Origin of the sequence: Bradyrhizobium sp. sBnM-33, from assembly GCF_032917945.1 — a bacterium.
Taxonomy (GTDB): Bacteria; Pseudomonadota; Alphaproteobacteria; order Rhizobiales; family Xanthobacteraceae; genus Bradyrhizobium.
The window spans coordinates 3,777,866-4,239,238 of record NZ_CP136624.1 but is presented as its reverse complement, the minus strand read 5'-3'; the positions used below and the strand labels follow the sequence as shown (position 1 = coordinate 4,239,238).

General features: G+C 59.9%; 412 protein-coding genes, 19 pseudogenes and 1 other annotated feature (2 of these 432 only partly in view). Of the genes and pseudogenes, 187 read left to right on the top strand and 244 right to left on the bottom strand.

Annotated elements, in window-relative coordinates; genetic code table 11:
* The 6 genes from flhB to flgB all read right to left on the bottom strand — a co-directional run.
* Positions 1–919 carry the 5' portion of a flagellar biosynthesis protein FlhB gene (flhB, locus tag RX328_RS19370; protein WP_213246136.1) on the bottom strand. Its footprint begins 155 nt before the window's first position, so the window shows 919 of its 1,074 coding nt (coding positions 1–919); it begins with the start codon at positions 917–919; its stop codon lies beyond the left edge, outside the window.
* A 71-nt stretch (positions 920–990) separates the two neighbouring features.
* Entirely contained in the window at positions 991–1,761 is a 771-nt protein-coding gene (gene fliR / locus RX328_RS19365) for a flagellar biosynthetic protein FliR (protein WP_213246138.1), read from the bottom strand.
* A gap of 14 nt (positions 1,762–1,775) precedes the next feature.
* Positions 1,776–2,039, bottom strand: coding sequence for a flagellar biosynthesis protein FliQ (fliQ, locus tag RX328_RS19360; RefSeq protein WP_213246139.1), 264 nt, complete (start codon positions 2,037–2,039; stop codon positions 1,776–1,778).
* Between the two features lie 118 nt (positions 2,040–2,157).
* Positions 2,158–2,469, bottom strand: a complete 312-nt coding sequence (fliE, locus tag RX328_RS19355) for a flagellar hook-basal body complex protein FliE (protein ID WP_213246140.1) — start codon at positions 2,467–2,469, stop codon at positions 2,158–2,160.
* A 16-nt stretch (positions 2,470–2,485) separates the two neighbouring features.
* On the bottom strand, positions 2,486–2,911 hold the full coding sequence (gene flgC / locus RX328_RS19350) for a flagellar basal body rod protein FlgC (RefSeq protein WP_057846814.1): 426 nt from the start codon (positions 2,909–2,911) through the stop codon (positions 2,486–2,488).
* Between the two features lie 26 nt (positions 2,912–2,937).
* The gene (gene flgB / locus RX328_RS19345) at positions 2,938–3,348 is read right to left on the bottom strand and encodes a flagellar basal body rod protein FlgB (RefSeq protein ID WP_213246141.1); all 411 of its coding nucleotides are present in this window, start codon (positions 3,346–3,348) and stop codon (positions 2,938–2,940) included.
* 436 nt (positions 3,349–3,784) lie between these two features.
* On the opposite strand from flgB, the gene RX328_RS19340 reads away from it, so the two are divergent.
* The 3 genes from RX328_RS19340 (at position 3,785) to RX328_RS19330 (ending at position 6,778) form a co-directional block, all read left to right on the top strand.
* Complete coding sequence (locus tag RX328_RS19340; RefSeq protein WP_213246142.1) at positions 3,785–4,825, top strand: flagellar biosynthetic protein FliO; 1,041 nt, start codon at positions 3,785–3,787, stop codon at positions 4,823–4,825.
* Positions 4,822–5,577, top strand: a complete 756-nt coding sequence (gene fliP, locus RX328_RS19335; RefSeq protein WP_213246143.1) for a flagellar type III secretion system pore protein FliP — start codon at positions 4,822–4,824, stop codon at positions 5,575–5,577. Before RX328_RS19340 ends, fliP begins: the two co-directional genes overlap by 4 nt.
* A 217-nt stretch (positions 5,578–5,794) precedes the next feature.
* Positions 5,795–6,778, top strand: coding sequence for a GGDEF domain-containing protein (locus tag RX328_RS19330; protein ID WP_213246347.1), 984 nt, complete (start codon positions 5,795–5,797; stop codon positions 6,776–6,778).
* Between the two features lie 100 nt (positions 6,779–6,878).
* Here the strand turns inward: RX328_RS19330 and RX328_RS19325 are convergent, their stop codons facing one another.
* Together RX328_RS19325 and RX328_RS19320 are read right to left on the bottom strand one after the other, a co-directional pair.
* The gene (locus tag RX328_RS19325; RefSeq protein ID WP_213246145.1) at positions 6,879–7,346 is read right to left on the bottom strand and encodes a hypothetical protein; all 468 of its coding nucleotides are present in this window, start codon (positions 7,344–7,346) and stop codon (positions 6,879–6,881) included.
* A complete protein-coding gene (locus RX328_RS19320) occupies positions 7,331–8,017 on the bottom strand; it encodes a hypothetical protein (protein ID WP_213246147.1) in 687 nt (228 codons plus the stop codon). The genes RX328_RS19325 and RX328_RS19320 overlap by 16 nt, the downstream gene beginning before the upstream one ends.
* 411 nt (positions 8,018–8,428) lie before the next feature.
* Here RX328_RS19320 and RX328_RS19315 point away from each other — a divergent pair, with 411 nt between their 5' ends.
* Positions 8,429–8,752 (top strand): copper-binding protein, encoded by a 324-nt coding sequence (locus RX328_RS19315; RefSeq protein ID WP_213246148.1) that lies wholly within the window; start codon positions 8,429–8,431, stop codon positions 8,750–8,752.
* A 189-nt stretch (positions 8,753–8,941) separates the two neighbouring features.
* Here RX328_RS19315 and RX328_RS19310 read toward each other — a convergent pair whose 3' ends face one another.
* Entirely contained in the window at positions 8,942–9,169 is a 228-nt protein-coding gene (locus RX328_RS19310) for a hypothetical protein (RefSeq protein WP_213246149.1), read from the bottom strand.
* 269 nt (positions 9,170–9,438) lie between these two features.
* Between RX328_RS19310 and RX328_RS19305 the strand changes: the two genes are divergently transcribed.
* Positions 9,439–9,699 (top strand): hypothetical protein, encoded by a 261-nt coding sequence (locus tag RX328_RS19305; protein ID WP_213246150.1) that lies wholly within the window; start codon positions 9,439–9,441, stop codon positions 9,697–9,699.
* A 155-nt stretch (positions 9,700–9,854) separates the two neighbouring features.
* A complete protein-coding gene (locus RX328_RS19300; protein ID WP_213246151.1) occupies positions 9,855–11,246 on the top strand; it encodes an FAD-binding oxidoreductase in 1,392 nt (463 codons plus the stop codon).
* Positions 11,247–11,313: 67 nt separating this feature from the next.
* Here the strand turns inward: RX328_RS19300 and RX328_RS19295 are convergent, their stop codons facing one another.
* The 6 genes from RX328_RS19295 to RX328_RS19270 all read right to left on the bottom strand — a co-directional run bounded on the left by RX328_RS19295 (position 11,314) and on the right by RX328_RS19270 (position 19,883).
* Entirely contained in the window at positions 11,314–11,643 is a 330-nt protein-coding gene (locus RX328_RS19295) for a DUF1488 family protein (RefSeq protein WP_249725986.1), read from the bottom strand.
* Between the two features lie 200 nt (positions 11,644–11,843).
* A complete protein-coding gene (locus tag RX328_RS19290; protein WP_213246153.1) occupies positions 11,844–12,086 on the bottom strand; it encodes a hypothetical protein in 243 nt (80 codons plus the stop codon).
* A gap of 47 nt (positions 12,087–12,133) precedes the next feature.
* On the bottom strand, positions 12,134–13,447 hold the full coding sequence (locus RX328_RS19285) for a hypothetical protein (RefSeq protein ID WP_213246154.1): 1,314 nt from the start codon (positions 13,445–13,447) through the stop codon (positions 12,134–12,136).
* Positions 13,448–13,540: 93 nt separating this feature from the next.
* Positions 13,541–15,313: an adenylate/guanylate cyclase domain-containing protein gene (locus RX328_RS19280; protein ID WP_213246156.1), complete on the bottom strand. Its 1,773-nt coding sequence runs from the start codon at positions 15,311–15,313 to the stop codon at positions 13,541–13,543.
* A 20-nt stretch (positions 15,314–15,333) separates the two neighbouring features.
* Positions 15,334–15,762: a hypothetical protein gene (locus RX328_RS19275; RefSeq protein ID WP_213246158.1), complete on the bottom strand. Its 429-nt coding sequence runs from the start codon at positions 15,760–15,762 to the stop codon at positions 15,334–15,336.
* 395 nt (positions 15,763–16,157) lie between these two features.
* A complete protein-coding gene (locus tag RX328_RS19270; protein ID WP_213246160.1) occupies positions 16,158–19,883 on the bottom strand; it encodes a tetratricopeptide repeat protein in 3,726 nt (1,241 codons plus the stop codon).
* A 411-nt stretch (positions 19,884–20,294) separates the two neighbouring features.
* Between RX328_RS19270 and RX328_RS19265 the strand changes: the two genes are divergently transcribed.
* On the top strand, positions 20,295–20,516 hold the full coding sequence (locus RX328_RS19265) for a hypothetical protein (RefSeq protein ID WP_171580574.1): 222 nt from the start codon (positions 20,295–20,297) through the stop codon (positions 20,514–20,516).
* 5 nt (positions 20,517–20,521) lie between these two features.
* Entirely contained in the window at positions 20,522–20,965 is a 444-nt protein-coding gene (locus RX328_RS19260; protein WP_409410714.1) for a hypothetical protein, read from the top strand.
* A 34-nt stretch (positions 20,966–20,999) separates the two neighbouring features.
* Here RX328_RS19260 and RX328_RS19255 read toward each other — a convergent pair whose 3' ends face one another.
* From RX328_RS19255 to fliL, 4 genes are read right to left on the bottom strand one after another with little or no spacing between them, the layout of a single operon-like run.
* Entirely contained in the window at positions 21,000–21,782 is a 783-nt protein-coding gene (locus tag RX328_RS19255) for a MotE family protein (protein ID WP_213246162.1), read from the bottom strand.
* The gene (locus RX328_RS19250) at positions 21,779–22,216 is read right to left on the bottom strand and encodes a DUF6468 domain-containing protein (RefSeq protein WP_213246164.1); all 438 of its coding nucleotides are present in this window, start codon (positions 22,214–22,216) and stop codon (positions 21,779–21,781) included. The genes RX328_RS19255 and RX328_RS19250 overlap by 4 nt, the downstream gene beginning before the upstream one ends.
* Positions 22,213–23,415: a flagellar motor switch protein FliM gene (fliM, locus tag RX328_RS19245; RefSeq protein WP_213246165.1), complete on the bottom strand. Its 1,203-nt coding sequence runs from the start codon at positions 23,413–23,415 to the stop codon at positions 22,213–22,215. The genes RX328_RS19250 and fliM overlap by 4 nt, the downstream gene beginning before the upstream one ends.
* A gap of 18 nt (positions 23,416–23,433) precedes the next feature.
* Positions 23,434–23,931: a flagellar basal body-associated protein FliL gene (gene fliL, locus RX328_RS19240; protein WP_213246167.1), complete on the bottom strand. Its 498-nt coding sequence runs from the start codon at positions 23,929–23,931 to the stop codon at positions 23,434–23,436.
* A 388-nt stretch (positions 23,932–24,319) separates the two neighbouring features.
* Between fliL and flgF the strand changes: the two genes are divergently transcribed.
* From flgF to RX328_RS19210, 6 genes are all read left to right on the top strand, one after another.
* A complete protein-coding gene (flgF, locus tag RX328_RS19235) occupies positions 24,320–25,084 on the top strand; it encodes a flagellar basal-body rod protein FlgF (RefSeq protein ID WP_213246169.1) in 765 nt (254 codons plus the stop codon).
* Positions 25,085–25,102: 18 nt separating this feature from the next.
* Positions 25,103–25,891 (top strand): flagellar basal-body rod protein FlgG, encoded by a 789-nt coding sequence (gene flgG, locus RX328_RS19230; RefSeq protein ID WP_213246171.1) that lies wholly within the window; start codon positions 25,103–25,105, stop codon positions 25,889–25,891.
* Between the two features lie 10 nt (positions 25,892–25,901).
* Positions 25,902–26,987 (top strand): flagellar basal body P-ring formation chaperone FlgA, encoded by a 1,086-nt coding sequence (flgA, locus tag RX328_RS19225; RefSeq protein ID WP_213246173.1) that lies wholly within the window; start codon positions 25,902–25,904, stop codon positions 26,985–26,987.
* 5 nt (positions 26,988–26,992) lie between these two features.
* Positions 26,993–27,745 carry a flagellar basal body L-ring protein FlgH gene (gene flgH / locus RX328_RS19220; protein WP_213246175.1) on the top strand — a complete coding sequence of 251 codons (753 nt, stop codon included), beginning with the start codon at positions 26,993–26,995 and terminating at the stop codon, positions 27,743–27,745.
* A 223-nt stretch (positions 27,746–27,968) separates the two neighbouring features.
* Positions 27,969–28,424 carry a YidB family protein gene (locus RX328_RS19215; protein WP_213246177.1) on the top strand — a complete coding sequence of 152 codons (456 nt, stop codon included), beginning with the start codon at positions 27,969–27,971 and terminating at the stop codon, positions 28,422–28,424.
* Positions 28,425–28,453: 29 nt separating this feature from the next.
* Positions 28,454–28,717, top strand: a complete 264-nt coding sequence (locus tag RX328_RS19210; protein WP_213246179.1) for a GlsB/YeaQ/YmgE family stress response membrane protein — start codon at positions 28,454–28,456, stop codon at positions 28,715–28,717.
* Positions 28,718–28,867: 150 nt separating this feature from the next.
* Here the strand turns inward: RX328_RS19210 and RX328_RS19205 are convergent, their stop codons facing one another.
* Positions 28,868–30,463, bottom strand: a complete 1,596-nt coding sequence (locus RX328_RS19205) for an ATP-binding protein (RefSeq protein WP_213246181.1) — start codon at positions 30,461–30,463, stop codon at positions 28,868–28,870.
* 409 nt (positions 30,464–30,872) lie between these two features.
* Here RX328_RS19205 and RX328_RS19200 point away from each other — a divergent pair, with 409 nt between their 5' ends.
* Complete coding sequence (locus RX328_RS19200; protein ID WP_213246183.1) at positions 30,873–31,232, top strand: PRC-barrel domain-containing protein; 360 nt, start codon at positions 30,873–30,875, stop codon at positions 31,230–31,232.
* 404 nt (positions 31,233–31,636) lie between these two features.
* Here RX328_RS19200 and RX328_RS19195 read toward each other — a convergent pair whose 3' ends face one another.
* Positions 31,637–31,891 (bottom strand): hypothetical protein, encoded by a 255-nt coding sequence (locus tag RX328_RS19195; RefSeq protein WP_213246185.1) that lies wholly within the window; start codon positions 31,889–31,891, stop codon positions 31,637–31,639.
* Between the two features lie 627 nt (positions 31,892–32,518).
* Between RX328_RS19195 and RX328_RS19190 the strand changes: the two genes are divergently transcribed.
* Positions 32,519–32,947: a ClpXP protease specificity-enhancing factor SspB gene (locus tag RX328_RS19190; RefSeq protein WP_213246187.1), complete on the top strand. Its 429-nt coding sequence runs from the start codon at positions 32,519–32,521 to the stop codon at positions 32,945–32,947.
* 4 nt (positions 32,948–32,951) lie between these two features.
* Here RX328_RS19190 and RX328_RS19185 read toward each other — a convergent pair whose 3' ends face one another.
* The 4 genes from RX328_RS19185 to RX328_RS19170 form a co-directional block, all read right to left on the bottom strand.
* Positions 32,952–33,764, bottom strand: coding sequence for a hypothetical protein (locus RX328_RS19185; protein WP_213246189.1), 813 nt, complete (start codon positions 33,762–33,764; stop codon positions 32,952–32,954).
* 10 nt (positions 33,765–33,774) lie between these two features.
* The gene (locus RX328_RS19180; RefSeq protein ID WP_213246191.1) at positions 33,775–34,560 is read right to left on the bottom strand and encodes a 2-keto-4-pentenoate hydratase; all 786 of its coding nucleotides are present in this window, start codon (positions 34,558–34,560) and stop codon (positions 33,775–33,777) included.
* Positions 34,561–34,629: 69 nt separating this feature from the next.
* The gene (gene dksA / locus RX328_RS19175) at positions 34,630–34,995 is read right to left on the bottom strand and encodes an RNA polymerase-binding protein DksA (protein WP_141686941.1); all 366 of its coding nucleotides are present in this window, start codon (positions 34,993–34,995) and stop codon (positions 34,630–34,632) included.
* A gap of 201 nt (positions 34,996–35,196) precedes the next feature.
* Positions 35,197–35,808: an NAD(P)-dependent oxidoreductase gene (locus tag RX328_RS19170; RefSeq protein WP_213246193.1), complete on the bottom strand. Its 612-nt coding sequence runs from the start codon at positions 35,806–35,808 to the stop codon at positions 35,197–35,199.
* 114 nt (positions 35,809–35,922) lie between these two features.
* Between RX328_RS19170 and RX328_RS19165 the strand changes: the two genes are divergently transcribed.
* On the top strand, positions 35,923–36,312 hold the full coding sequence (locus RX328_RS19165; RefSeq protein WP_213246195.1) for a winged helix-turn-helix transcriptional regulator: 390 nt from the start codon (positions 35,923–35,925) through the stop codon (positions 36,310–36,312).
* Between the two features lie 124 nt (positions 36,313–36,436).
* Here the strand turns inward: RX328_RS19165 and RX328_RS19160 are convergent, their stop codons facing one another.
* The gene (locus RX328_RS19160) at positions 36,437–36,850 is read right to left on the bottom strand and encodes a flagellar assembly protein FliX (RefSeq protein ID WP_213246197.1); all 414 of its coding nucleotides are present in this window, start codon (positions 36,848–36,850) and stop codon (positions 36,437–36,439) included.
* A gap of 266 nt (positions 36,851–37,116) precedes the next feature.
* On the opposite strand from RX328_RS19160, the gene RX328_RS19155 reads away from it, so the two are divergent.
* The 4 genes from RX328_RS19155 (at position 37,117) to RX328_RS19140 (ending at position 39,646) form a co-directional block, all read left to right on the top strand.
* Entirely contained in the window at positions 37,117–38,241 is a 1,125-nt protein-coding gene (locus tag RX328_RS19155) for a flagellar basal body P-ring protein FlgI (protein WP_213246199.1), read from the top strand.
* Entirely contained in the window at positions 38,241–38,597 is a 357-nt protein-coding gene (flgJ, locus tag RX328_RS19150) for a flagellar assembly peptidoglycan hydrolase FlgJ (protein WP_213246201.1), read from the top strand. The genes RX328_RS19155 and flgJ overlap by 1 nt, the downstream gene beginning before the upstream one ends.
* Before the next feature lie 18 nt (positions 38,598–38,615).
* The gene (locus RX328_RS19145) at positions 38,616–39,107 is read left to right on the top strand and encodes a hypothetical protein (RefSeq protein ID WP_213246203.1); all 492 of its coding nucleotides are present in this window, start codon (positions 38,616–38,618) and stop codon (positions 39,105–39,107) included.
* Between the two features lie 158 nt (positions 39,108–39,265).
* Entirely contained in the window at positions 39,266–39,646 is a 381-nt protein-coding gene (locus RX328_RS19140) for a hypothetical protein (RefSeq protein ID WP_213246205.1), read from the top strand.
* 7 nt (positions 39,647–39,653) lie between these two features.
* Here RX328_RS19140 and RX328_RS19135 read toward each other — a convergent pair whose 3' ends face one another.
* The 3 genes and pseudogenes from RX328_RS19135 to RX328_RS19125 form a co-directional block, all read right to left on the bottom strand.
* Positions 39,654–40,019 carry a hypothetical protein gene (locus RX328_RS19135; RefSeq protein ID WP_213246207.1) on the bottom strand — a complete coding sequence of 122 codons (366 nt, stop codon included), beginning with the start codon at positions 40,017–40,019 and terminating at the stop codon, positions 39,654–39,656.
* 23 nt (positions 40,020–40,042) lie between these two features.
* Positions 40,043–40,408 (bottom strand): flagellar biosynthesis regulator FlaF, encoded by a 366-nt coding sequence (gene flaF, locus RX328_RS19130; protein ID WP_213246209.1) that lies wholly within the window; start codon positions 40,406–40,408, stop codon positions 40,043–40,045.
* A gap of 206 nt (positions 40,409–40,614) precedes the next feature.
* Positions 40,615–40,975 (bottom strand): annotated as a pseudogene (locus RX328_RS19125) (hypothetical protein); the annotation flags it as partial.
* A gap of 167 nt (positions 40,976–41,142) precedes the next feature.
* Between RX328_RS19125 and flbT the strand changes: the two are divergent.
* On the top strand, positions 41,143–41,571 hold the full coding sequence (gene flbT, locus RX328_RS19120) for a flagellar biosynthesis repressor FlbT (protein WP_213246211.1): 429 nt from the start codon (positions 41,143–41,145) through the stop codon (positions 41,569–41,571).
* A gap of 74 nt (positions 41,572–41,645) precedes the next feature.
* On the opposite strand, the gene RX328_RS19115 is transcribed toward flbT, so the two are convergent.
* From RX328_RS19115 to RX328_RS19095, 5 genes are all read right to left on the bottom strand, one after another.
* Positions 41,646–43,523, bottom strand: coding sequence for a flagellar protein (locus RX328_RS19115; protein WP_213246213.1), 1,878 nt, complete (start codon positions 43,521–43,523; stop codon positions 41,646–41,648).
* Positions 43,524–43,530: 7 nt separating this feature from the next.
* Positions 43,531–45,414 carry a flagellar hook-associated protein FlgK gene (flgK, locus tag RX328_RS19110; protein WP_213246215.1) on the bottom strand — a complete coding sequence of 628 codons (1,884 nt, stop codon included), beginning with the start codon at positions 45,412–45,414 and terminating at the stop codon, positions 43,531–43,533.
* 47 nt (positions 45,415–45,461) lie between these two features.
* Positions 45,462–47,267, bottom strand: coding sequence for a flagellar hook protein FlgE (locus RX328_RS19105; RefSeq protein ID WP_213246217.1), 1,806 nt, complete (start codon positions 47,265–47,267; stop codon positions 45,462–45,464).
* A gap of 188 nt (positions 47,268–47,455) precedes the next feature.
* Positions 47,456–47,956 (bottom strand): peptide-methionine (R)-S-oxide reductase MsrB, encoded by a 501-nt coding sequence (gene msrB / locus RX328_RS19100; RefSeq protein WP_213246219.1) that lies wholly within the window; start codon positions 47,954–47,956, stop codon positions 47,456–47,458.
* A gap of 63 nt (positions 47,957–48,019) precedes the next feature.
* Entirely contained in the window at positions 48,020–49,504 is a 1,485-nt protein-coding gene (locus RX328_RS19095; protein WP_213246221.1) for an NAD(P)/FAD-dependent oxidoreductase, read from the bottom strand.
* Positions 49,505–49,598: 94 nt separating this feature from the next.
* On the opposite strand from RX328_RS19095, the gene RX328_RS19090 reads away from it, so the two are divergent.
* Both RX328_RS19090 and RX328_RS19085 read left to right on the top strand, forming a co-directional pair.
* The gene (locus RX328_RS19090) at positions 49,599–50,153 is read left to right on the top strand and encodes a SixA phosphatase family protein (protein WP_213246223.1); all 555 of its coding nucleotides are present in this window, start codon (positions 49,599–49,601) and stop codon (positions 50,151–50,153) included.
* A 158-nt stretch (positions 50,154–50,311) separates the two neighbouring features.
* On the top strand, positions 50,312–50,737 hold the full coding sequence (locus tag RX328_RS19085) for a universal stress protein (protein ID WP_213246225.1): 426 nt from the start codon (positions 50,312–50,314) through the stop codon (positions 50,735–50,737).
* Positions 50,738–50,777: 40 nt separating this feature from the next.
* Here RX328_RS19085 and RX328_RS19080 read toward each other — a convergent pair whose 3' ends face one another.
* Positions 50,778–51,014, bottom strand: a complete 237-nt coding sequence (locus tag RX328_RS19080; RefSeq protein ID WP_213246227.1) for a DUF1127 domain-containing protein — start codon at positions 51,012–51,014, stop codon at positions 50,778–50,780.
* Positions 51,015–51,193: 179 nt separating this feature from the next.
* Between RX328_RS19080 and RX328_RS19075 the strand changes: the two genes are divergently transcribed.
* Positions 51,194–52,534: a PLP-dependent aminotransferase family protein gene (locus RX328_RS19075; protein WP_213246229.1), complete on the top strand. Its 1,341-nt coding sequence runs from the start codon at positions 51,194–51,196 to the stop codon at positions 52,532–52,534.
* Positions 52,535–52,536: 2 nt separating this feature from the next.
* Here RX328_RS19075 and RX328_RS19070 read toward each other — a convergent pair whose 3' ends face one another.
* Together RX328_RS19070 and RX328_RS19065 are read right to left on the bottom strand one after the other, a co-directional pair.
* A complete protein-coding gene (locus RX328_RS19070; RefSeq protein WP_213246231.1) occupies positions 52,537–53,145 on the bottom strand; it encodes a YdcF family protein in 609 nt (202 codons plus the stop codon).
* Between the two features lie 70 nt (positions 53,146–53,215).
* Positions 53,216–53,845 (bottom strand): hypothetical protein, encoded by a 630-nt coding sequence (locus RX328_RS19065; protein ID WP_213246232.1) that lies wholly within the window; start codon positions 53,843–53,845, stop codon positions 53,216–53,218.
* A gap of 70 nt (positions 53,846–53,915) precedes the next feature.
* Between RX328_RS19065 and RX328_RS19060 the strand changes: the two genes are divergently transcribed.
* On the top strand, positions 53,916–54,350 hold the full coding sequence (locus RX328_RS19060; RefSeq protein ID WP_213246350.1) for a hypothetical protein: 435 nt from the start codon (positions 53,916–53,918) through the stop codon (positions 54,348–54,350).
* Between the two features lie 19 nt (positions 54,351–54,369).
* On the opposite strand, the gene RX328_RS19055 is transcribed toward RX328_RS19060, so the two are convergent.
* Both RX328_RS19055 and RX328_RS19050 read right to left on the bottom strand, forming a co-directional pair.
* Positions 54,370–56,772, bottom strand: a complete 2,403-nt coding sequence (locus tag RX328_RS19055; protein ID WP_213246233.1) for an EAL domain-containing protein — start codon at positions 56,770–56,772, stop codon at positions 54,370–54,372.
* A 172-nt stretch (positions 56,773–56,944) separates the two neighbouring features.
* Positions 56,945–57,451 (bottom strand): ferritin-like domain-containing protein, encoded by a 507-nt coding sequence (locus RX328_RS19050; protein ID WP_213246234.1) that lies wholly within the window; start codon positions 57,449–57,451, stop codon positions 56,945–56,947.
* A gap of 384 nt (positions 57,452–57,835) precedes the next feature.
* Between RX328_RS19050 and RX328_RS19045 the strand changes: the two genes are divergently transcribed.
* Complete coding sequence (locus tag RX328_RS19045; protein WP_213246235.1) at positions 57,836–58,900, top strand: YbhN family protein; 1,065 nt, start codon at positions 57,836–57,838, stop codon at positions 58,898–58,900.
* Between the two features lie 112 nt (positions 58,901–59,012).
* Entirely contained in the window at positions 59,013–60,977 is a 1,965-nt protein-coding gene (locus RX328_RS19040; protein ID WP_409410719.1) for a hypothetical protein, read from the top strand.
* Positions 60,978–61,074: 97 nt separating this feature from the next.
* On the opposite strand, the gene RX328_RS19035 is transcribed toward RX328_RS19040, so the two are convergent.
* A complete protein-coding gene (locus RX328_RS19035) occupies positions 61,075–61,683 on the bottom strand; it encodes a DUF2147 domain-containing protein (protein WP_213246352.1) in 609 nt (202 codons plus the stop codon).
* Positions 61,684–61,808: 125 nt separating this feature from the next.
* Complete coding sequence (locus RX328_RS19030) at positions 61,809–62,837, bottom strand: NAD(P)/FAD-dependent oxidoreductase (protein WP_213246237.1); 1,029 nt, start codon at positions 62,835–62,837, stop codon at positions 61,809–61,811.
* A gap of 157 nt (positions 62,838–62,994) precedes the next feature.
* Here RX328_RS19030 and RX328_RS19025 point away from each other — a divergent pair, with 157 nt between their 5' ends.
* Positions 62,995–63,450 (top strand): acyl-CoA thioesterase, encoded by a 456-nt coding sequence (locus RX328_RS19025; RefSeq protein ID WP_213246239.1) that lies wholly within the window; start codon positions 62,995–62,997, stop codon positions 63,448–63,450.
* Between the two features lie 196 nt (positions 63,451–63,646).
* Here RX328_RS19025 and RX328_RS19020 read toward each other — a convergent pair whose 3' ends face one another.
* Positions 63,647–63,967, bottom strand: coding sequence for a 2Fe-2S iron-sulfur cluster-binding protein (locus tag RX328_RS19020; protein ID WP_213246241.1), 321 nt, complete (start codon positions 63,965–63,967; stop codon positions 63,647–63,649).
* A 135-nt stretch (positions 63,968–64,102) separates the two neighbouring features.
* Complete coding sequence (locus tag RX328_RS19015; protein ID WP_213246354.1) at positions 64,103–64,480, bottom strand: Hpt domain-containing protein; 378 nt, start codon at positions 64,478–64,480, stop codon at positions 64,103–64,105.
* A 384-nt stretch (positions 64,481–64,864) separates the two neighbouring features.
* Here RX328_RS19015 and RX328_RS19010 point away from each other — a divergent pair, with 384 nt between their 5' ends.
* Positions 64,865–70,261, top strand: coding sequence for a hypothetical protein (locus tag RX328_RS19010; protein WP_213246243.1), 5,397 nt, complete (start codon positions 64,865–64,867; stop codon positions 70,259–70,261).
* A 314-nt stretch (positions 70,262–70,575) separates the two neighbouring features.
* On the top strand, positions 70,576–73,239 hold the full coding sequence (locus RX328_RS19005; protein WP_213246245.1) for a putative bifunctional diguanylate cyclase/phosphodiesterase: 2,664 nt from the start codon (positions 70,576–70,578) through the stop codon (positions 73,237–73,239).
* 39 nt (positions 73,240–73,278) lie between these two features.
* Here the strand turns inward: RX328_RS19005 and RX328_RS43765 are convergent, their stop codons facing one another.
* The 5 genes from RX328_RS43765 to RX328_RS18985 all read right to left on the bottom strand — a co-directional run bounded on the left by RX328_RS43765 (position 73,279) and on the right by RX328_RS18985 (position 76,845).
* Positions 73,279–73,494: a HEAT repeat domain-containing protein gene (locus RX328_RS43765; protein ID WP_409410715.1), complete on the bottom strand. Its 216-nt coding sequence runs from the start codon at positions 73,492–73,494 to the stop codon at positions 73,279–73,281.
* Positions 73,495–73,526: 32 nt separating this feature from the next.
* Complete coding sequence (locus RX328_RS19000; protein WP_213246247.1) at positions 73,527–73,922, bottom strand: HEAT repeat domain-containing protein; 396 nt, start codon at positions 73,920–73,922, stop codon at positions 73,527–73,529.
* 15 nt (positions 73,923–73,937) lie between these two features.
* Complete coding sequence (locus tag RX328_RS18995; protein WP_213246249.1) at positions 73,938–74,822, bottom strand: MlaD family protein; 885 nt, start codon at positions 74,820–74,822, stop codon at positions 73,938–73,940.
* Between the two features lie 116 nt (positions 74,823–74,938).
* Positions 74,939–75,709: an ABC transporter ATP-binding protein gene (locus tag RX328_RS18990; protein ID WP_213246251.1), complete on the bottom strand. Its 771-nt coding sequence runs from the start codon at positions 75,707–75,709 to the stop codon at positions 74,939–74,941.
* A gap of 2 nt (positions 75,710–75,711) precedes the next feature.
* The gene (locus RX328_RS18985; RefSeq protein WP_213246253.1) at positions 75,712–76,845 is read right to left on the bottom strand and encodes an ABC transporter permease; all 1,134 of its coding nucleotides are present in this window, start codon (positions 76,843–76,845) and stop codon (positions 75,712–75,714) included.
* Between the two features lie 136 nt (positions 76,846–76,981).
* Between RX328_RS18985 and dgcA the strand changes: the two genes are divergently transcribed.
* A complete protein-coding gene (gene dgcA / locus RX328_RS18980) occupies positions 76,982–77,977 on the top strand; it encodes an N-acetyl-D-Glu racemase DgcA (protein ID WP_213246255.1) in 996 nt (331 codons plus the stop codon).
* Here dgcA and RX328_RS18975 read toward each other — a convergent pair.
* Positions 77,947–79,146, bottom strand: coding sequence for an MFS transporter (locus RX328_RS18975; protein WP_213246257.1), 1,200 nt, complete (start codon positions 79,144–79,146; stop codon positions 77,947–77,949). The genes dgcA and RX328_RS18975 overlap by 31 nt on opposite strands.
* Before the next feature lie 76 nt (positions 79,147–79,222).
* On the opposite strand from RX328_RS18975, the gene RX328_RS18970 reads away from it, so the two are divergent.
* Complete coding sequence (locus RX328_RS18970) at positions 79,223–80,524, top strand: hypothetical protein (protein ID WP_213246259.1); 1,302 nt, start codon at positions 79,223–79,225, stop codon at positions 80,522–80,524.
* A gap of 244 nt (positions 80,525–80,768) precedes the next feature.
* Here RX328_RS18970 and RX328_RS18965 read toward each other — a convergent pair whose 3' ends face one another.
* Complete coding sequence (locus tag RX328_RS18965; RefSeq protein ID WP_213246261.1) at positions 80,769–81,212, bottom strand: hypothetical protein; 444 nt, start codon at positions 81,210–81,212, stop codon at positions 80,769–80,771.
* Between the two features lie 215 nt (positions 81,213–81,427).
* On the opposite strand from RX328_RS18965, the gene RX328_RS18960 reads away from it, so the two are divergent.
* Positions 81,428–81,856, top strand: coding sequence for a diacylglycerol/lipid kinase family protein (locus RX328_RS18960; protein WP_213246263.1), 429 nt, complete (start codon positions 81,428–81,430; stop codon positions 81,854–81,856).
* A 61-nt stretch (positions 81,857–81,917) separates the two neighbouring features.
* Here the strand turns inward: RX328_RS18960 and RX328_RS18955 are convergent, their stop codons facing one another.
* The 6 genes and pseudogenes from RX328_RS18955 to glsA all read right to left on the bottom strand — a co-directional run bounded on the left by RX328_RS18955 (position 81,918) and on the right by glsA (position 87,112).
* A complete protein-coding gene (locus RX328_RS18955) occupies positions 81,918–83,291 on the bottom strand; it encodes a metal-dependent hydrolase family protein (protein ID WP_213246265.1) in 1,374 nt (457 codons plus the stop codon).
* A 151-nt stretch (positions 83,292–83,442) separates the two neighbouring features.
* On the bottom strand, positions 83,443–84,006 hold the full coding sequence (locus tag RX328_RS18950; RefSeq protein ID WP_213246267.1) for an HdeD family acid-resistance protein: 564 nt from the start codon (positions 84,004–84,006) through the stop codon (positions 83,443–83,445).
* Positions 84,007–84,033: 27 nt separating this feature from the next.
* Positions 84,034–84,183, bottom strand: a complete 150-nt coding sequence (locus RX328_RS18945; RefSeq protein ID WP_249725987.1) for a hypothetical protein — start codon at positions 84,181–84,183, stop codon at positions 84,034–84,036.
* A 91-nt stretch (positions 84,184–84,274) separates the two neighbouring features.
* Positions 84,275–84,334: pseudogene (locus tag RX328_RS43760) on the bottom strand (hypothetical protein); the annotation flags it as partial.
* Positions 84,335–84,387: 53 nt separating this feature from the next.
* Positions 84,388–86,040: an MFS transporter gene (locus tag RX328_RS18940; RefSeq protein WP_249725988.1), complete on the bottom strand. Its 1,653-nt coding sequence runs from the start codon at positions 86,038–86,040 to the stop codon at positions 84,388–84,390.
* A 73-nt stretch (positions 86,041–86,113) separates the two neighbouring features.
* Complete coding sequence (gene glsA / locus RX328_RS18935) at positions 86,114–87,112, bottom strand: glutaminase A (protein ID WP_213246271.1); 999 nt, start codon at positions 87,110–87,112, stop codon at positions 86,114–86,116.
* A 525-nt stretch (positions 87,113–87,637) separates the two neighbouring features.
* Between glsA and RX328_RS18930 the strand changes: the two genes are divergently transcribed.
* The 3 genes from RX328_RS18930 (at position 87,638) to RX328_RS18920 (ending at position 91,629) form a co-directional block, all read left to right on the top strand.
* Positions 87,638–88,156 carry a DUF1269 domain-containing protein gene (locus RX328_RS18930; RefSeq protein WP_213246273.1) on the top strand — a complete coding sequence of 173 codons (519 nt, stop codon included), beginning with the start codon at positions 87,638–87,640 and terminating at the stop codon, positions 88,154–88,156.
* Between the two features lie 93 nt (positions 88,157–88,249).
* A complete protein-coding gene (locus tag RX328_RS18925) occupies positions 88,250–89,812 on the top strand; it encodes an AbgT family transporter (protein WP_249725989.1) in 1,563 nt (520 codons plus the stop codon).
* Positions 89,813–89,850: 38 nt separating this feature from the next.
* The gene (locus tag RX328_RS18920) at positions 89,851–91,629 is read left to right on the top strand and encodes a metallophosphoesterase family protein (RefSeq protein ID WP_213246274.1); all 1,779 of its coding nucleotides are present in this window, start codon (positions 89,851–89,853) and stop codon (positions 91,627–91,629) included.
* Here the strand turns inward: RX328_RS18920 and RX328_RS18915 are convergent.
* Entirely contained in the window at positions 91,626–92,660 is a 1,035-nt protein-coding gene (locus tag RX328_RS18915; RefSeq protein ID WP_213246276.1) for an AI-2E family transporter, read from the bottom strand. The two genes, RX328_RS18920 and RX328_RS18915, sit on opposite strands and share 4 nt — an antisense overlap.
* 171 nt (positions 92,661–92,831) lie before the next feature.
* On the opposite strand from RX328_RS18915, the gene RX328_RS18910 reads away from it, so the two are divergent.
* Positions 92,832–94,508, top strand: coding sequence for a caspase family protein (locus RX328_RS18910; protein WP_213246278.1), 1,677 nt, complete (start codon positions 92,832–92,834; stop codon positions 94,506–94,508).
* A 73-nt stretch (positions 94,509–94,581) separates the two neighbouring features.
* Here RX328_RS18910 and RX328_RS18905 read toward each other — a convergent pair whose 3' ends face one another.
* The 3 genes from RX328_RS18905 to RX328_RS18895 form a co-directional block, all read right to left on the bottom strand.
* Positions 94,582–95,571, bottom strand: a complete 990-nt coding sequence (locus RX328_RS18905; protein WP_213246280.1) for a threonine/serine dehydratase — start codon at positions 95,569–95,571, stop codon at positions 94,582–94,584.
* A 175-nt stretch (positions 95,572–95,746) separates the two neighbouring features.
* Positions 95,747–96,805 (bottom strand): glycosyltransferase family 4 protein, encoded by a 1,059-nt coding sequence (locus RX328_RS18900; protein WP_213246282.1) that lies wholly within the window; start codon positions 96,803–96,805, stop codon positions 95,747–95,749.
* A complete protein-coding gene (locus RX328_RS18895) occupies positions 96,802–97,614 on the bottom strand; it encodes a UDP-2,3-diacylglucosamine diphosphatase (protein WP_213246284.1) in 813 nt (270 codons plus the stop codon). Before RX328_RS18895 ends, RX328_RS18900 begins: the two co-directional genes overlap by 4 nt.
* A 419-nt stretch (positions 97,615–98,033) precedes the next feature.
* On the opposite strand from RX328_RS18895, the gene RX328_RS18890 reads away from it, so the two are divergent.
* Entirely contained in the window at positions 98,034–99,068 is a 1,035-nt protein-coding gene (locus tag RX328_RS18890; RefSeq protein WP_317258590.1) for an IS110 family transposase, read from the top strand.
* Between the two features lie 390 nt (positions 99,069–99,458).
* On the opposite strand, the gene thiD is transcribed toward RX328_RS18890, so the two are convergent.
* On the bottom strand, positions 99,459–100,259 hold the full coding sequence (gene thiD, locus RX328_RS18885) for a bifunctional hydroxymethylpyrimidine kinase/phosphomethylpyrimidine kinase (RefSeq protein WP_213256808.1): 801 nt from the start codon (positions 100,257–100,259) through the stop codon (positions 99,459–99,461).
* Between the two features lie 132 nt (positions 100,260–100,391).
* Here thiD and RX328_RS18880 point away from each other — a divergent pair, with 132 nt between their 5' ends.
* Together RX328_RS18880 and RX328_RS18875 are read left to right on the top strand one after the other, a co-directional pair.
* Positions 100,392–100,637: an Lrp/AsnC ligand binding domain-containing protein gene (locus RX328_RS18880; protein ID WP_213256806.1), complete on the top strand. Its 246-nt coding sequence runs from the start codon at positions 100,392–100,394 to the stop codon at positions 100,635–100,637.
* A 353-nt stretch (positions 100,638–100,990) separates the two neighbouring features.
* On the top strand, positions 100,991–101,791 hold the full coding sequence (locus tag RX328_RS18875; RefSeq protein ID WP_213256802.1) for a J domain-containing protein: 801 nt from the start codon (positions 100,991–100,993) through the stop codon (positions 101,789–101,791).
* A gap of 21 nt (positions 101,792–101,812) precedes the next feature.
* Here RX328_RS18875 and RX328_RS18870 read toward each other — a convergent pair whose 3' ends face one another.
* The gene (locus tag RX328_RS18870) at positions 101,813–102,745 is read right to left on the bottom strand and encodes a c-type cytochrome (protein WP_213256800.1); all 933 of its coding nucleotides are present in this window, start codon (positions 102,743–102,745) and stop codon (positions 101,813–101,815) included.
* Positions 102,746–102,914: 169 nt separating this feature from the next.
* On the opposite strand from RX328_RS18870, the gene RX328_RS18865 reads away from it, so the two are divergent.
* On the top strand, positions 102,915–103,337 hold the full coding sequence (locus RX328_RS18865; RefSeq protein ID WP_213256797.1) for a CHRD domain-containing protein: 423 nt from the start codon (positions 102,915–102,917) through the stop codon (positions 103,335–103,337).
* A gap of 188 nt (positions 103,338–103,525) precedes the next feature.
* Here RX328_RS18865 and RX328_RS18860 read toward each other — a convergent pair whose 3' ends face one another.
* The 8 genes from RX328_RS18860 to RX328_RS18825 all read right to left on the bottom strand — a co-directional run bounded on the left by RX328_RS18860 (position 103,526) and on the right by RX328_RS18825 (position 114,160).
* Positions 103,526–103,972 carry a c-type cytochrome gene (locus tag RX328_RS18860; RefSeq protein ID WP_213256795.1) on the bottom strand — a complete coding sequence of 149 codons (447 nt, stop codon included), beginning with the start codon at positions 103,970–103,972 and terminating at the stop codon, positions 103,526–103,528.
* A gap of 106 nt (positions 103,973–104,078) precedes the next feature.
* Positions 104,079–106,388 carry a xanthine dehydrogenase family protein molybdopterin-binding subunit gene (locus RX328_RS18855; RefSeq protein WP_213256793.1) on the bottom strand — a complete coding sequence of 770 codons (2,310 nt, stop codon included), beginning with the start codon at positions 106,386–106,388 and terminating at the stop codon, positions 104,079–104,081.
* A gap of 298 nt (positions 106,389–106,686) precedes the next feature.
* Entirely contained in the window at positions 106,687–107,559 is an 873-nt protein-coding gene (locus RX328_RS18850) for an outer membrane protein (RefSeq protein ID WP_249727258.1), read from the bottom strand.
* A 139-nt stretch (positions 107,560–107,698) separates the two neighbouring features.
* Entirely contained in the window at positions 107,699–109,261 is a 1,563-nt protein-coding gene (murJ, locus tag RX328_RS18845; protein WP_213256791.1) for a murein biosynthesis integral membrane protein MurJ, read from the bottom strand.
* Positions 109,262–109,375: 114 nt separating this feature from the next.
* Positions 109,376–110,527 (bottom strand): DegT/DnrJ/EryC1/StrS family aminotransferase, encoded by a 1,152-nt coding sequence (locus RX328_RS18840; RefSeq protein WP_213256789.1) that lies wholly within the window; start codon positions 110,525–110,527, stop codon positions 109,376–109,378.
* A gap of 32 nt (positions 110,528–110,559) precedes the next feature.
* A complete protein-coding gene (locus RX328_RS18835; RefSeq protein ID WP_213256787.1) occupies positions 110,560–111,576 on the bottom strand; it encodes a Gfo/Idh/MocA family protein in 1,017 nt (338 codons plus the stop codon).
* 174 nt (positions 111,577–111,750) lie between these two features.
* A complete protein-coding gene (locus RX328_RS18830; protein WP_213256785.1) occupies positions 111,751–113,163 on the bottom strand; it encodes a mannose-1-phosphate guanylyltransferase/mannose-6-phosphate isomerase in 1,413 nt (470 codons plus the stop codon).
* Between the two features lie 7 nt (positions 113,164–113,170).
* Positions 113,171–114,160: an NAD-dependent epimerase gene (locus tag RX328_RS18825; RefSeq protein ID WP_213256783.1), complete on the bottom strand. Its 990-nt coding sequence runs from the start codon at positions 114,158–114,160 to the stop codon at positions 113,171–113,173.
* A 182-nt stretch (positions 114,161–114,342) separates the two neighbouring features.
* On the opposite strand from RX328_RS18825, the gene RX328_RS18820 reads away from it, so the two are divergent.
* Together RX328_RS18820 and RX328_RS18815 are read left to right on the top strand one after the other, a co-directional pair.
* Positions 114,343–115,302 (top strand): lysylphosphatidylglycerol synthase transmembrane domain-containing protein, encoded by a 960-nt coding sequence (locus tag RX328_RS18820; RefSeq protein ID WP_213256781.1) that lies wholly within the window; start codon positions 114,343–114,345, stop codon positions 115,300–115,302.
* A gap of 29 nt (positions 115,303–115,331) precedes the next feature.
* Positions 115,332–116,354, top strand: a complete 1,023-nt coding sequence (locus tag RX328_RS18815) for an MraY family glycosyltransferase (RefSeq protein WP_213256779.1) — start codon at positions 115,332–115,334, stop codon at positions 116,352–116,354.
* A gap of 5 nt (positions 116,355–116,359) precedes the next feature.
* Here RX328_RS18815 and RX328_RS18810 read toward each other — a convergent pair whose 3' ends face one another.
* From RX328_RS18810 to RX328_RS18785, 6 genes are all read right to left on the bottom strand, one after another.
* Positions 116,360–117,553, bottom strand: a complete 1,194-nt coding sequence (locus RX328_RS18810; RefSeq protein ID WP_213256777.1) for a glycosyltransferase family 4 protein — start codon at positions 117,551–117,553, stop codon at positions 116,360–116,362.
* A 56-nt stretch (positions 117,554–117,609) separates the two neighbouring features.
* On the bottom strand, positions 117,610–119,526 hold the full coding sequence (locus RX328_RS18805; protein WP_317258781.1) for an SDR family NAD(P)-dependent oxidoreductase: 1,917 nt from the start codon (positions 119,524–119,526) through the stop codon (positions 117,610–117,612).
* Between the two features lie 232 nt (positions 119,527–119,758).
* A complete protein-coding gene (locus RX328_RS18800) occupies positions 119,759–121,270 on the bottom strand; it encodes a tripartite tricarboxylate transporter permease (protein ID WP_213253386.1) in 1,512 nt (503 codons plus the stop codon).
* Between the two features lie 123 nt (positions 121,271–121,393).
* Positions 121,394–121,936, bottom strand: coding sequence for a tripartite tricarboxylate transporter TctB family protein (locus RX328_RS18795; protein ID WP_213253385.1), 543 nt, complete (start codon positions 121,934–121,936; stop codon positions 121,394–121,396).
* Positions 121,937–121,996: 60 nt separating this feature from the next.
* Positions 121,997–123,100: an S-methyl-5-thioribose-1-phosphate isomerase gene (gene mtnA / locus RX328_RS18790; RefSeq protein WP_213253384.1), complete on the bottom strand. Its 1,104-nt coding sequence runs from the start codon at positions 123,098–123,100 to the stop codon at positions 121,997–121,999.
* A gap of 41 nt (positions 123,101–123,141) precedes the next feature.
* The gene (locus tag RX328_RS18785) at positions 123,142–124,017 is read right to left on the bottom strand and encodes an S-methyl-5'-thioadenosine phosphorylase (protein ID WP_213253383.1); all 876 of its coding nucleotides are present in this window, start codon (positions 124,015–124,017) and stop codon (positions 123,142–123,144) included.
* Between the two features lie 90 nt (positions 124,018–124,107).
* On the opposite strand from RX328_RS18785, the gene RX328_RS18780 reads away from it, so the two are divergent.
* Positions 124,108–124,758 carry a class II aldolase/adducin family protein gene (locus tag RX328_RS18780; RefSeq protein WP_213253382.1) on the top strand — a complete coding sequence of 217 codons (651 nt, stop codon included), beginning with the start codon at positions 124,108–124,110 and terminating at the stop codon, positions 124,756–124,758.
* A gap of 76 nt (positions 124,759–124,834) precedes the next feature.
* On the opposite strand, the gene RX328_RS18775 is transcribed toward RX328_RS18780, so the two are convergent.
* Positions 124,835–125,782, bottom strand: a complete 948-nt coding sequence (locus RX328_RS18775) for a tripartite tricarboxylate transporter substrate-binding protein (RefSeq protein ID WP_249726723.1) — start codon at positions 125,780–125,782, stop codon at positions 124,835–124,837.
* 713 nt (positions 125,783–126,495) lie between these two features.
* Here RX328_RS18775 and RX328_RS18770 point away from each other — a divergent pair.
* On the top strand, positions 126,496–126,825 hold the full coding sequence (locus RX328_RS18770) for a hypothetical protein (protein WP_213253380.1): 330 nt from the start codon (positions 126,496–126,498) through the stop codon (positions 126,823–126,825).
* Between the two features lie 24 nt (positions 126,826–126,849).
* On the opposite strand, the gene RX328_RS18765 is transcribed toward RX328_RS18770, so the two are convergent.
* The 3 genes from RX328_RS18765 to RX328_RS18755 all read right to left on the bottom strand — a co-directional run bounded on the left by RX328_RS18765 (position 126,850) and on the right by RX328_RS18755 (position 130,227).
* Positions 126,850–127,647 (bottom strand): enoyl-CoA hydratase/isomerase family protein, encoded by a 798-nt coding sequence (locus RX328_RS18765; protein ID WP_213253379.1) that lies wholly within the window; start codon positions 127,645–127,647, stop codon positions 126,850–126,852.
* 36 nt (positions 127,648–127,683) lie between these two features.
* Entirely contained in the window at positions 127,684–128,883 is a 1,200-nt protein-coding gene (locus RX328_RS18760; RefSeq protein ID WP_213253378.1) for a pyridoxal-phosphate-dependent aminotransferase family protein, read from the bottom strand.
* A 141-nt stretch (positions 128,884–129,024) separates the two neighbouring features.
* Positions 129,025–130,227 (bottom strand): pyridoxal-phosphate-dependent aminotransferase family protein, encoded by a 1,203-nt coding sequence (locus RX328_RS18755; RefSeq protein ID WP_213253377.1) that lies wholly within the window; start codon positions 130,225–130,227, stop codon positions 129,025–129,027.
* Positions 130,228–130,359: 132 nt separating this feature from the next.
* Between RX328_RS18755 and RX328_RS18750 the strand changes: the two genes are divergently transcribed.
* From RX328_RS18750 to RX328_RS18735, 4 genes are all read left to right on the top strand, one after another.
* A complete protein-coding gene (locus RX328_RS18750) occupies positions 130,360–131,109 on the top strand; it encodes a GntR family transcriptional regulator (RefSeq protein WP_213253376.1) in 750 nt (249 codons plus the stop codon).
* Between the two features lie 99 nt (positions 131,110–131,208).
* The gene (locus RX328_RS18745; protein WP_213253375.1) at positions 131,209–134,151 is read left to right on the top strand and encodes an FAD-binding and (Fe-S)-binding domain-containing protein; all 2,943 of its coding nucleotides are present in this window, start codon (positions 131,209–131,211) and stop codon (positions 134,149–134,151) included.
* Positions 134,152–134,179: 28 nt separating this feature from the next.
* A complete protein-coding gene (locus RX328_RS18740; RefSeq protein ID WP_213253374.1) occupies positions 134,180–134,608 on the top strand; it encodes a GlcG/HbpS family heme-binding protein in 429 nt (142 codons plus the stop codon).
* Between the two features lie 747 nt (positions 134,609–135,355).
* A complete protein-coding gene (locus tag RX328_RS18735; RefSeq protein ID WP_213253373.1) occupies positions 135,356–135,712 on the top strand; it encodes a hypothetical protein in 357 nt (118 codons plus the stop codon).
* Between the two features lie 106 nt (positions 135,713–135,818).
* On the opposite strand, the gene RX328_RS18730 is transcribed toward RX328_RS18735, so the two are convergent.
* Entirely contained in the window at positions 135,819–136,718 is a 900-nt protein-coding gene (locus RX328_RS18730; RefSeq protein ID WP_213253372.1) for a LysR family transcriptional regulator, read from the bottom strand.
* 106 nt (positions 136,719–136,824) lie between these two features.
* On the opposite strand from RX328_RS18730, the gene RX328_RS18725 reads away from it, so the two are divergent.
* The 6 genes from RX328_RS18725 (at position 136,825) to RX328_RS18700 (ending at position 144,063) form a co-directional block, all read left to right on the top strand.
* On the top strand, positions 136,825–138,444 hold the full coding sequence (locus tag RX328_RS18725; RefSeq protein ID WP_213253371.1) for an FAD-dependent monooxygenase: 1,620 nt from the start codon (positions 136,825–136,827) through the stop codon (positions 138,442–138,444).
* Between the two features lie 101 nt (positions 138,445–138,545).
* Positions 138,546–139,241: an alpha/beta fold hydrolase gene (locus tag RX328_RS18720; protein WP_213253370.1), complete on the top strand. Its 696-nt coding sequence runs from the start codon at positions 138,546–138,548 to the stop codon at positions 139,239–139,241.
* Positions 139,242–139,272: 31 nt separating this feature from the next.
* A complete protein-coding gene (locus RX328_RS18715; protein WP_213253369.1) occupies positions 139,273–140,739 on the top strand; it encodes an MFS transporter in 1,467 nt (488 codons plus the stop codon).
* Positions 140,732–141,925, top strand: a complete 1,194-nt coding sequence (locus tag RX328_RS18710; RefSeq protein WP_213253368.1) for a M24 family metallopeptidase — start codon at positions 140,732–140,734, stop codon at positions 141,923–141,925. Before RX328_RS18715 ends, RX328_RS18710 begins: the two co-directional genes overlap by 8 nt.
* Positions 141,926–142,014: 89 nt before the next feature.
* On the top strand, positions 142,015–142,995 hold the full coding sequence (locus RX328_RS18705; RefSeq protein ID WP_213253367.1) for a Bug family tripartite tricarboxylate transporter substrate binding protein: 981 nt from the start codon (positions 142,015–142,017) through the stop codon (positions 142,993–142,995).
* 114 nt (positions 142,996–143,109) lie between these two features.
* On the top strand, positions 143,110–144,063 hold the full coding sequence (locus tag RX328_RS18700) for a LysR family transcriptional regulator (RefSeq protein ID WP_213253366.1): 954 nt from the start codon (positions 143,110–143,112) through the stop codon (positions 144,061–144,063).
* On the opposite strand, the gene RX328_RS18695 is transcribed toward RX328_RS18700, so the two are convergent.
* Together RX328_RS18695 and RX328_RS18690 are read right to left on the bottom strand one after the other, a co-directional pair.
* Positions 144,036–144,278, bottom strand: a complete 243-nt coding sequence (locus RX328_RS18695; RefSeq protein WP_213253365.1) for a DUF2274 domain-containing protein — start codon at positions 144,276–144,278, stop codon at positions 144,036–144,038. The two genes, RX328_RS18700 and RX328_RS18695, sit on opposite strands and share 28 nt — an antisense overlap.
* A 3-nt stretch (positions 144,279–144,281) precedes the next feature.
* Positions 144,282–144,770, bottom strand: a pseudogene (locus tag RX328_RS18690) (TrbI/VirB10 family protein); the annotation flags it as partial.
* Positions 144,771–147,214: 2,444 nt separating this feature from the next.
* On the opposite strand from RX328_RS18690, the gene RX328_RS18685 reads away from it, so the two are divergent.
* Entirely contained in the window at positions 147,215–148,360 is a 1,146-nt protein-coding gene (locus RX328_RS18685) for a hypothetical protein (protein WP_213253364.1), read from the top strand.
* Positions 148,361–148,418: 58 nt separating this feature from the next.
* On the opposite strand, the gene RX328_RS18680 is transcribed toward RX328_RS18685, so the two are convergent.
* The 9 genes from RX328_RS18680 to RX328_RS18640 all read right to left on the bottom strand — a co-directional run bounded on the left by RX328_RS18680 (position 148,419) and on the right by RX328_RS18640 (position 159,857).
* Entirely contained in the window at positions 148,419–149,201 is a 783-nt protein-coding gene (locus tag RX328_RS18680) for an enoyl-CoA hydratase/isomerase family protein (protein WP_213253363.1), read from the bottom strand.
* 72 nt (positions 149,202–149,273) lie between these two features.
* The gene (locus RX328_RS18675) at positions 149,274–151,382 is read right to left on the bottom strand and encodes a molybdopterin oxidoreductase family protein (RefSeq protein WP_213253362.1); all 2,109 of its coding nucleotides are present in this window, start codon (positions 151,380–151,382) and stop codon (positions 149,274–149,276) included.
* 84 nt (positions 151,383–151,466) lie between these two features.
* Entirely contained in the window at positions 151,467–152,219 is a 753-nt protein-coding gene (locus RX328_RS18670; RefSeq protein WP_213253361.1) for a 3-oxoacyl-ACP reductase family protein, read from the bottom strand.
* Positions 152,220–152,225: 6 nt separating this feature from the next.
* A complete protein-coding gene (locus RX328_RS18665; protein ID WP_249726713.1) occupies positions 152,226–153,599 on the bottom strand; it encodes an MmgE/PrpD family protein in 1,374 nt (457 codons plus the stop codon).
* Positions 153,600–153,604: 5 nt separating this feature from the next.
* Positions 153,605–154,672 carry an ABC transporter substrate-binding protein gene (locus RX328_RS18660; protein ID WP_213253360.1) on the bottom strand — a complete coding sequence of 356 codons (1,068 nt, stop codon included), beginning with the start codon at positions 154,670–154,672 and terminating at the stop codon, positions 153,605–153,607.
* 142 nt (positions 154,673–154,814) lie between these two features.
* A complete protein-coding gene (locus RX328_RS18655; RefSeq protein WP_213253359.1) occupies positions 154,815–155,432 on the bottom strand; it encodes an Isoquinoline 1-oxidoreductase subunit in 618 nt (205 codons plus the stop codon).
* 19 nt (positions 155,433–155,451) lie between these two features.
* Entirely contained in the window at positions 155,452–155,976 is a 525-nt protein-coding gene (locus RX328_RS18650) for a (2Fe-2S)-binding protein (RefSeq protein WP_213253358.1), read from the bottom strand.
* Positions 155,973–158,747 carry a xanthine dehydrogenase family protein molybdopterin-binding subunit gene (locus RX328_RS18645; protein WP_213253357.1) on the bottom strand — a complete coding sequence of 925 codons (2,775 nt, stop codon included), beginning with the start codon at positions 158,745–158,747 and terminating at the stop codon, positions 155,973–155,975. Before RX328_RS18645 ends, RX328_RS18650 begins: the two co-directional genes overlap by 4 nt.
* Before the next feature lie 21 nt (positions 158,748–158,768).
* Positions 158,769–159,857 (bottom strand): hypothetical protein, encoded by a 1,089-nt coding sequence (locus tag RX328_RS18640; protein WP_213253356.1) that lies wholly within the window; start codon positions 159,855–159,857, stop codon positions 158,769–158,771.
* Positions 159,858–160,017: 160 nt separating this feature from the next.
* Between RX328_RS18640 and RX328_RS18635 the strand changes: the two genes are divergently transcribed.
* The 10 genes from RX328_RS18635 to RX328_RS18590 all read left to right on the top strand — a co-directional run bounded on the left by RX328_RS18635 (position 160,018) and on the right by RX328_RS18590 (position 168,882).
* Complete coding sequence (locus tag RX328_RS18635; RefSeq protein WP_409410859.1) at positions 160,018–160,992, top strand: tripartite tricarboxylate transporter substrate binding protein; 975 nt, start codon at positions 160,018–160,020, stop codon at positions 160,990–160,992.
* 27 nt (positions 160,993–161,019) lie between these two features.
* Positions 161,020–161,490, top strand: a complete 471-nt coding sequence (locus RX328_RS18630; protein WP_213253354.1) for a (2Fe-2S)-binding protein — start codon at positions 161,020–161,022, stop codon at positions 161,488–161,490.
* Positions 161,487–163,619, top strand: a complete 2,133-nt coding sequence (locus tag RX328_RS18625) for a xanthine dehydrogenase family protein molybdopterin-binding subunit (RefSeq protein WP_213253353.1) — start codon at positions 161,487–161,489, stop codon at positions 163,617–163,619. The genes RX328_RS18630 and RX328_RS18625 overlap by 4 nt, the downstream gene beginning before the upstream one ends.
* On the top strand, positions 163,619–164,326 hold the full coding sequence (locus tag RX328_RS18620) for a molybdate ABC transporter substrate-binding protein (protein ID WP_213253352.1): 708 nt from the start codon (positions 163,619–163,621) through the stop codon (positions 164,324–164,326). The genes RX328_RS18625 and RX328_RS18620 overlap by 1 nt, the downstream gene beginning before the upstream one ends.
* Before the next feature lie 125 nt (positions 164,327–164,451).
* Positions 164,452–165,195, top strand: coding sequence for a GntR family transcriptional regulator (locus tag RX328_RS18615; RefSeq protein ID WP_213253351.1), 744 nt, complete (start codon positions 164,452–164,454; stop codon positions 165,193–165,195).
* A gap of 46 nt (positions 165,196–165,241) precedes the next feature.
* Positions 165,242–166,243, top strand: a complete 1,002-nt coding sequence (locus RX328_RS18610; protein WP_213253350.1) for a TRAP transporter substrate-binding protein — start codon at positions 165,242–165,244, stop codon at positions 166,241–166,243.
* Positions 166,244–166,377: 134 nt separating this feature from the next.
* The gene (locus RX328_RS18605) at positions 166,378–166,866 is read left to right on the top strand and encodes a TRAP transporter small permease (protein ID WP_312018061.1); all 489 of its coding nucleotides are present in this window, start codon (positions 166,378–166,380) and stop codon (positions 166,864–166,866) included.
* Between the two features lie 5 nt (positions 166,867–166,871).
* Entirely contained in the window at positions 166,872–168,161 is a 1,290-nt protein-coding gene (locus RX328_RS18600; RefSeq protein ID WP_213253348.1) for a TRAP transporter large permease, read from the top strand.
* Positions 168,162–168,196: 35 nt separating this feature from the next.
* On the top strand, positions 168,197–168,517 hold the full coding sequence (locus RX328_RS18595; protein WP_213253347.1) for a cyclase family protein: 321 nt from the start codon (positions 168,197–168,199) through the stop codon (positions 168,515–168,517).
* Positions 168,518–168,528: 11 nt separating this feature from the next.
* A complete protein-coding gene (locus RX328_RS18590; RefSeq protein WP_312018060.1) occupies positions 168,529–168,882 on the top strand; it encodes a cyclase family protein in 354 nt (117 codons plus the stop codon).
* A 15-nt stretch (positions 168,883–168,897) separates the two neighbouring features.
* On the opposite strand, the gene RX328_RS18585 is transcribed toward RX328_RS18590, so the two are convergent.
* The 7 genes from RX328_RS18585 to RX328_RS18555 all read right to left on the bottom strand — a co-directional run bounded on the left by RX328_RS18585 (position 168,898) and on the right by RX328_RS18555 (position 175,130).
* A complete protein-coding gene (locus RX328_RS18585; RefSeq protein ID WP_213253388.1) occupies positions 168,898–169,632 on the bottom strand; it encodes a Crp/Fnr family transcriptional regulator in 735 nt (244 codons plus the stop codon).
* Positions 169,633–169,694: 62 nt separating this feature from the next.
* On the bottom strand, positions 169,695–169,832 hold the full coding sequence (locus RX328_RS18580; protein ID WP_213253345.1) for a hypothetical protein: 138 nt from the start codon (positions 169,830–169,832) through the stop codon (positions 169,695–169,697).
* Between the two features lie 741 nt (positions 169,833–170,573).
* On the bottom strand, positions 170,574–171,404 hold the full coding sequence (locus RX328_RS18575) for a phosphodiesterase (RefSeq protein ID WP_249726711.1): 831 nt from the start codon (positions 171,402–171,404) through the stop codon (positions 170,574–170,576).
* Between the two features lie 17 nt (positions 171,405–171,421).
* Positions 171,422–172,483, bottom strand: a complete 1,062-nt coding sequence (locus tag RX328_RS18570) for an ABC transporter ATP-binding protein (protein ID WP_213253343.1) — start codon at positions 172,481–172,483, stop codon at positions 171,422–171,424.
* The gene (locus RX328_RS18565) at positions 172,480–173,265 is read right to left on the bottom strand and encodes an ABC transporter permease (RefSeq protein ID WP_213253342.1); all 786 of its coding nucleotides are present in this window, start codon (positions 173,263–173,265) and stop codon (positions 172,480–172,482) included. Before RX328_RS18565 ends, RX328_RS18570 begins: the two co-directional genes overlap by 4 nt.
* Before the next feature lie 4 nt (positions 173,266–173,269).
* Positions 173,270–174,085: an ABC transporter permease gene (locus RX328_RS18560; protein ID WP_213253341.1), complete on the bottom strand. Its 816-nt coding sequence runs from the start codon at positions 174,083–174,085 to the stop codon at positions 173,270–173,272.
* A 37-nt stretch (positions 174,086–174,122) separates the two neighbouring features.
* A complete protein-coding gene (locus RX328_RS18555) occupies positions 174,123–175,130 on the bottom strand; it encodes an ABC transporter substrate-binding protein (protein ID WP_213253340.1) in 1,008 nt (335 codons plus the stop codon).
* A gap of 132 nt (positions 175,131–175,262) precedes the next feature.
* Here RX328_RS18555 and RX328_RS18550 point away from each other — a divergent pair, with 132 nt between their 5' ends.
* Entirely contained in the window at positions 175,263–175,517 is a 255-nt protein-coding gene (locus RX328_RS18550) for a hypothetical protein (protein WP_213253339.1), read from the top strand.
* A gap of 20 nt (positions 175,518–175,537) precedes the next feature.
* On the opposite strand, the gene RX328_RS18545 is transcribed toward RX328_RS18550, so the two are convergent.
* Genes RX328_RS18545 through RX328_RS18535 form a run of 3 tightly spaced genes read right to left on the bottom strand, consistent with a single transcriptional unit; the run spans position 175,538 to position 179,291 of the window.
* Positions 175,538–177,931, bottom strand: a complete 2,394-nt coding sequence (locus tag RX328_RS18545) for a xanthine dehydrogenase family protein molybdopterin-binding subunit (protein ID WP_213253338.1) — start codon at positions 177,929–177,931, stop codon at positions 175,538–175,540.
* A complete protein-coding gene (locus RX328_RS18540) occupies positions 177,928–178,410 on the bottom strand; it encodes a (2Fe-2S)-binding protein (protein WP_213253337.1) in 483 nt (160 codons plus the stop codon). The genes RX328_RS18545 and RX328_RS18540 overlap by 4 nt, the downstream gene beginning before the upstream one ends.
* The gene (locus RX328_RS18535; protein WP_213253336.1) at positions 178,410–179,291 is read right to left on the bottom strand and encodes an FAD binding domain-containing protein; all 882 of its coding nucleotides are present in this window, start codon (positions 179,289–179,291) and stop codon (positions 178,410–178,412) included. Before RX328_RS18535 ends, RX328_RS18540 begins: the two co-directional genes overlap by 1 nt.
* 169 nt (positions 179,292–179,460) lie before the next feature.
* Between RX328_RS18535 and RX328_RS18530 the strand changes: the two genes are divergently transcribed.
* Entirely contained in the window at positions 179,461–180,567 is a 1,107-nt protein-coding gene (locus RX328_RS18530) for an LLM class flavin-dependent oxidoreductase (protein ID WP_213253335.1), read from the top strand.
* Between the two features lie 18 nt (positions 180,568–180,585).
* A complete protein-coding gene (locus RX328_RS18525; protein WP_213253334.1) occupies positions 180,586–181,467 on the top strand; it encodes a polysaccharide deacetylase family protein in 882 nt (293 codons plus the stop codon).
* Between the two features lie 46 nt (positions 181,468–181,513).
* Here RX328_RS18525 and RX328_RS18520 read toward each other — a convergent pair whose 3' ends face one another.
* Entirely contained in the window at positions 181,514–182,068 is a 555-nt protein-coding gene (locus RX328_RS18520) for a flavin reductase family protein (RefSeq protein WP_213253333.1), read from the bottom strand.
* A gap of 7 nt (positions 182,069–182,075) precedes the next feature.
* The gene (locus tag RX328_RS18515; protein WP_213253332.1) at positions 182,076–183,302 is read right to left on the bottom strand and encodes an acyl-CoA dehydrogenase family protein; all 1,227 of its coding nucleotides are present in this window, start codon (positions 183,300–183,302) and stop codon (positions 182,076–182,078) included.
* Positions 183,303–184,286: 984 nt separating this feature from the next.
* Between RX328_RS18515 and RX328_RS18510 the strand changes: the two genes are divergently transcribed.
* From RX328_RS18510 to galE, 11 genes and pseudogenes are all read left to right on the top strand, one after another.
* Positions 184,287–184,559 carry a hypothetical protein gene (locus RX328_RS18510; RefSeq protein ID WP_213253331.1) on the top strand — a complete coding sequence of 91 codons (273 nt, stop codon included), beginning with the start codon at positions 184,287–184,289 and terminating at the stop codon, positions 184,557–184,559.
* A gap of 1,148 nt (positions 184,560–185,707) precedes the next feature.
* Complete coding sequence (locus RX328_RS18505; protein ID WP_213253330.1) at positions 185,708–185,866, top strand: hypothetical protein; 159 nt, start codon at positions 185,708–185,710, stop codon at positions 185,864–185,866.
* A gap of 200 nt (positions 185,867–186,066) precedes the next feature.
* Positions 186,067–186,513: a hypothetical protein gene (locus RX328_RS18500; protein WP_213253329.1), complete on the top strand. Its 447-nt coding sequence runs from the start codon at positions 186,067–186,069 to the stop codon at positions 186,511–186,513.
* Between the two features lie 112 nt (positions 186,514–186,625).
* Positions 186,626–187,270, top strand: coding sequence for a class I SAM-dependent methyltransferase (locus RX328_RS18495; RefSeq protein WP_317258780.1), 645 nt, complete (start codon positions 186,626–186,628; stop codon positions 187,268–187,270).
* Positions 187,271–188,535: 1,265 nt separating this feature from the next.
* Positions 188,536–188,736, top strand: coding sequence for a hypothetical protein (locus RX328_RS18490; protein WP_213253390.1), 201 nt, complete (start codon positions 188,536–188,538; stop codon positions 188,734–188,736).
* A gap of 870 nt (positions 188,737–189,606) precedes the next feature.
* On the top strand, positions 189,607–189,759 hold the full coding sequence (locus RX328_RS18485; protein WP_213253327.1) for a hypothetical protein: 153 nt from the start codon (positions 189,607–189,609) through the stop codon (positions 189,757–189,759).
* Positions 189,760–190,458: 699 nt separating this feature from the next.
* Positions 190,459–190,514 (top strand) — a sequence feature (sul1 is cis-regulatory element that is thought to sense ions involved in sulfur or methionine metabolism; They are found in Alphaproteobacteria).
* A gap of 107 nt (positions 190,515–190,621) precedes the next feature.
* Entirely contained in the window at positions 190,622–191,539 is a 918-nt protein-coding gene (locus RX328_RS18480; protein ID WP_213253326.1) for an acyltransferase family protein, read from the top strand.
* Between the two features lie 1,075 nt (positions 191,540–192,614).
* A complete protein-coding gene (locus RX328_RS18475) occupies positions 192,615–193,952 on the top strand; it encodes a Fic family protein (protein WP_312018059.1) in 1,338 nt (445 codons plus the stop codon).
* Positions 193,953–194,722: 770 nt separating this feature from the next.
* Positions 194,723–195,066 (top strand): annotated as a pseudogene (locus RX328_RS18470) (conjugal transfer protein TraG); the annotation flags it as partial.
* A 1,194-nt stretch (positions 195,067–196,260) separates the two neighbouring features.
* Positions 196,261–196,446: a hypothetical protein gene (locus tag RX328_RS18465; RefSeq protein ID WP_213253325.1), complete on the top strand. Its 186-nt coding sequence runs from the start codon at positions 196,261–196,263 to the stop codon at positions 196,444–196,446.
* 560 nt (positions 196,447–197,006) lie between these two features.
* Positions 197,007–197,981, top strand: a complete 975-nt coding sequence (galE, locus tag RX328_RS18460) for a UDP-glucose 4-epimerase GalE (protein WP_213253324.1) — start codon at positions 197,007–197,009, stop codon at positions 197,979–197,981.
* A 205-nt stretch (positions 197,982–198,186) separates the two neighbouring features.
* Here the strand turns inward: galE and RX328_RS43755 are convergent, their stop codons facing one another.
* Entirely contained in the window at positions 198,187–198,381 is a 195-nt protein-coding gene (locus RX328_RS43755) for a hypothetical protein (RefSeq protein ID WP_213253323.1), read from the bottom strand.
* A 762-nt stretch (positions 198,382–199,143) separates the two neighbouring features.
* Between RX328_RS43755 and RX328_RS18450 the strand changes: the two genes are divergently transcribed.
* Positions 199,144–200,025: a hypothetical protein gene (locus tag RX328_RS18450; protein WP_213253322.1), complete on the top strand. Its 882-nt coding sequence runs from the start codon at positions 199,144–199,146 to the stop codon at positions 200,023–200,025.
* A 32-nt stretch (positions 200,026–200,057) separates the two neighbouring features.
* Here RX328_RS18450 and RX328_RS18445 read toward each other — a convergent pair whose 3' ends face one another.
* Positions 200,058–200,741, bottom strand: a complete 684-nt coding sequence (locus RX328_RS18445) for a glycosyltransferase family 4 protein (protein WP_249726709.1) — start codon at positions 200,739–200,741, stop codon at positions 200,058–200,060.
* Positions 200,742–201,164, bottom strand: a pseudogene (locus RX328_RS43750) (glycosyltransferase family 4 protein); the annotation flags it as partial. It abuts the gene before it with no gap.
* 2,175 nt (positions 201,165–203,339) lie between these two features.
* Here RX328_RS43750 and RX328_RS18440 point away from each other — a divergent pair.
* Together RX328_RS18440 and RX328_RS18435 are read left to right on the top strand one after the other, a co-directional pair.
* Positions 203,340–204,206, top strand: a complete 867-nt coding sequence (locus tag RX328_RS18440; RefSeq protein ID WP_213253320.1) for an FkbM family methyltransferase — start codon at positions 203,340–203,342, stop codon at positions 204,204–204,206.
* A 314-nt stretch (positions 204,207–204,520) separates the two neighbouring features.
* Positions 204,521–204,664 (top strand): annotated as a pseudogene (locus RX328_RS18435) (IS66 family transposase); the annotation flags it as partial.
* Positions 204,665–204,721: 57 nt separating this feature from the next.
* Here the strand turns inward: RX328_RS18435 and RX328_RS18430 are convergent.
* From RX328_RS18430 to RX328_RS18415, 4 genes and pseudogenes are all read right to left on the bottom strand, one after another.
* A pseudogene (locus tag RX328_RS18430) lies at positions 204,722–205,038 on the bottom strand (IS66 family transposase); the annotation flags it as partial.
* A gap of 66 nt (positions 205,039–205,104) precedes the next feature.
* Complete coding sequence (gene tnpB / locus RX328_RS43745) at positions 205,105–205,320, bottom strand: IS66 family insertion sequence element accessory protein TnpB (protein WP_409410858.1); 216 nt, start codon at positions 205,318–205,320, stop codon at positions 205,105–205,107.
* Positions 205,321–205,539: 219 nt separating this feature from the next.
* The gene (locus tag RX328_RS18420; RefSeq protein ID WP_249726708.1) at positions 205,540–205,845 is read right to left on the bottom strand and encodes a transposase; all 306 of its coding nucleotides are present in this window, start codon (positions 205,843–205,845) and stop codon (positions 205,540–205,542) included.
* Between the two features lie 856 nt (positions 205,846–206,701).
* Positions 206,702–207,736 carry an IS110 family transposase gene (locus tag RX328_RS18415; protein WP_317258523.1) on the bottom strand — a complete coding sequence of 345 codons (1,035 nt, stop codon included), beginning with the start codon at positions 207,734–207,736 and terminating at the stop codon, positions 206,702–206,704.
* 77 nt (positions 207,737–207,813) lie between these two features.
* Between RX328_RS18415 and RX328_RS18410 the strand changes: the two are divergent.
* Positions 207,814–208,248 (top strand): annotated as a pseudogene (locus tag RX328_RS18410) (SOS response-associated peptidase family protein); the annotation flags it as partial.
* 201 nt (positions 208,249–208,449) lie between these two features.
* Here RX328_RS18410 and RX328_RS18405 read toward each other — a convergent pair.
* A complete protein-coding gene (locus tag RX328_RS18405) occupies positions 208,450–208,734 on the bottom strand; it encodes a hypothetical protein (RefSeq protein WP_213255291.1) in 285 nt (94 codons plus the stop codon).
* A 204-nt stretch (positions 208,735–208,938) separates the two neighbouring features.
* Between RX328_RS18405 and RX328_RS18400 the strand changes: the two genes are divergently transcribed.
* Positions 208,939–209,160, top strand: a complete 222-nt coding sequence (locus RX328_RS18400; protein WP_213255289.1) for a hypothetical protein — start codon at positions 208,939–208,941, stop codon at positions 209,158–209,160.
* Positions 209,161–209,168: 8 nt separating this feature from the next.
* Here RX328_RS18400 and RX328_RS18395 read toward each other — a convergent pair whose 3' ends face one another.
* Complete coding sequence (locus RX328_RS18395) at positions 209,169–209,522, bottom strand: phasin (RefSeq protein ID WP_213255286.1); 354 nt, start codon at positions 209,520–209,522, stop codon at positions 209,169–209,171.
* 284 nt (positions 209,523–209,806) lie between these two features.
* Here RX328_RS18395 and RX328_RS18390 point away from each other — a divergent pair, with 284 nt between their 5' ends.
* Positions 209,807–209,992, top strand: a complete 186-nt coding sequence (locus RX328_RS18390) for a hypothetical protein (RefSeq protein ID WP_213255284.1) — start codon at positions 209,807–209,809, stop codon at positions 209,990–209,992.
* On the opposite strand, the gene RX328_RS18385 is transcribed toward RX328_RS18390, so the two are convergent.
* From RX328_RS18385 to mddA, 5 genes are all read right to left on the bottom strand, one after another.
* Positions 209,993–210,199, bottom strand: coding sequence for a hypothetical protein (locus RX328_RS18385; protein WP_213255281.1), 207 nt, complete (start codon positions 210,197–210,199; stop codon positions 209,993–209,995). It lies immediately after the preceding gene.
* A 160-nt stretch (positions 210,200–210,359) separates the two neighbouring features.
* On the bottom strand, positions 210,360–211,493 hold the full coding sequence (locus tag RX328_RS18380) for an alpha-hydroxy acid oxidase (protein WP_213255278.1): 1,134 nt from the start codon (positions 211,491–211,493) through the stop codon (positions 210,360–210,362).
* A gap of 141 nt (positions 211,494–211,634) precedes the next feature.
* A complete protein-coding gene (locus tag RX328_RS18375; protein WP_213255275.1) occupies positions 211,635–212,897 on the bottom strand; it encodes a CaiB/BaiF CoA transferase family protein in 1,263 nt (420 codons plus the stop codon).
* A 257-nt stretch (positions 212,898–213,154) separates the two neighbouring features.
* The gene (locus RX328_RS18370) at positions 213,155–213,577 is read right to left on the bottom strand and encodes a GFA family protein (RefSeq protein WP_213255298.1); all 423 of its coding nucleotides are present in this window, start codon (positions 213,575–213,577) and stop codon (positions 213,155–213,157) included.
* A 30-nt stretch (positions 213,578–213,607) separates the two neighbouring features.
* Complete coding sequence (mddA, locus tag RX328_RS18365) at positions 213,608–214,384, bottom strand: methanethiol S-methyltransferase (protein WP_213255272.1); 777 nt, start codon at positions 214,382–214,384, stop codon at positions 213,608–213,610.
* A 207-nt stretch (positions 214,385–214,591) separates the two neighbouring features.
* Here mddA and RX328_RS18360 point away from each other — a divergent pair, with 207 nt between their 5' ends.
* Positions 214,592–216,073, top strand: coding sequence for a winged helix-turn-helix domain-containing tetratricopeptide repeat protein (locus tag RX328_RS18360; RefSeq protein ID WP_249727053.1), 1,482 nt, complete (start codon positions 214,592–214,594; stop codon positions 216,071–216,073).
* Positions 216,074–216,090: 17 nt separating this feature from the next.
* Here RX328_RS18360 and RX328_RS18355 read toward each other — a convergent pair whose 3' ends face one another.
* Complete coding sequence (locus RX328_RS18355; protein ID WP_213255266.1) at positions 216,091–217,143, bottom strand: hypothetical protein; 1,053 nt, start codon at positions 217,141–217,143, stop codon at positions 216,091–216,093.
* Positions 217,144–217,381: 238 nt separating this feature from the next.
* Between RX328_RS18355 and bamA the strand changes: the two genes are divergently transcribed.
* The gene (gene bamA, locus RX328_RS18350; RefSeq protein ID WP_312018109.1) at positions 217,382–219,727 is read left to right on the top strand and encodes an outer membrane protein assembly factor BamA; all 2,346 of its coding nucleotides are present in this window, start codon (positions 217,382–217,384) and stop codon (positions 219,725–219,727) included.
* Here bamA and RX328_RS18345 read toward each other — a convergent pair.
* Genes RX328_RS18345 through RX328_RS18335 form a run of 3 tightly spaced genes read right to left on the bottom strand, consistent with a single transcriptional unit; the run spans position 219,708 to position 221,031 of the window.
* Positions 219,708–220,283: a DUF6456 domain-containing protein gene (locus RX328_RS18345; RefSeq protein ID WP_213255264.1), complete on the bottom strand. Its 576-nt coding sequence runs from the start codon at positions 220,281–220,283 to the stop codon at positions 219,708–219,710. The genes bamA and RX328_RS18345 overlap by 20 nt on opposite strands.
* Positions 220,284–220,330: 47 nt before the next feature.
* On the bottom strand, positions 220,331–220,498 hold the full coding sequence (locus tag RX328_RS18340; protein ID WP_213255262.1) for a hypothetical protein: 168 nt from the start codon (positions 220,496–220,498) through the stop codon (positions 220,331–220,333).
* A complete protein-coding gene (locus RX328_RS18335) occupies positions 220,498–221,031 on the bottom strand; it encodes a GcrA family cell cycle regulator (RefSeq protein ID WP_213255260.1) in 534 nt (177 codons plus the stop codon). Before RX328_RS18335 ends, RX328_RS18340 begins: the two co-directional genes overlap by 1 nt.
* Positions 221,032–221,163: 132 nt before the next feature.
* Between RX328_RS18335 and RX328_RS18330 the strand changes: the two genes are divergently transcribed.
* From RX328_RS18330 to RX328_RS18320, 3 genes are all read left to right on the top strand, one after another.
* Positions 221,164–221,802 carry a helix-turn-helix transcriptional regulator gene (locus tag RX328_RS18330; protein ID WP_213255258.1) on the top strand — a complete coding sequence of 213 codons (639 nt, stop codon included), beginning with the start codon at positions 221,164–221,166 and terminating at the stop codon, positions 221,800–221,802.
* A gap of 170 nt (positions 221,803–221,972) precedes the next feature.
* Positions 221,973–222,248: a hypothetical protein gene (locus RX328_RS18325; protein WP_213255256.1), complete on the top strand. Its 276-nt coding sequence runs from the start codon at positions 221,973–221,975 to the stop codon at positions 222,246–222,248.
* Positions 222,249–222,414: 166 nt separating this feature from the next.
* Entirely contained in the window at positions 222,415–223,602 is a 1,188-nt protein-coding gene (locus tag RX328_RS18320; protein ID WP_213255254.1) for an OpgC domain-containing protein, read from the top strand.
* A gap of 43 nt (positions 223,603–223,645) precedes the next feature.
* Here RX328_RS18320 and RX328_RS18315 read toward each other — a convergent pair whose 3' ends face one another.
* A complete protein-coding gene (locus RX328_RS18315) occupies positions 223,646–224,947 on the bottom strand; it encodes a glycoside hydrolase family 3 N-terminal domain-containing protein (RefSeq protein WP_213255251.1) in 1,302 nt (433 codons plus the stop codon).
* A 293-nt stretch (positions 224,948–225,240) separates the two neighbouring features.
* Between RX328_RS18315 and RX328_RS18310 the strand changes: the two genes are divergently transcribed.
* From RX328_RS18310 to RX328_RS18300, 3 genes are read left to right on the top strand one after another with little or no spacing between them, the layout of a single operon-like run.
* Complete coding sequence (locus tag RX328_RS18310; protein WP_213255248.1) at positions 225,241–226,731, top strand: DUF4173 domain-containing protein; 1,491 nt, start codon at positions 225,241–225,243, stop codon at positions 226,729–226,731.
* Positions 226,732–226,765: 34 nt separating this feature from the next.
* Positions 226,766–227,470 carry a response regulator transcription factor gene (locus RX328_RS18305; RefSeq protein ID WP_213255246.1) on the top strand — a complete coding sequence of 235 codons (705 nt, stop codon included), beginning with the start codon at positions 226,766–226,768 and terminating at the stop codon, positions 227,468–227,470.
* Positions 227,470–229,059, top strand: coding sequence for an ATP-binding protein (locus RX328_RS18300; protein ID WP_213255295.1), 1,590 nt, complete (start codon positions 227,470–227,472; stop codon positions 229,057–229,059). Before RX328_RS18305 ends, RX328_RS18300 begins: the two co-directional genes overlap by 1 nt.
* Positions 229,060–229,065: 6 nt before the next feature.
* Here RX328_RS18300 and RX328_RS18295 read toward each other — a convergent pair whose 3' ends face one another.
* The 10 genes from RX328_RS18295 to RX328_RS18250 form a co-directional block, all read right to left on the bottom strand.
* On the bottom strand, positions 229,066–230,298 hold the full coding sequence (locus tag RX328_RS18295; RefSeq protein WP_213255243.1) for an acetyl-CoA C-acetyltransferase: 1,233 nt from the start codon (positions 230,296–230,298) through the stop codon (positions 229,066–229,068).
* A 91-nt stretch (positions 230,299–230,389) separates the two neighbouring features.
* Positions 230,390–231,247, bottom strand: coding sequence for an HpcH/HpaI aldolase/citrate lyase family protein (locus RX328_RS18290; RefSeq protein ID WP_213255240.1), 858 nt, complete (start codon positions 231,245–231,247; stop codon positions 230,390–230,392).
* 4 nt (positions 231,248–231,251) lie between these two features.
* Positions 231,252–231,707 carry a MaoC family dehydratase gene (locus RX328_RS18285; protein ID WP_213255236.1) on the bottom strand — a complete coding sequence of 152 codons (456 nt, stop codon included), beginning with the start codon at positions 231,705–231,707 and terminating at the stop codon, positions 231,252–231,254.
* Positions 231,707–232,483, bottom strand: coding sequence for an enoyl-CoA hydratase/isomerase family protein (locus tag RX328_RS18280; protein WP_213255235.1), 777 nt, complete (start codon positions 232,481–232,483; stop codon positions 231,707–231,709). The genes RX328_RS18285 and RX328_RS18280 overlap by 1 nt, the downstream gene beginning before the upstream one ends.
* Positions 232,480–233,688, bottom strand: a complete 1,209-nt coding sequence (locus tag RX328_RS18275) for a CaiB/BaiF CoA transferase family protein (protein WP_213255232.1) — start codon at positions 233,686–233,688, stop codon at positions 232,480–232,482. The genes RX328_RS18280 and RX328_RS18275 overlap by 4 nt, the downstream gene beginning before the upstream one ends.
* Positions 233,689–233,716: 28 nt before the next feature.
* On the bottom strand, positions 233,717–234,433 hold the full coding sequence (locus tag RX328_RS18270) for an ABC transporter ATP-binding protein (RefSeq protein WP_213255229.1): 717 nt from the start codon (positions 234,431–234,433) through the stop codon (positions 233,717–233,719).
* Entirely contained in the window at positions 234,430–235,188 is a 759-nt protein-coding gene (locus RX328_RS18265) for an ABC transporter ATP-binding protein (protein WP_213255226.1), read from the bottom strand. Before RX328_RS18265 ends, RX328_RS18270 begins: the two co-directional genes overlap by 4 nt.
* 2 nt (positions 235,189–235,190) lie before the next feature.
* A complete protein-coding gene (locus RX328_RS18260) occupies positions 235,191–236,216 on the bottom strand; it encodes a branched-chain amino acid ABC transporter permease (protein WP_213255224.1) in 1,026 nt (341 codons plus the stop codon).
* Positions 236,213–237,115, bottom strand: coding sequence for a branched-chain amino acid ABC transporter permease (locus tag RX328_RS18255; protein WP_213255222.1), 903 nt, complete (start codon positions 237,113–237,115; stop codon positions 236,213–236,215). Before RX328_RS18255 ends, RX328_RS18260 begins: the two co-directional genes overlap by 4 nt.
* 95 nt (positions 237,116–237,210) lie before the next feature.
* Positions 237,211–238,470 (bottom strand): ABC transporter substrate-binding protein, encoded by a 1,260-nt coding sequence (locus tag RX328_RS18250; RefSeq protein WP_213255219.1) that lies wholly within the window; start codon positions 238,468–238,470, stop codon positions 237,211–237,213.
* 169 nt (positions 238,471–238,639) lie between these two features.
* Here RX328_RS18250 and RX328_RS18245 point away from each other — a divergent pair, with 169 nt between their 5' ends.
* The 6 genes from RX328_RS18245 to RX328_RS18220 all read left to right on the top strand — a co-directional run bounded on the left by RX328_RS18245 (position 238,640) and on the right by RX328_RS18220 (position 247,589).
* Complete coding sequence (locus RX328_RS18245; protein WP_213255216.1) at positions 238,640–240,136, top strand: AMP-binding protein; 1,497 nt, start codon at positions 238,640–238,642, stop codon at positions 240,134–240,136.
* A complete protein-coding gene (locus RX328_RS18240) occupies positions 240,133–240,789 on the top strand; it encodes a TetR/AcrR family transcriptional regulator (RefSeq protein ID WP_213255214.1) in 657 nt (218 codons plus the stop codon). The genes RX328_RS18245 and RX328_RS18240 overlap by 4 nt, the downstream gene beginning before the upstream one ends.
* A complete protein-coding gene (locus RX328_RS18235; RefSeq protein ID WP_213255212.1) occupies positions 240,779–241,552 on the top strand; it encodes an SDR family NAD(P)-dependent oxidoreductase in 774 nt (257 codons plus the stop codon). Before RX328_RS18240 ends, RX328_RS18235 begins: the two co-directional genes overlap by 11 nt.
* 14 nt (positions 241,553–241,566) lie before the next feature.
* Complete coding sequence (locus RX328_RS18230; protein ID WP_213255209.1) at positions 241,567–243,477, top strand: flavin-containing monooxygenase; 1,911 nt, start codon at positions 241,567–241,569, stop codon at positions 243,475–243,477.
* A gap of 526 nt (positions 243,478–244,003) precedes the next feature.
* Positions 244,004–244,633 (top strand): 2-hydroxychromene-2-carboxylate isomerase, encoded by a 630-nt coding sequence (locus RX328_RS18225; RefSeq protein WP_213255206.1) that lies wholly within the window; start codon positions 244,004–244,006, stop codon positions 244,631–244,633.
* Between the two features lie 2,614 nt (positions 244,634–247,247).
* Positions 247,248–247,589: an H-NS histone family protein gene (locus RX328_RS18220; RefSeq protein WP_312018110.1), complete on the top strand. Its 342-nt coding sequence runs from the start codon at positions 247,248–247,250 to the stop codon at positions 247,587–247,589.
* A 511-nt stretch (positions 247,590–248,100) separates the two neighbouring features.
* Here RX328_RS18220 and tnpC (RX328_RS18215) read toward each other — a convergent pair.
* The 4 genes from tnpC (RX328_RS18215) to RX328_RS18200 form a co-directional block, all read right to left on the bottom strand.
* Positions 248,101–249,677 (bottom strand): IS66 family transposase gene (gene tnpC, locus RX328_RS18215; protein WP_410734066.1). Its coding sequence is split into 2 segments (ribosomal slippage): positions 248,101–249,579 and positions 249,582–249,677, totalling 1,575 coding nucleotides; the frame shifts between segments, so codons are not numbered across the junction.
* A gap of 73 nt (positions 249,678–249,750) precedes the next feature.
* Entirely contained in the window at positions 249,751–250,098 is a 348-nt protein-coding gene (gene tnpB / locus RX328_RS18210) for an IS66 family insertion sequence element accessory protein TnpB (RefSeq protein ID WP_317258776.1), read from the bottom strand.
* Positions 250,095–250,502, bottom strand: a complete 408-nt coding sequence (tnpA, locus tag RX328_RS18205; RefSeq protein WP_213257743.1) for an IS66-like element accessory protein TnpA — start codon at positions 250,500–250,502, stop codon at positions 250,095–250,097. Before tnpA (RX328_RS18205) ends, tnpB (RX328_RS18210) begins: the two co-directional genes overlap by 4 nt.
* 253 nt (positions 250,503–250,755) lie before the next feature.
* Positions 250,756–252,021: a glycosyltransferase gene (locus RX328_RS18200; protein ID WP_213255789.1), complete on the bottom strand. Its 1,266-nt coding sequence runs from the start codon at positions 252,019–252,021 to the stop codon at positions 250,756–250,758.
* Between the two features lie 256 nt (positions 252,022–252,277).
* On the opposite strand from RX328_RS18200, the gene RX328_RS18195 reads away from it, so the two are divergent.
* Positions 252,278–252,427: a hypothetical protein gene (locus RX328_RS18195; RefSeq protein ID WP_213255791.1), complete on the top strand. Its 150-nt coding sequence runs from the start codon at positions 252,278–252,280 to the stop codon at positions 252,425–252,427.
* A gap of 233 nt (positions 252,428–252,660) precedes the next feature.
* Here the strand turns inward: RX328_RS18195 and RX328_RS18190 are convergent, their stop codons facing one another.
* From RX328_RS18190 to RX328_RS18180, 3 genes are all read right to left on the bottom strand, one after another.
* Positions 252,661–254,397 (bottom strand): glycoside hydrolase family 16 protein, encoded by a 1,737-nt coding sequence (locus RX328_RS18190; protein WP_317258774.1) that lies wholly within the window; start codon positions 254,395–254,397, stop codon positions 252,661–252,663.
* Positions 254,398–255,201: 804 nt separating this feature from the next.
* The gene (locus RX328_RS18185) at positions 255,202–255,405 is read right to left on the bottom strand and encodes a hypothetical protein (RefSeq protein WP_213255795.1); all 204 of its coding nucleotides are present in this window, start codon (positions 255,403–255,405) and stop codon (positions 255,202–255,204) included.
* Between the two features lie 1,802 nt (positions 255,406–257,207).
* Positions 257,208–257,426: a hypothetical protein gene (locus RX328_RS18180; RefSeq protein ID WP_213255797.1), complete on the bottom strand. Its 219-nt coding sequence runs from the start codon at positions 257,424–257,426 to the stop codon at positions 257,208–257,210.
* Positions 257,427–258,303: 877 nt separating this feature from the next.
* On the opposite strand from RX328_RS18180, the pseudogene RX328_RS18175 reads away from it, so the two are divergent.
* From RX328_RS18175 to RX328_RS18160, 4 genes and pseudogenes are all read left to right on the top strand, one after another.
* Positions 258,304–258,465, top strand: a pseudogene (locus RX328_RS18175) (PRC-barrel domain containing protein); the annotation flags it as partial.
* A 785-nt stretch (positions 258,466–259,250) separates the two neighbouring features.
* Positions 259,251–259,988, top strand: coding sequence for a hypothetical protein (locus RX328_RS18170; protein WP_213255799.1), 738 nt, complete (start codon positions 259,251–259,253; stop codon positions 259,986–259,988).
* A gap of 5,715 nt (positions 259,989–265,703) precedes the next feature.
* A complete protein-coding gene (locus tag RX328_RS18165; protein ID WP_213255801.1) occupies positions 265,704–265,871 on the top strand; it encodes a hypothetical protein in 168 nt (55 codons plus the stop codon).
* 120 nt (positions 265,872–265,991) lie between these two features.
* Positions 265,992–266,933: a GAF domain-containing protein gene (locus RX328_RS18160; RefSeq protein ID WP_213255803.1), complete on the top strand. Its 942-nt coding sequence runs from the start codon at positions 265,992–265,994 to the stop codon at positions 266,931–266,933.
* A gap of 544 nt (positions 266,934–267,477) precedes the next feature.
* Here RX328_RS18160 and RX328_RS18155 read toward each other — a convergent pair.
* The 8 genes from RX328_RS18155 to RX328_RS43740 form a co-directional block, all read right to left on the bottom strand.
* Positions 267,478–268,635, bottom strand: a complete 1,158-nt coding sequence (locus RX328_RS18155) for an epoxide hydrolase family protein (RefSeq protein ID WP_213255805.1) — start codon at positions 268,633–268,635, stop codon at positions 267,478–267,480.
* A 661-nt stretch (positions 268,636–269,296) separates the two neighbouring features.
* Positions 269,297–269,659, bottom strand: coding sequence for a hypothetical protein (locus RX328_RS18150; RefSeq protein WP_213255807.1), 363 nt, complete (start codon positions 269,657–269,659; stop codon positions 269,297–269,299).
* A 1,164-nt stretch (positions 269,660–270,823) separates the two neighbouring features.
* Positions 270,824–271,099 (bottom strand): hypothetical protein, encoded by a 276-nt coding sequence (locus RX328_RS18145; protein WP_213255809.1) that lies wholly within the window; start codon positions 271,097–271,099, stop codon positions 270,824–270,826.
* A gap of 52 nt (positions 271,100–271,151) precedes the next feature.
* The gene (locus RX328_RS18140; RefSeq protein ID WP_317258773.1) at positions 271,152–272,009 is read right to left on the bottom strand and encodes a hypothetical protein; all 858 of its coding nucleotides are present in this window, start codon (positions 272,007–272,009) and stop codon (positions 271,152–271,154) included.
* Positions 272,010–272,319: 310 nt separating this feature from the next.
* On the bottom strand, positions 272,320–273,507 hold the full coding sequence (locus RX328_RS18135) for a tyrosine-type recombinase/integrase (RefSeq protein ID WP_317258772.1): 1,188 nt from the start codon (positions 273,505–273,507) through the stop codon (positions 272,320–272,322).
* Between the two features lie 59 nt (positions 273,508–273,566).
* The gene (locus tag RX328_RS18130) at positions 273,567–274,112 is read right to left on the bottom strand and encodes a hypothetical protein (RefSeq protein ID WP_213255815.1); all 546 of its coding nucleotides are present in this window, start codon (positions 274,110–274,112) and stop codon (positions 273,567–273,569) included.
* Entirely contained in the window at positions 274,109–275,011 is a 903-nt protein-coding gene (locus RX328_RS18125) for a hypothetical protein (RefSeq protein WP_213255817.1), read from the bottom strand. Before RX328_RS18125 ends, RX328_RS18130 begins: the two co-directional genes overlap by 4 nt.
* Before the next feature lie 176 nt (positions 275,012–275,187).
* Positions 275,188–275,355: an Arc family DNA-binding protein gene (locus tag RX328_RS43740; RefSeq protein ID WP_213255819.1), complete on the bottom strand. Its 168-nt coding sequence runs from the start codon at positions 275,353–275,355 to the stop codon at positions 275,188–275,190.
* A gap of 709 nt (positions 275,356–276,064) precedes the next feature.
* Here RX328_RS43740 and RX328_RS18120 point away from each other — a divergent pair.
* The 4 genes from RX328_RS18120 to RX328_RS18105 all read left to right on the top strand — a co-directional run bounded on the left by RX328_RS18120 (position 276,065) and on the right by RX328_RS18105 (position 277,808).
* The gene (locus tag RX328_RS18120; protein WP_213255821.1) at positions 276,065–276,244 is read left to right on the top strand and encodes a hypothetical protein; all 180 of its coding nucleotides are present in this window, start codon (positions 276,065–276,067) and stop codon (positions 276,242–276,244) included.
* A gap of 122 nt (positions 276,245–276,366) precedes the next feature.
* Positions 276,367–276,657, top strand: coding sequence for a hypothetical protein (locus RX328_RS18115; RefSeq protein WP_213255823.1), 291 nt, complete (start codon positions 276,367–276,369; stop codon positions 276,655–276,657).
* Entirely contained in the window at positions 276,657–276,887 is a 231-nt protein-coding gene (locus RX328_RS18110) for a hypothetical protein (RefSeq protein WP_213255825.1), read from the top strand. The genes RX328_RS18115 and RX328_RS18110 overlap by 1 nt, the downstream gene beginning before the upstream one ends.
* A gap of 288 nt (positions 276,888–277,175) precedes the next feature.
* On the top strand, positions 277,176–277,808 hold the full coding sequence (locus RX328_RS18105; protein ID WP_213255827.1) for a hypothetical protein: 633 nt from the start codon (positions 277,176–277,178) through the stop codon (positions 277,806–277,808).
* Between the two features lie 587 nt (positions 277,809–278,395).
* Here RX328_RS18105 and RX328_RS18100 read toward each other — a convergent pair.
* From RX328_RS18100 to RX328_RS18090, 3 genes are all read right to left on the bottom strand, one after another.
* Complete coding sequence (locus RX328_RS18100; protein WP_213255828.1) at positions 278,396–278,734, bottom strand: hypothetical protein; 339 nt, start codon at positions 278,732–278,734, stop codon at positions 278,396–278,398.
* A gap of 1,075 nt (positions 278,735–279,809) precedes the next feature.
* On the bottom strand, positions 279,810–280,145 hold the full coding sequence (locus RX328_RS18095) for a hypothetical protein (protein WP_213255830.1): 336 nt from the start codon (positions 280,143–280,145) through the stop codon (positions 279,810–279,812).
* A 69-nt stretch (positions 280,146–280,214) separates the two neighbouring features.
* Positions 280,215–280,715 (bottom strand): hypothetical protein, encoded by a 501-nt coding sequence (locus RX328_RS18090; RefSeq protein WP_213255837.1) that lies wholly within the window; start codon positions 280,713–280,715, stop codon positions 280,215–280,217.
* Positions 280,716–280,797: 82 nt separating this feature from the next.
* Here RX328_RS18090 and RX328_RS18085 point away from each other — a divergent pair, with 82 nt between their 5' ends.
* Genes RX328_RS18085 through RX328_RS43735 form a run of 3 tightly spaced genes read left to right on the top strand, consistent with a single transcriptional unit; the run spans position 280,798 to position 281,390 of the window.
* The gene (locus RX328_RS18085; protein ID WP_213255839.1) at positions 280,798–281,001 is read left to right on the top strand and encodes a hypothetical protein; all 204 of its coding nucleotides are present in this window, start codon (positions 280,798–280,800) and stop codon (positions 280,999–281,001) included.
* Position 281,002: 1 nt separating this feature from the next.
* Positions 281,003–281,239: a hypothetical protein gene (locus tag RX328_RS18080; RefSeq protein WP_213255841.1), complete on the top strand. Its 237-nt coding sequence runs from the start codon at positions 281,003–281,005 to the stop codon at positions 281,237–281,239.
* Positions 281,240–281,282: 43 nt separating this feature from the next.
* Positions 281,283–281,390: a hypothetical protein gene (locus tag RX328_RS43735; protein ID WP_410734065.1), complete on the top strand. Its 108-nt coding sequence runs from the start codon at positions 281,283–281,285 to the stop codon at positions 281,388–281,390.
* A 67-nt stretch (positions 281,391–281,457) separates the two neighbouring features.
* Here the strand turns inward: RX328_RS43735 and RX328_RS18075 are convergent, their stop codons facing one another.
* Positions 281,458–282,465 carry a hypothetical protein gene (locus RX328_RS18075; protein ID WP_213255843.1) on the bottom strand — a complete coding sequence of 336 codons (1,008 nt, stop codon included), beginning with the start codon at positions 282,463–282,465 and terminating at the stop codon, positions 281,458–281,460.
* A 946-nt stretch (positions 282,466–283,411) separates the two neighbouring features.
* Between RX328_RS18075 and RX328_RS18070 the strand changes: the two genes are divergently transcribed.
* A complete protein-coding gene (locus RX328_RS18070; protein ID WP_213255846.1) occupies positions 283,412–283,891 on the top strand; it encodes a hypothetical protein in 480 nt (159 codons plus the stop codon).
* Between the two features lie 631 nt (positions 283,892–284,522).
* Positions 284,523–284,948, top strand: coding sequence for a type II toxin-antitoxin system PemK/MazF family toxin (locus tag RX328_RS43730; protein ID WP_213255853.1), 426 nt, complete (start codon positions 284,523–284,525; stop codon positions 284,946–284,948).
* 184 nt (positions 284,949–285,132) lie between these two features.
* On the opposite strand, the pseudogene RX328_RS18065 reads toward RX328_RS43730, so the two are convergent.
* Positions 285,133–285,339: pseudogene (locus RX328_RS18065) on the bottom strand (hypothetical protein); the annotation flags it as partial.
* A 745-nt stretch (positions 285,340–286,084) separates the two neighbouring features.
* Here RX328_RS18065 and RX328_RS18060 point away from each other — a divergent pair.
* Positions 286,085–286,270 (top strand): hypothetical protein, encoded by a 186-nt coding sequence (locus tag RX328_RS18060; protein ID WP_317258771.1) that lies wholly within the window; start codon positions 286,085–286,087, stop codon positions 286,268–286,270.
* Between the two features lie 914 nt (positions 286,271–287,184).
* Entirely contained in the window at positions 287,185–287,379 is a 195-nt protein-coding gene (locus RX328_RS18055) for a hypothetical protein (RefSeq protein ID WP_213257657.1), read from the top strand.
* Positions 287,380–287,905: 526 nt separating this feature from the next.
* Here the strand turns inward: RX328_RS18055 and RX328_RS18050 are convergent.
* Positions 287,906–288,118 carry a hypothetical protein gene (locus RX328_RS18050; protein WP_247510908.1) on the bottom strand — a complete coding sequence of 71 codons (213 nt, stop codon included), beginning with the start codon at positions 288,116–288,118 and terminating at the stop codon, positions 287,906–287,908.
* A gap of 176 nt (positions 288,119–288,294) precedes the next feature.
* Between RX328_RS18050 and RX328_RS18045 the strand changes: the two genes are divergently transcribed.
* The gene (locus tag RX328_RS18045) at positions 288,295–288,669 is read left to right on the top strand and encodes a hypothetical protein (protein ID WP_213257756.1); all 375 of its coding nucleotides are present in this window, start codon (positions 288,295–288,297) and stop codon (positions 288,667–288,669) included.
* A 305-nt stretch (positions 288,670–288,974) separates the two neighbouring features.
* On the opposite strand, the gene RX328_RS18040 is transcribed toward RX328_RS18045, so the two are convergent.
* Positions 288,975–290,009, bottom strand: coding sequence for an IS110 family transposase (locus RX328_RS18040; protein WP_317258770.1), 1,035 nt, complete (start codon positions 290,007–290,009; stop codon positions 288,975–288,977).
* Positions 290,010–290,137: 128 nt separating this feature from the next.
* Between RX328_RS18040 and RX328_RS18035 the strand changes: the two are divergent.
* Positions 290,138–290,738 (top strand): annotated as a pseudogene (locus tag RX328_RS18035) (SOS response-associated peptidase family protein).
* A gap of 328 nt (positions 290,739–291,066) precedes the next feature.
* On the opposite strand, the gene RX328_RS18030 reads toward RX328_RS18035, so the two are convergent.
* From RX328_RS18030 to RX328_RS18000, 7 genes are all read right to left on the bottom strand, one after another.
* Entirely contained in the window at positions 291,067–291,246 is a 180-nt protein-coding gene (locus tag RX328_RS18030) for a hypothetical protein (RefSeq protein WP_213255980.1), read from the bottom strand.
* Between the two features lie 601 nt (positions 291,247–291,847).
* Positions 291,848–292,225 (bottom strand): group I truncated hemoglobin, encoded by a 378-nt coding sequence (locus RX328_RS18025; protein ID WP_213256036.1) that lies wholly within the window; start codon positions 292,223–292,225, stop codon positions 291,848–291,850.
* A 76-nt stretch (positions 292,226–292,301) separates the two neighbouring features.
* Positions 292,302–292,721, bottom strand: coding sequence for an MOSC domain-containing protein (locus RX328_RS18020; RefSeq protein WP_213255982.1), 420 nt, complete (start codon positions 292,719–292,721; stop codon positions 292,302–292,304).
* Positions 292,722–292,814: 93 nt separating this feature from the next.
* The gene (locus RX328_RS18015; protein ID WP_213255984.1) at positions 292,815–293,195 is read right to left on the bottom strand and encodes an MOSC N-terminal beta barrel domain-containing protein; all 381 of its coding nucleotides are present in this window, start codon (positions 293,193–293,195) and stop codon (positions 292,815–292,817) included.
* Positions 293,196–293,726: 531 nt separating this feature from the next.
* The gene (locus RX328_RS18010; protein WP_213255986.1) at positions 293,727–294,140 is read right to left on the bottom strand and encodes a cupin domain-containing protein; all 414 of its coding nucleotides are present in this window, start codon (positions 294,138–294,140) and stop codon (positions 293,727–293,729) included.
* A 27-nt stretch (positions 294,141–294,167) separates the two neighbouring features.
* Positions 294,168–294,920 carry an SDR family oxidoreductase gene (locus RX328_RS18005; protein ID WP_213255988.1) on the bottom strand — a complete coding sequence of 251 codons (753 nt, stop codon included), beginning with the start codon at positions 294,918–294,920 and terminating at the stop codon, positions 294,168–294,170.
* 123 nt (positions 294,921–295,043) lie between these two features.
* A complete protein-coding gene (locus RX328_RS18000; RefSeq protein ID WP_213255991.1) occupies positions 295,044–295,991 on the bottom strand; it encodes an alpha/beta hydrolase in 948 nt (315 codons plus the stop codon).
* A 1,093-nt stretch (positions 295,992–297,084) separates the two neighbouring features.
* Between RX328_RS18000 and RX328_RS17995 the strand changes: the two genes are divergently transcribed.
* From RX328_RS17995 to RX328_RS17975, 5 genes and pseudogenes are all read left to right on the top strand, one after another.
* Positions 297,085–297,312: a hypothetical protein gene (locus tag RX328_RS17995; protein WP_249727149.1), complete on the top strand. Its 228-nt coding sequence runs from the start codon at positions 297,085–297,087 to the stop codon at positions 297,310–297,312.
* 1,968 nt (positions 297,313–299,280) lie between these two features.
* Positions 299,281–299,502, top strand: coding sequence for a hypothetical protein (locus RX328_RS17990; RefSeq protein WP_213255993.1), 222 nt, complete (start codon positions 299,281–299,283; stop codon positions 299,500–299,502).
* A 69-nt stretch (positions 299,503–299,571) separates the two neighbouring features.
* Positions 299,572–299,910 (top strand): hypothetical protein, encoded by a 339-nt coding sequence (locus RX328_RS17985; RefSeq protein ID WP_249727151.1) that lies wholly within the window; start codon positions 299,572–299,574, stop codon positions 299,908–299,910.
* Positions 299,911–300,065: 155 nt separating this feature from the next.
* On the top strand, positions 300,066–300,257 hold the full coding sequence (locus RX328_RS17980; protein ID WP_213255995.1) for a PepSY domain-containing protein: 192 nt from the start codon (positions 300,066–300,068) through the stop codon (positions 300,255–300,257).
* 2 nt (positions 300,258–300,259) lie between these two features.
* Positions 300,260–300,346, top strand: a pseudogene (locus RX328_RS17975) (response regulator); the annotation flags it as partial.
* A gap of 437 nt (positions 300,347–300,783) precedes the next feature.
* On the opposite strand, the gene RX328_RS17970 reads toward RX328_RS17975, so the two are convergent.
* The 7 genes from RX328_RS17970 to RX328_RS17940 all read right to left on the bottom strand — a co-directional run bounded on the left by RX328_RS17970 (position 300,784) and on the right by RX328_RS17940 (position 307,327).
* Positions 300,784–301,218, bottom strand: coding sequence for a hypothetical protein (locus RX328_RS17970; protein WP_213255997.1), 435 nt, complete (start codon positions 301,216–301,218; stop codon positions 300,784–300,786).
* Between the two features lie 336 nt (positions 301,219–301,554).
* Positions 301,555–302,100, bottom strand: coding sequence for a recombinase family protein (locus RX328_RS17965; RefSeq protein ID WP_213255999.1), 546 nt, complete (start codon positions 302,098–302,100; stop codon positions 301,555–301,557).
* A 515-nt stretch (positions 302,101–302,615) separates the two neighbouring features.
* Complete coding sequence (locus RX328_RS17960) at positions 302,616–303,257, bottom strand: ABC transporter ATP-binding protein (RefSeq protein WP_213256001.1); 642 nt, start codon at positions 303,255–303,257, stop codon at positions 302,616–302,618.
* Positions 303,250–304,053, bottom strand: a complete 804-nt coding sequence (locus RX328_RS17955) for an ABC transporter ATP-binding protein (RefSeq protein WP_213256003.1) — start codon at positions 304,051–304,053, stop codon at positions 303,250–303,252. The genes RX328_RS17960 and RX328_RS17955 overlap by 8 nt, the downstream gene beginning before the upstream one ends.
* On the bottom strand, positions 304,050–305,003 hold the full coding sequence (locus RX328_RS17950; protein ID WP_213256005.1) for a branched-chain amino acid ABC transporter permease: 954 nt from the start codon (positions 305,001–305,003) through the stop codon (positions 304,050–304,052). Before RX328_RS17950 ends, RX328_RS17955 begins: the two co-directional genes overlap by 4 nt.
* Position 305,004: 1 nt before the next feature.
* Positions 305,005–305,901, bottom strand: coding sequence for a branched-chain amino acid ABC transporter permease (locus RX328_RS17945; RefSeq protein WP_213256007.1), 897 nt, complete (start codon positions 305,899–305,901; stop codon positions 305,005–305,007).
* A 79-nt stretch (positions 305,902–305,980) separates the two neighbouring features.
* Positions 305,981–307,327, bottom strand: coding sequence for an ABC transporter substrate-binding protein (locus RX328_RS17940; RefSeq protein WP_213256009.1), 1,347 nt, complete (start codon positions 307,325–307,327; stop codon positions 305,981–305,983).
* A gap of 1,766 nt (positions 307,328–309,093) precedes the next feature.
* Between RX328_RS17940 and RX328_RS17935 the strand changes: the two genes are divergently transcribed.
* From RX328_RS17935 to RX328_RS17915, 5 genes are all read left to right on the top strand, one after another.
* On the top strand, positions 309,094–309,297 hold the full coding sequence (locus RX328_RS17935; protein WP_213256011.1) for a hypothetical protein: 204 nt from the start codon (positions 309,094–309,096) through the stop codon (positions 309,295–309,297).
* 64 nt (positions 309,298–309,361) lie between these two features.
* Positions 309,362–309,796, top strand: a complete 435-nt coding sequence (locus tag RX328_RS17930) for a hypothetical protein (protein ID WP_213256013.1) — start codon at positions 309,362–309,364, stop codon at positions 309,794–309,796.
* Between the two features lie 595 nt (positions 309,797–310,391).
* Positions 310,392–310,568 (top strand): hypothetical protein, encoded by a 177-nt coding sequence (locus RX328_RS17925; RefSeq protein ID WP_213256015.1) that lies wholly within the window; start codon positions 310,392–310,394, stop codon positions 310,566–310,568.
* Between the two features lie 1,506 nt (positions 310,569–312,074).
* On the top strand, positions 312,075–312,425 hold the full coding sequence (locus RX328_RS17920) for a hypothetical protein (RefSeq protein WP_213256017.1): 351 nt from the start codon (positions 312,075–312,077) through the stop codon (positions 312,423–312,425).
* 142 nt (positions 312,426–312,567) lie between these two features.
* Positions 312,568–312,774: a hypothetical protein gene (locus RX328_RS17915; RefSeq protein WP_213256019.1), complete on the top strand. Its 207-nt coding sequence runs from the start codon at positions 312,568–312,570 to the stop codon at positions 312,772–312,774.
* 230 nt (positions 312,775–313,004) lie between these two features.
* Here the strand turns inward: RX328_RS17915 and RX328_RS17910 are convergent, their stop codons facing one another.
* Together RX328_RS17910 and RX328_RS17905 are read right to left on the bottom strand one after the other, a co-directional pair.
* Entirely contained in the window at positions 313,005–313,550 is a 546-nt protein-coding gene (locus RX328_RS17910) for a hypothetical protein (RefSeq protein ID WP_249727153.1), read from the bottom strand.
* A 557-nt stretch (positions 313,551–314,107) separates the two neighbouring features.
* Positions 314,108–314,743, bottom strand: coding sequence for a hypothetical protein (locus tag RX328_RS17905; RefSeq protein ID WP_213256021.1), 636 nt, complete (start codon positions 314,741–314,743; stop codon positions 314,108–314,110).
* Between the two features lie 14 nt (positions 314,744–314,757).
* On the opposite strand from RX328_RS17905, the pseudogene RX328_RS17900 reads away from it, so the two are divergent.
* From RX328_RS17900 to RX328_RS17890, 3 genes and pseudogenes are all read left to right on the top strand, one after another.
* A pseudogene (locus tag RX328_RS17900) lies at positions 314,758–314,996 on the top strand (hypothetical protein); the annotation flags it as partial.
* A 471-nt stretch (positions 314,997–315,467) separates the two neighbouring features.
* Positions 315,468–315,908: a GcrA family cell cycle regulator gene (locus RX328_RS17895; RefSeq protein ID WP_213256024.1), complete on the top strand. Its 441-nt coding sequence runs from the start codon at positions 315,468–315,470 to the stop codon at positions 315,906–315,908.
* A gap of 39 nt (positions 315,909–315,947) precedes the next feature.
* A complete protein-coding gene (locus RX328_RS17890) occupies positions 315,948–316,577 on the top strand; it encodes a GcrA family cell cycle regulator (RefSeq protein ID WP_317258769.1) in 630 nt (209 codons plus the stop codon).
* A 29-nt stretch (positions 316,578–316,606) separates the two neighbouring features.
* Here the strand turns inward: RX328_RS17890 and RX328_RS17885 are convergent, their stop codons facing one another.
* Both RX328_RS17885 and RX328_RS17880 read right to left on the bottom strand, forming a co-directional pair.
* On the bottom strand, positions 316,607–316,906 hold the full coding sequence (locus RX328_RS17885; protein WP_213256028.1) for a hypothetical protein: 300 nt from the start codon (positions 316,904–316,906) through the stop codon (positions 316,607–316,609).
* A 274-nt stretch (positions 316,907–317,180) separates the two neighbouring features.
* The gene (locus tag RX328_RS17880) at positions 317,181–317,867 is read right to left on the bottom strand and encodes a hypothetical protein (protein WP_213256030.1); all 687 of its coding nucleotides are present in this window, start codon (positions 317,865–317,867) and stop codon (positions 317,181–317,183) included.
* A 1,001-nt stretch (positions 317,868–318,868) separates the two neighbouring features.
* Here RX328_RS17880 and RX328_RS17875 point away from each other — a divergent pair.
* Positions 318,869–319,048 (top strand): hypothetical protein, encoded by a 180-nt coding sequence (locus tag RX328_RS17875; protein ID WP_082656351.1) that lies wholly within the window; start codon positions 318,869–318,871, stop codon positions 319,046–319,048.
* Between the two features lie 204 nt (positions 319,049–319,252).
* Here RX328_RS17875 and RX328_RS17870 read toward each other — a convergent pair whose 3' ends face one another.
* A complete protein-coding gene (locus RX328_RS17870) occupies positions 319,253–319,504 on the bottom strand; it encodes a hypothetical protein (RefSeq protein ID WP_213256032.1) in 252 nt (83 codons plus the stop codon).
* Positions 319,505–320,742: 1,238 nt separating this feature from the next.
* Here RX328_RS17870 and RX328_RS17860 point away from each other — a divergent pair.
* Positions 320,743–321,597: a transposase gene (locus tag RX328_RS17860; protein WP_249727154.1), complete on the top strand. Its 855-nt coding sequence runs from the start codon at positions 320,743–320,745 to the stop codon at positions 321,595–321,597.
* A 2,292-nt stretch (positions 321,598–323,889) separates the two neighbouring features.
* Here the strand turns inward: RX328_RS17860 and RX328_RS17855 are convergent.
* Positions 323,890–324,093, bottom strand: coding sequence for a cold-shock protein (locus RX328_RS17855; RefSeq protein WP_213256470.1), 204 nt, complete (start codon positions 324,091–324,093; stop codon positions 323,890–323,892).
* 792 nt (positions 324,094–324,885) lie between these two features.
* Here RX328_RS17855 and RX328_RS17850 point away from each other — a divergent pair.
* Together RX328_RS17850 and RX328_RS17845 are read left to right on the top strand one after the other, a co-directional pair.
* On the top strand, positions 324,886–325,206 hold the full coding sequence (locus tag RX328_RS17850; RefSeq protein ID WP_249727220.1) for a hypothetical protein: 321 nt from the start codon (positions 324,886–324,888) through the stop codon (positions 325,204–325,206).
* A 460-nt stretch (positions 325,207–325,666) separates the two neighbouring features.
* Positions 325,667–326,067 (top strand): annotated as a pseudogene (locus RX328_RS17845) (hypothetical protein).
* Between the two features lie 666 nt (positions 326,068–326,733).
* Here RX328_RS17845 and RX328_RS17840 read toward each other — a convergent pair.
* The 5 genes from RX328_RS17840 to RX328_RS17825 form a co-directional block, all read right to left on the bottom strand.
* Positions 326,734–327,003 carry a response regulator gene (locus RX328_RS17840; protein ID WP_317258767.1) on the bottom strand — a complete coding sequence of 90 codons (270 nt, stop codon included), beginning with the start codon at positions 327,001–327,003 and terminating at the stop codon, positions 326,734–326,736.
* Between the two features lie 672 nt (positions 327,004–327,675).
* Entirely contained in the window at positions 327,676–327,798 is a 123-nt protein-coding gene (locus tag RX328_RS43725; protein WP_410734050.1) for a hypothetical protein, read from the bottom strand.
* A gap of 328 nt (positions 327,799–328,126) precedes the next feature.
* Positions 328,127–328,348, bottom strand: coding sequence for a hypothetical protein (locus tag RX328_RS17835; protein ID WP_213256474.1), 222 nt, complete (start codon positions 328,346–328,348; stop codon positions 328,127–328,129).
* A gap of 534 nt (positions 328,349–328,882) precedes the next feature.
* Positions 328,883–329,122 (bottom strand): hypothetical protein, encoded by a 240-nt coding sequence (locus RX328_RS17830; protein WP_213256476.1) that lies wholly within the window; start codon positions 329,120–329,122, stop codon positions 328,883–328,885.
* 350 nt (positions 329,123–329,472) lie between these two features.
* A complete protein-coding gene (locus RX328_RS17825) occupies positions 329,473–329,862 on the bottom strand; it encodes an META domain-containing protein (RefSeq protein WP_213256478.1) in 390 nt (129 codons plus the stop codon).
* Positions 329,863–330,124: 262 nt separating this feature from the next.
* Here RX328_RS17825 and RX328_RS17820 point away from each other — a divergent pair, with 262 nt between their 5' ends.
* Complete coding sequence (locus RX328_RS17820) at positions 330,125–330,328, top strand: hypothetical protein (RefSeq protein ID WP_213256480.1); 204 nt, start codon at positions 330,125–330,127, stop codon at positions 330,326–330,328.
* Between the two features lie 118 nt (positions 330,329–330,446).
* Here the strand turns inward: RX328_RS17820 and RX328_RS17815 are convergent, their stop codons facing one another.
* Positions 330,447–332,024: a serine protease gene (locus RX328_RS17815; RefSeq protein ID WP_317258766.1), complete on the bottom strand. Its 1,578-nt coding sequence runs from the start codon at positions 332,022–332,024 to the stop codon at positions 330,447–330,449.
* A gap of 214 nt (positions 332,025–332,238) precedes the next feature.
* Here RX328_RS17815 and RX328_RS17810 point away from each other — a divergent pair, with 214 nt between their 5' ends.
* Together RX328_RS17810 and RX328_RS17805 are read left to right on the top strand one after the other, a co-directional pair.
* Positions 332,239–332,544 (top strand): hypothetical protein, encoded by a 306-nt coding sequence (locus RX328_RS17810; protein WP_213256484.1) that lies wholly within the window; start codon positions 332,239–332,241, stop codon positions 332,542–332,544.
* 1,872 nt (positions 332,545–334,416) lie between these two features.
* A complete protein-coding gene (locus tag RX328_RS17805; protein WP_213256486.1) occupies positions 334,417–336,300 on the top strand; it encodes a tetratricopeptide repeat protein in 1,884 nt (627 codons plus the stop codon).
* A 223-nt stretch (positions 336,301–336,523) separates the two neighbouring features.
* On the opposite strand, the gene ftsZ is transcribed toward RX328_RS17805, so the two are convergent.
* The 4 genes from ftsZ to RX328_RS17785 all read right to left on the bottom strand — a co-directional run bounded on the left by ftsZ (position 336,524) and on the right by RX328_RS17785 (position 341,354).
* Positions 336,524–337,681 carry a cell division protein FtsZ gene (gene ftsZ, locus RX328_RS17800; RefSeq protein ID WP_213256488.1) on the bottom strand — a complete coding sequence of 386 codons (1,158 nt, stop codon included), beginning with the start codon at positions 337,679–337,681 and terminating at the stop codon, positions 336,524–336,526.
* Positions 337,682–337,914: 233 nt separating this feature from the next.
* Positions 337,915–338,208 (bottom strand): hypothetical protein, encoded by a 294-nt coding sequence (locus tag RX328_RS17795; RefSeq protein WP_317258765.1) that lies wholly within the window; start codon positions 338,206–338,208, stop codon positions 337,915–337,917.
* 1,240 nt (positions 338,209–339,448) lie between these two features.
* Positions 339,449–339,850 (bottom strand): hypothetical protein, encoded by a 402-nt coding sequence (locus RX328_RS17790; protein WP_213256490.1) that lies wholly within the window; start codon positions 339,848–339,850, stop codon positions 339,449–339,451.
* A 1,300-nt stretch (positions 339,851–341,150) separates the two neighbouring features.
* Complete coding sequence (locus RX328_RS17785; protein ID WP_213256492.1) at positions 341,151–341,354, bottom strand: hypothetical protein; 204 nt, start codon at positions 341,352–341,354, stop codon at positions 341,151–341,153.
* Positions 341,355–341,629: 275 nt separating this feature from the next.
* Between RX328_RS17785 and RX328_RS17780 the strand changes: the two genes are divergently transcribed.
* Positions 341,630–342,079 (top strand): hypothetical protein, encoded by a 450-nt coding sequence (locus tag RX328_RS17780; RefSeq protein WP_312018142.1) that lies wholly within the window; start codon positions 341,630–341,632, stop codon positions 342,077–342,079.
* Positions 342,076–342,246 (top strand): hypothetical protein, encoded by a 171-nt coding sequence (locus RX328_RS17775; RefSeq protein WP_213256494.1) that lies wholly within the window; start codon positions 342,076–342,078, stop codon positions 342,244–342,246. Before RX328_RS17780 ends, RX328_RS17775 begins: the two co-directional genes overlap by 4 nt.
* Before the next feature lie 1,045 nt (positions 342,247–343,291).
* Here the strand turns inward: RX328_RS17775 and RX328_RS17770 are convergent.
* Together RX328_RS17770 and RX328_RS17765 are read right to left on the bottom strand one after the other, a co-directional pair.
* The gene (locus tag RX328_RS17770) at positions 343,292–343,495 is read right to left on the bottom strand and encodes a cold-shock protein (RefSeq protein ID WP_063791761.1); all 204 of its coding nucleotides are present in this window, start codon (positions 343,493–343,495) and stop codon (positions 343,292–343,294) included.
* 255 nt (positions 343,496–343,750) lie between these two features.
* A complete protein-coding gene (locus tag RX328_RS17765; protein WP_213256496.1) occupies positions 343,751–343,933 on the bottom strand; it encodes a hypothetical protein in 183 nt (60 codons plus the stop codon).
* Positions 343,934–343,946: 13 nt separating this feature from the next.
* On the opposite strand from RX328_RS17765, the gene RX328_RS17760 reads away from it, so the two are divergent.
* Both RX328_RS17760 and RX328_RS17755 read left to right on the top strand, forming a co-directional pair.
* A complete protein-coding gene (locus tag RX328_RS17760; RefSeq protein ID WP_213256498.1) occupies positions 343,947–344,177 on the top strand; it encodes a hypothetical protein in 231 nt (76 codons plus the stop codon).
* 142 nt (positions 344,178–344,319) lie between these two features.
* Entirely contained in the window at positions 344,320–344,610 is a 291-nt protein-coding gene (locus RX328_RS17755) for a hypothetical protein (RefSeq protein ID WP_213256500.1), read from the top strand.
* 1,515 nt (positions 344,611–346,125) lie between these two features.
* On the opposite strand, the gene RX328_RS17750 is transcribed toward RX328_RS17755, so the two are convergent.
* Positions 346,126–347,157, bottom strand: coding sequence for an IS110 family transposase (locus RX328_RS17750; RefSeq protein ID WP_317258540.1), 1,032 nt, complete (start codon positions 347,155–347,157; stop codon positions 346,126–346,128).
* A gap of 670 nt (positions 347,158–347,827) precedes the next feature.
* Here RX328_RS17750 and RX328_RS17745 point away from each other — a divergent pair.
* Positions 347,828–348,148, top strand: coding sequence for a hypothetical protein (locus tag RX328_RS17745; protein WP_213257037.1), 321 nt, complete (start codon positions 347,828–347,830; stop codon positions 348,146–348,148).
* 791 nt (positions 348,149–348,939) lie between these two features.
* Here the strand turns inward: RX328_RS17745 and RX328_RS17740 are convergent.
* Together RX328_RS17740 and RX328_RS17735 are read right to left on the bottom strand one after the other, a co-directional pair.
* Positions 348,940–351,909 carry a hypothetical protein gene (locus RX328_RS17740; protein WP_317258764.1) on the bottom strand — a complete coding sequence of 990 codons (2,970 nt, stop codon included), beginning with the start codon at positions 351,907–351,909 and terminating at the stop codon, positions 348,940–348,942.
* Between the two features lie 294 nt (positions 351,910–352,203).
* The gene (locus RX328_RS17735) at positions 352,204–352,524 is read right to left on the bottom strand and encodes a hypothetical protein (protein ID WP_213257033.1); all 321 of its coding nucleotides are present in this window, start codon (positions 352,522–352,524) and stop codon (positions 352,204–352,206) included.
* Positions 352,525–352,902: 378 nt separating this feature from the next.
* Here RX328_RS17735 and RX328_RS17730 point away from each other — a divergent pair, with 378 nt between their 5' ends.
* Positions 352,903–353,211, top strand: a complete 309-nt coding sequence (locus tag RX328_RS17730) for a hypothetical protein (protein WP_213257031.1) — start codon at positions 352,903–352,905, stop codon at positions 353,209–353,211.
* A 1,233-nt stretch (positions 353,212–354,444) separates the two neighbouring features.
* On the opposite strand, the gene RX328_RS17725 is transcribed toward RX328_RS17730, so the two are convergent.
* Positions 354,445–356,325 (bottom strand): hypothetical protein, encoded by a 1,881-nt coding sequence (locus RX328_RS17725; protein WP_213257030.1) that lies wholly within the window; start codon positions 356,323–356,325, stop codon positions 354,445–354,447.
* A 416-nt stretch (positions 356,326–356,741) separates the two neighbouring features.
* On the opposite strand from RX328_RS17725, the pseudogene RX328_RS43720 reads away from it, so the two are divergent.
* Positions 356,742–356,857, top strand: a pseudogene (locus RX328_RS43720) (Ku protein); the annotation flags it as partial.
* Positions 356,858–356,990: 133 nt separating this feature from the next.
* On the opposite strand, the gene RX328_RS17720 reads toward RX328_RS43720, so the two are convergent.
* Positions 356,991–357,488 carry a hypothetical protein gene (locus tag RX328_RS17720; RefSeq protein WP_249727304.1) on the bottom strand — a complete coding sequence of 166 codons (498 nt, stop codon included), beginning with the start codon at positions 357,486–357,488 and terminating at the stop codon, positions 356,991–356,993.
* A gap of 394 nt (positions 357,489–357,882) precedes the next feature.
* Positions 357,883–358,167 (bottom strand): IS66 family insertion sequence element accessory protein TnpB, encoded by a 285-nt coding sequence (tnpB, locus tag RX328_RS17715; RefSeq protein ID WP_410734049.1) that lies wholly within the window; start codon positions 358,165–358,167, stop codon positions 357,883–357,885.
* Positions 358,168–358,934: 767 nt separating this feature from the next.
* Here tnpB (RX328_RS17715) and RX328_RS17710 point away from each other — a divergent pair.
* Entirely contained in the window at positions 358,935–359,633 is a 699-nt protein-coding gene (locus RX328_RS17710; protein WP_213257025.1) for a PEPxxWA-CTERM sorting domain-containing protein, read from the top strand.
* A 1,723-nt stretch (positions 359,634–361,356) separates the two neighbouring features.
* Here RX328_RS17710 and RX328_RS17705 read toward each other — a convergent pair.
* The 11 genes and pseudogenes from RX328_RS17705 to RX328_RS17655 form a co-directional block, all read right to left on the bottom strand.
* Entirely contained in the window at positions 361,357–361,620 is a 264-nt protein-coding gene (locus tag RX328_RS17705) for a hypothetical protein (protein ID WP_213257023.1), read from the bottom strand.
* Positions 361,621–361,971: 351 nt separating this feature from the next.
* The gene (locus tag RX328_RS17700) at positions 361,972–362,112 is read right to left on the bottom strand and encodes a hypothetical protein (RefSeq protein WP_213257016.1); all 141 of its coding nucleotides are present in this window, start codon (positions 362,110–362,112) and stop codon (positions 361,972–361,974) included.
* 280 nt (positions 362,113–362,392) lie between these two features.
* Positions 362,393–363,967: an IS66 family transposase gene (gene tnpC, locus RX328_RS17695; RefSeq protein WP_317258804.1), complete on the bottom strand. Its 1,575-nt coding sequence runs from the start codon at positions 363,965–363,967 to the stop codon at positions 362,393–362,395.
* A 73-nt stretch (positions 363,968–364,040) separates the two neighbouring features.
* Complete coding sequence (tnpB, locus tag RX328_RS17690; protein ID WP_317258763.1) at positions 364,041–364,388, bottom strand: IS66 family insertion sequence element accessory protein TnpB; 348 nt, start codon at positions 364,386–364,388, stop codon at positions 364,041–364,043.
* Positions 364,385–364,792, bottom strand: a complete 408-nt coding sequence (gene tnpA, locus RX328_RS17685; protein ID WP_213257743.1) for an IS66-like element accessory protein TnpA — start codon at positions 364,790–364,792, stop codon at positions 364,385–364,387. The genes tnpB (RX328_RS17690) and tnpA (RX328_RS17685) overlap by 4 nt, the downstream gene beginning before the upstream one ends.
* 243 nt (positions 364,793–365,035) lie before the next feature.
* Positions 365,036–365,140: pseudogene (locus RX328_RS43715) on the bottom strand (PEPxxWA-CTERM sorting domain-containing protein); the annotation flags it as partial.
* Positions 365,141–366,226: 1,086 nt separating this feature from the next.
* Entirely contained in the window at positions 366,227–366,883 is a 657-nt protein-coding gene (locus tag RX328_RS17675; RefSeq protein WP_213254925.1) for a PEP-CTERM sorting domain-containing protein, read from the bottom strand.
* Between the two features lie 666 nt (positions 366,884–367,549).
* On the bottom strand, positions 367,550–367,954 hold the full coding sequence (locus RX328_RS17670) for a hypothetical protein (RefSeq protein WP_213254927.1): 405 nt from the start codon (positions 367,952–367,954) through the stop codon (positions 367,550–367,552).
* A gap of 111 nt (positions 367,955–368,065) precedes the next feature.
* Complete coding sequence (locus tag RX328_RS17665; protein ID WP_213254929.1) at positions 368,066–368,746, bottom strand: choice-of-anchor C family protein; 681 nt, start codon at positions 368,744–368,746, stop codon at positions 368,066–368,068.
* Positions 368,747–369,884: 1,138 nt separating this feature from the next.
* The gene (locus RX328_RS17660) at positions 369,885–370,526 is read right to left on the bottom strand and encodes a PEP-CTERM sorting domain-containing protein (protein ID WP_213254931.1); all 642 of its coding nucleotides are present in this window, start codon (positions 370,524–370,526) and stop codon (positions 369,885–369,887) included.
* Between the two features lie 988 nt (positions 370,527–371,514).
* Entirely contained in the window at positions 371,515–372,831 is a 1,317-nt protein-coding gene (locus tag RX328_RS17655; RefSeq protein ID WP_213254933.1) for a glycosyltransferase family 2 protein, read from the bottom strand.
* A 54-nt stretch (positions 372,832–372,885) separates the two neighbouring features.
* Between RX328_RS17655 and RX328_RS17650 the strand changes: the two genes are divergently transcribed.
* A complete protein-coding gene (locus tag RX328_RS17650; RefSeq protein WP_213254935.1) occupies positions 372,886–374,085 on the top strand; it encodes a glycosyltransferase in 1,200 nt (399 codons plus the stop codon).
* Positions 374,086–374,188: 103 nt separating this feature from the next.
* Here the strand turns inward: RX328_RS17650 and RX328_RS17645 are convergent, their stop codons facing one another.
* The 5 genes from RX328_RS17645 to RX328_RS17625 form a co-directional block, all read right to left on the bottom strand.
* A complete protein-coding gene (locus RX328_RS17645) occupies positions 374,189–374,914 on the bottom strand; it encodes a PEP-CTERM sorting domain-containing protein (RefSeq protein ID WP_213254937.1) in 726 nt (241 codons plus the stop codon).
* Between the two features lie 170 nt (positions 374,915–375,084).
* The gene (locus RX328_RS17640) at positions 375,085–375,765 is read right to left on the bottom strand and encodes a metallophosphoesterase (protein ID WP_312018102.1); all 681 of its coding nucleotides are present in this window, start codon (positions 375,763–375,765) and stop codon (positions 375,085–375,087) included.
* Positions 375,766–375,894: 129 nt separating this feature from the next.
* Positions 375,895–376,806 (bottom strand): exosortase V, encoded by a 912-nt coding sequence (xrtV, locus tag RX328_RS17635; protein ID WP_213254941.1) that lies wholly within the window; start codon positions 376,804–376,806, stop codon positions 375,895–375,897.
* A 62-nt stretch (positions 376,807–376,868) separates the two neighbouring features.
* Positions 376,869–377,090 carry an XrtV sorting system accessory protein gene (locus RX328_RS17630; protein ID WP_213254943.1) on the bottom strand — a complete coding sequence of 74 codons (222 nt, stop codon included), beginning with the start codon at positions 377,088–377,090 and terminating at the stop codon, positions 376,869–376,871.
* Between the two features lie 49 nt (positions 377,091–377,139).
* Positions 377,140–377,769, bottom strand: coding sequence for a hypothetical protein (locus tag RX328_RS17625; RefSeq protein WP_213254945.1), 630 nt, complete (start codon positions 377,767–377,769; stop codon positions 377,140–377,142).
* A gap of 434 nt (positions 377,770–378,203) precedes the next feature.
* Between RX328_RS17625 and epsI the strand changes: the two genes are divergently transcribed.
* Together epsI and RX328_RS17615 are read left to right on the top strand one after the other, a co-directional pair.
* Entirely contained in the window at positions 378,204–378,968 is a 765-nt protein-coding gene (gene epsI / locus RX328_RS17620) for an exosortase-associated protein EpsI, V-type (RefSeq protein WP_249727020.1), read from the top strand.
* A gap of 31 nt (positions 378,969–378,999) precedes the next feature.
* Positions 379,000–379,701, top strand: coding sequence for a serine protease (locus tag RX328_RS17615; RefSeq protein ID WP_249727021.1), 702 nt, complete (start codon positions 379,000–379,002; stop codon positions 379,699–379,701).
* Between the two features lie 6 nt (positions 379,702–379,707).
* Here RX328_RS17615 and RX328_RS17610 read toward each other — a convergent pair whose 3' ends face one another.
* Both RX328_RS17610 and RX328_RS17605 read right to left on the bottom strand, forming a co-directional pair.
* Positions 379,708–380,310 (bottom strand): CpsD/CapB family tyrosine-protein kinase, encoded by a 603-nt coding sequence (locus RX328_RS17610; protein ID WP_317258761.1) that lies wholly within the window; start codon positions 380,308–380,310, stop codon positions 379,708–379,710.
* A gap of 229 nt (positions 380,311–380,539) precedes the next feature.
* The gene (locus tag RX328_RS17605) at positions 380,540–381,886 is read right to left on the bottom strand and encodes a GumC family protein (protein WP_213254949.1); all 1,347 of its coding nucleotides are present in this window, start codon (positions 381,884–381,886) and stop codon (positions 380,540–380,542) included.
* Positions 381,887–382,155: 269 nt separating this feature from the next.
* Here RX328_RS17605 and RX328_RS17600 point away from each other — a divergent pair, with 269 nt between their 5' ends.
* From RX328_RS17600 to RX328_RS17590, 3 genes are all read left to right on the top strand, one after another.
* Positions 382,156–382,992 carry an ExeA family protein gene (locus RX328_RS17600; protein WP_213254951.1) on the top strand — a complete coding sequence of 279 codons (837 nt, stop codon included), beginning with the start codon at positions 382,156–382,158 and terminating at the stop codon, positions 382,990–382,992.
* Between the two features lie 122 nt (positions 382,993–383,114).
* Positions 383,115–383,699 (top strand): polysaccharide biosynthesis/export family protein, encoded by a 585-nt coding sequence (locus RX328_RS17595; RefSeq protein ID WP_213254953.1) that lies wholly within the window; start codon positions 383,115–383,117, stop codon positions 383,697–383,699.
* 70 nt (positions 383,700–383,769) lie between these two features.
* On the top strand, positions 383,770–384,969 hold the full coding sequence (locus tag RX328_RS17590; RefSeq protein ID WP_317258760.1) for a hypothetical protein: 1,200 nt from the start codon (positions 383,770–383,772) through the stop codon (positions 384,967–384,969).
* A gap of 130 nt (positions 384,970–385,099) precedes the next feature.
* On the opposite strand, the gene RX328_RS17585 is transcribed toward RX328_RS17590, so the two are convergent.
* Entirely contained in the window at positions 385,100–387,373 is a 2,274-nt protein-coding gene (locus RX328_RS17585) for a tetratricopeptide repeat protein (protein WP_213254957.1), read from the bottom strand.
* A gap of 184 nt (positions 387,374–387,557) precedes the next feature.
* Complete coding sequence (locus tag RX328_RS17580; RefSeq protein WP_213254959.1) at positions 387,558–388,733, bottom strand: WecB/TagA/CpsF family glycosyltransferase; 1,176 nt, start codon at positions 388,731–388,733, stop codon at positions 387,558–387,560.
* Positions 388,734–389,026: 293 nt separating this feature from the next.
* Between RX328_RS17580 and RX328_RS17575 the strand changes: the two genes are divergently transcribed.
* From RX328_RS17575 to RX328_RS17565, 3 genes are all read left to right on the top strand, one after another.
* Positions 389,027–389,542 carry a serine acetyltransferase gene (locus RX328_RS17575; protein ID WP_213254961.1) on the top strand — a complete coding sequence of 172 codons (516 nt, stop codon included), beginning with the start codon at positions 389,027–389,029 and terminating at the stop codon, positions 389,540–389,542.
* 146 nt (positions 389,543–389,688) lie between these two features.
* Positions 389,689–390,744 (top strand): glycosyltransferase family A protein, encoded by a 1,056-nt coding sequence (locus RX328_RS17570; RefSeq protein ID WP_213254963.1) that lies wholly within the window; start codon positions 389,689–389,691, stop codon positions 390,742–390,744.
* Between the two features lie 60 nt (positions 390,745–390,804).
* Complete coding sequence (locus RX328_RS17565) at positions 390,805–391,719, top strand: class I SAM-dependent methyltransferase (RefSeq protein ID WP_213254965.1); 915 nt, start codon at positions 390,805–390,807, stop codon at positions 391,717–391,719.
* Here the strand turns inward: RX328_RS17565 and RX328_RS17560 are convergent.
* Positions 391,716–392,375 carry a hypothetical protein gene (locus RX328_RS17560; protein WP_213254968.1) on the bottom strand — a complete coding sequence of 220 codons (660 nt, stop codon included), beginning with the start codon at positions 392,373–392,375 and terminating at the stop codon, positions 391,716–391,718. The genes RX328_RS17565 and RX328_RS17560 overlap by 4 nt on opposite strands.
* Positions 392,376–392,587: 212 nt before the next feature.
* Between RX328_RS17560 and RX328_RS17555 the strand changes: the two genes are divergently transcribed.
* The gene (locus RX328_RS17555; RefSeq protein WP_249727028.1) at positions 392,588–393,655 is read left to right on the top strand and encodes a glycosyltransferase 61 family protein; all 1,068 of its coding nucleotides are present in this window, start codon (positions 392,588–392,590) and stop codon (positions 393,653–393,655) included.
* Positions 393,656–393,728: 73 nt separating this feature from the next.
* Here RX328_RS17555 and RX328_RS17550 read toward each other — a convergent pair whose 3' ends face one another.
* From RX328_RS17550 to gspG, 6 genes are all read right to left on the bottom strand, one after another.
* Positions 393,729–394,838 carry a glycosyltransferase family 4 protein gene (locus RX328_RS17550; RefSeq protein WP_213254972.1) on the bottom strand — a complete coding sequence of 370 codons (1,110 nt, stop codon included), beginning with the start codon at positions 394,836–394,838 and terminating at the stop codon, positions 393,729–393,731.
* A 49-nt stretch (positions 394,839–394,887) separates the two neighbouring features.
* A complete protein-coding gene (locus RX328_RS17545) occupies positions 394,888–395,901 on the bottom strand; it encodes an acyltransferase family protein (RefSeq protein WP_213254975.1) in 1,014 nt (337 codons plus the stop codon).
* A 36-nt stretch (positions 395,902–395,937) separates the two neighbouring features.
* A complete protein-coding gene (locus RX328_RS17540) occupies positions 395,938–397,371 on the bottom strand; it encodes an oligosaccharide flippase family protein (RefSeq protein WP_213254978.1) in 1,434 nt (477 codons plus the stop codon).
* The gene (locus tag RX328_RS17535) at positions 397,364–398,788 is read right to left on the bottom strand and encodes a hypothetical protein (protein ID WP_213254981.1); all 1,425 of its coding nucleotides are present in this window, start codon (positions 398,786–398,788) and stop codon (positions 397,364–397,366) included. The genes RX328_RS17540 and RX328_RS17535 overlap by 8 nt, the downstream gene beginning before the upstream one ends.
* 200 nt (positions 398,789–398,988) lie before the next feature.
* Complete coding sequence (locus RX328_RS17530) at positions 398,989–401,043, bottom strand: hypothetical protein (protein ID WP_213254983.1); 2,055 nt, start codon at positions 401,041–401,043, stop codon at positions 398,989–398,991.
* Positions 401,044–401,184: 141 nt separating this feature from the next.
* A complete protein-coding gene (gene gspG / locus RX328_RS17525; RefSeq protein ID WP_213254985.1) occupies positions 401,185–401,670 on the bottom strand; it encodes a type II secretion system major pseudopilin GspG in 486 nt (161 codons plus the stop codon).
* A 296-nt stretch (positions 401,671–401,966) separates the two neighbouring features.
* Between gspG and RX328_RS17520 the strand changes: the two genes are divergently transcribed.
* Complete coding sequence (locus RX328_RS17520) at positions 401,967–405,062, top strand: efflux RND transporter permease subunit (protein WP_213255004.1); 3,096 nt, start codon at positions 401,967–401,969, stop codon at positions 405,060–405,062.
* Between the two features lie 257 nt (positions 405,063–405,319).
* Positions 405,320–406,300, top strand: a complete 981-nt coding sequence (locus tag RX328_RS17515) for a glycosyltransferase family 2 protein (RefSeq protein WP_213254987.1) — start codon at positions 405,320–405,322, stop codon at positions 406,298–406,300.
* Positions 406,301–406,537: 237 nt separating this feature from the next.
* Here the strand turns inward: RX328_RS17515 and RX328_RS17510 are convergent, their stop codons facing one another.
* Positions 406,538–407,722 (bottom strand): ERF family protein, encoded by a 1,185-nt coding sequence (locus RX328_RS17510; RefSeq protein ID WP_213254989.1) that lies wholly within the window; start codon positions 407,720–407,722, stop codon positions 406,538–406,540.
* Positions 407,706–408,524, bottom strand: coding sequence for a YqaJ viral recombinase family protein (locus RX328_RS17505; RefSeq protein WP_249727022.1), 819 nt, complete (start codon positions 408,522–408,524; stop codon positions 407,706–407,708). The genes RX328_RS17510 and RX328_RS17505 overlap by 17 nt, the downstream gene beginning before the upstream one ends.
* Before the next feature lie 109 nt (positions 408,525–408,633).
* Between RX328_RS17505 and RX328_RS17500 the strand changes: the two genes are divergently transcribed.
* The 9 genes and pseudogenes from RX328_RS17500 to RX328_RS43710 all read left to right on the top strand — a co-directional run bounded on the left by RX328_RS17500 (position 408,634) and on the right by RX328_RS43710 (position 417,349).
* Positions 408,634–408,888, top strand: coding sequence for a helix-turn-helix transcriptional regulator (locus RX328_RS17500; RefSeq protein ID WP_213254993.1), 255 nt, complete (start codon positions 408,634–408,636; stop codon positions 408,886–408,888).
* 250 nt (positions 408,889–409,138) lie between these two features.
* Positions 409,139–409,771, top strand: coding sequence for a hypothetical protein (locus RX328_RS17495; protein ID WP_213254995.1), 633 nt, complete (start codon positions 409,139–409,141; stop codon positions 409,769–409,771).
* Positions 409,772–409,928: 157 nt separating this feature from the next.
* Positions 409,929–410,216 (top strand): hypothetical protein, encoded by a 288-nt coding sequence (locus RX328_RS17490; RefSeq protein WP_317258759.1) that lies wholly within the window; start codon positions 409,929–409,931, stop codon positions 410,214–410,216.
* Positions 410,217–410,375: 159 nt separating this feature from the next.
* Positions 410,376–411,887, top strand: coding sequence for an IS21 family transposase (gene istA, locus RX328_RS17485; protein ID WP_317258694.1), 1,512 nt, complete (start codon positions 410,376–410,378; stop codon positions 411,885–411,887).
* A 14-nt stretch (positions 411,888–411,901) separates the two neighbouring features.
* Positions 411,902–412,705: an IS21-like element helper ATPase IstB gene (gene istB, locus RX328_RS17480; protein WP_214494615.1), complete on the top strand. Its 804-nt coding sequence runs from the start codon at positions 411,902–411,904 to the stop codon at positions 412,703–412,705.
* A gap of 444 nt (positions 412,706–413,149) precedes the next feature.
* A pseudogene (locus RX328_RS17475) lies at positions 413,150–413,293 on the top strand (PEPxxWA-CTERM sorting domain-containing protein); the annotation flags it as partial.
* Between the two features lie 1,245 nt (positions 413,294–414,538).
* The gene (locus RX328_RS17470; RefSeq protein WP_317258758.1) at positions 414,539–416,560 is read left to right on the top strand and encodes a family 16 glycosylhydrolase; all 2,022 of its coding nucleotides are present in this window, start codon (positions 414,539–414,541) and stop codon (positions 416,558–416,560) included.
* Positions 416,561–416,585: 25 nt separating this feature from the next.
* Positions 416,586–417,194: a sugar nucleotide-binding protein gene (locus tag RX328_RS17465; protein ID WP_317258757.1), complete on the top strand. Its 609-nt coding sequence runs from the start codon at positions 416,586–416,588 to the stop codon at positions 417,192–417,194.
* Positions 417,098–417,349: a sugar nucleotide-binding protein gene (locus RX328_RS43710; RefSeq protein WP_410734064.1), complete on the top strand. Its 252-nt coding sequence runs from the start codon at positions 417,098–417,100 to the stop codon at positions 417,347–417,349. Before RX328_RS17465 ends, RX328_RS43710 begins: the two co-directional genes overlap by 97 nt.
* Positions 417,350–417,389: 40 nt before the next feature.
* On the opposite strand, the gene RX328_RS43705 is transcribed toward RX328_RS43710, so the two are convergent.
* On the bottom strand, positions 417,390–417,593 hold the full coding sequence (locus tag RX328_RS43705; protein WP_213255319.1) for a type II secretion system protein GspG: 204 nt from the start codon (positions 417,591–417,593) through the stop codon (positions 417,390–417,392).
* 1,829 nt (positions 417,594–419,422) lie between these two features.
* Here RX328_RS43705 and RX328_RS17460 point away from each other — a divergent pair.
* Positions 419,423–419,656 (top strand): hypothetical protein, encoded by a 234-nt coding sequence (locus RX328_RS17460; protein WP_213255322.1) that lies wholly within the window; start codon positions 419,423–419,425, stop codon positions 419,654–419,656.
* 730 nt (positions 419,657–420,386) lie between these two features.
* Here RX328_RS17460 and RX328_RS17455 read toward each other — a convergent pair.
* From RX328_RS17455 to RX328_RS17415, 9 genes are all read right to left on the bottom strand, one after another.
* Positions 420,387–421,013: a prepilin peptidase gene (locus RX328_RS17455; protein WP_213255325.1), complete on the bottom strand. Its 627-nt coding sequence runs from the start codon at positions 421,011–421,013 to the stop codon at positions 420,387–420,389.
* A complete protein-coding gene (locus RX328_RS17450) occupies positions 421,010–421,513 on the bottom strand; it encodes a hypothetical protein (RefSeq protein ID WP_213255328.1) in 504 nt (167 codons plus the stop codon). Before RX328_RS17450 ends, RX328_RS17455 begins: the two co-directional genes overlap by 4 nt.
* A gap of 137 nt (positions 421,514–421,650) precedes the next feature.
* Positions 421,651–422,223 (bottom strand): type II secretion system protein GspM, encoded by a 573-nt coding sequence (gene gspM, locus RX328_RS17445; RefSeq protein ID WP_213255331.1) that lies wholly within the window; start codon positions 422,221–422,223, stop codon positions 421,651–421,653.
* On the bottom strand, positions 422,220–423,326 hold the full coding sequence (locus RX328_RS17440) for a PilN domain-containing protein (protein WP_213255334.1): 1,107 nt from the start codon (positions 423,324–423,326) through the stop codon (positions 422,220–422,222). The genes gspM and RX328_RS17440 overlap by 4 nt, the downstream gene beginning before the upstream one ends.
* Before the next feature lie 115 nt (positions 423,327–423,441).
* The gene (locus RX328_RS17435) at positions 423,442–424,086 is read right to left on the bottom strand and encodes a prepilin-type N-terminal cleavage/methylation domain-containing protein (RefSeq protein ID WP_213255335.1); all 645 of its coding nucleotides are present in this window, start codon (positions 424,084–424,086) and stop codon (positions 423,442–423,444) included.
* Entirely contained in the window at positions 424,083–424,508 is a 426-nt protein-coding gene (locus tag RX328_RS17430; RefSeq protein WP_213255337.1) for a type II secretion system protein J, read from the bottom strand. The genes RX328_RS17435 and RX328_RS17430 overlap by 4 nt, the downstream gene beginning before the upstream one ends.
* A gap of 29 nt (positions 424,509–424,537) precedes the next feature.
* On the bottom strand, positions 424,538–424,978 hold the full coding sequence (locus RX328_RS17425) for a GspH/FimT family pseudopilin (protein WP_213255383.1): 441 nt from the start codon (positions 424,976–424,978) through the stop codon (positions 424,538–424,540).
* Complete coding sequence (locus tag RX328_RS17420; RefSeq protein ID WP_213255339.1) at positions 424,975–426,240, bottom strand: type II secretion system F family protein; 1,266 nt, start codon at positions 426,238–426,240, stop codon at positions 424,975–424,977. The genes RX328_RS17425 and RX328_RS17420 overlap by 4 nt, the downstream gene beginning before the upstream one ends.
* Before the next feature lie 13 nt (positions 426,241–426,253).
* Positions 426,254–428,026 (bottom strand): GspE/PulE family protein, encoded by a 1,773-nt coding sequence (locus RX328_RS17415; RefSeq protein ID WP_213255341.1) that lies wholly within the window; start codon positions 428,024–428,026, stop codon positions 426,254–426,256.
* Between the two features lie 138 nt (positions 428,027–428,164).
* Here RX328_RS17415 and RX328_RS17410 point away from each other — a divergent pair, with 138 nt between their 5' ends.
* Positions 428,165–429,094 (top strand): hypothetical protein, encoded by a 930-nt coding sequence (locus RX328_RS17410; protein WP_213255343.1) that lies wholly within the window; start codon positions 428,165–428,167, stop codon positions 429,092–429,094.
* Between the two features lie 26 nt (positions 429,095–429,120).
* Here the strand turns inward: RX328_RS17410 and RX328_RS17405 are convergent, their stop codons facing one another.
* From RX328_RS17405 to RX328_RS17385, 5 genes are all read right to left on the bottom strand, one after another.
* On the bottom strand, positions 429,121–429,513 hold the full coding sequence (locus tag RX328_RS17405; RefSeq protein ID WP_213255345.1) for a hypothetical protein: 393 nt from the start codon (positions 429,511–429,513) through the stop codon (positions 429,121–429,123).
* Positions 429,514–429,548: 35 nt separating this feature from the next.
* Positions 429,549–431,816 carry a type II secretion system secretin GspD gene (gene gspD, locus RX328_RS17400; RefSeq protein ID WP_213255347.1) on the bottom strand — a complete coding sequence of 756 codons (2,268 nt, stop codon included), beginning with the start codon at positions 431,814–431,816 and terminating at the stop codon, positions 429,549–429,551.
* A 1,222-nt stretch (positions 431,817–433,038) separates the two neighbouring features.
* Positions 433,039–433,401, bottom strand: coding sequence for an H-NS family nucleoid-associated regulatory protein (locus RX328_RS17395; RefSeq protein WP_213255349.1), 363 nt, complete (start codon positions 433,399–433,401; stop codon positions 433,039–433,041).
* A gap of 362 nt (positions 433,402–433,763) precedes the next feature.
* Positions 433,764–434,108 carry a hypothetical protein gene (locus RX328_RS17390; protein WP_213255351.1) on the bottom strand — a complete coding sequence of 115 codons (345 nt, stop codon included), beginning with the start codon at positions 434,106–434,108 and terminating at the stop codon, positions 433,764–433,766.
* A 1,392-nt stretch (positions 434,109–435,500) separates the two neighbouring features.
* A complete protein-coding gene (locus RX328_RS17385; protein ID WP_249727056.1) occupies positions 435,501–436,964 on the bottom strand; it encodes an undecaprenyl-phosphate glucose phosphotransferase in 1,464 nt (487 codons plus the stop codon).
* A 163-nt stretch (positions 436,965–437,127) separates the two neighbouring features.
* Here RX328_RS17385 and RX328_RS17380 point away from each other — a divergent pair, with 163 nt between their 5' ends.
* Positions 437,128–437,394, top strand: a complete 267-nt coding sequence (locus RX328_RS17380) for a hypothetical protein (protein ID WP_213255353.1) — start codon at positions 437,128–437,130, stop codon at positions 437,392–437,394.
* 173 nt (positions 437,395–437,567) lie between these two features.
* Here RX328_RS17380 and RX328_RS17375 read toward each other — a convergent pair whose 3' ends face one another.
* The gene (locus tag RX328_RS17375; protein WP_409410891.1) at positions 437,568–437,951 is read right to left on the bottom strand and encodes an H-NS family nucleoid-associated regulatory protein; all 384 of its coding nucleotides are present in this window, start codon (positions 437,949–437,951) and stop codon (positions 437,568–437,570) included.
* A 533-nt stretch (positions 437,952–438,484) separates the two neighbouring features.
* Between RX328_RS17375 and rfbC the strand changes: the two genes are divergently transcribed.
* Genes rfbC through rfbA form a run of 4 tightly spaced genes read left to right on the top strand, consistent with a single transcriptional unit; the run spans position 438,485 to position 441,892 of the window.
* Positions 438,485–439,063: a dTDP-4-dehydrorhamnose 3,5-epimerase gene (gene rfbC, locus RX328_RS17370; protein ID WP_213255357.1), complete on the top strand. Its 579-nt coding sequence runs from the start codon at positions 438,485–438,487 to the stop codon at positions 439,061–439,063.
* The gene (gene rfbB / locus RX328_RS17365) at positions 439,060–440,100 is read left to right on the top strand and encodes a dTDP-glucose 4,6-dehydratase (RefSeq protein WP_213255359.1); all 1,041 of its coding nucleotides are present in this window, start codon (positions 439,060–439,062) and stop codon (positions 440,098–440,100) included. Before rfbC ends, rfbB begins: the two co-directional genes overlap by 4 nt.
* A 16-nt stretch (positions 440,101–440,116) precedes the next feature.
* Positions 440,117–441,010, top strand: a complete 894-nt coding sequence (gene rfbD / locus RX328_RS17360) for a dTDP-4-dehydrorhamnose reductase (RefSeq protein WP_213255361.1) — start codon at positions 440,117–440,119, stop codon at positions 441,008–441,010.
* A 15-nt stretch (positions 441,011–441,025) separates the two neighbouring features.
* Positions 441,026–441,892, top strand: coding sequence for a glucose-1-phosphate thymidylyltransferase RfbA (rfbA, locus tag RX328_RS17355; protein WP_213255363.1), 867 nt, complete (start codon positions 441,026–441,028; stop codon positions 441,890–441,892).
* Positions 441,893–442,025: 133 nt separating this feature from the next.
* Here rfbA and RX328_RS17350 read toward each other — a convergent pair whose 3' ends face one another.
* Both RX328_RS17350 and RX328_RS17345 read right to left on the bottom strand, forming a co-directional pair.
* A complete protein-coding gene (locus RX328_RS17350) occupies positions 442,026–442,316 on the bottom strand; it encodes a hypothetical protein (RefSeq protein ID WP_213255365.1) in 291 nt (96 codons plus the stop codon).
* 34 nt (positions 442,317–442,350) lie between these two features.
* The gene (locus RX328_RS17345) at positions 442,351–442,545 is read right to left on the bottom strand and encodes a hypothetical protein (RefSeq protein ID WP_213255367.1); all 195 of its coding nucleotides are present in this window, start codon (positions 442,543–442,545) and stop codon (positions 442,351–442,353) included.
* Positions 442,546–443,244: 699 nt separating this feature from the next.
* On the opposite strand from RX328_RS17345, the gene RX328_RS17340 reads away from it, so the two are divergent.
* The 3 genes from RX328_RS17340 to RX328_RS43700 all read left to right on the top strand — a co-directional run bounded on the left by RX328_RS17340 (position 443,245) and on the right by RX328_RS43700 (position 444,986).
* Positions 443,245–443,469 carry a hypothetical protein gene (locus tag RX328_RS17340; RefSeq protein WP_213255369.1) on the top strand — a complete coding sequence of 75 codons (225 nt, stop codon included), beginning with the start codon at positions 443,245–443,247 and terminating at the stop codon, positions 443,467–443,469.
* Between the two features lie 32 nt (positions 443,470–443,501).
* Positions 443,502–443,786, top strand: coding sequence for a hypothetical protein (locus tag RX328_RS17335; RefSeq protein ID WP_213255371.1), 285 nt, complete (start codon positions 443,502–443,504; stop codon positions 443,784–443,786).
* A 1,005-nt stretch (positions 443,787–444,791) separates the two neighbouring features.
* The gene (locus tag RX328_RS43700; RefSeq protein WP_410734048.1) at positions 444,792–444,986 is read left to right on the top strand and encodes an RlpA-like double-psi beta-barrel domain-containing protein; all 195 of its coding nucleotides are present in this window, start codon (positions 444,792–444,794) and stop codon (positions 444,984–444,986) included.
* Positions 444,987–445,224: 238 nt separating this feature from the next.
* Here RX328_RS43700 and RX328_RS17330 read toward each other — a convergent pair whose 3' ends face one another.
* On the bottom strand, positions 445,225–445,539 hold the full coding sequence (locus RX328_RS17330; RefSeq protein WP_213255387.1) for a hypothetical protein: 315 nt from the start codon (positions 445,537–445,539) through the stop codon (positions 445,225–445,227).
* 275 nt (positions 445,540–445,814) lie between these two features.
* A pseudogene (locus tag RX328_RS17325) lies at positions 445,815–446,066 on the bottom strand (transposase); the annotation flags it as partial.
* Between the two features lie 691 nt (positions 446,067–446,757).
* Here RX328_RS17325 and RX328_RS17320 point away from each other — a divergent pair.
* From RX328_RS17320 to RX328_RS17290, 7 genes and pseudogenes are all read left to right on the top strand, one after another.
* Entirely contained in the window at positions 446,758–448,062 is a 1,305-nt protein-coding gene (locus tag RX328_RS17320) for a LuxR C-terminal-related transcriptional regulator (RefSeq protein ID WP_213255373.1), read from the top strand.
* A gap of 39 nt (positions 448,063–448,101) precedes the next feature.
* Entirely contained in the window at positions 448,102–450,147 is a 2,046-nt protein-coding gene (locus RX328_RS17315; RefSeq protein WP_317258756.1) for a M10 family metallopeptidase C-terminal domain-containing protein, read from the top strand.
* A 429-nt stretch (positions 450,148–450,576) separates the two neighbouring features.
* Entirely contained in the window at positions 450,577–451,221 is a 645-nt protein-coding gene (locus tag RX328_RS17310; protein WP_213255377.1) for a response regulator transcription factor, read from the top strand.
* A 225-nt stretch (positions 451,222–451,446) separates the two neighbouring features.
* The gene (locus RX328_RS17305; protein WP_317258755.1) at positions 451,447–451,866 is read left to right on the top strand and encodes a hypothetical protein; all 420 of its coding nucleotides are present in this window, start codon (positions 451,447–451,449) and stop codon (positions 451,864–451,866) included.
* 334 nt (positions 451,867–452,200) lie between these two features.
* Positions 452,201–453,701 (top strand): annotated as a pseudogene (istA, locus tag RX328_RS17300) (IS21 family transposase).
* Positions 453,701–454,564, top strand: a complete 864-nt coding sequence (gene istB, locus RX328_RS17295; protein ID WP_410733882.1) for an IS21-like element helper ATPase IstB — start codon at positions 453,701–453,703, stop codon at positions 454,562–454,564. The pseudogene istA (RX328_RS17300) and the gene istB (RX328_RS17295) overlap by 1 nt, the downstream one beginning before the upstream one ends.
* 1,568 nt (positions 454,565–456,132) lie before the next feature.
* Positions 456,133–456,348 carry a hypothetical protein gene (locus RX328_RS17290; protein WP_213257308.1) on the top strand — a complete coding sequence of 72 codons (216 nt, stop codon included), beginning with the start codon at positions 456,133–456,135 and terminating at the stop codon, positions 456,346–456,348.
* 272 nt (positions 456,349–456,620) lie between these two features.
* On the opposite strand, the gene RX328_RS17285 is transcribed toward RX328_RS17290, so the two are convergent.
* Positions 456,621–458,459, bottom strand: a complete 1,839-nt coding sequence (locus RX328_RS17285) for a tetratricopeptide repeat protein (protein WP_213257306.1) — start codon at positions 458,457–458,459, stop codon at positions 456,621–456,623.
* Between the two features lie 495 nt (positions 458,460–458,954).
* Positions 458,955–459,545 carry a hypothetical protein gene (locus tag RX328_RS17280; RefSeq protein ID WP_213257304.1) on the bottom strand — a complete coding sequence of 197 codons (591 nt, stop codon included), beginning with the start codon at positions 459,543–459,545 and terminating at the stop codon, positions 458,955–458,957.
* A 1,090-nt stretch (positions 459,546–460,635) separates the two neighbouring features.
* Here RX328_RS17280 and RX328_RS17275 point away from each other — a divergent pair.
* Both RX328_RS17275 and RX328_RS17270 read left to right on the top strand, forming a co-directional pair.
* Positions 460,636–460,884, top strand: a complete 249-nt coding sequence (locus RX328_RS17275; RefSeq protein WP_249727331.1) for a hypothetical protein — start codon at positions 460,636–460,638, stop codon at positions 460,882–460,884.
* Positions 460,769–461,373: the 5' portion of a cache domain-containing protein gene (locus RX328_RS17270; protein ID WP_317258803.1), read on the top strand. Its footprint extends 472 nt past the window's final position; the window shows 605 of its 1,077 coding nt (coding positions 1–605); its start codon is at positions 460,769–460,771; the stop codon falls past the right edge of the window. The genes RX328_RS17275 and RX328_RS17270 overlap by 116 nt, the downstream gene beginning before the upstream one ends.

Sequence of the window (461,373 nt, the reverse complement as noted above, 5' to 3'; positions counted from 1 at the left end):
CGTGCTTCTTGGCGATCTCCCGGATCTTGAACGCGATGTTGTCGACGCCCTTGGCGACGCAGACCGGCGCCGACATGCCGCGATCGTAGGACAGCGCCACCGAGTAGTGGGTCGGGTTGGTGATGATCACGCTGGCGTTGGGCACGGCGGCCATCATGCGCTTCTTCATCCGCTGCTGGCGCAACTGCCGGATCTTGCCCTTGATGTGGGGGTCGCCTTCGGACTGCTTGAACTCGTCCTTGATCTCCTGCAGCGACATCTTCTGGCGCTCGAACCACTGCCGGTACTGGAAGAAGTAATCGGCGATCGCGACCGCCGCCAGCATTGCCACCACTGCGCCCATCAACTGCAGCGTCAGGTTGGTGGTGACCCCGAGGATCGCCGAAGGATCGAACATCAGGAACGATTCCAGGCGATCGCGTTCGGGCCACAGCACGGCCACCATGACGGCGCCGAGCGCGATCAGCTTGAACAGGCCCTTGGCGAAATTCGCCACCGCCTGTTTGCCGAAGATGCGCTTCAGTCCCGCGCCGGGCGATACCTTGCTGAATTTCGGTTTCAGCGATTCCGACGACCACACCAGCCGGTGCTGGATCATGTTGCCGGCGATCGCGGCAAGCGCCAGCATCAACAGCGGCACGCCGATCGCGCCGAGCACGGCATAACCCAGCGTGTTGCCGAGCGCGAGCAGCGCCGCGCCATCGGCGCGAAGCTGGCCTGCATTGGCGATCAGGTTGCGCAGCGGCATCAAGATGCCGCCGCCGATCGATCCCGCGAACGTCGATAATATCAGCGTGCCGCCCGCGATGATGAACCAGGTGTTGACCTCCTGGCTCTTGGCAACGTCGCCCTTCGCAAGCGCATCGTCGAGACGTTTTTGCGTAGGGTCTTCTGTTTTGTCGTCGGAATCGTCGGCCATCGCGGCGCTCTAGCATTTTGTTTGAGCATGACCTTCTCGGAAAACCGGTACCCACTTTTCCGGATCATGCTCTATTTCAGCGGCGTCAATTCGTGCATCACGCCGATGAAATAGTTGAGATAAGTCGCCATCATTCCGGTCAGGACGAGGGCGAAGATCAGAAAGCCCACCATGATCGACAGCGGCACGCCGACGAAATAGACCTGCATCGCCGGCATCAGCCGCGCCAGCACGCCAAGGCCGATATTGAAGACGAGGCCGAACACCAGAAACGGCGCGGAGAGCTGGATGCCGATCTTGAACGCAGTCGCGAAGGCGCGCGTGGCAAGCGCCGCCACGTCGCCGCTCGGCATCAGCTCGCCCGGCGAGAAGATCCGGTAGCTCTCGTTCAGTGCCGCAATAACGAGGTGATGGGTGTCGGTGGCGAACAGCAGCGTCATGCCGAGAATGGAGAGGAAGTTGCCGATCAGCACGCCCTGCTGCCCTTGCGTCGGATCGACGGCGGTGACGAAGCCGAGCCCGAGCTGCTGGGCGATTACCGAGCCTGCCACCGCAAGCGCCGCCAGCGTCACGCGCGCCGTGGCGCCGAGCACGATGCCGATGGCGATCTCGTGCACCAGCAGCACCCCGATCGCAGTCATCGAGGTCAGGTCGATCTGGTAGGCGGTGCGGTGCAGCGGCAGGATGATCAAAGTCAACAGCAACGCAATGCCGAGCTTGATGCGCACCGGGATATTGCTCTCGCCAAACCCCGGCAACAGCATCACCATAGCCCCCACGCGGGCGAACACCAGCATGAAGGTGGCGGCAAGGGCCGGCAGCAGCGATATGTCGACGCGCATTTATCCACAATGCATCAACCGCCTATGATTCGCGACGATATCCGCATCATGTGGCTGTGCATCGAATCCGCCATGAACGGCAACGCCAGCAACAGCGTGACGAAGATCGCGAGAATCTTCGGCACGAAGATCAGCGTCTGTTCCTGAATCTGCGTCAGCGCCTGGAATAGCGAGACCACGACACCGACCACCAGGCCAATCACCATCAAGGGCGACGACACCACCACGATGGTCCAGATCGCATCGCGCGCCACGTCGAGGGTTTCAGGGCCGGTCATTTCAATTCCTTTTTCTATCCCCTCATGGTGAGGAGCGCGGCACGCGCGTCTCGAACCATGAGGCCCGTGACCATCCTTCGAGACGCCGGCTGCGCCGGCTCCTCAGGATGAGGACCGTTCAGATCGGCATCTTCATGATGTCTTCGTAAGACTGGATCACCCGGTCGCGCACCGACACCAGTGTCGAGACCGCGACGTCGGTCTCCGCGACTGCGGTCACCACATCCATGACGTTGGCTTTGCCCGCGCTCATGGCCATGGTCTGGGCGTCGGATTTCTTGCCGGCATCCAGCACGCTTCCCACCGCGTCCTTGAGCAGCGCGCTGAAGGACGGGCCGCCGGTGGATTGGCCGCTCTTCTCGGCGCCGCCGGATTCCATGATGCGCGAAAGCGCGGCGTAGGCGTTTGCTGCAACGGTCGGTGAAGCCATTTTCTATAGTTCCTATTCAGGCCTTGAGGATGTCGAGGGTGCGTTGAATCATGCGGCGCGTGGCGCTGATGATGTTGAGGTTGGCTTCATAGGACCGCTGCGCCTCGCGCATGTCGGTCATTTCGACCAGCGGATTGACGTTCGGATATTTGACGTTGCCGGCAGCATCCGCCGCCGGATTGCTCGGCTCGTGCTTGACACGAAACGCCGACTGGTCGGCCCTCACCTTGCCGAGCGTCACCACGCGGGCGTCCAGCGTGCGGTCGAGCGCCGAGGAAAATGTCGGCACCTTGCGGCGATAGGGATCGCCGCCCGCCGATGGCGCGGTGGACTCCGCATTGGCGATGTTTTCCGAGATCACCCGCATCCGCCCCGCCTGCGCGCGCAGGCCGGAGGTCGCGATACTCATCGAGCGGGCGAAATCGCTTCCATCATCTGCCATGATCCGGTTCTCCTAATCGCGCCGCGTCAGCGCTTTCCGATGGCGGTTTTGAGCAGGCCGAGGCTACGGCTGTAGAGCGAAGTGGCGGCCGCGTAATCCATCTGGTTGGCCGAGACCTTCAGCATCTGGTCTTCCAGATTGACCGAATTGCCGGCAGGCTTGGTCAGGAAGCCGCTCTTGCCGCCATCCCCCCTGAAGCTCTGCCCCCCGCCGGAGACGCCGATATGGGTGGCGCTGGTGCGCAGCATGGCGAGCGAGCCCATCGCGCCGCTGACGTTCGCGCCCTTGTTGTCGAATTTCGGCTCGATCAGGTCGCTCGGCTTGAAATTCGGGGTGTTGGCGTTGGACACGTTTTCGGCGAGCACGCGCTGACGCTCCTGGTGCCACTGCATCTTGGTGCGCAGCGCCGACAGGATCGGAAGATCGTTGATGGCCATCGAGCTGTTCCCCGTTAACCTCTGGCAGGCGCCGCGAGGTAGGCAGAATTTGCCCGGTGTATGGTTAATGTCTGGTTAAAATCACGCCTGCGGCGGTGGCCGTGCGCGCCAATGCCCGCTGACAGCGACAAAACGAGCGCATTTTCGCCACGAAAACTGCGTTAACCAGCAGCGACCAACCCGGCGTGGGGCGCTCAGAAGTCGTTTTGGGTCAAACGATTCTTGGTCTATTAATTAACCGGATGGCGGCGTTCGCCGCGGGGATTAAGAAATAAGGCTGATCTCGGGCATGATTCGCCGGTTGCGGATCGCTCAGGGCATGATCCGGCAAACGGGAACCGCTTTCCCAAAGGGAACATGCTCGGACAGGAAGACCTAAAGACCGCACTCGTCGAAGCCAGCATCAAGAGAACGGCCCGTGGCCGGGGACTAAAGAATGCAAACACTGACATTCCTCTTCGCATTCATCGCCGTTCTGGCGCTGATCGGCGTGGCCGCATGGCTGGTCCGCCGCTTCGCCAACAACCGCCTCGGCGCCAACACCCAGCGCGGGCGGATGCCGCGGCTTGCCGTGATCGACGCCGCCGCCGTGGACGGCCGGCGGCGCCTCGTACTGGTACGGCGTGACAATGTCGAGCATCTCCTGATGATCGGCGGTCCGAGTGACATCGTGGTCGAACCCAACATCGTGCGCGCAATGCCCAACCGCGATCAGATGGCGCCGCGCCCGGCGGTCGGCGAGCAGCCGCCGCGGATTGCGCCGCTGCCCGATGCCGCCTGGAGCGAGGAAGCGGCGAGAGCCGATTCGCGACCGACGGACGGCTTCGATCATCACGCCGAACCGCAAATGCCGGAGCCGCCGCCGCGCCCCGCACGTCCCTCCTTTGCAGATGATCTCCGCCGGCCCGCGCCGCCGTCGATGCCGGAGCGTCGCAGCGATCCATTGACGGGCTTTGCGCCGGAATCGATCACCGGTCGTCCCGAAGCGGCCCCGCCGCGCCTGACCCGCAACGAACCGCTGATGCCGCGGCCGCAGCGCGAGTTGCCGCAACGTGAGTTGCCCAAGGCACCACCGGTCCGTGAGGCGCCGCCACTTCGTGAGGCAGCGTCGGTCCGCGAGGCACCGACGGGCCGTGAGGCACCGCCTGCCCGCGAGGTACCTGCGGTTCGTGAGGCGCCGCCGGTTCGAGCACCCGAACGCGCCGCGGCACCACCGCCTCCACCCCCTCCACCTCCTGCGCCGCCGAGCGCCGATCAGAATCTCGCCGAGATGGCGCAGCGGCTGGAAGCCGCCCTGCGCCGGCCGGCCGAACCGGTGGCGCCGCCGGTAGCGCCGGAAACGCCGCCTGCCCGTACCTCCCGCAGCGAACCTCCCGCTCCCACTCCCGCTCCCACACCCGCTCCGCAGAAGAGCGGCTTCGAGAATCTCGAAGACGAGATGGCGTCATTGCTGGGCCGTCCGAAGAACCCTTCGTGAGGCCGGCGACTTCTCCGCGTAGAGTTTTATTTTTCTTAGTCCTGACCGTCGCCGGATCGCTCGCCGATCCGGCGCTGGCGCAGGACATCAGCATCAATCTCGGCCAGGGCGGCGGCGGGGTGACCGAGCGCGCGATCCAGTTGATCGCGCTGTTGACGGTGCTGTCGATCGCGCCTTCGATCCTGATCATGATGACGTCGTTCACACGGATCGTCGTCGTGCTGTCGCTGCTGCGCACTGCGCTAGGCACCGCGACCGCCCCGCCCAACTCCGTGATCATCGCGCTTGCGATGTTCCTGACCGCTTTCGTGATGGGCCCCGTCCTGCAGAGGTCCTATGACGACGGCATCAAGCCGCTGGTCGCCAACCAGATCGGGGTCGAGGAAGCGCTGCAAAAGGCCTCTGTGCCGCTGCGCGGCTTCATGCAGAAGAATGTCCGCGAAAAGGATCTGAAGCTGTTCGTGGACCTCTCCGGCGAGCCGCCGCCGGCGACGCCCGAAGACCTCTCGCTGCGGATTCTGGTCCCGGCCTTCATGATCTCCGAACTGAAACGCGCCTTTGAGATCGGCTTCCTGCTGTTCCTCCCCTTCCTGATCATCGATCTCGTGGTGGCATCCGTCCTGATGTCGATGGGTATGATGATGCTGCCGCCGGTCGTGGTGTCGCTGCCGTTTAAGTTAATCTTTTTCGTGCTGGTCGACGGCTGGTCGCTGGTGGCGGGGAGCCTGGTACAAAGCTATGGGGGGAGTTAGCGGCAAGTCCCGGCGTTTCCGCATGCAAATAGGTCAATATTAATTACGTATTTGCAGCGGAGTTTCCCGGGGAATTTAAGGTGAGATTAGTTCCTTCGTGCACAATGGATGCCAGGAACAGACTTACCGCATCACCGGATCAGAGATGGCAGGCCAGCCGATCGGCGACATGGACGTCGAATACGCCACGACGATTGCCGACCGGGCCATGCGGTTGATGGCGCAGCAGTCGGTCCCTCCCACTCCCACGAATTTCGCTGTCTGGTTCGAATATTCGCTCGGCAGTTCGCTGGCGCTGCGAAAGACCATCGACATCCTGGTCGCAGGCAAGCGCAAGTTCGACGCGGCAACCAACCATGAGCTCTATATTACCTACGTGGCGCCGCAGTCCGGCGCCGATCCGTTCCGCGACCTTCCCGAGCAGTTGAGCGGCCTGATCGAGACCGCCCAGCAATTCCTCAACACCGCCGTCACCGACAACCGCACCCACATCAAGGCGCTCGGGGAAGTGTCATCCGAAGCCGCTGCCACCAGTGATCCGCGGACGATCATTGCGAAGCTGGTCGACGAGTTGTCAAAGGCGACGGCGCGCGCCGCAACGCTGGAGGCAAACTTCGCCGCCACCTCGGAGGAACTCGACAGCATCCGCGACTCGCTGAAGGCAGCCGAGCAACGCTCCAACACCGATGCACTGACCGGGCTTGCCAACCGGCATTCGATGGATGAATTTCTTCGCCTTGCCCAGATCGCGGCGATGGAAAGGGACGAGCCGCTCAGCGTCTTCCTGATCGACATCGATCACTTCAAGAAATTCAACGACGATTATGGCCATCAGGTCGGCGATCAGGTGCTTCGACTGGTCGCCAAGGTCTTGCAGGAAGGCGTTCGCGAAGTTGATCTCGCCGCGCGCTATGGCGGCGAGGAGTTGATCGCGGTGCTGCCGGGCGCCGATCTGCAAGCTTGCACGGCCGTTGCCGAACGCATTCGCCGGCGCATTGCCGAAGCGAAGCTGACACGCCGTGCGACGGGCAAGGAGATCGGCAGCATTACGGTATCAATAGGCGTGTCACAATTCCGCCTCGCCGAATCCGCGGAAGCCATGATCGAGCGCTGCGACCGCGGGCTTTATCAAGCCAAGCGACTCGGCCGCAACCGCACGGTGACGGAAACCGAGCTCGAACCCGAGGCCGGCGCGGCCTAGCGTTTCATCGGTTCTGATTGGATCCGAACCGGGCCTTCACCCTTCCACGACGCGCTTTCCTGATGCGGACCGGCGTCCACGCGGCCCGGAAGCCAACAGCCTATCCGGCCGGCCGGTGGCCAAAGCCCAGCAAGTCCTTCAGATTGGTCAGTATGCCATGCGCGGACTCGTGGGGATGGCGTTTGCACGATCCGAGAACGTGGTGCAGGCCATCCGGGAGGCCCTGAAACTCGATTTGCAGATCTGCGACGACCGCCGCCATCAGCTGATCCAGCCGCCGACCCCAGTCGGATGTATCGAGCCCCTCGATCCTAACCTGCAATGCATCTTCGATCGCGTATATCTCGGTGAGAACGTCCTTGGCGATCATGACGCGATTGCTCTTCAGGGCCAGCCTTAGCGCCAGCCGTTTGTCGTCGAGGTGATCGAGCACCATCGACACGCTGGCGGCATATCGCGTCGATGCAATCTGCGAGGCGCGTTTGCCCAGCGCCATTTTGGTAGCGAGACGGATCAACTGCCATGGCGTCTTGAGATGCTTGGCTACGATCGTCAGCGCGAACGGCACCTCCCGTGGATATTTGCCGCGAAGGCGTCGACCTGCGCACGCACAGCGGCAAGCTCCCGGACATCGAGATTGTCTATGCTGGACGGCAGCGCCTTGTTGAGGGCAACGATGGCGTCAGCGATCAGCAAGGCCGACACGATCTTCTTCAGATCGCCGATCGCGCCCCGCGAGGCGGTATATTGTGCAAGGCCGACACGCGTCCGCTCGACGAGTTCTTCGGAAGCCAGTGCGCTCTCGAGGCATTTGGCGACCTTGTGCTGAAATCCCGCCGCGATGCGGCGGGCTTCGCGCGCATTATCCACGACGAGAACCGTTTTCATCTTCTCGGAGTATTCCTGCGCCAGCGTCGGCAACAGCGACTTGTTGATCCATTCCCAGATCGCAGCCAGGCAGCCGCGCGAGATCTGGCCGGAATTGGCGAGCTCCGGCGCGCGATCAACGAACAGAATTTCGATGGGCTCAAAGAAGTAGCGCGACGGATTGCCGACCCGGCTTTGGGACTGGCCGCTGTTGCGAAACTCCGCGCGCAGTTCCGCCAGGATGAGGTCGGAGCACGGCATGTCCTCGCCGTACATCTGCATCCGCTCGATTTCGATAAGTAGATTCCTGCGCGCCTGCGACGTTATCTGCCGAAGATACTGCTGGATCCGGTCGGTTTGCTCGTTCGCCATGGCTCGTCATACCGCTGCATCTGAAACGCCGGTCGGTACCGGTCATTCAGCGGCGGCGCGTTGGGCATCCGCATTGTACCGGGCATTGCCTCGATCACGGACCGGGCCTTCGACCAAGCCGTTCAATGATCGGTAACGCGGCAGTTGATGCCGTCCCCTGATGCTCGTGGACCAGCCGGTGGCAAACGATCGAATGAAATTGCTGCACGCAACGCGTGCAATTGTGGATACCCAATCGTGAATCAGTGGCTAATTTCCCGGGCCGGGAAAATACGGATATCGCCGCAGGATTCGGGGCAACGGACCCCGATTGCCGTATTCGCGGAGCAGAAAAAGCGGCAGTCCGCTCCGGCGTGGAACAAATGCCGCAATCCCAGCTTATGGTAGACGCCCTACAGCCGGGAGTGTTTCATGAAAATCGCAGGGATGATTATGGCTGCCACCGCGGCCCTCAGCATCGCCGGGACGTCGGCTCTGGCCCAGCAAACGCGGATCGGAATGGTGACCAAGATAGATCGGATCAGCGGCACCATCTCGATCAAGGATATGCCGGAAGGCACCACCGGTGCGAACACCGGCGCGGCGACCGAAGAGTTCAAGATTCAGGATGGCGCGCGGCTGAACGCCCTGCACGCCGGCGACAGGGTCACCTTCGCCGTGAACGACACGCCGGGGACCAAGACCATCACGAAGATCGACAAGACGGACGCGGTCACCAAGATCGAGAAGAAATGAGGCAATGCCGAAGCGCCATCAGCCTCGTGATGTCTCGCTTCGGTTGGCGAATAGCGAGGCCCGGAATGCCCTGGGTCCGGGCCTCCAGCTTCACTGCGCGATAAGATCCGGGTGAAGAGCGCGAGGCTCGTCTCCGGACGATGCTTCGCATCGCCGGGAGAATAATGAAGGGCTTGTGACTCGGTAACGTTAGCGCGGCGCCCGCTCGAGCGACGCGCGAATTTCAGCGACCGCTTCGTCGCAATACTCGTTCAGTTTCTGGAATCGCTGCTGCAGCGCCCGTAGTTTTCCGGCGCGTTTCGCCGGCCCTTCCCGGTCAATATTGAATCTGTCGGCAGGCGATGGACAGGACGCGGCGGCCTCCGCGGTTGCCAGCGCTGCTTGCATCGATGTGTCGCGACCGTTGGTGGAAGACATTTTGCACGCCTCACAAATGCAGAGTCCGGCTGGATTCGATCCGGTGGACATTCTCGGATGCTGGCGCGCTGGTACTCCGACCTTGCATCGCACAGTGTGTTGTTTGGATGCCCGGCCGGGGCCGATTTGGTGGCGAAAGGTAGACATCGGCGGTGAACGCGCCGGCTGACCTCGTATTCTTACGGACTCAATTCTCCACGATTAAGATGCAATCGATAGCCAGTTTCGCCAGTGCTTTCCTTTGTTGTTTGCTCAGCGATTCGTTCAATATGCCCGCCAAGCCTTCAGAAACCGGTCTGCCGCCGCGCTGCGAGATATGCGGCGCAGCTACGACCCGGATCGGAAAGCTGCCCCGGATCGGACTGCGCCCGCTCGTTTACGTCTACAAGTGCGACGCCTGCAACCAGATCACGTCGGTCGAGCCTGAGCGGCAGGACAGCCCCACCATCAGCCCTACCGTCACCCCGCCGATGCCGAAGTCGCGCATCAAGAAGACCCAGCACAGGATCTCCCGGCGAGAGCCACACTGATCGCCGGTCACAGCACCGGCAAGGGATCGAGGCTTCGGAGCGCGCCTTTGCTCGTGCTGAAAACGCCGCAACTGCGGCTGGACCGGGTTTCATCTCGGGAATGCCGCATGTATAGCTTCGGCCAAACTCCGCATTAAATTAATAAGAGTCAGGGCATGTCCGAGGACTTCATCAATGAACTCCGCAACACGCTCGACAACGGCGTTGTGTCAGGCGCTGACATCGACGCGCGCTATTACCACGACCTCGCGGGCAATCCGGTGCCCAAACCGCGCGCAGTCGTCCGCCCCAGAACGACGGAGGACGTCTCCGTGCTGCTGCGGCTCTGTCATCGCGAAGGCGTACCCGTTACGACGCAGGGCGGCATGACCGGGCTGGTGCGCGGCGCGCTGCCGAATGCGAACGAAATCGTGCTGTCGATGGAGCGCATGAACAGCGTCGAAGAGGTCGATGCCTCCGCCGGCGTCGCCATCGCGCAGGCCGGCACGCCGCTGCAAAAACTGCAGGAGCGTGTCGAGCAGGACGGCCTGATGTTTCCGCTCGACCTCGGCGCGCGCGGCAGTTGCACCATCGGCGGCAATATCTCGACCAATGCCGGCGGCAACCGCGTCATCCGTTACGGCATGACGCGTGACCTGATTCTCGGGCTTGAGGTCGTCACCGCCGACGGCACCGTGCTGAAGGGCCTGCGCAAATACATCAAGAACAACACCGGCATCGATTTAAAGCAGCTTTTCATCGGCAGCGAAGGCATCCTCGGCGTCGTGACGCGTGCTGCGCTGCGCGTCTTTCCCGCGCCGGCGGAGCGGCAGGTGGCGCTATGCGCCCTGCCCTCGTTCGGCCAGGTCATGGCATTCCTGAAGCTGGCGCGGCAAAGTCTCGGCGGCGAATTGACCGCATTCGAAGTGATGTGGAATGCCTACTACCGCCTTACCGTCGAGCGTGTGAAGGGCGTGGCCGGACCGCTTCCGATCCATCATCCTTTCTACGTTCTGCTGGAAGCTTCCGGCAGCGATCCCGAGCGCATCCATGCCGATCTCGAGAAGCTACTCGAAACGGCGATGGGCGACAACCTGATCCTCGACGCCACGCTCTCGACCTCGAATGCATCGGCCGCCACGATCTGGCGCATCCGCGATTCCAGCGTCGAACTGGGCCGCACCTTCCCTTACACCGCCCGTGTCGGCTTCGATGTCAGCCTCGCTATCGACCGGATGGAGGAATATGCCGACACGATCGTATCGCGGATCAGGGCCATTGATCCGCACGCGTTCGCCATCGTGTTCGGCCATGCCGGCGACGGCAATCTGCACGTCAACGTGCATCACGAGCACACACCCGACAAGCACGATGAATTCGAGAAGCTCGTCTATGACATCACCGGCGAATTCGGCGGCTCGATCTCGGCCGAACACGGCATCGGCATCCTGAAGCGGCCTTACCTTAAAATGAGCCGCACCGAAGAGGAAATCGAAACCATGCGCACGCTCAAGCGCGCGCTCGACCCGAAGAACATCCTGAACCCGGGGCGAATTTTTACGGTGTGATAGGGCGACCGCCCTCAACTCCTTTATACAGCCGTTATCGAGGCCCACGGAAGCGCGGCGCGGCGCGTTACTGCGCCGCCCTCGTTTCGGCAATGATTCGCAGCGAAGCGGCTTGGCTCGCATCCGGCTCCGAGCCGGTAGCGACCGGGTCCGTCAGCGATGGCGGCAATTTCTGCACATGCTTGGTAAAGATCCTGACGATCTGTCCCTTCACGCATGGCCCTTTGTCGAAAATATCGGATGCGATGCTCTCGACGGTATCCCTCAACGACAGGAACTGCGCCTGCCTTGCCATGCTTTCCGTTCCTTTGACGCCTCCGAGTTCATCCATCGCGGCGTCGCTGATCTGACACTCGACCGTGTCCGCATCGTTCAGCATGGTGAACCTGAACGCCAAGCGTTCGTTGTCGTGTCCTATGATTCGGTCCCGGGTCAGTGGCATCAGACGGCCCGTCTTGGGCGATTGGCTAGAGGCGATTGCAGGAGGCGCGCCAGGAAGACGCTGAAGTCTTTCCTAATGGACCAACTCGTCAAAAATTGGGCTGCAGCACGTCGGACCAGCGCACGAACCTATGCGCTCGGCGGAGCCGGATCTCTTCATACCTTTCCCTTCCAGATCAGCCATCGGTAGATGCCGAACAGGTTGATGAGTGTCACCACGACGTTTTGCACCATCAGCGCATATTCCGCAGTTAGGTAGCCGACGATGATCCAGATTATCGATGCTGCGCTGAGTACCACGAAAGCCCAGCCGGTAATTCGTGGCCGCGCCCGGGCAGCCAGAACCAGCCCGGCGCCGATCGTGCCGGCGGTCGCCACCCAGCGCAGGATTTCATCCATCACGCTCGCGCTCCGCAGAAAGCCACGAACGTCGCTCCGCGATTTGCCTATACGGGTGCAGTCGTGGACAAGCCAGCGGGCTGAAACTTTTCCTCCTCGTGCGCTGACCACCACTCCACCACGGCTCGAGCGACCTGGTCCCACAGCAGCGTCGGAAGATCGGGTACCGCGATCCTGACCACGTGACGATTGCGTGCGGTATCACGAAACCACTCCGCTGCGCCGAAATCGAAGCCGAAACTCCCCGCATGCCGCAGTGGCAATCCGGCTCTTCGCAGGTCGTCACACAAATCCGCCGCCACTTGCTTCGTCTGCTTCTCGTCGAGCATTCGCTTCGGCGCCAGTGTGACATAGAGACCGTGCGCGAAATGCAGCTCCGCCGATGAAGCGAGCCCGGACGCAAAACAGCGTGCCGTCCGCCTGCTGTTGCGCAAAATGGCCGCCACCCGCCTGTCAGTCAGTGCCCGGTAGGCTTTCGCGCCGACGTAGGGCGGGAAATGCGCAGGCACCGCCGCGCCGCCGAACAGTCGCACGGCATTGCGCGTTTCGTTGGCGAGGTCCTCCAGCCGCTCCCGCTTGGCCGGGGCGACATGCTTTTCGCAGGTGACGAAAACGACCGAGCCGAGCCGGCCGTACTCCACCCCGAGGGAGTCGAGCTTCGTATGGCTGCGCACCAGCGCGATCGGGACTTTCCAATGTCGCGCCCAGCTCACAACCCGGCGGATCCGCCCCGAGCCCGTCGAGAAGCAGGTCGTGTCGAAAATCACGAGATCGAGGCGCGGCCTTGCACAATGGAGGGTTGCCTCGAATGCGGCAGCGGGCGTGCATGAATCGAACAGAAGAATTCGCGGTCGATCAGCCCAAAAGGCGACCTCGTCAGGAGAGCTTTTCAGCGGCACCAAGCGAAACTGACGTGCATGATTTTCGATGAGCTCCAGGGTCTCGCCATAGGCGGCAGGCAAGGCGAGGATGTCCGCCTCGGGCACCAAGCGTGCGAAGGCCAGCAGCAGCGCCGATATCGCCGCCATCCCGGAGGACGTATAGATGGTCTGGTTCGCCGCTGTCGAATGGTCGAACTGGTAAAAGGATGGGCCGCGCACTTCGAGGTCTGCACGCTGATAGTCGTAGCTGAACTGGAACGGCCCGGCGCGCAGGCGGCCCGGATGTGCCCAGGCTGTTTCCGTGAACGCCCAATCGTGCAGTGCATGCTCGGCCTTCAGGGCGGCGGCGACGTGAAACTTGTGCTCAATCACCTCGGCCACCGAGATCGGACGCCGCAGCGCCAAAGGAGCGCTCAGGAAACCGTTCAGCAACGTGATTTCCCTGTGTTTCCTGTCGAGATAAGCCTCAAATGTTTCCATGGCTGGCTTCGATCGATCCTGCCTCGCGATAACGTGTCGGGAGGGCATTGGGTCCACGCCATGGGGAGATGCATCCGGCTCGCCTTTGGCCCCTCAACCTTTCCAGCCGGCCTTACGCAAGCCCTCGATCAGATGCGCGTGATCATCCGGCCGAAACCAGGGGGCTCTGTTGCGAACATACATATCGAAGGCCGCCGGTGCGTGGGAGACGGCTAGCTCCAATGCTTCGCTCGCTTCTGCAATGCGCCCAAGCTGGCCCAGCCCCGCCGCAGACCAGCGGTAGATCATCGGAAAATCGGGATACGACCGCAACAGCCGCTTCGAGGCCTCGATCGAAGCGTCGTATTCACCGCCGAAATATAGACCGCACACAATGTGCAATAAACGTACTGCCAGATAGGGATCGCGCGGATCGAGCCTGATACACTTTTCGAGAGCCGTGAGCCCCTCCTTCGGTCGTCCGGCGAAAATCAGCGTCGCGCCTCGGTGGGCGTGCGCGATCGCCAAATTGGGACTCATCGCGAGAGCTCGCTCGATCTCCGCCAACGCACCGTCCGCCTCGCCGCGGGAATGCAAGGCCCAGCCGAGACATGAACGAGCTTCCGCATCGGCCCCATCGAGGGCGACCGCTCGGCGGGCCAAGCCCTCGGCCGAACGTTGCGCCTCTGCCAAATCCAGCGTTTGGTAAATTGCGGCCGCTTGCAGTTGATATAGAGCGAGCGCGCTGTAGCCGCCGGCAAAGGTCGGATCGTGATCGATTGCCCGCCTGAAAAATTCCGCTGCCCTCAAATCGTCATCCAGCGTGGCTTTGCTCAGATGCCACAGACCGCGCTGATAGGCCGCCCAGGCATCAAGGCTCCCCGGCGGCTTGCGCATCGCTCGACGCAGCTCAGCGTCTGCAATGGCGGGAGCAAGCGCGGTGGTCAGCGCCTCGGTGAGTTCGTCCTGCACAGCAAAAACATCGGCAAGATCGCGGTCGTAGCGCTCCGCCCAGACATGATTACTGGTTTCCGCCTCTATCAGCTGCGCGGTGACGCGGATGCGGTTACCCGCCTTGCGCACGCTACCTTCGAGCACATAACGCACGCCTAGCTCGCGCCCGGCCTGCCTTACGTCGACCGATCGCCCCTTGTAAGTGAAGGACGAATTTCTGGCGATAACGAACAGCGATGGATAGCGCGATAACGCCGTGATCACGTCCTCGACGATACCGTCGGAGACGAACTCTTGCTCGGGATCGCCGCTCATGTTGCTGAACGGAAGTACGGCGACGGATGGCTTGTCCGGCAACGCCAGCATTGTAGTCGTAGGCTTGTACATCGCAGGCCGCCGGGTGGGATCGATAATGATGCGGTAAACGTGGACAGGTCGGGCGATGTTCTTCAGCGTTTGCTCACCCGCGTCCTCGATATCGAAAGGCACTCTATCGCGCGCGTGATTGAGGACAGCCTCGGAGATACATATACCGCCGGGTTCGGCGAGCGCCTCAAGGCGGGCTGCGATATTCACACCATCACCATAGAGATCGCGGCCTTCTATCATCACGTCCCCAAGATTGACCCCCACGCGAAACTCAATTCGTTTCTCCTGCGGCACGCCAGCATTGCGTTCGACCATGCCCTGTTGAATGCCGATCGCGCAGCGTACTGAATCGACCACGCTTGGAAACTCGATTAGAATTCCGTCGCCGGTCGTTTTCACAATGCGGCCGTGATGTTGCTTGTTCTTTGGCTCGATCAGCTCACTGCGAAGCTCCTTGAGGCGGGCGAGCGTGCCCTCCTCATCCGCACCCATCAGTTGGCTGTAGCCGACAATATCTGCGGCGAGAATGGCGGCGAGCTTGCGTTTGGTCTGATCTGAGGCCATTGAAGTAGGCCTCCCAAGCGCTATTCAGAGATTCCGGCAAAGGTGTTTCGAGTGCAGGCTGCGGCCTGCGCGTCCGGGTTGATACTCATCGAATATTTGTGGCCGTCCTGACAGCTGACGGTCCAGTTATCGATCCCGGCTTGAGCACTACCTTGGTAGGTGCTCCGAACAACAACGTCACAAGCCAACTTTTTATTTTTCAGAACGGAGGTCCAGAAAGCGCGATCCTTGGCTCGATCCATTTCAAGTATCCTCGTCGTAGTTTGGTTAGCGGCGTGGGCCACCTTGAAAGGCGCCGGAGCTACGGCCTCGGATCGAACGGCGGTTGTTGTAGCGGCGCTCGCGTTCTTCAAATACAGGTCAGCATCGATAACAAACCAGATAACCGGCGATATGAAGATGAAGCTCGCGGCAGTTGCGAAGAAAAAAATACGTGATCGTTTCAGCATGTTTTTCGTCCCGGAGTTCGAGACATCGGCCGCCAACGCGGCGTCGCGCGGCCGCAGAAAGCCGAGGAACTAAAGCTTTTCGAACAAGCCAATAGCTGCGATCAAGCACGCACCGGCCCGCGGCAAAAAAGATGAAGGTGGGGCTGACTGATAACCTAGGGAACCGCGTCAGCTCGGCTTGAAAGTTGCGTGCAATACGGCGAGTCGAGCAGCGCCGAGATCGTAACCGGCATCCACTCTCTGGATGTCAAATTCGGCCACACGCGATCTGATCGACGACCCAAGCATGATCCGGCCAGCGGCAAATTCAATTCACGAATTATGAACGCGTGGAGGTTTAGCGCAACCGCTGAGGCTAACTAGCCGGAGGTGCAGGTTTCGTTGTCAGCCCGCCGTTACCTTGCCGCGCCGACCCGCCTGATGCCGGCAATCGCCGGCAAGGCGCCGGTGTGAACCGGCTCGCTCCTGGACATTTCCGGCGACAGGGGCGCGCGGGCGGTAGCATCCGGGAAGCGGATCCTCATTTCACGGATGAAGCCGTCGAGCGTGTCGACGCTGGCCGCCAGCTTGGCAATCAAAGCGAATTCGGCGCTGTTGGAGGCGGCCGGCTTGCTCGCGGTCTCGAACGCGAAGCGGTCGGCCTCGCCGATCATCAGGGGCGCGTATTTCTCGCGGAAACGAGCCAGGCCGATCGCGTCCTCGGCCAGCGCATAACCGACTACGGCACGGATGATGTCGCTCTTCTCGGCGGCATTCAGCGGTTTGAAATCGCGCCAGCGGTCGGCGTAGTACAATTCGATCTGTTCGGAAGCCTCCCGCCACTGCCGCGACGCCCAATAGATGTCGGAGCGCAGCCGGATCGCTTCGCGGCCGGTGATGTTGGAGATGATATCGAGCGCGAGGTCGTGGCGACCGACATCGCTCTGGGCCCGCGCCTCCAGGAGTAGCCGCTGCTGACGCAATTCGCCGGACAGATCGGCGATCCGCGTCAGGCGCAGCGCCATGATCGCCCGGTCCGGCTTGCGGTTGGCCAGGTAGACCATCGCAAGCCGGGCCGCCACTTGCGCGCGCGCGGCCCCCTCCAGGCGTTTGTCGACTTGGTACTGCAACAGTTCGGCGGCCTGGTCGAGCAGGTCGACGGCGGCCAGCCGGTCCGCGAGGCGCCGGATCATTTCATCGCCGCGCCGGCCGATCGGCGTCAACTCCCGATACTCATAGAACATGGCGAGCGCGTCGACCGGCTTCATGTCGTCGCCCTTCTGGCCGAGATAGAGGTCCGTGAACAGCGCGGACGCCGCATCCTGGCCCTGCCGCGACAGTTCGGAGTTGGGCTGCAGCTTCGTCGCGGTCTTGGCGGCGGAGAGCGCCTCGGCATAGCGCCCGTTTTCGGCATAGAGCTGCGTCAGCTTGTTCAATGCCTTCAACTCGATCGAGTCGCCGCGCCAGATCACCGACAATGTCTCAAGTTCACGCATCAACTCGGTCTGGCCGAGTTCGCCGCGCCGGTGCCGCAGCAGGGTCTGCAGCAACCTCGCCTCCGCCGATGCCTTCCGGTCGCTGGACTGCGCCGCCAACCTGTAGGCGTCGAGCGCGTCCTTGTCGTGCCCCAATGCCTCGGCGAGACGTCCGCGCAGCACGGCGATCTCGGGCTTCATCTCGTTGGGAATGCCGATCACTTCCAGTTCGCTGCGCCGCCGCGAGGCCCCGCCATAATCCTTTACCTCGAGCGAGGCCCGCATCGCGTCGGTAATGATGATGCGCTGCAGTTCCAGCGGCAGCGCGGCGATCGAGAATTCGGCGTTCTTGAACTTTTCACGCGCGTCCACCCATTTTTCCTGGCGGGCGAACGCGAACCCTTTCCACAATTGGGAATCGTAGCCGTTGCCGATCGCTGGATGGGCAAGATCCTTCAGCGCATGCTCGGGATGGCCGATCAAGATGCTGGCTACCGCATGCACCATCAGCACGGCGGCGTCTTCATTCCCCTGGTTGGTTTCGGAGAGGATGAGGTTGGTTACCCCTCTCGCCTCCTGATACATGCCGCGCGATATGTAGAAATTCGCAAGTTCGAGGCGGGCGTGCCTCTTTTGCTCGGGCCCCGCAGCGGCCGCGGCCTTGATCAGCGCGTCCAGCCGGGCAAGGAATTTTTCCTCCCGGTTCTTGCGCCATTCATCGGCGTCGAACAGCGGCCTAACTGCCGCGGTGGCACGTTCAGCCGCGACGTCGGCGGACGACAGCGTCAATCCGCCGGGCCGGCCGAGCATCACTTTGTCGGCGCCGACCTCGGCGTTGATATCGTCGGAGTTCGGATGCACCACCACGCCGTGCACCGATTCCAATAGCGACAGTTCGACGAAATCCTGCCGCTTGATGAGGCCGCGGGTCGGTGGCGGCGCGGTCACGACCCACAGCGTATCGCCTGCGTCGGGATCGACCAGCCGGTGCATCGCGCCGGGATTGGCCAGCGGCACGGTGACATTGGCGAGCGCGGGATCGGTAATGTTCCGCAGCACCATCAGCGGCAGCGGTGGCGTCTGGCCGCGGTCGGCGAAGGTCAGCGTCCACTCGGCGCCGTTGGCGCGGCCTTCGCTTTCGAGCGAAGGGATCTGCGGCCGGTTGAGGCGGATACGGACAGCCTGGCCCTTTTCCAGCGGCAGCCGGCTGACATCGCCGATGATGGCGCCGCCCTTGCTACGGATCGGTTCGATATCGACCGGCGTGGTCTGGTCGAATACCAGCCATACCGTGTCGGCACGGCGAAACAGCGCAGCCGGGGTTGGCGCGGCAAAGGAGAACGTCACGCGCAGGCCGTCACTGTCACGCCTTGCCTCGACGCCGGGGGGCTTGTCCTTAGCACCACTTTCCGGCGGCGGACCAGACGCCGCCGGTGCGGCCTTCGTCGGCGGCTCCGCGGAAGACAGAGCCTGCTTGGATGCCGCAGGCTTTGGCGCTTCCGCCGCGGCGGCCTGGAGCGGTTCGGCGGGCATTTTCTCGGTCGTGGGAATGGCGTTGCCATTGGCCGGCGGCGCCTTTTTTACGGCAGCCATTGCGGCCTCCGCAGCGGCCGGTGCTTCGTTCACCTGCGCGGGCTTGATTTCGATCCTGGCCTGTTCGGCAATCGTCTCCGACGTGACCGGCGGAATCTCGGCCGGCTGCTGTGGTGGCGGCGATTCCTTCGGGACCTTGTCGCGCGCGATCCGCGAGGTGGGTCCCGGCTTGGCCGGCACGACCGGTTTGGCCGCGGCTTGCAGCTCGGCCAGCCCGGGCTTTTCCGGCTGCTGGAAGGCGACGTCGATCACATAGTTCTTTTCCTCGCGGAAGGAATGCACGTCGACCTCGCCGATCATCATGATGTCGACGGCGGAAAAGTCGACGTCGGCGCGCTGGTTGATTGAGGCGATGTTTGGCGGCGCCGCCACCTTCGCATCCGCCAGATCGAAATTGAGCACGCTGTTGAACTGCAGCGTCAGCTTCTGATCGTTCAGCACCGACGAGACGTTGACTCCGTCGGGCATCTCGAACACGAACCGGACGAAGGTCGGCTGCACCGAGGCGCGGACACGCACCGGCGGCTTCTTTTTCGCGGACGCCGCCGCAAGCTGCGCGCGGAGCGCGCGCTCGGCAGCCCGCGCCCGCTCCGCCAGTTCGCGAACGACCGCGGCTGGAAGCGCGGGCGGCGGACCCGTCCAGCTATCGGGCAGGAAGTCGACGAAAATCCGCTCCGCCGCCGTCATGGTGTTGACGGTTGCCCGCCGCGCCAGCGACAGCCGGATCGCGGTGCCGTCGGGATCGCGCCGCGCCGAGCCGACATAATCGGGGACGGCGTCCGACAGTTTGTCGACGGGAATGTCCACCGGGCGCTTGAAGCGGATGATAATGATCGAACCCGCGGTCGAAACGTCGGATTCGACGTCCTCGGCCAGTTTCAGTACCAGCCGCGCGAAGCCGCCTCCGGACGTGAACGTGGCCTCTCCCCGCACTGGATCGTCGGCCCGGCAGGGCTGCGAAATGGCGAGCGCGGCGAGCAATATGACAAGAGCGAGCGGCCAGCCACGGCAAAGCCGGGCCGCCCGCGCCAAAGCGCGGCTCTGCGATCCAGTTCCGGCAGCCTTTTGCCCCATCCGGAAATCTCGTGGCCTCAATGATTCTGCGGCGAAGCGCTCTCGCCTGCGGTTTTGAATCTTGGATGGGCCGACTTAAGGCTTTGTTAACGTCAACTCATTGATTTCGCTGAAGGCGCCGGCGAGTCCATCCGGCGGCATGGGGTCGAGCACCGCCCCATCAAGAAAGGGCCGGAATGCGGCTCTTCTCGGCCTCATCCTGCAAATACCGCCGGCTCGCGACTGCAGGCAGTCGCGACGACATCGCCCCCACGCCAGAATTCAGAATCATTATCGCGAGACGAATGGAACCAACATCAGCCGTCCCGTTTTAGGAGAGGCATGGACTCGGGATGCACGGCCGACAATCCATCAGCCAAAGCTCCCGGGTCTGCCAACCTGCCTCAGACAGCCAAATTCGGAGTGCGTGAAATGGCAACCCAGATCGTGATGGATCGTACCGGCGACACCCGGCATACATTCGACATCCATGACCGCGCGGAGGTCGAAAAGGCCGAGCGGCGCTTTATGGAATTGACAGGCGCAGGATTTACGGCAGCGGTCCGAACGGGACCCGGCGAGCAACGGGTTATCCGCTCCTTCGATCCGACGGCGGAAGAAACGCTGTTTTATCCGCGTCTCGTTGGCGGCTGACGGCAGTGACCCAGCAGATCGTCCTTGCGATATGCTCGTTTGTGCTGGCTTTGCTCGGTACCGTGCTGCTGTCAGCGCTTTCGCTGGCAGTGGCGCGGTCCGGTTCCTGCAGCAAATCGTTTCGCTTCGAGACTGAGGCGCGAGCCCTCGCGCTCTTGAAGGATTGGCTCTCGCCGAAGCAGCGGGCCTCTTACGAGCGATTCCGATATTTCGACGTCGTCGGCAGCCACACCGGGACGCGCTACCGTATCCACCATGGGACGCAGACGAACATTGAGGAAATCAGCGGCACCGGCCAACATGTCTGCAAATGGTGCTTTGTTCCCGATGGCGACCTCGTCGCCGGCGATGTCATGCTGGCGCAGAAAATCGCCCTTGAAACCAACGAGCGCGGCGCGCTCGCCGTAGCCCACCGCTCGTTTGTCTCGTCAGGGCCGCGCAGGTTCTGACCGGCATACTACCCTTGCTGGGGCGCATCCTGCGTCAGTTCGGCTTTGGCTGCAGGATCTTGCCTTCGATTTTCGGCAACTCGGCCACGGGAGCGGATTTGTCGGCGCCGGCGCGGCGGGCCAACTCGACCGTCAGCCGTTCGGCCGCTTCCGGCTGCATCAAGCCCAAAATGTCCGACATCTTCCGCGGCGCAATCTGGGAGGCGATTTCGTAGAGCACGGACATTTCCAGCCGGTCGAACACCTTGGCGGCGTCTTTCGGCTTCATGCCCTCGTACATCGTGATGATGCCCTTAAAGCGGGCAGCCTCCTGTTCGGCCTTTTGCCCGCTCACAGTCGAGATCCGCGCCTCGGTGGCCTTCATTTCCTCGACGCGGCCCTCGATGCGCTTCTCGGCTGATTTCAGAAGGCTTTCGCGAATTTCGATTTCACGCGCACGCTGCTCCAGTTCCTGGCGCCGCGCCTGCAGCCGTTCCAGGATAGCGCGCTCCGACGGCGACACCGATTGCGGGTTCTGGTCGGGAAACACCACGACGCCGTCGACCTTCGGCGCCTCGGTAGCCGGCGCGGCCGGCTTCGGCGCCTCTTCCTTTTTCTCTTCCTTCTTGACCGAACCGGTGATGTCGGCGGTATCCGGGATCGAGCCACCGGGATAGCCCAGATTGTCCTGCGCCCAGGAGCGCTTGGCCGGCTGGCTGACCTGATAATCGAACACGTATCCGCCATCGATCACGAGGCCCGCGACCTTCAGCACTGCAAGGCCGAAGATCGCGACCAGCACGACCGGAATGACACGGATATCGCGAAACGACTTCATGCGGCGAGGCCACTGGCCTTTCGGCGTTCGGAGAATGCTTCAGCCGCCGCGGCTACTGCCTTGGCTGCAGAGACCCTGGGTGCTGCGGGTTCGGCTTCTTGCGAGGGCCGCGCCGCGATCGCGATCTTGGACAGCCGTCGAATGACGCCGTCGCCTTCAGCGAGCATGCCCTTCAGGTGCCCCGCCATCTGGGTCGCGGCGGCGAGTTGGCTGCCAAGATTCTCGTTGACGTCGCGCACCGTGTGCTTGAGGCCGCCGATCGCCCGCTCGGCGATTTCGGTTGCCGTGATCAGTTCCGCGATGGTGGCCTTCAGCGAATGCTCGTCTGCCTTCAGCCGCTTCAGCCGTTTGTTGAGCAGCATGCAGTAACCGATCGTGAGCAGTAGCAAAACCGCCACCAGACTCTCGATCACAATGCCAAGGAAATGACTCATTGTGCCTCCATCAACTTGGTTTGCTCGTCGGCCTTCTCGAACATCGCGAAGGTGGTATTCGGCTTGCGCAATTGCTTGGTGACGCGGATCGCGACGCGGTCGCCGACGCGGCCCATGCGGCCTTCCGTCAGAAGGACATTGCCGCAGCGGACCTGCACGAGTGCGTCGGGGCGCATCTCCAGCGGCAGCGTGTCGCCGACCTTCAGCGTCATCAGGTGCTTGAGCGGAATGTCGGCTTCATACAGCACGGCATCGACGGATATCTCGGCCTGCGCCACTTCGGTGGCGAAGTGCCCTTCCCAGATCGGATCGCGGCCGAACTTTTCGCCCATGAACATCTGGAGCAGAACCGGGCGGATCGGCTCGATAGTCGCGTAAGGCAGCAGCAGTTCGATGTTGCCGCCGCGGTCTTCCATATCTATGCGCAGCCGCACCAGGATCGCAGCGTTGGCGGGCCTGGAAATCGCGGCGAAGCGTGGATTGGTTTCCAGCCGGTCGATCGAGAACGTCACCGGCGACAGCGGCCGGAACGCCTGCTCGGCGTCCGAAAGCACCACCTCGACCAGCCGCTTGACGAGGTTGGTTTCGATCGTGGTGTAAGGCCGACCCTCGATGCGCAGCGAGGTCTGGCCGCGGCGGCCGCCGAGCAGCACGTCGATAATCGAATAGATCAGGCTGGAATCGACGGTCGCAAGGCCGAAATTCTCCCACTCCTCGGCCTTGAACACGCTGAGCACGGCCGGCAAGGGAATTGAGTTCATGTAGTCGCCGAAGCGGACCGAGGTGATGCGGTCGAGCGAGACTTCGACGTTGTCGGAGGTAAAATTGCGCAGGCTCGTGGTCATCAGCCGCACCAGGCGGTCGAACACGATTTCGAGCATCGGCAGACGCTCGTAGGACACCATCGCGGAATCGATGATGGCGCGAATGCCGGAATGGTCGTCGAGATTGACATCGCCGACGGTGAAGCCGAGCAGATTGTCGATTTCTTCCTGCGACAGAACCCGCTCGCCGGAATTCTTGTTGCCGAATTCGCGGCCGCCATCCTCGACCATGGCCGCCCATTGCAGCGCCATGCTCTCGGAGAGTTCATTGGCGGCGGCCTCTTCCGCAGCCGCCGCGGGGTCTTCGGAATCCAGCGAGGCTTCCCATTGCGCGGCAATGGCGTCCTGGTCCATCTGGTCTTGGTTGCCGGCCATGATGTTAAATCCGCCCCATCACTGCACGACGATTTCCTTGAACAGCACGGCGCTCACCTGCTGCGGCGCCACCGCGTTGTTGACGCGCTTGGTCAGCTCTTCCTTGAGGCGAAACAGGCCCGCCGAACCGTTGATGTCGGAAGGACGCAATTCGCGCAGGTAGGTCTGGAACAGGTCGGTGACGCGCGGCAGGTTCGGCTTGATCGCCTCGACCTGCTTCTCTTCCTTGATCTCGAGCACGATCTTGACGCGGAGATATTGCACCCGCTCGCCCGGGGCGCCGACCAGGTTGACCATCATATCGGGCACTTCGATGAAGGACGGCGGCTTCGGCGGCAGCGCTTCGGCGTGCTTCTCCTCGCCGTGGCCGCGCATCAGGAAGAACCAGCCGGCGCCGGCGCCGGCGCCAAGAATGGCGACGAATCCGGCGACCGCAATGATCAGCTTGAGCTTGCCCTTTTTCGACGGTGCGGCGTCTGCGCCGTCTGCGCCTACCGCCTGCTCGTTGTCAGCCATTGCCCCGCCCGCTTCGATTCCGGAAACGAACGCGGTTGCCACCAGCCTGGGTAACGATGCCCCCACAACGCGAAACAAAAGCCGCCAGCGCACACGCGCCCTCTACGCGTGCAACGCTAGGGTAATAATGGTTAACGGAACCTTTCCATTCGCGCCCAACTGGGAAAAATCTGCCGGGCAAACATGGTCAACAAGACCTTTCTGCCGCCCCCTCCGCCCCCAGAAAAACGCCTAACCCATTCAAAAATCAGCATTTCAGGACTTGGCACGGCTTTCGCTAAGTAGACGGCGTGGACCCGCCGGCTTGGGAGAGCTCAAAGGTTTACGACGGATCCGGACCACGGGCTTGGGAGAGCCTGCTTCGGATCGATCAAGGGGAGAACCACCGATGGAGAATATGCTTCTCGTCGGACTTTCGCGGAAGATGACGTTGGAACGGCAGTTGGATGTCGTCGCCAACAACGTCGCGAACATCAACACGACCGGTTTCAAGGCCGACCGGTCGCTGTTCGAGGAATATCTGCGCTCGCCGGCGCATGAAGACAATTTCATGCATGCCGACCGTCGCGTCTCCTTCGTGCATGACCGCGCCACCTTCCATGATTTCTCGGCCGGCCCCTCCGAGCAGACCAAGAACCCGCTCGACGTCGCGATCGACGGCAACGCCTTTCTGGTGGTGCAAACGGCCGCCGGCGAACGCTACACCCGCGACGGCGGCCTGCAGATCAACAATCAGGGCCAGCTCGTGACCGCGAGCGGCGATCCGGTGCTGGGTACTTCCGGTCCGATCGTGTTCCAGCCGACCGACAAGGAAATCAACATCGCGGCCGACGGCAATATCACGGTCCTCGAAGGCACCGGCCGCACCGATTCGGTTCGCGGCAAGCTGCGACTGGTCTCCTTTGCGGACCCGCAGAAGCTCGTCAAGGAAGGCGGCAACCTCTACTCGGCGGGCCAGGGCATCGCCGCCCAGCCCGACATCACTTCGCGGGTGCGCCAGGGCTATATCGAGAAGTCGAACGTCAATTCGGTCCACGAAATGAGCCGCATGATCGAGATCACGCGCACCTACACGCAGATCTCGGCGATGCTGCAACAGCAGCACGACCTGCACCGAACCGCAGTCGAGAAACTCGCCGACGTTCCGGCATAACGCTTAAGGCATAGATCGATGCGCGCACTCTACACAGCAGCGACCGGCATGGCGGCACAGGAACTCAACGTTCAGGTGATCTCCAACAACATCGCCAACATGCGCACCACCGGCTACAAGAAGCAGCGCGCGGCGTTCCAGGACCTGATCTATGACCATGTGCGCCGCGTCGGCGCGCAGGCTTCCGACCAGGGGACCATCCTGCCGGTCGGCGTCGACATCGGCGGCGGCGTCAAGACCGTCGGCACGCCGCGGCTGATGAGCCAGGGCACGCTGTCGCCTACCGGCAACGACCTCGATATCGCGATCCGCGGTGAAGGTTTCTTCAAGATCCAGGTGCCCGACGGCACTTATGCCTATACTCGCGACGGCTCGTTCATGATGGACGCGCAAGGCCGTGTCGTCACCGCCCAGGGCAACCCGGTGCAGCCGACGATCACGATTCCGCAAAACTCCTCGCAGATCACCATCAACGCGCAGGGCCAACTCACGGTGATACTGCCGGGATCGAACACACCGACGCTCGTCGGCCAGATCGGCCTGACCCGCTTCATCAACAAGGCCGGTCTCAACCCGATCGGCGACAATCTGTTTACGGACACCCCAGCCTCAGGCACGCCGCAGGACGGCGTCGCCAACACCGACGGCTTTGGCGACATGCAGCAGGGCAACCTCGAACAAGCCAATGTCGAGGTAGTGACCGAAATCTCCGACCTGATTGCCGCCCAGCGTGCCTATGAGATGAACGCGAAGGTCGTCAGCGCGGCCGATCAGATGCTGCAATCCACCTCCAACATGTTCCGCTAAAGGACTGGTCATGATCGCCCGCGCCCTCCTCCTGGCCGCCGCCCTGATCGCCGCATCGAGCCCGGCCGCGGTCGCGCAGACCCAGGAAAGCTTCGCGAACCGCAACGTGATCGCTGCGCCCGCGCTGCGCGCCAACGTGCAGGTATCGGGCGACCTCGTCCGGATCGGCGACCTGATCGACAATGCCGGCAGCGCCGCGCAGATCGCGATCTATCGCGCCCCGGATCTCGGCACCACCGGCTCGCTGCCGGTAGCGCAGGTGCTCAACACTCTTCGTGCCCATCATGTGATCGGCGTCGACACCCGCGACCTCAGGGAAATTTCGGTGACGCGTCTGGCCCGCACACTCGAAGGCAAGGACATCGAGCTGCAGGTCGCGCGCGCGCTGGAGCGCCGCAATGGTCTCGGCGACGCCGCCAATCTGGCGCTGACCTTCGATCGCGATCCCGGCGACGTCAGGCTGGACGCCGGCTTCAGCGGCAGCCTGCAGGCGGCCATCGTCCGATACGACAATCGCAACGGCCGCTTCGACGTCACTTTTGAGATCGCCAACGAGAACGGCGCCGCCGCTGCCAAGCTGCGTTTTACCGGCACGGCGATCGAGACCGTCGAGGCCGCGGTGCTGGCGCGCAACGTCGAGCGCAATGAGATCTTGAAATCGTCCGACGTGGTGGTCGAGCGCCGCCCGAAAGCGGAAGTTGGCCCTGATGCCGCCGCACGTGATCGCGCGGTGGGCATGCAGGCCCGTCGCCAACTCCGCGCCGGCCAGGCCATCAAGACCGCCGACCTCGCCAAGCCCGATCTCGTACAGCGCGATCAGAACGTCATGTTGATCTACGAGACGCCCGGGATCTACCTCACCATGCGCGGCAAGGCGCTGGACAGCGGCACCGAAGGCGACGTCGTCACCGTCATGAACCTGCAGTCGAAGCGGACGGTGTCCGGCACCGTGACTGGCCGTGGGCAGGTCTCGATCTCACCGCCGGCGTCCCGCCTGCCGCAGACCAGCGATGCCACCTCCTCGCTCGGCAAGGCACAACCCGCACAGGTCGCCGTAGCTACCGTCAGTTCGCCAGTCGCTCCAAAAGCCGAGTAATGTAAATGTCAGTCACCCGTTTCAACCGCCTCGCTCTTTCCGGCGCCATGCTGTTGCTGGCCGTTTTGGCGAGCGGTTGCTCCTCGATCGACCGTCTGTCGCAGATCGGCGAAAGGCCGAAGCTGACGGAAATCGAAAACCCGACGACGCAGCCCGGCTACAAGCCGGTGCAGATGCCGATGCCCAAGCCCGAGCAGGCTTCCTACAACGCCAACTCGCTGTGGCGGAATGGCTCGCGTGCCTTTTTCAAGGACCAGCGCGCCGCGCGCGTCGGCGATTTGCTGACGGTGACTGTCAACATCACCGACAAGGCCAACATCGCCAACGAGACCCAGCGCAGCCGCACGAGCAAGGAAGATTCAGGGATCACCGACTTCATCGGCGCCCAAACGATCACGCAGCCGAACAAGATCCTGCCCGGCCGCCTCCTGACCACGGACTCGACGTCATCGAGCGACGGCAAGGGCTCGGTCAACCGCCAGGAAGCCCTGCAGACCACGGTTGCCGCGGTCGTGACGCAGGTGCTGCCGAACGGCAATCTCGTGGTCGAAGGAAAACAGGAAATCCGCGTCAACTTCGAAATCCGCGAACTGATCGTCGCCGGCATCGTCCGCCCCGAAGATATCCAGAGCGACAACACCATAGATTCCACCAAGATCGCGCAGGCCCGCATCGCCTATGGCGGCCGCGGCCAGATCACCGACGTGCAGCAACCCCGTTACGGGCAACAGGTGATGGACGTGCTGCTGCCGTTCTAGTTTTTTCGAGCTCCCACACTCCATCGCGAACCTAGGCGCGATGAAGTGTATCAACGCGGCCTCCGTCAGCTCCCCTGGCGGAGGCCGTGGTCGTTTGCGCGAGGATCATCTTGAGCTTGCGGCGGCACGGGCGCGCATTGTTCTCCTCGCACGGCCGTTCACGCATTGGAACCGAAGCTTCCGCCCTGCGTTCCTGACAGCACCGAACTACAGGGAGCCGACCATGGGCCGCGGAATGCCATCGATGACAGCCCTTCTTGGGCTACTCGCCATTGCCGGATATCAGAACCGCGACAAACTGGCAGAACTTCTCAAGGGCGCTGGCGGCGGCCAGCCGAATTCGGGCGCCGGTCAGCAGCCCCTGGGCGGCTTGCTGGGCAATCTGAGTGGGGTGTTGGGCGGCGCCGGGGTTGGCGGCCTCCTCAGCGGCGGGATCGGCGAACTGCTCGATAGGTTCCAGCAAAACGGCCAGGGAGATAAGGCTGAATCCTGGATCAATCAGGGCCCGAACAAGGATGTCTCGCCGCCGGAATTGAACCAGGCGATCGGCTCCGACGTTCTGGCACAACTCGAACAGCAGACCGGACTGTCGCAGGAGGAAATCCTGGCGAGATTGTCGCGCGAGCTCCCGGCCGCCGTCGACAAATACACGCCGGACGGCCGTTTGCCCGCAGCATGAATCGGGGCAATCAGGAACGGAGCATCGAGATGGGCATACTTTGGACGATCATCATTGGTTTCATTGCCGGCGTGATTGCCAAGTTCATTATGCCTGGCGACAACGAGCCCTCAGGCTTCATTCTCACCACCATACTGGGCGTGGTCGGCGCCTTCGTGGCGACTTATCTCGGCCAGGCGCTCGGATGGTACAGGCCCGGAGAGGGCGCGGGTCTGATCGGTGCGGTAGTCGGCGCCATCATCGTGCTCTTTGTCTACGGTCTCTTCGCCGGCCGGCAACGGCGATCGATCTAAGAACTGGACCTGATGCGAACGCCCAGGGTCCTGGCGAGGGACATGGTCCCTCCGCGTCGATGCGGCACAGCGCACGGTCCAGACCCCTGCGCCCCGGTACGCCTGACGCTATTCAGTAAGTCAAGGAATCGCCTGCCCATCCGGAAGAACTCACGATGCCAGCGCGGTTAGAAGCATCCGCGCGAGATCGGCGCTGAGATAAGGCTTTGGCAGCAGCAGCACGCCAGCCTCGAGACGGCCATGATGTACAAGGGCATTCTCAGCATAACCGGAGGTATAAAGCACTTTGAGCTCCGGGCGCCTTTTGACCGCCTCGGTCGCGAGCTGGCGGCCATTCATGCCCCCGGGGAGCATTACGTCAGTGAACAGCAGGTCAACGCGTCGGGGTCCGTCGATGATAGCCAGCGCCTCGGCAGCATTGCCGGCGGCGAGCGTTTGGAACCCGAAACGGGTGATCTGCGCCACGACGTATTCGCGGACCAGCGGGTCGTCCTCGACAATCAGGATAGTCTCCTCGCCATGTTCGCCCGCATACGTGCCGGTCGCGCCGGCGGGCGCCTCCGAGCCACCAGATGTGGCCTGCGGCAGGTATAGCTTCACGGTCGTGCCGTGGCCCTCTTCGCTGTAGATCTTGATATGTCCATTCGATTGTTTAACGAAGCCATAGACCATGCTGAGGCCGAGCCCCGATCCCTTCCCGGCTTCTTTGGTGGTAAAGAATGGCTCAAACACCTTTTCGAGCAGGCTGCCGGGAATTCCCTCCCCTGTGTCACTTACTGCGATCATGACGTAGTTTCCTGGTCTAACCTCGCTGTTCAGGCGAGCGTAGTTCTCATCGAGCACCACATTCTTGGTTTCTAACGTCAGCTTCCCGCCGTTAGACATCGCGTCACGTGCATTAAGGGCGAGATTCAGGATCGCGGTCGAGAGCTGACTGGGATCAATCAGGGCCGGCGCAGAATCGTGCGCCAGCATCGATTCAATTTCGATGTGTTCGCCGAGGGTCGGTCGTAGCAGACGCGCTGTATCAATCACCAACGCGTTGACGTCGGTATTGCGCGGCTGCAGCGGCTGTCGACGGGAGAATGCCAACAAATGCTTCGTCAGCTCAGCCCCCCTTGCTGCCGCTCCGCTAATCAGATTGGTGATCTGAGCGAGATGTGGACGATCCTTGACCGCATCGCTGAGGATTTCGATGGTCCCGGTGATCACAGTTAGAATATTGTTGAAGTCGTGCGCGACGCCACCGGTGAGCTGGCCGATGGCTTCCATCCTCTGCGCTTGTCGGACCTTGGATTCGGTGGCCTCTTTCTCCTCAAAACGCTTGACCATCGCCTCGGCTTCGCGGCGTTGCCTGACTTCCTGCTCAAGTGCCGCATTGGCATCCGCAAGCTGCATGCGCGTGGGAAGCACCAGGATCCGCGGCAGCAGCAACAGCAGTGCTGCCGTGATCGCGACCGAGATCAGCGCCAGGAAGGCTTTGGTCAAGGCCTCGATTTCATAAGCCGGCACCCACATGGTGTAGATGGACAGCAGGCGGGTCACTCCGCAGACTGCGACGAAGATCGCGAATGTCAGGAATACGCCCCGGAACATAAGCTCACGGTGGCGCCGCCACACGAAGAACGCGAGGACGAACGCCGTAGCAAAGAAGGCGCCGGCGAGCATCGCGTCGGAAATAACGTTCAGCCAGATCAGTTCCGGCTTCCACAGTAAGCACGCGCCATGCGCGGTGAGCGTCGACATGTGGAATAGCTCCAACAAGCGGCTGCAAGCACGCAACCGCAATCCTCCGATCCGTCCGTTGGAAATTATTCAGGTTTTTCGCCACACGCACAAGCGCGGCGCTGCCCTCGGCTAATGTTGTTGAGTCCTCCGATGCCATCAAACCCGCATGTTGCATTCCCGGGAACAATTAGGCGGAGGCTTCGTCGAGGCTTAGCAGATCGGCCTTAGGCACGGCCGCGTGTGCCGGCCAAGCTTCGGATGTCAGTAGCCCCTAGCGGACATGTCTACGACCCCAATTGACAGGTAAGCCTACGTGCGATTGGACGCACGACATCCACATCGATGCGTCGAGGGGTAGCTGCCACACTCCGGAACATTTCCACCCCGCTCTTGTTTTCGTTCATCCATCTAGCGGGAGGAGAATCCCATGGCACTAGAAGCAGACGAAACCGGCAACCTGATCGGCAGCGACAAGGTCGAGGGAACTGCAGTCTATGGCGCCGATCGCAACAAGATCGGCTCGATCGAGCGCGTCATGATCGACAAGAAGAGCGGGAGGGTGTCCTACGCCGTGCTCTCCTTCGGCGGCTTTCTCGGCATCGGCGACGATCACTATCCGCTACCCTGGCAATCGCTGAAATATGATACCTCGCTCGGTGGCTACGTCACCGGCGTGACGGAGGCGCAGCTCAAGGGCGCACCGCATTACGGCAACGACAACACCTGGAACTGGAGCGATCCGACCCGGACCCGCGCCGTCAACGATTATTACGGGATCGCGATGTAACTGCCGTCGCGCCTAACCTCCGAGAGGCCCGCCTTGACGCGGGCCTCTTTCGCTTGGCAGGGGCGAACGCGAACGCAGAGCCTGCGTTCGCCTGTCAGCGGAGAACTATTCCTGCTGCCTTGCGTTGTGACCCGCGAAAGGCGGAGCAATGGGAAAATTCTTCTTGATCATTATCGCCGTCAGCGTCGCCGTTTTGCTGGCGATGAGCGCGTACGTCATCAGCCTGTGACAATAAATAATACGGCTTGCTAACAGCGCCGGGCGCGGAATCAACCACCGGTCAACCAAAAAGCAGGCCCCGGCGCCTCTCGGGGGGAAGATTGCGCCAGAGCCTGAAAGGTTGCCGCGTATCTGAAAACACGATTGCATAATTTTCCCGATCAGGAATCGTTCCCGCCCGAACGTTACTTCTTCATGGTTCCTCCGGGAGAAGTAGCATCGCCCTTCTTGTCCACGGCGCCTGCGGTCCCCGCGCCCTGCATGCTGGCGTCCTTGGATGAAGGGCTGGAGTTGCTGCTCGTCGTGCCCGTTGCGCCGTTCTTCATGCCGGCTCCGCCGGTAGCCTTCGAACCGGGGCCGCCGGCCTGTGAACTGCCGCCCTGCGCGAACGCAGCGGCGCAGGCGAGTACGAAGGCTGCTGCGAGCGAAATTGATTTCATCTTTATGGCCGTTTCCCGTCTGGTGCACACACCAATCCAATTGCGCCTGCTGCACCAGGTTCCTGATCGTAAGCCGCGTCCGCCACGAACGCACGCAAACGTGCCAGGCCCCTGAAGCTGCCTGTCGAGGCTGTTCAAAGCATCGCTACAGCTTCCGCGTCCTGTTGGGAGAGGCATAGCGCGATCGCCACGGAGACCCGGCGCAGGATGTGGTGGATGCGGCAGCTCGGGTGCGCAAGTTTGTCGCAGGGCGGCATCAACTGATGCAAGCAACCGCGCGTGAACGAACGGCGAAGGTCCTTCTAGCCCGGCAAAGTTTTCAATTAACCATTAATTCGCCGGCGATGATGGCAAGACGGATTCATGGCCGGGGAGCACGACCTAAGCCGCTAAACTCATGGCGCAGGCACCGCACGGTAATCGGCACACCTGCAGTGATTACCGTGGGCTTACTTCCAATACACACGGACTGCGGGTGCTGCGGGCATCTGGCGCTCCCGCGCCCTCTTTCTTTTTTGAGGGAACCCGTTAGCATGACCGGGCAAAACGAGCCGCGGAAACGCGAGCGCACATCCACTTGTCATTCGCCCGAGAAGCAGGCGATCGAGTATTCCAGAGACCGCAGTGATGGAAACGACAGGTCGCGGCGTGCTGGCTACCCCGCAAGTGCGGGGTGGGACGATCTCTTGTGAAGCAATACTGCTTCTCCTCCTCGCGATCCTTCTTTCGGCCTCGCCTGCGCTCGCCGAGCCGTGCAGCAAGCCGGCGGCGCGCTCCAAGATTGCCGAGACGCTTCGCCTCGCCTCCGAGCAGCGGCCGGTTAATCTCACGTTTCGCACCGGCGCCGACGGCGTGAAGCTGTCGCTTGGCCTAAAGTCAAAATATCCCGACGATATGACCATCATCCTGCAGAATGACTTCGAGCAGTTGAATGTAAAGGACGACCGCTTCGATGTCCTGCTGCGATTGAGAGGGGCTCGGGAGCGGGTCACCGTTCCCTTCCATGCAATCAAATCATTCTGGGACAAGTCCGAGTTGAAGTGCTCCGACGGCTGATGCCTCACTCCGGCGTCGCGCGCCGGATCATGGCGCAGAGCCCTGTCATCCGTGCAATCGGATGTTCGACGAACAGGCGGCAAGAAGCGAGCGCAGGTTTGAGCGTATCCGGCGGCGGCGCCGGCTTCAGTTGCTTTGCGAGAATCGCACCATGCGCGTGCCCCAGCACGCGAGTCGAAAGCGTCAGCGCATTTAGCCGCCCTTCCCGCTGCAGTGGCGCCAGCATTGTTCGCACCAGCGCCAGATAGGACGGCCAGTACGCCAGGTGCCGGTACATACTCGCAATCAGTTGCGGCTCGGTGTCCTCGCCGAAGGAATTCAATTCGGCGACCAGCGCCGTCACCTCGGGGTCCAGCGCCTCCATCGGCGGCAGCTCCGGAATTTTGGTGCCGGGCGCCGGTGGCGCCGTATCGACTGGGCTCACGGCATCGGCCGGGCGCGGCTCGTAATGCGCCAGCAGCGCCGAGAGCACGACAAGCGCGAGCGCGTTGGTATATTGATAGCTGTCGAGCACGTCACGAATCAGCGCGCGCTCGGTCTCGTCCACGCCGGCGGCTAGCAACGTGTCGATGGAAAAACCGGGCCAATCCGGCAATGCGATCGTTCGCCTGACGTTTTCGGCGTGCAACGGCGCGTCGCCAAGATAGAGCGGCCGCACCGTCGCCCACGTCCATTCCAGCGCGCCCGGCATGGTCGCGAGGTTGCGCCAGACCAGGTTAACCACGCTGGTGCCGAGCACCTTGCGGATGTCGGCATAGACGTCGGCGATTTCGCCTCTCGCTTCGGACTCGAGAACCGACGGAACGCTCTCAGCCATTACTGTCATTTCAAGTGAATTTGGCTTCCGCCATGCCCAACCCGTCGAGCTCCATTCTGACGGCATCGCCCTGCTCGAGCCACACGGTTTTCACGAGACTGCCGGTGAGAACGATTTGCCCGGCATCTAGCCCCTTGCCCTCTTCGGCGAGATGATTGGCGAGCCAGGCCAGCGCGTTGTGGGGGTGGCCGAGCACGTCGGCGCCGGTGCCGCGGCCGGCCTCCTTGCCGTTGACAGTGGCCCGGCCCTTGACCGTGAGCAGATCCGGCGCCTTGGTGCGCGCCACCGCCTTACCGAGCACGCAGCCGGCGGCGAAGAAATCGTCCGCGACCAGCGTCGGCGCGCCCATCGTCTCCCATTTGACGTAGCGGTCGTCGACGATCTCGATCGCGGGGTGATAGGCCTCGATCGCTTCCATCACCCACTCCGCAGTGAACGGGGCTTCTGACGGCGCGAGATTACGTGCGAGCCGCACCGCGATCTCGCATTCGACGCCGACGCGGACGTAATCGCCGAAGCGCAGCTTGGCACCCGAGTCGTGCACGCCCTTGGCGAACACGCCACCGCCGCACGGATGGGGAATATCGAGATACTCTTGCATCACCGGGCTGGTGCAGCCGATCTTGTAGCCGACCAGCGCGCCGGTCTGTGGCAGCAGCAGATCGTGGACGGCGCGCTGGGTCTGATAGCCTTCGGCTTCATCGGCAGGCGCTAGCTCAGGCGGCAGCGCGGCCAGCGGCGCGCGATTGCGGCGGGCAGTAGCGATGTTCTGTGCGGCCGCGAGAATCTTGTCCATCAGCGGCGGCTTTCATGGTTGCAGCCTGCAGCGCTGACCGCCCTTCGCGGTCAGCCGCCAGGCCATGCCCTACTCGTCCCGATAAACCTTCTCGCGCTTCTCGTGACGTTCCTGCGCTTCCACCGACAGCGTTGCAATGGGGCGAGCCTCCAGCCGCTTGAGCGAGATCGGTTCGCCGGTCTCCTCGCAATAGCCGTAGGTGTTGTCCTCGATGCGTTGCAGCGCCGCGTCGATCTTGGAGATCAATTTGCGCTGGCGGTCGCGGGCGCGCAGTTCTATGGCGCGATCGGTTTCGGAAGAGGCGCGATCAGCGAGATCCGGATGATTGACGTTCTCTTCCTGAAGCGTTTGCAGGGTGATCTTCGATTCCCTCAGGATCTCGTCCTTCCACGCCAGCAGCTTGGCGCGAAAATACTCGCGCTGGCGGTCGTTCATGAAAGGCTCTTTTTCGGAGGGTCGATAATTCTTCAACTTTTCCAAGGCCAGCCCATCTTCACGTGCAAGGCGGGGCGGAAAATTGTCCGTCCGCGCGGGCCTTATATAGCGGCGGGTTGTGACAGACAATATAGGCCGCCTCCTTGGGGGTACCTCCCCCAAGGCCTTGCACAGGCAAAGTTATCGGGACCGCCCGGCGGGCTAGTAGCCGACCGTGAAGCGCTGGCCGATATGGGCGGGACGCTCGATCTCGTCGGCGAGTGCAACTGCGAAATCCTCGAAGGAAATCGAACTTTTGCCGTCGGCAGCGGTCAAAAGCTGGTCGGTCCCGAGGCGGAACTTGCCAGTTCGCTCGCCGGCGGTGAACAGGGCCGAGGGTGACAGGAAGGTCCAGTTAAGTTCCTTCTCGGCCCGGAGCAGATCGAGGAAGGCGGCGCCCTTCTCGGCTTCCGCCTTGTATGCCACGGGAAAACCCGGGGTGGTGACCAGCCGAACGCCCGGGGCCACTTCAAGACTGCCGGCGCCTCCGACAACGAGGTAGCGGCCGACCTTCGAATCCTTGGCGGCACCGATCAGCTTGGCCGGGTCGCTGGCGAGAAAGTGGATCGAGCTGATCGCGGCATCATGACCGGCGAGCAGCCGGGCCAGTCCCGCCTGGTCCATGGCATCGCCCGCGGTGGGCGTGACGTTGGCCTGGGCGGTGATCTTTTCGGGATGGCGGGCGATGGCGGTCACACTGTGGCCGCGGCGGGCGAGTTCGGCGGTGATGCGCGAACCGGCATTGCCGGACGCGCCGATGACGGCGATTTTCATGGAGGTCTCCCTTGCGATACGCGAATGTGGTATCCGATGGTGACTAGATAGCGAAAAGAATGTAGGTGTTAAGAGAGCACTTTTGGGTCACCTGATTACGCCGGAGTAACCGCCGTGAAAGCCGCCAATTCGAAAACCCCGAACGCCTATTCGGCCGATTGCCCGACACGGCAGATTCTCGATCGCGTCGGCGACAAATGGGCCGTACTCATCCTGCTCCTCATCAGGCACGAGCCGATGCGTTTCAATGCGTTACGCCGCACCATTGAAGGCATCTCGCAGAAGATGCTGAGCCAGGTTCTCAAATCGCTCGAACGCGACGGATTGATCAAACGCCGCGCGATCGCGACCGTGCCGGTCACGGTGGAGTATTCGATCACACCACTCGGCGCGACGCTCGCCGACGCGGTCGATCCGTTGCGGGACTGGGCGGAGAAGAACCTGAAGGAGGTGCTGAACGCGCAGCGCCGTTACGACGCGGCGCGCAAGGATATGGCGGCGTGAGTCATCCACTGCTGTCATGCCCCGCTTCAAGCGGGGCATCCAGTACGCCGTGGCCTCTCGGTCAGAAGCAGGCGTCTCTGGAATACTGGGTTGCCCGGTCAAGCCGGGCAACGACATTCGGAATCTAGAACCGACCAGCCTTCGCCAGTTCGACTTCGACGCGCAGCTCGATCTCGGCCAGCACCGCATCGAGGCCGGGATCGCCGGAGGACGACTTCAGATTGGCAGCGGCATCGCGCAGCCGGTTCACCGTAGAAGCATCGAGATTGCCGGAGAGCAAGCCGATCTTGAGTTCGTCGAGCACGTCGAGCGCGCCCCTGCCCCGTGCCACCGAACGCTTGCGGCGCTCGGTCGGATCCTCGACGCCCTGCAGCGCAAGCAGCGCGTCGATGTTGCCGGCGGCTTTGGGCGCTGCGGCCGAGCGTGGCTCCTCGGGCGTCGTCGGCGTCTCCGGCAGCGAGAAGCCGGTCGAACTGGTTCGCCGCGTATGACTTGCGGGCGATCCAAGCGTGGTGCCGTTCGGTCCGTAGATGCGCATCGTGGTGATCTCGCCCTGAGAATAGAGTGACCTTCGCCTTCTTATGGTTAATGACGCGTAAACGGCCCGGCAAAATCTGCCGACATGCGGCAGTTTCGCCCATCGTGGTGAAGCCGCCGCGACCTCGCGTCGCCAACGAACATCCAGCAATATCAATGCATTGCAGCGGCAATGCAGTGTGGCACGGCGCTCGCATAGTTAATGCCGGACCGTCGTCATGGGAGTGGCGCCTGCGGTCCGGTGGAAGACCTCGAGGGGAGCACAGGATGCCCGGCATCCGTTCGGCAAGACTGATTTGGGTGGCCTGCGCCGCGCTGCTGGCGGTGGCATTAGCGCCCTCGTCCGCGGGCGCGACGTCGCGGATCAAGGATCTCGCCAATATCGAAGGCGTGCGACAGAACCAGTTGATCGGCTACGGCCTCGTGGTCGGCCTCAACGGCACCGGCGACACGCTGAACAACATTCCCTTCACCAAACAATCGCTGCAGGCGATGCTGGAACGCATGGGCGTCAACATCCGCGGCGCCACCATCCGCACCGGCAACGTCGCCGCCGTCATGGTCACCGGCAATCTGCCGGCCTTCGGTACCCAGGGCACGCGGATGGACGTCACGGTCTCCGCGCTCGGCGATGCCAAGAATCTGCAGGGCGGCACCCTGCTCGTCACCCCCCTGCTCGGCGCAGACGGCAACGTCTATGCGGTAGCCCAGGGCTCGCTGGCGATCTCCGGCTTCGCAGCCGAAGGGGCCGCCGCCAGTGTCACGCGCGGCGTACCGACCAACGGCCGGATCCCCAACGGTGCCATCATCGAGCGCGAGATCGAATTCGCGCTCAATCGCCTGCCCAATGTGCGGCTGGCGCTGCGCAATGCCGACTTCACCACCGCCAAGCGCATTGCGGCCGCGGTCAACGATTTCCTCGGCGTCAAGACCGCCGAGCCGATCGATCCCTCCACGGTGCAGCTCGCGATCCCCGCCGAATTCAAGGGCAATGTCGTCGCCTTCCTGACCGAGATCGAGCAATTGCAGGTCGAGCCGGATCTCGCCGCCAAAATCGTGATCGACGAACGCTCAGGGATCATCGTGATGGGCCGCGATGTTCGCGTCGCTACCGTCGCGGTGGCGCAGGGCAATCTCACCGTCTCGATTTCCGAAAGCCCGCAAGTCAGCCAGCCCAATCCGCTGTCGCGCGGCCGAACTGTCGTCACGCCGCGCACCGGCGTCAGCGTCTCCGAGGACGGCAAGAAATTCGCGGTCGTGAAGGACGGCGTCTCGCTGCAGCAACTCGTCGATGGCCTAAATGGTCTCGGCATCGGCCCACGCGACCTGATCGGCATCCTGCAGGCGATCAAGGCCGCCGGCGCGATCCAGGCCGACATCGAGGTGATGTGATGGACACGAGCCTTATCAATGGCATCGGCGCATACTCGAAGAAAAAGACTTCGCTGATCAACGGCCGAAACGATCCGCAACTCGCCGACGCGCTCAAGAAGATCTCGCCCGAGGCGCAGAAGAAGACGCGCGCCAAGGCCCAGGAGTTCGAGGCGATGTTCCTCAACTCGATGTTTTCGCAGATGACCACCGGCGTCAAAGGCGAAGGGCCGTTCGGCGACACGACCGGCACCGGCGTCTGGCGCTCGATGCTGACGGACGAATACTCGAAATCGTTCACCAAATCGGGCGGCATCGGCATTTCCAACGACGTCTTCCGCTCCTTGATCCTGCAGCAAGCCAACCGCGCCGGCTGATCCAAAAGGAACCCCGACATGAATCAGCGTCCTCAGGCCAGCCCCGCACCCGCACCAGCAAGAGCGATCTCCACGCCGGCCGAGGCGCGCAAGCTCGCGGAAGAGCTGATGGATGTGATGAGCGCGCTGCTCGGCATCATCGAGCGCGAAACCGAACTGGTTCGCGCCGGCAACGTGCGCGAGGCGATACGGCTGGAAGAGCAGAAGGGCGAGCAGTCGCGTCGCTACATGGTCGCGGTCGAGAATCTGAAGAACGCGCAAAAATATCTGGCGCAGGTATCGCCGGAACTGCTGGCGACGTTGCGCCGCCATCACGACACCTTCCGCGCGATGCTGCAGATCAATCTCACCGTGCTTGCGACTGCGCACGCAGTGTCGGAAGGCATCGTGCGCGGCGTCAACGCCGAGATCCAGCGCAAGAACATTCCGAACACCTATACCGCTTCCGGACAACGCGCCGCGCCGGGACCGCGCAACATCACCCCGCTCTCGGTCAGCCGCTCGCTGTAAGCGATCGCGGGCTTCTGTCCGCTACAATTTTCACTAAATTTGCGCGCCCGCGTCAGAGCGGGATTCAGCGTATTCCCTAACACCGCGTTGAGAGGTGCCCGGCTATATTGCGTCGACGAGGGGTTGGGATTTGACTCGCAGCAAGCCTGGAGGCTGCCATGAGTACAGATTTCAACATCAAACCGGTGGGGGCACCGGTTGCCGCGCCGATCGTTCAGCACGTGAGCGAGGCGGCACAACATGCGGTCGCAACCGAACTGCCGGCGAGCCAGAGCGTCTCGGCAGTCGACTCAAGCGCCCGCGCCAGCACCGATTCCGCCGCGGTCCGCGTCTCGATTTCGAATCCTGCAGTATCGAACCAGGTCGTGATCGACCGCGATGCACGCGCCGTCGTCTACCAGGTAGTCGACGTCAAGACGAGCCAGGTGGTGAAGCAGTTTCCGGAGGAAGCCGTGCTGCGCCGGCGGGCCTATTTCCACACGCTCGACCTGACCAAGGACGCCCCGACGCGGCTTCGCGCGACCGACCGCAAGGCCTGAGCCGACATCAGCTCGAGCGCGATGCGTAGGCCTGGTCGAGATAGGTCTGGCCGCTCGCCGCATCGGTGACGACGTTCTTGATTTCGGCCTTCCCGAGAGTACTGAGCGTAAACTTGGTGTCACCGATCCGGAACGAAAGATCCTTGATCAGAACTTCCTGGAACTTGTTGGTGCCGCCGCTCTGGTACTGCACCTTGGCGCGAAAGCCGGTGACGTTCGAGATCGTGAACTTGAACGTCTTGTTGTCAGGATACTTCCCGGTCCAGGTGCCTTCATAGAGCTTGGGATCGACCGCCACGTACGGAGTCTTGGATGGAACGGTCAGTCCCACCGTCTTGTAGTTGGCTGATATGATGCTCCAGAGGTCAGCCATCTTGGCCCGCTCCTTCGAACCGGTTAGCCGCGACCCGAAAGGCCGGCCGCGAGATTACAATTGATGTCGATCAGCGACTTCAGCTTCGCCGGATCCGGGTTCAATTGCATGTCGACAGTCTGTTTCATCACGAAGACACCGATGTTCGCGATGTTCTGCCGCACTTCGATCGGTTGAGGGTTTTCGCTCGCCTCAACGGCGCTCATGAAGATCGACCATAGCCGACGGTTGAACAGCAACGCGTTGTGCATGGCTTTATCAGGGCCGTTCCAGTTCGACTGGACTTCCTGGAGTTGCCGTGCGGCCTTCAGCAGCGCCTGCGCTTCGATTTCACGGGGGGACGTCGTCGTTTGCGATGTACGCGCGTAGGCCTGGGCTGCATTAGACATTCACTAACCTCGATGGGAGCTGTTGACCGCGGGACTGCAGAAAAACTGCCCAACTTTCATACGGGTTGCGCCTTTAAATATGGTTAGCAAGTGTTACCGATTGTGTCGGTAGTCCGGCAGAAATCCACATTTTCGTCAGCATGCCGGCCATCAGGTTCTGATGGAATTAACATCGAAGCCCAAATTCTCATCTTCGGTACTTTTCTTCATGCCGGGATCTTCTCGAGCGGGAAAGTCCAAAAGAGAAATGGCGGCGGGTCTCCCCGCCCCAGTGCGGACACCGCGATCGACTGGCGGTCGACAGCGCCTGACTGTTCGCCGTGTCGGCAAGCGTCAGGTTCGACGAGCCGGTCTGCAGCGCGTTGATCTGGTTCTGCGAGAAGTCCTGACGGATCTGTGCGATCGACAGGGTTGGAACTCAGCGCAGGCGCCTGCGCGCGTAACAGCGTCGAGCGGAGCTCGAGTGATAGCCTTGTTGGTGGCAGAGTTGTCGATCAATTCGGTACCCTGGACCAAGTTGGTGAGACCGAGACCGGCCGCGTTGAAGTTGACGCCGGTGAAATTAATTCGCCGGGTCGGAATCTGCTCCGTATTCCTACTGATCAGGCACAAGAAAGCCCCGCCAAATGGGCACTATTCACATGTTCACCATTGGTTAACCATCATCAGAAAGGATGCCGAATCTGCCGGCGGGCAATCGACACCGCGCGAAAAGCGTCAAACGGAGAACAGGCATGGCCTTGAAAGTCGAGCTCAAACCGCACGAGCGAATCATTATCGGCGCCTGCGTGGTCACCAATACCGATCAGCGCGCCAGATTGTTGATCGACGGCGACAGGATCCCGATCCTGCGCGAGAAGGACATCCTCACGCCCGAGACCGCCGACACGCCGGCCAAGCTGGTCTATCTCGCTGTACAGCTCATGTACCTGTCGCCGGATCCGATGGCCCACCACCCGACTTATTTCAGCTTGGTGCGCGACATCCTCACCACAATGCCGAGCGCATGGCCCTTCATCGAGGGTATCAACAACTTCACTCTGAACGGCGATCTCTACCACGCGCTCAAGGAAGCGAAAAAGTTGATCGGCCATGAAGAGCAGATCCTGGAGACCGCCCGGAAACTGCAATCGTCCGAGCAGCCCGATCGCAAATCCGCATAGCCACGCTCGCGCCGCAAAGCAAAACAAGGCCTCCGCAAGGAGGCCTTGTTTTGTTGCGAGCGAACAATGCTCGATCAGATCGGCAGGAACTTGGTCAGCGTGGTCTGGTAGAGCATCGATGTCGTTTGATACGAAGCCTGCAGACTGGTCTGCAGCGCCAGGATCTTGGTCGCAACCTCGTCCTGGTTGATGCCTTCGATCTGGTCTAGCATGGTCTGCGCCATTCCCTTGAGCTGGGTCTGGCGGTCGGTCGAGGCCTTGATAGCGCTCTGTGCGCCAGCGAACTCCGCCTGCATGTCCTGAATCGACTGCTGGCCGCTCTGTGGCGCCAAGTTTGCCGAAATCCGCTGTTGCAGCGCGTTCACCTGCGCCTTTGAGTTCGGATTGGCGGCATTGGTCGTGACCGCGGCGTACACCGCGATGTTCTGCAACTGATAGCGCAACGCCTGCTCGTTGGCGCGCGCGCCATACTGCACCGTGATCGACTGGTCGATGCGCGCGATCGCGGTGCCGCGCGGCGGATCGCTGCCGACTTCGCCGGTGTACCACGAGACGGTGTTGGCGGTTGTGCCGCCGATCAGATTGGTGGCAGTGGCAAATGGCGGGCCGTTCACACGCAACGGTGCCGGATTTGCACTCGCCGTGGCGCTGAACCCCAGCGCCGCGAATGCGGCCGCATTCGAACTGGAAACCGTCAGGCTTGCGCCGTCACCACCATGCAGCGCAATCACGCCGCCGGTGACGGTCGACGGCGTACCGGTGCCGGTGATCGAATCGATCTTGGCCAGCAAGGTCTGCACGCTGTCGGTAATATTGAGCTGGTTGCCGGTCGCGCCCGCTGCGACGAAGGTGATCGGCGTGCCGTTGACCGTAATCGTATCGCCCGCCGCAAAGCTCGCGGCTAGCGAATCAGTTCCCGCAGCCCCCGAGAGCAGCGTAGCGCCGGTGATCGGCGCCGGCACCGCGGCCTGATTGTTGACTGCACTTCCGGTCACGGTCGCGGACGGATTGAAGAAATTCTCCGACGCTGCGATCGCGGACGCTGCAACCAACGCCGTGTCGCCCAGCGTCTGGATCGAAGAAGTCAGCGCCGCCTGCAGGTTGGCGGTGGTTGCGATCGTATCGACGCCGATCAAAAACGAGCCGGCAGGCGGCGGATTGGTGGTCGTCGCGGTCAGCGCGATCGACTCCGTAGTGCCGTCGGGCAGGTTGAAGTTGAACGTGATCTTGTCGCCGTTGTTCGGATTGACCGCGCCGAGATCGACGGTGGCGGCCGGCGGCGCGCCGGTCGGCTGGGTCACGGTCGCCCCCGTCAGCGATGAGCTGATCGCACCGAGCTTCAACCCGAACGATGAACCGTCCTCGGCGAGGCTGGTCACGGTGGTCGTCAATGGCGGCGACGAGACCGTCAGATGCGCCATGTTGCCGACGCCCTGATCGGCCTGACGACGCTCGTTGATCAGTTGCTTCAGACCGGCCTGCGTGCCTACGCCGTCGAGCATGACGTCGGCCGGCACAGTCGCTGATGTGTCGGTGGTGCGGCCGGAAAACAGATAGCGGTCGCCCGTCTGGCTGTTGAGCAGCGACACCGCATTCGAGAACGCCGCCTGCGCCGTGATCTGGCCGGAGGTCTGACCGTTATCGTTGAGCACGATGGTCGATGTGCTGGCAGCGCTCTTCACCGAAGTGCCGATATCGACCAGGCCCTGCAGCGCCAGGTTAACGACGTTAAGCCTTGTATTGACGTTGGTCGCGGTATCCTTGAACGCGTCGATGCTGCTGACCTGCGCGCGCAGGCTGAGCGCGAAGCCTCGATTGGCACCCTGCCCGGCGTAGGTCGTCGAGACCCGGCCGCTGGCGAGCTGCTGCGTCAGATCATCGAGCTGCTTGCGGATATTGAGGATCGAGGTCCCGATATAGGATGTCCTGCCGCTAACGCCATCGATCGACATGAAACCCTCACATGGCCTGGATCAGCGTGTCGTACATCTGCTTGATGGACGACATTACGCGCGCGTTGGCGGAGTACGCATTTTGCAGCGCGAGCAGATGCGCCATCTCGTCATCGATATTGACGCCCGAAGCATCGCTCACCTTTTTTTGCAAGGTGTTCAGCACCACGCTCTGGCCATCCGCAAGTTGCTTGGCAGCGGTCGCCGCTTCGCCCTGCTGGCTGATGAACTGCTTGGCGAAATTGGTCAGCGTGCCGGTGAACGGAGCGCCAGTGGTTCCGATACCGGTCTGCGGGGAATAGCGATAATTTCCCGACTGCAGCTGCGTGAGAATGAAGTCGGAGCGCGTGGTGTCGCCCGAAGGCGTCAACGGGCTGGTGGAAAACACGATGGTGCGCGAGGGATCGCCGAGCAGCCCGAGATTGACGCTGATGCGGCCGGCGAGACCCGTCTGCTGCGACCCGTTGGCGGTAAGCGCGCCGGTATAGAGTCCGCCATTGTCGGTGAACAGCGGGAGCTGGGCGTTACCGCTGGTGAGCGATGACATTGTCGTGGTGACCGATGCCGCCAGAACGTCGGAGCGATTCGGCGCGCCATCGTCCAGCACGCGCAAGGTCGAGCCTGACGGGTTTGAGAACTGAAGATTGGCGGTCGACCCGAGTGCAGCGTTGAGCTGGGAAACCACCGATCCCATGCCGGCGGAAAAATTGATACCAAGCACCTCGTCGTTCGGATCGAGCGTCGTGGTATTGCTCAGTGGCAGCACGCTCGGATCATCGACGCGCACGATCGAGAGATTGTGCGTGATGCCGGTGGTGTTGTCCTTGTAGCTGACGCGAATGACGTTGCCTGACTGCAACCCTGTGAGATCGAGATCATAACCGGCCGCCGGCAGCACGGACGCGGGAGCGGCAGTGCCCGCGGTCGTCTTGTCCGACAGCGCGCTCGACATCGCCGCCGCGAATTGATCGACCTGCGCCTGCGCCTTCACCAGCGTGTTGTCGCGCAGCTCGAGATAGGCAGCGATCTTGCCCGAACGAATCGAGTTGGTCGACACCAGATCGTAGCTGCCGCCATGCGGGAAGTTGATGGTAATGGTGCCGACGTTGTTCTTGGTCGGGTCGGAATTGTACAGCGTGTTGGGCGTCATCGTGCCCTGGGGATTGAACGAGAGCTGCGCCGCCTCGGTGCCGACCAGTTGCACGCCGGAATTCGTGAACACGGTCACCTGATTGAGGTCGTTGACGACCGTTCTGATGTCCATCAGACTCGACAACTGGGTGATGTATTGATCGCGCTGATCCAGCAGCGATGCCGTCGCCGCGTCGGTCTTGCCGTTGTTCTGGAGCTGATTGTTGATGAACGCGATCTGGGCCATCGCGTTATTCGCGGTCACGATGGAATCGTTGATGCCCATCTCGGCGTTGGCGCGAAGAGCCTGAATCCCCTGCGTCGTCGCGTTGAGCGTCTGCGCCATCGTCTGCGCGGCGCTGACGGCGCCGATCCGCGCTGACTGCGAATCCGGGCTGGTGGACAGGCCCTGGAAGGCGGTCAGCAGCTTGTTGAACGCATCCTCAATGGTGCCCGTTTCAGCCGGATTTCCGTAGACGTTCTGCAAATTTTGGAGATAGGTCGAACGGATATCGGCGTAGGCTGCGCCGGAGGTTTCCGTGCGCAGTTGCGTCTGCAGGTATTGGTCGAGCTGCCGATCGACGCCGTGGAGCAGAACGCTCGAGCCGTAATCGCCGGTCACGCCAGCGGACTGGATGATCGACTTCCTGACATAGCCAGGCGTTTCCGCGTTGGCGACGTTCGATCCGACCAACGCGATCGCGGCTTGCGTCGCGCGCAGGCCGGACATTGCGGTGGAGAGAGCCTGACTCAAACCCATGACTAATTGCCCATCTCAAATCGTATTCGCGAACGAGCCGTCGCGGATCAGCGCAGCACGTTGAGGAGATCCTGCACCATCGTGTTGGAAGTGGTGATCACCTTGGTGTTGGCCGAGTAAGCCTGCTGGGTGACGATCAGCTTGGTGAACTCGTCGGCGATGTCGGTGTTGGATCCCTCCAGCGACGAGCCGACGATGGTTCCGGCATTGCCATAGAGCGCCTGGCCGGATGCGTCGGTGACCTCGAAGGCGCCGCCATTGACGCGCTTGAGGAAGTTGGTGCCGTTGAAGGTCGCGACCGAGATTTCGGCGAGGTCGAGGTTGCGGCCGTTGGAATAGTTGCCGACAATTCGGCCATTGGTGCCGACGCCGACGGACTGCAACTGGCCGGCCGGGAAGCCGTCCTGCTGAATCTGGTTGACCTGCACGTTGCCATTGGCGTCCGCGAACTGGGTGACACCGCCGGTACCGAAGTTGATGACGGGACTGCCCAGCGCGACGCCGTTGACGACGGCATTGGTGAGCTCCACAGACGGAACCGGCGGTGACATCTGGCCCGAGGCGGAGAAGGTGAAATTGGTGTTGACGTTCTGCCAGGCGACCTGGGTGCCGGTTGCGTTGGGATTGACCTGGTAGAACAGGTTCCAGGTGTCGGTATGGCCGGCGCCGAGCGAAGAGCTGTCGACCTTGGCCCAGCGGAACTGCAGGTTCACCGGCGCGCCCGAGATGTCGTAGGTCGTGACCGCACCACCCGCTATCGACTCGGCGAGGAACGTCGAGTTGTCGTTGCCGACGACCTGGCCGGTGCCTACACCGCCGCCGCCGCCGCGCGTCGCCGTCACGGTGCCGGTAAAGCCGAGCGCGGCGAAGGCCGTGGTGTTCGAACTCGAGACCGAGAGATCGGAGGCCGTGCCGGAATGCAGCGTGATCGAGCCGGAGGCGATCGTGGACGCGGTTGCCGTACCGGTGATCGAGTCGATCTTGGCGAGTAGGTCATCGATATCGTCGGTGACATTGAGCTGGTTGCCGACGGCGCCCGCCGCCACGAAGGTAATGACGGTGCCATTGACCGTGATGGTGTCGCCGGCGACAAAGTTCGAGGAAATCGAGTTCGTGCCGGCCGCGCCCGAAAGGGCGGTCGCGCCGGTATTGGCTACTGACGGCGTCGCTTTGTTGTTCTGAGTGGTGCCGCTTCTGGAGGCGTCGGTATAGGGCGCCGGCGGCGTGCCAAGCACCAAGGGATTATGTCCGGCGCTGTATGACCCGGGCGCGATCAATTCCGATCCGGGAACGGAAACGTCGTGCTTGGTCGTCAGCGGATAGCTGGCGAGGTTGGCGCGATAGTCGATCCGTGTAGTTTGCTGCGCCGGCAGGAAGTCGTTCTGGAATCTGAGAACCTGCGGCGAACTGCCCGAGGGATTGCCGGTGGTCGGGTCGATCGGAACGCCCTGCAGATAATAGCCCGCGCCATTGACGAGATAGCCGCTTTTGTCGAGCTGGAAGTCGCCGCGGCGGGTGTAGCGGTCCACGCCGTCGAATACAGGCGTGCCGTCGGTGAAGTTGCCGGGCCTCTGCACCGCGAAGAAGCCGTTGCCGTTGATGGCCATGAAAGTTGCGACCGACGCCGTCTGCACGTCGCCCTGTACCGAGTTGGTGGAGCGGGATTGCGTGGTCACGCCACCGGCGAGTTGCGCGGTGCTGGACGTTTGCGGAATGAGATCCAGAAAGGAGGTATCGATGCGCTTGAAGGCCGTCGTCTGTGAGTTGGCGATGTTGCCCGAGACGTTTTCCAATGCGTAGGAGTTGGCGCGGAGACCGCCGACCGCGGTGGTGAGAGCGCCGAAGATACCCATGACATTTTCTCCAAATTCGATCCGGGCGGCTCGCTGGTCCACGTAAACCCAGGCCGCGTCGGGAGAAGATGTCGCAAGCGTTGTGCCAAACCACAAAACCAATAGAAATCAAAGACTTAAGAAAAAAGCCCCGGTCCAAAGGCCGGGGCACATTTGCCGGGCGGGCAACAATTGCCGAGCGGCGGCCGTTACGAAGCCGACGGCCCCGCCGGGTGGAACACCAGAGCGAACCCATCGATGCAATAGCGCAAGCCGGTCGGTTTTGGCCCGTCATTGAAGACGTGTCCGAGGTGGCCTCCGCAGCGGCGGCAATGCACTTCGATGCGCAGCATGCCGTAAGTGCGGTCCTCGGTCCTGCCGAGGGCATTGTCGAGCGGCTGCCAGAAGCTCGGCCAGCCGGTGCCGCTGTCATATTTGGTGTCCGAGGAGAACAGCGGCAAATCGCAACCGGCGCAGGCGAAGATGCCCTTGCGTTTTTCCTTCAGGAGCGGGCTCGAGCCCGGCCGCTCGGTGCCGTGCTTACGCAGGATTTCGTACTGCTGCGGCGTGAGCTGGGCGCGCCATTCGGCGTCGGTCTTTTCCACCTCGAATTTCTCGCCGGCCTGCGCCGGCGTGGTGCGCAGCCAGCGGAAAGCGGCCAAGCCAAACAGGCCGGCTACGGATACGAGCAGGATACGGCGGTCGAACATGGAATTCTCCGTGCGAGGCGGGCCTAACGGTTCGCCATCAAGTACGGCCCGGAAGCGCCGAAGTTACACCGATCCGTCCCGGACCTTCTCACTTTCCTGCGAGGAAGCGACCGGCATCCCGCCGTCCCGGGCCTCTGCCGGCCGCGGCGGCTGTGGGCGCACGGGGCGCGGCGCGACCGGCAGACGACGCGGCGCCCTGGTTCCGGCCTGCCGGTTGGCCTCCGCCAACCGCGCCTCGCGCACCCGTTCCCGGGCGCGGGCGCCTTCGCGGTAACGGGCCAGCGCGCCCGCCACGGCGGAATGGCCACGCCCCCACAGCCCGATCAAATGGCCGGCCACGCGGCCGGTGACGCCGCCCGCCCACACCAGTTCGAACGGCGAGAACAGTTTCCAGCGGTCCTCGCCCCACACGATGCTGCGCGCGATGACCTTCCCCGCCATCGCCGAAGTGTTCAGCCCGTGGCGGCCGAAGCCGCTGGCAACCCACAGGCCTTTGCGCAACTGGCCGATCTGCGGCATGCCGTGCACGGTCACCCCGACTGCGCCGCCGAAGACGTCTGATATCGGGACTTTGCCGAGCCCTGGGAATATCGTGGCAATGCGGCGCTGAATGACGGGCGCAAAACGGCGCGGCCGCGCCTCCCAGGTGGTTTCCGGGCTCGCCCACATCAGCCGGTCGCCGTCGATGATTCGGAAATGATCGATGCCGTCGCTGTCGGCCACCGAGCCCCTGAAGGCGATCACCTCGCCGAGCCGCTCACCGAGCGGCTCCGTCACCGCGGCATAGCGCCAGACCGGCAGCAGCGTCTCCGACAGGCGGCGCAACGGGGCGCCGAGATGAACGTTGCCGGCCAGCACGATGTGAGAGGCGCGCAGCCGCGCCGACGGCGTCACGATGCGCTTGCGAATGCCCGACGGATCGATGCTGACGACGGGCGTATCCTCGAAGATGCGCGCGCCCGCCCGCCTTGCCTGCGCGGCAAGGCCGTGGATGTATTTGCGGCCGTCGATCTGGAACGCGCGCGGATAATAGATGCCGTGGAAATAGCGTGCCGTCCCGAGCTGATCCCGAACGCGATCGACCTGCCATCCCTCGACTTCGGTCTCGAAATCCTCACTCAGCGTCTGCAGCCGGCTGATCAGCGTCTCGCCGGCATCAACGTTGGAGACCTCCAGTGCGCCTTCAGTGAGCGCAATTCCCGGCATCGCCTCTCCGGTTGCGGCGGCGCGAACGTAATCGGCGCCCTCCTTCGACAGCGCCCACAATTCGCGCGCGTCTTCGATGCCCACGCGTTCGATCAGGTCACCGATTGGAAGATTGTAGCCCGGCATGACCGTACCCAGTTGATGGCCGGACGCGTTCCAGCCGACATGCCGGCCTTCCAGCACGGCAACACTGGCGCCGAGTCGCGCGGCCTCCAGCGCTACCGTAAGACCGGCAAGTCCGGCTCCTACCACGCAAATGTCGACATCCAGATCGAACGAAAGACGCGAGCGAAAAGGGGCATCGTCGGGGCCGTTGGTCACACTTGAGAAAGTCTCGGGCATGGCGTTTCTTACGGGCGGCTGCAGCGCTTGTCACCTCGTCCCAGACATGAGCTTGTAGATTAGTCCGGACTAAGACCGAATCGAGATCGCGCCCATGCGCCGTTTGATGCTGCTGCGTCACGCCAAGACCGAACACGACGCGCCCTCGGGCCATGACCAGGACCGCCGTCTCGACGAGCGCGGCCGGTTGGACGCCGCCGCGATCGGAACCTGGATCGGCCGGCATCCGCCCTTTCCCGACGCCGTTCTGGTTTCGACCGCAGTGCGGGCGCAACAGACCTGGGAAATCGCACGCGACGCGATGAAGGATGCACTGCGGGAACGGCCGCAGCGGCCGCAGGTCGAACTGCTCGACGAACTCTACGGCGCCGAGCCGACGCAGCTCCTGCGGATTATCCGCATGGCCGAGGTCTCCGACCCTGCACGCCTGATGCTGATCGGCCACAATCCCGGCATGCATGAGCTGGCGCTGATGCTCGCCGGCAGCGGCGACGCGGCGGCGAAGAAGGCACTGGAGCACAATCTGCCGACCGCGGGACTGGCGATCCTCGACTTTGCCACCGAGGACTGGAGCGAGGTGGCATTCCGCCGCGGCAAGCTCGTGCGCTTCACCAGTCCGAAATTGCTGAAGCAGGCGCTGGACGATTGAGGCGCGCGGACATCCAGGCTCTCCCGTGCTAAACTCGCCATGATGCGGTTTTCGAGCGAATTAAGAACAAGTTCGCGTAAAAGAAAACCCATCAAAACAAAGGGCTGTGGTCGGGTCCTGACAAATCAGAACCGGACCGGCTGCAGCGGGAGGCTCAGATGTTCAAGTCGATTCTCGTGCCGATCGATCTGGCTGATACCGATCTGGCAAAGCCCGCGATCGCGACCGCTGCAACGCTGTCGCAAACCTGGAGCGGCTCGGTACGATTGCTCAATGTGTTGCCGATGACGCCGGTGATGCTGGCGGAATACGTGCCGGCCGATTTCGACGCCCAGCAGCGCGCGACCTCGGAGGAAGCGCTCGCGATCGTAGCGCAGGAATCCGGCATCGAGGCGCCGCGCATTTCCACCGCAGTGCGGAAAGGCGGCATCTATCACGAGATCCTCGAAGAGGCAGCAGCGATCAAGGCCGACCTGATCGTGATGACCTCGCACCGGCCGGCGATGCGGACCTACTTTCTCGGCTCCAATGCCGGTCATGTGGTGCGCTATGCCAAGTGCTCGGTGCTGGTGGTCCGGCACTGAAAGGGTAAAGGCGCCGCCGAACGGCGACGCCGAATGCGCCTCACATCATCCGCCCGTACATTGGATCGATCATGCCGCGCACGGCCACCTCGATCTGGCTACGCTCGACACCGATGTCGCGGAGCGCGCGGTCGTCCAGTTCACTCAGCGTTTTGATGGCTTCGCGATGCGCAAAATAAGTGACGACGCCGTTCACCCAGCGTCCGAGCAGGCCGAAAAATCCGACCGGGCCCTTCCGTGAAACAGGCTGACCTGCCGTCTGGGATATCGTCGTCATCGTTCTTCTCCTTGCTTTCGCGCGGCATAGCGCTGCCGCCGACGCAAACGCCGTCCGAGCGTTTGCACCTATTGAGTTCTGATTGCTTGCACCCCTCTCAGTGCAATCATGGGCTTGATGGGTTTAAAATGATCCGATACATTTCTCGGTGCAAGGAAAACATTGCTCTCGGTGCAATAATGTCGAAGTTCGAGTATTTGAAGCTTGCCGATACCGTCGCCGCCGAGATCGCCAACGGCGCGCTCAAGCCGGGCGATCGCCTGCCGCCGCAGCGCAGCTTCGCCTATCAGCGCAAGATCGCGGTTTCGACCGCGAGCCGCGTCTATACCGAGCTCCTGCGCCGCGGCCTCGTGGTCGGTGAAGTCGGACGCGGCACGTTCGTGTCTGGCGAGACGCGCCGCGGTATCGCCATGCCGGCAGAGCCGCGCGGCGCGCGCATCGATCTGGAAGTGAACTATCCGATACTGCCGACGCAATCGGCGATGATCGCGAGAAGCCTTGCAGGGCTGGAACGCCCCGAAATGCTTGATCTCGCGTTGCGGCACTCGACCACGACAGGCACATTGGCGGCGCGGACCATCTCCGCCGAGTTTCTTTCCCGCGAAGACTGGTCTCCGGCTCCCGATCAACTCGTCTTTACCGCGAACGGCAGGCAATGCATCGCCGCCGCCCTTGCAGCGGTGGTGCCGAGCGGCGGCCGCTGCGGCGTCGAGGCGCTGACCTATCCGTTCATCAAGGACATCGCCGTCAGGCTTGGCGTGACGCTGGTGCCGCTTGCGATGGACGAGAACGGCGTTCGCCCGGACGCGGTGCAGAAGGCTCACCGCGAAGCGCATTTGTCGGCGCTGTACGTTCAGCCGACGATTCAAAATCCGCTCGGCATGACCATGCCTCCGGCGCGCCGCGCCGATTTGCTGCGCGTGATCGAGAAGCTCGGCCTCACCGTCATCGAGGATACGGTCTACGGCTTTCTTGATGAAGAGACGCCGATGGCCGCGCTCGCGCCGGAGAGCTGCATCACGCTCGACAGCCTGTCGAAGAAGGTGGCGCCCGGCCTTGCCCTCGGCTTTATCGTTTCGCCGCCGCGGCTGCGCGAACGCGTCATGTCCGCGGTTCGGTCGGGCGGGTGGACAGCTTCGGGATTTGCGTTTGCGGCCGGACAGCGGTTGATGGCAGACGGCACCGTTGCCGAGCTGTCACGCCTGAAACGGATCGATGCGGCACGGCGCCAGCAGATGGCGGCCAAATACCTCGCTGGCTTCGAAGTTCAAGCCAACATCAAATCCTATCATCTCTGGTTGACCTTGCCCCAGCACTGGCGCTCGCAGACATTCGTCGCGGCCGCGGCCCGGCGCGACATCGCATTGACCCCGTCGACCACCTTCGCCGTAAGTCCAGGCCACGCCCCCAACGCCGTCCGCCTGGCGCTCGGCGCCCCCAGCACTGAACAACTCGATCTGGCGCTGCGAACGTTGTCCGGAATGCTGACGGCGAAAGAAGACGTCGATACGACCGAGTAGCGCTATCGATCGCACGTTTCGCGCGCCGGCCACTCCGCGATAAAGCCCCTCGCCTTGTACGGCTCGATCTTGTCCCATTCGTTGAGCACGCGGCGGCTGAATTCGGCGTCGGTGTGCCAGAGCGGCCGCGGCGTCCTGAAACTGTCGACCATGACCAGCATCTTCTCCACTTCCGGCCAGTGCCGGTGCAGCGTCATCGGATAGCGGCGCGCCGTCCAGGTATTGCCGAGACAGATCACGCTGCCGATGTTGGCGAGGCCGAGCGCAGCATCGATGATCGGCAGCGAAAAGATCACGTTCTCGCCGGTGTTCATCGCGCGATCCTCTCTCAGGATGATGTCGGCCGGAACGCCCCGCGCGATCATTGCACCCGCGATGATCTCGCATTCCGACAGATCCGATCCCGGCGTCACGCCGCCGCTCACGATCGCCCAGCGAAAATATCCGTCGCGCCACAGCTTGCAGGCTTCATCGACACGCTCCTCGACGTCCTCGCGCGTTCCGAATATGAACAGCAGATCGGCCGGCCGTAACGGCGTCTCGATCAAATGCCGCGCGTTGATCGCGGCAATCTCGGCCTCGGTTGGCGATCGCCTACTTCGATCTGTCACGGCAGTTCATCTAATAGCGAAAACGGTCCGATCATGATGCCGCGCGTCACGCGTCCGGCGAAGTCACATTTCATTTCGCCGGATTGCGTGGCGGCGGGAGCAAGGTCTCGGGCAGCTCATCGAACGTGTAAAGCCGCGGCTTGTTGCGCCAGATGAAGCCGCCCATCTGCCATCCGAACAGGGCGGCGAACCCGACCAGGAACAAGGCGCCCGCGAACTCACCCGTAGCGACGGCGCGCGCGAGCAATCCTGCGATCGCGATCGCGACCAGCGCCAGCAGCAGGCAGCCGGTGGCATAGATTACCGGCCCGATGCCGCCGATCAGCGCAGCGCTGCTCCCTGCCGCCTTCAGACGCACATGCAATTGCTCGATGAAGGCCCGGTAATCGCGGTCCTGCGGCGTCATTAACACGACGGTGTGCCAACTCGTCGAGTAAGCCGTGATGCGCTGACCGCTCTTGTGTTCGATGTCGGCGCGATAGCGGCGCGACTGCATCGACGCCGGCCGATAGGACAGACGCACCGCAGCGATATCGGCATACGGCCAGATCCCGGACCTTCCCCGCGCCTGCCACGACAGCCCTTCGTCCGTCAGTTCGAACTCATGCGCTGCCCCGACCAGCGATGCCTTGTAAACGTAGCGGGTCCCGGTCGCTCCCTCCCCTGCTGTCGCGGCCTGTTGCGGTAGTGAGGTGGACAAGTTCAAAATCCCGTTGTGGCGTGAGCGCTGCCAGTTGCGCGGCGAGCCGGCTTTACCTTACAAGCGGGCCATGGCCGATACGACTTATTTTCCGCGTCGCCTGATCCTGGCCGGCGCGATCGTTTCCGGAGTGCTGCTGGCGTTGGCCGTGCACATGCTGGGCGCAGGCTACGGGCTCGATCTCGGCGGCTTGTGGCGAACAGATACAAGCGAATTCATGCCCGCGGGCGCGGCAATCGCGTGGTGGCTGATCGCGACCGTGGGCTTTTCCGGCGGCTATTTTACCGCCAACCTCATGCACAGCGCGGCCGCGGGCCAAATTCCGCAGCGGATGCGACAGTTCCTGATCGCAGTCGGTGTGCTGATCCTTGCCGGCGCCGGACAAGCCGCCTCCGCGCCGAGCCCGGTCCCGACCGTATCTGGCGTGCTCGCCGGCCTTGCGGCCTTATGCCTCGGCGCCGTGATGGCATTCTGCGGCGCGCATTTCGCGTTGCGCAAGGCTTAAAGAAACAAGACTTGAGAAACTAAGCGACGACCCGCGCCCTTGGCTTCGACAGCATCGTTTCCACCTGGGAAGCGGGACGCGGCGGACTGAACAGATAGCCTTGCGCCTGCGTGCAGCCCTCCTGGCGCAAAAGGTCGAACTGCGCGTCGGTCTCGACGCCTTCAGCCGTGGTGACGATACCCAGGCTCTTGCCGAGGCCGGTCACCGCGCGGACGATCGCCATTGAATCATCGCGCGTCGCCAGTTCGGTGACGAAAGAGCGATCGATCTTGATCTTGTCGAACGGAAAGCTACGCAGGTAACTCAGGGATGAATATCCGGTTCCGAAGTCGTCGAGCGAAATCCGGACGCCAAAGGCGCGAAGCTCGTGCAGAACCGAAAGCGTCGCCTCGCTGTTCTGCAGCAGCACCGATTCCGTGATCTCGAGCTCGAGCCGGTGCGCCGGAAGACCCGAGGCTTTCAGCGCCTCCTTCACCGTCGATACCAGACTGGGATTCTTGAACTGCACCGGCGACAGATTGACGGCGACGCCGACATCCTGCGACCACTGGGCCGCGTCGATGCAGGCTCGACGCAACACCCAGTCGCCGATCGGCACGATCAGGCCGGTTTCCTCCGCCAGCGGAATGAAGTTGGCCGGAGAGATCATGCCGCGCAGCGAGTGATTCCACCGCACCAGGGCTTCGAAGCCAACGACGACGTCTTTGGCTATATCGCGGATCGGCTGGTAGTAAACTTCGAATTCCCCGCGCTGCAGCGCCGCGCGTAAGTCGAGCTCCAAGAGCCGCCTTGCCTGCGCGCGGGCGTCCATTCCGGTCTCAAAGAAGCGGTAGGTGCCGCGGCCGTCCTCCTTGGCGCGATAGAGTGCGAGGTCGGCCTTTTTGAGGAGTTCATCGGGATTCTTGCCGTCCTCCGGCGCCAGCGAAATGCCGATGCTGACCCCGATGACGAGCTGGTGACCAGCGATTTCGTAGGGCGCCGAAACCTTCTCGACCACGTGGCTGGCGAGCAGGGCAACGGCGGACGGGTCGCAATCATTGCAGAACTGCACGATCACGAACTCGTCCCCACCCAGCCTCGCCACTGTGTCGTTCTCGGTGATGCATTCGCCGAGACGGCGGGCGACTTCTTTCAAGAGCGCATCGCCGACCGGATGGCCGAGCGAATCGTTGATATCCTTGAAGTGGTCGAGGTCGAGACAGAGCACCGCAAGCTGATCGCTGCGCTTGGCGAGCCGCAACGCCTTCTCGAGTTGCTCGCGGAACAACGTCCGGTTCGGCAGATTGGTCAGCGCGTCATGGCGCGCCATGTGGGAAATCTGTTCCTGGGCAGCCTGCCATTCGGTGATGTCCTCGAAGGTCGCGACCCATCCGCCGCCCTTCATCGGCTGGTCGACGACGCGGAGCGAACGTCCGTTGCGGCTCACCGTTCTGGTCACGCTGTTGCCGGCCTTGGCAGCAGCGATCACGTTGGCGACGAACTGATCGGGATCGCCATCCCATCGATCAAGCGCCTTCTGCTGCCGAAGGACATCGAGCAGCAAACGACCCTGGAGAGTCATGGCGGTCCGGTCCATCATTTCGGCGTAGCGTTGGTTATTGAGCAGGATGCGACCATCCGCATCGAACATGCAAAGTCCCTGCGACATGTTGTCGAGCGCGGTATCGAGCAGGACTTTTTGCTGATGCAGCTCGCCCTTGGCGCGGCGGTCGATCATGGCCGCCAGCAGCGATAGCCCGAGGATGGCGAACGCTGCCACCGCCGTCAGGAAGGAAAGCGCGGTCGGAGAAATCGACAGCCCGTCGGTCCCGAGGGTCGGGTCGGGAATCAGCGTGACGGCGCCCATCGCCGTGAAATGATGCGAAACGATGGCAACCGTCAGCAGCCCTGTGGCGCCCACGGTATGGGCGGGATTGTCGCTACGCGCGGCAACAAGAAGCGCCATGGCCGCAAACACGCTGCCAAACACGATCGAGGCCACAACGATGCCGGGCGACCACACAATGAACGCCGGAAGCTCGAGTGCCGCCATGCCGGTGTAGTGCATCGCTGCGACGCCGGCGCCAATCACGGCGCCGCCAATCGCAACCACCGGCCACCGTGCGCTCGACAGCGCAATGCACAGACCGACGGCGACGATGCCTATGGCGAAGACCAGCGACAACAGCGTAACGGGAATGCTGTATCCGGCTCCGGCGCCGGGATCGTAGGCCAGCATCGCGACGAAATGGGTGGCCCAGATTCCGCAGCCGCCGACCGCTGCGTCGAGGCCGATCCAGATCGCGCGCGTACGGCCGCGCGAGGCCCGGGCACGATGAAACAGGCTGATGGCGACTGCGCTGGCGAGCCAGCAAATGGCACCGGCAAGCACGACCAGGCGCCAGTCATGCTCGGAAGTGAGGCAAGTTAGGACGCGATACATACAGACCCCCGAAGGCCTGTAACAGCAGTCCTATTCGTATATTTGGCGTAACCGCCGCGGCGCGGTTACGCGGATGGTAAACAAACGCTTTTTGGCATGCCAGGCATGCCGGCGCGGAAACGCCGCGCGAGCTACTCGCCCGCGCGGCGTTTTGCCTCAATGGCGCGACTAATCAGCTTGCGGCTCGCAGGTTGACCTTGCCTTCCGCCAGCGAGGTGAGCTTCTGGTCGACTATCTTTTCCTCGTCGAGCGTCTTCTGCAGGATGCTGGCGCAATCGCTGCGGCCGAGTTGCCGCGCCCAGGCAATCAGGCTGCCGTAACGGGTGATTTCATAGTGCTCGGCAGCCTGGGCGGCGTTGATGAGGGCCGCGTCCAACACGTCCTTGTCCTCAATCTCGCCCGCGACATCGTCGGCTTCCTCGATGATGCCGTCGATCGCTGGGCAATCGACCGCCTTCACCTCGGCGCCGTGCATGCGGAATATCTCTTCGAGACGCTGCACATGCGTCTTGGTTTCATCTAGATGGCCCAAGAAGCCCTGTTTGAGCTGCTTGTCAGTGGCTTTTTCGGCCATTTTTGGCAGTGCTTTCACGAGTTGCTTCTCGGCATAGTAGATATCCTGCAATTGGTGGATGAACAGGTCGTTCATCGTCTTGATGTCTTTGGTGAACAGTCCCATTGCGGTTCTCCTTCGTTTGGGAACACGCTGGCGCAGGCCTCATGCTGGCCGGGGCGCGCGCTTCATGTTCGATGTTGATTGGAGGCTAACTTGCTCGCGAAAAGGACGTTCCTGAAGGCCGCGAAAACGCCGCGATGGAACGGACGGAACGGCGCGGCAAAAAGAGCCCGCGGAACGGACCTCGTTGCGACTCAAAATCGTTAACGCGGCGACATATGTATGGCGTATGACAAAGGCGACGAACGACGCCAAAAGGCATGCTTGTCAAGGGCTGCACAACGGCCCGGTTTTGGCTTATGGGTTTCGCGCACGGTGCCTCTGACCGTCGACTGTCACCCGTCGTGACAGGCCCATCTTTACGTATTGCGCCCGCCGGGAGGATGAATGCATCGGCTGCTGACCGCGCTCAGGCGTGGCTTCAAGGAGAAGATCGGCTGGAAACGGCTGGGGATCGCTGCGAGTCTTCTCATCATCATTCTTGCGATCACCCATCTGGTTCGCACCCTGAAGGGCGTCGACACTGGGGTTGTTTTGACGGCCCTGACCGAAATCGCCCCGCATCGGATCGCGCTGGCGGCACTGTGCGTAGTAGGCGCGTTCTTCACGCTGACCTTCTATGATTTCTTCGCATTGCGAACGATTGGCAAGACGCACGTCCCCTACCGCATCGCGGCGATGTCGAGCTTCACCAGCTACACCATCGGTCACAACGTCGGCGCCACCGTCTTCACCGGCGGCGCGATCCGGTTTCGGATCTATTCTGACTACGGCCTGACTGCGATCGATGTCGCCAAGATCTGCTTCCTCTCCGGCCTGACCTTCTGGCTCGGCAATCTGTTTGTGCTCGGCATCGGCATGGCCTGGCATCCTGAGGCGGCGTCGGCGATGGACCTGCTGCCGCCGGCAATGAACCGGCTGATCGCGATCGGCTGCCTTGCCGGCATCGCCGTTTATTTCATCTGGCTGCTCTTGGGCGAAGGGCGCCGCGAACTCGGCCAGAACGGCTGGAAAGTGGTGCTGCCCTCGGCGAGGCTGACGTTGCTGCAAGTCCTAATCGGCGTCGTCGATCTCGGCTTCTGCGCGCTGGCGATGTATTTGCTGATGCCGATCGCGCCGCACATCGATTTCATTTCGTTGGCGGTGGTATTCATCCTGGCAACGCTGCTCGGTTTTGCCAGCCATGCACCCGGTAGCATCGGGGTATTCGATGCCGCGATGCTGGTGGCGCTGCCGCAGTTCGGCAAGGAACAATTACTGGCGACGCTGGTGGTATTCCGGATCCTGTACTTCCTGATTCCCTTCGGCATCTCGATTTGGATCATGGGCACGCGCGAACTCTGGCTCAGCGTGGTGCAGCCTTGGCTGGACCGCCGTCGGCTCGGCGAAGCGTGCACCGCCAAGGCCCGGGTGCGGCAACCGGTCGAGGGCCGGCATTCCCGAGGCCGGTAACGGCGTCGTTATCTGCACCGTCTGGTCTTTTGAGGCAGAGCTGCCTCATTCTCTTATTTCTGCCTTACCGCTAACGTCAAACGACGCCATGGCTGGAATTCTCTCACGTTCGATGATGTCGGTCGCGCTGCTTGCCGGCGTGCTGATTGGAATAATCACGTCCGCGGCGGAAGCCCAGACCGCCGGGGGCTACGGGCCGCTGCAGATTTCTTGGGAAGTACGCAACCGCTTCCGCCTGTTCCGCGAGGAGCGGGATTTCCTGCTGCATGCCGAAAGCGGACGCGGCCGCAGCGTGCTGGCTTCAGAGCAGGTGCTGGCGATCCAGAGCGACGGCCGCGGCTGGGCACGCAATACCGTGAACCGGCTCTGCATCGATCTCGCCGGCCGCGTCAGCGAGCCCTGCACGCGCGACAACGTCAAAGAAAGCTATCTGACACCGATCGATCATCCGGTCGTGATCCGACTGACGGGCCCGGTGCCGGTCGGCGCGACCTGCGCCTGGACGGTCGACGACGGCGACGGCCCGCAAACTTCCACTTTCGACTGCGCCGAACCAGTCAATCTCCGCGTCCGCTACGGCCGCACCACGGTCGTGACCGCCGACATATCCAGCTCGGAGGGCACTCAGCGCGCTTTCACCGAGATCGCGGTACGCGACATCTTCATAGCGGGTCTCGGCGACAGCATCGCGTCCGGCGAGGGAAATCCAGACCGCCCAATTGCGCTCGCCGATGAAGGCTTCTGCTTCCGCTCCTATCTCGGCACAGCGGCCTCGCAATATTACCGGCCGAGCCGCGCGGGATATAAAGGCGGACGGGCCTGCGAGGCGCCCGATTCCCTCGCCGTCTGGCAGCGGCAGAGTGCGCTCTGGTTTAACCCCGCCTGCCACCGTTCGCTCTACAGCTATCAGACGCGAACCGCACTGGCGCTCGCCGTGCGATATCCGCATATCGCGGTGACCTACCTGCCGCTGGCCTGCACGGGCGCCACCATTGCCGACGGGCTGTTCGGCTCGCAGCGCGCCCGCGACTGCCTGCCGTCGAAATCGGGCGGTGCGTGCCAGGGTACCGTCAACGGGCAACTGGCCGAGCTGCGTGAAGCTCTCGCCGCCGCGAAACGCCGCCAGTCGGACCGCCAGCTCGACTTGGTGCTGCTATCAATCGGCGCCAACGACATCTATTTTTCCGGCCTCGTCGCCGATGTCATCGTGGACACAGCAACCGAACGCGCACTGTTTCGGCGCAGCGGCGTGATGGCCTCGGTAGACGACGCACGTAGCGCGATGACGCGGGACCTACCGCAGGGCTTTGCCAAGCTGCGCGAGGCGCTGAAGCCGCTGCTTGGCGGTGACCTGTCGCGGGTGGTCTACACCGCCTACGCCAATCCGACGTTGTCGAATGGCGGCGCGCCCTGCCCCGGCGGACGCGCCGGCTTCGATATCCATCCTTCCTTCAACGCCCAACCGCAGCGGCTGGCGGCGGTATCGAACTTCGTCGAAAGCGAATTCCTGCCGCAGTTGCGGGCACTGGCGCTCTGTGAGGGCGGCATCCTGTGCCGCAATCCCCGCGCCGACCGCATGACCTTCGTTGACAGCCATCAAGCCAGCTTCGCCAACCACGGCTTCTGCGCACGCGCCGAAAACGATCCCGAATTCGACCGGCAGTGTTTCTCGGCGACCGGCGACAGCTTCGATCCGGATATCGTCACGGCCGCCAGCCAGCCGATGCTGTGCGGCCGCAGCGCCGGTGAGTACCGCGCCTATCTGCCGCGCGCGCGCTGGATCCGCGACGCCAACGACAGCTACTTCGCGGCGATGACCTACCCGCAAGGCCTGCCGGCATCGCAGCAGCCATCCGATATCCATGATGCGACATGGGGGGTCTTGTCCGCGGTCTATGGCGGCGCGGTGCATCCGAGCGCCGAGGGCCACGCCGCGATGGCGGATGCCGCCGTGCCGGCCGCCGCCGCCGTGCTGCAGCTCGATGCGGCGGTGCCTGAAGTCACGTCGCAGCCAATGCAGCCGATACCGGTTTTGCCGGATGTGCCGCGCCCACCAGGCAGAACCGGATTGAATTAGAGCGTTTTCAAGCGAAGTGGACACCGGTTCGCGTCAAGAAAACGCGTCAAAACAAGATCTAGAGCCCGGTTCTGATTCAATCAGAACCGAAAAGGCTCTAGCGCGCAGGTGCAGGAACCGGTGCCGGCGCAGTGGTCTTCTTGGGCGCTGCGGGGGCCTTTGCCGCACCGGCGGGTTGCTTCATCGCAGCGGCCTGCGCCGGCAAATATTTTGCGATGATCGCGGGATCGACCTGCGCCAGCGCCGTATCAGGCAGGCGGGTCCAGACCTCATCCCTGCCTAGCAGCGAAATGCCGAGATAGCCGCGCATCGTCAACGTCTGCCCATCGGGACTGAGCGTCATCTTGGCTTTGTAGATCTTGCCATCGCGCGGATCGAGCACGTTGCCGTTCTCGTATTTCAATCCGTCGCGCTTCATGTCCCGGATGAACGAGAGCCCGAGCCACGGCGCATCCTTGCGATCGTCAGTGCATTTCGAGCAAGTCGGATTGGGAGCATCGCCGGGTTCGGAAAAGAGCTTGGCGAACACGCCCTCGAAGGCGCCATTGCGGTCTACGACGAGAAACCACCCGACCGGCTTGCCCTTCTCGACCTTCTCCCACAGCCCGGCTGCAGAAGGTTCCGCCGGCTGCGCGGCGAGTTCACCAGCCAACGCGAGCCCGATCACGATCGGGAGTATCAGTTGAAATCCAGCCAGCTTGCGCATCGTCATCACCTGATCAATTCGCTAAAGGAATGGCCCCAGACTAAGGCCATTTCGCGGACGGTTCCAGCAACGATCGCCGCGAGCCCGATAAAGCTCCGCGAGCCCAACTGTCATTTTTTTGGGAATCAGTTGACCCCGAGCTTCTTCTGCAGGCTCGATGACGAGGTGGTGTACTGGAACACCAGCCGCTTGTCCGGATAGACATAGCGGTGCGCCTTCTGCGCCATCAGCGCGCCCTCATGGAATCCGGACAGGATCAACTTGAGCTTGCCGGGATAGGTGTTGATGTCGCCGATCGCGAAAATGGCGGGAACATTGGTTTCGAATGCCGCGGTGTCGACCGGAACCAGATTGTTCTCGAGCGCGACGCCCCAATTCGCAACCGGGCCGAGCTTCATCGTCAGCCCGAAGAACGGCAGCATTGTATCGCACTCGATCTTCGAGACCGCGTTGTCGCTGCCCTTCATCATCGCCGCCGACAGCTTGCCGCCCTCGCCTTCGAGCGACGTCACCTGACCGATCTTCAGATCCATCTTGCCGCTCGCGACCAGCGCACGCATCTGCTCGACGCTGTGCGGCGCGGCGCGGAAATCGTCGCGCCGGTGCAAAAGCGTCACGCGCTTCGCGATCGGATGCAAATTGAGCGTCCAGTCGAGCGCGGAATCGCCGCCGCCGACGATCAGGATACTCTTCTCGCGGAACTGCTCCATCTTGCGTACGGCATAAAACACCGAGGTGCCTTCATAGGTCTCGATGCCCGGCACCGGAGGACGCTTCGGCTGGAACGAACCGCCGCCCGCGGAAATCACCACCACCTTGCACTCGAACACCTTGCCGGCATCCGTGGTCACGCGAAACAGCGGATCGCCGACCTTCTCGATCGTCTCCACCATCTCGTTGAGATGGAAGGTCGGACCGAACGGTTTGATCTGCTCCAACAGCGCGTCGGTGAGGCCCTGCCCGGTGACGAAGGGAATGCCGGGAATGTCGTAGATCGGTTTCTCCGGGTAGAGTTCGGCACACTGGCCGCCGATCTTGTCGAGGATGTCGACCAGATGCACCTTCATGTCCAACAGGCCCAATTCGAAGACGGCGAACAGGCCGCACGGACCCGCGCCGATAATCAGCACATCGGTTTTGATCGCTTCGCTCATATCAGCTTCTTTTCGGTTGAACCTGGCGAAATGCCGCATCTGTCTAGCCAAGGCAGCGGCAACAGGAAAGCCAAATATCGCACTCCTGGCCGCGGCAACCCCTTGCCGTCACTCGACAAGTGGGCTGTAAGGAAACGAGACTTTCGGAGATGGCCCTGTGAACGCCCACTTGCGTCCCGACGCGACCCCGCGTCTGGAAGATTTTCCGTACCGCTTGTCGGACAATGTGAGATTTGCCGACCTCGACCCCAACCAGCATGTCAATAACGCAGTCTACGCGACCTATTTCGAAACCGGCCGCGTCACGCTGATGAAGGACCGCAGCTACGGGCTGATGCCGGACGGCGTCACCTGGATCATGGTCCGGCTCGACATGCATTTCCGCTCCGAATTGCGCTGGCCTGGTAGGATTCAAATGGGACTGGGCGTTGTCAAGTTCGGACGAACTTCGGTCACCTTCGATCAGGTGGTTTTCTCCGAAGGCAAATGCGTTGCCTCGGCGCAATCAGTGTCGGTGCTGCTGGACGAAGCCACGCGCAAGCCAACGCCATTGACGCCGGAGATTCTGGCCAATTTTCAGCGCTGGATTCGCCGCGGAGCAAAGGCGACATGATGCGCGCGGCGATGTTGGCGGCCCCTGATCGTCGGCATCGCGTGCAGCCCTGTCGCTGCCGAGCCGTTCTACCGCGAGGACCTGCGTATTCCGATGGAGCCTACGCGGAGTACGTGCCCGATTGCGCGCTATATGCGGTCGGCCACCATCTCGCAGAAACCGCGAACGCCTGATAGCACTGAACGTCTTCCGGAGTTCAGGCCTGCCGTTCCGGCGTCGACACCACGAGGCCGTCGAGGTCGTCGTTCACCTTGATCTGGCACGACAGGCGCGAGTTGGGCCGCACGTCGAAGCCGAAATCCAGCATGTCTTCTTCCATCGGGGACGGAGCGCCGACCTTCTCGCGCCAGGCCTCGTCGACATAGACGTGACAGGTTGCGCAGGCGCAGGCTCCACCGCATTCGGCTTCGATGCCTGGAATGGCGTTGCGGATCGCGGCTTCCATCACGGTCGCGCCGTTCTCGACTTCAATGGTTCGTTTTTCGCCCGTGTGGTCGATAAAGTGGATTTTGGCCATGATCGCTCGTGCTGCCGGAATAGGAAGGAGTCCCGGCAGTCCTATAACGGGTCGATCCACGCAGCGCCAGCGGTCGGGCCGAAAACCTGAGGCAGCATTTTACCGGGATTTTGGCCGATCCGAACCGCCTTCCGCTCAGGAACGATGCAGAATCGCTTCGATCGCTGCCTGCGCCTGTGCAACCGCCTCATCAAGTTCGGCGAGCGGCGCTGATGCGTCGGAGCCACCAGCGATTGCCGCCTCCAGCCGGGCTGCGGCATCGGCGACCGCAAAAGCGCCGATCGCACGGGCCGAGCCCTTGAGCGTGTGCGCCAGCGCGCCGGTATCCGCAGGCATGGCGGCGAGCCTATGCACCAGCCTCGCCGATTGGGCCGAGAACATCGTCAATACCTCCCGCTCGAGGCCAGCATCGCCGAACGTCATGCGGTCGAGATGTTCGAAATCAATCGGCCCGTCGCCGGGAGCCAGCGGTGGCGATGGCATCCATTCTACCCGTTCGAGATGAAGCGGCATGGCAAGACCCGGATCGCCCCGCCGCGTCGATTCCCAGAGGGGCATTTTGGTCAGCCAATCACGACAGCAGTTAACGGAACGTTCTCGGAATACGCCGCAACTTTGCCTTGTTTTCGCCGACAATCCGCCTCGATTCAAGATTCGGTTCCAAAAATTTGTGTATCCGTAAGGCTTTAAGGAACAAAGCTGTTAACGATGATTAAGAATGTCTTAATCGCGGCCATTTCATTCGTATCGCTCAACCAATAGGATGTTTGCGGACGTGTGCGGACAAGCTGCCGGCGGGCACGCTTGCGGTCCGCGGGGGATTATGAATCCAGCTTCGAGCTTGCGGGGTCTTTGCAAGAACGGCTGGGCGCGTAAAAGTTAAGAGGGCTCGGACTGATGGCGAACAATCCCAAGAAGGTCAAAGATCCCACTGAAGTCGCGCTCTCCGCCATTCAGGAAGCGCTCAACATCAGCGATACCACCGTCGACCCCAGCCGAAATTCGATTGGCGGTGAGCTCACGCCGCCGATCATGCCCTCCGCCGCGCCGCCCTATTCAGAAACGCAGTTCGACACGCGCGCAGGCGCCGAGCGGCCGGCGTTTGATCCGATCGACGAGCCGCGCAGCCCCCGCCGCGCCGCCAATGACGATCGCGAAACCATTGGACAGATCCTGCAGGCGATCCAGAAGAACCATCCTACCCGCAGCGTCTACACACTTGCCACCGTGTTTGGCGGCGTCTGGGTGCTCGGCTGCGCCCTTCTGACCGTCAGCTTCCTGCCCTCGCTGCAGGCGGCGATCGGACAGAGTGGCGGCGTGCTGGTGCTCGCCGGGCTTGCGGCGCTGTTCTTTGCGCCGGTGCTCTTGTTCTACTTCCTTGCCAGCCTTGCCTGGCGCGGCCAGGAAATGCGGATGATCGCGCAGTCGATGGCGCAGGTCGCGATCCGCTTCTCCGAACCCGAGGGGGCCGCCGCCGATTCGATGGTGACTGTCGGTCAGGCAATCCGCCGCGAAGTCGCCGCGATGGGCGACGGCGTCGAGCGCGCGATCGCGCGCGCCGGCGAGCTCGAAACGCTGGTCGCCAATGAAGTCGCAGCGCTGGAGCGCGCCTATAGCGACAACGAAGTGCGCATTCGCGCGCTGCTGCAGGACATCGCCCATCAGCGCGACAATCTGGTCGGTCAGGCCGAGCAGGTTCGCAGTGCCATCTCCGGCGTTCAGATCGACTTGCGCCACGACATCGCGCTGATCTCGGACGCGATCGCCTCACGGGTCGACGAGGTCGCAAAGAGCATCACCGGCGCACTGGAAGAGCGCGGCCAGCACATCACGAGCGCGTTGAGCCATGCCGGCGATAACATGATCCTCGCGCTCGGCGAGCGCGGCGGCGACTTGCTCGATCGTCTGGAAGAGGCCAGCGCCGAGACCACGCGTGCAGTGCTCGACGCTTCCGAGCGGCTGACCACCAGCCTCAACTTCAAGACTGGGCACGTCCATGACGAGTTCGTCGATTTGGCCGATCGCGTCCACGAGATGCTGAACGAGCGCCTCGACCGCATCACCAGCGAATTCGAGCAGCGTTCCTCGACCATCGTCGACGGCATCTCGGACCGCACCGAGCAGGTCCACGACTCCCTGAAGAATTCCTCCGACTCGCTCTTGCTCGAACTCGAGCTGCGCTCAGGTGATCTCGTCGGCAAGATCGACGAAGCCGGCAACCGGCTGGCGAGCCGCATTCTCACCTCCGGCGACAAGGCCAGTGACGCGCTGGACGTGACCGTGAACACGCTGGTCGCCAAGGTGATCAGCCAGACCGAGAACGCGCACGACAGCCTCGCCCTGCAGATGAGCGCCTTCGACGAGCTGGTGAAGAACCAGGGCTCGGAGCTTGCGGAAAAGTTCGCCCGCGACAGCGGCACGCTGGGCGCGCTGATCACGCGGCATATCTCCGAATTCGACCGCACCGTCAAAACCTTCGGCGGCGAGATCGTTGAGCGCATGGGCCAGCGGACCCAGGAGATATCAGACAACCTGAAGAACTATGTCGACACCTTCGATACCCGCCTGGTCTCGAACAGCGGCGAGATCACCGCTTCCCTCGATCAGCGGCTGCTGCAGTTCGAAACCCAGCTCGGCACCCGGGTCAACAACCTCGACGCTTCACTCGACAACAAGATCAAGTCGTTCGACGAGACCATCGACGGCCGGCTGAAATCGCTGGAAACGACCTTCGACACCCGCGCCAAATCCGTCACTGAAACCATCGATGGCCGGCTCGGCACGCTGGCAACCTCGTTGACCGATGGCGCGGCGCAGGCGATCCAGTCGATCGACCAGCGGCTCACCCTGCTCACCTCCTCGCTGACCGAGGGCACCGCACAGGCGATTGCCGCCGTCGACCATCGCATTGCCAACGTCACCGAGACCCTTGACGGCCGCAGCGCCCATTTGACCGACACCATCCAGGCGCGGTTCCAGGAAATTCATCAGGGCATCGAAACCCGCGTCGGCGACATTGCCAATGGCGTCGAGACTCGGGTCGGCGCCATCGCCAGCGACATCGACACCCGCGTGGCGCAGTTCGAGGATCTGCTCGGTTCGCGCATCGAGGCCGTGGCCGGCCGGATCGAAAGCAGCGGCCGCCAGGCCAGCGAAGACCTGATGTCGCGCGCCGAAATGCTGTCCTCCGGCATCAAGTCGCATGTCGAGGACGCCGAACGTTCTCTGACCAACCTCGTGGTCAATACCTCCGAGACCATCCAGACCGGCGCACGCAGCGCGCAGCAGGCGCTGCTGACGGTTTCCTCCGATGTCGGCGCGCAGCTCAAGCTGACCTCGGCCGAGGTCGAAGCCGCCCTCACCGCCGTGGGCACCGGCGCGGCCAATTCGATCCTGACCAGCGCCAAAGATGCCCAGACCACGCTGGTGTCCGCGTCCTCCGATGCCGCCGCCCAAATCAAATCTCTCGCCGCCGACGTCGAGCGCACCCTCTCGGCCGCCGGCGATGCCACGGCCGCATCGGTTCTCGCCGGCGCGCGCGAGGCGCAGACCACGCTGGTGACCGCGTCCACTGAGGCCGCAAGCCACGTCAAGTCGCTTGCCATCGACGTCGAGCGTTCGCTCTCGATGGCCGGCAATGCCACCGCCGAGGCCGTCACCGCAGGTGCCCGTGAAGCACAGAACACGCTGGTCGCCGCCTCTACTGAGGCCGCCAATCAGGTCAAGTCGCTTGCGGCGGACGTCGAGCGCTCGCTGTCGGTCGCCGGCACGGCAACCGCCGAGGCCGTCACCGCAGGTGCCCGTGAAGCACAGAGCACGCTGGTTGCCGCCTCCACCGAGGCCGCCAATCAGGTCAAGTCGCTCGCGGCCGACGTACAGCGTTCGCTGTCGATCGCCGGAACGGCGACCGCCGAAGCGATCACGGCAGGCGCCCGCGAGGCCCAGAATACCCTGATGAACGCCTCCGCCGAGGCATCGACCCAGGTCAAGGCGCTCGCCGCCGACATGGAGCGTTCGCTCTCGATGGCCGGCAATGCCACCGCCGAGTCGATCACGACGGGCGCCCGCGAAGCCCAGAACACGTTGATCACGGCGTCCACGGAAGCCGCCAACCACGTCAAGTCGCTGGCGATCGACGTCGAACGCACGCTGACTGCCGTCGGCACCGACACCGCGGCCTCCATCCTCGGCACAGCGCGCGAGGCCCAGAACTCGTTCGCTGCGACCTCTGCCGAGGCCGCCAACCAGATCAAGGCGATCGCCGCCGACATGGAGCGTTCACTCGGCAGCGTCACCGCCAGCACGACCGATACCATCCAGACCACCGCGCAGAACGCGCAGAGCGTGCTGGTCGCGGCAACGAACGAGGTCAGCTCCAAGCTCAAATCGACCTCGGCCGATATCGAGCGTTCGGTGCTCGCCGCGAGCAGCAATTTCGGCTCGACGATGACCGGCAAGACCGACGAAATCGTCACCTACGTCCAGCAGCAGACCGACCGGCTGGCGCAGATCGTCGACAGCCGCCGCGGTTCGCTGGTTGAGGCGCTCAGCGCCAGGACCACGCAACTGACGACAGACATCGATCGCGTCACCGGCGACGCCCTGAAATCAATCGAGACGCGCGGCCAAGCATTCTCGCAATCGATGTCGACGCACGGTTCGGAAGTCGCGCGCACGATTACCACCGCAGGCGACCTCGCCACCGGCGCGGTGGCCAAGTCGCTGAAAGACCTCGAGCAGGCGTCACGCTCGGCCATCGACCAGTCGCGCCAGGTATCGATCGCCGCCGTCACCGAAATGCAGGAGACCAGCAAGATTCTGCGCACCGACACGGTGGCGCTGTTCGAGCGACTGCGCGAAGGCAACATCCTGCTGCAGGAAGTGCTGACCGGCGCCCACGACAATCTCAACTCGCTGGAACGCGCGCTGGTAACCCGTGTGGCCGACTTCGTATCCGCGATGAACGACGTCACCGCGCGCAACGGCGTCGCGACGCAGACGCTGGAAGACCAGTTGACCGTGTTCAACTCCAAGACGACGAAGGCGCTGGAGGATCTCGGCGCGCTGTCGAGCGAGTTCGAGAAACACGGCAAGGAGCTGGTTGAAGCAGCCAGCGTGGTCGAACAGGCCAACCGCTCGACCTCGACGTCGGTCGCCGACCGCAAGTCGCAGCTTGAATCGCTGGTAACCACCATCGACCTGCGCACCACCGACCTCGACCAGCGGCTGTCGCGCTTCACCGGCCTGCTCGACGAATCGCTCGCCGCGGCGGAAGAACGCGCCCGCGATATCGCGCGCGTCGTGGCGGAAACCGCAGGCGCGGGATCGGCTGCGATCAGCCGCCAGTTCGAAGCAGTGCGCGCTGCGGCCGAGAACGAGCGGCAGCAGACCCTCGACGCCATGAACGATCTGTACCAGCAGAGCACGCATGAGACCGATGCGATGTTCAAGCAATCGACTGAAAAGTTCGCCGCGATGGTGCAGTCCATGAAGCAGATGGCCGCCGAAATGCATCAGGAGCTCGAGGCGACGCGCAACGAGCTGCGCCGCGGCGTGCTCGAGATGCCCCAGGAGGCCGCCGACAACACCGCGCAGATGCGCAAGGTGATCGTCGACCAGATCGAGGCGCTTGCCGAGCTCAACCGGATTGTCGCGCATCACGGCCGCGGCCTAGACGTCGTGACTTCCGGCCGCGCCAGCGTGCAACGCCAGGAAGAGCCCGTGATGGCAGCAGCCGCCGGCGGCCGCAACGAAGTGCGGATGCGCGATGCCGGCAGCGCATCGACGTTGCCGCCGCCGGATCTCGGCATGCCGGCCACGCGCCGCGCCGAAGCCCCACCGGTCAGTCCGGTGAGCCAAGACCCCGGGCGCGACGGATGGCTGTCCGACCTGCTCCACCGCACCGACGCAGGTACGGGACGCGAGGCTCCCCGTGGCCGCGCGCCGCAGGCCCCGGTCAATCCGCTGGAGTCGCTGTCGCTCGACATCGGCCGGCTGATGGATCGCAATCTCGCCGCCGAAATGTGGGATCGCTACCAGCGCGGCGAGAGCAAGGCGTTCAGCAAACGCCTCTACACGCCGGCCGGCCAGAAGGCATTCGATGAAGTCGCCCGCAAGTATCGCGCCGACCGCAGCTTCAAGCAGACGGTCGATCGCTATATCGCCGAGTTCGAACGGCTCCTGGACGAAGTTGCACGCGAGGATCGCGGACCGCAGGCGCTGCGCGGCCACCTCACCTCGGAGACCGGGCTGGTCTACACTCTGCTCGCTCACGCAGCGGGACGGCTGGGGTAAGGCCCAGACCGATTGCAGAACGCGAAGCGGAGGCAGTGATGCCTCCGTTTTCTTTTTGAGCACGGGTGGAGCGTCCTCGCAAACTTGCAGTGTGCGCGCCCCGCTGCCGCATCCGCGCAATCTGATCCGCAAAACGCGTCTCCGTAGAAGCACGGTGCTATCCGCAGCGCGAGCTGAAGATTTGCCGGATTCCGACGTGCATCTCGCGAAACAGCGCACGATTCCGCATCGATTAAGTTCATTGCTACCAAGAGTATTTACGAGAGATTCTTGATTGCGGCTTAGCTTCCCGACCCGTGTCGGGACGAGGTGGCATGAACTTGATTTCCAGTGCGCGAAGCCTGTTCGCCGTCGGCGATTGCTCGACGCCGCACGGCCGCGCGCTCGTGAGCGAACAGTTCCGCATCCTCACCAACCAGGTTCCGATTCTCTATGCCGTGCTGCTGCTGGACAGCATCAGCGTCGGCTTCGTTCTGCCCTCCTCCGTCAATGGATGGCTGAGATTTGCGCTGCCGGGTGCGCTTCTGACCGTCAGCGTTATCAGAATGATCCAGTGGATCAGGATGCGCGGGGTCGAGCTCACGCCGGAGCAGGCCTATCGGTTTCTGGCCCGGATGCGGATTCTTTCCACCGCATTGCCCATCGGATTTCTGATCTGGACATTGGCGCTGATCGAAGTCGTGGACCCCTCGCTTCGTGCGCCGATCTCGCTTCTCATTTTCATGGGCTGCATCGGCGCTGCCTATTGTCTTGGCATTTTTCCGGCTGCGTCGCGCCTGACGTTGCTGATTGCGGGACTGCCGTTGGCAGTGCGGCTGCTGGCTGCCGGCGAGCCACTGCTGGTTTGCATCGGTATGAACCTCGGCCTGCTGCTGGTTCTGTTCGTCCGGATGATCAACACCAATTTTGGCAATTTCGTCCGGCTAATCGAAGCTCAGGCCAGACTTGCCGAAGAGGGAGAGCGAGCCCGCGCCGCGCATACCTATTTGACGGAAGCGCTGGACGTCGTGCCAGAGGGATTGGCGATATTCGACAAGGACGATCGACTGGTTCTGTGGAACCGGCAGTACCCCAAGCTCTACGCATCCAATGCGGCGGCCATCGTTCAGGGCGCCCGCTTCGAAGACATTCTTCGTGCCGGTCTGACGCATCACCAATATGCCGACGCTGTCGGACGGGAGGAGGAATGGGTCAGGGAGCGCATGGACCGTCACGCCTTGCCGCAAAGCTCCCACGAGCAACAATTGCCAGGCGACAGATGGAGCCGGATCGAGGAACGACGGACAGCGGACGGCGGCAGCATCGGGATCCGTGTCGATATTACCGACCTCAAACGCAGCGAGGCTTCGTTCCGGCTGCTGTTTGAGGAGAACCCGCTGCCGATGTGGGTGGCGGAAGCGGACACGCGACGGCTGTTGGCGGTCAATGCCGCGATGTGCAGCCATTACGGCTATTCCCGCGAAGAACTGCTCTCGATGTCGGAACACGACCTCAGCGCCGACGGCTGCGCTCCGACGGAGCCGGCCCGCACGTCGCAGGAACCTGTCATCCACAAGACCTGCGGCGGCAGCCTCATCGAGGTCGTTATTGAATCGCGACCACTGTCGTATCAGGGCAGGGCTGGGATGGTTTCGGTGGCGTTCGACGTAACGGAGCGCAACCGCGCCGAACAGAGGGTCAGATATCTGGCGTCGCACGATCTCCTGACCGACCTGCCCAATCGCGCCGCGTTCGACGCCCGCCTTTCCGCACTGATGCAACATTCGGGAGAATCCGGCGGCAGCTTTGCCGTGCTTTGCATCGATCTGGACCATTTCAAAGAGGTCAACGACCTCTTTGGCCATTCGATGGGCGACGCCCTGTTACAGGAAGTCTCTCGCCGGCTGCGCCGGGCCGCCCAGGGGGCCTATGTCGCGCGGGTCGGCGGCGACGAATTTATTGCGGTTGTGGAGCAGGTACCCTTGCCTGGAGCTGCAGAACTGCTGGCGGCCAGAATGCGCGAAGCTTTCAGGCGTCCGATCGAAATCGACGGCCACGCTCTGGAGATCGATCTCAGCATCGGCGTGGCGCTCTACCCGCGCGATGGCGACAAACCGGCAACTCTGCTGGCCAACGCGGACGCAGCGCTCTATCGCGCCAAGCACGAAGGACGCGGGGTCACCCGCATATTTACTAGCGCGATGGACCGGCAGTTGCGGGAACGTCGCGCCATTGAGCACGATCTACGTTCCGCGGTCGACAACGGCGAACTATACCTCGACTACCAGCCGCAGCGTCACCGCGATGGCAAGATAACCGGATTTGAGGCGCTGGTTCGCTGGCAGCATCCCCTGCGCGGCCTGGTGGCGCCCGGCGAGTTCATTCCGGTCGCCGAGGACAGCGGCTCGATTGCGAAGATCGACGAATGGGTTCTGATGGAAGCCTGCCGGCAGGCATCGGCATGGGACGAAACCATTCGCATTGCGGTGAACGTCTCGGCCGCGCAGTTTCGCCGCGAAAATCTCGAGCACCAGGTGCGCAGGGCGTTGCGCGAGAGCGGCCTGCCGCCATCGCGGCTTGAGCTGGAGATCACGGAAGGTGTCCTGATCGAGGACATCTCGCGCGCGAGCCAGACGCTGAAATCACTCAAATCGCTTGGCGTCATGATCGCGCTCGACGATTTCGGCACCGGCTACTCATCATTGTCCTACCTGCAGGCGTTTCCGCTCGACCGGATCAAGATCGACCGTTCCTTTATCATGTCGCTGGGGTCCAGTGCGCCCTCACTGGCCATCGTGCGCGCCGTGATCGGGCTCGCTCACGGCTTCAACGTCCCGGTTCTTGCCGAAGGCGTCGAAACCAACGAACAGCTTTCGATCCTGACGCGCGAGCGCTGCGACGATATGCAGGGCTATTTGATCGGGCGCCCGCACAGGGCTGAGCTGTATGCCGATCATATGAAAGCCGGCGCGGGTCCCTTGCTCAAGACGGCGAGCTGATCGCGTAACAAGGCCGACGCGGGCTCCAAGACGACGCTCTCATGATCGGCTTGAAACCGTTCCTATTGCGCGCGTCGCCGCTTTTCGAACGTGACCATCGGGGTCCGAGGACAGGCGCGACAGCACCGGCAAGATTTCCGGACCCGAAAAACGCTCGGCAAGCTCGCAGGCCCATTGCCGATGTCGGGCAAGCTCGTCCGCAGAAAATGCATCGAAAAGCGTCCGCCAGTTCGAATCACTAACCCGCCGTCGCAAGACCCAAGCGGCTTCCCTCCGAACGTCAGCATCTAAATCCCTGCTGTACGTATTGAAGGCCAGCGAAAATCGGCATCAATCCATGTGGCCCCCAGTGCGCGGATCGCGCTTTGTCGCGTGGCTCCCTTCACATCCGCCAACAAGGGAATCAAGAGGCTGTGGGCTTCCGGCAGCTCCCATTCTTCGACGATCTGGCAAGCCGTTCGCACCACGTATTCTGATGGATCACTCAGGGCATTCAAAACGACGGTGCATAACTTGCGCCCGTGCGGGTGGCATCCGATGACTTCCAAGGCCGTCCACCGCAGGAACTGATCGTTGACGAAAGCCACGCCGGCAAGAATTTCAAGCGACGCGGCATTTTCACGTGAGGCGAGCTCACGTATCGCCTCATGTGTCGTCGGTAGCCGCCCACCAACGCTCTGCACGTCGCGCGATCCTTGTTACTGCCGCTTCTGCCCACTCGGCGCCCGCGCCGGCGGCGCTGCGGCCGGCGGCGGCGCCGCCGCCTGGCTGTTGCTGCTGCCGCCGCCGAAAATCACCCGGGTCGGATTGCGATCGAAATTGTTCACGGCGCGGCTGATATCGGAGAGCGTGCGGCGGCCATCGGCCATCAGCGCGCCCGACCGCTTGTCGAAATCCTCGGCCAGTTCGCGGATCGACTTCACCATGATATTCAGTTCGCCGCCGGCAGCACCGCCAGCGATCGTGTTCAGCCCGAGCATGAGACTGTCGGCTTTGCCCATGACGCCATCGACCCTGAGCATGACATTGTCGATCTTCTCGGAGTTGCGCGCGAGCGCAGCCGTGAAGGTCTCGAGGTTTCGCAGCGAGTTCTTCACCGACTCCTGATTGTCGGCGACCAACCGGTTGACGTTCTGCAGTGTGGCGCGGATCGACTCCGTGACATCCTGCAGCGCGCTCGGGTCGGCGGTCAGCATCGGGACGCCGTCCTCGTCGAGCGGTACGGCGGGGGCGGATTCCTCGCCGCCCTTCAGCGAGATCGCCGCTACGCCGGTCAGCCCCTGGAATTCGAGGCCGACGAGGGTGTCCTTGCGGATCGGAGCGTTGTTCTCGACCATCGCCAGTGCGACCACGCGCCGCGGGTTGTCGAGCTTCACCGATACAACTTCCCCTATCCTAATACCATTAAAGTTGACGCTGCCGCCGTTGCGGAGGCCGGACGCCGGGCCTTCGAACACGATGCGGATGGGGCTGCGCTGCTTGGTGGTATGCAGGCTCTGAAACCACAGCACAAAGCCGAACGCGGCGGCAATCACTGCCAGCGTGAAGGCCCCGATCAGGACGTAATTCGCCCGCGTTTCCATAACTCAAGGTACTCCGGAATCAAGGTCTGTTCAGCTTCGCCGACCAGACCCGTCGTTTATCGCTTGTTTGAACATGATTTCATCAAAAACCGGTGCGCACTTCGTGATCATGCTCGCTAGCCCATGACCGCGCGGGCGCGCTTGCCATGGAAATATTGCCTCAGCCAGGGATGCTGTGAGGCCTGCATGTCGGCAATCGATCCTGCGGCAATGATCTTACCGTTCCCTAAAACCGCGATGCGATCGCAGGCCATATAAAGACTGTCGAGATCATGGGTTACCATGAAAACCGTCAGGCCCAAAGTACGCTGCAGGGTGCGCACCAGCTCGTCGAAGTCCCCGGCGCCGATTGGATCGAGCCCCGAGGTCGGCTCGTCCAAAAACACCAGCTCGGGGTCGAGCGCGAGCGCGCGCGCCAACGCCACGCGCTTGATCATGCCGCCCGACAGTTCGGACGGATAGCGGTCGGCGACTTCGGGCCGCAGGCCCACCATGCCGAGCTTGGCCACCATGATCTCGTCGAGCAGCCGCTGCGAGACGTTGAGATATTCGCGCACCGGAAACTGGATGTTCTGCCGCACGGTGAGCGAAGAAAACAGCGCACCTTGCTGAAATAGGATGCCCCAGCGGCGCTCGACGCCGCGGCGCTCGGAGGCGCTCGCTGCATCGAGATCGACGCCGAACACCTCGATGCGCCCACTGAGCTTGGGCACGAGACCGATAATGGTGCGCGTCAGGACCGATTTTCCGGCGCCCGACGGGCCGACAAATCCGAGAATTTCACCGCGCTTGACGTCGAGGTTCAGCCCGTCGAGCACGCGCGTCTTGCCGAACTGCACGGTGATGTCGCGAACCCGGATGATCGCGTCGGAAATCTCACCCACCATGGTCACATTCCGATCGATGCGAAGAAGATGGCGAACACGCCATCCATCACGATCACGAAGAAGATTCCCTTCACCACCGAGGATGTGGTGTGCTGCCCGAGCGATTCAGCGCTGCCCTGCACGGCCAGTCCCTCGACGCAGGCAACGATGCCGATGACGGCCGCCATTACCGGCGCCTTGATGAGGCCGACGATGAAATGGTCGATCGAGATAGCGTCGCGCAGCCGCAGCAGGAACGCCTCGGGCTCGACGCCGCCATAGAGCCATGCCACCAGCCCGCCGCCGTAAAGCGCCGCCATCGCGCCAAGGAACGCCAATATCGGCAATGCCAGCACCAGCGCCAGCATCCGCGGCAGGATCAAAACCTCGATCGGATCGAAGCCCATGGTGCGCAGCGCGTCGATCTCCTCCCGCATTTTCATCGAGCCGAGCTCGGCGGTGTAGGCCGAGCCCGAGCGGCCCGCTACCATGATCGCAACCAGGAGCACGCCGATCTCGCGCAGTACGAGCACGCCCAGCATGTCGACCACGAAGATGTCGGCGCCGAACTTGCGGAAATGGAAAATGCCCTGCTGCGAGATGATGCAGCCGATCAGGAACGTGATCAGCACCACGATCGGCACCGCGCGCCAGCATACCTGCTCCAGGTGATGGATGGTCGAGGTCAGGCGGAAATTACGGGGACGAATGAGGACATGGGCGGCCGCGGCGAGCACCGCGCCGAGCATATCTATCAGCCCGATCAAGGTGCCGCCGATGCTGGCCACGGCGCGGCCAATCTGGTCCAGTATCCCCGTAATCGTCACCCGGTCCGTTTCGATGATCGGCTCGGCCTTCACCCGCCGCACCTCGTCGACAAGGCTGGAATAATTGGCCGAGAGCCCGGCGATCTGGGCCTCGATGCCGCCCTGGGTCAGGCTGCGGCGCAGCCGCTCGATCAGCCAGGCGCCGAACGTGTCGAGCTTCGACACCTGCGAGACATCGATTAAGATGTTCGGGCGGGTGCCGCTGAGCTTCTCGGCATCGGCAACCATTCGTTCCAGCACCGGCGCAAAGCGGGCCGTCCAGGAGCCGGCCGCGCACAGCGCCAGCCCGTTGCCCCTGGCTATCCGCTCCAATGTCGGGTCGCCGCTCACAATGCCCACCCTCGGCCGATACCGCTGCGAAACGCCTGGTTCCGCACGCCGTATTGCCTTGTCGAATCTGTCCCTAACCAGCCATAGTTGGTAGCGGCGGGCAAGCTTGCGGTTCAGAAAATTGCCAGATTTTAAAATGACTTCCAGCCTAACTCGAAAGCTTGCCGTCAGCATCGAACGCTGGCCCATTGCAGGCGCTTTCACTATTAGCCGCGGCGCCAAAACCGAGGCGGTCACGGTGGTAGCAACCGTCAGTCAGGACGGCCGGACCGGGCGCGGCGAATGCGTGCCCTACCCGCGTTACGGCGAGACGGCGGAAGCGACGCTTGAAGCCCTTAATGCGATGCAGGAACCCCTTGCCAAGGGACTGGACCGAGCGGCGCTGCAGGCAGCGATGCCGGCCGGCGCCGCCCGCAACGCGCTGGATTGCGCGCTGCTGGACCTTGAAGCCAAGAGCTCCGGCCAACGGGTCTGGACCCTGCTCGGACGGCCGGCGCCACGCCCCTGCACCACCGCCTTCACGATTTCGCTTGGCACGCCGGAGGCGATGGCGGCAGCGACCTCGAAGGCCGCGCACCGGCCACTGCTCAAGATCAAGCTCGGCGGCGATGGTGATGACGCGCGGATTGCGGCCGTCCGCAAGGCGGCCCCCGAATCCGAATTGATCGTCGATGCCAACGAAGCCTGGACGCCGGACAATCTCGAATACAATTTGGCCGCCTGCGCCAACGCCGGCGTGACGTTGGTCGAGCAGCCGCTGCCGGCCGGATGCGATGAGGCGCTGGCACGCATTAGGCGCCCGATCGCGGTTTGCGCCGACGAAAGCGTGCATGAGCGCGCCTCGCTCGAAGGCCTGCGCGCGCGCTATGACGCCGTCAACATCAAGCTCGACAAGACCGGCGGGCTGACGGAGGCGCTCGCAATGGCGGATGCCGCCCAGGCGCTCGGCTTCGAGATCATGATCGGCTGCATGGTCGCGACCTCGCTGGCAATGGCACCGGCCATGCTGCTCGCGCAGCAGGCGAGATTCGTCGACCTCGATGGCCCCCTGTTGCTGGCGCGCGACCGCGACGGCGGCCTGCGCTACGACGGCAGCTTGGTCTATCCGCCGGAAGCCGCCTTGTGGGGCTGATGCGCGAGGCGGTCTCGCGCCAACCAGACCACCAGCCCGCCGAGAGCGGCCATCACCGCCATCACGTAATAGATGCCTTGTCCCCAGGTCTCATAGATCGTGCCTGACGCGACCGAGGCGAGGCCGGCGACGATACCGCCGCAGGCGGTCAGATAGCCCTGCGCACGCGCCATCACGTGGCCGGGCACGTGATGCAGCATCAATCCCATGATGCCGACCTGCGTCAGCCCAAAACTCAGCGCATGCGCGAGCTGAACGATCGCGAGAATAGCGAGCGGCAGGTCCTGCGCTGTTAACACCCAGCGTGCGGCCGCGCTCAGCGCCGCAACCATCACCAGCATCGACGGCTGCAGGGTGAATCGCGGCGACAGGGCGAACAGCACGATTTCGGCGATCACGCCGAGCACCCACAGAACTGCGATCGTCAGCCCGTCGAACCCCGCTTGTTGCCAGGCAATCGACGCGAAAATGTAATAAGCGGCATGGCTGCCCTGGATCAGCGCCGACGCCACGATGATCGCGATAAAACCGCCGTCACGCAGCAGCGCCGTCGCGTCGCCGGCGGCCGGGCGCACGGTCTTGACGTCATCCAGCGGCTCCAGCGCAAGGCTGGCCAGCGCCCCGAGCGCCGCCGAGCCGGCGATGATCCAGATCAGATTTCGGGCGGCGATGAGGTCGAACAGCATGCCGCAGACCAGCGCGCCCAGAACGAAGGCGGCCGAGCCCCACAGGCGCAACGGACCGTAGTTGAGGCCATAGCGCTTCACCCCCCGCAACGCATAGGCATCCGTCAGCGGCACCATAGGCGTCCACAGGCAGCAGGTCAGCGCGTAGATCAGGAACACCAGCACCGGCAAATGCTGTGTGCCCAGGATGAAAAAGCCCAACGCGGTGGCAAAAGCGGTCACGATGATGCCGCCGCGCAAGGCCTGGTGCCGTTCCGCAAGAGCCGTCACCAGCGGAAGCGCGGTAAAGCGGCTCACCGGAGGTACGGCCGTGATCAGCCCTATCCAAAATGCATCGATCCCGACCGCCTTCAACCATACCGTGAAAAACGGCAGATGGGTGCCGGTCATGCCGAACAACGTGCCGTAAAACAGCGCCACCCGGGCCGCGAATCGCCTCGATGTGTCTTGAGAAGCGATGGGGATTTGTGATTCGCTTGGCATCAATTCAATTGCGATTCGGTCAATATCGTGTTGTTTCGTTATCGCAATGCGCGCCGATTTGCGCGAAGAGTTTGACATGGCCGACGAAGCATTTGCCCTTTCGCCGATCTCAGCACGCGCCGCGCTGCCGAGCGAGGAGGACTATGCTGCGATCGCCGAAGCCTTCATGGAGACTTCGCGGGGCCGCTGGTTCCTGACCGAATACGCCAAGCGCAACCGCAACGCCGACACCCGCATGGTGCTGGACGCGGTGGCGCGGATTGAGCAGAGCCTCACCGCCCAGCGGGAAGAGACCCTTCAGCGGGAAGCAAACTTCCAACGGGAGGAAGGCCTTTCGGCGCAGCAGGCGGCCGAGGCTGTCGCAGCGGCTGCCGCGGCGCAAGAGCGCCTGACCGAGGCGCTTGCCGCCATCCGCGGCGCGGTCGAGGCGGCCGAGGAATCCGCCGTAGAAGCGCTCGACAGCCTCGCGCTGGAGCAGCGGCTGGCACCGGTCCGCAAGGGCGCGCGGGTGCTGCGCGAAATCGCCTGGCGGCTCCGGGAAATCGGCAATGACGGACGAATTTGCGACCTGATCGATTCCCAAGTCACCGTCATCGAAAAGGGCACCGAACAGTTCTCCTCCGAGGAGGCAAGAGCAGCGCTGCGTGCGGCCTTCGCCGCCCTCCAGGGCCGACTTGTGGAATTCGGGGACGACGACCAGTCGCCAGCGCCGGCTGCCGAGCCCGAGGCGGCGGCGCCCTTCCCGGCCGCGCAGGAAATGCCGCCGGCAGCGGAGACAGCCTTCGCGCAGGAAGCACCGGAAGCTGCCGAGACGCCGTTCGCTTCGATGGCCGCATCCGCGGAGGCCGCGCTTGCGGCTGCGGAAGCCGCGCTGACGGAAGCGGAAACGCCGCTGGTTGCCGAAACCGCCACGACTCAAGAGGCTTCGGCCGAAGTTACCTCTGTGCGAGACGCGACCGTCCAACACGCGGCCGTCCAAGACAACTCCATCGCCGACGCCCAAGACGCTGATGCGCAGGATGCCGATGCGCAAGACGAGGCGGTCCTCGACATGATCGCGATGGAGATGGGCGCGCCGGATCCGATCAGCGACGAGGAGATCGCCGAAGCGATAGCCGAGCAGGTCCGTCTGGCGGAGCCGGCGCCGATTGCTGCCAACATGGTCGCCAAGGCGCCCGAACCGGCCGCCACGCCGTCGCCGCCGGTTCAACAGATGGTTCAACCGGCCGCGCCGGCGCCGGTGCCAACGGTGGAAGTATCGCTCGGCTCGACTCTCATTGCGAGCGGGATGCTGAGAAAGCCGGTCGCGGCGGCCAACGACCCGCTGGCGCCGATCCGGCGCATGAGCCAGGCCGAGAAGATCGCGTTCTTTTCGTAAGACCCTCTGCACCGCCGCCTGGAGCGCGCGGGTTTACCCCAATATCCGCACTGGTTGATAGTCGCTGGAGCGGTGGTGCTGGGATTTGTCCGCTTGTTGTTTCGCCGAAACAGGAAGCCCAAGGCCGACCGGGAGCCGACTGAGATGAAGGGCAATGGGAAATGAAGCAATTCCGCTAGGCTTAGATGCCGGAGCAGCCCGCATCACCACCTGTCGGTCAAGAAAGAGCAAAACGAAGCGGCAGTCATTGTACGCGCCCTTTCTTAGCAGGTTGCGGCGGGTTGGGCGGCGCTGCCGCATTCGATCCTTGGAGGCTATCCACGCGAGCGGAAAGCCCACCCAGCTGTTCCGAAAGCAACTTACGCCCGCCCTGCTCCGCTGATATCTGCCGCTGGAGACCACTGATCTGTTCCGCGACCCGTTGCTGTTCTGCCCGCAGCTCTTGGATCGTTTGCTGGAGATTAGCCACAGCTTCTCTAGCCGTCTTGTCGGCGATCTCCGCAGCCGCAGACAGTTCAGCCTTGGGCTGAACAACAGCTACTGGCGAGGACTCGTATCCAATACGATTGCTGGCCCAAAGCACTGCACCGACGGCAACCGCGAGGAGAAGAAGTAGAATCCACGGCAGTATGCGGCGCGGGCGTCCTGGCTCGCTGTAGACGCGATTACTTGGGGTGAAGTCGCTCATCCAGCTAGTAAGCCGACAACGATCGATTCGTTCCCATCCCTACGAACCAGTGATAGGCGCGGCCTCGCTTGCGCCTGCCCCTCTCCTCCTTGCCCCCTCGCTTCCGCCCGGCAGATGCAGGGCTAAGACGTGGCGAGTCGATGACAACGACATCTACCAAATGGGTTAGATCGACGTCTAGTCGGATGCGACACGATGAGCGCTGCGGACGATTCTTGGACTTAGAAAAGACGGGTCATCCAGCCGAATCGGCAGGCAACCTACAGCCCGCCCCCTACCGCATCAGGATCGACGACGAGGCCGAACAGAACCTGGCGATGTGCTCCCTGATGCTGTGCAGTTTCGACGGCGCGGGCGAAGGCCTGATGCTCGCGCCGGGCGCCAACCCCGGCGACCGCAAGCTCGATCTGATCATGGTCGGCGACATCGGACATTGGGAGACCCTGACCAAGATCGTCCCCAATCTCGGCGACGGCAGCTATCTGGCGCACCCGAAAGTGTCGAGACGCCACGCGACGCGGATCACCATCGACAGCGACCGCATGGTCCGCGCCGACGTCGACGGCGAAAGCATCCGGCAATTGCCGATGTCGGTGATGATGCTGCCGTTCCACCTCAAAGTGGCGGCGGTCAATCAGCCCTAGGCGAAATCGCGGCTGAGCTGGCATCCCTGTCCGCACCGGGCCGTCCGTTTTGGAACGTCACCTAGTTCTGCCTGCCCTTCGCAATGAGATTCTTGTGAACCTTCCCGTCTTTCATAATGACGAGAAAGCTTCTGGCGGGATCCTCGATCAGCTTGATGTTGTCGATTGGATTGCCGTCCACCAGCAACAGGTCAGCCAGCGCGCCCTCTTCGACCACGCCGAGCTTGCCCGGGTAGGGATTGCGAAGTCCGGAGAGGGCCAGCAGTTCTGCGTTAGTCGCTGTCGCCATCTTCAGCACATCGGCGGCGCTGTACCAGCGCGTCAGTTTTGCCAATTGAGCGCCCTGGCGCCTCGCCAGTTTCTGGGAAAACAGGATGTCGGTGCCGAAGGCCGTCTTGAGGCGGTGCTTCTTCGCCAGCGCATAGACGGTGTCGGTACCAGCAATTACCTGCAATTGTTTCGCCCGTTCCTCCGAGCCGGGCGGCAGCGGGGTAGCGTCCTCGTCATCGAAGAATGGCTGCGGGCTGAGCCAAATCCCCTTCTCGGCCATGAGGTTCGCAGTCGCCTCGTCCATCAGGTGGCCGTGCTCGATGCATTTGACGCCAGCCGCGATCGCTCGCTGGATCGCAACTGGCGTATAGGCGTGCGCGACGACGTAGGTGCCCCAGTTGTCGGCCGCTTCGACCGCCGCGCGCAACTCGGGCTCGGTGAAGGTGGATACATCGAGCGGGCTGAATGGCGACGCGACACCACCGCCCGCCGTGAGTTTGATCTGCGACGCGCCTTGCATGAGCTGCTCGCGCGCACGCACGCGAACCTCATCCGGACTATCCGCAACCATGCTGCCGCCGATTTGCTCCATGCGGCTGAGCAGCCCTCCGATCGTTCGCGGCAGGTCCGTTAGCTGGCGGAAGTCGCCATGGCCGCTGGTGACGGTGATCACCGCACCGGAAGGATAGATGCGCGGACCAGCCACCAGTCCGTCATCGATGGCGCGCTTCAGTCCGAATGCGGGTCCGCCGAGGTCGCGAACGGTGGTGAAGCCGCGCATCAGGGTATCGGCAGCTTCGTCAGCCGCCACGATATTATTGTAACCGACATCTCCGAGGGCGGCGGCTGGTGTCAACCGTGCCATCATCGCATGCCAGTGCATGTCGATCAGTCCCGGCATCAGCACGCGTCCTCCGCCGTCAATGACGACCGTTCGCGCGGCGTCCGCTGTGATCGCTGCGGGCGAGATTTTCTCGATCTTTTTGTCCCTGATCAGCACATTGGACGATGCTGAAAGCGTGTCGCTCCTTCCATCGAAGATGCGAACGTTCTGAAATAGCACAGCCGCGCCTTGCTGAGCTTGTGCGGGGAGTAAACCCGCCGTGAGGCTCAACGCCGTCGACGCGCCGACTGCAAGGATTTTGACGACTCGAAGCCAAGACATGGAGGACCTCGGCTGAATAACGCTGGGGGTTCGGCAAGAACCAGAAAACATCGCGACCGTAACGAGGTGTTTGCCCGAAGATCTCAAACAGAAAAAAGAGCGAGACAACGATTCGACGAAAAGCCATCTCGCTCCAGTAGGCAGGGAGGAGCTACGCGCTTCGGGTGGTAGGCTGCCACGCGTAAGCCAACCACCCGATGCCATGGGATATCAGATCAACGCCGAGCAGGAATCCGAGAACCCACAAGCCGGTCATCGGAAATCCAGTCAGAATGACGAGGCCAGCCACTACGCCGAACGCGCCGGATAGCAGCATGATCCAGCCCGCCTCTCGCCAATGGCTGATGCCGATCAGGATGCGGACAAAACCGGAAATCAGCAGCACGAGGCCGAGGACGTAGGTGAGGATGAGCGCGCTGGCGACCGGCTGGCCCACCAGCACGACGCCAAAGGCGATGTACAGGATGCCGAGCAGCACCTGCCATACGAATCCTCCCCATCCCTTGGTCCAGAATGCATGGATGATTTCGAAGGCGCCGGCGATGATGGAGACCCAGCCGATGAAGATGGTGCTGATAAGGGTGACCAGCATAATGTCGCCGAGAACCAGAATCCCAGCCCCGATCATCACGAGCCCGAGCAGAACACAAATCCAGAACGGCGGCGCAGGCAGGTTGCGGACCTGCATCCGCGAGCTATTGTCATATGTCGTCATGTCATTCTCCTCACTACAGCCGCTTACTCAGCGGTCGTTACCGCTACCGCCATCCACAGCGGCGACGGCCACGGTGCCACCAGCAGACCCAACGGCGCCGCCGACGACGATGATGATGGCGCCGCGGATGGCGAATGGGAGGGCGCGGCGGCCGGGTAGCCACGGCTTGGGCTTCATGCTTGAAATCGTCGGCCTTCTCTCCGAGATCTTTCTCCATCGCGAGCGGCATCGCCTCGACCGACCCCGGCAGCAGGCTTGCGCCCAAGCCGACGGTGACAGCGCCGCAAAGAAGAGTCCGCAATACGCCGCGGCGATCAATTGCTTCCATCGTCATTCTCCTTGCCGAATGCCCCGCTCCTCTCTTCGTCTGCTCGTATTCGATCAACTCGTTCTCACCCCGTTACCCGTCGGCGCATCGCTCGGTATCTCGCCCGGCAGGTAGTTCGGAAGCCGGCCCGCCGGGATGATCGCCAGCAGCGCAAGACCGGCCATGATCAGCAGTCCAATCTTCAGGGCACGCAGGCGCGCTTCGGTATTCACGCGCACGGCTTCCTCGACCTGCTGCGGCGTGGCGGTCGTGCTTTCCATCACGCTGCGCAGCCGGTCGTTGCTGACGAAGGTGATGTTGTCGAGATCGACCTGGCTCTGGATCTCCTTCGGCAGCACGGGATTGGCCGCGATACTGCTGAGCGCGATTGCACTTAACAGACCGACTAGAAGTGCACCCGCCACTGCCGTTCCAACCGCAGCGGCAAGATTTTGCGTGGTGCCGCGCAGCGACCCGACGTCGCCTGCGAGCTCCTTGGGCGAGGCGGTGACCAGCACGTTGAACAACAGCGTCACCAGCGAGCCCTGCCCGATCCCGAACAGAACCAGGCCGACCAGCACAGGAACCTCGCTCCAGTCGTTGCGCACGACAACGGCCAGCCACACCAGGCCAACCGTGCACAGCATGAAGCCGTAGCGGCCGATCTGCCGCGGCGTCAGCCGGTCGTAGACATTGACGATCAGCATCGCCGTGAAGAACACCGTCAGATTGAACGGCATCATCGCAATCGCAGTCGCAAGCGGCGAACGGCCCTGCACGATCTGAATGTACAGCGGCACCGAGAAATTAAGCGCCGCCTCCAGCGCGACCACGGCAAACAGCGCATAGACCGCGCTGCGCTCTTCCGGCGAATCGATCACCTCGAGCGCCAATAGCGGGGTCTTCCCGACGGCCTGACGCCGATGTGTCCACATCAGGAATGCCTGCCCGAGCACGACGCCGAGAACGATCATGATCGGCGCCGGCGAAAGGCCAAGCAGGTTGAACGGCGCATTGGCGGTGGCCAGCGCCAGCCCCCATCCGTTCAGATTGTTGAAGCCAAAACTGATGAGAACGATCGCCGACGCGGCCAGAACCACACCGAAAACATCGATATGCACATCCGGGCGGCCATAGTCTCGCTTGAGACGGAAACTGAGAAGGAACACTATGGCGGAAACCGCGATCAAGATGCCAAATGCCGGCCGCCAGCCGATATAGGTGCCGAGCACGCCGCCGATGACGAACGCCAGCACGCCAGCCGCCGCACGCGCAGAACCGAGCGCACCTACCGCCGTTGCCTGCTGCCTTCCCGTGTAATTCTCGGCAATCAGCGCCACCAGCGACGGTACGATCACGGCGCCGGCCGCGCCGCAAAGCGCTTGCGCTGTGATCATCAACGTCGCCGTCGGACTGAACGTCATCAATATCTGCGACGCGCAGAACAGGACCACCGCGAAGCGGAACACCTGCAACGCGCCGAACCGCTGCGCGAGTTTCGCGCCGAGCATCACGAAACCAGCCACCAGCATGGAATAGGCCACGATGCCGGTCGCAACTGTCGTCGGCGGCACCCCAAAACTCTTGACCATCCCGCCCAGTGCGACCGGCAGCGAGGCGACATTGAAGGACATGATCATCTGACCGAGCGCGATCGCGATCATCGGCACCCATGACTCCCGCGCTTCCTCCCGGATTGCTCCGATCGACATCGAGTGCGTCGCCATGGCGTCCTCCCGAATTGCTCGGTTTTCGGATCAATGAGCCGTAGGCTCGATCAAGTCCCTCTTTGCATCTGCTTCAGTTTTCCGGTTGCGATACGAACAGATCCATTCCCAGCCGCTGCGACAGAAATTTCGCCGCGAGCTGGCCCTTCACGCTGTTGCCCGCCGCGTCCAGCGGCGGCGCGAAGGTGCCGAAGCCGCCCTTGCCCGGCGAGACCGCGACGATGCCGCCGCCGATCCCGCTCTTGCCCGGCAGGCCGATGTCGTACAGCCAGTCGCCCGAGGTCTCGTACAATCCGGCTGTTATCATCACGGTGAGCGCGTAATGGCAGACCGCAGCATCCACTACGCGCTGCCGGGTGACCGGATTGACGCCGCCATCGGCCAACGTCGCGCCCATGACCGCCAGATCCCGCGCGCTCACATTCAGCGAGCACTGCTTGGTATAGAGATCGGTCGCCTGCTTGGCGTCGCAGTAGATGCGGTCGTAGCTCTGCAGCAGCCGGGCGATACTGCGGTTGCGATAGTTGGTTTGCGATGCCGAGGCGTACACTTCTTCATTGAGCGTGAGCTTGCGCCCCGCAAACCGCGACAACCCGTCGTGAATGAATTGCCATTGGCCATCCATCGTCAGGCCGGGGACAAGGCTGGTGGTCGCGATCGCGCCCGCGTTGACCATCGGGTTGGTGCGGCCTCCGCCCTGCTCGATAGCTGCCAGGGAATTAAATGGTAGACCGGTTGCATTCGCTCCGAGCCGTGCACGCGCCTCTTCCGGGCCGATCGTCTCGCAGACCAACGCGAACACGAACGGCTTCGACACGCTCATGATCGAGAATTCATATTCGGTGTCGCCGGCCTCGTAGACGCGCCCGCTGGTGCCGACGACGCAGACCCCGAACAGCTCTCGCGGAACCCTGGCGAGCGCCGGATAAACTTGTGAATTCTGTCCGTCTCCGTTCGACTTGAAGCGCCGGTGCGCGTCCGACACCAACTCTTGCACCAGTTCGGGTTCTGGCAGGTGTCCTGTCGAGATGTAGGGGCGTTCGGGTGATTCCGAAATCGAAGGTGAGTCCATCGGACTCCTCCACTCGACTCGACATGCTGCGCGCAGATGATCGAGCCGTTCGGCAACACGAGTTACACGCTGATAGACGGCCTGCGTTGACCGCCTCAGCTTCGTCTGACTTGCACGTACCGTAACGCTCGAAAGTGCATCGAGTCAATCACACAACCTTAAAGTACGTTTTTGTCGGGTGTGTTTAGCTACAAAACTTTGTGACGAATCACGAGAACGCCAAAGGCGCCGCATCGACAAACCTCCGCAAATTAGCGACCAATTTGACCGAGCGCTGTCATGTTTGATGAGAGCGATCAGCGAACCGTGATGCGCTCGCTCGCAGGTTGTGCTACGGTCAAGACTATGCCGTGCGCGGCCAAGGCGAAGCTGCCTGCCGTTGGTAAACCGCGGCTCTGCGGGATCGGCCTCGTCGGCCGATTTCCCGACAAGCGGCGTTTACTTCACTGCCGCAGAAAGGTGTCGATCCCTCGCGCACCGCGTATGGCTCGGACCATCCATCACATCGAGTTGGAGGATACGAAGATGTCAGATCTGATCGCAATCATCTATCCATCCGAAGCAAAGGCAGAAGAAGTACGGCAACGCCTGTTCAAATTGCAGAAGGAATACCTGATCACGATCAGCGATGCCGTGATTGCGGTGAAGACGGAAGCCGGCCCCGTCAAGCTCAATCAGTTCGTCAACACGACAGTGGTCGGAGCCGTATCGGGCAGCTTCTGGGGACTGCTGATCGGTGTGCTCTTTCTCAATCCCATACTGGGCGTCGCTCTCGGTGCGGCGTCCGGCGCGCTTGGCGGCGCACTGTCCGACTACGGCATCGATGACGCCTTCATGAAGGAGCTCTCGACAAGCCTGCAGCCCGGCAACGCTGCGCTGTTTGTCCTCGTCAAGAACATCACGGCGGACAAGGTGCTGCGCGAGATCCAGGACGCTGGCGGTACCGTGCTCAAGACCTCCCTGGATGACAGCAAGGAGCAGAAGCTTCGCGAAGCCCTCGCAAAGGCGAGTGCCGAGCAGCCACCACAGACGAGCGCCGCCTAAGCTCTGGCGGACGAGGTCCGTAGGACCGGCCGGCGGCGGTGAAGATAGCGTGGCCGGCCTCCTCGAAGGACGTGCTCGGTAAGGACGGCTTTCATGCGCCGCGCAAGCGAAGCAAGCACTGAAACGGCCAGGGCAACCAAGCCGGCCATGCTCGACGCGATCGAGCGGATCGGCAACAGCGTTCCCCACCCGGTTCTGATCTTCCTGATTCTGATCGCCATTGCCGTGATCGCATCGCACCTGCTCTATTTGCTCGACGCGTCGATTTCCTACCAAATCATCAACCCGGCGACCCACGGCACGGAGACCGTGACAGCCCGCGCCAACAGCCTGCTGACGACGGAAGGTATCAGGCACATCTATACGCGGCTGGTGCCCAACTTCATGGGCTTCAGCGCGGTCGGACTGCTGATCGTCGCCATGATCGGCGTCGGTGTCGCCGAGGAATCGGGCCTGGTCAACGCCTGCATCCGCAAGCTCGTCGCCGCCTCACCGCGCTGGACGCTTTCCTACATTCTTGCCTTCGTCGGGATCCTATCGAGCGTAGCCTCCGATGCAGGTTACCTCGTGCTGATCCCGCTGGCCGGCACGGCGCTAATGAGCGTCGGCCGGCATCCGCTGGCGGGTCTGGCGCTAGGCTTCGCCGGGGTAGCCAGTGCCTTCAGCGTGAACATGCTGATCAAGCCGCTCGATGCCGTCCTCACCGAACTGACCAATGATGCCATTCACATCGTCAAACCGTCGCTCTCGATCGAAGTAACCGCCAATTTATGGTTCTCGATTATGTCTGTCGTCGTATTGACGATCGTGATTGCCCTGATCACGGAGCGGATCATTGAACCGCGCCTTGGCGCGTATCGCGAGGATCAGGCCAGCGCGATGCTGCCCCCGCACGAGGGCGGACAACTCTCCGCTCAAGAGACGCGCGGCTTGAGGTATGCCGCAGCAGGACTACTGGCTGTCACGCTGGTCTTCTGCCTGCTGACGCTGCCGCCATGGGCCCCTCTCCGCGACCCAGCGACTGGAGCGCTGGTCGGCAATTCGCCCTTCATGAACGGGCTGATCGGTCTCGTCATGATCTTGTTCCTGGTGACCGGGATCGCCTATGGCATCGGCGCGGGAACGATCAGGCACGCTACCGACGTCATCGATGCTATGACCAAGGCGGTCTCCGGAATGGGCGGCACGATCCTGCTGTTCCTGGTCATCAGCCAGTTCGTGGATTACTTCACCTACAGCAACATTCCGACGCTGCTTGCGGTCAAGATGGCGGATACCCTGAAGGACGCGAGCATCGGCCCGCTATGGCTGTTGCTGGGGCTTATTGCGGTGGTTGCCATACTCGATCTGGTCTTCACGCCGGCGATCGCGACATGGGCGATCTTTGCGCCGGTGTTCGTCCCGCTGTTCGTGCAGTTGGCCGTCGATCCGGCGGCGGTGGTGGCTGCATACCGGGTCGGAGACGGGCCGATGAACTCGATCACTCCGCTCAATCCTTACTTCGCGCTGGTTGTCGGGTTTGCCCAGAAGTACGACCGCAAGGCAGGCGTCGGCACCGTCATCGCGCTGATGCTGCCCTATGTGCTCTGGATGTCCGCGCTTTGGACGCTTCTTTTCATCGCGTGGTACCTGTTGGGTCTGCCTTGGGGCGTTTAGCCGGAGATGGCGAGAGCGGCAGGATGCGGTATTGAGCAATGGCGAAACCGATCTCCGAGCGACACGTCACCAAAGCCGCAGAGAATATGCTGGTCGATCCGCGCAACGGCGATATCGAGGACAATGCCGCCAGTCCGGGACAGCGATCGCTGCTGGCAATCGCCGGAAGCCTGCTGATTGAAATCAGTTTGCCGAAGCTCTTGTTCGCCTGGACGGTGTTGCTGTTGTTGCCGTCGGTGTTGCTCGGTCTGGCGCCATTGCTGGCTTCGGCCTGGCTTTCTACCTTGTCGGAACAGCTTGCAGCGCTGACCGAAGTCGGCACGGCGCTGTTGCTGGCCGCAATTGTTGCGGTGGGATGGATCGGATGGCGCCCGCTGCTTCGGATCGCCGAGATCAATTTCTGGTCGCTCAATGCACTCGCGGTGCAGCCCGGCTATGCGTTTGCGCGCGAAGCCTTGCGTCATTTGACGGAACTGATCGCAGGGAAAAACTTCACTCCTGGCGGCCGGGCGCGCTTGCGCAGCGCCAATTCGGTTGGCGCCGGTGTCATGCTATCCGCATGCGCGGCGGTGATCGCGATACTCGCCTGGCCTGCCTCGCGTTGGGCTGGTGACTGGAGCGATCTGCTCTTGCTGCATCGGCTCGCCGTGCCCACGCTTGCGAATGCCGTTGTACTGATGGCAGGCTATCTGGCGGTCGCATCGCTGGTTTGGGGGTTTGCCGATGCCGGCATGCCTCAACCGCTCGATCTTGCCATGTTCGATGCCGCCTCGTCCGAAGGCCGGATCTGGCGCGTTGCGCATCTGTCGGATATTCACGTGATCGGCGAGCAATATGGCTTTCGCATCGAAAGCGGACGGGCTGGCCCGCGCGGCAATGGCCGGCTCAATCGAATCCTCGCGCGACTGGCCGCTATCCACGCCAGCAATCCGCTCGATCACGTTCTGGTCACGGGCGACATGACCGACGCCGGCCGCGCCAGCGAATGGGCGCTAATCCTCGAAGCGCTCGCGCGCCACCCGGAGCTTGCCGCGCGCACGATTCTGTTGCCGGGCAATCACGACGTCAACATCGTCGACCGCGCCAATCCGGCCCGGCTCGACCTGCCGTTCAGCACCGGCAAGCGGCTGCGGCAAATCCGGACGCTGTCGGCGATGGCGGCCGTGCAAGGCGAGCGGGTGCACGTCGTCGATGCCAAGGGAAGACCGGCGGCTACGCTGCAACGAGCGCTGGCGCTGCACCGCGACGCGATCGTGGCCGTTGCGGAGTTTGGAGGTTTGCGCCGTGTCGCCGCACTGCGCAGCCTCTTCGACGACCAGTTTCCGATGATCCTGCCGCCAGAAGCGGAAGATGGCCTCGGAATAGCTATCCTGAACTCAAATGCAAAGACCCATTTTTCCTTCACCAACGCGCTCGGACTGGTATCCGTCGAACAGGCGCATCGCCTCGAGGCAGCCATCGGATATTTTCCGCGGGCGCGCTGGATCGTCGCATTGCACCACCACCTGGCGGAATATCCGATGCCGGTGAGCGCATTTTCCGAGCGCATCGGAACGGCACTGATCAACGGCAGTTGGTTCGTCCGCAGATTGGAAGCGCTGGGAGATCGCGCCGTCGTGATGCATGGCCACCGTCATATCGACTGGATCGGCGCATGCGGCGGGCTAAAAATCATCTCCGCTCCGTCGCCCGTGATGGGTGCGACCGACGCTGCGGCGACGTACTTCTATATTCACTCGCTGACGGCCGGCCAGGATGGCCGGCTGGGCCTGTTGCCGCCCGAGCGGGTAGAGATCGAGGGCGAGGTCGACGACTAGAGTTTGCCGGGTTTCTCTGGCTCCGGTCCGCCGAGCAGATCAGCAATCCAGCGGCTCGACGGATGCTGGGCACAGAAGGTGAGTATGGCGAGCGCGATGGGAACGCCGATGAAGGTTCCGAACAGGCCCCACAGGAATGTCCAGAAGAAGATCGCAAACAGCACCACCACTGGCGAGATCGACAACAGGCTGCCAGCCACCCGCGGCTCGATGTAGCTGCCGACTGCGAATTGAATGATGTTCAGGCATACGAACACGCCAAGCACCGCCGGCCAGCTTTCGAACTGCGTCATCGCCAGCAGGGTCGGAAACAGTGTCGCGACGAACGGGCCGATGAACGGAATATAGTTCAGCACGAAGGCGATCACGCCCCATTCGAACGCGAATGGCAGCCCGGTAATCCAGGCGAAGCTGCCGACCAGCAGGCCGGTGACCGCGCTCATCTGCGTCCGCACCAGGAGGTACTTTCGGAATTTCGCCGCGGTCGCTTCGCCGCCGTCGAGCAGCACGCGTGCCGCGGTACGGTTATCCAGCCGCTCGATGTTTCGCCTGGCGTTCTCGACCTCGAGAAGTCCCAGCATGACGTAAACCAGCGCAATCACCCAGAAGCTGAGAGTCGTGTTCACCCGTCCGGTGACATATTGCGTGGCGCGCAGCAGCCAGCTTACGTTAAAATGTTCGGCCCACAGCCCCGCAACCGAGACGCCGTGGCCGTCCAGCCAATTTACGGTCGCCGCATAAAGGGCCTGGTAGCGCGCCAGGTCGGCGAGCAGTGATTGCCCTACCCGACCAAATCCCCAGGCTGCGAGCGAGGCGAAACCGAGGCAGATTGCCACGGTGGCGATGATGGTGATCGCCAGCGCGGCAAGTTTTGGCATCCAGAACTGCAACTGCTTCTGGATCGGCCACACAATCGCAATGATGAACAATGCCGCCGCAAGCGGCGCGAACACCGTGCTCGCCTGAGCCAGCGCCGCCGTGCCCAGCACGGCCGCGATAATTCCTGTGGCGGTCTTTAGCCCGAAGCCCATTTTGGATTCCTTCGACCGTTCGGCAACCCGAGATTGTCAGCGGTATCGTGCGGCGGCAAGCGTGGAAGCGCCGCACGCTGAACCGTGATCGCGGTCACGTACGACAGCCCGAACCCGGCTTAGCGTCCCAGCAGCAAATCTCGCAACGAGGTCTCGCCCGAGGAGGCAGCCATGTCCCGTTTTAAGTCATTGCTATTGGGTGCCGGCCTGCTGGCAGGCCTGTTGAATTTCGCCGTTACCGGTGCAGCGTTGGCCGAAGCCCCGAACGTCGACATCCGCAACGGCATGCAAACGCCGCCGGCGGACCAGCGCGTCGCGCTAGTGATCGGCAATTCGAATTACCAGATCGCGCCGAAGCTCGCCAATCCCGGCAACGACGCGCAATCGATGGCGCAGCTTTTGAACTCTGCCGGCTTCGAGGTCACTCAGGCCACCGACCTGACGCGCAGCGACATGGTCAAGGTCGTGCAGGATTTCTCCACCAAAGTCGCCGAGCGCGGCCCCGGCACCGTCGCCATGATCTACTATGCCGGTCACGGCGTGCAGGTGGCAGGTGAGAACTATCTGCTTCCGGTCGATGCGAAGATCGCTTCGCCCTCCGATCTTGACGGCAATTCGGTCCGGCTGGTCGACGTGATGGGCACGCTGGAATCGATCCCGAGCCGGATGCGCATCGTGGTGCTCGACGCCTGCCGCAACAATCCGTTCCCCGAGATCAACGACGCCGGCCGGGGCTTGGCAATCGTCGATGCGCCCCGAGGCTCGATCGTCGGCTACTCGACCGCGCCAGGAATGGAAGCGCAGGACGGCGACGGCAATCACAGCCCGTATACATCAGCTTTCCTGAATGTCGCACGCGAGCCGAACCTGCCGATCGAGCAGTTGTTCAAGCGCGTCCGGCTCGAAGTGAACAACACCACCTCCGGAAAGCAGACACCGTGGGAAAGTTCGTCGCTGACTTCCGATTTCTATTTCTTCGGCGATACCGCGGTCGCCGCAGGCCGCGCGCCGGATCGCCGCCCGATCATCCAGACCGCAGCGAATCTGCCGTCGCGTTCGGTGCGCCAGGCTTACGACTACGTGCTCTCGGAAGGCTCGCCCGAGTACTATGAGGAATTCATCCGCCTTTATCCGCACGATCCGCTGTGCGACCACATCCGCCTGCTGCTCGGCAATTTGCGGATGGCGACGGCGTGGCACAAGGCGGTGGTCGCCAACTCGCCGTTCGCCTACAAGACGTTCCACGACAATTATTCCAACAGCCCCTACGCCAAGTCCGCGCTGAAGCTGCAGGTCGCGCCGAAGGCCGTGCCGCTGATGCAGTTCACGCATCTGGCGAAGCAGTCGCCGACATTCAAGCCGGGCAACATCGGCAACTCGCCCACCCTTGGGATTTCCAAGGGCAACCTCAATGGCCATCTCGGCGCCCACGGTCACATGCCGGTGCCGTCGAAGATTGTCACGCTGCCCGCGAAGGGTGTGTCGCCAATCAGCACCGCCAATGGCGGCAACAACAACGGCAATCCAGGCAAGATCACTACCCTGCCCGGCAAGATCAACCGCACACCCATCAATGCCGGCAACCCCGGCAAGGTGACGACACTGCCCGGCAAGATCAACGCCAATCCTGTCAACAACGGCAACACCGGCAAGGTCACGACCCTGCCCGGCAGGATCAACAGCAATCCGGTCCGGGTCGTGAACAAGCCCGTGATCACCAACAGGCCCGTTGTCACCAACACGCCGCGCCATTTCAGCGGCGGCATGGGCGGCAGAACTTTCAGCCCGCGCTTTGCCGCAAGTCCGTCCCGCAGTTCGTTCGGGGGAATGGGCAGCTTCCGGCGCTAACTCAGGGAACGCCGCGCAATGAAAAACCGGGCAGAGCGCACGCTCTGCCCGGTTTCGTCTCTACCAGTTCGGATCAGGCGACCAGCTTGGCGAACAGGTCCGCGTCGACGTTGCCGCCGGAAAGCACGATGACGACGTTCTTTCCCTTGGCATCGATGCGGCCGGCCAACAGTGCGGCGAGACCGACAGCCCCGCCGGGCTCGACGACCAGCTTCAATTCCCGGTAGGCATAGGCCACTGCCGCGCCGACTTCCTCATCAGATGCGGTCACGCCATTTGCGAGCAGCTTGCTGTTGATCGAGAAGGTGAGTTCGCCCGGCATCGCTGCCATCAGCGCATCGCAGATGGTGCGGCCGGCGGCGTGATGCGCCTCGCGATGGCCGGCGCGGAGCGACAGGCCGTGATCGTCATAGTCCTTGGGCTCGGCGACGATCACCTGCGCTTGCGGAAACTTTGCCTTCACGGCCGTCGCGACGCCGGCGATCAGCCCGCCGCCGGAGGCCGGCGCTACCACGACATCGGGCACGAGCCCAAGCGCCGTCATGTCCTCGGCGATTTCCCGGCCCGCAGTGCCCTGCCCTGCAATGACGAAGGGATCGTCATATGGCCGGACCAGCGTCGCACCGCGTTTGCCGGCGATGCCGTTGGCGATCGCTTCGCGGTCCTCCTTGTCGCGGTCGTAGAGCACCACCTCCGCGCCATAGCCCTTGGTGCGCTCGCGCTTGGTGACCGGAGAGTCCGCCGGCATCACGATGGTGGCCTGCATGTTGAGGATCTGCGCCGCCGCCGCCACGCCCTGGGCGTGGTTGCCGGAAGAGAATGCGACCACCCCGCCGCTCCGCTTGTCCTGCGGGATCGAAGCCAGCTTGTTGAAGGCGCCGCGGAATTTGAACGATCCGGTCCGCTGCAGCATTTCGGGCTTCAGAAAGACTTTGGTCCCGACGCGTTCGTTGAGAACGGGGAACGACAACAGCGGCGTCCGCACCGCAAAGGGCGCGACCACCTTGGCGGCGGCCTCGATATCGGCCGCGCCAATGGGTGGATTTTGGACAGGTTCTGGCATCCGCAATTTGTATCGCGGTCGCCGACGGGCGGGCAAGACGATTTAGCGTGAACGTTATAGCGTTTTCGAGCGAAGCATGCCCTCGGACTTGATCCGTGGGAGGCCACCGGTTCGCGTCAAGAAAACGCGTCAAAACAAGAATCTGGAGCCCGGTTCTGATTCAAACCGAAAGGCTCTAGGCGGCGAAATGCGGGTTATCAGCCCCGAATTCGGCTACCTCGCCTTCCTGCTCGACCGGGCGCACATTCAGGGCATGTTCGATGAAAACCCGCGTGGAGGCCTGCCAGGTGTGGGCGGCGGCGAATTCGACGCAATCTTCCCGCGAAACCTGCAGCGCCTCCAGGCAGGCCGTGCGCAGGTCCTCGTCCAGAACGCCGACCGGTGCCAAGCCGATCACGTCGCGTGGACCGGTGACCGGAAAGGCAGCAACCGGTAAGCCGCTGGCCAGCGCCTCCAGCAGCACCAGGCCGAACGTGTCGGTCTTGCTGGGAAATACAAAAATATCGGAGGCCGCGTAGATTTCGGCCAGCTCCTCGCCGTGCCGCGCGCCGAGGAACACGGCGTCAGGATATTTCCGCTCTAATGCGATGCGGGCTGGCCCATCGCCGACAACGAGCTTGGTGCCGGGCAGATCGAGGTCGAGGAACGCTTCGAGATTCTTTTCAACCGCGATGCGACCGACACTGAGGAACACCGGCATAGGCAGGCAGAGATCGGCGCTGCGCGGATGGAAGAGCGAGGTATCCACGCCGCGCGACCACAGCACAACGTTACGGAAGCCGCGCAGGCGCAATTCGGCCGCCAGCGCCGGCGTTGCCGCCATCACTGCCTGGCTCGGCCGGTGGAACCAGCGCAACACCCGCCACACCCAGGATTCCGGCACCGGCGAACGCGCCGAGACATATTCGGGAAAGCGGGTATGAAAGCTCGTGGTGAACGGCACGCCATGCTTGCGGCAATAGCGTCGCACCAAGAGCCCGATCGGGCCCTCGGTCGCGATATGAATGCTGTCGGGCTTTGCCGACTCGATCAGGTTTGCGATTTTGGCCGGATACGGCAGAGCCAGCCGCAGATCAGGATAGCTCGGCATCGCAAAGGTGCGAAACGATTGCGGCGTCAGGAAACTCACCTCGACGCCAAATCCCCTGGCCGCCTCTGCCATCATGATCAGCGTCCGAACCACCCCGTTAACCTGGGGATGCCACGCATCGGTCGCGACCAGGATATGCGTCATGCGGCGCGCGCCGCGACGCGGGGAACGGGTGCTGCCCGGCGCTGTGGATCGGTCCAGGTGATGATCTCGAACCGGCCGTCCTCGTGCTCGGCGAGCGCGGTGCAGCTTTCCACCCAGTCGCCGCAATTCATGTAGCGGATGCCGTGCTCGTCGCGGATGGTGGCGTAGTGGATGTGGCCGCAGATCACGCCGTCGGCGCCGTGCCGCCGCGCCTCACCGGCCAGCGTCTGTTCGAACGCACCGATATAGTTGACGGCGTTCTTGACCTTCAGCTTCGCCCATTGCGACAGCGACCAATAGGGCACGCCGAACATGCGCCGGAAGAAGTTGACGAGGCGATTCATGTGAATGGCGAAGTCGTAGGCCTTGTCGCCGAGATGGGCGAGCCAACGCGCGTTCTGCACGACGAGATCGAAGATGTCGCCGTGGATGATGAGATAGCGCTTGCCGTCGACGCCGGTGTGGATGGTGTTTTCTACCACGTCGATGCCGCCGAAATGGGTGCCGTAATAGTTGCGCAGGAACTCGTCGTGATTACCCGGCACGTAGATGACCTTGGCGCCCTTGCGCGCCTTGCGCAGCATCTTCTGCACGAAATCGTTGTGCGATTGCGGCCAGTACCAGCTCGACTTCAGCGCCCAACCATCGACGATATCGCCGACGAGGTAGATCGTATCGGCGTCGTGGCTCTTGAGGAAGTCCAGCAAACGATCGGCTTGCGAGCCGCGAGCTCCGAGATGGACGTCGGAGATAAACAAGGTGCGAAAGCGCCGTTCCGGGCTTTCTTCACTCAAGGAGTCACTACCCATACCTGTCCCCTGACAGATTTCTGTGACAGGGCGATGACTGTTCACGCCGCGATATTCCCACGAGAATCAATGCCGCGCCCTACAACTTGCGGATAGCAGCGCGATGCGACAGACAAGCGACATTGGAGAGGCAACATCTCGACGTTGTCTCTGCCTCGTGCGCAATCGCGCATTACCCATCATCAACGGAGTCAATTATCGTGGAAGATTAACCATCCCCGTAATTCAACGGATGCGCCGCGGCGCAAGAGCATGCGTAGATGGGGTAACGGGCCGGCCGAACCAGCCGCACGCTCGCTACGGCGCGATTTGGAAGCGCGCTCGCGTGCGGCTTTGCCGGGAGGCGGTCGTCCCTCAGACTGATGGTGTCAATAACCGGAGTCGGGCGAGCCCGCTCCAAGCATCATCGAGGGACGACCATGTACCACTATGCCGGAATCGACGTGTCTTTGAAAAGCTCGACCATTTGCGTGGTCGATGGCGCGGGCAAGATTTTGCGTGAGGCGAAGGTGGCGAGCGAGCCGGAGGCCCTGATCGCCTGGTTTCGGTCGTTGGGGCTTTCGCTCGAGCGGATCGGCCTGGAGGCAGGTCCTCTGTCGCAATGGCTTTACGCGGCGCTGCGCGAAGCGAAGTTTGCGGTCGAGCTTTTGGAGACGCGGCACGTCCGCGATGCCTTCAAATCGATGCCGGTGAAGTCGGACCGCAATGATGCCCGCGGGATCGCGCAACTGATGCGGCTGGGCTGGTTCCGCCCGGTGCACTGCAAGTCGATCGAAGCGCAGGAGACGCGTGCGGTTCTGACGGCGCGCAAACTGCTGCAGTCGAAGCTGCGCGACGTCGAGAACAGTCTGCGTGGCGTGCTCCGGGGCTTTGGCCTGAAGGTCGGCAAGACCACCGAATGCACGTTCGCCAGCCGTATCCGGGAGCTGGTCGCCGGCCATCCTGGACTGGAGCTGGTGGCAAAGGCGCTGCTCGAAGCCCATGCCGTGCTGCGGCGCGAGTTCAGCAGCCTGGACAAGCGAACCCAGAAGCTCGCCCGATCGCATCCGCCGGCCAGGCTTCTGATGACAACGCCGTCAGTCGGTCCGATCGTCGCTCTCACCTATGCCGCTGCGATCGATGATCCGAAGCGATTCCGCGCATCCAAGGCCACAGGCGCGCACTTCGGACTGACCCCGAAGAAACATCAGTCGGGGCAAAAAGACTACACCGGCCGCATCAGCAAGATTGGCGATGCCTCGGTGCGGGAGGCACTCCACCAGGCCGCTCACGTCATGCTGACCAAACCGATCAAGGGCTGCTCGGCGCTGAAGAGCTGGGCGATGCGGATCGCCAAACGCGCGGGCATGCGCAAGGCCAAGGTGGCGCTGGCGCGCAAGCTTGCCGTCATCCTGCACCGCATGCTTGCCGACGCCAAACCGTTCAACCCGATGGCCAAGGCCACCGCAACCTAAGCAAGGAGCATCGATCGATTCCGGGCGGGCCAAGACACCAGGCTCTCCCCGAGCGAAGTCCCTCGCCGGGACGATGGATCCGGTCAGGCCGCCATCCGGGAAGTCGGCTCACAACCACGCACCCCGTAGATTGGCCGGCCGGTTCCTCATGCACCCCAGAAGGTGACGGCCTCAGCGCCGATCCCGTACAGAAGCAAGTGCCCGGCAAGTGGACCAAGCAAGAGGGATTGACAAACCAAGGCCCGTTACAGAAGCCCGGATGGAGCGCAGCGAAATCCGGGGCCAGTCTCACGTGCGGATTCTCTTCCCGGATTTCGCGGAGCCTGTCATCGGGCACGCATTCACGCGACCCGTTGGCTCCATCCCGGCTACGCGACTACGCGACGGCGGCTAGTAAAACTTATGAAAATGATGGATCGGCCCGTGACCATGGCCGACGCTGAACCGGTCTGCCGCCGCAATCGCAGCGCTGACCCAGGCCTTGGCGTTACGCACGGCGGTTTCCATACCCTCGCCTTTCGCGAGCTCCGCTGCAATCGCCGAGGACAATGAGCAGCCGGTGCCGTGGGTGTTTTTCGTCGCAATGCGCGGCGCGGCCAGCGCGATGGTGCCGCTCGCGCCGATCAGATAGTCGACGCACTCGGCGCCCTCTCCGTGGCCGCCCTTGATCAGCACCGCCTTGCACCCCATCGCCAGCAATCGCCTGCCCTGGCTTTCGACGGCGGACTCACCTGCAGCCACCGGTCCGTCGAGCAGCGCGGCGGCCTCCGGCAAATTGGGCGTAATGACCGAAGCAAGCGGAATGAGTTTTGTTCGCAGTGCCTCGACCGCTTCCGCAGCCAGCAGCCGGTCGCCGGAGGTTGCGACCATCACGGGATCGAGCACAACATGCTTCGGGGACCAGCGCTTGAGGCCGGCGACGATGGCGTCGATAACCGATGGCTGCGCCACCATGCCGATCTTGACCGCTCCGACGTCAAGATCGGAAAACACCGCATCGATTTGCGCGGTCACGAACTCGGCCGGCACCTGGTGGATACCGCTGACGCCTTCGGTATTCTGCGCGGTCAGCGCCGTGATTACGGAAGCGCCGTAGACGCCGAGCGCGGCAAGCGTCTTCAGGTCGGCCTGGATGCCGGCTCCCCCTGAGGAATCCGAGCCGGCGATGGTCAGCGCGATCGGCGTCGTCATCGCAAGCCTCGTGCACGTCGTCGGTTGAAGGCCATGGAGTGTCCTACCGCGCCATGCCATGGGCAGCAAGCTGGCTTGCCATTATCAGCGGTTTTTGGCCTATTGGGACCAACCAATTCGGAGACGACAGCGATGGTTCCCTTCTTCGTCCAGTTCAAATGCAAGCTTGGCCAATCCTATGCCGTCGCCAATGCGCTCGCGGAGGCCGAGATCGCCTCGGAGATCTATTCCACCGCCGGAGATTATGACCTGCTGGTCAAATTCTACGTCGACAAGGACACCGATATCGGCCACTTCGTCAACGAAAGGGTGCAGGTAATCCCGGGCATCCAGGACACCCACACCATCATCACCTTCAAGGCGTTCGGCACGGGTTAGGCATCGGCCCCGCCTTCCCCGGAATGAACGCAATGACGCTCACCCGCGGAAGCGCGAAGCGCGGCTCGAAAGACGACGGGCCGACTGTGGCCGATTCCTTCGAGGCTCGCGGAGCCTGCCATCGGGCCGCGCTTGGCGCGGACCCTGTGACGGAGGAGCTGCCAGCGCTGCGCGCCTGCCGCGCCAATTGAGCATCCCGACCGCAACGGATAGTTAACGACGTTAACCATGGCATGCTTTTGCCATAAGAGGATCATCCTACCGCCTTGATATTTTTGATTACCTAGAGCGTCGTCAATCGGAAGTTCCGCGGCGGGGGACGCTCCGAGGGGGAAACGGTCGCGAGTACCACCATGGGGACGCTGTACGATTTGCTCGGAGCGCTTCCGAGTGATGACGCCGAGGAATTGCGGAAGGCATTCCGCAAGGCCGCGAAAGCGACTCATCCCGATATCAATCCCGACAATCCCGATGCTGCGCTGAGGTTTAGGGAACTCGTGCGCGCCTATGACATCCTGACCGACACCGAGCAGCGCGCGACCTACGATCAGTTGCTCGCCATTGCGCTGCAGCCGCCTGCCACGCAGGCAATCCAGACATACGAGACCGTACGAAAGGTCGCCTCTAACACGATGGCGGCAACGGTCATTTCCGCGGTGCTGGTCGGCGGCTACACCGTGTTCGGATTGTTTTCAAAACCGCCGGGCGCCGCCGAAATACTGGCCGACAGAGCCGCCGGCGGCGCGCAGCAAGTTGCGGCCGTGCAGCCCGACGCTCCAGCGCAGGACGAACCGCGCATCCAGCGCGGTGGAGAGGTTTCGACCCGCGGAGCGGTCGCGCTCGCCTCCGTAGTGCCGGCAGCGAAGGAATCGGGCGCCGCCCCGATCGGCCGCTTCGAGCCTGTCCCGGCGTTTGCCACGTACAATTTGGGGGTTCAATATTATCCGCGCTTCGCAACCGCCCATTTCGATAACGGCGTCGTGCTGTACCGGATGGGCGATTTCGATCGCTCGTTCGCCGACATTGCGTCGGCCAAACCTGCCACGGATTTGAAACGGACCAAAAACGCCACGCCCGCGTCGCGCAAGCCGTTGACGATCGTGCCCACCTTGCCGGAAAGGCGTGAGCCGATCACCGCAGCCTTGACGCCCTGACGGCGCGCGAAGCGATTTCCGTCACGACTTTTCTGCGTCCTTCTTCTTCGGCCGCGGCGGTCCTTCGACCGGCGGCAGCGACTTGACGTAGTCCGCGATGGCATCGCGATCTTCCGGCGGCAATTGCGAGGTGTTCTTGATCACGCGCGCCATCGATCCGCCGGCGCTGTCGCCATCCGGCGTTTGCCCCGTTTCCAGGAAGTAGGCGATATCCTTCGCGCTCCACTCGGCCAATCTCTTCTGGGTGATGTTGGGTATCCAGCCCTCGCCCTCCGGATTGGGCCCGCCTGCGAAGCGTTGCGCTTCGACGATGCCGCCGAGGAAATTGCGCGGGCTGTGACACTCGGCGCAATGGCCCATACCGTTGACGAGGTAAGCCCCGCGATTCCACGACGCCGAATGTGAGGCGTCGGCTACGTGAGGCTTTCCGTCCATGAACAACCATTTCCAGACGCCGATGTTGCGGCGGATGTTGAATGGAAACGGAACGTCGTGATCGCGCGTCTTGCCGGTCACGGCTGGAAGCGTCTTCAGGTAGGCAAAGAGATCGCGCACGTCGTCGACGCTCGCGTGCTGGTACGACGTATATGGAAAGGCCGGAAAATAGTGCGCGCCGTCCGGCGACGTCCCCTTGAGCACCGCGGTCACGAAATCAGCCTCGCTCCACCGGCCAATACCGTAAGTGGGATCAGGCGAGATGTTGGGGACGTAAAACGTCCCGAACGGCGAAGGCATTGCTAGCCCGCCGCCCAGTTTTAGCCGATCGGGTTGGTTGGGAACGGCATGGCAGGAGGAACAGCCCCCGGCATTGAACGTTGCAACGCCGTTGGCAAGGTTCGGCGTGCGGGGAGGAAGCGAGGCTGGGGCAACGACCGCCGGGATCGTGAGCCACCAGAAAACACCGGCGCCGGCGACGCCAGCCAAAATCAAGCCAAGGAGAATTCGTCGCAGCATTCACTGATCCGTTGTCAGGGAGCCCTAAACTCAACAACCAGTATGGACGCACTTTGCGCCATAGGCTTCTGCGAAATTTCGGGCCTTTATCTGCGTTTCGGGAATAAATTCGGAAAGGCGTTGTTTTGAGGCTGACATCGCCGTTTTGACGTCCACAGGGAGAAACACCATGTCGAACAAGATCATGCTTGTCACGCTTGCGTTGGGGGCAGCGATTGCTTTTGCCGGACCCGCGTCTGCCGACAAGATGAAGGCGACACTCGACGGCAAGTCCCAGGTGCCGCCCAGCACCAGCGCAGCCACCGGTACCGCCGACATCGACTACGATCCCGCCAGCAAGAAGCTGAGTTGGAAGCTCTCCTATTCCGGCCTGTCTGGCCCAGCCACCGCCGCACATTTCCACGGACCCGCAGAAGCCGGCAAGAATGCCGGTGTCGCCGTCGCCATTCCCAATGCGACGTCGAGCCCAGTCGAGGGCAGCGCAACGTTGACCGATGCGCAGGCCGCGGATCTTGTGGCGGGCAGGTACTACATCAACATCCACACCGCAGCCAATCCGGGCGGCGAAATCCGCGGCCAGGTGACCAAATAAATTACGTCACCAAGTAAGTTTGGTGACGAAGTAGGTAAGTTCGAACACGAGTAAACAAAACAAGAAAAGGCTAACACAAAAAGGGCGGACGCTTCGCGGCGTCCGCCCTCTTTTTGAGGCCAGAGCATGATCTGGAAAAAAATCTGTAGCGGTTTCCGAGAAGATCATGCTCAAAATTAGAAATGCGATCAGCCCTTCTTGATCCGGTATGTCTCGTGGCAGCCACCGCACTGCTTGCCGATGACAGGCAGTTCCGCCTTTAGCGTGTCGAGATTCTTGATCTTGCCTTTGGCGTCGGCGACGACCTTGGCGAAGCTCTTAATTTGGGACTCGAAGCCGGCCTTGTCTTCCCAGATTTTCGGCGAGGGATCGTAATCACCCTCCAGCTTAACACCTTTCATGCTCTCGGGGAACAACGTCGGAAGGTTCTTGGCGGTGTCTTCGAACTGGGCCAACGCGGCATTGACAGTCGATTGGTCGTAGGGCTTTTCGCCTTTAACCATCGCCGACAACGCGCCGGCGTTCTTGCCATTGTCCTTCATCATGGCCTGGGTCCGCTTGACCTGATCCTGCTGTGCAACGACCGCACCGGCACTGAATGCAAGCACAGCTGCGACGACGACGATCCGCTTCATTGGCTAAATCCCCTTCAATTCGGGTTTGTACCGGCCCCAAAAGGTGGTGCGGACCGGCTGTTTGTAAACACCGCATGCGGTGCAACATTCCGCATGCGACAAAATATCAGAGATTATGCTGTTTCTGCGCCTCGCGGATTGCGATCCAAACCCGTTCGGCCGTAGCCGGCATGTCGATGTGGTCGATCTTGTACTCGCGCCACAGGCCCTCGATGATCGCGTTAACCACCGCGGGGCAAGAGCCTATCGCGCCCGCCTCGCCCGCGCCCTTGACGCCGAGCGGATTGGTCGTGCACGGCACGTTGTGCGTTTCGAAATGGAACGACGGACCGTCGGAAGCCCGCGGCACCGCATAATCCATGAAAGTGCCGGTGACGAGCTGGCCGTCGGTTGCGCTATAGACCGCCTGCTCCATCAAGGCCTGACCGATACCCTGCATCGCCCCGCCATGCACCTGGCCGGCGAGCAGCAGCGGATTGAGCGTGACCCCGAAATCGTCGACGATGACATAGTTGACGATTCTGATGATGCCGGTGGCGGGATCGATCTCGACTTCGGCGAGATGCGTGCCGTTCGGGTAGGTGCCGTCGGCCTGCGCAAACGTCGCGCTCGCATTCAGTTTCGACGGATCAACGCCCGGGCGCTTTGCGAGGTCGGCAAAGCTGATCGAGCGATCGGTGCCCGCGATGCGCACGACGCCATTGCTGATCTCGAGGTCCCCAGCGCTGGTCTCCAGCGCTTCGGCCGCGATCTCCTTCAGCTTGTTGCCGAGTTCGCGCGTGGCGCGCTCGACGCTGACGCCGCCGGTCGGGATCGACGCCGAGCCGCCGGTGCCGAGCCCGGTGGCGATCATGTCGGTGTCGCCCTGCAAGACATGAACACGCTCCGGCGGCACGCCGAACTGCTCGGCAACGAGCTGTGCATAGGCAGTCTGGTGGCCCTGCCCGCTCGACTGCGTGCCGATCAGAATGTTGATGTCGCCGTTGGGATCGAGCGCGACGTTAGCGGTCTCCTCACCCATCGTGCCGCAGATCTCGACATAGCAGGACATGCCGATGCCGCGCACGAGACCTTGCTTCTTCGCCGCCTTGGCGCGCTTCGGAAATTCCTTCCAGTTGGCTACTTCCATCGCGCGCTTCATATGCGCGGTGAAGTCGCCGGAATCGTAGACCTTTCCGGTCGCGGTCTTGTAGGGCATCGCCTTCGGCGGAATGAAGTTCTTGCGCCTGATCGCATCCGGCGTCATACCGAGCTTGCGTGCCGCCGCATCGACCAGGCGTTCGATCACATAGGCCGCTTCGGGGCGCCCAGCGCCGCGATAGGCGTCGACCGGCACGGTGTTGGTGAACACGGTGCGGACGCGGCAGTGGAAGGCCTGGATGTCGTAGAGCCCCGGCAACATGCCGGCGCCGCCATGCGGAATGTAGGGCCCGAAGGTCGAGAGATAGGCGCCCATGTCGCCCATCAGATCAACATCCATGCCGAGGAATTTGCCGTCCTCGGCCAGCGCCATCTTCGCCGTCGTGACGTTGTCGCGGCCCTGCGCGTCGCCCATGAAGTGATCGGAGCGATCGGCGGTCCATTTGATGGTCTTGCGCAGCTTGCGCGCTGCCACCGAAATCAGCGCGTATTCGCGATAGGGAAACAGTTTCGTGCCGAAGCCGCCGCCGACGTCGGGACAGATCACCCGCATCTTTTCCATCGGAATCTTCAGCACCATGCCGCACAGGATTTCGCGCAGGCGATGGCTGCCCTGGCTGCCGATGGTCAGCGTCAGGTGATCGCGCTTGGCGTCGTATTCGGCGACCGCGGCGCGCGTTTCCATGAAGTTGGTGATGACGCGCGGGTTGACGATCGATATCTCGGCAATCGCATGCGCCTTTGCAAAGGCGGCCTCAGCCGCCTTCTTGTCACCGATCGATACGTCGAACAGCACATTGCCGGGCTTGTCGGGCCAGACCAGCGGCGCGTCTTTCTTCACGGCATTGACGACGCCGACCACCGACGGAAGCGGTGTCCATTTGACGTCGATCGCCTCGATCGCGTCGCGCGCCTGGTCGATAGTGTCGGCGACCACGAAGGCAACGGCGTCGCCGACATGGCGCACCTCGTCCTTGGGAAGAATCGGATAGGGCGGGCCGGTGAACGGATCGACTTCCAAGTTGAACAGGCACGGCAGGTCGCCGAGATCCCTGACGTCGTCGGCGGTCAGGATCGCAGCCACGCCCGGCATCCCGCGGGCCTTGGTGACGTTGAGGGTGAATTTCGCGTGCGCATGCGGCGAGCGGAGCATCAGCGCGTGCAATGCCGGCTGTGGCGAGTGGTCGTCGGTATAGCGGCCCTTGCCGCGAATGAGCGCATCGTCTTCCTTGCGGAGGACGCTTTGACCGACGCCGAACTTGATGGGAGCTGCCATCGTATCTCCAATTGTCCTGGAGCACGATGACGCCTCTTCGAACCGTCATCCGCCCCATCGTTTTTGGTTTGAGCATGGCCGTTTCGGAAAACCGGTAACCACCTTTCCGGATCACGCTCTAGAAGCGTTCCATATTGCAGTGGTTCGCGCGTCAGCGCAAACCGCTTTCGCCCGACTAGCCACAGCACTGGCGCAACGGAAGCGCCGCGTAGCCCAATCCTTTTCGCGCTTGCACAAATAAAAAAGCCCCGGACGATGCCGGGGCTTTGATTTTTACGGGAGGAAGAGAGCGCCGCAATCAATACTTCGCGATCACCGGGCCGCCGAAGGTGTAGTTCAGGCCGACACGCAGGACGTGGTCGTGGAAGCGCGTGTCCACGTCGGCCCGGATCGCGCTGGCCGGTGCGAGCGTGAAAGAGCCAGCGCGGAAGCTATCGAAATCCATATAGAGGTATTCGAGCTTGGCGCTCCAGTTGCTGGTGATCTTGCCTTCAACACCAGCGCCAACCGTCCAGCCGAAGCGGATATCGTCGTTCGAGGAAACCGAGGCCACCGCAACACCGGCCGGCGTCACGCCAGCCATCGTGCCGGTGGTCTTGAACGAGCCATAGGCGAGACCGCCGGTGCCGTAGAACAGAACCCGGGGAGTTGCGAGAACACCGACGCGGCCGCGCAGGGTGCCGAACCATTCGAGGTGCGTATCAACGGCGAGGCTGGTCCCGGTCACGCCCGGCGGCAGGAACGTCAGACCGGGAAGACACGGCCCGCCAACGCCCGTCGCGGCGCAGCTTAGTACGCCCCTGCCCTTCTCGTCCGACCACTGTGCGTCCGCTTCCAGACTGAACACCCAGTTGTTGGCTTGCCAGTTGTAGCCGATCTGGCCACCCGCAATGGCGCCGTCCATATTGTAGCCGGCGCCGAGGATGGAGCCCGCGGGCGGTACGATCGGCAGGCCGGTCAGCGTGTTGAAATAAGAAACGTCCGAATGGCCGCGACCCCAGCTATAGCCGGCGTTGCCGCCGATATAGAAGCCGGTCCAGTTCCAGACCTCGACCAAAGGCGGCGGCGCCTTGGTGTAGCGCGGCGCCATATCGGCTGCGGACGCTACTGAAGTCGCAGCCATAACAGCCAGTGCCGAAGCCGCAATTGCCTTGAAAGTTGAAACGCGCATGGGTGCCCCTCGGAAAACCACTAATTAAATCTGAGCTCAAATTAACGCGGAGTCGCGCCCCAATCATTTACGGATCGGCCGCAAATGGCGTTTTGTGGGCGCCTGTTGCAAAAATGCCCTAATACGGCCATGACGTGCCTTATTCATTATTCGCTTTTGTCTTAGGACCAGACCTCCGGTCACGCAGCAGCGCGAATATCCACCCCCGGCCAAACAGCAGCATGATTGCGACCCCGTACACGAATGCACCGGTCACGATCAGCAACGCCAATGCGGTCTCATCGCGGAAGGTGTGCATCTGCGCGAAATAGACGTTCGCGAATCGCGCGGTGGCCCAAAGCGCGGCGCCGAGCACGACACCGGCCGTGGCGAACTTGGCGAGCGACGTCATCCAGGCGCGATCGAGTTCGAGGTAGCCCGCCCGCACCGCGAAGGCGAGCACCAGCAAAAGGTTGACCCACGCCCCAATGGCGGTGGCGAGCGCCAGGCCAATCTGCGCCAGCGCGCCCATCAATGCGACTTTGAGCGCCACGTTGACGGCAACGCCGGTCAGCGCCGCCTTGACCGGCGTCGCGGTGTCGTGACGGGCATAGAAGGTCGCCACCGCACTGCGGATAGTCACGAACGGGATGAGTCCGATTGCGTAAGCGGCCAGCGTGGCGCCGGCAGTCATCGCATCCGCGTTCGAGAACGCGCCACGCGCAAACATCGCGCGCATGATCACATCAGGCACGATCAGGAAGGCGGCGACGAAAGGTACCGAAAACAGCAGCGAGAATTCGAACGCCCGCCGCTGCGCGGCGGATGCACCAGTGATATCGTTCGCCGTGAGGCGCCGCGACATTTCCGGCAGCAACACGGTGCCGATCGCGATCCCGATCACGCCGATCGGCAACTGGTTGAGACGGTCGGCGTAATACAGCGCCGAAAGCGCGCCCGCCGGCAGAAAGGTCGCGATGATCGTATCGGCGAACAGCGCTATCTGCGTTCCCATCGAGCCGATGGTCGCAGGTCCCAGCGCCCGAAAGAACGCGCGCACGTCTTCATCGAATTTGATCAAAGCGAATTTCGGCAGGATGCCGGTCTTTGCCGCATCACCCGCCAGCAGCAGGAATTCGAGAATGCCGGCGAGCAGAACGCCCCATGCGGCGGCGTAGCCCGCGCCCGGAAAGAACGCCGCCAGCGCCAGGGTCGCCATCATCGACAGATTGAGGAAGATCGGCGCGGCGGCGGCGCTGGCGAAGCGATGCATCACGTTGAGCATGCCGCCGTACAGCGTCACCAGCGTGATCAGCAGCAAATACGGAAACGTGATCCGCGTCAGCGATATTGCCAGTTCGCCGCGCGCCGGATCGTCCTTGAACCCCGGCGCGAGAACGGCGATCACTTCGGGCATGAACCCCCAGGCCACAACCAGCAAAATCACCTGGGCAGCGAACAAGAGCGTGAATATCCGGTCGGCGAACAGTTTTGCCGAAGCTTCGCTGTTGCCGTGCAGATGCGCATAGGCCGGCACGAAGGCGGCGTTGAAGGCGCCTTCGGCGAAGATTGCGCGAAAATGATTGGGCAGCCGCAGCGCCACGAAGAACGCGTCCGCGACGGGACCCGCGCCGAGAATCGCGGCGAGCATGATATCGCGCGCGAATCCGGTCAGCCGCGAAAGCAGCGTGTAACCGCCGACGGTGAAGATGCGTCCGAGCATGCGCCGCTTCTAGCGCATATCGCGAGACAGGGAAATCAGGCAGCTAACGTTTAGGCATGATCCGGTCCGAAGCCGGAAGGCCACTTTGCGCTAACGCGGCCGTTCGGGTCGCCATCATGCCTGAAGCGCGCCGCGCACCGCCTCGATGACGCGATCCTGCGTCGGCTCGTCGAGATAGGCGTGAATCGGCAGGCTGAGGACATCGTCCGAGAGCTTTTCGCTCACCGGCAACCCGCCATCCGCAATCGGAAAATCCCGGTAGGCGGTCTGTTGATGCATCGATTTCGTGTAATAGACCATCGTCGGAACGCCCTGCGCCTTCAGCACTGCCGCAAAACCGTCGCGGTCGGTGCCCTTTGGCAGGCGGATGGTGTACTGCGCCCAAACCGAGGTGCATCCGGAAGCCAACCGCGGCACCGCCACGAAATTGCCAAGACCGCGCGCATAGCGCTCCGCAACGCGGTTGCGGGCCGCGATCTCGTCTTCAAAAATCCTCAACTTCTCAATCAGGACCGCCGCCTGCATGGTGTCGAGACGTCCGGTCAGGCCAAGGCGGACATTGTCGTATTTGTCGGAGCCCTGGCCGTGCACGCGGATGCTGCGCAGCGTCTCGGCAAGTTTGTCATCGTCGGTAAAGATGGCGCCGCCATCGCCGAAACAGCCGAGCGGCTTGGTCGGGAAGAAGCTGGTCGCGGTGGCAAGTCCCAAGGAGCCGATACGGCGGCCCTTGTAGCTCGCGCCAAAACCCTGCGCGGCATCATCGAGCACGAACAGGCCTTCGGCCGCTGCGACCCTGGCGATCGCATCGTGGTCGGCGCTTTGGCCGAACAGGTCGACGGGGATCACGGCGCGCGGCTTCAGGCCGCGCTGCCTGGCGGTTGCGATGCCGCGCTTGAGCGAAGCGGCATCCATATTGAAGGTTGCTTCATCTACGTCGACGAACACCGGCGTTGCGCCGGTCAACGCGACGGCTTCACCGGTCGCGCAGAACGTGAAGGATGGACACAGGACGGCGTCCCCCGGGCCGACTTCCTTGGCCATCAGCACCATCAAAAGCGCGTCGGTGCCGCTCGCGCAGCTCACGACATGCTTGGCGCCGCAAAAATCGGCCAACGCCTTCTCCAGCACGGCGACTTCCGGACCATTGATGAAGAGGCAATGGCTCGTCACACGCGAGATCGCCTCATCGATCGATGTGCCGAGCCGACGGCGCTGCGAGGCGAGATCATAGAAGGGAACGGGTTCTGGACGCATGTGCTGGTTCATGGAGCCTTACAGAAGTCTAAAATGAGAGGTTCTCAGCTGGCGATGCGGCGCGGTCCCTTGCGCACGGCGGAGGCCGCGGGCTTGGCGGGCTGCTCGAGGCAGCGAATCGCGATCTCGAGACTGGCGACGCCCTCGTCGCCGGAAACCGCCGGCACATTGCCGGTGCGGACGGCATCGAGGAATGCAATCAGCTCGGCGCGCAGCGGTTCATCATGGCCGACCGGGAGATGCCGCATCGAGTAGCTGCCGTCGGGCTTGAAGCCGAAGCACTCGGTCACCTGCCGTGTCAAAAGATCGCCCATCACATATTTGCCGCGGGTTGCGACCGTAACACTGCGCGCCTTGAACGGCGTCAGCCAGTTGGTGTTGATATGGGCAAGCACGCCGGAGGCGGTGCGGAATTGCAGGAGCGCGATATCCTCGCGCTCGGCAACCGCGCTGGAAAGCTGCGGCTGCACCTCGATGATATCGGACTCGGTGAACCAGCGGATCAGGTCGATGTCGTGGACGGCTAGATCGATCACGACGCCGACATTGGACATCCGCGGCGGAAACGGCCCGACGCGGGTGATGCCAATCGAAAGAATGTCCTCGCCCGCGATCGCCTGCTTGATCGCGGCGACTGCCGGATTGAAGCGCTCGACATGGCCGACCATGAGCGTCACGCCGGCGCTCTTCGCCGCATTCACGATGTCCTGCCCCTCTTCCACCGTCGTAGCGACCGGCTTCTCGACCAGGAGGTGGATATTGCGGGTAATGCAGGCCAGCGCAATCTCGTGATGAAGATGGGTCGGCGCCGCGATCGTCACGGCATCGACGCCCTCGTCAAACAGCTCGTCGAGCTCGGCGAAGGCGCGGCAGCCGGCGAGCGCGGTGGCGCGCGCGCGGTGTTCGGGCAACGGATCGACAATGCCGACCAGCGTCACGCCGGGTAGACCAGCCAGCACGCGGGCATGGTTGCTGCCCATCACGCCCGCGCCGACCACGCCGACGCGCAAGGCGCGTTTTGTGTCGGCCTTCGCGTCGAATGCGGCCCCTTTGGAACTCATGATTTGTCGACCCCAAGCAGATATTCTAGGCAGATTCCAAGCAGAATTGCGCCGGTAGTATCCCCGGGGGTTCTCTAGCATGCCATCACAGATGTGGCGAACGCGATCGACGGCTTTCGGACACGTTTTGATTCAAAGAATTACAACCGCCGGCCCGGTAAAACTACGGTGGGGTCAACTGCGCTGGTAGTCGTCCTCGATGCGGATGATGTCATCCTCGCCGAAATAGCTGCCGGTCTGGACCTCGATCAGTTCGAGTTGGATCTTGCCCGGATTTTCCAACCGGTGCACCGCGCCGATCGGGATGTAGATCGATTCGTTCTCGTGCACGGTCTTGACCAGCTCGTTGACCGTCACCTGCGCCGTTCCGCGCACCACGATCCAGTGCTCGGCGCGGTGATGGTGTTTCTGCAGCGACAGCCGCCCGCCCGGCTTGACGATGATGCGCTTGACCTGATGCCGGTCGCCATTGTCGACCGACTGATAGGATCCCCAGGGACGATGCACCCTGATGTGGTCTTCCGTCACCTGCGGCGCCACGGTCTTCAGTTTCGCGACCAGCCGCTTCAGCCCGTTGGCATCCTTCTGCCTGCTCACCAGCACGGCGTCCTGAGTTGCGACCACCACGAGGTCGTCGACGCCTTCGAGCGCGACTAGCGCCCGATCGGTCGATACGTTGCAATTGCGGGAATTCTCGAATACTGCCGCGCCGCGCGCCGCGTTGCCCTCGCCGTCCTTGCCGGACAATTCCCACACCGCATGCCAGGAGCCGACATCGGACCAGCCGCACGCGACCGGCACGACCGCGGCACGCGAGGTCTTCTCCATCACCGCATAGTCGATCGAGATCGATTTCGCCGATCCGAACGCGGCCTCGTCGAGCTTGACGAAGCCGAGGTCGGTTCCCGCTTTCGTCACTGCATCAGTGACGGCTTGGACGCTGTCCGCATCAACCTTGCCATACTCATCCGACAGAACAGCGGCGCGGAACATGAAGTTGCCGCTGTTCCAGAGATAGCCCGACTTGACGTAATCAGCCGCGGTTGCCGGATCGGGCTTTTCGACGAACTTCGCGACCGCGCGAACCTTGCCGGAAATGACCTCGCCGGGATTGATGTAGCCATATTCGGTGGCGACACGTTCGGGCTGCACGCCGAACGTCACGATGTGCCCGGCTTCCGCGGCAGCCAGCCCCTCGCGGCAGGCGGCGAGGAAAGCGGGCGTGTCGCGCACCACGTGGTCGGCAGCAAGCGCCAGCACGATGGCATCCTTGTCGCGCGCTTGCGCAAAGGCAGCGCCGGCCGCGATCGCAGGCCCGGAATCGCGCCGCATCGGTTCGAGAAGCACGTCGGCTTCCAGTCCGATCTCCGCCAGTTGCTCGAGCACCATGAAGCGATAGGCGTTGTTGGTGATGATGACGGGCCGTTCGAAGAGACCAGCATCGGAAACCCGCAACAGCGTATCCTGGAACGTCGAGCGCGCGCCGAACAGGGACAGGAACTGCTTGGGATGAACTTCGCGCGAGGCCGGCCACAACCGCGTTCCCGCGCCGCCGCACATGATCAGGGGAATTATTCGTCGGTTCATCGGCGCCTCAAATCCTGTAGTAGTCACGATACCAGGCGACAAAATCGGCAAGCCCGTCCTCGATCGAGGTTTGCGGCCTGAAGCCGGTGTCGCGCATCAGTTCCGCAACGTCGGCAAAGGTCTCGGTCACGTCTCCGGGCTGCATCGGCAGCATCTCCTTGACCGCTGCGCGGCCCAGCGCCTGTTCCAGAACTGCTACCACATGGGTCAGCTCTTCCGGATGATTGTTGCCGACATTGTAAACTTTTGCTGGCGCCCCGGCGGCCCCACCAGCGTCGTCAGGCGCCTGGTCGACCAGCCGCAACACGGCGCGCGTCGCATCATCGATATGGGTAAAGTCGCGCCGCATCCTGCCATGGTTAAAGAGCCGGATCGGCGTGCCCTCCACGATTGCTTTGGTAAAGAGGAAAACCGCCATATCGGGCCGTCCCCACGGCCCATAGATGGTAAAGAACCGCAGGCCCGTCACCGGAAGACGATAGAGATGGCTGTAGGAATGCGCGATCAGCTCATTGGCCTTCTTGGTGGCGGCATATAGGCTGATCGGATGGTCGGTCTTGTCGTCCACCGAAAACGGTAGTTTCGTATTGGCGCCGTAGACTGACGAGGACGAGGCATAGACCAGATGGCCGCAGCCATGATGCCGGCAACCTTCCAACACATTGACGAAGCCCGCGAGATTGGCATCGACATAGGCATGCGGATGATCGATCGAATAGCGTACGCCCGCCTGCGCCGCCAGATGCACCACCCTTGCGAAGCGGTGGTTGGCGAACAGGCGTTCCACTGACGTGCGATCAGCGAGATCGATCTGCTCGAATGTGAAACCCTGCTCCCGGCGCAGAACGTCCACCCGCGCCCGCTTCAGCGCCGGATCGTAATAGTCGTTGAGACTGTCGAGACCGATCACGGCGCGGCCTTCGGCCAGCAGCCGGCGCGCGACGTGGAAGCCGATGAAACCCGCAGCTCCGGTTACCAATATGGGTTGATCCGGCATCGTATCCTTGGAAGGCGCCGCTCAATGGCTGAAATTTCTGTCGCTGGGGGCTTCTTTACCTGCGTTGTCGAGGCCACCGCAACACCTACCAGCCCCGCTATTGCCAGATCGGCCCGAAAACCATACCAAGGCGCCGAATTGCATCGCTTTTGCACCCTCTTCTCAAACCCGGCACGGGCGAGATGCGCCGAATCCTGCTTTCGACATTGAAGATACTAGTCTCGGCGGCGCTCTTGTATTTCGCGTTGCGCAAGGTCGACCTCGCCGACCTCGCAGCCCGCTTCGACGTTTCCAGCCTGGGCTGGATCGGCGTCGCGATCGCCGTGACGTTCCTGCAGATATTCATCGGCGTCCTGCGATGGCGCGAGATCGGGGCCGAATGCGGCGCCCCGCTGCCGACCCGGCAGGCGATGCGCTTCAACGTGATCGGGATGTTCTTCAACCAGACGCTACCGTCCTCGATCGGCGGCGATGCGGTCAGGCTATGGCTCGTCGCGCGCAACGGCGCCGGCTGGCGGGCGGCGACCTATTCCATCTTCGTCGACCGTGCCATCGGCCTGATTGCGCTCGCGGTCGTTATTGTCGCGAGCCTGCCGTGGAGCTACCGCTTGATCACCGACCCGCACGGCAGGTCGGCGCTGCTGTTCGTCGATTTCGCAGCGCTTGCCGGCGGCCTCGGATTTCTCCTGCTCGGCAGGCTGCGGTGGCCGTGGCTGAAGCACTGGTGGGGCACCCATCATATCCACGCCTGCTCGGTGATCGCGAATCGCGTGCTGTTCAGCCGCACTCACGGCCCGAAAGTCGCGGTGCTGTCGCTGCTTGTGCACGTGCTCGCGGTCGTCATCGCCTGGTGCGTGGTGCAGTCGATCGCCGCCCCCGTTGTGTTCGGCCAGATCTTCCAGCTCGTTCCGCCCGTCATGCTGATCACCATGCTGCCGATCTCGATTGCCGGCTGGGGCGTCCGCGAAGCCACCATGGGGCTGGCGTTCGGGTATGCCGGCCTGATGGCCAACGAGGGCGTCAACATCTCCCTGCTCTATGGCGCGGTATCCTTCATCGTCGGCGCGATCGGCGGGCTGGTCTGGATATTGAGCGCCGAGAAGGCCGCGCAGGGCACGGCGCCGATCGAGGTTCCCAAATAACCTTCGAGTAGCTTTCCGCACGGACTAGAATGGCCAATTCGCAACTACTGCTGTCGTTTGCTGCCGCGGCGTCGGCTGTGCTGTTGTCGGCCGTGCTGACCTGGGCGGTCCGGCCGCTACTCGTGCGAGTAGCGTTGGCAAAACCGAATGCGCGCTCTTCCCATCGGATTCCGACGCCGCAAGGTGGAGGCATCGCGGTGATCGCGGCCACGCTGATCGCGGCCGTCACGGTCATCGCGTTTGCGGGTATGGCGGAGATGAAAATCCCCATAGCCGTGTTCGGCGCAACGCTGTTCATCGCGGCCGTCGGCTTGACCGATGACGTCAATTCGCTTCCCGTAGTACCGCGGCTGTTGCTGCAGGGACTAGCCGTCGCCGCGGTGATCTTGGTCGCCCCCGAAAGCTTACGGATCGTTCCCGCCTGCCCGCTCTGGCTCGAGCGCGGCCTCCTGATCCTCGCAGGCCTGTGGTTCGTGAACCTCGTCAACTTCATGGACGGGCTGGACCTGATGACGGTCGCCGAGATCGTGCCCATCACCGGCGCACTCGTTCTGCTCGGCTGGCTCGGCGGACTTCCGGCATCGACGACAGTCGCCGCCGCAGCGCTGTTCGGCGCGATGCTCGGCTTCGCGCCTTTCAACCGGCCGGTCGCAAAAATCTTTCTCGGTGACGTCGGCAGCCTGCCGATCGGCCTGTTGGCCGGCTGGTGTCTCTTGCAGCTCGCCTGGCATCAGCAGGTGGCAGCGGCGCTACTGTTGCCGCTCTATTACCTCGCCGACGCGACCGTCACGCTGCTCCGACGCGTCGCGCGGCGCGAGCCGTTCTGGGCCGCGCATCGCACCCACTTCTATCAGCGCGCCACCGACAACGGCTTTTCCGTATCGCGCGTGGTGAGCGAAGTGTTCGCGCTCAACCTCGTGCTGGCTGCACTGGCGATCGGCTCGGCCATGACCTCGTCCGCTACGATAGCAGGCCTGCTTCTCGGCGCTGGAGGCGCCGCGACGGCGCTCCTGATGCACCGTTTCTCACGTCGGCAACCGTCTCGCGCCTGATCCAGCTACTTCCGCGCGAGCTCGCGGATCAGGCCGCAATACTCGGCCATGGCGATTTCAAAATCAAATCCCCTGGAGATTTCAGCCGCGCGTTCGGCCCGCTGTGGGTCGTCGGCCCCGGCGGCGCGACTGACCGCTTTCGCCAGTTCGTCGGCGTTGCCGGGCTCGACCACCCAGCCGACATCGTGCTCGATGACCGTCAGTGCCGCCTCGGCATCCGCTTCGGAAACCAGGACTACCGGACGGCCGATCGCCAGCAGATTGTAGAAGCGGCTGGGCACCGACACGCCGGCGACGTTCCTGCGGTAGGGAATGATCCAGACGTCCGCCGCCGAAAGAAACGCCTCTAGCTGCTCGTCCTCGACGCGATCGACCAGGGTAACGTTCGGGAGCTTTGCCTCAGCCTGCATGGCCTTCAACTGGTCAAAGCCGATTCCCCAGCCCGACAGCAGGAAGTGGATATCGTTGTCGTCGCGCAGCAGGCGCGCCGCTTCGAACACGATGACGGGATCGTGGGTAAAGCCGAGATTGCCCGAGAGGCCAACGACGAAGCGGGCGGAAAGCGAACGGCGGTACGGATTGTCCGGGTCGATCGCGCGAACGCCACGCGCAAGCGTTGCCCAGTTCGGAATGAAGCGAATCTTGTCGCTTGTCATTCCGCGATAGCGCAGCAGCAGCTTCTCGGTGTCGCGGCCGATGATAACGACGGCGTCGAGCGTGCGAAACATCGGCCCGTTCAACACGCGCATCGCTTTCGCCACCATCGACTGCGGCTTCAACAGGCCAGCCATGACGAGGACGTCGGGATAGAGATCGTGCACGATCAGCGCCGATCTCGCGCCTTTCAATTTGGCCGCGGCGGCAAAAGCGTAGGGGAGCATGAAGGGCGCCGGCACGGTCAGCGTGACGTCGCCGCGCCGCAGTTTCCCCAGCAGCACAAAAAACATCCGGACCGTGAACAGCAATTCCGCCACGGCCCGCTTTCCCAGCGCACCCTTGCCCGGCATCCAGTTCTTGACCTCGACGACCTCAGGCTTGCCGGCTTGCGCCGATATCGCGGAGCCCGCCGTTCCCGACAGCACCAGCACATCGGCCTCCTGCGCCACGCGGTCGGAAATCGCGGCCATGATCGCCGCCGTCGTGCTCGGATCGGGCGGATAATGCTGGCTGACGACGACGACTTTTCCGGACTTCTGCATCATGGCTTCCGAAGGGCACGAATGGCCTCGGCGACGGACCGGGCGAGGCAGCAAAATCAGGCGGCGTTCGATCCGAATTCCGGCACGGCATCCTTGAGCACCGCACGGATAGTTGAGCGGTCATCCCGCTCGATTGCATCCTCCAGCGCCGCAAGCCACTTGCGCAAGGTCTGCATCGGCGGCTCATTCGGCTTGGCTGCCATAATACCGGCGACCCCGATCTCCACTGGCGGCTCCTCGTTGGCGAACAGGATCTCGTTCAGCCGCTCGCCCGGCCGCATGCCGGTGAACACCACCTCGATATCGACGCCCGGTTCGAGGCCGGACAGGCGGATCATCCGCTCGGCAAGCTCCACGATCTTGACCGGCTGTCCCATGTTGAGGACGTAGACGGAGACGTCGGGCCGCGCCGGCGTCAGCGCGTGCGTGGCTGCGGTCAGCACGAGATCGCAGGCTTCGCGGATCGTCATGAAATACCGGACCATGTCCGGATGCGTCACCGTGACAGGACCGCCGGCCTCGATCTGCGCCTTGAATTTCGGCACCACCGATCCGTTCGAGGCCAGTACGTTGCCGAACCGCACCGAGATCAGCCTCATGTGCGGCTTGCCCTCCGATTGCGTCATCAGGTCGTGGTCGAGCGCCTGACAATACATTTCGGCGAACCGCTTGGTCAGGCCCAGCATCGAGACCGGCTCGATCGCCTTGTCGGTCGAGATCATCACCATGGCTTCGGCGCCAGCCGCCTGGGCCGCGTCGGCGACATTGACCGATCCGAAGATGTTGGTCTTGACGCCCTCGCTCCAATCGCGCTCGAGGATCGGCACGTGCTTCAGCGCGGCGGCATGGAACACGATATCGGGCTTGAACTCCCGCATCAGGCTTATGATCCGGTCACGATCGCGGATGTCGGCGATCCGGCCTTCGATGACAGCGTTGGCTGCGCGCGCCGTCAGCGCTTCCGTCACGGCGTAAAGCGCCGGTTCCGAGTGCTCGATCACCAACAGCCGCGCAGCGCCAAAGGTCGCGACGCGGTCGCATATCTCCGAACCGATCGAGCCGCCACCACCGGTGACGATCACCGATTTGCCCCTCACCAGCGCTTCAAGCCGCGCGTAATCGATCTTCTCGCTCGGCCGCAGCAAAAGATCTTCGACGGCGACATTGGTCAGCCTCGGCACGTCGCCGCCTTCGAGCGACGGCAGGCGGCTGACGAACAGCCCGAGCCGCTTGGCCCGCATCAGAACCGCCTCGGGGTGCGCCTCGGGTTCGAACGCCGACGGCGTCATGACGACCCGCGAAATCGGCTTACCCCGTCCGGCATAATCGCGGACCACGTCCTCGACGTCGTCGATCCCGCCCAGCACCGGCACGTTGCGGATCGACTGCCCGCGGTCCGCGGCCGATGGCGACAGCACGCCAACCGGCCAAAGCTGCTTGACTGCGCCGCTCTCGATCGCGCGCAACAGCACCTCGGCGTCGGCGGCGCGGCCGATCAACAGCGTCGGCGACGCGCCTTCGGTCCGGGCATGGCGGCGAACGCGCGTGTAACGGAAATAGCGATAGCCGAAGCGCAGCGCGCTCAGCGCGAACACCTGCAGAAACCAGTAGAGCACGATAGTGACACGGCCGAACAGCACCGGCGCCTTGCCGTTCGATGCGGCGAAAATGAAGGCATAGTCCAACACGACGAGCGTTACCGCCAGAAGGGTCGCCACGCGCAGGATGTTCAGTGCATCCGGCAGTGAAATGAACCGCCACTTCGTCGTCGTCAGATTGAAGAAGTAGCTGATAACGATGCTGAAGGCGACGAACAGCGGCAAAATGCACAGCAATAACGGCAGGCGGTCATAGAAGGCCTCGCCTCCCTCGAAGCGTAGGTAGAAGCTTGCGAGCAGCGCAAGCGCGGTCGCCAACCCATCATGCGCGGCGATCAGGTAATTGCGACGGGTCAGTTGCGAAAGAGGCGTCATTCCAATGGCCGGCTGCGGAAACGATCGGGATTCGCGGGGCGTCCCTCGCCCGCTGATATCTTATCTGCCGCGTGCATGCCAGCGATCATGGCGGGACAATCTGGAAGGTTCCACAGCCTCGCGGGGATATGGCCTTGCAGCACTATGCCGCCAGTCCAACCGTCTGCGAGAGCGAAGCGACGACTTGTCCGCCGTAGCTCGAAAAGCGAAAGCGGAACGTTTATCCGCGCCGTTACGCTTTTGCCGGCCGCACCATGCGCGTGACACTGCCGAACGCCTTGTCGATGACGGGCCAGAACAGCAACACGATCGCCAGTGTCGTGATCGAGCCGACCAGGCCGTTCGACCAGAACACCTTCAAATCGCCGCCGGCGCCGATCATCGACAAGCGGAACGCGTCCTCGGCGCGGTTGCCGAGCACCAGCGCCAGCGTGAAGGGCGCGAGCGGAATGCCGATCTTCTTGAAGACGTAACCGACGACGCCAAAGCCCAGCATCAGCCAGATGTCGAAGATCGCATTCTGGATCGCAAAGGCGCCGATCGCGCAGGACACCACGATCATCGGCGCGACGGCGGCGAACGGCACGCGGAGGATGGAAGCGAAGATCGGCACCGTCGTCAGCACCAGCACGAGGCCGACGACGTTGCCGAGATACATCGACGCGATCAGACCCCAGACGAAGTCCTTGTGCTCGACGAACAGCAACGGCCCGGGATTGAGCCCCCACACCATCAGCCCGCCGAGCAGGATCGCCGCAGTGCCCGAGCCCGGGATGCCGAGCGCGAGCATCGGCAGCAGTGCTGCCGTGCCGGAGGCGTGCGCGGCCGTCTCGGGAGCGAACACGCCCTCGATGCGGCCCTTGCCAAAACTGTCCTGGTCCTTGGAGAAGCGCTTGGCGAGGTTGTAGCCCATAAAGGACGCGGCAATTGCGCCGCCCGGCGTGATGCCGAGCCAGCAGCCGATGAAGGACGAGCGAAACAGCGTCACCCAGTATTTCGGCAGGTCCTTCCACACCGACAGCACGACGCGCAAGGAGATGCCGGCGGCGTGGCCGCGCAGCGCCAGGCGCTCCTCCATCGTGAGCAGGATCTCGCTGATGCCGAACAGGCCGATCACCGCGACCAGGAAGTTGACGCCGCGCAGCAGCTCGGCCGAGCCGAAGGTCATGCGCAACTGGCCGGACACGGTGTCCATGCCGATGCCCGCGAGCAAGAGACCGAGCGACATCGAAATGACGGTCTTGTGCTTGGCCTCGCGGCCGAGCCCGACAAAGGAGCAGAAGGTGAGCAGATACACCGCGAAGAACTCAGGCGGCCCGAATCTCAGTGCGAACGACGAGATCATCGGCGCCAGGAACGTGATCAGCATCACCGCGACCAACGAGCCGATGAACGACGAAGTGAAGGCCGCGGTCAGCGCTTCCGCCGCCCTACCCTGCTGCGCCATCGGGTAACCGTCGAAGGTGGTCGCGACCGACCAAGCTTCGCCGGGAATGTTGAACAGGATCGAGGTGATGGCACCGCCGAACAGCGCACCCCAGTAGATGCAGGACAGCATCACGATCGCCGAGGTCGGATCCATCGTGAACGTCAGCGGCAAGAGGATCGCCACGCCGTTCGGGCCGCCGAGGCCGGGCAGCACGCCGACAAAGATGCCGAGCACCAGCCCGGTCATCATCAGGAGCAGCGTCTTCCAGGTCAGCAGCACGGCAAAACCGTGCATCAAGAGGCCGATGGCTTCCATCAGATGATCCCAAGCATTTCGTCATTGCGAGCAAAGCGAAGCAATCCATGCTGCCGCAGAGGAAGCATGGATTGCTTCGTCGCTTCACTCCTCGCAATGACGGGGCGGGCCATGTCGACGCTACTAGCGGCCGAGCGCCGCTTCGAGCGGGCCCTTTGGCATGATGACGTCGAAGGCGACGTCGAAGGTCACGAACATCGCAGCGGTGAACACGAAGGCGGTGAGCAGCGACTTCCACAATGCGATCTTGCCGACCAGACGCATGAAGCAGGAGATCAAAAGGAAGCTCGCGACATAGAGCCCGAGGAATTGCGTGGCGAGGCAGAACAGAACCGTCGGCACGAACACCGCCATCACGCGGCGAAGCTGCGCTTGCGTCACGAAAGTTTCGGAGGCTTCCCGGCGCGACAGGAACGCCGCAACCAGGCCATAGAGGCTGGCGCCACCGAGGATGATCGAGAGATAGAACGGAAAGTAGCCGGACTGCGGGCCGGTGGATTCCCAGCCGGCTCCGGTACGCCAGTTGTCGTACCCGAGCGTCAGCGCCAGCGCGAGAAGCAGAAGACAGGCGACCACGTCGACCACGCGAACGCTGACCACCTGGGGCGAGTCCGCCTCCGGCGCGGTCGGATCCTCGACGACGATTTCGATGTCGGTATTGGACATGGAGACGGTGACCCCCGGTACGACAGTCTTAAACGGGGATACGTGCCGACATCGCCGGCGTCAATGTCCAGCGCTGCGCTCCGGGAATGCGCTCGCAAGTGCAGCACGCTCGGGCCGCAGCAGGCCGCGTTCGGTGATCAAGCCCGTCACCAGCCGCGCCGGCGTGACGTCGAAGGCGTAATTAGCCACCGGCGAGCCGTCGGGAACCACGCGCACGGTCTCGACGCGCCCGTCGGCAGTGCGGCCGCTCATGGTCGCCACCTCCTCCGTACTGCGCTGCTCGATCGGAATCTGCCTGATGCCATCGTCGATGCTGAAGTCGATGGTGGGCGACGGCAGTGCAACATAGAACGGCACGCCATTGTCATGGGCGGCGAGCGCCTTCAGATAGGTGCCGATCTTGTTGCAGACGTCGCCATTGGCGGCCACCCGGTCGGTGCCAACGATCGCAAGATCGACCATGTGGTGCTGCATCAGATGGCCGCCGGTGTTGTCGGGGATCACCGTGTGCGGCACGCCGTGGTGCCCGAGTTCCCAGGCAGTCAGCGAAGCGCCCTGGTTGCGCGGCCGGGTCTCGTCGACCCAGACATGGACCTTCAGACCGCTATCATGGGCAAGGTAGATCGGCGCCGTGGCCGTGCCCCAGTCCACCGTCGCGAGCCAGCCGGCATTGCAATGGGTCAGGATATTGATCGGCTCGCCTGGCTGCTTCGTTGCCGCGATCTGTTCGATCAGCGCCAGGCCATGCCGGCCGATCCCCTGGTTGATCGCGACGTCCTCCTCGGCGATTTCGCATGCGCGCTGGTAGGCTGCCGTGACGCGTTCCGACGCCGACAGCGGCCGAAGCAAACGCGCCATCTCGTCGAGCGCCCACTTCAGGTTGATTGCCGTCGGCCGTGCCGCCAGCAGCATGGCATAGGCGCCATCGAGCGCCGCATCGGAAGCGTCAGTGCGCATGGCGAGCGCCATGCCGTAAGCCGCGGTCGCGCCGATCAGCGGCGCGCCCCGCACCAGCATCGAGCGGATCGCCTCGGTCGCATCCGCGGCGCTTGCGATGCGCGCCACCACGAATTCATGCGGCAATCGCCGCTGGTCGATCGCACTGACCGTCCAGCCGTCGTCCTCAAGCCAGATGCTGCGAAAATGCCGGCCATCGACCTTCATGTCCTACGCCCTTCGCGTCGTGCGCCCGCTGGAAGACATCCTCACGATCGTAGCACCCTTCCGGCCACGGCATCGAGTTTGGCGAGCAATTTTGCATCGCGCGCTTCCGGCGCCGTGATCAGCGCGGTGTCGAGCGCCTTGTCCGAGCCGATCGGGCACGGCTCATGCTCGCGCGGGAAATCCCGGGCGAGACGCGCAACCAGCGCCTTGGCCTTGCCGGCATTCGAATTCAGCACGCGAATGATGTCCTGCACGGTGACCGCCTCATGATGAGGATGCCAGCAATCGTAATCGGTGACCATCGCCACGCTGGCGTAACAGATCTCGGCCTCGCGGGCGAGTTTTGCCTCGGGCATGTTGGTCATGCCGATCACCGAATGACCCTGCGCCTTATACATCAGACTCTCGGCGAGGCTGGAGAATTGCGGCCCCTCCATGCAGACATAGGTGCCGCCCCTCACCGCCGCGATCCCCTCGGCCTCAGCGGCTGCAGCCAGATGCACGTGCAGCCGCGGCGAAACCGGATGGGCCATCGAGACATGGGCGACGCAACCCTTGCCGAAGAACGAGCTCTCCCGGCGATGGGTGCGGTCGACGAACTGATCGACCAGCACAAACGTGCCGGGTGGCAGTTCCTCATTGTACGAGCCGCAGGCCGATAGCGAAACCAGGTCGGTGACCCCTGCCCGTTTCAGCACGTCGATATTGGCACGGTAGTTGATGTCGGAGGGCGAGAGCACATGCCCCTTGCCATGGCGCGGCAGGAACGCGACCGGCAGCCCGGCGATGATACCGCGCATCAACGGCGCGGACGGCTCGCCCCACGGGCTGTTGATGGTTTCCTCGTGGACATCCTCCAGCCCCGGCAGGTCGTAGATGCCGGATCCGCCTATGATGCCAAGCACGGCGCGCGTCATGACTTCTCCCAGTCAGCAATTCTAGAGGCATGTTCGACTATACTGCGACGCAATATTCAAGCATTGTCCGCGGGCTGCAAGAGGTTCGAAATGCCGACCACGAAAGACCGGGAAAAACGCCAGTCGATTATCGATGCCTGCCTGCGCATGAATGCGCTCGGCATCAACCAGGGGACGTCAGGCAATATCAGCCTGCGCCATGGCGATGGCATGCTGATCACGCCGACCAGCACGCCCTACGAAGCGATGAAGCCCGAGCAGATCGTCTACATGCATCTCGACGGCAACCACGATCCCGGCCATCGGCCGTCGAGCGAATGGCGCTTTCACCGCGACATCCTGAAGGCCCGCCCGGAGGTGCAGGCGATCGTTCATGCCCATCCGCCCTATTCGACCATGCTGGCGATCATGGGCAAGGAGATTCCGCCGGTGCATTACATGGTCGCCGTCGCCGGCGGCGACACCATCCGCTGCGCGCCATACGCGACCTTCGGCACCCAGGAGCTCTCCGAGCAAGCCGTACGCGCGCTAGAGGGACGGCTGGCCTGCCTGCTCGAACATCACGGCATGATCGCGATCGGGCCGTCGCTGGCAAAAGCGATGTGGCTTGCGGTCGAGGTCGAGACGCTGGCGCGGCAATATCACGGCTGCCTGCAGATCGGCACGCCGCCACTCCTGTCAAAGGAAGAAATCGAGAAGGTCCGCCTCCGCATGGCCGGATACGGCCACGCGGAGGAGTAACGATTGCCATAGCGTTTTCGAGCGAAGTGGGCACCGGTTCGCGTGAAGAAACGCGTCAAAAAAACAACCAAGCCCGTTACTTCGCGACGAAGCCCGCTTCCTTCATCAGCGAGGCATTCAGCTTGTCATCCTCTTCGAGGAATTTCAGCATATCCTTGCCGGTGAGGAAGATCGGCTTGAGTGCCTGCTTCTCCATGTAGTCCTTGTATTCCGGCGTCTGGGTCAGCTTCTGGAACAGATCGACATAGAACGCCTGCTGCTCCGGCGTCACCTTGCCGGGCAGGAACATCGCGCGCAGCATCAGGTACTGCACGTCGAGCCCTTCCTCCTTGCAGGTCGGGATGTCGTTCCAGGATTGCGTCTCTGTCACCTTGGTCTTGTAGGAGATGCGCTCCTTGTCGAACACGCACAGCGCGCGGACCTGACCGGCGCGCCAGACTTCGAGGTTTTCGGACGGGTTATTGACATTGGCTTCGGTGTGCTTGCCGACAAGCTGCGTCGCGGCCTCGCCGCCGGACTTGTAGGGCAGATACGAGAATTTTGCGCCGGTCTTCTGCTCCATGAACACGGTGAGCACATGGTCCTCGCGCTTGGAGCCGGTGCCGCCCATCTTGAACGGCGAGCTCGCCGCCTTGGCGGCCGCGATGAAATCCTTCACCGTCTTGGGGCCGTCGGCATTGTCCCACAGCACGAACTGGTCGAGCGCGACCACCGACACCGGCGTCAGGTCACGCCAGTTGAACGGGATCTTGGCCGACAGCGGCAGCATGTAGATCAGGGAATAGGCGATCAGCACCTTGTTGGGATCGCCGTCGCTGGATTTCATGTACATCAGCGCCTCGGCGCCGGACGCCCCGCCCTTGAGGGATACAACCACCGGCTGCTTCATTAGGTTGTTCTTTTGGATCGCCGACTGCATCATCCGCGCCATCTGGTCGGAGGCACCGCCGGCGCCGGCCGCTACCACGATTTCCACCGGCTTGGTCGGCTCCCAAGCGGCAAACGCAGGTGTGGTTGCGATCATGGCCGTCAAGGCGGCCGCGGCTTTGAGGATCTGTCCCACGAGTTTCTTCCCTATGTATTTGCAAGACCTGGAAAATCAGATCTGTCTGGTTGCCACATCTTGCGAGCGAACCGGTCAGAGTTCAAGCTGCACTGCAATGTGCCGCGCATGACTTTCGCATGAGGTGCAAATCCTTCCCAGTAGGAGGGCCTGCGGCTACGAACAGCCGAATTCAATCTCGCCGCTTTTCCATTGTGCGGCGGCGAGTGGGCCCGTTTAATGCACGCTACAAGCAGCATCAGGAGGAGACACTGAATGAGAAGGATTGTGATGACCGCCCTCGTGGGTGCGGCGCTGACCCTCGCGGGGTGCGGACGGGATCCAGGACCGAAAGGGGATACCGGCCCACAGGGACCGGCCGGGCCTCAGGGCGTACAGGGCTTGCAAGGCGTGCCCGGCCCTCAAGGGCAACAGGGTCCCCAAGGGCCACAGGGTCCGCAAGGTGTGCCCGGTCCGAAAGGCGATCCTGGGCCGGCTGGCACTTCCATCAGGTCGGTTCAGGCCAATGGCGAGGTCGGCTGCGATACAAATGAAAACCTGGTGTCGGTGTTCTGTCCGTCCGGCGGTGCCCCCGATGGCGCCAAGTGCGGCAGCGGTCCGGCCGTTGGTCTTTGTCTCAAGAAGTAGCCGCCCTGCTGTGCTACGATCCGACGAATGATGGTCGGCGAAAAAGCATGAAAGCGTTCGCGATTGGTTTTCTCCTGGCTTGTCTTGCCACCACCGCGGACGCCGGTTCCTCAATAATTGGCGCGGGCTCTCAAACCTGCACGGCCTGGACCAACCGCAAGAAAAATGCGGTGGTCAAAGGAAGCTTTGAATCCTGGCTGGTCGGATTTATCAGCGGCCTGAACATTAGCGGCGAGCGGGACATGGTTGGTGGTGGCGACTTCGACGCGATCATCGCGTGGATGGATCAACGTTGCCTCACCACGCCCTCAGACAGAATAGGTATCGCGGCGCTCGACCTCGGTATGGAATTGGCAAAAAAGGCCGCCAAACCATAGTGGGCGGTTCTGAACGTGGATACCCTATTTGCCCTTCCAGTTCGGCGAGCGCTTGTTGAGGAAAGCGTCCATTCCCTCGCGGAAATCCTCGCTCATATAGGCGCGCAGGATCAGGTCCTCGCCCTCGTCGCGCGTCAATGTCCGCCGGATGCGGCGCACCGCTTCCTTGGTGACTTCGAGCGTGATCGGCGCATGGCTGGCAACGAGTTTCGCGGTCTCGTCGGCGCGGCGCTGCAACGTTGCGACATCGGGCACGATCTCATTGAGCAGCCCGAGCGCCAGCGCTTCCGGCGCCTCGACCAGCCGAGCCTTGAAGATCAAATCCTTGGTCCGCGCGGGGCCGACCAGCGAAACCAGCCTGGAAATATTGGACATCGACAGGCAATTGCCGAGCGTGCGCGCGATCGGAAAACCCATCCGCGTTGTTTCGGTACCGATGCGGATATCGCAGCACGCCGCGATTCCGGCGCCGCCGCCGGTGCAGGCGCCGGCAATCGCCGCAATCGTCGGCACCCGGCAGGCCTCCAGCGCGCCGAGCACGCGGTCGATCCGCGCCTCATAGTCGAGCGCGTCCTGTGCGGTCTTGAAGGCTCGGAATTGCGAAATGTCGGTGCCCGACGCGAAGGCCTTGTCGCCGGCGCCGGTCAAGATCATCGCCTTGATCGAGCGATCATTGTTGATGGTCTCGCAGATCGCCGCCATCTGCTCGTACATGGCAAAGGTCAGCGCGTTGCGCGCCTGCGGACGGTTGAACGTCAGCCGGGCGATGCCGTCCTCGACGGAATAGATCAGGTCTTCGGTCGAAGCTACCGGAGCGTTCATCGCAGCTCTCTCTATTGTTGTTTCGGTCAAACTGGCTCAGGCAACGGCGGCCTTCGGCCTCGCCACGACGCCGCGTCCCTTGAGCACTTCCATCGCCGCCAGCACGCCTCCGCCGCGATGCGGCACCTTGGCGAGATCGAGACCCATCTCGACACCCGACAGCGTGCCCATCAGCATCAGGTCGTTGAAGTGTCCGATATGGCCGATCCGGAACACCTTGCCCTTGATCTTGTTGAGGCCGGTGCCGAGCGACATGTCGAAGTTTTCCAGCACGACCTTGCGGAAATGATCGGCGTCATGCCCTTCCGGCATGACGACGCCGGTCAGCGCGGGCGAATGCGCGCCCTGCTCCTGACATTGCGTTTCGAGGCCCCAGGCCTTGATCGCCGCGCGCGTGGCGGCGCTGTGGCGCTTGTGGCGAGCGAAGACGTTCTCCAGCCCTTCCTCCTCGAGCATCTTGACCGCTTCGCGCAGCCCGAACAGCAGGTTCGTTGCCGGCGTGTAGGGCCAGGTACCCGCCTTGTTGATGGCGATGACTTCCTGCCAGTCCCAATAAGAGCGCATCGCGGGATTGGCCTTCGCCACCGCGAGCGCCTTTTCCGAGATGGCATTGAAGCCGAGGCCCGGCGGCAGCATCAGGCCCTTTTGCGATCCGGCGACCGACACGTCGATGCCCCATGCGTCGTGCTCATATTCGAGCGAGCCAAGGCCAGAGATGGTGTCGACCATCAGCAGCGCGGGATGATTGACGCGGTCGAGAATCTTGCGAACGTCCTGCGGATGGGTGACGCAACCGGTCGAGGTTTCGTTGTGAACCACGCACACGGCCTTGATCTTGTGCGCCTTGTCGGCCGACAGTCGCGCCTCGATCTGCTCGAGGTCGGCGCCGTGGCGCCAGTCGCCGGGAATGAAATCCACGTCGAGCTTGAACTTGTCGGCGATGCCGTGCCACAGCACGGCGAACTGCCCGGTTTCTGCCATCAGCACCTTGTCGCCCGGTTGCAGCGTATTGACGAGCGCCGCTTCCCACGCGCCGGTACCTGACGAGGGGTAAATGATCACCGGCTGCTTGGTGCGGAACACCCGCTGCATGGCCGCCAGCACGGCATGACCAACCTCGGCGAACTCGGGACCCCGATGGTCCATGGTCGGCATATCCATGGCGCGCAGCACCCGGTCCGGCACGTTGGTCGGTCCCGGAATCTGCAGAAAATGCCTTCCAGTATGCAGGGTCATTGGCGTCCTTCCCGGTCTAGCCTAGGCGTTTCGAGGCGCTCGAATATCACCATTTGGCGGGCTTGTCGCCCGCCGGACGCAGCACGTCAATGCATAAGGAGCAGGCTGGAGCAGCGCCCCCGGGCAGGCGGCAGCCGCCAGCTAGCTGCCGACGACCTTGAGATGCGCCGGGGAATTGCCTTGCGGGCGCTCCTCCAGATACTTCATCGCGGCATCGACACCGCCGGCCCGGTACGGAATGCCGGCGACTGACAATCCCATCTCCACGCCCGTCAGCGCAGCGAGCAAGGTCAGTTCGTTGCATTCGCCGAGATGACCGATACGGAATACCTTGCCTGCCACCTTCGACAGTCCGGAGCCGAGCGACATGTTGAAGTTGTCGAGCACCACCTTGCGGAACTGATCCGCGTCATGTCCCGGCGGCATCAGCACGGCGGTAAGCACCGGGGAAAAGTCCTTTGGCTCCTGGCAAAGCACCTCCAGTCCCCAGTGATTGACGGCGGCACGCGTAGCAGCGGCGAGCCGCTGATGGCGCGCGAAGACCTTGTCGAGCCCCTCCTCAAGCAACATCGCAATGGCCTCGTGCAGGCCGTAGAGCAGGTTGGTCGCCGGGGTATAGGGAAAGAAGCCATTCACATTCGTCTTCAGCATTTCCTCCCAATCCCAATACGACCGCGGCATTTTGTTGGTCTTGGCTGCAGCGCGGGCCTTGTCCGAGATCGCGTTGAAGCCCAAACCGGGCGGCAACATGAACCCTTTCTGCGAGCAGCTGACGCTGACGTCGACCTTCCATTCGTCGTGCCGGTACTCGACCGATCCCAGCGAGGAGATGGTGTCGACCATCAGCAAGGCCGGATGACCGACCCGGTCCATCGCGGCCCGGATTTCGCCGATCCGGCTGGTCGCACCGGTCGACGTTTCGTTGTGAACGACCATCACCGCCTTGAGCGCATGCGATGTGTCGCGCGCCAACCTTTCTTCGATGACCGCCGGATCTGCGCCACGGCGCCAGTCGCCAGGCAAGAAGTCGACGTCAATTCCCCAGCGTCCCGCCATCTGGCGCCACAGGGTCGCGAAATGGCCGGTCTCCGCCATCAGAACCTTGTCGCCGGGCGACAGCGTGTTGACGATGGCGGCTTCCCAGGCCCCTGTCCCCGACGACGGGAAGATCACCACCGGTCCCGAAGTCTGGAAAATCTTCTGGCTGCCCTCCAGCACCGCCCGCCCGAGCTCGGCGAACTGGGCGCTCCGATGATCGATCACCGGCATGTCCATCGCGCGAAGAATCCTGTCCGGGACCGGGCTGGGCCCTGGAATCTGCAGAAAATGCCGTCCTTGCCGCATGACAACCTCCCAAAGCAGCCCGCCTCGATCACAGGCAAGCTATTTTGCATTCATTTTTTGCCTTTTCAATCTAATTTTGGTATTTGATCTGGATCATCGACGCCGCAGATTTCGCAAACTACCGTTATGCAAATGAAATCCACGATTCCCGAAGCCGGGGTGCCGATCACCCAGTCAGCCACCGACAATGGCGCGGACCACCAAGAGGTCTCGCTTCACGGGGAAATCCTGTTGCGGCTTCGCGATTATGTCGTCGAAGGCAACATTCCAGAGGGCGCGCGCGTTCCGGAGCGGCAGCTCTGCGAGATGCTTGGAATCTCCCGAACGCCGCTGCGCGAGGCGCTCAAGGTCCTGGCCGCGGAGGGCTTGATCGAACTCCTGCCCAACCGTGGCGCACGGGTGCGCCAGCTTAGCGAGCGGGATCTGGAGGAACTTTTCGACGTAATGGCCGGCCTGGAAAGCCTCGCCGGACGCCTTGCCTGCGAGGCCATCACGGACGAGGAAATAGCCGCGATCGAGCGGCTGCACTATGAGATGTACGGCCATTACCTCAACAGCGACATGCACGGCTATTTTCAGGTCAACCAGCGCATCCACGAGAGCATCGTTGCCGCCGCACGCAACGAGACTCTGCGCGTGGCCTACGCCAGTTTTGCCGGCCGGATCCGTCGTATCCGCTATTCCGCCAATTTTGCGCGCAAGCGGCAGCGCTGGGGCGAGGCCATGCGCGAGCATGAAGCGATCCTGGATGCGCTGCGCCGCCGCGCCGGAAGCGAGCTGAGCGACATCCTGTTCCAACATTTGCGCAACAAGCGAAGCGTAGCCATTGAACACTTGGCCGCGGCACGGAATGGCACGGCGGCCACGGCTGCGGGCAGCTAGGCTCGCCCATTATGAATTCATAATGTTATTCATCTTAGAGAAAGTGCATAATCCCGTTGAGGGGTTGCAACAGCCCTCTCGGGTCACTTTGGATTTGGGATGAAAAACGCCTCGACGCTCCAGCGACGCCTGCGGTCAAATCTGACCGGCGACGTGTTTTTCGATGCCTTCAATCGGGGCCGCTATGCCACCGATGCCTCGTTCTACCAGATCATGCCGGCGGGCGTCGTGGTGCCCCGCAGCATGGACGAGGCCCTCAGGGCGCTCGCCATTTGCCAGGACGAGGGCCGGATCGTCACCCCGCGCGGCGGCGGCACTTCGCAATGCGGCCAGACGGTCAACGAGGGAATCGTCGTCGACTTTTCGAAGCACCTGAACCGCATCCTCTCGCTAGATGTCGAGAACCGGACCTGCGTGGTCGAGCCGGGCATCGTGCTCGACGACCTCAACCGCCAGCTCAAAAAGCACGGGCTCTGGTTTCCGGTCGACGTCTCCACCGCCTCGCGCGCCACCATCGGCGGCATGGCCGGCAACAACTCCTGCGGCGGCCGTTCGCTGCGCTACGGCACCATGCGCGACAACACGTTGTCGATGGATGCGGCACTGGCCGACGGCACGCTCCTGCATTTCGGCGAGGTGCCGCGGGATCTGGCGCGGGTGAATTCGCCCCAGAGCGGGCTTGCGCTATATCGGGACATGCTCGATCTCGGCGAGCGCGAGGCCGCCGAGATATCGGAGCGGTTTCCAAAGGTGCAGCGTCGTGTCGGCGGCTACAACCTCGATGCGCTGATGCCGCGCAATGCGCCGAATAACATGGCGCACCTCTTGGTCGGCTCCGAAGGCACGTTGGCCTTCACCACACAGGTCGAGCTGAAGCTATGGCCTGTGATCCGCAACAAGGTGCTCGGCGTCTGCCATTTCGGCAGCTTCTATGAGGCGATGGACGCAACCCAGCATCTGGTGAAGCTGCGGCCAATTGCGGTGGAACTGGTTGATCGCACCATGATCGCGCTTGGCCGCGAGATCGCAATGTTCCAGCCGATCATCAGCACGGCCGTGCGCGGCGATCCCGATGCGGTGCTGGTCGTGGAATTCGCCGAGGAGGATCAAGCCGAGAACCTGCATCGCCTGAAGCAGCTTGGCGAACTGATGACCGATCTCGGTTTTGGCTGGGACAAGCCGCAGCGCAAATGGGGCGGCGTGGTCGAGATCATCGAACCAATCTGGCAGACCGGCATCGCCGATTTCCGCGCCGCCGGCCTCAACGTGATGATGTCCATGAAGCAGGAGGGCAAGCCGGTCTCCTTCGTCGAGGATTGCGCCGTGCCACTGCCGCACCTCGCCGACTACACCGAGCGGCTCAATGCCATCTTCGCCAAGCACGGCACCCGCGGCACCATGTATGCGCATGCGTCTGAAGGCTGCCTGCACGTGCGCCCCGTCCTCAATTTGAAGCTTGAGAAGGACGTCAAGGCGATGCGCGCCATCGCCGAAGAGACGTTCGAGATGGTGCGCGAGTACAAGGGCTCGCATTCCGGCGAGCACGGCGACGGACTGGTTCGCTCCGAATTTCACGAAGCGATGTTCGGCTCGCGCATTGTTGCCGATTTCAGGGAGGTCAAGCAGCGCTTCGACCCGGACAATTTGCTCAATCCCGGCAAGATCGTCGATCCGCCGAAGATGGATGATCGCTCGCTGTTTCGCTATCGGCCGGACTATCGCGTCGCCGAACTAAAGACCGCGCTCGACTGGTCGGCTTATCCCGGCGCCGGCGGCGGCTTTCAGGGCGCGATCGAGATGTGCAACAACAACGGCGCCTGCCGGAAGCTCGAGGGCGGTGTGATGTGCCCGTCCTACCGCGCGACCCGCAATGAGAAGGATGTCACGCGTGGCCGCGCCAACACGCTGCGGCTGGCGATCTCGGGACAGTTGGGTCCTGACGCGCTGGCTTCAGATGAAATGATGGAGACGCTGAAACTCTGCGTGTCCTGCAAGGCCTGCCGGCATGAGTGTCCGACCGGCGTCGACATGGCCAAGATGAAGATCGAGGTGCTGGCCGCACGCGCAGCTAGGCACGGGTTATCCCTGCGCGACCGGCTGGTCGGCTATCTGCCGCGTTATGCGGATCTCGCCTCCCGCTTTGCCCCGCTGGCCAACTGGCGCAACAGCAGTCCGCCGTTGCGTGCCCTGTTCGAGAAATTCGTCGGCATCAGCGCGAAGCGCGCCCTGCCTGCATTCCGCCGCGATACTTTCCGTCCCGATGCCAAAACCTTCGGTCCGGCAGATGGCCGCGAGGTCGTGCTGTTCGCCGACACGTTTAATCGCGCTTACGAGCGGGAAAATCTCGACGCCGCGCTGCGCGTTCTGGTCGAAGCCGGATACCGCGTCCACTTGCCGAGCCCGGCAGCCGGCGCGCGTCCGCTATGTTGCGGACGAACGTTCCTTTCGGCGGGTCTGGTCGATCAGGCGCGCAGCGAATTGGACCGACTGATCACGACCTACGCGCCGTTCGCGGCGCGTGGCGTGCCGATCGTCGGACTGGAGCCGAGCTGTCTCCTGACGCTGCGCGACGAGCTGCTCTCGCTACGCTCGGATGATGACGCCAAGAGCGTCAGCACGCACGCACTGCTGTTCGAGGAGTTTTTGGTTCGCGAGGCAGAGGCCGGCCGGCTGAAGCTGCCGCTTGGCGCCATGCCGGCAAAAGCGTTGGTTCATGGCCACTGCCATCAAAAATCATTCGGCGCGTTCAAACCGGTCGAGAAGGCACTTCGCCTTATTCCCGACCTTAGTGTCGAAATCATCGATTCGAGCTGCTGTGGCATGGCCGGCGCCTTCGGTTACGGCGCCGATACCTATCAGGCGTCGATGGAGATGGCTGAGCTGTCGCTGCTACCGGCGGTGCGCCGCGCCGACACCGCCACGCTGATCGTTGCCGACGGCACCTCATGCCGACATCAGATCAAGGATGGCACGAACCGTGCACCGCTTCATGTCGCCCGTGTGCTTGCGATGAGCCTCGACAGCGCGCAATCCAACCGTTAATCCCGCCTGATCGCAAAGGAATTCATTTATGGCCGAACTCACCCTCGACGTCGCCCGCAAGATTCTCGATGCCGCGCTTGGCAAAGGCGTCGAGAAGAAACTGAAGCCGCTGGTCATCACCATTCTGGATGCCCGCGGCTGCGTAAAGGTCACGGCCGCGCAGGACGGCACCAGCCTGATGCGGGCCGAGATCGCGCACGGCAAGGCCTATGGCGCGCTTGCAATGGGCATGGGATCGCGCGCGTTGTTCCAGCGGGCGCAGGAGCAAGCCTACTTTGTCGGCGCGGTGAATGCGCTGGCGCAGGGATGCCTGGTGCCGGTGCCCGGCGGCGTGCTGATCATGGACGGCACGACGTTACTCGGTGCCGTTGGGGTCAGCGGCGACACGTCCGATAACGATGAGATTTGCGCGATCGCCGGCATCGAAGCCGCCGGACTCAAAGCGAATGCCGGGTAACCCACGACTATCCCCGCGGGTTCTCGCAGGTATGTGACCAGTGAAGTCGTTAGGCCATTTGTGCTCTGGGCGCTGATAGCCAGTTGAGGGCAGCTCTCGTTCTCTGCTGCAATTCACGACAGGGAACAGAACGTGGACACCTGAACTTTTCGCGCAACCAGGATCCGCTCCGAGTGCATATCCCCTTCGCAACTACACAGAGATATTGTAATTTATCTGCGCACTGCCTCGGCAGGAAATTATGATAGAAGCCATTTTGTTGATCGTTGGCGCATACATCATTGCGGCCGAAATTGTTCGATGGCGCTAAGCCGCCGAGCGCGCGCAGTCCAGGAATACCCGCGCGTAACGGCTGCCCTGGTGTTGACCGTGAGTGGCTATGGAACCGTCTGATTCCAGGCAGAATCCGGCTCAGGTTCGATTCCAAAATGCTCCGATGCATCACCTTTTTGAGTGACGACTATGCGCACCCTGGTATTTCCGCGATCGTCATAGCTGTGGCCCTTGCATGGTTTCGCTCATTTTCGTTGGGCCGGCTCACGACACTGGATGGTCAGGCGGCCCCGCCTGCTCGATGGCTGAGGGCCTCTGCCGCCAGCCCTCCCTCGTGGCAATACCGGTACTGATCGAAAAGGGCGAGTAGACTGCCGCACCCATACGATATCTCATCCAATCGTTCGCATGACGCAGTTCATCGCCCAGCAGCGGGCCAACATTTCCGTTCGTCCGACAGGATGGCCAACGAGAATGGACGACATTCCGATCGCTCTCGCAGACCTACCAGCAAATATCGCGATCCTGCTACGGTCATGCGTATCCGGCATTCTGGAAAGTGCAGCGCTCGGCGACCGGGCGGTACCGCTGGATTTTGGCCGGCCGATCAATGTTGGCTCAATTAACGGCCGCAGTCGCATCTATAGCATTAGCGGTTCTCAACGCGGGAACAAAACCGTGATCTCGATCGCGTTCAATCAGCCTTGCGACATGGTCGCGGCAACGGCTCTGATTCAAGGCGGCGGGTCGGCATCGATCGAACCGGCGGTATTGGACTTTCTCAACAGCCTAACCATACTGAAATGGACCGAGACTGCCCTAGGCCTGTAAGCGGCAAGAGCCAGGCAGTAATGACGCGCGGCTGCGTTTAAAGCTGCAGCGTTCCCTTCATCAGCGGACATCCGGTCTGACCTGTTCGGTTTTGGCCGATCTCGCCTCAGGGCGACCTCTTCTGCTGGGCGGTTAGGATCTTTCCTTCGTGAACGAGGTCGCTACAGACCACCTTCAAAGTTTCAATCGTTTCTCGAGTGGCTCTACTGATCGGGCGCATGCGCGGCAGCGCCAGTACGCGATCAGCGCGCATCCAGGGCAACAGCGCAGCAGATAGCTCGCCGGCGGCCAATTCCCGCTGAATTCCAGAAAATGGCAATAAGCCGTAGCCGAGCCCGGAGGCGACGATCTGCTTCATCGGAGTGCTGCTCTCGACTCGCAGCGAGAACGGCACGCCTGTCGGAAATGGGTTGCGGCTAAGTGGAACTACGGCGGTAGGCAGAGCCTTGAACTCCTTGCGCGTGAGCCTACCCCGCTTGAGTAATGGATCGCGCGGCGGCCCGATCAAGAAGACCTGTTCCACAACCAGCGTCTCATAGTGAAGATGGTCATTTGGCTGCGGAGCTGTGACGATGGCAAGGTCAAGCTCTGCTCGCAGTAGACGATCGCACATTGTCTCGGTCAAACCTTCACTCAGTTCGAGCCGCACCCGCGGAAAACGCCTGACGAATGATGTCGCGAGTCGTGCGTAGAAGATGTCTGCAAGACTCGATGGTGCACCGAGCCGCACGGTTCCGCTTGGGTCGCGGTTCTCCGTACGCACCTCGGACTTGATGTCTTCGATGGCTCCAAATAGCCAACGTCCCCGCGCCAGCAGCACCTTCCCGGACTCAGTCACCGAGACGCCGCGCGCGCCGCGCTCAAGCAACGTGCCCCCGAGTTCGAGTTCGAGCTCCTTGACGTGACGGCTGAGTGCTGACTGGGCGACGTTGAGAACACTGGCCGCCGCGCCGAATCCGCCGCGCTCGGCGACGGCGATGAAGTAACGAAGCTGACGCAGATCCATTCTCGCTCTCCATCTCAAAGTGAGATCGCGATTATATCAAACATGTTCTTGTGAGATAGGCTGAAATGGGCACTTTCTCGCAAAACTTAATAACGAGGGAAAGAACATGGAGAACGCCTCAGGCGTCCGCAAAACGTCAGTGCTTATCGTCGGCGGCGGTCCGGTCGGCCTCGCGATGGGGCTGCTGCTTGATCGCTTTGGGATCGACGCTGTGATCATCGAGAAGAGCCCGACGACGACGGATCACCCCAAATCGCGCGGCTGCTGGGTCAGGACAATGGAGATCTTCCGCCAATGGGGGATCGAACGGTCAATCCGCGATCGCGGGCTCCAGGACGATTCCGACATCTTCGTTCAAGTCGAAAGCATCGGTGGCCGCGAGATCAGCCGATCGCGGCCTGAGCCGAACCTCGGCCAGACGCCTGCATGGAAGTGCCTCGTGGCACAGGACGCGGTGGAAGAGGAGATCTACAGGGTCATCCAGCACTCCAATTTAGTTCAGGTGCATTTCTCCACCGAGTTCATCGGATTCGAAGAGGTTGAGGACGGCGTCGTCTGCGAAATCCAGTCGGTTGAATCCGGCCGCAGGGAGCATTGGCACGCCAAGTATCTGCTGGCCTGTGACGGCGCCGGCAGTCAGACCCGGCGAGCGGCCGGTATCGAAATGCAAGGGCCAGCCACGCTGGCGGTGCTGCTGAACGAATATTGGCGCGCCGATCTCTCCCGATTCCCGCTGGCGCGCGAAGCTGCGGGCTATCAAGTCTATTCGAACAGACCAGACGTCCCGCAACGGGCCAGCATTCTCAACACCAATGGCCGCGACCGCTGGCTCTCGATTATCCAGATCGGCGAACAGAAGGATGACCGTCCGCGGCCCTGGACGGACGCCGAGATGATCGAGATAATTCGCGCCCATGTCGGGCTGTCCGATCTCGACGTGACGTTGCTCAATCGCTCGATTTGGCGAATGAGCAAGCAGGTGGCTGCAGGCTTCCGGCGTCGACGCGTTTTTCTTGTCGGCGATGCCGCGCATCGCTTTCCGCCGACCGGCGGATTCGGTTTGAACTCGGGCGTTCAGGACGCACACAACCTCGCCTGGAAGCTCGTCTACGTGCTCCGCGAGCTGGCCTCGGAAAAATTGCTCGACAGTTACGATGTCGAGCGCCGGCCGGTGGCGCAGTCGAATGCGGATTTCAGCTTTGGCAACATGATCCGATTCCGCCGCATCGATGACGCGGTGCGATCGGGCAATGAGGATCATATCCGCTTCTGGGTCAACGACCTCGACAACCACTTGCACAGCATCGGCCAGGCCCTTGGTTTCAGCTACGAGCAAGGTGCCGTGATGCCCGACGGCTCGCCGCGAGGGGGTCACCTGACGCGCGTCTACACGCCTTCCGACCGCCCGGGCGGCCGGTTCCCGCATCTGTGGCTCGACAACGCCCGTAAGCGCTCGACTCTCGATTGGTTCGACAAGGATTTTACGGTCGTTGCCGGCCCCATGGGCAATGCTTGGCTCGAAGCCGGCCGTAGCGTGTCTGAAAAACTCCGACTCCCCCTCAACCTGCAGCAATTGCCCAATGCCCATCCCGCCGACGGCATTCAGATGGGACTGCGTGGCGCGGTCCTGGTGCGTCCGGACGGCCATGTCGCTTGGCGTATGCCCTACATTCCGTCCGATCCCGCGCGCGAATTGGCCGGCGCGCTTCAAACTGTGCTGAACTAGCCATGCCCCAGATCGAAGCCAACGGCACATCGATTTTCTTCAAAAGTACTGGGAAGGGGCCGCCGCTACTTCTCTTGCATGGCGCGGAAGCCGACCATTCGATGTTCGATGCGTTCGGCGGACGGCTTGCGTCGCATTTTACGGTGATCGCGTACGATCAGCGCGATTCCGGCGCAACCCGTAATCCGCCATCTCCGTATGGTCTTTACGAACTGGCTAACGATGCGGCAGCCTTGATCGCAGCGCTCGGCTATCAGCGTGCCCGTGTGTTCGGCACTTCGCTCGGCGGTGCTATCGCCCAGGTTTTAGCGACCCGTCATCCGGGGCGCATCGATCACCTGGTTCTGTCAAGCACCTTCCGTGCTGGCGTGCCCCTGTTATCAATCAATCCCGGCGGCCTTCCCGATTTCGTGGCGCTGCGAACCCGGCTGCCAGAGTCAGCGCGCGAGTTCGCCGAATATTTGTTTCCGCGCGATTACATTACGGCCCACCCGCAGGTCCTCGGGATCTTCACTGCAAACAAACGCGATGCTCAGCAAAAGCAGCGTCGCGCGGCAATCCTTGCGCGGCCCGTCGAGGTTGATCTCGGAGCGATCACGGCGCCTACCCTAGTGGTGGCGGGCAGCGAGGATCGGCTCATCCCACCCGCTCACACGCTGTCACTCGCTCATGAGATCGCAGATGCACAAACCGCTACGATTACCGGCGTCGGTCACGTAGGCACCGTTCAGGACCCCGTCGCTGTCGCCCACAAGGTACTTGCGTTCCTGCAGGCACAAACAAGCCGAGCCGATTAACCAACGGCAAGATCAAGGAGGGATAACGATCATGGCGACCGAAGGGGACGACCTACTCGAACTCTATGACAAAGCGCCGCTTGATGCCCGTTATTGGACCAGTATTGCGCTGGCCGTGACCACCAGCATGTTCGATTTCTTCGATTTCTTCATCGTTGGTTTCCTGGTGGCGGTACTTGCGCCGCAATGGCTCCTCACCTTTGGCCAGACCTCGGTCATGCTGCTAAGTGCGGGCGTTGGCGCAATCATAGGCGCTCTAGCCTGGGGCGCATTGGCTGATCGGTTCGGGCGTAAGACGTTGCTGGTGGCCGGCGTCGCGCTGTGTTCGCTCAGCGCTGGATCCATCTCATTGATTCCTGACGGGGCGTGGGTGCTATTTTCAGCACTTCGATTTGCCGTCGGGTTTGGCGTCGGCGCCGCCGCCGCAGTCGGTGTTCCCCTGATCGTCGAATACACGCCGACCCGTCACCGGACCATCATTCCTAGCGCCACGGTGATCCCGGTCTCTCTCGGTGTGCTTGCGGCTTCGCTCATCGCGGCAACGTTGTTGCACGAGATCGGCTGGCGTGGCCTCGCCGCGCTCGGGTTCGTGCCGCTCGTGCCGGCGCTCTTGATGCTATTGATTACGCCGGAGTCGGTGCGCTGGTTAATCTCGCGCGGCAAACATGCCGAAGCTCGCCGCATTGTTGGTCGGGCGCTGGGCGTATCGCCGAAACTGCTGCCGCAGCCGGCGGAGGCGACCGTAACGACTGCTCCGGCATCCGGCTCAAGCTTTTCCGAGTTGCTGGTCCGGCCAAAGCTCTTTTGGCTCACAGTCATCGTTTGGTTTGGCGCGAGCACCGCGAATTACGGCGTATTCCTGTGGGGACCGACCATCGTTGCGCTTTTGATGGGTGTCTCACCGCATGAAGCTGCCCATCTCTTTGTGTATGTAAGTCTGACCGGCATGCTCGGCCGAACGGCGTTCTCGTTCTTGCCGCAATGGCTCGGGCGGCGCCGATGCGGGGAGATCATGGGCTACGGCGTTGCGCTCTCGTTGGGAGCGGCTGCCGTATTCTTCGACCGGACCATTCTGGGCTATCCGGCCTTCGTGGTGCTGCTGATTCCGGCCGCGCTGTTCTTTGACGGCGGATTTTCCAATATCGCCCCTTACTCCGCCGAGATCTTTCCGGTGCGGTTGAGTGGGCGGGGCGTCGGCCTTGCTCAGGCCGCCAATGGCATTGGCAAGATCGCCGGGCCGCTCTGCTTGGCCCTGATTGCGGGCGCGTCGAACCTGATCACGCCCAAGGCGACGCTCGATGCCGTGACGCCGGCGTTTCTGTTTCTCGCGGCCTGCGGTCTCGCCATTGGGCTGGCCTTCAGCCTGCTCGGAGTCGAAACGCATGGAAAGCCACTGGCACTGGAGAGTGCCGATGAGACCTTGCCATCCCCGAATGTATTAGAGATCCCAGAGCATGCAAGCAAGGCGCTCCCGACAAAGGAAATTCGTCATGCATGACATTGCGGTGAGTCCAGCGGCACCGTTTGACGCTAACAAGCTCGACCGGTTGATGGAGGAGGCCGGCATGGATGTTGTTCTGGCTACTTCCAAACACAATGTACAGTACCTTCTTGGCGCGGAGCGGGCGATCTTTTTTGACTATATGGATGCACTTGGAGTCAGCAGGTATTTACCCGTAGTGGTCTGTTTCAAAGGTGCGCCTGAACAGACAGCCTTCATCGGGCATTGGCTTGAGGCGCACCAGCGAGAGGTGTCGCCGCTTTGGGTGGCCAACGTTTCCACGGACGCGAGTGGCTCCACAGATGCAATCGCGCTGGCCATAAACGCCATCCGGAAGAGCGGCCTAACGATCAAACGAATCGGGGTTGAACTTGCATTTCTACCGTTGGACGCCGGTATCACGCTGAAGGATGCCTTCCCGGGTACTGAAATCAAGGATGCGATCTACGTGCTGGAACGTTTGCGCGCGGTCAAAGCGCCGGCAGAACTCGCCAAGCTGCGCACCGCCTCGGAGATGGTGATCGAAGCCATGCTGGAGGTGATTGCACATCACGGACCGGGCAGCGCGAAGGCGGCAATGGCAGAAGCGCTTCGAATCGCAGAGGTGAAACGCGGACTAACGTTCGAATACTGTCTCATTGCTTGCGGAGCAAATCACAACCGGGCACCGTCGGATGCGCGCTGGCAAGAAGGTGACGTGCTGTCGCTCGATTCCGGTGGCAATTTTCAAGGCTACATCGGGGACGTGGCGCGGATGGCACTTTTGGGGCAGCCAGACAACGAGTTGAATGACCTGCTCTCTGAGATCGAAGCAATACAACGCGCTGTATTTGCTTCGATAAGACCCGGAGTGATGGGTGGTGAGATCTACGCCGCCGCGGAACGGAGCCTCCAGCGGTCGGGGCAGCGAGAGATCATCGAGTTTCTCGCACATGGAATAGGTCTTGTCAGTCATGAGGCACCCCGACTGACGGCTACGGGACCCGTCCCCTACGACGATCCGGACGCGAGGCGCCCTCTCGAAACAGGCATGGTGATATCGGTTGAAACGGCGATGAAGCATCCAAGGCGGGGTTTTATCAAGCTGGAAGACACCTTAGCCGTGACGAAGACCGGATACGAGATATTCGGTGAGGGCGGCCGTGGCTGGAATGTTGGCGGCTCGGCAACTGATAGGCGCTGAGACTCCACACTCAAGGTACTTTCCACGAAAAGGGTGTGCCGGCGCCCCTGACGAAGCGCTGGCGCGAGCATTCTTAGGAGTGAGGAAACATGAGACCGGCGATGTGTGCTTGGCTTGCGGCAGCAGCGATCGGCCATTTACTGTCGCCGGCGACTGCGGATGATGGGTCGAACTACCCGTCTCGACTAATCCGCATCATTGTGCCGTTTCCCGCGGGTGGGCCAACCGACGCTTATGCGCGCATCATCGCGGACAAGTTCCAGAAAGCATGGAACCAACCGGTGATCGTGGACAATCAGCCGGGTGCGACTGGTGTCCTGGGAACGAAGGCGGTCGCCCGCGCAGCGCCCGACGGACATACGCTCCTGTTTACATCAAACAGCGGGCAGGTCATTGGACCGCTGCTGCGCGATCCCAGGCCGTTCGACGGACAAAAGGATTTCGCACCAGTCAGTATGGTTTTGAAGTATCCCTTTTACATGGTGGTGAACAGCAAGCTGCCAGTCAAAACTGTTGGCGAACTGATAGCGCTCGCAAAATCCGAGCCAGGAAAGTTGAATTTCGCAACCTTTGGAGTAGGCAGCGGGACGCACCTGGTTGCGGAATCCTTCAACGCGCAGGCCGGAATTCAAACGGTTCACATTCCATACAGAGGAGTGCAGGACATGAAACAAGGCCTGCTCTCCGGCGACATTCATTACATGTTCGACAGTATCGGATCATCGAAACCCCTTGTCGATACTGGACAGCTGCGTGCGCTCGCCGTGACGGGCGCAGAACGGTCTCCAATCGTGCCGGATCTCCCCACGCTTGCTGAACTTGGTTTTGAAGGCTTCGACGCAATGATTTGGCTTGGGCTCTTTTCTCCTGCGGGAACTCCGGACCCTATCATCCGAAAGCTGCAGCAAGAGGTCACGCGGACGGTGAACTTGCCGGCAATAAGGCAGCAGATCGAAAGCGGAGGATCTGTCGCTGTCGGAAGTACGCCGGAAGTGTTGGGTGCTTTCATGGCGCAGGAAACGCCATGGTGGACTCAAGTGATTAGAAAAAACAACCTCAAGCTCGAGTGAGCCTTGCCGCCCGGCAGCGAGACCATCGCTCAGTATCCAATTCGGTAACGCTAATGGGTCGCGAGAAGATCTTGAGAAATTTCGTCGGCGCATAGTTACCCGCCTAGATCGCAAATGAGCAACTCCCAGCGAACAAGTCATGTTCTGCACACGAACAAAGCTCTCGAGCTAAAGCACCTACGATTGGCCGCAACTGCGGCCAGCTGTGGCAGCTTTCGGAAAGCCGCGGAGTTGCTGAGCTTGCAACAATCGACCCTCAGCCGATCAATTCGGCAGATTGAGTATGGCCTCGGCTTTCCAATATTCGAGCGCTCCAGCGGAGGCGTAAATCCAACGCCAGCTGGCCGCAGCGTTCTTCGCCTGGCAAAAGCGATTCTTGAAGAATTTGACACACTCATAGCTACGGCTAAGTCTGTTCGCAACGGCGAGACCGGTCGGCTGGCAGTCGGCTTCTGTACGTCACTTTCGGCAGGAAATCTGCAGGCTTCTTTGGTCGAGTTCAGACAACGATCGCCGCGGATTGAACTTGCAACCATTGAGAGATCTCGAGCGCACCTTGCAATGGGGCTGCGCAATGGCGTGCTTGATATCCTAATCGTTACGGGAAGTCTGCCGTTGTTGGACAGCAACACCATGGGCTTGTGGAACGAGCGTGTTCTAGTTGCCTTACCCCAGGACCATCCGCTCGCTGCGCGCGAGATTATCCACTGGACTGACCTGCGCGGCGAAACAGTGTTGCTAAGCCATTGCGAACCGGGACGGGAATTTGAAGATGTGCTGGTTTCCAAGCTTATCTTACCTGAGGATCGTCCCAAGATCGAGTATCACGACGTAAGTCGCGGTACCATCAAGTGCTTGATCAGCATGAAGGTCGGCATCAGCCTGGTGCTCGAATCCGACATCGTTGCCGATGTTGCCGGATTGATCTATCGTGAGCTGCGCGATGGCACAAGTCCAAGCCGGTTCGACTATTCGGCCTATTGGAGAGCTGACAATGAGAACCCGGCCCTGATTACTTTCCTGAAGATGCTCTCCGAGCGCTACCCCTCACCTCGCCTAGAAAGATGACGCGCCCGTCGGGCCTTCAAGAAACTTCTGTCCGTTGCCATGAACCGCGCCAACATGGGCGCGATCAGCTTGACGGGATCGTTGATCGGCTGAGCGGTTTCGCGTGCGAGGATTTCGGCATAAGCGACGAGATCGCGGTGAACACTTGCTGGCAGTTCGTGTGTGACCTTGACCGCTCTGTCGTTCTCGATGGTACCAAGTTTGAGCTTCGCCATTTCTCATTCTCGATAAGGCTCGAGTATAAGATCGCGGTTGACAATCACCCTGACCGGAAATCCCGGACGGATGGTCAGCGTCGGCTGGATGTTGAGATTGCGGCGTACCACCTGCTGACCGGTTTGATTGAGGGAATCCCCTGCCCCACGGCGCAGCGCCCGGATGATGTCGCTGTCGTTTTCACTGGCGCCCAGTTCGGCTCCGACGCCAAGCAACGTCGAAAGCGTGGCGGCCTTGAATAGCTCAAACCAATGGTTGTCGACCTGATCCTCAAGACCGGCATTGCCTGCGGTGTCAGCGCCCCGTTGGCGCTCGAGCACGATGGAGCGCCCATTAGGCATGACGAGCCGGGTCCAGACTAGGAGCACGCGCGAATGTCCAAACGCGACCTGGCTGTCGTAGCTGCCGATCAGTCGCGCGCCCTGCGGAACCAGCCGAGCTCGCCCCGTCCGAGTATCGAAGACGTTTTCTGTCACTTGCGCCGTGAGTGCCTCCGGCGAGCGACACCGTATCGCGCAAGGGATCGAAGCCGGACGGCCGAGACGCGTCAGCGGCTCGGTTCACGAGAGCCCAGGTCAGCGGCCAGCGGATGTGCCAGCCAGCAATACGTGAAGTCAGCCTTCCGCGATCTATCGAAGACATACAACATCAATCGGCATTCCGGCATTTCCAAGAGGGCATACGGGTTCAACAATTGGCACTGCCAAAGAAAATTTCTACCGATCTTGCTGAGTTTTGCTCAGCGCATACGGCGGACCAGCGCTGCTTGATCGTTTTCGCTTGTCCTGCCGCGAGTTGGATGGCATCGGCGTTGTTCATTAGAAATAAGGGCGCCGCTTTCAACTCAGAGCAATTTGACTGGCGCGCTCCTTTCCCATGATCAGCATAGTTTGGGTTGCTTCTCTACTGTTCGATTTTGCGGACAAATGTCATATGCCGGAGTCAAGCAAAGTTCCTTACCGTCAAAAAAGTGGCGTGATTGCGCGCATGGTCATCCGTGTTCGCCACGGAGAATGTTGAACAACACGCGTCCAAAGAGCTCTTTGAGAGTCTTCCTTGGCGCCCGAAATGGTCACGAATGACGGTCGCGGGTTGTTCCTAACTGGAATAGCAGGCCATGAGTTCATCAAGCTCAAGCAGCGTAAGGGCAGAAACCATGGGTTTCCGGCTCCAGCCTCCTTCCAATTTTACGCGGAATAAGGGGACGTCCTTTCCCGCTGCGCGCTCAAGGCTTACCAGGGCAACGGTCAGGCCGACTTAGGAAGCCAGTCGCATTGCGATGTACTCGGCTTTGACGACGCGTACAGGTCGTTCTGCGATGAGAAATTCGCAACAAATCTCCTGTTGGCCGAACGGAAGCTCGACCGGCGATTCGCGCGCCCCAAACGATGATCGCGTTAAGAAGGGCCCGCTCGAGTTCGACCGTGAGCGGAACTCCCTTTCTCAACCGATTCCGCGGCGTTCAGTATTTCGTGGAGAGAAGCATCGGCTTCTTCTCGCGCCACGTAATTCGCGGACGATTCCTGAAAATCCAATGCACCGATGCGATCTGAGCCTGGATTCCAGCCGATAGGTAAGCTAGTCGACGCTACCTGGATCGATATTCTTGTATCGCACTCGAATCTTCGATTGATGATGCGACGCCCCAATGCGTCGGGTGCCGCATCGCGAATGCAGTTCGGAATATTCAACCCCCTGGTGAGCGGCAAGATTCCGCTCCGTAGCGGCTGAGGGCGGATTGCCCAATGTCAGATCCAGCCTTCCTGTTTACACCTGCAAGAACGCGCCGAGCGAAAGCGCGCCGCAAGGATGGACGCGAGAGCAGCACATCTTTTTTGAACGCGAAGTGTGAGTTCGATTGTAACCAAACGCCTCGCAAGGCTTGCGAGCATTTCCGAGCCTCTCGCAAGCACAAAGCGGAATTCTCGGTATGAACTGTCACCGCGATCTGCTGCGACGCATATCATTCCGATAAAGGAAAGGCTTATTGCGGCTCTAATGTCACGTCGGCGATAGACTTGTCGGATTGAGCGCTGATAACCTACTGGAATCCGATGCCTCTCGACCAGCGGTAAATAGGCACAGTGCAAATGGGCCACCGCTATCCGCCCGCGCCACGTTGCGATCTACCACTCATGGTTGCGATCGTCTTCATCCGAAGCGGAGCTCTTCCGCGCTCATCTTACGAAAAAGCGCGAATCCGGGCTGCCAACACGACTGGCACCCGCGCGCTCCTGTGATCGGGATCATCTCGGCCAATTTGCACTCTATGCCAGCCGATACCCACACCAGATCTTGCCTCCCCTTCTAAAGCCTTCTCCTTTGCCATATCGAACGGTCAAGCGACCGAAGGCGTGAAACAATGCACGAAAAGGTCATTCGCGAGCTGAACGATCTAGGTCAGTGCTTTTTGAGCCTAAGGCAGCGCCTCATCAAAAATCGTGCGAATCGACGATCCCATTAGTCCTGCATCTCGACGATTGACGCATACGCACGAACTACCGCTCATGTCACCACGCTCTGCGCTTCCTGCGCGTTATCCACCCATCGGCATATGGCCTGCACTCATGCGGGCCGACATGGCCGCCGCCTACCTGGACTACCGCAACACAGCTGAACTCGCACGCGCCGTGGTGCGCGGGGAGGCACCACCACCAATTGGCTATCACGGAACTGGGCGCTCTCGAGAACCCGTTTGGTCGAAAGCCGTTATCGATAGCCTCATGGGACCAGCCAAAGCTATGGATCTAGTTAGATCGGAAGCAAAGGATTTGGCCTCACTAGTATGAAACCACGTTGCACAGCATTGACTGTTCCCCGCTACTGCCGGCGAAAACCATTAAAGAATGGTCGATGGGCATACTTCTTTGAGCCGCCGACTTGGGCCCGCAAACTGGGCTGCCACGTCAAGGCTGAAGCACTAGGGCAGGACCACGTGGCCGCCGTCGACCGAGCCGAGAACATCCTGTTACCCGCATTCGACAGCTGGCGCTCAGGAGGATTGAGTGACATGGTTCCAACTTCTCCTGCGCCGGGCACTTTTGATTGGCTGGTCGGCATATTCAGGGCCCACCAGAAATGGAAAGAAGTCGACCACAAGACCCAGCGCCTCTACGAACAAGGATTGTCGCTGTTTTCCAACCAAATCCTGAAGGATGGTAGCCGCGCGGGCTCGAAGCAGATTTCTGACTTCACGAAAGCATTTGTGGATGCGATTTACGCCAAGCTGCTCGTTGTGGACGACAAAGATCCAGGTGGTAACATCGTCAAACGCGAGCGTCGTCGTTTTGCGAATGCATCCATGACCGCCTGTAGGCGCGCTTGGTTTGTTGGTCAACGCGCTCAGGAAACAGTAGTCCCAGCGACCAATCCATTCTCGCGGATGGGCCTTAAAAGTCGCGCGCCTGGTCAGCCTGCGCGTGAAACGCCCACAGCGACTTGGGACGAGCTCGTTGCCTTCAGAATATCCGCAAAGAAGCTCGGATATAACTCAGTGGGAACTGCGGCACTGCTAACTTGGGAGTGGTTGCAGCGCGAGGAACACGTGTTCGGCGCCTTTGAAATCTCACACTACCGGCCCAACGAGCGGCCGAACAGCGTAAAGATCGTCCATCCGAAAAATGGCGAGGAAGCTTGGTGGCCTCTATTTGACGAAACCGGCGAGCCCCTTTTCCCCGAATTGATGGAGGAGCTCGACGCCATCAAGGAGAAGATGATTTTGGGGCTGATTTTTCGGCGCGACCATAAACATCGCAGGTCGCGCACGCCACTGCCATGGATTACGGAGCGCAAAGATCTGCGCTATCTTCGAAGTGTTGTAAAAAAGATAGTTATTGCAGCCGGGATTCGAACCGAACTCTCATTTACCTCGTTCCGTCATGGCGGCTTTACGGAAGGTGCCGACAGCGACCTCACGGATGCTGAGTTACGCGCCGCGGCTCGCCATCGATCGACACGCCAGCTGCCAGCCTATGCCAAGCGCACACGCAAGCAACTGATCTCGGGCTCCAAGAAACGTCGCGAGGAACGAACCAAAGCTGCCCTAGTCCGTTCTCGGACTGACACCTCGCGAGCATCGTAAGTCCCACCGATTTACCTTGTGGGCGCTCCAACAGGATCACGTAGGGACCGCAATCAAACTATTTGCCCGGCCAGGAAGGCTTGCGCTTCTCCCCGAAAGCCTTAAGACCTTCCTTGGCGTCTTCCGTCATCGCCAATAGCGCAATCTGGCTTTCGGTATAGGCGATGCTCTCGTCGAACGACATCGAGGCGATCGCCCGCATGGCATATTTGCCGCGGCGGATCGCGGTCGGCGACTTGTCGACGATGCGGCTGACCAGCCATTCGATCTTGGCGTCAAGTTCGGCCGCTGGCACCACGTAGTTCAGGAGCCCGGCGGCCTGTGCCGCGTGCGCATCAAACGGCTCGCCGGTCAGCGCCCATTCGCTGACCAGCCGCTTCGGCGCGATCGACTGCAACAGGCTCAACACCTGCATCGGGAACACGCCGACCTTCACCTCGGGCAGCCCGAAGACTACATGATCGGCGGCAACTGCCATGTCGGTCATGCACAATAAGCCCATGCCGCCCGCCATGCAGACGCCCCCCACCCGCGCGATCGCGGGCTTGGTGGCGTTTTGCGACAGCCGCAGCAGATCGGCGTAATCGACATTCGGTCGCGAATAATCCATCGCGAAGGCAGCGCCGCTGTTCTGCAGATCGGCGCCGGCGCAAAACGCCTTGTCGCCCGCCCCGGTCAGCACCATGACGCGGACGTCCTTGTCATCATGCGCGTCGCGATAGCCGCGGGCGATGCCGGCGACCACATCAGCATTGATGGCATTGCGCTTATCCGGGCGGTTGATGGTGATCCAGAACGCCTGCCGGCGCTTTTCGCAGATTACGCTTTTGTGGTCGGTCATTGTCCCGCTCGCCTTTTCGTCAAATGCTGGCAAAGCATTTGCGGCCGGATGACGGTGGACTGCAAGAGCGGTCTAACTCTTGCGCCCACTGGCTGAGGTCGCCTTTTTCACCCAGACCTTGTTGTCATGAAACGCGGCGCCGCCGACCGGCGCGACCGTTTCGGCACCGGTCAACATGTTAATGCCGCGACCACCGATATGGGCCTTGTTGGGATGAATGGATTCCGCGACCAGCACGCCACGGCGCAGGCCGTCGAATAGCCGCGCGGTCAACGTCGTTTCTCCACGCGTGTTGCCGAGCGTGACGGCATCGCCGTCGGCAATCGCGAGTGACGCCGCATCCTCGGGATGGATCATCACGGTCGGACTGCCCTCGCGCGCGATTGACGACGGGGTTTCGTTGAAGCTGGTATTGAGGAAGCTGCGCGACGGACTGGTGGCGAGCCGGAACGGATGCGCCTCATCCGCCTCCTCGACGACCATCCAGTGGTCCGGCAGCGATGGCATCTGCTCCCACGGACCGAGGCCAGGCTTACCGGACGGAGGATGCGCCCAATCGGCCTTGAAGTGGAACTTCTTGTCCGGATGCGCAAAGCCGTCGAGATAATGCGAGGTACGAAAATCCGGCTGGATGTCACGCCACAGATCCGCTTCCAGCGTCTCGATGTCGCCGTGGCTGCTCTTCTTCAGCGTCGCATCAATCAGTTCGCGCGGCGTCATCTCAAATCCGAGATGCACGGCATTGAGACGCCGGCCGAGGCCTTGCAGCACCTCATGATTGGAACGGCACTCGCCGGGCGGATCGATCAGCTTGGGGCCGACCGAAATATGTTGGTGGCCACCGCCGTAGTAGAGATCGTCATGTTCCATGAACATGGTGGCGGGGAGCACGATATCGGCCATGGCCGCCGTCTCAGTCATGAACTGCTCATGCACCGCGGCGAACAGGTCCTCGCGCGCAAATCCCCGGCGCACCAGCGCCTGTTCGGGGGCGACCGTCACCGGATTAGTGTTCTGGATCAACATTGCCTTCACCGGACCACCGCCTTTCAGGGCGTCGGTATCGCCAGTCAGGATGCGCCCGATCTGGGACTGGTCGAGCCAGCGGGTCGTAGGGTCGATCGCGTCGTGCCCCTCGATGATGGATTCGTTGAACTGCCAGATCGAAGCATTGTTGAAGAATGCGCCGCCGCCTTCATACTGCCATGCACCGGTCACTGCCGGGATGCACAACGCCGCATGCATCTGCGTTGCGCCGTTGCGGCTGCGCGTAAAGCCGTAGCCGAGGCGGAAGAACGTACGCTTGGTCTGGCCGACCAGGCGCGCGAACGCCTCGATCTCCTCGACCGGGACGCTCGAGATCTTCGAAGCCCATTCCGGCGTGCGGGTCGCCAGATGCCTCTCGAGTTCGTCCGGACAGTCGGTATAACGATCCATATAGGCGCGGTCCGCGTAACCTTCGCGGAACAGCACGTGCATGACGCCGCAGGCGAAGGCGCCGTCGGTCCCCGGCCGGAGCAATATCTTGATGTCGGCCTGCTTCATGGTGTCGTTGTTGTAGACGTCGACCGCGGCGATTTTCGCGCCGCGCTCCTTGCGGGCGCGCGAGGCATGCGTCATCACGTTGACCTGGGTGTTCACCGGATTGGTGCCCCAGATCACGACGAGATCGGAGACGCCCATCTCGCGAGGATCGACGCCGGCGATCTTGCCGGTACCGATCGCGAAGCCGACGCGCGCGATGTTGGCGCAGATCGTCGAGTAGTAGCGCGAGTATTTTTTTACATGCGCCAGGCGATTGATGCCGTCGCGCATCACGAGCCCCATGGTGCCGGCATAGTAATAGGGCCAGACCGATTCAGCGCCGAATTCGCGTTCGGCCTGATCGAAGCGCGCAGCGATTTCGTCCAACGCCTCATCCCAGGAAATCCGCGCAAACTGGCCGGAGCCTTTCGGTCCAGTGCGGCGCATCGGGTAGAGCAGCCGGTCTGGATGATGAATGCGCTCGGCGTAGCGCGCAACCTTGGCGCAGACCACGCCCGCCGTATAGGTCTGCTGCTTGGAGCCGCGGACCCGGCCGATCGAGCGCCCGTCGATCACCTCGATATCGAGAGCACAGGCCGACGGACAATCGTGCGGACAGGTGGAGTGGCGGATGTCGACCTTGGCATGCTGGTTCATGCGTTTCTACGTAACATCAAACGCCGCGATCGCCGAGAGGGTTTGTCCGACAGTACGTCTGCAAAAACAGCCTTTAGCCATGCATCAGGCGCCCAAATAGGCGCCGCCATTGGTGTGGATCGCCTGACCGTTGACGTAGCGCGCACCGGGCCCGCACAGGAAACGCACAGTTGCGGCGACGTCTTCCGGCAAGCCTCGATTGCCGCTGATGGTCTGATGGGTCAAGTGATGCGCCGGCTCCGGCTTATCCTTCGGCCGCGGCGTGCCGATCAGCCCGGGGACCACGCAGTTCACCGTGATGCCGTCGTCGGCCAGGTCGTGCGCCAGCGCGCGGGTCAAGCCGATGATGCCAGCCTTCGCCGTCACCACATGCGCGCGATTTTTTGCCCCCGTGTGCGCACTGAGGCCGCCGATATTGACGATGGCTCCCGCGCCGGACTTCCGCAGCGCCGGCAGGCAGGCCTTTACACAGTGGAAGGTGCCGTCGAGGGTCACGTCGAGGATTTCGCGCCACGCCGCATAGTCCATCTCGGCGAACGATTTTTCGCGCCGCAGCGCCGCGTTGTTGACGAGGATATCGATGCGCCCGAATTGCCTCACGGCAGCATCGGCCATGGCTTGTACCGCGCCGGCGTCGGCGATGTCGCCAATGTGAACCAGGGCCTTGCCGCCGGCAGCCTCGATCTCATGGGCGACTGCCTCCGCCTCGGCGCGGTTGCTGCGCGCATTCACCACAATGGACGCACCGCCCTCCGCCAGCGTCAGCGCGATCGCGCGGCCGATATTGCGGCCGGCGCCGGTGACAATGGCGACTTTCCCGGCGAGTTCTTTGGTCATGAGCCGCTACCCGCGCAATGAGGAAAGATCGATGCGGCCATTATACAGCCCTGCCATCAGTTTCAACGCCGCTTCACTTTGCATGGCGCTCCAGCCGCCATGATCGGCGTTGAGCAGAAACTTGTCGGTCACGTCCTGCCGCGTCAGCGGCTCCTGCGCACCGCCGCGCAGATACGGCTGCCGCTCTTCCACCACGCTGCCATCTCTGAGCGTGGCGCGGATGTGGCCGGTGTAGTTGTTCGGATAGGGATTGTCAGGGTCGATCACGAATTTCACTCTGGCGGCGAGCGCCAGCACGCGCGGATCGCGGATCGCGTTTTCGGTGAACGCACCGAGCCCGACGCTGCCATGCACGAAGCCGGTGGCCAGCAGATAAGGCACTGCGAACTTTGCGGCATAGCCGTTGCGCGGACGCTGCTTGTCGGCCAGCGGCTCCCACAGCCGGTGCACCGTTCCCTCCGCTACTTCGCAGACGATCTCGGCGACATCCTCCGGCTTTACGCCGCGCGCGGCGAGACGACGCGCACAGTCGATATAGGGCTGCGCCATCGTTCCGCATGGATAAGGCTTGAACGCCAGCGTGTCCGTCACCCAGCGCGCGCCGAAATCGCCGGTCAGCGCGGCATAGTCGCCATCGGTGGTATGCGCGAAGCCATGGAATAGGCCATGCACGCCCTCGAACACCGTTCGCGGACCGACGAACCCTCCCCGCGCCAACAGCGCCGCGCGGATGCCTGATTGCGCCGCCCATCCGGCATGCAGCCGCTTGGTCCAGGCGCCTTCGGCGAGATATTCGATGATGCCGCCGGCCATGCTGCCGGCGACGCCGAGCGCATCGACGATCTGCCTGGCGTTGAAGCCAAGCGCTGCACCGATGCCGGCGGCCGCACCGATCGCGCCGAAGACCGCAGTCGGGTGAAAGCCCGCCTTATGAACGGCCTTGGGCACGACGAGACTCAACCGACACAGCACTTCGGTGCCGACCGCAATCCCGATCAGCGCCATGCGGCCATCCGGGTTGTGCCGCTCACAGACGGCGAGCACTGCCGGTACGATCACGGCGCCGGCATGCACCGGACCACCTTCGAAAGTATCATCGAAATCCTCGCCGTGGGCGGCAGTGCCGTTGACGAAGGCGGCGCCGGCCGCGCTCAGCGTGCGCTTGTGGCCGATCGCCGTGCAGGGACCGTCATCGTCGCAACCGGCCAGCGCACTTCCGACGTAATCCTCGTTCCGCGCCGTCACGCATAGGCCAACCACGTCGATCAGCAGGTCCTCGCATTTGTGCGCGGTCGCCTCCGGTAATGCGCCCGCTCGCACTGCAACGATCTTTTCCGCAAGCGTTTCGGCGACCGAAATCCTGGGCAGTCCGGAGGGCATAGCGGTCAAACGCGGAAGATTTTTGTATAGCGCGCCTTGATGGCCTCGCTCTCCTTCTCCACTGCCGCCGCGTCGTCCTTCATGGTCTTGATGTCCTTGAGCGGCGTGCGTCCCGCTTTCTCGACGGTTTGAGAATGCACCGAGCGGAGACCGCCGACATCGACGATGAGCTGCTGGGCCTCCCGGCTGAGACTGAACTGCTGAAACAGCCTTGCCGCGTTGGGGTTGGGTGCATCCTTGAAGACACCGTTCGGTCCGATAATCAGCGGCGACCCTTCCGTGGCGTACACCGGCTCGACCGGGCGGCCTGCCTCCCTCATCTGGAAGATGTTGTATTCGTTGCCGTCGGCCATCACCGCGCGCTCGCCGAGATCGAGTTTTTTCGGCGGATCGGCCGACGACTGCACCTGCATGATGTTCTGCCTGGCGAGCTTCTCGAAAAAGCTCCAGCCGAGATCGCGCTGCATCTGGTAGGTCGCGGTCATGATGGTGCCGCTATAGCCCGGATGTGCCTTGACGATCTTGCCCTTCCACTTGGGATCGAGCAGATCGGCAAAACTCTTCGGCGCCTCCTCCGCTTTCACCAGATTTGTGTTGTAGGCGATGATGCTGAGCCAGACGCGGAAGCTGGCAAACTGGCCGTCCGGATCCTTGTGCTCGGCCGGATAGAATTTTGCGACGTCTTCCGGCACGTAGGGCGCCAGAATGCCGTCACGTTTCCAGACGATGAAATGCGCGGCGTCGGATGAATTCACGATGTCGACGGCGTGGATATTGCTGGAATATTCCTGGCCGATACGCTGGAACAAGCGCTCCGCGCCGGTGCGCTCGACACGTACCGCAATGCCCGGATATTTCGCCTCGAACGCCTTCGCCAGCTTCTCCGCGACCGGCAAGTCGGTCGAGGTGTAATAGATGACTTTGCCTTCCTTCTTCGCCGCCTCGATCAGCGCGGGCGTGACCGCTTCCGGCGGAGGCGCAGCCGCCATGACGCGCGTGGAAAATGCTGCGCCTGCGAGAACGGCGCCTGTGCCAGCCAGCACGTCGCGGCGCGAAATCCCTGGGTGTTTCATGTTTTCATTCCCCGCGCTTGTGGGCGAAGTTAGCTACCCCTGAGCGCGAGCATTATTCCTATGGATTGGCGGCTGTCCATCGCAGACGGGGCGTAGCAGCTACGGCCAAGTGTTCCACGCTCAAGTGTTCTACGCCCAAGTGTTACTGCGCGGGACAGGCCGCGCCGGTCTTTACCCAGGCCTCGACCAGCGCACCGGCCTGCTTCTGCGTACCCGGCACGGGGCTGCGGCCTCCTCCCGGGGCCCAAGCCCAACCAACCAGCGTATCTTCGCCGATATGATGGATGAGTTCCTCGAGCTTGCGCCCGCCGTTGCGTGCGGGGTCTTTGAGCTGCGCACAGATTTCGGCAACCGGCTTGCCTTCCCACGCCATTTCGCGCGGCGCGAGGTGCCATTCCGGATGGCCCGGCATCCGGCCTGGTTCAAAGTTCGCGTTCTTGTGGCAAATCGAACAACGCATCGCGGCAAGGCCATGGCCGTCCGGGCCACGCGTCACCGGCGGCTGATGCAGCCGAGCCTCATCGCCTTGCCGCGGCCGATCGGTTGCCGGATGACAATTGGTGCAGCGCGGATGGGTGAGCACCCTGCCCAGCTCGGTAAACATGGCCGCCGAGCGCGCATCGGCATCAGCAATTGAAGCAAAGCTGTCCGGGCTTGCTAACGCGGACGGCGCGGTTTGGGAGACAGCGTAGCCGGCGAACATACTTGGCACGACCGCGACCACGGCGACCAGAAGCTGGAAGCGCAACTCCGATTTCATGTCGCGCTCCCCTGCCCGATCACCGGGTCGCTGCGAGATAGCGTTTGGAATCCGCCAGGATCACGTCACCCACCGCCTCGTGATATTTGATGTAGCCGGTGCAGCGGCAGATGTGACCATCAAGCGCTTCGGCTATTGTCGTTTCCAGGTCGGCGCGTTTCACAGGAGCCTTGGCCAGGCGCTCCAGCAAGACCTGCCCCTCGTTGAGGAAGCCCGCGGTACAGTAGCCACATTGGAAGGCGAAGTGCTGGATGAACGCCTTCTGCAGCGCCGAAAGTTCGCCGTCCTTGGCGTGTCCTTCGACCGTACGGATGGTCTTGCCGTCAAAACTCGCCGCCGATGTGATACAGGTCGGGCTGGTGTAACTCGTCCCATCGGGAGCATCGACGATCACGGCGCAACTCAGGCACTGCGCGGCGCCGCAGCCGAACTTGGTGCCGGTCATCCCGAGATACTCGCGCAGGAAATCGTTCATCGAAAGTTCGTCGCGCACGTCCACCGGTCCATACGCGCGGCCGTTAATTGTCAGACTCAATTTGGTCACGCCAAAACTCCCTTGAGCAGGCTTGTCGTTACCGGCAGGGACTGGAAGCGGCGGCCGGTGGCATCGAAGATCGCATTCAGGATCGCAGGCACCACCGGAACCATGACGACTTCCGCCATGCCCTTTGGCGGCTCGTCCGGCGTCAGGGGCGGCAGCATCTCGATTTCGAGGTCATGCAGCGGCAGATCCGATCCGCGCGCGACGAGATACTGCCCGAGATTCCACTGCCCGTTGCCGGGACCGCCTTCGAAGGGCGGCAACGTCTCGAGCAAGGCATAGCCGACGCCCATCGCAAAGCCGCCCTGCGCCTGCCCCATCACGACTTCAGGCACCAGCGCCTGACCGCATTCGAACACGCTGTAGGCTTTTGCGATACGCAGCGCGCCGGTGGCACCCTCGATCTCGACACGGACCAGCGTGCCGCACATCGAGGTATAGGTAGTACCGATCCGGTTATTGCCGGTCGGCGGAAATTTGACACTGAGCCGGTTGATCCGCTCGAACTTGCCGTTGCCCCTGCGCAGCGCCAGTGCATCGATCTCGGCGCGGTATTGTTCGCCAAAAAGGGAAAAGCGGGCACGCGACCACTCCCAGCGAGAGAAGCTGTGCGCCACCGCGCCGGTGACTAAATTCCTCGCATGCGCTCTTGCAGCCAGTGCCGATAGCGGCAACGGCGCAAGGCCGGGCATGACGAGTTGCCTGTCCTTCCACTGTGCTTTCGCCCAAGCCTTGGCACGAGGATCGTTCGACGAAATACGCCAGATGTCCAGCGCGGCCGGCCAGAGACCGAAACGGAAGATGACGCGCGCTGCCTCGGCAGCCGAATGGGTGCCGACATGCGCACCGATTGAAGCGCTGGTCGCCGAACTGATAGCAGGCACCCAGCGCGGATTTCTCTCCGCGGCGTCCTGCGTCTTCTGGTCCATCGTGTAGGGATCGCCTGATGTGACCAGCCCCAGCGCATCATAGCTATCGACCCGCGCCACCGACACTTCATCGGCAACTGCGCCGAGATGTATGGCGACGCGGTTCGCGAGCGCCGTGCCGATGCCGTTGCCCATCTCGACATGGTCACAGAAGATCGAGATCTTTCCTTCCGGCGAAAGCTCGATGCGGCCCAGCGAACAATCGGCGCCCGAGCCATAATCCTTGGTGACGCAGGCAACGCCGGTGCCGACGAGGATGCCTTGCGGCGCAGCCGATTTGTGCCGCGCGCGCTGCTGCCAGATTGCGTGCTTTTCGAGCTTGTCTAGAATTTCCGACGTGCGGACCGAAACATTATAGGGATTGCCGGTCATGGTCCGGCCCCTAGGCTTCAGCGCATTGCGCCGCCGGAATTCAATGGGGTCGAGAGGCAAGGCGGTCGCCACCTCGTCGACCAGCGCTTCCAGCGCGGTCATCGTCTGCAACGTGCCATAACCGCGCATCGATCCCGCGGTCACGCCGCGCGAATGCAGCGCGACCGTTGTCACATCGACTTTCGGAACATCATAGATACCGATCGCAGCGGTCGCGCCGACGGTAGCTACGTTGGGTGAAAAATTCGCGAGGCCGCCGCCGTCGAGGACGTGGTCCGCGGCGAAGGCCTGGATCTTGCCGGTCGAGCGGTCGACGCCGATGCGGGATCGCATCTTAAAGGCGTGGCGTTTGATGCCGCCCTGAAACTGTTGGTAACGATCATGCGCCAGCCGGACTGGACGGCCGGGGAAGAACGTCGCTGCCAGCGCCACGTACAGCACGAACGGGGTGTGATCGCGTCCGCCGAACCCGCCGCCGACATAGGTAAACTGAGCATTGATCCTTGCCGGCTTGAACGGTGCGCGAGCATTGCCGAGAAGATGCGCGATCGAATCGGCCGCCTCGTAGGGCGACTGCACGCCAAGCACCAGTTCGAGTTTGCTGCTCCTCCTGTCGTACCAGGCGAGACCGGATTCCGGCTCGAGAAACGTCGGATCGACCAACTGTGTCTCGAACTCGCGGTCCAGCACCAGCAGGTTTGGATTTTTGGCCGCAAGTTCGCTACGGATTTGCTCGCCATAAATGGCGGCTTTGGCGTAGGCCGCCTCGGTGTCCTTGGCGGCCGGAGACCAAATCGGAAGCGGCGAGTTCTGCGAGCGTCCCGGACTGACCCAGCCCGCCTGGACCGGCGAGTAGACGTCAGGCGCCTCTGGGGTTGCGCCGGCTACGCGCGTGAAGCGATAGGCGGCGTAAGGCGGCATCGCGACGGGGCCCGTCTCCTCGCCGAATCTCACGAATGTGCCGTCGCGCAAGGCGAGACGTGCCTGATCGAAGGCATCAAAAGTCTCGAAGATCAAAAGCCCGACCGGCTGCCCCAGATAGAGCGGCGTCTTGCCGACCGGGCAGAACAGGTCGCCTTTGTAGAATTCGGGAACGCGTGTGCCGATCCTTTCGAGGTCGGCTGATGTCACCACCACCGATGGCTTGAGCGCACCGCTGAGCCGCGCGAGATCCATACCGGTGTAGACGTGCGTGGCATCCGGAGCCCGGATCAGCATCGCATGCGACGTGGTCGCCGGCCAACCCGGAAGGTCCGCGGCCCGAAAATCGGAAGCGTACAGCTTCGCGCCGGTGACCTTGGCGACGCCGTCGATCCGGCCCGCGCCATTGGCGGCCGGATTCCAGTTCGTGCGGCCCGGAAGCGACGCGCGCGGCGGCAAGGGAGCGGCTTCCGCGGCCCCCAGGCGCGACAGGGTGAGCGCAATGCCGCCCGCCGACACCCAATTCAGAAATTCGCGCCGAGAAGGCCGCATGCTCTCAGCCTTTTGCTTGAACTACTTCAGATCGGTGATGGCCGCTGGCCCCGGCCCCGGCGTCACCAGGGTCGGCCATTGCTTCGAGCCAAAGGGAACGGCGGGCGGCAGGAACGGCGTCATACCGCGCTTGCCGGTCTCGGCAATGATCGCGGCACGCGCATCGCCACCCATCAGCTCGTAATCCATCAAGTGGTAATTGCCGAAGAACAACGCTCCAACCGAACGATCCGCGATGATGCGGGTTACCGATTCCAGCATGTCGGCCGGCGTGGTCGTGAAGGAAATCGTCTCGATCAACAGCAGACGGCTATTAATCGCGTCGGGACCGAAGAATTGCGCCAGCACGCTGAACAACACATTGTTCTGGCGTGCGACATAGATCGTGTTGCTCGCGGCATAGGTCTTGTCCCAGTCGGCGCCGAGTTGCGCCTTCCACTCGGCAAGCACCGTCATCCAGTGCGCGACCTGCGTCTGGGCCGCCCACGCGACGTTCTTCGCCAGATATGGCGCCTGCTTCTTGCCGAAGGCTTCGAGTGTGCTGAAAGGAATGACGCCCTTGGCGATGCATTCGTCCATGAAGGCGATGTTGTTCCGCAGGATGATGCGGTTGTTGTCGCGCCAGCCGGCTTCCATCGGCGTCGCATCGAGGCCGTCGAGCGCCGATTGCATGCGGCTGCGATAGGCCAGCATCGAGCCGCGCCAGGACTTGTTGTCGGGGTTGTCGACATAGGGGCCTACGACCTGCACCAACGCCATCGTGCTGTGGCCGACCGACTTCAGCAATTGGTACACGATAGGCACCTGCGGCGCGTCCATCGGCGCCAGCCCCGGCCGGTAAAGGATCATGCGGCCACCCGCGCCCGAGAACAGGCCGAGGATCACCGGATGCTTGCTTACAATGTTCTTCTGGAAAATCTTTGCTGCATCGCCGTAGAGCTCGAACATGCCGGTGTTGAGCGCCAGCAAATCCTTGGTCGCGATCTCCGAGGGTGTAGTCGCGGCTTTGCCCGCAATCGGCGCCATGTAGGCTGGCAAGCCTTGTGCGTTCGCGATACTCCCACTGCACAGCAGGATCGCGACGATAGCCAGATAGCGGGAGATCTTCATGTCGCGCTCCTCGTGGCCTTGCCCTGAATTTGAATCGGCCGAGTCAGAGACGAATATCTGATTCTGGGGACTAGCGGTCACCCCGCGGATCGTTAGACTTGGCGAAACAAGCGGCCGGCACAGGCCAACGCAGTAAAAACGAGCTAGGGAGGTTGATATGATGCGCTTGAGAACAGTGCTTGCGCTGGCTGTTGCCGTTGCGGAAGCAACCCTCCTTGCTACGGCGGGTCTGGCGCAGGACTATCCCTCGCGACCGGTGAAGGTGATCGTGCCCTTCGGCGCCGGAGGGCCTGCCGACGTCACCGCCCGGCAGATCGGCAGCATCCTCCAGGAAAGCTTTGGGCAGGCCTTCGTGATCGAGAACCGCACCGGCGCCGGCGGCGTGATCGGCACGCAGGAAGCCGTCAAGTCGCCGCCGGACGGCTACACGCTGCTGATGATGTCGAACACCCAGACCGCCAATGAATCGCTTGTGCCGCAGCGCAAATACGAACTGATGCGCGATCTCGCGCCGATCGCGCCGGTCAACTATTCCGACCTCGTCATCGTGGTTCACCCTTCCGTGCAGGCGAAGACGCTGCAGGAATTCATCGCACTCGCCAAATCGCAGCCTGGCAAACTGAACTACGCTTCCTCCGGCCAGGGCACGCCGTACCATATGGCAGGCGAGCTGTTCAAAGCGATGGCCCGCATTGACCTCGTGCACGTGCCTTACCGTAACAGCGGCGAGGCGCGCAGCGGCGTGATCGGCGGCCAGGTTCAGATGATGATCGACGCAGTTCCGGCGATGGCCCCGAACGTCGCGGAAAACCAGGTCCGCGCGCTGGCGACGACCGGCAAGACGCGATCGACTGTCCTTCCCAATGCGCCGACGGTGATCGAAGCCGGCATTCCCGGCTACGAGGCCACGATCTGGCTCGGCTTGATGGCGCCGATGGGTACGCCAAAGCCGATCATCGACAAACTCAATGCGGCCGTGAACGACATTGTGAAGCGACCTGACATCATAAAACTATGGATGCAACAGGGCGTCGTCCCTATGTCAATGACTGCAGCCGAATTCGACAAATTCCTCCGCGGCGATATCGTGAAATGGGCGGAGGTGGTCAAGAAATTCGACAAGCCGCCGCAATAAGATGCCACCAGAGAAGGCCTACCCTCGATGCCAAGCGTTCGATTTCGCCTCAATGGCGTCGAGCTGGAAATTGACGCCGATCCCGACCGCTCATTGCTCGATATTCTGCGCGGGCATCTCGGTATGACCGGACCGCATTTCGGCTGCGGCGCCGGCGAATGCGGCGCCTGCAACGTCATGGTCGGCGATCGCGCGATATCGGCCTGCGATACGCCGCTCTGGTCGGTGGCGGGCAAGGATGTGACGACAATCGAAGGGCTGGGAACGAGCGAGCAGCCGCATCCGCTGCAGCGTGCCTTCATCGCTGAGCAGGCGCTGCAATGCGGCTATTGCGTTTCCGGCATCCTGATGAGCGCGGCGGCGCTGTTAAGGCGAAATCCGTCGCCGACCAGCCGGGAGGTAAAGGAAGCGCTCGATCGCAATCTCTGCCGCTGCGGCTCGCATAATCGCATGGTACGGGCGGTGCTGCGCGCGGCCGAAGAAATGGCGGCAGGATGAACCAACGCGCTCCCTCCCCACCCGCCTTGCCGGTAAGCTTGGTAGCGAACCCGAAACTATCGTCGTGGCTGAAGTTCTCGAGCAGCGGACAGGTGACGGTTTCGCCGGGCAAGGTGGAGATCGGACAAGGCATCGTGACGGCGCTGGCGCAGATCGCCGCCGACGAACTCGACATCGATCTATCTCGCGTGCAGATGATCCGGGCGTCGACCGCCGTCAGCCCCAACGAGGGCGTCACATCGGGAAGTCTTTCCATCCAGCAATCGGGCCGTGCGCTGCGTCATGCCTGCGCCGAGGTTCGCCATATCTTCCTTCAGCAGGCAGCCGAACGGCTGGGCGTCGGTATCGAGGCCCTCCATATCGAGGACGGCATCATTTCGGGCCCCGGCAATGTCAGGACCAGCTATTGGGAACTTGCCGACGAGGTCTCGCTCGATCGCGACGCTACGCCCAGCGTAACGCCCAAGATCGCAACGAGCCGGACGCTGGCCGGCCATTCCGTCCAAAGGATCGACATTCCGGATAAGGTTCTTGGCCGACCCCGATTCATCCACGACCACGCGTTGGCGGGAATGCTGCACGGACGCGTGTTGCGTCCGGAGCATGCGCGAGCGAAACTTGAGGAGTTGAACGAGGATGGCGCCCGTGCGGTGGCCGGTCTCGTTGCCATTGTACGTAACGGCAGTTTTGCAGGAGTCGTCAGCGAGACCAAGCATGTTGCGGAGACAGCCCTCAATGCGTTGCGCAAGGGTGCGGCTTGGTCCGATGGCGAGCCGCTGCCAGACGAAAACGATCTCGCAAGCTTCCTCAAAGCGCAACCGTCCGAATCCACTGTTATCGGCAAGAAAGCTGCCGCAGCACCCGGCGCGGTGGCGCGGACCATCCGGCGGCAATATACCCGGCCCTATATTGCTCACGGGTCGATCGCACCCTCCTGTGCCATGGCGCAATGGGACGGCGATCGCGTTCATGTCTGGACGCACAGCCAGGGCGTCTATCTGTTGCGTGCCGATCTGGCGCTGGTTCTCAATCTCCCGGTCGAGAACATCACCGTTGAGCATCTGGAAGGTGCGGGCTGCTACGGCCATAACGCCGCCGATGACGTCGCGCTGGACGCCGTGCTGCTCGCCAAATCCGCCGGCGGCCGGCCGGTGCAGGTGCAGTGGTCGCGCCACGGCGAAATGTCGGATGCGCCGTTCGGCGCAGCGATGGCGATCGAGATCGAGGCCGATCTTGATGCGCAGGGCGAAATTATCGACTGGCGACATTCGATCTGGAGCAACGGGCATGTGGCGCGGCCTGGGCGCGCGGCACAGCCAGCGTTGCTGGCAGCGTTCGAACTGGAGAACCCGTTTCCACGCATGGTCTCGACCAATCCGCCGCAGGCCAACGGCGGAGGTAGCGATCGCAACTCGATCCCGCTCTATGATTTTCCTTCGTGGCACATCGAAAGCCATCGCCTGACAACCATGCCGATACGTACCTCCGCGCTACGGACGCTTGGTGGGCAGGGCAATGTGTTTGCGATTGAATCCATCCTCGATGAAATCGCGGCCGAGCGCGGCGAGGACCCGGTCGCGTTCCGGCTGCGCCATTTGCGTGACGAGCGGGCCAAGGACGTCATCCGCGCCGCGGCCACACGCGCGGGGTGGAAGCCCGAGAAGCAGCCCGGCATTGGGTACGGCATAGGCTTTGGCCGCTACAAGAACACCGGCGCCTATTGCGCTGCGATCGCCGAGATCGAGAGCGCCGAGGAGATCAGCGTCAGGAAGCTGACGCTGGCGGTCGATGTCGGCGAAGCGATCAATCCCGACGGCGTTATCAACCAGATCGAGGGCGGCGCGATTCAAGCCACAAGCTGGGTATTAAAAGAGCGCGTGCGCTTTGACCGAGAACGCATCACCAGCACGAGCTGGGCGGAATATCCGATCCTGCGCTTCAGCGAAGTGCCCGATGTCGAGGTGGAGATCATTCAGCGGCCTGATATGGATCCAGTCGGCGCCGGCGAGGCTGCCCACGGTCCGGTTACAGCGGCCATTGCCAACGCGGTGTTCGACGCGCTCGGCGTGCGGGTGCGTGATCTGCCCATCACGCGTGACAGGATCATCGCCGCGATGGAATTGAGCTGATGAGCAACCTGAATATCCTGAGCGGCGGCGCGGCACAGGGCCTGGTCGGAAACCTGACGCCGGCCTTCAAGGCGCTGACCGGCTTCGATATCGCGGGCGAATTCGGCGCAGTCGGCGTCATGGCCGACAGATTGCGCAAGGGCGCACCGGCCGACATCGTCATCCTGACTGCAGCGCTCCTCGCCAAACTGGCCCAGGAGAGGCTGGTTGTTGCCACGTCGATAGCCGATATCGGCCTGGTCGAAACCGCCCTCGCCGTTCGCGCCGGCGATCCCCAGGCCATAGCCAAGGATGCCGTCAGCTTGCGCGAGGTTTTGCTGGCCTCCGATGCGATCTTCGTGCCGGACACCAAAGCCTCGACAGCCGGAATTCACGTTGCGAATATCCTTCAGCAGCTCGGCATCGCTGATGAGGTCGCTACCCGACTCAGGATTTTTCCGAGTGGCGCGACAGCGATGCGCGAACTGGCAGCGTCCAAGGCGCGACGACCGATCGGGTGCACGCAATCGACCGAGATCATCAGCACCAAAGGCGTAACCTTGTCCGGCCCTTTGCCAGCGGGTTGCGAACTTGCAACGATGTACACGGCAGGCATCCCCATCGCCGCCGTCTATCCGCAACAAGCCCAGCACTTGATCGAGTTGTTGATCGGTGCCGGACAGCGTGAACAGCGGACACGCGCTGGCTTCATCGGCGGCCCGAATTAGGCGCCGCTCGCTGACCCAACCTTCAGATGGACGCCTCCAGCCGCACACGGCACTAAACGGGCGCGGCCAGATTTTTGTTTGTCAAAGGCTATTCATATACTAATATATCAATTGAGAAAGCAGCCATGCCCGCCCGCGCGTCGAAAAAGACGGATCCGAAGGTTCGCCGAATTGCCGCCGGCACGCGCCGCAGCGGCAGGCCGCGCGCGGCGACGGCAGCGTCCCGGATCTATTCCGATCTTCGAGCCGAACTGGTGTCGCTGCAGCGCCGCCCCGGCGAAGCGGTCTCGGAGGCGCAAATCGCGCTCTCCTATGGGGTGAGCCGCACCCCTGTGCGCGAGGCCATCCTCAAACTATCGGATGAAGGCCTGCTGGAGATCTATCCCCAGTCCGGCATCTTCGTTTCGCGCATTCCGGTCGCAGCACTGCCCGAGGCCATCATCATCCGCAAGGCGCTGGAAGAGACCACCGCCAAGCTCGCTGCGGAACGTGCGACGCCGAGCCAGATACTGGCGCTGCGGTCGATTCTGGAGCGACAGCGCGAGGCCAGCGCGGCCGGAGACAGCGAGACGTTTCATCAGGCCGATGAAACGTTTCATGCTACAGTCGCCGATGTCGCCGGCTATCCCGGAATCTGGAAATATATCCAGCAGGTGAAGGTTCACGTCGATCGCTATCGTCGGCTAACCCTGCCCCAGCGTGGGAGGATCGCGAAGGTCATCGTCGAACACGAGGCCATCCTGACCGCGATCGAGGCGCATGACGCGGAAGGCGCAAGGCGGGCAATGGAAATCCACCTCGAAAGCCTTCTCGAGAACATCTCGGCTACTCAACATATCAATCCGGAGTACTTCGACCAGCGATCTTAGAGTTCGAAAAGTCCACGAACGATAAACAAGCATCAGGAGGAACAACATGAAACGCCGCGACTTCATCAAGTTGAGCGCAGGGCTGGGGACCACCATGGCGGTCGCGACGCCGCTGTCATCGGCATTTGCTCAAACCAAGATGGTGCTGAAAGCATCGGACGTTCATCCGCTGGGCTATCCAACGGTCGAAGCCGTGGTCCGGATGGGCAAGAAGCTGGAAGCCGCCACCAATGGCCGGCTGACAATCCAGATGTTCCCGTCGATGCAACTCGGCGGCGAAAAGGAAATGATCGAGCAGGCCCAGCTCGGCGCGCTGCAGATCGCCCGTATTTCGGTCGGCGCTGTCGGCCCTGTCGTGGACGACGTCAACGTCTTCAACATGCCGTTCGTCTTCCGCAACTCCAAGCACATGGAGAAGGTGATCGACGGCGAGATCGGCGACGAATTGCTGGCGAAGATTTCCGCAAACGAGAAGACCGGCCTGATCGCGCTGTGCTGGATGAACGCCGGCTCGCGCAACGTCTATAACAACAAGCGGCCGATCCGGACCATGGCCGACCTCAAGGGCCTCAAGGTCCGCATGATGGGCAATCCGCTGTTCGTCGACACCATGAATGCGCTGGGCGGCAACGGCGTCGCGCTGGGCTTCGATCAGGTTTTCAGCTCGATGCAGACAGGCGTGGTAGACGGCGCGGAGAACAATCCGCCATCGTTCATAGCGCAGAACCATTATCAGGTGGCCAAGTATTTCACGATGACCGAGCACCTGATTATTCCAGAGCTTCTGGTCTTCTCGCGCATCTCCTGGCAGAAGCTTTCGCCTGAAGATCAAGCGCTGATCAAGAAATTTGCGAAGGAAGCGCAGCAAGAGCAGCGCGTGCTCTGGTATGAAGCGGAGAATGCCGCCATCGAAAAAATGAAAGCGGCCGGCACCGAGATCATCACCGATATCGACAAGAAGCCGTTCCAGGATGCGGTCAAGCCGGTCTGGGACAAGTACGGCGCGAAGTACGCCGCGATGGTCAAGCGTATCGAAGCGGTCCAATAGGATACGGCTCGCGAGCGGCGGAGTGGTCGGGCGACCTCCGCTCCGGCCACTCCTCCGAGCTACGGAGGCGATTTGAAGCGCCGCTACTCTCTGAGGTAAAAATGTCCAGTTTTGCGGCCGGATTCTTCCGGCGTGTGAACGATGCGGTGTACTGGATCGGCGCCGTGATCGCGTGCGTGGCGCTCGTGCTGGTCTCGGCGGTGATTCCGTGGGCCGTCTACACCCGCTACGTGCTCAACAGCGCCTCGTCATGGCCAGAGCCGATGGCCGTGCTGCTCACCGTCGGCATCACCTTCATCGGTGCGGCCAACTGCTATCGCCAGCGCATCCACATGAACATGACTGTGGGTACCGACCTGCTGCCGCCGCTGCTGCGCCGCGCCTCGCTGTTCCTCAGCGAAATATTGATGGGGGTGATTGCAATCTTCATGGTCATTTGGGGACTGCGGCTCGTTCGGACCACCTGGGATAATTCGGTGGATGAGTTTCCCTGGCTCTCGGTCGGCATCACCTATCTTCCGATCGTGGTCAGCGGCGCCATGATGCTCCTGTTCGTCATCGAACGCCTGACAATTGGCCCGCCGCCGCGCGACGGCGCTGACGCCCACGTACCGATCGAGTAATTGCCATGGATATCGCCGTTCTCCTTCTCAGCATGTGCTTCTTCTTCGCGATTGGCATGCCGATCGCCTATGCGATGGCGCTATCATCGCTGGTCGGCGCGCTCTGGATCGATTTGCCGGTCGGCGCAGTCATGCAGCAGTTGGCCAGCGGCGTCGGCAAGGTCTCGATGCTGACCATCCCCTTCTTCGTGCTGGCCGGCGCCATCATGGCCGAAGGCGGCATGGCCAGGCGGCTGGTCGATTTTGCAGCCGTGGTTGTCGGGTTTACCCGCATACGCGGCGGGCTTTCTCAGGTTAATATCCTTGCGACCACGATCATGAGCGGCATCTCCGGATCCTCGGTCGCCGATACCTCCGCAATCGGATCGGTGATGATCCCGCAAATGGCGGCGAAGGGCTATCCGCGGGTCTTCGCAACCAACGTGACCATCAGTGCCTCGCTACAGGCGATCATCGTCCCGCCGAGCCATAATTCAGTGATCTATTCGCTGGCAACCGGCGGCGTTGTGTCGATTACCAGCCTGTTCCTGGCCGGCGTGCTCCCTGGCCTGCTGCTCGGCTTTTCGCTGATGGTGCTCTGCCTCTTCTACGCCTATCGCGACAAGCATCCCAAGGGGGAGCCCGTGCCGATCCGCCAGGCCGTGAAGATGCTTGGCGACGCCATGTGGGGAATCGTAACGCTGGCCATCGTGCTGGGCGGCATCCTGACCGGTGTCTTCACGCCGATCGAGGCGGGCGCGATCGCGTGCGTCTGGGCATTCTTCGTCACCATGTTCATCTATCGCGACTACAAATGGTCTGAACTGCCGCTACTGGTCTATAAGACGCTGCAAACCGTGGCGATGGTTCTGACGCTGGTCGCAACCGCATCGTGCTTCGGCTATGTCGCCGCCTTGATGCAGATGCCGGCGAAAATGACAGAGTTCTTTGTCGCCATATCCAGCAACAAATACGTGTTGCTGATGTGGTTGAACATCATGCTGCTGGTTTTGGGGACGGCGCTTGATCTTGCGCCACTGGTGCTGATCTGCACCCCTATCCTGCTGCCGGTGGTGAAGAGCTTCGGCATCGATCCCGTGCATTTCGGCATCGTAATGCTGCTTAATCTCGGTATCGGCCTCTTGACGCCGCCGGTAGGGACGACGCTGTTTGTTGGATGCGCCATCGGCAAGGTTTCAGTCAATGAGGTGATGCGCGGCATCTGGCCGTTCTACTATGTGATGTTTACGGTGCTGATGATCGTGACCTATGTGCCCTGGCTGTCGCTGGCGCTGCCAAGGATGTTCGGGTTCTAGTTCAGGTGCCGCAGCTCGCGGCGGGGGGATTCCGCGTGAAGATCGTCGACCTCAGCCGAGAGCTCTATCACCGCACGCCAAGCTATCCTGGCCATCCTCCCGTCATGCATGGCGTCTGGAAGACCCACGAGGAATCCTTCGCCGAGTCGGGCAATGTGCACGGGCTGGCGTCGATGTTCATCTCCATGGTGGATCACGCCGGGACCCACATTGATGCCCCGCGGCATTTCGGCAAGAGCGGCATATCAATCGATGAATATCCGCTGGAAAAATGCATTGTGCCGGGTATCTGCATCGACCTGCCCACATTGCACCGCGCGCCGAGATTACGCCTGCCGATCTCGAGGCGGCGGTAGCAAAGGCCGGCGTGCCGGTGCCGAGGGGCGGCACCGTCCTGCTCTGCACCGGCCACCACGAACGGACATTCCCCCACAAGGAATATTCGACCGACAATTCCGGCGTGAACGTCGCCGCCACCGAATGGCTGGCGCGGCAGGGCGTCGTTCATTTCGGCATAGACTCGATGCGGCCGGGACCCGAGGGCAAGGTGAATGCCCTCGTCCACAAGGCCTGCCTCAACCTCGACATCACCCACATCGAGAGCCTGTGCAATCTCGAAGCGCTGTTGGGGCTTGGCCAGTTCACCTTCATCGGCCTGCCGATGAAATGGCGCGGCGGGACAGCGTCGCCGATCCGCGCGGTTGCGGTGTTTGACCTCTGAAGGAAAATGAGCGGCCTATTCGCCTTCGCTTCCGGATCCCGCTTCGGCCAGCTCACGAAGCGCCTCGGCATTCAGCACTACGATGGCCCCGTGCTCAAGGCGTACCCAATCGCGGCTCGCCCAGGCGCGCAGCTGCTTGTTGATGCTCTCCCGGGTCATGCCAACCATCTCGCTGATCTCCTGCTGGGTGACCGCGATGGTTCGACCCTGCTGTGCAGGTTTGTGTTTTTCGGACAGGCGCAGCAATGCGCTGGCCAGCCGCCCCGGCAAATTCTGCAGGATAATCTGCTCGACCTGATCGCTGGTCCACCGCAACCGCTCGCAGAGCAGTTCGATGAACTTCATCGCCAGCGCCGGTTGCTCCTTCACAAAAGGAATAAATTCGCGCCTATCGATGACGAATAGCTCGCAATTGGAGTTTGCGATGGCATCGGCCGAGCGAGCCCCGCCGTCCAGCAGTGCGATTTCGCCAAAGATTTCGCCAGGTTCGATGATGTTCAGGATCGCGCTGCGACCATCGGGCGAGGAAATACTCATCTTCACCGTACCCGAAATCACCGCGTACAGGCTGTTGCCGGGGTCCCCCTTGGAGAACAGCGTAGCCCCCCGCTTCAATGTGGAGTGTTTGGCATAGCGGCAGAGCTGCTCGAATGCCGTAGGCTCGAGGTCGGCAAAAAACGGGTGCTTGCGCAGCACCGACAGTTTGCTGTTCGAAAATCCGTGAGCTTCACCCGTCCTTTGTTGAGGCACGATAGTCAAACTCCAGGGAATACGGGATTGCAACCCTTCCGTAATCAACGCGGGCCGGCTTTTCAACCGGAAAGCACCTGGGCGCGTCGATTTGGTGGCCGGACGGCGAAAACGATGCCCAGCGTTAACGCTCCAAGAACCGTGGAACCTGCGACAAGATAGTACAGCCAATCGAGCTGGGCCACCTGCTGCTGCAGCATCCATCCGCCGGCCAATACGATAGCAACCCTCAACAGGCTGACAAGCAGCGGAGCCGTCGCCCGTCCCACCCCTGATAGGCGGAAAACAGTACCACAAATGCGGCCATGAACCCGTAAACCAGGCGCTCGTCGCGTAAAAATAGCCGGACGCCGCAAGGACAACTTCCTCGATGTGGGTAAAAAGTCCTGCGATCGATAGTCCCAAAAACGCAACGCCCTACTATCGCAAGAATAGCCGCCGCCAGCAAACAGGAAACAAGCGTCACGCGACGTGCGCGTGCCTCCAGACCGGCGCCAACGCAGGTCCGACCATTGTCGTCGTGCCAACGCCGAGGGCGAGTACCATGGAAGAAATAAGAAGCTCGACGCGAGCAGCCAGCCATAACCGGCCAGCGCCTCAATACCGAAGTGCGCGACATAAGCCGTTATTACGATCAGGGCGACGTTGGAAACCAGTATTATTGTCGGCCATCTTTTGGGTGACGATCCGCGCCGACGTCGACCGCACTTGCCGCAGCCAGCGGCACGATCATCTTGATGGGCCGGTCCGGATAGCTTGCTTGGGCAATCGCATGATGGTTCAGGAGTAAGGCGAGCGTTGGAATCACCAGGTGAAGCGGCCGCATCATTTCCCCCAAAAAACATGAACGGTACAAACCTCAGGATTGCAGCGCAATTTTTGGGAAGATTGCGCCCGATCTTCGGCCTATGCAATCGGGACGGCCGAGGACTGCTGCACGGCTACAACAGCTTCCCATCTGGCCCAAAAAACGGGTGTGGGCCGTCGAAGGTGCCTATCGGGATTTGATGCGTTACGACAGTGCCGAGTCCCTCGCCCGGAAACCAGCTATGAAGGTGGAAGGCGGGCGGCTCCACCTTGAAGGAAGGTTCGCGCAGTTCGGCCAGATCGAGATCGACGGCATGGTTGGGGGCGGGACAGATCGTGGTCGGCACGCCCGCAAACATGGTCAGCGCTGCGCGGTGGACATGTCCGGTTGCGATCAATTGCACGCGGGGATGACGGCGCACGATGGGCGCGAGTTCGCTTGCATTGATGAGGTTCTGGCGGTCCATGTGCCAAATGCCCGCCTTGAACGGCGGATGGTGCAGAAATAGCAGCGCAGGCCGGTCGGGCGACGAAGCCAGCATCCCGTCAAGCCATTGCAACGTTGGCCCATCAAGTTCGCCATGCGGCTTTCGGTGTACGCTCGAATCCAGCAACAGCAGATCGAGCCCGGCGACCTCGATCTTCTGATTGAGCGGCCCGGATACGAAGGCATACGACGCGGAAGGAAACGCGGCCCGCATCAATTCGCGCGAGTCGTGATTGCCGGGAATGCCGGCGAACGGAAGCTTGAGTGGCGCCAGCAGCCGATTGAGATATTGATATTCCTCAGCCGTCGGCGTATCCGCCAGATCGCCGGAGACCACTACAAAATCGGGCGCAGGCCTGAATTCGTTCAGGGCGGCAATGCAACGTTCGAGCGCCTTTGCAGTATCCACCTTGCCATAGGCAAGTGCTCCCGGCGGCTTGATGTGCAGATCAGAAATCTGGGCAATATGAACAGGCATTGGCAACGTCGACCTTCTCAGCATTCGGGCGGCAACAGACGGACGGCGTCCGGCGAAATCGATAGCCCGATCCGCTCGCCAGCCTTGGCTTGAACCGTATTCGGCGCATCGACGGTGAGCAACCTGCTGGAAGCGCCGCTGACGACCAGCCGCTGCCTGTCACCAATAAAGCTGACGCTGTCGATTATGCCTGAAAGCAGCGCGCTTTCGGCTTCCACCAGGCGTATGGTCTCGGGGCGGATCATCGCCACTGCGGCCGGTCTATTTGCATCGCCGTCAATCGGCTGTCGTCCGCCCGGCAATACCAAGTGACCATTCTCGATGGCCGCCTCGACGATGTTCGCCGCGCCGATGAATTCGGCGACAAAGCGACTGTTCGGCGTGAAGTAGATCTCACGCGGCGTGCCGATCTGGGCAATCGTCCCCTTCTGCATGACCACGACACGGTCGCCGAGCTCCATGGCCTCGGACTGATCGTGCGTGACGTAAATCGTGGTGATGCCGAGCGCGCGCAGCAGGCGGTTCAGCTCGCCGCGCAGCCGGTCGCGCAGGGCGGCATCGAGTGCCGTCAGCGGTTCGTCGAGCAACAGGATGCCCGGCCGGATCGCTACCGCGCGTGCCAGCGCCACGCGCTGCCGCTGGCCGCCCGAAAGCTGGTCGATGCGTCGGTTCTCCAGCCCGGAGATATTGGTCAGCGCCACCAGTTCGGCAATGCGCGCCGTCCGCTCCTTTTCTGGAACGCCGCGGATCTTCAATCCATAGCCGATATTATCGGATACGGTCATATTGGGGAAAAGCGCATAGGACTGAAATACCATGCCAACGTTGCGCCGCTCGATTGGCACCGCCGTCATGTCCTTGCCGTCGAACAGCACCCTGCCGCCCTTATCGGGCACTTCGAGCCCCGCGATGATGCGCAGCATGGTGGTCTTGCCGCAACCGGAGGGGCCGAGCAGCACCAGCGTTTCACCAGGGGCGATCTCGAGCGTTGCAGGTTCGAGCGCGCGCGTTCCGTCGGCAAAGCTCTTGCCGCAGGCCTCAATAAGCACCGAGGCGCCGTGTCCGGCCTGCGCAGTCATCTCTTCTGTTCCTTCTCGGCAAACAATTGCATGGCGACCAGCAGTGGAATGATCATGACAAAGAAGACCAACGTATAGGCCGAGGCGACCTCCAGCCGCATCGAGGCGTAGCTGTCAGCCAATCCGATCGGCAGTGTCTTGGTCAACGGCGTGTGCAGCATCCAGGTCAGGTTGAACTCACCGAGCGACAACGTCACCACCATCAGGCTGCCCGCCAATATCCCCGGCAGGGCATTGGGCATGATCACGTCGCGGAAGCGCCGCCACGGCGATGCGCCGAGCGACGCCGCGCCCTCATCGAGCGTCTTGATGTCGACAGTCGCGAACACGGCCATGACCGATCGCACCATGAATGGCATGGTGAAGATGACATGTCCCACTAGAATGAACAGCCAGGAGCGGCGAAAATCGCCGAAGCCGCCGTAGGTCAGCAGCAGTGCCAGCGCGATGGCAAGGCCGGGGAGCGCCAACGGCAGGGTGATGATCTCCTCGATGATCCGCGACAGGCGCCCTCCCCGCACATGCAAGGCATAGGCGCCTGGAACGCCGACGACGAGCGTCACCGCAAGAGTTGCAAATGCAACCACGAAGGAAAGCAGGATAGTGCCAGCATAAAGCTCCCATACCTGCACAACCCATTGCAAGGTTACGCCAGATTGGATGCCGCGGAAGTAGTTCACGGTGACGCCGGCGGAGATCGACAGAATCGCGGGCACCGCTAGGAATCCGGCTACCAGCAGGGTGAAGATGAACTGGCCGATGAAGATCAGGCGATCACGCATGGTCTCATCCAGCCGCCGCAACGGCACTTCCGCTGAAGGAGCGGGCGAGCGCAAGAATAAGCCAGGTAATGATGCCGAGCCCGACCGATAGCGCGGCCGAGATAGAGAAATTCGCGGCCAACGTGAACTCGGTGTAGATCAGCATCGGCAGCACGTCGATGTTCGTTGCCAGCGTAAATGCCGTTCCGAACGCCCCCATCGCGGTCGCAAACGCAATTGCGCCAGAGGCAACGAAAGCCGGTGCCAGGGCCGGCAGGACGACATCACGCTGCACTGCCCAAGGGCTCGCGCCAAGCGAGCGCGCGGCTTCTTCCAGGCCTGTATCAAGCTTCTGCACCGCGGCCATGATGGTGAGAATGACGCGTGGGATGGAGAAATAAAGATATCCGAGAAACAGCCCGTAGATCGAATAGGCAAAGACGAGCTTCTCGCCAAACACACGGTTGGAGAAATCGCCGATCAGACCCTGTCGCCCGGCAAGCAGAATGATCATGAAGCCGACCACCACGCCAGGAAACGCCAGCGGAAAGGTCAGCATCGCGATCAGGACAGAGCGGCCGGGGAAACGATGCCGCTGCAGGAACATCCCCGCAACCGTCGCGACGAAAAGGGTCACGACGGTGGTCGCGGCGGCGAGCAGGACCGTATTGCTGAGGGTCGCGCGGTAACGAGGCTCGGTCAGGATCGCGAGATAACCCGCCGGCCCCTGCGGGCCTTCGGCGCCGGTCAGAACGAGCCGCGCCATCGGCAGCAGAAAGAACGCCACCGTCACCGCCGCGAGCGGCAGCAGGCACAACCAAACAAAAGACCTATGTGACATCAGATGGTAGCGCCCCCGCGAAAGGCGCCATATTGCCTCAGCGAACCTCGGCGAGATAGCGATCGACAAAGCCTTTTTGCATGTTTTCCATCTGGCCCCAGTCGACGTTCTTCGCACGCGCATATTCGCTGTCAGGCAGGAATTTCTTCTTCACCGCCTCGGGCAGGTCGATCGGCCGCGCCGGCCGAAGGTAGGCGTTGGTCCAGATCGCCTGTCCCTTGTCCGACAAAAGATAGTCCAGCACCTTCTTGGCCTTGTCCCTATTGGGCGCGTTCTTGATGAGGCCGACGACATAGGGAAACATGACCGATCCCTCGCAAGGAATTACGAATTCAAAATTGCCCTTCTCTGAGTATTTCGCGCGATAGGCGTTGAAATCGTAGTCAAACAGGATCGGCATCTCGCCAGAGACCACGCGGGCGTAGGAAGTCTGCTTGGGAACGATCGGGTCGTTCTTCCGCAGGTCCTTGAAGAAGTTGATCGCCGGATCGAAGTTCGCTTCGGAGCCGCCGAGCGCCAGATTGATCGCGACCGCGCCGACATACCCGACTGCAGCTGACGACGGATCGAGATAGCCCACCATGCCCTTATAGTCGGGCTTCAGGAGATCCTTCCAGCAGGCCGGCACCGGCTTGCCGCCAAGCGCGTCCTTGTTCACGAACAGGCCAAGCGTGCCGGAATGAATCGTGGTCCAGTATCCGTCGGCATCCTTCAGGCCGGCGGGGACCTGGTCCCATTTCGCCGGCTTGTAAGGCTCAAGCGCATCTTGCGCCTTGGCCTTCATACCAAAGGTGACACCGAAATAGCCGATATCGCCCACCGGGTTATTCTTCTCGGCAAGTATTTGAGCAAGCGCTTGGCCGGAATTCTTGTTGTCGTGCGGGATATCATAGTTGAGGTCGGCTTTGATGGCCTTGAGCATGGAAGCCCAGTCCGCCCATTCAGGCGGGCAATTGTAGCAGATGACGTCGGCCGCTTTGGCGGATTGCCAGGGCGCGATTAGCAACAGCGCCAGCAAGGCAAGAACAAAACAGGCGGTCTTCATAGGGCACTCCGGGTTAGGGCGGCAACTGACGATCTCATCACTAATCGGTGTGACGTATAGGCCGCGTATGAAGGTTTTGCGACACAGCGTTTTGCTATCCAGCAAACCTGCGCGCCTAGCGATATGCATTTCATGAAGAACAACTCCTATCCCTACGGCATTCGAGACGAAGGTCGGCGCGCCACGGCGCTGATGGCAGAGCAGCGCTACGATCCACCGAAAATCCATACCCACTCATTTCCGCTGGCCGATCTGCCGACCGCGCTGCGATACCCGCGAGCACGTCTAAGATGCGATCAATGTGGTTGTGATCAATCGGCACGTGGGGGCGATCGCGAGTGCGGCAGCCGGATGACGCGGACGGCCATCACCGTCCGTCCTTCCTGATCAAACTTATCGCGGTCGCATTAGATACGTCGCAGGGCAGTCAGGATCACCTGAGGCGTCAGGGGGATCTCCGTGATGATCGTCCCAAACGGCCTGAGCGCGTCATTGACCGCATTGGTAACGGCGGCTGCCGCACCTGCCGTGCCGGCCTCTCCTGCTCCCTTCGCGCCCAGTTCCGATTCCAAGGTCGGTGAAACCACGTGTCCGGCGTCGATGTCCGGCATTTCACCGGACATCGGAACCAGATAGTCGGCCATATTGGCGTTGGTGAGCTGGCCACGTTCGTCATACACGCATTTCTCGAACAGCGCGGCACCAAGCCCCTGCACCACGCCGCCCCTGATCTGCTCATCGACCAGTTGAGGGTTAATAATCGTGCCGCAATCCTCAACCACCCAGTGCTTCAGCAGCTTCACAAATCCCGTATCGGGATCAAGCTCCAGCCACGAGGCCTGAACGCCATTGGTGAAGGCGAAAGGATATTCGCGCGGGACAAAGTGCCTGGTCGCCATCAGTTCGGGCTGAATGCCCGGCGGCAGCGTGTCGGGACGGAAATAGACAATTCGCGCGAGCTCGCTCAGATCGATCCGCGGCGCGCCATCGACGACATTCACTATGGCGTTGTTGACAATGTCGAGTTCGCTTGGCGTCGATTGCAGGACGGCAGCCGCTACGTCGAGGATGTTCTTGCGCAGTACCTTGGCGGCTTGAAGCGCGGCCTCTCCACCGATACCAGCGCCGCGCGAGGCCCAGGTGCCTCCGCCATACGGCGTGCTGTCGGTATCACCCAGGATCACGCGGACGCGATCCATCGAGACGCCGAGCACGCTTCCAACGATCTGCGCGGTTAGCGATTCCGATCCCTGTCCCTGCTCGGTGATACTTGTCTGGCAGATCACTGACCCCTGCGCATCAAGCCGCACCGCGACACCATCCTGGGAGGATATCTTCGCACCGCCTACACCATAAAACGCCGCACTGGGATTGGTAACTTCGATGAAGCTCGCGATGCCGATGCCACGATGGATGTTCTTCATTCGCAGGACGGCCTGCTCAGCGCGCAACGCATCGTAGTCCATCATTTGGACCAGCTTGGCGAGCGCCGCATGGTGCGACAACTGCTCGAAGCGCAAACCTGACGGCGAAGCACAGGGGTAAGCGTCGTCGGCAATCAGATTGCGGCGACGGATTTCAACCGGATCCATGGCAATCTTCATGGCCGCCAGATCGACCAGGCCCTCCGTCACTGAGCAGGCGATCGGATGGCCGACGGCACGGTACTGGCACATCACGTTCTTGTTCTGGAATACGACGCGGGTACGGGCACGGTAATTTCCGGTCACATAGGGCCCGCCGACGAGATTGACGACCTGATTGGCCTCGATCGCGCTGGTGCGCGGGTACATCGAATAAGGCCCGATGCCCGTAAGATCGTCGATCTCGAATGCCATGATGGTGCCGTCGCGCTTGACGCCGATCTTTCCCTTGCAGCGATGGTCGCGGGCATGAATATCGGTGTTGAAGCTCTCAACCCGGTCGGCGACGAATTTAACCGGACGCCGCAGGAGCTTGGACAGCGCGTAAGTCGCCATCTCGTCGGCGTAGATATGGACCTTGATGCCGAAGGAGCCGCCGACGTCCTTGCAGACGACGCGGACCTGCGATTCCCTTAAGCCAAGATGGAGCGCCGCGATATTCTGCACCATATGCGGTGCCTGCGTGCCTTGATAGATGGTCAGCCTAGCTTCCGCGGCGTTCCAGTCTGCCACCACCGCACGCGGCTCCAGCGTCACGCCGGTGTGCCGTCCGAAAACGAACTCTGCTTCGACTACCTCGTCGCACTCGGCAAAGGCCTGATCGACCGCGCCCGCGTCGTGAATGCGCTCGAAAGCCAGATTGTCGCCGAGCGAGGCGTGGATCACAGGTGTTGCCGGATCGAGCGCGCTACGCATATCCGTTACGGCGTGCAGTTCTTCATATTCAACTAAGACATGCTCTGCGGCGTCCTCGGCCTGTGCGCGGCTGCGCGCCACCACGGCAGCGACCGCTTCACCCTGCCAGCACACTCGGTCGACAGCGATAGCACTCTGCGGGGCGGATTTGAGTCCCCTCAGATGCGAAAGCACGCCGACCCACGGCGTGATGACGGTTGAAAGTTCCCTGCCCGAGACGACGGCGATCACTCCCGGCATCTGCTTGGCCGCCGAAGCGTCGATGCCAATGATCCTCGCGTGCGCGTGCGGCGAGCGCAGGAACACGACATGCGCCATACGGGGGAGCTCAATGTCGCTGACATAGAGCCCGCGTCCCTGCATCAGCCGGTCGAGATTCGGCCGCGGCACTGTCTTGCCGATATAGGAGTTGGGTCGGTCGAGCGCAGATAGCGTCTCCGGATTTGCTTGTGCTGATTTCATGACAAGCGTCCCGCGCGCGATCGCGCTGTAGCTTCGATGGCATCGACAATTGCCTGGTATCCCGTGCAGCGGCAATAGTTGCCGGAAAGATGTTCGCGTATCTGCTCTCGATCCGGACACGACGATTGCTTCAGCAGATCCTGCGCCGCGATCAGCATTCCCGGCGTGCAAAAACCGCACTGCAGTGCGTTGCGCTCCCGGAATGCTGACTGCAAATCGGCAATTTCGCCGCTATCGGACAGTCCCTCAATCGTCTCGACCGCTGCCTTGTGCGCCTGCACCGCGAGCATCAGGCAGGAGCGGACGATGTCGCCATTGACGCGGACCGTGCATGCGCCGCACACGCCATGTTCGCACCCGACATGCGTGCCGGTCAGCTTGAGATGTTCGCGAAGAAAATCTGCCAGATTCAGGCGCGGCAGTACATTCGCTTCGACGAGCTCGCCATTGACACTCAGCACAATCGCAACCGTAGCCATCACGCTGACGCTCCCGCATGGAGATCAGGCCGGGCAAGCAGTAAAGACACGCAGCGCGTCAACAGAACCTTCGCCAGATGCCGACGCATGGCGGGTGTCGCCTGTTGATCGTCCAGCGGATCAAGTTCAGCGTCCAATGCAGAAGCTGCCTCAGACAACACCGCAGACGTGATGGCGACATCGACCAGCTTGCCGGCAGACTTGGCCAGCAACGGACGATCCCCGACAGCAAAGAAGCCAACGCGAAGATCGGCGAAGCGCCCATCCTTGATGGAGGCCTGCGCTGCGAGGCCAACAATGGCGTAATCGCCATGCCGACGGGCGAACTCATGAAAGAAATGCGTCGAGTTCTTTGGAGTCACCGGCAGCTCGACGGCAACCAGCAGTTCCTGCGGCGCAAGCGCGGTTTCGTAGATTCCGACGAAGAACTCGTTTGCCGCAATCCGCCGCTCCCCGCCCGGCCCGCGGGCAATGATGGTAGCGCCAAGCGTGAGCATGCAGGCCGGCAGTTCCGAAGCCGGATCAGCGTGCGCAAGGCTTCCCCCAATCGTGCCGCGATTACGGATCGCGGGATGGGCGACATGGGCGACCGCATCCTTCAGCAACGGAGCATGGGCTGCAATTTCGGGGGATTTCAAAAGATCGGCGTGACGTGTCAGCGCACCGATGGTGAGGACGCCTCCCTTGACCGCGACCCCGCGCAACTCGATCAGCTCGCCAATATCGATAATGAGCTCCGGCGCGACCAGGCGCAGATTCATGGCCGGCACCAGGCTCTGGCCGCCCGACAATAGCTTGGCAGTATCGCCATGCACGCTCAACAATTCCAGCGCATTTTCGACGCTAGTTGCGCGAACGTAGGCGAAAGCCGCGGCTTTCATTTTTGGCGTGACCTCCCCGGTTGTAGTCATCATTTTCGCGGAATTAGACGGCCGTGATCGCCAAAGGTCAAGTTTGTTGTCGGTAGTTTGCGACTTTGAGCTTGTTTTCGAGCGACGAACGACGCACGTTCTGTGCAAACAAAAAGCCTATCATGGGGAAGAGCGGACCATGAAGCTTGGGTTCTTTACGATGCCGATCCATCCCGTCGACAAGGATTGGCGGCTTTCGCTCCAGGAGGATCGAGAGGCTTTCCTGCTGGCCGATGAACTCGGGTATACCGAGGGCTATGTCGGTGAGCACACCACGGACAGAGCCGAGAACATCACGTCGTGCATCGCATTCATTGCATGGCTGGCTGCGGCAACAAGCAAGATCAAGCTTGGCACCGGCACCGTCAACATGCCGAACGCTCATCCGGCGGCGATTGCAGCCTCGATAGCGATGCTCGATCACATGCTCGACGGGCGACTGATCTTCGGCATCAGCCCGGGCGGCCTGCTATCGGACGCGGAAGTGTTCGGCAATCTCGAGGCGGACAGGAATGCCATGTTCCTTGAGGCGATCAATCAGGTGCTTCAGATCTGGGCCAGCGAGCCGCCCTATAATCTGCAAGGCCAGTTCTGGAGCATATCGGTGCAGAAGAGTCTGATCGAAGACATCGGCCAGGGCTTCATTCCGCGCCCACTGCAGCGGCCGCACCCTCCGATCGTGGTCACTGCGGTGGCGCCGTTCTCAAAAGGCGTGACGGAAGCCGCCGCGCGTGGCTGGGATCCGATCTCGGCAAACTTCCTGATGCCGGCCTGGGTGAAGAGCCATTGGCCGAAATACGAAGAGGGATGCGAACGCGCCGGCCGTCCTGCGGATGCAGCGAATTGGCGCGTTGCGAAGAGCGTGTTCGTAGCCAAGGACGCAGCTACCGCAAAGGCTTATGCCACCGATCCAAACGGACCTTATGTCTACTACTATCGCTCGTTGCTTACCAAGCTGAAGCGGAGCGGTCGCATCGAACTATTCAAGACCCGCCGCGATCAGCCGGACGATGAGGTGACGCTGGGGTCGATCTGCGACAAACTGATCATTCATGGCACGCCGGACAGCGTGGCAGATCAACTGCTGGCTTTTCAGGAGGAGACCGGACCCTTCGGCACGTTGCTGTATGCCGGCAAGGACTGGAAAGACCGCGAACTGGGGCGGCAGTCGATGGTCCTGATGGCCGAACAGGTTATGCCGAGGATCAATGCCGCCGCATCCGGCGATTCCAAAGCCGCCGAATAATCCGCGGGGGAGCTTGCCGTGGCACTAAGCGATCGCATTCCCTATCAAGCACAAGTTGACAGGCCGAAGCTCACGCTTCCCGGCGACAAGAAACTCGCGGTATGGGTCATCCTCAATGTCGAGGAGTGGCGGATCGAGAACGCGATGCCTCGCACCGTGCTGAGCCCGCCGATGGGCCAGCCGCTACTCCCAGACGTGCCAAACTGGTCCTGGCATGAATACGGGATGCGCGCCGGCTTCTGGCGACAGCTCAAGGCACTGACAGATCGCAAAATACCGGCGACGTTGGCGCTCAATGCCAATGTCTGCAACGCCTACCCGCGCGTCGCCTCCGCTGCGCTCGACGCCGGCTTCGAATTCATGGGCCACGGCTTTGTGCAGGGGCCAATGCATAAGGTCGAGAACCAGGCGGATGCCATCAAACGCTCGGTCGAGACTATTTCGAAATTTGCAGGGAAGTGGCCGCGGTCGTGGGAAAGCCCCGGCCTTACCGAGACCGAGGAAACCCTCGATCTGCTGCGCCTCAACGGCATCGAGTACGTCGCGGATTGGGTGATCGATGATCTGCCGCAGGACATCGCTACGCCTCACGGCACCATCACGACGATCCCCTACTCGGTCGAAACCAACGATATCGTCATCCACGCACTGCAGCATCTTTCTTCCGAGCAATTCCTGAAACGCTGCACCGATCAGTTCGATCGGCTATATCTCGAAGGCGCATCGAACGCGCGGATCATGGCGATCTCAGTTCACCCGTACATCACGGGCGTGCCGCATCGCATCAAATATCTGGAGGCGCTGCTCGACTATATCCTGGGTCACGACGGCGTGGCCCTGATGACAGCCAGCGAGATTGGCGACTGGTACCGCGCAGAGATGGCAAAGATCCAGATTTGATGTCTGCCGCAGGATCGTCGAAGGCCCAGCGAGATTCAGCGGTTGCTCACGACGAGCTGCTGCCATCTCCAGCAATAAACCGGCCGAAACTACCGCGCGCAAACAGCAGGGGTTCCTGCCGATTGTAGGCATAAGCCTCAACGGCGCCCAGGAAGATGATGTGGTCGCCGCCGTAATACCGATTGGCAGCGCGGCATTGGAAATTAGCCACGCTATCGGTCAACACCGGCGCGTTGCCAAGCCCCGGCGTCCAGTTCACGCCGGCGAACTTGTCGTCCGACGACTTTGCAAACTGCGACGCCAGCGCCTGCTGGGAAGCTCCGAGAACATTGACCGTGAAGTGGCTGGCATTCTGGAATATCGTAAGCCCCTGCGAGAACATCCCGAGACTCCACAACACCAGCGGCGGATTGAGCGATACCGAGGCAAAGGAGTTGCAGGTCACGCCATACGGCCTCCCGTCCGCGGCCATTGCCGTGACAATGGTAACGCCGGTGGCGAATGTGCCGAGCGCATTGCGAAAATCGCGTGGGTCAATCGCCGAGTTGTCGCTGGCAAGTTCATTGGCCGGATCGGCCGGATGTTTGGGTGCATCAGACATCCGGGCCTCAGAGCGTCAGATTTTCGGACGGCAGACCAAGGGCCACGCGTCCATAGTTGGTTCCTGCCGCATCAAAATTGAATGCGAGATGCGAATTCACGGCGTGAGCGTCGCGGAACTGCCGCTGCAGCGCGCCTGACGTGAACAGGCTGCGTGCGCCACTTGCCGCGAATAGCAGCGAGACCGCTTCGGTGCAGAGGTTCACTGCGAATGCGCCATCCCGCCGCAACCTCGTTTTGTCCGCAAGGTCTGGAATATGGCCCCGCCTCGCCTCGGCCATCGCATCGATGCAGTTCGTACGCATCACGAGGCGAGCCGCATCGATCTTGGCGGACGCTTCCGCGATCTTGATTTGGGTAGTCTGCAGATCGCTGAGTTTGGCCCGATTGTAGGTCGAGGCCCGATGCCGCGCGAGCTCGACGTAATCATTGAGACAAGCTTGCGCATTGCCCAAACCGACGCCCGACAATACGTAAGGAAACAGCGAGAATACCGGTAGCGCATAGAGCGCGTTTGGATTGACGGCGCTTCCGGGCGTCGGTCCGCCGGTCAGATCTCTGACTGCGATGGTCATGTTCTCCGCAACGAAGCAATCCTCGACCCATACATCGTTCGACCCGGTACCGCACAGCCCCGTCGCATTCCAGGTGTCGTTGATCCTGTATTCGCTCCGATTAAGCAGGAATATCCGATATTCGATACCCTCAGCCTCATCGTCCGAGGACACCACGCCGGCAAGCATGTTCCAGTCGCAGGACTCGACACCCGAGGAGAACGGCCAATGACCGCGCAGGACGTATCCCCCCTCTGCCTTTCTCGCGCGCCCGGCTGGAAAGATGAAGGACGAGGCGATCAACGCATCGGCATTCCTGCCCCAGACCACATCCTGCGCGTGCCTATCAAACATGCCGAGCATCCAGTGATGGCTGGCAAGATTGGCGAAGTTCCATGCAACGGAAGCATCCGCCTGCCCCAACGCGTCGGAGCAATCGACCAGAGCAACATAGTCAAGCTCGGCACCTCCGACGCGCTTGGGCTGCATGACCCGGAACAAGCCGGCGTCATGCAAATCACGTTCGGTTTCTGGCGGCAGGCGGCGGAGCTCCTCCGTCTTTGAAGCGCGATCGCGCAATTCCGGAATCAGGGCGTTGGCACGTGCAACCATGGCGGCATAGCTGTCCGAACCCGGTCCCGCGGGTGAACCTGCATCCGGCTTGCCGTTATTTCCAGCCATGTTTTTCCTCGCCTGCTCCGCGCTTAGGCCGACGGCGCGCCCAGATCGTTGTTAGTCTAGTGGCTGATTGCTAATGATCAAGGCACCACCAGCTCACCAAAACGCTTTGCGTGTATCTTGCCGGCTTCCTTGGAAAACTCGCCCTCGCCCTTCGTCAATCATTACCTGATTGCTGATTGCGCCAGCCCGCTTCAGGTCGATCTTGTAATAGAGTATTCATATTCCCCGATTTCGTCGGTCGGCTTGTTCGCCGCCGCGGTCTCGCTCATTGCCTTCTGGTGGAGCGCCGCGCCGTCCGCGCGTGGCAGGGTTTGCCATCAGCTTGCGAAATCCGCCGGAATGATAGCCTCGATTGCGGGACTGCTGCTGGCTGGCCCGCCTTGGGCCATGACAGGCGCAGCGCTCGCTACCTTACCTTGCTCGTAAAGCTTTTCAGCCAGCTTCCGCCTCGATGCGCGCGCCGGGCGCTTCGCCAGTATTGACAATTACCGTCATCGGACTCGCTCCCCCGCGCCGGGATTGCCGCCATTAAGGACGTGCTCGCTTATGATCGGAATGCTTGTTGATGTGGCACTGCATTGCCTCGCCGGGTTTGGAAGCCTCGGCCACTTCGTTTTCGGTCAATGTCATTAAGCTGCCTATTGAGGCGATCCGCACGTAAGACGGACAGCCGGTCAGATCTAAGGGTGGCGGTGATCGTCAGGAGATTTCGTGATGCGAATTGCGCACCAAGCCCGGATGACCGATCGCGCATACGAACCATCGATGGCGCCCGTGACTACAGCATGGCTGCGCGCCGCCTCCTCTAGATTGCGAGATTGAACCGGCATGAACCCCTAAGTAGGCGGACCGAACAATCGTGCTGCGAAACCTGAGTTCCTCCGGGAGGCTACTAGGCCACACCCGCTGGACGGAAAGGCAGCCACGCCGCGCATGCGATGGCTGCACGGGTGCGATTCCAGGGCCGCTAGTTTCCGCCGTGTCATGGCATTGATAATCCGTGGCCATGATGTTCACGGCTCCCCGCCCTTTGCCGACCCGGAAGAGGCCGCACGCCGGACCATTGAGATCGCGAATGCGGTCGAGCCGGTGCGGGGCCGCATTCATATTGAGAAAGTCAACGAGCCATTCCTATTTCGTGACAAAAGCACGCCGGCGGAGTATGGCGTCGCCGGGCTGAATCTCGCGATCGAGGCGCGGCTGGCGAATGCTACCTGCGTTACCTTCACGCCGGCCGGCGCAGAGCTGTTTGACTGAACCGGCGAAGGGCCTCAGACGGCGGCGCCGAGACCCTTCTTCTGCCATGCGTCGCATCGGGGGAATGCGACATCGTAACAATTCTCGTGCGCGCGAAGTGTTCCTAACGTCCCAGCTAGCACTCGACGCGCGTGCGGCTTGCCCGATCTTCTTGACCACTTTCTTCACCACAGCGGCCGACTTCCGTTAGCTGGTGTTGGACGACTTTGGGGGAGGCCTTGGCCGCGCTTGGTGAGGACCACCGAAGAGCACGCCAATCACGGACGCTCATCCACGATCTCATGGACGGCCAATATAGCCATGCCGCGCGCATCGACGCCTTCAATACCGCCGATGCCCGGGCGCGTGAATGACTCTGGATATCGCTAACGAGCTGCGACGCCGACGCTGTGCTGAGTACGACGAAGTACCCGCCGCATTGCAGAGTTCTTGGAAAGAGCGAGCCGGCGCGGAGCCACGACAGCGGCAATTCCTTCAGATCACCGAGTAAAACAGCCCCCGCAGGGGGAAAAGAGTCCGGGTCCGCATTCCATGCTTCCGATGACGGGACGAAACCGGTAGCCGTGTAGCTGACGCCGGTAGCGATTGTTCCAACGAGCCTGTGGCCGAGCTGCCGTGTTTTCCTGGCTTTCTGGGAACTAGCTATTCTGGTCTAGTTTATTTGGGAGGTATTTGGAGCGCGAAAATGGATGAGTTCCCCCAAACTGGCAACCGCAGGTCTGGTGATAACGTTAGACTAGCCGGCGTTTTGCTGGCGCTGTCCTAGCGGTTCAGTCGGCAAAACAGCCTTTGATGAACGGTTCAAACTTGCCTCCAATCAAAGCCAACCAAGTAAAGCTTTCTCACGCTCGAGGCTTTATTCCGCTGGCGTGAACCGGTAGGCCCATTCGCAGTGCAAGGACTTGGACCACGAGCTGCGCCGGCCCGGGCGAGCTGCAGCTGCGAGACCTATATCTTCGATCTCTGCGTAAGCCTACGTTCGAACCTGCATCTGGCCCCCGAAACCACGGTGCATGCCCGGCGCCGAGCTGTTCGCCTAATTCAGACGAGTCACAATTTGTGATGTCGAACTGTTACCTAGGTAATAGATCGCCCAAACCAGGCAGCTCTAATATTTCCGCCTCTTGCGTTAGTTGGAGGGCGTCGCGATGGGACACAAGATCCAATTTGCCAAGGCCAAGGCATTGGTGCGCAGCGAAAATCTTTCAAAGCAATTCGCCGAATTGCAGAAACTCAAGAAGCAGGTCCGGCTCGCCGAAGCGGCTGCGAAGCGATCACCTCCGCGAAGGGCAAGATTGGCGGTTTAGATCGCCCATTCACGGCTCGCATTTTTGCTGGCTTTGCCTGCCATTCCCGCATGCGTAAGCTTGCCGTTCGAACCGTGCGTCCCGACCCGCGAACCAAGGCGCTGGCCGGGCCGAGTGGATCTATGAAATTAAGCATGACGGCTATCGCCTGATCGTTCAGCGCGAGGGCAAGCGCGTGCGGCTGTTCACACGCAACGAGCTTGAGCGATCGCTTCCCGCTGATCACGGAAGCCGCGATGCGCAACCGCATCAGCTCCTTTGCCATCGACGGCGAGGCCGTGTTGCTAGGCATACGGCAAATTCGATTTCGCCTGCTCGTGCGCCGCTCCTTCGGTTGGATGTTCCCTGGCGGGGAGATGTCAGAGCGCAAATTGGGCTGCAGCCGTGAGTTTGACGAGCCGATCGCGCTGGCGGACGGCGGCAAGCTCGCGACCCTGCGCGACGCGGCCAGGCGAGCAGCGCGACCGCGTCGGGCACTTCAACAAACGCGATGGCACCCGCTGCGCGTGGTAGACCGGTGTGTTAGAAACACGATCTGGCGATCGTGCTCGATCAGGTCCGCAACATTTGGCGCGCCCTGCTGCGCCAGCGCCTTGATTTGGGCGCGCATCTGCGCGATTGTCATCACGAGCCGGCGGATCGCGTAATGCGCGCCCGATCACGATCGGTGCTATCTTGTGGCTGGACGTGACGGAAACCGCGCGGGGCCTTCTCATAAGCCTTGTCGAGCAGGAATGTGCCGATCGAAAGGGAGACGGCATGTCAAACTCTAGACGATTGTTGGTTGCGACTTTGAAATTTGCCGCTCGGCCACTTCCGGCCGGAATGCGCAATTGGGCCCGGCAGATTGTAGAAACCCGCATGATGAGCCGCTTTCCAGACCGCGCGATACTTCTGCAGGCGCTGTTTCCGGCACTTCGTCAAACAAGCGCTCTGTCAAAAAACGCAAAGGTCCTTTGGATCGGATGCCGTCCATACACAGTCCTTTACTACAGCCTGATTGAGCAAGACGGCGCCGAGAGTTGGTCCATCGATATCGATCCTGATATGCAACCCTTTGGAAGGCCGGGCCGACACATAACCGGTGATATGTTGGAACTACACCACCTGTTTCCCACGACCTATTTCGATGCAGTGCTGTGCAATGGCGTGCTTGGATACGGCGTCGATACGCCGACCGATCAGCTGAAGGCGTTCGAAGCTCTGGCAACGGTCACGAAACCCGATGGCTGGCTCTTGGTCGGTTGGGATACGGACCAAACTGCCGACCCGTTGAAATCTGGGCTCGCGGAGCGATGGTTTCAGCATGCTCCCTTGCCGGGGCTCGCCGCGCGTTCCGTTGTTGACGGATGCACGCACGTTTATGACACGTATCGTCGATTGCACGAGGGCTTAACCCGGTGACCCTTCGCAGTTAGCCTAACCCATCCCTCAAGCGCGTTGCAAAGTACGGGTCGTCAGGCGGTGAAAAGCCGAACGCGATCCTGTGCGCCTCGTCAGAGGAGATGTGAGGCCACATCAATCGGGCAAAAAGCCCCACTCTCACGAATAGGACGGGCTAACAGCTCCGTAGACCGACGGTGCGCCACTTGGGAATCCGCAATCGAAGCACTGATGCTGGTGGTCGAACAGCATGGACCAACGATGTTCGCTTCCGCCGCGGCAGCTCGGGCCAGCTCGTCGAGCTTGTCCATCCTCAACGTGTAGCAGAGCGATGAGCCTGGTCGGCGTCCCCCTCTGCGGTCTATGACAAGCACTTCGAAGTTCTCAAAACGTTTCATGGCGGAGCAGACGGTTCGTCGCGACAATCCGGTTGTGCGCGCGAGGAGTTCCTGATTAGCCCAAGCCCAATTGAAGCGCCGGTGGGTCGGGTCTCGGTTGATGAACTGCAAGGCGATTCAGGCCGATAGCTTCTCAGAAGGGGTAAGTTCGGAAGCCGATATTGATTCCATCCAACGATCGCGAGCCTGTCGCCAGGGAATGGCTTCCCGAGGCAGCCATTCTACGCAGTGCTTGAGCCCTTCGATCGTTGACTTGGATACCTGCCGGCTCGATCCCAAACGCATCGAACTAGCCATCTTGTGAGGCCATTGCTTTTATGAGGGCTCGGATGTCCTCGACGCGCCAACAGGTTGTCCTCGGTCCGATTTTGATGGGTTTCGGAAGGTAGCGGACCTGTCGGACCGAGAATTGCGGAAAGTCGAACAAAGCCACTTTCGGGCCAGGACTTCATGGGGTCTGAAGATCGGCGTTGGACATCAGCGCACCTCGGGCTTCGTGCGCGAGCGGCGCTGCAACGGGTCATCGCAGCATTCCGCGGCAGTTCGTCAACTCTCCTTCTCTCTCCCCATGAGCCAAACACGACTCTTACAGGAACTTACCCCCGCGACGATTGAACGCTAGTCCCTAAACTAGTCGCCTCGTAACAGGCGGGCAAAGGTGACGGCAAGTGCCGCTGCCATCACCTTATGGTTGCGATACGTGTCCACACCACCTAGGCCTCCGCGTTGCCGGAAAAGAAATCCGCTCTCCCCGAATGGCAGGCCGCGATCGAGGCGCTGATGCTGGTGGTGGAGCTCGGCGGCTCGGCGATGTTTGCGCGTTCGGCGTCATGCGGACGTTGAACTGTCACGTCGAACTAAGCTTTAATCCCGATCGCAAAGTCATCGTTGGGCAAGCGCAAGCTGAAATGGAGACCAATAACCGTCAACAAGAGCAGGGAGATCGGCGACACCGAGCCCATCAGGGTGTTCGGCAACATCGATGACGCGGAGAGGTGGTTCGAGGAGAACGACCCGGAAGGCGTGGCGTTTGAGTACGAAGTGCTTACGGATAATCGGACGAAAGGGTCGCCAACTGAGGCGGCCTAGTTCAAATGTGAAGCGCATCCAGCTGTCCTCCGAAACCTCACAAACGGCATCCGCAAACCTGTTCTAGTAGTGGTCCTTACGTTCGCTGTAGCTTCGTATACAGGCGACTATCAACATCACGAATACAATCGCTCTAGCCAGAATTACTTGCAGTCCATACTCGGCCCTGGGTGAACTGCGACGCTATCAAAATGAGATCAGGACATCCGGGGTCAAATACGGATGGTACCGCGGTCCGGGTACTGGCCGAAATAAGCCAATCGTGATTCCAAAGCAGCCCACCCTTTGTGCCATAAGAAAGCGGCAATTGCGGGCTTGCCTTCTCATGTCGGAACCGCGGATGGCGACTCTAGTCGGGCCAAACCAGTCGAGGTTCCGACTTCAATACACGGCTTCAGCGCAGCAGCCCCGCGCTGAGGCCGTTCTTTTTGGCCACTCAACTTCGAAACAGTCTACCCAAGCTAATCACTTCAAGGAAAGGCCGCCCTTTAACTAATAATTTAGACAAGTCCGGTTGGCTTTGTATGGACTGAACCGACCCAGCGATTCTGGAAATCAGCCTCACGGATAGAGCTCAACGCTCGATCCCATGCAGTCTGGACTGGCATCATGAAGTCCGAATTTTCTATTGGCGATCGTGTTCAATTAAGCGCACTCGGCGCATCACGGTGTCCGCGACTTGCCGACAAGACAGGCACTATCGTTGGGCGGAGCAGCGTCTACGTAAATTGCGCCCGCGTCCTGCTCGACGGAAGCAAATCACCAATCTCTGTGCATTGCGACTATCTCGATGCAATTTCGTCGGTCAACGCCGAGTGAGTGCGTTGTAACAATCTATGGCACCGGCGGACATGAATGCGGGAGACTGCAATGCCGTTATTCGAATTGCTCGCCTGGCTGATGATTGCAGGAGGCCTGTTGGTGCTGGCGGGTTCTATTGGGTTAGCATTGAGCATCAAGAACGAGGTCGAAACCAACCCTCGTTCTGCTCCCGGGAGAGGTGACCTGATGGAGATCACATGAGCCCTCCTACGGAGCCGATTTCCCAGAAAGAAAAAACCGGAGCTCGATTTGTGAAAAGGCCCGCCAGTTTGCAGCGTCGCTCATTCGTGGCCCCTCTCGACCGCGCCTCGGCTTACGATGACCGTGTTTTCACAGGCACGAGTTGGCAAGCAACTTGCGATTAGTGTGTCAGCTGTTCGGCTAGCTAACTTGCGGATCGTCATGTCTTCGATCATGCGCCGTCGCAACGGGCTCATGGCCTCGTCGGTCATGGGGGTGCTCCTATCTTAAGTGAGGTTGTCGAAACCCTCCATCCCAAGACAGGACGCCCCGTTGCGCTATCCCATTGGTCCTGAGCGCTCGCCGTGGGGCCCTACTGCGCGAGCGGTTTAGTCCGTTGACCCGATTCAGACGGGGCTTCGCGCTATACTCGATTGCGCGTTTCAGCCTCTAGGGGCAAGGAGCCGGCCCGACCTCATAGTCGGGAAGATACAAATCGGCAGCAACTTGAGAATCGGCCCAAATGCCGGGTCGTAAATGATGCTCCCGACAATACAACTCCCGCCCTCGGCCAAATCCGTTAGCCCGCGCCGTACAAGCTCTTAGGCGATGACGGCAGTGTAACAGGAAGCTCCCATTACCGTTGACAGCGTTCCGGTTCATTTTTCGCACTCATCCGCATTGCTGTTCGGTTCGTCTTCGGCTTTAATTACTTTAATATGTGGAACTGGTGAGATCCCAGTTGGCTCTTCTGGCCGCCTACCCGCCAGATAATCGCGCCCGCTCATTAAGCGGAGCCTAGATTGACAGCCGCCGCCTGAGCGCCCAGTCCGCGGACTCGAGTTGAAGTCGTTAACTCGCTGCAGTCAGCCCACCACGAGCTATGGATAATTGGAAACAGCTAAATACCGTAAGGCTTATTCTCGCGAGCGCAGTCGCCGTATCGCATGCAAACTACATATTCCTGCTCCCGCTCGGATACGTGGCGGGGTTTCCTGTCGTACAGATGATTGCCAAAGTTGCCGTCCTTCTGTTCTTTGTTCTGTCAGGATTTATAATAGGCCGATCTCTACAATTCCGCCGAGATGGCCTGCTGCGGTTCTTAGCGCGGCGCTCTCTACGTATTTTTCCCCCGCTTGTTACTAGCTTTGCCGTAGTTGCGCTGTTGAGCGCGGTCCTTGACTTGATGCTGATCGACAGGTCGGCACGTCCTGAGGCGGGGTTGATGACCAACGCTTTCGAATACAACCATAGGCAGTTTTTTGGTGCTTTGGTTACGTTCGGTTTGCGAGGTGAGCTTGCATCGCCAGCTAATCCTGCACTTTGGTCATTAACGCTTGAACTTCAATGCTATCTGGCGATAGGCCTGATTGCGCAGCTTTTCGTAACCACCTCCGCAATGCTTCGAATGGGGACGTTGTTTGCACTCGCTTTGGTCACATTACGGATATTCTATGGGGCGAGCCACTTTTGGCCCTACTACTCGGCGTTTTTTGCTGGATCCTTTATGAGCCTTTGGATTAATCGCTTGCCAAAATTCTTGCCTTCTCTGAGCGTCGATTTCTCCTACAGTCTATTCATCATGCACTTTCCGATAATGTTGGCTTTTTTCTTCGTGTTCTATACGCCGACTTTTCCAAGCACGCTGACAGCTATCTTGATTGGGGCGCTTGCTTCGGCGGTCTCAGTTGTGGTCGCACTAGCGTCGGCTCGCTGGGTTGAAAGCCTGCGTCGGCTGTTACCGCCGATTTCGCCTAAGGAGATTCGAACTCCTGACAGAAGCCGTAGCAGAGGCATATGACTCTGGGCTTTTTGCTCGGGTCGGTGGCGCGCAGCCCGGCACCTTAGGCCACGGGGTGCGGCATCGAGCAGCCCCGTCACTTCCTCCGGGCTGAGCACCACCGGCAGCCCGCGGGGCTCGTGAATGAAATGCGCGTGCTCGACGATGTCGTAGCGCCTGAGCGTGACCTGAAAAAGAAACGCAGCGTTGATACGTCTGGTTGATGGTCGGTACACCCACGCCGCTCGCCGCCAGATGCAGCTGGTAGCGGCGCACGTCCCTCGCAGCTCGCCATATCGGGTGACCGCCCGAGGAACGCAGCGAAGTTCTTGACCCTCTACACGTAGTCATGTTGGATCTTCGGCGCTAACTTGCGGATCGTCATGTCTTCGATCATGCGCCCTCGCAATGGGCTCATGGCCTCGTCGGTCATGGGGGTGCTCCTATCTTAAGTGAGGTTGTCGAAACCCTCCATCCCAAGACAGGACGCCCCGTTGCGCTATCCCATTGGCCCTGAGCGCTCGCCGCGGGGCCCTACCGCGCGAGCGCCTCTGGGCGCCGGCTTATTTGCCGTCTCGGACAACTATTTGCTTCTCCTGGGCGGCCGTGCGCTGATCGGTCTCGGCGTCGCTGCGGCTTTGACGGCTGGCATGAAAGCTCTCGTTGTCTGATTTCCTCGGGGACGTATTCCATTGCTCAGCGGCCTGATGGTCACTTTGGGGGGCATGGGGCCCCTCACCGCAGCCTTGCCAGCAGATTTCCTGATCGGCTTCTTGGGCTGGCGAGCATTGTTTGAGCTACTCGCGATTGTCTCAGCTGGATGCGCGCTCGTCATCTACCTTGTTGTCCCAGAGCGGTGGAATCGTGGTCAGGAATGAGTTTTCATGGGAAACGTCCACCATTATCATTTTTCAGGGCCCGTAACGGTTTTTCATGGTTCCCGCCTCCCCGAGCGAGCCATACCGGTCGGATATGCAGCCTTGATCGACACGCCGGGGCTGAAGGTTCCGCTGCCACGCACGCTTTCGGCCATTGGACCCGTCACAAGGAATACGAGCAAGACGGCTGGCACATCTACACGCCACGCCACGCACCGGTGGCCAGCCTCGACGGACACCTGACATTTGCTGTCAAGTATGAGGGGCTCGACCTGCTTATTCTGAAAGCTCTGTTCCAGGCGACGGGACCGGAGCCTATCGAGGCTCTAGTCAAGGCGACGCCGACGGGCACTTACGCCCGGCGGATCTGGTTTCTGTACGAGTGGCTGCTTGGCAAGACACTCGATCTGCCCCCGGCGGGGAAGGGCGCCTACGCAGAGGTCGTCGATCCCGATCTGCAATGGACGGCGTCGGGGGTAACGGCCAGACGTCAACGCGTAAAAAACAATCTGCCCGGCACCCCGTCATTTTGCCCCATGATCTTCCGCACGACTGCATTGTGCGAATTCACAAGCCGCAATCTGTCAGAACGCGCACGCGCGGTTATCGCCGACGTGCCCGCCGACGTGCTGGCGCGCACGGCCGCGTTTCTGCTGCTGAAAGACTCGCGTTCAAGCTTCGAGATCGAGGGTGAGCATCCGCCGCAGGAGCGCATACAGCGCTGGGGCAGAGCCATCGGCGAGGCAGGACGTAAGCCAATTGATCTCGATGAGTTGCTCCGCCTGCAACGTATCGTCATCGGCGATGATCGCTTCGTGCCACTCGGGCTGCGCAACGAGGGCGGGTTCGTCGGGGATCGAGATCGCGAATCGGGAATGCCTATGCCAGATCACATCAGCGCCAAACACGAAGATCTGCCGTCGTTGATCGAGGGGTTGGTCGCGTTCGATCGCAAGGCAGCGCAGGAGCTAGACGCCGTTCTCGCCGCTGCCATTCTTGCCTTCGGATTTGTCTACATCCACCCGTTTATGGATGGCAACGGCCGCTTGCACCGTTATCTAATCAATCATGTTTTGGCAGAGCGAGGCTTCAATCCGCCCGGCATGGCATTTCCGGTCTCTGCCGCCATCTTAGACCGTATCGACGATTACCGCCTCACGCTCGAAAGCTATTCCGTGCGATTGCTTCCGTTCATCAAATGGGAGCCGACGGACAAGCGAAATGTCCGCGTTCTCAACGAAACCGCGGATTATTATCGGTTCTTCGACGCTACGCCGCACGCCGAATTACTATACGAATGCGTGGCAAAGACGATCGATTCCGATCTTCCGGCTGAAACCAAGTATCTCGAAGCTTACGACACGTTCAGGCGCGGCGTGACCGAGATCGTCGACATGCCTGATGGCACGGTCGATCTGCTCTTTCGCTTCTTGCGGCACAACGAGGGCATTCTATCCAAACGTAGCAGGGAAAAGGAGTTCGCCAAACTGACCGACGATGAGGTCGTCAAGATCGAGGCGGGCTATGCCGCCGCCTTTCCGTCGCAGCCGGAATAGGTTTTGAGGTCTTGGCCTTCCGGAATATCGTGTTGTTATTGCCATAGTCCATGGCAGGCAAATTCCGGAAAATCGTATGATTGCAACGCGGCTGGTTGGGTCTTTGGCTCAGCCTCCAATATCGGTTTCCGGGTAGGTTCTACAAATCGCCAAAACGTTCAACCTCGTCGCCATGTCCAAGCTTAGAGAAGAGTCGTCCTCAGCGCGTCCGCGGGTGCTGACTCCAGTGTCTGGCACCTCCAACACCAAGGCAGGCTGGCTCTCAAGAATGCCTAGCAGCCGCAAACGAATTCGACCCATATCGCCAAGTATCGCGCAAATACTGGAGTTTGTGAGATCGAAGGCGGATTATTTGTCGAATAGACAGCTATCGCTTGAACAAGTTGCGAGATATGACTGTCGATCTTGAGGCCGCTGGCAGTGATTTCTCGCAGTTGAGAGCTTCGGCCTGCGGACCAACCACTCGCGATCTCTTCCGTGTTCGTGCGTAGGAGATCGATTCTTGGATCTCTTCCTGGATGCACAAACCAGAGTTGGTTATCTGTATATGACCGAGCAAATCAACCTCATTTCCCTCAGCACTGGGGATCTTCCTCGACGTAGGAGTTAGGAGCGTCCCGCTTTAGGTGCATACGATAGGATACATTCACGAGCCTTTGCATGCGATGAGCCCGCCGAATCTGCGATTGAAGGGCGGACGCTCTCGCTTGGCATGGAATGTGCCACTAGTTTGGTGTGCGGGGTGCGGAATCATCTGATCTGCCGATGCCATGTCTGCAACAAACATACTCTGGGGCCAGATTGCCGTCGTCTTTACGATCGTGCTGATCACAATGTGGGCCGCCACGCAATGGACCGCGTGGCGGCTCGGCTATCAGCCCCAACTCGGCCAACCCTGGTTTGAACTCGCATCGGGCGTTCCCGTCTATCTTCCTCCCGCGTTCTTCTGGTGGTAGTACGCTTAGATGTCCTATGCGCCTGCAGTGTTTGTCGAAGAGGCCTGCGTCGCTGCGTCGGGCGGGATCATCTCGATCGTGGTGGCATTCGCTATGTCGGTGTGGCGGGCGCGGGAAGCGGTGAGCGCGGCGACCTACGTTCGGCTCGTTGGGCGAGCGAGCCGAATGCCTGTTCGGTATGATCGATACTCTTCGCGACCAATTCGCGAATCTGAGGCGGGACTTCTAATCGCATTTCCGTCATGAGCGCGGACATTCGGCCATTCAATCGGCGTGAACCTTAGCCGACGTTTGTCCATTTCATCGCGAAGTATCTCCCGCATAGGCGCTGACACCATCGCCAACGAACCGGTATCGTCTTCCGGTGTCTAAGCCGATTGCTGACAGACGTTTTCATAGAACGCTAACAGACTTCGTCTTTCATCTGCAATAATTCATGTCACACCGGAAAGATCTAATCAAAAAGGAGAATTTAGACTTACTCTCTGCTCTGTGCCAAGGACTTTGTATCTGTTCGTTTCCCCAGGTGGAGGGTTCGAGGACGGGGCGCGCGAGTGTTATTGACGTGACTTGGCCAACGAAGAAAACATCAGCTGAAAAGACGCTGGCAACGGTTCGAGAGCGCAATGTCCTACGACCCGGCAAGTTCTTTGGCGCGAAGATCCCGGAGGGTGCGCCGACCTCGATCAAGGCCACATGAGGCTGGCCTCATACGTGCTTGTACCGGAACTTGTGTAATGACACATTTTTGGAATTCGAGTGTCGCCGGTTTCCTGCTGCAGCGTCAGGGTCGCCGTTACATTGGCGCTGTCGACATCGCTCACCACTAGGTCAACCAGGTTGAGCGGGGGCCACCGCCGGTCAGCCCGGCGCGTCGGATTCAATCATTGCCGAGCTAAACCAGGCCATGAACGCCGGCTCTCCTATCTCGTGGGCGATGATCGCGGCGAGAGGGCCGAGTGCATTTGCGCTGCTCGGCTCTCGCGCGCACGAAGGGTTCTGCTTCGAAGAAGGAGTAAGGGTAGGGTCGCAATCCATTGCGACCTTTGGTGCAGCTTTTTGCGACCTTTGCTCCCACAAAACGTCGCAACGGGTTGCGAGTTTTAGGCCGCTGTTGGTCTCAGCCACTTGCGACCTTTCGAACGCCGGCAGATAAGTGTTTGCCACTCCCTTACCACCGGCCATCACCGAGATTTCGCCCCGAGCCGTCTTCCGAGTTATGGTTCCGAACTCCCGGCGCTTCACGATCGGGTACCCAAGCGCCTCAAGTTCCTTGAAGGCGGCCCAGACAGTCCGCTAGGACCCGCCATCACGCGCGCGATGGTCTAGACAGTCAGAAAGGTCGAGCCGGTATGACGATTGAAGTGGCTGCCACCGACACCCACGACACGGAAAGCCGTGTTGGTAAGGCGCTCATCGAGCGCCATTACGTCCATCCACTCGGCGCGGAGTTGCTTGCCGCCCAAGAAATCTGCTCGGAGATCAGAAGAAGTAGGCCGCTGTCAGTTGGCGGCCGCTTCGCTTCGAATGTCAGCTAAGCCGCGCACTCCGCCGCCAAATTATATGGAGTCGGCGCAGCTCAAGCGGAGGCTCGCCAACTCGCCAGCTGGAGCGGTTCGCGGTCACGGTTGCTTGTGGCTTTGCCATCTCCCGAAATTTGCTGTTCGTGACAACGACTCTCGCGGGTCAAAGTTGCGGGCGATTGGGACAGAGGCCCTGTCCATTTTTTTAATTTGCAATAGCTTCCAGGTAACACACCGGTACTGCCATTTTTCCCGGTACGCTAATTTGGCGTCCGAGACGGTCGCGAGGACAGGGCGGCCCCCGACGAGCCAGCCCTGCGCTGCCGTTTCTTGCAAGAAGCAGGAGCTTTTCAACGGCGCCATGGACGCACCCGATGACGTCGGCTACTTTGCCCGGAAGCATGACATCTCGACTGACCAGGCCTGGGGATTGATGCGCCAGCTAGGCCGCGACCGAAACAAATTCAATGAGGCTGCAGCAAAGCTTTCGCAAACAGAACCGACAGGCGGTCTGCTAAGATCCTTTGTAGGACCGCAACTACTCCGAACAATTTTGCCAACATCATGAAGCTTAGATGACGATACTCATTACGGGCGGTGCTGGTTACATTGGTGGACAGACCGTCCTCAGCTTTGTCGATCGCGGTGAGATTCCCGTAGTCTTGGATGATCTTTCAACGGGTAATCGGCGTGCAGTCCCACCAAACGTTCCGTTTTATCTTGGCGATGTTGGAGACACCGAGTTGATGCTCCGCATTTTTGAGGCCCACGCCATCGACTCGATCCTACACTTTGCAGCAAAGCTCGTGGTGCCGGAGTCGATGGTCGATCCGCTTGCATACTATCTAAACAATACCGTTAAAACGCGGGCATTATTGGAGGCGGCAGTTACGGGAAAGATCAGGCATTTCGTTTTTTCATCGACAGCAGCGGTTTATGGCAATCCAAATTCTTTAACCGTGAATGAACAGGCCTCCCCTTCGCCGCTGTCACCCTATGGAATGTCAAAGCTGATGTCGGAATATATACTTCGAGACACAGCGGCCGCTTATGATCTAAATTATGTTATTCTGCGTTATTTCAATGTTGCAGGGGCTGACCCCATTTGTCGTCACGGCCAATCGACTTCCAATGCTACCCACCTAATTAAAGTAGCCATCGAAACAGCGCTAGGCCGACAGCCTCACATGAAAATCTTCGGGAATGATTATGCAACGCCCGATGGAACTTGCGTTCGAGATTATGTGCACATCTCTGACTTGGCAAATGCTCACTTGATTGCGCTCGATCACCTGCGTCGTGGCGGAGAGTCGCAACTCCTCAACTGCGGGTATGGCCGGGGTTATTCCGTTAAAGAAGTCATTGCCGCGGTTAGAAGTATAACCGGCGTTGACTTTGAAGTTCATCAAGGGCCGCGCCGGGCAGGTGACCCGGCGTCGCTCATTGCCAACAACGATGGGTTAGTACGGCTTGGATGGAAACCGGAGTTGAACGACCTTCCAACTATTGTATCGCACGCTCTGGCATGGGAAAAATCGTGTAGGGTCTGAACTCGTCCCCTTGCTAGTACCTCTGCACAGTGATTATGACTCTTTGGAAGTGTCTGGGTAGGCTCTTCCCATTTTGCGCGGCCATTTGATGTAGGAGCGTGCAGCATTTCTCTGTCGTTCCCAATCGGTGGTTTCGCGGCGCAGTCGCTTGGGGTCGTGGATCCTGCCAGCGAGACACTGTTCCCGCGAGACGCCGATATCGATCTCAACCATGTTGGGTAGCCAGCTTGCGTGCTTGCGGGTGTAGTGGAGCTCGATCCGCCCGCAAGATTCGCCTGGCTTCGGCGGGCGGAAACGTCTGATACATGGCGCCGCGGAGTGCCTGCACGATCCGGATGGTCTCGGCATTGGGATAGTGGATGTCAACGAGGTCACGCATGCATTTGGCATAGTCTTTCATTTGGCATATTCTTTTGCCGTCCGCCGCTCAGTGAGCATGACCTTGCGTCAGGGACGATGCACGCCATTCTTGACGATACTGTTAATCGTAACGTTCGAGCCAGCCCGGCCTGGCCGGAATTGGCCGATGAGTTGCACCGGACTTTCCTAGAAGCACACGACCGGCCGCTTGTCGGGCGCCTCGGCATAGCGATCAATCACGTCCTCCATGCGGGCGACGTATTCGCGATCGACCTGTGGAATGCACCACATGGGTTTGCGCCAGGGTTTTAGGTCATTTTGCGCTAGGCGTCATCGAACCGTCTACCGCGCATCGACAAATATCGGTCGGATTAGTGCCGAAAGGCCCTTCATCCGTGAGAACTTCACCAACGAACGCATGGCAAACTGGCCAAAGAGTATTTCTAAAGGGTCCCGAAGGAGATTGCGTGTTACGGCGTCCCGAAATCTACACTTTTCGCAGTGACGCTTCCCCGCTGGCGACGTACCTTGCGACTAGGCGCTATGCTGAGTTGGCGGTGGCCCGCCCTATGGCAAAGGAGATGCAGCCGGCCTGTATTTGCCTCAAAAGCTTTTCTTATTTGGGGCGGAAACAGATTGGTAGAACAACCCAAGCAATAGACAGAATCCACGCTGACGAGATAATCTCTGCGTGGATCAATTCGTAAGCTGATCGCGCAAGGCCGTGATTTGCGGGCTTACGCGAGACCACGTTCTGCCGACCTTAACAATTAACTCTGGCATCGTTTAGATCGCGGATCAAATGTCTAACCTACGTCAATTTTTAGCAGAACACATCTATGCCAGGATCTTTCGATCGCCTCATTGGCGGGTTGGTTGGCGAAGTCTGACCGGGCCCGATCTCTGGGACGCGCAGTCATTGCAAGCAACACACTGGAATTACTTGCCGGACCCTCGCACTCGTTTCTTTGCTGATCCGATGGCAATTGAACACCATGGCCGTGTTGTATTATTTGTGGAGGATTTCGACCACAACCGCCAAAAAGGCATTATATCGGCTGTCGAATTTGGTTCAAAAGGCCCCCTGGGTCCGTTGCAGCCGGTCCTTGAGGAGCAGTGGCATCTCTCCTATCCCTTTGTGATGGAAATAGACGGCGAAGTCTGGATGATTCCGGAAAGCTCGGCCAATCGAGAAGTTGCGATTTACCGCGCTGATCCATTTCCGAGCAAATGGGTGAAGGAGGCCACACTACTTCGCAATGTACCCGCAAACGACGCGACGGTCCTGTTGCATGAGGGACGCTATTGGCTTTTCACAACCATTGAGACATCGACGCATGCTTCTTCAGATTTGCACATATTCTCCGCGCCCAAAATATTTGGACCATGGCTTCCCCACCAAAAGAATCCCGTTTTGCGTGACCCGCAATGCGCAAGGTCGGCTGGAGCGATCGTAAAGCGTAATGGTCATTTATGGCGACCGGTGCAGGATTGCAGTCAGCACTATGGCGCAGCAGTTGGGCTCGCCGAGATCACCCAACTTGATAATTGCCACTATCAACAAGTAGTAAGAAACGTAATTGCGCCATGCCGAGAATGGCCTGGCCGGCGTTTGCATACGCTAACTCAGGCAGGCGGATTTGAATTCATTGACGGCTCCGCTAACGTCTTGCGTTGGGGCTAGTCGATCTTGCGACCCCACAGCCGAAGGTTGCGCTAGCCAACATTATTTGCGTCCATTTCACGAAGCAAAGAGAGGTACACGTCCATCGTATCCTTTTCCATCCGCGCACAGGACAGCCAGCCCATATTCGCGCTTGCAGCAAGCTGCCAGCGAATAAGTTCTTGTGGATCCCTAAGTAAGCGCCGAAGCGCCGTCGCCAATGCTTCTACGTCGGACGGCGGAATTAAGAGGCCGGCATTGCCGTCTTCGAGAAGTTCAGGCACTCCACCTACCATTGTTCCGATAACGGCACAGCCCGCCTCACGGGCTTCGGCTATCGCCAAAGGGAACGACTCTGTGTGGGATGCAAGGACGAAAATGGCAGCTTGACGCAGCAACACACGGGGGTTTGCGACAAAGCCTTTGAATTTGATACGGCTTGATCCTTCGACAAATTTGCTTTGTTCTTCGAATTGTGTTTGCGCTGGACCCCAACCAACGACGAGTAGGCCTGCACTCGGAAACTCACCGGCAATCTGTCCAAAAGCCTGGATTAGGTCGCCAATGCCTTTTCGCACATACATACCCGCCACGGTAATAATGAGAGGCGCAGCATTTCGCAGTGTTTGCGTTTCGTCGTTGGCTTGAAATTCGCCCATGCGGCGAGGCGAGTTCAATATGCCGTGCGACACAACACACAACTTATGCTCGGCAAAGCCGCGCTGACGGAATGTCAACTTTGCGTTTCTAGATAAGACTATTATCCGATCGCCTACTCGCATTAGATGTGATGAAAGGCGCCATTCGTTATGAATGGTGGTGACCAATCCATAATTTCCGAAGCCTCCGACGGTCCTGCCTAAACGCATCAGCACGGCGCCTGTCATCATGTGCGCATGTACTATGTCGGGCTGAATTTCATTTAATCTAGTTTTTAGCCGAGGCAAATCGCGCAAGATGTCCAGCACTGACCTAGGACGTAAATTTATTAGGACATGGCGAACGTTATGCCTAGCAAGAAACTCGACATACCCCCCGCCGGAGCTGATAACCCAGACATCGTTGCCGCTCGATGCTTGAGTACAGGCGAGATCAACGGTTGCGTTGACAATACCGTTCCCCGTGTCAACCACCTCATTAAGAACGTGTAAGATCCGCATACATTGGCCCTTTCCAGCGCGTCCTTTTTCTTGCTACCCATTATCAAAAGCCGTCGTTCTATCTTGACTGAGTGGCCGCTCCAGCCTTTGGCTCGCGCCTGTCGCTAGGCTAAAGTCCGTAACCTGGTGCTGCGCCCGGCCGCTGCCAACGGAACAGAACGATCCGAGCCCGCTTCAAATTGCGCTGCAATACCATCAGCGTGCGGCACCTTGCCTCAGGACACCTTGCGATCTCTGTTCGTGCTGTGATGTAGCTGGCAGCATCGCGCAAGGTGACAAGCTTGCTGCCCGCTGAGAGCGGGGCCGGACTCGTCAAACTCACGGCTCCAGCCCGACTTGAGTTCTGACGTCTCCCCTCCTGCGAACCATCCAATCGCAGGCGAGTGGAAGGCGCAAGCGAGAACGGCCAGGGGCTATCACCCGTTAATGGGGACGAATCGATCATTGTCGGCTTAATAGCCAAATGATGAGCGACCTCACGCCCAAAAATCGCATCAGCAGCGAGCCAGAATGACCGCGCCGCATGCTGCCGTGGGTTCTACTTCTTCTCCTCGCCGTTGCCATTGTTGCAGTACTTTGGGCCAGCAATCGAATTGGATCCGAGTCCTCTCCATTAGCGGCCGTTCGCCCCAATGCTGAGCCGTCTCCGGCTGCCGAGCTCGCTGACAAGACGGCTAGAGATGCTGTGGCCAATCTCCAACAAACGATCCAAGAGCTCCAGTCAGCACAGCATCGTGCCGCGGAACAGATCAGCGGTCTACAGCGGCAAATATCGGCTGAGCAGGGCCAGCCCAAGTTGCTTTCGGAACAGCTGGGTAGGCTTTCCGCTTGCGTGGATTGCTTGCAAGGATCGAATGCAGCAGCGCAACCCAGCCCGCCGCCACCTGCCAAAGAAAGGGCGCGGGCAATGAATGCCGCTAACGTCGTTTCGCTCTTTCTTGAACGACAGGTGTGACGCCGGGCAGCTTCAGCACCTGTCATAGCGGATTGCAAACACCTGCAAAGATTGGCTTTAATCGTCTGCCAAGAGTCACTGCGCCTGCCAGTCCGCCAAAGGATCAAGCTGACCGAGGCGGGCGTGATCACTCCCTACAAGTGGGTGTATCTGGGCACCTGTTTCAGAGCAGCCCAATCAGGATGAAATCAGCGATTTCGGTCAGGAACGTGCCACTCATAATGGCGACTGTCAGGAACACGTCGCTTGCCGAAACAGGGTTCATGGCATGCCTCGCGGTTTGCGAAGCCCCAAGCCACGGTTTAATTCGCCAACGTCCGGAATGTTCCGTTTCCGACCGTATGAAGCTGCAGTGAGGTCTGGGACGCCTGAATTCTCGAACCGGTAAAGGCGAAACGAATCGATCTCAACCGGGCCGGGTCGGAGATGCGTGGCAAATGAAATGTTGTGGTGATTGTTCGAGCATATGGAAGAGAATTAGACCACTTGCAAGGGGACGCCTCTCGTACTGCTCGCATTCAGAAGACACATTGGTGGGTAGAGACAAGAGACGAATGAACGGCGTTTTACTGTGAGGATGCAAAAGCGAAAGCGTCATTCAGTGCTGTGTGCGAAAAGGCCAATGTTCAGCACGCCGAAGGCTGAACCACGTTGCGATGAGCTACATAGGTTCGGAAGGTGGCGGCTTTCGTGCGCTGGTTCGGCTAGGCCCATTCCCCGGAAACGAGACGGTCTGGAAGGCCATAGAAACTAGCGTTGCGCCTTTGGCTAGGGTAAGCCGCCACCTCAGAAAATTCGCACCGGCCTGACCGCCGACGAGAAATCTGGCTTTCAGAATGGACTGTTCAGTCGGCATTCTTTTCGACACGTACGCATCCGGCGTAGGCCGCAGCTGGATTGGATTATTCGACCGTAAAACAGCGCAAGGCGGTCGCCGCATGCGGCGGCCAGTCAGTGGCACCTGTCCGATCGCGCCGGCGCCGCAGTGCGACGCGGCGTCGCAACCAAAAGTTGGGAAATGACAGATGGCCGACATACCTGCTTGTCAGGTTCCAGAGGAAACCCTAGGCTATGCCGATCATGATGCACAGAGACCGCCTTTAGGGACTTTGTTTGCTGTCTCCCCGCGTGTAATGCACGACGGCAGCATCAATCGACGGAGGCGGGATTCGATTGGGTAACCGACGCGGTTAAGCAAAATCCCACTGGAGATCGGGAGAGTGGTGGCGGGTCTTTTCAATTACGCACACGTTGCAGTGGTTCATATTGGCGGGGTCCTTGATTGGGATGGCGGCATGCAGATCTTGAAGACTATAGCAAAGGCCTTTAAGCCGCTCATTCCGGCTGACGCCTGGATATCATCAAAGAATTTATATCATCGGTGGCGCTACCCGCTTCTTTGGCGCAATCGGAAAGTTGCACGATTTGAATATAAATCCATTCCAATTTCACTAGTTATCGTTGACCCGTCTGATTACATCCAGAAAAAGCAATCAGAGGGCACCTTCTATGAAGAGGCTGACCTTGCGGCCTTAGCACCTTATTTCAAAAGCGGCGGCACGTTTGTCGACGTCGGCGCCAACACCGGTCAGCACTCGATCTATTTTGCGAAGATCCTCGGCGCGAGGAAGCTTATCCTTGTCGAGCCGATCTCAGAGACGTGCGATATTTTGCTCGAAAACCTTAAAATCAATGGCTTACTCGGCATAAGTGACATTTCCCATCTCGGAACAGGTTTCAGTGACAAAGCGAGCAGCGCGTCGTTCGCAATTGATCTGAACAATCTGGGTCATGCTAGCTTACGGGAGGCTGCATCTGGATCAATACCGACGCAGACCGGGGACACTGCTCTGAAAAACCAACAAATCGATTTCATAAAAATCGACACCGAAGGCTTTGAAATGAAGGTGCTTCGCGGATTGGCGGAGACAATCCGTCGCTGTCGACCCAACATCTATATCGAAGTGGACCATGAAAACTCGCAAGCCTTTTCAGAATTTCTGGCTGCCTCAAACTACCGCGTAGAACTGCGCCTCAAGCACTACGACCATAACGAGAATTTCTTAATTCTGCCGAACACACAGTAGCTAAGGTGCGCTGCTGCAATGTCGCTCCCCTCAGCGTCGCCATGCGTGCGAAGATCGTGGCGCAACTTTGAGGAAGGTTCATGTGCGATTCATCATTTGGGGGCTCTTGTCTTTCGAAGTTGCCGACTCATCCGTATCCATTCGGCGTAGTCCTCATCTTCACCGAGGTCCTCGGCAACGCGCTTGATTTTGGTGACGTGATGGACCTTGTTGACGTGCATGGTCACGCCGCTCGATCGGAGATCGCTGATGCCGGCGTCCAATTCCAGGGCAACATCGGCCAGGGTCGACAGGCTGATCGGCATGCCTTCCGCCATGTGCTGCGCGCCGAGCGACTGCACGGCGACGACACCACGGTCCCGGTTTTGGCCAAGGGCAAGACCAGCACCGGCCGGATCTGGGTCTGTGTCCGCGACGACAAGCCGTTCGGCGGGCCAGAGCCGCCGCGGGCAGTGTTTTAATACTCACGCGATCGCGCCGGCGAACACCCTCAAGCGCACCTGGCCAGCTACAGCGGACGGCCGCTTGCGCGCGAACGACGCCACCTTCGTGGTTTTGGCCGCGGCCATTTCGGCTGCGAGTTCGCCCTCCGTCGCCGAACTTTCCAGCTCCTCCAGCGTCAGTTCGAGCTGATCCAATAGCCGCGCCGTGCGCTCTGACGCGGGCCATAGCGGTCGCGATTGAGTTTCTCGATCTGCAGCTTCAGATGGGCGATCAGCGCCTGGTCGTCGGACTGCCGGGCGCGGGCGGCCGCAGCCTCCGCCCGGGCAACAATCAATGCCGCTTTCAGCGCATCGATGTCGTCTGGCAGCAATTCAAGGCCGTCACCCATGGCCCTGATGGAATTTAAAAGAGGCGATTTGAGGCGTCTTTTTGCACCTCAGAACATCTTTTGAGCCTAGCCCGCGCTCTGTGGCCGCCACGTGTGCTGTGGGTTGCGCCAGTCGATCGCTTCCAGCAGATAACTCATCTGCACCGCGGTCAGCCCAACCACACCGCCCAGCGTCACCGGCCAGACAAAACGTCCACGGTCCAACCGCTTGGCATAGAGCGACCATCCAATTCCATCGTGCCACAAGGCCTTGACTAATGAACCGCTGCGGCCGCGGAACACGAAGACATCTCCGGCGAACGGATCACGACCAAGGCTTTCTGCACCAATAACGACAAACTCTGCATGCCCTTGCGCATGTCGGTATAGCCGGTCGCAATCCAGATGCGTGCGCTCGAAGAGATCGGAATCATCGACGCTCCAACGCCTGCAGTACCCGCGCTAGCGCGACCGCATCGACGCCGGCATCGACAATCACCCGGCGATCCCTGCCAACGACGATCACCATGTGCCCGCTATCGTCGGCGAGGCAGCAACCGCCGGCTCGACCTCAGTGGCAAGGACCACCCGCGCAAAGCCGGATTGCTCGCCTTGAGGGCTAATCGGCTCGGGACCGAACGAGCGCCGCCATGTCATCAGCAACGAACGTGATATGCCGTGGCGTCTTGCTGTCGACGATATCGCGCGCGGCGCTTGCAAGCTCTCGGTGACGATCCGCACCTTCTCGTCATCCGACCAGCGCCGCCGGCGACCAGTCTCGACCACCTCAAGCCGTTCAAGCTGAGTACTGCCCTTATGGCTGTCCATAAGGGCAGTTACGCACCAATTGGACTAATCCAACAAGGCGGCCCTCGCCGGAGGGAGACTTCGACACCTCAGCATCGCAGAACCAAGACAATACGCGAGCTGCTAGACCGCGGCGTCGGCAAGCCACCCCTCGGCCTGAAGATTGACCCGACGCGAGCAAGCGCAGTTAAGGTTCACCTAACAAGCGCCCTGCATGGACTTCGGCGCTCAGGCGACTTTGACAACGTACTGAGCTGAGGCCGCGAGTCATCGGGGCTCTGTCGTGCCGGGATAGAAGCCGTGGCATCGCGAGCGCCTCATAGTGGCTCGGTGTTGCATTTTTGCAACCCATGCTTTTGCTCATAAGCGGTAAGTTCAGCCGTTTTGGGAGAGAGACACATGGACGTCTATTTGAACACCAGACGTGATCTGCTCGTTGTGAAGAAGGGATGTCCGATACCCCCTATTGCGGCGCCTGGAAAATGGCGCAAGAGCAAGAAAAGGGTTGTCAAAGTTAGCGAGGAGATTGGGTCAGCGCTTCAGAGGCATGGCTACTACATGCGTAGGCTGAGAGACTTGCATACAAATAGAGACTAGCGGGAAAGATCTATCGCGGCAGCTCTCGATAAATGTGCAACCTCTTGTCTGATTGCGGTTGCTGGCACAAGGGTTCAGCTCGTTACCGACAGCCTGCGAGGCTCGCTCTTGTCTACGAGGTCGACGTTCATAGCCGCCTCACGATGGTAGTCCGAAGATCGGGAGCTGCTATCTATTAGGCGCGTGCTGCAGGCACAGAGGTTGCAGCGCAGTCACCCCGACCTCGTCCTCGCAGGACGTCGTTCCGCCTTTTCGGCGGATCCGCTGAATTGCTAATCGATCATGCGGTCGCCTCCTCGCGGGTCCATCGGAACTCGCTTCCATCTGCCCAGATCCGATGCATCACGATCGCTAATTTTCGCGCGACCGCCACGACTGCTCGGCGAAGACCGCGTCGCTTGGCCACCCTTACACCCCAGGCTTTCAATGCAGACCAACGCTGGGTGCGGGTTAGAAGTGCAAGCGCTGCCTGATAAAGTATGGTCCTGAGCATCACATCGCCGCACCTCGAAATAGCGCCATTCCGATCGGTTTCGCCAGATGCGTATTTGCGTGGCGTAAGGCCAAGATGCGCGCCAACATCGCGGGAGCGTTGAAAGCGATCCGGGTCATCAATAGTTGTTAGAAAAGTGATTGCCGTCAGTGCGCCTACGCCTGGTATCGTCATGAGCCGCTGGCATGTCGGTTCGCGGCGTACTATTTCAAGTACCATCTTGTGTAGGACGCCGTACTGTTCACGCAGCGCGGCTCGAGCCACAAGCATTGGGCGCAGCATCGCCGCGAGTCGTGGATGGCCATCTGTGAGTTCATTCGTTTGCTGCTCAAACGTTACTTGAGATATACGACCAGACAGCTTTAAGCCGAAGACGCGTAAGACGCCCCGAATTTCATTCTCGATATCGATCTGCTTAATCAAAAGCGTCTTGCGATTATTGAGAAGCATTCGTAGCTCCTGGCTCACGTCACCCTTGATATGAACAACGGTGTACCAGCCGACCCGCATTACCTGCGCAATAGCGCGAGCGTCGTTTCGATCGGTCTTAATCGGCATCGTCCTAGTCACGCCGCGCAGTCTTCGGGGATCGATGCAGACTGCGTGTAAGCCGGCAGCACGCAGTTCGCCGTACAGCCAACGAGCGAGACCACCAATCTCAATCCCGACCTTGGCAAGGGGCAATCCGCTTTCGTTGAGCCAGGCAACAATAGCCTCCGGTTCCGAAAATGTTTTGCCCTCGCGAATGACGACGCCATTCTCGTCCACAACACAGATAGCCGTCTCCTTTAGCGAAACATCCAGACCGACATAGTGCTTCATGTTCCCGCTCCTGCTGCCGCCGGCTCGCCGGCTTCCCTTCCAGGCTGAGCCTTTCGAGCAGCAACCGCAATCACCCCATCTACAGCATCACCACGAAATCAACAGGCCATCCGCGCGCTCCGCGTCATCTATCGATACGTCGGCAACTTACCGCCGATGCCCGGCGTATTCCCGGGCTATCCTGCGCCAGTGGTGCGCAATGCAGAAGGTGGCCGCGAACTGACGCTGATGCGCTGGGGGATGCCGCCACCGCCGCGCACTGGCGGCTCGCCGGTCACGAACGTTCGCAATACGCCGTCACTACATTGGCGCGGCTGGTTAAAGCCAGAGAAGAGATGCTTAGTGCCGTTCAACAGCTTCGCCGAGTACGCGCCCGAGCCGACCCGGAGACCGAAGAAAGACGTGGTCTGCTTTGCGCTGAACGACCGCTGTGCGCATTCGCTGGCATCTGGACAGAGTTCAGGGGAGATCGGGGAACAAAGTCGAAGCCGATACCAGGGCCGTCGGCGGTATCGCTTCCAACCACCAGCCGGGGCGGACCTCCTGAGTAGCAAACGACCACCCGCGGGTCGTATTAGTGGCGGCAGCTTTGCTGCATGATGGGGGCGCGTCGTCAGCGTTCGCTGCCATGCTCGTTCCGGAAGCCCCTGTGAATTTGCGTGATGGTGCCACTATGCCGATGATTTGCCCGCCCGCGTGTCAACTGTCATTCTCTAACGAGGGGCTGGGTTAGCCGGATGAACTGGCTTTGGCACGGGCGGTTCAGGCTCCACCTCGAGCTTCGGTTCGGTCGGCATGACCTGCGCACCGGCCGCCCGTGCAGCTTCCCCAGTGGTGCTGTAATTGGCGAACATGGGGTGCTGTACTTTGGGCTTGTTCCACGGCCCGTGGTCAACGATCAGCATCCCGAGCACGCCGAGAATGGCGACACCAATCGCTACCTTCAATGGCGCGCCACCGCTTCTGGTTAAGTGGTCTTCAGTATATTCCGTCGCCATCGGAAAATCCGCGTTGCTTTCTTCTGACTAAATACAAGTCCCGAGCCTGACGAAGGTTCCCTCGTCGACCCTGCCAAGGTGGGACCTCCGGGAACTAATGCATTGGCCACGCATTGTCGCAACGTCAGCTGCCGCTCGGCGATTGCCAAGCCATCGAAGTGAGTTCCAATCGTGAATGAGACCTCAGGACCATCCCAGCCCGGCATGGCGGAACGCGCCATTGATACGGCGACCGACGTGTCACGCACGCTGACGGAAGTATCCGCCGGACTGCAAGCTGCGGTCGATCGTCTCAGTAATGCGATCGCAGCGGCACGGAAACCGGGAATGCCGCTCTCGACCATCAGTGCAATCACTCGCGAAGCGCCGCTGGCCAGTCTGTTCGTCGCTTTTCTCTTCGGCGTCGCGATTGGACGTCGCCGCTAGCAGATCTTTCAGACCTTGCTCTTTGTCGAATCCTTTGCGGCCGATATGACGCCGCCAGTGATTTGTCGCATATGTTCGCCGGCGGTGGTGAACTGGCTGCGCAGGAATTCGGACTGGATCCGCATCGCTTCCTGAAGATCGGTCGCATGAACCAGCTTGCGGGCGTGCTCGAATGCAGCCTTCATATTCTGTTCGGTGAACGACAGCGCCTGCCTGGACATTTCCGTACCCGCACCCGGCATAGACGTCATGGATTTTCCGGCGGCATCGAAGAACATGCCGAACGCTTTTTCTGCCTGATCGATGGTTCTCTCGGCCAGCTCGCGCAGCTCGGCCGGGACTTCAAGTTTCGGTTCAGTCATGGTCGCTTCTCCAATGTCGACATTGGCAGGTTAGCATAATTCCCGGCTGCGTCTGCGCCGTATTGGACCGAGCTCCGAGATAGACCGCGGCGGCCGGCATGCGCCGGCCCAAATTTCAGAGAAAGCCCAAGGAATTATTCCTTCCCTCGCGGCCCGTAGCCGTACGGGTACGGTGCCCGATCCCAATGGTGGCAACAGTGTGGCATAGTGATTCGGGGTTAGAGATCGGCTGTCGGTGGCGTTGCGTCTCTGGTTTTAAGTCTCTCTTGGGACATGGAGATAAGATGCGGCAAGCATTCCGACCGACGCCGACCTGCACGCGCTTTCAAACCAGCATAGAAATGCCGTGCATGAAATGCGGCGCACAGATGCGGTTCGCCACGATCGAGCCGCGCGACCAGAATTACGACGTGCTGACCTACCGCTGCACGCCCTGCGACTCCGGCGAGAGCTTCCTGAAGGCACGCTGATTACGAGTCGTTCAGCACGGCGGTTCCCGCCTGCGTCAGCACGATCCCTTCGTCGCGCGCTTCGACCAGGCCGAGCCCTGTCAATGTTCTCAAGTCTTCGTCGCTGACCGGCGACAATTTCAATCGGCGAGCCTGAATGTCCCGCAAGGTCCAGCGGAGATCGATAGCCTTCTCGGGACTGAATTCAGCGAAACGATTTTCTGCCATTCGCTTCTACTTACTGGGCCATTTGAATCAGATCTGTCGTGGCTGCGGCGCCCCTTGGATGCGCCTGATAATGCGGCAATCGAGGTCAGGTTCCCGACGATGCGAAGGCAGCGCCGGCCAGACTTGTCCGCGCTGCGGACGGGCCGCAGCCCTCGGATTCTCAATAGCGATAGGGCTCGATATCCAGCAACGGAAAGGCGCTGAACACACTGGGCGGATTTGTCGCCGTCGCCGCATGCAGATAGGACTTGTCGAGCTCAGCCAAGCGGGTGACGCCGAGCAGCCCGAGGCATCGGATCACTTCGTCTTCCAGTAATTCAAGCATCCGCACGATGCCGGCCTCGCCTGCGGCCGCGAGAGCCCAGCATTGCAGACGGCCGATGCCGACCAGATCGGCGCCGGAGGCAATCGCCTTTACGATGTCGGTACCGCGGCAGAACGAACCGTCAACCATAATCCTGGCGCGACCGGAAACCGCGTCGACGATTTCCAGCAAGACGTGCATCGCGCCGCGTCCGTGGTCGAGCTGGCGGCCGCCATGGTTCGACACATAGATCCAGTCCACGCCATGGTCGAGCGCGATGGCAGCGTCTTCCGCGGTGGCGATGCCTTTGATCACCAGCGGAATTTTATATTTGTCCTTGATCAGCTTCACCGTGCGCCATTCTAGCCCTTTCTGGAAGTCGCCGCCAGTGGCCCGGATACGGCTTTCGCGGACGTATCGCTTGGCAATGTCGCGCTCGCGCCGGCTGTAATGCGCAGTATCAACGGTCAGGCAGAACGCGGCATAGCCATTCTCGATCGTGCGGCTGACAACGTCTTCGACAAAGGCGTCGTCGCCGCGGACATAGAGCTGATAGATGCGCAACGCGCCGGGTGCGGCTTTGGCCGTCGCCTCCAGCCCCGGTTCGGACACCGAACTCAGCATGTGAGCGGCGCCGAACTGCCCGGCTCCGCGCGCGACGGCAGCGCCTGAATCGGGATCGAAAATCTCGAGCGCGCCGACCGGCGCAATCATGACAGGCAAACGCAGGCGGCGGCCGAATACTTCGGTCGAGGGGTCGACGTCGACGACATTGCGCAGTACCCGCGGCCGAAATGCAATCTCATCGAGCGCCATGCGGTTGCGGCGCATGGTGGTCTCCGTTTCGGAGGCCCCGACGATATAGTCCCATGCGTTCTGGTTGAGGCGAGCGCGCGCTTTCCGGATGAATTCGTGGAGATTCTGGAATTCTTCGCCGCTGGCGCCGAGTTCGACATTCCTCGCCGACCGTATGGGGGTCCCGTCGTTCATGATGTTTCGCTCCCACTTTGGCGGCACATTAGCCGCAGACGAACGGAAAAAGCTACCGCTTTGAAGGGGTTAGGCGCGGTGCAAACGCAGGGATGTCATTCGTTTGCGGGATGCGTCGGCATAGAGCGAAGATCAGCGCCGCTAGGCCGTATTCCCGGTTTTCCCGAAAGCCCCCGCCTCGGCCAGAGCCGCGATACGCCGCTCATCATATCCGAGCGTTTTTTGGAGCACCTCCCTGGTATGCTCGCCCAGCAGCGGCGCCGCCACGGGATCGACAGTCGGCGTCAAGCTCATCTGCAACGGCGTTTCAATATTGGGGACGGCACCCGCGGTCGGATGCGGGATCCGGCTGAGGCGATGCCGGTCGCGCACTTCCGGCGCGTTGAATCCTTCCTCAACCGTGCGCAGATAGCCGACCGGTATGTTGGCCTTCTTCATCTTCGCCATCCAGTTCTCAAGGCTGTCACTGGCAAAGACGCTGGCGATGATGGCCCGCAACTCTTCCCTGTTGGCGGTTCGGTTTTTCCGATGCGCGAAGCGGGGATCGGTAACGAGGTCCGGCCGAGCGAGCACATCTACCACGAGCCGGCGGTATAAGCGATCGTTGGCGCAGGCCATGTAAAGCGGTCCATCGGATGCCTGGTAGACGCCGACGGTGGGCGAGCCGTTCGGCGAATTCCCGAAGCGGCCCGGATTCACGCCGCTGATCAGGTAGGCCATGCCATAGAAACCGGTCATCGACACGGCGGTGTCGATCAGCGCGACCTCGACCTGCTGGCCACGCCCGAGCTGGTCGCGGGCGATCAGCGCCAGCAGGATCGCATTGCATGCCGACATGCCCGTCGCCATATCGACGATCGGCGGACCGGTCCGCACCGGCTCGCCATCCGGAAAGCCGTTCAGCGACATGAAGCCGCTCTCGGCCTGCGTGATCGGATCGAAGCCCGGACGCAACGCGAACTCACCCTTGCGGCCATAGGCCGAGATCGAGCAATAGATCAGCCGCGGATTGATCGGCGCGACGGAAGCATAGTCGAGACCGAACTTCTTCATCACGCCGCCGGAGAAATTCTCCACCACGACATCCGCCTTCGCGATCAGTTCGCGGGCGACTTCGAGCGCCGCAGGATTGTTGAAATCGAGCGTGATGCCGCGCTTGTTGCGATTGAGGCTGAGGAAGGCCGCGCTCTCGCCGCCGATTTCCGCATGTTCATAGTGGCGGGTATCGTCACCGCCGTCCGGGTTTTCGATCTTGATCACTTCGGCGCCGAAATCGGCCAGCGTTTGCGTGCAGGCCGGACCGGCAACGACTCTGGTGAAGTCGACGACCAGCAGACCATCCAGCGCGGTCGGTTCGCCGTTCACGCGCGGCGTTCGCTCCGGCAATTGCGGTCTGACAGTCATTTCCGGCATTTCCTCTTGCTATTCTGCCTGGCGAAACGAAGACTTCGCCGCGACAGCAATTTCAAGACTTTCTTACCGGAACCAGACGGACATCGCCAAACCCCGATTTTGCAGGGCGGGACCTGCCGCTGACATAGCTCTCAGGGCGAAAGGCAGACGTGCCGCCGCCCGCCCGGGTTCGGGGGACGGGGCGGCGTCTGATCGATCAGAGGCGCAGCGAACAGCGTCCGCTGAATCGTTTGGTAAACCCGCTTTGCCTACTCGGCAATCATTTCACCGGAGCCGCCAAGCTCGGCGGGAAAGTCCTTCAGTTTGGGCAGTCCGTCCCGCATCGGCAGCACCGTCTCGGCGTAGTTGACGTGCACCCCGGGCGTGAACGGCAGTGTCGGAAGCGTTGCGGCGAAGACATCGACCAGCCCGAGCGTCGGATGATTGGTCATCAGATGACCACCGCACTCCGCACAGTACTTGCGCTGGCTCATCGGCGTCTTCTCGAACGTCGCAACGTGTTGCGCCCCCGCCGTGATCCGTACCGCTTCCGGCTTCCACAGGGTGAACGCGTTCACCGGTCCGCCGGACCATGAGCGGCAGGAACGGCAATGGCAATAACCCATTCCTTCCGGTGCACCCGTGACCTGGACCTCGACCGCACCGCAAAAACAGCTTCCAGTATGCTTCATCATTCTTCCGCCTCCTTACAGGAGAGTTGGTCAGCTAGATCTGCGCCAGGGGAACAGCATCGAAACCCGCTCCCGGTACCGGAGATACTCCTCGCCGAACATGGCGACAAGATCGCGCTCCTCCAACATGATGCCGACGAAGATGTAAGCCGTTGTCACCGCCGCAAACAGCAGATGCCCAGCGGTCATCGTCGGAGCCGCCCAGAAGGCGATGATGAAACCGAGATAGATCGGGTGCCGGACAAAGCGGTAGAAGAACGGCGTCCGAAAGACCGGTGCAGGCATGTCGCGGCCGACGAGATTGTTGGCGACCTGATGCAATCCGAACAGTTCGAAATGATTGATCAGGAAGGTGCTCGTGAACACGATCACCCAACCGACGAATGACAGCGTCGCGATCACCATGGCCATTTCTGGCTCTTGGATATTCCAGATGACGGCCGGCATCGAACGCCATTGCCAGAACAGCAACAGAAGCGTCAGGCTTGCACACAGCACATAGGTGCTGCGTTCGACAGACCTCGGAATAAACTGCGTCCACCAGTGTTTGAACGATTTGCGCGCCATGGCGCTATGTTGAATGGCAAATAACGACATCAGCCCGAGATTGACGATAATCGCCTCGAAAGTCCCCGATTTCGCGCCGGTGTCGATCGCCTTCGGCACCGCGAGGCCGGAGACGAATCCGATGGCGTACAGAATCGTGAACAGAAATGTGAGATAGGCCACACCTCCGAACAGAAATGCAGTGAATCTTAGCACTCGATTGCCCGGCATCGCCGGGCTGAGGGTTTGAGTCTCCGTCATGAAATTAGCTCCGCTCGGGTAATGGGATTCGAACTCCCGATTTTGACAGGATGCACGGAGAACGGCGACGGGTCTTTGCCTGATGCTTGATCTCTTCATGAGACGGACTTGATTGTTCCTTGAGAAGGGCACGTGAATTTCAACTTCGATAGTTACATCCTGGACACCGATCGTCGCGAGCTGCGCCGCAGCGGCGAGCTGGTGCCGATGCAGCCGCAAGTATTCGACTTGTTGGTTCACCTATTGAAACACCGTGATCGCGTGGTCAGCCGGGGTGATCTCATTGCGCTGGTGTGGGGTGGGCGGATCGTCTCGGACTCCACGCTGGACAGCCGGATCAACGCTGCCCGCAATGCGATCGGCGACAACGGAAAGGAACAGAGACTCATCCGCACCATTCCACGCAAAGGGATTCGCTTCGTCGGCGACGTGAATGGGCCGTGCGATGCACGAGCCACATTGCCGAAAGAAGCAGAACAACCACGTGCGAGGCTCGCGCTGCCCGATCGGCCGGCGATAGCCGTACTGCCGTTCGACAATATGAGCGGCGACCGGGAGCAGGAGTACTTCTCCGACGGGATTAGCGAGGACATCATCACCGCACTTTCGAAATTACGCTGGTTCTTCGTGATCGCGCGCAATTCGTCATTCACCTACAAGGGTAAGCCGGTGCATATGAGGCAGGTCGCTGCCGAGCTTGGCGTGCGCTATGTGGTCGAAGGCAGTGTGAGAAGAAGCGGCGATCGCGTACGTATTACCGCTCAGCTTAACGACACGGCAACCGGCAGTCACATCTGGGCGGAGCACTACGATCGGGACCTGATCGATATATTCGCCGTACAGGACGAGATCACGGATGCTATCGTTGCCGCGATCGAGCCGCAGATCTACGCGGCGGAGAACTTTCGCAGCCGGCGCAAGCCGCCCAACAGCATCGATGCATGGGACCTGGTGATGCGGGCGTTGTCGCATCACTGGCGTGTAACGCGACCCGACAGCCTCGCCGCGCAAGCGCTGCTGGAACGCGCCATTGCGATCGATCCGAACTACGGCCAGGCATTGGCCCTGTTCGCGACCAACCACATGTTCGGCGTGCATCTGGGCTGGACGGACCTTGCAACCGCTGCACCCGTCGCGGAACAAGCAGCATTGGCGGCGATTGCCGCCGACAGCGAGGATGCCTGGGCCCATACGGCCCTCGGCAGCGTGTATTTCTCCACGCGCCGACTCGACCATTCGCTGGCCAAGTTCGAACTGGCGCTCCAGCTCAACCCGAACTTCTCCCTCGCGCAGGGATATTACGCCCTGGCACTGTCTTATACCGGGCGATGGATGAAGGCATATGCGGCGACGCAACGCGCGATGCGCCAGAGTCCCCGCGATCCTTCTTCGGCGATCTATTACGGCGTTGCCGCTTACGCCCAGTTTGTAGGACGGAACTATCAGGAAGCCATCACACTGGCACGCGAGGCGACGCGTCAGCGTGGCGACCTCACCGGCGCCTATCGGGTGCTCACGGTCGCCGCCGGCATGACCGGCCAGATCGAACTCGCGCGCGCTGCGCTTCAGGAATTGCGCCGGACTCAGCCGAATATCTCGCTCGCCTGGATCGCGACGCAGTTACCCTGGAAGCTCGACGCTGATCGCGAGCACTATCTCGAAGGCTTTCGCCGCGCCGGATTGGAATGAGCTGCGGCTATCCCGGATTACTGCTGCCTTTCCCAGAACGACAGCAATCCCTGCGAGGCCGAGCCTCCGATCACGCAGGGAATGCCGACAGCGACCTGCCCCAGCGCGGCCGCAGAGACGCAACCGAGCGCAACCGCGCCGACGCCGACCTGACCCCAGAAGCTGAGATCGCGGCGGCTATCGGAGCCCTTGGTCTTGAGTTCATCCACGGCGGCCAGCGCATCCTTGCGGAGAGCAGCGATCTGCACTGTGTCCGCCGCCTCAACTACTTCGGCAAGCGGCGCCTTGACTGCCGCCGGCTGTCTGGCAAGTTCACTACGGAGATATTCGCGCAAGCTGGCATCGCGGATCGCGTAGCTTGCCAGCGTATAGCGCGCCATGCTTCCAACCGTCAGCTTGTCGATCGTGTCGCGGCTCTTGCTCCATGGCAGCATCTGGATAATGCGCTGGATCGGGGCATGCGAGCCGGTCGCAAAATAGTAGCCCCACAGCGTATCCAGCAAATCCTGGTTGCTCGCCAACGTGAGCGTCGTGTTCAGCTTCCGCTCGTCCTTGGCGAAGGGGTTCTTGGTGAAGGCGCCACGCAGCTTGTCCATCATGCCGGGCTTTACTTCTTCCAAAGGGATTTCGGTCAAGGTCGGGAGCTTGCCTGCAAGATAACTGTCGATCATGACCCGCCGGCCGGGCATTCGCGGCGCGACGCGGCGCAGAACGTTTCTCCAGTCGGGCAACCCCGAATAGGCAATGGCGCGGATGATCACCCATTCGTCTTCCGGCCGAACCGGGAAGAAACTGGCAATGAGCTGCTCGGCCTTGGCCGGGTTGGAGCCAATCGCACCGGCGATAAAGCCGAGATAGATTCCGGCATTCTCCGGTTCCTTGAATGTCTGCGAGTGAAACAGTACGCGCACGGCTGCCGGGACATGGGCATAGTCCGGCTTGGCCCGATAGCTATAGATCCATTGCTGGACTACCCCGAGCGAGGCGCGCGGATCGACCTCCGGCGCCTTCTCTGCATGCGCTGGCTGAATCAGCATGAGCGCAGCGGCAATGAAGGCGGCATATCGCATGTGATGCTCCTGCGAGCGTGAACGTCCGCGCGGTTCCGTGCGCGAGCGTCCCAGGCTCTCTCGATGGCGAAGCATGAAGCGTGCATTGCGACAATTCTGAGAAAATCCGCATTAACAGAAGACGTCGAAATTGTGGCACGTTGCGAAAAGCTCGCCCGCAACTCACCTTATCCCAGACATTTTTTCGCCTCGCGTGGGCAATTCGATCTCAGCCGAGCAACTGGGAGTCCGGCGGGACGTGGAGATCAGACGCATCGCGCAGCGCAACCGATCGTTCCGATCGGGGGGAGCCGTTTGCCGGCTTGCCGGCGTCCTCGGCTTAATTTTCGCAACACCGTTCGTCGCCGAAGCAGCGCCGCCCTCGCAGGATACGATCATCATCGAAGGGAACCGCCGCGTCGACGCCGAGACTATCCGCTCCTATTTTCGCCCCTCGCCGGACGGACATTTCGATGACGCCGCGCGTGATGCGGCGCTGAAAGCACTGATCGCAACGGGCCTGTTCGAGAAAGTTTCCATCGAACGCACCGGTGATCGGCTTGTCGTGCATCTGTCCGAAGCGCCTGTACTCGACCGCGTTGCATTCGAAGGCAACAGGAAGGTCAAGGACGCCGACCTCGCCGCCGCCATCGAATCCAAGCCGCGCGGCTCGCTACAACGCGCCACCGTGCAGTCCGACGTCGGCCGCATCATCGAGGCATACCGGCGTGTCGGTCGCGCCGAGAGCAGCGTCGATCCGCAAATCATCGACCGCGGCAACGGTCGGGTCGATCTCATCTATGCCGTAACGGAGGGCGCAAAGACTCCGGTGCGGCAGATCGATTTCACGGGCAACAAGGCCGTCAGCAAGCGGCAGCTCAGCGCCGTGATCAAGACCTCAGCCACCCATATGCTGAGTTTTCTAACCGGCGGCAACGTCTACGATCCCGACCGCGTCGCGCAAGACCAGGAACAGCTACGGCTCTACTACCGCAGCAAGGGTTTCGCCGATGTCAGTGTCTCACCGGCAAAAGCGGAGTATGATCCAGCGGCGAAAGGGTTCACGCTGAACTTCGCAATCGACGAAGGCCAACTTTATCACTTCCGGGAAGTCAGCGTCGCCTGCAACGTTCCGGGCATGGATTGCGACAAGCTTCGTGCCCTCCCCACCGCCCATCCGGGTGCGGTGTTCGACGGCAATGCCCTGGACAGGTCCACCGAACTTCTGGCGATCGAAATGGCAAAGCTCGGTTTTCCCTTTGCCCAGGCGACGCCTCGCCTCACGCGCGATGCCACAGCGCAACGCATCGATGTTGCGTTCGTGATCGAACAGGGGCCTCGCGCCTACGTCGAGCGGATCGAAATTCACGGCAACACGCGGACCCGCGATTACGTGATCCGGCGCGAATTCGATATCTCCGAAGGCGATCCTTACAACAAGACGCTGATAGACCGCGCTGAACGGCGTTTGAAGAACTTGAACTACTTCAAGACGGTGAAAATATCGAACAGGCCGGGCTCGGCCCCAGATCATGTCATTCTCGATGTCGAGGCAGTTGACCAGGCGACCGGTGATTTCAACATCGCTGGCGGCTACTCGACTGTCGATGGTGCGCTCGTCGAGGTCAAAGTAGGCGAGCGCAATTTCTACGGCACGGGCAAGAATGTGCAGGCCACCTTTACGTACGGCCAATATGCGCGCGGCATCAACCTGGCCGCGTCCGAACCGTATTTTCTCGGCACCAAGGTCGCCGCGGGAATCGAACTTTTCGGTCGCCAGAACGACGCCAATAGCTACCAATCCTACGGCAGCACCACCTTCGGCGCGAGGCTGCAACTTGGTACGCCGATCAACGAGGAACTCGGCGTCCAATGGCGCTACTCGATCTACAATCAGAACATCACGCTGTCGCCGAGCGGTTCGGGCCTGACGTCCTCGTTGGCCGTCCGGCAGGCGGCCGCCGCCGGCCCAACGTGGGTCTCCGCCCCCGGCAGTACGACGACCTACAGTACGCTCGACAACACAAAGAGCCCGACCAGCGGAATCAGATCGCAGCTCAGCCAGGATCTTGCCGGACTGGGTGGCGACGTGAAATTCCTGAAGACCACGGAAGACGTGCGGTACTACAAGTCACTCAGCAGCGATCTGGTTGGCATGGTGCGCGCCCAGGGCGGCTACGTTACCGGTTGGGGCGGCCAGCAGGTGCCGCTGATGAACAATTTCTTCGGCGGCCCGACCATGGTGCGTGGCTTTGCTCCGAACGGATTCGGCCCACGCGACCTGACGCCAGGCACCACGATGGATAATGTCGGCGGCAGCGCCTATTGGGCAACGACCGCCGAACTGCAGAGCGCGATCCCCGGCGTGCCCAACGAATACGGCCTCCGGGCCACCGCCTTCGTCGATGCCGGCAGCGTATTTCGCTACAGCGGATCGACGACATCGCTTCAGGTCGCCAACAAGAATGTCGTACGCTCGTCGATCGGTGCCGGCCTGACCTGGGCCTCGCCATTCGGCCCCTTGACCGTCGACTACGCCGTGCCACTCACCAAGGCGGCCTATGACGTAGTGCAGCCTCTGCGCTTCAGCGCGGGAGCGTTTTGACCGGAACGGGATGCTCCGTCGCGAACCCGTACAGCAGCGCCAACCGGTCGAGGCATTCGCGCAATCGCCTGGAAAAATAGTCATGCCATCGCTTGGTGCGTAGTCCCCTCCGCTCGCCGACCTGTTCCATGGTCATTCCCTGAACCAGGACGTCATGCACCAGCGCCGAGCCGTCCGCCCCGAGTTCGCGCTCGGCACGGTTCAACCGCAGCACGGCCTTGCGTTGGCCCTCGGTGATCGGTTCGCGGTGCTGCCCGCCATCGACATATTCCCGGGTCGGGTCGACCGCGCGCGGGCCGCGTTCGGCCTTCTCCCAGTCGCTCTGGAACGCCCTCCCCGCCTGGTACTGCGCCTCGTCGAGGTGGCGGTGGGAATGCAGCCGCGCGAGCGGATCGTTGCGGATCGATCGTAGCGCGACGATCTTCTCGCCCGGCTCCAGCGCCAGGGGATTGTCGACCTCGACGGCTGCGACTTCGGTGTTGCGTAACAAATCGCGAGACCTTCGGTCATGCGCCTTGGTAGGATCGTACGGCTTTCGGCGTTTGGCTCTCGGCATCTGATGTGCTCCATGAAAGCAGTGGAATTCGATTTCGACCCAAAGATCTATTCGATTGAGGCGTTCGCCAGCTCGTTGCGCAGCAATTCGGATAATTCGTGCCGGCGGCCGCAGCCCTCCGGCTGAAGCCCGATCAGCGCACGGAGGTGAGCGATCCGATGGCGACGCGGCAGCCGTTTCAGCCTGTCGGCTACGCATGTGACAGCAGCGTTCATCATGCCGTCTCCAACATCCGCAGCAGAGCGGTGCTCACCGCGTGTTCGGACGGCACAACCGGGTTGCGACTCAAATGAAAATGCGGTGTGCAGTAAGCCGAACCCGGGCGGCGCGGATGACCGCAGAAAGTAATAACCTCACTCTTCTCATCGCCGCCATACGGATCACGGCAGTCACCACTCTCCAGCTCGGTCAGGGAGATATGCCGTGGCTCGATCGCCGCGCAGCGCAGCTTGAGCGGCTTGGTCTCCTTAAACAGCGGCACCGGCCAGACAAGCGCAGAGGTCATGGAATCACTGGCACGAGGTTCTCCGATGTCGTGCAGGTCCGCCGGCTTGGTGGGCATCGACGGCTCACGGCGATCGTCCGCCGTCAGCCGCAGGCGCCGGGCGCGTCCGAGTGCAGCACTGCGAGAGTAGGAGGTATTGAATCGTGAATTGATCGCCTGCGCGGCCTCCGAAAAGGTCAGGCCTTTGGCAAGAAATTCCCGCAGCGCGTCCGAGTGCTCGGGCGCCCAGTTCGACAGTTCCATCTTGTTGTCCTTGCTCTTGTCAACGCCGCCCGACGCCGGGCAACCAATTTCTGATATTCCGAAATAAAAGTCAAGGCTTGATTTCTGATAATCGTAATTGCTATTATTTCTGAAATTCGGAAAGGTGTGATCATGCTGGACATGAGATTGATCGAACGGGGCCTGGAGAAGCCAGGCAAGACCAAGGGCGGATTGGCCGCCGCGATGGGTGTTCGTCCCGGCGCGGTTTCGGAAATCCTGTCGGGGATACGGCTGATCAAGGCGTCTGAAATCGCGCCGATCATCGAATATCTCGAACTGAACTCGGTGCCGATCATGGGCCGGGTGGGCGCCGGCGCCTCGATCGAGCCGGAGCATGAGCAGGTGCCGCCGGAAGGCCTCGGCGAAGTCGAACTGCCCTTCCCGATCGCCGAAGAAACCATCGCCTTCGAGGTGGCCGGCGATTCCATGCTGCCAAAGTACGAAAATGGCGATGTTATCGTGGTCTATCGCGAGCAGCGCCACCCGCTGTCGAGCTTTTACGGCGAGGAAGCCGCGGTCCGCCTGAAGACCGGCGAGCGCTATCTGAAGACGATCGAGCGCGGAAAATCCCCCGCGTCGGTCAACCTGACAAGTTTCAATGCCAAGCCGATCACCGGCGTAAAGCTGGAATGGATCGGCGAGATCTGCGTCACCCTGCCGAGGGGCCAGATCGAACGATTGCGCAACAAAGCGGCGGCCCGCTCGCGCAAGGCAGCAAGGGCGACCGGCGGACGCACGCCGGAAAAGTAGTAAACGCAGCCTGCGACTTCCGAATCGACAAATCCTGCCTGTGGCGCGACCGTTTCGCCAACTTCGCGCGCAATTTCTGTTTTTCAGAATTTACGCTTGACTATTTTCCGATTTTCCGAAATACTCCCCGCGTCGTTTCCGGTGCGCCGATATGAGGTCAGATCGCCAACATGCAATATTTCGTCGTGATGATCGACTACGGCCGCCGCGGTCGCGAGGCTATCGTCGATCCGGAAATCACAAGGCGCGAGGTCATCTCCCGGGTGGCGTCGGGCGAGTATAAGAATATCAGCTTCATCCATGAAATCGCGGATTGCTCGGTCGAGGATATCACGGCCGACATTCTGAGCGAGGCGGCCCTTCCCGACATCGGCGCGACGGGCGCCGATCTGCAGGCCAGCCATTTCGATCACGTCCGCGATCTGCGCAAGCACGAGAGAGCGTGATCACGTTCGGTTACGCTATTCCCTCAAAACATTGTGATTGCCGAGCGGGCTTTAATCGCCGACAACTTGCTTAATTATTCTTCACGCAAAGTCTATTCCGACTGGGCAGACAGTCGCGCTAGATTCGCGATTCGATTCCTCCGAGATGTAAAGTTCTTCGCCAAAAATGTATCCGTCAATGAAGGCCGAGCTCGCCGCGCGCGACGGCGATCTTCGACTCTGTCTCCTGCTCGGTATCGCGGCCTGGTTTCTCTTTTTGGATCACGTCCCGCACAATGCGGTGAGCCTGCTCACCATGCGCAATTTCGGTTTCAGCGGCGCCACCGACCTGTTTATATTCATCGGCGGCTACACGGCCGCGATCCTCTATGGAAAGATGATGCTGGAACGCGGGTTCGTGGTATCAGCGACCCGCATTTTCAAGCGCCTGTGGCAGCTTTACGCCGCTTACGTGGTTTTGTTCGTGATCTATATTGAGCTGATCGGATACGTCGCGCGCAGGTCCCGCGCCCCCGAACTCATCGGCGAGTTCAATGTTACGGGGATTGTCGACCATGCGATCCGGACGCTGATTCACGGCCTGCTGCTTCAGGCCAAGCCGCTCAATCTCGATGTGCTGCAACTGTTCATCGTGCTGATGGCGTTCTTTCCGATCGTGCTGTTCAGCATGATGCGGCGGCCGAACCTCACGATCGCTGCATCGATTGGTCTCTACTTCGCATCCCGTTTGCTCGACTGGAATCTTTCTTCGTTTCCGGACGGACGCTGGTATCTCAACCCGTTCTGCTGGCAACTCCTGTTTGTGCTCGGCGCCTGGTTTGCTCTAGGCGGCGCCAGGCAGGTGCACGCCATACGGACCCTCCAGGGTCTTGCCATCCTGCGCACCGCGGCATGGCTGTACCTGCTCTTTGCGCTGGTCGTCACTGTCGCCGGGAAATTTCCGCAAGCAGGGCTCGTGCCAGACTTCCTGCGCGATGCCTTTCCTTCCAACGATAGGGAAAACCTTGCCCCCTACAGGGTGCTTCATTTCCTGGCGCTGGCCTTTCTCTTTACCTACATGGTGCCGCGGAGCTGGAACGGATTCCGATGGCAGGCATTACAGCCGATCGTGAAGTGCGGCCAGGAATGGCTGGCCGTGTTCTGCGCCGGGGTGTGTCTCTCGTTTGCCGCACATCTCGTCCTGATCACGGGCCCGGATTCGCTTGCCCTGCACGTCCTGGTCAGCTTCGCCGGGATTTCGATCATGACAGGCGTCGCCTACTATGTGTCGTGGTCCAAACAGCAGGATCACAAGCCCACATTCCGGACCCAGGCAATGAGAGGGCTGCCGAAGGAAGGCCGGTTCGCAAAGTAGTTCGCGCCGGCTTCTTTGCTTCCGGCCCCCGCACCGCGGTCCCTCAATCCACAGGGAACGCCCCATTCAACCGCGTCTCACCGTCGCCCGACATGGCGGCGTCGAGTCTCCCTTCGGCCGACGCCGCCATGGCGCAGGTGAAGATGCGATAAAACTGCGTCCCGTCGAAAGCGACCAGCAGCAGGTCGACGCCGGCATTGAGCGCCTCGACCACTGCCGTGCAGACGTTGCGTTGATAGATTGCCCCCATCACGAGGTCGTCGGTCATAACGACGCCCTGATAGTTCCATTTTTTGCGAATGATGCCGTCGACAACCCGTTTAGAATGCGACGCGGCACGATCCGGGTCGACGGACGTTAGCGTCACATGCCCGATCATCAGCTGCGCTTTCGAGCCGGCCAGCACCTTCCTGAATGGAATCCAGTCCGATGCTCCGAGTTCATCGAGAGGCGTATCCAGGTCGGCGCTGAAATGATGGGTATCGGCTCGCACGCGGCCGAGCCCCGGAAAATGCTTGACGGCCGCTCCAACACCGGACGCTTCGAGGCCGCTCACATAAGCTCGCGCGATCTCGGCAACGACGGTCGGATCATCGGAAATCGCGCGGCGGCCGATCAGCGTGTTGAAGTCGAACCGGTTGCGCTTCAGTTCAGGTCGTATATCAAGCACCGGCGCAAGATTCAGGGTGACACCCAGCGCCGCTAGCTCCTGCCCGTGAGTGCGCCCGAATGCCTCTGCTTTCTCGGCGCGCACATCCGGCGTCAGGCTCGCCAGCGTCGATAGTGCCGGCAGCTTGGTCAAGGGCGGCGCCAGATGCGATACGATGCCGCCTTCCTGGTCGGCTGCGACGATCAGAGGTCGCTGGCCGGCGGCGCGCCGCTTTGCCTGCAGCGCCGAAATTTCCTCTTTCAGACGCGTCGCCGAGGATCCCGCGACGTTGTGCTTGGTGATGTAGACCCCGGAGATCAGGCCCTTCTCGGCGAGAACTGAAACATCCGGGAATGACGAGTACCCAACGATAAAATGCTTTCCAAGGCTTTGCACCTGTGCAGCATCGGCCCGCAGAACGCGTTGCTTGCGCCATTCAAACGCCGCATGTGCACCGAGCATCGACGGCAATGGCAAGCACCACAGCAGAATCAGCGCCCTCCCCGCAACGCCTCTTCTCCAATAGCCGCGGCGGATGAGCAATACGGCGGCAACCACGCTCGCAGTAGCCAGAGCAATGTTTCCCGTTCCCCGCAGCGAAATCAAATAGGGATCGTTTTTGTTCGCAGCAGCGAAAACGAAGGCTATTCCAGCGAGCCAGATCAGGATCAGGCCGATACGTTTGAGACTTTGCATGAAAATGATGGGAGCTTGGGCAAGGGGATCAGACAACACCATTGCCCGTATCAAACTTGTCTCGCCGGCGCGAGTGCATCACCGCACCTGCACGGAAACTGCAGAAAAATCCTGAACTCTTGCAGACGGCGCTCCAGCCAATTGCACAACTGCGCCAGATAGTCCGTCTTGCAACTCAGCGGCGGTTATCGATGCCTGTTCCCACAAGACTAGCTAACGACGGGTGGTGGCTATGCGAGCGACCCGCGACGGCGCTGGTTTGCAATTTTCCTCTCCAGACAGGTAGCGCAATAATGACCGATCTCACCACGCCGGCATCCGATGCTGGCTCCGCTCAGGCGAGCCCGCTCCCGGTCAAACCCGCGATTGCTTTGGCGCTGGCGGCCTTGGCCGACTGGTTGTTCTACGGCCAACAAATCGGAATTTCTGCGGTCGTCTTTGCGCTCGCACTGGCTCTGGGCTCACTCGTCGCCAATTTCGCAACGTTGAACAAAAATCGGATGCTGCTGGCCGGCGTGCTCGTGTTGGCCGGACTTGTACCTGCTATCGAGGAATTCAACGCAGCTTCTCTGGCCTTCATGACTCTGGCGCTCGGGGTTGGTCTGTTGCTGACCACCAATCCGCAAAGGAATAAGCTCGGTGAGCAGGCGGCGGCGCTATGCGATCTGTTTCTGGTCGGCCCCTTCAGGTTCTTTCGGGATGCCATCGGCTTGTTCAATCTGCCGACACTGAAGACCGGTCTTACGATCTGGTTCATTCCCGTGGCCCTCGGCGGCATCTTCGTTCTTCTGCTGGTCTCGGCAAATCCATTGCTCGAGAAGTGGATCCGTCTCATGAACCCGGGCGACGCCGCCTCTTATCTGAGCCTGGGTCGGATATTGTTCTGGGCTGTGGCGCTGTCGATCATATGGCCCTTCATTCATGTCTGGTGGCGCAGCAGGATGGCGGTTTCGTCCGCCTGGGTGGAAGCGGCGGTTCTGGACCAGACGCGGCGATCGGACCGGATGGAGTTTTTCGGCGTCGCGACGATCCTGCGTTCGCTGGTCCTGTTCAACTTGTTGTTCGCCGTTCAAACCATCCTCGATGCGATCTATCTCTGGGGCAACGTGGCCTTGCCCACCGATATCAGCTACGCCTCCTACGCCCATCGAGGCGCCTATCCCCTCATCGTTACCGCGCTTCTGGCGGGAGGCTTCGTTCTGGTCGCGATGAGACCAGGTGGGCCGGCCGAGCAATCAAAAGTGATTCGGCCGCTGGTCTATCTATGGGTGGCGCAGAATATTCTGCTGGTGATGTCGTCGATCTTGCGCCTCGATCTCTATGTTCAAATCTACCTGCTGACCTGGTGGCGCGTCGCGGCTTTCATATGGATGGTGCTGGTCGCGTTGGGACTCGTGCTCATCGTCGCCCGCATCGTTCTGAACCGCTCGAACGATTGGCTGATCCGCGCCAATCTCATCACCCTGACGATAACGCTCTACGTCTGTTCGCTGGCGAATTTTGCGGCGATCATCGCCGACTATAATGTCAGCCATAGCCGCGAAGCCGGCGGCAAAGGAGTGTGGATCGATATGAACTATCTGCTATCCCTCGGGCCGCAGGCATTGCCTGCCATCGACCGGGCCATCGCCCTTCGCGGGTTCGATCCGGCCCTTGTTTCCCGCCGTGGTTGCCTTGTAGAACAGCAGGCGAAAGAGACCGCTTCCTGGCGCTCCTGGGGTTTTCGAAGCTGGCGCCTCCAGCGTGCCCTGGAAGCCCAACCGAAGAGTTCGACCACAGGTTAGTACGACTGCAAGCCGATTGCGCCGGGAGAGACGTTTGACGCACCGCATTCTCATCGTTGACGATGACCTTCATATTCGCGAGGTCATCCGTGTTGCACTAAAGAAGGCCGGAATGACCGTCTTTGAAGCGCGCGACGGCAAGGAGGCGTTGACCCGCTTTGCCGCCGACAGGCCGGATCTGATCATTCTGGATATCGGCATGCCGGAATTCGACGGCCTGGACGTCTGCCGTGAAATCAGAAAAACCTCAGATGTTCCGATCCTGTTTCTCTCCGCGCGCGACGACGAGATCGATCGCGTATTGGGCCTGGAGATCGGCGGTGACGACTATGTCACCAAGCCCTTCAGCCCGCGCGAACTCGTTGCGAGGGTAAACGTCATCCTGCGCCGCATCACCTCGCGCGGGCAAGACGCAAAGGCGTCCACTGCCACGCTGTCGCAAGGCAAGTTGTTCGTCGATCCCGGCCAGCATATTGCCGAGTTTGCGGGCAAGCCGCTGCGTCTGACGGCCATCGAGTTTGGAATCCTCAGGGCATTCCTGACACGGCCGACGCTCGTTTTCAGCCGCGAGCAGATCATGAGCGCCGCCTATCAGCTCAACATCCAGGTGTCCGATCGCACCATCGACAGCCACATCCGCAATATCCGCGCCAAGCTGTCCGCCGTGAGCTGCGACAACGTCATCGAAACCATTCACGGCGTCGGCTTCAAGCTCGGGCGATGCGAGCTCCAGGCATGATGCCTCACAAGGCTGAAAAATGGCGACCGTCCGTAGGACAGGTCATTTTTGCCGCGCTCGCCGCCGCGGCGACACTGCCCCTGGTCGGACTATTCTTCTTCCGCCTCTATGACAATCAGCTTATTCACCAAACACAGGCCGAGCTGATCGCGCAAAGCCGGGTGCTGGCGGCGGTCTATGCGCGAGAAGTGGAGAGCCGCCTTACCGCAGGCATTGCGCTCGGCGCCGAAATTCCGCCCGAGGCGCGCATGGGCCGGGAAGACCAGCTTACGCCGATCCGGCCCGCGCTCGATCTCGCCGCCGGCGCCGACCTGCTTCGGCGGCGGCCTGACGCACTCCCGGCAAGCGCGCCCGCATCGCAACCCTATGTCGAGATCGGCTCGCGGCTGACGCCGATCATCCGGGAAACCCAGAAAGTCACGCTGGCCGGCTTCCGCATCCTCGATTCCCGCGGCGTCGTGATTGCCGGGCGCGAGGAGGTGGGCCAATCGCTGGCCCATATCAAGGAGATAGCGACAGCGCTCAAGGGACAATACCGGGCGGCGCTGCGGATTCGCAAACCCGACAAGCCTCCTCCTCCGATCTACTCGATCAGCCGCGGCGTCGGCGTCCACGTGTTCTCGGCAATGCCTGTCATCGTCAACAACCGCGTCGCAGGCGTGATCTATACGTCGAGGACGCCGAGCAACATCTTCGATCATCTCTATCAAGAGCGCGGCAAGTTCATTCTGGCGGCACTTGCGGTTATTTTCGCGACGATCGTTATCGGCTTGGTTTTCTCCCGAACCATCACCCGCCCAATGCGCGAGCTGGTCGATCGCGCCGCGCGCATCAGCCGTGGCGATCGCGATGCATTTCGGCCCCTCGCCCATTATGGCACACGCGAGTTCGCCCAGTTGTCGCACAGCTTCCTCGACATGGCCGAACAATTGTCGCGGCGGTCGGATTACATCGCAACCTTCTCGGCGCACCTTACCCACGAGTTGAAGTCGCCGCTGACATCGATCAAGGGCGCCGCCGAACTCCTGCTGGATTCCCTGGAAAGCAAGACAGACACCCTCACCCGGATGGAGCAGAAGAATTTCATATCGAACATTGTGGGGGACACTGGGCGCCTCGAAGTCATGACTCAGCGCTTACGCGAACTGGCGCGTGCCGAGGCCGCGCCGCAGAATGAGCAGACCGAGCTTTCGCAGGTCATCGGCGGATTGAAGAGCCGGTTTCCGACACGCGCGATCGACGCAACGGGATGCCTGGACCGCTCGATCGGCATGTCCAGCGAAAACGCACTGATCGTGTTGTCGCATCTGACCGACAACGCCATCCGTCATAACGCCAAGGCCGTGCGGCTCGAAGCGGCTGAGGAAAACGGATCCGTCAGGATGGTAGTCAGCAATGATGGTGACCCGATATCCGAAGCGAACCGGGAGAAGATCTTCGACGCTTTCTTCACCACGCGCCGCGACACCGGCGGCACGGGAATGGGACTCTCTATCGTCCAGGCTATCATGACCAGCCACGGCGGCTCGATCCGGCTTTTGCCGTCCGACAAGGGCGTCGCGTTCGAACTGCAGTTTCCGGCTGCCTGAAGTCCGTCAGACGCGCTCGATGATGATGGCCGGGGCCATGCCGCCGGCGGCACACATCGTCACGAGCCCGCGCTTAAGATCGCGCCGCTCCAGCTCGTCGAGCACGGTGCCGATCAGGATCGAGCCGGTTGCACCGATGGGATGACCGAGCGCGATCGAGCCGCCATTGACATTGACCTTCTCACGATCAAGCTTGAGATCCCGGATGAACTTTTCGGCGACCACTGCAAAGGCTTCATTGATTTCAAACAGGTCGATATCGTCGAGCGTGAGGCCTGCCTTGGCCAGCACCTTGCGGGCGGCCGGCACCGGTGCATTCAGCATCAGCGTCGGAGAGTCTCCCATATTCGCCATCGCGACCACGCGGGCGCGCGGCTTCAGGCCGTGGGCTTTGGCGTAACTCGGCGACGCCAGCAGGATCGCCGCCGAGCCGTCGACGACGCCAGAGGAATTGCCGGCATGATGCACGAAATTGATGTCGAGGTCGGGATATTTGTCCAGAATGAGCTTGCGATAAGTGGTGCCCTTGTCGTCGAGCGGATAGTCCGCCACCGCCGGAAAGGCAGGCTTCAACCCGGCCAGACCCTCGAGCGTCGTTTGCGGCCGCGGATACTCCTCGCGATCCAGCGCAAGACTGCCGTCCTCGCGATAAACAGGCACAAGGCTCTTGTCGAAATGCCCGCCCTTGATGGCGGCTGCCGCCCGTTTCTGGCTTTCGAGGCCGAGCTCATCGACGTCCTGCCGCGTGATGCCTTCCAGCGTCGCCACCGCGTCGGCACAGACGCCCTGATGCGATTGCGGATGCCGGGCGCGCAGGCGGAGATTGCCATTGTCCATCATGAACGGCCCCTCGCCGCGACGTCCCTCCATCGACATCATCTCGGTGCCGCCAGCGATCACGAGGTCCTCCGCGCCAGCCATGATCGAGCTCGCCGCCATGTTGACGCTGGTGATGCCGGACCCGCAGAACCGGTCCAGCGTCACCGCGCTGGCACGGACGTCATAGCCGGCATCGAGCGCCGACATCCGGCCGAGATCGCCGCTCTGCTGGCCGCGTTGCGAACTGGTGCCCCAGATGATGTCGTCGACGTCTGCGGTATTGATGCCGGTGCGATCAGCCAGCGCGCGCAAGACCGTAGCGCCGAGCTGCTGGGGATGAATGCCCGACAGGGCGCCTTTCCCGGCCTTGCCGATGCCCCGCGGCGTCCTGCATGCGTCGATGATCAGCGCGTCAACCATGGTGTTGTCCTTTGAAGCCTGTTGATTGGCTGCATTTGCAGCCGATCGGATTAGGGTGTCAATGTACTCAATCGCGGCCCGAATGAGCGCGCTAACGTCCTCGCAGCGCCAAAATCTTCTCCGCGGCGCGCAGATGCGGCTTGTCGATCATCTTGCCGTCGATCTTCACGACGCCTGACGTCGGATTGTCGTTGAACGCGTTCACCACCTTCTCCGACCAGGCGATTTCCTCATCCGTCGGCATGAAGGCGGCATTGACAACATCGACGTGCTTGGGATGGATCACCGCCTTGGCAAGGAAGCCATCCTGCCGCGCAGCGATCGCCTCTTCTCGCAGCGCGTCGAGGTCGTTGATGTCGGTCGCGATGGTATCGATCGCAACCACGCCGGCTGCGGCCGCGCTGATCAGGCAGAGATCGCGCGCCAAAAGGAACGGACCATGAAAGCGGCCGCCGGTCCGGTTTCGCGACGCACCGAGCGATGCCGCGAGATCCTCGGCGCCCCACATCATGCCCCACAGCCGCGGGCTCATGTTCTCGAAATCGAACAGCTTGAGCACGGCCCTCGCGGTCTCCGTCGCCACGGTGACGATCCTCGTCGATCCCTGTTCAATCCCGGCGGCTGCCTCGAAAGCATCGAGATAGAGCGAGAGACGGTTCACGTCGGCAGCGCCGGCGCATTTCGGCAGCACAATGCCGTCAGGGCGGCCCGGCATGACGGCCGCAAGATCGCCAAGCGTCAAGTCGGTATCGAGCGCGTTGACGCGGACATGCATCTTCTGGTTCGGATTCCGGGCGTCGAGCATCTCGCGCACCATTCGCCGCGCACCGACCTTCTCCTCCGGCGCAATCGAATCCTCGAGGTCGAGGATCAGCGCGTCGGCCGCCGTCTTCTTCGCGCTTTCGAACTTGCGCAGGCTATCGCCGGGAACGAACAGGAACGATCGCATAGCTTCACGCCTTCGGTTTACAATGCATCAGGCCGGTCCGGCGGCAACTCGCCACCACCTCGCCGCGCTGATTGGTCATGGTATGCTCAAACTCGACAATGCCCTGGTTCGGCCGCGACTTGCTCTCGCGCTTGGAAATGATTTTGGTGTGCGCCTTGAGCGTATCGCCGTGAAATACCGGCTGTGGAAACTTGACGTCGGTCATGCCGAGGTTGCCGATCGTGGTGCCGAGCGTCGTATCGTAGACGCTCATGCCGATCATGATGCCAAGCGTATAGATGCTGTTGAACAGCCGCTGGCCGAATTCGGTATTCTCGGCGAAATGCGCGTCAATGTGCAGCGGCTGCGGGTTCATGGTTAGGAGACTGAACAGCGTGTTGTCCATCTCGGTCACCGTGCGGCTGAACTCGTGATGGAATTCGCGGCCGACCTCAAACTCCTCGAAATACAATCCAGCCATCAGCGCCCCCTGTAGCTCGGCGTTCGCTTCTCGACGAACGCATTCAACCCTTCCTGACAGTCCTCCGTCGTTGCAACGAGTGCAAAGCTCTCGGCGGCATTTTCGACCGAGCGGCGGAAATCGGCGTCGACCGCCCGCATGAAAGCATCGCGCCCGATCTTCATGACGATAGGTGATTTGGCAGCGAGCTTGCGCGCGATCTCCCGTGCCCGATCCAACGCGGTTCCCTTCGGAACGACCTCACTCAGCAATCCCATGCGAAACGCCGTCGTGGCATCAAAGGGCTCGCCGAGGAACAGCGGTCCGAAAGCCTGGTGCTTGCCGACCAGCCGCGGCAGTTGCACGAAGTGAATGGCCGGGATCAGGCCAACGTCGATCTCGGGATAGCCGAAGGTACAGCCTTCGCCCGCAATGATCATGTCGCAGGAAATCGCAATCGTCATGCCGCCGGCGCGAACTGCGCCGTCTATCGCAGCGATGGTCGGCTTGCCCATGCGATACTGGGTATCGTTGAGCGCGAAATACAACCGTTCAAGGAATTTCTTGGTCTCGATCCCCGGCTTGCCGCGAACGATATCCAGATCAAGCCCGGCACAAAACACTTTGTGCGCGCTACCGATGATGACGGCGCGCACCGCTTCGTCATCTCTCGCCTTCGAAAGCGCCGCCAGCAACGCATCGATCAGATCCATGCTGAGCGCATTGACCGGCGGGCGATCCAGCATGATCTCGGCAATATTGCCCGAGATGGAATAACGAACGAGATCGGTATTCATGCCGTGCCTCCCTTCGCCTGGCGCACCGCGCCGGCCTCAACCAGATCGTCGATGGCGCTGCGCTCGAAGCCAGCTTCCAGCAGTACCTCGTAACTGTCCTGGCCTATATCAGGTGCAGGGCGCAAGTCATCCTCGGAGAAGCTCGCAATCCCTGGCGTCCGCGGTGAGTACACCGGCCCCACGCCCGGCGTCTGCTGGCAGACCGCCGCCCTTGTCGCCTCGACATGCGCATTGCGCAGCCATTCTCCGGGATTGAGGATCCGCTCAGCAATGAGATCGGCGGCGTGCAGCCGGGCAAGCCAGGCATCCGTCGGCTGTGCCAGAAACACCTCCCGCAACTGCGGAATCAGCGCATCCACGAAATCCGCACGGCGCGCAAAATCGTCAAAGCGCGGATCGCTGGCAAGATCCTCGCGGCCGATCGCCGCGCACAGCCGCTTGTATTGCGGCTCGTTTACCAGCGTGACCATCATCCAGCCGTCGGCCGTCTGATACGAGCCCGCCGGCACGTTAAGCGCGCGCGGCGCACCGCCCTCCAGAATATATTCGGCGACCTTGTGGCCCAGCAGCGCCGATGTCGATTGGCAGAGGTTGACGTCGATCAAGCGCCCGGTGCCGACAGTTGCGCGCGCGAACAGCGTCGTCGCGATCGCCTGGGAGGCGTAGACGCCGGTCACGACGTCGGAGATCGTGGTACCGACCCGGGGCGGGGTGCCGTCGTTCCCGACATTGATCGACACCAGGCCGGAAAACGCCTGCGCCACGGAATCAGAGCCCGGCCGCTTCGAATAGGGACCGCTCTGCCCGAACGCGCTGACCGAGAGATAGATCAGCCCCGGGTTGCCGCGCGACAACTCCTCGTAACCAATGCCGAGCCGCGCGGCGACGCCCGGCCGAAAGCCTTCGATCAGCACGTCACAATCTCTCGCCAGCGCTCGGGCGACTGCAATTCCTTCCTTGTGCTTCATGTCCAGGCAAAGGCTGCGCTTGCCGCGATTATAGACCGCCGACAGCGTGGTGTGGCCTCCATAGGTGGTTCCGAGGAAGCGCGACCAATCACCCTCGGGCGGCTCCACCTTAATGACGTCAGCCCCGTAGACGCCCAGCAGCATCGCGCAATAGGGCGAGGCAATGCCCTGCCCGAAATCCAGCACACGCAGGCCGCGATACGGCGCCTCATGCGTCGGCGATGTCTTACGTTCCATGGCCATCTCGTCCCCGGCGGGCGGAAAGCTACAGCGCGAGGTAGCGCTGACGAATATTTTCGTTGGCTTTCAGCTCTTCGATCCCGGATGTGTAGACGATCTGGCCCTTGTCGATAACCGTCGCGTGGGTCGCAAGGCCAAGGCAAAAATGCATGTTCTGCTCGGCGATCAGCACCGTCGCTCCGGTGCCGCGGAGTTGCCGAAGCAACTCGCCAATCCGCTGCACGATTATCGGCGCCAGGCCCTCGCTCGGCTCGTCCAGCAGCAGCAGCGCCGGATTGCCCATCAACGTGCGCGCAATCGCCAGCATCTGCTGTTCGCCGCCGGACAGCCTTCCCGCGATCCGGTAACGCAACGGCTCCAACAGCGGAAATATGTCATAGATGCGCCGGATCGGCCATTCGTCCTCGCCATTCGGCCCCTTCTTGGCCCCGATGACCAGATTATCCTCGACGGTGTGTTCGGGAAAGATCTGGCGATCCTCGGGCACGAAGCCGAGCCCGGCGCGCGCGATGTGATGCGGCTTCAGCCCGGAGACAACCCTGCCCTGCAAGGTGACGGTGCCGCGGCGGGCCGGAACGAGCCCCATGATCGCTTTCATGGTGGTCGACTTGCCGGCGCCGTTGCGGCCGAGCAGCGCCATCGTCTCGCCCTGCCGCACCGACAGGCCGACGCCGAACAAGATCTGGCTGGTGCCGTAATAGACGTCGAGGTCCTCGACCTGCACGATCGGTTGCGCACTCATGCGAGGGCTCCGGCGTGATGTTCGGTGCCGAGATAGGCCTCGATCACCGCCTCGTTGCGGCGAATAGCATCCGCCTTGCCTGTTGCAAGAATGCGGCCGTAGCAGAGCACGACGATCTCGGGCGCGATCTTGAACACGATATCCATGTCGTGCTCGATGAACACCACCGTGATCTTCTGCTTGTCCCAGAGCTCCCTCACCTTGTCGATCATCCGCCAGCGCTCTTCGGTGCCCATGCCAGCAGTCGGCTCGTCGAGCAGCAGCACCTTCGGGTCGAGCACCAGAGCGAGTGCGATATCGAGCAGCTTCTGGTCACCATGCGACAGCGTCGCTGCGGTGCGGTTCCGCTTGCTGGCCAAGCCCAGCAATTCCATCGCATGCTCGGCGCGGTCGCGGGTCTCCGCCAGCGGGAAGCGCCGGTGCAGGATGCTGGCCCTGCCCTGATCGGCACAGACGGCCGCCAGCATCGTCTCCTGCACCGTCAATGATGGGAAGATGCTCGCAACCTGAAAGGCGCGGCCTATTCCATGCCGAACGATTTCCGGAGGCGAGCGCCCGGCGAGATCGATGCCGTTGAGCAGGATCTGGCCGGAATCCGGCTTCAGCGCGCCGGTGATCAGGTTGAAGAAAGTACTCTTGCCGGCGCCGTTAGGGCCGATCACGGCGGTGAGCGAACCATCGGCGAAATCGAGCGTCACATTGTCCGTCGCCTTGACGCCGCCAAACGATTTGGAAAGGGAGCGTATCTCCAGCATAGCTAGCCGCGCTCCCCAGCACCGTTACGGCGTTGCCCGTACCATTCGACCGCAAAATCCATCAGGCCCTTCCGTAGCCCGATCGCAAAGAACAGGATCACAATCCCCAGCACGAGTCCGTGATAATCGGTCAGGCGGGTGACGGTGTCATTGAGGATCAGTAGCAGCACGGTGCCGACCATCGGCCCGAGGAATGTGGTCACGCCGCCGAGCATGTTTATGAAGATGCCCTCACCCGAAATGGTCCAATAGGCGAATTCCGGATAGGCCCCGGAGACGAATAGCGCCATGATGATCCCGCCGGTCGAGGCGAACAGCGCCGCAAGCACGAAGATCGTCAACTTGGCACGCCAGACGTCGATGCCGATGAAGCTCGCACGCATGGCGTTGTCGCGGATCATGCGCAGCGTGTAGCCGAACGGCGATTGCGCGATCCGGTGCATCAAGAACAATCCGATCACCAACAGCGCGCAGCTTGTAACATAGAGATGCAGTTGGTTCGATAGATCAATGCCCAGGAACGACGGCCGCGGAATGCCACCACGCAATCCCTGATCGCCGCCGGTCAGCGATACCCAGGAGAGGATTGTCGAATGGATCAGCATCTGGAACGCCAGTGTTACAAAGGCGAAATAGATTTCCTTCAGCCGCACGCAGATGGCACCAATGACGAGGGCTACGAAAAATGTGATCGCCAGTGTTGCAACGAAAGCCACCGGGACGGCAACACCGGTCTTCTGCATCATCAACCCGAAGCCGTAGGCGCCAAGGCCGAAGAACATGCCATGGCCAAACGAGATCAGGCCGGTGTAACCGACCAGAAGGTTGAGTGATGTCGCGAACAGCCCGTAGGCGGCGCAGCGGATCACGAAGTCGAGCAGCACTTTGCTGCCGAAGACCGCCGGCAACAGGGCAAGCACGATAAAGACTGCAAGCGCGATCAGGAGATCCCGGTTACGCCGCGTCTTTGGCTGCGCGTGGGCGACATCCAGTGCCGGCGCGCCCTGCTCGGCCTGCAATTCGGTCATGCGACCTCCTTGCCGAAGAGGCCGGTCGGCCGCGACACCAACACGATCACCATGAAGAGGTACATCAGCCCTTCGGTAAACAGCGGGAAGCCGAGTGAACCGAACGAGCGGATCATGCCGATCAGAATCGCACCGATCAGCGCGCCCAGGATCGAACCCATCCCTCCGATCACGGTGACGATGAAGGATTCGATCAGCACCGAAAATCCCATGCCTGGCGTCAGCGACCGCACCGGCGCGGCGAGCGCGCCAGCAAGTCCCGCCAGCATGCCGCCAAGCGCGAACACGCCACCATAGATCAGGCCAGTGTTGATGCCGAGCGCGGATACCATGCCTGGATTGTGCGCGGCAGCCCGGATTACCTTGCCGATCCTGGTGCGGGCAAGACCGAGCCCGAGGATCATGGCGGCCGCGAGCGCGACACCGATCAAGAGCAGATAGTATGGTGGCACCACGCCGCCGGCGATGAACAACGGCGCCACCTGGAACGCCGCCGGCATGCCCATCGATTTGAATTCGGGCCCCCAGATCATCCGCACCACGTCATCAAAGATCAGCACGAAGGCGTAGCAGACGAGAAGCTGCATCAGCACGTCAGCGCCGTAGACCCGGCTCATGAAGACGCGTTCGAAGATTAGACCGAGGATGGCGGTACCCGCCGCGCCGCACAGCATCGCCAGCGCAAAACTGCCGGAAAGCTGATAGGCCGTCATGGCGAAATAGGCGCCGAACATGTAGAAGGCGCCGTGGCTGAAGTTGACGACCTTCAGCACGCCGAAGATCAGCGTCAGCCCAACGGCGACGAGAAACAGCAACATGCCGATGATAAAGCCGCTGGTGGTTTGCGTCACCAGACAGGCGGAGCTGGCGAGACAGCCGGTAAGCGCGTCAAGGTCCAAGGGAATACATCCATTCCAGCGCGCCGGAACAGCACGCGAAAATCATTCGGCGGCGACCGGGAGGCAGCTTGCGCTACCTCCGCCTTCGCGGTCAATCAGGTGTAGCCCTTGCTCTTCTTCCACTCGGCTTCGAGTTCGAAGATCGTTTTCCAGTCGCCCGCCTGAACCTGCGGCACATAAGGCTCCTGTGGGATCGTGGTTCCCCAGCCGATCGCATAGCCGACCAAGGTCTGGTCCTCGGCGCGCATGGTGACGGTGCCGTCAGCGCCGAAGGGCGACTTGATCTTGAGACCGCGGAGCGCCTCCGCAATCTTCTTGCCATCGGCCGAATTCGCCTTCTTCGATGCTTCGGCGAGCAGCATGATCGCGGTGGCATTCTCCCAGGACCAGTTGGTGGGATACTCGTTGTATTTCGCCTTGTAGGCGTCGCCCCACGCGGCGTTCTCCGGGGTTGCAGGATATGTCTTGATGTAACGGTTACCGGAGTGAATGCCCTTCGGCAGGTTCTTCACGACAGTCAGCGCAGTGTAGTCGGCCATGTTGACTGCAAACACTTCCATCTGACTGAACAGCGCGTAGATGTTGGCTTGGTCGATGTAGGACGTGAGATCGCCGCCCCACAGGCAGGAATACAGCGCCTGCGGCTTGGCCTGCAGGATCTTTGTTACGACCTCGGTGTAATCAGGCTGGAACAGCTTTGGCCAGGACTCGCTGATGATCTCGATGTCGGGCGCGAAGCGCTTCAGATACGTCACGTATTCGCCGGTGGTATCGCGGCCATAGGCGTAGTCGGGCGAACAGGTCGCCCATTTCTTCAGGCCCTTGGCTTTCGCAATCGCCGCAGCATAGCTGCCGCCAACGATCGAATCATGCACGCCCTGGCGCGCGGTGCGGAACGCGTTTGGAATGTGCTGCTTGGGATCGGCGGTCAGCGCGGAAGTTTCCGAATTGGTGTGAAGGCAGAGCACGCCGAGATCGCGCGCCACCTCGTGCACCGCGAATGCGCCGGACGATGCTTCCGCATCGATCAGGATTTCGCATCCATCAGTATTGACGAGTTCGCGCGCCACGCGGGCGGCTTCCTGTGGCTGCCCCTTGGAATCGCGGATCACCATTTCGATCGTTCGGCCGGCCAGTCCGCCGGCAGCATTGACCTTTTCGATCTCCAGCATCACCGCATTGCGCGACGAGGTTCCGAGCTGCGCGACGCGCCCAGAGAGAATGGTCGGCATACCGATCTTGATCGTCTTGGCTTGCGCGCGCGCCACCCAGGGCATCGCGAACGTTGCGGCACCGGCGCCCATCATCGCCAACGTCGCGCGTCGGCTCATGCCCGGTTTGCGGGTTCTCGTCATTGCTTCCTCCCTGTGGGGTTGGCGTTCCCAAATCCCTCCCGGAGATCGTGACGTCTCCGTATCGCCTGAGGATTTCAGAGCGAGGGGGGTGACGTCAAGCCAAATATGAATTACGACTCACAATTCATCTAGGGAGAGGACGGGCCGGAACTGCCCTTTTCGAGCGGTAATGATCAACCTATCCAGCTTCATCGCTTTTCATGCCAGGCGGACGCCGGATCGCTGTGCGCTGAAATACCGCGGCGAGGATGTCTCCTACGCCGAGTTCGACGACCGCATCCGGCGGGTCGGCGGCTGGCTCGCCGGGCGTGGCATTGGTCCCGGCGACGTCGTTGCGGTGCTGATGAAGAACAGCACGGCGTTTCTCGAACTGGTGTTTGCGACCAGCCACATCGGCGCAGTGTTTCTGCCGATCAACTATCGGCTATCCGCCGACGATGTCGGTTACATCGTGGGCAATTCCGGTGCGCGCATCCTGATCGCAGATGAAGAACTCGCGGGCATCGCCGCAGGGGGTGTACCGGTGGTGCTGCTCGATGCGTCAGCGCAATCCACGGCCACACGGCTTGCGCCTGATATCGCGCTCGCCCCCATGCACGTGAGGCAGGCCCGCGACCTGATGCGGCTGATGTACACGTCAGGCACGACGGATCGCCCCAAGGGCGTGATGCTCACTTACGAGAACATGTACTGGAAGTCGGCCGATCAGACGGTTGTACTGGGGCTGAATGCGGAAACGCGATTGCTGGTGGTCGGTCCGCTCTACCATGTCGGCGCGCTCGATTTGCCCGGGATTGCGGTGCTCTGGCGTGGCGGCCTGCTATCTATCCACCGCAACTTCGAGCCGGAGCAGGCGCTCGCCGCGATCGAGGCCGAGAAGCTCAACGCCGCCTGGTTTGCACCGGTCATGACGACCGCGATCCTCACCTGCCCGACCCGCGACCGCTACGATGTCTCCAGCCTGCGATGGGCGATCGGCGGCGGCGAGAGAACCCCGGAAGCGCGCATCCGCGCCTTCTCCGATTATTTCAAGAACGCCCGCTATATCGACGCCTATGGGCTGACGGAGACCTGCGGCGGCGACACCTTCATGGAAGCCGGCCGCGAGATCGAAAAGATCGGCTCGACCGGCCGCGCCGTTGCCCATGTCGAAATCGAAATTCGCGATGACGCTGGCAACCGGCTGCCATCAGGCCAGAACGGCGAGATCTGTCTCCGCGGCCCCAAGGTCACGCAGGGCTACTGGAAAGATCCCGAGAAAACCGCGTCCGCCTTCTTTGGCGACTGGTTTCGCACCGGCGACATCGGGTATCTCGACGACGACGGCTTCCTCTATCTGACCGACCGCAAGAAGGACATGATCATCTCCGGCGGCGAGAACATCGCCTCCTCCGAGGTCGAGCGCGTCATCTACGAATTGCCGCAGGTGCGCGAGGTCGCGGTCATCGGCATGCCGGACGAACGCTGGGGCGAAAAGCCGGTTGCCGTCGTTGTGCTCACGGATGGCGCCACGCTGGAATTGCCTAATCTCATCGAATATTGCCGCGCGCGCCTCGCCGGCTTCAAGGTACCGAAACAACTCATCATCCACGACAGCCTGCCGCGCAACCCCTCAGGCAAGGTTCTCAAGCGCGTGCTGCGCGCCGAACTGGAAACTCACGCATGACGCAATCATCGCAAGCTGCATCGGGCAAAGTGACAAAACTCAACCGCGTCGAGCGCAACGCGTGGACCAAGCGCAGATTATTCGATGCCGCCACCAAGATCGTCGGCAAGTACGGTTACGCCGAGGCTTCCGTTGCCCGCATCACCGAGGCAGCCGGCGTGGCCCAAGGCACGTTCTACAATCACTTCGAGAACCGCCAGGAACTGCTTGATCAATTGCTGCCGAAGATCGGCATCGACATGGTCCACTTCATCCGCGAGCGCACGGGGACCGCAGATGCCGCAAGGCAGGAGATCGAGCGCTTCAGCGCCTTTTTCGATTTCATCCGCGAGGTTCCGGAGTTCCTGCGCATCCTCAATGAGGCCGAATATTTTGCACCCGTCGGCTACCAGAAGCATCTCGATAATATCGCGACCGCCTACGTCCGCATCCTCAAGCGCGCCCGCACTGCTGGCGCGATCGTGGATTTCAGCGACGAGGAGTTCGAAGCCATCGTTCACATGTTCATGGGTGCACGCGGCTATCTGAGCCGACGTTACTCCTATTCCGGCGGCGCGGTAACGGCGGCGCCCGAGCATGTCATCTCCGCTTACCGAAAGCTGGTCACGCGCGGGCTGTTCACACCGGATAAAGGCAACAGCCATGACCGCTGAAGGCATCGTTCTCGTCACCGGCGGCAGCCGCGGCATTGGCGCTGCAACGGCAACGCTTCTCGCCGCTCAAGGCCAAAAGGTCGTTATTGTCGATATTGCGCCCGAACCGCTCGCGGAAACGCAAACCATCCTGTGGCCCGCGCCCTTCGACGTCGCGAACGAAAGCGCTGTCGTCAGCGGCATCGCTGGTATCGAAACCGCCCACGGCCCGATCACAGGTCTCGTCAACGCCGCCGGCGTGTTCGGCAAGATGCACAAAATCGAACGCGTGCGGATGGAACAATGGGATCGCGAGGTCAATATCGACCTACGCGGCACCTTTCTGGTAGCCCGCAGCGTCGGCGTGAAGATGGCCGAGCGCCGGCGCGGCGCGATCGTCAATGTCGCCTCCGTTGCCGGCATGACCTCAGGCCCGATCCACGCCTACACGGCCGCGAAGGCCGGCGTCATCCAGATCACGCAGACGCTGGCTGCCGAGTGGGGCCGCAGTGGTGTCCGCGTTAATGCAGTCTCGCCCGGTTTCACGCGGACGGCGGCGCTGGAAGCCGGCATCGCTTCGGGTGCGCTGAACAAGAAATGGCTCGAAAGCCCGACCGCGATGAACCGGCTGGTCGAGCCAGTCGAGGTCGCACAGGCCATCGCGTGGCTGCTGTCGCCGCTGAGCAGCGGCATCACCGGAATCAACCTCCCTGTCGACGCCGGCTATATCGCCGGTACCACCTGGGCCGCCTATGGCGGCTTGCCCGAAGCACCAGGCGCGTAAACGAGGACACCAGCATGAATATCGAGCTGCCGCGCAAGAAACTCGATCTGTCATCGGCCATCGCCGAGGGCGATATCCGCGTCCTGTTGATGGTCCTGGTGCATATGACCGGCGACGAGCGTTGGCTGGAGCCTCCCTGCAAGCCCAAGCGCGACGTCCGCCTGATTCCGGATCCGCAAGCCGGCATGCCACCGGAAATCCAGGCCGAGATCCGTGCCGCCGTCTTGAAGCTGTTCGCAAACGGTGAACCGAAGCCCGTCATCACCGATCCCGGCAATGAATTGATGCTGAAGATGATGCGCACGACGCTGGGCGAAGACGTCGCCCCTGAATATGCGCCGCTGATGCGCGAGGAAATGGGCTTCATTCCCCGGGAGGCGCGCTGGACTAAGCAACCTCCGAACGAAAAGCTCGCGCAGCAGCATGTGCTGATCGTCGGCGCCGGTGTCTGCGCCATCGCGCTGGGTGTTGCCCTTGGCCGGCTCGGCATCCCCTACACCATCGTCGAGAAGAACGACGAGCTCGGCGGCACTTGGTACGTCAATCGCTATCCGGGGTGCGGCGTCGATACGCCCAACCATTCGTACTCGTTCTCATTCGGTCCGCGTAATCCGTGGACGCGCTATTTCGCCCAACGCCAGGAATTGCTCGATTACCTCAAGAAGGTTGCGCTCGAATACGACATTCGAAAGCATCTTCGCCTCAACACGGAGCTGACATCATCGCGCTGGGACGAGAGCAAGCGGCGCTGGATATCGACGTTGAAGACCGCCAATGGCGAAGAGATATTTGAATCCACCACGCTGGTCAGCGCGATCGGTCAACTCAACGACCCCCACCCTGCGCACTTCAAGGGCGAGGAGGATTTCAGGGGAGTGATGCTGCACTCCGCGGTGTGGTCCGACGACATCAAGCTCGACGGCAAGCGCGTCGCCGTCATCGGCACCGGCGCCACCGCCATGCAACTGGTGCCGTCGATCGCGGACCGTGTGGCGTCGGTCACCGTTTATCAGCGTACCGCGCAATGGGCGCGCCCCGTGGCGGGTTATTCCGATCCGATCACCGAGGGCGCGCAGTGGCTGCTCGCGCATCTTCCATTCTATGTGCAGTGGTACCGCTTCAACATGTTCTGGCGCTACGGCGACGGCCTGCTGCCGTTCCTGCGCAAGGACCCCGACTGGCCGCATCCCGAGCGCGCCGTCAACAAAGGCAATGACCGGCATCGTGAAGAGCTGACCAATTTCATCCTGTCCGAATTGAAGGACCGTCCAGACCTAATCGAGAAATGTGTGCCGACCTACCCGCCCTACGGCAAGCGCATCCTGCTCGACAACAACTGGTTCAAGACGCTGACGAAGCCGAATGTCGAATTGGTCACCGACAGGATCGACCATTTCGCGCGCGACGGCATTGTCGCCTCCGACGGCAAGTTGCGGCCCGCAGACATCATCGTCATTTCCACCGGTTTCAAAGTCACGGAAATGGCCGCTCGCCTCAACATCACAGGGCGCGATGGAAAAAATCTGAAGTCGGCCTGGGCCAACGACAACCCGACCGCCTATCTTGGCCTCACCGTGCCGGACTTTCCCAATCTCTTCGTGATGCTTGGACCCAATTCAGGCCCGGCGCATGGCGGCAGCGTGATCTTCCAGTCTGAATGCCAGAGCCGCTACATCTCCGCCTGCCTCGTCGAAATGATCGAGCAAGGCATCGCTGCGATCGACGTTCGTCCGGAAGCGCACGATCAGTACATCAAGAAAGTGGATGCCGAGCACGAGCAATTGATCTGGACGCATCCCGGCATGACCACCTACTACCGCAACAAGCGAGGTCGAGTTTTTTCGGCGATGCCATGGCGGTTCGTGGATTACTGGGCGATGACCCACGATCCCGACCTATGTGACTATCGTCAGACAAAGGCTTGACCCAGTTCCCGGGAACCGGCCGAGCGACTTGCGTTTGGGACGGCTTGACACCAGCCAACATCTGCCGCAGCATTTCGCATGCTGCACCTGCCGGAGTCGCGGAGCATTTGCTCCCCACTTCGCAGGCATTGGCGCCCCGGTTATATGATCGAGACGACACGCAGCGGAACGGACATATAGTCCGTTGGCCAACTCTTGGAGAGGAGCATGACGCCACCGGGTCAGACCGGTGACCTTGCTCAGCGCAAGGTCCAGGTGCGATCGAGGTCATAGCAGCTGCCAGCCTCATTGCGCCTTCAACAATTCAAAGCTATCCGCAGGACTGGAGCGCAAAGGCCACGCGCATGCCGGATCCTGAGACCATACTGGTGTCTACCAGAAATCCTTCGTCTATAACGAAGATGTAGGGCCCCGCGATGCTCAAATGCACCGGGGCCCATTCGTTTTTGTAACGCCAAAAACCGCGTCGCGTTGTTTCATGCTCGGTTCGGATCGCCGATACTGATCGGATCGAAAAGGACACGCCATGGATAGACCGCGCGTAAGAATCTACACCGATTACAAGAGCCCTTATGCGTTCGTCGCCAACAAACGCCTGTTCGAGCTTGAGGAGATTTACGGCGTCGAACTCGAATGGCTGCCCTACACACTGCGCATTGCTGAATTCATGGGCACCATCGAAGAGCGCACGCCGCATTTCTGGCGCAAGGTGCGCTATGCCTATATGGACGCGCGCCGCTATGCCAACGCGCAAGGCCTCACCATGAAAGGTCCGCGGCGCATCTATGATGCCTTTTATGCCAGCGCCGGCATGCTGTTCGCCCGACGCCATGGCCTGTTCCGCCCATATCACGACAGGGTGTTCCGTGGGTTCTGGAGTCATGATCTCGAAATCGACAAGCTTTCCGATATTTCCGGTGTGATCGCCTCGCTCGGCGGGTCGTCAGAAGAATTCGAAGCTTACGTCCATGGCCCCGCACGGACAGAACACGACCGCATCATTGATGAGGCGGAGGCGCTCGGTGTGTTCGGCGTGCCGACCATGGTCTTCAATGGCGAATTATTCTGGGGCGGCGATCGCATCGACATGCTGATCGAACGCATCCGGAATCCGGAATCGATCGCGACGGCGCTGGGCAGCCGCCACCGGACGTGACGCAAGATTGTGTGCCATACTGCCAGCACCCTTGCGCTCAAGCAGCGGCCGCAGCGCTGACTTGTCTTGCTCATTTAACGCCGCGAACTTGTCGCGAAGCTGCTGCAGGCGCTTCACCTGATATTTGAATGGCGCCAGCGCATACGGCAGACCCCAAACGTTCATCTCTTAGGTAGGATCAGTTACCTATGTCTCCGGCTGGACAAAGCCCCAGAGCAGATGCCTGAGCCGGAGTAGGACAATAGCGCGCGGCAAGATATCTACCTGGTCCCGCGCGCCGTTTCCCGCAGATGCCATGGTACTGCGCATAGGAGCGGGCAGTGAAGCGGCGTTGCCGTCACACGGCGCGAGCGCGATCAAACTGATAGGTTTTCTAGCGCGCCCGGTTCAACTGCTGGGACACCCCGCTCCCCGGGCCGGATCCATGAGATGTTGACCGACGGTTGTCGGATCGAGAGCTGAAATTGTTCATTGCGGCGCCGACATCGGTCGTCGTTCGAGGTTGCGAAAATGAGAACTGATATTTTGGCGAGGTATGCCTGCTTCGACAATGGCGTCGCTTGACAGTCGAATTAAAGCGGCAAAGATGAGACATTCCGGGAAACCATCCGGCCCACTATGAGGCCGCCCTTTTATCAGTGGAAGCTGCGATGGAAATATTTTTGGCTGAGAGGGTCGCCTCGGTTAAGGACCAATCAAGCAAGACTTGCCGTTTTTGCAATAGAAAGCTCACCCTCGTGAGAACGATGGTTGAATTTGACAGCGGGGTTGTCGTTCATATGTTTGAATGCCCGTGCGGAGAGCGCATCTGGAAGGACTAGCAGAAACTGAAATGTCTTGCTGGCGCCCTTCTTCATACCTATGGCACTGCGCGCGGGGTTCCGGACGACCTTACCACTCGGGTTACCCGCCGAACGGCCTAATCGCGCGGAAGAGCTAGAGCGCAGGGAACTGAGCTGCGATTGGCTGGGTCAGTCCGCGTCCGGATTGGACAGAAGTTATTACTTGCAACAACGGCATCAGCGAAGACTGGACCAGCGCCGGATTGGAGCTGAAGCCGAAGCTGTGATACGCCGCCTTACGACCGGAAAGCGTCCAGCGTGTGGGCAACAAAGATGCCGACGCTAAGAGCGACAAGAAGTGCTGTAAGAGCTTCAAACATAGGGTTTCCAACCAATGGCCCAAGTAACATACTAGCTCGTTGCACAGTCAAAATGATTCAGGAGCAGGCGCAGCGGTTCTGTTGCGACTGGTGATTCACGGCAACGGTCCGCTGGCAGAAGGACGCCATCGCCTGAATCCGCCGGGCCGAAAGCAGTAGAGTTGGGCAGAAGGCTAACAAATGATCTGTTTGCGTCTTGCTGTTCCTGCCATTCTAGCCGCTGCTGTCCTGGCAGGTTGCTTTACCTATTTGGTTACGCCGCCGAGCGCTCAGGTCGAGGCCGATCAGCGATTACCGCCGACCGTGCTCAAGTTCGGAGGCCCTGACGCGACTGCTTCAACAAGCGTAGCTTTGATCTACACCCAACTGCGGATGAGCAAGCAGCCGCGGCCTACCGGGAAGCCGCCAAGGCGATCCTAAGGCGAGCGCCGAATGCGCAAGCGTCCGCCGAGGCCAATGCGCTACCAGCCAGGAGACCTATCCCATTGCCGAAGAGGCGCCCGATCACGCGCCATTGACTTTTAGGGAAGCCCCTGGTGCGTTGGGAAGCTGGACCATCCTGGATAACTGCGTTTGCCCGCCCGATCGAGATCCGCCCGGTTGCTGGCACTATCCAACCGTGCCGCTGGATAGATTCCCTAATCAGAACTGGGTACGATCTGTCCACCATTTGAAGGCGGGCGGTACGGCTCAGTTGCGTGGCGTCTCCGCGATCGAATTGGAATGCAGTCATTATTGCAGCAAAGGCGTCAACTAGGTCATTGCGATGATTGATAGAGGAAAGATGGAATCCTTCACGGTCCATGCATCTAAGGACGGCAATTGGGTCGAAACGGAGAATACCACCCCCGACGTTCTGTAGCCAAAGCGAAAGGCCTCCACAAAACAGGATGGGAGGTGCACATCACGGACTCGGACGGACAGGCGCTACGGTCCGACACGGTTCATTGAGATTCTATCATTCGATCGAAACTCGTCGATCAAGGTCTAGCTTTTCCGCTCCTCTTGGAAAGCATCCACAGGCTGACAAAGGCTGGTCGCGCGAGTGCGATCCCATATCATTGCCAGGTGGCTGGCCCTGACCACCCTGCGAGACGCTGCCACTATTTATATTTGGCGGACTTCCGCGAAGAAATTCTGCTGCGCCGATGGCAGGCGGCCATCGGACTCTTATGCTGGTCCTCGAACCGGGTGGACGCGTTGGCGTTTGCGCACACAAACCAAGGCCAGGTTCGCAAATTTAAGGGAACAGGCGAACGCTTTGGTTCACAAGGCGACAACCAGGTTGGCGGCAAGGCTCCGCTGAGGTTTCGCCGAACACGCGGCTACCGAGACCTAATTTCAAACGACCCGCAAGGCGTTGCTTTCCAGTAGGAGGTTCTGGACGCGATCAGGTTCTTGTTGAAAGGCCGCCTCCTGGCGGCTTTTCTTTTGCTAGTATTTCATTGTGTAATGAGTCGCGCCATTCTCTTGGGGCTGGGCATGAACGACCGAGAACTGGAGGAGATGGAGCTTAACGACCTTTGGGACCTGCACCAGACGATCATCGAGATCCTAAATCGAAAACTCGAGAACGAAAAGCGCAAGCTTCAAAACAGACTGGATGAGCTTGGTCGCAAGTTCGGTCGATCCCCGACTGACGTCCCGCAACGTCGGCGCTACCTCACGGTCGAGCCGAAGTTTAGAAATCCCGACAACCCCTCAGAGACGTGGTCGGGACGCGGCAGAATCCCAAGATGGCTAGCCATACTCATCGCGTCCGGAAGGAACCGCAATGAGTTTCGGATCGGATAATTTGCTGGACAGGCCGCCTTCGCGGCGGTCCTTCATTTGGCCCGACTATCCTGTCTGCTCCTCAGAAGCTTTCGCCGTTCCGCTGTCAGCGCGAAACCAACCCCGATGATGATAAGCGCAAGCGTCGCACGCAGGCTTCCTGGTGCGATGCAATTAATGCAGGTTCCGATTACTGACGCCGTGACGTTGCCCCACCGGCTTAATCCAGTTTGAAGTTCGTTCTGGCCCACGACAACGACCAGAGCATGAAGCGCAGTCGCTTTTCGGAAGAGCAGATCATCGGGATTTTGAAGGAGCACGAGGCCGGGTTTCGGTCGTGGGGGGTTTTACCTAGTTCGACGGCCGACAAATCGAACTGTATCCAATCCAGCAGGCCTTGAACATCTGTGACATTGCGGCTGCATCGTTGGCAGGGTTGGTGAACTTTGCAACTTACACTGCCGGTCGAACAATGGTACGCATCCGGTGACGGCCCCCGGTTAGGCCGTTCTGGGTGGAGGACTGATTAGGCTCAAGCCGCGTGAGCGATGCTCTGAAGCCGCCAATTCCAAGGCAGGAGTTCGTGGATGCGTTTGGCGGGGTAATCTGGCAGGCGGGCCAGCACGTCGGCGAGCCAAGCTTGTGGATCGATGTCGCTGAGCTTGGCGGTGGCGATGAGGGTGTAGATCGCAGCCGCACGCCGACCGCCCTCGTCGGAGCCGGCGAAGGTCCAGTTTCTTCTGCCCACGGCGACGGCCCGTAGCTCGCGCTCGGCGGCGTTGTTCGACATGCACAGGCGCCCGTCATCAAGGAAGCGGGTGAATGCATCCCAGCGGCTGAGGCAGTAGTTGATCGCCTTGGTCGTCTCGTTGTTCCTGGAGAGCTTGTCCCGCTGCTCGCGCAGCCAAGCGTGCAGTTCGGTGATCAATGGTCGACTGCGCTCCTGGCGCACGTGCCGGCGCTCCTGCGGCGCGAGACCGTTGATCTCGCGCTCGATGGCGAACAGGACGTCGATGCGCTTGACCGCCTCGGCCGCGATCGGCGCCTTGCTGAGCCGTGCCAGATCGAAGAACTTGCGCCGGCCGTGCGCCCAGCACGCGGCCTCGATGATCGGACCTGCTTTGCGATTGGCCTCGTAGAGCTTGCCAAAACCGGCATAGGCGTCGGCCTGCATCAGCCCGGCATAGCCCGCCAGATGTTGCTCCGGGTGCTCACCGCTACGATCCGGCGAATAGAAGAACACGGCGGCCGGCGGATCGGGGCCGGCGAACGGTCGGTCGTCGCGCGCATAGGTCCAGAGCCGGCCGGTCCGCGTCTTGCCCTTGGCCAGGACCGGCACCGTGGTGTCGTCTGCATGGATGCGCTCGGCAGCGAAGACATGGCTCCGGATTGCATCGACCAGCGGCATCAGGGTTGCGGCCGACGCGCCCACCCAGTCGGCGAGCGTCGATACGTCGAGGTCGATGCCTTCGCGCTGGTAGACGTCGCTCTGACGATTGAGCGGCAGGTGCAGGCCGTACTTGGCGAACAAGATATGAGCGAGCAGCTTCGGCCCCGCACGTCCACGCGCAATCGGGTGCGAGGGCGCCGGCGGCTGAGTGATCGCCTCGCAGGCCCGGCAGACGAGCTTCTCGCGCACGTGCTGGATCACTTTCCACTGGCGCGGGATGAGCTCCAGCATCTCGGTCACGTCCTCGCCGATCTTACGCAATCGGTTGTCGCCGCAGCATGGGCAGGTCGCAGGCACCGGATAGACAATGCGCTCCCGCGGCAAATGCTCCGGCAGCGGCCGGCGCGCCGGCTTGCGGCGCTCGAATGGTGCCACCGTAATCTTGTCGGCTGCGGCCATCTGCGCCGCAGTCTCGGCTTGCGCGGCGTTCTCTTCCAGATCGGCGAGCTGCAGCTCGAGCTGGTCCAGCAATGCGCCTCGCTCGGAGGACTGTCCGAACTGCTCGTGCCGCAGCTTCTTGATCGTGAGCTTGAGCTTCTCGATCAGCAGTGTGTCCGTGCCTGAGCTTCCGCCTCCGCGGCCAAGCGGGCCGCTCGCTCGGCAAGCAGCATCGCCTTCAGCCTGGTCACATCGTCGGGGAGAGAATCATCGGCGCCCATCGCCGACCAGAGAATCACAAGACGCGGTCTCTGTCCGGACTGCCGATCGTGCCATCGATTCAAATCACAGCGATCAGCCGGCCGCCTGCGGTCGCCACGTGTGTTGCGGCATGCGCCAGTCAATGCCCTCCAGCAAGTAGCCGAGCTGGGCCGGGGTGATTGTCACCACGCCATCAGTCGACGACGGCCAGAGAAAGCGGCCGCGCTCCAGCCGCTTGGCGTAGAGCGACATACCCAGCCCATCATGCCAAAGGATCTTGATGAGCTTGCCGCTCTTGCCACGGAACACGTAGAGGTCGCCGCCGTGCGGGTCGCGCCTGAAGGCTTCCTGCACCAGCAAGGCCAGCGAGTTCATGCCGCGACGCATATCGGTATGACCGGTCGCAATCCACACCCGTACGCCCGACGCAATGGTGATCACCGCGGCCGTCCATCAGCCAGTGCCGCGACCGCGGCCTTTAGCGTCGCCGCGTCGACCGTACCCGTGATCCGCATCCGAACCCCGGCCGTGAACTCGATCTCGATCACGCCGCCGCCGGCCGACCCGACTGGACCAGGCGTCGCCCCCGATTCCGCGACCATCATCGCCGGTACGAAGCCTGTTTGATGGTTGGCATCCTTCGGCTCGGGGCGAAACGACCGTCGCCATCGGAGCAGCAATGAGCGCGAAACGCCGTATCGCCGCGCCGTCGCAGCGACCTGGCGCGGCGCCTGTAAGCTCTCCAGGACGATCTTGAGCTTCTCATCCTCGGACCAGCGCCGCCGCCGGCCTGTGTCCACCACTTCGAGCCGTTCAACCTGGGCGCTGCGCCTATCACTGTCCATAAGGACAGTTCTCAATAACGCGTCTCACTCGGCAAGGCGGCCTTCACCGGACGGATACGAACAATGCAGTCGAGCCGCGCCAGGTCACCGCGCACAACCGACCGATCACGTCCGAGCGTCTTTACACGACCAAGACCCAAAGCGGACATCGAGCGTCCATTCCACTCTTGGCTCCAGGGGGCAATATCGTTCCTCCTGCGCGGCTCTAAAGTCTAGCTTCCTTAGGCGGATTTTGCAGGATTGAGATAGTGCGCTAGCACAATTGTGCTTTCCGAGCACTCATTACGCTTTCGACTGTATCTTTGACGCGCTTGTTGAAAGCCGCAACCGAGTGATGGTCGACATAATACTTCGCTGCAGCAATCTCCTGCGATTGCCGCATTGGAGCATTGATAAGCATTCCAACTGTTGCTTCGGCGAGTGGCACGGGCTCGTCTGCAATCGCCGCGATGGTTTCCAATTTTCCTGGATCAGGAAGGCCTTCGAAGGCGTGTTTTGTTCCCGCAGGAACGCGGCCATATGCAAGAGCTTCCAACACTTTGATCTTTGTGCCGCCGCCCCAAGTGATTGGGGTTGCTATGACCGCGGCCTTTTCGTATTCGGAACGCAATTCGTCGACAAAACCGAGCACGCTCACATTCTGCTTGGCACCCCACTCGCGCGCGAACGAAGATTGAGTCGCACCGGCAATTCTAAGCTCGGCCTGAGGTACGCGTTCACGAATCAATGGCCAAACCTGACGCAGGTACCAGTTCATTCCGTCAGTGTTCTGTTTCCTCCCCCAATCACCGACCGACAATAAAATTTTTGATTCTGCGGCGGACGGTTTCAAGGCGTTAATTTCGTCGCCAGTAGAGGAAAGTGGAAGATTTGGTAGCGTCGTGACATGGCGCCGATCGAGTACCGCAGTATCTTTTTCCGAAGCAAGCCAAACGTGATCGGCTTTTTCGAGCACCTGTCTCCCTAGGTACAAACTACCTTGTAGTGCTCGTTGAAGGTAGGCATGCTGCAAGAGATTGTACCTTGACGTCGATCGTATTCTCGCGGCTGTACGGCTAGGTTCCCAGTCGTCGGCATCAATGATGAGGGGGACAGTTCGTTCGGCCAGCAAACCCGCGGCAGCTGACGTGCGACAGAATCTTCCGACTATCAGGTCGACTTCACCGCGATCGCAGAGTTCGGCGATGGTCCGTGCAGCCTCGATACTGACCCGCAGCCCAGCCATAGCCAGGCCGCTTCCGAAGACCATCCCCAAGCCTCGCGAGGCCTTTTCTAGATAATTTTCGTATTTGCTTCCGCTGGTCCCCGGCATAGATATTGACAAAACGGAAAGGGGTTTGTCGTCGAAAGCTGATGAAGGGGCAGACCCAAAATCATGATCGGGGCCGCGGTAATTCAGGTAGAGAATGCGTACACTTCCAACTTGATTCAAGGCGCTCAAAAGCAGATGCGATCGAATCGCTCCGCCACTGATTTCGATAGGAAACGGGGGAAAGGAAATAACATACAGAATACGCATCGAAATCGCCCGCGACAGTGACCCCGACCGACCGATTATGCCTGTTTCCCGATTATGCCTGTTTCTCGGCAACATCAAGGACCGCGTTTCTTTGGGCAGGGTCGTGACATTGCTAGAGAAGGATCAAACACTTTCGTGGAAAGCCTAACGTGGATCAAGAACAGCATTTAACGCCGTTAGTTGGGCTGAAGGTCGCACCCACTCACTATTGTCGGGGGGCGATTCGTGTGTATGCGAACGATATTTGGGGTCACAAATGACATTCTATCATGCCCGCGACGCCGCGGGCTGCATCACCCTTCGAAGAGAAACCGGAGAAGCCGCGGTCAAAAAGGCCGAGGAACTTGAGCAGATGGGCTACTTCGAGGTCGACATTATAGAGGAAGCCAAGTCTGAGGCCACCTGACCGCCGCCGAGCGTTGTGACTGCCATTGGCAGAAGAAAGATCAGTAGCATGCAAATCGCGCGGCACCCCTCGCCCGCTGCTGGCGTCCCCGCTTGCAGAAAAGAGGTTCTGCACAGAGCAGATCAAACCTCCCGCGGCATCCTAGCGCACCTTTTCATACCCTTTGTTCCGCGCTGGGCGGGTGCTCCGTCCAGCTCGGAACATACGTTGAGACGGTCACTACAGAGTTGCAGTCAGCCCCACATGTGCTCGAAGTGCTGGTGGTGGGCACACCGGCCGTCTGTCCCGAACGGCGCTGCGTGTGCAACAGCATTTTCCATTCCGCCGGCCACGCCGGGTGGAACATCTGCAACGGCAGCGCCGGCCAGAGAAGCCGCTGTCAGCCGCGTACCCACCGCAGACGGCAGCAAATCTGTGATAGTGCTCAGCGGGTCGGAGATTGTGTGCGCGTGAGCAAAGTAGGTGCCCCCTTCTAGCGGGACATTGTTGCCGCTCACGTCAGCACGGTTGGCGTGGAATCCTTCCTCAGCCGCCGTGACCAGCGCAGTATCGTGCCTCTGATGTCCATTAATCATCGCCGCCAGGGTGCCGATGGTGGAATCGTCGCCCAGCAGTTCGTTGTTGAACCGAGCCTCGAACAGGCGGCCCGGGGAGGCATCGAGATTGGAATTATTCTGCTCCCAACTTTCCAGCGTTCGGATGAAGGCACCCATACCGTGTGCGTTGGCCGTCGCTACCAAGTGCTCCGCGCGGTCTCCAGGAACGTTGCCCGAGGCGATAAAATCGGCCCAGACGTCGGCGCTCAGCCCGGTCTGAGCTAGTCGAAGATCGGCAACGGAGCTGCCCTCCACCCCATTGCTTTGACTGTCCACCCGGACGTTGTGGTGCCGGAGCCCTTCTTCAACAGTTGTGGTCGCATCGTTAAACATGGTCTCGAAAGACACGTCACGGGCGTTGAGTGCCTGCGCCGGGACCTCGGCTTGGGCGGCGGTATTGGCACCATTGATCGGAGCGGCTGGCGAGACGTCATCGGCCGCGACAACGGCCGGAGCGGCTGGCGGGACATCATCGGCGGCGACAACGGTCGGAGCAGCTGGCGGGACATCATCGGCGGCGACAACGGCCGGAGCAGCTGGCGGGACATCATCGGCGGCGACAACGGTCGGAGCAGCTGGCGGGACATCATCGGCGGCGACAACGGCCGGAGCGGCTGGCGGGACATCATCGGCGGCGATTACAGCCGGAGCAGGTGCCGAACCGTCAAGCGCCGTTGCGCCATACGTGCCAGGATCGCGCCCATCAGGAGCCGAGACCTGACCCAGCGCCACTGTGGGGTTGGACCCATCTTTTGAATAGGCGCGAATGTAGTCGATCTTCATTTGCTCCCCACCAACAGCGCCGGCCTGCGTAGCCAAGTTGGCGATCAGGTATTGCGGGTTGCTGTAGTCGGAAGGAGTAACTTGCGAACCCTTTAACTCACCGTCCACGTAGAAGCTGAGCTTGTCCGCTTCCCAGAGAACACCGTAGGTGTGATACCCGTCCTCGTTGGCTGTCTCGCTGTAGACCTGACGATTTTGCTGCCAAGGAATACCATTCGACGGATCGGTAGTGTGGATGTGGCTATACACGCCCTTGTCGTTTTCGCCATAGTGCTCAACCACGTCCAGTTCCTGCCACGCATCAGGCGTGCCGGGATTAACCTGTTGGTCGGGCAGCATCCAAAAGGCGTCCCACGCGTGCGGGGCATCGCTCAAGTCAGCGCGCATTTCAAAGTAACCTTGCTTCTGCGACCAGTCACCCTCCGTGGTAATCAGCCCAGATTCCATGCTCCCCTGAATACCGGAAGGCGTGACGTCGCCTGTGGCCGTGATGGTCAGTGCGCCACCTTCGACCTTGAACGGATCATAACCTGAGGAAGGATCGACGAACGAGCTATGTCCAAAGCCAACTTCGGCCTTGCCGTCGCTCATGATCCACTCAGAGCGCATATCAGCCCAAGTGGTACCTTCTCCTGTTGCGGAGATGCTTCGAGTGTTAAACTCGTCCGAGAACGTTAGCTTATACCCCGTAAGATCCAGGTTCGCCATATTTTGCATCCTTGGTGTACACTGGCATTCGCGCCCGATTTACAGATGGCCAGTACCGAGGCGCACCAATCTACGATGGCTGCTCGCCTCCGACGTCCCACGCTAAGTACGAAGCCGGATTTCGGCGACGACAGTGACGAGATCAGGGCAATCGGGAGACCTTGGTGCGATGATATTGTGATGTTGCCCGTCGCGCTGAACGTGCAGCAACCAGCGAACGAGGATGAGCACCATTAGCCAGCCGCAACCGTCCAACATTAAACGCGCACGAACGATGTGCGACAAAGATACCTTTATGTGATCGCGGTTGCACGGCGCTGTAATTCGCATCGGTCGACGCTGCAGTACCAGGCCTGATAAACCGAGCCAGCCGAAGCGACCTCACGACACTTGCACACTCCTCAAAACATCCAGCTTGGATATTTTTGCCGTGTGGAGGAAGCAATGAAGCTAACCAGGCTACCGAGATCGATGCCTCAGCAGTACTGATAATATCGGCGGTGCTCGCTTTACCTCGCAGGCATTTTGTTATTCAATGATTTCCCCTGGAATAGTCTATTCAAGCTGGGCGTGATTCTTTGCAGGATTGGAGCCAATGCTGGCTATCAGGTTTGCGGCCATCGCAGCGCCGATATTAGACCGCCGTTTGCGCCGGCGCGCGTGTGCCGCATTGGGATAAAGCCAGCGCTACTGCTTGGCGTCTTTTCCCTTTGGACGCGCCGCTTTCTTAAGCTCTCTCAGCTTGCCGAGCGTCAGTGGTGGAGCCCCGGATGGCAGCCCGCCAATCCACGACGGCATGTCGGCAACCGGGTTGCTGCCGGTAGCCGTAAAGCCCGCGATCAGGTTCGTAATGAGAAACAGGAATATCAGACGGCTTTTCACCGATACCAAAGGAGCGGCCCGACGCGCGGTGAGTCCTCGGAAAGGCACGCGCCGGGCCTGATGGCATGGCCAAATTCCAAGTTAAGGAAGATTCGTGGCGAAAACCGGCCTGCAGGAGCGCCATAACGCCATGGCATAGACATTGCTCTAGATAGATGGCTGGGGATTTGAGTGGCCCAGTTTGCGACAAGCGCCGCCCGGCAATGGATTTCGAACCGGGCGGCGGATTTTTTGGGACGAAACTGTTTTCCTCAACCGACGAAAACATCCTGAAACATAGACTAGACATCGTCATTTCCAGCAAACGGGATTGGTCATGCAATTTATCTTTGATCTGATTCGGACGCAGTCACGCAGCAGATATCTGGCCGCAATGGGTCAGCCGGAGGCTGAGCATTGATCGAGGCCTAAGGTGGCCCGACGCACGACCATTCCAGGCGACACACGCCGGCCCTTACACTCGGGTTACACGCACCGGGATGGCCTGTTGAGGCCGGGTATATTTCTTGGCGGAATCGCTGGCGTAGGAACTGTGGGTCGTGAGGTACGTTGCTGTGGGCGCCCGTCGCCCAACAGGCGCACCAATGACGCCCCCAGCCCGTACCCCGTGGCTGGGGGCGCTTCTCATTCAGACCTGTCCGCTGCTCCAATAAAAATGGCCCCGGCGGGACGTGCCGAGGCCATAAGAGTATTCCTATTCAAACAGCCAGAGGGCGTAGTGGGTACCCCGTCTGGCGCCCTGATAAGAGCGGGAAAATCTGGCAGCGTCTGTCCAATAGTGAACAGAACGCGGAGGGTTGTTGAGCTTGCAACCGGCCTTCGGAACCCCCTGCAAACCTCAACCTCGGGCCGTTCCTGGGAACCTGCAGCGTTGCCCAGGGTTGAAACCATCGCTCACGCGCAGCGTGGAGACAAACCGGGAGAAAGTGGCGGCCGGGCCCTCTCCAGCAGCTGGGGCCGTTTCTCATTCAGAAGCCGGCGAGCCGCCTTCCCAGCTTGGCAAGCCAAATGCTCACCCGAAAACAAGCACGTGCCGCGTAGAGACGGATCAGTCGCATTCGTGCCCCCAATCCTAACGACAGCCGCTAGCAGGGTTCCGTGCAGGTTTCGCAATCCCAGAAACCCCGCAACATGACAAGGTGGGTTGCCGCCTTTAAGACCCCTGAGGGCAGTTGCCTGCATGATTGCGTGGCGTGGGTGCCAGGGCTGTTCCTTTGCCATCACCGCATCTCCACGGGTGTTGCTTCGCCTCGTTCGGGTCAACCTCCTTCCGATCGCCATCATCCCGCTCGGCATCAATCCCGGGATTATCCCACAGACGAAGCCAACATGACTTGCTCTCGCCGGTCATGCGATCGAATGAGCTTAGGGACGGCTCGTCGTCCGCGTCGTCGGCTTCGTCCTCCGGCTCCAGCTCCAGATGGTTTGTCGGTCTCACCCACAAACCGGATAAACCCGTCAATCTCGTCTCTGGCTTATTTCCGGAGTCTTCCTGTCGCGCGAAAACACATGCTCGGTGGAAAACCGTTGGTCTTGAAATGGAGCGCTCCAGCGGACTCTGCTGGCCTTCCTGTGGGGGTGTGTCGGATGGAGTTCGTCACCTGTTTGGCTTATCACAGCCGCGCCGGAAACAGTCCGGCAGCCGCCGACGGCGGATGACAGCTGCGATGGAGAGCCGCCTTCGGGCGGTCTCATAGTCATCCCCTGCTCTATCCAGTTCAGATGCCACGCAGCACTTGGGGCAGCGATAGGTCGAACCGCAATCCCAAGCGGCTTCCCCATGTCGACCCTCCCGCGTTTCAATGGAGGAGCTATCCCAACTCTGCTGGTTCGAGTTCAATGCTGCGGATCGGCACGTCGTCCGGCGACTTCCGACCGTCCCACACCACGATCGGGGTGGCTTTGTTGGCGGTGATGCGCTCGACCACGCCGCGCCGATCGGTCCAGTCAAACTGGCCCGGGCGCTTGTTGTTGTTGAACGCGGCTGCGACGCGCGCTGTGATCTTAACCCGGTCCCCTCGCTTGATCATCTTCGGTCCCTTAGCGGATTGAACGGCCAGAACGTCGTGAAAACAGGAAAGCGAAAGCCACCGATTGCAAACTCGGCGGTGCTGATACGCTAACGGAACACTTGTTCCAGTCTTGTGGGTAGCGTCCTAATAAATTGCGTCTTGAGCGCCAAATTTGGCGAGTTTCTGTCCTTAAATTTAATTTGCGGAACTTCTGAGAGGGCCACAGCTTAGAAATCGCGACTCGTTACTTTGGCCACGCGTAAAAAAGATCGCCGTTGCTCGGTCGAGCATTCAATAATCGCGTGCAGACCGCTAGCCAATAGAACGGCCATGTAAGCGGACACGTTAGTTCAGCTCAGGCAGCTCGCAAGAGCAACACGCCGACAGGCGTCATCAGCCTTAAATTTCAGCGCCGGCCGGCATCAATCTCCGGGACTCCCGTAAAGGACGTTGATGCATGCAGGAGCCCTATGTGTACATCCGCGCAACACAATAAGCGTGGTCGATCTATCTGGCGCGTAACAATTCGGTTGCTCCCGACAAGAGCGACGCTGCACGTTGCAGCGCTTTGTACGTGGGCGCTGGCAAGCCGGAGAGACAGACCTCGATGAGTTGACCTACTCGGGATTATCTTTTCCGTCGCGCCTTGACGTTCTGCCAGGGCAACGGCGAGGTTGCCCTTACATTAATGCGTCAGGTTGCAGAGCACAGCTCGCAGCCTGACCTAACTGGCGCTTTGTCTTTTTGCATCGCAGCGAGCATCATTTGTAGGTTGAGGCTCGTGCTCGGGACTGACGACCAAAAGGAACCGAAGGCTTCGACGCCTATTGCACGCTCCATCAACCCTGGAGGAGACGATGGGTCACTTACATAAGAGAAACAGTATGACCACTAGCCGCTCCCGTGGCAATCATTGAAGTACGATACAAATCTCGGCGGCTACGATGCTGGCATCACGGAGTCGCAGCTGCAGAATGCCCCGAAGTATAGCAACGACAATTCATGGAATGGGAGTGATCCAACAAGAATCCGTGCGGTGAACGACTATTACGGGGTGGGATTTAACAAGGACAACGAAGGGCCGCTGCGACGGCCCTTCATTGCTCCAAGCGCGGGGGCCTACTCTTTCGCCGCCGATCCAGCCCGTCGCCCTCAGAATTCGGCTTTCATAGACTGAGTCCCGTCATTTCCCGACAGGCAAACCAAATATCATTGCGGCCTACCGCAATGACACGCACGATGAAGAGTAGTGCACCGACCGAGGCTGCCAAGCTGGATGCGAAACCAAGCCTCAAGTCTTTGCCGCTCATGTCCGCGCTAATCGTGCGGTGGCAATTTCGCCCCAGTACGAATGCGTCTTGCAATTCCACGCACCCCATGTTCACGCCGTATTTGACAACGCCCCGTCGGGCGAGCCGGTTAGAACTCTAGCTTCAGTCCCTCTTGCAAGGGCTTGCCATTCCAGGGCCAGCGGCCCGGAAATAGTGACTTCATGTTAGTCGGCAAGAACTCATTTCCGGACCTCTGCCAGCGTGAATTGCGATATCCGCTTTGCCTTCGATGACCTGACGCGGTCAGCTCGACCGGTCATTCCGAAAGTGCCATTAGCGGATTAGGCTTAATCCAACGCCTGCGCTTGCCACCACCTATTGATTGACTTGCCTACCTCGGTGTCCACGTGTTGACGGCGCTCTGCGCTGACCCGATAGGTTCAAAAGTAGCGAGCGTGGCGAGTTCCCGAAAGCGGTTTCCGCGGCCCCAGTGAAATCAAGATTTCTCCGCTTTTTGGACCTCGATAGCGGGGTACAGGTCGATAAGAATACTAAAAGGAGGCATCCACCAATGCCGACAAAACGCGATTTTGATTCTAATCCTTTGCCTCTCTTTCTCGCCGAACCTGAGCCGTCTATCGGAAAAGTTTGGACCAGAGCTGTTATCTCGTCGCGCGTGCTTAAGGCGAGTATTTTGCTTGCAACGGCGACAGCGATCGGTATCGCAATTCTGTCGGTGGGAAATCCCGTGACGCTCTTGGCAAATGTCACGGCTTCGCTGGTCGACAAATCGGTAGACCAGCGTAGCCCCGATCAGTGGGCGCCAGCAATTCAATCTACCGTTCAGGCTTTGCCGCCGACCGCACAGGACGCGCCGACCCGCGACCAAATTGCTGCCGCCTTTGAATCCGTCGGCCAAAGTCAGACGGAAAATACGGCGACATCGTCTGAAGCCCTGATGAGGCAATTTCAAGCTTGGGCGGCCGAGAAGGATGCGCAGGCACAGGTCGCGCCCGTGCAGTCCGTTCAAGATGCGCCGGCACAGGTTGCGGAAAATGCGCGGGCACAGATTGCCGAAAATGCCCGAGCACCTCTCCGGCCGATGCAAAAGCACCGAGTTGTCCGGCCCTTCCACACTAATAGTACGCATGCAGAAATACGGCCCGTGCAAAATCCCCGAAAAACAGTTCGGCGAGAGCAGAATGCAAGGGTACAGGTTCCGCCCGCACTAGACGTGCGAGCACAGGGCCAGTCTGTGCAAAATGCCCAGGTACCGTCGTTCCTACAAACCTTCGGTCAGCGCAATTAGACCGAGCACGAAGGGATTTTGTTCAAACCTCCTGACAGCAGCCAGCAACCCTTCTGCGCGTCCCGAGAGGATCCTCCTGCGCATCCCCGTTCGCGATTGCCGAGACTTGTAAGCGATCTCGCTTGTAATTGAACGGCCGATCATACTTGGTGCGTCCCTAAGCGACTGATGGTCTCGTGTCCTTCAATGCGTGTCGCTCGGCTGTTTCTCAGGTGCCGTCGTTCGGCCTTAAGCTGCTGGACTTCTGTTACTCCCCCTGATTTTCCGGCATTGCCGGGCGTTGTTCGCGGCGGTTAGGCTGTGAACAGGCGATATCCACTACGCACGAGGCAATCCACGGGAACAGGTTCGAGTAAGTGGACGACGTTTTCATTAGATCGAGGCTCGCAGTATTGAGCTCACGCTTCGATCAGCTTGCGATGCCACTCTAGTGCGTCGCTTCATCGGTAAGCTTGCTCGGATTTGTCTTCGATGTCGTGAGCAAGCTTGTCTCGGTTATTTCGCGAAATTGGTCACGTTCCCGACCCAATAGCGGAAGCGTGTACCGTCCCATTTTCTTCTAACGCAGCTTTCCGTGCGGCTGGCCCGGAGTCAGCGAAATCTGCCGGCTGGTACTTTGCCCATCCAAAGGATCCAATCATCGCTTATGTCGGCTTGGTATCCCGACGCAGGTCGTCGTCCCATCCGTTTCTCGTGCGGCAGCACTGCACGGCTTTGCCCGAACAATCTCGGTTGATACTCCGTCTTCCGCGACTTTGGCCAAGCCCGTTTGCGGGGTGACCAATGTCTGCGCGGCAACACCTTGAACTGCCACTGGAGCGACCGGAGACGATTGCCCGGTTATAGGTGGCGAAGAGGATCCGACTGCAGCTCCACCTGGGTTGGTCGTCGTCGTCTCACCTCTGCTTAAAACCCCGCTGCCTGGAATGGTACCGCCAGCGGCTCGGCCTCGAGGGAGATCGATGCCGAAGGAAGTTGTGGCACTGATGTTGCCCGTTGCCGGAGGGGCTCCGCCACTTAGGTTTGCATTCGGGGCTACGCTGCCGGGGCCTGCTCCCACGGCAGATTGGCCTGATGGACCGACCGTAACCGTGTTGCCGCCCTGGACACCGCTCGAGAAGGCGGATCCGCTGCTTACGTTTGCGTTTGGAGCAACGCCCCCAGGAGGATTGATGCCGGATGGAGTGACGGTGTTGCCGCCCTGGATGCCGGTCGGGAGGGCGGATCCGCTGCTTACGTTTGCGTTTGCAGCCACGCCCCCAGGGGGATTGATGCCGGATGGATTGACGGTGTTGACGCTCGGCACGCCGGTCGAGAAGGGGGATCCGCCGCTCACGTTAGCGTTTGGAGCCACGCCGCCGGGGGGGGCCGGGGGGAAGGATGCCGGATGGATTGACGGTGTTGACGCCCGGCACGCCGGTCGAGAAGGGGGATCCGCCGCTCACGTTAGCGTTTGGAGCCACGCCGCCGGGGGGGCCGGGGGGAAGGATGCCGGATGGATTGACGGTGTTGACGCCCGGCGCGCCGGTCGAGAAGGCGGATCCGCCGCTTACGTTTGCGTTTGGAGCCACGCTGCCAGGGGCTCCATTTGAGACACTACCGCGCCCGCTGATTCCTCCTGCGCTAGCTGCGCCTGGACCACCCATACCACCCGCAGCCGCTCCCCCGCCGCCGGTCCCGCCCCCGGCACCGGCGCCGCCAGCCGCAGACCCGCCGCCTGCGCCTGCCCCGCTGCCTGCGCCTGCCCCGCCGCCTGCGCCTGCCCCGCCGCCTCCGCCTGCGAGAGCAGAACTGGCAGGCAACAAAAAGGAGATGAGGATTGCGAAGATCGCGTGTGTTGATCGAGCGGCCATGAGAACCTCAATGGACTGTGCTATGTCAACAACGTCGATGTCTCACGGTTCCTTGATGGTACGCCGTCAGGAGCGGGTCTAATTTGATTTGAAAGAACGTGACGGATGTCATGACGTCGCTTACCTTTACCCGAACCACCCAGCGACGAACAACTTTTCATTGAGAAATTGGCTTACTAAAGAATGGACTCCAGGGTTCCATTTTTTCCCGAAAGGCGTGCTCTATTCGAATTCCTGCAGATTGAGGCGGTCGGCACTGTCGCTCGAACACCTCGCGTTTGGCGCTGTCCGTAGCGAGCTCCCGGATTCGGGGCACATTCGGCGGCTCCTTTCCGCAATTTATCAAGGTGAACTTGATAGTCTTCACGACGAAATAAAATTTAGGATCTTCTCCACACTGCTGACCACGGCCAGCCAAAGAAGATATAGCCAACCGAACATCGCAATTAATGCCGTCGCGGCAAACGCCAGCTTGCTCGATGTCGCTCTCCAGGAGGAGCGAGGGCCTTCCTGAGCTGGCCGCGGAGTGGCGCCTTCTGCGCATAAGAGCCCTGGGAAAGGAACTAGCGGCCAAGGACCGTCACAAACATTGTCGTCTGCTACTGACGGCCGTGGCCGCCTGGAAAAGCTCTCTGGCGCTCCAGTGCTTGGTCGAGCTACGGATACGCCCACCGAATCCTCTTGTTTGACATGCTGCGCCATACGGCTGACCTTAGTCTATGATCTGAGCTCTACAGTATGAAGCTCAACTGCCTTGCCAGCGTGCTGCCGGGTCTTACTCCTGATTGCTTCTAGGGATCCGATCGTCGCGCGAAGCGTCGAGAACTTCCACCATTCGCCGAAGAAGGTCGTGGCATTCAACAGGTGATATATTGAAGTAAACAGATTGGCTTTGCTGAACATCCATCTTACTTGCTCCCAGACGCCGCTCGGGTGCGGTCCGCCTCAACGAGCTTCGTAAACAGTCGTTCCCATAGGAATAGCGAAATTGCCGATTTTTCCCATCTCGGAGGGGTGCCCTCGGATGATTCGCTAGGGGTGGTCCCACGCGCCGCGCCAGCCCCTGCGCCCCACTCTCTTCCAATCGCAGACCCGTCACTTCTGTCTGTCCGGTAGTGGACAAAACAGAATTAGGCAACGGGCCCTTACGTACCGGTGCCGAGAGTATTTGGCTGGTTGTGGCCGTTCGAACGATTTCCTGGAATATGCGCCGTCACTTGTCGGAGGCATGCCGTCCATCATCGCCATCTTTTTGCAGCAGGAGCCGCCCATGGCCTGCCGGGCTTCTGTTCCGGCTTAGCTTGTTAGCTCGAAGCCGCCCGCCAATCCTTGAAGGCCCTTCGGACATGTTGTTGGAAGCCGATGCCGCACCGGCTTTAATTTAAAGGACAGAAACTCGGCAAATTTGGCGCTTAAGACCCTATTACGGGCGCCAACCACAAAGCTGGAACAAGTGTTCCGATAGTGCATGGGCACCGCCTAAAGGACTGAAGATGGTCAAGCGAGGGGACCGGGTTGAGATCACAGGGCGCGTCGCAGCCGCGTTCAACAACAACAAGTGCCCGGGCAAGTTGACTGGAAAGATCGGCGCGGAGTGGTCGAGGGCATCACCGCCAACAAAGCTACCGCGATCGTGGTGTGGGACGGTAGGAAGTCGCCGGACGACGTGCCGATCCGCAGCATTGAACTCGAACCAGCAGAGTTGGGATAGCTCCCCCCAATTGAAACGCGCGAGGGGCCACCGGGAAGCCGCTTGGGATTGCGGGTCGACTTATCGCTGATCCAGTTGCGGCGTGGCGTCTAACCGGGATAGAGTAGAGGGGATGATTAAGAGACCGCCCCAGGCGGCCCTCCATCGAGGCTGTCATCCATTGTCGGCGATCGTCCGTGCACGTATCTTCCGATGAAGAGTGCTTGTAGGTAATGATGTAGATCCAGACTGTCATTGGTCTCTCTTGAGCTTTCGCCGGCCCCCAATGATGCTTTTTCCCTGACTCCGTAAACGCCCGGACGTGGCTGCGGTTCGGCGCTCGCATAACTTAGATCCCCGCCATCATCCTGGCCCGCTTAGCTCGACAACCAGCATCAGCTCATGCAACATCCGCACAGAATTGCGTCTCGCAATTTCCGTCTTAGCGGCGTGCACGGCGTTGCCTGGCCACTTTCTTTGGCCCTGTCTTTTGAATGCCTACAAGCTCAGACTGACTGCGGGGGACCGAGCGGAGCGAATAAATAGCCATCCAAAGGCCGGAGAGAACTGCGGTCGACGCCCGTGAATAAAACGGCACCAGCGCGCGAGACCGACAGATTGCTTCGAAAGTATAAATGCGCCGGGTTTTGAGCTGGGCTCGGCTTCCGCACATTCGCTATTGCTTTCGCGCTGGTTGGGCTTGGATAACGGCTCTGGTCGAGATCATCCCATGCGTTTCTGAGTATTTGACCCAAATGACCGTGCTGATTTATGCCGAAGAGCAGTCGGAGACCGACCAGTTCAAGGTGCTCGCAAATGCAAGCTCCGCTGGAACTTGGTTCGAGTGAAACGATCCCAAGTTGCTTTTGAATATGAGGTTTCGGCGTAACCGAAGGCCTTGAGCGGAGGATTTATGCGCGGATCCGACGCCGCAGGCGTTGGAAGATGGCTAAATTTCTCATCGCTATTTTAGCCATGCTCGGCTGGTTATCGCTATTGGTCTGGCTCGTGAGAAACGGGATTTTCTAAATGCGAAGGTCTTGCCATCACGAGATAAGCCCCCAACAACATGCCAGGCGTCCACAATAAGATTAGTGACAGTATCACTGTTTGCAGAATGCTCATGATCGTCCCCACGTCATGACCCCCAAGCTGTGAGTTTGACGGAATTGGCTGAGTTGCCAAGCGAAAGCTGTTGTGCATCGCACCTTACGAGCACCTTTGTCGGCCCTATCGGATCTCCATAGCGATCGCCTTCGGGCGGTTTTTCGTTTTGGGCTCTTCTGGCACCGCCAGTCACCCGGTTGGTACGGTGCAGCGCTAAGGTTGGTCAACCTCGAATGCTTGGAGCGGCAGAGACGTCGGTGCGTCACCTAGTTTGCGTTTCCCAGACTCGCGCTTCGGTTGGATGCTTCCTTTGGCCCGGGGACCATTGATTCGACCTTGGGAAATGATGCCGCTGTCGGCGTGGCTGACATTTGGCTGATCTTTGCCGCGCTCGCCTATGTGGCGTGCTATTTGATCATCGAGGATGTTGTGCAATTCGTTAGATACGCCCTGTGCCGCCTAATCCCCCAGTCAATCCACTATTTCGCGCGGGCTTCATTGACTGAACTGTTCTGGCCTAAGCCGCGACCATTTTTATGTTGAAAGGCCGCCTCGGTGCGGCTTTTCCTTTGCTAGTATTTCATTGCGTAACGAGTCACGTCGTTTCCTTGACGAGGCATGAACGACCGAAATTGCTTGATAAGTTTTGGGACCTGCACCAGAGGATCATTGAGGTCCCTAATCGAAAGTTGAGAACAAAAAGCGCAAATTTCAAAACCAACTTGATGAGCTTGGTCGCATGTTCGGTGATCCTTCTACTGACGTCCAGCAACGTGGCCCTACCCCAAGTTTGAGCCGAAATGTCGAAACCCGAATAGCCAGCATCAGCCGCGCTGGCTACGGAACTGATTGCGGCCGGAAGAAACCTCGATGATTATCGGATCCGATGAGTTTGGTGCTAGCTGAGACCGGGCTGATGTCCATTGTGGGCACATTTCAGTTTCGAGCCGATCAGCCAGTAGCGTCCTTCGGTCATGGCGTGCACCTCACGGATGCCATAGCGCATTCGAATTTCACTCGCGATGTTACTGTTCCGGCTCGAGCGCGCCTGCCAAGGTGCAAGTCATGGCACTGTCCTGCAACACCAAGCTGATCTATCCGCAGCAGAACATTCTCGAGGACACCTACGAGCCGATGCTGCCGAAAGCCGGCCACAGCGCCCGTAACGGCGAGCTCGCCTGGCCGGCGCTGCTGCGCAAGCTCGATCGTACCGATCCGTCCTATCGAGACTGAAAATTTATCGTGGGGTACCGCCTCCGCACGATGTTTGGGCGACGCCTGCCTGTAATTTGATCGCACATGCCCTCGTCAAATAGCCGATGCTGATATCGGGCGGAGCGATAGGTGCGTCCGATGAAGACATTCATTCGCGTGGTTGAATTGTGGGTGCCCGACCGAACCCGCACCCGTCTGGAATTCGGTGGCTGTCTTTGCAGCGACGAGTATTCGGAGTTCAGGGCTGTTAGCGAGAACGCGCTGTTCGCCTATGACGAAGGGCTCCCCGGCAAGGCCTGGGCCTGCGGCCATCCGGTCATCCTCTCGAAATTCGCAAACTCCTATTTCAAGCGCACGGACGAGGCGCTCGAAGCCGGATTGACCTGCGGCGTGGCGCTGCCGGTCTTTGCCGGTGAGTTCCTGATGGCGGTGATGGTCCTGTTCTGCGGCGACGACGGAGAGCACGTCGGCGCCATCGAGCTCTGGAACAACGATCCCGAGAAGTCCCACGAAATGGGACTGGTCGACGGCTACTACGGCACCGCCGACATGTTCGAGTTCAATTCACGGCATACGAAATTCCCGCGAGGGTTCGGCCTGCCCGGCCGTGCCTGGAAGGCGGGCATGCCGCTCATCATCAAGGATCTGCATAATGCCAGGAGTTTCCTCCGTTGGGAGGAAGCGAGTGAAATCGGAATCAATTGTGGCGTCGGCATTCCCTACACGACCCCGCCCGATCAGACCTGGGTCATGACCTTTCTGTCCGCGCAGGCAACGCCGATCGCGAGACGCTTTGAGATCTGGGTGCCGGATCCGTCGCGAACGGAACTAGTGTTTCAGTCCGGCGATTGCAGCAAGAATGCCGATCTGGCCTCGCTCTATGCATCAAAGACGATACGCAAAGGCGAAGGCAGCATCGGCGGCGCCTGGGCGACGGGCATGCCCGCCATCAACGGACATCTGATGGTCGATGAATCAATCGCGGCGCAGCTGGCCCGCGCCGCCGGCATGAACCAGATCGTTGTGCTGCCAGTAATCGAAAACGCGCTACTCAAGGCCGTGCTCGCCTGGTATCTCTAAACGGCCGGCGCGGCATATCAGCCCGCCTTGCGGCCGTGACGACGATGCAGTTGCGAGGACAGAAGGCGTCGCCACTCGTTGAACTCCAGACTTGCCATATCGCGCGGTCTTCATTGTCGATGCGGCCCGCTCCTGGCGAGATGACCGCGACTGCACCAGCCGCAAAGATTGCCTCGCAATCGAATGCGTTAAGCACGCGGGCAATAGGGAAAGCTGGAGCGGATAGATATCAGAGAAGTCCTGCAGACCAATGACAGTAAAACGATCCGTCGTCTCGCAGATTTCAGCCTTTGTCCGGCTCCACTTCGGACCGAAGCCGATATCGTCGCGAAAGTTGAGCAGGGGCCATTCCGAATTCACGTCGCACGATTCGATATCGTGATCGTCCACTCCCCGTTTTGACCAAGGTAAATGCAACAAACAGGCCGAAAGAGCGACCTTTGCCGCTAACTCGCCGCCCCGGCCGTGCATTCGATGCGCGACGGCGCTTCTGTTTCCCGTTGCAGGGATGCGTCAAAAAATGGGCCAGACGTAGCCGAACTGATTATGAAACCGGCGGTTTAGGCAATGTCCTGAAGAACTCCCGTACCTCCCGCACGAACAGGTCCGGCTGCTCGAAAGCCGCGAAGTGACCGCCCTTCGGCATTTCGCTCCAGTGCTGGATGTTCGTATAGCTCGCTTCCATCCACTTTCGTACCGGCGTGACGATCTCCTTGGGAAAGGCGGCAACACCGGTCGGCACCGTCACCTTGTGAGGCGTCCGGCGCTTCGGCCCGAAACTCTCCCAGTACAAGCGAGCTGAGGAGGCGGCAGTCGCCGTCACCCAATAGAGCATGACGTTGTCGAGCAGTTCATCGTGGCCAAGGATGTTTTCGGGATGTCCGTCGCAATCGGTCCAGGCCAAGAATTTTTCCAGAATCCACGCAGCCTGCCCACTTGGCGAATCCGTCAAAGCGTAACCGAGTGTTTGCGGTCGGGTCGATTGCTGCTTGGAATATCCAGAATCCCAATCGGCGTAATACTGAATGCTCTTCAGCGCGCGCTCTTCCTCTGGCGTGGGCTGCCCCTCCACGTTGGGTCGCGCCGACATCGCGAGCGTGATATGAATGCCAGCGCAATGTTCGGCGTCCTGTGCACCGATCGCGGTGGTGATCGCCGAACCCCAATCGCCGCCCTGCGCACCGTATCGCCCATATCCAAGGCGATTCATCAGCACCGCCCAGCTCGATGCAATACGATCGACGCCCCACCCGGTTGTCTTCGGCTTCTCGGAGAAGCCAAAGCCCGGCAGTGACGGGCAAACGACGTGAAAGGCGTCAGCGGCGTTACCGCCATGCGCGGTCGGATCGGTCAAAGGCTCGATCACCTTGTGAAACTCGACCACCGAGCCCGGCCAACCATGCGTGATGAGCAACGGCATCGCTTCCGGGTGCGGCGAGCGAACGTGCAGGAAATGAATGTCGAGCCCGTCGATCTCGGTGGTGAACTGCGCAAAACGATTGAGCCGCGCCTCGCGTCCGCGCCAATCGTACTCCTCAGCCCAGTAGCTGCAAATGCCCTTGATCCATTTCAGCGGTGCGCCCTGGCTCCAGTCGTCGACCAGTTCGGCTTCCGGCCAGCGCGTGTTGCGCAGCCGCGACCTAAGATCGTCAAGGACGTCATCGCCGACCGAAATGCGATAAGGCTTTATTTCTGTACCCATGGGAGATTTCCAATGTCATAGCCGGAGCTGAGTGAAGTGACGTGGAGCAGGAGTCGGCTCGTTGCATTCAATGTCCGTCAGTCCACATTCGCACTTCACGCAAGACCGACTTCTCTGCGCACCACGAGCCGCCCGTTTTCCGTACGCCGGCCCTTCTGCATGTCCTGATCCTTGAGAGGCGCTGCTCGGGAGGAATTCGCCTATCTTCCCTAAGGGTGTCGTTGCCCACAACTGGCATCCTCGTCGTCCTCACCGGCGCGCGCGATCGTCTCCTCTACAGGGAGGATCTTCTCGATTTCCATGCCACTGAGTTCACCTGCAACGCCATGCTCGCCCGGAGCAAGGACACATCGACTGGCACTTCATCGAACCGGAAAGTTGATGCAAAACGGCTTCATCGAGCGATAGCCGGATGCGCGATGAACTACCCAACGAGAGCCTGTTCTTCGATCTTGAGGACGCTCACGCAAGATCGTTGACTGATCGCCGACAGCAATATTCGGCGGCCTCCCTCGTCGCCGAAATACGGTACCCCCGCGGCCCATGCCGCGCACCTCGCCACAACGGACATCGGCTACACAACCCGACCACCCCCGCCGATCGCTCGTTGCTCGACCCCCGGCGCTGGGGCGCAAAAACTCGGAGAACCAACAGGGTCGATTTAACGAGTTTGCAACGGCCGATTCAGATGCAGGAAGATCTTACCGCAGCCAAATGCGCAGATCAGCGCGAGCGGAAGCATCATCATCGGAAGCAGCCAAGGCGCCACGCTCCAAGAATCATTAATTAACGATCCAAACAGCCAGCACAGCGCGTAATCGATGAAAACAACGAGGGCGACTACAGCAAGGGACGGCAGAACAAGGCCGGTAATCATTGAAGCCCAGGAGGGAGCAGCTGCCGACCAATCAATTCCGTCGAATTGCTGAGATGCTTCAACGCCTTCAGAAATGCCCGCTGTACTAGGATCTTCAACCCGCCCTGCGCCTCGCAGACCTGCGGTCCGCGGGACTATCGTAATCATGTTAGCTCCCTACGAATTCAATAATGTTTGTAACGAATAGACGAACGACACAACTCTTTATCTGCTTATTCGCAAGTTTCAAAGGTGATATGGGCCCTTTCAATAACAGAAATCTGTATCGCATACGGGGCCATGCACTTAATCCGGTTCCAACGGGGAACTAGCTAATCAGACTCCGCCGTGCGATACCGCGTGCCTCCTGACCTACAATTATGGAAGCGGGACTTCGATGGATGCGACGTGCCAAGGGACCCTGACGAAACCAGATCTGGGGTGACGCAGAGAGCCTGGCGCGCGAACAAACTATTGGATTTCAGTATCGCTCTTGGTAGCTGTTTGCGCGATCGCTCTTGATCCCCTTGCTGAGTGAACCAGCCCATCTCGGTAAGAAATCGCTTTGCAGCGATGCCAGAATTGCTCGGCCGCTGCAGCCATCCGTGCGTGTAACTTAGCGAAAGCCGCGTTTAGAAGCGATGAGCAACAGTGGGACGACAGCCGCAACGCTGTCTCCGGTCAGTTCCTGAATTCCGTCGGGTTGAGAAACCTGAACCTTCCCGTAAGGGCAGAAGAACGAAAGTCGCAGGGAATTTGCGCTCTCGGCCAGCGCCACACTTAAAAGCCGTCGCTGGGTTGAGTCAGCGACGGCTCTTATGCATCTTTCTACTCTCGCGGGCACACGTCGCGAGCCCGCGATTGGGGTGATGATGGCACCAATTAATAACAGTAGATCGCTTCGACCACGACAAGGCTTGGCAGATGTTGCCCATTAGCCGACGTCTCAATCGCACTCTGAAGTGCCTGGCACGAGGCTGTGCTTAAGAGTTGCCCGTGGTCAAGACCTTCGCAAGACGCGGCCGAAAGAGATGAGATTGACGCCATGCCGCAAGGCAAGAGAATCTGGGAGACAGTTTCGGGTGACAGGGTCGAATTCTGTTGTGCCTGGCGGGTAGCCCCTGCTTGCTTTCCTTTGGCAAGCTCAGTTGGCCTGGGGCTGAGCCCGCACTTTGCAGATGCGCTGACGCGGCTAACTAAGTCTTTGTATTAAGGTTTTCACAATAACAGGTCTACCACTGCGGCGGCCCCTTCCGCCAACTATTTCTGTAAGCATTTGTATTTATTATGTTATCTATATCGCGTTCTGAAAGCCCCACATTGCATCCCCATTTAATTCGGGTCACCGTCAATCTCAAAAGCCCTTATAAAATGGGCATTTCTCACGGGATCAATGTGATCTGCTGCGGCAAGCGCCCATTTCGACCACCGCTCCAATTTCTCCGCCGAAATCGAAGTGGTTTCGTGAGCGAGAACAGCTCTCACGGCATCAACATAAGCGCGGATATCCATCGCTTGTCGCAACGCAACGGCTTCATCAAGCAGGCGATCGATCTTTGCCTGTTCAACTCGCTCTCGATATTCTTGCTCTTCGCGTTCGATTTGCAATTCGCGTTTGCGAGCATCCTCTTCCAGTGTTGCTTTGCGTCGTATGCGCCACTCAAATTTGTGGATACAGCTTTCGCGGCAAATGATCTCGGCGGAGGTTACGACCTCCGCAGCGATCTCCTGGAGAATTGCTCAAGCTTGCCCCTCCCCCGCCTTGCCAGGACGCCCGTTCCTCACGGTCGTATCCGGCAAGGATAGCGAAGCACAAGTGCTCCGAGACTGGCGCCCCCTGGGCGGCCTTACGCCGCCCCGCTGGCGGTCTATCGAGCGTCAGGGCCACTCGGGTCTGGTGGACGGCGACGCCGATCTCCCGCGCTTCTCGGCCTCTAACCTCGGGTTTGCCGCCGCATCTGCCTAGCGCCAAGAACAATGCATTGAGAAAACGGAGCCGGCGTTGCTCAAAAGGCCCCTCGAAGACCGGCATCTCCCAAGAGAAGGGGTGGGTTGAGTTGAGCTGCTTTTGCTGGCGCGTATCGTCCTCAGCGAGGAGGCGCTCGATGGAGGGATGCCGGGCAGTCAGCACCCTGGGAACACTGACCTTGCCGATGATTTTGCGGATCCGATCACGGACCAGTGCGATGTCTTCCGGGAACGAGGGTGGTTCAGGCAGCGGGCCCAGGATCTCCTCGTTGGTCAGTTGACCGTACCAGTGGCGGTTGCCACCACCGACCACGACCTCATCATCCATGCCAGGCGCCCGCGGTGGCAGTGCGATCTTGGTGGTGGTCTTGCCAGCTTGAAGCTTGGCCCAATAGCCTCTCGGGGGCACCGGGATCTCAAATCTGCGGCAGGTGTTTTTGAGGGCGACGTCGGAAATGCCGAATTGCGGCGCTAAGACAGTCAGAGGACCTGACCAGACGCGCTCGTAGAGCGCGAGCCGAGTCATTCGTTGAGGCATGCCAACCGCCATGAGTTTCTTATAGCGATGCGAGATATTCAAGTTGGACCCAAAGTCAGCGATTTGATGATCGCAACGGCTTAAGTCGAAAGTGCGGGAATATCGGCCTTTTGAAGCGCAACGGTTATTTTGAGCGCTCCCGCACCGACGATGAAGGCCCTAACTGTGAGAGCAGCGGATTGCGGTTTATCGAACCGCTTAAACGCACGCCGATCCGGGTATTTTCCAGCGATCCGAGTAACGGATTTCTACTCCGTGGGTTGCAGGTTCGAATCCTGCTGGGATCGCCACTCATGTTTTCGCTTTCTTACTTTTCAATGACTTATCTTCTTTTTTTGGCAAACTGGATTTCCGGTTTGCCAATTCCTGTTCTTGCAATGAGCCTTCCCGCCTCTGCCGCGAGGCGTTTCCGATCGGCCTCCTTGGTGTATCGCTCGGCTTCGCTCAGAGTGCGCCAGCCGAACCACGACATGAGCTGGTGCGCGGTCGCGCCGTGATCTGCCAGGCGTGTCGCCGCCGCCGATCTCAGACCATGCGCAGCACATAGCGGCAGACCAGCTTCATCGCAGCGATCGCGGAACCAGCTACCGAAGCCGGCAGCCGTGAACGGCTTACCCTGCTCGGTCACCAGGAACGTCAGATGCCGATCGCTTTGTGACTGCAAATCGAGTTCAGCGCTGAGAGAGGGTAGCACCGGAATATCGAACGCCACGCCCGTCTTCTGCCGGTTCATGGATAGCGTTCCAGCCTCGACGAACTGCCGACCCATCCGTACAACGTCGCAGCGCGCCTGCCCGGTCGACAGGATCAGTTCCAATGCAAGCCGTGCTTTCGTTCCTCGCGGATGGCGCTGCTTATATTTCTCAATATCAGCCGGCGTCCATCGTCTATGCGGCTTCGACTTCACCTTCGTCAGATTGATACCGGCCAGAGGGTCTGTCGCTATCATGTCCAGCGACAGGCAGTGGTCGAGAAGTCCGCGGAGAGCCTTCTTCCAGTTCTTGGTGGCGGCGGCGGACCGTTTATTCAAGATCGCCTGTAGCGCTGACTTGTGGAGCAGCGCTATTCGTTTGTCGCCGTGCTCGTTCCGAAACCGCTCAAGAATCGCCCGCCTAGACTTCCTGGTGCCCTCGGCAAGTCCCTCGACGAATGCCGTCGACTGATAATAGCTGATGGATCGCCGCATTGACGGTGCCAGCCTTGGTTCGGCTGGAGCCCAATGGCGCCGCCTGCCAATCGCCCTCCAGCGCCTTCTGGCGCGCCTCCATGAACTCCGGGGACCATGGCAGCCCGGGCAACGGCACGCGCTTGCGGCCCGGTACACGCAGATACAAACGCGGTGTGCCATCGTGATCGACGAATCCGTGAGTGTATTTAGGATATCGCTGTTTGACTTCGCCACCTCGTCCCACTCGTTAGCTGAGGTCGGCTCGCCTGCAGCTCCGGTGAACAGGACAATCTTGCCGGTTTTATCGATCTCGACGCGCTTGATCTTCAGCCCGGCGTTCACCGCGCCCTTGAGGGCCTTGGTGACGTCGCCTTGCTTGAAGGTCTGCGCGCCGCGGGACATCAGGCAGCCTTAGATTTTGCGGAGCGCACATCTGCCGGCCTCAATAAATTGGTAACGGCTGAAATCGTACGGTGTGAAAAGGTCTGTCTCCAATGCAGATCAGAATACTCTGCGCGCTTTCCACTGGGCTCGTACCACGCGTCGGCACGAGTGCCGTCGGCCATGGAAATCGAGATTCCAGCCCTAACGAAGGTTTGCCCCTCCACCGAGACATACGCGCGAGCCAAGTCACTGGCGTCGCGCTTCTTGAACGTGATCCTTTGCTGCCGCACAGCCTCGATAAAAGCAGTTAGCCCGTCGCGAAACGAATGATCGCTTCGGAGGCCTTCCATGCCCGGCAAGGTCATCAAATCAACCTCTCGTCTTTCCATTATCGCCTTCGCCATCTCCGCCGGGGTTTCGTCATTGATGAGGGCCCTCCAATCTGCACGACGCCTGTACCCAAGGCCCGAGAACCGCTCGACGATCGCGGCGGCCGACTCAATGCCGCTAGTTCCCGTTCCAGCGATTGCAATCAACAAATTCGCCGCGTCCTGCGCCGTCACCTTCGGCGCACTCTTCCCTCGCCCTCCCTTCGATCGCAGGCCGTTTTCGGCAGCTTCGCCTCTCGGCACATATCTCGGAACCAGTTGCCGAACCCAGCCGCCGTGAACGAATTGCCCTGCGCCGTGACCATGAACGTCAGAGGATTGCTCGCCGGCATGGCGTCCATCGCCGCTTGAAGTCGCGGCGTGATCTCGACGTTGAATGGCTCGCCGGTCTTTTGCCGGCCCATGGTCATTACGCCCTTGCGAATGTGCTGCCGTCCCATCCGGACGACGTCGCATCGCGACTGCCCGGCCTGGAGCAACAACTCGTAAGCCAAGCGCGCCCGCGTTCCGACGGCATGGTGCTTTTCGAATTGCTCGCACTCGGCCGACTCCCATGGGTGGTGACCGCGCGTTTTCAACTTGGTTAGCTTCACCTCGGCCAGAGGATCCTTCCTGATCATTTTGAGGCTGAGGCAGTGGTCGACCCAGCCGCGGAGCGCTTTCATCCAGTTGCGCTGCGCTGCCGGCGACTTGCTGTTGAAGATGTTCTGGAGCGCGGTGCTGTGCATCAGCGCGACGCGCTTGTCGCCATGATCTCCGCGAAAGCGCTCGAGAATCGCGCGCCGACTATACTGGGTGCTCTTGGCGAGACCATCCCTGAATGCGCTTGAGTGATAATAGCTGACGATCGATGCATTGACCGTGCCTGGAATGGTGCGCCCGGCGCCTAGCTCTATCGGCGCTCCCGCGCCCTTCGCCAGTTCATAGGCTTCCATAAAGGTCGGCGACCAAGGCAACACTCCTTCGTCGATCTTTAGCCGGACCTTCTTCTGGCTGGGACGACGATAGTAGAAAACAACCTTGCCGTGGCGATTGGTGTACTCGTGAACGTGCGGCGGGTTCTTGCGCTTCATTTCACGCCGTCCCACTCGTTGACGTCTTGAGCAGCGTTCTCAGCCCGCTGGGTGAAGTCTAGGACAATACGTCCATCTGCAGCTATTTCTGCGCGCTGCACCTTCAGGCCGGCTCTCTCCGCGCCCTTGGTGGCCTTGGTGACGTCACCTTGCTTGAAGGTCTGCGCCGCGAGACATTAGCCAGCCGCCCTATCCCGCTTCTCACCGTCCATCCTGGCCCGAATACTTCTGACGATCTCACTGTTTTGACTACCGCAATTTCGTTCGGCCTCACGCTTGATGAAGTCTTTCGCGTCGCGAGGAAGCCGCACTAGCTGGCGTTCAAACTCAATCTTAGAATCCATGTGACACTCTCCGCAAAACCGCGCTGGATGCTGAATGACACTCGCGCCGTATCAGATTTGAACAAACCCCCGGGGGGCCGCAAGCGGGACGGATGGGCAAATTGCCCTTTGTAACCGTCCCGCCACACCCGTGGTTTATCGTGGCCAAACGAAAAACCCGCCGACAACCGGCGGGCCCCCTCGCTCGTGCTGCGAGTCACCATCAGAGCACCACGTCATAGGTGTTGTCCGGCAAGCTCGGCCGCCGCGAACGCCAGCCATCGCCCGTCGTTACCCGTGAACAAAGCCCGGCGGTTATGGCCGGGCCGTTTTCCTCGTTGCAATCCCGACCGGATCAGGCGCGCTTATTGCCCCGACCCGAGCGATCGTCGCTGGCTTCTTCTCCGGCTCCGGTTGCGCGAGGAAGCCCGTCAAGCCGGCCGAAGAAGATCGCCACGATCTAGAGACAGGAACCGAACAGCGCTAGCCCTATTAGCTCGTGATGAGCGATCGGGTCTATTACGAGAGCAGCAACGGCGACATCTGGCTTTTGGTACGCCACCCGGTTTCCAACACGCCAGTGGTAAAGCATCAGCCGAATGCAAACTCAAGGGGGACAGACTTCGTACATCGAAATCGGCAAATTCCTGCGGGACGGTGCGAACGGTCCGGAGCACCAGGCGCTGCTCAACCTGATCGGAACGTTGATACGCGAATAAGGAGCACGCAAATGATGCGGGATCCTTGGACGGTAGCGGCCCTGTGCGCCTTCCTCGTGATTGGGTGGATTCTCATCGCGGAGCGTCCCCAAAAAAGCCCGGCACGGCTGCAAACGTCGCAATCCTTGAGTGCCGATCCTGATCTGCGGCTGGTTTCTGAGCGCAGCGAATACATGCGGACAGAACGCTGACAAGACGACCATGAAATCACTTCGGCCAGATGCGCGAATCCAAGCCGCCTTCCACACAATGCCTGTGGAACCCCTCAGTGTTCGTGCCCGTTACGCCTCTTCAAGTCCAAGGAGGACTCCCCATGATGAAAATCGCTTTAGTCGTGGCGGCAGGTGTGCTGACGACTACCCCGCTCGCCACTCCGGCCAAGGCCCAGGGCGTCAAGATGGCCCAAGTCGATATGCAGACCGGCCGGCACTTCGAAGACCGCGACGATAGGGACCGTCGGCGTTATGATTCCAACGCCACAGTTGGCGTCCGTCCAGGCGGTGTCACCATCGGCCCACGACAGCGCTGCCGGATGGAGACTACCACGATTGAACGGGACGACGGCCGCAGGATCACGCGCAGGGAGCGTCGCCGCTGCGACTAATGCAACGTCAGCAAAAGACTACTCTGCGTGAGATGCGCGAGTCCGGCCCTACCCGGCTCATCGTCTACTGCGGCGACTACAAGTGCGCGCATTCCATTGTGATCGACGCCGGCCGCTGGGGTAACGACCTTCGCTTGTCCGATCTGGAGCCAAAATTTACGTGTAAGATTTGCGGCCATCACGGCGCCGATATCAGGCCGCTGTTTGAGCCGGCGCGCATGGGCACGTGACGAAACGGCTCTGGCGCGGGGCTGGGGGGTTGCGCCAGAGCCGTCCCCTTCATGCGCGCCCATCCGAGAGCGCCTAATCTTCGTACCGGGACAAAATGGCAAAACCGTGCGAGGCCGCTCAAGCCAGCACTTCCGCGGGGAATTCCCGTTTAGTGGGAATTTCATTCCATTCGCAATCTTTTCACGAAATGCACCTTTAACGCACGATGGCGCCGATCGCGGGCCGGCGGCGACCGCCGAAAAATATAGGTGTAAACTGATCCGAGAGTGCCTTGAGGAATAATCACCGTGCTCACACAGGGGCCTGAGTGTCCTGCAGGCGAGGTCGTCGCCATCGTCTATAAAGACTCCTCCGGGGGACTGTATGTCGAACCGCTGCCACCGCAGTCGCTGGACTGCGTGAGGCCGGTGGGCGTGGTCGGCTGCCCGGTGGCGCGGGTCTGGTACGGTTGGGCCAACATCACGCCCCAGCAGCAAGCCGACGCAGAGTGGCGGTACGCCAGCCCCGACCTCGGCTTGAACCGGGTCCTCGTCGTGGGACACTTGGCGACGGTGACGGTGAGGGATCATCTGACCGGCCACGACCCCATCGAGCAAACTTGGTTCATGGTCAACAAGCTCTATCTGACCCCCTTCCGGGGACGTGTCTACGAGCGCCACTCAACGCAGTTCTTCTACACCACGGGAACCATGAGAAACGCCCAGGTCCTCGCGATCAGCAGCGGCGAGCATTTGCCCCGCGCCGCGCGCATCACCTGGACCGGCCTGGCCACGTACGGGGGCAGCAGCGGCCCCAGAAGCGTCGAAGACATGTTCGTGACGGGGGAGGCCGACTTCACGCGCTCTCCCCTGCCCATCAAGGCAGATGAGTATTTCGTCCGGCAGACGCGCCCAAAACCGCCACCGCCGGCAAATGTGTAAAGTCGGGCGGGTGCAAGACTGCAGGACCAGCATGACCACGACCACGACCGGCGTAGTCATGGCCTAAGGATGACCGCTGCGGCCTTCTATCCAGCCAGCACAGATCATAGTGGTGGCCGGCGAGCGCTTCGCGCTGATGGAGAACTTGCGAGCCGCGGGCTGGGCCGCCGAGTTATACTACTCTCGCGGACTTGGCTCACGCAGGCGGGTTACCGGACTCACTACTGGCTCCGCATCGGGCAGGCGGGTTAGGCGCCAATTGAACTGGTACTCGGCCTCATAGCCCCTGCAACCCTTCACCGGTTTATCGGGAGTGGGGATGCAGGGACCGAGCGTTACGCTCTCTTGTTTGACTTGACCCACCTGCAGTGCGGTCAGTTCCTCCATCGAATATACCCACCTTGTGCCGGCCGATCAGATCATCCCAGCCCTCGATTGGTCCGGGTTCCTGACCCGGCCCGAACCCAGGGTCATACACGCAACCAATAAAGCATTCGGGCAAGTCGTCCCTCTCGCGGAACACAATCGTGAAGGAAAACGGACCGGGAGCGCCGTCTCGGGAGCAGCTCCATCGATCGCTTCCGCCGTTAAGGGGAAAGGCTGGCCCACTCACGCCCGCGATTGGAACGATGCAGCTCTGATCGAGCGGAATGCTCGCCCGCGTCAACATCTTCGAATACTTGGGTGCGGGTTGAGACACCAAGCACGGGGACGTGGATGGTCACGTAGACTTCGTCGGAACCAAACCGATCAATCCCGGTCTCGTGAAGAGCGCGGAAGCTGACGGCTTCAAGCTTGAGGCGCGCCAACGAGCCCGGTGTCACGTTCCCCGGCTGTACTTCAGGAGCTGGCTGCGCTTGGTCGCCAGCGCCAACAATAGTGAGCAAAAGGCAGGCGCCGACTGTACCGGCGATGAACGTCTTCATATTCATCTCCACGTTTGCGGGCGTTCTGCGCTTTTGCCGCGCTGCGGCGGCGAGAGTGCCCAGATCTGCGATGTTCGAAATATCGCATGAACCATCTCAGGCGGCGGTGACCTTGATCACAGTTCGCCGGCATGATTTTCAATGGCGTTGGCGCGCAACGCCAGCCACGATCGCCCTGCTGAAAGCGCAATGGCCGCAGATCCCTCTGGTGGGCGTAGGTAGCGAGCGCTGATCTGATCCGTGAAGTGCGGCCTGCCACGCCCATGACGTGCGAGCCTGGAGCGGCGCGCTACAACGAACCGAGTGGCCAGAGAGCGTCCAGCCCCGCGGGCCACTTCGTTGCGGCGCCCGGACTCCTAGGCACTCCGGGCGCCGCTCGGCCGCGCCGGCCCGAGATTGAAACCGTCGACCTAGAAAGCCAAGCCCACTTGATTTAGATCAAGGGTCCGTTTGGCTCCTCGCCCTGCGCCAGCTTCTCATTGATGCTGCGCCGGACGATGCCTGGGTCTGCGGCCTCCGCGTCTCGGATGAGCCGAGCTTCGTGGAGTCTTTGTGCGTGAGGCCGATGTCGGCAGTTGTGGCCGGTCGAACATCGTTCTGCTTGGGAACGATGTCTGTTCGAACCGATGCCTTGGCGATTTCTCCCCGCTCCTGCGCCGCGTCGTACTGTCGGCGAGCCAATGTTTGGCGCCGGCCTCGATCTCCAGCGCGGCTTGAAGGGTTCCCTGTACTGTATTGTTTCCGGGCTCACTGGCCTAATTTGATTTTAGTAGTGGCTAATTTGATCTGTCGGGAACCGGACAAAAGGTCTAAGGTTCGCCATCACCGCGCGGTCAGTTTGGTATTTATCGGTGACAGAGAGACGCTACAGTGCTCCCGCCAGTCGGAGTGCAGCGTATGATCAGCGCGAATCCTGTTCAGATTCAAGAAGTGCCCACCATTCGGTGCGGCCGGTGCGGAATTCAGCCAAAGCTCCTTCATAAATACTTGATCCCCGCAACGGCTACACGCTTCGCATGTACAAGTGCGACTGCGGCGAGCAAGCGTGGACCACCAGCCGAGAGTAAGGCCGCCCTCAGGCGATAAAACCGAGCGCCTGAAGGCAGAGGCCCGCCAGCGTGAACCGGCGGGCCTGCTCGTTCATTTCCTGCGAGCAGTAGAAGACCAGGCAGGCACTTCCGCCGTCCTGGTGGACGTAGTGCGGCTCGACTTCGTTGCCTTGAACGCTGCATTTCGCACCGGCGTAGTAGTCGGACCAGGCTCGCATTAGCTGGGCCTTATGGTGCTCCATTCTGGCCTTGGCATCAGCAAGCGTCACGATGGGGATCGGCATTGTGACGCCGGCGGCAGTGAAGCCGAGAGCCCGGATCAGGAAGTTGCGGCGCGGCGTGATGAGTTGATGCTCGCTCATGCCGACGCTCCTTCGGGCCAGAGTTGCGGTAGCGCCTCGGCGATGTTCTCGAGCAAGCCGACCCGCCAGTCATCCGGCCACTTCTCGCCGTAGGATACGGCGTGATCGATCAACGTCAGCAAGCCCTTTGGTGGGGAGCGCTTCGAGAAGCGCCCATGCGGCAGCGGTCTCGGCATTCCAGGCTAGGCCAACCTCTCGTTCTCCTTCGATCCATCTAGGATCGTCAGTCTCGACTATTTCCTCGTTGCTTATGTCGGAGCGACGCCTTTCCGCCGGTAGCTCATCTTCGAGCCTGCCATAGCGATCGACCCACGAAACCAATTTGGCACTGGTTGCTTTGTGCGTCTCAATGGCTTCCAGGATTGGATCAGGGGCTTGCCCGGCGACAGCGGCCGATCCAGGCTGCGAGGGAGCCGTCGCGAGGGCGGCGCCTACAACGGTCACCGCTGCGGCTTGGGAAAGGAATCGGCGCCGGGAGGTATCGACGCAGTAGGTGGCGGTCGGCTCGGCGATGTTGTTTAAGGACGTGCTTAGGGGTGGCGTGCTATGCACGCGGCTAGCTTCGGCCATGGGTCGCTCCTTGGCTTGGGTCAGGGCCGAGCGAGTGAAGCTGCGACTTCACCTCGGCCCGTTTTTGTGTTAACTCTAATTCATGAAAAAGTCAATTCGTGTTATCACAAAAAAGAAGCGCGGCCGGCCGGTGACAACCGGCAAAGGCACATTGATTGGTGTCCGCTTGTTAGACGCGCCGCTAGGGAATCTTGATAGGTGGATCACCCGTCAGAATGAGCCCAATCTAACGCGCCCAGAAGCCATCCGCCGGCTGCTCGAGCTGGGGCTGAAGGCGAAGAAATAGAATGCCCAAACTCAGCATCGCGTGCACCTACTCTTTTGTGAGCGGCTGCCTTCTGGCGCTAGTGATTGCTGCATTGTGGTCGTGCCAAGCAAACGCCCAGCCCAATTACTCAAGCGGCAACTACTTGCTGAAGCACTGCAAGAACTCGATCACGACAAATAATCCTGGTGTTTGGGACGGCTTCTGCGGCGGAATAATCGGGACGCTACTGCACATCGGCGAAAGCCTGCCCATCTGAGGCCCGCTTTTGTTTGCCAAAGGGTGCCACCCGCGATCAGGCGATGATGATCGCTGTCAAATATATGGAAAGCCACCCCGAAGAGCTCCACGAGGACTTTAGATATCTATCGATCATTGCATTGAGACAAGCGTGGCCCTGCAAAAAATAGCTTGCTAGGACGCCGTGAAATTACGCCCCTCGGGAGAGGCTTTTTGCGGGCTCCTCTTTGCTGTAGCTCAGGTCCGAATTGCTAAGGCCACGGACATGCTGCTCCTGATTTGCAGAAAAGTCTGGGGGCGCCTCGGCGCGCCTAGTCGTGGCCGGCTCCGAAGCCGTTCACGCCCACATCCCATCCGCTTCCGAAAGCCTATCGAGCCTCGACCCGCCGGTACCGTCACGGAATGCCGGGGCATCCAATGAGATCCGGCGATTTTCTTCCTCGTAGAGGACACCGCCTCGTTTACCGCCGAAAATACCACGTCCGCGCGTCCCGCCACCCTGCCTGTGAGCGTCGGCGCTCGCAGATTTGAGGCCTTGATAATGGCCGGTTTGGGAATGGTGATAATTGTGGACGGTGAGCGCAACAGCTTCCGGCGCTCCAGGCTGAGTGCAGCCAAGTTGTTGACCTCCGAGTCGTTTTCGCAAAGCTGTTTGAACGCGTAAAATTTGCACAGCCGATTTGGTGCACCCCACGTCGTAAATGAGTGCGGCGCTTTGCCGTGTCGAAGCAGGTCCTTTAATTCTCGATTGTTGATGGCGGCAACGGCTGGATAGGTTTTCTGCCCGAGGCCACATTGCAAGCTTTGCAATAGCGAAATAGCCGACCCTTCATATGGGCGTACCTCGGGCCTGTCTTTTGCTTTGAAAGAACCAAAGACCGCGTACGGGTGCCCGTTGCGGCAGTGAGTTTCTCCCGATCGACTGGCGCCCAGTCCCTTCAATTTTTCGGAGGCCTTGCGATTTTCCGTCGCCAATCTTTCGGCCCCCGCACCCCATTCAGGGTACAGCGAACAGTGCTTCCGAAATTTACTGGCCGAGGCGATCGGCGGGCCCAGACGTCCGCCGCCGCAGATGCGCCTCAACGTTCGGCCGTCGCGGAGCGCCGCCATGAAGTCATTGGCCTGGTCGGGAGTCATGCGTTCCGGAAACTGATTAGCAGCTATCTGGGGTGCATTCAGTTCGTCAAGGCAAGCGCCGGTATTCAAGCAATCGTTCTGGTGCGGGCAAACGGTGCAGATTTTCATAGTCAGCTCCACCACGCGCGTGATTGCGCCGACAGATGCAGAACCTGAGTCGCGGCGGGTCAAAGGCTCAAGCGCGGCGATCCACCGGTTGTTGCGGTGCTCCCCTTGCCCTCGTCCTCCGGTTGCGGTTGGATATGCCCGGGCATGAGGGCAGAATGCGTATTTTAGCAATTGTAGCGCTCGCCGCCACGGTAGGCGGCTGCGCGATCCAGCGAGCACAGATCGCTCAGGACGCGCGCGCGCAGATGGTTGGGATGTCCAGAGAGCAGGTTCTGACTTGTATGGGTCCTCCCGCGAACAAGGCGGCTGAGGGGCAAACGGAAGTTTGGTCTTACAATTCCGGCGATGGCACGACTGTTACAAGCGGCTCAGTCTCATACGGAAATTTCTCCGGAGTTTCATCCCGGCGATTTTGCCAGATCAACGTCGTTATGTCCGGCGGCGCCGTCTGGTCCGTCAACTACCAAGGGCCAACAGGCGGCTTAATTACCGCGGGCGAGCAATGCGCCTACGCCGTTGATGCCTGTGTCAAACCGAGATAGCGACAGATTCATGCGCGGCGGCAGACGAGTATCGCTGGTTCTAGTCCCGCTCACTTGCCTTGTTCGCGCTGTGCAGCCACCCCGCGTTGCCCGCGTGCGGCGACAATGGTGGTCCAGGCTATCGCAACAAGGCTGGCAAATGCGTGGGCTGGGAAGCGCTGACGCGACAATGCGGCTCCCCACCGTCGACACATTGCACGCCTGAACGCGTCGCCGACGGGGCCGGAGATGCTGCGGTGAAGGGCGCGGTGATCCATCGCTAATGGAGCGGTCGCACGAAATGAAGAAGCACCCCTCAGCGGAATCTGTGCGGCCATGAGAATGATTGGCGCCTTTGAGCGCCGCCGCTCGATTTATTAGAGGGTTCAAGTAACCGGGAGCTCACCTATGAGGTTTTTAGTTTTTTGTCTGGCCAACATTGGCCTCGTAGTCTTGTTCGGAATTCCCACAAGGAATCATCCACCTCACCTGTTCAGCCAGCCATAAGTGCCGAGAATGCAACAGATCCGGTTGAATATGTCCGTGCGGTGATCGCTCAACCTCGCGCCGACGTGAAGGGCGAAGTTATCGGCGATGCACTCAAGGTGCAGTTCTCAATGGACCCGTGGGCGCTGACCAAAGGCTGGACGAAGACTATCTTTCAAAAGCACGTAAAGGATATCGTTCCGGGGCTCTTCACCAAATTTCCTAATATCAAAGAAGTGTCGTTCACCGGCATGGGTACCTTTAAGGATATCAAGGGGAATGAGTCAGTCGAGAAGTCGATGATAGTTAAATTTTCGCGGCAGAACGCGAGCACCGTGAACTGGAAAAACATCGATACCGAGAATGTGATGCGCGTGGCGGACTTTCGGTGGCACCATCCTGCGTATGATCGAGACTGATCCATAGGCGTATGGCCCCGAGGCAGATTTGGCTTCCCGCGAGATGGGCGCGCACCCTTCGGTGTCCCCGAGCGGGGAACGAAAGAGGTCAGCGCCGCCTGTCTTCATCCCTCCAATCCAGACTGTCCTCGCCCTTGCCCTTGCCCTCGCCCCCCGGTTGCGGTTGGATAAGAGAGGGGTATTCGCCGGCGGCAACGTAAGCACGGTCAATTACCAGGGGCCGACAGGCGGATTGATCACTGCTGGCGAGCAATGTGCTTATGCGATCGAGGTTTGTTTAAAGCGCGGGTAATCGTCAGCGAAGGGTGATGGGTGAAGTACGATGGCACGCGCACCTTTGCGGCATAGGCGCTTTCGTCTTTGCCTATTGCTGATCGCACATCTTCTTGAGAATCTCGATCCCCACACAATCACAACCCTGCTCGCCGCTGCTGCCGGCATTGCGCTTTTTGGTAGTGGAAACTTGGGAAACGATAGCTCCCGCGACCCCCTGACTACTATCCTCGCCCCTCTCTGTTTGCGCTCGCCCTGCCCGTTGAACTCGCTGTGTCTTGTGGGGATAGGGTGAACAGACGGCGGGATTTCGGCCGCCCGTGTAGATTGCAGCGTTCGATTCGCTGGAACCCGCACCATGTTGAAGTTTCACCCCGAACCGGGGACAATACTAATCTGCGACTATTCGACCGGGTTCCGCATCCCAGAGATGGTGAAAAAGCGCCCAGTTGTAACTATATCCCCCAGGTTGAAGCGCCGTGATGGGCTGATAACGGTGGTTCCGCTAAGCACCACGGAGCCTAAACCCGTCTGTGACCACCATTGCAAAATTACCTTGGTCGAGGCCCTGCCGGAGCCATTTGATTCCGCGGAAATGGGAGTCAAGGCGGACATGCTTGCGACCGTGGGATTTCAGCGGCTGAACCTAATTCGCACTGGCCGTGACCAAGAAGGAAAGCGTAAGTATCTGACAAAAAAGCTGGAACCGGCCGGTTTAAGAACCATTTACCGATGTGTGCTACATTCCCTTGGAATAGGCCACGTGACTTGGCCTGAGAACTGACCATTTCATACGGCGTTCCTGCGCTGCCCTTCGCGGCATCAGGTTTCAAGACCTCGCGAGAGGCAACCGCGTAAACCGAGCGATGCCAAGCTCACCTACGCGGTTCTGAAATAAAAAGCCCCGTCTGTGAAAGCAGGCGGGGCTTGGCATTTGCGCCCGCAGCGGCACCATGTGACCTTGCCCTTCACCGCTCCTCTTCCGGATGCGCCCACTTGTACGACGTGATCTTGCGCGTCTCGCTCAGCTTGACCATGCGCACCGGTGGCGCCGAGCGGCCCTTCCGGCATGATCGACATTTCAGGGAGGCCTCCAGCTTCCATATCGGCGTGTCGCGCGGCCGGCGGATGGCATCGAGCGGCAGGCTTGCCCGGGTCTTGCAGCGGTTGCATTCGCCTCCGCCAACAACCGCAGGGTCGCCGGTCACGAACATCCGCAACACCTCGTGCCCGCAGTGGCGCAGCCGCTTACGCGAAGAGGTCAGCGGGGTCGAGGACGCCGATCGGGATCCGTCTGGCTTGTTGTCGGAGGCCCGCCGCCACCGGCGGCTCCGCCGCCGTCGCCGCCCGGCGGCATCGTGGCTCCCGTGGTGCCAGTCTGACCCACCCCTGTTCCCATTGCTGAGCCGGTGCCCCTCCCCGTTCCCGAGGTCGCCCCGCCAGTAGCTGTGCTGCCACCAGCACCAGCGCCGGGTCCACCGCCCGCACTAGCACCAGCTCCACCGGCCGTACCCGCACCAGCTCCACCACCCGTACCGCCGCCAGCTCCACCGGCCGTACCGCCGCCAGCTCCACCGGCCGTACCCGCACCAGCCCCGCCGGCCGCGCCTGCACCCCCAGCTCCGCCGCCCCCGGCACCGCCTCCGCCGGCACCGCCGCCCCCGGCACCTTGGGCGACAGCCAACGTTGAGCCGAGCGCAAAGAACAATGCTACCGCGATTGCTGATGCTTTCATGATGATCTCCTTATAGCTGTGGAAGCTCCATAGCTGTGGAAGCTCCGGAAATTTTCAGTCGCTGCTTTCGTTCCTATTTTTGCTGCGGCCAAATGCGGAGCGGCTCCTTCGCGCAATAGGAACCTTTCCTGGCGCGGAGCTTAGGCAACAGCAATGATCGCGTGGCGCGACGCAGTGAGGAAGACATGACATCGAAGTCAAAGAACCCTCTACGGCCCGAAGACTTTACCTTGGATGTCGAAGGTCAGAAGATAAAGACACAGGACGGTACTCCCATCGCAGATGCGGAGAGTCCTGCCGTCGCGGTCGAAATCGCCGACCGCATTAACGAGGACGAGGCCAGACGCGAAAAAGACAAGTGGTCAGCGTGAGGTATGAAGGCGGCGAGCATTGAGTTTGGCCGGCACGCGACTGCGTGTCTCATTCGTAACCAGTCCGATACTGGGGCGGCGATTGGAGGTGGCCAGCGCCCTCGGCATCCCGGCGCAATTTACCCTTCTGATCGTTGCTGATCCTTGAGGTGCGGGTGCACGGTGATATGGCGAACGGAACACACAAGTCCACTCAGCTTACGTGTCCAAGGGATTACCCCGCCAGAGTTGCGGACAAAGTAGCCGGCCCGGCCCTTATTTTCCCCCAGCGTAGATTCTGCGCTCGGGCAGGCGCGCAAGAGGACGGCTCCGGAACGCGCACTCCCAACGTCCGAGCCGGAGCCGCCCTCCCGTAAGACAACGGCGCCGTAAGCTACCGAAACCGATGCTCCGTATCCTAACTCGAGGGTGGCGCCCGTCATGGAGCTATTTCGAGCTGAGAAGATTGCCACTGTTCACCACCAATCAAACTATGACTGCCGTTTCTGCGGAGGAAAGCTCACTCTCGTCCGGACGATCGTGGAATCTGAAAGCGGAGTTGTGATTCAAATGTTTGAATGCCTGCAGTGCGGAGATCGCACTTGGACCGCCTGAGCAAGAAATTCCGCTGCTCCTGTTCTTTTGAAGGTTTCCTGGCCCTGGTCCACACCGTTTGAAGACCCGATTCCGCTTCCGCGGGGACGATCCCTCGTCACCTTGAAGGATGCAGCGGACAACATCACGAAGCTGCCAAAGGCCGAACAGAACGGCCCGAATGGCAAGCGGCTATTCATTGCCTGATCGGCGGCGCTGAAGGCCGGGACTTCCTGATGCACGCGCGCGGATTGGAATGCTGCGCGCGCATTGACCGCCGGCAAGCCGAACCCAGATATTATGCCACGGGTCAAGAGAGCCCAGGCGTACAGGATCGCCTGATGAAATGCTTGCTCTGCGAGTGTAGCGGCTGGGTCTGTGAGAACCATCCGGACCAGCCACGGGAAGGTGAGCACGGCTGCGGCGGTGCTGGTGTCCCCTGCCCGACCTGCAATTCGCCGGCCGAGGGCGAGCGGCCTCGGCTGCCGCCCGGCTTCAAGACGGTGCTCGACGACGAGGACGGCTACCGGCACTGAGCCGGAGGGCGTGGCGTTTGAGTACGAGGTGATCGGCCCAGAATAAAAATGGCCTCAGCGCGAGGTTCTGCGCCGAGGCCATCAAAGTATTCCCATTTCAAATTGCCAGACGGAGTAGTGGGTACCCATCTGGCGGGCCAATAGAAGCGGGAAAACGTGGCAACGTCTGCCCAATGAACAGAACGCGGAAGATCAATGAGCCCCACCGGCCCGTCCTTGGGAACCTCCAACCTCGCTAAGAGTCGATTCCGTCGCTCCCGGGGGATTGTGGAGTCAAACCGGGAGAAAGTGGCGGCCCCAGCTACGTTTCCAGCGCAAGTTGGGGCCGTTTCTTATTTCCGCGTCTTTAGCTGAGACTGATCGGGAAAGCGGCAAGACCTGAGGAACATGCGCCTGCTGGGGGAGTCATTTCATAGCTTCCGGGGGACTTGCCCCCAAGCCCCGCCCCGGAGGAAGGCGGCCCCAGCTTCTTTCCGTCTGGCTGGGGCCGTTTCCATTCAGAAGCCGGCGAGCCAGCGGTTGAGGCTTAGTGAGATTTCGAGATCGCCCGTTGCAGCGTGCGAACCAAATCCTCCGCAGCCTCTTCCATCGTGTCTTTTTTTCTCAAATGCTTAATCATCGCGACTAGCGTGTTGATCAAGACGACTTGGGCCATCGGCGGCGAAATCTGTCTTTTAGCCAAGAGCGCACGGATGTCTCGCGTAAACGCGACGCATTCGACTTCGTAGGCCTTCGTCATCTCTCTCCGCACTTCAGTACTCCAGCCAGTGACAAGAGTTGGGATGCCAGGCACGCCTGATTCGTCAGGCAAGCTGGTGGCGGGTGGGTGGCAAAAAGCCGTCGCTATGACGATCTTCGTGACGGCTATGCCCTAGGGGTTAATGGATCGTTACTGGCTGAGCTGGACACGATGCCATGATCGAACTGATCCGCCGCCGTGATCCTCATCGTCCCGACCGCTGGAAGATCTATTTCGGCGATGTATGTATCGGCGATATCGGCCCACGCGCCGGTGTTCCCACCACCGTAGACCAATTGGAGTGGTACTGCGGTTTCGTTCCGCCGGCGCATCGCGGTGTCGACGCTGGGGGCACTGCTATCGATTTACACGACGCGCGACAAAAGTTCGAAGTTGCGTGGCGAAAATTGCGGACCGCCTTCACGGACGACGACTTTGCAGCGTACCGCTATGCGCGTGCCTGGACTGCATGGAACAGAGAATGTGGAAGGACGGCCGCAAGCTGCCGACACAAACGCAGGATGGCCGCTCGCGATGCTTCTGCGGCGTAGCGATTGACATCCCCGGTATGGAAGGGCACGTCAGGGCCGCTCACATGACCGAACCTGCCAATGTGTAACCTCTTGTCTGATTGCGGTTGCTGGCACAAGGGTTCAGCTTGTTACCGACAGCCTGCGAGGCTCGCTCTTGTCTACGAGGTCGACGTTTGCCGCCTCACGATGGTAGTCCGAAGATCGGGAGCTGCTATCTATTAGGCGCGTGCTGCAGGCACAGAGGTTGCAGCGCAGTCACCCCGACCTCGTCCTCGCAGGACGTCGTTCCGCCTTTTCGGCGGATCCGCTGAATTGCTAATCGATCATGCGGTCGCCTCCTCGCAGATCCATCGGAGCTCGCTTCCATCTGCCCAGATCCGATGCATCACGATCGCTAATTTTCGCGCGACCGCCACGACTGCTCGGCGAAGACCGCGTCGCTTGGCCACCCTTACACCCCAGGCTTTCAATGCAGACCAACGCTGGGTGCGGGTTAGAAGTGCAAGCGCTGCCTGATAAAGTATGGTCCTGAGCATCACATCGCCGCACCTCGAAATAGCGCCACTCCGATCGGTTTCGCCAGATGCGTATTTGCGTGGCGTAAGGCCAAGATGCGCGCCAACACCGCGGGAGCGTTGAAAGCGATCCGGGTCATCAATAGTTGTTAGAAAAGTGATTGCCGTCAGTGCGCCTACGCCTGGTATCGTCATGAGCCGCTGGCATGTCGGTTCGCGGCGTACTATTTCAAGTACCATCTTGTGTAGGACGCCGTACTGTTCACGCAGCGCGGCTCGAGCCACAAGCATTGGGCGCAGCATCGCCGCGAGTCGTGGATGGCCATCTGTGAGTTCATTCGTTTGCTGCTCAAACGTTACTTGAGATATACGACCAGACAGCTTTAAGCCGAAGACGCGTAAGACGCCCCGAATTTCATTCTCGATGTCGATCTGCTTAATCAAAAGCGTCTTGCGATTATTGAGAAGCATTCGTAGCTCCTGGCTCACGTCACCCTTGATATGAACAACGGTGTACCAGCCGACCCGCATTACCTGCGCAATAGCGCGAGCGTCGTTTCGATCGGTCTTAATCGGCATCGTCCTAGTCACGCCGCGCAGTCTTCGGGGATCGATGCAGACTGCGTGTAAGCCGGCAGCACGCAGTTCGCCGTACAGCCAACGAGCGAGACCACCAATCTCAATCCCGACCTTGGCAATGGGCAATCCGCTTTCGTTGAGCCAGGCAACAATAGCCTCCGGTTCCGAAAATGTTTTGCCCTCGCGAATGACGACGCCATTCTCGTCCACAACACAGATAGCCGTCTCCTTTAGCGAAACATCCAGACCGACATAGTGCTTCATGTTCCCGCTCCTGCTGCCGCCGGCTCGCCGGCTTCCCTTCCAGGCTGAGCCTTTCGAGCAGCAACCGCAATCACCCCATCTACTCGATCACCACCAACCAGGAAGCCATTCGCGCGCTCTTTCGGGTGATGAATCGCTATGTTGGCAACTTGCCAGCAATGCCCGGCGTATTTCCAGATTATCCCGCGCCAGTCGTGCGCAACGCCGGCGCCGAGCGCGAGCTAGTCCTGATGCGCTGGGGCATGCCGCCACCGCTGCGGACCGGCGGGCCGCCAGTGACCAACATCCGCAACACGTCCTCGCCGCACTGGCGCGGCTGGCTGAAGCCGGAAAACCGCTGCCTAGTGCCGTTCAACAGCTTCGCTGAATACGCACCTGAGCCGAACCCCGAGACCAAGAAAAAGGACGTCGTCTGGTTCGCGATCAATGACAATCGGCCGCTGACCTGCTTCGCCGGCATCTGCACCGAGTTCAAGGGAGACCGCGGCACGAAATCGAAACCAATTCCCGGCCCGCATCAGGTCTACGGTTTTCTGACGACGTCGCCGAATGCCGTCGTCGAGCCGATCCATCCCAAAGACATGCCGGTCATCCTGCTGACAGACGAGGAGCGCGACGTCTGGATTCGCGCCTTGGGATGAGGCCAAGGCGCTGCAACGGCCGTTGCCCGACGACGCGATCAGGATCGTCGCCCGAGGCGCTGACAAGGAAGACAAAGCCGCCGCATGAAATACGCCAGCGCCCGCCCCTATGCCGACCCGGAAAAAGCTGCGCGCCGAATCCTCGAAATCGCCAACGCGGTCGAGCCGGTTCAAAGCCGCATGCATATTGAAAAGTCAACGAGCCGTTCTTGTTTAAGGACAAGGGCACGCCGGCGGAGTGTGGCGCCGGGCTGAATCTCGCGATCGAGCGCAATTGACCCCAGGGGCGTTTTGACGGATGTTTTCGCTATCTTCTCGACGCGCGGCCGCCTCGGATCTGCAAGTCCCCTTTGCCCGGATTTGAGGTGTTGCGGCAGAAGATGGAAAGGCCGGGAGCGATCCCGGCCTTTGACATTTCAGTCCGCGAACAGCGGCGCGGAAATGTAGCTGCGCAAGCGACCGAGCTCAGATTGCGACTTCCACACCTCTGCTGCTTCCTTGCTCGTCGTGATCGCAACGATATTCATGGTAACCGGCATAAGCGGCAGATCGGTAAGAGTGAACTCAAAGCATGCGTAAGCAATTCTGTCGTTCATAGCCGCAGCCCTCGGGTGGCGTCTTTGGTCCACTGCCGAGCATTCGTTAGCAGTGCGGGGGATCATGACCATCAATAACTTCCTGGCCCTTTAAGATGCGAAGCTTGGCGCGCAATTCTCGACTGGCTCAAGATGCACGAATCCGGGACCTTCGTGACCTTCACGCCAGCCGGCGCCGAGCTGTTCGCGTAGCGCCGCGGACCCTATTTTGGGCGCTCGGCACAGCAGGCATGTGGCGGTGAAGGGCGCGCGCCTGAGCAGGCACGGTGAACGTCCGCGTCACCGATTGTCCGGGGAAGACCTCGTGGTTAGCGTCGACCAGGTCGATCTTCACCTTGTGCTCGCCGGCGGAAACCCAGCTATGTCGACATCCGTCCCTCCCGGTTTTCTTTTCGCTATTTGGGACACAATGGACTTTATCCAGTCAAGCTGCTCAACGTCCGAGATGGGCCATTCGCGTCGATTTGATCACGTCTTTGCAATGTCCGCTCTGGCCTCGACTGCTGACGGGCCCGGGCGACATGCGATCTTCGCCTTGGGGCCAAAAGCGAGCATAAGCGGCGTTACTCGATCACCTCGTCAAAGAGCGTGGGGCGACTAATCAACATTCAACGCATTCTGTTCTGAGACTCTGAACAAACGCGACGACGTCGCGTTGTTCGGCCTCAGGCACCTGGAATTTCGCCAGAGTCGCAGCGGCATGGCCGAGAAACACGTTCCAATCGCTATCGCTAATGCGCATGCCTCGATGCGCGAGTCCCATGTCCCTGCCCCGGTAATACATCGCTCCGCCCGCGCTCGCGCAGAGGAAATCGATGAGGAGCTGCTTTTCACGCATGATGCCATCTTCACCGCGATGCGCCCAGAAGCGCCCGAGCTGCGGATCGCACCGGAGCCTCGGCAGAAGATCGTTCGCCACAGCTGCGATAGCCTCATATCCGCCAAGACGCTCGTAAAGAGTCTTCGTCCCATCACTCATTGTATCCTCCTCACGTCCGTGGATGCCCATCGGCATCTAGCAACCCTGAGTCAGCGGGCATCGCGATCCCTCAGGCTCAATTGAGCAGGACGCGATCATCAATCCGTACTGTTCCAGGCGCAGCGACCACGGCGTATACCCCAGCGCAAGGGAACCGGCCGAGATCGCCGACTTGCTCTCTATTGTGGCGAACGAGTGTCCGAAGAACATCCGTATCCTGGGCTAGACCATCCTGAGCAAGCGTCGTCATCACACATCGCGGATCGAGTAGCGCCACATTGATCCGTGTTCCATCACCAAGCGCGAGGTTGTGACCGATCCAGCCGTTCTCGACGAATCCAGGGTGCTCCGTCTTCACGATCACGTTCATGCGAAACCTGCGCTGGTCGAAGCGGCTCTGGGGTCGAATCCCCTCTAGATGCGCGAGCGTCGACGTGGTCAGGACCGAGAGGGGAAACACGTCGAAGAAAGAACCGACAGGAACCGGTGAATCCATTCCAAGTTCGGCAAAAAGAGCCGCTCCTAGCTTCGCCGCGACAACCTTGTCTCTGTTGCCCCCAGGGTCTGCGCCCTCGACGTCGGGGTGGTATTAGTCAATGGTGAAGTCATCCGGCGCTGCCCGCCCAAGCGTAACGTTGCGTTTGAAGTACGTTGACAGCACGCGGTCAACCTCACCGGAGTCGCTCCTTACGGTCGTGCCGTCCGGCAACAGAATTTGCACTGGTGGCAAGTCGCCGCCCCGGCGTGGTTGCTCGACGAATACTGCTTTGCAGTCGAGCAGGTTGGGAAAGAGCCTAACGCTCTTCGCGCTTACAACCTTGCCCGTGTCCTTGTCGATGAGCGCATAGGCGCGGTCTCCCAAGACTCCTCGTTCCGTCACCTCCACGCCGTCGAGTTGTTCGCCGGCCATGGACTTCACTGGAAACCTCCACAGAGCCACCACTGAGCCCACGTCTTCAATGACCGCCATGTGTTCCTCCTACATGCTCCTGCAGTACGGGATCGCATCCACACGATGTGCCCCTATGGGAGACGAGTCGAGGGATATTTCGGTTGGCGTAGCTTACGAATAAGGAGATAAAGCGGTCCCTTTACACCGCCACGTCCACAACGGGTCAAACTGAGAAGCACCCAGCGCGAGCAAAGGTCTTCCGACTTGCCCCTGAAAGGGGACATCGCTCAACACAACCGGCATGTCTCAAAGGTTCACAGGAAGAGACATTCGGAGTGGAGTTGATCTCGGTTATTCGATCACCTCGTCGGCGCGTGCGTCGGCGGCACCTTAAGCCCAAGCGCGCCAATGACGCGATCTCGGTGCGGAGTTGAACGGCTCCCATCGCCGAAGTTGGAGAACTTCCTTCCCCATCACGCTGTAAGTGCCAACCTGTTGGCTCGGACGCGGCGCCCGAAGCGGCGCGCTCTCGGCGAAATCGGCTGCTGTATGAAGCGTTCGGCCGAGCCGCGTCAGCGATAGCAGTGAGATCCGCCGGTGATGAGCCGACTACTTGTCTGGAATTACGATATCACGATCTCCTGTGTCGACCACGAATATGGCAAGCAGCTTCGCCGGAGCCGTGGTACTGGCATTCTGGCTAATCTGGTGATGATCACCCGGCTGCTCGATCCAGCTCTCGCCGGCTTGATAAGTACGCTCCGGCGCCTCGTTCACTTTGCTGCGGACCGCTCCCTCCAGCACGCGCGCGTAGATAAATGCCGACGAAGGATGCCGATGGGAGGGCGATCCGCCGCCCGGCCCGTACTCGACGAGCACTGCACGCAGACTCTTGCCAGGCACGTTCGGCAGTTCGTGCTCGTAGACGAGGGTCACCTTCGCGTTCTTAAACTTCGTCTCATCCGCGAGGACGCTGCCGAACGGCAGGGTGGCGACAAGCAGCGAACAGAGCATGCGTTTCATGGAGCCCTCCTTCGGTTGCGAAACGGATCAGGCTCCTGCCCGTGAGCGGCGGAGCCATTCGTCGAAACCAATGCGGCCGAGGCGCGCCTCGCCCAACGGCACGAGCGAGTGCTCGTCAACCCGGCCGCCCCAGTACCGGGCCTCGGGATCGCTCACGACCTCACGCGGGTCGCTAACCGCCTTCAGATAACGGGCGATGATTTCATTGAACGGCGCTCGTTCCGGGCCGGCAATCTCCACGATGCCGCTTCGCGGCGCCGCGAGTGCCACATCGGCAACGATGGCAGCAACGTCGTCCGCCGCTATGGGCTGGAACAGGACAGGCGGGAGCCTGACGATGTTTCCATCCGCACTTGAATCGGCGATGCCGCCGAGGAATTCCAGGAACTGGGTCGAACGGACGATGGTGTATGGGATGCCGGAGGTCTTGATCAGTTTCTCCTGGGCGACCTTGGCGCGGAAATAGCCATTGTCTGTCCGGTCGATTGCGACGATTGATAGTGCGACATGGTGCCGGACGTTCGCTGCGGCCTCCGCCGCGAGAAGGTTACGGCCAGAGGTCTCGAAGAATTCCAGCACCGCCTTGTCTTCAAATGAGGGCGAATTGGCAAGGTCGATCACGACCTGCGTGCCCGCCATGGCCTCGTTGAGTCCCTCGCCGGTGATGGTGTTGATACCGCTCTGGGGCGAACCGGCCACGACCTCGTGGCCGCCCTGGCGCAGAATGGCGACGGTCTTCGAGCCGATCAGGCCGGTGCCGCCGATGACAACGATCTTCATGGTTGCCCCTCCCTTGTCGACGACTGGAATCCTTGGAACGACTGGAGATCCTTGGATTGTGTCCTCTGAAAGTGCCAGCCGCTCAGGAGCAATGCGGCGCGGTCGGTTGAGGCCTCGCGGTCATCAGTCCGCGAAGACCTCGCGCAGATATCCCGACGCCTGATCCACGGCGCCACGCACCGGGGGCGTGTTCGCGATCGGATTGAGCAGCATGAAGTCGTGGATCGTGCCATTGTAGCGGACCGACCTGACCGGAACGCCGGCTGCTGCGAGCTTGCGGCCATAGGCCTCGCCCTCGTCGCGCAGCACATCGTTCTCGTCGACCAAGAGCAGCGTTTGCGGCAGGCCCTTGAGCTGCTCCGAACTGGCGTTGATCGGCGAGACATGAATGTCGGTGCGCTTGGAGATATCGGGCAGATATTGATCCCAGAACCATTCCATCCCTTTTTGTGTCAGCCACGGACCCTCGGCAAATTCCTTGTAGGAGCCGGTTGACATCGAGGCGTCAGTAACCGGGTAGAAGAGAAGCTGTGCCTTAACGTCAGGGCCTTTGCGCTCTTTGGCGAGCAGTGCGACCACGGCCGTCATGTTACCGCCAACACTATCGCCTGCGATCGCTATACGGCTGGCATCCGCGCCGAACTCGTCGGGATGCTCGGCCACATACTTGAGCACCGCATAACTTTCTTCGACCGCGACGGGATAGCGGCTCTCGGGCGAGCGATCATAGTCGACGAACACCACAACGGCGTTCGCTCCAATGGTCAGCTCCCGGACCAGCCGATCATGCGTATCGCGGTCACCCAGCACCCAGCCGCCGCCGTGGGTGTAGATCACCACCGGAAGCGGGCCTTTGGCGCTCTCCGGCCGATAGATTCGGATGTCGGTGCGACCCTTGGGGCCGACATTGAGGACACGGTCCTCGCTGTGCGCGGGCGCGAGCTTTACCGACACCGACTTCTGGGCGCCGGCGAGCACGTCGCGAGCGGCCCCAGGCGAGAGCGTGTAGATGGGCGCTGCGCCGGCAAGGCTGTCGATGAAGGCTTGTGTGGCAGGCTCGAGCTGACTCATGAGGTTCCTCCGGTGTTATCCGATCGTCCTCAGCCCTTCGCGAAGCCCTACAATCGGTTTTGCAAGTGGTGCAAGTGATGCACCACTGAGCGATCCGATCGTTGTGGTTTGTTCAGTGCGCCGCACGCGGAACATTGGGCACACTGCCGTGCGCCACCGAGCCCGGTTATCATTTCGCGGTGTGTAAGAACAATTGGCATGCGCCCTCCCGTCCGTGGGCTGCCTAGTGAATAGAACCATAGCACGTCGCGCGAACATGCGGTCTTCACATTTGCGAAGGACGGATATACGTGCTTCCAGGCGCGAGCCGCAATGTCTCTTGTGGGTCATTAGCGACCGGGTCGAGCAAGCAGAAAGTCCGGCTTTGTCCGTTATCAGCCGAAAGCGGAAGTAAATTCAGAACATTAGCGGCCACGCTACTGGATGCTGAGGCGAAAATATCGGTGCCCATCAGGAAGTCCGAATCGCAGCCTCGATCCGCTTCTTCCTGACGTCCCTCACCGTTGTCAGCATCTCGGCGTGGGTGAAGGTCGATAGGTTCAGTTTATGCGAAGCCAGCCGGATCGCCTGCTCTGCGAGCTCTGGCGTCACCTCGAACCAGTCGCGGTCAGGCTGCGCTAATCGCCGGACGACTCATTCGTCTTGCGCTCGATAGTACAGATGCACCTCACCACCGATCGGCATACGGCGCGATGTGCGGCGAATGCGACCTGCATCCACCATCCAACTCAGCTGGTATCTAATCGTTGAGCGCGAATACATATCGATACTTTTCCAGATCGTGCTTGCCGCCGCCGCGTTGGCTTCGCCGATGGGAACGACGCTCCACAATCTCTAAGTCGGGTTCGGTCATGCCAGGCGATACCTGCGGATTTCAGCTAAGAATGACCGGCAATACTCGCCGTAAAGTAAGCTGTACAGTTTCCACATGATCGCGCCCCTCTGATTGAAGGCCTTGATATCAGGTCTTGGTTGCGGAATGGCTTCGTGGCCTTAGAAAATGGTTTCGTCGTACAGCCGCAACGCCCGAGGAGTTGGACCATCGATCCTAATCTGCGTTGGCTGCGTCAGTGAGGGCCCAGCGCAAGTCCGCTTGGCAACCGTCAAACTGGGTTTAACGTTCGACTTTTTGGGGCGCTCCCCTTCAGCAAATGCATTAATGGCGGCCGTCAAAGGATTGACGACGATGATTGATGAGAAATTTGCCCATTGCGCGCGTACCGCAACAATATTGACCGCTATAATAGGTTGCTTAAAACTGAACTTTCAGACCTCGAGCGCCAGTTCATTGAAAGGCGCCTCGCAGAAGATCAATCAGTGATGGAAAGGCTGATCTCCTCGATCTTTCCGGTTACGCCGGAGCCGCTTGGCGGGCAACAGGGAAATCTACAAGCCGAGCTTGCACGCTAACAATTGACTTGGTGGACGACGGTCTCTTCTCGATACGGTGAAGATCAAGGCGACGATTTCTTTCGACTGGCTGCACGGCCTGTCGTCAGGGGAAATCGCGATGACCGTCAAAGAGCTCATAGTTCGACTGCAGGCGCTTCCCGACCAAGACGCCCTGTAATCATTGCAAGCGGCAATGCAAACGAGTGGCTGGTAGTCACTGGCATCATTGAGCGCGGCATTTCACCGTCACCTGCAAACCCGGATTTCGTCGTGCCAGATAACGATCCTGGCGTGGAAATCATCTAGCGGCTTCTCTTGCCAAACGAAAACGAGCCAACATAGATTCGCGATCTTAGGCAGGCTCTCAGGGCTTCTCATTTCGGGAAGCTGGCTCTGGCGCTGCAGGCCGGGAGACCGGAGCCCACTCGCTTATGCGTGAGCGCGTTTCCAGATTGCGGATGGCTCGTCAGAGCCCGCTTTGCCCCGATAGCGACCAAATTCCGCAGCGTGGCGAAATGACGCGATGTCCCAACAGGAGAGACATACGATCGTCAGCGTCTAAGAAAAGACGCCGAGGTGGCCTGCTTGCAACCATTCAACCGCTCTGCGGTTACTTCTTATCTCCTCACTGCACGGGTCGTCGGTTCAGATCGGCGGCCCTTTTTAATGAGCGATCATTAGCGCCGCGACGCCGAAGGCGAATATGCAGGCAGCGACTAAGGACCAAAAGGTAATTGCAATCTGCTTGGGCATGGAGTTTCAATGGCCGAGCCCCATTACGAGTTCCAAGCATTGAATTGGCCATTAAGCTATTTAACCCACCGAATTGATGCGCTGCGATGAAGCCACCCGTACCCATGAAACCAAAATCCTGGACGGAAGCGGAGAAGCGGCAATTGGAGAAGTTAGCGCGTCATGGCACCCGCACGCCTCAGATATCGGCAAAGCTAGGCCGTTACGTGGGATCGTTGAAGCGAATGGCAAGAGCAATGGGACTTCTGCTGAAAAAGTAGGGCCCCGCCTGATGGAGCGTCGATTCGATATGAAGGAGGCGCCCAACTGAGGCGGCCTTACTTCGGCTAAAGCCGATCGGGAAACGGCGCTGGCGACTATGATCCCACTAGAAGCCATGGCATGGCATGTCTTTGCGCTCCAACGGCGTCACTCGACCACCCCCTACTGCGGCGCTCTCAAGCCAAGCGACCGCAACCAATCGCTAATGTGCGAGCCGGTCGCGGGCATGGACCACGCCTCCCTCGCCCTCACCGCCTCCGGGATAGCCCTGCTACTCGTGTCGTGTGCCGCTGCGCTGGCGCTGCACTGAAAGCAAAATGGCCGCAGATTGCTCTGCGGCCCACCGACTAAAATAATTCTGCCGTGTTGAAATCGCCGCCCTCGGTGCTGTGGATACCGTACCTCAGCTCTATTTCAGTTTCGCTTCATCGCTCCCGTATGAATACGGGAGCGATGGCCCATTTTGCTCGGCAGATCGGCAAACGGACCCGCGTTCCGAGTTGGACACGCGCTTCCCCCAGGGCCCCAAGGCACTTAGGATGCTGTAGCGGTTACGGGTTCCCCGTCTGTCGGATTTCAGACAGACTCCGGGCGAAAAAGGGTTTGACTGGTGGGGTGCGTGCCGGGACGGTTTGCGGAGGGCATGCCCGGCACAAGCAAAGGACGGCCCCAGCGGTTGACCCCAAAGCCCCCAGGGCCGTTTCTTTGGCAACTCGCCCTCATTGGCGGCCGCAACTGCTTCGCTCGAGGCTTCCTCAGTCTTCATCTTGATCGCCTTATCGACGGCGCGCTCAGCAGAACGGGTTGCGACGCCGATTTCCCGCCGTGAAGTCCCATGCTAGTGATGTCCTTTGTCACCTGCACGGGCTTGGGAGGGTGAAAAATGGCTATCTTTCTACATCTACAAACCCACACGATGGGGCCGAAAGAGGTTAGCCGCATAATGGAAGCTTACGACCGCGCATTGCGGATACTCTGCGTCAAGGATCGCGACGATCCCCTGACGGAAATGATCGCGACGAAGATCATCAAGGTCGCGCAGACCGGTGTCAAAGACCCCGCACATATTTCGGCCCTGGCGATCAAAGAACTGGAAATCCGGTAAAGGGCCGCCTCAGTTGGTGGCCTGTCGTATAAGCTCGTGGAAGGAAATGGTCAGGCTGGAGGGCACATCATGAGCGAATCCGGCGATCGTACCCAAGCCAACATGGACCTCGCGCTTGAACAGGTCTGCCGCGAGCTAGACGGGGAACTGACCGGCGTGCGTGGGGTTATGAGGTCACTTCGTCGAGAAAACGAGATGCCGTACGCGCTCTTTGAAGACGAAAGCAAAGTGAGCCGGGCGTTCCCGACCAAAGAGGAAGCCATCAAGAAGGCGGATGAGGCTGGCTTGCTCGAGATCGATGCCAACGGAAAGCCGACGCTTGTGAGTGGACTGACGATCAAACCGTGTTCTCCTGACGAAGAGAAGAAGAGCGACGAGGATTTAGACTGGGTACCTAACACTGGATAATTGCCTACATGCCCGAAACGGCCGGCCGCGCGGCACCACGTGGCGCTGAGGGCGAAAGCGCTGTCTCGAATAGGCGTTTGTGGTTCGCACCAGCATGGGGAGCACAGATCATGTCGGCCCGAGCAGTCTTTTAAGCGGTCCTTTGTTGTCTTGTGATGGTTGATGCCTTATCGCCTGCCCTCGCCCTGACCGAGCAGGAGCTTATAGCCAAGCTTCAAGCCGCAGGCTATTCGCAAATTCGAGATATCAAATCCACCGCCGAAGGTACGTCAGTCAAGGCGACGAAAAACGGCAAGGAAGTGTCCGTCGTCGTCGACAGCAGCGGCAAAATGCAAGAGCGGCGCTAACCAGCATCCTGCTGCAAAAGCCCTTCGCGCCGGCGCAGCTGGTCACCGCTGTTTCCCAGCTTCTCAACGTCGGCACACCGCCACCTTAGCGTCACGTCTAGATTGTTGAGCGCGGCCCGTACTCCTACGGCTCTAAATTTGCTATAAGGTCAACCCGAGCGCCGAGTTATGCGTTCTGCCTCCGTGACCGGTTCGGACCTTGAGCTGCGCCGGCAATTTGTCAGGCGTTTTGCCACGATCCGCCGCCGACCGAGCTGCGCTGACTTCCATACGCAGGTGCTTACTTTAATTACTCACAAATCGTGACCTGCTCGAAACCGCTGTATATGAAAGAGGCGCTCGAAGTTGCATTGGTATGCTTGACCCGACCAAAGACCAGAGCTACTGGCGAAATCGCGCCGAGGCAACGCGCACGAAGGCACAAGCAATTGAGCTGCAACGTCCGAGAACCGCATTGACTGCTTCAGGTTACTTCAGTTTCCTGCGACAGCACTTCATTCCCGCACACAATCCGCGGCCGTTCGGGTTACAGCATTAGAAATCTATATGTGACAATCAGAGCCACCATGATCGCCAAGATCAGCAGTGCCGGGCGGAATGTTCGGATCATTGGGCTCATCCAATGGCGCTCAGCCGATAGACCGGCCTGAGGTTTAAGCCGTCTCTGGACCCGCACGATTTTGCCCTTTGTCGTTGATATGCGAGCTTTTGGTTCCGGAGCCGCGCCCACACCTCCCATTTCGCTGTAATAAGCGCTGTAAACCTCGCGAACGGCTAGGGCCGTGGACTCGTCCTCGCTCATCGTCTCAAGTCGGGCTCGATAATCAGTCAGAAAGCTCTGTGCGTTTGACGGAAGGTCATCGAAACCACCGAGCTTGGCCATCATGAGCCAAGTGGCAAAATCCGCCTCAGCCTTTGTGCGAGCTTTCTTGGCGATACTGGTGTTGGCGCTAGAGGACATCGTGGTGCCGGTATTTTCGCCTACCCAAACTCTCTGGCATTGATGGCGATCGTTGCACAGTCCGCTTGGGTATCTTGGTTGCCGTGTCGTGCGCGATAACATTAAATCATGGTTGTTAGCCTGTACAACTGATATCCCTCCCCGACCAACACATGCCGCTGTTGGCACTTTTCAGATGAGCGGCTAAGTCGATGACGTCTGCTCCTGGATGTAAAGCAGATAATCGCGGGTCACGAGCGCGCCGATATTGCGCCAATCGCCCGAACCGAACTGCAAGACCGGTTGATTAATCGAGAAAGATCGTAGCCACGACCAAATGCAATATCCACAGCGCCTTCAGACGAGCCGGCTGATCGTGCTGTGGCTTACATTGTACGATCGCGCAATCTCGGTCAGCACCTCCCCCGCCTCACGGCGCGCAATTGCTTCCCGGCGCTGGTGAGCTGTCAATTTGGGCTTTCGGCCGAGAATAACTCCCCTAGCTTTCGCACGTTCGCGTCCCTCCCCGGTCCTGGTGCGGATCAGCTCGCGTTCAAACTCAGCAAGGCCGCCCAAAACGGTTAGCATCAGGCGCCCATGAGCTGTCGTGGTATCGGCCCAAGTGTCCCTAAGCGATTTGAAGCCGGCTTCCTTTTCAGCAATCGTTCCTAGTAGATTGAGGAGATCGCGGGTGGACCGGGCCAAACGATCGAGCCGGGTGACAACCAGCACGTCCCCCTTTGCCAGGACCGCAATGAGCCGAGCCAGCTGCTTGCGATCGGAACGTGCGCCGCTGATTTTTTCCTGAAAAATCTTCTCGCATTTGGCGGCTTTGAGCTCGGCTATTTGCGCTCCCAAAGATTGCCCACCCGTGCTCACTCGCGCGTATCCGTAAACCGCCATATCATCCTCCATTTCGCACGTATAATATGCACGACATAAAGCCGCAATTTTATAAGGGTCAACCAATCTGTGCATAAATCATTATTTTCGCACAGAAGGGCCTGAGGGTCCGTCCTGGGCAGGGTTTCCCGATGCCGATGATGAACGAACGGCGACAGGTGATCCGAGCGTCCAGGAATGGGCAATCTCGGTGCTTCAGGATACGGACGCCATCCACGAGTGCGAGGAGCAGGGCTGGATGCAAGGCTGAGCAGATCCGCATACCCGCGACTGCGCCCTCGCCGCCGCCGGTCAGAATTCTCCGTTGGGCGTCTCTCCGGATGATGAGCTGTCGCCGCGATCACGGACGTGCTGGACTCGATGGCGACACCTTGCACGGAGTGCCCGCCAATCTCGGCTAGACCCCCTCCACGTTGTTTCTAGGCGGGTCGTTGGATGCCCTGATGTCTGGAGCAACGACAAGCGGTTCTGGCGTCGCGTTCGACCAGGGTCCGGCCCGGCCCGTGTCCGCTTCGTCAGCCCGCGACGACCGCGCCGCGCTCGATGCGGAAGGTGCGATCGAGAAGATCGATGACATGAGTCTCGTTCGATTCCGACATCAAGACCGATACCCCCTCGCTCTTGAGGTTTGAGAGAACCTCGCCGAGGCGGCGCGCCAGCGCGGGCGCCAGGCCCTCGAACGGCTCGTCCAGGACGAGCAAACGGCGCCCGGCCATCAATGCGCGGGCGAGAGCGACCATTTTCTGCTGTCCGCCGGAGAGTTCGGGGGCGCGGCGGCGCCGGAAGTTTGCAACCTCGGGCATCAGCGCATAGATGCGCTCAAGACGTTCTCGCGCATCTGTCGAGCCGGTCGCCAAAGCGGGCAGCAGGATGTTTTCCTCAACCGCCAATTCCGGCACGAGACGGCGATCTTCCGGCATGTAACCGAGCCCGAGCGCCGCCCGGCGGTGCGCCGGTTCCGCCAGCAGATCGAGGCCGTCCAGGGTCATGATGCCCCGCGCCGGCAGTGCTCCCATCAATGCCCGCATCAGGGTTGTCTTGCCTGCGCCATTGCGCCCGATCAGGCCGGAGAACTGCTGCTCGCCGAGCGACACTTGTGCGTCGCGGATGATCTCGATGGCGCCAATCGAGACGTGTAGCGCGGAAACCTCAAGCATGGGACGCTCTGCTGGCGTTGAGTTTGCCGTCCTTCGACCGGATCAGCGTTCCTGTGATGAACTCGCGCACGCGTTCGTCGCCGAGCGCCTGCGCCGGCGACCCATCCGCGATCACGGTGCCGTCGTAGAAGGCCAGTACGCGGTCGGCGAACCGCTGCACGATCTCCATGTCGTGCTCGACGAACAGGATCGTGGTGCCGCGCGCCTGCAATGCACCCATGATGACATCCATCAGGCCAAACTTCTCCTCCAGGCTGATCCCGCTGGTCGGCTCATCGAGCAGCAGCACACGCGGATTGCCCGCTGTCGCCATGGCAATGTCGAGCAGCTTGCGCACGCCTTGGGGCAGCGTCGAAGCGAGCGCGTCGCGAAACTGGGCGATCTGGAACTGGGCAAGCGCGGCTTCGGCATTGGCGGTGGTCTCGGCGGCGACAAACCGCGACAGCGCCGCGCTGACCACGGAACTCCCGGAATGGGCAATGGCGCTTGCCGCGCACAGGTTTTCGAACACGCTGAAGGTCGGAAAAACCTGTGCCACCTGAAAGGAACGCGCAATTCCCAGCCGCATGATCTTGCGCGACGGCAGCCCGGTGATGTCCCCGCCCTCGAACTGGATGGTGCCCCTGGACGGCGTCAGATGGCCGGTGATCATGTTGACGAAAGTGGTCTTGCCGGCGCCGTTAGCGCCGATGATGCCGAGGGTTTGTCCCCGCGGCACGTCGACATTGATATCGCGGGCGGCAACGACCTGACCGAAGGTCTTTTCGAGGCCCTTGACGGAAAGCAGCGCGCTCATGCCACACCTTTATCGGAAATGGTGGGGCGTTTGCGAATCATCAGGGAACCGAGCCCTTCGGGCACGAACAGGATCGTCAGCAGCAGCACCGATCCGAGGATCAACTGCCAGCCACCGGGCAGCAATGCGACCGCAATGGTGCGGACGATCTCGAACAGCAGCGCGCCCAAGAACGCCGCCGGAACCGATGCGGCACCCGCCAGGATGGTCACGAATACAAATCCGCCCGACGTGGTCCAATAGGCCATCTGCGGATCGACATGGCTGATCGACAGCGCCGCCAACGCGCCGCCGGCGCCCGCCAGGGCCGCCGAAATGGTCAACTTCAAATGCACCAGCCGGGTCACGGAAATGCCGAGATATTCGACGCGAATTTCATTGTCGCGGATGGCGCCGGCAAGCTGGCCGGCCACCGAACCCAGATACGCCGAGACGCCAAGCCAGGCTGAAAACACCATGCCAAGTGCCAGCCAGAACAGCGCGAAGGTGTAGCCGGGACCGCGCGGCTTCATGCCGAGAAAGCTGGCCTGCGCGACATTGATGCCGTCGGTCGACCCAAGCGTCTCGGACTTTACCAGCACGCCGTACAGGATCATCGATAGCGCGAGACTGAGCATGGCGAAAAAGATCTCGCGATACTGTGCGAGCAGGAAACCGACGACGAATGCCACCAGCGCCGCCATGATCACGGCCAGGGCAGTCAGCAGGAACGCGTCCGTCACCCCGAACCAGCGCCCCGCCAGGGCAACCGTGTAGGCACCCGTCGCGAAGAACAGGGCCTGGCCGAACGGCACCAGGCCGCCGCGCCACAGGATGATGAGGCCGCAGACCACGAGCCCGGTGGACATCGCAAGGGTCACCAGCGAGATCAGCCAGAGCGGCGTGAACGGCGCTGCCGCCCCCAATCCGCCGAGGATCGCCGCGCCCAGGAAAATGCGAAGTCCGGTCATATCAGATTTTTCTCGGTTGAGCGCGACTGAACAGGCCCTGCGGGCGGAACACGAGAACCAGTGCCATCACCGCGTAGATCGAGAACAATTCAAGTTGCGGTATCAGATGCACGGCTCCAGCGCGGAATAATCCGACGATCAGAGCACCGACCAGCGCGCCCTCCATCGAGCCCATTCCGCCGATCGCCACCACCGCGAAGGCCAGCACGATGACTTCGACCCCGAGGCCCGGGGTCACCGATATCTTGGGAGCGGTCAATGCGCCGCCGAGTGCACCGAGCACCGCGCCTACCAGAAAGGTCACCGTATAGATCTGGGACACATCGACGCCAAACGCGGCGGCGGTTTCGCGATCATAGATCACGGCGGTCAACAGCCGTCCAAAGGTCGTCTTCTTGATAGTGTAGGAGGCCGCGATCGCCAGCAAGCCCGCAAACCCGACCAGACCGATATCGTAAACCGACAAAGGCAAGCCGCCGACGATGAAGCTGCCGGCCTCGACATAGGGCTGATACGCCGATCTGCCGTCGGTGCCCCAGATCAATATCAGCACGTCTTCCAGGATCAGAAACAGTGCGTAGGTGATGAGAACAACGACGACTTCGTCCTTGCCATAGACGCGGCGGAGAAAGACCCGCTCCAGGATGTAACCCATTACCAAGCCGATCGCGATCGCCGCCGTGGCAACTGCCAGGTAGCCGCCGACCACGGGCCAGCCCCGGTCGAAATAGAGACCGATTGCAGTCGCCGCCGCATAGGCGCCAAAGGCGTAGAACGCGCCGTGGGCCACATTTAGAATCTTCATGACGCCGAAAATCAAGGTCAGGCCGATGGCGACGACAAACAGCCAGGCGGCATAAACCAGGCCATCGGTGACGATGGCGATCACTGTAATCACCTGATGCCGTCCCTTACGTCGTGAAGACGCAGCAGCTGTGACGTGCAGCCGGGAGCTCCGGCTGGCAATGTGGCGTCGCTTAGTTGCATTTGGCGCCGGGCATGCCGGCCTCGAGCCACGCCGTCGAGGTCATGTTGGCCGGGGGATTCACGCACTCGGCGGGATAGCGGACGATGTCGACGATTTCCGCTTTGCCTTCCGCCTTGTTAAAACGGAAGCTGCCATAGGCGATATCAGCGATCCCCTGGTGACCATTGCCGATCGCCATGCGGATCTTGGCGCTCGGTCCTTCAAACTCGATACCCTCGAACGCCTTCACCACGTCGTCGATCGCGGGTTGCTGACCGCCCTTGGCCGCCGCCGCCTTCTCCCACGCGGACTTGAGCCCGAGGATCGACTGCGCCATGTGATAGGCCGGATAGGTCGGCGCCGTCGCGAAGCGATCCTCGTAGACCTGGCGGAACCACTTGTTCAACGGCGTGTCGGGCGCCATTACCCCGTGCGGGCCGCGGGCTCCAATGATAGTACCATCCGGGATCTTGGCGCCGAGGCGGAACATGGCCGTCTCGCCCGCTGTATAGACCATAGTGGACCTTGCCGGCAGACCACGGGCTCCGTTCTGAACAATGAAGCTCTCGAGATCGCCGTTCCAGAAGCTCGAATGCACCACCTTGGAATTGGCGGTCAGCAGCGCCGAGATTTCCGCGCCGAATTCGCCCGCGAACAACTTCGGCAACAGCTCCTTGTCGACCGTCGCCTTGGGCGCAAGCGCCTTCATGGCGGCGACGAAATCACGCCAACTGTCCTGCCCCCATGCGTAGTTCTGGTTGATGCCCGAAAATGAAGCCAGTTCAGGGAATTTCTTCAGGACGTAGCGAGCGGCTCCAACGTTATCCATGGTGGCGTGCGGCGTTGCACGGAACACGTATTTGAGCGGCTTCTCCTCGAAGATTCGGGGCGTTCCGCAGTCGAAGAACACCGTCAGCGCCTTCAACTCTTCGGCAACCGGAGCCACCGCCAGGCAGTTGCCGGACGAGACGTATCCGACGATGGCATTCACGCCGTCGCGTTGAACAAGGTTGCGGAATTCAGTAACCTGGTTGGCTGTCGAGCCGGCCTCGTCGACGAACTTCGGCACAATCGGTGCACCGGCGAGACCAGCGGTCGCATAAGGTGCGGGCACTTTGCCGGCGTTGAGCATTTCAATCATGATTTCAGCGGAGTTGCGGCCGGGAATGCCGAAGGGGCCGGCGGCCGGTCCGGTCAGGAAAGTCACAAGCCCGAGCTTGACCGGCGGGACCGCCGGAGCGGTCTGGGCGACGGCCGCGATCGGCATCGCGATCGGCATCGCGATCGGCAAGGCTGCAAACAACACCGCCGCCGACAATTTGCGCACCAACCATGCGCTTTCGTTCATCCTGTGCATACGAAACCTCCCCGAGAATGCTTTTTTCAGCCGATGCGGCTGTTGTGGTGAAAGTCTATGCGCGATTGCGGGACAAGCCAATACGGCCACAATGCCGCGCCGCGCTTCCAGGGGGCAGAACAACCCTGCCATTTCAGGCAGCAAAGAAGCTCCGGCAAGAATCGCGACATGAAGTTTCGGCGGACGCTAGTGCTCAGCTATGCTTTCTTTCGTTACTACCCGCGGTTCAGTTCTCAAATCGTGCGGGCGTGCGAGAGCGCAATTAAAGAGCGACTTGCGGTCCCGTCCACTTAGTTTGCGTAGTTGAGTCCAGGAGAACAATCACCTCGACGAGTATTTCACCGGGATAACGGCTTGCCCTGAAGCAGTCAGGAAAGCCATGATCCAAGCCGCTAGGATGCAGCCGATTCAGTTTGCGAGATGATGCAGCTGCAGCAAGCTCCGGCGCTCGATAGTATCCTCCCTTGGCCATGATCGCCCAGGCGATGCGCGCCATCTTGTTGCAACGGCAACGGCGACGAGCTTGGCCGGCTTCTTCGCCAGCAGCCTCATGATCCAGGTGCGGGAAGGTTGTTCACGGACTGGCGCTGCCCCTCTCTATGTCCGAGTTGGGTTGGGTCATGTGTGGACGACGCCCGCGTTGCAAGAAGAATCTGACGTTCGGCGCGCGGTCGGGTGCAAGTCATGTGTCCGGCCTGTTTGCGCGGCACCATGACCGCTGGCCCTGATGTAATCCGCGGATCGGGTCCCAATCATTCGCACGGGCTTTAACGCCCATGACCCAGAAGCCCGGCGAGGCAAGAGCTAGTGCACTTGCCGCACCCAAGATCGCTTTACGCATGGACGTTGCTCCCTGTTTGATTCCTTTTTTGTTGCCCTGTGGAAGAAAACGCGGAAACCCGTTGTTAGGTTCATGAACGCGTGTTCAGCACGCCCGCGCGCTTGCGTGCTATTTCCGCACCCGAGCGCCGCTTATCACCTACGGCCCGGATATTCGAGTGCGATCTAACCTCATAGAATCGAAGCTTCTTCGGTGACTTCCGTTGATGGCCCTTTTCGGACCTGCCGTTGTCCCCTGACGATGTCCGCTTCTAAGGGGATAGTGTTGCAAAGTCTTTTTGCGGCATGCGACTCAAATTCTTAGAGCCATAGGCCCGACGATCGAATAGTAACGTGGGGACCACGCTGTCGGGCGCCAAACTCACAGGCGATTCCGACAACGGGGCTGAGGCTGCATCTGACCGGCGATTGTCGCTTATTTCGTTCTTTGGCGGAAAAATAGCCGCGCGTCCTTTTGGGTCTTTTGCAACACTATCAAGGGTGGAGCGGATATCTCTGTCACGAGGCCCAACTTCCGAAAGTGACCCCCAGGGGCGCGCTCGCAATGCGCGCCTCTGTGCCCCAATTCCCACACTGCGACTAAAAGAGGGTCTGTTTGTTTCTTTTCGAACAGACAGGCCAAGTCCGTTCCGTCCAGCCTGCATTGCTGGATTGGAAACGGTCATCGGTTGGGGAGGCGAAAATCGAACGTTCCCTGATAACTGACATGCCGCGCGATAGATATCTCGAGCGGTGCAAGCAACGGGCCTTCGATTATCTCGGCCGAGGCGATCTTAAAGACGCAGTCGCCTCGTTCGTCAGTAATATGAACGCCCGTCCCGATTGCGAATTGCCACACTACTTGGCAATGCTTGGCGTTTTGCTCCTAAGGGGGAACGATGCGCCCGGCTTGAGGACGCTGATCGAAGGAGTGAGGTGATGGTCCGATGATCAATACGCGGGGTATGAAGGAGCGCGACACGGCATCTCCTCCATCCAGATTTTTGGTTCGCCAAGGCGCCATTTACGATCGGCAACGTAGGGCGCCGGCAATGATTGGGACCCGTCTGGCGGTTGATCTGACGAAAGAGCAAGCCAACCGCATCGAGCGGATGCTGATGGTTGAGCAGGAAGGCAATCGTTCAAGTTGAGCGCGGCCCCCACGCGCACCCCCGACACGCTGTGGTGCAATCGAGTGACCCGGTGGCTTTCATCATGATAAGAAATGCAGAACGGCAGGCGCACTGGCGCACCAAGCGGGACGCGGGGATCGAGACATTGCGTGCCGCAACCAACAAGGCGGAGCTGGCACTAGCACAGGCCGAGAACGACCTGTTGCGCCAGCGCGTTCTCGACCTAGAGATGGCGCTTGCTCGCCGGGAGAGTGCCGCCAAGTCTGCCCAGACCAAGGCGATCAGCGAAATTGCCTGCCTCAAGGAGAAGAACAAGGAGCTGCAATCCCAACTTCGTCAAATGTGGGACTGGTACAACAACGAGATCGCAAACGGGGGCGGCCTGACCTTCAAGGCAAGCAGTCTGATCGCGAAGGCGCTGCATCCCGACGCCGCGCCAAGCGAGGAGGTCAGGCTGGAAGCGTTCAAGGCGTTCTCGGCGTGGAAGGGCGACAGGGACGCGGCGCGACGGCGCTAGTTCGACCCGCCCCGGACGAAAACTTTTCTTCCCACCCGCGTTGACGGGTCCATCTGTACCCGAGGCGGCAGGGACGCCGCCCGCGATGTCTCTCGGAATTATCGACTTGACGTGGGAGGGTCTAGTCGCGACGTCAGGAATGGACATTTGGCTAGCATCCGCTGAGTTCAGGAAAGGTTCTGGAATTGCCAATCTGTCCCCAATGCGGGGCTGAGTACTGGCCTGTTTCCGACCTCAGTGGCCTATGGCTAGTGGCCCAATTTGATTTTCGTCGGCTACCGGACGGACGGAGTGGGAAGAAGTGGTATGCAATTAACAATGGGCGCGATTGGGAGGGACTCCATGGCTAAACAGCGTAAGCGCGTCAAACACACGGCGACCTTTGAAGAGCGGCTCGCGGAAGAGGCGATCAAAATTTAAAGGTGGCGCTGAAAAGCAACCTCCGGGAAGCACTGCCAGGGAATTGCTTTTGCGGCGCGCCCGACAGGCCGAAACAGCATCACACAACGATTGGCTTCGATCTCCCGGACTACAGCCGCCCAAGGCAATGGAAGATTGGGCTTCCGATCAGAAGAAGTAAGACCGGGGATCGCAAGTGAAGGACTATCAAGCCTCTCTGGAGAAGCTCCGGACCGATGCCGCCGAAGCGGCGATGATCCGCGACCTTGCAACGGATGGGGCTAAACGCGAAATGTTCGACCGGCTAGCCAAGCATCTGGGCCAACTGGCGGACGACGTTGAGCGGGCCATGAACGCGCCAAAAGCCAGCTAAGAGTAAGGACGATTTAACCCAAAAGGTCATGAGGATTAGCCATTTTCTACTTTGGAACAAAAAAATAAAGTTCGCTTTGTAATGGTTAACCCTGGCTGGCGCCCGCCCGCCGTTTGGATGAATTTCGCGCAGGAATACCTTGCCCTACCTGGGATGTTGGAAAGCAATGCAATAACTCAGGAGGAAACTCGATGAGGACTCTGTTACTGGCTGGTGTACTGGCGGTTGCTGGTTTCGCTATCGCCACGCCGATCTCCATTGCACCCGCGTCAGCTCAAGTTGCCGTTGATACTCCGCTCGGTGGCGTGAGAGTGGGCCCGCAGCCGCGTTACTACCGAGACTACGATCGACCCGCTTATCGCGCCTACGGATATGATCGCGGATATCGCGGTGGATGCCGCACATCGAGCGCGACGACGGTTCGGTCCGCAGGGTCCGCCGTTGCGACTGGCAGTGCCGGACTAGAAGATTGACCCGGCGCTCACAAGAGCGTCGAGCCGGCTCTCGCAATCAAGGAATTGGGTGCCATCCACTAAGGCCGCGTCAGTTGGCGGCCTCTTTCATTTCGCGAATGTCTCCTGTTGGGCACTTTTCGGACGTCGTAAGCAGATGCAGCAATGCCCGGTGTTAAGGGAAGAGCGGACATTGGGAAGACCTCTCTAGAAGGAAAACAGGACATTCCAAAATTCCGGCGTAGGGAAGGACGCCTGGATACATTTCGATTCGACTAACCGTGGCGACCTTACCAAAGCCGAAGTCGATCTCTATGTGTTCGCTCCCCTGCGGCTCCCCTCCGCAATTTGAATGAGAGTATTGCGCTTGGCTGGAGCAATTATCTGCAGCGGGCCCGAACCTTCACAGGGTTGAGCTCACGCGTGGCAAATGGACCAAAACAACATCAAGTCATCCCTGCCTTAGCAGGAAAGACAAACCAGCGTTTATGTTCGACGGGGCCGCATACACTGCACACTCACACGAGGCGAGTGCATCTCTTCGTGGCTCGGATTAGAGCCGGGGCGGAAGCGTCAGATCCCTCGGCTTGCTTTTGAGGCACAAGCTGAGATGGACGGAAAAATGTTCGACAGAACATTACGTCGCTGACATCCGGGCAAGCAAAATTTATGACCGATCCGGCAAGAGGCCGTACGACCTCCGAGGCCAAAAATCTACAAGCCAACGGGCGAACTCATAGACCACCTCAGCTTAGTAGCTGGAGACAGACGGCTGGAGAAATCGACTGATCGATCTATTGCCGACCGCGATTAGGCGGCGGTCTTGCTGGTTCGGATCGGGCGTGGAGGCATGAGCGCCCCATTAAAAATTGCAGTTTCCCTCGTCCGCCCGGTTAGGATGGTGGACCTCTCTGTTGGAGCCGCTAAATTTCGAGACAGTAAGTACGGATTTGATTCTGCCGGCAGCGGCATGTGAAGCATTTTTGAATTGTCTTGGTCGCGTGAGCTTGACGACCTCAGCGAATTACACAGCTTTTCGGTGGGAGCACTGGAAATGGAGACATTATTCAAGGTCGTTGGCTGGATCGTGGCCGCAGTTCTAGGTCTTCTCGTTTGGAACGTATTTCCCGAAACTCGACCAATCATCAGTTGTGTTATAGCCGTAGCCTTTATCTGCTACGTGTTGTCTATCATCGTGGTGGTAACCGCTAAGAGGCTCATAGGGGACGAACTGCTAGAGCTTCGTCTTCAAAGCAACGCCGTTGCCAACCGCCTTGAGCTTATGGACCGCAAGGTAACTGCAATTTTGAGGGATGCGCTCGAGCATCGCCAGGCGGCGAATCCAACAGCTGCAGTTAGAACAACACCTAAGCATGGCCACGCTGAGCAACGACAATCTGCTTGAGCAGTCAGAAACATAAAGATTCCGAAATATGACAGCGGTGCAAGGTCATCGACTACGACAAGGGCATCAGAACGGGTAAAGGCAAAGGGAAAATGCGCGTGAGCGAGCTTTGAATCTTTTGCGAGACATTGATTGAGGAAAGATGGAATTATTTACGATCCATGCATCGAAGGACGGCGAATGGATTGAAACACACGGCATCAGCCCAACCTTGATCGTGGCCAAAGCGAACAGCCTTCACAAAACAGGATGGGACGTGCACATCACGGGCGCTATCGGCAGGCGGTATGGACCGACAAGGTCCAATGAGGTTCTATCGTTCGACCGGAAACCGCCGATCAAATTCTAGCATGGTTTAGCGGCCTAAGAGCGGATAACCAGCCAACCGATCCAGAGCGCCAATATTCGGCTGCTCTGAATTACGTTTGTAGGAAAATTCCCGCGGATACAGACAGCAATAAACTTCGCGAGCGATTGCAAACGAATTAGTTCAGTGTGCGCAGTCCGGGAAACACACCGTGATTGATCTCCAAAACGCTGGGCTGAAGATCTTCTTTGGTCGCGCAGCGCGCCGATAATTCACGCTGCTGTGCTGCGCGGTTTCTCCGTTGTTTCATTTTTTTCTACCTCCTTATTGCGAGACAGCCATACGGAAAAACGAAGTAGCCGATCACTATTATCTTTTGACGGCTCGATCGGAGCCCCACTGGCTGAACACGGGAGATCTAGTGTAGCGTGGCCGGCTCGGACCGCATCCGCTCGTTGATCCATCTCGCGCAATAGGGGATCGACTACGCTATCGACTTCGGTCGCAACTGATAATAGAAAACTGTTAAGCTCGCGGGCTTCGGGTACGACTGTCGCAGCCATCTCGATGGCCTCGCAGAGCTTACCAATGACAGGTGCAAACGCGCCGGTCGCTTGTTTGATTCGCTTTTTTATCGCTTCGATTTCACCTAAAACGCGATCACGCTCCCGCCGGGTTTTTTCTTCAGAAAGGCGGGCTTCGATTTCAGCGATCTGAGCCGTCAGTGTCGTGACTTCGGACGCAAGTGCGTCGCGTCTTTCGCGCGCGCGATCCAGATCGCGGCTGAGATTGTCCACTAAGTCGTCCTTTCCGAACATTTTTTTGCTCCGCGTAGGACAGCCGTAACGCGAACCGCCAGCCTGGCAAACGAACGAATGGTTGGATCGGCCGAAAAAAAAGCATCAACTTCGGTTGCGTTGTTGCAGGGGCCGACATGGTGACCCCCAGTCATTCACATTAGGCGACCGCAGGGTTAACAAGTGGTTAATTTCAACATCATGCAGCAATTAGCCGCCGGATGCTTCACAAAACCCGCCCGATCGAACATACGCGAGCTTGCGATCCGATTTAGTATCCAATGACCAACTCCGGAATTGGCAGATAGTGTTGAAAAAGTCTGGGGACGGACGAAAATTGTCAGGGACGCTGACACGTGTTGCACGTGGCGACGGCGGCGGCGATGACGGCTACTGTTGTCCGGGCCGCAATGGCACTGGTGCGCGCGCTTGCGTTCTCGTTTCCGTCGGCGGAAGCGCCGACACGGGCCCACGTGCAGGCGTCGCAATCGGCGGTGGCGAAGCCGCTGATGCCCTGCGCCGCAGGTTCTGCTCGGAGGCGCTGGCGATCGCACGGGCCATTTGCTCCTGGCTCGCCTTCAGCTGCTCGGCGGTCCTGGCGTTCTCGCGGACATTTCTTCCTGGCTAGTCTTGAGCTGCTCGATCCCTTGCTGCACGTTTGCGAGATCACGCGCCATCTTCTGGAGCAACTGTGTCAGCTCGGGAGGGATCCGGGCGGCTGCCGCGTCTTGCGGTGCAGGCTGAGCCGGAGGTGGCAATTGCGAAAGTGCACCGTCCGTCACAGCCACCTGAACGGCAGGCGGACTCTGCTGGTCGGCGAGCTTCGGTGTTTCCGCCGGCAACGGCGAAGCCGCAGCCAGTTGCGGTGCCCACCGGGAGATCATCAGCTTGGCCGTCTCTCCAGAGGACTGCGTAGCGAAAGCAGCGATACAAATGCCCGCTGTCAACAGCAGGCCGACAAAGCCCCGTAGCGCCGGCCTGCCACGCGATGGCCGACGATACCCGTTCGCGGACTTCCTCCGCGCAGCATCTTGCTCCAGTTTGGAAATCTGTTCATTGACACGCGCGAGCTGTTCATCCGCTCGGGCGATTTGTTCATACGCATGCGCGAGCCGTTCATCGGCGCGCGCGACCAGCTCTATCTCTTGCGTGGACAATCCCGGACTAGCATCGTGCGGATCGTCGGTTTGCTTGGTGTTCGCCAAGGAATCCATGGGCGCCTCCTCCCTTTGAAGGGCGATCCTGGCAAGGTCTTCATCGTCACGCTCTCATGACAATGATCGCCTACGCCGTCTTGCAACATCGTCGCCTCGCACAAGCAGGGCGAAAAAAGAATCAACGGACCTCCGCCTCAACCAAGCTTGCCGGGCGCACGCCAAGCCATCGTCGGTCTCACTCTTCGCCATCTCAGCGATGCCCATACTGCAGAAGACGAATCCGCTACAGCAAATAAATCTGCCAAAGTAGTCCTAGCTAGTCATCTGGAACCGCCGCCCAGACTAGCTGAACGCGAGAACTAGCCAACTTGAGCACAACAGCACAAGGGCGGTCACGATTAGCGCGAGGAATCCGTCGGACACGAGGTCATGGTTACGCATGGTACACCTCCTGCCGCCAACGGAGAGGCTGGTCCGAATTTATTAGAAATTTCGGAATCGGCATTTTGCTAAAGGGGGAGGTTGCATAGCGAGCAGCTCGCGAACGGATTGCTAGCATTTTGCTGCCCCCTCAAAAATATGAGGCGGGATTGGGTGTGATGCCTCCGTTTCTCGAATGGATGCCTTAAACCACTCGGCCCCCTTCTTTGGGGCGCCCCGGGGAAAGCGCCGAATCCGGCCGGGTCCCGCCTGCCGGAAAAGATGCAATCGCCAAAATAGTGCCGCACGAATCGGCAGTCATGGCACCAGGCGCTGGGTGCCCTGACCGACGAGGCCCGCCATGTCCCGATGGACCGCCGAGGAAATCCGCGAACTTGTCACCCTGTGGCCGACGAGCACGGCTGCACAAATCGCATATCGCCTGCACCGCCCGCGCGCCGCCATATGCGGAAAGGCCAAGCGGTTGCTCGAGGAAGGCTTGTTGGAAGGTAAGAACGCCAAAAATCCCAATCCGCGCAAACGACGGCGGCGCGCCCGACCACTGCGATTCTGGATCATGCTGCCGCCACCATTGCCACCAGTCAACGACAGCATCGCGATGCGGCCGTGCTCGCTGCTCGAGCTCGATGAGGCGCGCTGTCACTGGCCGCTCGGCGACGTCAACGAAGTTGCGACCGAGTTTTGCGGCGGCGCTGCGGCACCGGGCCATCGCTATTGCCGGCACCATATGCGAATGGCGCATGGTCAGGGCAGCGATGCGGGACATGTTGCGCGATGTTGATGCTCTGATTTCGGCAGCCGCAAATCCACTGCTGCCAAAATGGACACATCCAAATTGCTAGCTTTCCGAACGTCGTTTCAATTTTCATACTGTGCGCGTCTCCGGCGAGAAACCCGCGTTGGTTCAAGTCGCCTCCGCGTCCTAGAGCAAGCGCGGGTATCTCGTCGGGGCGCTCGATCCCTGGCGAGTACTCGCCCAATTTACAGGGCGAGTGAGCGAGGCTCCCGTATGATCCCCTGGACCACCGAGGAAACTTTCTTGCTAGTCAGCCTTTGGCCGACAGCATCGGCCACGCAAATCTCGAGATGGTTGAACCGCTCGCGCTCGTCGATATGCGCAAAGGCAATGCGGCTGCGCCACGATGATTTGTTGCCAGACGGCGTAGAAAAGCATTTCGAGGTGAAGCCGGTGCAGACGCGGCCGGGTCGCGCCAGAACAACGGTAACATCGATCATGCCGCAAAAGCCGGCGCCGCCGCTCGATGGTATCGTGCCGCTGCTCGACATGCGGCCCTGCGTGCTGGTCGAGCTCGACGAGACCCGTTGCCGCTGGCCGCTCGGTGAAGTGCACGAGGTGGCGACCGAGTTTTGCGGCGCCGGCAAGGTGCCGGCCTTGCCCTATTGCGCGCATCATTTGCGGATCGCGCATGGCCAGGGCAGCGCCTCGTAACGATCGGTGCTATCCTCAACCGCATGTCGCTATCCCCGGACCAGCGCCACGTTCTCCTGCTCGCCGATCGCACGCGCGATATTGGTCAGATCACCGCGGCCGTCGCGCGGAGGATTTGGGCGCGAGGACCGATAGGCAACCTCTCCCCACGATGGGACGAGTGCGCCAAGGGGATTGAAGTTAATATGCAAGGCTGCTGGCGTAAGATGTAGTATACTAGCGCACCGGACGCTGAAATGACTGAGTACGACATCACCGTCATCAATGGCTCGTGCTTGCGGATCGGCGAACGCATTGCCTTTTGCGCTAGCGGCGATGGTGATGACCAAGCATAGCGCCCGCAGCAGTCGATCACGTGGCTCATCAAGCGCGGCCATCTGGTCGCAAAGACGACGGCGAGCCGTAGTATCCGACCGATCAGCGCGATCGCAATTGACACGTGAGCCTAGCGATGGCGGCGGCGCCGGGTTGCAAATTTGCAACGAGCCTTTCGGCTGCCACCATCGGGGCGCCACCGGGACGGCCGCACTAGAGCAGTCCGCTCTCTGGTGGCCACATTGAATTCACCCCGCTGTGTCAAGCCGCGATTGCATGCCTGATCGACTATGCCTTAGCGTCCTCATCGCCCACGCGAGTCGACGCCTTTCGAGCATAGGGTAATCGCTCGCATGTAGCCGTCTGGCGCGACGCGCCAAGAGGCACCTTTGTCGCCCCGCCGCGAGGTAGCTTTGGTTTCGCGAAGGTTACAGTTATTTTTAGGCTCCCGCGAAATGCGCAGTATGCATTCTGAAGTGCCGCGACACGATCAACTTCGTTGTCTAGCCCGTCGATGCAATGCTCATCGAGTAACAAAAGGAGAATCGCTCCCAATATGAAACATCCACGGTGGCGTTCAATATTTTTCGTCTCGGAGAAGCTCGTCGTACCGACATCGAGCGTGCCGTACAATTGGTGATGGCCCAAATAGTTTGGATGGCATCTTTCTGACATCAGGTAGTAGTGCCCGCGAACGCCTGAACCTGTGCGCTTATCCATCCGATCAATTAAGGTTATAACGTTGATCGCTTCGGATTCTGGATTCCCTTCGATCCATTTCTTGTGGCGCGTTGCAATGTCCGACTGGTCAAAAAGCGCATTAAGAGCATCGATATCGCTAGCAGCGATGTGTTTTTTCAGCTCATGCTCCAGATCCAGCAATAGCGCGATTGTCTCAATAGGTGCTCTAGCTGGCAGATACGCGCCGACATTGTCACTATTCCAGTTCAGGGCCACGCTTTCCGTTAGTGCCACGATCCTCCAGACCATAGATTCTCGATAAACCGCCGGACTTTGCGTTCGAGAAACCGCAAGCAGACTCGATCCCCGGTCCCCAAAATTGCCTGTTCAAAAAGGTCGGAACGCTCAGCTCTACCGACAAGAAAGCCCCGCCACGGGGCGGCCCGCAGCGAGGCCTTCCATGAGGACGCCGAGCGCTGTCAGGCGACGCCCGGCAGGCTGATGTTACGTCCGCCGTTGCGGCGCTGTCCAGGGATTTTCGACCATCGCTCTTGCAACAACGGCTATTGCGTCGGCTGTCGCTCGCCGCGCGCGCCGTCCAGTCGCGATGATTCCGCCATGCCTGAAAGTCGGCCTTGGTGCGCTTCGGCAAATATTGTCGCCATGCCGCCTCGAAATCCGCGCGCACTTTGTCGAACGTCCGACGCTGCGACCACCAACACGGATCGAACTGGCACGCACGGATATAAAACGCATAGGGTGCCACCAGGGACGCGGAAGCCAGAGGTGCAAATGCGTGCGCGTTTTAGGTCTGCTTATGAATTTTTGATTATGCTCGGAGATTCCACGCACCAGTCGAGTTGGGTTGGAATTGCCTCGATGGATGGATTGGTGAAGCCTTTATAGCGCGCCCACTCATCGGCTTCGGCTAGCCAGTATTCAAACTCTCTTTTCGCGAGTTGCGCACGCTCGCGGCACATGGTTTCCAAAGCTGAGAATCGCTTCCTTGAATCCACCGGGCGGTCCCTCGAATTGAATTACAAATCGTAATCCTCTTGAGGGAGCCGGATACTTACCGTTCTGTAATAGACTTGACGTTTCGTGAGTGTTGCTTTGAAGGCTGCATTGTTTCTCATGTCATGATTCGCACGGAATGAACTTCGGCGCTGAGAAGCGCGTAGTGCACCACCTGCCGCTCGATATACGCTGGCGCGGACGCTGCGGGTTTCATATCTTTCACGGTTGCCAATTCGGAGTCGCGTGATACAAGGCCGGTCCACAAAACCGGAGTAACAATGGCTAGAACTAAGAAAATCGTTCGCCGCGAGTGGACTAAAGAAGATGTACGGCAAATGAAAACTATGGCCAAAGCCAAAGCTGGCGTCACAAAGATAGCCAAATCACTAAAGCGAACACCGGGCGCAACGCAGGTGATGGCTGCGAAGCTTGGCGTATCATTATCAACACGAATCTGAAGTAAGCACAGAGCTGGACTGGCCACAGTTGCGGCCAGTCCGATCCGTGTAGGGAAGCTGCTGCGACCGTGAAATGCCGTTCGCCCGCTAGCAGATGCGCTTTTCCCCGAAAATCGTAGCAGCGGTACCTCGACAAGTCCTGCCGTTAGACATGGACGCATTTGACCTGAGTTAGACGTTTGCTTACCTATTTGTCACTGGAAGTCACCGGTCGCCTGAATTAATGCGGCCGCGATGCGATATTTTTTTCACATCTTTGACGTTCTGAACTCCATCCTGATGATGTGGGAAACAACCTAAAAGTCTTGAGTGCGCAAAACGCATGGCCCAAGTCGTTGCTGATGAATAAAGAAGGGCGGAGAGTTTTCGCAGTCGAGTGTGGTGATCGTTGCGGACGCGGACGACAATATGCTCTTCGAGTGCGGAGCCTCCTAAAGAGAGGTTGCGGTGATTCATTGGCGACAAGCACCTTAAGAAATAGTCGGTTATCTGGAAACTAGAGCCGCCTTCCAATGCCACTCGTTTGGCACGAACCGTTACAAGCCCCCGGTGCGGATGAACAAGCTAACGAATATTATCTGCATTGCCGGTGCTTGTCGCGGGCCTCGGCATTATGGGATATCGCCGATCTAATAGCGTGCTGGCCTAGGCAATCGAATGTCAGTGCTTCGTCTTCGGCGTGGTCGAAAATAGCCGCAACGCCACCTCATGCTCTTCATAAAGCACAAGCCAACGCCTTTCGTTCAGCGACTGTCCATCATCAGTCCAGACGGGCGGCACGGTGCGAGGCAGGAGGTGATGCCGTGGGTCTCAGACCCGCGAAGAATTCTGCGTCCGTGCAAACCCTCGTTCAAGAAGGCTTAGAATTCCCGCTTACCAATAGCCCCAAGGCCGCCCGCCGTATCCGTAAGGTCTGTAGAAGCTAGCGGCCCCGGGTTCTTGGATTGCTTGCCAACGATAGCCGCCGTAGACCGGATAGTAGCTGTAGCCGGGGTAAAAGCCGCCGTAGGCCGGATAGTCGCCATAACCGGGGTAATAGCCGCCGTAGTACGGACCGCCCCCATAATAGCCATCTGCGCTGCTCGCGATCGCGCCACCGATTAGGGCGCCAGCTCCCCAACCCCGATAACCCCAGCCTCCGAAACCTCTGTGTCCTCAGCCCGCCGGCGCGCCAGCCGCCCCAGCGGACCTGGATCAAACTGTCGGCAACCATTGATCTCATGCTTGCCACATTGGTCGGCAAAGGAGCCGCTTGGAGCGTCGCGACGTTGCTGGCCATCAAGGCTCCGGCGAATCCGCCTACGAATACCATTCTGAGGGTGCGCATGTTCTCCTCCGTCAGCTGTTGGAAGAAACCCACAGGCTTAGGATAGCCTCGGGCATGCGGTTGATTTAGGTCAAAGGAATGACAGCTTACCTTTTCAGGCTTGGACGTTTTGCGTGGAGTTGTCGTGCCTGAAGACACGGAAAACGCTGCATCAGGTTGACGGGCGCCTTTACGCTCAAAAGCAAAATTGCCCGATTGAATCTCACCTATTTTGTCGCAACGCGAAATGACGCGATTGGCACGAAACTGACATGCCTGGGCGGTCCGACGATGTCTGCTCTTGAGCGGATTGTGTTGCAAAACTCCCGTTGAGACGACTCGCGAACCGTGATTCCGTTGGTGGAGAGGGCATCAGCGGGAGCGGCGCATGATGGGGCGGCGGGAAGATGGACAAGGACAGTTTTTCTATTCGTTTGATCTCGACAAGGTGGTTCCGCCCGATCATCTGGTGCGGCAGATCGACGGTCTGCTCGATCTGAGCTGGGTGCACAAGGAGTTGGCGCCATATTACTCGCACACGGGGCGGCCCTCGATCGACCCGGTGCTGATGATCCGGATGCTGATCGTTGGCTACGTGTTTGCGCTCCGCTCGGAGCGCCGGCTATGCGCTGAAGTCCAGGTCAACCTAGCCTACAGGTGGTTCTGCAAGCTCGGCATTGAGGACAGGATCCCCGATCATTCTGTTTTCTCCCGTGCGCGGCATGAACGCTTCCGGGAGAGCGACGCTCTGCGTCGGGTCTTCGAGGGTGTAGTGGCAATGTGCATTGCGACCGGGCTGGTTGGCGGCGAAGCGTTCTCGATCGATGCGAGCCTGATCAAAGCGGATGTGGATAAGAAGAAGCGGATGCCCGGCGACCAGCCGATTGCATGGCCGAAGGTAGAGGAGGCATCTCATGCAGTTCGCGAGTACCTCGCCGCCCTTGATACCGCCCGCAGCGATGAGGACGGTAGTGGAGATGCTGGCGGTTCAGGCAAAGGCAGCGCTCGACACAAGCCGCCAAAGCAAGTCTCGCTTACCGATCCGCAAGCGACATGGGTTGCGAGGCCAGGCCTGGATCCATTCTTTGCCTATTATGCGAACTACCTGATCGACAACAAGGCCGGCATCATCATCGATGCGGTGGGCACTCGGGCAAACCGAACCGTGGAGATTGCCATCACCCAGACCATGGTGGACCGTGTTGAGCGCAAAAATAAATGCTGTTCTATCGGCTCACATTAGGAACGAGATGCCAACCATCGCTCGATGACCAGCTTTGCGGGTTGTACCCACCAATGAGGTGGGTTTGGCTCCCGACCGTTACTGACATAACCGTGATCGTGGCCTATTCCACCAACGGCAGTGTGAAAGTTGGCAATCGTCGAGCCTCCGCCCCTTGTAAAAGCGTTCGTAAATTGGAGGGAGCCTGAATAAAGCGATGTGGCGTCCAGCCAAGTCTCAAGCTGATTTGCGTTCGACCCACTCAGCAGTCCATTGCCGCCGACCACGGTTGCCGCCTGAACCTGCGTTGCTGCTCCGAAAAGCACGGCGCATGCAACGAAACCAAATGAATTCAATTTCTTCAATCACCAAATGCGCCCCTGATAATCTTCCTAATCATGAAGACCCTATCTGCGGGATTGTGCTTCCACAAGGATCAAGCGGTTAAAACTACAGGTTAATTGCGCTGCTGGTGAATTTAAATTGCGGGCCGCTTCGGCACCCAAGATATTTCAAATTAAATAGCCGGAACACCAACGCCTCGCGGCGGCAACCCGGCAGGGCTTGGACAGCAGCAGATTGCTCTGCGGCCCACCGGTCAGAATATCCTTGTCCGTGCTGAACTGCTTCGCCCCGGCTGGTGGCACCAGCGTTAGCACGGGAAGCGGGCACTATTTCTGCTCCGGGAGACTGCGGAGCGGCGGCGCCACAGGACCGCAAGGTCATGAACGCTGAAACTACGGCCAGCCACATCACCGCGGTGATGAAAATGGCGACAACCCAACCAGGGCCTCGGCGCCGGTACGTCATGCAAATGGCCAATCAAAAAGAGGCCAAGCCTGACTCGGATTTTGCGCTTGTCAACCGAGCGACCTGACCGCCAGCGCGGCGGTGTTCGGTTTGCTGCCCATGCCGAAATGACATGTCGGGTATGTTGCAGACCCGACAAACAAACCAGATTAACTGTTGTGGCGGGAAAGGGGGCTTTCACCGGAGTCGCTCCCAGCCCCCTTGGGGGCTGGATATGCGTATGTTCCCGGAATCCATAGAACGTCCCTCTTGCAAGAGGTGCGGCACTCGAACCACGCTCGTACGCATCGAACCAGAGGGCGCAGGGCTCGAAAGCCGGATGTTTACGTGCCCGAATTGTGAGAACGTCCACACCGAGCACGTTGTTGCTGACCCTATGGAAGCGTCCAAGGGATGGCTCTCAAGCGAACTCAAGCCACCTGTCTGAGCCGAGTCGGAACGATTGTCGGGGAAACACATTGCCGTGGCAACGCTCCAGAGATCCCTCGCATGGACTGCACCTCCCTCGCCCTCACCGCCACCGGATTCGCCCTGCTAATCGTGTCGTGTGCCGCTGCGCTGAAAGCAAAATGGCCGCAGATTGCTCTGCGGCCCACCGACTAAAATAATTCTGCCGTGTTGAAATCGCCGCCCTCGGTGCTGTGGATACCGTACGTCAGCTCTGTTTCAGTTTCGTTTCGTCGCTACCCCGTATGACTACGGGAGGGAGTGGCCAGATTTGAAATACGGCGCACAAAAGCGGGTGGACGAGACCCCGCAGAAATTAGTTTGATGATCGCTCGCCTGGGCACGCCTCCCCTCACCTTCTGCGAGCATCGTCGTTTGGGGTAGACGGCGTGGACGCTGGCGTGCTGGACCATACTTCGAGGCGGCTTTCACGGTCCTCTTCCAGCCAGTGGGATTGGCCGTCTGGCTACACTGTATCGAATGCCCTGGTGCTTCACGAAGAGACATGTTTGAGCGGTTCCTGGTTCAGAGTTCGAATGAATTGGGCACCCGGTAAGGTCGACGACAAGGGTTCATGCAACGAGCGCGTTTCGTTCCTCCGTGAATTTTAGCCATCCCGTATTTCTACTGAGCCCGGAAATAGGCCCTTTCCAGATCACGCGCGGCTCGTTTCGATAATGCGGCACTACCACCGCGTGGGCGTCATCCAAGCAGCCGCACGATCGCGGCCGCCCTCACCTCGATTATGAGCCTGCAGACCGCAGTTGCTGGATAAACGAGTCAAAAGCGGTCACCGGTCTATACATCAGTATCATTGAAGGGCCGGGCGTGATCGGTTTTATGGTGCCGCAAGGGTCCTTGACGGGCCACCGGGCTTAGGGCTCGCGCGCTTGTCATCCACCTCGTCTGCTTACCCCTGCCGACTGCACCGGCAGGGGTTTGCGTTTGTGGTTCCTGCATCCAACCACGTGGAAGCCCGCTGGTGACCCATGTTTAGCCGACGTCATGGGTCCGTGGGGATAATCGCCATGCCGGCGTGAGCCAGCTGACTCGAATTCACCCGACTCTTAGATTTTCCGCGGACGTTTTGCCCCGGTTGCTCATTTCTTCATAGCTCACCTTGGCACCTTCATTGAGGCTGCTCAGGCCGGCTTTCTCAACAGCTGAAATATGCACGAAAACATCCTTGCCGCCGCTGTCGGGCTGGATAAATCCAAATCCCTTAGTTGCGTTGAACCACTTTACTGTACCTGTCGCCACTGTCCGCACTCCCTTTTGAACCAATGGGTGACAGCTTAGGTCTCCTGGGCAGTACACCGCAAGAGAAACCCGCCGGCGTGAATCGACGGGCCTTGTTGTCTACGCGCTCAGATCCGGCCGCGGCCGGACCAGCGTCACCAGGAGGACTGGAGCTAGGGCATGGAGTATCGAGGCTTCGAGATTAAGTTGGTGCAGGGCATCGACAAAAAGTGGAAATGGTCTGTCCGGCTTCAAGAGAGGCGCCGGCAGGGCGAGGCGCGCGTCCGGGATGACGCCATCACCGCGGCGAAGACGGCAATTGATCGGGCCCTTGAACCCAAGAAGGTGCGACTGCAGCCGCGGTAAAGCCTGCAGGTTTCGGTTCTATCGGGAGACGAGACTTTGCGCGACTAGCCCAAAACAGTATACTACTTCCATTGCACTTGTTTGTTGTGTTGGGGGCCTTTCATGTTGGACGACGAATTTAAGAAACAGCGCGCCCAAACTGTACGTGATCTTGCAGAGAAAGCCGACCCATTCATCAAAGGCGGCTTCTTGATCTCGCAGCGAGATATGAAGACAACGGCCGGCTCTCTCATGTCACTAGCACGCCAAACGACCTGCAGTTCGTTAGCCCTAGCAACGACGGTTCGGAACGTTAAGCACGGAATGGCAGGCCACGGCGACGCCATCTGCCGGCTAGTAAGGCTGGGTTGAAGGCAAAGGGAAATGAGCGCAGCGGACAAACTTCACCAATTCGCAGAAATGTTAGCCGCGGCCTCGTCTAGAACCCGCTCGCAAGCGGATTCCACCATGGCCGAACCTTCACAGATCAATCCAATTGCCACAGAGGATACTACCGCCAATGATGCCGCGGTAATGGCTACAGCCACTACTGAGGATGAGCGCGAATACGAAGCAACGCCAACAAATCAACCGCTGTCCCCACTGGCCGGTATAGATCTAGACACGGCGATCCGCGTCCGCTGGGCGCTCCGCGATATCAAAGCCAAGCGAACCAAATTAACGCCAGCGAAACCAAATGATCTAAAGACCTTGATTGAAATGGGCCTCATCGAAATGCGCGACGACGTGCCCGTGCTTACCAATGAGGGTCATCGAGCGCTCGATTGAGACCCGGCCTTTGACTCCCGGCAACGAAGGCGAAGGGAAATGGACGAGTTGGAGCCTAGGACCACGTCTGCAGACTGGCTTCGGTACGGTGCCGCTCTCAGCTTCTCAACGTCCACACCGTCACTCTAGGTCACCTTTAGATTGTTGAGCGCGGCCCGTACTCCTACCGCTCGACAAGTTAAGCCTCTATTAAGTCTTCAGGGCCCAGACTGATGGCCAAGTTTCTGATGACCAACAACTTCTGAACGAGGGGCTTGGGCATGGCCGCTGAAGAGTGCACGACCTGCAAGATCGAACGGTTCTTGATCGGCGTCGAACCTCTCGCAGGGCGGTACGAGGTTAAATGCTTCAGATGCCCTCGCTGCGAAACGGTGTTGCGCCTTGCATGCGCCATTGAGGCCCCGACCCGGCCGACGAACGGCGCTTCACGCGAAACTGCCGCGTAGCAAAGCGATTTGCCATGCTGAAGGACGGCACTTACGCGGCGTGGTTCAAGACCCCGCTGGGCCAAGGCACCGGCATTGCCCATGTCGCTGACGGGAAAATCTGGGCCGCGACAGCATCATGAGCTACAGCGGCACTTGCGAAGTGGACGGCGATCGGTTCACCGCCATCGTGACGCTCAAACGGCACACCGAAGGACATGCAACCGTCTTCGGTGCCGATGACCTCACGCTGAAGCTTGAGGGAACGTGCCCCGGCAAGATCGCTCGTTATGTGGGGACGGCAGGACAGGTCCCGGGAGTGGTCCTGGAGGGAACGCTCATTCTCAGCGAAGAGCCGCCCGCGCCAACACCGAGCGCGCCGCCGCCAACGTTCAACCCCAATAGACTTCCGAAATTGCCGAAGCGCTCCCGCTGATCGTTCGGAGCCGTTTCCACCGCGACCAGACGACAGGAACGTCGCGGACCGCTCCCCGCAAGTGACGAGCGTCAACGCGCGGACGAAGGAAGATACGGCCGCACTAGTCCTATTGGCGCGGAGAGGCACTTCTTATAAAGCGGTGCTAGGCGCACTGCGGACAGGTTCGGTTCACTGAGTGAACACGTAGCAGTCAATTCGACGTGCCGTAGCCTTCGTTGGCAGCTTCAATAAGACGCGGTCCATGGAAATTCGTTGGTCGATTGGAGGAGCTATCGTCTGTGTAATCGCTGGCGCACTTATTGGTGTTGGCGGCGTCGGAATAGCAGCAGCAGGCGGCGCTATCTGAATTCCAGTGTTGGGTGTCCTAGCCATCTTAGCCTTGTTCGGCGCAATCATCGGCAGCCGTATCGGCGTCGAGATCGACAAACGTGACATCCAATGAAAGTGGTCGCCAACTCAGGCGCCGCCTCGGCATGGCGCGGCGACGCTAGGGATGCTCGCCATCATTATCTGTCCGATCGCTGGAATAGTCCCCCTACCGGACAGACGTGGTGCCAAGGAACGGGTATTTACTCGGTCGGTGGTGCCGGAACATTGCCGTACCGCACCACATTGCCAGCCCCCGCACCCCGGTTCGCTCAGGCGACCGGGGTGTTGCTGCTTCTACTGGCTCTCCGTTGTCGGCGTGCTCCTGTTGAGCAAATTGGAAACGGCAGTGACTAGCTGCGCTGGCGCGAACGGCTTTTGCAGCAGGATGCTGTTAGGGACTCCACGCGACGCCCATTCGTTCCCATCCGCGCCCGTCATGTAGACGACCGGGAACGAAGGGTCCTTTTCCCTGATCTGTCTCGCTACCTCCCAACCGCTCAGTCGGCCTTTGAGGTTCACGTCGGTGACGAGCGCCCGATCGTTCTTGCTGCCGCTCCTGAACAAGGTCAGCGCTTCCTCGGCGCTAGAAAGGATGTCGGTCTCAAATCCGCCTTCCCGTAAAGCCTCTTACACGATACCTTGCAGCGGATAGTCGTCCTCGATGACGAGAATGAGAGGCAACTCCGACACGATTTCTTCCCCCGCCCTTGAGCGCACGGCATCATGTATGTAGGGTAGGGGTGCCCTTGGTTCAAAATGCGGCTAGCTGGGGCGGAGGGCAATCGCGCGCGGTCGGCTGCTCTAAGCGGTGATCTTTCAGATCAGCCCCAAGACTATGAAAGCCCCGATCTCGATCAAGACTGCGGTTCCTAGGGTTGCGACGGCAAGAAAGGCGTCAATTGGCGATAGGTGCATGGCTCGCCTCGCAGTTTTGCGAAGCCCCGAGGACCCATTGACTAAATTCTCTTAGGCAAAAAAGGTTGCGGTTCCGAAGGCGCTACCAAACCATAGCTGGCGCAAATCCTGGAGCGTCCGGACGCTATATGCGTTTCACTCAAGAGAGGATGGAATTCCTGCGCCGACGGGGACAGTCCCAACAAAGGCCATGCGGTGTAACGCCACGCATGGCCTTTGTCGTCTCAAACGCGAAATGAAAGCCTGATCTGTCGCAGCATGCTTGTATCGCGTCGAGATCGACAAGCGTGACCAATGAATGAGCCGTTAACTAAGGCGGCCTTACTGTCTACGCTGCATGGTCCATTGAACGCGGGCTTCTACCACTGGCCCGCTGGCGTCGCGCACTTCGACTGACATGAGGTGTTCCGAGCCGTTCAAACGTCTCAGTGCGTCCCGTGCCATGTCGCAAAGCGCATGGACCGCTTCCTGTTCCAGGGCCGGTTGGCAGGATCATTCCTTCTTCGTCGGAGGACAATTCGCCTCCGTTGCGAACATCGAAGAAATACCTAGGCATCCAATCGCTCCCTGTACAGGCGGGAGCGCTGTAGCGTCTCTCCGTCACCGGCAAAGGCCAAGATCACGAACGGTCATCGTCCCCAACGCGACCATGGGGTTAGGTTCCTGATCCAAATCAGGCCACTTGATGATTTCACCGGCCACTGAGGTCCGGAAACAGGCCACCCTTTGGCAAAGGAACAGATCAAGGCGGGGCGGTCCGCCGGGCGGCCCTTTACCGGATTTCCAGTTCCTTGATCGCTAAGGCCGAAATCTGTGCGGGGTCTTTGATACCGGTCTGCGCGATCTTGATGATCTTCTTCGCGATCATTTCCGTCAGGGGATCGTCGCGATCCTTGACGCAGAAGACACGTAAGGTGCGCTCGTAAGCTTCTATAATGCGGCTAACCTCTTTCGGCCCCATCGCGTGGGTTTGTAGATGTAGATAAATAGCCATCTCTCACCCTCCCACCCCGTGCAGGTGACAATGGCATCACTAGCATGGGCCCCCCTCCACGGCGGGAAATTGGGCCATGCTAAGGCATTTCTCTAATGTACTTTGAGTGGAAGAAGATCGGGCGGATACGACCTTCAGGCCTCAACACCGAGAAGGCATAGTGTTGAACATTGGTCCTAGTCCCATTCATGAAAGACCTCGCTCGCCACGGATTTATCAATCGCACCACCTCTTGCGAGGCGGGCAATCAACACGCGACGGAAGCGCAGCCCTCCGAAATGACATGAACCGAACGCCGCGCTCCGCCGCGTCGCGCCGCCGGGTTTGATATTCCTGGTGGAAAAAACTTAATGCACCGTTGGCCTTCGCCAGGCGCAGACCGCGCTCTAATTCAACAGCGGTCTTTTGCGCACGCTCGATCGTTTCGTCGTGCTCGGCGTACCGGATTCCCAGGCTGTTCGCTGTCTTTCGTACATCACGCTGCCGCTTCTTTGCAGTTCGCACTATTCGGCGAGCGACCCGGCGGTCACTCACCTAGATCAAGTCTTCCACCGCACCGTAAAATTGTTGGTGACGGTCGATCGCTGCCCCCTGCACTACCCGCGCGATGCCGCGAGCCATGACGATCGCCGCCGCCCCAGTCGCCGCCAGGTAGTGGAAAGCAACGCTTTCGATTGAAACAACCGTTGCGGGTTCCATCAAGCTGTCAGAAAACGGCACAATTTTCGGGCCGGAGGCCGGCGGCGATGTCATCGAGGCCTTTGCGGTTTTCATACCGAATAACCTTTGGGTTGCGTTTCAACCGGCGAGCGATGGCGTGCAGCGACAACTCGCGGGCGCGCAACATGGCTAGGCCACGCAACCAGTGCGGAGAAACTTGCCGAGAACGATATGGAGTCGTTTGTGATTGGAATGACGCGGCACCAAGCCAACGAACCTGGGGAAGCGTTGGTCGCGTTTGCTACAACCCGCCTTCGAGAAAGACGCCAACGACGCGGCATTGAGGGAATTGGCGCAGTGGGGACTTGCCAATCGTGGCGGTAGGGGGTGTCCGCCGCAATCGTGCGTCGGCTTGTTCGACCAATTTTGTCAACGCGTATGGCCGCATGGCTAGGCGCTCGCCGTCACGGTCCTTTCGTGAAGCGCAGGACGCCCAAATCATTCGGCAGTTCGAGGTGCAGCTCGCCGCCACGGATTGCAAAGCGCACAGCGCGCGAGACGTCCCGCGCAAAGCGCTCAGAGAGCGAACCTGACGGGCACTTGGCCCGTGTCATCGCCAGCGGTCCTATCACAAGCGCTCCGGGCGCGGGGCTGGCGACCGGGCCGGTGCCGCGGTTGCAATCGGCGCGCAAGGCAATCCTGTCGCCCTCGATGAAGGCGAGCGTGTAGCGGTCCGACTGGTCCACCGCGAATGATTCCACGGCTGAAGTGACGCCCACCCATCGCCAAGAGGTTCCGCGCAGCTCGGAGGGCGTGCTGTCGGTGGCGGTATCAGCGGCCCGCTCAATCCACATGAGGTCTATCGAATACTGCGCGGATGCGCTGCATGCAGTAATAAAGACGACGCTTGCCGCCGTTGCAAGCTGCCGGAAAGCACGCTTACCTCTCCCCATCGGAGACCTCCGTCACAAGGTGCATCGGTTTCACTCGGTCACGGGGCCAAACTCCGCTTGGCCTCAAAACAGGCTGGCAATAGCTTCGGCCGGAGTGGGAGCTGTCGTCGAGGACCCCGGCGGCAATCAGATCGAGATCACCGTCTAGAGCCGCGACAGCGTGATGGCGATCATCAATAACAAGGAAGTCGAGGCCGAGGTGCGTCGGCTCCTCCGCGAGCAGGTCGAGCGATCCGACTGGTTTCGGCACGGCATGACCCGGCGCCAGCGCCGTAAGCACATCGACCGGGAGGTGGATGCTTGGTGGCACCTCAAGTTGAGTGAGGCAGCGCAGCGGCTCGTAGAGCGCGAGGTCCAAAAGGATTAGCTTGGAGCCTCGAACGATGCCGCTTTCACGCCCGCACAAGGCGCTTACTGGATGCGCGCGAGAAGCGGGGGCGGTATCGTAAGGAGCCCTGCTCCCCCCTACAGAGACAAACGTTACCTCACGGGCCACTTAAGATATGGACCTCGGTCGAATTTGTACCTGTCTGGGCCTTCTTGATGGCCATCAGGTCTCCATTCGCCAGCGCCGCAAAGGCGAAGTTGTCATCCGTCTCGTGTAGGGCTGTACCCGTCTGAAGCCTGAATTGCCGGTAGTTTGACGCGGCGGACAGAATGTGGACCTCGGTCGAATTTGTACCTGTCTGGGCCTTCTTGATGGCCATCAGGTCTCCATTCGCCAGTGCCGCAAAGGCGAAGTTGTCATCCGTCTCGTCTAGGGCTGTACCCGTCTGAAGCCTGAATTGCCGGTAATTTGACGCGGCGGACAGAATGTGGACCTCGGTCGAATTTGTACCTGTCTGGGCCTTCTTGATGACCATCAGGTCTTCATTCGCCAGTGCCGCAAAGGCGAAGTTGTCATCCGTCTCGTATAGCGCTGTACCCGTCTGAAGCTTGAATTGCCCATAATTTGACGCGGCGGACAGAATGTGGACCTCGGTCGAATTTGTACCTGTCTGGGCCTTTTTGATGGCCATCAGGTCTCCATTCGCCAGTGCCGCAAAGGCGAAGTTGTTACCCGTCTCGTGTAGCGCCGTACCCTTCTGAAGTCTGAATTGCCCGTAAATTGACGCGGCAGACAGAATGTGGACCTCGGTCGAATTTGTACCTGTCTGGGCCTTTTTGATGGCCATCAGGTCTCCATTCGCCAGTGCCGCAAAGGCGAAGTTGTTACCCGTCTCGTGTAGCGCCGTACCCTTCTGAAGCCTGAAGGTCCAGCCACGCCCGATATTCTCTTCGATGAAGTTGCGGATCGCGGGGTCAGAGACCCGCGTATAGATACCAAAGAGATTAGGTCGCGCACACCCAGTGCCCCAACTGACAATGCCGGTCAGGACTGTGTTGTTGGCGCCTCCCGTCAGCGGTCCGCCAGAATCACCCTGACAGCTGTCTCTGCCGCCGGGATCCAAGCCCGCACAAAGCATTCTGTCCGTAATTTGGTTGTTATAGGAATTGGCATCGTTGCAATTGTTCCGATCAACCAGAGGCACCTCGACGCGCCGCAAGTCGATCGCGCCTGTACCGCCTTCGGATGTAAGCCCCCAGCCGGTGACGAGCAGATTGGTACCGACGGTTCCATCATCAGTGGCAAGGCTAGCACCGTCAATTCCAGCGGCGTCGGTCGATAGCCGCCATACGGCCACGTCATTATCGAAGGTGTTGGCGTTCCAACTTGGATGAATGACGATCTGCGACACGTCACGGCGGTTGCCCCCCGCGGCAAGGCTCCGCGTACCGGTTAGCACCTGGACCTGGTCAGTCCGGACGAAATCACTGCAATGGGCAGCCGTGACCACAAAGTTCGGTCGCACCAGAGTGCCACCGCAGTACTGTGCCGTTACGTTGTTGCTGTCGCTACTCGTCAGTAAGGCGACCTGGAAGGGATTGTCCGTGGCTCCCGCCACGGTACCGCCGACGATCTTCGGGCGATTGAGAGAGCGCGGGTCACTGCCCGCAAGTCTTGCGGCGCCAACCGCATTCAGGTTGCGCGAGAGGACACGTAGCTGGACGTATTCACGCATCCAATTACTACTCGGGGTTTGGGCGGACACTGGCGAGGTCACTCCAAATCCGAAGATGAGCCACGCGGCACAAGCGACATGCTGCAGTCTGCCAACAGAGATGAGCGTCATTGCGTGCGGCATCACGAGTTCCTCCAGCTAACGACAGCGTTAACTTGATCAACCCCCAGACCAACAACAGTATCAAGATGAAGATGCCGGCACCGGAGAAAATGTGTCGCGGGCCGATCTGGTCAAGGGTTTTGTAATCGCCAAGAACCAGTATGTGCTGCTGGACAAGCAAGACATCGAGTCGGTGAAGCTCGAATCACGGCACGCGCGCTGCAACGATGCCAGCGAGACGGTAGTGCCACCGGAGCGGGGCTGGAGAGAACAGTCTCTCTGCGGCCCAGCTTTTTTGGGCTCTATTGCACCGCTAATGCCGTGCAGCAAACGAAGGCTGCTGCGGGCAGCTACATTTGTCAAGGTTCCAAAGGGCTCAGCCAGACGCCTGTCGTCAAAACGGGAAAATGCGGGCTAACGGACGCAAGGGATTGGGCTAGCATGGTCAATCCTGTTGTTGAGGCGGACCGACTGGATCGGCGCCGCCGACGCAGAAAACAACCACCATTTCTTAAGCCAGTGCTTTGTCGTCAGCGGGCAGCTCCACCTTTTGCTGAAAATCGAAGAACCGCAATGCGTCATTTTGGGCGGACTACTGCCGGCCAGGAAGTTGTCTACCTTGCGCCGATTGTGGAACAGGGAGAGCGTGTTCGCGACCGAGCCGCAGGCCGTTCGCTGCCGAACCGACTTGCTGCCGGAGTACGCGCCGATCTTGTCATGCGCAAGCGCAGCTCTGTGCTGGCACTACTGCTCGCCAGGCGTCTTGGGTCACCCGGTAGGGCGCGGTGCGGTCGTCCACGAACTACTTCATCGGTTTCCCTCTTTCTCAAGAGCCCTAATGACCTTCTCGGCGGCCTCGCGCTGTTTGTGCTCGACCGTATAGGGCCGAGCGCTGGCAAAGCTCGTCTGCCCCAGCGCGCCAGCAATGTCGTTCTCTGAGAAGCCAAGGTCGACTGCATTCTTGCCGAGCGAACGTTAAGCCGGATCTGACCTAACCCTCTCTAACCAAACTGATCTTCAGCCGGTGGAACAATGTGTCGAGTCCGTCGCGCGTATATGCGGCGCCCTTCCTCGTGTGCGCACGAGCGCAACGGCCTAGACCGCGTCGGCCTCATCGAGGATCGCTGAGAGCCCCTTGGCCTCGAATACCGTGATAGACACGCCCGGCTTGAGGACAGCCGCTCAATGCGACCCTGGGCGCTATCGGCGACAGGCGGCTGCCCTTCTGATTTCGCCTGCTTTGGATCAAACATCAGCGCGCCGCGTTGAGTAAGCTAACTCGTCGAGGTGAAAATGATTAGTGACAACGCCTTTATGCGCCGGGAGACGACGCCGGCCGAGCGACAGGCCCACAAGGCGTTCAGAGAGGTCAGAAATGACCTGACTGATCACGAAAAGGCGCAGAAATCTTTCCACGAAACCGCGAGCGTCTCAAGGCAGAGCGGCTAGCGCGAGAATCGGAAGCGAGGGCTCGATCATCTTCCGATTGATGAGTTATCGACAAGCCTGCGCGGTTAACGATCATCACTGCATAATCTGCGCAGTTTCGCGGTAACGCACCACGTTGTGCTCATGCCTTATAGCTACAGGCACGCCCATGAAGACGTTTTTCTTTGACCTAGCCGGAGAGCTTCCGGCCCACGACGTCCTGGGCGCCAATGCAAGTCCGGCGAGGAAGCGTAAGGACCACGCTCAGTTCATCGCTCATCGCATGGGCACCGAGCGGCCGACTTTCGCAAAGCCGGGGAACTATATCTCAGTCCGAGATGAGAGCGGCCGCGAGATATTCGAGGCGCCTATTAAATCGACGATCCGCACTCAAGTTGCGCGCACTAGTGCCTACTTCGCTTGCTGAATGAATTCGAAAGTTGGTGACCGAACCAGTCAGATGTACAGAGCTCCGCTTTTCAAACCACATCAAACCAATCGGCGGATGTTCACTTCGTTGATGATGTTGGCAGTCGACGCAAATGGCGTAGTTGCGCTGCGGATGATGAAACTGATGCGCGGCGGCAGAAGAGCTCGTCGCGAAGCTGAGGCTAGTTGCATCGAGCGGATCGGTTCACGCGCAGGTGACCGCCGAGCCCGGTGCCATCGCCATCGGCCGCGACCTTGTCAATTCGACCTTGAACGTTGGCATCTCCCCGGAGCAACTTGAGGGGTTTGTTCGTGAAAGGACACGCCTGCTGGAGGAGAATATCGCTCTACTCAAGGAAAGTTGGACCTCAATGCCGGGCAGGTACGGGTTGCATTGGAAATTGTTGGAGTAGCGAACGTTCCGCCTGAGCGCATGGGTGCCAAACTCGTTGAGTTCGCAGAACGCATCAAAGGGCTTCTCGCCACCTCCGCGGCTCAGGGCGGCGACAGTTCGAGCGTAGCCGCTCTGAAAGCCGACGCACAAAAGGCAATCGATGCAGGCGACCTCGTCAAAGCGGATACGTTGCTCGCGGCTGTCGTAGCTGAACAGAGGCGCGACCGCGATCATCTGGCACTCAACATCGCCAAGACATTGGCCCGGCGCGGCGAGATCGCGCTCACCCGCTTGCGATATGCGGAGGCCGCGACCTACTTTGCCAAAGCGGCGGCCGAGTTCTCTCCGAACGGCGCCCACGAAGGTGAGCGAATCGGCTACCTGCAGAAAGAGGCGGATGCGCTCTATCAGCAAGGCGATGAACCGGGCGACAACGTTGCGCTACTTTCGGCAATCGAGCGGTACAAGCGCTTGCTGGCATTGATGCCGCGCGAGCGGGTACCGAGCGGCTGGGCTACGATCCAAAACAGTTTGGGCGGCGCGCTTTTCACCCAGGGATTGCGCGAGAACGGAACCGCCAAGCTCGAAGAGGCCACCGCCGCCTTTCGCGAAGCGCTGAGCGAACGGACCCGCGAGCGCGCGCCGCTCCTTTGGGCGAACACTCAGAGCAACCTCGCCAATGCGTTCATGACCCTCGGCGTGCTCGAGAGCGCGACGACAAAGCTCGAAGCGGCCGTCGCCGCCCATCGCCAGGCCTTGAGCGAAAGGAGCCGCGACCGCGTGCCGTTGGACTGGGCGCAGTCCCAGGCCAATCTCGGCATCGCGCTCACGGCACTCGGCGCACGCGAAAACAGCATGGAGCGCCTCGAAGAGGCCGTGACAGCGTATCGCTTGGCCGTCGAGGAATTCACCCGCCAGCGCGCACCGCTCAACTGGGCGGCGACGCAATATGTGCTCGGGGGCACCTTCTCCGCGATCGGCTCGCGCGAGAGCGGCAGCGCGCGCCTAGAGGAAGCAGTCGCGGCCTATCGCGAAGGCCTGAGCGAACTGACCCGCGAGCGTGTGCCGCTCAAGTGGGCGGCGGCGCAATACCTTCTCGGATCTGTGTTCGCCACGCTCGGTGACAGAGAGAACAGTATCCCGCGCCTCGAGGAGTCAGTTGCCTCCTATCGCGAAGCGTTGAAAGAATTCAGCCGCGAGGGCGCGCCACGATTTTGGACCTCGATCGAGAGCGCTCTTGCCGATGTGCTGGTGAAGCTCGGCTCGCGCGAGAGCGGCAGCGCACGCCTGGAGGAAGCAGTCGTCACCTATCGCGAAGCCCTGAAGGAACAGACCCGCGACCGCGCGCCGCTCGATTGGGCCTCGACGCAGATCACCCTCGGAACCGTACTCGTCACGCTCGGCCAGCGCGAAAAAAGCACCGCGCGCCTGGAAGAAGCGGCCGCCGCTTTTCGCGAAGCGCTGAAGGAACAGACGCGGGAGCGCGGACCGGCCATTTGGGCCTCGACCCAGAGCGCTCTCGGCAGTGTGCTTGCCAAGCTCGGAGCGAGCGAGAGCGGCACAGTACGCCTGGACGAAGCGGCCGTCGCATATCGCGAAGCGCTGAAGGAACAGACCCGCGAAGGTGCGCCGCAGCAACGGGTCCTGATCCAGGCCAGCCTCGGGAACGTGCTCGCTATGCTCAACGAGCGCGAGGGCGGGACAGCACGCCTTGAGGAGGCGGTCGCCGCCTATCGCGAAGCGCTGAAGCAGCGACCCCGCGAGGGTGTGCCGATTGATTGGGCCGCCGTCCTAAAAAGCCTGGCCGAGGCACAGGCAAATCTGGGCTACGCGCTTTACGATCGTGGCGATTTTGCCGCCGCGGCGCTCAATTTCCGAGATGCGGCGGATGACACGTCTGCCTATTCAGTGCTCTGGCTCTAAGTGCCGTGAATGGCGCGGCCTACAACGGTCCCTTAATTTCGAAGCTGTGTCGTACCGTCGTCCTGAGGGCGCCGCGCCGGAAGTCGGCTACGGGCCCAATAGCAGACCTCAGTGTCTACCGGGCCTTAGCCCGCTCTACCTCCAAAAGCGGACATCACAGGCGCCAACTGGCAAGTCCGCTTAGGCCCGCTTTTAAGCGAGCCGATTTGGTTCCTACGAGAATTCAGTTAGCCTTGCGGCCCAGGAAGGCCGGGATATCGCAAACAACTTGCTCGATTGAATTGCGCACAGCGGAAAAGCGGCTGTATAATTCCGGCCGCGGTGCACTACTCTCGATCCGCTCGGCGCTGCGATGATTTTCCTTGCGCAGCCTGCTAGCGAGTTCCGTAAGTGAGCCCGTTGGTTGCGTCTGGCGCGTCGCACCAAGATTATCGATGCCGGTCGCTACCACCGACACGCGGACAATACCTTGCAGGCTTTCATCGAAAGTGGCGCCGACGATGACATTGGCGTCCTTATCGACCTCTTCGCGAATGCGGGTCGCGGCTTCGTCTACCTCGAACAGCATAAGGTCCTTGCCGCCGGTGATGGAGATTATGAGGCCACTGGCGCGCTTGATCGACGGGTCATCGATCAATGGATTGGAAATTGCGGCCACAGCTGCATTGAGCACGCGCTTCGTACCGGAAGCCTCGCCCCTGCCCATCATGGCTTTGCCCTTCTCGCGCATTACGGTGAGAACGTCGGCAAAATCGAGATTGATCAGGCCTTCCTTGACTACAAGGTCGCTAATGCAGGCCACACCGGAATAAAGCACTTGATCGGCCAGCACGAAGGCATCGGCGAAGGTGGTCTTCTCGTTGGCCACCCGGAAGAGGTTCTGGTTTGGGATGACCAGCAGAGTGTCCACCGCCCTGAGCAGTTCCGCGATGCCTGCTTCGGCAAAGCGCATGCGGCGCTGGCCCTCGAAGTGGAACGGCTTGGTGACTACACCGATGGTGAGAATGCCAAGCTCACGGGCGGTCTTGGCTATAACCGGCGCTGCCCCAGTGCCGGTACCGCCGCCCATGCCGGCAGTAACGAACACCATGTGTGCGCCGGTTAAATGATCGCGGATCGAATTGATTGCCTCTTCGGCCGCCGTGCGCCCCACTTCGGGCTGCGAGCCGGCACCAAGGCCTTGGGTGACTTGGGCGCCCATCTGGATGATCCAGTTGGCCTTGGACATGGCGAGCGCCTGTGCGTCGGTATTAGCGACGATAAATTCGACCCCTTGCAGCTCAGACGCGATCATGTTGTTGACGGCATTGCCGCCAGCGCCGCCGACCCCAAACACGATAATGCGCGCCTTCATCTCGCTGATATCGGCAATGCTGGTCATTTTTCTCTCCCGATTGCTCCGCTACGCCGGGGACACGCATGCTTACCCACGAGCAGCCTTGCGGTCTGCTGCCATTAAGTCCGCAGCTAGGTGCCCCGGGCGGGGTGCAGCTAGTCCGTGGCTGTCGGTCGAGCCATCACCAGCTCGGCCATCTTTCCGAAGAAAACCTTCGAGCCGCGCCGTCGCCTCCTTAGCTGCCGTAGCCTCGGCGGTCGCCCGTAGCACTTCAACCATCAGCCGATCGGCGCGCTCGCGCTCGAAATCGGCCCGGTGACCCGCTGCTGTTGCTTCGAGCCGCGCGATCTCCCCTGCAATGCTATGATCTTTGCAGCTAGGACGACCTTGCCTGCTTCACGTGGTGGCCGACGCTTATGCCGTATTTCCGTGAGATCCACGCTCACCATTGCTTTGCCGTCATCTGAAAGTGAGCGCGGCAGCCGGAGCCGCTTGACAAGCGAACGAGCGGCATTAGGCGAGATTGTCAAGCGGGCGCCAAGTGCGGCATATGTCAGTGTTTCAACAGGCATCGGCTGTTCTCCTGGAACGAACCGCGCGGTCTATTAACCGAAAAGTAACCGGAAGTTAAGTTGTGATGGTTAAGAGATCGTTAACAGTGGGCGGATTCCGCCCATTGAGCGTCCGGCGACCAGAATGGATGGTTTGCCTATCAGACTTCACCTCGGAAACGCGCCGGCTGTCGCCCATCGCATCCACTTCGGTTCGGCCGCAAGTCCCATTCATCCGGATCGTTATCCCCAATTAAGCGAGCCTTGATCTTGGCCGTGCCGATGTGAGCGCGGTTGGTAGCATCAAGATACTGCGAATGGTAGGCGACTTATTCCTTTCAGACTATGAACAGGGAGAGATCGGACCGGATCTATTCCGGCACGCCTGCCGGATGGGGACTTGAGGGCTTGGTTTCGAAGCACCGAGAACGTCCCTATCGCGCGGGCGGTTCGCCGCACTGGGTCAAGCGAGAACCGCACCCATCAAAAAAGCCTTCCGATGAAAAAGCCGCCGCTGGGTTGAGTCAGCGACGGCTCTACGCATTGCTCTCGCGGTGATGAACTCCACGATTGGTCAGATCGGAATCTGCCGGGGTTAAGGATGGGTTGGCAGCTTAGGAACGAACATTCCCGATCATCGTATACTGCCGCCTCTGGCCCGCCAGTCCCTCTACAGCAGGACGGAGGCTGGAGGTAGCCTGGCGACCTGGTGTCTACGCGCACAATGCTGGCCCAGTTTGACCGCAGAAACAGGCATTCATCGCAATCGTGATTCTAGTCGATTGTGATTGTCGCACCGTCCAGGAAGTGACCGCGATAACCTAGGGATGCGAGCAGCTCTTTGACTTGCCGAGAGGAGACACCGCACCGGCCTTGATGGTTACTTCAAAATCAGCCCCGTCAGGTCGCTCCGAAGCGCGCCCCGAAGTTTGCGAGCTGACGACCGACGTTTGTCGCTGAGTTCGCGACGAGAAGGCGCGCCAATGAAGCGCGCCGGCATTCTATCGCGAATCGAAATATGTTGCCGAACTTGAAATTTGGCCATTGAATTCAATGGATTTTTTGTCCTATCAGTTTCGCGACCAGAGCCGCACACCCATAATCCAAGATCGCCTCGCACCGTTCGAATCGCTCTCCATAGCGTTGGTAAGTTTTCCACCTCATCCATTTCGGTTTGGGCGGAAAATCCCAATCTTCTGGATCAAACCCGCTGACAGAGCATAGCCGGGCGTTGAGCTTGGATTGCACGTAATGTGCGCGGCTATCTCGATCCAAGAACTGCGACGCGTATGCCACCTGCCGCCCCCACGTCCCGCGGCTGCAAAATTTTCGGGCTCCCGGCGGTTTCCAGAGAACGGTGGCCAGCCGATATGTCGCTGGGCACAGAAAAAACCACTGATGGGCCGCCGAAATGGCGACGCCGGGAGACTAGCGTTATCCGCTGGACAACCTCGCCCAGCTCAACCTTGAGCCAGGCGTGACAGGCGTCCGTCATGTCGGCGCTGATGAGCCCTCGCGCAATCTCTCCCCAATAGGAATGCTTCCAAGCGATGCCTTTCACGCCGATATTCGCCCCGAATTTTATGAAGCTATTTCGAGCGAGGCGATTGATGTCGAGCTTCAATCCATCCTGCAAACAAACACGCGACCGGGAACGCGACATTCCTTGCTCCTTTTTGACAATAGTCCGCCTTCCGCGTCCTCCCCCTCCCCATTGCTGGAGAGGAGAGCGGCCTAGAGGGGGCACATCTCAGCACCGTATACTCAGGACTGCCTTTTTTCGGTGGCCAGCCGCTCCCCGCCACGCATACACCGCGGCAACGCTGGGGTTCGTGGTCCTAGCTATCCCTCAGCCCGCGCTCGGGCAGTCGGGCCGTCGGAAGGGCTTGCGCCTGAAGTTCCGGCGGTGCATTTCCGGTTGTTGTGGTCCGGCAACCTGACGGCTAATCGCGTCCGCGAGGCAGAGGAATTCAAGTGCGCGGACGTGGACGGGATAGTCGCCAAACCAACCCGTTCAAATTCCGCGCTCAATCGGCGATTGCCGGGCGCCCCTCTCCCAATTTCAGTGAAGCCCCGCGCGGCCACGACGGCCGGCAGTTTGCCAAAGCGGCAAAAAGCTGAATTCCCTCAGGACCGGCCCATACGGCGGTTTGCCAAGCTAAGTATGTGAGATATAGCGCTGTGCTAGTTCTGCTGGGATCGCCACTAGTTCTGACGATCAATCAACAACTTGGCATGATCCTCGTTTCGTTCTGGCGGCCAAACCGTGTTGCGCGGCGCTGCAAGCCAGTGACAGCAATTCCAAGACGGTACAGGCAACTACAAGCGGCTCCACGCAATACGAGCGCAACACAGCTTTTCCTGCTTCGTTCGCATCGGAGTGGGATAGCGAAACGATCGGCCTTGTCGTGCTGGTCGTCGCGCTGGCAGCCCTCTTCATTGCCGCCAAGCTGTCGCCGTGCAGGAAGCGCCCGCCAGGTGAAGAAAAACGGCCCTAGCGAAAGCGCCAGAGCCGTCCACTTCCGGCGGGAGCCTGTTTGGCGACGCAAACCGGAAGCCATCGCATCGACCCTTACAAGCCAACATCGTTCCTAATAGCGGCCCGGCGCACGACGGTAGCGGACGACATGCGCCGGGCCTTGCCACTGCGAGGCGCCCCGAAATGGCCTATTCAGGCTGGGTCTGATTCTTGGCAGAATTGGGCACCTCGAATCCCGGCGGTGGTCAGATGAAGCTTGGCCTATCCGTGTTCATTCTCGCTTCAAGCTTGCTTGCAGGTTGTGCGAGCACCGGCAGCAACCCGGTGGCGGACATGCCGTCGTGGATGGGCGGGCTGCCCGCCGACGCGCCCCCGAGACCCGGCACCCCGGCCTATGATGCGTGGCAAGCCGAGCGAGCTAAAGAGGCTGCCCGCCCAAAGGGAAAGGATGCCGCTCGTTGACACGGCGGGCGCCGCATTTCGCTTAGCCGACGCCGTAGGGCTTGTTGAGAAAGTAGTCTCGGTTGCCCAGCGCTTTCTCGGCGTACTGGTCGATCGCAACGGTGATCGCCTGGACGTGCTGATAACAGTACCCCTCGCGCGCCGCGCGCTGCCGCAGTTCAACGAGCGCATCGAGCCACGCCGAATTGTCCGCCTTGTCGTCGTACCATTTCAGTTGATCGCGCATCACCAGCTCCGGCCCCCAAGCACGCGTCCCTTCGTTGGACCGTCCTGCTCCTTCTTCAGCCGGTCCCGCTCGTCACAAAGGCGCTCGATCTTTGCCAGCATCCGCCGCAGCAAAAGCTCAGCCGATGCAGTCGAGATGCCGGCGCGCTGAAGCTGGAGGTTTACTTACGCTGTCTTCCGAGTTGGACGCGCATGTGCTCGATCTCGGAACGGACGTGATCTAGGCCCATAGCTCTCCTTCAATGTTCTCTGGATTACTCGGACGAGCCCCTCGGCATGGCGCCCGAGCTGGTCGTAGAGGCGAAGCCGCCTGAAAAGGATCTCGATTTCACCGGCGTTTTTCATTATGCGACCAATAGTACAAAACGTGAACGAGATGACAAGCCGCTAGCAGTAGGCTGTGCTGGGCGTGGAACACCCCAAGATTATTGCCCGAGTATTTTATTGCCCTGGTCCGCACCGTTTGAAGATCCGATTCCGCTCCGTTGGCTCCTCACCTTGCGGGACGCCGCCAGCTACATCGCGAAGCTGTCGAAGGCAGAGCACTCCGTGCCGGAATGGCAGGCGGCGATGGAGGCGCTGATCCTTGTGGCGGAGAACGGCGGCCCAACGATGCTGGCCAGGATCGGCATCATGCGGGCGTTGAACCGCGGCCATGTCCGCGAGTTTACCGAGCCAGGGAAAAAGCATCATTGGGGGCGCCGGAAGCTAAAGAGAGACCAATGAAAACGGTCTGGATTTACGTAGATACCAGCAAGCAGGTCGGCGACCGTGACCATCTCAAGGTGTTTGCAAACTCGGACCTTGCCGATGAGTGGTTTCTGGTGAACGATCCTGAAGGCGTCGTGTTTGAATACGAAGTCATAGGCGCCGTGGATGAGGAAACCGGGTAAGGCCGCTGACGGCATCGCCAAGACCGAAGGTTGATCATCACAGGAAATGCCCGGCTGCGGGCAGTGATTCGATATGCGCGGCCTTCGTCAAGTGTTCGAGCATATTCATGACGCGGGCGACCCCGATCACCTCAAGGTCTTTGCCAGCGAGGACGCCGCGGAAAATGGTTTGAGGAAAACGACCCGGAACGCGTGGCCTTTGAGTACGAGGTTCTGGAATGAACCGGATCGGCCGCCGGACTGCATATGCTTGTGATCCTGGTGCTGGCAATTGTCTGGCAGGCGCCAAGGTCGCTGTAGGACCGCCAACTGAGGCAGCCTTACTTCTCCTGATCCGGCAGCAAGTTTCCCAATGAGGTAGGGGGTTGCAGTCCGGGCGATCTCAGCCACTCATTGATGTGAGCGGCCGTCTCAGCCTGGCGAGCCCGCCTTAGAAGTAGTTCCCGGGCCGTGCCGTGAGGGAGCTTATCTGCTGCCTCTTTAAAGCGTCGGGCCTCTTGCGCCAGTCGCTCTTCAAACGTCTTCTCGTGTTTGATGCGTTCCCCTTTTCCCATGGCGCTGCCTCCCTATGAGGCCATTTAAAATGCCCCGCCCCTCGTCCGTCTGTCCAGTACCAGACTCTACATCGACTTCGGGAAAAACCGGAACGGGCGGAAGTTCAACGCGTTGATGCAGGCGCTGGCTGTCCCCGCTAGCGCATTGGAATGACGGCCCCAGCCATCAGCCTCGCTGGGGCCGTTTGTTTCTCAAACGAAAGCCCGGCTTTGGGCCGGGCAGTTCGAGACTACTTTCATCGCGCGAATGATTATTTCTGCTGAAATGAGTATTGCGTGCTGAATCGAGAAAATTAATCTCTGAAGTCTGCACTGCATGCGGCACAGTCTCTCCGTAAGAATACGGTGGAACCTTCACTCACGGGAAAACTTGGTAGTTGCCGCCGAATGGCTCACGCCCCGAGTGTCGGCGTTGAAATGGCGACCCTGGCGCCTTAGCCCCGGCGCTGGGGCCGTTCCCATTCAGACACCGACAAGCCGACGGAATTGATTTATCCGACTCTCAGATTTTCGGCGGATTCTTTCCCGCGGTTCGCCACAACTTCATAGCTCACCTTCGCGCCCTCGTTCAGATTGCTGAGACCTGCTCTCTCGACGGCCGAGATATGGACGAACACGTCCTTGCCGCCAGTGTCGGGCTGAATAAATCCATAGCCCTTTGTCGCGTTGAACCACTTCACTGTGCCTGTCGCCACGTCAATTCTCCCCATCGATTCGAAACACGGAGTGATGGTGACAGAAACCCGGCAAAAGAAAGGGCCCGCGGAGGTAGCCATTGCACGCAAAAGCAGCCGCTGGGTTGAGACAGCGACGGCTCTACGCATTACTCTCGCGAGTGATGACCTCCGCGATTGCTTTGAGCTTACGGGCCCGAAGTTAACGAGGGGTTGTTGTGTCGGCTCAGCCGCCATCGCTCAAACCTGAGCTTGAGCGGGCGATCAGGAGATGGATCAGGCGAATTCGACCCCCGCGATATTCCGGCACCTGATAGCTCGCGCGTGATCCACAATCAGCGTGGCTATCCGGTGCATTTCGTTTAGGGCGCTGTCCGCGTCCGGTTGAGCCAGCATGATACATAGCAGATTGCCCTCGTCGATGATGGCGGCGCAATCCTCTTCGGTTTTCTCGCTCATAGGACACCCCCATTTGCGGCGGCTGTTGCTTCGCCTCGTCCGGGTCGTCGTCTTCGCGGTCGGCGTCGTCCTGCTCGGCATCGGTGTCGGCCTCGCCGAACGTTTGCCGATACGACTTTTCCTAGTTCATCATCCGATCGAAAGAGCCAAGCGACGGCTCGTCATCGCCGACCGCCTCCCGGTCGCCGTCATCCTCCAATTCGCGGGACACGTAGTTGTCCGTCTTGTCGAGGAATTGGATTAGCCGGTCTATCTCGTCTCTGGCTTGCTTGCGGAGTCGCCCTACAGCAATGAATACTTCCTCGGGCGAAGCATCTGCCCGGACGTCCAGCCAAAAAAGGCGGGGCCGTCCCGCAACGGGGCGTGATCCCGTTTCCGCAGTGCGATTGCCTGTTGAGCTCACCGCTGAAGTAGACAGCTGGGCTGAACAACATGAGACAACTCGCTCCGAAGCCATCCGCCGCCTGGTGGAAATTGGATTGTCTAAGTCTTCGGGGATCAAGAAACCCCGCGTTCTTTCAACAAGCAAACAGGGCGCCGCTCGTGCCGCCGAGCTGGCAACCAAGATGATCGACAAACGCATTGAGTCCGGAGCTTCAGCAGAAGAGCGAGAAGTCCGAAAACGGAAGCTGGTGGAAGGGCCGAGCGCCTTCCGAAGCACCCGCAAAGATCGGTGAGACGCTGATTGCGCCGGCAGATGCAGAGCCTGAGTCGCGGCGGACTGGTGGCCTCTTCGATTGCAGGTTGATTGGTCCGAAGAAGAATGGCGCGAGCGCCGGAGCACCGAGGCCGTCCCAAGTTACCTTCCCGCTCCGGTTCCAGAGTCAGAAGCCGAACCGACGATCGGTGTGGGCAGACCTAGACTCGCCGCTCGTTCCTGAACGGAGGGCAGGCAATGGGACAGAAGGTCCGCGTTTCAAAACGGAAACCAAAGCCACTATGGACGCAGCAACGCTTAGCTGAGCTCGAGGCGGAATTAGACAAGCTAAAGCAGCAGGTCCGTGTGGCTGACACCGCCAAATCCAGGACATCCCGATCACCACGATTGCATGCTTAGGCCAGTGCGGTGCGCACCTGGTGGATGATGCGAACGACTGTTCGCCGTAGAGAGACCGCCTTCGGGCGGTCTTTTCTTTGCGTGTTCCAGAATTAACCCGCAGCGCGGATATCAAGCTTAACGGGCGAGTTTCGTTGCTGCAGCAGACAAACCGAATAAGTTCAGATCACCGGACAACAATTCCCCCAAGTTGTCCGGCCACATCGGCAAAGCCGTCAGGCGCGATTGCCCTCCGCTTGGCGGCTTTGTTTCGACTCTTGGCGGGTGTAGCTCAATGGTAGAGCGTTGGCTTTCAAGTCAAAGATGCCGGTTCAATTCCGCGCTCCCGCACCAAGGCTAATGAGTACCGCCTTCGGTCCTTTTGTTTTCCCAGTCCTGCCAATCCGCCGGTTCGGCCGGCCGCAGATCAGCCGCCGGATTATCTACGGTAGCCGCGCGCGTCCCGCGGAACTACATTTGGCGGCGGCATCGAATTTCTTTGGGAGGGCGTGAGATTGAAGTTTCGGCTCGTAGTGTTCGTTGCTGCCCCGGGCTGCTGAGTCCAACCCTCTCTTCGTATTCCAGGTCCCGCGGGGCCGAATGGCTCGCCGAGACCGGTTGATGTGTTGCCTGTGCCCGCGCTGCCTTGCGCGAGAGCAATTGCCGGCGAAATGAGAGTTGCGACAAAAATCCCAGCTATGAGCGATCGTGTGGCCATCGCATTCTCCTTCTCGGGTAATGCATTCCAACTTGGGAAAAGCCGACCCGTTCCGTGCTGACCGCTGAGTAATCGACCTTGATCGGGCTCGGCGCTGATCACCCACCCTCTCTCAAAAGAGATCCGACATGACGAGCACGATGGGCAACGTCTGTTCTCGCTGGCAGAACGGAAGTGCTGGGGACGGGCTGTGAGTTCAGCTAATAATTCCGGGTCTGGGTGTCAAGCTCTCCACGATCATCCTTGCCGGGCCCACTGTTCTCTCCGCGGTAGGGGTGAACCCTCCGCATGATGGCGTAAGGTGACGTTGGCGGTTCAATGTTGCAATCGCGGTCGTCCTTTCCGACGCTCGCACAAAATCTGTCGAACTCACCATCGCCATCGTCCCGGCTGGGACGTCTTTTCCCGCCGTTTGGCAGAAACTCTGTAATGCCCTCGCTAGGCAGCAATTTCCTTTTTCGACCAGTTGAACTCGGTTCCGTCGATCCACATGCGGTGCAGAATGACCGCGAGCTTACGCGCGACTGCGACCTTTGCCTTGCGGAGTCCGTTGCGCTTGACGAGCCTAACCCCCCAAGCCTTCACGGCGGACCACTTCGGGACGCGCGTCAGCAGAACCCCGGCTGCTTCAAACAGGTAACTTCGTAGCATCGCGTCGCCGCACTTCGAGATGCGACCTGACCAATCGAGCTCTCCGGAGGCGTGGCGTCTACTGGTTAGCCCGACATAAGCACCTACGCTTCTCGATCGCGCAAACCGTGCCGGATCGTCAATCGTTGCCTTGAAGGCGAGCGCGGTGATCGGACCGATCCCAGGCATCGTCATAAATCGGCGGACCTGCGCATCATGGCGGGCCAGTTTCATAACCTTGCGGTCAAGCTCGCTAACCTGCTGCCCAACGGCATTGCGCGCTTCGAGCAGCGGTCTGATCGCAGCTATCAGCTCAGGACGGCCCTCGATCAACTCCTCGGTTCGTACGGCGAAGACATTGAACGTGGCGCGGCCGATGACAAGACCGAGGTTCTTGAGAAGGCCGCGAACATGGTTCTCAAGATCGCGCTTGATCTTGACCAGCAGCGCCCGACTCGCCAGCAGCGCCCTGACCGAATGGCTGTCGATATCCTTGACGTGCACCTCTTTGAACCAGCCGGTCTGCATGATGCGGGCGATCCCGATAGCATCGTTGCGGTCGCTTTTGTTGATCTGCATCTTGAGCACGGCCTTGGCATGGCGCGCGTCGATACAGATCACCGGTAGGCCAAGCTGCTTAAGTTCGGTCCACAGCCAGGTGGACGTTGGGCCGGTCTCGAGGCCGATGCGTACTGCATCCGGCGCTTTTGACCTCACGTAAACTGAGATCGCCTCAGGATCTGAATCGACCACGCCCTCTCGCACGACCGACCCCGTCTGATCGACCACGCAGATCGATGTCTGCTTCAACGATACGTCCAGTCCGACATAGTATTCCATTGCCGCTCTCCATCGTTGCGAGGCCACATGAGGCTGGCCTCTTACGTTCCTGGAGAGCTGATTCCTTTGCCTTTTGTCTGGCTCGATCCCGGAATTACCCCATCTTGCAAAAGTCGAAAATCGAACGACCCCGAAAATCTCGCGAAAGGTGAATTTCAGGAGAGCTGTAACGTTGTGAAGCCAAATCACGCCGCTACGCAGGTCCGTGGTCGTTTTTCCGAGGAACGACGTGGTCTCTCTCACGTCGCCACGTGCAACACGCGTCAGCGTCCCTGAAAATTTTCGTTCGTCACCCCAAAAAGACTTTTACAACGAAATCGACCCAAAGCGGACATGGCCGAATTCGATTTTCAAAAAGTTTATCGCCAGAGGTATGCTGGTAGATTGTAAGTCAATTACGCTGATTGATTTGGTCGTCTAGTACACTCAACTATTGGCTGCGCAGAACAAATAAAAAGAAACGTCGGCCAAAACCGATGGGCACGGCGCGATTGGCGGAGGATACAATGCAAACACTCGCGCGCGCGGCCCATTCAAAACACTGATCGGATTTCGGAGAGACCGCCGCGAGGCGATCTTCCTCTTTCGCGACTCGTCTTCTCGTAAATGGTCATACCGCACTCCTCTACGTTTTGCGGACTGCTACTGATTTCAAACAGGGAGTCCTCTCATGAAAAAACCGTCAGCCAAAGCGCGTGGCAAGACTAAGCGACCCAACAAGGTTGATTTCTTCAAAGCGCGTGGCAAGGCTGTGCGCCCCAAACCCTTCGAGAACAACAAGGTCGATTTCTCCGAATTCAAGACGCACCCTCCGGCGAGTGACATCGCGAAACTGGCTTTGCCGGCTGGCAAGGTCTGGCCGCAACCAATCGAGGTGCTCAGTCCCACCAAGACGGTCGGGCTCGGCGTGACAAAACTAAACCTCGGCTACGGTGCGGGCGATTTCGTGACTCGTGCCACGACCCCTTACATTCACTTCAGCGATTCCTAGAATGCCGCCCATCTGGCGAATGTTGATGTGAGATTCGACCCTAGCGCCTATGGGATCACATCTGTCGCCAACTACGTCATAACAGTCAATATTTATCTCTACAAAAACGCGGTGTTTACTCTGCAGCGCACTGGGTATCCTTTCCCCACTCTTAATTGGTTTTCGCTCCAGCCGGGGTGGTGGAGTTTGCAGGTGCCATTGCAGGACATCTCGCCCTCGTCCTACCCATATGCTGTCCTGATGCAGAGAACACTCCGTGCGAAATGGACGTGGTTTTTCTCAGCGATCAAGTATCCCGACATCGTCCTTCCGTTTTGACGCTTCGTAGCCGCGGCTGGGCACGTACTCGCCGAGATGACCTGCGTTGCAACGCAAGTCCGCTATTGGGCACTCAGCGTACATCACATCCGCCATCGCCGATGTCCGTTCTTGGGACCGGACGGCGCTGTGGTCAGGGTATGCTGGCCATGGGCGATGATGCTGCCGGGGTCGTCAATGTGGGCGGGTGGCGACTGCAACGCTTGAGCGATAGACATTGACAAGTCGCGTCATTCGTCTTGCATTCGATAGTACAGCCGCACGTCACCGGCTAGGCTCGCGCGGATCTGACGGGATTGCATTCGACTTTGAACCAAGGCACCGCCCCAACGAGTTTTCGACGAGGGTAGCCTATCGGCGCCGGACTAACATCATTCCCGCATATCGCGGATGTTCTCCGCATTGCGATAGTCGCTGTTAGGTCAGCAGGCTAATCGTGCTGTGGCTGACATTATACGACCGGGCGATCTCGGTTAGTACCTTTCCGGCCTCCCGACGAGCGATCGCTTCCTTGAGCTGATGGCCGGCGGTAGTAGCTCACTCTTTAGCCCGCCGGCTGCCGTTTCGCGCTTGAGCGGGGCGGGTCGCAATCCAAGCACTGAAGCCTGCCTTGTCCTTGGCCATGGCCATGGCCACCGGGAGGCAGCGCCAGTATCAGGAAGGCCCCACAGCCAGAGCATTGCCCGCCAGCTTTGTCTTGCGTTGTGTCCCTGCGCTGTCGCAAGCTCGCGTGTCAGCGCGGCGCTGCGCGCGCGTTTCTCATCCAACGCTTGACGATGTTGCGCCGTGTTCGTGGTCAGCTCTTGCCGCGCGGCGGCCGCCTCCTGCGCGAGGGCGACCGTTTTCTCGCGCTCCTGTTCGAGCGATTGTGCGCTGTTCGCGGCTTCTGTTTGCTCGAGCTGCCCCATTTCCTCGCTCGCCTTGCGCAACAGCGCCGCCTGGGTCTCAATTTCGCGCTGCGCCGTCGCAAGTTCGCTCCAAAGTGCGGCACGGCGTGCGCGTTCCACATCCAACGCTTGACGATGTTGCGCCGTGTTCGTGGTCAGCTCTTGCCGCGCGGCGGCCGCCTCCTGCGCGAGGGCGGCCACTTTCTCGCGCTCCTGTTCGAGCAATCGTGCCCCGTTCGCGGCTTCTGCCTGCTCGAGCTGCCCCATTTCCTCGCTCGCCTTGCGCAACAGCGCCGCCTGGGTCTCAATTTCGCGCTGCGCCGTCGCAAGTTCGCTCGCCATTGCGGTACTGCGTGCGCGTTCCTCATCCAACGCTTGACGATGTTGCGCCGTGTTCGTGGTCAGCTCCTGCCGCGCGGCGGCCGCCTCCTGCGCGAGGGCGGCCACTTTCTCGCGCTCCTGTTCGAGCAATCGTGCCCCGTTCGCGGCTTCTGCCTGCTCGAGCTGCCCCATTTCCTCGCTCGCCTTGCGCAACAGCGCCGCCTGGGTCTCAATTTCGCGCTGCACCGTCGCAAGTTCGCTCCAAAGTGCGGCACGGCGTGCGCGTTCCACATCCAACGCTTGACGATGTTGGGCCGTGTTCGTGGTCAGCTCTTGCCGCGCGGCGGCCGCCTCCTGCGCGAGGGCGGCCACTTTCTCGCGCTCCTGTTCGAGCAATCGTGCCCCGTTCGCGGCTTCTGCCTGCTCGAGCTGCCCCATTTCCTCGCTCGCCTTGCGCAACAGCGCCGCCTGGGTCTCAATTTCGCGCTGCGCCGTCGCAAGTTCGCTCGCCATTGCGGTACTGCGTGCGCGTTCCTCATCCAACGCTTGACGATGTTGCGCCGTGTTCGTGGTCAGCTCCTGCCGCGCGGCGGCCGCCTCCTGCGCGAGGGCGGCCACTTTCTCGCGCTCCTGTTCGAGCAATCGTGCCCCGTTCGCGGCTTCTGCCTGCTCGAGCTGCCCCATTTCCTCGCTCGCCTTGCGCAACAGCGCCGCCTGGGTCTCAATTTCGCGCTGCGCCTTCGCAAGTTCGCTCCACAGTGCGGCACGGCGTGCGCGTTCCTCATCCAACGCTTGACGATGTTGCGCCGTGTTCCTGATCAGCTCTTGCCGCGCGGCGGCCGCCTCCTGCGCGAGGGCGGCCGTTCTCTGCCGCTCCTGTTCGAGCGATTGTGCGCTCTTCGCGGCTTCTGTCTGCTCGAGCTGCCCCATTTCCTCACTCGCCTTGCGCAACAGCGCCGCCTGGGTCTCAATTTCGCGCTGCGCCGTCGCAAGTTCGCTCGCCAGTGCGGCACGGCGTGCACGTTCCTCATCCAACGCTTGACGATGTTGCGCCGTGTTCGTGATCAACTCTTGTCGCGCGGCCTCGGCCTCCTGCGCGAGGGCGGCCGTTCTCTGCCGCTCCTGTTCGAGCGATTGTGCGCTCTTCGCGGCTTCCGCCCACCGCTGCACATCGAGCCCCTCGATGGTACGCCGGGCCTCGGTCAGCTCTTGCGCCAAAGCTCGGATACGTTCGTCCTTCAGAGATTGTTGGGCTTCCGGCACGGCCGCCACCGCGACCTGCTGGGCCTGCAGCGCTTCCTCGGGCGCGCTGGCCTGATTGGCTTCGATCTGCCGGGCCGCCAGCGCCTCGCGCTCCCGCCGCACCTCACCCAAATCGCTCGATAGTGTTTCGGACCGCTGACGCTCCTGCTGCTGGGATTGTCGCAGTTCCGCGATGGTGCTCTCCACCGCCTGCTTCTGCTGCACGGCATTGACTGCCTTTTGCGACTGCGCCGCCTGCGCCTCGAGTTCGCGCTGCGCCGTTGCAAGTTCGCTCGCCAGCGCGGCGCTACGCGCGCGTTCCTCCTCAAGTGCTTGGCGATATTGTTCGGTGCTCAGCTCTTGTCGCGCGGCGGTGGCCTCCCGCGCGAGGACGGTTATTCTCTGCTGATCCTGTTCAATCGACTGCGCGGAATTCGCAACCTCCGCCTGTAACTGCCGATCGAGTCCATCTATAGCGCGCTGGTTCTTGGCAAGCTCATTCGTCAAGCTCTCTGTAGACTGTCCGGTCATCACAGATTGTCGCGCCTTCCGACGGGGCGCTTCCACAGCCTGATTGACCTGCGTTCCTGCGTTGACTCTGGCATGATCGGCCTCAGCCCGCTGCCGATGCGCCAAGTTAGTCTTATGCGACTCCTGTCTCGGCACGAGAGTTTCTGAGTGGAAGACCTCAAAATAAAGAGAGTCGAAGATCTCAAAATACAGACCCATCAGACCGAGCACCAGAAAGACCACCGTCAGGATCGAAAAAGCTGCAGATCGCCGCGGCTTTCTCACGTTCTCGCGCAGAAAATATTGGTAGTCGCCATGCCTTTGGTGCCAATGCGTCGGTGTAATTTTGCTTACCTCGCCGTTTTCGCTGACCCAACTACCTGCCTCAGCGGACCAGTAAGCGACGTCATAGGTTCCGCTCGCGTCATCTTCGAGAATGACGGTGGTGCCATCTCTAGGTGCGGTCTCAATCGCCTGGCGCATGAAAGACGCCTCCCGAACGGTTATCGGGCAATTCTTCTCAACAGAAACCTAGATGATCGCGGCAGCTTTGGCTGAGTACTCGAAAGAGATCCGGAGGAGCGTTGAGCGACCGGCGTAATTTTCATGGGCGCGGCCTCCCATGTTGTAGACCTCGATAGATTTAAAACCTGCGATCAGGTTCCCGTCTGCCCCATTGTGAACACAAGGGAATTACGCAACTACATTTTTCAGCAACAGCCTAGCGAGCGAATGGGCAGCTCCGCGAAGAGTTGGTCGCGGTCGGCGGCCAGGCCTTCAACATCGATTTGCCCGACCTTCGCCGTCGTCATCGGTGCCCAGGACCGCGACTTCAATCTTGTAGTGCGTGAGAGGCGCTTCCTGACCATTACTGATCTTGATTATGCTGGCTGACTTGACCAGTCCGTCACCTTTGATCTGGACCATCAAATCGACGTCCCCCATGTGGGCATTCGAGCCATGATGGCCGCGGTTCTCGTCTTTTCCGGGATGGCCAATGAGCTCGATGGTCCGGCAATGATCGCGCGGATCGGAGTCATGCGGGCATTGAACCGCGGCCAGGTTCGCGAGTTTAACCCATCTCGCAAGGAACCCCATTGGGGACGCCGCATGGCGCGAGATCGATGAAAACAGTCTGGATTTACGTCGATACAAGGAAACAGGTCGGCCCGGAATCGTTTGCGGCTGTTCCGCTGATGGGGTGGCATAACACCGGCATTTACTTCACGTTATTCGTTAGACGTTTGGCTGGAAATCGCGTAGCGTTGTTGCCGCGGTCAAGCGATTAGCGTGTCTGCGAGCTGCCCAAGAATGGGCGACGCAGCGAAGTCTCCGCTTCCATCAAATGGCAGCCTAGGCACAAATCTATTTAGAAATTTGATTCACGAATCGCATCGTGAAACCCGCGCAGGCGCGCAGTCTGCTTATCGCGTCGTGCCCAGCAGGCGACCCTTCAGAAAAAATAAAGGAGCTAAAATGACAGAGCTTCGAATAGATGCGGGCAAAGCAGAACGAGTAATCACGCAAATCTTGCGCGAAGAAAAGGGCATACCTCCAGCCGATGCAGCCGCCGTGGCTGCAATTATTTGTCGGCGGCTTACGACGGCGATGCCGACGAGCCCGTCATTGGATCGCTATCGGATCATTCCGAGAGAGCCTCCAGATGTCGACGATTTCGCGATTGCAGTGGCCCAAAAGCTCACTGAAGGGAAGAGTGAGCTTTGGAACGCAAGCGAACTTTGGGAGCTTGTTTACAATCAAGGTCGCTATCTTCGCGCGAACTAGTCACGGACCAAGTTCAATGCCTGCTACTGCTCGTTGCCCGAACGCATCCGCCACCGGCCGCAACGCCTCGACCTGCTCGCGACGTAGCTCCAAGCGTTGGCCTGCATTACTGCACTCGAGCACGATAGCGCCGTCGTGCAGGCGCACCACGACCCGGGACATCAGCTCCAAGCGCTTCCAGCAAGTCTGCAAGGCCAATAATTGCTGTTGATCCAGTTTTGCGGTGGCGGTCAGCCGCGGCCCCTAGTGCGCCGATTAGGGCATCGTTCCGTTCATGGCACTTTTGAGACATGCCGACGCTCACGATGATGTCGGCTCTGTGGTGCAGAGCAGACGAAACGCGGACCTCCCCAAACCATCGCGATTGCCCCACTCCGGACCTCGCGCTTATTGGATCGCATTCCGAAAAGCGGGTCGTGCTCGCCGCGAACGTCAGCTTTGGCCAGTTCAAGACCCGCCCGTCACTTGAGCGATGCCATTTTGACAATTGATTTGCGCGCCCTGCTGGGTGCAGCCTATCCCCTCGCGGGCTTGCAAGCTTCGCGATTGTCCCGGCGTTGCGTTCGAAGGAGCGCACGAAAACACCAGGATGAGGGCCAAGAACCCTGGGAGGGTGTCCTGTAACGTTTCGAACGGCCCAAGCAAAGACGGAATCTGCTGGGATAGAAGGCGGCGAAGCCGGCCACAGCTGCGTTTCGGCGCCGCGGACATGATCATGATCGGGGGTAAAATTCGTCGGTTCGCCGGCGTCCGAAATCGTGATCGGGAAACCACAATCGCGAATATCTGGCTCAAGCCAGGTCGCACCAGCTGACCGTAGCGGCTGCGCCGCGTACCAGATGACCTGTCTCGAAAGGAAGTTTCCCGCCCATTTCTAACCTGATCCGCGACGAGCTTAGCCGTCACAAGCCGGCCTGAAACGACCTTTCGCGGAGGGCCTGAAGCGTTCCGCGGGGTGATCCACATCGGCCACATTTCAGGAGCGAGCGTGGATCCGGTTGCAACTTTAGCGGTAAGACGACGCTCAAGCTGCCGCAATGTTCGCAGTGGAGCGCGTACTTCTTCGTGTCTGTCTGGGTAATGGTCTCGTCCAGTTTCATAAATTAATCTATTTTAGATTGAGCCAGTTGAGCACTCAACCAAAGGGAATTTACAAGTTTGATATTGTCACCATTCGGCCGCGTCAAATTAGATCGCTGTTTAAAAGCTTGCTACGGGTAAGCGCATTTAACCCTAATAGTCATCTGCCTCTTCACGTCCAAACCAACTCGCCGGCTTTCGTTCGCTGCCAACAAAAACTAATGCCTGGGCTCGATCTTTGGCCGCTTTAATGCCCCCGCCATAAGCCTTCGCGTATAGGTCGCGTGCCTTTGTCGTATCGCCCGGGGTCCTACGTGTCCTCCATGTCGCGAGGACATTCGGATCATAAGTTTCCGCTAGGGCGAAGGTTGCTTGAGCGTTACCTGTTTCGGCAGCCCGCTCGAGCACGACTCGCGCCGCGCTGATATTTCCCTGGCCGACTAGTGCTTTGGCACGCGCCAGCAACCCGGCCGCTGCACTTCCGGTCCCCTGGGTAGACACTGACTGCTCCGTCGCACCCGAACCTGCAGATTGCCTCGTGGTTTCAGCATTCGGCGTGATCCCCTTGGGCTGTCCAGGCTTGTGATGCACAGATGGTCTCAGTTCGGCCTTCGCGTCTTCGACCGCCTGATCTGGCGCGGTTTCACCGCTCTTTTGGCGCCGCAAATTTCCGGCGAAATCAGACCTAACGGTCTCAATGTGCTTGGTTCGCGCGGCCTCCTCGCTCGTTTTGCCTGGCGTAGCTACCTGTGCATCGGCACTCTGACGCACTTTCGCCAGTTGGCTTTCTAGCGCCTGAGCCTCATCTCGCTGCTGCACTCGTTGCAATTCCGCCGTCGCGGTTTCGGCTACCCGCTTAAGCTGCTCAGCTTCATCGTCCTTTTGGCGCGACAATGTCGCCAGTGCCTTGAGCTCCCGCCGCACCTCAGCCAATTCGCTCGATAGCGCTTCGGCCCGCTGACGCTCCTGTTGCTGAGACTGTCGCAGTTTCGCGATGGTGCTCTCCACGGCCTGCTTCTGCTGCACAGCCTCTTCGACTGCCTTTTGCAAGGCCTGGATCTCGACCTCGCGCCGTGCCAGTTCACTCGCAAGCGCGGCGCTGCGTGCGCGTTCCTCTTCGAGTGCTTGACGATGTTGCTCAGTGCTCGCGGTCAGCTCTTGTCGCGCGGCGGTGGCTTCCCGCGCGAGAGCGGCCGACTTTTTGCGTTCCTCCTCGTTCGATTGCGCGCTCTTCGCAGCCTCCGCCTGCTTCAGCCTTGCTGCTTCGTCGCTGGACTTGCGCAACTGCGCCGCCTGCGCGTCGAGTTCGCGGTGCGCCGTTGCCAGTTCGCTCGCCAGCGCGGCGCTGCGTGCGCGTTCCTCTTCGAGTGCTTGACGATGTTGCTCAGTGCTCGCGGTCAGCTCTTGTCGCGCGGCGGTGGCCTCCCGCGCGAGGGCGGTTATTCTCTGCTGATCCTGTTCGACCGATTGCGCGGAATTCGCAAGCTCCGTCTGTAACTGCCGATCGAGCCCATCTATAGCGCTGTGGTTCTCCGCAAGCCCATTCGTCAAACTCTCCGTAGACTGTCCGGTCATCACAGATTTGCGCGTTTCCCGAGGGGGTGCTTCCACAGCCTGGTTGACCTGGGTTCCTGCCTTAACTCGAGCTTGATCGGCCTCGGCCCGCTGCCGAAGCGCCAAGTCGGTCTTATGCGAGTCCTGCTTCGGCAAGATGGTTTCTGAGTGGAAAACCTCAAAATACAGAGAGTCGAAGACCTCAAAATACAACCCCATAAGACCCAGCACCAGCAAGCCCACTGCAATCGGAAAAGCTGCAAATCGCCGTGGCTTTCTGTCGTTCTCCTGCAGAAAATATTGGTAGTCGCCATGTCTTTGGTGCCAATGCGACGGTGTAATTTTGCTTGGCTCGCCGTTTTCACTTATCCATCTACCTGCCTCGGCCGACCAGTAAGCGACGTCATAGGTTCCGCTCGCATCATCTTCGAGAATGACGTTTGTGCCATCTCTAGGTGCCGTCTCAATCGCCTGGCGCATGAAATACGCCTCCTGAAAGGTGGTCGGGCAATTCTTCTCAACAGCAAATCTAAATGGCCGCGGCTTGGCTGAGCACTCCAAAACGATTCGGACGAAGGTGTTAAGCGACCGGCCTAATTGTCTGGGCACCACCCCATGCCGTAGAGCTCGATGGAAGCTGCGGATCAGGTGCCCGTCTGCCCCGTTGTGAACACAAGGAATTACGAAACTACATTTTTTCAGAAATAGCCTAGCACCCAAGCATTGGTACCGGGCGAAGGGCATTCGCTCGAGAAACGGCAGGCAAAGCTTTAGCCAAATGAACATGGGGCCCAGAGGTCTCGAGGGGAGAAGTAGTAGTGTTCCGGAACTCGGTCGATTGTTTAGAAAGCCATGCAAGACGGCCTCAGCGGGGTCTCCTAAGGCAATGGTCTTTTCGTTTGGACGGCAAGGTCGGGCACACGCCTTCGCGGTGATCGGTGAGACGATCTGCTTGATGAACAAGGTCGCGATCGGGCGCGTCGTGCTGACCAACCGCGAACACATCTTCGCGCGCACAGCGAAGTGGAGCAAAGTAGACAATGCAATTCCCTCTCCACGGGACAAGGTTCCAATCCGAGAAGCACGCGTACCGCCATCGTTAGCCGCACCGCGCCCGCTCGGTGACCCAGAGGCGCGTCCTCGCATTAATCGCGCAACAGCACGGCCTCCCGAAGGGTCCGGCTCGAGCCTAAGAGGGTGAGGAGCCCCAGCGCCATCAGCAACACGCCAAGCCAAGTTGCCGTCCTACCCCGCCCGTCATCAGCCGCCTCGGCAATGGGAAAGGCGATTGGCGCGGCCGGAGGCACGGAAGCGGCAACCGCGTAGCTAGCCGCCGGTGCGGCCGCCAGAAGCGTCTCCGCGTCGATCTGGCGCGGCGTGGGGTGATCGGGCGTGAGCTGATCGGTCACGAGGTTTTCGACGGACGGCGCTGGCACGAAGGCCGCGCCCCCCGCAGCGAAGACGGAAGCGGCATCGACCACCTTGAGCTCGGGAGCGGGCCGTATCGAGTTCTCCGCCGGTGCGGAGCGCAGCAGCTCGGCATGCGCATCCACAACCGCCTTCCGCTCTCGCCGCGCGGCCTCGTTCTCCTCGGGAGCGGCGACACGAGGCTCCGCGCCGCCATTACGAACCTGCTTCTTCACCCTCGCAATCCCCTCAGCGGCGTGGAACCAGCATTTGCGGCGGCCTTCCAAACGTAGACCCAGTGCTGGCCAGCCGTCGTCGACTCGCCGGGCCGTGGCAGGCATTCCTGTTCCGTGGAAGCGGGGGCAGTGGCTTGCCGAGGGGCGGCAGCATTAAAGAACTCGGCCAAAGCATTCGAAGATGCAGGCGAAGTCGGCAGACCTGCGAGAAGGACAAAAGCGGCGATGCAAAATCGCAAATGACCGGACATGGAAACCCCGGTGTTGCACTCCCCAGCACGACCTTTTTCCGGTGACCTGGGTCACAATGCGGCTGAAATCTGGCAACGCGGTGGATTCCGGCCCGGCGGTGGATTCCGGCCCGGAAGCGAGATCCGGGCCCGAATGCTGCACGTCAAAGCAAATCCAATATCGACGCGGGGGTTGCGCAAGTCGATGCCTCCAGCAGATAGCTCATCTGCCCTGCGCTCAGCCCCACGACACCGTCCACCGTCACCGGCCGGACAAACCGGCCACGGTCCAGCCGCTTGGCGTAGAGCAGCAATCCAATTCCATCGTGCCACACGGCCGTGATCAGCGAACCGCCGCGTCCGCGGAAAACGAAGACATCTTCGGCGAACGGATCCCGACCAAGGCTTTCCTGCACCAGTAACGACAAACCCTGCATGCCCTTGCGCATGTCAGTGTAGCCGGTCGCAGTCCAGATCCGTGCGCTCGAAGAAATTGGAATCATCGACGCTCGAGAACCTGCAGCACCCGCGCCAGGGCGGCCGCATCCACGCCGGCCTCGACAATTACCCGACGATCCCTGCCAACGACGATCACCATCTGCCCGCTCGTAGGTGTGGCCGCAACAACCGGCTCCACCTCAGCGGCAAGGATGACCCGCAAAGACGGATTGCTCGCTCGAGGGCTAATCGGCTCGGGACCGAACGAGCGCCGCCATGTCATCAGCAACGAACGAAATATGCCATGGCGTCTTGCTGTCTATGATATCGCTCGCGGCGCTTGAAAGCTCTCGGTCATGATCCGCAGCTTTTCGTCATTGGACCGGCGCCGCCGGCGACCAGTTTAGACCACCTCAAGCCGTTCAAGCTGAGTTCCGCGCTTATGGCTGTCCCTAAGAACTGTTACGCACCAATCCTAATAGGCCCGTCGGTTCGCCTTATGATACCGATGCTGCGGTTGTGATCTCGTTGGTGCCCATCGCACTTGAGGATTTCAGTAGTTCGCGGAGAGAACAGACCCTCACCCGAATGGGTTAGATCTGTCGATCTAGCAGAAATGTGTGGCTTTGGGCATCGCGCGGCACCCATTGCCGCACGAGCGGATCGCCAAAGTCGCTAAATTGCAGCCTTCGAATCACAATTCGCTTGCACTTGGGCTGCATTTGTTCCTTAGTTAATCTTCAGTTTATTCGAGTTTATTGGGGGCATGAAAGTGATAATGCGCACGTTAGCGTTAGGAATTGCTGCAGCTTTTGCGACCGTAAGCAGCGCCGCTGCCGACATCTATTATACCGCGAACTTTTCTGGATTTCTCGGAAGCTCACCAAACATTAGATCTCCCTTCAATCAAGCTGGCAGCGGGTTTACAGGCGGCTTGGAATTTGCGGGAAGCCTGGTGTTCGACGCCAGCTTGGTCCCGGGCAATCCGAGTGCGCCGACTAATATCTACCTCAAGGATTTTCCAGATATCGCAGTTATTCCGGCGGCCACAGCGTTTACGCTGAACTTCGGTCCGTACATCTTTGATCTCTCCGATAACATCAACACACTGATGACGACGGGTCCTGGTATTCAATACACGAATGGTCAGTTCTCAGGCCTGCAATTCATCACAGACTTCGCGTATCAAGGAAACAACTACCAGCTCCGCATAGATGGTGCGGTTCTGACCGTGTTCGCTCTTGATGGCGTTCCCACCATTTTCGATCCGAACGGCACGAAAACGGGGCTTCGATTGATTGGCGGTACGATCGATACTTTTACTGGGCTTACGAACGTGACCCCTTACGATCCAAACGCGGTGACGCCGGCCGTCCCCGAGCCCTCCACCTGGGCAATGATGATCATTGGATTTGCTGGCGTCGGCTACATTACCTATCGCCGCCGCAAACAGTCAGTCGCTCTTAATGCAGCCTGATCGTCGAGCCCGATCAGAATGCAGAGAGACCGCCTTCGGGCGGTCTTTTTGTCACGTCGTAGCTTGCCCTCGCCTTCCGGTTGGCTTGGATGGCCCGTTTCTGGGGGTTCAAATGCGCGGTATTGCAATCGCCGCGTCATCGCTGGCGCTGTGGCTTGGAGGGTGTCAAGCGCAAGTTATTGCCCTTCCAGTCGAACGGCCTCTAGATCGCCGCGACTCAGGTTGCCCCTTCGGCTGGTGTTATCAGACTGGCATTTCGCCTGCGGTTGCCTATAGGCTCTCCAAAATGACAAGGACTCGCCAGATGTTGGCTGGCACGGCGCTCTTGCTGGTACTCATAGCGGCGTCGTGGATTATGACGGCGCCAGCCCCCTAAGCCGATCTTTGCTCTCAGCCTGCATTTGCAATCCATTCCCGTAGACCCGGTAAGCGCTGGTCACTCATTATCGGCGTTATCGTTGTTATGGGGGTTTGACGGTTCGAGCAATAACGCGACTTCCCGGCTGCCGGGGGAGAGCGCCGCTTTAAGGCACCAAGCGCGCCATAATCGCGCCACGTGAAAATCAAGATCGCAAACTTAGAATGAACCACGCAAAATGGGGGGACACCAAATGCGTCGAGATAATCAGCCAATCCGAGAAGATCTGGAAGCAGTCGGCTTCAATTTTCACTTTCAGATAGCGAACGGCGCCGGCAGAAAGGCTTGCAGCGTTCGAGTGCAGGCGCACAATTTCCACGATGCAAGGGGCTTCTTCTATCAAAACTGGCCAACGATCGAATTGATGGCTCGCGAATCGTTGAACTCGGCTGCCGAAGGGGTGGAGATCAGGCTCACGATGCCTCCCTCCGCCCAAGCCTGTTCTCTCAGAACCCGGTAACAGAGATAACCCGATAACCGGGGCAAAGCTTCGGTTATCGGAGGTAGGGGGCAGTGTAGGTTCGGTCTATATCGCCATGCTGGGGCTTGAGGGCTTGCTCTCCTAGCGCGCTGATAGCCGCTACAGAGGCGGTCGCACTTGTTCAAGGTCAAGAATCAATATGCACCCGCGTCAAAGCTTCATTCTCATGACAGTCTGGTTCTACGTCAACACCAGCAAGCAGATCGGCGACAAGGATCACCTGAAGGCCTGCTAGCGAGGATGCTGCAGAAAGCTGGTTCGAGGAAGACGATCCGGAGGGCATTGCCTTCGAGTACGAGGTTCTGAAGTCAGAGACCGCATTTGCGCGATCTTTTGCTTCCGGTTCCAGAATTAACCTCCGCTGCGAACATCAAGCTTAACACACGAGTTTCATTGCAGTCGATCCACACAGGTCTAGCGTGGCTGCTAGTCACGCAGATTGGCCGCCCCCAAGTTTGGCCTGCGTACTGCGCGATCAGGGGTCGCCTCAAGATGCCCTCGAGGCGGCCCCGCCCCCAAAGGCCACGCGCGAGGTTCTCAACCAGCACACACACAGACCACTCTGGACAATCTCCGCACCCGCAAGCTGCAGCGCTGCAGCTCGAGAAGCATTTAAAAGAAAGTCTGAGCGCCGAGCAACGTGAGTGGATTGAGGGGGAGATAAGCAAGATCTATATCGCACTCAGCTTCTTGGACGAGCTTCCCAACGACATATCCCGCCGAGCTCCGGTGTCGAAGTAGCTGCACGTGGGTGAGGCGCTGTGCTCGTGCCCGCGATGATGGCGCTCAATGAAGATCGGTCGCGGTTAATTTTTCGGCAGAATTCAGCGTGATTGGTCGAGCATGATACGCTGGCCGACATCAAGCCATCGTTCAAAGACGACACCGATATCGTCCCGATACCTCCACTCGAGCCGGCATTTTCCAACTGTGAGAAAGTCGTCAAACGTGACGTAGAAGTGGATCGGAAGAAGACCTAGTCGATCTGCATGCACTACTGCGTTCGTTTGGCTAACATCGTAAGCCATAATGCGCAATTCTCGGCCGCCTTCAAAGAATAGCAAGCCATCTATGGAATGTTTGGTCATGTTGCACTCCGATCGGTACGAGGCCGCGCTGGCTTTGGTACGTTCAGGAACACATGATTAATGGTCGCTGAGGGTATCGCTCTGTAATCGTCGTGAAAATCCAGAACCCGATTTACAGTTAAATGGTCAATTTTAATAAAAACAAGCACTTCGCCGATTCCGAGATCATCGCAGCGATGGCCTTCCCCCGACTTTCTTGCGATCATCACTTTCGACCTCTTTCAGCCAGCCGGTGCTGCTCAACATCTCGACCACCGGGCCTCGCCGGAGAGGACCATTTAACCCTAATAAACCCGTCGGTTGCCTTGTACCTCGAAATTTCTCGTCGGGTGTCGTTGACACCCGACTGGCCTATCGACCGCCCCTGCTTGCAGCAGGATTGGGCACCGGCGAAAATTCGTAGGTGTAGCCATCGGCGGCCAGGCCGCGAAAGACGAAAAAGCCGCGGTCGGTAACCACGATATCGCCCTTCTGAAGCAGGCTATCGTTCATGGCCATTTCGGAAGCGACACGCTCGGCCTCGGCAGCATCTCGGGGCTTTCGCTGGATGCGGCCCGTCTCAGCGGCTAGCTGCCCAACGCCCGAGGCGAGCACTGACCATAAGAGAGCGATAGCGCCGAGGTTCAATCGGCTAACGAGTACCTACCCGTCAATCGACGCTCGAAACCCACCCTATTGTATCCTGCGTACAATCGGCAGTTTATCAGTTCCAAGCGTACGCATCCGGTGACGGCCCCCGGTTAGGCCGTTCTGGGTGGAGGACTGATTAGGCTCAAGCCGCGTGAGCGATGCTCTGAAGCCGCCAATTCCAAGGCAGGAGTTCGTGGATGCGTTTGGCGGGGTAATCTGGCAGGCGGGCCAGCACGTCGGCGAGCCAAGCTTGTGGATCGATGTCGCTGAGCTTGGCGGTGGCGATGAGGGTGTAGATCGCAGCCGCACGCCGACCGCCCTCGTCGGAGCCGGCGAAGGTCCAGTTTCTTCTGCCCACGGCGACGGCCCGTAGCTCGCGCTCGGCGGCGTTGTTCGACATGCACAGGCGCCCGTCATCAAGGAAGCGGGTGAATGCATCCCAGCGGCTGAGGCAGTAGTTGATCGCCTTGGTCGTCTCGTTGTTCCTGGAGAGCTTGTCCCGCTGCTCGCGCAGCCAAGCGTGCAGTTCGGTGATCAATGGTCGACTGCGCTCCTGGCGCACGTGCCGGCGCTCCTGCGGCGCGAGACCGTTGATCTCGCGCTCGATGGCGAACAGGACGTCGATGCGCTTGACCGCCTCGGCCGCGATCGGCGCCTTGCTGAGCCGTGCCAGATCGAAGAACTTGCGCCGGCCGTGCGCCCAGCACGCGGCCTCGATGATCGGACCTGCTTTGCGATTGGCCTCGTAGAGCTTGCCAAAACCGGCATAGGCGTCGGCCTGCATCAGCCCGGCATAGCCCGCCAGATGTTGCTCCGGGTGCTCACCGCTACGATCCGGCGAATAGAAGAACACGGCGGCCGGCGGATCGGGGCCGGCGAACGGTCGGTCGTCGCGCGCATAGGTCCAGAGCCGGCCGGTCCGCGTCTTGCCCTTGGCCAGGACCGGCACCGTGGTGTCGTCTGCATGGATGCGCTCGGCAGCGAAGACATGGCTCCGGATTGCATCGACCAGCGGCATCAGGGTTGCGGCCGACGCGCCCACCCAGTCGGCGAGCGTCGATACGTCGAGGTCGATGCCTTCGCGCTGGTAGACGTCGCTCTGACGATTGAGCGGCAGGTGCAGGCCGTACTTGGCGAACAAGATATGAGCGAGCAGCTTCGGCCCCGCACGTCCACGCGCAATCGGGTGCGAGGGCGCCGGCGGCTGAGTGATCGCCTCGCAGGCCCGGCAGACGAGCTTCTCGCGCACGTGCTGGATCACTTTCCACTGGCGCGGGATGAGCTCCAGCATCTCGGTCACGTCCTCGCCGATCTTACGCAATCGGTTGTCGCCGCAGCATGGGCAGGTCGCAGGCACCGGATAGACAATGCGCTCCCGCGGCAAATGCTCCGGCAGCGGCCGGCGCGCCGGCTTGCGGCGCTCGAATGGTGCCACCGTAATCTTGTCGGCTGCGGCCATCTGCGCCGCAGTCTCGGCTTGCGCGGCGTTCTCTTCCAGATCGGCGAGCTGCAGCTCGAGCTGGTCCAGCAATGCGCCTCGCTCGGAGGACTGTCCGAACTGCTCGTGCCGCAGCTTCTTGATCGTGAGCTTGAGCTTCTCGATCAGCAGTGTCCGTGCCTGAGCTTCCGCCTCCGCGGCCAAGCGGGCCGCTCGCTCGGCAAGCAGCATCGCCTTCAGCGTGGTCACATCGTCGGGGAGAGAATCATCGGCGCCCATCGCCGACCAGAGAATCACAAGACGCGGTCTCTGTCCGGACTGCCGATCGTGCCATCGATTCAAATCACAGCGATCAGCCGGCCGCCTGCGGTCGCCACGTGTGTTGCGGCATGCGCCAGTCAATGCCCTCCAGCAAGTAGCCGAGCTGGGCCGGGGTGATTGTCACCACGCCATCAGTCGACGACGGCCAGAGAAAGCGGCCGCGCTCCAGCCGCTTGGCGTAGAGCGACATACCCAGCCCATCATGCCAAAGGATCTTGATGAGCTTGCCGCTCTTGCCACGGAACACGTAGAGGTCGCCGCCGTGCGGGTCGCGCCTGAAGGCTTCCTGCACCAGCAAGGCCAGCGAGTTCATGCCGCGACGCATATCGGTATGGCCGGTCGCAATCCACACCCGTACGCCCGACGCAATGGGGATCACCGCGGCCGTCCATCAGCCAGTGCCGCGACCGCGGCCTTTAGCGTCGCCGCGTCGACCGTACCCGTGATCCGCATCCGAACCCCGGCCGTGAACTCGATCTCGATCACGCCGCCGCCGGCCGACCCGACTGGACCAGGCGTCGCCCCCGATTCCGCGACCATCATCGCCGGTACGAAGCCTGTTTGATGGTTGGCATCCTTCGGCTCGGGGCGAAACGACCGTCGCCATCGGAGCAGCAATGAGCGCGAAACGCCGTATCGCCGCGCCGTCGCAGCGACCTGGCGCGGCGCCTGTAAGCTCTCCAGGACGATCTTGAGCTTCTCATCCTCGGACCAGCGCCGCCGCCGGCCTGTGTCCACCACTTCGAGCCGTTCAACCTGGGCGCTGCGCCTATCACTGTCCATAAGGACAGTTCTCAATAACGCGTCTCACTCGGCAAGGCGGCCTTCACCGGACGGATACTTCCAAGCTGTGGCCAACGCGACCTCTGAGAGCTAGAAGCGCGCAATCTCGTGGGTCGGGGAAATAAACAGCCGCCCAAACGGGCGGCTGCGAACCATCTGTCGGTAATGATAAAATGGCTTCGACAAACCAAGAGGAAAAAGGGCCACCGCTCGGTGGCCCTCAAAAGCTCAACTTAAGCTGCCTCAGCACACACGAAGCAACGGGCCCCGGCTTCGGCGGCGATAGGCGATAAAACCGACACCAGCAAACCCGATAAGCATCATCGCCCAGGTCGTGGGCTCGGGTACAGCTGGCGCAATCGGCGCAGCCCCGAAACCAATCTGTTTGATGTTAGCAAAGCCCAGACCAAGACCCTCGATTGTCACTTTTTTGATGGTCTCACCGCTCAACGGAACTGTCTCAATTCCAATAGCAGCAAAGTTGCCATTTGAGGTAATGAAGAAATTGAAGACATCATCGTGCTGGTCCGTCACCGTAACGCGGATATTTTGATCAGCATTCGTGTTAAGCTGGCCCCGAAATGAAAAAGTGTCGAACGCGGTGCCGATCACCGGGGTAAAGGTAAGGAGTGTGATCGCGTCATCGATGCTGTTTATCGCCGCCAGCCCGTTTGCGGTACTGACGTCCACATCGGCCGTAATGTTGATGACGTACCCCGACGAACTGCCAGTGAAAATTGTGTTAGCTGTGACCTCCGCAGTATCAGAGAGGTTCAGATTTTGAAGGATCGGGGTAGCATCAAGCTGAAAATGAGCGTTCGCTGCAGAATTGAAGGAAACCGCAGCCGCGGTAATCGCCACCCCCGCAAGCACTGAACGAAATGACAACATGGTACAACTCCTACTGAAATTAATTATTTGTTAGCAAAGTCCCATATAGACAAGAATCTATAGAAAAGGAAGAATTTTATTAAACGCGCGGCGGAAATATACACGGAATACTCTCTGGGCACTGACTCCTAGCGCGACCTATGCGATCGGCCTCATTGCATCCCCTAATTGAGCCCGTTAACCCCTAACTTAAATTGCCAGCGGCAGCCGAACCTTGCGCCGGCAGAGGCCGGGAGGCGTCAGCAACGCACCAGCCCAGAGGAAACTCCAAGACGCAATCGTCAGTTAGAACAGCCACCGGCGCCAAAGCTAGTTCGGCTGACCGTAATAACCGGCACCAGTGTGTAAGGACCGAAGAAGTCCTTGTCCCTACCGAACAGCGTGAGACAGGGCGTCGGCCTCGCTGACAGCGACAACCAATTTCCGAACAGATGATTGACGTTCACGGGCGTCACCAAAAACCGCGTTAGGAGCACGCGGCGCCGAGGGCATCAATGAACACCGCCTCACCGGGCGGCTACGAACACACCCGGAAGCAACGATTTAGGCCAGACGGGACGCCGAATAAGCTTTGCGTCGATAAGCGAAGAAGCCGATGCCCGCGAAGCCAAGAATCATCATGGCCCACGTCGAAGCTTCCGGGACCGCACTTGCAAGGACGATATTGTCCAAGATCGGGCCGACGTTTGTCCCTTGGCCGGGAGTGACAGAATTGTAGGCAGCGAAGGTAAGAGAACCTGCAGTGGTTGTCGTAAAGTCGAGAACCACATGCTGGAAGGGAGCGCCTGGTGTGAACGAGGAGTCTACAAGCGGCGTGAAAGTCGTGCTAAAATCACCAAGCGATACCCTGATCTGCTCGGTAATATACTGACCTTGGTACGTATACGAACCAACATCGAAAGTAAGGTGATAAGATCCCGGCCCAAAGGAAACGGATCCGATCGAGCCAAGCAACGTCATGCTTCCGTCGAGGTCAATGTAATTTCCGTTGCCTGGATAAAAATCGAAGCTCCCGGCACCAATTACGTCCACAGCACCGTTCGTAACGGTAAATTTTGATCCCACGTTGCTGGCGTTGAGGCCCTGCGCAACACTGTCGAAATTTTCAGAGAGATAAATCGTAGCCTTAGCCGGCGACACCAGGGCAACACAACCAAGAGCAAGCGTGACACCAGCAATAATCTTGGACTTCGAAATCATCATGCACCCCTATGCCCCCCGGAGAGGAAGCCGACCTATTTCAAATTATATGCCTTGATTCGCGAATTATAGTCCATCCCCGGCAGCAATTTTCCTAGTTTTTCAACAAGGGCGCCGACTGTTGTTCAGCGTAAGTCTCTCGAGGAATACTCGCAAATCGCGATACTAGAACAGCCACCAGCGCCAGCGCTGGTTCGCGAACCATAATATCCGGGCCCGGTGTACGGGCCGGAGAAGTTATTTTCTCCATAGACCCAGCGCGCGACAGGCCGCCGCCCCCTGTGATAGCAGTACCCATCTTCCAAACAGATAATCTGACGTTCACCACGTCATGGGAGGCAGCAAGGGAAGCACGCGGGGCCAACGGCATCGCAGAGGCGCTCGAGGCGGACAAAGACAAAGCAAAGGCCATCACAAAAAAGAAGTTCTGATCAAGGTTCAGCCCTCCGCACTATTTGATCTGATGGCGACGAATAACGGTAAAACTATCGCGTCTGCTTGCGACTGTCGACTGGCTCAGCTCGCGGCTTGGTACCGAGCGCCCCCTTGCTTAGTCTAGACGCCCTAAAATCCTCCGCCTGACTGCCCGGCGGGAGCTGTCATCCTGTGTGCAAGCGGCGGGGCGGTTCGTATTTACATCGGCTACCGGCGAGATGAGCCAGCGCATTATTTTGCGGGCGCTTGGACAGTGACCAAGAAACTCAGAGCCGGCAGTTTATTGTCGCCAGTTTCAAATTCGACCTGAATCGAATCTTTGCCTACGAAGTCCTTGCTGGGCGTGTAGAATAAGGCAATGCTGGGAACCTTCCGGGCTGGGCAGGCGTCAGTTGCCGCGACGTCGGCTACAACGATTTGCAGGCCTACTACGCCATGAGAAGGCTTTTCACGCAGCCTTGGCAAGGGAATCGGACCTGGATTCGTTGCACAGTTGGCCGGGGCATTAAGAAAATTACCGAGAACTACCGCCTTGCCTGACTCAGTTTTTATTTCCTTCGGCTGATCGGCGTTGGCACTGGGTGCAAAGAGCCCGATTGCAACCGGAATCAGCACGGTGCTCAGTCGGTTGATCATTGATGTTGCCTTCTGTTGGGGCCGCATTAGCTCCCCTACTCCACCATATATCAAATCGACCCAAAAAAGACCGCCAAAGGCGGTCTCGCTGCAGATTCATCAGAGCTGAAATCAGGCTACGCCAACAGCACCAGCAATCCGGTTACGCCGGCGATAGGCTATAAAGCCAATGCCTGCGAATCCAAGGATCATCATCGCCCAGGTCGACGCTTCCGGAACGGCGGTCACAGATACATTGTCCAGCGCTGGACCATAGGCTGCAAAGTTCACGTTACCTGCCGGACCCACCGTCAAGCTCTGGAATGTGATGGTCGAAGTCCCGGTGGCCGTGTACAGAAAAGTTTCCGTGATCCAGCCCATATCGTTGTGAGATTTGCCGGTCGTATCGAATGTGAAGGTTTGGAGTCCGGAACCACCGATGGTGACACCAATGGTTTTGACAGTAGGTCCCTGGTCAGGGTTACCTGCCAGATCAAACGAGATTAGGTATTGCTGGCCGGCAACCGTAGCTAGGGTCTGCTGCGCGATCGTTCCCTGAGTGATGCCGTTCAAATCGATGCTGCGCGAACCTTGCGAGGCCTGCCAATGGGAACCGATATAATCGATCGATCCACTCGTTACAGTCCAGCCCAAAATGCTCACTGAATCGGTTGAGTTCAAGGTCGTGAAACCGCCTGGGTTCACCCCCGTCTCAAAGCTGCCATTAAGTACCAAATTGGCTTGTGCGTTGGGTGCATTAAGTAAAATACCCACAGCTGCAGCAGTCGACAAAATAAAGCTAAGTAATTTCATGATTTGCCCCATAAGTTCCCTCAAGCATTATCGGGGAGTAAACCGAGGTCAAGGGCGTTGACACAATAAAGGCGCTTTTTGGCAATCAGCCCACAAGAGACTTAGCGGGATTGGAGCTTGGTCATTCCGGAAGCGACAATGGCCGCAAATTTAAGCTCGCCGCTTTCGCCCCGGAGGCAGCGATAGGACGCCGGTTGAGTCCCCGCCTTTTGGTGTGCCCTCATTCGTACCGTTTCTCGAATTAATCAAATCGAAAGAGGCGCTTGCCAGTTCAAGCTGCAGTCGTGCGATCTCCCGCCGTCCGTGATCCCGTTGACTGACCATGTTTTAAGCTGACCTAAAAACTGCGGTTCGCGCCAATCACAACGTCTCAGCGACACAACACATTCATGCCAATCTTAATCTGAAAACAAATGAGTCGCGTACAATTGTGAAGAAATTTCCTCGGCCTAAGGTCTGCGCGGCGAAGATTTACCCTGCTGGGCGCCAGATTGAGGCAGGACGAGAGGCCCGGGCTCGACCGATTGAAATCACCGCGACTTCTTGAAGAGTCGAAGGCCGGATGGGCTACCGCCCTGCTCGGATCTTAGCCATGCACGAACTCACGGTCGCAGCGTATCTATTTTCCGACGCAGGAGGGTGGATCGTCACCTGCGGTCGGTCGTCGGCTGCAGCAATGGGTCCGCGGAGGACCGCTGCAATCGAATTCCAATCGCTTTCTTGAACCTCGGTTGATTCGTTCAGTGCCGCTAGCAATGCATCCGTGAACTTGTCCGACATGACCCGATATCCAATGCTTCGAGCGGCGCGCTCCTTGGTTGAACCAGCGGCATCCACCGATCCTCCAATGCACCAAAATGAGCCAATGAGGGGCAGCCGACCACATGAAAGTGCGATTTGCGACAATGTAAGGGGAAACCAGCGATTCGCAAGTCGCGCGCATCTCACAACTTGGAATGTCGCTATTTGAGAGCAGGGTTGTTGCGCCCGCTTCACCTGGAATTCACTGACCTCTCTCTCGCGGTAGTCCAGTTGCTGCGAAACACCCAAATTCGGCAAACGTGCGCTGTGCACCGATTGGACTAACAAAAAGACCGCCTTTCGGCGGTCTTTTCAAACGCAAGCTGAGATCAATCGATCATGCAATCCGAAACGCGGGGCCTGAGTTTTTCGACTTGCGATAGCCGAAGAAGCCGAGGCCCAAAAAGCCAAGGATCATCATCGCCCAAGTGCTCGGCTCCGGAACTGCTGAGATATTGGTGAGCTCGAATGAGTTACCGCTCGAGCTGATCGTGACCTTTGAAAATGCATCGTCAGAATTAAAGGTGACATAGCCGTTACAAAGAGCGCTATTTTGGCATCCAGTGGGCAGCAGAGGCGCCACATTGTTGCCTGTGAGAGCTACGGGACCGTTCACAGTGTGAAACACGATGCTGTTGTAGTCGTCCACTGACCCCCAGAAGAAGGAGATGCTGGTGCGCGACGAGAAAGAGATATCGATCGATCCGCCGCCCAACACGCTGAGGTAGTTACCGGTTGTTCCGAACGGCTGAGCACCGCTGCCATCGCTACCAATCAAGATCTGCGAATTATTGATCGGAGTGAAAGTCCAATCGCCAATTGCGAACGAACCAATGGCGGGCCCGAGCGGCTGCGAATTGAAATTTTGGCCGGTTCCGGGATCGACGCCGACTACCGGAATAACGGCCGCATCGGCTGATGAAGCAAAAGTAACCGCCAAGAGTAAAGCAGTCGCTGCAGCAATATTAGTTTTTCGCACTGGAATCGCCTCCACATTAAATGCCTTAACAAATGCTTAAGACGCTCGGCTGAGTGAGTCAATCCCAGCGGGAACTTTTTCAGTCAATTTTAATCGTGTGTTGTCAAACGCGCCTGTTTAAGTGGAATCGGCGGAGATTCAGCAGCGGGCCGCCTTTGGCTGATTATCCTTAAGCGCCCGATTTAAGTGAGTGGTGCAAGTGCGAAGTCACACAAAACTCTGCGAATTATTGCTTAACATCCACTCGACACCTTCATAAATTAACTATGCCGAGCCCTGGAGGCAACCAGGGCGCCACCTAGGCTGATCGGGTAAAGAGCTTCTGCCGGCGTAATTCATCGCGCGTAAAGCCTCGCTTCGGCATCGGAGATGCGCTGCTTTAAGGGCTGGTCCAAATGTGGGTGCCGCGATAGTGGCGGATAAATAGTCTCTGCCACCTTCTTCTTTGGATTTCTGACCGCCGATAATGTTCGACAGCTTCAAGATTTAATCCACTTTGCCGCGGTCAGTTCTGACCCAAACAGCAGCAGTTCGCCCGAGCACGATCTGGCCAAAAATGTGAAACTTTCGAAACATTTGCGGACCAAACGAGCCGATCATACGGACTGGCAGGATGCCCTCACCGAAATTCAGCCACGCCAATAACACTGCGACTGCAAACGTCAGTAAGTTCAGCGAGGAAATGACGAGAGCCGCGGTCGACAAGCCGAATATCGCGGCCAGGAACGTTAATACGAAGGTCTGAACTAGTCCAGATCGGCAAACGCCGCCGCCGCGACTGAAGTACTGGTACCGAGAGCTATTTTGGCGAACTGATGCTTAAGAATCGGCCGGGATCTTTCGCAAAATCAGAAACCTTACGTCCCGACCGCCTTAAGACCGTGCATGGGTGGCATAGACGTAAACGGCACCCCGACGGGCGTTCTTATCGAAGTTCGGACACTGCGTGACCCTTTAGGAAGTTTGCGGAAAAACCGCGGCGTAGTGGCTAACTAGGAGTTGATCGATCGGTCCTTATCCACTGGGACGAGGTGCCATCTATCAACATCCGGCCGTAGAATTGAAGTTTTTTCAATGCAAAACTACCGAACGATAATGCCTCATGCGCAGGAAAAGTCTCACGCCCAAATTTAGACCAGGCGACAGCAACACATAAGAAAAATCCAATGAAATTGCCGCCCGCGATCAAGGCGGGCAACCACGACCCCCCAAGCAGAGCAACAGACGAAGTCAGGACCATCGTCCCGACGATAAATAGCGCAAGGAGAGAGAGCGGCGGCACCAGAAGATCGAGCGCCAGCACAAGGATATGTATGTCGCCGCGCATTAAGCCGAGAGAGAAAAGTCGCGGAACGAACTTCCCGATTGTGGCGAGGTGACCCTGTACCCAGCGTTGACGCTGACTTTCGGTCGCCTTTGCGCTGGTCGGAAAAGTGCTGGTAACGCTCACGAACGGAAAAAAATACGGAGCTTGGCCCGTTTCCGCCAGATGAAGCCCCAAGTTCAAATCCTCCGCCAAATGACCGCTAGCCAGTGGAATTGAGCTGATCGCATTCCATGGAAACATCATTCCCGTCCCCATCAATTGAACGGGGCAACGAAGATTTCGGAGCCCAAGGGGACGAATCAAGTTTCTCAGAATCCAGGCGAACTCTGCGAAACTGTGATTAATGGGCGAGTTTTCGGCGCTTCGCATGATGTCCAGCGCTTGCACCGGCCGCTGAACGTGCAGACAGACTCGCTTTAACCTTTCGATCAAATCGTCTTGGAGCCGGCAATCGGCATCGACGAAGAGAACAAAGTCAGGTGGGTCCCGGCTCAGATGAGCAATGCCCCACCCCATTCCGAATCCCTTGCCTATTCTTTCGGGATCGTTGCGGACAATGACCTCGGCGCCCGATGCTGCCGCAACTGCGGCGGTGTCATCGGTGCAGTTATCGGCGACGACGAGAAGGCGGTCTCCAGCACCGAGCTGCGCCTTGATATCCTGCAGCGTCGGAACAAGTCCCGAGCTCTCATTGTGTGCCGGAACGATTACCGCAACACGCTTGTCAACGTTCAATCCTTTGACTTCAAAAGGCTCCAACTTTGGCGCCTTAAGAGCTGCAATTACTTCAACCAATAGGACAGCGACGGGAACGCTGAGCAATCCAGCCAGAGCGGCCAAGATCAACATTTCAAAAATACCGATCTCTAAACGTTTGACTAATGTTTTTGTCCGGTAAAAAACGAAAATGGAAGCCGGGTATAAATATCCTGTTTCCCACTCAATTACTACTATTTCACAAATAAGATAATAGACCACCCGAATGGTTGTTGTTTCGGGCCGACTCAGGATAGGTCAGGCGGAGCACCCTTCATGAAGATCGCCTATCTGATTAACCATTATCCGGCGATCAGCCACAGTTTCATTCGGCGCGAGATACTGGCGCTTGAACGCTTGGGCCACGAGGTCCTGCGAATCTCACTTCGGGGCTGGACCGATGCGCAGCGCGGTTCCGAGGATCAGCTCGAGCAGGCTCGCACGCGCTACGTCCTGCGCCGCGGCGCGGTGCCGCTGGTGGTTTCATTCCTGCGCATCCTGACAACCAATCCCTCGGGGCTATTTCGGGCGATTGCCCTGACGTTCAAGATCGGGCTGCGGGCGGAGCGTCCCCTCCCCGTCCATTTAATCTATCTGTTCGAAGCCTGTCAGGTGGCACTGTGGCTGCGCAGCGAAAACGCGCAGCACCTGCACGCTCATTTCGGAACCAATTCTGCCGAAGTCGCAATGCTCGTCGGCGAACTGGGAGGACCGCCCTGGAGCTTTACCGCCCATGGCCCCGAAGAATTCGACAAGCCGAAGTTCATCTCGCTGCCTGAAAAAATCCGGCGGGCCCGCTTTGTCGTCGCGGTCAGTTCGTTCGGCCGGAGCCAGCTCTTTCGCAATGTCTCCCACGTTTATTGGCCCAAGATAAAAGTGGTCCATTGCGGGCTTGAGCCGGCCTTTTATGAAACCGAGGCCATCACGCCGGCGGCCGACAAACCACGATTAGTTTGCGTGGGCCGCCTATGTGAACAGAAGGGGCAGTTGCTCCTGATCGAGGCGACGCGGCTGCTGGCGGAGCGCGGGACAAAGTTCGAATTGGTGCTTGCCGGCGATGGCGAAATGCGCGGCGAGATCGAGGCGCTGGTCGTTAAATACGAGCTAGCGAAATTCGTGCGAATAACAGGCTGGATCAGTAGTGAGGAGGTTCGAGCCGAAATTCTCGCAGCCCGTGCGCTGGTGTTGCCGAGCTTTGCCGAAGGTCTGCCGGTCGTTATCATGGAAGCCATGGCGCTGCGAAGGCCGGCCATCAGTACGTTCGTCGCCGGGATTCCGGAATTGATTCAGCATGGCGAGCACGGCTGGCTGGTTCCTGCCGGCGATCTCGAGGGTTTAGCCGTCGCGATGGATGAATGTCTCAGCGCAGCTCCGGAAGCGATCACGCGTATGGGGGAAAGTGCCCGTCAAAGGGTTCTGCAGCGCCATGATGTCGACGAGCAAGCGGCTAAGCTCATCGAACTGATTGAAGCCTAGACCAGTAAATTGGCCCGATAATTGTCGGCGCCTCCGGTTATCCCACTCACTATGCTTCCGGCTCTCTCGCAGCACAGCTCGCGTTACAACTGTGCCTTGTTGATCAGCACGCCGCTGCACGGCGTACGCGCCGGCGGGCGCCAAAGAGGCCGATTCCGGCGAAGCCAAGCAGCAACATGACCCAAGTCGCGGGCTCCGGGATGGGAGATACCGCGGCGCCGATATTGAGCTCATTGATGCTCAACACTGGACCCGACGAGGTGAGCAAGATCGTCTTGAATGGCGTGTCGTCAACCACTCCGAAAAAACGCGTGAGATCGTATGCATTTCCGGGGCTACCCAGCGTCAGCGGATCACTGCCGTTAGATAGTTGAAATATCACGTCGTATCCGTAAGACTGATTTGGTACGTTGAAGGTGTCGAAATTCAAGGCGAATGCATTCACCGGAGCGGCAAGCGTGATTAGGATATTTGCGACGCCCTGACTCTGCTGCTGCGACGATAGTACCGGCAAGGTGCCGTTAAACGCGGGCTCACCCGGTATTATTTCAAAGCCAGGCCCAATGTTGAACAAGAAACCATTGCCCAAAGCAGAAGTCGAAAACGTCACGCCATTGTAGGTGACCGTTCCCGTTTCAAAGTATTGACTATGGGGCAGGTCGTCGAGCCCAGGAGTCGGCTCCGGAATCGAGATGGGCGTATAGCCAGGTACGGCTGCGATCCACGAGGTGAGATCAGCGTAAGTGACCGCTGTTGCATCAGCATTGACCGTGCCTGCAAACAGCATCAGTGCCGCCCCCAAGGCAGCCGAGTTCATCTTCGTGAACATCAAGGTTCCCAAATTTTTGTGAAAACGGACGCGGCACTGATTCGGTACTGGATATTAGCTTAAACAGGCAATCTCCGAGAAGAAATTAAACCTGAGCCGTGATGGACCGGGAGTATTGTGATCCTCCGGCTGGTTATTCGGGATAGTCCCTCGCTGGCACACGCCGGCCCTCACATTTCGTGACCGAATACTTCCAGGTAATCGGTGGCGCTGCCGGGCTGATCATCCTCATATACGCCGATAACCAGCCGCCCGGTTTTCCAGGCCAGTCCGTCGAGATTGGTTTTGTGCTTGCCTGCAATTGGCGCCTGCGCGTCGGCGTGGTGACCATGGACGACATGGCGATGCCCGTGCCCGACGTCCGTGCCATCCGGATACCGCTTCCAGAGCAACGTTTCCTCGTTCTGCTGCTGAAGCGGAATGTTCGGATCCACCGCCGCATGGACAAATATTCTGTGCCGATCGACATGCATCAGCGGGAGATTGACAATCCAATCCAGATGGTCGCCTGGGATTGCTCGCAGATCAGGAAGCGTTGGGGATTGGTCATACGACGCCAGCGTTTCCCCGCCCCCGTTCTTGATCCACCAGTCGAGTTCGGCCCGATGCTCGCAGACCGCGCACATCATCGCTTCGTGGTTGCCCTTCAGATTGACGACCTCGAATTCATCCGGGCTCCAACGCATGAGCCGCTCGATGACCTGTCTGCTCTGCGGCCCGCGGTCGACGTAATCGCCCAAGGTTATGACCGTGGAAGCCATTCCCTCAGCATGCCGGGCAACCGCATCAATAGCGCGATCCAGCAAATCCAGCCGGCCATGAAGGTCGGGTATGGCGTATGTTCGGCTCACGGCAACGTTAAGAACCGGTCCTGAAGTGGCTTAGCAAGCTCGGCGCTAACGAACCACTTGCCGAAAGAGCATGCAAGTACAAACGCCTCATAGAGGGATTTCACGAAGGCGCAGCGCAGATGTTCGAAGCTAGGCGGGCATCGCCGGCGCAGCGCGGTTGCAGAAACGTCGCGCCAGCGCAAAACAAAGACCCAGCAAGGCATCGAACAAGAACAATAGAACAACCGCGACGACGAACAGGCCGATGCCGGTGAGATCGTGCAGAATTCCTTCGAGCATGTCAGGTCCCAGGTAATAGGCGATCAGGACCAGCGCGAAGACGCGAAGCAGATTGGCGATGATGGTGATGGGTATGATCGCCGCGAGAAGGAACAGGCTCCGGACTTTCTCCTGCCAGCGAAACGCATAGGCGTAGAAAACGCCGATCGCGGACAATGCAAAAATCGAGTTCATTCCGGAACAGGCGTCCTTTACCAGGAGCTGATAGGTCCCGATCATGATCATGACGCCGTTCTGGGCAACCGGAAAACCGGCCGCATAGAGCACGTTGGTCACGACGTTCGAAATAAAGACCTTCAGCGGAACCGTGGCGGCATCGACCAGCCAGTCGGGCATCGGCACCGCAAAGATCAAGAAGCCGATCGGAAACGCGAGTACCCGCAGCGCCGGCCATCCGGCCGAAATCAGAACACAGCCGATAATGACTGGGATCAAGGAAAAGGTTTCGAAGGTGACCAGCCCCTGCTGGATTCGAGCCAGATAGAGGATCACCAAGCCGCCGAGGAGAGCAACCCACCCCGTGACGGGAGCCGGAATAATTTCAACGGCCCGCAATTTCTCCCGCGATTGCCAGAGCAGCCAGAGCGAGGCCGCAATGATAAGCGGACCATGCCCCTCCTGCTCCGTCTGCCAGGGCCCGTCAATCAAACTGAGAATGGTCTGAGCATAGGCAGCGATCACCGAGGCGCCAAGCAGCGCCGGCCATAAAAGAGGGCCAAGAAAACCTGCCTTTGCCGACGGTAATACTTGCGAATATGTCATCTCAATATACCGAGAGGTTGCAAAACTTAGCCTACAGATAGCGTCAAAACCAAAAAGGTCGCTTATCTCCGGACTATCAAAAAGGCGTAACCCGCGCCAGCAAGAATCAGGATCAGCGCAAGATAGAACGAACCGGCATTGCCGACCTGGTTGGCAACGGCGAATACAATGCCGGCCAGCATGAAGTGTAGCAACGTTCGATTGTTTCGCTCGGTGAACTGGAAGAATGCGATCACCAGCGCCACGAAACAGGTAACGGTCAACACATCAAAAAACGTCGTCATTCAATATCGCCTTGTGAAACATCTTACGGCGGCGCGATCACATTCGCGCTCAGTTTTTCTTGCCATCTCCAGGCTGCATGATGTTTGCGTATTCACCCTCATATTTCGCTTCAAGATTTGCAGAATAGCGCGCAACGCCCAGTTCGGCCTTGATCGCGTCCGCGCGCATCAATTGCCGCGCCAAATTAGCGGCTGCCTCTCCTTCGAGCGGGCGCGGCTCCTCACCTTTGACCTTGAAGAATACGCCATTCTGTCCGGCGCGGACGAAGAACACGTCGTCCGTCTTCTTGGCCTCGATCAGACCGTAAAACTCCGGTGGGAGATCGCCGCTGTTCAGCGCGCCCATTTGTCGCCCATGGGGGACGCCGGCAGCGGTAAGCTTCTGGTCGATTTCGTCGAGCGATTTTGCATCCTTATTCGCGTCGACAAATGACTGGGTGGTCGGTCCTATTGGAAATGCGATCTGCTCAACGCTGAACAATTTTCTGCCGGCGAATTTCGCCCGGTTGCTGGCGATGTACTTGTCGACATCCACCTTGCCCGGCGTCTTGGCCGCCGCCGTGCGCTGCAGGTACGCATTCTCGAGAACCTGTTCGCGTGCCCTCAGCAGATCCAACAGCACGCTCGGCTCGCGGTCGAGCTTCGCCGCCATAGCCTGACGAAGCAGATATTTGCGCACGACCAGATCGCCGAGAACGCGCTTGACGACTTCGGGCTCCTTCTGCTTGTCCGGTGGCACGTTCGACCAGCGAAACTCGTTCTCGAGATCCTGGATGGTCACAACCTCCTCGCCGACACGCGCAACGACCTGTCCTTTGGAAGCGGCGGGTTGATCGCTCTTCTTGCCGCACCCGGCCAAGACGACCGCGCTAAAAGCGAGCAAAACGGCAAGCCGAGCAATCTTGATGGGCATACCCTTCATCCAGGAACTCCGTGCATCTAAAATCGGCCGATGAGACTATAAAACAGGCTGGCCGCGCCTAACGATGGTATGACTAACCAGCCCGCTGCGCCGGGTCGAGCCCCCTATCGCTTTTTCCTGCAATTTCCGTTATTTATATTAATTCCTTAAGCGCGGCCAATTATCTCTTTCCTTTGCTGCAAATAGGCCCTTTGGAGTATATCCTCATCGACATCGCTGATCCGATTAACTTTAGAAGGTTGTGTGTGGCCTCAATGAAATTCCCTCGAATTCAAATCATATTGGCATGTATTGCAATTTTGGGATGCGCCGTGCTTGCGACCGTGCTTGCACCTCGGCAATTGATGGCCCGAACGTCGGCCTCCCCCAGCCTTGAAACCGTGATACCACGCCAGTTTGGAACCTGGACATTGGTTCCAGAAATCAGTCCCATCCGCCCGGCTGATCCTGAGGCGTACGTTCAACCGGACCCGCTCGCCGGAAAGATCTATAGCCAGGAGGTCGGCCGAGGCTATACGGACGGGCATGGCAATATCGTCATGCTGATGGTTGCTTACGGGCCGGTCCAAAATTATCGGCTCAAGGCTCATCGACCGGAAATATGCTACACTGCAGGTGGATTTCGCATTTCCAATACCACTGAGGTGGCGTTTAGCTACCGTGATGGTTCATCCCCGATTAAGATGACGCGGCTGATCACCGAACGCGAGTCCCGCTTTGAGCCAGTGAGCTATTGGATGCGTATTGGTGACGACGTAACCACCGGAGTCGTTGGCCACCAATTAAGCCGATTAAAATATGGACTTCGCGGGATAATACCGGATGGCGCTCTAATTAGAGTTTCGACCATTGGTATTCCAAAGGATGCGTCATTCAAGCTGCAGGACCAATTCATCCGCGATCTGCTTGCCGCCGTTCCGCCGCAGGAACTAAGGTTCTTCACCGGTGCGAGCTGAAGGTCGCGGCGAGCAACGTGGCAGGTGATTTTTGGCGTTCGCTCGATTCACTTCGAAATTGCCCCGCGCACCATTACTTCAGGGCGCGCTTCTGGCGGTCCTGTGCCAGCCAGTATGCGCGCAAGCTGCTGACGATACGCTGCTGCCCTACGCTGTGAACATTCACCAGACGCCGATGCAGAGCTGGGGACCGGGATACGGCATCTACATCGGAAAAGGCGTGTTCATTACGGCCGCGCATGTAGCAGGCCGGACCTGGCTAACGCGGCCCAAGATCGCAATTGCTGGATCGGAATATCCGACCCGTGTCGTCAAGGAAGGCAGTTTCGAGGGAACAGATCTAACGCTGCTCTCGGTCGAGGAAGCGCTTCTCCCCTCGCGATTGCGGCTTCGGCGAAATTCAATCTGCACCGATCCGCCCAGGCCGGGGCAAGAGGTCGTCACCATTGTGCCGGGATCTACCGTGCGTTCCCACATCCTCGCGCCCGATCGGTTGCCGGTCGAAGCCCGCAGCCGGTTTAGCACGGTGATCGCGGACGTGGCTCGGACCGGCAATTCTGGATCAGGGGTGTTCGACGTTAAGCGCAAATGCCTGCTCGGCATCATGAGCCGAAAGATATCACGGTCGCAAACGAGCGCCGAGACCGGAAAATCTGAAACCCGTGATGTCGCCAAATACTTCGTGCCGGCAGCGGAAATTGCAGCATTCCTGCCGGCCAATTTGCGCTTTTAGAAAACGCTAATAGTAACCGTAATACGAGCCGACGGACTCGGTCACCTTGTTGACGACGACACGGACAACCCGACTGCCCTGAAGGTGTTTTTGACATTCCTTGATATCGGAAATGGATGTGCTGCCGACGCCAGCGACGAGCAAGGTCGCGTCGAGCCGGGGCAAAATTGAAATCACGTCATCGCCAAGCAGCATCGGCGGAAGGTCGAAGATGACGATGCGCGAGCGGAAGTCTCGCTTGATGGTCTGAAGCAGCGCCCCCATCGTCTGCGATGCCATCCATTCCGAGGAATTCGACGAGACTGATCCGGGCAACACCAGCAAGCTATTCGGACCAATCCTTGCCTGCAGGACTGCTGACGAAAGTGGCGTGCGTCCTTCAAGTACGTTGAGAACACCGCCATTGCCTTCCATGCCGAGATAGTTTGCAACTGCCGGCCGGTGCAAATCAAGATCGACCAGTAGCACTGACCGCTCCGGCAGGCGGGAAATACTCAGCGCAAGATTGCAGGCCGTAACGGTTTTTCCGCAACCGGAGGTCGGCGAAGTTACAGCCAGAAACTGCCAGCTCTTCTTGTCCATCTCTTGCAGCACCTGGGTGCGCAGCATGTCGTAGTAGCGGCCGTTCGGACTGGAAGTGCCGTAGGCCACTATTCGATTGGCTTCGAGATGATCGGCGCTGAGGCGCACTTCCTTGAACGGCGACTCGGCAGAGCGCTGCTGAGTTCCGTCCGGAGCGAGCGCAGATCCGCTCAAGGCTCCCGGACGGTATACCGCCTCCGCAGCTCGCGCGAGTTCGACAGCCTGTTTTATTGAATCCACTGTGTCACTCCGCCGATTATCGAAACAGCCCGACCCTAGCCTTGGCAATGATGAGGTCAAGCGGTGGAAGGAATACGTAGGCAACGATCAAGAGGCCGATCACAATCAGCACCAGTGCCCCGAGAAAAACAAACATCCGCCGTCGCCCGGCTCGCAATTCGGCTGCCGTCGTGATGTAGGGAATTGCAACGATCAACTGACCATCGACCACCGACAGAAGGTCATTGCTTCTGCGGATCCCCTTGTCCAGGATTTCGAGCAGGACTGTCAGCCCCGCTCCGCCCAAACACGCCGCGGCGAATGCCAGCATGAGGACTTTCAGCCGATTGGGCTTGACCGGCTCTTGCGGAACCGCGGGCTGCTCGATGATTTCGAGCTTCTCGGACTGCTGGTCCTTTTCGAGGTTTTCGCCGAGACGTGCGGCGGCCAATTTTGCTGAGGCAGCATCGAGATTCTTCTGCAAGCTCTCCTGTTGGGCGACCAAGGCCTCGAGGCTGGCCGCCGTTGCCGCGTCGTTGGTAGGCGCCGGCGCTGCGGCCACCTTTTCGAGGGCTGCGATCTGCTTCTTTAGCGATTGGATCGAGGGGTGCCGCTCTGAGTACAGCGCGCCCTTCTGGATCAGTTCAGCCTTCAATTGTGTAAGGGTGGTCGGCTGCTCGGGGCCGCCAGACGACGCAGGCTTGCCTTGCGTAAGCCGCAACTGAGCGATCTTGGCATCCAGCGCTGAGTTCTCCGCTTGGAGCCTCTGCACCTCACGCGCCAGAAACTTCGTCGTGTCCGTGGCGCGGCTCGTCCGGTCCCGAAGATCCTCGTTGAGGATCCGCGTCATCAACTCGTTGGCGACCTGGGCAGCCACCGCAGCATTGCCGTATTCGAATCCGACCGAGAAAACGATCGTCGGGTTTTCCATCGCAGCGCGCGTCCGCTGCTTGAAATCCAGTTGAAGATCGACAGGCGCGATTTTCGTGTGCTTCTTGACCTCTGCCACGAGCTCGGTCGGCGACATCAGCGTGCGCTTGTCCGGGAACAGTTTGAATTTGTCGGCGATCGCGATGAGATTATCGCGCGTCATCGTCCGCTGCTGAATGACCTGAATACGCTCCTGGGCAGCGCTGGTAACGGTCGGCCGGACGAGTTCGGATGGAATCTGTTGCGATTGAACGAGGATCTTTCCTTCGGCATGATAGGTGGGCGGCCACAACAGGGCTCCAGCCGCACCAATCGCAAGAATCGTGACGAACGGCAGTAAGAAATACGCCCAGCGCCGCTTGACCAATTCCCAATAGAAGGCGGGCCGTAACAGATGGCTACGGTCCTCTTGCAGCGCCTGGAAATCGTCCTCAAATTCAACTTTCTGCAGCATGGATCATCCGAGCGTCTGTTTGCGAGCCTGCCCGGCTATTGTACCGCGAAATGATCGGCGGGCGCTTCTCTTCAAAGTCTTAGCATCGATCTTGCCGGGATTTAATGAATAGTTACTCAGCGCCAGGACTTTCAAACTTCAATCTTAACGGTTCCCATTGACCGGCCGCGGCTTTCCGCATTTACGCAGATCATAGAAATGGGTCGAAGGAGACAGGGTAATTCCCCGAAGTACGCTATAAGGGTGTGTAGCCGGGCTAAGGAAGTTCAATGTACGAGGCGTTTTATCAGCTCCAGGAGAAACCCTTTTCAATTCTCCCCGACCCCGACCTGATTTATTGGGGCAAAATGCACTCCATGGCATTCACGATGCTGGAGTTCGGCGTCATGAACAATGCCGGCTTCACCGTCATTACCGGTGAGATAGGATCCGGCAAGACAACCCTGGTCCGGCATTTGCTCAAGAAGGTCAGCCCGTCGATCACCATCGGCCTGATCTCGAACTCCCCCCAGGGCCGACAGGAGTTGCTGCAATGGATCCTGATGTCGCTCGGCCAACCGTTCGATGGGGATTACCCTAACCTTTTCAGAAGGTTACAAGATTTTCTTTATGGTCAATTCGCAAACGGAAGACGGACCATATTGATCATCGACGAGGCGCAGAATCTGGAGCCGGAAGCGCTCGAACATTTGCGCATGATTTCCAATATTAATGCGGACAAGTTTCAGATTTTGCAGTTGATTTTGATCGGCCAGCCCCAGCTGCGCGACCTGCTCATGGCGCCGAAGCTGCATCAGTTCGCGCAGCGGATTTCCTCTGATTTCCACCTTCGCTCCCTCGACGACAGGGAAGTGGCTAATTACATCGCGTTTCGCCTCCAGGCGGTGGGTGCCCGCCGTCCCCTGTTCACCCAAGAGGCCTGCTCGCTGATCGCATCGGCGAGTGGTGGAATACCCCGGATGATAAATGTCTTATGTGACACAGCGCTAGTCTACGGCTTTGCCAACGACCAACGGGCGATTTCAGAAACCATTGTTCGAGATGTTATTGCCGATAAGCAACAGTACAGTATTTTTCCGGTAAAAAGGTTCTCTCGGGTTCCCTAAGTGCTTGTACTCAATTAATTTCCTTCATGACTTAATATCGGGTCCGCGTTTCGGAAAATTCCCTCACGTCGGTCCAAATGTCTTTGTTTACGGGCTTTTTGCCGATCGCCAAGGGGAATAACATGCGAATCTTGCTGGCACTGCTGTGTGTGGTCTTCCTGACCACGGGGGCCAAAGCGCAAACCCTAAAACCTGGCGACAGCGTGAGCATTTCGGTTCTGCAGGACCCGAAGCTCGACCGGACGGTTGTCGTCGACCCCATGGGAGAAATCGCATTTCCCCTCGCCGGACATATAAGGGCGCGCGGTCTTACCCCATTGGCGCTCGAAAGCGTTCTCAAGAATAAACTGAAGAACAACTACAAGGACGAAAATCTGGACATTACGGTCGCTGTCGCACACGCCCCGAAGGAGATCCCTGAGGAAGACCTGAAACCGAAGATTTTCATCACCGGCGAGATCATCAGGCCGGGCTCTTATGTCGTCAGACAGAAAACGACCTTGATGCAGGCCATTGCGCTCGCTGGCGGCGTCGGACCTTTTGCTGCGAAGAACCGCATTCAGGTGAGACGCAGAGCCCCCGGAGGGGACGAAACTATTTTCATGTTTAACTACCGCGCTTACGAAGCCGGTAGCGACCTTGAAGGCAACATCACCTTGCGGGCCGGCGACGTCATCATGGTTCCAGAACGACGCTTGTTTGAGTGAGGTTTGACGTTCGGCGGGGGCAAGAAGCAACGTGAAGAGAGCTGCCATAGCAGTCTCGGTGTGCTTTGGCATGGCGCCGTCCGTGGCATTGGCGTTCGACTGGTTGATAAAGGCCAGCGAGAGCCAAACCGTCGAGCTGAACAGCAATCAGTTCTTGCGCAACTCACCTGCAGGGTCGGTCGGTTCCTACACCACGCTCAACGCTGACGCACAAGCGCGTACTCCAACATCCCTGTTCAATTTCAGCGGCGACGGCACCTACAAGAAATATTGGGGCCCGGGTGTCGCCGGCACTGCGTCGGAGTTCCTGAACTACGGGTTCAGGGCTCGCTACGAGCTCAAAGGAAAGAACAGATTCGACCGCGAGTATGTCGAGGCAAGCTGGAGACAGCAAAGTACTGCTCTTGCGCTTCTGAACGATCTCGGCGTTGCCGTACCGACTTCAGGCTTTATCGATCGGCTGACGGCAAGCGGTGGAATCGACCGTTCGATCACCGCCATTGACACACTGTCCCTGTTCGCCACGTCCATCCGCACGAGTTACGAGCCGTCAAGCGGCGGCACGCCGTTTACAGACACACTTGCGCGCGGCAATTGGCGCCGTTCGCTAAGTTCGGTCACGGCGATCAACCTTTCCTCAGAATATGAACTGCTCGAATACGGCAACGCATTCAACACCCAGGTGCAGATTTTTCGCGAGCAGGCCGGGTTCGACACTACTTTGTCGCCGGTGCTTTCCTTTCGCGTCAATGCCGGCGTCGCCTATCTGGTGACCGACCGCGGAGTTTCGAGTTCTGCATTCGGAGGCGCGACGTCTGCCACGCCCGTATCGAGCTCGGTGCTCGACTGGATCGGCGACGCCGTCCTCACCTACCGAATGCTGAAGAGCACGACCCTGGCCATCACCGCCAGTCAGTCGGTTGGACCGAGCATTGTCGGCTCTCTGTTCAAGCGGGATTCGATCACGGCATCGCTGAGCCACAGCCTCAATTCACGATCGACCGTCTCGTTTGCAGCGAGCGGCAACCGGCAGATATCGAGCACGACGACGGATTTCGCGTCAGCGTCGGCGACCTACAGCTACAGTCTGACCCGGGAATGGGGGACGTCGCTCACTTACCGATACCTGCATCGGTTCGCGAGCACCGGTACCACCATTTTCGATCCGATTACCGGCACGCCAACTGTCTCCGGCACGGGGCCTGCGGACTCCCACAGCCTGATGTTCGTCGTGACTCACAACTGGACTGTGCTGCCATCGGGCAACTAGAGCTTGACGACCTTTTCCTTGAATGCTCACCCCGCTCATCTCTTTGATCGGGCTGTTCTCCAGGCCAACGCTTCGCGTTTGACTGGAGAAAACCGCTATCCGATTTCCCGGATCATGCTCCGGCCAGCGTTCATTTCATCGCGGAACGGATGCTCTCCTTGAGCGGTGTCCCGTCCGGCTCCAGCGAAAATGCCGTCTTGAGCCGTTCTGCCGCCTTTTCGGTTTGCCCGGCAGCCGCGTAGCTCATGCCAAGGTGATAGTGGACCACCGCAAGGTTTGACATCGCCGGCACTGCCGCCTCAAGCGTGTCGATTGCTCCCTTGACGTCGCCGCGCTTGTACTGGGCCCATCCCCACGTGTCCTGAAACTGCGGCACGTTGGAGCTCTTAAGCTTTTCCGATAGCTCAAACGCACGTTCGAGACTTGGCTTGTCACTCCGATTGTCCAGCAACAGGTTGACGAGATTGTTGATCGCAACCAGGGAATTCGGCTGGTCCTGCAGAATCGCTTCGTACTGAGATATGGCGGGCTCGTTGTTGCCCCGCATGATCTGCAATCCGGCCAGGGAGAGACGGAAAGCTACGTTGCCGGGCAACTCCGCAAGCCCGGCCTTAAGCACCCTATCGGCCTCGTCGTAATTCTTCCTTTGAATATAGAACTCGGTCAAAGCAGTGTATCCCGCAGGCTCCTTCGGTTGCTGCGCGACGGCCGTCTTGAAGCTTTGTAACGCCTCATCGTTCTTTTTTTCCGCCAGCTTGGCCTGCCCCAGAAACACGAGAAGCTGGGCATTGGCCGGGAAGTTGTCGCTCAGCCTCTGCAGCAGCGCTGCAGCCTTGTCCGGCTTGCCTTGTTTCACATAAGCGGAGGCAAGTGCCAGCGCCGGCTGCGGTGCATCCGGCGCAGCTTTGTGCGCAGCCTCCAGCACGGCGACGCTTTCCTCGATCTTGTTCTGACCGGCGAGCGCTGCTGCGCGGATCTGGTCAGCAGCCACGCGGCCCGCATCGACGCGTCCGATGGCGTCTGCGATCGCCAAGGCTCCCGACCAGTTCTGCCGGCGCAATCTGACCTGCCCGAGCGACGACCAAATCTGAAGATTGGTGGAATTGCGATTGGCGGCTTCCGTCAGAATCTCTTCGGCGCGAGTGGCATCGCCCTTGCGCTGCAGGAACGTGACGTATCGAAGAACGATGTCAGGATTGAAGTTGGATGATTTCAGCGCGTCGGCATACTGACGATCGGCCAATTCGCCCTTCCCGCTGCGCTCATACGCCACTGCCATCAACGACAGCAATTCAACCGACTTCGGCTGATCGTTGAGCGCCTCGCGCAGATCGGAAATGGCGCTGTCGAACTGGCCCTTGTCGATGCTCAGGGCTGCCCGCATCCGCAGCGCGCCGCCGTTTCGACGATCCTTTGCGAGAATGTCAGCGATCAAAGGCTCGGCGGCCGCCTTTTCTCCCTTGGAAACATAGATCTCCGCAAGCTTGACCTGGGCTGCGAGCTTCTTGTCCGGGGTGGCCGCGGTACTTGCCAGTCTCTGTAGAGCTTGCACGGCATCGGCGGTTCGGTTCTGACCATGATTCAGTTCGGCCAATGCGATCTGGTAATCGAAATCATCGCCGCCCGCCTTGATCCGCGCTTCCAACTCAGCTCTTCCGGCATCCACTCCCTTCGTGGCAGCCAAAAAGCGGACAAGGTCGAGGCCGATCTTGTTATCGGTCGGGTTGGCCTCGGCTCTGGCCCGAAGTTCCTTCTCCGCATCGACAAACTTCCGCTGCGCGAGAAGGAGTTGCAGAAGCTGAGCGTGATATGCCGCCTCTTGGGGATTCTGCGCGATCAGCTTTCGCAACAGTTCTTCAGCCTTTACCAGGTCCTTCTTGCGCGCATAGGCGTCGATCTTTTGCAGCGTGACGCGCGTCTCGTCCTTGGAGCCGGCGGGAACTGAATCCAGAAGCTTCAGTGCGCCATCCAGGTCGCCATCTGCGACCTTTTTCGATGCGAGCAATGTGATCGCGTCGACATTGGTCGGATTGATCTCGTAGGCACGCTCCGCTTCGCGGATCGCACCGGGATTGTCATTGGTGCGAAGAAGAATGATCGCCCGCAGGGCATGGAGTTCCGCATTCGGCTTGTCACCCTCGTTTGCGGCATCGATGACCCGAAGCGCGGCATCGGCCGCCCCGCCGCCCACCATGATTCGCGCAAGCTTCAGTCTCGCATTTAGATCATTCGGATCCAGTTCGACGATACGGCGCAGGTCCACGAAGAGGGAACTACTCGCCTTTGTCCGCTCGTCGATGCCTGCGAGCGCCCGCCAGACTTCGACCTTGTCGCTCTTGTACTTGGCGGCTTTCAGGAGCTCCACCCGCGCCTTGAGGTCGTCCTTCTTTTCGATGAGAGCCATTCCGCTCTCATAATAACCTTGCGCGCGTTCTTCGGGCGATCCGCAGCCCGCCAGGAACGAGACGAGCAGGAGCGCAAGTCCGCTGCGTATGTGAAAAATCCGACCAACTGTCTGCGTCATCTCTGGCCCTAATTAAATGTAAGCGGCCGAAAGCCGGCCGGATAATCGTCTGCTTCCTCCGCTATCATACTTCCTGTGACAGGAGGAATTCGAATCTGTTTAGGCGGAATATTCGTCGCAGGCCGGCGGACGCGCCCGTAAACAGCAGTTTCTGTCCCCGGTTGGCCAATTGTTTTCGGACCATCAGGAACAACCCGAAGAACCTGGCGTCGATATACTGCGTATGCGAAACGTCAACGATCATTCGTTTGCCACTGTCGAGCGCGTCCCGGAGCTGCTCGATCGCACCGTCGACATGCGCGGCGATTGCGGCTCCGGACAGGCCAATGGTCACGGAACCCTGATCTTCGCTTCTTGAGATCGACAGCCTGTTCAAGTTCGGCAGACGCCGCTCACTCAGTATCAAGGGCAGCACGCAGGTCGCCAGCATCGCGAGCAGCGCCATCCCGTCGCTCCAATAACGTCGCCAAAGGTACGGCTCTTCCTTGATGCGCCACAGCCACTCGAAGCCGGTGCTGCGGAGCATCGACGGCGCCCGCCGCACGGTTCCAGCTTCGAAATTGATGGTGGCCCCGAATTGAGCGCGAACGGGCGCCCTCAGCCGCCAATGGTTGTGCAGCAGCCAGGCCTGGGCCTTCTCCGCGCCGAAAAATACCGCAATTAAATCCGCGTTACTCGCATTTATCTCGTCGATTATTTCGGGCGAGCTCATCTCGTCGATTGTACCGAAACCGGGGTTGAGCACGCCGACGCATCGCAGCCCGCCCTTCTCGGCGTTCAACCTGGCCCCGACCGCAGCCGCTAGGCCCTCGGCGCCGCCGAGCAGGAAGACCCGCAGAGGCCGGCCTGTCCCGTTCGCCGATTTGAGCCGGCCGAACAGGTCGCTGCCGGCAATTCGCTCTTGGATCGGAATGCGCAGCAGCTTGGCGATCCAGATCAGCGGCATGCCGTCGGCAAGACACAGATCGCTCAGCAGCATGGATTCCCGGAACGCGCCGTTGATCTGGCTCTTGACGAGAAAATTGACGTTAGGGGTCGAAATCAGAAATGGCGCGGCGGCATTCGTAGCGAGGTCCATCGAGCGCCGCAGCGAGGGAAAATCGAGCGCATCCACGGGGATGCCGAGGAGGCCAAATACATTGCGGGAGAGGTCGTCCGGAGAGGCGCGGGCCGATCGCGGGTCCGCGGGTCGCTCGGCAAAGTCGGACGAGGCCGGAGGGGTGCGCAACGTCTTCAACATAAATGCTCCACGAACTTCAAATTTTCGCCCTGCGCACCGCGGTGGGCCATCATATAATTAACGAATAGTAAGCGATCTACTACGAAATTCTTGCTTAGTGAAATCGATTTAATATACGTGATCAATACCGCATCCCTGAATGAAATGCCAATCTCGATGGGATGGAAGCCCCGGGAAATCACGGGGGCGACCGACGGCCGATGGAGAGATTGTTGCGCGCATCGAGAACCGGGCGCTTCCAACGAGCCGAGCCGTCCGCTATTTGGGTTTAATTTTAGGACAGGTACACCCAAGTGGATCAAGCTACCGAACAGATCAGTGCCGATGTTCCCGACTGGAGCCGGGAACGCCCCGGGCAGTTCTGGGACCCCGGCCGTAAGCTGCTGCTGACGGTTCGGCGCTACCAGTTCTGGCGGGCACGCGGCGGCCTTTTCGGCATGCTGTGCTGCAAATTCGTCGTCCTGCGTCATCGCTTCTGGAGCGCGGTGACGGGGGCGGAAATACCGCTCACCTGCCAGATCGGCGGCGGGCTGCTGATCCCCCACCCCAATGGCATTGTCATCCATCCGGACGCCAAGATCGGCGTGAACTGCCTGATTTTCCACCAGGTCACGCTTGGCTCCCGCGGTCGCGGCGGAGTTCCCGAAATTGCCGGCCATGTCGACATCGGCGCCGGCGCCAAGATCCTTGGGCCGGTTAAGATCGGCGCACATGCACGGATCGGCGCGAACGCCGTGGTGATTGCCGACGTCGAGGCACACGGGGTGGCGACGGGCTATCCGGGAGGAATTCACCACGCTCGGCAATAGTGGCTTCGCGCCGTTGGGTTCGTGGTACCTAGGCTTCCGTCGATCTGCCGCGCCGATGAAGGCCGTTCGGCAAACAAAATCGCCGCTGGCGTTCGTTTCAGGATCGAATCGAAATTAACGGGCGTCCCAGCCTACCGACTTTTGAGATGTTAAGAGATTCCATTTTGCAGACGCGCGAGAGCATTAACTACAAAGCCGGCACCGAGCCTGAAAAGTTCGGCATTGTCGTCATCGGGCGCAATGAGGGTCAGCGCCTGATCACCTGCCTGCGTTCGGTGTCTGCGGCGGCCGCGATGGTTTACGTCGATTCCAATTCGACGGACGGATCGGTGCAGGCGGCGCGCGAACTCGGCGCCGATGTCGTCGAGCTCGATCTCAGCATTCCCTTCACCGCGGCCCGCGCCCGCAATGCCGGCTTTGCCCACCTGCTGACGATCGTCCCTGAGGTACTCTACGTGCAGTTCGTGGACGGCGACTGCGAACTTGCGAGCGGATGGCTAGAGGCCGCCGTCGGCTTTCTCGATCACCAGGCGGATGCCGCCGCCGTGTGCGGCAGGCTCCGCGAGCGGCATCCGGATCGATCGGTCTACAACTGGTTATGCGACCGGGAGTGGGATCGCTCCACCGGCGAAGTTCGCGCCTTTGCCGGCAACGTGATGATCCGCACCGCCGCGCTGAAGGCCGCGGGCGGCTATCATGACGATGTGATTGCAGGCGAGGAAGAGGAATTATCCGTGCGGCTTCGCCAAGCGAAGTGGCGGCTTTGGCGGCTCGCGGACGAGATGGCGCTGCACGATGCGGCGATGTTTCATTTCGGGCAATGGTGGCGAAGGACGTGCCGCGGCGGATACGCCTTTGCGCTGGGCAGCCATCTGCACGGGACGTCGCCCGAACGGCACCATGTGCGCGAGGCGCGCCGCGCAATAGTTTGGGGACTGTTGCTGCCCTTCGCGTGCATCATTGCGACGATTGCGCTCCCGCGCTTTGGATGGATGGCCTGGCTCCTCTACCCGATGCAACTGGCACGGCTGACCGCCAAAAACTCAGGCTCTCTTTCCGATCGTACGCGCCTCGCCTGCTTTCAACTTCTTGCACGTTTTCCGGAAGGACTTGGCATCGCAATGTTCTGGCGCGATCGGCTATTGCATCGCCGCCCTCAGCTCATCGAACACAAGCAGGTTCCAACGAACCGAAATGCGTGACGTATGATTCGATCCACCCGGCGCGCAGCCCTGTTAAGTGATTTTCAGGAAGGACGGCAAATGCTCGACCAGAACATCTTGAAGGGAATCGTCGCCTGTCCCGATTGTAGTTCAACGCTCCATTCGTTGAAGGTGTGCGACAACTGCGGTCTTTCATTTGCGGATGCCGATGGAATGCCTTCGCTTTTTCCTCAAAGGGCGAGACGAACCGTTTCGTTTCAATTTACGCCAGACCGCTCAACGGCCGGCGCCTCGTTTCGTGAAGCACTAAGATATCCTGTTCGATCGGGTAGTGGCGGCAAGGACAACCCGTATCATTTGGATCTTGCCCACCTCGATATCATCGACCGTCTTCCGAAGGGGTCCACAATTTTGGAGATCGGTTGCGGGGGTGGACAGATGCGCGACTGGGTTACAAAGAAGGGCTATCATTATATTGGAACAGATATTTCGACATCGCGCGTTTTCGCATTTCTTAGCGAACACGGCGGGCCGGACATTTTGTGCGATGCTCACTTCCTCCCATTCAAAGAGAAAACATTTGATCTAGTTTATTCAGCCGCTGTAACTGAGCACCTCGCCTGCCCGTATCTGGTTAGCCAAGAGGTATTTCGGGTTCTCAAGCCTGGAGGGCGCTACCTCGGCAATGTATCTTTTCTCGAACCCTGGCATGATGACAGCTACTTTCACATGTCGCCCCTTGGCGTATTCGAGAATCTCACACAAGCTGGATTCACAACGGAGAATATCTGGCCGGGAGAAGGATACAGCGGCTTTCGCGCCATAATGAAGATGGGCAACAAGGTTACGCTGCCGCTCTCATTCATCGGAGACGCAATTTATTTCGCATACCGGAGCGGAAACAAGCTGCGCAATCTTGTCAAGCGACATCCGAATTGGTCAATCGATCGGATCGAAGACACTGCGCGCGTCGCCGGCGCGACAGATTGGATAGCACAAAAGCCGGAGCACTAACGCGGGTCTGAATATGATGTCTCCAGCGCTTCGCGACAGGCAGATTCGTTAAAGGTCTTGCTCTTACGAAACTCCGCCATTCTTCCGTGCATAGCAACCAGATCGGCAAAGCTCTCAATCATCGAGTAACTCCTGCCGATATAGTCATCCACGAGCAGACACGTGTCACTTGAGACGTGCAACAAGCTCTCCAGAGCGCAGGCGACTCGCATCCGTCCGTCGATCAAAATAGTGTCTGGTATGTCTGAGCCGAGAACGAACCAAGGAGCTTGCGGATATCGTTTCCACCTTGCTACGCGACGAGGAGTCGGCTTTCGGAAAACGGGAAAACCCCATTCTCGGGTCAGGCCTATGTACGGGCAAAGGATCTTTACCTCCGCATCGGATGGTGGAAGCGCGTCTTTGACACACTTGGCGAATACATGATCATTCTCAACACTGACCAGCCTGGCTACACACCTAGATGCTAGAATTGTTGATCCTCCGCTTCCGTATTCGAGATAAATTCTGCTACGGCCTATTGTCGCCTTAAAGAACGAAAGCCCCTCGCTATCGAACGTCGGCTCAGAACTTACAGTGTACCCCTGCCAATACCTCCGGACCAGAAATTTGCCCACGCCGAAAAGATGCGAGGCTCTGTCTATAATTCTGTTCATTTGAAATGCTCACGAATACACTTTGGTTGCCCCGCGATGAAGAGCTCAACAGTAAACCGACCTTCAGATGTGTAAACGCCGTATTTATACGCTGTCCAGCAATAACCATAACGGCACCCGGGTCGAACACCCCATCCGACGCCTCTCGTTCTTTACTCTAACCTTGGGATTACCAAGCAAGAGCAAATGATCAAAACAGGGTACACGTGAAGATGAACGAACGAAGCTTTCGAGTCCTTCTCGAGCGGATTAGAATTGGTTTGGCGCGGCGAGTTGGATTCGATGTCGACCTTCTTAAGTCGGCAACCTCGATTGAAGTACTGGATCCCGGTGAGACCATTTCAGGATCCCCATGCATTGCTCTTCCCGAGCAGTATGAACGCGTTAACGCCTGCGCCTTCGGAATAGATCCAGCGCAAGAAATTGCACAGCTAAAAGGAGCACCGCGCAGTATCGGGCCAACTATTCAATATGTACTTGATAATGTCGTTGTTAACGAAGGCATCATCTACGGTCGTGGGCGGCACAAATTTTTCAACACCAATGTAGTTTTCCAATCAGATGACACCACCTGGGTCGACCACGGCGAGGCCGCGCTCAGAAGCTCCTTTGTTGGTTGCCATTTTTTCGGCCATTGGCTTCGCGACGATAGTGCTACTCATCTGCTAGCCAGCAACTTCGGGACACCTGTGAGCATGCCCACTCCCTTTTGGCCAGATCGAGCAGGCTATCTTGGCCAATTTGGACAACAGTGCGTGGAGCTTCGCAGAGCGTATATCAATCGCCTCTTTCTATTCGACGACATTAACCAGAATGCGCACAAAGCAAAGAGGTTCAGGACCCTAAGAGCGCGGCTCGCAAACGGGCCAGCCCAGAGAAAGACCGGGCATATTGCCTATTTGATGCGCGGCTCTGGCGGAACGCAGCGCCTGCTTCTGAACGAGGGAGAGATCATTGACGCTCTTACTCAGCGGGGCGTGACAGTCGTTAAGGCAGAAACCCTGAATGTTTCTCAGTTGGTCTCAGAACTGTTGGGCGCTCGTATTATCATCAGCGTTGAGGGTAGCCAGCTGTCACACGCCCTATTCACGCTACAGGACAGCGGCGGCATACTGGTCATCCAGCCTCCCGATCGGTTCTTCAATTCACACCTAGATTGGGCGCGCGCGCTGAACATGCAGTACGGCGTGGTAGTGGGCGAAAAGCGCAAGAACGGATTCTTTCTTCCGGTCCACGATCTTTTGAAGACGATCGACCTGCTAGACAAAGAAATTCAATGAAATTGCCCTTTGCCTTTGATTGACGCTGTCGTTTGGGAATGTGCCTCAACCGCAGACAACTTGCGCATTATAGTCAGAGTAGACCGCCGCCAATCTCCCCCCGCGCGGCCCTGTTTCGGGCATTCACGAGAGCCTGCTCAAATATCGAAGCGCTCGCTGCCCAAGAGCTGCTTCGAACCGTTTCAAATGCATTCGAAGATAGCTCTGCCCAGCCTTCATCGCTTTGCGCCAGAACATACTTGATAGCATGAACAAGAGCGTCGACGTCATCAAGATCGACAAGCATACCATTAAGGCCGGATTTAATGGCCTCCGCAGGCCAACCCGTTCGCGTAGAAACAACAGGAGTTCGACAGGCCATGGCTTCCATTGCCGGAAGATTGAAGCCCTCGCTTGCGCTCGCAGTGACCCACACGTCGCAACGAGAATAGATATCACGAAGCTGATCTTGGGGCGGATCAAAGGTGAACTCGACGCCGGCAGGAAGCGGCAGGGGCGCAGATGGCCGTTCGCTTCCAAAAGAGACCATCCTTAGCTCAGGGAAACGCTCGGCGACTACCTTCAGAGCAGCGAGCGTGATGTCGACTCCCTTGAATTTTGCTCGCGAATACAGGAACCCGACCGTTGGTATGACCTGCTTTTGTCGCACCGGTGCGAAAAACTGGGAATGATCGACACTGTTCGGGACAACGTCCGCGGTCTTGTCGCCGTAGTCTTCGATCATAACCTGCCGGAGCCATTGCGCAACGACCACCTTGTGCATCGGCAATCTGTAAGTAGCTTGACAACGTTCCACCGGTAGGTACGGAAACACTTCGTGGCCCTGGATGAAATAAACCTTGGCTCCTTTCTGTGGGCCGAGGTCGTTGACCCATTCCGCGGTCCGCCACCACGTGGCTATGACGACATCGCCGTCGGGGACGTCGTTATCTGTTATAGGACGCCAGCTATCGATAATTCGATGATCTAACTTCAGCTTGTCGAGGTGAGAGGGGGAGCGGTCGTACGGCGAGGCAGTCCGTGTCAGCCAGGACTTGACCCGTCTCCGGAACGGTAGTCGCGGCGGGGGAACAGAAATGAGGGATACATCATGGCCTCGTTTCTGGAGTTCCTGCGCGTAGATGCCAATAACCCTGGTGCCCCCGCCCATATTGGCTACGGGTAAGATAAAAGTAATGCGCACGAGAGATAGATCCTTTTGCGATGAGCAGGCTATGACGGCACACCAAGCCTTAAGCCATCTTGCGGGTCATGCTGAATCTCTTGCCGAGTTCGATACATTTCTTTTCATATCGAAAGGTCGAAAGGTGAGCGAGGGCGAACGTAGTCGCTATGCTGATGGGCCTCTTGAGCAGGTACTTCTGCCATGTGGCGCCTTCATTCATCCATCCAGATGCCATCAGAGGATGAATCACGTAGAGAGCATAAGAAATCTCAGCCACGTACCGCATAGGCTTGCTTGTTAGAGCTGAAAGAATTGCCCCGCGTTCCAAACGTAGTGAAGCCCCCAAGACGAGACACGCGCAGTAGGGCCTAAAGTATTGAAGAGCTCCAGAGCCCGGCCAGCAGGAGGCGAATAGCAGGACAAAAAGGCTGATCCACACTAGATTGGCAATCTTGATCTTCGCCATATTGTGGTAGGCGATGGCGATGCAGGCGCCAGCCAGGATCTCATCTACCCTCAAATGGGTTTTGATGTTGATCACACTGCCATCGGTGATGCGCAGCAGAGTGATCAACACACAAGCCGGAACAACGAGCCATACACCGCGTCGACCAAGCAATAGGACAGTGAGGCCAACGGCAATGTAGAAATGCATTTCGACACACAGCGACCAGAAGTGGCCGTTGAGCTGGTGTAGATACTGATGTTCGTAATTTTCGACGAAAAAGAAACTGCCCAAAAGGGCAGATGGATTAAACGTCACTATCAGAAAGACGAAGGCAAGATAAGCATAGGCTAAAGGAAGGATTCTGGCGAACCTTCGGATCAAGAAACTGACCGCAGACTGACCGCTCAGTAGGTTCGTTGTGATCAAAAATCCGGACAACGAAAAAAAAAGGCTCATGCCCATCGCACCTGCGGTGTCGTTGAACATTAGAACCTTTGGCCCGAGTGGCAACAGATGCGCGGCGATGACGAGAAGAATGCTGATTGCCCTTAATCCATCAAGGGCTCCAAAGCGATTACTCATCTTGTCTAATGCCTTCGGAACAATTGTGGCGCACGCCTGCCCGCTTCCCACATTGAACACTCGGTTGTAGTTCTTCGTTCGCAGCCCTCAGAATGGTGACTTCGTCCATATCCAATAGGCCGCCAGAAACGCACAGATCTTGCCCACAAATAACCCGATCGGCACGATAGCCAGCAGGTACAGTTCAATTCGGATATCGAACAGATGATGTCTCATATTATAGTAAACGATGATCGGAATATAGAAGAAGTGGCTGAACACAATTCCCCACAGAGCTCCCTGAAGCCCAAAGAGCCGAAAACCGATCGGCGTCAGCAGTATCAAGAAAATCAGACGAACCATAATAACGTCTGATTGGAGCCGCGGCTTCCCCATCGCCAAAAACGATTGTGTCGCAAGCCGGAATGGCACGGTCAGCAAAACAGTGGCGGAAATTGCCAGTATCCAGCCAGCATCTTGATAGCGCCGATCATATAGCAGGCCGATCAAACTCTCGCCGAACGTGATCAGGAAACCTCCCGTAAAATAGGAGATCGCGGCAATGACTGCGAGAAAGCGATAATAATTCTTCTTCAGATCGGCGGCTTGAGATCGGACAACCTCACTGAATGCCGGAAACGACACGTCCCCCATGATTTTCGCGAGGACGCCTTCCAGCGCACCGACAAACAGCGAAGCAATTGCATAATATCCCAGCACGGTGGCATCGACCATGCCGCCGAGCAGCAGGCGATCGCCGCTGTTGACGAGAAATCCGAGCACCGAGGCCATCAGAATCCATTTGCCGAATTGGATCACCTCACGAAAGGCGTTCGGTTCCAGATGCCAATGATTTCTCGTGCCTGGGAGCAAGGCGTGGCTCAGAACGGTTCGACATAAAGAGGCGCCGAGACTTCCCGTGACAAGCGCCCAAATGCTGCGGTCCAACGAGACCCACACCAGCATGCAGGACAATCCAAAGACCTGTGAGAGAATTTCCAGCCGGGTTATCCGTCCTAACGAAATTCCACGGCTTGCCTCGAACACCTTGGTCGATTCAAATCCAGAGATGACCGCGGACATAGACAACACGCCAATGACATACGGCAGGCTGGGAGCCGCGTAGACGTTGTTCGCAGGAAATAGACCCAGCCGAGCGGACATCTGAAGCGCAACACACAGGCACAGGGCCACGCCCCAGGTCAGTAAGCCGCGCAGGATCTGGATCGTCCACGCGGTATTGAGAAAATCCGGATCGCCTCCCCGTTTGCTCTGAACGACGTTCTGTTTCAGCCCAACATCGGAGAACATCGCAAGGCCGACCATGACCGTCGAGGCGATTGCCATGACGCCGAACATCTCAGGCACCAGAAGCCTGGTCATCAACAGATTGCTGCCGAGACGTATCAGAAGAGAAAGCCCAAAGCCTGTCAGGCTCCAGATTCCGGCACTCAGCACCCGCTTCCTCAGAGATACCTTGCCAGGACTTTGATCGGCGGGATCGGGGATCCCATTCAACACCTGTTGCACAGGTTCACGCATTAGCTGACCCTGCATGCGTCATAGGCATTTTCGAACGATGTGCAGATAGTCTTCCGCGGGCGGCCGCGATGATCCATTCGGCCCGCCCGAGAAGCGCACCCGCGACAAGCCACGACCAGGACGAGATCGACGAATTGGGGAGCTGTTCAATTACGCATAACGCGGCAATGAGCGCGATAGCAGACAGGAATACCCGTTCCCGCTCCGTCCTGAGATATCTGTAGGCGGCAGCCGCCCGGAAAATAGGTAACGCAAGGAGCCCGAACTGGGCCAAGAAGCCAACCAGTCCGAATTGCCCGAAGGTTATAATCCAGGCCCCGTCGGTGATGCTCGCATCTTTTCCCGACTCCTGGTAGACACGATTGCGTCCATATCGTCCCCAGCCGAAAGCGAGACGTTGGGAAGCATGATCGAGTAGCTGCCGCTCCTGGTCAAAACGAAATTTGAGTGAAGCAGCGCGCTCCTGATCGATTGAGGCGGCGGCGTCGACCAAAAACTTGTCAGGAAAGACGTCTGTAATCCGGAGAACCGGATACAGTAATCCAATGATTGCAAGCACCAGCGCGAGCCGAAGTTGAGCCTTTGGATTCATCCAGCGAACGACGAAGCCTCCGACGGCCGCGTAGACAAACGCGCCAGCGGATTTGCACAAAACAACAATCACAATGAGATAGCTGGGCGCGGCCGCTGCAGGAAACTGTCTTATGCGGTCGCCGACCCGCCACATCGCCATCGCCGCCAAAAACGCGGTCATCACGAAGAACGCTGTCGTGAGACCATTCGCCATGAATACGACGGGCCGATACCCCCCGTAACGCGCCTCAGTAACGAATGACGATGGAAAGTATCCGTAGACCCAATTCGAAAGCTGGGGGCTTAGCCGAATTTCCAGCAGCATGGGCAGAGAATAGAATATTCCGGCAACCGCAAGACACCGTATGGCCATTTCAACATCTGCCGAGTTCCGAAAGAGCCGACGGCCGAGGAGAAATGGCAAAAAAACGAGGAGCTGACTGATCAGGGCTGAGATGCCGTCATAATACCCGACACCCGGCAGAACTCTATCTCCCATCACAAGAGCGTCGTTGTTCAGCGCTCCCGTAATAATCGGGCCCCCAATCAGCATCAGCGCCAGGACTTCGACGAGCCCGAATGGAGAGCCCGGCCGTCTACGCCGCGGCACGAGCATCACGCATCCTATGAAGGCGCAGAGATTGGGAACGGAGTTCTTGTCGAGCCCTGGAATCATCTCCATTTTGATGGCGACACCCGATGGAAGCAGCAGGAGCGCACCCAGGATGGTCCACAACGTTGCTTCGACGGGAGGCTTTGCGCGATACAAGGCGAACGCCACGAGCGGCCAAGCGAGAATCGCAGATGCGGCGAACCAGTTTCCCGTCATTCCGGATGCTTGCATTCGCCTAATCTCGCCGGAAGGGACGTAATAAAACGTCAGAAAATACTTTGGTCGTCGCCGATCTCAATATCGCATTCTATCCGGATTGGTAAGTATATCTGGAAAGTAGACAGTTTATCGGCCGCTGCAAAAATCAAAGGCTGGTTTGCACGCCAAGGGACAGCATTTCGATGCTGCCCTACCCACTTTAGTTACCCGATCTAGAGCGATCCGGCACGGTTGAATGCTTTGATAGCAGTCCATTGAGGCGGATCGACAGCATAGATGTCCTCGAGCACCGACCAGGCATTACCGGACGGCGAACGGCCTGAGAACTGGAATGCGGATGGGAACTCGGCGACAAATCCATTTCCCGACAAGCCCACGAAATTCGCGTAGTTACTGGCGGTAAAGTCGCTCAATACCGGAGCCTGCTTGGATGCGGCTCGCAACATATCGACTGACGTCTTTCCGCCCCCCGTGTAGTCGGGCGAATATCCTCCCTCATACCCGCACATCTTCCTGATGCCAAAGCTCAGCGCCCAAGCCTTCCAGTTCGCATAGAAGACCGCACACTTGGCGAGCGTGAAGCGCCCGGTGCCGCTGTTCGCTGTCTGTGCATACGAAGTTGCGATCGACAGTTGCTGCGCTGGACTACCCGCTAAGGCTGCATAGGACTCGGCGGCCAATATTTCCTGAGTGGTCTTGTAGTCCGAAGGAGTATAGTACTGAGCACAGCAGACGTGCGTCACCCAGTCCGATGCCGGGGTCTTGGTGTAAGGAGCTTGCGGCGGCGCCGCCTGCGCGAGGTATTTCGTGGAGGCCAGCCTCGCATTGCATGAAGCCGTGCCGCCGGCGCTTATTCCCATTGCCGTCTGAACCCCGCACAACACCTGATATTTGGTCCGATCGCCGCTGTAGGCCGTGCTTATTGCCTGGCCCAATACAGACATTGCCTTGCCATACCAGTTGTGGAAATCCGGTCCCCAACCATAGGCTGTGGCCTTGGCGTTAGCATAACCGGTCTGAATGAAGCCCCCAATGTTATTCCAGGTTTCATTTGGCCCCTCGAAACGGGGGACCATCCAGGATGGACCATTGTAACGACAATAGGCAGCGAGGCTCGGCATATAGTCGGTAGCCGGGTCAATCGCGAATGGCGGCGTGACAAAATAGGGGTGCGCGCCCATTTCCGCACACAAGCGCACCATCAGCTCAGGCGGACATCCGTTGTTCAGTCCAACGCTTCCAGAGGCCACATCCCCGCCTTGCTTGAGCCAGGCATTTAACGTTGCATCATAGACCAGGGTCGCGATGCTCTGCCAGGTTCCGCCGACGGGATAGTTGTTCCCACCCGCAGACAAAGGCGTCCCGTAGGAGCTGAGGATATTGATGTTTCCCGTGCCGCTTACGTTCAACGTGCACGGCCCGGCATTGCTGACATTGAATTTCACGATGACCGTTGCCTTGTCCACCAATCTGAACCCGGCAAGGTTGGCGTAATAGGCCGCACCGCTATTGGTTGTCAGTCCCGCATACAGGCCTCCGCGAAACTCTGTGCCTGAATAAAACACATAGCTGGTAGGCTTTCGCGTAGCCCAGGTGGTGACGTTTGTGGTGTTACCCACCTGCCAATTCAAAAAGCGAAGGACGCCAAAATTTGCTTCGGCAAGCCGTTGCTGGAAGCGGGTGCCGAACACCTGCCCGGCGTTGAGAGCAGCCTCATCGTTGACGTGGAAAACCTGTAAGTTCGTGATGCGCGGCGTGCCGATAGCGCGAATGCCGATGACGAACCGCGTGTCCGTCGTGGAAAACACGTAACGTCCGCTGCCGTTGGTGCTGGTCTTGCTCCCGCTAACTGCCGTATTGGTCATGCCGCAATGGATCGTGCCGTTGCCATTCCAGGTGATGACATAGTTGCCAGGGCGCGCGGCCTGCGACGGAACGCCGAAGACGGTGTAGACGCCGCCATGCGCGATGGTGACGGGATAGCCGTCGCTGTCCAGCATGCTTGGATCGGGTACCCCGCTATTGTCAAGGAAAGCCCAGGACTGAGCGGTCTTCAAACAGTTCAGAAACGGATAATCGCCGCCGCCTTGCAAGAAATTGAAATTGACCTGCGATCGGCCGCCATTGAAATTGGCCGCGACCAGTGAAGAGGTCGTAGTCTTCCTCGGCGCCGCCAGCGGAACGGGCGTTGCCGCAAACGAAGCCGCCGGCAGCATCGACGGCAGGGAAGCTATGCTCACGCCTTGCAGAAATGTTCTACGGTCCATTCTCGACGCCATAATCAGGTCCAATCCAATCATCGGTTAAAGATAAATTCGAAGACGATGATTACGCGACCGCTGTCATTTTACCGCAGGCCGCGTCATCTACGCTAGTCCGTGACTTCGGTAACCATTTAATCCGCTCCGCTAACCACCCCGGAACGCCGGGGCCGAGCCGGCGTTGGCGGACTTGGCCTTGCCAGTCGGCCCGAGCGAATAGATCTCATACTGGCCGTCGGAGATGGCGTATTGATAGGGCCGGCCCCAGGGATCGAGCAGGTTCTTCGCTTTTTTCAGATACGGGCCGTTCCAGCGCGGCGCCTCGGGCGGTGCCTCGACCAGGGCTTTCAGGCCGGCGCTCGGGCTCGGATAGGCGCCGTTTTCCATATAATAGAGCTCGAGTGCTGTCCCGATATTCTCGATCTGCAGCTGCACCGACTGGGTCTTGGCCTTGCCGAAATATCCCATCAGCTGCGGCGTCGCGACCGCGGTCAGAACCGCCAGAATTCCCATCACGACCAGCAATTCGAGCAGGGTATAACCCGCGTTCTTACGGTCTCGCGCGCGCAACGCCCGGCCTAGGTCCGGCTTCCCGGCACGGTTCCCCGCCCTGTCCAGTATCTTGCCCAACATCCTGATCGCCCCTGAATTCATCTGCCGTGAATTTCCGCTGGTGATACTGTTGTCCGCCGGTGTCCAAAGGGTTTACGAATGGAACCTGCTCGCAAGACGGTCAACGTCCAGTAACGGGGACCGGGAAGCTTAAGTATATTTGCTCAAGGGCTTATTGAGGGGCGGCCGGGGTCTGGTAAATGCCCACTTAAACTGAGGCTGTTCGGGCCATCATTTAATCCAGCACGCCGGCCAGTTTGGAAGACCGGAAGCACCGCATTCGGCGCCCGCTAGGGGGCGCCATGGACAAGATTGGCATGGCCTCGATTTCCGAGCCGTTCATCCGCCGGCCGGTCGGCACCACCCTGCTGGCGATCGGGCTGTTTCTGGTCGGCATGGTCGCCTATGTCTTTCTGCCGGTCTCCTCCGTGCCCAATGTCGACTTCCCGATGATCCGGGTGTTCGCCACCCGCCCCGGTGCGGATCCCGCGGTGATGGCGGCAACGGTCGCAGCGCCCCTGGAGCGGCGGCTCGGCCAGATTGCCGGCATCGAGCAGATCATCTCGAGCAGTACGCTCGGCACTACCGGCATCCAGTTGCAATTCTCGATCGGCCGCAACATCGATCGCGCCGCGCGCGACGTGCAGGCGGCGATCAATGCCTCGCTGGCGGACCTGCCGAGCGACCTGCCGGCGCTGCCGCGATTTCGCAAAGCCAATCCCGCCGCCGCGCCGGTGTTCGTGCTGGCGCTGACATCGAAGACGCTGACGACCAGCGCGATTTATGACGTCGCCGATACCGTGATCGCGCAGCGCATCTCGCAGGTGCCGGGCGTCGGCGAGGTTTCCGTCTCTGGCGCCGACCAGCCGGCGGTGCGGATCGCGCTCAACCCGGTCGCGCTGTCGAATGCGGGGATCGCGACCGACGACGTGCGGCTCGCCATCATCAACGCCAATCCGCTGGGACCGCTCGGCATCTTCAACGGCGGCCGCCAGAGCGAGACGATTTCTACCAACAAGCAGATGCGGACCGCGGCCGAATTCCGCGACATCATCATCAAGAGCTCGGCCGGCAATTTCGTCCGCCTTGCCGATGTTGCCGAGGTCGAGGATTCCGTCCGCAACCACCGTTCGATCGCCTGGTTCAACAAGCAGCCGGCGGTCCTGATCCAGATCACCAAGCAGGGCGACGCTAACGTGATCGAGACTGTCGACCGCGTCAAAGCCTTGCTGCCCGAGCTGAAGCGATGGCTGCCCGCCGGCCTCGAGATATCGACGCTGGTCGACCGCACCACCACCATCCGCGCCAGCGTGCTCGACATGCAGTTCACGCTGCTGGCGGCTGCGTTTCTGGTCATGATGGTCGTGTTCGTCTTCCTGCGGCGGCTGACGCCGACGATCGCGGCCGGCGTTTCGGTACCGCTGGCGCTGGCCGGCACCTGCGCGGGCATGTGGCTTGCCGGATTTTCGATCGACAATCTGTCGCTGATGGCGCTGGCGATCTCCGTCGGCTTCGTGGTCGATGACGCCATCGTCATGATCGAGAATATGTACCGCAACCTCGAACGCGGCATGGCGCCCTATCCGGCGGCGCTCGAGGGGGCCAAACAGATCGGCTTTACCGTGCTGTCGATCAGCCTGTCTCTGATCGCAGCCTTTACGCCGCTGATCTTCATGGACGGCATCGTCGGGAGATTGCTGCGCGAGTTCTCGCTGACGCTGACCTTCGCCGTACTGGTCTCGACCGTGGTCTCGCTCACGGTCACGCCGATGATCTGCGCGCATTACATCAAGCAGACCAACTCCAGCCGCACGACCCGGTTCGATCGGCTGGTCGAGGGCACGCTGTCGCGCATGGTTTTTCTTTACAGCTGGACACTGCGGGCGGTGCTGGGTTTTCCGTTCCTAACTCTAATCGTGTTTTTTGCCACCATCGCGCTGACGGTGGTGCTCTATATCAAGATCCCGAAAGGCTACTTCCCGACTGACGACAGCGGCCTCATCGTCGGTGCGTCGCAAAGTTCATCGGACACCTCGTTCCAGTCGATGACCAGATTTCAGCAGCAGCTTGAGCACGCCATTGAATCTGACGACGCCGTCGCCGGAGTTGGATCGATCCTTGGCAGCATGACGGCGAACCGGGGGCTGTTCTTCATCAGCCTCAAGCCGCCGCAGGAGAGAGCCGGGCTGACAACCCAGCTCGTGATCGACCGGCTGCGCAACAAGCTGGAAACGATGCCGGGCGTACGGCTCTACATGTTTGCTGCTCAGGATGTTCGTGCCGGCGGGCGGCAAAGCAACTCCAACTACCAATACACGGTATCGAGCGTCGACGTCGACCTGCTCAAGAAGTGGGCCCCCATCGTTGCCAAGCGCATGGAGACGGTCGAGGGCGTCACCGACATTTCCACCGACCGCGACGCCGCCGGGCTGCAGCTCACGCTGGCGGTCGACCGTAATGCCGCCGCCACCCTCGGCGTCCGCGTCAAGGACATCGACGACGCCCTGAACAACGCGTTCGCGCAGCGGCAGATCTCGATCATCTATACCCAGCGCAACCAGTACATGGTGGTGCTGGAGATTGATCCGAAATTCCAGAGTGACCCAGCCAATCTCGAGCGCATCTTCGTGGCCGGTGCCAACGGTGCGCAAGTGCCGCTGTCCGCGGTCGTCCGCTATGACCGCGGCCTGGCGTCATTGGCGATCAATCACACTCAGTCGATCCCATCGGCCACGGTGTCGTTCAATCTCGGTCCCAATGTGCCGCTTGAAGTCGCGATCTCGAACATCCAGCGCGCCGTCGAGGAACTGCATATGCCGGAGGGCATCCGGGGCAGCTTTGACGGCAATGCCGGCGATTTCAACAAGACCAGCGGGCGGCAGCCGCTGCTGATCCTGGGTGCGCTGGTGGCGATGTATATCGTGCTCGGCGTGCTCTATGAGAGTCTCGCGCATCCGCTCACGATCATCTCGACCTTGCCGTCCGCAGGCCTTGGCGCCCTGCTCGCGCTGCAGCTGACGAACACGCCGCTCACCGTGATCGCCTTTGTCGGCATCATTCTGTTGATTGGCATCGTCAAGAAGAACGGCATCATGATGGTCGATTTCGCGCTTGATGCCGAGCGCAACCGCGGCCTGTCGTCGGCGGACGCGATCTTCGAGGCTTGCCGGGCCCGCTTCCGCCCCATTCTGATGACGACGATGGCGGCGTTGTTTGCCGGCATTCCGCTGGTCATTGCCACCGGCCCCGGCACCGAGCTGCGCCGGCCGCTCGGCATCACCATCATCGGCGGCTTGTTGGTTTCGCAGATCCTGACGCTCTACACCACGCCGGTGATCTACCTGCTGATCGAACGCTTAAGGCGGCGACTGGAAGAAAGTCGGGACTACCGTAGCGTCTCCAGACAAAACTGACGGGCGGCCACCTCCAATGCGAGCCATCAATCCCGACCGATGCGGTTCCGGGAAACGTAGTTCACAAAGATGGCCGCGCACACCAGGGCGCCGCGCATCTGACAAGCTCTCCCCGCTGTAAGAGTGAGCGGAAGGCTTGCTGATCAGAAACTGGGCGGCATGCCAGCGTTTACCCTTGACAAAGGCAGCCTCGTAAGCGGCCTTTTCTTTCTCGATGCATAAGGCTATTTCTGGCAAATGGCCTCCAGGGAGAATTGGTGAAATTACTCGTCGCCATCGTTAACTTTCGCGTTCCGGATCTGGTCATCGATTGTCTGCGATCGGTGGAAGATGAATTAAGCCGTGTTCCAGAGACCTGTGTTGCGATCTGCGAAAACGGCAGCGGCGATGACTCAGCGCAGCGTATTCAGCAAGCCATTAATGAGAATGGCTGGTCGAGCTGGTGCACGCTAACGACACTTGATGTGAACCAGGGCTTTACTGGCGGCAACAATGTCCTGATTGCGCCGGCCCTGCAGTCATGCAGTCCCCCAGAATACGTTTTGCTGTTGAATCCGGACACCATCGTCCGTCCAAACGCGTTCGCGTCTTTGATAGACTTCATGGATCACCATCGCGATGTCGGTATCGCTGGCAGCCGTCTGGAAAACCCCGACGGCACACCCCAGCGTTCCGCTTTTCGCTTCCAATCGCCACTCGGGGAATTTGAAGCTGGCGCTCGGATTGGTCCAATTACGCGCATGCTGAAAAATTGGGTGGTCGCGCCGCCAGTAGTTGATCACGAGATGCCGACTGACTGGGTGTCCGGTGCCAGCATGATAGTTCGTCGCGAAGTATTCGAGCAGACAGGGCTGCTCGACGAAGGCTTCTTCACCTATTACGATGATATCGACTTTTGTTTCAACGCGCGAAAGCAGGGCTGGTCCACTTGGTACGTCCCAGCGAGCCGGGTCGTTCACTTGGTCGGGCAATCGACCGGCATAAATGCTACCCCGCGCCGTCTGCCGCCCTACCTCTTGCAGGCGCGCAGAAGGTATTTCCTCAAAAACTACGGTCCATTCTATGCTGCGATGGCGGATGCAGGCGTAATTGCTGGCTTAGTGCTCTCACGACTGCGCGCCCTGCTCACGGGCCACAATGACAACTCGCCTCCTCATCTGCTCGCAGATTCGATTCGATACAGCGTTTTTTTTATGGGCTTCAGGATGATCAACGTGAAGCTTCCAAATCGTATTTAGCGACAACAACGAGGAGGTTGCTGGGCTTCTTCGTTTTACCAAGCAAGTCAAACTTTTGCTCGACGCACGATCGCCTGACTAGCTTTGTCGCGCCGTTAGGTAATTATTGATTACCCAGGCTATCGAGGATGACGTTGATCGGTTTGCGTTGCTGCACGACAGCATCGATCACCTCGTTAAGGGCACCAGGCGTTATCGACATGATATGTCCGTGTTTAAATTGCTTCAGAGGTTGGCTCATTTCGTTGCCGTATTCCGCGATGCATCTAACAACGTGTTTTCGCCAGACAGCGTTAGGTCCCACAGGCTTCTTGCTTCCTCAAGAGGCGATACGTTGACGTCAGCCCACCACGCCCTCTCATTTCCATGACGATGGAGCTGTTGATGGTGCTCCCGGCACAGAGGCACCGTAAATTCGTCGCTTACCTTGCGCCCCAATGCCTTGGGCTCAGCAAACTTGATATGGTGGGCATCGCACGGTGAACGTTGGCAAACAAGGCACGGCTGGGCCGCTACAAATCGAAGATGGCCTTTGCTCCGAACTCTGGTGGATTTCGGTAAAGGCGTCACCTTTTGCTGAGCCCCAGGTCCTTGATTGCTCTTTTGGGCTAGTTCGTCCGGGGCGGTAGTGCCCTCCCCGCTTTTCGGTTTGGTCGGAAGAGAGTCGGACGAACTCTCTTTACGATCGGAGGGGCCATCGAGACCATTGTATGACATTTTCAGCACCTGCAAGTATGCTTCCTCGACGGCCTCCGCATCCTCTGCTGTAAGCGTATTTTTGGCGGCGAAACGCCTGTGCGCCCAAAGTGCAAGATCGTCCGGATTTTGCGAGCCATTGATTTCTTCGATCAGCTGGTCCCGCAAATCAGCTGAAGCGTGGGGCGCGAGGATAGGTCGGGATGGCTTGTGGATCGATCCGCTCGGGCGTTTTCGGCTTGTGAGATCTTTCTGATTTTGGCTCGTCGGAACGTTGACTGCCGGAGACGGTTCAACGAGCAGATCCGGCGCATCAAGATCGTCCTCGCCCGTTATACCGACCAAAGCAAACAGTGCGTAACGTCGGGCGTAACTGAGAGCGGCTCCCATGAGGTGAGGCGAATTTGTTTGGGCGATCGGGCAAACTGGCCAGTCCGATGCAATCCATTCGCCGGACGCGTGGGCCAGAATAGTCGTCAGACGGACGTGACCCATCTCGTTATCGATCGCGGTCGCCTGAATAGTTGCGATCTCGTGTTGCCCGAGGCTCTTACGCACAATATCAAGGCCGCTGGCGAGCGACGCATAACGAAACACTCGATCGCTCTCCCGCGGAAACGGCGAACGGATGGTGGCGACAAGGGACTTTTCCGGGTTCGTAAGCGCGCCTTGGGCCTTGGCGAGTGCCGCGGCAATGGCGCCGATGGATTCACTGGAGCGATGCATTGATCGCCTCCGCGTCCGTGAGGTCAAAGCTGATTGCTCCGGACTTGGAGCGTTTCGCCCGGAGCCCATGGCCGCTGGCCTCCTTGGCGTCTTCCGGGACGAGCCTCTTCAAATCGGCCTTTACGCCTTCGTGTTCCTGATGAGCCGCGCGGGTTCGTTTGAATGTAGCTGCAAATTGCGCCCAGCTATTTGACGAACTCATATCGACAACACGAACTGCCTCCAGCCTGGGCCGAGGTGGTTCGATGCCGAACAAGCACGGTGTCTCGCCGTCCTGAACGCAGCGCCAGAATTTCCGTTCTGCAGTGATCAGGAGGTGTTGGTAGAGCGGATCGGCGGAGATGGTCATCTCTACCCATTTGCCGCCGCCAGTGATGATGGATAGGACCGCAGACCTCGCGTTGCAGACCCACATGTTATGTTGAAGCTGCGCCATATGTTTTTCCGCAGCCGCCTCTTCGGAGAACGTCCAGGGCAACATGAACTTGGCTTCAAATACAGCGCCAGAGGGGTGGACCAATCCATCAAGCGTCGCAGCCATCCATTTGTTTACGGGATGCTGAATCCGCTTTTGGGTGTCTTTGACGTTATTACCGGTATTTCGCTCGTACCACCGCCGGTTAAGTTCTTCTGTCACGTTACCTAGTTGAACAATAAGGACGTCGGACAGGTCCTCAGGCTCGGCCTCGCCGCGCTTCTCACGCCAAAGCTGCAGCAATTTATTCTGGTCATTCCCCATAATGATCCGAGCATCCGACCCACCAATAAAACCAAGCCTCGAATTCTGAAGAACCTTGCGCATCCTACTCTCCATAATAATAATATGAAAGAATATATTTTATATGATTACACCCTGTCAATAGGAAATCAACGTAATTGTATAATTTCTTCGGTCATGACAATGTCTGGCGATGATTACCTCAGCACAGTGTAGAGGCGCCCGAGGACTCCTCGGTTGGAGCCAACAAGACCTCTCAAAACATGCCGGCGTCGGCACCGTGGCCATTCATCAGTTGGAAAGCGGTACTAGTCAGCCCCGACTAGCGACCATGAACGTAATTCGCCGGGCGTTCGAAACAGCCGGTGTCGAGTTCATCGACGAGAATGGGGGCGGTGCGGGCGTGCGATTGAAGAAGCCAAATCGTGCAAATGACGATCGGTCCTAGCTAGGGAGCTTGCGCTCACGCGGATACTTTTGGCCACCATCGCTAACGAAGCAGCGTTGGATATATCGGTCGGAACGCAACTCTCTGCCCTATCAGCAGGGCACGAGATGGATTTTCCGCTTTAAGGCCAAAGTTTGTTCAGCAGGGCATTTACCCCCGAAATACTCGGAGCAGTGATTTTCACTGGGGCGACACTCCTACGCGAATCTGATCACTTGGAGGAAGTTACTCCAACAACAGAGGTTTCGCCGTGTCGGAACTTGCCCCAGGGCTACAGCTCTCGTCTAAACCGGAAGAATTCGATGCGGAAGAGTTTGACTCTATGCTCGGCAGAGCGCCTGTCCGCGATGAATCGGAAGAGCCTAGCGAGTATTACCGGATTAAGCGGAGGATGCTCGAAAGCATCCGGCCCACAAATTATGTCGAGCAGCTTTTTACTATCGACCTGATTGATATGTCCTTTGAGATCTTGAACCTTCGTCGCGTAATCGCTTCTTGGAAAGCGACATCAACGGGCGATGGCATAGAGGTATTGCTGACGAGAGGAATTCTATCAGAGGCGCCGCCCGGTGCGGAAAAAGCCGCGAAGATTGAAGCCAAACTTGAGGCAAAGCGGTGGCGCGAGGATCGCGGCGAGTCCCGGGACAGAATCGAAGAGCGTATCAGAAGCATGGGCTTTTCTGACGATGCGATAGACGTTGAGATATTTCTCCAAAGTCTCTCAACGCTTGAGATACTAGAAAAGAGGCTGTTTTCCACCCAGCAAAGGCGCAATGCGCTCCTGCGCGAGGTTTGGGTCCACCGCGAGCTGGCGCGACGGGCCCGTCAAGCTTCCGATAGGGTCATTGAAAATGTTGGACTACCTGCTCCGAACAAGGAATGACCCTTTGAGCACATTTCGACAGAGAGAGGCTAACAGGCACAACGCGCTTAAGAGCACAGGCCCCCGAAGCGCAGAGGGCAAAGAGCGTTCTCGCAATAATGCGCGAAGGCACGGACTGGCAGCGAGGATTGGATCGATTCGCTCAGAGCAATTGAGAATGGATCATGTTGCGAGAAATTTGGCGAGGGGAAGCAACGATGGTTGGATCATGGAGGCCGCCCGTTACGTCGCCGAATGCCAGGTTCAACTTGAAAGGGTCAAAAACTTTACAGCCCAGACGATTCGAGAATTGATTTGCGCCAATCTGAATGATCAGGTGGAAGTCAATATGATAATGGGGCAGTTGAAGAAATTGGAAAGTTACGAACGCAAGGCCCGCTCACTGCGCGTACCGAGCGATCGCGACCGGGCGTTCCGATTGATCACGACCGGCTGTACCGATTGATTGCGACCAGGCGTTCCGATTGATCGCGACCACCCATTCCGGGCGATCGCGACCAGCCTGTGGACGGGTGTGACGGGCGCCGTTGGGTGATCTGCGAATCGGCATGGTTTCGCTCCTTTCCACGAGGAGCGGGGGCAAATGCCAGGACCGAGATTACCTATGCGCAAAATTCGCGACGTGCTGCGGCTGTCCGCCGCCGGCATGTCCAAACGCAAGATCGCTGCCAGCCTGGGGATGAGTGCAACGGCCGCCGGGGAGTGCATCCAGCGGGCACGCCGCGCCGGCCTCACCTGGCCGGTACCGGAAGGCCTGACGGACGAGGCGCTGGAGGCCCGACTCTACCGACCTCCAACGGTCGGCGCAAAGCGTCGACCGCAGCCAGACTGGGCGGCGGTCCACCGTGAGCTTCGCCGGCCAGGGGTGACGCTGCAGCTATTGTGGGAGGAGCATCGCGCGGCCTACCCGGATGGTTACGGGTACAGCCGCTACTGTGAGCTCTATGGCGCCTGGGCGGCGCGGCTGTCGCCGACTATGCGACAGAGCCACGTCGCTGGCGAGCGCATGTTCGTTGATTACGCCGGCACGACGCTTGAGGTGATGGATGGTTCGACCGGCGAGGTACTGACAGCCCAGCTGTTCGTCGCCTCGCTCGGCGCGACGAACTACACATATGCGGAGGCCACCTGGACGCAGGGCCTGTCCGACTGGATCGGCTCGCACACGCGCGCCTTTGCGTTCATCGGCGGGGTTCCGGCAGTGGTGGTGTCCGACAATCTGCGCTCGGGCGTCACCAAGGCTTGCTTCTATGAGCCGACGGTCAACCGCACCTATGCCGAGATGGCGGCTCACTACAACACCGCCATTGTTCCGGCGCGGCCGTATCGCGCCCGCGACAAAGCTAAGGTAGAAGTTGCGGTCCAAATTGCGACTCGATTTATCGTCGCGAAGCTGCGCAACCGGCAGTTCTTCTCGCTCTGCGCATTGAACGTGGCCATCGCCGAGCTTGTCGCACAACTCAACAACCGCGTATCGCGCCATCTCGGTGCGAGCCGCCGCGCGTTGTTCGACGAGATCGAGCGCGCGGCGCTCAAACCGCTGCCGGCCGAGCCCTACGTCTTTGCCGAATGGAAGGAATGCAGGGTCGCGCTCGACTACCACGTCGAGATCGAGAAGCACTACTACTCGGTGCCGCACCAATTGCTGCGCGAGAAGGTTTGGGCGCGCATCACGGCGCGCACGATTGAAGTCTTCCACTGCGGCAAACGCGTTGCCGCCCATGTGCGCTCTTCCTCCGACCGCAAGCATACGACGGTGCGCGAGCACATGCCGTCGAGCCACCGGCGCTATGCCGACTGGACGCCAGAGCGCCTCCGGCGAAGCGCCGCCGAGATCGGCCGCCGCACGTCGGCACTGATCGCGACTATCCTGCGGGAGCGCACGCATCCCGAGCAAGGCTTCCGCGCCTGTGTCGGCATCCTGCGGCTTGCCAAGACATATGGCCGCGAGAGGCTCGAGGCTGCGTGCGGCCGCGCGCTCGAGATCGGCGCGCGCTCCTACAGTTCGGTCAACTCGATCCTCAAGAACAATCTCGATCGCCAGCAGCCCGCAACGCCCACGGACGGGCCAGCGATAGCGCACGACAACATCCGTGGCCCGACCTACTTCCATTGAGGAGATGACGACTGATGCTCTCACATCCCACTCTAGACCAGCTCAGAGCGCTCAAGCTCGACGGCATGGCGCAAGCCTTCACCGAGCTCGAGGTGCAAGAGGAGGCTCGCAATCTCGCGCACGCCGAATGGCTGGCTCTGCTGCTCGACCGCGAGGTCGCCTATCGCAGCACCCGTCGCTTCCAGGCCCGACTGCGCGCCGCCCGGCTGCGGCACAGCCAAGCCGCGGTCGAGGACGTCGACTACCGCACGCCACGCCGGCTCGACAAGGCGCTGTTCCAACAGTTGGCCACCTGCCGCTGGATCGCCGAGCACCGCGGCCTGCTGGTCACCGGCCCGTGCGGAATCGGCAAGTCGTGGTTAGCCTGCGCGCTCGCGCAAAAGGCTTGCCGCGACGGCTACACGGTCCACTACACGCGCGTGCCGCGTCTGTTCGCTGATCTCGATCTCGCTCATGGCGACGGCCGCTTCCCGCGACTGTTCCGGATGCTGGTCAAGGTCGATTTGCTTGTATTGGACGATTGGGGACCCGACCGCCTCTCAGCCAGTCAGCGGCGCGATCTCATGGAGATCGTCGAGGACCGTCATGGCCGCGGCTCCATCCTCATCACCAGCCAACTCCCTGTGGCAACTTGGCACGAGGTTATTGGCGAGCCCACCGTCGGCGACGCCGTGCTGGATCGTATTGTCCACAACGCTTATCGGATCGAGCTCGACGGCCCGTCTATGCGCAAGCTCAAAGCCGACGAGGAACGGCTGGCGCCGGCCGCGGCCACACCGCCAGCCAACGGCAAGCCGCCCACGGGAGCAAAAATATGAAGCGCATCGCCAGCCCACCGGCCGCCCCCGTGGGTCAACAGGGACCTCCCGCGCGCGCTGCTGCGTCAGCCGTGGGGGCACTCCGCAGCGCGCGCGGGTCCCTCCTGTCGACTACCGGGACGGCCTCCACCGCGCTTGACGTCGAGCCAAAACACTGAGATCAGAAAATGCACCTGACGGCACCATCACACTGGTCGCGATCGATCGGAATGGGTGGTCACAATCCGTCGTAGCGGGTGGTCGCGATCGTCGGAATACGCACGCTCACGAAGAAAGAATGCAATAAGAGCGTTTTCCTTGATCGTCGCAGAGAAGAGCTTAGCCTTGGTGCGCGAGCAGCACTGGCCTAAAAACCGCAGCCGGTGGTCAAGCTCAGCCGCTTACCCCGATGGCACCCCCAGCGTTCGGCGTTCCGCTTCACATCTCCACTTGTAGAATTCGAAGTTCGCCTACGTTGCTGCCGTTCCAGAACCCTCGACTTGGGCCATGATGCTGCTCGGCTTCGCGAGCGTTGGCTTCTTCGCCTACCCGATCTTCCCCACCGATCTGCGGCAGGAAATCTATGTCACCGCCCGATCCGATCGCTAGCGCCGAAGACAGACTTTCCGAACCGCGCTCGATTCCACGTCAAACAAACATGTTGCCCATCAGGACTGATACAGGTTTAAGTTGCGTCGGTACCACCAGATAGACATTGGCGAAGCAGCCACTGCTTCGCTGGCGATAATGTGCTCGCTATCCGCACTGCGACAAACCTTGCCTCCAAGTTCATGGTAACTTCGGCAATATCGATGGTCGTACACGGAATTTCGCTGTGCGTACGGCAAAACACAGAACGAAGCCAAAAGATATAAAGCTCAACGAGGTGAGCCTTTTTCTTAGTGCTCTCCAACAACACACTGGGACATTTTATCGCGCAGTTCAGCGCGAGCCTTATTCCATAGTCCCATTCGACTTAGCCCTCTCATCTTTTTATCCGCCCATACATGACGCAGCCGCGGGCGATTCCTTTCAATCTCCCGTTCGAAAGTTGCCTCAAACCTGATTGCTTCAAGCTTTTTCAGTTCCACCGCTACATCGAGGCACGGAAGGCCGGCGTCACGGCGAGTTACGTTGCGCGATATTATCAAGTTCACTTGTCATGCTCACGGCTCCAATCGAGCCAATACTAACGCAAACTGCGCTAAATCGCATTTCCATTCGCAGATTCGAAACGTGTATCCGTCCGGCGGAGGCCGCGTTGGGGAGTAAGACGCGCTGTTGAGATCTGTCCTTATATACAGTGATAAGCTGCAGTGCCAAGGTCGAACGGCTCGAGGTAGTCGTCCGTTGAGAAGCCGGTTTGACGGTCGGAGCCAGGACAAAGGCCCAGAAAGGGATTGAGTGCAGCAAAGCTTTCAGCTGGGTGAGGACGCGTCGCAGACTGTGGCCGAACAGCGGTGATCCCTGGAAAAACGATCGAGGTGACCGTGGGTCTTCCTGTGCCGATCACGGGCTAGGTTGCCGAGCGACGTCGAAGTTCGCGCTCGATGGCGCCTCACTCCTGACCGGAGATAGCCCTTGTTGACATGGTGCGCTCGGCGCAACGCGCCGCTGACGAATGATGCTTTGACTTGAAGGCTGCCCATTCGGCGCGAAGGCCAACATCACAATATCATCGCATCATAGTCTTTCAGTCGCCCCGGTGCGGTCATTGTCCGCGCCCCAATTCCGGCTTCGTTTCTGCTCGTGAGACCTCGATGGCGAGCCGCATTTTTGATTGATGCGTCTCCGTACATCGCTTCAGCGCATGGCTACGGCCAATGTACAACAGGATGCATAAGCACAACAGGGATGCAACAAATGGCGGATCTTGATCTTACGGGGTATAAGCTAACGTTCTCGGACGAGTTTAACACTCGCAGCATCTCCGCAACAGGAGAAGGTACCACTTGGGCCGATATGCGCACTCAGTGGGTTATGAGCGACGGCAAGGCCGAAGTTGGCTTTGGACATAGCTCGTTCGTCGATCCTTCCTCAGGTTATGATCCGTTCAAGGTCGAAGGTGGCGCACTGACCATCACGGCCACAGGCGACGTCACGCCTTCCGGTATTCAGGGGAGCATGGAATCTGGGCTGATTACCACGGAGGGTGACTGGTCGCAGAAGCAAGGTTACTTTGAAATGCGGGCTGACTTGAGCAATGCCCCGCGCGCGTGGGACGCCTTTTGGATGCTGCCCGACCAACAGGTTAATCCCGGCACGCCTGATGCGTGGCAGGAACTGGACGTGGTTGAGCACTACGGCGAGAACGATAGCGGCGTGTATAGCCACATCCACACTACCGATCCGTCGAATGGTATTCCTTGGCAGCAAAATCGTCAGGTCTACAGCGAGACAGCCAACGAGGACGGGTATCACACCTACGGTGTTCTCTGGGAAGCGGACAAGCTCAGCTTCTACGTGGACGGTGAGTTAAAGGGTTCGCAGGTTACGCCTTCAGACTACAGCAACCCGCAATACCTGATCGCCAACTTGGCTACGCAGGCCGGCGCTGTTGGTGGGGAGCAGATGAAGATCGATTACATTCGCGCCTATTCAAAAGATGGGTCGAACCCCACTGTGGCGCTGGGTCAGGTGTCGGCTCCTGATGGGCGCGATCCTGGCATGTATGGCGCAACGGCGCTTGACGGTTCGGCGCCCCCTGCGGTGGACCACACAAATGATGTGGTTGTCCCGCCTGCTGCTCCGCCTGTTGTCGCCGCTGATGATAGCCCGCCTGTCACTCCGCCTGTTGTCGCCGCCGATGACAGCCCGCCTACCACTCCGCCTGTTGTCGCCGCCGAAGACAGCCCGCCTGCCGTTCCGCCTGTTGTCGCCGCCGAAGACAGCCCCCCTGCCGTTCCGCCTGTTGTCGCCGCCGATGACAGCCCGCCTACCACTCCGCCTGTTGTCGCCGCCGAAGACAGCCCGCCTGCCGTTCCGCCTGTTGTCGCCGCGGATGACAGCCCGCCTGCCACTCCACCTGTTGTCGCGGCGGATGATAGCGCGCCTGTCACTCCGCCTGTTGTCGCGGCGGATGATGTCCCGCCTGCCACTCCACCTGTTGTCGCCGCGGATGATAGCGCGCCTGTCACTCCGCCTGTTGTCGCGGCGGATGATGTCCCGCCTGCCACTCCACCTGTTGTCGCCGCGGATGATAGCGCGCCTGTCACTCCGCCTGTTGTCGCGGCGGATGATGTCCCGCCTGCCACTCCGCCTGTTGTCGCCGCCGATGACAGCCCCCCTGCCGTTCCGCCTGTTGTCGCCGCGGATGATAGCGCGCCTGCCACTCCACCTGTTGTCGCCGCGGATGATAGCGCGCCTGTCACTCCGCCTGTTGTCGCGGCGGATGATGTCCCGCCGGCCGTTGACGTCGCCGATGTCCCGCCAGCCGCTGCTCCGGCCGTTGGCGCCGCCGATGATGGCCCGCTAGCCGATCAGGCCAACGCCGCGGTGGACCATCACGGCGATCACGGCCACGGCTCGCACGGCTGGCACAATGATCTACATTTTGATCAGATGGGGCTGAGCGCCGACGCTGCCCACGGTTTCGGCGGCGGCCACCAGCTTGCTCACATGCTGGCCGACATAATGTCAGCGCTTGCCTCGGTGGCCTTCATTCAAACGATGCAAAATTTGGAGGACAATATCTCCAATTTCGACGCAGCCCAGGGCGGCGGCCGCTTCGAGGCCTGGTTAGACAACGAGCTGCTCGGCAACGATGCCACCGCCGAGCTGGCGGCGATGATGGACAACTCATGCGGCAACCAGCACCAGCAGCTCGAGAACCTCAGCGCCAACCAGCACCAGCACTTCGGGCACGTGTGGGGCTGAATGCAGACGCTGTAGTGACGTAATCATGGGTGTTCCGACCTCGATCGGAACACCCACTCACGGCTGCGGCTTCGACATCCTAAATAAACTTGGTAAGAGTAGAATCGGCGGCTGTGTACCTCGATCTCGTCACCCATCGCTGAGAGTTCAACAATGTTTCAATTTCTCTCTAGTCCCTTTAAGGCGCGGACGGCGGATCGAGACAGCGAAGTGGATCGCCGCAGACACCTGCCCCGCCGCAAAGAAGAAAATGAGGTGGTGGAGTAAAGACTGCCGTAGAGCGGCCGGTGGCAGCCACCTGATCATCCGCACATCCTGGGTATTTGCTGCGATGGGCAAGTATTTTCTGAAGACCATCGCGAGAATTGCACGCGATCAGCCAGAATTGCGAATTGTGGCCGACCAGATCGGCGCCCCCGACGTCCGCACGAACCATCGCGGAGACGCTAACGTTTATTCTCGGCGCCCACATCCCGGAAGCGCTTTCATGCAGATTCGATCAGGCGGTGGTTTGACGAGGCGGAGGGTCTCCCTCACCTGTCTAATCGCGGAGAAACAAGCTTTTACGGATTCGCCTGCGCCATTGTTGACGGACTTCGCCGCCGAGGAGTTCAACTTGCCGTCCGCGATATGATCGCCATACCCAGTCAGGATTATCCAACCAAAGCACCACGCCCGCTCAATTCGCGCTTGGATGTGACCAGGCTTGAAATGACTTTCGGCATCCGGACGCCCGACTGGCGCAAGGCTCTCGAAACCGAGCTGGATGAGCTCTCGATGAGAGCATGAAAAAGCTCTCTTGAGTGACCGCTGCTATTGCTACCCGCGACTAGCTTCCGGCACTGCGGATGTACGATGACTGGGCTGCCGACGCTGAGTTGGCCTTGCCGGTCGGACCGAGGGAATAGACCTCGTACTCACCGCTCGAAGCGGGATAGGCGTACTGGTACTGACGTCCCAGGGGTCCAGCAGGTTCTTGGCCTTCTAGAGATAGGGACTGTTGCACCGTAGCGCCTCTGGCTTGTTTCGCCATGAATCCGCGGGCCGGTCCGCGCCGTGTGGGAGGCCTTCGCCATGGCTGTTACGGCCACACACGCGACCGAACTGCAGGCATAGATGTCGATCCATCGCTTTCCAGCTCCATGCTCAACCAGAATCGGCAGACCTTTTGCGAGTGGCGAAACGCTGCCGTGACGCCGAACATTCTGGAGATCCTTCGCGATGACTTAAGCGGCTAGGAGCCAAGACCACTCCGGCGACAGTAAGGGCCCGATGCCTTATACCAAGACGGTCGTTTTCATCATCTTACTCGTCAGTGATGATCTCCACTTTGATCGGATGAGCGCTAACGGGATTCTGTCCGCTATTGTCATTTTCAGGAAGAGTCCTGTGCGTGATCAAACAGTGTTCGCGGGCCCGAGAATATTCAGGCCCTTAATACGCGTGCGAATGACTGTAATTCGCGCTGCTCAAATTCTTCCCTTGGGCTCCGCCTCGAGGTTTTTTTCTTCTTAGTTTTTTCACAATCCTGTCTTCGTCCAATAATATCCTCTCGACAGGGCCATGCATGCCGCTTCCCCCGACGCATCCGGCCCCCGCCGCCACGCAATTCTTAGTTATTTATTCGACAGGATTTATTCAGGCTCCGTTCAGGCTCACTTCGATTGGCTAGTGTGGCTTGCCGGTCATAGACGAACGAGCGGGACGGATTTACAAGTTCCAGACTTAACCTTTGGAGCGCCTATCAAGCTTAATACAAAGCATTTATCCCGATATTGATCAGGTTTGCTATGTTCTTTTGGCAAGCAACTTAAAAGCGACTTATTTTTTCATAATGGCGGCGGGAGCGGCGCATGAGACGTCCAAGATCAGGTAAGACAGGGAATAAGCTCGAAGCGCCAAAGACAACCAAAACGCTGGGTGTCCGCTATGCCGAGCTTCTCAAGCTGCGTGAGGCGGTAGCAAGAACTCAATCTAATGCGAAGCACTTGTCCCACGTCGATCAGTTCGCGGGGAAGGAAGGTCGTGAGCCCTCACGTCATTAAGCTCATCTACCTGTTTGCCATTGCTGTGACGATGTTGGGATGGTCTTGGTTATTGTTGGCAGGATTGGCTTGGACGTTCGGCAGCTAATCATCCAGGCATGAGAGCGACGATAGATACAATTACTGGGATCTGACGTCCGCGCTCGCGGCCTGTTGAAGCGAGGACTCATTCAGTTGCACACTCTGACCGTTCGCCAACGCGGGCCATAAGCCGTCCCCAGGCGCCTCTGCGTCAAGAAACAGCTGCTGCCGACATATCCGCGATACGCCCACGGGCCGTATTCGGCATACTCGCCGTAGCCGTAAGGATAGTCGAAAGAATCATCCAGAGGATAACCGTAATAGCCATAGCCGAAACCGAGCCCTAGACCCACGATGAAGGGCCGGTAAGTGGGCCGATGTAATCCAGAGCCGTAAGGGGCCGGATAAAACCCGCTTCGCGCCCACGAAGCATCCGGCAAAAGCGAAACTGCGAGCAGAACCGCGGATAGAGCCAGAATTCCGTTACGCAAAACCCTTGGCAACATCGACAGACTCCGTCGGCGGTGAGACGTGTTCGGCGTCAGCGGTTTGAAAAGCGCTCTCGGCCGGTTGCGACTCTGGCGGAAATTGATTGGGAACCGTCTAACCGGACCTATCGCAATGTCCCTGGTGATTTGAAGCCCCGTTTACCAAACATGCCCAGCTCGCACCGATCGTGGTCGAAACGATTCAGCGGCTGAATAACACGGCTTAAGCTGCAGTTAGCCCCGTTCCGGCAGTAACGTAAACCGCCTATTCGCTCGCCTTGCACTTAACGCCATTGCAGAAGTCCCGCATGTACCCAAAGAACACCACCAGGCTAATCATGGCAGCCGCATGGATCGCCACCATCGCGATCGCCTACGCGACGTTGACGGGTGTAGGCCTCGTCTACTCGATCTATTTCAAGCTTGCGCCGTTGTTGAGCCGACCGGAAATGCGCATTTATGTGCATTTCGAGCACGTACTCGCGTTCGCGTTCTTCGGCGCCCTATTTACTTTCGCCTACCCAAACGTCTTCTGCTTGTGAGTTGCATCGTCCTCGGCGGGGCCGCGCTATTGGAAATTGCGCAGACACTGACATCCGACCGTCATGGCACATTGATCGATGCGCTGGAGAAGATAGCCGGCGGAGCGGCTGGAATTCTTATCGCCCAAACAATTCAGCATCTGCGAGGAAAAAGACAAATCAGCGCAGACTGATTTCTCCCGTCAGCACGACCTCATAGAAATCGCGCTCGATGGAGAGTTGCTATCGATATCGCGACCCGCAATTTTGTTCACGACAATCTCTCAACCTGTCATCGCATGCTTGAATGCAGGTTCCCGCGCCATTGCAGGCGAGGCGGCATGCCGTGGCGCTGTCAAGACACATCCTGCAATAACTCTGCGCGACAATGATCCGGCCATTTTCAATTTTGAATCGACTAGTGGCGTTGTCCGCCAAAGACGCTCCACTCATCGACAAGACGATGAACACCATGATCATGAATTTCATCGCACCCTCCTATCAGCCTCCGGAGCAGATATCTCCCTGCTGAGCTAACAGAATACGACAAAACGCCAAAACGATTGAGAATTCGCGCTGAAGCGCAGCACGTTTCATTCGGCTTTCCGCGCCGGGACAGCCGGTGGCTAATTTGCTCTCAATCTTGGTTCCTGCGGCTTCCGTTTACACATCTGCACGATAAAGCAACGGAGACGACCAATTTTGACAGAACGGAGCCAATTCGCTCGGTCCCGTTTGGAGCGGCCGCGCCTCAGAGGCCAAATGGCAGCGGACCTGCTATCCACGTCAGCCAGAGGGCAACGGCCAGATGCGGTCCAAACGAGATCGCCTGCTGGCCGTCCAATTTGTATCCCTCCGCCCGCATAATCAGCAGGCTGAGCAGGGCTGACAGGACAGCCATCAAAAGAAGGACCGGCACCCCCGCGATACCGATCCAGAGCGCGGCCGCCGCGACGAATTTGACGTCCCCGAACCCGAGCCCGTCAAATCCTCTTATCCAGCGGTAGGAAGCGCGAAACAGCGCCGCCGCCGCAAAGACCGCGACCACCTCAAAACCCCGTTCCAAAAGCCCCGCTTGCCCGGCAAGATAGGTCTGGAGTAGGCCGCCCGCTGCCAGGGCGGCGACAAGGCTATCGGGAATGATCCCGTAGCGCGCATCGATCGCACAGATCGCCGCCAGGATAGTCACGAGGTAGAACCCCGCGAGTGCGGCCTCGGGCCAAGCGGGATCACCCGGCAAGCCAACTGCAAGCCACGCAGCGCCGGCTACCAGCCCCCAGGCGACAACGGCATGCTGTCGGTCAGGCGCTCGCCAGGCCAGGGCCCGTCCGAGGAAGCGGCCGGTTCGGCCGGTGGTCTTGCGCAGGGCGAGGATCATTTGGCGCCGCCGGCATGGAGCAGCAGGATCCGCTTTTCGCCTTGCCCCTGCAGGATGACCTGATCGGGCCGGACAGCCACGACCTTCCAGCCAGAGAGCTCCTCGTCGGCCTTAACCCATGCGCCCAACGGATTTTGCGAAGACAGCAGGAAGGCCTTGGCCAGCGGACCGCTGATAAACACCCCTTTCAGCGTGATATCTTGGTCGAGGGTGGACGGCGTTGGCGGAGGGGCCGCCACCGGGACCGAAGCCAGGGTCAGGCCCTGTCGGCTGCGCGAGAACAATGGACGCTGGACGATATTCTCAAAACTCGCCGGTGACCGCGCCACAGCGCCGCGGGCGGAGGAAGAAGGCGCGCTTAGCCATTCCGGCAGGGTAACGGCAGATATCTCCACCGATACCACGGCTGCCACAGTGATCAGGAAAACCAGGACGATCCAACCGGAAAGGCCGGCCAGAAGAGCCCGCGTCGCGGGACGCAGCTCCCTCAGCTCACCCATGCCAGGAAGTTCGGTTCGGCCAAGCAGTGCCGCCGTCCAGGACGCTGCAAATCTTCGCGGAGTTGCGACAGAGCCTGGCGTGGCAGGGGGTGAGACGATCCACGCTCCCCCCAAGGAGGAAATAAGCCGGCGCCCGCTCATTTCGAACCCGCCTCTGTCGCGCCGGACGGCCCGCGGTCACGCATCGCCCCTTGCACCTTCAGTTCCGCGCGAATCGGGCCGTCGTCGCCCTCGCTGACACTGCGAACGGAGGCCGCCGCGACGAACAGGAATGGCGTCTGGTTTTCTATGGCAACGACCATGTTGCGCAGCGCTGACATAGAGCCCTCCAGCTCCACGCTGACTGCAACCATGCGCAATTGCTGGGAGCGGCTGCCCTGCAGGCCGCGAATAGCCAGCAGGTTGACGCCCGCATTAGTGGCGATTGCCTTCAGGCTGGCTTGCAGGTCGGCGCTGACAATGCGTTCCTCGGTGCCAGCTAGAAACGGATCGCCGTCTTGCGAAGACTTGTTGGCCGGCGTGCTTGCGCTGCGCATGATCTTGCGAAAATGCGCCAGCTGTGCCGCACTTTCTGAAATCTCCTCGCTGCGGCTGACAAAGTGGGTCAAAACCGGCGCCAGCAAAAACATCACAATGAAGAGCACGAGTACAATATTGAACGCCAAAAATGCCGCGCGGCGCGGCATCTTCTCAGGAATTGCCGCGATCATTGCGAGGCACTCCTCGTGCTCGTAGCCGCTCGCCCGCCCCTCACCTTGAAGCTGATGCTGAAGCGGTCTTTGTGTTCGGCAACATCAGGCGTGATCGGCGCGGTTAGCGCCGCACCGGCGAACAGAGGCGACTGATCGATGATTCGGACCAACCGCGCAGCATCGGACGAAAATCCTGATAGCGTCACCTTGCCATCGGCCATGTGCCATTCCGTTAGGAAGGTATGATCGGGAAGGATGCGTGATAGTTCGTCCCAGACCTCGAGCACGCTGACGTCGGCCTTCATCGCGACTAGCCGGCCCAAAGGATCGATGCCGTCACGACCGTTATGCGCGCCCTGGCGCGCTTCGGCAAGCGAGGCCTCGAGCTCGGCGGCAACGCTGGCCTGCCTCCATTCGAACACAGCGACACCGGTGAGCGACGCAACAAGTGCAGCTACCGCCAGCAGCCTGATCGCGCGGGCGGCCCAAGGCGGGTCTTCATCATCTGCAGTGCGAAAGGTGATGACAGGAACCGCATCGCCATTGGCGACGGCCACCGCTAGAAAATCAATGTCACCATTCTTCAGGCCAAGCTGTGCCAGCGCCGTTTCCGCGCGATCCCTGCGAATGATCCAGTGGCACATTGCCATGATGTCGTTGGTGCCATCGCCCACGGCGGATGCGTCGTGCCAGATGTCGGAAAGCGTAAACGGTGTGCGCCGTAGCACTTCCTGATCCAAAATCCTGGGCAACGCCTCCAGAGCGGCCTTCGGCACGCTCAGCTCTCGCAAGAAAAATAATTCGCGGGAGATAACCGGACCGACCCTCACCTCATCGCGACTGAGGCCATTTTCCCCCAGCCAGGTGGCGAGCATAGCCGCATCGAAGCGGGCGGCCGCTAATCGGACTTCTTCCAAACCCGTGGCTAACTTCAACCGGCAAACCACGGCATCAGCATCGTGCCAAAGCATTACTTTCGGCTTGGCTTCACCATCAGCCCAGTCCAGCCACGCCGCTGGAATGACCTCCTTCAGGCCCAATAGCCACCAGCGCGCAAATCGCTGCCAATTCGCGTTCACAAGCTGCGATACGCCGGATCGGGATGCCGATACGTAAGCCATAGGCTCGGATGTCCTGGATCAATCCATTCCGTTCGAATCAAGTGAGCCTATTTACTAATTCTTTACGAAGGGTAACGGACGCGGGCCTTCGGGCATCCCTATCAAGCCCGATGCACTATCCCTGGCGAAGGGCGATTATTCTGGGGGGTTCATTGCGCCGCGCATCTTCGAATTCAATTTGGATGGATACGAGATCGGGCAGACGCTCGGCACCAAACCACTGGGTCTGCCAGAGCGAGGGACGCGCAGGATTGGCGTTCCCGAAATAGCTGAAGCGAATGTCGCGGACGCCTTTGAGTGCCACGACCCGTGTTGGCGTTAGGCCGCCCGCCTTTATCGCGGTTTTCGCAACCGGCCCCAACACATCGACCACGATATCCGCGCCACTTCGCCGAAGCCGGATCATGTGCGGCCCGCCCCGCATCGAGCGCCCTTCGCTCAAGCCCACGAACAAAAGGGCGTCCTGACGCCCGTCGAACATAATTCCGGCTTTCGAGTTTGCCTCGCTGGCCCGTACAGGTAAGGCCGACGCAATCAGAGAAGATACGGTCTGGATTGCCGCGTCCGTTTGAACGCTGATCTCGCTGGAGCGGTCGGCCTCGAAAGCCCGGCGCCCGATCGACAAGCCCCCGGCCAGAAAACCGGTCAGCACCGCGAGAATGGCAAGCGCCAGCAGCAGCTCGATCAGCGTCAGCCCCTGCTCACCCTGGCACTGACGTCCAGCAAGCGCCCATCGTCTGTTGCGCCTGGCCATGATCATGGCTTGGCCACCGGCGCGAGTTTCAGGCCGGCAAGGCCTGCAACACTACCGTCCCCTGCCCGAACCGCCACCTCGACCCAGAACGCAGCCACGCCATTGGCCGGGGGTGGCGCGGGCTCGAGGCCAGCCGGGCCGCGCATTCGGCTAATTGGCTCAATGGCGCTAACCGTTTGCCGCCAGGTGTAGATATTTCCGATACGCCCTTCGCGGTGTCCCGGCGCCAGCGCTTCGGTCACTCCTGCAGCTGCCAAGCGCGACTGGGCCACACGCAACACGCCCCGGCTGGTCTGCGTTTTGGCGTCGGAACGCATCGCAGTCGAAACGCCGACAAAGATCGCTCCCAGACCCAGTGCAAGGATCGTGAAGGCGACTAGGATTTCGAGCAGCGCAAAGCCTTGCTCGCCACGTCGTCTGTGGGTCATGACACGAGCTCGCGTCGATGAAGTCGTGCTCATCGGTTCAACAGCGGTTCGCCGGTCAGCCAGTTCACGGCAATGTGCGCTGACCGGCCGTCGAGCATGAGCGCAATCTCGCCCCCTGATGACTGGCCGTCGGGAAAAAATCTTATTGAACCAACGTTCGCGGCACGCTCAGCCTCGGCAACGGTCATCGCAACCGTCATTCCCTTCGGCAGCGAATGCATGGACCGCGGCAGGCCAAATTGCATCTTCTCGGTATCGATGCGAAACACGGTTTCGGTATTGCTAGCCATTGCCTGTGCCCGGGCCAATTGCAGGGTTGTGCCAACGGCTCGCGCAGTGACCGCAACGCGGGTTGCTGCCACCTTCGGCCTGGCATTAAGGACGACCACCAGCACAAGCCCTGTGATCCCCATGACCACGAGCAACTCGACCAGGGTAAAACCGGCTGATGGTCTCGCGCGTTGTTTCATTGGAATGCAAGGTTATTGATCGAGAGAACCGCGCTCATCACATGCATGATCAGCCCACCGATGCTGCCTCCCACGGCAAGCGTCAGGACTGGCGTCAATAGGCCGACCATACGTTCGATATGCCGCTGCAGATCAGTTTCGATGATCGTGGCAACTTGTATCAACATGGTGCCGAGCTGACCGGACTCTTCGCCAACTGCGATCAAACGTAACGAGGATGCGGGCAGTAGTCCGGTTCCCTCGAAGGCCCGATGCAAGGGGGTGCCCTCCGGCACCCGGCCAATCGCGTGCTGATAGAGAGCGTTCAGATGCCGGTTGATCACCAGTGCACGGGCGGTTTGCAGTGCGGACATTAGCGGAACTCGTGCGCCGAGCAGCGTGCCAAGGGCCCGCGCAAAGCCGCCAGCCTCTTTTGCCCGTATCAATTTGCCGATCACCGGAACAGAGCTGGTCAGCCGATCAACGGCGAGCATAACATCTTCATTCTGTCTCGCCTTGCGACACACCAAGGCACTAGCAACCGCAGCAATGCTCAGCGCAAGAACAACACTCAGCCAGTTGTCCTGAATAGCTGCAAAGGTACTTAAGATGCCCGGAAGCGGAAGTCCTGCATCGATGAAGATTGGCGAGATACTGGGAATCAGGAAGAATACGATGACGGCCACTGAAACCAGCGACATCAGAACCAGGATGATTGGGTAAACCAGTGCAGAGGTAATCTTGGCGCGTAGTTCAAGTCGCTGGGCGAGCAGATCGGCGATCTGCTTGAGGACGTGGCCAGTAACGCCGCCCGCCTCGCCAGCGCTAAGGATCGCACGATAGTCCGGCGGAAATATCTTAGGACGTCTAGCCATCGCCTCTGACAGCTGAGCACCGGCAAGTACATCTTTGAGCAAGTCGTTGGCCAGGCGGCCGATCTTCGGGGCGGCCCCCGGTCCTGCAATGATCCGAAATGCGGCATCAAGTGCAAGACCTGAAGTTGTCAGCGTCGCCAGTTCGACAGTAAATGCGGTGAGTTCCTTCAGACTAAAACGGTTGGATTCGAAGATTTCGCGTTTCCAAATCGAAGCATCGGATTGCCGGGATATCCGGCGCGAGAGCTCCGGACGATGGGGTTGCTCATCCGGCACGGCGTAGGTCTCAAATGGCGTAAGGCCCGATCCGTACAGGGTATCGATTGCCTCATCGTTGCCCTCGGCTACGATCGTGCCCGCGGTAATGACGCCTTGCGAGGTGTATGCTCTATAGTGGAAGGTAGCCACGGCCCGGTTTTCCTCAGGAGGCGCGTGTAACGCGCAGGACCTCTTCCAGGGTGGTCTCACCCGCACCGACCTTGATCAATCCGTCTTCATAGAGCGTGCGAAATCCGCTTCTCCGCGCGCGCTCTTCGATCAAGCGCTGATCATGGCTTCGTCGGCCGATCGCCTCGCGAATGCCCTCATCGACCATCAGCAGTTCAGATATCGTGGTTCGTCCGCGATAACCGGTGCCCGCACAGGCTTCGCAGCCAACGGGCTCGCGGCTATTCGACAGATCGACCGCTCCACTCGCCGCCGCTAGTTTCAGGCGTCCCTGCATGCGTTCGCTGACGGAGTGCGGCCGCGAGCATGCAGGGCAGAGCTTTCTAACAAGACGCTGCGCCATCACGCCTGACACTGTCGATGCAAGGAGATACCGCTCCAGCCCGATGTCGATCAGGCGCGTGATCGCCGCAATCGCGCTATTGGTGTGCAGCGTCGAGAAAACGAGATGCCCGGTCAGTGCGGCCTGTATCGCAATCCGCGCCGTCTCAAGGTCACGAATCTCGCCGATCATCACAATGTCAGGGTCCTGACGCAGGATCGAACGTAGCGCGCTGGGAAAGTCGAGGCCGATCTGCGGCTGCACCTGGATCTGGTTGATCCCCGACAGCTGGTACTCGATGGGGTCTTCTACTGTGAACAATTTGAGTTCGGGCCGATTGAGATTGTTTAATGCCGTATAGAGCGTCGTGGTCTTACCGCTACCGGTAGGCCCCGTGACCAGGACGATTCCGTTCGGAAGCTTCATCAGGCGATCTAGTTTCTCTTTGGTTCCGGTGTCGAGGCCAAGCTTGGTGAAGTCGAGCTCGACGCGGGTGCGGTCGAGAATGCGCATCACGATGCTTTCTCCAAAGACCGTCGGCAGGGTCGAAACGCGGATGTCGATTTCGACACCGCGAACCGCAGTCTTGATCCGGCCATCATGGGGCAAGCGTCGCTCGGCAATATCCAGCTTGGCCATGATTTTGATACGCGTCGTCAGCGCGGCCCTGAGAGCGGCCGGCACCATTCGATCCTGCTGTAGGAATCCGTCAATGCGATACCGGATCGCAACCGCGTCGCGGCCTGGCTCGATATGAACGTCAGATGCACCACGCTCCACCGCTCTCGCTATGATCTGATTGACGAGCCGGATGACGGGCGCTTCATTTGCAATATCGCGCAGACGTTCGACATCGTATTCGCTGCCCTCGTCGATGACAGAAGCCACATCCTCCCCGACATGGGCTTCCGTGCCGGCGTCTTGATAAAGCGTACGCAGGGCCCGTTCGATCTCGGCCGGCGCGATCACGGCGAGATCGACATCAACCTCGAGCATGTAACTGATCGCCTTGGCCGCGTCATCGACAAATGGATCTGCGGTTGCGATCAGTATGCGCCGTCCGTCAAACGAAATCGGCAGCAGCCGGTTAGCCTTTAGAAACGGAAGTTTCAACCGATCTGCAAGCACCGGTTGATCTGGAACATTGTCGCTGCCGACCAGGGGAAGCCTGCAATAAGTTGCATAAGCAATGCAGAGATCGCTCTCAGAGATCAGCCCGAGCTTTACCAGCACAAGGTCGAGCCGTTCGGATGCTGCTTCGGCAGCCCGACGCGCCCGAGCAATCGCAGCGCCATCGACAAGATCCTCCGCGGTGAGCAGCTCGGCAAAGGCATGTGCGAAGCCGGCGTCCTTTGGTCCCGGAATCTCCGTTGCCGAGACCTGCGCTGCCACGGGACGCAGCAATTGCTCAATTTCAAATGACATGCGCGCTCGGTGCAATCTTGGTGCTACCCAAGCGAATGCTAACGGAATTTCATTAACACAAGCTGTTTGACGCTTTATTTGCCAATTTCCGCTTAAATCTGACCCGGGGCGGAGCGCCGTCACAAGAGGCTTCTCTGCGTGTCAAAACGGCTCAGCGGTCAACATACCTCGTCGTTCTGCGGTGCCCGCGGCGGCTTGCGGGGCCTATTGCCCTATCGCGCAACTTCTAACCAAGACGGTTTTGCGCTGGTCGCGGTTATTTGGAGTTTGGGACTGATAACTTTGCTCGCCATGGTGGTCATGGTCGGCGCGCGGTACCGTACCCGGGTCGCGTCAAACTATGCCTCCGTTGTCGCAGCTGAAACCGCCGCCGAGAGTGCAATTAATCTTGGAATTTTGACCGCCTTAACGAGGGGCGCCGAAGAGAATGTTAAGTTTCCATTACGATGCAAAATGCCCGGCGGCGAACTGGTCCTAGTCACAGTCGAGCCAGAGGCCGGCAAGATTGATCTCAACACGGCTTCGCCCGCCATCCTGAACCGTTTTTTTACCGCGCTGACGGCAGACCCGTCGCTGGGTGCCCGGATCGCCGGGCGTGTCGTAGAACAACGCGTCGCCAAGCCGAAGGAGATCAAGGTCGGAGCGGAAAATGACCCGCGTTTTGTGACCATCATGGAGCTTGATCAGATCGAGGGCATCTCACCGCGCCTATTCCGCGCCGCCTTGCGCCTGGTGACAGTTCGCTCAGGCCGCACCGAACCCGACATGGATGTAGCCTCGCCGGTGCTGCGGAAGTTGCTCAATCTCGAACCAAATCCGGCGTCGGCCCCGCGTGGATTTGTGGCCGGAGGCAGTTTCACCATCCGGGCAGACGTAAGGGCCTCCGATGGTGCTCGTTTCATCCGCGAGGCGCTGGTTTCCCTCGCTGCAGGCGGCCGCCCCTTTGTGGTGCGCGAATGGCGGCACGGCGACATTGACTCAACGGCGCTGATGCCGTCGGCGCCTCGCGACAACACTCAAGTTCCGGAGCGTAGCTGCATTCGAACGGCGGATGCCGGAGCTAGCTAGTCGGCCTGACCCGCCGGATCGGCAGGTCAGCCGCGCGATTTCAGAACAACCGGCGGTGGTGGTGCTCCAACGGCCGAGCCCTCAAGCCTGGTCCGTTCCTCGACGACCGCCGGACCCGGCTCCATCACTGTACACCCCTTCATGCGCTGCAGATCAGAGAGCGCATCAAGTCGTCTGCGCTCGTCGACCAGCTGCTTGGGAGCATCCAGCGGAAAGCGTTCGGTCTCGTACCCCGCCAGCGGTCCCACCGACAGCCAGTATTCGAGCCGTGCCGCCCGCCTTGCTGAAAACCGGAATGATGACGCGATTCCGTTGCAGGTCATCGATTCGTCGACGGGCAGTATCGCATACGGTGGCGGTTCGGAGAGATAGACATTGGTTGCACAACCGCCCAACGCGCAACCCATGCTGAACAGCATGCAAAGCCTCGCAATGGATGTGGCACCCCGCTGGTTCACTGTGCAGTTATCCGGGCTACGGTGTTGATAGGGGTTCGCGCGCGAGTCGAGGTATGCGGCATGTAGACATTCATCTTTCGACGGTATTCTTCAGTCACAAGCCGGCTCTCGGTGCCATCGCGAACGACACGGGGCGTAATCAAAATAACAAGTTCGGTTTTCTGAACGTCATTATTGCGATTGGAAAATGCTGCGCCCAGCCCCGGAATATCACCGAGCAGCGGCAGCTGTTTGCTGGTCTTGCTGGCTTGCTCCTGAATCATGCCGCCCAATGCCAGCACCTCGCCATCATTAACGACAACAGTTGTCTTGACGCGGCGTTGCTGGATGGTCGGTGAGTCAATGCCCGAAGAGGTGGTTTTCACTACTGCGCTGACCTCCTGCTCGATCTCGAGCTGCACACGACCGCTCTCGTTGATGCGGGGGGTCACTGACAGAATAACGCCGGTATCTTGCATGGTAATCGAATTGACGATTGCGGTATTGGCAGTGACAGTGCTGGTTGCGGTTTGAGTCGTGATGGGGACTTGATCGCCGATCTGCAGCCTTGCTGTCTTGTTGTCGAGCACCATTAGCGAGGGAGTTGAGATGACGTTGACATGCGTGAGCGAATTGAGCGCGCTCAATGTGGCCGCCATGTTGGCGGCATTAACGGCGTAATTGAAGCCCGGAAAGGCCGCGGCCACGCCGCCGGTAAGCGCGTTGCTGAACGAGGCCGTTGGTGTTCCACCCTTTGCAAGCTGCCATTGTACGCCATACTGCAGCTTGTCATTCAGGGTGACTTCGGCAATCACCGCCTCGATCAGAACTTGGCTTGCCACAACGTCCAGCCCCTGGATCACGCGCAGCACGCGCTGATAATCCCGATCATTTGCCATAATCAAAAGCGAGTTCTTGGTTTCGTCGGCGACGATTTTAAGCGGCGGCTCGCCAGCAGAAGCTGTGGATGTAGGCGAGCTTTCCATCGGGTCGCTCGCAATCGCGTCGGGATCATTGTTGTTCAAGGCACGCGAAAGACTCTGCAAATCGGCGCCGGGGCCGCTACCGCGCGCAAAATTGCCTTGCAAGGCCGGATCCTGGTCTGACATTGCGCCACCAGGGCCCGGCAACCTCGCCGAACTTCCTCTTAGGCCGACCGACATCGCGCGGGGCGAAACGCTTCTCGTTGGACGTACGACCTTCATCTCGTTGGAAAACATCGACTGCAGGACCGTCGCAAGTTCAGCGACCGGACGATTTTGTACTTGATAGACATGCAGTTGGCGCTCGGTGCCGATCGCCTTTGCATCAAGCCGCCTTATCCAGCTCTGGGCGCGCGGCAAATAGCTCGGTTGCGATGTCACGACAAGAATTGCCCCCAGCCGGGTGTTTGCGATGAACCTGACCCGCCCTTTCAGGGGCCCTTCCTTATCAGAAGCAAAAACTGCCTTAAGCTCCTCGACCATCTTTTCCGGCTGCGAGGTCTTAACCGGCACGACCGCGAATGACATGCCGCGCATGACGTCAACGTCGAAGATGGAGATCGAATCGAGCATGCTGTCGATTTCAGCCGGTGATCCCTTCAGTGCCAAAATGTTGCGCGCATCATCGGCCTGAACGATCGCCCCCTTCGGCACCATCGGTTCAAGAACGCGAGCAACCTCGGTCGCCGAAACAAATTTCAAGGAGACGATGCGGATACCGCTGCCGCCGACAGTGCCGGCGGTCGGCCCCTGTCCGGTCGAAACCACCCCTGTCGCGGCCTGGTCTGCCGGTACAATCCGGTACATGCCGCGGCTCTGCACTAGGACGGCGCCAATCGGCGCTAACGCCGCTTGGAAAAGCTCGAGAGCATCAGCCTTGTTCACTGGCTGGGTGGTCTGAACTGAGATCACGCCATCGACCCGAGGATCGATTACGTAGTTAACCCCTATCATGTCACCAAGTACGCTCTTTGCAGCTTGCTGGAGTGGTACGCTCGACAGGTTGAGTACGACGTTGGCAGCCGAACTGCTGCCCGCTTGGCGGCGCGAGGCAGCCCCGATCATCTGGCCATCGCCGGGTTCCGTCGTCGCTACGGCTTGGGATGAAGGCGAAGGCAGTGCAACGGCCCCCGTCGGTGCTGGATCATAGGCAAAGGTCTCGAGCGAAGCCGGTTGGCCCGCAAGTCTGGGTTGGGCGTTGACGGTCGGACCAATTGCGGCCGGAGTGCTGCATCCGGAAACGGCAAGAACCGCCAGCAGGCAGGCGGCAAACCTCGTCGCAAGCGTCCAAGCGACCGGCACGAGTGAAGGCTCCAACAAACTGCGCGGCGGAATACTCGCGCGTAAATAATCGGTAAATCATCGTGGTTAATGGAACCTAAACAGCTCGTTGGATCCTCCCTTGTAGATCATAGGGAAATCGGCGCCATCGAGACACGGAAACGGGTTTTCGACAGCCAGTGCGTCACGAGGTCGATTAAAACGGGCCGGCTCGATTATTTGATTATTATGGGAGCTGCCCCCGGGCGCTCCCTCGCTTCGCTCAAGCCAATTTATGCGCAGCAGCGCCGATCCCGGTTTCGCGAAAAGACGACGCGGGTGGATGACGCCTGTTCGTCAGCGCATGAAGGCCGGTCGCCTGGGCCGTTTCGGCAACCTTCGCCTGCATTCTCTGCTAAGCGAAAAGACCACCCGATCAACCACAAGAAGCTATTAGCTTCATCGGGATGAGAGCCTGAACCAGCGCGCCGATGATGGTTCAGATGGCGCCCCCAACGACCACTGGACCTCGCGCCGGATCAACTCACCGACTGGCAGCCGCTTTCGCATCCTGGCAAAAGTCGATGACCGCACCATGAGTATCACGATCGGCTTCACAACCCCGACCAGCTCCGCGCCGCCTCGCATCCAAAAGTCCGAGATCCTAGACGCCGCTGAAAAAGAACAGGAGAATGGCAGGATTTATAGGACCGCTCGCGGTCCGTCAGCTATCATGAGAGCTGCTCGACTTTACTTTGAGGTCATAGGTCCAAGCGCACAACGGACAGGTCTCTAAAGGAGAACTGTCATTAGATGTCGATGAGCAGGGATCTCCGCGGCGTCCGAACTCACATCATCCGAGTTCGCTGAATGCGCTTTACCCTGAACCCCTTATTTGCTGGCTGAGGCGGCCAGGCACGCGCTACAAAAACACAAAATACGTATTGGTGAATACGGGGGCCAGCTGACAAATCTACCTCCGACAACTCTGCCTGCACGTTTGTGCCTGACTGTCACAGGCACTTACACATGGCGTGCGCAGTGTAGTCGGACAGATACGCTTGCAGGACTCGGCTTGGCTGACACAATTGGCAAAACAGGCGTCGGTGGCGGCATCCGCCAGCCGCAGCTTTCCATTAGCCAGCGCCGGGCCGGCCATCGCTGTCCCAATGAGCATAAGAAACAGCATCGCGCTCAAAAGGGGTTTCATCAGGAATCTCCAGAAATCGATCCCGGTCAAAGGGGCCTAGCGATCGGCGATCGGTCAAACACGCTGCTGGCGTGCGTTTTGCTTCTGGCTTTCAGCGTTGGCAATCGCGAATTCCTCGATCTTATGGCCGGTCTTGAGAGCCGCGGTCAGCCAGCGCGGTTGTTTGCCGCGACCTGACCAGGTTTCCGAGGGCTCATTCGGATTGCGATACTTTGGATAAACGCGCGGATACTTTCGCCGCTCGCGAGGCGCTTCGGTCGATGGGTGCGAGACATTCTCGCGCTGCAGCTGCGCAAGACGCTTCTCAAGCGCCCGCTTCTCAGATGTCAAGCGGATCGAGAGGAGCTGACCGATCTTCTCGTGCAAGTTCCACAACTCATCCACGGACATTGCGTCCAAATCCAACTTCTTGCTCATTGCCGCTCATCGCTCCGGTGCAGCGCTCATGTACACGCGTTGACAGTTACATAAATGTCCTTTCAAAAGTTTTCTAGTATATTACAAAAATTAAATGCCACAATCAGTGTGGCGATAAGCCTTTGATTTTATGCGTCTTTCCGAGTCAGGAACACGGCCCCCGAATCAGGTTTTATATGGCCGGCTAAATTGCCGGCCATTCCCGCCGCCCAGATCTAGAGGATGAGAGGGGAATCAGGTGCATCCTGCCCAATTGTGGTGGCAAAAGTTCGGCAGACCGGTCCGCCCGTCATGCAAACGTCACTAAACACCCATCCGAGCGCGGCTCGTGCAATGTTCTCCTCAAAGTCTGATCTCGGTCGCTATCTTAGCGCAGAAAAGAACCTAGAGAAGACTTCCTGCAAAGCCTCCAGCCCCCCAAGTTGCCGCTGTAACTCTTCAATTCGTTGCTCGCCAGCCAACATCTCCCTTTCGTATTCCTTTATTCTGGCGGTGTCCTTGCTGTCGCGTGTCAGGTACTCGTCGTAATCGGTCCCAACAGAGAACGAGGCAAGGTCGCGTGCTGCATCAACTCGCGCCCGCAAAGCCTCTTTTTCTTTTCGGACCGAAACAACCGCAGACTCGATAACCTTGGAAATTGATCCAAGCCGCTCTCGGTCGGTCTGTTCATCCCGCTTTGCGGAACGAACCTGAAAAGCTCGCGCCATATCGCGTCTCCTTGTCCACGGGCAAAGACCGGGTATTGACAGCCGGTCATGTTTTAAGAATCGACTTAGCGTTGGAAGTAAACCCTATCATCAAAGCCAAGTCTCAATAAGGTTGCTTTTTGCCGAGGAGAGTACAAGCCAAGCACCGTTGATCATTCGTATTCCGTCACACAGGAACGACGCTGTTGATGAATGCATTCGGGCCAATGTCTAGGATCATGATGTATTGGTCGCCAGGCGCGTTGGCGTGATAACGTGCTTGCTTGGGAACGGGCCTGTTCAAGTGATCAAGAAGACAACTCACAAGCCTTTCGGATGGCCTCGTCCCGGAACAGGCTTGAGCAGCACAGTGTTCAATCTACCAATTCGACGCGGTACCCATCGTGTGGCTGACTGCTACGTGCCGCCCGACATATTTGAATTTCGTGTGGCGCGAATTCAGCTAACGCGAAAGTATCGTTCCAGGGCGCGAAGGTCCAAAGCGTCTGCCAGCCACCCAAAGCCACCATTTGCGTATGTGATCTGATCGGAGGAGAGTAGCGACCCGAACGCCATCGCCGTGGCATCGGCCAAACGGCAGGACGGTTGTGTTCGTTCGAACTACTTCGTGCAACATGGCATTTGTGGTCCGCAGGCTGCGCAATTGGCTTGCGTAGCAGGGCAACCTGGGAAAAAGCGGTTGCCGCTCCCTCAAAGGGCTATCGGCGGCGGCGCGATACTTGAGCCGCTGCTTGGGGTGCGGTCGAGATCAGGCGATCGGCTCCTCTTCCACAGGCGAGCACATTCCAAACATCCCAATCGCTTCACCATATCGTTGCCCAGCACTCTGCCGACCTGGGCAGCGAGTGCCCGGCGGATCCGGCGAGTATTGGTGGCCGCCAGTAGCTGCAGGCGATCGGCGCATCGGCCGCCGAGGTGCGGCGCTGGTAGGCTCTTCCCTCATTGCGCCATCTGCCTTCGCCAGTAATGCGTTCATGTCGATAAACTGACGCGACCGCGCCCGCACCCTGATAATGTTCGTCAGGTGTGGTCGGCAATCCGACGCTTCAACGTCGGGCGATTCGAAGTCGAACACCCACAGACCAATCCCCTCTCAATTCCTCCCGCCTCCGCGAGGGTCCCGGGTCAGCAACGGGGTTCAGCGCTTGCTCCAGCAACATCGGGTGTGCGACATGAACTGCGGGATGGCCCTGCCCACCGCAAAGATCCCTCGACCCCCACAAGGATCTAAAGAAGCTGAACTCTGCAGTCCGTTCGGGTACCCTAGTTGATGAGTATGGTTGAGCGCGATGCTCGCGGTTATCCTCGCCTACTCAGTGGTTGCAGTGGGAAGCTTAGAACATCGGAGCACAGCTCGCGTTGCACGGAGCGAGGAAACGGGCTAGCGGCCGCCTAAAACGCATTGCGCTTGCGCATAACTTCGAACACCGTCTTGACTAGGATCTGAATGTCCAGCCAAAGACTCCAGTTATTGATGTACCAGAGATCCATTTCTACGCGTCGGGCTATCTGATCGAGTGATGGCGTGGCGCCTCGTAGCCCATTGACTTGTGCCCACCCCGTAATTCCCGGTTTGACGTGATGGCGGAACGCATAATCCTGCAGCAATCTTTCAAAATAATTGTCATGGGCTAGGGCATGCGGCCGCGGCCCAATCAGCGACATCTCTCCTCGCAAGACATTCACGAGCTGCGGCAATTCGTCGATGCTGGAAGCGCGAAGCAACCTGCCGATTTTGGTCACGCGTGGATCGTTGCGCATCGCTTGCGTAACGACATCGCCGTTTTCCTGCACCGTCATCGTTCGGAACTTGAACATCACGAACTGGCGGCCGTTGAACCCCTTGCGGTTCTGCAGGAAGAAAACCGGTCCCTTGCCGTCCAGTTTGATGGCCAGCGCTGTTATCGCCATAATTGGTAGAACGAAGATCAACGCCAGCAGGCCCGCGGAGAAATCGAGCCCGCGCTTGACTATGCGTTCAATTGTGCTGAGTGGCGCGCGTTGCAGTTCAAGCGCGACAACTCGTTGATGACCAGAAGAGGCGTAGTTGGTCAACGTTCGAATTTGCGCGTCGGGCAACAGTTTTGCGGAAACGGGCAGCATCTTGATATGGTCGCGGATCAGTTCAACTCGAACTGCGTCGGTCCAGGGAATCGCCAGAAGCACTTCGGAACTATTGTTCTTGCGAACGAAATTTGCAACCAAATCCAGCGTTCTGGTGTCATCGACCCTTCGGACCGATGGGTCGCTGTCCGAACTTAGAGCAAAGCGGGTGACTTCGCCGGCGCCAAAAAAAGCCAGTAGATCCCGCGGCGCGAGCGAATCCAATTCTGTTCGATCACCCAGCAGGACCGAATTGCGTCGACCGATAGCGCCTCGCGCGACGGCTCTTTTGATAAAAAACTTTGAGATCTTGCGGTTTGCCAGCAGTCCCACCGGGGCGACTGCCAAAAATACCAGGAAAGATCCGCGCGAAAACGACTGTCCTATTTTGAATAGGAACGCGAAAAAAGCGAGCACCAGTCCGGTGGTGAGCCACGAAATCAGAATTTCAATGAATTCAACATCGGGCTTTGTAGCGCTCTCGAAATCATAGTAGCCGCGCCCACTCAATTTAATAATTTGAACAAAACTCGCGATCAGGCCCAAAGCGAAATAGGCGTAGAGGTCGGGGATCGGCGCTTCCAACGCCCAGTGATAAACGAAGCCGCCAAATAGGCTGGCAAGCAAAATGACCAACGCATCCATTGTCGAGAGCAGGTAGGGGACCGCCTCGCATGGAAACGTCATGGGGGTGACCGCCAAAGACGCGTCTCCGCTCTGCTCACGTTTACTGACTTCAGATCCAATCGACATTTATGACTTCCGCGGCTAGGCACGACCGCCAATGCGCCAGGAAGCACGATTAGCGAGCCGAACCAAGCGCCAAAATAACCTTTCGTTAATAGTTGCCAGATTAGACTTCTTCGCATCGCAGCGCAACAATTTACGGGCGATGACGCACCATCAAGAGGCGTAAATGGAAGCTCTGTTCGCTGCCTGTTTAATCGGCGTCTTTTCTGGCCTGTATTATAAGTTCCTGATAACAATCCCGCTTACCTTAGTGGCAGTGATTGCTTGCGCCGCATCGGCAGCATGGCACGGCCAAACCGTTTCTGCGGCATTCCTGAACACGGTTATGATGACGGTGGCCCTTCAGGGAGGCTACATGATCGGGTTGACCAGCCGCGATCTGCTAAGTCAAATTCTTTCCCGCCTTCATGCAGCGCCTTCCAGGCGGGCTTAGGTCCAAGATACAGGCTCCCGCTCGCCGTTGTCAGACGGCGGGCTCAAGGCCGGACACGTCGCCGGCTCGTCCAGGCAATGGAAAACCAAAGGAAGCGGAAACTCGCCGCAGTCATTCGCGTCGTCAGCGATTTTGGATGCGAGCTCGGGTATTGTTCTTGTCTGGCCCGGCTTTCAACGCGCGGCTCTCGTGCTGACTTCAGTGTTGGCCGGGATCTTGAAATCCTCAATTGTGCGCCCGGCCTTCAAAGCTGAGACCAGCCAGCGCGGCTGCTTTCCACGTCCCGACCAGGTTTCAGACGGCACCGCGGGATTTTGATACTTCGGGAAAACCCTGGGATAGGGGCGCCTCGGGCTCTTGCCATTGGTGTTGCTTGAATTTTGATCGACTGAGACCGCTGCTTCCGCGATCCGTCCGCGATTGAGTTGAGACAATCGAGCATCGAGCTGCCGTTTCTCCGCGAGAATCCGCTTCGACAGAACGATGCTGATTTGCTCATGGAGCGACCACAGCTCATCAAGTGGCATCAGCTCAAGGACGAACTTTTCCATCGGCACGTCAGTCAACGTTCTGATTCGATTTAAATCATGAAATATTATCTTATTATCTCCGTCAACTGATCTTCGCGAATTACGCCAAGGCGGTCGCTTCTGTCGATGCCGGAACCGTCGTCAGAACTGCAGCGATCGTCCCCGATCTTGGTTGCGGACGGTACAGCTGCGGATGACGGTAAGGTCGCACCGGGGTTCAGGGTGCCGTGGTGATTAAAGTGGCCTTCGCTTATAGGACACACTTTCTGGATCCGCCCGCGGAAAGCAAAGCATAGCCGCCGAGTTCCGAAATGCGGAAGATATCAAACACATGGCTAACGACTTAATGTCGATGGTAGAGCGCGATCAAGGAACGTCGTGGTTGCGACAACCGCCCCGCCCCCTGTGAGCGGCGAGATTTGGGCGAACGCTCCAGACAAAGCAGGGGCCGGCGCGTCATTTGACACGTTAATCACACTGCTTACGCTCACTTGATAAATATTTGTTGCCCGGAAGAATGCGTTTAGAATTGGATAGGCTTGCCTCTGTGGAACCTTAAAATGCAGATTGAGACTTTGGCTATCGAAGATGTCTTGCTGATCAAACCTATCAAACGTCATGACGTCCGCGGTTTTTTTTCGGAAACAAGTCGCAGTGATATTCTGGCGGCCGCAGGCGTGACCGAGGCGTTCGTCCAGGATAATCACGTTTATTCCGCCCAGCGTGGCGTGTTGCGCGGGCTGCATTTTCAAACCGCACCTCACGCCCAGGGAAAGCTCGTACGATGCACGCGCGGCGCGATTCTCGATATCGCAGTCGACATCCGCAAGGGATCGCCTACCTATGGCCAGCATGTTACTGCGGAACTCTCCGCAGAAAATTGGCAGCAGCTTTGGGTCCCCGTGGGGTTCGCGCATGGCTATGTCACATTGGAACCGCACTGCGAGGTCATTTACAAAGTGACGGAATATTGGGATCCGGCATGTGAGCGCGGCATCGCTTGGAATGATCCGGACCTTGCGATCAACTGGGGAATTTCGCCGACGGACGTGATCGTTGCGGAAAAAGATCGGACCAATCCACCCTTCTCCGAGCTGGAATCATTTTTCAAGTTTGTTCCTAGGATTTTTAACCCATGAGAATTGTTGTCACCGGAGGAGCGGGTTTTATCGGATCGGCGGTCTGCCGGCATTTCATCGCCGACCTTGGCCATGAAGTTATTGTCGTCGACAAGCTAACCTATGCTGGAAGCCTTACGTCCCTCGCTTCGGTTGCATCCAGCGCGCATTACGCCTTCGAAAAGCTCGACATCTGCGATAGCGAAGGGATCAGGGCCATTTATTCCAAATACCGCCCCGATGCTGTTGTTCATTTGGCGGCCGAGAGCCATGTCGATCGCTCGATCTGTGGTTCGAACGTCTTCGTTCAGACTAATGTTGTGGGAACTTTTAACCTGCTCGAAGCCGCGCGCGAGTATCTCGATGCCAACGAGACAATGCGCAAGGAATTTCGCTTCGTGCATGTCTCGACAGACGAAGTCTACGGCTCGCTCGGCGATGTCGGACTGTTCAGCGAGGCGACACCATACGATCCAAGCTCGCCCTATTCCGCGACAAAGGCTGCTTCCGACCACCTGGCCAAAGCGTGGCACCGAACGTACGGTCTACCGGTCGTCGTGTCGAATTGCTCTAACAATTATGGTCCCTATCAATTTCCCGAAAAACTCATTCCATTGACGATACTGAATGCCCTGCATGATCAGCCTCTGCCCGTCTATGGCGATGGTTCCAACATCAGAGACTGGCTCTACGTCGACGACCACGCACGCGCACTGGGATTGATTCTTGAAAAAGGAGTTCCCGGAGAGACCTACAATGTTGGCGGTCGCAACGAGCGGCGCAACATCGACGTGGTCAGGCAGATTTGCGCTTGCCTGGATGAGCTGCGTTCGTCCGGGTCGCGTCACGATCGTCTTATCAAATATGTCACCGATCGGCCGGGTCACGATAGGCGCTACGCCATCGATGCATCAAAGTTGGAAGCAGACCTCGGCTGGCGCGCCCAGGATAGCTTCGAAACCGGAATTAAAAAGACGGTCCGTTGGTATCTCGAGCGTGCTGACTGGTGGAGACCGCTTCGTGATAACGTCTACCATGGCGAACGGCTTGGCCTTTGAATACACGGAGTAGATCGTGCGGGTCTACGTAATTGGCACTGAAGGACAGGTCGCACGCTCGTTGCGTGAAGCGGCGACCAACCGCCCGGATGTGGTGATCGGTTGCGCCGGGCGCCCCGATGTCGATATTCTTCGCGGCGACCTGGTCGAGAGGGCCCTCCTCGCGTTCTCGCCAGATGTGGTGATCAATCCAGCTGCTTATACTGCAGTTGACCGTGCGGAATCCGAACCCGATCTTGCCTTCGCAGTAAACCGCGACGGTGCAGGCATTGTTGCAGCGACGGCCGCCAAGCTGGGCATTCCGATTATCCATTTATCGACGGATTATGTCTTCGATGGCAAAAAACAAAGCCCTTACGTCGAGACCGATGCCGTGGCGCCGAACAGCGTTTATGGACGCTCTAAGCTTGCAGGGGAGCACGAAGTGGCGAGAGCCAACCACCGGCATGTCATTCTCCGCACATCATGGATATATGCGCCGTTCGGAAATAATTTTGTTCGGACAATGTTACGCCTCTCTGATGTTCGTGACAGACTTACCGTGGTGGATGATCAGATAGGATGTCCAACCTTTGCACCGGACATTGCGAACGCCATTATCGCGATTTCGCGCAAAATCGAATCTATTGGCTGGCAGCAACAACTTGCCGGTGTTACCCATCTCGCCGGACCTGATGAAATCACATGGTGCGGTTTTGCGCGTCTGATTATGCAAGGTAAACAGAAAAGAGGCGGTCGTTTCGTACCCGTGGACGCCATTTCAACCGCAGACTATCCGACGGCGGCGGCTCGGCCGGCCAATTCGCGGCTCGGTTGCGAAAGGCTGGCGACCGTCTTTGATTTCCACATGCCGCCGTTAGAACGGTCTCTCGACAACTGTATGGATCGCCTCCTTGGCGCCAATCATTAGGTACTGGAGCGCAACGTGAAGGGCATTATTTTAGCCGGCGGGAGCGGTACTCGCCTATACCCCATGACGTCGGTGACATCGAAGCAACTGCTGCCGATTTATGACAAACCGATGATCTACTACCCGCTCTCGACGCTCATGATGGCTGGCATTCGCGACATACTGATTATCTCGACACCGCAGGATCTACCGCGGTTTCAAGCGCTTTTAGGTACGGGCGAACAACTGGGAATGGCATTCTCGTACGCCGAGCAACCAAAGCCCGAGGGATTAGCTCAAGCCTTCATCATCGGCGCAACATTTGTCGAGGGTAGCCCGTCCGCGCTTGTTCTCGGCGATAATATCTTCTTCGGAGCCGGTCTGCCCGAATTGCTCGCGAAAGCGACCGCCCGCAGCTTCGGAGCGACCGTATTCGCCTATCGTGTTGCCGATCCCGAACGATACGGCGTGGTTGGATTTGACCAGTCCGGACGCGCAACTTCGATTGAGGAAAAGCCGAAGACACCCAAGTCTGACTTTGCTGTCACCGGCCTCTACTTTTACGATTCGCAGGTGGTCGACATCGCAGCGAACCTTCGTCCCTCAGCTCGAGGTGAGCTTGAAATTACCGACGTCAACAAGGTTTACCTGGAGCAAGGGCTTCTCTCGGTGGAGCACATGGGACGCGGATTCGCTTGGCTTGACACCGGAACGCCCGACAGCCTCCTTGCCGCCAGCAACTTTGTCGCGACGCTCGAAAAAAGACAAGGCCTGCGCATCGCATGCCCCGAAGAAATCGCATTCAACCAGGGGTTCATTGACCGCAATCAGCTTGAAAAAATAGGCGATGCGTTAGGCAAAGGCGGGTACGCGGAGTATGTCCAAGCTTTGGCTCGAACCTAATTAGCCAACCTTATTAGCGTTTTGCTTGCCGTGTTGGGAGCTACGCGCGCCGGGCCGGAATAGGCTCAATCTGCAGCCTCCGGTTGTGACATTAGGTGTCACCTCAAACAAAGTACTTGGTTGAGTTGAGCCGTCACGTTGCCAGACTGGCCAGTAAGAGCCCGACAATTCCTTTAAGCCCCAGACCGCAATCCGCTGCGCTTGCAAGGAGAAATGACCTCGAGCGGCGTCCCTGCTTGCGACGTAGACGAGGCTGGAAAGCTGAGATTGCAAACGAAATGAGAGAGCTGCTCCCCGCAGCCGCACAAAGCGCGAAGAGATCAAACGATTTGCCCATCTGGTTGAACTCGATGGCGTCGCGCGCGACCCTCGCATCATCCCAGCCGCCAAAGAGAGTTGCTGGATGAACGACTACAACTTTCAAGCAGTTGGAATCCTGCCGGCGGTGCTCACCTAGTTTAGCAGCCGGTGTATCGAGGGTCGGGATTAAGGAGCTGTTCGAGATAAGCGAGGCCAAAGGTAGCCAATTGTTGTTTGTCGTTGTTCCCTGCAGATTTCAGCGTTTCAAGATAACGCACGATCTTGGCCCGCGATTGCGCGTCCAAATCGCTGCGCCCTGACGTTCTCAAAATACGCTCTACGATCTCGCCCATAACACGCTCGCACTTAACAAGTTTGCATTGCAGCATTCCACATTGGTTTCGTCAACTCTCGCTCCACGAGCTATGGCCCCCTTTAATGCGCCGAAGGGGACGTATGAGTTCTTTCCGTTATTTGATGGTGGGTGCGCACCCTCGTCACAGGTCGGACAAAAGCCATTGTCGAACGTTCGAGACAAATCCTCGGGTACAGCGCTTTATTACCCCATTTAGCACGACGGTATTTTCGTTTGCCGCAGCGCCGCTCGGCGGAGCAGCCGTGTGCCACCCTTAAACCAAGGCATGAGCGTAAGCGCTCGGATGCTTGCAATAACGCGCTTTTTTGCGCTCCCAACCGACGCTGCCTGACACCTTCTTGGGAACTAGCCTGACACGGCAGGGTTGGCCTCCGGTCTGTCTACAGGCGGACTCTGCTTGGTCAGCAGCTGCGGTAAGGGCGATGGCTCAGACCTTGGGGGGAAAGGGCGAGGCTTTGAGTCTGAGCTTGAATAAGGAATAAGGAATGGAAGAGCCTGCACGGGGGTTAATCACCGAACACTATGAAGTCGTTCTACTTCAGTGGAATTTGAATCGCCAGGACACGCCATCGTTAGACTGGCGAGGCCACAAGTCCACTTACCTCTCCCTCTCGATTTTGCGCTTTGGATATCTTTGTAATAAAGATTGATGTGTAATGACGTTCGAGCGCACCGCATGCCAGCACTATCCAAGCCTAAGTATGAGATCGTCGCCCAAGCTTTAGCTGCAGGCAAGAGTCAGGCCGATCCCTATCGAGCGGGCGGCTACATCTATAAACCGGCGAACGCAAATAGGCTTTGCAGAAGTCCTGCAATTGAGGCTCGTGTCGAGGAAATCGTTGGAGAGCGTGCCGCAAAAGAAGCCAAGGCTAGGGAGATAGGGATACACGCGCTGGGCTAACCGAAGAATGGATCATTGTTCGACTAAAGCATGTGATCGATCTTTCGACCCGAGGGCTACCTGTCTACGACCGCAAGGGCAATCACCTAGGAGTGTTCAAATCCAATTTGGACGCAGCGATAAACGGGCTAAAGACGGCAGCTCACATAGCCGGATTGCTGATCCAGAAGCACGAAATCGGCGCGTCTGCAGCTTTTGCGCGGATGAGCGATAAAGAACTCGAGGACGTATTGATTGACCAATGTAAAGCAATCGGACTCTCCGATCGGTCGGTGCAAGAGCTTCAGGCCTCCATGGAAAGACTCCCCGGAACGTAGTCGCCGGAGGCGCCTGGTCGCACATCTAAAAATCCCGAGGCGGAGGCACCCTCCTCCTAACGGCGGTCTGAACGTACAGATTGCCGCCATTTTTCGGAGATTGGTTTGAAAGCTACGGTCGCCAACCACGGTCCTCACCTCATTGCTCGAACGGGAAGATTTCATCAACTTCCTCCACCCCGGTTTTGGAGTTCGCTTCCCGCCATCCTAAGCAATACTCATTCATCTCGAAACAGCTGAATTGGTCGACGTATTGTCGTCAGCCAGTGACGGACCATATTGCCTTGTACTATCTGGTGTTCTGGAGTTGGGTAGCAAAATGGTAGCCAAGGACTCCGTGTGTCAGTGCTACTTTTGATGTGACTTTTATCATGGGCCGAGGGTTCGAATCCCTCCGCGCTACCAAGTAAAATCAAATGCTTAAGCGGAAAAACTTTCTCAACAGAAAGAGGTTTTTGGTGCCTACACCCGCACACTCAGCAAGTTTTGTGAACATCCGGGGCACCGCAGGATGCTTGCGGACGACACCCGCCGGGACTGCCACTCGGTTCATTAGCCAGATGGCATATTCAGACTGGAGGGTAATCTTGGCAGAATTGGGCGCATGCCAGACGAGAAGTTTACCTTTGGAGAGATGCGGGAGTTGGGTGCCTCAGGCGTCGTCGTGTTCTGCAGCGATTATCGCTGCGCTCATTCCGTGAAGCTCTCAGTCGATTGCTGGCCAGACCATCTGCGGCTGTCGGATATCGAAAGTCTGTTCGTCTGCAACGTTTGCGGCAACCGCGGTGCTGACGTTCGGCCGGACTTTAGTGGTTTGCGAAGAAAGGCCGTCCCCGGGCAACCAAGGACGGCCTAAGTCAGACCTCTTGCTGCAGCGCCCAGCCTCGCCTTCGCACATCTGAAACACCGGCAGCTATCATCCCTCACTCCGGTTCGCTGCGCATCTTCCCGGAACACAGCCGCGTGGGTTGGGATCGTCTTTTGTTTTGATTTCTTGTGAGGCTGATGATGCGTGCGTTACTTCGAATAGTCACGATCGCGACGGTCTCGGCTTGGTTAGGCATAACCAACCTTGCGAGCAGCAGGTCGGTGGTGGTTCGTATTATCGATCGAGGACCACGCAACCGCATCCCCGACCTTTCGCTTTGCGCCGCGGGTAGCTTGGGTATCACGTACCGAGGCGTGGCTCAGGTTCTGTAGCCGCGCCGCCGGCAAAAGCCCGCTCCGCATCGATGGCCGATGTCTTTTCAGGCTGAAGCCCTGTTCGCTTTAGACGACGAGCGGACCTCCTCGCGCGGGCCGCATTTCGCCTCCGAGAAAGCCCAAGAAGCGGGCGCGAACGTCGCGCCGCGCCAGGCGGTCTCAGCAGTATCAACTCATCCAAGCCCGCTCTAGGATTCAGGGAAAGGGCCGCTTCGGAGGGCGGCCCTTTCGTCAATCACCAGCTCCGGCTGCCGAAGGGGAAGCCGATGCTCGGCCCGCCCCGATAATACCCGTAGCCGCGATCGTAGCCCGAGCCGCCGTAATATCCGTAGCTCCGGCGCACCACGTAGCCGTCGTCGCTGCCGTAGTAGGGCTGGACGTAGCGGGGTCCGCGGGTCCGGTAGCAGCGGCCGAACTCGTTGCAAACCAGGCGGACCTGGTCGACGCCGGCGATCTCTCCCGAGCCGATCATAGTCGGGTTGAACGGGGCAGCCGTTGCCGCCGACGCCAGCAGGGTGGCAGCGAGTCCCCCTGGTACGATGGTCTTCACGGTTATTCTCATTGCGTTTCCTTGCTTAGATCAGTCGATCGCAAGTCCTCCGTCCGATCATGGGCAGGAGGGTCTGGGTTATGCCAATTTGTCATCTTCCTAATCCGGATCGCCGCTGGAACGATGTCACCACTCTCAAATCCGCATGCACCCATGGACCACGTTTTCTAACGGGGACAGTGCTCCAATAAGCTGACGGCCCCTACCCTCCCAGCCGCAGAGGATAGCACACGGCTGTTTCTATCCCGCACAGGCGCGCTACGGCCTGGATAGTTTTTTAGTATGTCCCGCTCGGCATTCAGCTTGGTGACCTCGCGCCGCAGCCGCTCGATCTCCAACTGCTCAGGCTTCATTTGCCCGTGGCCGGGTAAGGCCTGGACAGGGTCGGAGCCGACCTCCTTCCCATTTGCACAGCACGTTCTCATGACGACCAGGTCGCGGCCTGCTTGCGCCACCGACACCCCTCGTTCCCTGACAAGCTTAACCGCCTCGATCTTGAACTCTCGACTGAACTTCCGTCTCTGCAGCACCTACCTCCGGCTTCATGAAACACCCAATCTCGGTGTCCATCAAACCGGCAGCAGCTCAGGTATCGAATTTCGTTACGTGTCAAAAGATGACATCGGCCCTGCTGCCAATGATGTTCCTTGAAGAGGTGCTAGGAGACGCCGTTAAAAGAGGCCGCAACTGGGGCGGCCTTACTGCTTCTTCAGTCGTCGGAGCTGAGCCAGTAATTCTGCCTCTAATTCGCGAAGGTCTGTTGCCGTTGGTTCCCTAATCAACTCTCTGGCGAGCTGTCTACAGCGCGCCAATTTTTCATGGATTGCCAATTCTTCTCGCTCGCGGGCCATAAACGTAAAGATACGACAGAGGGAGAATGTTCAACAACAGTGCACTTAGCGGTGACAACCTGGACGTGCAAAAATCAATCATTCTCGCCAGTTAGTCTAATAAAGGCTAGACCTAGGGCTTGCGGTGGGGCACAACAAGGAGCCATTCTGAACGTAAGATATCTAAGACTTCTAAGTGGGTTGGACGGGTCTCGCACCGCACCAAAAAGCAAACTGATGGCAGCTAGCTCGCCTTCCCCTGGAAAATGAGTTATCCGGTTCAGGCACTGAGGCGGGTAGCCCGGGCTGCCGACGCCAGACAATTTAGACTTTGCGTCGGGGTAGCAAGAGGACTAAGGCACCGCGCTGGGCAGGCGAGGTCAAGCCCATGTTAGATGTGTCCGCGGACCAGGGAACATTCACGCGCTGCATCCGACTCGTGATCGCAGATCGACAACCGATCGTTCTCCAGGGGTTGAGGTCGGTGTTCGCAGCACAGCGCGACTTCGAGATTGTTGCGTCGTGTAGCACCGGAACAAGCTGCCTCGAAGCAATTCGGAATGTGGCACCCGACGTCGCGCTTCTTGCTAACCCGTTGCCTGACCTGACGGCATCCGAGATCCTCGCCATTGCGAAAGCCGAAAATCTTTCCACACGGCTGGTGTTCTTTACCGATTCCGAATGCGACGACGATCTCACCGCGGCAATCGCGGCCGGTGCTTGCAGTGCAATTTCGAAGTACGCGAACCTCGACACTATGCTGCGATCCCTGAGGCTGATGACAGAGCGCATCAGTGCGTCACCGGAACAGTCCCAAGACCTCTCGCCAAACGGAAAGAAAGTAGACGGCGCCAAAATCGAAAAAATGCTGGGGATGCTGACGCACCGCGAGCGCCAAATTGTGCGACTAGTGTGCGACGGTTTGTCGAACAAAGAGATTGCGCGCCAGCTGAACGTTTCCCGAGGCACGGTCAAAGTACACCTCCACAACATATTTCAGAAGCTTGAAATCAGTAATAGGACCGTGCTCGCCACGATCGCGTCGTTGCAACGATCCGCCGGCTTCGGCACGCTTGCGCTCGCCCTGGGGTTCGCAATTTTGAGCGACGCCAAGGCGTGGGACACGAACGACACTGATGACGACAAGGATCTTGAGCACTCCGTATTTGAGCTCTGGAAGAAGGCGATCCTCCGGCACATCATCGTTGTGGATCCCGGCGAGACAGTCGTGCTCACCCAGAGAGGCTCCCCAATTAACGTGAGCCAAGTCACGCACTCGGCGGCGAGAATGGAAGAGCTGCACGCGGCCGAGCAGGCCGTCCTCTCCAACTTCGGGAGAGGCTACGGCCCGATTGGATCCGGGACGCCCTATTTTTTCATTTCGCCGCTGCTGCAAGCGATTAACCAGACCGGCGGCCCCACGGCGCAGCAGCAGTTCCCGCCGCTGGAGTTTGCCTCGACTCCGATAAAGGGTCATGGAGGCTATGGCACCATCATCATGACGGCCGCCGGCGTGTGGATCTACACACTCGACAACTCCAATGCCGCAATGCAGGCGCTCGACCCGGGCGAAACTCTGATCGGAACCTCCAAGGTCGCCACCATGGATGGCACCGCACAAGTGGCGACGACCACCATTCATGGGGCCAGCGATGTAGACCCCAACGATGTCGATACCTGGCTCCGGGGCTAGTTGTCCACGACTCCCATCCGCCCCTCGCGTTTGGGACCCTTGGACACGACAGCGTCACAGGAGAAGGTAAACATAATCCATGGCGTCGCCGGTGACGACACCCTCAACGGCACCGGCGTAGTGGATGTTATCTACGGAGGCTCAGGGAACGATACGATTGAGGGTAACAGGGGAGACGACGCGGTCTACGGAGGATCCGGCAGCGACACCATCAACGGCAACGACGGCAACGATACCATCATCGGCGGATATGGTGGTGACCAGCTGACCGGCAGCAACGGTGATGACATCTTTGTCTATCTTTCAGCGATTGATTCGAACTCTACCCAGTTCGACACCATCATCGATTTCACATTGGGGACGGACAAGATCAACCTTGCGGCTCTCGGCGCGCTGGCGTTCCTGCACATGACGTCAACAAGCACGTCCGTGCCGCCGCATACCCTCGCCTGGATCTACAACCCCACGAGCAATGAAACGATCATCTATGTGAATCCGACGGATCGCAGCCTTGATATCGGCGATCCGGGCCTGCTGGAAATCCATTTGCAGGGAGTTGTGTCCGTTGCAGAGTCGGATTTCGTCTACGAGCCGGAAGCGGCGGCTGTCGCCGCGGCTCTGGAAGGAATCGATCCTGCGCTGCTGGTGGCGACTGCGAGTGATGGGACCGTTCTGACGACGGGCAGCGCCCATGCTTCCATCGAAGCGGAGGCGAGCGAGAGCACACTCGGGACGGCCGGTGTGTGGACCATGCCTGCCGACGACGGCCTGATGTTCCATTTCGGGCGGGACCGGATCGGTTCCATCGTCTCGACTAGGCTCACCAGTTTCAGCGACGATTCGGCTTATGCACCGGTAGAGAGCAACGATTGTACGGTTACCGTGCCGGTGCACGTATCATCGATCGAGCTTGCGCATAACCAGGCGATAGTTCTGACCGAGGAAAATCTCACTCTCAAGAAGGAGCCGGTCTACGCGAACACCGGCGCTGTTGCGACCGGGCATGGCAAGGCGCACGCAACCGCCGGGCTTGAACTTTTCGAATTTGGCATGCAAAGCGCCGCAATCGTGGCCCCGGTAGCAGTCGCTGAGCCGGTCGAAACTGGCGACGCACCCGGTAATAGCGCGGGCCACGGCAACGCGCAGCACGCCTCGCACTCGGCAGCTGCGAAGGCGTCAGCGGCCAACGAGCTGACAGAACCGGGCGTCACACTCGGCCACGGCCACTCGCACCCATCACACTCGGCGTCAGCAAATACTATGGGGGCGGCTGAGCCGGTCGAAACTGGCGACGCACCCGGTAATAGCGCGGGCCACGGCAACGCGCAGCACGCCTCGCACTCGGCAGCTGCGAAGGCGTCAGCGGCCGTCGAGCTGACAGAACCGGGCGTCACACCCGGCCACGGCCACTCGCACCCATCACACTCGGCGTCAGCAAATGCTATGGGGGCGGCCGAGCCGGTCGAAACTGGCGACCCACCCGGTAATAGCGAGGGCCACGGCAATTCGCAGCAGGCGTCGCACTCGGCCTCTGCAAAGGCATCAGCGGCCGCCGAGTTGACGGAACCGGGCGTCACACCCGGGCACAGCAACTCGGAGCACCCTTCACACTCGGCCTCTGCAAGCGCTATGGGAGCGGCCGAGCCGGTCGAAACTGGCGACGCACCCGGTAATGGAGGCGGCCTTGACTGCTCGCCGCAGGCTTCGCAATCCGCCGTCGCCGAGCCCACGGGACCGGACCTCACTAAGGGTAAAAGCGGCGGCAGCAGCAACTGGCAGCAAGCTTCGCACTCCGCCGCTCCGAACGTATCAGCGGCCGCCCAGCCGGTTGAATTTGGGTCCTGGACAGGCGGCGCCGGCCACGAACCGGCATTCCATTTCAAGAACCAGGGTGCCCGTTCCACCCCCATCGAAGCCGTTGAGCTAGAACAGCTTAACGATTGGCCCGTTCTCCTAGGTCACGCCGGCGACCTGGTGGCAATCCGTCAGGTCGGACCAGCTGCTACGGAGGAACACGCGGCCAGTCACGTCAATAACGGTCAGCACCATGCAATAGGACATTTGCCGCACGAACTCCTTATTTGAAAAGTGTTGCAGCAGATGCCCATTGGGGCCAGCTTTCTAAGGCTGAATTGTAAGACCGGGGTTCAACAACCATATATCTGAAACGAGGCGGGTTTTTTGCCCATTCGACTGCCCCTGCTAACAGATTGCTACTCAATTGTCGTTCGCGTCGGGGGGACTGAGGCGGCTACAACCGGTGTTGTTTGGTGGTGTAGTGCCGGCGACGTCTCGTATTTTGACTGCGAGGTCTATAGCGACCAATGCTCTTTAGCTAGAGACCAATAATGTTTAACCGGCTTATTCAACCATTGACCTCCGGCGCCGTCGCCAATCAAGCTCAGCTAGTTCCGCTGCGCTTACTCAATTTGGACTACTTCCAATTCACCAACCGCAGAATCGCATCCCAAAAACTGCCAACGACCTATTTATCCCGAAAAGGGGAATGTGCTGATGCAGAAGTCCACCAAGTCGGCCACCAACGTTTTAATTGTCGATGATCACCCCGTAGTCCTGTCGGGCTGCCGGTCATTGTTCGCCTCGGACAGCACCGTGAAGATCGATGTGGCCACGGATGCCAAGTCGGGTCACAGGGCCTACGTTTCACGGAAGCCCGACGTCACGGTCATCGATATCAAGCTTCCCGATGTTTCCGGCTTTGAATTGATGCGGCGCATCCGCAAGGAAAATCCGGACGCCAAAATCATCATGTTCAGCATGAATGATGATCCAGCGTTTGTGGTTCGCGCCATCGAACTCGGCGCGCAGGGCTACGTCTCCAAGGGAGACGATCCCAGAATGTTAGTGAATGCCGTTCGGAAGGTCACCGCCGGGGCTAATTTCATTTCACCGCCACTTGCGGAGGCAGTGACCTTTTCTGGCGCGTCGATGAAGGCCAATCCGGTGTCGCAAATGACGGCCCGCGAGCTGGAAATCCTGCGGCTATTGGGCCGGGGCGACAAGATCGTCGAAGTCGCCGATATGCTGGAAATTTCCTACAAGACCGTGGCCAACATTACGTCCCTGCTCAAGCGGAAGCTCGGTGCCAAAAGCCATTCGGACCTGATTCGGATCGCCGTCGAGATGGAGCTCGGCTGAATTCTAAGGGCAGAACGGCCGTGCCGCTAGGCGCGACCCGTTCGCATCCCGGCAAAGCTACATCTTTTTAATCCGCCACCGCCCCCCAGCGGTTCCTAAGGTCCGAGCCGGCCCTCGACGCGATTGCGGCGGAACGATCGCCTCGCGGCCGACTTTTTGGCTTGTTGGGAAGCACTATATTTCGACGTGCGGGAGGGTGACGATACTTCTCCCGATGACGAGGGTATGGAGCTAGCAACCTTTGAAGCCGTGCAAGCGGAAGCGACTCGTGCGCTTGCCGAGATAGTCAGGGACGCAGTCCGAAATCGGCCAGAGGGAGAATGGGGCTGGCGCTGCGGCTTCCTTTCAGGATCGCGACGAGGCGCCCGCGCCGAAGGCACGGCTGCAGACTTCGATCACGCGAGATCTCAATTTGAAGCCGCCTGGCGGACGCTGTGGCCGAATTACACAGACGCTGACTTCTCCGACTATCGCCGCGCGCGCGCCTGGACGGCATGGAAGCAGACGATGTGGGAAATGGGCCGCAAGCTTCCGACCCAAATCCAAGAAGGCCGCGCACGGTGTTTCTGCGGTGCGGAGATTGACATCGCGAGTATGGATAGGCACGTCACGGCAGCGCACATGACCGAAACTGCCGATGTGTAACCTCTTGTCTGATTGCGGTTGCTGGCACAAGGGTTCAGCTCGTTACCGACAGCCTGCGAGGCTCGCCCTTGTCTACGAGGTCGACGTTCATAGCCGCCTCACGATGGTAGTCCGAAGATCGGGAGCTGCTATCTATTAGGCGCGTGCTGCAGGCACAGAGGTTGCAGCGCAGTCACCCCGACCTCGTCCTCGCAGGACGTCGTTCCGCCTTTTCGGCGGATGTTATTCGGCCTGCAATATTGACCCCCTAAGCCGGGGGATCGGCGTCCAAAATTGACCCCCTATCGTTAGGTCTGTTGCGCTGCCTGCTTTGGAATGAAGCAGGTGGTCGGGGATGCTGGTCGTGGAGACGATTGCGCGGATACGGCGCGAGCACTTCATCAAGGGCAAGACGATCAAGGAGATCGCCCGCGACCTGAAGGTGTCGCGGAACACGGTGCGGAAGGTGCTGCGGTCGGGAGAGACCTCGTTCGAGTACGAGCGGTTGGTGCAGCCGCGGCCAAAGCTGGGACGATGGGCATCGGAGCTCGACGAGTTGCTGGCGGCGAACGCGGCCAAATCCACTCGTGAACAGCTGACGTTGATCCGGATCTTCGAAGAGCTGCGCGACCGCGGCTATGACGGCGGTTACGATGCGGTGCGTCGTTACGCCAGGCGGTGGAGCAAGGAGCGCGGGCAATCAACCGCGGCGGCTTACGTCCCGCTGAGCTTTGCGCCGGGCGAAGCCTATCAGTTCGACTGGAGCCATGAGGTGGTGCTGTTGAGCGGGACCACGGTGATCGTGAAGGTCGCGCATGTCCGGCTCTGCCACAGCCGCATGCTGTTCGTGCGGGCCTATCCGCGCGAGACGCAGGAGATGGTGTTCGACGCCCACGACCGGGCGTTCGCCCTGTTCAAGGGCACTTGCAGCCGCGGCATCTACGACAACATGAAGACCGCGGTGGAGACGATCTTTGTCGGCAAAGATCGCCGCTACAATCGCCGCTTCCTGCAGATGTGCAGCCATTATCTGGTCGACCCGGTCGCCTGCACGCCGGCCTCGGGCTGGGAGAAGGGGCAGGTTGAGAACCAGGTCGGACTGGTCCGGGAACGCTTCTTCACGCCGCGGCTGCGGTTCAAGAACCTGGACGAGTTAAATGCCTGGCTGCTCGATAAATGTATCGCCTACGCGAAAGCGCATCGCCATCCGGAGCTGGCCGAGCAGACGGTCTGGGAGGTGTTCGAAGCCGAGCGGCCCAGGCTCGTTCCCTATGCCGGTCGGTTCGACTGGCTTCCATGCCGTGCAGGCGTCGGTCTCGAAGACCTGTCTGGTGCGCTTCGACAACAACAAGTACTCCGTCATGGCCAGTGCCGTCGGACGCCCGGTCGAGGTCCAAGCCTATGCCGACCGCATCGTGATCCGTCAGGATGGAAGAGTTGTTGCGGAGCATCCGCGATCCTTCGGACGCGGCGAGACGACCTACGATCCCTGGCACTATGTGCCGGTGCTGGCGCGTAAACCCGGCGCTCTGCGCAACGGAGCTCCCTTCAAGGACTGGGTTCTGCCGGCCGCAATCGAGCGGATCCGGCGGAAGCTCGCCAGCACCGACGATGGCAATGGGCAAATGGTCGACATCCTCAACGCGGTGCTGACCGACGGTCTGCCGGCCGTCGAGGCGGCCTGCGCCGAGGCAGTCGCTCACGGCGTCCATTCCGCCGATGTCGTTCTCAACATCCTGGCCCGCCAGCGAGATCCTGCGCCACCAGCCAACATCCTTACCCCGGCGGCGCTGATGTTGCGGCATGCGCCAATCGCCGACTGTGCCCGTTACGACAACCTCAGGAGAACCAACTAATGGAGCGCACCCAACTGTTTGACCTCATGGGCGAACTCAAGCTGTACGGCATGAAGGCCGCCTTCGACGAGATCATGGCGACTGCCGTCAAGCGCCAGCACGAACCCCAGCGCATTGTCGGCGACCTGCTCAACGCCGAGATCAACGAGAAGCAGGCCCGTTCGATCAAGTACCAGCTCACCATCGCCAAGCTGCCGCTGGCCAAGGACCTTGAGGACTTCCAGTTCGAAGGCACGCCCATCAACCGGACGCTGGTCAATGACCTCGCCGGCGGCGGCTTCATCGCCCAGCAACGCAACGTCGTGCTGGTCGGCGGCACCGGCACCGGCAAGACCCATCTGGCCATCGCAATCGCCAGGAGCTGCATCCGATCCGGTGCCCGCGGGCGCTTCTACAATGTGGTCGACCTCGCCAACCGCCTCGAGATCGAGACCCGCAACGGACGGCAGGGGCGGCTCGCCGAGCATTTGACCCGGATGGACTTCATCGTCCTGGACGAACTCGGCTATCTGCCATTTGCCCAGTCAGGCGGCCAGCTTCTGTTCCATCTCGTCAGCCGGCTCTACGAGCGCGCCTCTGTGATCGTCACCACCAATCTTGCGTTCGGCGAATGGCCCAGCGTCTTCGGCGACGCCAAGATGACGACCGCGCTGCTCGACCGGCTGACCCATCACTGTGACATCGTCGAGACCGGCAATGACAGCTGGCGATTCAAAAGCCGCGACGACGATCACGCAACCCGCGCTCGTCTCGTCTCCGCAATCCCGGCCAGCTCCGACGAGCCGAGCGCTACCGCCAAACCCCGCCGCTCAAGGGGGTCAAAATTGGAAGCCGATGAGGGGTCAAATTTGAACGCCGATTGACAATGGGCGGGGTTGTTGACCCTTGTCGGTCTTTTCGCCTCTGCTTGCGCAAGTTCGGGTCACTATACTTCGCCGTCAGCAACTCGTCTGGCGCGCCATGGGCGCGGGACCTCAATGAGCCACCCCCAAAGTCGAGAGCCCGCGAATGCTGCACAGATAAAGCAGGATATCCCTGCTGCGCGCGAGAATGCGTCGCGCCGACGGTAGGAGGCTTCGGGCCCGCGCTCCTTTTTAGGGGATCGACGGCCAAAATCCGAAATGGTGCACTGCGACTATTGCAGTGCGTTTATTTTGGAGTTTGCGATGAATGACGTGGTTGAACTCATTTTGAATACCTACCAGTGAAAGCGCCCTCTTGATATCGAGCGAGCTGCCGACTCAAGGCAAAAAAATTAGCCGATACATTGAAACCCTGGCGTCTGCTGGCCAGCGCGATACCGAGCAGCTCACGATATACGGCTTGGCGTATTTGACAGAATTGCACGAGGGGCAAGATCCTCAGTTCACCGGGTGCTAGTAGCGGTGCAAATCTTTAGCCGCGGCCGTCACGCTCGCATGAGCGCGCCATCCAGAGATCCGGTCCAGCCCCTAGTCGATCACCCTCGTTATGCGCAGTGGACCCGCGCTTAAGAACTCGAGGCTGGGGACTTGATCCGGCGTGACCATTAGCGGCGGAGCTTGGCGCCAATACCTTCGCGCAGCGGCTTCCGGTGTCGAATCCACATTGCGATTTGTTGGACGCCCAGCATGTCCCCGATGTGCGATCTCGTGGTCGGATCAATTGGCTCACCTCATACAAAATCGCCCCACGTCGCTCGTGCGCTCGCCACCAACTAGCTCCCCGCTCTGTCATGAAAGCAAAAGCCGCCTCGAACCTTTGGGTTTGTTTGGAAATTCATCGGCCCGAACCGCCTCTAAAATCTGCTCTCGATTCCAAGATAAATGCTAGGCCCGGAAGATTGAATGACGCTCCCCAATCCCAGGCTGCACAAGGTCGCCGGGTGCCGGTATCTTCCGCGTTTGTCCACACTCATACACGATCGGGGGGCGTTGCCGGATTGGCGACAATGGTGCAGGCTCTTGAGGTGGATCCAGCGAGAGCCAAACCCACCTCACTGGGCGCGCCAGCGCGGTGAGCTAGAAGGCCGGTGTTTGCGCGCCGGCCTTCTGCTTTTTCACCGAGCGAACCGATGCTGGCATAGCGCCGGATCGGAATACGAAGATTATCGGCCTTCTCCCGGCTATGCACAGGCGAGCAGTTACGGCGGCTGCGCTCGTACCCCTGCCCTCCGCTCCCGTAGTCAGAATCGTAGCTAAGGTATCCTGCAATTTCAATGAGGTTGACAGGACCTGCCCTCGCCAAAACCCGTCGGATCACCGTTGTGGTGCCGGAAAGAATGGGGTGGTAGTGTGATGATCAGGAGATCTCACATCCCAGCGCAGCACGATCGCCGGTTTGGATGCGATTGGCTCACCCTGCGGGGAGTCGTCGGTAGAGAGGTAGCACAGGTCGCCCTATGCCATTCTCCAGATCAACCTTTACGGTCGATGTCAATGGAGTATCCATATTGGTATTTCAGACGAAGCGGCATAGCGAAGCTGAAGAGGTTTGCCGCGAATGGACGGCGCAACACTTAAAAGACGTTCTTGAAAGCGATGCAACGCCATCAATCAATGTTCGCATCGCTCATGCAGACGAACGCGCGGCATACGCCGCCGCGAATATACAAGTCGCTTCAGAAGATGACGTAACATTGGTCTATCTGGCAAATTTCATTTCTTGACTTCGATGTGCCGGAACCAGCAACTGTCATGAGCCCACTCCGTCAAACGTACTTTGCCAAGCGAGGCGTCGAGGCTTCACGGCAGGTGGGCGGCTCCTACGCCCACAGAATGCCTCTGCCTGCCCCTTAGTTCCTCTCTGACAATTGGCCGAGCTCGGCACGATTTAGCCCCTTTAGTCTTCTTCGCGGAAGCGGTCGTTGCGGGCGCGCGAAAATGCCGAGATGACCCGGCCCCCGGGGATCTGCTCGCCCAGGGAAATGGGCGCACCGCTTCAGAGATTCGAAATCTGCAAAAGCTTGCGGTCACCGATCCAAGTTCTCGCAAGATCAGCCTCAGCCTTGCGCGCTGCGATGGTGTTGCCGCGAGACTTATGCAGTTCGGCCAGTCCATAGTAAGACCAGCCGTTGGACGGCGCTTTGCTGAGCGCACGCTGGAACTGTCGCTCCGCATCGGCGTAGCGGCCCGCCTGCAGCAGGGCTGCGGCAAGAGACTGTCGTATCGGATAATACCAATATGGTGGCTCGGTGTAGGGCAGCGCGTCCTGCAACATAGCCGCGCGCTCGAACCGCACGATTGCGGTTCTATTGTCGCCCCTGGACTGTGCGACGCGCGCCAGGACCACTGTGCGCGCGATGCGGAGCACCTCCTGCGCCGGTACGCCTGAATCCTTCAGCAGCTTGAAGTCCGCGGTGCGCTCGATCGTCTCGATGGCGCTCGCCGCGGCAGTAGCGCCCGCGAAGTCACGGTTCGCCATCAGCGCGAGGCCGCGCACGTAGAGCCACATCGCCTTGACATAGGGAATCGCATCGCCGGGATCCGGCAGCGCCAGATTGGTCTCGGGCGTGCTGAACTGCGCGTGGGCGAAGTAAGGCGCCGCCTTGACAGGCTGCACCATTGCAATACCACGCGCAGCCTCGTCGGGGATGAGCTTACCCAGCTTCTCCGCGGCGGCGATCACGGTCGGGCCGTCGCCGGCCATCTGCGCCGACGCCATCACGAAGTGCACGTTATGCGGATAATAACCGAGCCGGTAGACGCCCATCGGCGCGTTGGTCTCGGCCAGGTATTTTTCATCGACCTTAACCGCGGTCTTGTTGTCTTCCAGCGCGTCGAGATACCGGCCAACCCGGTAGTAGATGTGACTCGGCATGTGGACGAGGTGGCCGGCACCGGGGATCGCACCGCGCAACCGGTCAGCATAAGGCTCGGCGCGCTTCGGCCGGTCGGACGCCTCGACGGCATGGATGTAGAGGTGAATTGCACCGGCATGGTTGGGATTGCGAGCCAGCACACGCTCCAGCGTCGGCACGATCGGCACGCTCTGAGGCTTGGCTTCGCGGCCGCCCGGCTTCCAGTAATCCCAGGGGCTGATATCCATCACGGCCTCGGCATAGAGCGTGGCGATTTCGTCGTCGTCGGCAAACTGCTTTGCTACCTTTGCCATTTCGGCCGCGTAGGCTGCGTCGAAGGGAGCACGCGCGGCCTTCGGATCGCTGCCATAACGCGCCGCCAGAGCACCGATCAGCGCCTGCTCGCGTGGGCTTGCCTTGCCGGCAAGCGCCTTCGCCTTCTGCGCGGCAGCGTAGGCGGGCGCGACTGCGTCTTCCGGCATCGGAAGATTGATGTTGGGACCGAGCACCAGCGCCTCGCCCCAAAAACACATCGCGCAGTCAGGATCGAGTTTTTGCGCCATGCGGAACGCGCGCCGCGCCTCATCGTGATTGAATGCGTAGGAAAGACGTAGGCCCTGATCGAAATAGGCCTGTGCGCGCTCGTTTGCGGTCGTGATCTTCCAGTTGGTGGAACCAATGTCAGTCCACAGCGGCGGCTCGGTGTCCCTGAATGCCGGCGCGGGGCTGGCGGCACTCATCTCGGCGCGTGGCACTTCCGTCTGAGCAAGGCGAAACATCATGTTCGGAAAGCCGGTCGCGGCCGGAGTGTGGCAGATCGAGTCCGGGCCGATGAATGGCGGCGATATTTCCACAGCGGTAGCGCGCGCACCCGCGACGGTAACGATGTTCCCGGCCAGCAGCGCAAGCAGTGCGGAGCCGCCAATCCCCGCAGCGCCCGCGGAGACAAATAACGTTTGAGATCGCGTGAATGTAGCCATGTCGTACTCCAAATCGGCCGGAGGGAAAATTTGCCCAATCTGATAGCCAATGGCTCGCACTGAACCGGGAATCCAAAGAAAGACTCCTGACTGCAGAATTCTAAACTTTTTCGGCCTCTTTGCAATAAATGCAACGTGTGTACGCTGCGCCAGCCAGCGTCTCTTAATCAACATATCCAGTTACAAGGAATTACCGCACAAGAAAAAAGCCGTGCAGTAGAATCCAGCCACGGTGACATAGCTTAACCATTGGCAGTTGATTCCCGCACTTTGGGTAACAGGGCCGCCCGACGCGGTGCGGGTCTTCCGGAGCAACGACTTACGGTGCGTCACTTGCGACGATTTGCCGGCGCACCAATCACTTTCGATCGAACCCGATACGCGGACATTCGCAGACCGCGTAGTATGTCCCAAAATGCCAGAAAGCGACGTCTATACGAGACTGACGAACTCCATCATTACAGCGCGAAATTAGCGGAAGTGGAGCCCTTCTATTCATTCCTCGCCAAGCAGAAATTCTCGCTGCATGCGTTCCACGATGGTCGCTAAAGCTGTATCGGCGACCTTTCTGTCCGCCTTGCCGAATTTTGCTCCCCTAATTACCCAATTTGGATCGAGATTCGACTTCGGTGTCTTGCGTTGCACGATCACCCCAACGAAGTCTTCGCAGGTAGGTGCAGTGCTCTTGACCGCCTCCGAGATCGCAATTTCGAGCTCAGACGTAGTCATCGGAATGCGGCGCTCCCTACTCCACCACTTCTTCTTTGGCGGGGGGACAGGTGCCTGATCGTCTACATTTCGCTCGCCTTGTCGAATTGCTTCCGGAGGTGAAGAAATAGCATTGACTGCCGGTACAGCCTTCACACGAAGTTTCGATAAGCCACTGTGTGAAACCCTATGGTTGAGTGTTCTTCGAATTCTTTGCGCCTTCAGCATGACCCAGAGAGTGAATGCCTTGATTTTCTTCGCCGCGAGCAAAATGGCGCTGCCATCGCTGTCCTCTTTGGTCGCGTCGTGCAAAATCAGCGAACATAGCGCAAGCCAAAGGCTTAGGATCAAAATCCAAGCGAACATATTGCCATCCATCGTCGCCTTCCCGTCGGACGGCAGATATTTCCGCGCTCCCGGGTGACGCGCAAGCGGATTATGACGGATGGTGCAGGGCGGCGCAGTTCCGCGGTCACAGACGAGAATCGAAAGCATCAAGTGCGTGAGAACGACTGCTCTGCATCCAACGCTGCATTTTCGTGATGTCTGCGTCACGTCCGGTTTGCCCCGAATGCCGCCAAAGTGTCGCGCTGCAACAACTTTGACGCTATGTGCCGCAAACAGACATGAACTGCGTTCAGTCAAAAGGAAAGCCGCCCATCAGGCGGCCCTCAAAATCTTAGGTTCGTGAACCTCAGGCTGCGACCATCGCGCTGTTGCGACGCCGATAAGCCATGACGCCAACCCCGGCGAGGGAGGATCATCGTCGCCCATGTTGGGAGTTCGGGAACAGCCGGTGTCACCACATCAAGCGCTACGTTATCGAAGTACTGCGGAGGGACGCCACGCCCAGGAGCGAATAGGCCTGAAGAAGTGAGCGTATGCGAGCCTGCCGCAAGGCTAGTGCTGAACTCCAGCTCGCCGCGCAGCGTAATCGGGCCACCGGCAACCTCGCCGAAGTCATGGGTATGGGTCACGACACCATCAAGCAGCACGACCATCAAGCCTAGCCCCAAGCCGCCACTCGTCCTGGTGTAAAATGCCGCGACATCGGCCGAGAAAGTCGCGAGGCCACCCGTTGTGCTAAACGTCTGGAAGACGCTCCACGCGTCGCTCCGAGGAGATCCCCAGGCAAGACCGCTTCAGGGCCGTGACCGAGCATCATTTCTTCGGCGGCACGTCTGCAAAGTCCCCTCCGGACTCGTGCGATGCCGCAAAAACCTTCTCGACCACCTTCTCGCGAGAGCGAGAAAGGAGGCCGAAACCTCCATACCCCAGCGATCTTACGGTGTTGAGGATGGAGATGACACTGCTTGGCGTAGCTCACTTCGGAGGATCGGTGGTACGCTGACCGGGAGCCCGGCTAGAAACCAGTGGGGTGATGCGGCGGAAAGATGGAGAGCCTGACGCAGCTCCCCCCACAGACCTGAATTCGTTCTGTAGCCTGTCCTGTCGGAATGGGAGTGAGGTGCGCTGGCATGATGGTCCGGCAACGTTTTCGTGGCCTTTCCAGAAGTACTTGCTCGTGCTTTTTCTGGCCGCGGCGGTTCCACTTGCGATCAACGGTACCATTGAAGCCTGGTTCGGCTATCGCGATCAGCATGCCAGACTCGATCAACTGCTCGGCATTCAGGCGACGTCCGCCGCAGCCAGGATCCAAGGCTTCATCGAGCATCACAAACGAGCTTTGCTGGTTGGTCCAGCTTCCCTGGACTGACGACCCCGACGAGCGGCGGCGGACTGACGCATTGCGGCGCCTGTTTCGCCATGCCCCTGCTGTCGTGAGTCTCGCACTCCTCGACCATAGGGGACGAGAACGCCTCTATGTCTCGCGTATCGGCCTCAATCGAATAGACAGCCGCACGGACCGATCCGCCGATCCCGCGGTAGTTGGCGCCCGCTCGGCCCGGATCTGGTTTGGCGACGTGAGCTATCATCGGGGGTCCGAGCCATACCTGATGGTTGCGATCTCCGGCAACCGGGCGTCGGCCGGCACCGTAATCGCCGAGGTCAATCTTAAACTGATTTGGGACGTAGTATCGGCCATCAAGGTGGGAAAAACCGGCTTCGCTTTCGTGCTGGACCGTCCGGGGCGGCTCATCGCGCATCCGGACATCAGCCTCGTCCCGCGCGGGGCGGACGAAGCGACGTCCAAGCCCTTCCAAGCCATACGCGATGCGATCAGCCGTGCTGGGGTGGGTTTTGC

Bases quoted from the DNA above. Each gene is read 5' to 3' on its own strand.
- RX328_RS18825 (WP_213256783.1), bottom strand. From the start codon at position 114,160: ATGCCGGATCAACCCATATTGGTAACCGGAGCTGCGGGTTTCATCGGC.
- RX328_RS18840 (WP_213256789.1), bottom strand. From the start codon at position 110,527: ATGAACCAGCACATGCGTCCAGAACCCGTTCCCTTCTATGATCTCGCC.
- RX328_RS18290 (WP_213255240.1), bottom strand. From the start codon at position 231,247: ATGCGATCGTTCCTGTTCGTTCCCGGCGATAGCCTGCGCAAGTTCGAA.
- RX328_RS18080 (WP_213255841.1), top strand. From the start codon at position 281,003: ATGCCCAAACTCAGCATCGCGTGCACCTACTCTTTTGTGAGCGGCTGC.
- RX328_RS18265 (WP_213255226.1), bottom strand. From the start codon at position 235,188: ATGCTGGAGATACGCTCCCTTTCCAAATCGTTTGGCGGCGTCAAGGCG.
- RX328_RS18150 (WP_213255807.1), bottom strand. From the start codon at position 269,659: ATGATTACGATAGTCCCGCGGACCGCAGGTCTGCGAGGCGCAGGGCGG.
- RX328_RS43730 (WP_213255853.1), top strand. From the start codon at position 284,523: ATGTTGAAGTTTCACCCCGAACCGGGGACAATACTAATCTGCGACTAT.
- RX328_RS17850 (WP_249727220.1), top strand. From the start codon at position 324,886: ATGGCCGAACCTTCACAGATCAATCCAATTGCCACAGAGGATACTACC.
- RX328_RS18895 (WP_213246284.1), bottom strand. From the start codon at position 97,614: ATGGGTAGTGACTCCTTGAGTGAAGAAAGCCCGGAACGGCGCTTTCGC.
- fliE (WP_213246140.1), bottom strand. From the start codon at position 2,469: ATGGCTTCACCGACCGTTGCAGCAAACGCCTACGCCGCGCTTTCGCGC.
- RX328_RS17965 (WP_213255999.1), bottom strand. From the start codon at position 302,100: ATGGCGGTTTACGGATACGCGCGAGTGAGCACGGGTGGGCAATCTTTG.
- flgC (WP_057846814.1), bottom strand. From the start codon at position 2,911: ATGGCAGATGATGGAAGCGATTTCGCCCGCTCGATGAGTATCGCGACC.
- RX328_RS18360 (WP_249727053.1), top strand. From the start codon at position 214,592: ATGCAGCCGCAAGTATTCGACTTGTTGGTTCACCTATTGAAACACCGT.
- RX328_RS18665 (WP_249726713.1), bottom strand. From the start codon at position 153,599: ATGCCCTCCGGACTGCCCAGGATTTCGGTCGCCGAAACGCTTGCGGAA.
- RX328_RS18090 (WP_213255837.1), bottom strand. From the start codon at position 280,715: ATGGCCGAAGCTAGCCGCGTGCATAGCACGCCACCCCTAAGCACGTCC.
- RX328_RS18830 (WP_213256785.1), bottom strand. From the start codon at position 113,163: ATGAACCGACGAATAATTCCCCTGATCATGTGCGGCGGCGCGGGAACG.
- RX328_RS18570 (WP_213253343.1), bottom strand. From the start codon at position 172,483: ATGACTGCGCAGGCCGGACACGGCGCCTCGGTGCTTATTGAGGCCTGC.
- RX328_RS19280 (WP_213246156.1), bottom strand. From the start codon at position 15,313: ATGGCCTCAGATCAGACCAAACGCAAGCTCGCCGCCATTCTCGCCGCA.
- RX328_RS19330 (WP_213246347.1), top strand. From the start codon at position 5,795: ATGGCGCAGCAGTCGGTCCCTCCCACTCCCACGAATTTCGCTGTCTGG.
- fliL (WP_213246167.1), bottom strand. From the start codon at position 23,931: ATGGCTGACAACGAGCAGGCGGTAGGCGCAGACGGCGCAGACGCCGCA.
- RX328_RS18575 (WP_249726711.1), bottom strand. From the start codon at position 171,404: ATGCCTGTTCATATTGCCCAGATTTCTGATCTGCACATCAAGCCGCCG.
- RX328_RS17470 (WP_317258758.1), top strand. From the start codon at position 414,539: ATGCAACAAATGGCGGATCTTGATCTTACGGGGTATAAGCTAACGTTC.
- RX328_RS18240 (WP_213255214.1), top strand. From the start codon at position 240,133: ATGACGCAATCATCGCAAGCTGCATCGGGCAAAGTGACAAAACTCAAC.
- RX328_RS18340 (WP_213255262.1), bottom strand. From the start codon at position 220,498: ATGAACGCTGCTGTCACATGCGTAGCCGACAGGCTGAAACGGCTGCCG.
- RX328_RS18235 (WP_213255212.1), top strand. From the start codon at position 240,779: ATGACCGCTGAAGGCATCGTTCTCGTCACCGGCGGCAGCCGCGGCATT.
- rfbC (WP_213255357.1), top strand. From the start codon at position 438,485: ATGCAGATTGAGACTTTGGCTATCGAAGATGTCTTGCTGATCAAACCT.
- RX328_RS18050 (WP_247510908.1), bottom strand. From the start codon at position 288,118: ATGACGAAGGCCTACGAAGTCGAATGCGTCGCGTTTACGCGAGACATC.
- RX328_RS18075 (WP_213255843.1), bottom strand. From the start codon at position 282,465: ATGAAAATCTGCACCGTTTGCCCGCACCAGAACGATTGCTTGAATACC.
- RX328_RS17490 (WP_317258759.1), top strand. From the start codon at position 409,929: ATGGATCATGTTGCGAGAAATTTGGCGAGGGGAAGCAACGATGGTTGG.
- istB (WP_214494615.1), top strand. From the start codon at position 411,902: ATGCTCTCACATCCCACTCTAGACCAGCTCAGAGCGCTCAAGCTCGAC.
- RX328_RS17990 (WP_213255993.1), top strand. From the start codon at position 299,281: ATGGCTATCTTTCTACATCTACAAACCCACACGATGGGGCCGAAAGAG.
- RX328_RS17415 (WP_213255341.1), bottom strand. From the start codon at position 428,026: ATGTCATTTGAAATTGAGCAATTGCTGCGTCCCGTGGCAGCGCAGGTC.
- RX328_RS18505 (WP_213253330.1), top strand. From the start codon at position 185,708: ATGGGACACAAGATCCAATTTGCCAAGGCCAAGGCATTGGTGCGCAGC.
- RX328_RS18555 (WP_213253340.1), bottom strand. From the start codon at position 175,130: ATGAAGACCGCCTGTTTTGTTCTTGCCTTGCTGGCGCTGTTGCTAATC.
- RX328_RS18675 (WP_213253362.1), bottom strand. From the start codon at position 151,382: ATGAACCAGCATGCCAAGGTCGACATCCGCCACTCCACCTGTCCGCAC.
- RX328_RS19040 (WP_409410719.1), top strand. From the start codon at position 59,013: ATGATGTCGGTCGCGCTGCTTGCCGGCGTGCTGATTGGAATAATCACG.
- RX328_RS18610 (WP_213253350.1), top strand. From the start codon at position 165,242: ATGAAACGCCGCGACTTCATCAAGTTGAGCGCAGGGCTGGGGACCACC.
- RX328_RS19095 (WP_213246221.1), bottom strand. From the start codon at position 49,504: ATGCCCGAGACTTTCTCAAGTGTGACCAACGGCCCCGACGATGCCCCT.
- RX328_RS18545 (WP_213253338.1), bottom strand. From the start codon at position 177,931: ATGAAATCAGCACAAGCAAATCCGGAGACGCTATCTGCGCTCGACCGA.
- flgA (WP_213246173.1), top strand. From the start codon at position 25,902: ATGATCGCCCGCGCCCTCCTCCTGGCCGCCGCCCTGATCGCCGCATCG.
- RX328_RS17540 (WP_213254978.1), bottom strand. From the start codon at position 397,371: ATGCGTGAACCTGTGCAACAGGTGTTGAATGGGATCCCCGATCCCGCC.
- RX328_RS17730 (WP_213257031.1), top strand. From the start codon at position 352,903: ATGACAGAGCTTCGAATAGATGCGGGCAAAGCAGAACGAGTAATCACG.
- istB (WP_410733882.1), top strand. From the start codon at position 453,701: ATGGAGCGCACCCAACTGTTTGACCTCATGGGCGAACTCAAGCTGTAC.
- RX328_RS19020 (WP_213246241.1), bottom strand. From the start codon at position 63,967: ATGGCCAAAATCCACTTTATCGACCACACGGGCGAAAAACGAACCATT.
- RX328_RS19060 (WP_213246350.1), top strand. From the start codon at position 53,916: ATGGCCGATACGACTTATTTTCCGCGTCGCCTGATCCTGGCCGGCGCG.
- RX328_RS18355 (WP_213255266.1), bottom strand. From the start codon at position 217,143: ATGCGATATGCCGCCTTCATTGCCGCTGCGCTCATGCTGATTCAGCCA.
- RX328_RS17605 (WP_213254949.1), bottom strand. From the start codon at position 381,886: ATGCTGCAGAAAGTTGAATTTGAGGACGATTTCCAGGCGCTGCAAGAG.
- RX328_RS18510 (WP_213253331.1), top strand. From the start codon at position 184,287: ATGGCATTGATAATCCGTGGCCATGATGTTCACGGCTCCCCGCCCTTT.
- RX328_RS18995 (WP_213246249.1), bottom strand. From the start codon at position 74,822: ATGGAAACGCGGGCGAATTACGTCCTGATCGGGGCCTTCACGCTGGCA.
- RX328_RS18045 (WP_213257756.1), top strand. From the start codon at position 288,295: ATGATCGAACTGATCCGCCGCCGTGATCCTCATCGTCCCGACCGCTGG.
- RX328_RS18810 (WP_213256777.1), bottom strand. From the start codon at position 117,553: ATGCAGAAGTCCGGAAAAGTCGTCGTCGTCAGCCAGCATTATCCGCCC.
- RX328_RS18860 (WP_213256795.1), bottom strand. From the start codon at position 103,972: ATGAAGCGGATCGTCGTCGTCGCAGCTGTGCTTGCATTCAGTGCCGGT.
- RX328_RS18730 (WP_213253372.1), bottom strand. From the start codon at position 136,718: ATGGATCTGCGTCAGCTTCGTTACTTCATCGCCGTCGCCGAGCGCGGC.
- tnpB (WP_410734049.1), bottom strand. From the start codon at position 358,167: ATGCGCAAGGGCATGCAGGGTTTGTCGTTACTGGTGCAGGAAAGCCTT.
- RX328_RS18640 (WP_213253356.1), bottom strand. From the start codon at position 159,857: ATGAAGATCTCCCGCTATCTGGCTATCGTCGCGATCCTGCTGTGCAGT.
- RX328_RS18735 (WP_213253373.1), top strand. From the start codon at position 135,356: ATGGACGACATTCCGATCGCTCTCGCAGACCTACCAGCAAATATCGCG.
- RX328_RS17860 (WP_249727154.1), top strand. From the start codon at position 320,743: ATGATGGGGCGGCGGGAAGATGGACAAGGACAGTTTTTCTATTCGTTT.
- gspG (WP_213254985.1), bottom strand. From the start codon at position 401,670: ATGTTGGGCAAGATACTGGACAGGGCGGGGAACCGTGCCGGGAAGCCG.
- RX328_RS17650 (WP_213254935.1), top strand. From the start codon at position 372,886: ATGAAGATCGCCTATCTGATTAACCATTATCCGGCGATCAGCCACAGT.
- RX328_RS18710 (WP_213253368.1), top strand. From the start codon at position 140,732: ATGCATGACATTGCGGTGAGTCCAGCGGCACCGTTTGACGCTAACAAG.
- RX328_RS17775 (WP_213256494.1), top strand. From the start codon at position 342,076: ATGAAAACGGTCTGGATTTACGTAGATACCAGCAAGCAGGTCGGCGAC.
- RX328_RS19085 (WP_213246225.1), top strand. From the start codon at position 50,312: ATGTTCAAGTCGATTCTCGTGCCGATCGATCTGGCTGATACCGATCTG.
- RX328_RS17910 (WP_249727153.1), bottom strand. From the start codon at position 313,550: ATGTTCGGAAAGGACGACTTAGTGGACAATCTCAGCCGCGATCTGGAT.
- RX328_RS18620 (WP_213253352.1), top strand. From the start codon at position 163,619: ATGAGCAACCTGAATATCCTGAGCGGCGGCGCGGCACAGGGCCTGGTC.
- RX328_RS18965 (WP_213246261.1), bottom strand. From the start codon at position 81,212: ATGAGCGACTTCACCCCAAGTAATCGCGTCTACAGCGAGCCAGGACGC.
- RX328_RS18160 (WP_213255803.1), top strand. From the start codon at position 265,992: ATGAAGACATTCATTCGCGTGGTTGAATTGTGGGTGCCCGACCGAACC.
- RX328_RS18740 (WP_213253374.1), top strand. From the start codon at position 134,180: ATGGCCGAACTCACCCTCGACGTCGCCCGCAAGATTCTCGATGCCGCG.
- glsA (WP_213246271.1), bottom strand. From the start codon at position 87,112: ATGGACTCACCTTCGATTTCGGAATCACCCGAACGCCCCTACATCTCG.
- RX328_RS17405 (WP_213255345.1), bottom strand. From the start codon at position 429,513: ATGCTGTTCAGCATGGGTTGCGCGTTGGGCGGTTGTGCAACCAATGTC.
- RX328_RS18180 (WP_213255797.1), bottom strand. From the start codon at position 257,426: ATGATCAAGCGAGGGGACCGGGTTAAGATCACAGCGCGCGTCGCAGCC.
- RX328_RS17930 (WP_213256013.1), top strand. From the start codon at position 309,362: ATGATAAGAAATGCAGAACGGCAGGCGCACTGGCGCACCAAGCGGGAC.
- RX328_RS17830 (WP_213256476.1), bottom strand. From the start codon at position 329,122: ATGAAAACCGCAAAGGCCTCGATGACATCGCCGCCGGCCTCCGGCCCG.
- RX328_RS17780 (WP_312018142.1), top strand. From the start codon at position 341,630: ATGGCGCCCGAGCTGGTCGTAGAGGCGAAGCCGCCTGAAAAGGATCTC.
- RX328_RS18550 (WP_213253339.1), top strand. From the start codon at position 175,263: ATGAAGAACAACTCCTATCCCTACGGCATTCGAGACGAAGGTCGGCGC.
- flgJ (WP_213246201.1), top strand. From the start codon at position 38,241: ATGGACACGAGCCTTATCAATGGCATCGGCGCATACTCGAAGAAAAAG.
- RX328_RS17565 (WP_213254965.1), top strand. From the start codon at position 390,805: ATGCTCGACCAGAACATCTTGAAGGGAATCGTCGCCTGTCCCGATTGT.
- RX328_RS18565 (WP_213253342.1), bottom strand. From the start codon at position 173,265: ATGCGTGATCGCCTGATCTTCATCGGCCAGTTCATCTTCACCCTGCTG.
- RX328_RS18900 (WP_213246282.1), bottom strand. From the start codon at position 96,805: ATGACGCATATCCTGGTCGCGACCGATGCGTGGCATCCCCAGGTTAAC.
- RX328_RS18310 (WP_213255248.1), top strand. From the start codon at position 225,241: ATGACCGATCTCACCACGCCGGCATCCGATGCTGGCTCCGCTCAGGCG.
- RX328_RS18940 (WP_249725988.1), bottom strand. From the start codon at position 86,040: ATGGCGACGCACTCGATGTCGATCGGAGCAATCCGGGAGGAAGCGCGG.
- rfbB (WP_213255359.1), top strand. From the start codon at position 439,060: ATGAGAATTGTTGTCACCGGAGGAGCGGGTTTTATCGGATCGGCGGTC.
- RX328_RS18375 (WP_213255275.1), bottom strand. From the start codon at position 212,897: ATGACTGTCAGACCGCAATTGCCGGAGCGAACGCCGCGCGTGAACGGC.
- RX328_RS18680 (WP_213253363.1), bottom strand. From the start codon at position 149,201: ATGACCGACCACAAAAGCGTAATCTGCGAAAAGCGCCGGCAGGCGTTC.
- RX328_RS18805 (WP_317258781.1), bottom strand. From the start codon at position 119,526: ATGACGCCTCTTTCGCAACTGACCCGTCGCAATTACCTGATCGCCGCG.
- RX328_RS18890 (WP_317258590.1), top strand. From the start codon at position 98,034: ATGTACCACTATGCCGGAATCGACGTGTCTTTGAAAAGCTCGACCATT.
- RX328_RS43735 (WP_410734065.1), top strand. From the start codon at position 281,283: ATGATGATCGCTGTCAAATATATGGAAAGCCACCCCGAAGAGCTCCAC.
- RX328_RS17985 (WP_249727151.1), top strand. From the start codon at position 299,572: ATGAGCGAATCCGGCGATCGTACCCAAGCCAACATGGACCTCGCGCTT.
- RX328_RS18580 (WP_213253345.1), bottom strand. From the start codon at position 169,832: ATGCTGCAGCAGCAGGTGGCCCAGCTCGATTGGCTGTACTATCTTGTC.
- RX328_RS17320 (WP_213255373.1), top strand. From the start codon at position 446,758: ATGTTAGATGTGTCCGCGGACCAGGGAACATTCACGCGCTGCATCCGA.
- RX328_RS19315 (WP_213246148.1), top strand. From the start codon at position 8,429: ATGAAAATCGCAGGGATGATTATGGCTGCCACCGCGGCCCTCAGCATC.
- RX328_RS18385 (WP_213255281.1), bottom strand. From the start codon at position 210,199: ATGGCAGAAAATCGTTTCGCTGAATTCAGTCCCGAGAAGGCTATCGAT.
- RX328_RS19180 (WP_213246191.1), bottom strand. From the start codon at position 34,560: ATGGACAAGATTCTCGCGGCCGCACAGAACATCGCTACTGCCCGCCGC.
- RX328_RS18100 (WP_213255828.1), bottom strand. From the start codon at position 278,734: ATGAAGACGTTCATCGCCGGTACAGTCGGCGCCTGCCTTTTGCTCACT.
- RX328_RS17825 (WP_213256478.1), bottom strand. From the start codon at position 329,862: ATGTGGATTGAGCGGGCCGCTGATACCGCCACCGACAGCACGCCCTCC.
- RX328_RS19190 (WP_213246187.1), top strand. From the start codon at position 32,519: ATGGAAACGACAGGTCGCGGCGTGCTGGCTACCCCGCAAGTGCGGGGT.
- RX328_RS18760 (WP_213253378.1), bottom strand. From the start codon at position 128,883: ATGACCCTGCATACTGGAAGGCATTTTCTGCAGATTCCGGGACCGACC.
- RX328_RS18420 (WP_249726708.1), bottom strand. From the start codon at position 205,845: ATGGACAGCCATAAGGGCAGTACTCAGCTTGAACGGCTTGAGGTGGTC.
- RX328_RS19270 (WP_213246160.1), bottom strand. From the start codon at position 19,883: ATGGGGCAAAAGGCTGCCGGAACTGGATCGCAGAGCCGCGCTTTGGCG.
- RX328_RS18320 (WP_213255254.1), top strand. From the start codon at position 222,415: ATGTATCCGTCAATGAAGGCCGAGCTCGCCGCGCGCGACGGCGATCTT.
- RX328_RS17385 (WP_249727056.1), bottom strand. From the start codon at position 436,964: ATGTCGATTGGATCTGAAGTCAGTAAACGTGAGCAGAGCGGAGACGCG.
- RX328_RS18715 (WP_213253369.1), top strand. From the start codon at position 139,273: ATGGCGACCGAAGGGGACGACCTACTCGAACTCTATGACAAAGCGCCG.
- RX328_RS17670 (WP_213254927.1), bottom strand. From the start codon at position 367,954: ATGATCAACCGACTGAGCACCGTGCTGATTCCGGTTGCAATCGGGCTC.
- RX328_RS18950 (WP_213246267.1), bottom strand. From the start codon at position 84,006: ATGACGACATATGACAATAGCTCGCGGATGCAGGTCCGCAACCTGCCT.
- RX328_RS17905 (WP_213256021.1), bottom strand. From the start codon at position 314,743: ATGGATTCCTTGGCGAACACCAAGCAAACCGACGATCCGCACGATGCT.
- RX328_RS18755 (WP_213253377.1), bottom strand. From the start codon at position 130,227: ATGCGGCAAGGACGGCATTTTCTGCAGATTCCAGGGCCCAGCCCGGTC.
- RX328_RS19050 (WP_213246234.1), bottom strand. From the start codon at position 57,451: ATGGGACTGTTCACCAAAGACATCAAGACGATGAACGACCTGTTCATC.
- RX328_RS19055 (WP_213246233.1), bottom strand. From the start codon at position 56,772: ATGTATCGCGTCCTAACTTGCCTCACTTCCGAGCATGACTGGCGCCTG.
- RX328_RS18010 (WP_213255986.1), bottom strand. From the start codon at position 294,140: ATGAAACGCATGCTCTGTTCGCTGCTTGTCGCCACCCTGCCGTTCGGC.
- RX328_RS17785 (WP_213256492.1), bottom strand. From the start codon at position 341,354: ATGCGCGATCAACTGAAATGGTACGACGACAAGGCGGACAATTCGGCG.
- RX328_RS18795 (WP_213253385.1), bottom strand. From the start codon at position 121,936: ATGTCCAATACCGACATCGAAATCGTCGTCGAGGATCCGACCGCGCCG.
- RX328_RS18190 (WP_317258774.1), bottom strand. From the start codon at position 254,397: ATGAGCGACGGCAAGGCCGAAGTTGGCTTTGGACATAGCTCGTTCGTC.
- RX328_RS17600 (WP_213254951.1), top strand. From the start codon at position 382,156: ATGTACGAGGCGTTTTATCAGCTCCAGGAGAAACCCTTTTCAATTCTC.
- RX328_RS18970 (WP_213246259.1), top strand. From the start codon at position 79,223: ATGGCCGACGAAGCATTTGCCCTTTCGCCGATCTCAGCACGCGCCGCG.
- RX328_RS19035 (WP_213246352.1), bottom strand. From the start codon at position 61,683: ATGCGCAAGCTGGCTGGATTTCAACTGATACTCCCGATCGTGATCGGG.
- RX328_RS19185 (WP_213246189.1), bottom strand. From the start codon at position 33,764: ATGGCTGAGAGCGTTCCGTCGGTTCTCGAGTCCGAAGCGAGAGGCGAA.
- RX328_RS19275 (WP_213246158.1), bottom strand. From the start codon at position 15,762: ATGCTGAAACGATCACGTATTTTTTTCTTCGCAACTGCCGCGAGCTTC.
- RX328_RS18060 (WP_317258771.1), top strand. From the start codon at position 286,085: ATGACATCGAAGTCAAAGAACCCTCTACGGCCCGAAGACTTTACCTTG.
- RX328_RS19080 (WP_213246227.1), bottom strand. From the start codon at position 51,014: ATGACGACGATATCCCAGACGGCAGGTCAGCCTGTTTCACGGAAGGGC.
- RX328_RS18780 (WP_213253382.1), top strand. From the start codon at position 124,108: ATGCCGACCACGAAAGACCGGGAAAAACGCCAGTCGATTATCGATGCC.
- RX328_RS19210 (WP_213246179.1), top strand. From the start codon at position 28,454: ATGGGCATACTTTGGACGATCATCATTGGTTTCATTGCCGGCGTGATT.
- RX328_RS18770 (WP_213253380.1), top strand. From the start codon at position 126,496: ATGAAAGCGTTCGCGATTGGTTTTCTCCTGGCTTGTCTTGCCACCACC.
- RX328_RS18485 (WP_213253327.1), top strand. From the start codon at position 189,607: ATGCCGTTATTCGAATTGCTCGCCTGGCTGATGATTGCAGGAGGCCTG.
- RX328_RS18600 (WP_213253348.1), top strand. From the start codon at position 166,872: ATGGATATCGCCGTTCTCCTTCTCAGCATGTGCTTCTTCTTCGCGATT.
- RX328_RS17890 (WP_317258769.1), top strand. From the start codon at position 315,948: ATGGACACATCCAAATTGCTAGCTTTCCGAACGTCGTTTCAATTTTCA.
- RX328_RS19090 (WP_213246223.1), top strand. From the start codon at position 49,599: ATGCGCCGTTTGATGCTGCTGCGTCACGCCAAGACCGAACACGACGCG.
- RX328_RS17430 (WP_213255337.1), bottom strand. From the start codon at position 424,508: ATGACCCACAGACGACGTGGCGAGCAAGGCTTTGCGCTGCTCGAAATC.
- RX328_RS18725 (WP_213253371.1), top strand. From the start codon at position 136,825: ATGGAGAACGCCTCAGGCGTCCGCAAAACGTCAGTGCTTATCGTCGGC.
- RX328_RS18165 (WP_213255801.1), top strand. From the start codon at position 265,704: ATGGCACTGTCCTGCAACACCAAGCTGATCTATCCGCAGCAGAACATT.
- RX328_RS17920 (WP_213256017.1), top strand. From the start codon at position 312,075: ATGGAGACATTATTCAAGGTCGTTGGCTGGATCGTGGCCGCAGTTCTA.
- RX328_RS17570 (WP_213254963.1), top strand. From the start codon at position 389,689: ATGTTAAGAGATTCCATTTTGCAGACGCGCGAGAGCATTAACTACAAA.
- RX328_RS17970 (WP_213255997.1), bottom strand. From the start codon at position 301,218: ATGTCCTCTAGCGCCAACACCAGTATCGCCAAGAAAGCTCGCACAAAG.
- RX328_RS19265 (WP_171580574.1), top strand. From the start codon at position 20,295: ATGGCAACCCAGATCGTGATGGATCGTACCGGCGACACCCGGCATACA.
- RX328_RS17675 (WP_213254925.1), bottom strand. From the start codon at position 366,883: ATGATTTCGAAGTCCAAGATTATTGCTGGTGTCACGCTTGCTCTTGGT.
- RX328_RS18865 (WP_213256797.1), top strand. From the start codon at position 102,915: ATGTCGAACAAGATCATGCTTGTCACGCTTGCGTTGGGGGCAGCGATT.
- RX328_RS17425 (WP_213255383.1), bottom strand. From the start codon at position 424,978: ATGAAACAACGCGCGAGACCATCAGCCGGTTTTACCCTGGTCGAGTTG.
- RX328_RS18170 (WP_213255799.1), top strand. From the start codon at position 259,251: ATGCCGACAAAACGCGATTTTGATTCTAATCCTTTGCCTCTCTTTCTC.
- RX328_RS18855 (WP_213256793.1), bottom strand. From the start codon at position 106,388: ATGGCAGCTCCCATCAAGTTCGGCGTCGGTCAAAGCGTCCTCCGCAAG.
- RX328_RS19015 (WP_213246354.1), bottom strand. From the start codon at position 64,480: ATGCCGCTTCATCTCGAACGGGTAGAATGGATGCCATCGCCACCGCTG.
- RX328_RS17340 (WP_213255369.1), top strand. From the start codon at position 443,245: ATGCCAGCACTATCCAAGCCTAAGTATGAGATCGTCGCCCAAGCTTTA.
- RX328_RS17305 (WP_317258755.1), top strand. From the start codon at position 451,447: ATGGAGCTAGCAACCTTTGAAGCCGTGCAAGCGGAAGCGACTCGTGCG.
- RX328_RS17610 (WP_317258761.1), bottom strand. From the start codon at position 380,310: ATGCTGCGCACCCAGGTGCTGCAAGAGATGGACAAGAAGAGCTGGCAG.
- RX328_RS19155 (WP_213246199.1), top strand. From the start codon at position 37,117: ATGCCCGGCATCCGTTCGGCAAGACTGATTTGGGTGGCCTGCGCCGCG.
- RX328_RS19105 (WP_213246217.1), bottom strand. From the start codon at position 47,267: ATGGGTATCTTCGGCGCTCTCACCACCGCGGTCGGCGGTCTCCGCGCC.
- RX328_RS17645 (WP_213254937.1), bottom strand. From the start codon at position 374,914: ATGTTCACGAAGATGAACTCGGCTGCCTTGGGGGCGGCACTGATGCTG.
- RX328_RS18295 (WP_213255243.1), bottom strand. From the start codon at position 230,298: ATGGTTGACGCGCTGATCATCGACGCATGCAGGACGCCGCGGGGCATC.
- RX328_RS19005 (WP_213246245.1), top strand. From the start codon at position 70,576: ATGAACTTGATTTCCAGTGCGCGAAGCCTGTTCGCCGTCGGCGATTGC.
- tnpC (WP_317258804.1), bottom strand. From the start codon at position 363,967: ATGGGCGCCGATGATTCTCTCCCCGACGATGTGACCACGCTGAAGGCG.
- RX328_RS18395 (WP_213255286.1), bottom strand. From the start codon at position 209,522: ATGACTGAACCGAAACTTGAAGTCCCGGCCGAGCTGCGCGAGCTGGCC.
- RX328_RS18250 (WP_213255219.1), bottom strand. From the start codon at position 238,470: ATGACGAGAACCCGCAAACCGGGCATGAGCCGACGCGCGACGTTGGCG.
- RX328_RS17500 (WP_213254993.1), top strand. From the start codon at position 408,634: ATGATTACCTCAGCACAGTGTAGAGGCGCCCGAGGACTCCTCGGTTGG.
- RX328_RS17710 (WP_213257025.1), top strand. From the start codon at position 358,935: ATGCGCACGTTAGCGTTAGGAATTGCTGCAGCTTTTGCGACCGTAAGC.
- RX328_RS17395 (WP_213255349.1), bottom strand. From the start codon at position 433,401: ATGAGCAAGAAGTTGGATTTGGACGCAATGTCCGTGGATGAGTTGTGG.
- RX328_RS17285 (WP_213257306.1), bottom strand. From the start codon at position 458,459: ATGGCTACATTCACGCGATCTCAAACGTTATTTGTCTCCGCGGGCGCT.
- RX328_RS43700 (WP_410734048.1), top strand. From the start codon at position 444,792: ATGATGCGTGCGTTACTTCGAATAGTCACGATCGCGACGGTCTCGGCT.
- RX328_RS17820 (WP_213256480.1), top strand. From the start codon at position 330,125: ATGGCGATCATCAATAACAAGGAAGTCGAGGCCGAGGTGCGTCGGCTC.
- fliQ (WP_213246139.1), bottom strand. From the start codon at position 2,039: ATGACCGGCCCTGAAACCCTCGACGTGGCGCGCGATGCGATCTGGACC.
- RX328_RS18530 (WP_213253335.1), top strand. From the start codon at position 179,461: ATGAAGCTTGGGTTCTTTACGATGCCGATCCATCCCGTCGACAAGGAT.
- RX328_RS18925 (WP_249725989.1), top strand. From the start codon at position 88,250: ATGCGCCGCGCAAGCGAAGCAAGCACTGAAACGGCCAGGGCAACCAAG.
- RX328_RS18025 (WP_213256036.1), bottom strand. From the start codon at position 292,225: ATGAGTGATGGGACGAAGACTCTTTACGAGCGTCTTGGCGGATATGAG.
- fliM (WP_213246165.1), bottom strand. From the start codon at position 23,415: ATGGCCGGCAACCAAGACCAGATGGACCAGGACGCCATTGCCGCGCAA.
- RX328_RS18370 (WP_213255298.1), bottom strand. From the start codon at position 213,577: ATGAAGCATACTGGAAGCTGTTTTTGCGGTGCGGTCGAGGTCCAGGTC.
- RX328_RS17735 (WP_213257033.1), bottom strand. From the start codon at position 352,524: ATGGGGTTCCTTGCGAGATGGGTTAAACTCGCGAACCTGGCCGCGGTT.
- RX328_RS18930 (WP_213246273.1), top strand. From the start codon at position 87,638: ATGTCAGATCTGATCGCAATCATCTATCCATCCGAAGCAAAGGCAGAA.
- RX328_RS19300 (WP_213246151.1), top strand. From the start codon at position 9,855: ATGTCCGAGGACTTCATCAATGAACTCCGCAACACGCTCGACAACGGC.
- RX328_RS18815 (WP_213256779.1), top strand. From the start codon at position 115,332: ATGGCCAATTCGCAACTACTGCTGTCGTTTGCTGCCGCGGCGTCGGCT.
- RX328_RS18300 (WP_213255295.1), top strand. From the start codon at position 227,470: ATGCCTCACAAGGCTGAAAAATGGCGACCGTCCGTAGGACAGGTCATT.
- RX328_RS18955 (WP_213246265.1), bottom strand. From the start codon at position 83,291: ATGTCTTGGCTTCGAGTCGTCAAAATCCTTGCAGTCGGCGCGTCGACG.
- RX328_RS17765 (WP_213256496.1), bottom strand. From the start codon at position 343,933: ATGAGCGAGAAAACCGAAGAGGATTGCGCCGCCATCATCGACGAGGGC.
- RX328_RS18345 (WP_213255264.1), bottom strand. From the start codon at position 220,283: ATGCCGAGAGCCAAACGCCGAAAGCCGTACGATCCTACCAAGGCGCAT.
- RX328_RS18225 (WP_213255206.1), top strand. From the start codon at position 244,004: ATGGATAGACCGCGCGTAAGAATCTACACCGATTACAAGAGCCCTTAT.
- RX328_RS17555 (WP_249727028.1), top strand. From the start codon at position 392,588: ATGAACGAACGAAGCTTTCGAGTCCTTCTCGAGCGGATTAGAATTGGT.
- RX328_RS43725 (WP_410734050.1), bottom strand. From the start codon at position 327,798: ATGGCACGGGACGCACTGAGACGTTTGAACGGCTCGGAACACCTCATG.
- RX328_RS17280 (WP_213257304.1), bottom strand. From the start codon at position 459,545: ATGGATGGCAATATGTTCGCTTGGATTTTGATCCTAAGCCTTTGGCTT.
- RX328_RS17560 (WP_213254968.1), bottom strand. From the start codon at position 392,375: ATGAACAGAATTATAGACAGAGCCTCGCATCTTTTCGGCGTGGGCAAA.
- RX328_RS17440 (WP_213255334.1), bottom strand. From the start codon at position 423,326: ATGGCTTACGTATCGGCATCCCGATCCGGCGTATCGCAGCTTGTGAAC.
- RX328_RS18515 (WP_213253332.1), bottom strand. From the start codon at position 183,302: ATGGCTGGAAATAACGGCAAGCCGGATGCAGGTTCACCCGCGGGACCG.
- RX328_RS17895 (WP_213256024.1), top strand. From the start codon at position 315,468: ATGTCCCGATGGACCGCCGAGGAAATCCGCGAACTTGTCACCCTGTGG.
- RX328_RS17795 (WP_317258765.1), bottom strand. From the start codon at position 338,208: ATGCCTGTTGAAACACTGACATATGCCGCACTTGGCGCCCGCTTGACA.
- RX328_RS17435 (WP_213255335.1), bottom strand. From the start codon at position 424,086: ATGATCATGGCCAGGCGCAACAGACGATGGGCGCTTGCTGGACGTCAG.
- RX328_RS17790 (WP_213256490.1), bottom strand. From the start codon at position 339,850: ATGTCGCGTTCCCGGTCGCGTGTTTGTTTGCAGGATGGATTGAAGCTC.
- RX328_RS18230 (WP_213255209.1), top strand. From the start codon at position 241,567: ATGAATATCGAGCTGCCGCGCAAGAAACTCGATCTGTCATCGGCCATC.
- RX328_RS19115 (WP_213246213.1), bottom strand. From the start codon at position 43,523: ATGTCGATCGATGGCGTTAGCGGCAGGACATCCTATATCGGGACCTCG.
- RX328_RS18200 (WP_213255789.1), bottom strand. From the start codon at position 252,021: ATGCGTATTCTGTATGTTATTTCCTTTCCCCCGTTTCCTATCGAAATC.
- RX328_RS17450 (WP_213255328.1), bottom strand. From the start codon at position 421,513: ATGGGTGAGCTGAGGGAGCTGCGTCCCGCGACGCGGGCTCTTCTGGCC.
- RX328_RS18750 (WP_213253376.1), top strand. From the start codon at position 130,360: ATGAAATCCACGATTCCCGAAGCCGGGGTGCCGATCACCCAGTCAGCC.
- RX328_RS18285 (WP_213255236.1), bottom strand. From the start codon at position 231,707: ATGGCTGGATTGTATTTCGAGGAGTTTGAGGTCGGCCGCGAATTCCAT.
- RX328_RS19290 (WP_213246153.1), bottom strand. From the start codon at position 12,086: ATGGATGAAATCCTGCGCTGGGTGGCGACCGCCGGCACGATCGGCGCC.
- RX328_RS19195 (WP_213246185.1), bottom strand. From the start codon at position 31,891: ATGAAATCAATTTCGCTCGCAGCAGCCTTCGTACTCGCCTGCGCCGCT.
- RX328_RS18195 (WP_213255791.1), top strand. From the start codon at position 252,278: ATGACATTCTATCATGCCCGCGACGCCGCGGGCTGCATCACCCTTCGA.
- RX328_RS19010 (WP_213246243.1), top strand. From the start codon at position 64,865: ATGGCGAACAATCCCAAGAAGGTCAAAGATCCCACTGAAGTCGCGCTC.
- RX328_RS18275 (WP_213255232.1), bottom strand. From the start codon at position 233,688: ATGGAACGTAAGACATCGCCGACGCATGAGGCGCCGTATCGCGGCCTG.
- RX328_RS18140 (WP_317258773.1), bottom strand. From the start codon at position 272,009: ATGGCGGTTGGCATGCCTCAACGAATGACTCGGCTCGCGCTCTACGAG.
- flgB (WP_213246141.1), bottom strand. From the start codon at position 3,348: ATGGCCATCAACGATCTTCCGATCCTGTCGGCGCTGCGCACCAAGATG.
- RX328_RS18560 (WP_213253341.1), bottom strand. From the start codon at position 174,085: ATGTCACATAGGTCTTTTGTTTGGTTGTGCCTGCTGCCGCTCGCGGCG.
- RX328_RS18775 (WP_249726723.1), bottom strand. From the start codon at position 125,782: ATGATCGCAACCACACCTGCGTTTGCCGCTTGGGAGCCGACCAAGCCG.
- RX328_RS18315 (WP_213255251.1), bottom strand. From the start codon at position 224,947: ATGCAAAGTCTCAAACGTATCGGCCTGATCCTGATCTGGCTCGCTGGA.
- RX328_RS17530 (WP_213254983.1), bottom strand. From the start codon at position 401,043: ATGGACCGTAGAACATTTCTGCAAGGCGTGAGCATAGCTTCCCTGCCG.
- RX328_RS18415 (WP_317258523.1), bottom strand. From the start codon at position 207,736: ATGAAGCACTATGTCGGTCTGGATGTTTCGCTAAAGGAGACGGCTATC.
- xrtV (WP_213254941.1), bottom strand. From the start codon at position 376,806: ATGACATATTCGCAAGTATTACCGTCGGCAAAGGCAGGTTTTCTTGGC.
- RX328_RS18245 (WP_213255216.1), top strand. From the start codon at position 238,640: ATGATCAACCTATCCAGCTTCATCGCTTTTCATGCCAGGCGGACGCCG.
- RX328_RS19135 (WP_213246207.1), bottom strand. From the start codon at position 40,019: ATGGCTGACCTCTGGAGCATCATATCAGCCAACTACAAGACGGTGGGA.
- RX328_RS18535 (WP_213253336.1), bottom strand. From the start codon at position 179,291: ATGAAAGCCGCGGCTTTCGCCTACGTTCGCGCAACTAGCGTCGAAAAT.
- RX328_RS17700 (WP_213257016.1), bottom strand. From the start codon at position 362,112: ATGAACGATAGCCTGCTTCAGAAGGGCGATATCGTGGTTACCGACCGC.
- mtnA (WP_213253384.1), bottom strand. From the start codon at position 123,100: ATGAAGGTCGATGGCCGGCATTTTCGCAGCATCTGGCTTGAGGACGAC.
- RX328_RS17510 (WP_213254989.1), bottom strand. From the start codon at position 407,722: ATGCATCGCTCCAGTGAATCCATCGGCGCCATTGCCGCGGCACTCGCC.
- RX328_RS18095 (WP_213255830.1), bottom strand. From the start codon at position 280,145: ATGAGCGAGCATCAACTCATCACGCCGCGCCGCAACTTCCTGATCCGG.
- RX328_RS19215 (WP_213246177.1), top strand. From the start codon at position 27,969: ATGGGCCGCGGAATGCCATCGATGACAGCCCTTCTTGGGCTACTCGCC.
- RX328_RS17935 (WP_213256011.1), top strand. From the start codon at position 309,094: ATGATCAATACGCGGGGTATGAAGGAGCGCGACACGGCATCTCCTCCA.
- RX328_RS18655 (WP_213253359.1), bottom strand. From the start codon at position 155,432: ATGAAATCGGAGTTGCGCTTCCAGCTTCTGGTCGCCGTGGTCGCGGTC.
- murJ (WP_213256791.1), bottom strand. From the start codon at position 109,261: ATGCTCGGACGCATCTTCACCGTCGGCGGTTACACGCTGCTTTCGCGG.
- RX328_RS19200 (WP_213246183.1), top strand. From the start codon at position 30,873: ATGGCACTAGAAGCAGACGAAACCGGCAACCTGATCGGCAGCGACAAG.
- RX328_RS17380 (WP_213255353.1), top strand. From the start codon at position 437,128: ATGGAAGCTCTGTTCGCTGCCTGTTTAATCGGCGTCTTTTCTGGCCTG.
- RX328_RS18915 (WP_213246276.1), bottom strand. From the start codon at position 92,660: ATGGGCTTCGGGCTAAAGACCGCCACAGGAATTATCGCGGCCGTGCTG.
- RX328_RS18480 (WP_213253326.1), top strand. From the start codon at position 190,622: ATGGATAATTGGAAACAGCTAAATACCGTAAGGCTTATTCTCGCGAGC.
- RX328_RS19255 (WP_213246162.1), bottom strand. From the start codon at position 21,782: ATGAAGTCGTTTCGCGATATCCGTGTCATTCCGGTCGTGCTGGTCGCG.
- RX328_RS17665 (WP_213254929.1), bottom strand. From the start codon at position 368,746: ATGAAATTACTTAGCTTTATTTTGTCGACTGCTGCAGCTGTGGGTATT.
- flgH (WP_213246175.1), top strand. From the start codon at position 26,993: ATGTCAGTCACCCGTTTCAACCGCCTCGCTCTTTCCGGCGCCATGCTG.
- RX328_RS19285 (WP_213246154.1), bottom strand. From the start codon at position 13,447: ATGGAAACATTTGAGGCTTATCTCGACAGGAAACACAGGGAAATCACG.
- RX328_RS19075 (WP_213246229.1), top strand. From the start codon at position 51,194: ATGTCGAAGTTCGAGTATTTGAAGCTTGCCGATACCGTCGCCGCCGAG.
- RX328_RS43740 (WP_213255819.1), bottom strand. From the start codon at position 275,355: ATGGATTCTAAGATTGAGTTTGAACGCCAGCTAGTGCGGCTTCCTCGC.
- RX328_RS17455 (WP_213255325.1), bottom strand. From the start codon at position 421,013: ATGATCCTCGCCCTGCGCAAGACCACCGGCCGAACCGGCCGCTTCCTC.
- RX328_RS17535 (WP_213254981.1), bottom strand. From the start codon at position 398,788: ATGCAAGCATCCGGAATGACGGGAAACTGGTTCGCCGCATCTGCGATT.
- RX328_RS17465 (WP_317258757.1), top strand. From the start codon at position 416,586: ATGGGTGTTCCGACCTCGATCGGAACACCCACTCACGGCTGCGGCTTC.
- gspM (WP_213255331.1), bottom strand. From the start codon at position 422,223: ATGATCGCGGCAATTCCTGAGAAGATGCCGCGCCGCGCGGCATTTTTG.
- RX328_RS18700 (WP_213253366.1), top strand. From the start codon at position 143,110: ATGAGCAACTCCCAGCGAACAAGTCATGTTCTGCACACGAACAAAGCT.
- RX328_RS17815 (WP_317258766.1), bottom strand. From the start codon at position 332,024: ATGCGTGAATACGTCCAGCTACGTGTCCTCTCGCGCAACCTGAATGCG.
- RX328_RS18000 (WP_213255991.1), bottom strand. From the start codon at position 295,991: ATGAGTCAGCTCGAGCCTGCCACACAAGCCTTCATCGACAGCCTTGCC.
- RX328_RS17745 (WP_213257037.1), top strand. From the start codon at position 347,828: ATGAAAAAACCGTCAGCCAAAGCGCGTGGCAAGACTAAGCGACCCAAC.
- RX328_RS17390 (WP_213255351.1), bottom strand. From the start codon at position 434,108: ATGGCGCGAGCTTTTCAGGTTCGTTCCGCAAAGCGGGATGAACAGACC.
- flgK (WP_213246215.1), bottom strand. From the start codon at position 45,414: ATGGGTTTGAGTCAGGCTCTCTCCACCGCAATGTCCGGCCTGCGCGCG.
- RX328_RS18325 (WP_213255256.1), top strand. From the start codon at position 221,973: ATGCAATATTTCGTCGTGATGATCGACTACGGCCGCCGCGGTCGCGAG.
- RX328_RS18745 (WP_213253375.1), top strand. From the start codon at position 131,209: ATGAAAAACGCCTCGACGCTCCAGCGACGCCTGCGGTCAAATCTGACC.
- RX328_RS18670 (WP_213253361.1), bottom strand. From the start codon at position 152,219: ATGACCAAAGAACTCGCCGGGAAAGTCGCCATTGTCACCGGCGCCGGC.
- RX328_RS18335 (WP_213255260.1), bottom strand. From the start codon at position 221,031: ATGGAACTGTCGAACTGGGCGCCCGAGCACTCGGACGCGCTGCGGGAA.
- RX328_RS18055 (WP_213257657.1), top strand. From the start codon at position 287,185: ATGAAATGCTTGCTCTGCGAGTGTAGCGGCTGGGTCTGTGAGAACCAT.
- RX328_RS18020 (WP_213255982.1), bottom strand. From the start codon at position 292,721: ATGGATTCACCGGTTCCTGTCGGTTCTTTCTTCGACGTGTTTCCCCTC.
- RX328_RS18005 (WP_213255988.1), bottom strand. From the start codon at position 294,920: ATGAAGATCGTTGTCATCGGCGGCACCGGCCTGATCGGCTCGAAGACC.
- RX328_RS17725 (WP_213257030.1), bottom strand. From the start codon at position 356,325: ATGCGCCAGGCGATTGAGACGGCACCTAGAGATGGCACAAACGTCATT.
- mddA (WP_213255272.1), bottom strand. From the start codon at position 214,384: ATGACGGAGACTCAAACCCTCAGCCCGGCGATGCCGGGCAATCGAGTG.
- RX328_RS19170 (WP_213246193.1), bottom strand. From the start codon at position 35,808: ATGAAAATCGCCGTCATCGGCGCGTCCGGCAATGCCGGTTCGCGCATC.
- RX328_RS19320 (WP_213246147.1), bottom strand. From the start codon at position 8,017: ATGGCGAACGAGCAAACCGACCGGATCCAGCAGTATCTTCGGCAGATA.
- flgG (WP_213246171.1), top strand. From the start codon at position 25,103: ATGCGCGCACTCTACACAGCAGCGACCGGCATGGCGGCACAGGAACTC.
- RX328_RS19045 (WP_213246235.1), top strand. From the start codon at position 57,836: ATGCATCGGCTGCTGACCGCGCTCAGGCGTGGCTTCAAGGAGAAGATC.
- RX328_RS18495 (WP_317258780.1), top strand. From the start codon at position 186,626: ATGTCAAACTCTAGACGATTGTTGGTTGCGACTTTGAAATTTGCCGCT.
- RX328_RS18330 (WP_213255258.1), top strand. From the start codon at position 221,164: ATGCTGGACATGAGATTGATCGAACGGGGCCTGGAGAAGCCAGGCAAG.
- RX328_RS18380 (WP_213255278.1), bottom strand. From the start codon at position 211,493: ATGAACGACGGGACCCCCATACGGTCGGCGAGGAATGTCGAACTCGGC.
- RX328_RS18615 (WP_213253351.1), top strand. From the start codon at position 164,452: ATGCCCGCCCGCGCGTCGAAAAAGACGGATCCGAAGGTTCGCCGAATT.
- RX328_RS18450 (WP_213253322.1), top strand. From the start codon at position 199,144: ATGTCTAACCTACGTCAATTTTTAGCAGAACACATCTATGCCAGGATC.
- tnpA (WP_213257743.1), bottom strand. From the start codon at position 364,792: ATGGACAGTGATAGGCGCAGCGCCCAGGTTGAACGGCTCGAAGTGGTG.
- RX328_RS19205 (WP_213246181.1), bottom strand. From the start codon at position 30,463: ATGTCGACGCTCACCGCGCATGGCGCGTGCTTACTGTGGAAGCCGGAA.
- RX328_RS18835 (WP_213256787.1), bottom strand. From the start codon at position 111,576: ATGAGTTCCAAAGGGGCCGCATTCGACGCGAAGGCCGACACAAAACGC.
- RX328_RS18520 (WP_213253333.1), bottom strand. From the start codon at position 182,068: ATGTCTGATGCACCCAAACATCCGGCCGATCCGGCCAATGAACTTGCC.
- RX328_RS18120 (WP_213255821.1), top strand. From the start codon at position 276,065: ATGATGCGGGATCCTTGGACGGTAGCGGCCCTGTGCGCCTTCCTCGTG.
- RX328_RS17520 (WP_213255004.1), top strand. From the start codon at position 401,967: ATGGCCTCGATTTCCGAGCCGTTCATCCGCCGGCCGGTCGGCACCACC.
- RX328_RS19310 (WP_213246149.1), bottom strand. From the start codon at position 9,169: ATGTCTTCCACCAACGGTCGCGACACATCGATGCAAGCAGCGCTGGCA.
- RX328_RS19305 (WP_213246150.1), top strand. From the start codon at position 9,439: ATGCCCGCCAAGCCTTCAGAAACCGGTCTGCCGCCGCGCTGCGAGATA.
- RX328_RS18465 (WP_213253325.1), top strand. From the start codon at position 196,261: ATGACGATTGAAGTGGCTGCCACCGACACCCACGACACGGAAAGCCGT.
- RX328_RS17915 (WP_213256019.1), top strand. From the start codon at position 312,568: ATGGAATTATTTACGATCCATGCATCGAAGGACGGCGAATGGATTGAA.
- RX328_RS17705 (WP_213257023.1), bottom strand. From the start codon at position 361,620: ATGACCAAACATTCCATAGATGGCTTGCTATTCTTTGAAGGCGGCCGA.
- RX328_RS18880 (WP_213256806.1), top strand. From the start codon at position 100,392: ATGGTTCCCTTCTTCGTCCAGTTCAAATGCAAGCTTGGCCAATCCTAT.
- RX328_RS17580 (WP_213254959.1), bottom strand. From the start codon at position 388,733: ATGTTGAAGACGTTGCGCACCCCTCCGGCCTCGTCCGACTTTGCCGAG.
- RX328_RS17940 (WP_213256009.1), bottom strand. From the start codon at position 307,327: ATGCACAGGATGAACGAAAGCGCATGGTTGGTGCGCAAATTGTCGGCG.
- RX328_RS18875 (WP_213256802.1), top strand. From the start codon at position 100,991: ATGGGGACGCTGTACGATTTGCTCGGAGCGCTTCCGAGTGATGACGCC.
- RX328_RS17835 (WP_213256474.1), bottom strand. From the start codon at position 328,348: ATGGCTATTTATCTACATCTACAAACCCACGCGATGGGGCCGAAAGAG.
- istA (WP_317258694.1), top strand. From the start codon at position 410,376: ATGCGCAAAATTCGCGACGTGCTGCGGCTGTCCGCCGCCGGCATGTCC.
- RX328_RS17740 (WP_317258764.1), bottom strand. From the start codon at position 351,909: ATGCGCCAGGCGATTGAGACCGCACCTAGAGATGGCACCACCGTCATT.
- RX328_RS18870 (WP_213256800.1), bottom strand. From the start codon at position 102,745: ATGCTGCGACGAATTCTCCTTGGCTTGATTTTGGCTGGCGTCGCCGGC.
- galE (WP_213253324.1), top strand. From the start codon at position 197,007: ATGACGATACTCATTACGGGCGGTGCTGGTTACATTGGTGGACAGACC.
- RX328_RS17310 (WP_213255377.1), top strand. From the start codon at position 450,577: ATGCAGAAGTCCACCAAGTCGGCCACCAACGTTTTAATTGTCGATGAT.
- RX328_RS19030 (WP_213246237.1), bottom strand. From the start codon at position 62,837: ATGAGCGAAGCGATCAAAACCGATGTGCTGATTATCGGCGCGGGTCCG.
- tnpA (WP_213257743.1), bottom strand. From the start codon at position 250,502: ATGGACAGTGATAGGCGCAGCGCCCAGGTTGAACGGCTCGAAGTGGTG.
- RX328_RS17595 (WP_213254953.1), top strand. From the start codon at position 383,115: ATGCGAATCTTGCTGGCACTGCTGTGTGTGGTCTTCCTGACCACGGGG.
- RX328_RS17590 (WP_317258760.1), top strand. From the start codon at position 383,770: ATGGCGCCGTCCGTGGCATTGGCGTTCGACTGGTTGATAAAGGCCAGC.
- RX328_RS17750 (WP_317258540.1), bottom strand. From the start codon at position 347,157: ATGGAATACTATGTCGGACTGGACGTATCGTTGAAGCAGACATCGATC.
- RX328_RS18030 (WP_213255980.1), bottom strand. From the start codon at position 291,246: ATGAACGACAGAATTGCTTACGCATGCTTTGAGTTCACTCTTACCGAT.
- RX328_RS18390 (WP_213255284.1), top strand. From the start codon at position 209,807: ATGCGGCAAGCATTCCGACCGACGCCGACCTGCACGCGCTTTCAAACC.
- RX328_RS17870 (WP_213256032.1), bottom strand. From the start codon at position 319,504: ATGAATCACCGCAACCTCTCTTTAGGAGGCTCCGCACTCGAAGAGCAT.
- RX328_RS19160 (WP_213246197.1), bottom strand. From the start codon at position 36,850: ATGCGCATCTACGGACCGAACGGCACCACGCTTGGATCGCCCGCAAGT.
- RX328_RS17630 (WP_213254943.1), bottom strand. From the start codon at position 377,090: ATGACGACGTTTTTTGATGTGTTGACCGTTACCTGTTTCGTGGCGCTG.
- RX328_RS17805 (WP_213256486.1), top strand. From the start codon at position 334,417: ATGGGTGCCAAACTCGTTGAGTTCGCAGAACGCATCAAAGGGCTTCTC.
- RX328_RS18635 (WP_409410859.1), top strand. From the start codon at position 160,018: ATGCGCTTGAGAACAGTGCTTGCGCTGGCTGTTGCCGTTGCGGAAGCA.
- RX328_RS17980 (WP_213255995.1), top strand. From the start codon at position 300,066: ATGGTTGATGCCTTATCGCCTGCCCTCGCCCTGACCGAGCAGGAGCTT.
- RX328_RS18920 (WP_213246274.1), top strand. From the start codon at position 89,851: ATGGCGAAACCGATCTCCGAGCGACACGTCACCAAAGCCGCAGAGAAT.
- RX328_RS18630 (WP_213253354.1), top strand. From the start codon at position 161,020: ATGCCAAGCGTTCGATTTCGCCTCAATGGCGTCGAGCTGGAAATTGAC.
- RX328_RS18270 (WP_213255229.1), bottom strand. From the start codon at position 234,433: ATGAGTGCGCAACCGATCGTGCAGGTCGAGGACCTCGACGTCTATTAC.
- RX328_RS18085 (WP_213255839.1), top strand. From the start codon at position 280,798: ATGAAAAAGTCAATTCGTGTTATCACAAAAAAGAAGCGCGGCCGGCCG.
- RX328_RS43705 (WP_213255319.1), bottom strand. From the start codon at position 417,593: ATGGCGAAACAAGCCAGAGGCGCTACGGTGCAACAGTCCCTATCTCTA.
- RX328_RS18040 (WP_317258770.1), bottom strand. From the start codon at position 290,009: ATGAAGCACTATGTCGGTCTGGATGTTTCGCTAAAGGAGACGGCTATC.
- flaF (WP_213246209.1), bottom strand. From the start codon at position 40,408: ATGTCTAATGCAGCCCAGGCCTACGCGCGTACATCGCAAACGACGACG.
- dgcA (WP_213246255.1), top strand. From the start codon at position 76,982: ATGACTTCCAGCCTAACTCGAAAGCTTGCCGTCAGCATCGAACGCTGG.
- RX328_RS18540 (WP_213253337.1), bottom strand. From the start codon at position 178,410: ATGGCTACGGTTGCGATTGTGCTGAGTGTCAATGGCGAGCTCGTCGAA.
- RX328_RS18260 (WP_213255224.1), bottom strand. From the start codon at position 236,216: ATGACCGAATTGCAGGCCGAGCAGGGCGCGCCGGCACTGGATGTCGCC.
- flbT (WP_213246211.1), top strand. From the start codon at position 41,143: ATGGCCTTGAAAGTCGAGCTCAAACCGCACGAGCGAATCATTATCGGC.
- RX328_RS18660 (WP_213253360.1), bottom strand. From the start codon at position 154,672: ATGAAACACCCAGGGATTTCGCGCCGCGACGTGCTGGCTGGCACAGGC.
- msrB (WP_213246219.1), bottom strand. From the start codon at position 47,956: ATGTTCGACCGCCGTATCCTGCTCGTATCCGTAGCCGGCCTGTTTGGC.
- RX328_RS18720 (WP_213253370.1), top strand. From the start codon at position 138,546: ATGTTCGATGCGTTCGGCGGACGGCTTGCGTCGCATTTTACGGTGATC.
- RX328_RS18015 (WP_213255984.1), bottom strand. From the start codon at position 293,195: ATGGCGGTCATTGAAGACGTGGGCTCAGTGGTGGCTCTGTGGAGGTTT.
- RX328_RS18850 (WP_249727258.1), bottom strand. From the start codon at position 107,559: ATGCGCGTTTCAACTTTCAAGGCAATTGCGGCTTCGGCACTGGCTGTT.
- RX328_RS43755 (WP_213253323.1), bottom strand. From the start codon at position 198,381: ATGAAAGACTATGCCAAATGCATGCGTGACCTCGTTGACATCCACTAT.
- thiD (WP_213256808.1), bottom strand. From the start codon at position 100,259: ATGACGACGCCGATCGCGCTGACCATCGCCGGCTCGGATTCCTCAGGG.
- RX328_RS18220 (WP_312018110.1), top strand. From the start codon at position 247,248: ATGAGTCGCGCCATTCTCTTGGGGCTGGGCATGAACGACCGAGAACTG.
- RX328_RS18400 (WP_213255289.1), top strand. From the start codon at position 208,939: ATGGCGGAACGCGCCATTGATACGGCGACCGACGTGTCACGCACGCTG.
- RX328_RS17955 (WP_213256003.1), bottom strand. From the start codon at position 304,053: ATGAGCGCGCTGCTTTCCGTCAAGGGCCTCGAAAAGACCTTCGGTCAG.
- flgF (WP_213246169.1), top strand. From the start codon at position 24,320: ATGGAGAATATGCTTCTCGTCGGACTTTCGCGGAAGATGACGTTGGAA.
- RX328_RS18905 (WP_213246280.1), bottom strand. From the start codon at position 95,571: ATGCCAGAACCTGTCCAAAATCCACCCATTGGCGCGGCCGATATCGAG.
- RX328_RS18280 (WP_213255235.1), bottom strand. From the start codon at position 232,483: ATGAATACCGATCTCGTTCGTTATTCCATCTCGGGCAATATTGCCGAG.
- RX328_RS19140 (WP_213246205.1), top strand. From the start codon at position 39,266: ATGAGTACAGATTTCAACATCAAACCGGTGGGGGCACCGGTTGCCGCG.
- RX328_RS19340 (WP_213246142.1), top strand. From the start codon at position 3,785: ATGCAAACACTGACATTCCTCTTCGCATTCATCGCCGTTCTGGCGCTG.
- RX328_RS19250 (WP_213246164.1), bottom strand. From the start codon at position 22,216: ATGAGTCATTTCCTTGGCATTGTGATCGAGAGTCTGGTGGCGGTTTTG.
- RX328_RS17960 (WP_213256001.1), bottom strand. From the start codon at position 303,257: ATGCTTGAGGTTTCCGCGCTACACGTCTCGATTGGCGCCATCGAGATC.
- RX328_RS17875 (WP_082656351.1), top strand. From the start codon at position 318,869: ATGGCTAGAACTAAGAAAATCGTTCGCCGCGAGTGGACTAAAGAAGAT.
- RX328_RS17585 (WP_213254957.1), bottom strand. From the start codon at position 387,373: ATGGCTCTCATCGAAAAGAAGGACGACCTCAAGGCGCGGGTGGAGCTC.
- RX328_RS18990 (WP_213246251.1), bottom strand. From the start codon at position 75,709: ATGGTGGGTGAGATTTCCGACGCGATCATCCGGGTTCGCGACATCACC.
- RX328_RS18945 (WP_249725987.1), bottom strand. From the start codon at position 84,183: ATGAAGCCCAAGCCGTGGCTACCCGGCCGCCGCGCCCTCCCATTCGCC.
- RX328_RS18625 (WP_213253353.1), top strand. From the start codon at position 161,487: ATGAACCAACGCGCTCCCTCCCCACCCGCCTTGCCGGTAAGCTTGGTA.
- RX328_RS18155 (WP_213255805.1), bottom strand. From the start codon at position 268,635: ATGGGTACAGAAATAAAGCCTTATCGCATTTCGGTCGGCGATGACGTC.
- RX328_RS18765 (WP_213253379.1), bottom strand. From the start codon at position 127,647: ATGAACGCTCCGGTAGCTTCGACCGAAGACCTGATCTATTCCGTCGAG.
- RX328_RS17345 (WP_213255367.1), bottom strand. From the start codon at position 442,545: ATGGGCGAGATCGTAGAGCGTATTTTGAGAACGTCAGGGCGCAGCGAT.
- RX328_RS18115 (WP_213255823.1), top strand. From the start codon at position 276,367: ATGATGAAAATCGCTTTAGTCGTGGCGGCAGGTGTGCTGACGACTACC.
- RX328_RS17505 (WP_249727022.1), bottom strand. From the start codon at position 408,524: ATGCGCAAGGTTCTTCAGAATTCGAGGCTTGGTTTTATTGGTGGGTCG.
- RX328_RS19145 (WP_213246203.1), top strand. From the start codon at position 38,616: ATGAATCAGCGTCCTCAGGCCAGCCCCGCACCCGCACCAGCAAGAGCG.
- RX328_RS18125 (WP_213255817.1), bottom strand. From the start codon at position 275,011: ATGAAGCGCAAGAACCCGCCGCACGTTCACGAGTACACCAATCGCCAC.
- RX328_RS18695 (WP_213253365.1), bottom strand. From the start codon at position 144,278: ATGGCGAAGCTCAAACTTGGTACCATCGAGAACGACAGAGCGGTCAAG.
- RX328_RS18110 (WP_213255825.1), top strand. From the start codon at position 276,657: ATGCAACGTCAGCAAAAGACTACTCTGCGTGAGATGCGCGAGTCCGGC.
- RX328_RS18910 (WP_213246278.1), top strand. From the start codon at position 92,832: ATGTCCCGTTTTAAGTCATTGCTATTGGGTGCCGGCCTGCTGGCAGGC.
- RX328_RS18645 (WP_213253357.1), bottom strand. From the start codon at position 158,747: ATGCGGCCTTCTCGGCGCGAATTTCTGAATTGGGTGTCGGCGGGCGGC.
- RX328_RS17460 (WP_213255322.1), top strand. From the start codon at position 419,423: ATGTACCCAAAGAACACCACCAGGCTAATCATGGCAGCCGCATGGATC.
- ftsZ (WP_213256488.1), bottom strand. From the start codon at position 337,681: ATGACCAGCATTGCCGATATCAGCGAGATGAAGGCGCGCATTATCGTG.
- dksA (WP_141686941.1), bottom strand. From the start codon at position 34,995: ATGAACGACCGCCAGCGCGAGTATTTTCGCGCCAAGCTGCTGGCGTGG.
- RX328_RS18975 (WP_213246257.1), bottom strand. From the start codon at position 79,146: ATGCCAAGCGAATCACAAATCCCCATCGCTTCTCAAGACACATCGAGG.
- RX328_RS18405 (WP_213255291.1), bottom strand. From the start codon at position 208,734: ATGGCGACGGAATATACTGAAGACCACTTAACCAGAAGCGGTGGCGCG.
- RX328_RS18820 (WP_213256781.1), top strand. From the start codon at position 114,343: ATGCGCCGAATCCTGCTTTCGACATTGAAGATACTAGTCTCGGCGGCG.
- RX328_RS18800 (WP_213253386.1), bottom strand. From the start codon at position 121,270: ATGGAAGCCATCGGCCTCTTGATGCACGGTTTTGCCGTGCTGCTGACC.
- RX328_RS17950 (WP_213256005.1), bottom strand. From the start codon at position 305,003: ATGACCGGACTTCGCATTTTCCTGGGCGCGGCGATCCTCGGCGGATTG.
- RX328_RS18705 (WP_213253367.1), top strand. From the start codon at position 142,015: ATGAGACCGGCGATGTGTGCTTGGCTTGCGGCAGCAGCGATCGGCCAT.
- RX328_RS18785 (WP_213253383.1), bottom strand. From the start codon at position 124,017: ATGACGCGCGCCGTGCTTGGCATCATAGGCGGATCCGGCATCTACGAC.
- fliR (WP_213246138.1), bottom strand. From the start codon at position 1,761: ATGCGCGTCGACATATCGCTGCTGCCGGCCCTTGCCGCCACCTTCATG.